The 461,373-nt window shown below is 73.5% G+C and carries 334 protein-coding genes and 7 pseudogenes (1 of these 341 only partly in view); 187 read left to right on the forward strand and 154 right to left on the reverse strand.

The annotated features are described in order from the left end of the window. Positions 1-81 precede the first annotated feature (81 nt). Positions 82-804 (reverse strand): hypothetical protein, encoded by a 723-nt coding sequence (locus ABT345_RS08330; RefSeq protein WP_345087399.1) that lies wholly within the window; start codon positions 802-804, stop codon positions 82-84. Between the two features lie 198 nt (positions 805-1,002). On the opposite strand from ABT345_RS08330, the gene ABT345_RS08335 reads away from it, so the two are divergent. The 5 genes from ABT345_RS08335 to eccCa all read left to right on the forward strand — a co-directional run bounded on the left by ABT345_RS08335 (position 1,003) and on the right by eccCa (position 43,650). Beyond that, positions 1,003-1,320 (forward strand): WXG100 family type VII secretion target, encoded by a 318-nt coding sequence (locus tag ABT345_RS08335; protein ID WP_345087401.1) that lies wholly within the window; start codon positions 1,003-1,005, stop codon positions 1,318-1,320. A gap of 161 nt (positions 1,321-1,481) precedes the next feature. Further along, a complete protein-coding gene (locus ABT345_RS08340; protein WP_345087403.1) occupies positions 1,482-2,000 on the forward strand; it encodes a WXG100 family type VII secretion target in 519 nt (172 codons plus the stop codon). A 129-nt stretch (positions 2,001-2,129) separates the two neighbouring features. After that, positions 2,130-38,762, forward strand: coding sequence for a protein-glutamine glutaminase family protein (locus ABT345_RS08345; RefSeq protein WP_345087404.1), 36,633 nt, complete (start codon positions 2,130-2,132; stop codon positions 38,760-38,762). A gap of 306 nt (positions 38,763-39,068) precedes the next feature. Then, complete coding sequence (locus tag ABT345_RS08350) at positions 39,069-39,500, forward strand: YbaB/EbfC family nucleoid-associated protein (RefSeq protein WP_345087405.1); 432 nt, start codon at positions 39,069-39,071, stop codon at positions 39,498-39,500. Between the two features lie 61 nt (positions 39,501-39,561). Then, positions 39,562-43,650, forward strand: coding sequence for a type VII secretion protein EccCa (gene eccCa, locus ABT345_RS08355; RefSeq protein WP_345087407.1), 4,089 nt, complete (start codon positions 39,562-39,564; stop codon positions 43,648-43,650). A gap of 75 nt (positions 43,651-43,725) precedes the next feature. Here eccCa and ABT345_RS08360 read toward each other — a convergent pair whose 3' ends face one another. Beyond that, entirely contained in the window at positions 43,726-46,530 is a 2,805-nt protein-coding gene (locus ABT345_RS08360) for a SpoIIE family protein phosphatase (RefSeq protein WP_345087409.1), read from the reverse strand. A gap of 501 nt (positions 46,531-47,031) precedes the next feature. Here ABT345_RS08360 and ABT345_RS08365 point away from each other — a divergent pair. After that, positions 47,032-47,718: a TetR/AcrR family transcriptional regulator gene (locus tag ABT345_RS08365; RefSeq protein ID WP_345087411.1), complete on the forward strand. Its 687-nt coding sequence runs from the start codon at positions 47,032-47,034 to the stop codon at positions 47,716-47,718. A gap of 113 nt (positions 47,719-47,831) precedes the next feature. Here the strand turns inward: ABT345_RS08365 and ABT345_RS08370 are convergent, their stop codons facing one another. Continuing rightward, positions 47,832-48,398 carry a MarR family winged helix-turn-helix transcriptional regulator gene (locus tag ABT345_RS08370; RefSeq protein WP_345088137.1) on the reverse strand — a complete coding sequence of 189 codons (567 nt, stop codon included), beginning with the start codon at positions 48,396-48,398 and terminating at the stop codon, positions 47,832-47,834. Between the two features lie 235 nt (positions 48,399-48,633). Here ABT345_RS08370 and ABT345_RS08375 point away from each other — a divergent pair, with 235 nt between their 5' ends. Then, positions 48,634-50,079, forward strand: a complete 1,446-nt coding sequence (locus ABT345_RS08375; RefSeq protein WP_345087414.1) for an MFS transporter — start codon at positions 48,634-48,636, stop codon at positions 50,077-50,079. Between the two features lie 72 nt (positions 50,080-50,151). Here the strand turns inward: ABT345_RS08375 and ABT345_RS08380 are convergent, their stop codons facing one another. Continuing rightward, positions 50,152-51,396, reverse strand: a complete 1,245-nt coding sequence (locus ABT345_RS08380; protein ID WP_345087416.1) for a DUF6214 family protein — start codon at positions 51,394-51,396, stop codon at positions 50,152-50,154. A 184-nt stretch (positions 51,397-51,580) separates the two neighbouring features. Beyond that, on the reverse strand, positions 51,581-51,952 hold the full coding sequence (locus ABT345_RS08385) for an ArsR/SmtB family transcription factor (protein ID WP_345087418.1): 372 nt from the start codon (positions 51,950-51,952) through the stop codon (positions 51,581-51,583). A gap of 217 nt (positions 51,953-52,169) precedes the next feature. Here ABT345_RS08385 and ABT345_RS08390 point away from each other — a divergent pair, with 217 nt between their 5' ends. After that, positions 52,170-52,826 (forward strand): endonuclease, encoded by a 657-nt coding sequence (locus ABT345_RS08390; RefSeq protein WP_345087421.1) that lies wholly within the window; start codon positions 52,170-52,172, stop codon positions 52,824-52,826. Positions 52,827-52,864: 38 nt separating this feature from the next. On the opposite strand, the gene ABT345_RS08395 is transcribed toward ABT345_RS08390, so the two are convergent. The 3 genes from ABT345_RS08395 to ABT345_RS08405 form a co-directional block, all read right to left on the reverse strand. Continuing rightward, on the reverse strand, positions 52,865-55,402 hold the full coding sequence (locus ABT345_RS08395) for a phosphoketolase family protein (protein WP_345087423.1): 2,538 nt from the start codon (positions 55,400-55,402) through the stop codon (positions 52,865-52,867). Positions 55,403-56,617: 1,215 nt separating this feature from the next. Further along, positions 56,618-57,658 (reverse strand): SCO6745 family protein, encoded by a 1,041-nt coding sequence (locus ABT345_RS08400; protein WP_345087425.1) that lies wholly within the window; start codon positions 57,656-57,658, stop codon positions 56,618-56,620. Between the two features lie 260 nt (positions 57,659-57,918). After that, complete coding sequence (locus ABT345_RS08405; RefSeq protein WP_345087427.1) at positions 57,919-58,734, reverse strand: SigB/SigF/SigG family RNA polymerase sigma factor; 816 nt, start codon at positions 58,732-58,734, stop codon at positions 57,919-57,921. 431 nt (positions 58,735-59,165) lie between these two features. Here ABT345_RS08405 and ABT345_RS08410 point away from each other — a divergent pair, with 431 nt between their 5' ends. Continuing rightward, a complete protein-coding gene (locus ABT345_RS08410; protein WP_345087429.1) occupies positions 59,166-59,354 on the forward strand; it encodes a DUF6381 family protein in 189 nt (62 codons plus the stop codon). A 205-nt stretch (positions 59,355-59,559) separates the two neighbouring features. On the opposite strand, the gene ABT345_RS08415 is transcribed toward ABT345_RS08410, so the two are convergent. After that, positions 59,560-60,375, reverse strand: coding sequence for a VOC family protein (locus tag ABT345_RS08415; RefSeq protein ID WP_345087431.1), 816 nt, complete (start codon positions 60,373-60,375; stop codon positions 59,560-59,562). 620 nt (positions 60,376-60,995) lie between these two features. Here ABT345_RS08415 and ABT345_RS08420 point away from each other — a divergent pair. From ABT345_RS08420 to ABT345_RS08435, 4 genes are all read left to right on the forward strand, one after another. After that, positions 60,996-61,538: a type 1 glutamine amidotransferase domain-containing protein gene (locus tag ABT345_RS08420; RefSeq protein WP_345087433.1), complete on the forward strand. Its 543-nt coding sequence runs from the start codon at positions 60,996-60,998 to the stop codon at positions 61,536-61,538. A gap of 165 nt (positions 61,539-61,703) precedes the next feature. Beyond that, entirely contained in the window at positions 61,704-62,120 is a 417-nt protein-coding gene (locus ABT345_RS08425) for a DUF2795 domain-containing protein (RefSeq protein ID WP_345087435.1), read from the forward strand. A 47-nt stretch (positions 62,121-62,167) separates the two neighbouring features. Next, on the forward strand, positions 62,168-62,830 hold the full coding sequence (locus ABT345_RS08430; protein WP_345087437.1) for a phosphoribosyltransferase: 663 nt from the start codon (positions 62,168-62,170) through the stop codon (positions 62,828-62,830). A 45-nt stretch (positions 62,831-62,875) separates the two neighbouring features. Continuing rightward, positions 62,876-63,346 carry a DUF5709 domain-containing protein gene (locus tag ABT345_RS08435; RefSeq protein ID WP_345087439.1) on the forward strand — a complete coding sequence of 157 codons (471 nt, stop codon included), beginning with the start codon at positions 62,876-62,878 and terminating at the stop codon, positions 63,344-63,346. A gap of 80 nt (positions 63,347-63,426) precedes the next feature. Here ABT345_RS08435 and ABT345_RS08440 read toward each other — a convergent pair whose 3' ends face one another. Further along, positions 63,427-64,134, reverse strand: a complete 708-nt coding sequence (locus ABT345_RS08440) for a DNA polymerase ligase N-terminal domain-containing protein (protein ID WP_345087441.1) — start codon at positions 64,132-64,134, stop codon at positions 63,427-63,429. Positions 64,135-64,439: 305 nt separating this feature from the next. Between ABT345_RS08440 and ABT345_RS08445 the strand changes: the two genes are divergently transcribed. Then, on the forward strand, positions 64,440-65,204 hold the full coding sequence (locus tag ABT345_RS08445; RefSeq protein ID WP_345088139.1) for a GNAT family N-acetyltransferase: 765 nt from the start codon (positions 64,440-64,442) through the stop codon (positions 65,202-65,204). Positions 65,205-65,430: 226 nt separating this feature from the next. On the opposite strand, the gene ABT345_RS08450 is transcribed toward ABT345_RS08445, so the two are convergent. Next, entirely contained in the window at positions 65,431-66,528 is a 1,098-nt protein-coding gene (locus ABT345_RS08450; protein WP_345087443.1) for an NADH:flavin oxidoreductase/NADH oxidase, read from the reverse strand. A 328-nt stretch (positions 66,529-66,856) separates the two neighbouring features. Here ABT345_RS08450 and ABT345_RS08455 point away from each other — a divergent pair, with 328 nt between their 5' ends. Further along, positions 66,857-67,435, forward strand: coding sequence for a DUF4352 domain-containing protein (locus ABT345_RS08455; RefSeq protein WP_345087445.1), 579 nt, complete (start codon positions 66,857-66,859; stop codon positions 67,433-67,435). A 211-nt stretch (positions 67,436-67,646) separates the two neighbouring features. Then, positions 67,647-68,732, forward strand: coding sequence for a WD40/YVTN/BNR-like repeat-containing protein (locus ABT345_RS08460; protein WP_345087447.1), 1,086 nt, complete (start codon positions 67,647-67,649; stop codon positions 68,730-68,732). Between the two features lie 68 nt (positions 68,733-68,800). Here the strand turns inward: ABT345_RS08460 and ABT345_RS08465 are convergent, their stop codons facing one another. Continuing rightward, positions 68,801-69,748 (reverse strand): sulfurtransferase, encoded by a 948-nt coding sequence (locus ABT345_RS08465; RefSeq protein WP_345087449.1) that lies wholly within the window; start codon positions 69,746-69,748, stop codon positions 68,801-68,803. A gap of 114 nt (positions 69,749-69,862) precedes the next feature. Further along, positions 69,863-70,540 (reverse strand): uracil-DNA glycosylase, encoded by a 678-nt coding sequence (locus ABT345_RS08470; protein WP_345087451.1) that lies wholly within the window; start codon positions 70,538-70,540, stop codon positions 69,863-69,865. A gap of 229 nt (positions 70,541-70,769) precedes the next feature. On the opposite strand from ABT345_RS08470, the gene ABT345_RS08475 reads away from it, so the two are divergent. From ABT345_RS08475 to ABT345_RS08485, 3 genes are all read left to right on the forward strand, one after another. Then, positions 70,770-71,771 carry an LURP-one-related family protein gene (locus tag ABT345_RS08475; protein WP_345087453.1) on the forward strand — a complete coding sequence of 334 codons (1,002 nt, stop codon included), beginning with the start codon at positions 70,770-70,772 and terminating at the stop codon, positions 71,769-71,771. Further along, positions 71,764-72,771, forward strand: coding sequence for an N-acetylglucosamine kinase (locus ABT345_RS08480; protein WP_345087455.1), 1,008 nt, complete (start codon positions 71,764-71,766; stop codon positions 72,769-72,771). The genes ABT345_RS08475 and ABT345_RS08480 overlap by 8 nt, the downstream gene beginning before the upstream one ends. 160 nt (positions 72,772-72,931) lie before the next feature. Beyond that, positions 72,932-73,888, forward strand: a complete 957-nt coding sequence (locus tag ABT345_RS08485) for a sirohydrochlorin chelatase (RefSeq protein ID WP_386458814.1) — start codon at positions 72,932-72,934, stop codon at positions 73,886-73,888. A 259-nt stretch (positions 73,889-74,147) separates the two neighbouring features. Here the strand turns inward: ABT345_RS08485 and ABT345_RS08490 are convergent, their stop codons facing one another. Next, positions 74,148-75,209 carry a lactonase family protein gene (locus tag ABT345_RS08490; RefSeq protein ID WP_345087459.1) on the reverse strand — a complete coding sequence of 354 codons (1,062 nt, stop codon included), beginning with the start codon at positions 75,207-75,209 and terminating at the stop codon, positions 74,148-74,150. A 127-nt stretch (positions 75,210-75,336) separates the two neighbouring features. Beyond that, a complete protein-coding gene (locus ABT345_RS08495) occupies positions 75,337-76,845 on the reverse strand; it encodes an FUSC family protein (RefSeq protein ID WP_345088143.1) in 1,509 nt (502 codons plus the stop codon). A 530-nt stretch (positions 76,846-77,375) separates the two neighbouring features. On the opposite strand from ABT345_RS08495, the gene ABT345_RS08500 reads away from it, so the two are divergent. From ABT345_RS08500 to ABT345_RS08530, 7 genes are all read left to right on the forward strand, one after another. Further along, positions 77,376-79,172, forward strand: a complete 1,797-nt coding sequence (locus tag ABT345_RS08500) for a pectate lyase-like domain-containing protein (protein WP_345087461.1) — start codon at positions 77,376-77,378, stop codon at positions 79,170-79,172. 107 nt (positions 79,173-79,279) lie between these two features. Further along, entirely contained in the window at positions 79,280-80,497 is a 1,218-nt protein-coding gene (locus ABT345_RS08505; RefSeq protein ID WP_345087463.1) for a cytochrome P450, read from the forward strand. A 110-nt stretch (positions 80,498-80,607) separates the two neighbouring features. Continuing rightward, positions 80,608-81,054, forward strand: a complete 447-nt coding sequence (locus ABT345_RS08510) for a MarR family winged helix-turn-helix transcriptional regulator (RefSeq protein ID WP_345087465.1) — start codon at positions 80,608-80,610, stop codon at positions 81,052-81,054. A 64-nt stretch (positions 81,055-81,118) separates the two neighbouring features. Continuing rightward, positions 81,119-82,465 (forward strand): MFS transporter, encoded by a 1,347-nt coding sequence (locus ABT345_RS08515; RefSeq protein WP_345088145.1) that lies wholly within the window; start codon positions 81,119-81,121, stop codon positions 82,463-82,465. Positions 82,466-82,501: 36 nt separating this feature from the next. Next, positions 82,502-83,053: a cysteine hydrolase family protein gene (locus ABT345_RS08520; RefSeq protein ID WP_345087466.1), complete on the forward strand. Its 552-nt coding sequence runs from the start codon at positions 82,502-82,504 to the stop codon at positions 83,051-83,053. Positions 83,054-83,124: 71 nt separating this feature from the next. After that, on the forward strand, positions 83,125-83,604 hold the full coding sequence (locus tag ABT345_RS08525; RefSeq protein ID WP_345087468.1) for an Lrp/AsnC family transcriptional regulator: 480 nt from the start codon (positions 83,125-83,127) through the stop codon (positions 83,602-83,604). Positions 83,605-83,814: 210 nt separating this feature from the next. Then, positions 83,815-84,093: a DUF2087 domain-containing protein gene (locus ABT345_RS08530; RefSeq protein WP_345087470.1), complete on the forward strand. Its 279-nt coding sequence runs from the start codon at positions 83,815-83,817 to the stop codon at positions 84,091-84,093. Between the two features lie 6 nt (positions 84,094-84,099). Here the strand turns inward: ABT345_RS08530 and ligD are convergent, their stop codons facing one another. Further along, positions 84,100-85,104: a non-homologous end-joining DNA ligase gene (ligD, locus tag ABT345_RS08535; protein ID WP_345087472.1), complete on the reverse strand. Its 1,005-nt coding sequence runs from the start codon at positions 85,102-85,104 to the stop codon at positions 84,100-84,102. A 74-nt stretch (positions 85,105-85,178) separates the two neighbouring features. On the opposite strand from ligD, the gene ABT345_RS08540 reads away from it, so the two are divergent. Both ABT345_RS08540 and ABT345_RS08545 read left to right on the forward strand, forming a co-directional pair. After that, entirely contained in the window at positions 85,179-86,252 is a 1,074-nt protein-coding gene (locus ABT345_RS08540; RefSeq protein WP_345087474.1) for an ATP-dependent DNA ligase, read from the forward strand. Between the two features lie 150 nt (positions 86,253-86,402). After that, a complete protein-coding gene (locus ABT345_RS08545; protein ID WP_345087477.1) occupies positions 86,403-87,488 on the forward strand; it encodes a chitinase in 1,086 nt (361 codons plus the stop codon). A 27-nt stretch (positions 87,489-87,515) separates the two neighbouring features. Here the strand turns inward: ABT345_RS08545 and ABT345_RS08550 are convergent, their stop codons facing one another. The 4 genes from ABT345_RS08550 to ABT345_RS08565 form a co-directional block, all read right to left on the reverse strand. Next, the gene (locus ABT345_RS08550) at positions 87,516-88,043 is read right to left on the reverse strand and encodes a DUF4232 domain-containing protein (protein WP_345087479.1); all 528 of its coding nucleotides are present in this window, start codon (positions 88,041-88,043) and stop codon (positions 87,516-87,518) included. A gap of 252 nt (positions 88,044-88,295) precedes the next feature. Further along, complete coding sequence (locus ABT345_RS08555) at positions 88,296-89,165, reverse strand: D-alanyl-D-alanine carboxypeptidase family protein (RefSeq protein WP_386458820.1); 870 nt, start codon at positions 89,163-89,165, stop codon at positions 88,296-88,298. Between the two features lie 202 nt (positions 89,166-89,367). Continuing rightward, complete coding sequence (locus ABT345_RS08560) at positions 89,368-90,471, reverse strand: NAD(P)-dependent alcohol dehydrogenase (RefSeq protein ID WP_345087483.1); 1,104 nt, start codon at positions 90,469-90,471, stop codon at positions 89,368-89,370. A 274-nt stretch (positions 90,472-90,745) separates the two neighbouring features. Beyond that, entirely contained in the window at positions 90,746-92,041 is a 1,296-nt protein-coding gene (locus ABT345_RS08565; protein WP_345087485.1) for an MFS transporter, read from the reverse strand. Between the two features lie 73 nt (positions 92,042-92,114). Here ABT345_RS08565 and ABT345_RS08570 point away from each other — a divergent pair, with 73 nt between their 5' ends. Together ABT345_RS08570 and ABT345_RS08575 are read left to right on the forward strand one after the other, a co-directional pair. Continuing rightward, positions 92,115-92,873: a DeoR/GlpR family DNA-binding transcription regulator gene (locus ABT345_RS08570; RefSeq protein WP_345087487.1), complete on the forward strand. Its 759-nt coding sequence runs from the start codon at positions 92,115-92,117 to the stop codon at positions 92,871-92,873. A gap of 218 nt (positions 92,874-93,091) precedes the next feature. Beyond that, the gene (locus ABT345_RS08575; RefSeq protein ID WP_345088147.1) at positions 93,092-95,287 is read left to right on the forward strand and encodes an FUSC family protein; all 2,196 of its coding nucleotides are present in this window, start codon (positions 93,092-93,094) and stop codon (positions 95,285-95,287) included. Positions 95,288-95,339: 52 nt separating this feature from the next. Here the strand turns inward: ABT345_RS08575 and ABT345_RS08580 are convergent, their stop codons facing one another. Continuing rightward, on the reverse strand, positions 95,340-96,131 hold the full coding sequence (locus tag ABT345_RS08580) for a LysR family substrate-binding domain-containing protein (RefSeq protein WP_345087489.1): 792 nt from the start codon (positions 96,129-96,131) through the stop codon (positions 95,340-95,342). A gap of 59 nt (positions 96,132-96,190) precedes the next feature. Between ABT345_RS08580 and ABT345_RS08585 the strand changes: the two genes are divergently transcribed. Then, the gene (locus ABT345_RS08585; protein ID WP_345087491.1) at positions 96,191-96,601 is read left to right on the forward strand and encodes a DUF5997 family protein; all 411 of its coding nucleotides are present in this window, start codon (positions 96,191-96,193) and stop codon (positions 96,599-96,601) included. Positions 96,602-96,643: 42 nt separating this feature from the next. Here the strand turns inward: ABT345_RS08585 and ABT345_RS08590 are convergent, their stop codons facing one another. From ABT345_RS08590 to ABT345_RS08610, 5 genes are read right to left on the reverse strand one after another with little or no spacing between them, the layout of a single operon-like run. Further along, positions 96,644-97,804, reverse strand: coding sequence for an MFS transporter (locus tag ABT345_RS08590; protein ID WP_345087493.1), 1,161 nt, complete (start codon positions 97,802-97,804; stop codon positions 96,644-96,646). Between the two features lie 4 nt (positions 97,805-97,808). Then, positions 97,809-98,369, reverse strand: a complete 561-nt coding sequence (locus tag ABT345_RS08595; RefSeq protein WP_345087495.1) for a GNAT family N-acetyltransferase — start codon at positions 98,367-98,369, stop codon at positions 97,809-97,811. Then, on the reverse strand, positions 98,359-99,567 hold the full coding sequence (locus ABT345_RS08600; protein ID WP_345087497.1) for a type III PLP-dependent enzyme: 1,209 nt from the start codon (positions 99,565-99,567) through the stop codon (positions 98,359-98,361). The genes ABT345_RS08595 and ABT345_RS08600 overlap by 11 nt, the downstream gene beginning before the upstream one ends. Next, positions 99,564-100,892: a DUF6271 family protein gene (locus ABT345_RS08605; protein ID WP_345087499.1), complete on the reverse strand. Its 1,329-nt coding sequence runs from the start codon at positions 100,890-100,892 to the stop codon at positions 99,564-99,566. The genes ABT345_RS08600 and ABT345_RS08605 overlap by 4 nt, the downstream gene beginning before the upstream one ends. Then, positions 100,874-101,935: a phytanoyl-CoA dioxygenase family protein gene (locus tag ABT345_RS08610; protein WP_345087501.1), complete on the reverse strand. Its 1,062-nt coding sequence runs from the start codon at positions 101,933-101,935 to the stop codon at positions 100,874-100,876. Before ABT345_RS08610 ends, ABT345_RS08605 begins: the two co-directional genes overlap by 19 nt. A gap of 683 nt (positions 101,936-102,618) precedes the next feature. On the opposite strand from ABT345_RS08610, the gene ABT345_RS08615 reads away from it, so the two are divergent. Beyond that, positions 102,619-104,130 (forward strand): glycoside hydrolase family 3 protein, encoded by a 1,512-nt coding sequence (locus ABT345_RS08615; RefSeq protein ID WP_345087503.1) that lies wholly within the window; start codon positions 102,619-102,621, stop codon positions 104,128-104,130. A 122-nt stretch (positions 104,131-104,252) separates the two neighbouring features. Here ABT345_RS08615 and ABT345_RS08620 read toward each other — a convergent pair whose 3' ends face one another. Genes ABT345_RS08620 through ABT345_RS08630 form a run of 3 tightly spaced genes read right to left on the reverse strand, consistent with a single transcriptional unit; the run spans position 104,253 to position 107,250 of the window. Beyond that, on the reverse strand, positions 104,253-105,080 hold the full coding sequence (locus ABT345_RS08620) for an ABC transporter ATP-binding protein (RefSeq protein ID WP_345087505.1): 828 nt from the start codon (positions 105,078-105,080) through the stop codon (positions 104,253-104,255). 2 nt (positions 105,081-105,082) lie between these two features. Beyond that, complete coding sequence (locus ABT345_RS08625) at positions 105,083-106,168, reverse strand: FecCD family ABC transporter permease (RefSeq protein ID WP_345087507.1); 1,086 nt, start codon at positions 106,166-106,168, stop codon at positions 105,083-105,085. Continuing rightward, positions 106,165-107,250 (reverse strand): FecCD family ABC transporter permease, encoded by a 1,086-nt coding sequence (locus ABT345_RS08630; protein WP_345087509.1) that lies wholly within the window; start codon positions 107,248-107,250, stop codon positions 106,165-106,167. Before ABT345_RS08630 ends, ABT345_RS08625 begins: the two co-directional genes overlap by 4 nt. A 154-nt stretch (positions 107,251-107,404) precedes the next feature. On the opposite strand from ABT345_RS08630, the gene ABT345_RS08635 reads away from it, so the two are divergent. The 9 genes from ABT345_RS08635 to ABT345_RS08675 all read left to right on the forward strand — a co-directional run bounded on the left by ABT345_RS08635 (position 107,405) and on the right by ABT345_RS08675 (position 118,095). Next, complete coding sequence (locus tag ABT345_RS08635) at positions 107,405-108,373, forward strand: ABC transporter substrate-binding protein (protein WP_345087511.1); 969 nt, start codon at positions 107,405-107,407, stop codon at positions 108,371-108,373. After that, positions 108,370-109,164, forward strand: a complete 795-nt coding sequence (locus ABT345_RS08640; RefSeq protein ID WP_345087513.1) for a 2,3-dihydro-2,3-dihydroxybenzoate dehydrogenase — start codon at positions 108,370-108,372, stop codon at positions 109,162-109,164. Before ABT345_RS08635 ends, ABT345_RS08640 begins: the two co-directional genes overlap by 4 nt. A gap of 79 nt (positions 109,165-109,243) precedes the next feature. After that, positions 109,244-110,440: an isochorismate synthase gene (locus tag ABT345_RS08645; protein WP_345087516.1), complete on the forward strand. Its 1,197-nt coding sequence runs from the start codon at positions 109,244-109,246 to the stop codon at positions 110,438-110,440. Then, positions 110,437-112,086, forward strand: coding sequence for a (2,3-dihydroxybenzoyl)adenylate synthase (locus ABT345_RS08650; RefSeq protein WP_345087518.1), 1,650 nt, complete (start codon positions 110,437-110,439; stop codon positions 112,084-112,086). The genes ABT345_RS08645 and ABT345_RS08650 overlap by 4 nt, the downstream gene beginning before the upstream one ends. A 14-nt stretch (positions 112,087-112,100) precedes the next feature. Beyond that, positions 112,101-112,733, forward strand: a complete 633-nt coding sequence (locus tag ABT345_RS08655) for an isochorismatase family protein (RefSeq protein WP_345087520.1) — start codon at positions 112,101-112,103, stop codon at positions 112,731-112,733. A gap of 3 nt (positions 112,734-112,736) precedes the next feature. After that, on the forward strand, positions 112,737-112,964 hold the full coding sequence (locus ABT345_RS08660; protein ID WP_345087522.1) for a phosphopantetheine-binding protein: 228 nt from the start codon (positions 112,737-112,739) through the stop codon (positions 112,962-112,964). Then, the gene (locus tag ABT345_RS08665) at positions 112,961-116,890 is read left to right on the forward strand and encodes a non-ribosomal peptide synthetase (protein WP_345087524.1); all 3,930 of its coding nucleotides are present in this window, start codon (positions 112,961-112,963) and stop codon (positions 116,888-116,890) included. The genes ABT345_RS08660 and ABT345_RS08665 overlap by 4 nt, the downstream gene beginning before the upstream one ends. After that, positions 116,887-117,606, forward strand: coding sequence for a 4'-phosphopantetheinyl transferase family protein (locus tag ABT345_RS08670; RefSeq protein WP_345087527.1), 720 nt, complete (start codon positions 116,887-116,889; stop codon positions 117,604-117,606). The genes ABT345_RS08665 and ABT345_RS08670 overlap by 4 nt, the downstream gene beginning before the upstream one ends. 21 nt (positions 117,607-117,627) lie before the next feature. Continuing rightward, on the forward strand, positions 117,628-118,095 hold the full coding sequence (locus ABT345_RS08675; RefSeq protein WP_345087529.1) for a hypothetical protein: 468 nt from the start codon (positions 117,628-117,630) through the stop codon (positions 118,093-118,095). Between the two features lie 22 nt (positions 118,096-118,117). On the opposite strand, the gene ABT345_RS08680 is transcribed toward ABT345_RS08675, so the two are convergent. Continuing rightward, positions 118,118-118,579: a nuclear transport factor 2 family protein gene (locus ABT345_RS08680; RefSeq protein ID WP_345087531.1), complete on the reverse strand. Its 462-nt coding sequence runs from the start codon at positions 118,577-118,579 to the stop codon at positions 118,118-118,120. Between the two features lie 88 nt (positions 118,580-118,667). On the opposite strand from ABT345_RS08680, the gene ABT345_RS08685 reads away from it, so the two are divergent. After that, complete coding sequence (locus ABT345_RS08685; protein ID WP_345087533.1) at positions 118,668-119,234, forward strand: TetR/AcrR family transcriptional regulator; 567 nt, start codon at positions 118,668-118,670, stop codon at positions 119,232-119,234. Positions 119,235-119,248: 14 nt separating this feature from the next. Here ABT345_RS08685 and ABT345_RS08690 read toward each other — a convergent pair whose 3' ends face one another. Both ABT345_RS08690 and ABT345_RS08695 read right to left on the reverse strand, forming a co-directional pair. Beyond that, positions 119,249-120,469: a glycosyltransferase family 4 protein gene (locus tag ABT345_RS08690; protein ID WP_345087535.1), complete on the reverse strand. Its 1,221-nt coding sequence runs from the start codon at positions 120,467-120,469 to the stop codon at positions 119,249-119,251. Next, positions 120,466-121,125 (reverse strand): DedA family protein, encoded by a 660-nt coding sequence (locus ABT345_RS08695; protein ID WP_345087537.1) that lies wholly within the window; start codon positions 121,123-121,125, stop codon positions 120,466-120,468. Before ABT345_RS08695 ends, ABT345_RS08690 begins: the two co-directional genes overlap by 4 nt. 144 nt (positions 121,126-121,269) lie before the next feature. Here ABT345_RS08695 and ABT345_RS08700 point away from each other — a divergent pair, with 144 nt between their 5' ends. Further along, complete coding sequence (locus ABT345_RS08700) at positions 121,270-121,647, forward strand: BlaI/MecI/CopY family transcriptional regulator (protein WP_345087540.1); 378 nt, start codon at positions 121,270-121,272, stop codon at positions 121,645-121,647. A gap of 123 nt (positions 121,648-121,770) precedes the next feature. On the opposite strand, the gene ABT345_RS08705 is transcribed toward ABT345_RS08700, so the two are convergent. After that, entirely contained in the window at positions 121,771-122,226 is a 456-nt protein-coding gene (locus ABT345_RS08705) for a DUF5946 family protein (protein WP_345087542.1), read from the reverse strand. A 118-nt stretch (positions 122,227-122,344) separates the two neighbouring features. Continuing rightward, positions 122,345-123,625: an enterochelin esterase gene (gene fes / locus ABT345_RS08710; protein WP_345087544.1), complete on the reverse strand. Its 1,281-nt coding sequence runs from the start codon at positions 123,623-123,625 to the stop codon at positions 122,345-122,347. 267 nt (positions 123,626-123,892) lie between these two features. Between fes and ABT345_RS08715 the strand changes: the two genes are divergently transcribed. Continuing rightward, a complete protein-coding gene (locus tag ABT345_RS08715; RefSeq protein WP_345087546.1) occupies positions 123,893-124,990 on the forward strand; it encodes a YncE family protein in 1,098 nt (365 codons plus the stop codon). 82 nt (positions 124,991-125,072) lie between these two features. Here the strand turns inward: ABT345_RS08715 and ABT345_RS08720 are convergent, their stop codons facing one another. The 3 genes from ABT345_RS08720 to ABT345_RS08730 all read right to left on the reverse strand — a co-directional run bounded on the left by ABT345_RS08720 (position 125,073) and on the right by ABT345_RS08730 (position 128,189). Continuing rightward, positions 125,073-125,633, reverse strand: a complete 561-nt coding sequence (locus tag ABT345_RS08720) for a TetR/AcrR family transcriptional regulator (RefSeq protein WP_345087548.1) — start codon at positions 125,631-125,633, stop codon at positions 125,073-125,075. After that, entirely contained in the window at positions 125,630-127,081 is a 1,452-nt protein-coding gene (locus tag ABT345_RS08725; RefSeq protein ID WP_345087550.1) for an MFS transporter, read from the reverse strand. The genes ABT345_RS08720 and ABT345_RS08725 overlap by 4 nt, the downstream gene beginning before the upstream one ends. Positions 127,082-127,316: 235 nt before the next feature. Next, the gene (locus ABT345_RS08730; protein ID WP_345087552.1) at positions 127,317-128,189 is read right to left on the reverse strand and encodes a YceI family protein; all 873 of its coding nucleotides are present in this window, start codon (positions 128,187-128,189) and stop codon (positions 127,317-127,319) included. Between the two features lie 406 nt (positions 128,190-128,595). Here ABT345_RS08730 and ABT345_RS08735 point away from each other — a divergent pair, with 406 nt between their 5' ends. Next, positions 128,596-131,811, forward strand: a complete 3,216-nt coding sequence (locus tag ABT345_RS08735; RefSeq protein WP_345087554.1) for a cytochrome P450 — start codon at positions 128,596-128,598, stop codon at positions 131,809-131,811. Between the two features lie 37 nt (positions 131,812-131,848). After that, positions 131,849-132,895: a zinc-binding dehydrogenase gene (locus ABT345_RS08740; RefSeq protein ID WP_345087556.1), complete on the forward strand. Its 1,047-nt coding sequence runs from the start codon at positions 131,849-131,851 to the stop codon at positions 132,893-132,895. 33 nt (positions 132,896-132,928) lie between these two features. Here the strand turns inward: ABT345_RS08740 and ABT345_RS08745 are convergent, their stop codons facing one another. Beyond that, a complete protein-coding gene (locus ABT345_RS08745) occupies positions 132,929-133,414 on the reverse strand; it encodes a DedA family protein (protein WP_345087558.1) in 486 nt (161 codons plus the stop codon). A 348-nt stretch (positions 133,415-133,762) separates the two neighbouring features. Here ABT345_RS08745 and ABT345_RS08750 point away from each other — a divergent pair, with 348 nt between their 5' ends. The 3 genes from ABT345_RS08750 to ABT345_RS08760 all read left to right on the forward strand — a co-directional run bounded on the left by ABT345_RS08750 (position 133,763) and on the right by ABT345_RS08760 (position 135,746). Beyond that, entirely contained in the window at positions 133,763-134,089 is a 327-nt protein-coding gene (locus tag ABT345_RS08750; protein ID WP_345087561.1) for a DUF2563 family protein, read from the forward strand. Then, entirely contained in the window at positions 134,086-135,024 is a 939-nt protein-coding gene (locus ABT345_RS08755) for a WXG100 family type VII secretion target (RefSeq protein ID WP_345087562.1), read from the forward strand. Before ABT345_RS08750 ends, ABT345_RS08755 begins: the two co-directional genes overlap by 4 nt. 68 nt (positions 135,025-135,092) lie before the next feature. After that, positions 135,093-135,746 (forward strand): hypothetical protein, encoded by a 654-nt coding sequence (locus ABT345_RS08760; RefSeq protein ID WP_345087564.1) that lies wholly within the window; start codon positions 135,093-135,095, stop codon positions 135,744-135,746. Positions 135,747-135,799: 53 nt separating this feature from the next. Here the strand turns inward: ABT345_RS08760 and rutA are convergent, their stop codons facing one another. The 3 genes from rutA to ABT345_RS08775 form a co-directional block, all read right to left on the reverse strand. Further along, the gene (rutA, locus tag ABT345_RS08765) at positions 135,800-136,885 is read right to left on the reverse strand and encodes a pyrimidine utilization protein A (RefSeq protein ID WP_345087566.1); all 1,086 of its coding nucleotides are present in this window, start codon (positions 136,883-136,885) and stop codon (positions 135,800-135,802) included. Positions 136,886-136,981: 96 nt separating this feature from the next. After that, positions 136,982-138,406 (reverse strand): sensor histidine kinase, encoded by a 1,425-nt coding sequence (locus ABT345_RS08770; RefSeq protein WP_345087569.1) that lies wholly within the window; start codon positions 138,404-138,406, stop codon positions 136,982-136,984. Then, positions 138,403-139,137, reverse strand: a complete 735-nt coding sequence (locus ABT345_RS08775; RefSeq protein ID WP_345087571.1) for a response regulator transcription factor — start codon at positions 139,135-139,137, stop codon at positions 138,403-138,405. The genes ABT345_RS08770 and ABT345_RS08775 overlap by 4 nt, the downstream gene beginning before the upstream one ends. A 371-nt stretch (positions 139,138-139,508) precedes the next feature. Between ABT345_RS08775 and ABT345_RS08780 the strand changes: the two genes are divergently transcribed. Continuing rightward, positions 139,509-140,027: a DUF2231 domain-containing protein gene (locus ABT345_RS08780; protein WP_345087573.1), complete on the forward strand. Its 519-nt coding sequence runs from the start codon at positions 139,509-139,511 to the stop codon at positions 140,025-140,027. A gap of 137 nt (positions 140,028-140,164) precedes the next feature. After that, positions 140,165-140,452 carry a metal-sensitive transcriptional regulator gene (locus ABT345_RS08785; protein ID WP_345087575.1) on the forward strand — a complete coding sequence of 96 codons (288 nt, stop codon included), beginning with the start codon at positions 140,165-140,167 and terminating at the stop codon, positions 140,450-140,452. 193 nt (positions 140,453-140,645) lie between these two features. Here the strand turns inward: ABT345_RS08785 and ABT345_RS08790 are convergent, their stop codons facing one another. Continuing rightward, complete coding sequence (locus tag ABT345_RS08790; RefSeq protein ID WP_345087577.1) at positions 140,646-141,011, reverse strand: rhodanese-like domain-containing protein; 366 nt, start codon at positions 141,009-141,011, stop codon at positions 140,646-140,648. Positions 141,012-141,341: 330 nt separating this feature from the next. Here ABT345_RS08790 and ABT345_RS08795 point away from each other — a divergent pair, with 330 nt between their 5' ends. After that, the gene (locus ABT345_RS08795) at positions 141,342-141,740 is read left to right on the forward strand and encodes a DUF302 domain-containing protein (RefSeq protein ID WP_345087580.1); all 399 of its coding nucleotides are present in this window, start codon (positions 141,342-141,344) and stop codon (positions 141,738-141,740) included. Between the two features lie 24 nt (positions 141,741-141,764). Here the strand turns inward: ABT345_RS08795 and ABT345_RS08800 are convergent, their stop codons facing one another. Next, on the reverse strand, positions 141,765-143,135 hold the full coding sequence (locus tag ABT345_RS08800) for an MBL fold metallo-hydrolase (RefSeq protein ID WP_345087582.1): 1,371 nt from the start codon (positions 143,133-143,135) through the stop codon (positions 141,765-141,767). A gap of 404 nt (positions 143,136-143,539) precedes the next feature. On the opposite strand from ABT345_RS08800, the gene ABT345_RS08805 reads away from it, so the two are divergent. Both ABT345_RS08805 and ABT345_RS08810 read left to right on the forward strand, forming a co-directional pair. Further along, complete coding sequence (locus tag ABT345_RS08805) at positions 143,540-145,375, forward strand: hydroxysqualene dehydroxylase (protein WP_345087584.1); 1,836 nt, start codon at positions 143,540-143,542, stop codon at positions 145,373-145,375. A 184-nt stretch (positions 145,376-145,559) separates the two neighbouring features. Continuing rightward, positions 145,560-146,033: a carboxymuconolactone decarboxylase family protein gene (locus ABT345_RS08810; protein ID WP_345087586.1), complete on the forward strand. Its 474-nt coding sequence runs from the start codon at positions 145,560-145,562 to the stop codon at positions 146,031-146,033. Positions 146,034-146,459: 426 nt separating this feature from the next. Here ABT345_RS08810 and ABT345_RS08815 read toward each other — a convergent pair whose 3' ends face one another. Next, positions 146,460-147,866 carry an MFS transporter gene (locus ABT345_RS08815; RefSeq protein WP_345087588.1) on the reverse strand — a complete coding sequence of 469 codons (1,407 nt, stop codon included), beginning with the start codon at positions 147,864-147,866 and terminating at the stop codon, positions 146,460-146,462. 61 nt (positions 147,867-147,927) lie between these two features. Between ABT345_RS08815 and ABT345_RS08820 the strand changes: the two genes are divergently transcribed. Both ABT345_RS08820 and ABT345_RS08825 read left to right on the forward strand, forming a co-directional pair. Further along, positions 147,928-148,596 (forward strand): TetR/AcrR family transcriptional regulator, encoded by a 669-nt coding sequence (locus tag ABT345_RS08820; protein WP_345087590.1) that lies wholly within the window; start codon positions 147,928-147,930, stop codon positions 148,594-148,596. A 217-nt stretch (positions 148,597-148,813) separates the two neighbouring features. Beyond that, a complete protein-coding gene (locus ABT345_RS08825) occupies positions 148,814-149,536 on the forward strand; it encodes a GNAT family N-acetyltransferase (protein WP_345087592.1) in 723 nt (240 codons plus the stop codon). A 199-nt stretch (positions 149,537-149,735) separates the two neighbouring features. Here ABT345_RS08825 and ABT345_RS08830 read toward each other — a convergent pair whose 3' ends face one another. Further along, on the reverse strand, positions 149,736-150,707 hold the full coding sequence (locus tag ABT345_RS08830; protein ID WP_345087594.1) for an HD domain-containing protein: 972 nt from the start codon (positions 150,705-150,707) through the stop codon (positions 149,736-149,738). A gap of 217 nt (positions 150,708-150,924) precedes the next feature. Continuing rightward, positions 150,925-152,112: a cytochrome P450 gene (locus tag ABT345_RS08835; protein WP_345087596.1), complete on the reverse strand. Its 1,188-nt coding sequence runs from the start codon at positions 152,110-152,112 to the stop codon at positions 150,925-150,927. 403 nt (positions 152,113-152,515) lie between these two features. On the opposite strand from ABT345_RS08835, the gene ABT345_RS08840 reads away from it, so the two are divergent. The 5 genes from ABT345_RS08840 to ABT345_RS08860 all read left to right on the forward strand — a co-directional run bounded on the left by ABT345_RS08840 (position 152,516) and on the right by ABT345_RS08860 (position 156,554). Continuing rightward, positions 152,516-152,854, forward strand: a complete 339-nt coding sequence (locus ABT345_RS08840; protein WP_345087598.1) for a hypothetical protein — start codon at positions 152,516-152,518, stop codon at positions 152,852-152,854. Next, complete coding sequence (locus tag ABT345_RS08845; RefSeq protein WP_345087600.1) at positions 152,851-153,519, forward strand: glycoside hydrolase family 18 protein; 669 nt, start codon at positions 152,851-152,853, stop codon at positions 153,517-153,519. The genes ABT345_RS08840 and ABT345_RS08845 overlap by 4 nt, the downstream gene beginning before the upstream one ends. Before the next feature lie 502 nt (positions 153,520-154,021). Beyond that, a complete protein-coding gene (locus tag ABT345_RS08850; protein WP_345087602.1) occupies positions 154,022-155,137 on the forward strand; it encodes a baeRF3 domain-containing protein in 1,116 nt (371 codons plus the stop codon). A gap of 208 nt (positions 155,138-155,345) precedes the next feature. Continuing rightward, entirely contained in the window at positions 155,346-155,756 is a 411-nt protein-coding gene (locus ABT345_RS08855; protein ID WP_345087605.1) for a RidA family protein, read from the forward strand. Between the two features lie 180 nt (positions 155,757-155,936). Further along, a complete protein-coding gene (locus tag ABT345_RS08860) occupies positions 155,937-156,554 on the forward strand; it encodes a TetR/AcrR family transcriptional regulator (RefSeq protein WP_345087607.1) in 618 nt (205 codons plus the stop codon). A gap of 167 nt (positions 156,555-156,721) precedes the next feature. Here the strand turns inward: ABT345_RS08860 and ABT345_RS08865 are convergent, their stop codons facing one another. Further along, on the reverse strand, positions 156,722-157,708 hold the full coding sequence (locus tag ABT345_RS08865) for a chitinase (RefSeq protein WP_345087609.1): 987 nt from the start codon (positions 157,706-157,708) through the stop codon (positions 156,722-156,724). 382 nt (positions 157,709-158,090) lie between these two features. On the opposite strand from ABT345_RS08865, the gene ABT345_RS08870 reads away from it, so the two are divergent. From ABT345_RS08870 to ABT345_RS08990, 25 genes are all read left to right on the forward strand, one after another. After that, positions 158,091-159,542 carry an amidase gene (locus ABT345_RS08870; protein WP_345087611.1) on the forward strand — a complete coding sequence of 484 codons (1,452 nt, stop codon included), beginning with the start codon at positions 158,091-158,093 and terminating at the stop codon, positions 159,540-159,542. Between the two features lie 299 nt (positions 159,543-159,841). Further along, positions 159,842-160,060: an EF-hand domain-containing protein gene (locus tag ABT345_RS08875; RefSeq protein WP_345087614.1), complete on the forward strand. Its 219-nt coding sequence runs from the start codon at positions 159,842-159,844 to the stop codon at positions 160,058-160,060. Between the two features lie 755 nt (positions 160,061-160,815). Continuing rightward, a complete protein-coding gene (locus ABT345_RS08880; RefSeq protein WP_345087616.1) occupies positions 160,816-162,663 on the forward strand; it encodes a phage tail sheath family protein in 1,848 nt (615 codons plus the stop codon). A gap of 86 nt (positions 162,664-162,749) precedes the next feature. Continuing rightward, positions 162,750-163,274 carry a phage tail protein gene (locus tag ABT345_RS08885; RefSeq protein ID WP_030279463.1) on the forward strand — a complete coding sequence of 175 codons (525 nt, stop codon included), beginning with the start codon at positions 162,750-162,752 and terminating at the stop codon, positions 163,272-163,274. Between the two features lie 33 nt (positions 163,275-163,307). Further along, on the forward strand, positions 163,308-164,066 hold the full coding sequence (locus ABT345_RS08890; RefSeq protein WP_345087622.1) for a hypothetical protein: 759 nt from the start codon (positions 163,308-163,310) through the stop codon (positions 164,064-164,066). Continuing rightward, entirely contained in the window at positions 164,059-164,880 is an 822-nt protein-coding gene (locus tag ABT345_RS08895; RefSeq protein WP_345087624.1) for a hypothetical protein, read from the forward strand. Before ABT345_RS08890 ends, ABT345_RS08895 begins: the two co-directional genes overlap by 8 nt. Further along, on the forward strand, positions 164,877-165,881 hold the full coding sequence (locus tag ABT345_RS08900; RefSeq protein WP_345087626.1) for a Pvc16 family protein: 1,005 nt from the start codon (positions 164,877-164,879) through the stop codon (positions 165,879-165,881). Before ABT345_RS08895 ends, ABT345_RS08900 begins: the two co-directional genes overlap by 4 nt. Before the next feature lie 33 nt (positions 165,882-165,914). Continuing rightward, positions 165,915-167,915, forward strand: a complete 2,001-nt coding sequence (locus ABT345_RS08905; RefSeq protein WP_345087628.1) for an ATP-binding protein — start codon at positions 165,915-165,917, stop codon at positions 167,913-167,915. Beyond that, on the forward strand, positions 167,906-168,289 hold the full coding sequence (locus ABT345_RS08910) for a hypothetical protein (RefSeq protein ID WP_345087630.1): 384 nt from the start codon (positions 167,906-167,908) through the stop codon (positions 168,287-168,289). Before ABT345_RS08905 ends, ABT345_RS08910 begins: the two co-directional genes overlap by 10 nt. Beyond that, positions 168,286-175,101 carry an eCIS core domain-containing protein gene (locus ABT345_RS08915; protein WP_345087632.1) on the forward strand — a complete coding sequence of 2,272 codons (6,816 nt, stop codon included), beginning with the start codon at positions 168,286-168,288 and terminating at the stop codon, positions 175,099-175,101. The genes ABT345_RS08910 and ABT345_RS08915 overlap by 4 nt, the downstream gene beginning before the upstream one ends. A 30-nt stretch (positions 175,102-175,131) precedes the next feature. Further along, positions 175,132-175,725, forward strand: a complete 594-nt coding sequence (locus ABT345_RS08920; RefSeq protein WP_345087634.1) for a HEAT repeat domain-containing protein — start codon at positions 175,132-175,134, stop codon at positions 175,723-175,725. Positions 175,726-175,798: 73 nt separating this feature from the next. Further along, positions 175,799-176,470 carry a hypothetical protein gene (locus ABT345_RS08925; protein WP_345087636.1) on the forward strand — a complete coding sequence of 224 codons (672 nt, stop codon included), beginning with the start codon at positions 175,799-175,801 and terminating at the stop codon, positions 176,468-176,470. Positions 176,471-176,473: 3 nt separating this feature from the next. Then, positions 176,474-176,857, forward strand: a complete 384-nt coding sequence (locus ABT345_RS08930) for a LysM peptidoglycan-binding domain-containing protein (protein WP_345087638.1) — start codon at positions 176,474-176,476, stop codon at positions 176,855-176,857. 46 nt (positions 176,858-176,903) lie between these two features. Next, on the forward strand, positions 176,904-177,995 hold the full coding sequence (locus ABT345_RS08935) for a hypothetical protein (protein WP_345088149.1): 1,092 nt from the start codon (positions 176,904-176,906) through the stop codon (positions 177,993-177,995). A gap of 61 nt (positions 177,996-178,056) precedes the next feature. Then, positions 178,057-178,581, forward strand: a complete 525-nt coding sequence (locus ABT345_RS08940; protein ID WP_345087640.1) for a phage baseplate assembly protein V — start codon at positions 178,057-178,059, stop codon at positions 178,579-178,581. 22 nt (positions 178,582-178,603) lie between these two features. After that, the gene (locus ABT345_RS08945; RefSeq protein WP_345087641.1) at positions 178,604-178,981 is read left to right on the forward strand and encodes a hypothetical protein; all 378 of its coding nucleotides are present in this window, start codon (positions 178,604-178,606) and stop codon (positions 178,979-178,981) included. Next, positions 178,978-179,370: a GPW/gp25 family protein gene (locus ABT345_RS08950; protein ID WP_345087643.1), complete on the forward strand. Its 393-nt coding sequence runs from the start codon at positions 178,978-178,980 to the stop codon at positions 179,368-179,370. The genes ABT345_RS08945 and ABT345_RS08950 overlap by 4 nt, the downstream gene beginning before the upstream one ends. Before the next feature lie 11 nt (positions 179,371-179,381). Further along, entirely contained in the window at positions 179,382-182,606 is a 3,225-nt protein-coding gene (locus tag ABT345_RS08955) for a putative baseplate assembly protein (protein ID WP_345087645.1), read from the forward strand. Continuing rightward, entirely contained in the window at positions 182,603-186,451 is a 3,849-nt protein-coding gene (locus tag ABT345_RS08960) for a putative baseplate assembly protein (RefSeq protein WP_345087647.1), read from the forward strand. The genes ABT345_RS08955 and ABT345_RS08960 overlap by 4 nt, the downstream gene beginning before the upstream one ends. After that, complete coding sequence (locus tag ABT345_RS08965; RefSeq protein WP_345087649.1) at positions 186,448-188,625, forward strand: hypothetical protein; 2,178 nt, start codon at positions 186,448-186,450, stop codon at positions 188,623-188,625. Before ABT345_RS08960 ends, ABT345_RS08965 begins: the two co-directional genes overlap by 4 nt. Positions 188,626-188,733: 108 nt before the next feature. Further along, positions 188,734-190,368 carry a DUF6519 domain-containing protein gene (locus ABT345_RS08970; protein ID WP_345087651.1) on the forward strand — a complete coding sequence of 545 codons (1,635 nt, stop codon included), beginning with the start codon at positions 188,734-188,736 and terminating at the stop codon, positions 190,366-190,368. After that, positions 190,368-191,384 (forward strand): peptidoglycan-binding protein, encoded by a 1,017-nt coding sequence (locus tag ABT345_RS08975; protein ID WP_345087653.1) that lies wholly within the window; start codon positions 190,368-190,370, stop codon positions 191,382-191,384. The genes ABT345_RS08970 and ABT345_RS08975 overlap by 1 nt, the downstream gene beginning before the upstream one ends. Positions 191,385-191,513: 129 nt before the next feature. Beyond that, the gene (locus ABT345_RS08980; RefSeq protein ID WP_345087655.1) at positions 191,514-192,914 is read left to right on the forward strand and encodes an L-lactate MFS transporter; all 1,401 of its coding nucleotides are present in this window, start codon (positions 191,514-191,516) and stop codon (positions 192,912-192,914) included. Continuing rightward, positions 192,883-193,044, forward strand: coding sequence for an MFS transporter small subunit (locus ABT345_RS08985; RefSeq protein ID WP_345087657.1), 162 nt, complete (start codon positions 192,883-192,885; stop codon positions 193,042-193,044). The genes ABT345_RS08980 and ABT345_RS08985 overlap by 32 nt, the downstream gene beginning before the upstream one ends. Positions 193,045-193,151: 107 nt before the next feature. Next, entirely contained in the window at positions 193,152-194,195 is a 1,044-nt protein-coding gene (locus ABT345_RS08990) for an alpha/beta hydrolase family protein (RefSeq protein WP_345087659.1), read from the forward strand. A gap of 60 nt (positions 194,196-194,255) precedes the next feature. On the opposite strand, the gene ABT345_RS08995 is transcribed toward ABT345_RS08990, so the two are convergent. From ABT345_RS08995 to ABT345_RS09015, 5 genes are all read right to left on the reverse strand, one after another. Beyond that, positions 194,256-195,563: an MFS transporter gene (locus ABT345_RS08995; RefSeq protein ID WP_345087661.1), complete on the reverse strand. Its 1,308-nt coding sequence runs from the start codon at positions 195,561-195,563 to the stop codon at positions 194,256-194,258. Between the two features lie 191 nt (positions 195,564-195,754). Beyond that, the gene (locus ABT345_RS09000; protein ID WP_345087663.1) at positions 195,755-197,329 is read right to left on the reverse strand and encodes an FAD-binding protein; all 1,575 of its coding nucleotides are present in this window, start codon (positions 197,327-197,329) and stop codon (positions 195,755-195,757) included. Positions 197,330-197,365: 36 nt separating this feature from the next. Beyond that, positions 197,366-198,097 carry an SDR family NAD(P)-dependent oxidoreductase gene (locus tag ABT345_RS09005; RefSeq protein WP_345087665.1) on the reverse strand — a complete coding sequence of 244 codons (732 nt, stop codon included), beginning with the start codon at positions 198,095-198,097 and terminating at the stop codon, positions 197,366-197,368. Then, a complete protein-coding gene (locus tag ABT345_RS09010; RefSeq protein ID WP_345087668.1) occupies positions 198,094-199,101 on the reverse strand; it encodes an ornithine cyclodeaminase family protein in 1,008 nt (335 codons plus the stop codon). The genes ABT345_RS09005 and ABT345_RS09010 overlap by 4 nt, the downstream gene beginning before the upstream one ends. Continuing rightward, entirely contained in the window at positions 199,098-200,501 is a 1,404-nt protein-coding gene (locus tag ABT345_RS09015) for a cytochrome P450 (RefSeq protein ID WP_345087670.1), read from the reverse strand. The genes ABT345_RS09010 and ABT345_RS09015 overlap by 4 nt, the downstream gene beginning before the upstream one ends. Positions 200,502-201,284: 783 nt before the next feature. On the opposite strand from ABT345_RS09015, the gene ABT345_RS09020 reads away from it, so the two are divergent. The 3 genes from ABT345_RS09020 to ABT345_RS09030 all read left to right on the forward strand — a co-directional run bounded on the left by ABT345_RS09020 (position 201,285) and on the right by ABT345_RS09030 (position 204,396). After that, positions 201,285-202,259 (forward strand): aKG-HExxH-type peptide beta-hydroxylase, encoded by a 975-nt coding sequence (locus ABT345_RS09020; RefSeq protein WP_345087673.1) that lies wholly within the window; start codon positions 201,285-201,287, stop codon positions 202,257-202,259. Continuing rightward, positions 202,256-203,542, forward strand: a complete 1,287-nt coding sequence (locus tag ABT345_RS09025; RefSeq protein WP_345087675.1) for a YcaO-like family protein — start codon at positions 202,256-202,258, stop codon at positions 203,540-203,542. Before ABT345_RS09020 ends, ABT345_RS09025 begins: the two co-directional genes overlap by 4 nt. Positions 203,543-203,628: 86 nt before the next feature. Beyond that, positions 203,629-204,396: a class I SAM-dependent DNA methyltransferase gene (locus tag ABT345_RS09030; RefSeq protein WP_345087677.1), complete on the forward strand. Its 768-nt coding sequence runs from the start codon at positions 203,629-203,631 to the stop codon at positions 204,394-204,396. 202 nt (positions 204,397-204,598) lie between these two features. Here the strand turns inward: ABT345_RS09030 and ABT345_RS09035 are convergent, their stop codons facing one another. The 3 genes from ABT345_RS09035 to ABT345_RS09045 all read right to left on the reverse strand — a co-directional run bounded on the left by ABT345_RS09035 (position 204,599) and on the right by ABT345_RS09045 (position 207,238). Next, positions 204,599-205,465 carry a TauD/TfdA dioxygenase family protein gene (locus ABT345_RS09035; RefSeq protein WP_345087679.1) on the reverse strand — a complete coding sequence of 289 codons (867 nt, stop codon included), beginning with the start codon at positions 205,463-205,465 and terminating at the stop codon, positions 204,599-204,601. 109 nt (positions 205,466-205,574) lie between these two features. Continuing rightward, a complete protein-coding gene (locus ABT345_RS09040; RefSeq protein ID WP_345087681.1) occupies positions 205,575-206,636 on the reverse strand; it encodes a pyridoxal-phosphate dependent enzyme in 1,062 nt (353 codons plus the stop codon). Beyond that, positions 206,633-207,238: a GNAT family N-acetyltransferase gene (locus ABT345_RS09045; RefSeq protein WP_345087683.1), complete on the reverse strand. Its 606-nt coding sequence runs from the start codon at positions 207,236-207,238 to the stop codon at positions 206,633-206,635. The genes ABT345_RS09040 and ABT345_RS09045 overlap by 4 nt, the downstream gene beginning before the upstream one ends. Before the next feature lie 662 nt (positions 207,239-207,900). On the opposite strand from ABT345_RS09045, the pseudogene ABT345_RS09050 reads away from it, so the two are divergent. Then, positions 207,901-208,083 (forward strand): annotated as a pseudogene (locus tag ABT345_RS09050) (helix-turn-helix domain-containing protein); the annotation flags it as partial. A gap of 143 nt (positions 208,084-208,226) precedes the next feature. Further along, positions 208,227-208,799 (forward strand): MarR family winged helix-turn-helix transcriptional regulator, encoded by a 573-nt coding sequence (locus tag ABT345_RS09055; protein WP_345087685.1) that lies wholly within the window; start codon positions 208,227-208,229, stop codon positions 208,797-208,799. A gap of 214 nt (positions 208,800-209,013) precedes the next feature. Here the strand turns inward: ABT345_RS09055 and ABT345_RS09060 are convergent, their stop codons facing one another. The 10 genes from ABT345_RS09060 to ABT345_RS09105 all read right to left on the reverse strand — a co-directional run bounded on the left by ABT345_RS09060 (position 209,014) and on the right by ABT345_RS09105 (position 219,155). Next, positions 209,014-209,739 (reverse strand): gamma-glutamyl-gamma-aminobutyrate hydrolase family protein, encoded by a 726-nt coding sequence (locus tag ABT345_RS09060; protein WP_345087687.1) that lies wholly within the window; start codon positions 209,737-209,739, stop codon positions 209,014-209,016. Then, positions 209,736-211,226, reverse strand: coding sequence for an aldehyde dehydrogenase (locus ABT345_RS09065; protein WP_345087689.1), 1,491 nt, complete (start codon positions 211,224-211,226; stop codon positions 209,736-209,738). The genes ABT345_RS09060 and ABT345_RS09065 overlap by 4 nt, the downstream gene beginning before the upstream one ends. A gap of 91 nt (positions 211,227-211,317) precedes the next feature. After that, positions 211,318-212,778 carry an APC family permease gene (locus ABT345_RS09070; protein ID WP_345087691.1) on the reverse strand — a complete coding sequence of 487 codons (1,461 nt, stop codon included), beginning with the start codon at positions 212,776-212,778 and terminating at the stop codon, positions 211,318-211,320. Positions 212,779-213,014: 236 nt separating this feature from the next. Further along, positions 213,015-213,629 carry a TetR/AcrR family transcriptional regulator gene (locus ABT345_RS09075; protein ID WP_345087693.1) on the reverse strand — a complete coding sequence of 205 codons (615 nt, stop codon included), beginning with the start codon at positions 213,627-213,629 and terminating at the stop codon, positions 213,015-213,017. 27 nt (positions 213,630-213,656) lie between these two features. Continuing rightward, positions 213,657-214,502 carry a fumarylacetoacetate hydrolase family protein gene (locus ABT345_RS09080; protein WP_345087695.1) on the reverse strand — a complete coding sequence of 282 codons (846 nt, stop codon included), beginning with the start codon at positions 214,500-214,502 and terminating at the stop codon, positions 213,657-213,659. Positions 214,503-214,554: 52 nt separating this feature from the next. Beyond that, positions 214,555-215,448, reverse strand: coding sequence for a 3,4-dihydroxyphenylacetate 2,3-dioxygenase (locus ABT345_RS09085; RefSeq protein ID WP_345087697.1), 894 nt, complete (start codon positions 215,446-215,448; stop codon positions 214,555-214,557). After that, on the reverse strand, positions 215,441-216,904 hold the full coding sequence (locus tag ABT345_RS09090; protein WP_345087700.1) for an aldehyde dehydrogenase: 1,464 nt from the start codon (positions 216,902-216,904) through the stop codon (positions 215,441-215,443). The genes ABT345_RS09085 and ABT345_RS09090 overlap by 8 nt, the downstream gene beginning before the upstream one ends. 34 nt (positions 216,905-216,938) lie before the next feature. Next, entirely contained in the window at positions 216,939-217,745 is an 807-nt protein-coding gene (locus ABT345_RS09095; protein WP_345087702.1) for an acetoacetate decarboxylase family protein, read from the reverse strand. A gap of 9 nt (positions 217,746-217,754) precedes the next feature. Then, the gene (locus ABT345_RS09100) at positions 217,755-218,963 is read right to left on the reverse strand and encodes an NAD(P)/FAD-dependent oxidoreductase (RefSeq protein WP_345087704.1); all 1,209 of its coding nucleotides are present in this window, start codon (positions 218,961-218,963) and stop codon (positions 217,755-217,757) included. A 3-nt stretch (positions 218,964-218,966) separates the two neighbouring features. Continuing rightward, positions 218,967-219,155: a ferredoxin gene (locus tag ABT345_RS09105; protein ID WP_345087706.1), complete on the reverse strand. Its 189-nt coding sequence runs from the start codon at positions 219,153-219,155 to the stop codon at positions 218,967-218,969. A 377-nt stretch (positions 219,156-219,532) separates the two neighbouring features. On the opposite strand from ABT345_RS09105, the gene ABT345_RS09110 reads away from it, so the two are divergent. Then, positions 219,533-220,888, forward strand: a complete 1,356-nt coding sequence (locus ABT345_RS09110) for a glutamine synthetase family protein (protein ID WP_345087708.1) — start codon at positions 219,533-219,535, stop codon at positions 220,886-220,888. A gap of 18 nt (positions 220,889-220,906) precedes the next feature. Then, the gene (locus ABT345_RS09115) at positions 220,907-222,205 is read left to right on the forward strand and encodes a cytochrome P450 (RefSeq protein ID WP_345087710.1); all 1,299 of its coding nucleotides are present in this window, start codon (positions 220,907-220,909) and stop codon (positions 222,203-222,205) included. A gap of 118 nt (positions 222,206-222,323) precedes the next feature. Here ABT345_RS09115 and ABT345_RS09120 read toward each other — a convergent pair whose 3' ends face one another. Then, a complete protein-coding gene (locus ABT345_RS09120; RefSeq protein ID WP_345087712.1) occupies positions 222,324-222,584 on the reverse strand; it encodes a hypothetical protein in 261 nt (86 codons plus the stop codon). Between ABT345_RS09120 and ABT345_RS09125 the strand changes: the two genes are divergently transcribed. Continuing rightward, complete coding sequence (locus tag ABT345_RS09125) at positions 222,570-222,797, forward strand: hypothetical protein (RefSeq protein WP_345087714.1); 228 nt, start codon at positions 222,570-222,572, stop codon at positions 222,795-222,797. The two genes, ABT345_RS09120 and ABT345_RS09125, sit on opposite strands and share 15 nt — an antisense overlap. Positions 222,798-223,048: 251 nt before the next feature. On the opposite strand, the gene ABT345_RS09130 is transcribed toward ABT345_RS09125, so the two are convergent. The 4 genes and pseudogenes from ABT345_RS09130 to ABT345_RS09145 form a co-directional block, all read right to left on the reverse strand. After that, positions 223,049-223,423: a DUF3703 domain-containing protein gene (locus ABT345_RS09130; protein ID WP_345088151.1), complete on the reverse strand. Its 375-nt coding sequence runs from the start codon at positions 223,421-223,423 to the stop codon at positions 223,049-223,051. Next, positions 223,372-223,762 (reverse strand): annotated as a pseudogene (locus tag ABT345_RS09135) (cation transporter dimerization domain-containing protein); the annotation flags it as partial. The gene ABT345_RS09130 and the pseudogene ABT345_RS09135, both read right to left, overlap by 52 nt. 189 nt (positions 223,763-223,951) lie before the next feature. After that, entirely contained in the window at positions 223,952-225,610 is a 1,659-nt protein-coding gene (locus ABT345_RS09140; RefSeq protein WP_345087716.1) for an amidohydrolase, read from the reverse strand. 132 nt (positions 225,611-225,742) lie between these two features. Further along, the gene (locus ABT345_RS09145; RefSeq protein ID WP_345087718.1) at positions 225,743-227,191 is read right to left on the reverse strand and encodes an amidase; all 1,449 of its coding nucleotides are present in this window, start codon (positions 227,189-227,191) and stop codon (positions 225,743-225,745) included. A 284-nt stretch (positions 227,192-227,475) separates the two neighbouring features. Here ABT345_RS09145 and ABT345_RS09150 point away from each other — a divergent pair, with 284 nt between their 5' ends. From ABT345_RS09150 to ABT345_RS09160, 3 genes are all read left to right on the forward strand, one after another. Further along, positions 227,476-228,459, forward strand: coding sequence for a helix-turn-helix transcriptional regulator (locus ABT345_RS09150; protein ID WP_345087720.1), 984 nt, complete (start codon positions 227,476-227,478; stop codon positions 228,457-228,459). Between the two features lie 410 nt (positions 228,460-228,869). Continuing rightward, the gene (locus ABT345_RS09155; RefSeq protein ID WP_345087722.1) at positions 228,870-230,144 is read left to right on the forward strand and encodes an alpha-hydroxy acid oxidase; all 1,275 of its coding nucleotides are present in this window, start codon (positions 228,870-228,872) and stop codon (positions 230,142-230,144) included. A 9-nt stretch (positions 230,145-230,153) separates the two neighbouring features. Then, a complete protein-coding gene (locus ABT345_RS09160; protein ID WP_345087724.1) occupies positions 230,154-230,858 on the forward strand; it encodes a GntR family transcriptional regulator in 705 nt (234 codons plus the stop codon). Positions 230,859-230,891: 33 nt separating this feature from the next. Here the strand turns inward: ABT345_RS09160 and ABT345_RS09165 are convergent, their stop codons facing one another. Continuing rightward, the gene (locus tag ABT345_RS09165) at positions 230,892-231,329 is read right to left on the reverse strand and encodes an Lrp/AsnC family transcriptional regulator (RefSeq protein WP_345087726.1); all 438 of its coding nucleotides are present in this window, start codon (positions 231,327-231,329) and stop codon (positions 230,892-230,894) included. A 178-nt stretch (positions 231,330-231,507) separates the two neighbouring features. On the opposite strand from ABT345_RS09165, the gene ABT345_RS09170 reads away from it, so the two are divergent. Together ABT345_RS09170 and ABT345_RS09175 are read left to right on the forward strand one after the other, a co-directional pair. Further along, positions 231,508-234,993, forward strand: a complete 3,486-nt coding sequence (locus ABT345_RS09170) for an indolepyruvate ferredoxin oxidoreductase family protein (protein ID WP_345087728.1) — start codon at positions 231,508-231,510, stop codon at positions 234,991-234,993. Between the two features lie 34 nt (positions 234,994-235,027). After that, positions 235,028-236,167: an acyl-CoA dehydrogenase family protein gene (locus ABT345_RS09175; protein ID WP_345087730.1), complete on the forward strand. Its 1,140-nt coding sequence runs from the start codon at positions 235,028-235,030 to the stop codon at positions 236,165-236,167. A gap of 131 nt (positions 236,168-236,298) precedes the next feature. On the opposite strand, the gene ABT345_RS09180 is transcribed toward ABT345_RS09175, so the two are convergent. The 3 genes from ABT345_RS09180 to ABT345_RS09190 form a co-directional block, all read right to left on the reverse strand. After that, positions 236,299-236,811, reverse strand: a complete 513-nt coding sequence (locus ABT345_RS09180; protein ID WP_345087732.1) for an FBP domain-containing protein — start codon at positions 236,809-236,811, stop codon at positions 236,299-236,301. Between the two features lie 955 nt (positions 236,812-237,766). Further along, positions 237,767-238,693: a GNAT family N-acetyltransferase gene (locus ABT345_RS09185; RefSeq protein WP_345087734.1), complete on the reverse strand. Its 927-nt coding sequence runs from the start codon at positions 238,691-238,693 to the stop codon at positions 237,767-237,769. 405 nt (positions 238,694-239,098) lie between these two features. Then, a complete protein-coding gene (locus tag ABT345_RS09190; protein ID WP_345087736.1) occupies positions 239,099-240,580 on the reverse strand; it encodes an MFS transporter in 1,482 nt (493 codons plus the stop codon). A gap of 91 nt (positions 240,581-240,671) precedes the next feature. On the opposite strand from ABT345_RS09190, the gene ABT345_RS09195 reads away from it, so the two are divergent. Together ABT345_RS09195 and ABT345_RS09200 are read left to right on the forward strand one after the other, a co-directional pair. Continuing rightward, positions 240,672-241,661, forward strand: a complete 990-nt coding sequence (locus ABT345_RS09195; RefSeq protein ID WP_345087738.1) for a helix-turn-helix transcriptional regulator — start codon at positions 240,672-240,674, stop codon at positions 241,659-241,661. A 766-nt stretch (positions 241,662-242,427) separates the two neighbouring features. Next, a pseudogene (locus ABT345_RS09200) lies at positions 242,428-242,539 on the forward strand (3-hydroxyacyl-CoA dehydrogenase family protein); the annotation flags it as partial. A gap of 461 nt (positions 242,540-243,000) precedes the next feature. Here the strand turns inward: ABT345_RS09200 and ABT345_RS09205 are convergent. Then, a complete protein-coding gene (locus ABT345_RS09205; protein ID WP_345087741.1) occupies positions 243,001-243,837 on the reverse strand; it encodes an alpha/beta fold hydrolase in 837 nt (278 codons plus the stop codon). 421 nt (positions 243,838-244,258) lie between these two features. On the opposite strand from ABT345_RS09205, the gene ABT345_RS33230 reads away from it, so the two are divergent. Next, the gene (locus tag ABT345_RS33230) at positions 244,259-245,371 is read left to right on the forward strand and encodes a bifunctional pirin family protein/GNAT family N-acetyltransferase (RefSeq protein WP_386458877.1); all 1,113 of its coding nucleotides are present in this window, start codon (positions 244,259-244,261) and stop codon (positions 245,369-245,371) included. Between the two features lie 632 nt (positions 245,372-246,003). Here the strand turns inward: ABT345_RS33230 and ABT345_RS09220 are convergent. Both ABT345_RS09220 and ABT345_RS09225 read right to left on the reverse strand, forming a co-directional pair. Further along, on the reverse strand, positions 246,004-251,277 hold the full coding sequence (locus tag ABT345_RS09220) for a tetratricopeptide repeat protein (RefSeq protein WP_345087743.1): 5,274 nt from the start codon (positions 251,275-251,277) through the stop codon (positions 246,004-246,006). Further along, entirely contained in the window at positions 251,274-252,068 is a 795-nt protein-coding gene (locus ABT345_RS09225) for a hypothetical protein (RefSeq protein WP_351321465.1), read from the reverse strand. Before ABT345_RS09225 ends, ABT345_RS09220 begins: the two co-directional genes overlap by 4 nt. 328 nt (positions 252,069-252,396) lie before the next feature. On the opposite strand from ABT345_RS09225, the gene ABT345_RS09230 reads away from it, so the two are divergent. Continuing rightward, positions 252,397-252,927: a Pycsar system effector family protein gene (locus ABT345_RS09230; RefSeq protein WP_345087745.1), complete on the forward strand. Its 531-nt coding sequence runs from the start codon at positions 252,397-252,399 to the stop codon at positions 252,925-252,927. An 11-nt stretch (positions 252,928-252,938) separates the two neighbouring features. Here the strand turns inward: ABT345_RS09230 and ABT345_RS09235 are convergent, their stop codons facing one another. Further along, positions 252,939-253,646: a Crp/Fnr family transcriptional regulator gene (locus ABT345_RS09235; RefSeq protein ID WP_345087747.1), complete on the reverse strand. Its 708-nt coding sequence runs from the start codon at positions 253,644-253,646 to the stop codon at positions 252,939-252,941. A gap of 127 nt (positions 253,647-253,773) precedes the next feature. Here ABT345_RS09235 and ABT345_RS09240 point away from each other — a divergent pair. After that, positions 253,774-254,242 (forward strand): annotated as a pseudogene (locus ABT345_RS09240) (transposase); the annotation flags it as partial. Positions 254,243-254,329: 87 nt separating this feature from the next. Here the strand turns inward: ABT345_RS09240 and ABT345_RS09245 are convergent. Continuing rightward, on the reverse strand, positions 254,330-254,752 hold the full coding sequence (locus tag ABT345_RS09245; protein WP_345087749.1) for a YjbQ family protein: 423 nt from the start codon (positions 254,750-254,752) through the stop codon (positions 254,330-254,332). Positions 254,753-255,403: 651 nt separating this feature from the next. On the opposite strand from ABT345_RS09245, the gene ABT345_RS09250 reads away from it, so the two are divergent. The 5 genes from ABT345_RS09250 to ABT345_RS09270 all read left to right on the forward strand — a co-directional run bounded on the left by ABT345_RS09250 (position 255,404) and on the right by ABT345_RS09270 (position 260,674). Then, positions 255,404-256,318, forward strand: a complete 915-nt coding sequence (locus tag ABT345_RS09250; protein ID WP_345087751.1) for an ABC transporter permease — start codon at positions 255,404-255,406, stop codon at positions 256,316-256,318. After that, positions 256,291-257,112, forward strand: a complete 822-nt coding sequence (locus tag ABT345_RS09255; RefSeq protein ID WP_345087753.1) for an ABC transporter ATP-binding protein — start codon at positions 256,291-256,293, stop codon at positions 257,110-257,112. Before ABT345_RS09250 ends, ABT345_RS09255 begins: the two co-directional genes overlap by 28 nt. 41 nt (positions 257,113-257,153) lie before the next feature. Continuing rightward, complete coding sequence (locus ABT345_RS09260) at positions 257,154-258,194, forward strand: ABC transporter substrate-binding protein (RefSeq protein WP_345087755.1); 1,041 nt, start codon at positions 257,154-257,156, stop codon at positions 258,192-258,194. A gap of 1 nt (position 258,195) precedes the next feature. After that, a complete protein-coding gene (locus ABT345_RS09265; RefSeq protein ID WP_345087758.1) occupies positions 258,196-259,401 on the forward strand; it encodes an LLM class flavin-dependent oxidoreductase in 1,206 nt (401 codons plus the stop codon). A gap of 88 nt (positions 259,402-259,489) precedes the next feature. After that, positions 259,490-260,674, forward strand: coding sequence for an NAD(P)-binding domain-containing protein (locus ABT345_RS09270; protein ID WP_345087761.1), 1,185 nt, complete (start codon positions 259,490-259,492; stop codon positions 260,672-260,674). 1,720 nt (positions 260,675-262,394) lie between these two features. On the opposite strand, the gene ABT345_RS09275 is transcribed toward ABT345_RS09270, so the two are convergent. From ABT345_RS09275 to ABT345_RS09285, 3 genes are all read right to left on the reverse strand, one after another. Then, on the reverse strand, positions 262,395-263,390 hold the full coding sequence (locus ABT345_RS09275) for a M20/M25/M40 family metallo-hydrolase (RefSeq protein ID WP_345087763.1): 996 nt from the start codon (positions 263,388-263,390) through the stop codon (positions 262,395-262,397). Positions 263,391-263,696: 306 nt separating this feature from the next. Then, positions 263,697-265,202, reverse strand: coding sequence for a carboxylesterase/lipase family protein (locus tag ABT345_RS09280; RefSeq protein WP_345087765.1), 1,506 nt, complete (start codon positions 265,200-265,202; stop codon positions 263,697-263,699). Beyond that, on the reverse strand, positions 265,199-266,608 hold the full coding sequence (locus ABT345_RS09285; RefSeq protein ID WP_345087767.1) for an FAD-binding oxidoreductase: 1,410 nt from the start codon (positions 266,606-266,608) through the stop codon (positions 265,199-265,201). The genes ABT345_RS09280 and ABT345_RS09285 overlap by 4 nt, the downstream gene beginning before the upstream one ends. An 86-nt stretch (positions 266,609-266,694) precedes the next feature. On the opposite strand from ABT345_RS09285, the gene ABT345_RS09290 reads away from it, so the two are divergent. Then, entirely contained in the window at positions 266,695-268,410 is a 1,716-nt protein-coding gene (locus ABT345_RS09290) for a helix-turn-helix domain-containing protein (RefSeq protein ID WP_345087769.1), read from the forward strand. A 510-nt stretch (positions 268,411-268,920) separates the two neighbouring features. Here ABT345_RS09290 and ABT345_RS09295 read toward each other — a convergent pair. Then, on the reverse strand, positions 268,921-269,670 hold the full coding sequence (locus ABT345_RS09295; protein ID WP_345087771.1) for an SAVMC3_10250 family protein: 750 nt from the start codon (positions 269,668-269,670) through the stop codon (positions 268,921-268,923). A gap of 178 nt (positions 269,671-269,848) precedes the next feature. On the opposite strand from ABT345_RS09295, the gene ABT345_RS09300 reads away from it, so the two are divergent. Together ABT345_RS09300 and ABT345_RS09305 are read left to right on the forward strand one after the other, a co-directional pair. Beyond that, the gene (locus tag ABT345_RS09300; protein ID WP_345087773.1) at positions 269,849-271,612 is read left to right on the forward strand and encodes a hypothetical protein; all 1,764 of its coding nucleotides are present in this window, start codon (positions 269,849-269,851) and stop codon (positions 271,610-271,612) included. Between the two features lie 43 nt (positions 271,613-271,655). Then, positions 271,656-272,816 (forward strand): serine/threonine-protein kinase, encoded by a 1,161-nt coding sequence (locus tag ABT345_RS09305; protein ID WP_345087775.1) that lies wholly within the window; start codon positions 271,656-271,658, stop codon positions 272,814-272,816. A 177-nt stretch (positions 272,817-272,993) separates the two neighbouring features. Here the strand turns inward: ABT345_RS09305 and ABT345_RS09310 are convergent. From ABT345_RS09310 to ABT345_RS09325, 4 genes and pseudogenes are all read right to left on the reverse strand, one after another. Continuing rightward, positions 272,994-273,753: pseudogene (locus tag ABT345_RS09310) on the reverse strand (IS5 family transposase). A gap of 244 nt (positions 273,754-273,997) precedes the next feature. Then, complete coding sequence (locus ABT345_RS09315; protein WP_386458889.1) at positions 273,998-275,374, reverse strand: MFS transporter; 1,377 nt, start codon at positions 275,372-275,374, stop codon at positions 273,998-274,000. Positions 275,375-275,572: 198 nt separating this feature from the next. Continuing rightward, on the reverse strand, positions 275,573-275,758 hold the full coding sequence (locus ABT345_RS09320; protein WP_345087779.1) for a hypothetical protein: 186 nt from the start codon (positions 275,756-275,758) through the stop codon (positions 275,573-275,575). Between the two features lie 352 nt (positions 275,759-276,110). Continuing rightward, on the reverse strand, positions 276,111-277,985 hold the full coding sequence (locus ABT345_RS09325) for an ABC transporter ATP-binding protein (protein WP_345087781.1): 1,875 nt from the start codon (positions 277,983-277,985) through the stop codon (positions 276,111-276,113). 231 nt (positions 277,986-278,216) lie between these two features. Between ABT345_RS09325 and ABT345_RS09330 the strand changes: the two genes are divergently transcribed. Further along, positions 278,217-278,606, forward strand: coding sequence for a MarR family winged helix-turn-helix transcriptional regulator (locus ABT345_RS09330; protein ID WP_345088153.1), 390 nt, complete (start codon positions 278,217-278,219; stop codon positions 278,604-278,606). Positions 278,607-278,658: 52 nt separating this feature from the next. Further along, positions 278,659-281,595, forward strand: a complete 2,937-nt coding sequence (locus ABT345_RS09335) for an FAD-binding and (Fe-S)-binding domain-containing protein (RefSeq protein WP_345087783.1) — start codon at positions 278,659-278,661, stop codon at positions 281,593-281,595. 45 nt (positions 281,596-281,640) lie between these two features. On the opposite strand, the gene ABT345_RS09340 is transcribed toward ABT345_RS09335, so the two are convergent. Then, complete coding sequence (locus ABT345_RS09340) at positions 281,641-283,047, reverse strand: alpha-amylase (RefSeq protein ID WP_345087785.1); 1,407 nt, start codon at positions 283,045-283,047, stop codon at positions 281,641-281,643. Between the two features lie 372 nt (positions 283,048-283,419). On the opposite strand from ABT345_RS09340, the gene ABT345_RS09345 reads away from it, so the two are divergent. Then, the gene (locus ABT345_RS09345; RefSeq protein ID WP_345087787.1) at positions 283,420-284,889 is read left to right on the forward strand and encodes a Gfo/Idh/MocA family protein; all 1,470 of its coding nucleotides are present in this window, start codon (positions 283,420-283,422) and stop codon (positions 284,887-284,889) included. Between the two features lie 42 nt (positions 284,890-284,931). Here ABT345_RS09345 and ABT345_RS09350 read toward each other — a convergent pair whose 3' ends face one another. After that, positions 284,932-285,690, reverse strand: coding sequence for a L,D-transpeptidase family protein (locus ABT345_RS09350; protein WP_345087789.1), 759 nt, complete (start codon positions 285,688-285,690; stop codon positions 284,932-284,934). Positions 285,691-286,176: 486 nt separating this feature from the next. On the opposite strand from ABT345_RS09350, the gene ABT345_RS09355 reads away from it, so the two are divergent. Next, the gene (locus tag ABT345_RS09355) at positions 286,177-288,048 is read left to right on the forward strand and encodes an ABC transporter transmembrane domain-containing protein (RefSeq protein WP_345087791.1); all 1,872 of its coding nucleotides are present in this window, start codon (positions 286,177-286,179) and stop codon (positions 288,046-288,048) included. Next, the gene (locus tag ABT345_RS09360; RefSeq protein WP_345087793.1) at positions 288,045-289,826 is read left to right on the forward strand and encodes an ABC transporter ATP-binding protein; all 1,782 of its coding nucleotides are present in this window, start codon (positions 288,045-288,047) and stop codon (positions 289,824-289,826) included. Before ABT345_RS09355 ends, ABT345_RS09360 begins: the two co-directional genes overlap by 4 nt. Before the next feature lie 164 nt (positions 289,827-289,990). Here the strand turns inward: ABT345_RS09360 and ABT345_RS09365 are convergent, their stop codons facing one another. Then, entirely contained in the window at positions 289,991-290,782 is a 792-nt protein-coding gene (locus tag ABT345_RS09365) for a metal-dependent hydrolase (protein WP_345087795.1), read from the reverse strand. A 133-nt stretch (positions 290,783-290,915) separates the two neighbouring features. On the opposite strand from ABT345_RS09365, the gene ABT345_RS09370 reads away from it, so the two are divergent. Both ABT345_RS09370 and ABT345_RS09375 read left to right on the forward strand, forming a co-directional pair. Next, the gene (locus ABT345_RS09370) at positions 290,916-293,429 is read left to right on the forward strand and encodes a DEAD/DEAH box helicase (protein ID WP_345087797.1); all 2,514 of its coding nucleotides are present in this window, start codon (positions 290,916-290,918) and stop codon (positions 293,427-293,429) included. A 37-nt stretch (positions 293,430-293,466) separates the two neighbouring features. After that, entirely contained in the window at positions 293,467-294,327 is an 861-nt protein-coding gene (locus tag ABT345_RS09375) for an acyl-CoA thioesterase (RefSeq protein ID WP_345087799.1), read from the forward strand. Here the strand turns inward: ABT345_RS09375 and ABT345_RS09380 are convergent. Together ABT345_RS09380 and ABT345_RS09385 are read right to left on the reverse strand one after the other, a co-directional pair. Continuing rightward, complete coding sequence (locus ABT345_RS09380) at positions 294,264-295,199, reverse strand: DUF6397 family protein (RefSeq protein ID WP_351321488.1); 936 nt, start codon at positions 295,197-295,199, stop codon at positions 294,264-294,266. The genes ABT345_RS09375 and ABT345_RS09380 overlap by 64 nt on opposite strands. A gap of 67 nt (positions 295,200-295,266) precedes the next feature. Then, complete coding sequence (locus ABT345_RS09385; RefSeq protein WP_345087803.1) at positions 295,267-295,686, reverse strand: roadblock/LC7 domain-containing protein; 420 nt, start codon at positions 295,684-295,686, stop codon at positions 295,267-295,269. A 155-nt stretch (positions 295,687-295,841) separates the two neighbouring features. Here ABT345_RS09385 and ABT345_RS09390 point away from each other — a divergent pair, with 155 nt between their 5' ends. Then, positions 295,842-296,270 carry a PPOX class F420-dependent oxidoreductase gene (locus tag ABT345_RS09390; protein ID WP_345087805.1) on the forward strand — a complete coding sequence of 143 codons (429 nt, stop codon included), beginning with the start codon at positions 295,842-295,844 and terminating at the stop codon, positions 296,268-296,270. Between the two features lie 131 nt (positions 296,271-296,401). After that, positions 296,402-297,013 (forward strand): class I SAM-dependent methyltransferase, encoded by a 612-nt coding sequence (locus ABT345_RS09395; protein ID WP_345088155.1) that lies wholly within the window; start codon positions 296,402-296,404, stop codon positions 297,011-297,013. 4 nt (positions 297,014-297,017) lie between these two features. On the opposite strand, the gene ABT345_RS09400 is transcribed toward ABT345_RS09395, so the two are convergent. Then, the gene (locus ABT345_RS09400) at positions 297,018-297,959 is read right to left on the reverse strand and encodes an oxygenase MpaB family protein (RefSeq protein ID WP_345087807.1); all 942 of its coding nucleotides are present in this window, start codon (positions 297,957-297,959) and stop codon (positions 297,018-297,020) included. 216 nt (positions 297,960-298,175) lie between these two features. Here ABT345_RS09400 and ABT345_RS09405 point away from each other — a divergent pair, with 216 nt between their 5' ends. Further along, entirely contained in the window at positions 298,176-298,958 is a 783-nt protein-coding gene (locus tag ABT345_RS09405) for a hypothetical protein (protein WP_345087809.1), read from the forward strand. Positions 298,959-299,531: 573 nt separating this feature from the next. On the opposite strand, the gene ABT345_RS09410 is transcribed toward ABT345_RS09405, so the two are convergent. Next, positions 299,532-299,936: a VOC family protein gene (locus tag ABT345_RS09410; RefSeq protein WP_345087811.1), complete on the reverse strand. Its 405-nt coding sequence runs from the start codon at positions 299,934-299,936 to the stop codon at positions 299,532-299,534. A 219-nt stretch (positions 299,937-300,155) separates the two neighbouring features. Then, on the reverse strand, positions 300,156-301,028 hold the full coding sequence (locus ABT345_RS09415) for an alpha/beta fold hydrolase (protein WP_345087813.1): 873 nt from the start codon (positions 301,026-301,028) through the stop codon (positions 300,156-300,158). A 24-nt stretch (positions 301,029-301,052) separates the two neighbouring features. Here ABT345_RS09415 and ABT345_RS09420 point away from each other — a divergent pair, with 24 nt between their 5' ends. After that, a complete protein-coding gene (locus tag ABT345_RS09420; protein WP_386458898.1) occupies positions 301,053-301,364 on the forward strand; it encodes a hypothetical protein in 312 nt (103 codons plus the stop codon). Between the two features lie 234 nt (positions 301,365-301,598). Here the strand turns inward: ABT345_RS09420 and ABT345_RS09425 are convergent, their stop codons facing one another. Continuing rightward, positions 301,599-301,781, reverse strand: a complete 183-nt coding sequence (locus ABT345_RS09425) for a tail-anchor membrane protein (protein ID WP_345087815.1) — start codon at positions 301,779-301,781, stop codon at positions 301,599-301,601. Between the two features lie 147 nt (positions 301,782-301,928). Between ABT345_RS09425 and ABT345_RS09430 the strand changes: the two genes are divergently transcribed. The 3 genes from ABT345_RS09430 (at position 301,929) to ABT345_RS09440 (ending at position 309,725) form a co-directional block, all read left to right on the forward strand. Continuing rightward, entirely contained in the window at positions 301,929-305,174 is a 3,246-nt protein-coding gene (locus ABT345_RS09430) for an SNF2-related protein (RefSeq protein ID WP_345087817.1), read from the forward strand. An 83-nt stretch (positions 305,175-305,257) separates the two neighbouring features. Beyond that, positions 305,258-306,592 carry an SWF or SNF family helicase gene (locus tag ABT345_RS09435; RefSeq protein ID WP_345088157.1) on the forward strand — a complete coding sequence of 445 codons (1,335 nt, stop codon included), beginning with the start codon at positions 305,258-305,260 and terminating at the stop codon, positions 306,590-306,592. 175 nt (positions 306,593-306,767) lie between these two features. Further along, positions 306,768-309,725, forward strand: coding sequence for a glycoside hydrolase family 2 TIM barrel-domain containing protein (locus tag ABT345_RS09440; RefSeq protein WP_345087819.1), 2,958 nt, complete (start codon positions 306,768-306,770; stop codon positions 309,723-309,725). A 43-nt stretch (positions 309,726-309,768) separates the two neighbouring features. Here ABT345_RS09440 and ABT345_RS09445 read toward each other — a convergent pair whose 3' ends face one another. Then, complete coding sequence (locus ABT345_RS09445) at positions 309,769-310,386, reverse strand: maleylpyruvate isomerase family mycothiol-dependent enzyme (RefSeq protein WP_345087821.1); 618 nt, start codon at positions 310,384-310,386, stop codon at positions 309,769-309,771. Positions 310,387-310,502: 116 nt separating this feature from the next. Here ABT345_RS09445 and ABT345_RS09450 point away from each other — a divergent pair, with 116 nt between their 5' ends. Continuing rightward, positions 310,503-311,435, forward strand: a complete 933-nt coding sequence (locus ABT345_RS09450) for a LysR family transcriptional regulator (RefSeq protein WP_345087823.1) — start codon at positions 310,503-310,505, stop codon at positions 311,433-311,435. A 91-nt stretch (positions 311,436-311,526) separates the two neighbouring features. Then, the gene (gene mmuM, locus ABT345_RS09455) at positions 311,527-312,447 is read left to right on the forward strand and encodes a homocysteine S-methyltransferase (RefSeq protein WP_345087825.1); all 921 of its coding nucleotides are present in this window, start codon (positions 311,527-311,529) and stop codon (positions 312,445-312,447) included. A gap of 157 nt (positions 312,448-312,604) precedes the next feature. Here the strand turns inward: mmuM and ABT345_RS09460 are convergent, their stop codons facing one another. Beyond that, positions 312,605-313,444, reverse strand: coding sequence for a hypothetical protein (locus tag ABT345_RS09460; protein WP_345087827.1), 840 nt, complete (start codon positions 313,442-313,444; stop codon positions 312,605-312,607). 461 nt (positions 313,445-313,905) lie between these two features. On the opposite strand from ABT345_RS09460, the gene xylB reads away from it, so the two are divergent. The 3 genes from xylB (at position 313,906) to ABT345_RS09475 (ending at position 317,578) form a co-directional block, all read left to right on the forward strand. Next, positions 313,906-315,336 carry a xylulokinase gene (gene xylB / locus ABT345_RS09465; RefSeq protein WP_345087829.1) on the forward strand — a complete coding sequence of 477 codons (1,431 nt, stop codon included), beginning with the start codon at positions 313,906-313,908 and terminating at the stop codon, positions 315,334-315,336. 264 nt (positions 315,337-315,600) lie between these two features. Next, complete coding sequence (locus ABT345_RS09470; RefSeq protein WP_345087831.1) at positions 315,601-316,218, forward strand: N-acetylmuramoyl-L-alanine amidase; 618 nt, start codon at positions 315,601-315,603, stop codon at positions 316,216-316,218. A gap of 133 nt (positions 316,219-316,351) precedes the next feature. Continuing rightward, positions 316,352-317,578, forward strand: a complete 1,227-nt coding sequence (locus ABT345_RS09475; RefSeq protein ID WP_345088159.1) for a phosphodiester glycosidase family protein — start codon at positions 316,352-316,354, stop codon at positions 317,576-317,578. Positions 317,579-317,616: 38 nt separating this feature from the next. Here the strand turns inward: ABT345_RS09475 and ABT345_RS09480 are convergent, their stop codons facing one another. Continuing rightward, positions 317,617-317,811, reverse strand: a complete 195-nt coding sequence (locus tag ABT345_RS09480; protein ID WP_345087833.1) for a hypothetical protein — start codon at positions 317,809-317,811, stop codon at positions 317,617-317,619. Positions 317,812-318,198: 387 nt separating this feature from the next. On the opposite strand from ABT345_RS09480, the gene lysX reads away from it, so the two are divergent. From lysX to ABT345_RS09495, 3 genes are all read left to right on the forward strand, one after another. Continuing rightward, entirely contained in the window at positions 318,199-321,513 is a 3,315-nt protein-coding gene (gene lysX, locus ABT345_RS09485; RefSeq protein ID WP_345087835.1) for a bifunctional lysylphosphatidylglycerol synthetase/lysine--tRNA ligase LysX, read from the forward strand. 106 nt (positions 321,514-321,619) lie between these two features. Further along, a complete protein-coding gene (locus tag ABT345_RS09490) occupies positions 321,620-322,420 on the forward strand; it encodes an aminotransferase class IV (protein WP_345087837.1) in 801 nt (266 codons plus the stop codon). 150 nt (positions 322,421-322,570) lie between these two features. Continuing rightward, complete coding sequence (locus ABT345_RS09495) at positions 322,571-323,275, forward strand: alpha/beta fold hydrolase (protein WP_345087839.1); 705 nt, start codon at positions 322,571-322,573, stop codon at positions 323,273-323,275. Positions 323,276-323,294: 19 nt separating this feature from the next. Here ABT345_RS09495 and ABT345_RS09500 read toward each other — a convergent pair whose 3' ends face one another. The 5 genes from ABT345_RS09500 to ABT345_RS09520 form a co-directional block, all read right to left on the reverse strand. Next, on the reverse strand, positions 323,295-323,993 hold the full coding sequence (locus tag ABT345_RS09500) for an ABC transporter ATP-binding protein (protein ID WP_345087841.1): 699 nt from the start codon (positions 323,991-323,993) through the stop codon (positions 323,295-323,297). Continuing rightward, the gene (locus tag ABT345_RS09505) at positions 323,977-325,014 is read right to left on the reverse strand and encodes an ABC transporter ATP-binding protein (protein ID WP_345088161.1); all 1,038 of its coding nucleotides are present in this window, start codon (positions 325,012-325,014) and stop codon (positions 323,977-323,979) included. Before ABT345_RS09505 ends, ABT345_RS09500 begins: the two co-directional genes overlap by 17 nt. A gap of 68 nt (positions 325,015-325,082) precedes the next feature. Continuing rightward, entirely contained in the window at positions 325,083-326,042 is a 960-nt protein-coding gene (locus ABT345_RS09510) for an ABC transporter permease (RefSeq protein WP_345087843.1), read from the reverse strand. Then, the gene (locus tag ABT345_RS09515; protein ID WP_345088163.1) at positions 326,035-327,000 is read right to left on the reverse strand and encodes an ABC transporter permease; all 966 of its coding nucleotides are present in this window, start codon (positions 326,998-327,000) and stop codon (positions 326,035-326,037) included. Before ABT345_RS09515 ends, ABT345_RS09510 begins: the two co-directional genes overlap by 8 nt. Before the next feature lie 29 nt (positions 327,001-327,029). Then, entirely contained in the window at positions 327,030-328,625 is a 1,596-nt protein-coding gene (locus ABT345_RS09520; protein ID WP_345087845.1) for an ABC transporter substrate-binding protein, read from the reverse strand. A 207-nt stretch (positions 328,626-328,832) separates the two neighbouring features. Between ABT345_RS09520 and ABT345_RS09525 the strand changes: the two genes are divergently transcribed. The 3 genes from ABT345_RS09525 to ABT345_RS09535 all read left to right on the forward strand — a co-directional run bounded on the left by ABT345_RS09525 (position 328,833) and on the right by ABT345_RS09535 (position 331,646). After that, the gene (locus tag ABT345_RS09525; protein WP_345087847.1) at positions 328,833-329,828 is read left to right on the forward strand and encodes a hypothetical protein; all 996 of its coding nucleotides are present in this window, start codon (positions 328,833-328,835) and stop codon (positions 329,826-329,828) included. 89 nt (positions 329,829-329,917) lie between these two features. Further along, the gene (locus tag ABT345_RS09530; RefSeq protein ID WP_345087849.1) at positions 329,918-331,180 is read left to right on the forward strand and encodes a hypothetical protein; all 1,263 of its coding nucleotides are present in this window, start codon (positions 329,918-329,920) and stop codon (positions 331,178-331,180) included. 130 nt (positions 331,181-331,310) lie between these two features. Beyond that, positions 331,311-331,646, forward strand: coding sequence for a hypothetical protein (locus ABT345_RS09535; protein WP_345087851.1), 336 nt, complete (start codon positions 331,311-331,313; stop codon positions 331,644-331,646). Between the two features lie 65 nt (positions 331,647-331,711). Here the strand turns inward: ABT345_RS09535 and ABT345_RS09540 are convergent, their stop codons facing one another. Beyond that, entirely contained in the window at positions 331,712-332,938 is a 1,227-nt protein-coding gene (locus ABT345_RS09540; protein ID WP_345087853.1) for a S1 family peptidase, read from the reverse strand. Between the two features lie 96 nt (positions 332,939-333,034). On the opposite strand from ABT345_RS09540, the gene ABT345_RS09545 reads away from it, so the two are divergent. Further along, complete coding sequence (locus ABT345_RS09545; protein ID WP_345087855.1) at positions 333,035-333,565, forward strand: cell wall hydrolase; 531 nt, start codon at positions 333,035-333,037, stop codon at positions 333,563-333,565. 181 nt (positions 333,566-333,746) lie between these two features. On the opposite strand, the gene ABT345_RS09550 is transcribed toward ABT345_RS09545, so the two are convergent. From ABT345_RS09550 to ABT345_RS09585, 8 genes are all read right to left on the reverse strand, one after another. After that, positions 333,747-335,102, reverse strand: coding sequence for a hypothetical protein (locus ABT345_RS09550; protein WP_345087857.1), 1,356 nt, complete (start codon positions 335,100-335,102; stop codon positions 333,747-333,749). 130 nt (positions 335,103-335,232) lie between these two features. Then, positions 335,233-336,378 (reverse strand): acyl-CoA dehydrogenase family protein, encoded by a 1,146-nt coding sequence (locus ABT345_RS09555; protein WP_345087859.1) that lies wholly within the window; start codon positions 336,376-336,378, stop codon positions 335,233-335,235. Beyond that, positions 336,375-337,556, reverse strand: coding sequence for an acyl-CoA dehydrogenase family protein (locus ABT345_RS09560; RefSeq protein ID WP_345087861.1), 1,182 nt, complete (start codon positions 337,554-337,556; stop codon positions 336,375-336,377). Before ABT345_RS09560 ends, ABT345_RS09555 begins: the two co-directional genes overlap by 4 nt. Next, complete coding sequence (locus ABT345_RS09565; RefSeq protein ID WP_345087864.1) at positions 337,553-338,551, reverse strand: NADPH:quinone oxidoreductase family protein; 999 nt, start codon at positions 338,549-338,551, stop codon at positions 337,553-337,555. Before ABT345_RS09565 ends, ABT345_RS09560 begins: the two co-directional genes overlap by 4 nt. Before the next feature lie 215 nt (positions 338,552-338,766). Beyond that, the gene (locus tag ABT345_RS09570) at positions 338,767-339,909 is read right to left on the reverse strand and encodes a glycosyl hydrolase family 18 protein (RefSeq protein WP_345087866.1); all 1,143 of its coding nucleotides are present in this window, start codon (positions 339,907-339,909) and stop codon (positions 338,767-338,769) included. A 135-nt stretch (positions 339,910-340,044) separates the two neighbouring features. Continuing rightward, positions 340,045-340,881 (reverse strand): phosphotransferase family protein, encoded by an 837-nt coding sequence (locus tag ABT345_RS09575; protein WP_351321515.1) that lies wholly within the window; start codon positions 340,879-340,881, stop codon positions 340,045-340,047. Positions 340,882-340,948: 67 nt separating this feature from the next. Continuing rightward, on the reverse strand, positions 340,949-341,431 hold the full coding sequence (locus ABT345_RS09580) for a phosphatase domain-containing protein (RefSeq protein WP_345087870.1): 483 nt from the start codon (positions 341,429-341,431) through the stop codon (positions 340,949-340,951). Further along, positions 341,428-342,102, reverse strand: a complete 675-nt coding sequence (locus tag ABT345_RS09585; protein ID WP_345087872.1) for a winged helix-turn-helix transcriptional regulator — start codon at positions 342,100-342,102, stop codon at positions 341,428-341,430. Before ABT345_RS09585 ends, ABT345_RS09580 begins: the two co-directional genes overlap by 4 nt. 196 nt (positions 342,103-342,298) lie before the next feature. Between ABT345_RS09585 and ABT345_RS09590 the strand changes: the two genes are divergently transcribed. The 6 genes from ABT345_RS09590 to ABT345_RS09615 all read left to right on the forward strand — a co-directional run bounded on the left by ABT345_RS09590 (position 342,299) and on the right by ABT345_RS09615 (position 349,157). Beyond that, entirely contained in the window at positions 342,299-343,510 is a 1,212-nt protein-coding gene (locus ABT345_RS09590; protein ID WP_345087874.1) for a pyridoxal phosphate-dependent aminotransferase, read from the forward strand. Between the two features lie 246 nt (positions 343,511-343,756). Beyond that, positions 343,757-345,052, forward strand: coding sequence for an ergothioneine biosynthesis glutamate--cysteine ligase EgtA (egtA, locus tag ABT345_RS09595; RefSeq protein ID WP_345087876.1), 1,296 nt, complete (start codon positions 343,757-343,759; stop codon positions 345,050-345,052). Then, positions 345,049-346,365, forward strand: coding sequence for an ergothioneine biosynthesis protein EgtB (egtB, locus tag ABT345_RS09600; RefSeq protein ID WP_345087878.1), 1,317 nt, complete (start codon positions 345,049-345,051; stop codon positions 346,363-346,365). Before egtA ends, egtB begins: the two co-directional genes overlap by 4 nt. A gap of 35 nt (positions 346,366-346,400) precedes the next feature. Next, positions 346,401-347,156 (forward strand): ergothioneine biosynthesis protein EgtC, encoded by a 756-nt coding sequence (gene egtC / locus ABT345_RS09605; RefSeq protein ID WP_345087880.1) that lies wholly within the window; start codon positions 346,401-346,403, stop codon positions 347,154-347,156. Next, a complete protein-coding gene (gene egtD / locus ABT345_RS09610; RefSeq protein ID WP_345087882.1) occupies positions 347,153-348,115 on the forward strand; it encodes an L-histidine N(alpha)-methyltransferase in 963 nt (320 codons plus the stop codon). Before egtC ends, egtD begins: the two co-directional genes overlap by 4 nt. 136 nt (positions 348,116-348,251) lie before the next feature. Beyond that, positions 348,252-349,157: a phosphatidylinositol-specific phospholipase C gene (locus ABT345_RS09615; protein WP_345087884.1), complete on the forward strand. Its 906-nt coding sequence runs from the start codon at positions 348,252-348,254 to the stop codon at positions 349,155-349,157. 58 nt (positions 349,158-349,215) lie between these two features. On the opposite strand, the gene ABT345_RS09620 is transcribed toward ABT345_RS09615, so the two are convergent. Continuing rightward, positions 349,216-350,253: a phosphatidylinositol-specific phospholipase C domain-containing protein gene (locus tag ABT345_RS09620; RefSeq protein WP_345087886.1), complete on the reverse strand. Its 1,038-nt coding sequence runs from the start codon at positions 350,251-350,253 to the stop codon at positions 349,216-349,218. 200 nt (positions 350,254-350,453) lie between these two features. Here ABT345_RS09620 and ABT345_RS09625 point away from each other — a divergent pair, with 200 nt between their 5' ends. Further along, on the forward strand, positions 350,454-351,032 hold the full coding sequence (locus tag ABT345_RS09625) for a DUF2165 domain-containing protein (protein ID WP_345087889.1): 579 nt from the start codon (positions 350,454-350,456) through the stop codon (positions 351,030-351,032). A gap of 182 nt (positions 351,033-351,214) precedes the next feature. Here ABT345_RS09625 and ABT345_RS09630 read toward each other — a convergent pair whose 3' ends face one another. Beyond that, on the reverse strand, positions 351,215-352,390 hold the full coding sequence (locus tag ABT345_RS09630; RefSeq protein ID WP_345087891.1) for an FAD-dependent monooxygenase: 1,176 nt from the start codon (positions 352,388-352,390) through the stop codon (positions 351,215-351,217). Between the two features lie 339 nt (positions 352,391-352,729). Here ABT345_RS09630 and ABT345_RS09635 point away from each other — a divergent pair, with 339 nt between their 5' ends. Beyond that, positions 352,730-353,443, forward strand: a complete 714-nt coding sequence (locus ABT345_RS09635; protein WP_345087893.1) for a PAS domain-containing protein — start codon at positions 352,730-352,732, stop codon at positions 353,441-353,443. A 64-nt stretch (positions 353,444-353,507) separates the two neighbouring features. After that, the gene (locus tag ABT345_RS09640; RefSeq protein WP_345087895.1) at positions 353,508-353,969 is read left to right on the forward strand and encodes a universal stress protein; all 462 of its coding nucleotides are present in this window, start codon (positions 353,508-353,510) and stop codon (positions 353,967-353,969) included. Positions 353,970-354,269: 300 nt separating this feature from the next. On the opposite strand, the gene ABT345_RS09645 is transcribed toward ABT345_RS09640, so the two are convergent. Beyond that, positions 354,270-354,419 carry a hypothetical protein gene (locus ABT345_RS09645; protein ID WP_345087897.1) on the reverse strand — a complete coding sequence of 50 codons (150 nt, stop codon included), beginning with the start codon at positions 354,417-354,419 and terminating at the stop codon, positions 354,270-354,272. Between the two features lie 820 nt (positions 354,420-355,239). Between ABT345_RS09645 and ABT345_RS09650 the strand changes: the two genes are divergently transcribed. Continuing rightward, the gene (locus ABT345_RS09650; protein ID WP_345087899.1) at positions 355,240-355,455 is read left to right on the forward strand and encodes a dodecin; all 216 of its coding nucleotides are present in this window, start codon (positions 355,240-355,242) and stop codon (positions 355,453-355,455) included. A 132-nt stretch (positions 355,456-355,587) separates the two neighbouring features. Beyond that, a complete protein-coding gene (locus ABT345_RS09655; protein ID WP_345087902.1) occupies positions 355,588-357,027 on the forward strand; it encodes an amino acid permease in 1,440 nt (479 codons plus the stop codon). A 78-nt stretch (positions 357,028-357,105) separates the two neighbouring features. Here ABT345_RS09655 and ABT345_RS09660 read toward each other — a convergent pair whose 3' ends face one another. Continuing rightward, the gene (locus ABT345_RS09660; protein ID WP_345087904.1) at positions 357,106-357,579 is read right to left on the reverse strand and encodes a hypothetical protein; all 474 of its coding nucleotides are present in this window, start codon (positions 357,577-357,579) and stop codon (positions 357,106-357,108) included. Between the two features lie 332 nt (positions 357,580-357,911). Here ABT345_RS09660 and ABT345_RS09665 point away from each other — a divergent pair, with 332 nt between their 5' ends. Beyond that, complete coding sequence (locus ABT345_RS09665; protein WP_345087906.1) at positions 357,912-360,287, forward strand: GH92 family glycosyl hydrolase; 2,376 nt, start codon at positions 357,912-357,914, stop codon at positions 360,285-360,287. Positions 360,288-360,346: 59 nt separating this feature from the next. Here the strand turns inward: ABT345_RS09665 and ABT345_RS09670 are convergent, their stop codons facing one another. The 5 genes from ABT345_RS09670 to ABT345_RS09690 all read right to left on the reverse strand — a co-directional run bounded on the left by ABT345_RS09670 (position 360,347) and on the right by ABT345_RS09690 (position 366,081). Beyond that, positions 360,347-360,559 (reverse strand): EF-hand domain-containing protein, encoded by a 213-nt coding sequence (locus tag ABT345_RS09670; protein ID WP_345087908.1) that lies wholly within the window; start codon positions 360,557-360,559, stop codon positions 360,347-360,349. A gap of 69 nt (positions 360,560-360,628) precedes the next feature. Beyond that, on the reverse strand, positions 360,629-363,088 hold the full coding sequence (locus ABT345_RS09675; RefSeq protein ID WP_345087910.1) for an excinuclease ABC subunit UvrA: 2,460 nt from the start codon (positions 363,086-363,088) through the stop codon (positions 360,629-360,631). Positions 363,089-363,108: 20 nt separating this feature from the next. Further along, positions 363,109-364,371 carry an NAD(P)/FAD-dependent oxidoreductase gene (locus ABT345_RS09680; RefSeq protein ID WP_345087912.1) on the reverse strand — a complete coding sequence of 421 codons (1,263 nt, stop codon included), beginning with the start codon at positions 364,369-364,371 and terminating at the stop codon, positions 363,109-363,111. Continuing rightward, entirely contained in the window at positions 364,368-364,562 is a 195-nt protein-coding gene (locus ABT345_RS09685) for a ferredoxin (RefSeq protein ID WP_345087914.1), read from the reverse strand. The genes ABT345_RS09680 and ABT345_RS09685 overlap by 4 nt, the downstream gene beginning before the upstream one ends. 328 nt (positions 364,563-364,890) lie before the next feature. Beyond that, a complete protein-coding gene (locus ABT345_RS09690) occupies positions 364,891-366,081 on the reverse strand; it encodes a CapA family protein (RefSeq protein ID WP_345087916.1) in 1,191 nt (396 codons plus the stop codon). Between the two features lie 173 nt (positions 366,082-366,254). On the opposite strand from ABT345_RS09690, the gene ABT345_RS09695 reads away from it, so the two are divergent. The 5 genes from ABT345_RS09695 to ABT345_RS09715 all read left to right on the forward strand — a co-directional run bounded on the left by ABT345_RS09695 (position 366,255) and on the right by ABT345_RS09715 (position 371,055). Continuing rightward, entirely contained in the window at positions 366,255-367,205 is a 951-nt protein-coding gene (locus tag ABT345_RS09695) for an aminoglycoside phosphotransferase family protein (RefSeq protein ID WP_345087918.1), read from the forward strand. A 334-nt stretch (positions 367,206-367,539) separates the two neighbouring features. Further along, on the forward strand, positions 367,540-368,502 hold the full coding sequence (locus ABT345_RS09700) for a hypothetical protein (RefSeq protein ID WP_345087920.1): 963 nt from the start codon (positions 367,540-367,542) through the stop codon (positions 368,500-368,502). Positions 368,503-368,636: 134 nt separating this feature from the next. Further along, positions 368,637-369,410, forward strand: a complete 774-nt coding sequence (locus tag ABT345_RS09705) for a triose-phosphate isomerase family protein (protein ID WP_345087922.1) — start codon at positions 368,637-368,639, stop codon at positions 369,408-369,410. A 56-nt stretch (positions 369,411-369,466) separates the two neighbouring features. Next, positions 369,467-369,937 (forward strand): RpiB/LacA/LacB family sugar-phosphate isomerase, encoded by a 471-nt coding sequence (locus ABT345_RS09710; protein WP_345087924.1) that lies wholly within the window; start codon positions 369,467-369,469, stop codon positions 369,935-369,937. Between the two features lie 104 nt (positions 369,938-370,041). Further along, on the forward strand, positions 370,042-371,055 hold the full coding sequence (locus tag ABT345_RS09715) for a zinc-dependent alcohol dehydrogenase family protein (RefSeq protein WP_345087926.1): 1,014 nt from the start codon (positions 370,042-370,044) through the stop codon (positions 371,053-371,055). Positions 371,056-371,157: 102 nt separating this feature from the next. On the opposite strand, the gene ABT345_RS09720 is transcribed toward ABT345_RS09715, so the two are convergent. Next, on the reverse strand, positions 371,158-372,315 hold the full coding sequence (locus ABT345_RS09720) for a glycoside hydrolase family 88 protein (protein WP_345087928.1): 1,158 nt from the start codon (positions 372,313-372,315) through the stop codon (positions 371,158-371,160). 467 nt (positions 372,316-372,782) lie between these two features. Then, the gene (locus ABT345_RS09725) at positions 372,783-372,953 is read right to left on the reverse strand and encodes a hypothetical protein (RefSeq protein ID WP_169749983.1); all 171 of its coding nucleotides are present in this window, start codon (positions 372,951-372,953) and stop codon (positions 372,783-372,785) included. A 410-nt stretch (positions 372,954-373,363) separates the two neighbouring features. On the opposite strand from ABT345_RS09725, the gene ABT345_RS09730 reads away from it, so the two are divergent. Continuing rightward, entirely contained in the window at positions 373,364-374,794 is a 1,431-nt protein-coding gene (locus ABT345_RS09730; protein WP_345087931.1) for a lipase maturation factor family protein, read from the forward strand. Here the strand turns inward: ABT345_RS09730 and ABT345_RS09735 are convergent. Further along, complete coding sequence (locus ABT345_RS09735) at positions 374,688-375,773, reverse strand: tetratricopeptide repeat protein (protein WP_345087933.1); 1,086 nt, start codon at positions 375,771-375,773, stop codon at positions 374,688-374,690. The two genes, ABT345_RS09730 and ABT345_RS09735, sit on opposite strands and share 107 nt — an antisense overlap. Positions 375,774-376,102: 329 nt before the next feature. On the opposite strand from ABT345_RS09735, the gene ABT345_RS09740 reads away from it, so the two are divergent. Then, the gene (locus tag ABT345_RS09740) at positions 376,103-377,299 is read left to right on the forward strand and encodes a lactonase family protein (protein ID WP_345087935.1); all 1,197 of its coding nucleotides are present in this window, start codon (positions 376,103-376,105) and stop codon (positions 377,297-377,299) included. Between the two features lie 93 nt (positions 377,300-377,392). Next, positions 377,393-378,853: an amino acid permease gene (locus ABT345_RS09745; RefSeq protein WP_345087937.1), complete on the forward strand. Its 1,461-nt coding sequence runs from the start codon at positions 377,393-377,395 to the stop codon at positions 378,851-378,853. Here ABT345_RS09745 and ABT345_RS09750 read toward each other — a convergent pair. Next, positions 378,757-379,641, reverse strand: a complete 885-nt coding sequence (locus tag ABT345_RS09750; protein ID WP_345087939.1) for a PaaX family transcriptional regulator C-terminal domain-containing protein — start codon at positions 379,639-379,641, stop codon at positions 378,757-378,759. The two genes, ABT345_RS09745 and ABT345_RS09750, sit on opposite strands and share 97 nt — an antisense overlap. 46 nt (positions 379,642-379,687) lie before the next feature. Between ABT345_RS09750 and ABT345_RS09755 the strand changes: the two genes are divergently transcribed. Beyond that, positions 379,688-381,334, forward strand: coding sequence for an acyl-CoA dehydrogenase family protein (locus ABT345_RS09755; RefSeq protein ID WP_345087941.1), 1,647 nt, complete (start codon positions 379,688-379,690; stop codon positions 381,332-381,334). A 96-nt stretch (positions 381,335-381,430) separates the two neighbouring features. Then, a complete protein-coding gene (locus tag ABT345_RS09760) occupies positions 381,431-382,009 on the forward strand; it encodes a GrpB family protein (RefSeq protein WP_345087943.1) in 579 nt (192 codons plus the stop codon). Between the two features lie 45 nt (positions 382,010-382,054). Here the strand turns inward: ABT345_RS09760 and ABT345_RS09765 are convergent, their stop codons facing one another. The 3 genes from ABT345_RS09765 to ABT345_RS09775 form a co-directional block, all read right to left on the reverse strand. Beyond that, positions 382,055-382,825 carry a DUF6801 domain-containing protein gene (locus ABT345_RS09765; RefSeq protein WP_345087945.1) on the reverse strand — a complete coding sequence of 257 codons (771 nt, stop codon included), beginning with the start codon at positions 382,823-382,825 and terminating at the stop codon, positions 382,055-382,057. 156 nt (positions 382,826-382,981) lie between these two features. Next, positions 382,982-385,768, reverse strand: coding sequence for a trypsin-like peptidase domain-containing protein (locus ABT345_RS09770; RefSeq protein ID WP_345087947.1), 2,787 nt, complete (start codon positions 385,766-385,768; stop codon positions 382,982-382,984). Then, positions 385,765-386,091, reverse strand: coding sequence for a trypco2 family protein (locus ABT345_RS09775; protein WP_345087949.1), 327 nt, complete (start codon positions 386,089-386,091; stop codon positions 385,765-385,767). The genes ABT345_RS09770 and ABT345_RS09775 overlap by 4 nt, the downstream gene beginning before the upstream one ends. A 344-nt stretch (positions 386,092-386,435) precedes the next feature. On the opposite strand from ABT345_RS09775, the gene ABT345_RS09780 reads away from it, so the two are divergent. Both ABT345_RS09780 and ABT345_RS09785 read left to right on the forward strand, forming a co-directional pair. Next, a complete protein-coding gene (locus ABT345_RS09780) occupies positions 386,436-387,668 on the forward strand; it encodes a metallophosphoesterase (protein WP_345087952.1) in 1,233 nt (410 codons plus the stop codon). A 222-nt stretch (positions 387,669-387,890) separates the two neighbouring features. After that, on the forward strand, positions 387,891-390,059 hold the full coding sequence (locus tag ABT345_RS09785) for a SpoIIE family protein phosphatase (protein WP_386458938.1): 2,169 nt from the start codon (positions 387,891-387,893) through the stop codon (positions 390,057-390,059). 84 nt (positions 390,060-390,143) lie between these two features. Here ABT345_RS09785 and ABT345_RS09790 read toward each other — a convergent pair whose 3' ends face one another. Next, complete coding sequence (locus ABT345_RS09790) at positions 390,144-390,365, reverse strand: hypothetical protein (protein ID WP_345087954.1); 222 nt, start codon at positions 390,363-390,365, stop codon at positions 390,144-390,146. A 180-nt stretch (positions 390,366-390,545) separates the two neighbouring features. On the opposite strand from ABT345_RS09790, the gene ABT345_RS09795 reads away from it, so the two are divergent. Next, positions 390,546-391,355: a TetR/AcrR family transcriptional regulator gene (locus ABT345_RS09795; RefSeq protein ID WP_345087956.1), complete on the forward strand. Its 810-nt coding sequence runs from the start codon at positions 390,546-390,548 to the stop codon at positions 391,353-391,355. Here the strand turns inward: ABT345_RS09795 and ABT345_RS09800 are convergent. From ABT345_RS09800 to ABT345_RS09810, 3 genes are all read right to left on the reverse strand, one after another. After that, positions 391,330-392,721, reverse strand: a complete 1,392-nt coding sequence (locus ABT345_RS09800) for an NADP-dependent succinic semialdehyde dehydrogenase (protein ID WP_345087958.1) — start codon at positions 392,719-392,721, stop codon at positions 391,330-391,332. The two genes, ABT345_RS09795 and ABT345_RS09800, sit on opposite strands and share 26 nt — an antisense overlap. A 551-nt stretch (positions 392,722-393,272) precedes the next feature. Beyond that, positions 393,273-394,571, reverse strand: coding sequence for an MFS transporter (locus ABT345_RS09805; protein WP_386458943.1), 1,299 nt, complete (start codon positions 394,569-394,571; stop codon positions 393,273-393,275). Between the two features lie 50 nt (positions 394,572-394,621). After that, positions 394,622-395,581, reverse strand: a complete 960-nt coding sequence (locus tag ABT345_RS09810) for a GntR family transcriptional regulator (protein WP_345087962.1) — start codon at positions 395,579-395,581, stop codon at positions 394,622-394,624. 271 nt (positions 395,582-395,852) lie between these two features. Here ABT345_RS09810 and ABT345_RS09815 point away from each other — a divergent pair, with 271 nt between their 5' ends. Together ABT345_RS09815 and ABT345_RS09820 are read left to right on the forward strand one after the other, a co-directional pair. Continuing rightward, the gene (locus ABT345_RS09815; RefSeq protein WP_345087964.1) at positions 395,853-396,962 is read left to right on the forward strand and encodes an FAD-dependent monooxygenase; all 1,110 of its coding nucleotides are present in this window, start codon (positions 395,853-395,855) and stop codon (positions 396,960-396,962) included. 171 nt (positions 396,963-397,133) lie between these two features. Continuing rightward, positions 397,134-397,979, forward strand: coding sequence for an LLM class flavin-dependent oxidoreductase (locus ABT345_RS09820; RefSeq protein ID WP_345087966.1), 846 nt, complete (start codon positions 397,134-397,136; stop codon positions 397,977-397,979). A 49-nt stretch (positions 397,980-398,028) separates the two neighbouring features. On the opposite strand, the gene ABT345_RS09825 is transcribed toward ABT345_RS09820, so the two are convergent. The 3 genes from ABT345_RS09825 to ABT345_RS09835 all read right to left on the reverse strand — a co-directional run bounded on the left by ABT345_RS09825 (position 398,029) and on the right by ABT345_RS09835 (position 402,726). Then, entirely contained in the window at positions 398,029-399,153 is a 1,125-nt protein-coding gene (locus ABT345_RS09825) for an amidohydrolase family protein (RefSeq protein ID WP_386459001.1), read from the reverse strand. Continuing rightward, on the reverse strand, positions 399,150-400,550 hold the full coding sequence (locus ABT345_RS09830) for a type I glutamate--ammonia ligase (protein ID WP_345087970.1): 1,401 nt from the start codon (positions 400,548-400,550) through the stop codon (positions 399,150-399,152). The genes ABT345_RS09825 and ABT345_RS09830 overlap by 4 nt, the downstream gene beginning before the upstream one ends. A 112-nt stretch (positions 400,551-400,662) precedes the next feature. Further along, a complete protein-coding gene (locus ABT345_RS09835; RefSeq protein WP_345087972.1) occupies positions 400,663-402,726 on the reverse strand; it encodes a SpoIIE family protein phosphatase in 2,064 nt (687 codons plus the stop codon). A gap of 191 nt (positions 402,727-402,917) precedes the next feature. Here ABT345_RS09835 and ABT345_RS09840 point away from each other — a divergent pair, with 191 nt between their 5' ends. The 10 genes from ABT345_RS09840 to ABT345_RS09885 all read left to right on the forward strand — a co-directional run bounded on the left by ABT345_RS09840 (position 402,918) and on the right by ABT345_RS09885 (position 411,572). Beyond that, the gene (locus ABT345_RS09840) at positions 402,918-403,778 is read left to right on the forward strand and encodes a TetR/AcrR family transcriptional regulator (RefSeq protein WP_345087974.1); all 861 of its coding nucleotides are present in this window, start codon (positions 402,918-402,920) and stop codon (positions 403,776-403,778) included. Between the two features lie 71 nt (positions 403,779-403,849). Then, positions 403,850-404,737: a beta-keto acid cleavage family enzyme gene (locus tag ABT345_RS09845; protein ID WP_345087976.1), complete on the forward strand. Its 888-nt coding sequence runs from the start codon at positions 403,850-403,852 to the stop codon at positions 404,735-404,737. A 40-nt stretch (positions 404,738-404,777) separates the two neighbouring features. Then, a complete protein-coding gene (locus ABT345_RS09850) occupies positions 404,778-405,749 on the forward strand; it encodes a 3-hydroxyacyl-CoA dehydrogenase NAD-binding domain-containing protein (protein ID WP_345087978.1) in 972 nt (323 codons plus the stop codon). Beyond that, on the forward strand, positions 405,746-406,204 hold the full coding sequence (locus ABT345_RS09855) for a thioesterase family protein (RefSeq protein ID WP_345087980.1): 459 nt from the start codon (positions 405,746-405,748) through the stop codon (positions 406,202-406,204). The genes ABT345_RS09850 and ABT345_RS09855 overlap by 4 nt, the downstream gene beginning before the upstream one ends. 218 nt (positions 406,205-406,422) lie before the next feature. Next, entirely contained in the window at positions 406,423-406,755 is a 333-nt protein-coding gene (locus ABT345_RS09860) for a hypothetical protein (RefSeq protein ID WP_345087982.1), read from the forward strand. Positions 406,756-406,835: 80 nt separating this feature from the next. Beyond that, positions 406,836-407,168 carry a hypothetical protein gene (locus ABT345_RS09865; RefSeq protein ID WP_345087984.1) on the forward strand — a complete coding sequence of 111 codons (333 nt, stop codon included), beginning with the start codon at positions 406,836-406,838 and terminating at the stop codon, positions 407,166-407,168. Between the two features lie 210 nt (positions 407,169-407,378). Next, entirely contained in the window at positions 407,379-408,329 is a 951-nt protein-coding gene (locus tag ABT345_RS09870) for a metallophosphoesterase family protein (protein ID WP_345087986.1), read from the forward strand. A gap of 25 nt (positions 408,330-408,354) precedes the next feature. Then, positions 408,355-409,602 carry an MFS transporter gene (locus ABT345_RS09875; RefSeq protein WP_345087988.1) on the forward strand — a complete coding sequence of 416 codons (1,248 nt, stop codon included), beginning with the start codon at positions 408,355-408,357 and terminating at the stop codon, positions 409,600-409,602. Beyond that, a complete protein-coding gene (locus ABT345_RS09880; RefSeq protein WP_345087990.1) occupies positions 409,599-410,750 on the forward strand; it encodes a TolB-like translocation protein in 1,152 nt (383 codons plus the stop codon). Before ABT345_RS09875 ends, ABT345_RS09880 begins: the two co-directional genes overlap by 4 nt. 42 nt (positions 410,751-410,792) lie before the next feature. Next, a complete protein-coding gene (locus tag ABT345_RS09885; RefSeq protein ID WP_345087992.1) occupies positions 410,793-411,572 on the forward strand; it encodes a DUF309 domain-containing protein in 780 nt (259 codons plus the stop codon). Positions 411,573-411,728: 156 nt separating this feature from the next. On the opposite strand, the gene ABT345_RS09890 is transcribed toward ABT345_RS09885, so the two are convergent. The 6 genes from ABT345_RS09890 to ABT345_RS09915 all read right to left on the reverse strand — a co-directional run bounded on the left by ABT345_RS09890 (position 411,729) and on the right by ABT345_RS09915 (position 419,475). Next, a complete protein-coding gene (locus ABT345_RS09890) occupies positions 411,729-412,895 on the reverse strand; it encodes a D-alanyl-D-alanine carboxypeptidase family protein (RefSeq protein ID WP_345087994.1) in 1,167 nt (388 codons plus the stop codon). Between the two features lie 196 nt (positions 412,896-413,091). Next, the gene (locus tag ABT345_RS09895; RefSeq protein ID WP_345087996.1) at positions 413,092-414,348 is read right to left on the reverse strand and encodes a cytochrome P450 family protein; all 1,257 of its coding nucleotides are present in this window, start codon (positions 414,346-414,348) and stop codon (positions 413,092-413,094) included. Between the two features lie 306 nt (positions 414,349-414,654). Then, positions 414,655-416,634, reverse strand: coding sequence for an amino acid adenylation domain-containing protein (locus ABT345_RS09900; RefSeq protein ID WP_345087998.1), 1,980 nt, complete (start codon positions 416,632-416,634; stop codon positions 414,655-414,657). Between the two features lie 421 nt (positions 416,635-417,055). Beyond that, positions 417,056-418,285: an MAB_1171c family putative transporter gene (locus tag ABT345_RS09905; protein WP_386458957.1), complete on the reverse strand. Its 1,230-nt coding sequence runs from the start codon at positions 418,283-418,285 to the stop codon at positions 417,056-417,058. After that, a complete protein-coding gene (locus tag ABT345_RS09910; protein WP_345088002.1) occupies positions 418,278-419,006 on the reverse strand; it encodes a hypothetical protein in 729 nt (242 codons plus the stop codon). The genes ABT345_RS09905 and ABT345_RS09910 overlap by 8 nt, the downstream gene beginning before the upstream one ends. Beyond that, a complete protein-coding gene (locus tag ABT345_RS09915) occupies positions 418,996-419,475 on the reverse strand; it encodes a helix-turn-helix domain-containing protein (protein ID WP_345088167.1) in 480 nt (159 codons plus the stop codon). Before ABT345_RS09915 ends, ABT345_RS09910 begins: the two co-directional genes overlap by 11 nt. 714 nt (positions 419,476-420,189) lie before the next feature. On the opposite strand from ABT345_RS09915, the gene ABT345_RS09920 reads away from it, so the two are divergent. The 6 genes from ABT345_RS09920 (at position 420,190) to ABT345_RS09945 (ending at position 424,726) form a co-directional block, all read left to right on the forward strand. Next, on the forward strand, positions 420,190-420,384 hold the full coding sequence (locus ABT345_RS09920) for a hypothetical protein (RefSeq protein ID WP_345088004.1): 195 nt from the start codon (positions 420,190-420,192) through the stop codon (positions 420,382-420,384). A 338-nt stretch (positions 420,385-420,722) separates the two neighbouring features. Further along, positions 420,723-422,264 carry an AMP-binding protein gene (locus ABT345_RS09925; protein ID WP_345088006.1) on the forward strand — a complete coding sequence of 514 codons (1,542 nt, stop codon included), beginning with the start codon at positions 420,723-420,725 and terminating at the stop codon, positions 422,262-422,264. A gap of 64 nt (positions 422,265-422,328) precedes the next feature. Next, positions 422,329-423,120: a nitroreductase family protein gene (locus tag ABT345_RS09930; protein WP_345088008.1), complete on the forward strand. Its 792-nt coding sequence runs from the start codon at positions 422,329-422,331 to the stop codon at positions 423,118-423,120. Between the two features lie 26 nt (positions 423,121-423,146). Next, positions 423,147-423,911 carry a GTP cyclohydrolase II gene (gene ribA / locus ABT345_RS09935; RefSeq protein ID WP_386458961.1) on the forward strand — a complete coding sequence of 255 codons (765 nt, stop codon included), beginning with the start codon at positions 423,147-423,149 and terminating at the stop codon, positions 423,909-423,911. Beyond that, the gene (locus tag ABT345_RS09940; RefSeq protein WP_345088010.1) at positions 423,908-424,240 is read left to right on the forward strand and encodes a hypothetical protein; all 333 of its coding nucleotides are present in this window, start codon (positions 423,908-423,910) and stop codon (positions 424,238-424,240) included. The genes ribA and ABT345_RS09940 overlap by 4 nt, the downstream gene beginning before the upstream one ends. A gap of 66 nt (positions 424,241-424,306) precedes the next feature. Beyond that, entirely contained in the window at positions 424,307-424,726 is a 420-nt protein-coding gene (locus ABT345_RS09945) for a PaaI family thioesterase (RefSeq protein WP_345088012.1), read from the forward strand. 54 nt (positions 424,727-424,780) lie between these two features. On the opposite strand, the gene ABT345_RS09950 is transcribed toward ABT345_RS09945, so the two are convergent. The 7 genes and pseudogenes from ABT345_RS09950 to ABT345_RS09980 form a co-directional block, all read right to left on the reverse strand. Then, positions 424,781-425,572, reverse strand: a complete 792-nt coding sequence (locus ABT345_RS09950; protein ID WP_345088014.1) for a methyltransferase domain-containing protein — start codon at positions 425,570-425,572, stop codon at positions 424,781-424,783. Next, a complete protein-coding gene (locus ABT345_RS09955; protein ID WP_345088016.1) occupies positions 425,569-425,805 on the reverse strand; it encodes a ferredoxin in 237 nt (78 codons plus the stop codon). Before ABT345_RS09955 ends, ABT345_RS09950 begins: the two co-directional genes overlap by 4 nt. Continuing rightward, positions 425,802-427,052, reverse strand: a complete 1,251-nt coding sequence (locus tag ABT345_RS09960; protein WP_345088018.1) for a cytochrome P450 — start codon at positions 427,050-427,052, stop codon at positions 425,802-425,804. Before ABT345_RS09960 ends, ABT345_RS09955 begins: the two co-directional genes overlap by 4 nt. A gap of 43 nt (positions 427,053-427,095) precedes the next feature. Further along, entirely contained in the window at positions 427,096-428,682 is a 1,587-nt protein-coding gene (locus ABT345_RS09965; RefSeq protein ID WP_345088020.1) for a long-chain-fatty-acid--CoA ligase, read from the reverse strand. Positions 428,683-428,696: 14 nt separating this feature from the next. Next, the gene (locus ABT345_RS09970; RefSeq protein WP_345088023.1) at positions 428,697-430,550 is read right to left on the reverse strand and encodes a beta-ketoacyl synthase N-terminal-like domain-containing protein; all 1,854 of its coding nucleotides are present in this window, start codon (positions 430,548-430,550) and stop codon (positions 428,697-428,699) included. Between the two features lie 69 nt (positions 430,551-430,619). Next, complete coding sequence (locus tag ABT345_RS09975) at positions 430,620-436,250, reverse strand: SDR family NAD(P)-dependent oxidoreductase (RefSeq protein ID WP_345088025.1); 5,631 nt, start codon at positions 436,248-436,250, stop codon at positions 430,620-430,622. 25 nt (positions 436,251-436,275) lie between these two features. Further along, positions 436,276-441,912, reverse strand: a pseudogene (locus tag ABT345_RS09980) (type I polyketide synthase); the annotation flags it as partial. A 596-nt stretch (positions 441,913-442,508) separates the two neighbouring features. On the opposite strand from ABT345_RS09980, the gene ABT345_RS09985 reads away from it, so the two are divergent. From ABT345_RS09985 to ABT345_RS10010, 6 genes and pseudogenes are all read left to right on the forward strand, one after another. Beyond that, complete coding sequence (locus ABT345_RS09985; RefSeq protein WP_345088029.1) at positions 442,509-443,567, forward strand: beta-ketoacyl-ACP synthase III; 1,059 nt, start codon at positions 442,509-442,511, stop codon at positions 443,565-443,567. Then, positions 443,564-443,812 carry an acyl carrier protein gene (locus ABT345_RS09990; RefSeq protein ID WP_345088031.1) on the forward strand — a complete coding sequence of 83 codons (249 nt, stop codon included), beginning with the start codon at positions 443,564-443,566 and terminating at the stop codon, positions 443,810-443,812. The genes ABT345_RS09985 and ABT345_RS09990 overlap by 4 nt, the downstream gene beginning before the upstream one ends. Positions 443,813-443,859: 47 nt before the next feature. Further along, entirely contained in the window at positions 443,860-444,747 is an 888-nt protein-coding gene (gene scoE, locus ABT345_RS09995; RefSeq protein WP_345088033.1) for a (3R)-3-[(carboxymethyl)amino]fatty acid oxygenase/decarboxylase, read from the forward strand. After that, the gene (scoD, locus tag ABT345_RS10000; protein WP_345088036.1) at positions 444,744-445,256 is read left to right on the forward strand and encodes a (2E)-enoyl-ACP glycyltransferase; all 513 of its coding nucleotides are present in this window, start codon (positions 444,744-444,746) and stop codon (positions 445,254-445,256) included. Before scoE ends, scoD begins: the two co-directional genes overlap by 4 nt. A 63-nt stretch (positions 445,257-445,319) precedes the next feature. After that, entirely contained in the window at positions 445,320-446,096 is a 777-nt protein-coding gene (locus ABT345_RS10005) for a thioesterase II family protein (RefSeq protein ID WP_345088038.1), read from the forward strand. Between the two features lie 149 nt (positions 446,097-446,245). Then, positions 446,246-446,479, forward strand: a pseudogene (locus ABT345_RS10010) (response regulator transcription factor); the annotation flags it as partial. An 83-nt stretch (positions 446,480-446,562) separates the two neighbouring features. Here the strand turns inward: ABT345_RS10010 and ABT345_RS10015 are convergent. From ABT345_RS10015 to ABT345_RS10035, 5 genes are all read right to left on the reverse strand, one after another. Then, a complete protein-coding gene (locus tag ABT345_RS10015; RefSeq protein WP_351321566.1) occupies positions 446,563-447,306 on the reverse strand; it encodes an AfsR/SARP family transcriptional regulator in 744 nt (247 codons plus the stop codon). Positions 447,307-447,718: 412 nt separating this feature from the next. Further along, positions 447,719-449,065 (reverse strand): crotonyl-CoA carboxylase/reductase, encoded by a 1,347-nt coding sequence (ccrA, locus tag ABT345_RS10020; protein WP_345088044.1) that lies wholly within the window; start codon positions 449,063-449,065, stop codon positions 447,719-447,721. Positions 449,066-449,490: 425 nt separating this feature from the next. Further along, complete coding sequence (locus tag ABT345_RS10025; protein ID WP_345088046.1) at positions 449,491-451,029, reverse strand: beta-ketoacyl [acyl carrier protein] synthase domain-containing protein; 1,539 nt, start codon at positions 451,027-451,029, stop codon at positions 449,491-449,493. 505 nt (positions 451,030-451,534) lie between these two features. Continuing rightward, on the reverse strand, positions 451,535-452,674 hold the full coding sequence (locus ABT345_RS10030; RefSeq protein ID WP_345088049.1) for a hypothetical protein: 1,140 nt from the start codon (positions 452,672-452,674) through the stop codon (positions 451,535-451,537). Between the two features lie 161 nt (positions 452,675-452,835). Then, positions 452,836-461,373, reverse strand: partial view of a protein-glutamine glutaminase family protein gene (locus ABT345_RS10035; RefSeq protein ID WP_345088169.1) — the end only. Its footprint extends 31,827 nt past the window's final position; the window shows 8,538 of its 40,365 coding nt (coding positions 31,828-40,365); its start codon lies off the right edge, out of view; the stop codon is at positions 452,836-452,838.

Here is a 461,373-nt window from a genome sequence, read left to right on the forward strand (position 1 = left end):
GTGTGTCCTCCTCCATGTGCCGTTTCACGTGAAACGGCACCCCGGCCCTTCGTGTCGCCGTGCGGCCCGGCGCGGGCGCGCTCACTCCGCGATCGGCCTGCTCCGCGGCTCGGGGAAGGCGGAGGCGTGGTCGGCGTTGGCGTAGTAGGTGCCCGCGCGGTCCAGCCGGACGATGAACTGTCCGGCCATCTCGATGGAGTTGGCGCACAGCGCCAGTACCTGGTTCATCTTCGGGACCATGCCGGCGGCGAAGTACTTGGCGGCGTCCTGGAGCTTCTCGTCCGGCTGGTTGCCGCCGTTGTGGTCGGCGTAGGTCTTGGGCACACCCTTGGCGGCCTCGAGGCTGTGCGTGGCGCTGCCGTCCTTCTTGCCCCAGTCGTCCTTGTGCGTCGCCTGCTGGCCGAACGTGGCGTTGTCGGTCGAGGCGGTGAACACGAGCGCCTTCAGCGTCGTGTAGGCGTCGACCGAGCGCCGGGACGACTCCAGCATCGTCTGCATGGCCTCGGCGATGGAGCCGATGCCGACGTTGATCGCCGGGTGGATGCCGGCGGACTGGTTGTCGCCGCCGCCGTTGCCGCCGCCCTTGGGCAGATAGGTGGTGATGGGCGGCGCATCACCCCAGATCATCGTCAGCGAGGGCGGCTGCTGATAGCCGGGGACGGTCTGGTTCTCGGTCTTCTTCTGCTGCTTCTGCTCGTCGGTGAGGCCGTCTTCCGCCGTCGGGTCGCCGCCCTGGGGCTTGTCCTTGTCGTACTCCCTGGGCGGACCGTGCCGCGAGTTCCTCGGTTCCTGTGCCTCTGCCATAGCCGCCTCCACCGGGGTGCTCTCGGGTAGGGTCCGGTCGATCCCACCTCATCCCAGCGGATGCCGCGGCGACCTGCCAGGTCCCTGTTCAGAGACGCCGCCGCGGACGGCCCCGGGGGAGGTCCCCGTTCTGAGACACCGCGACTGTCGGGGAATTGGGGCGTATCCGGGCCTGGCGGTCGCACATAGGGTCGAAGGGTGGCCTCTCATTCCCTGACCCTGTCCGAGTTCCGCATCGAGCTGGAGCGCCTTCACGACGCCATGTCCACGGTGAAGGGCTGCACCGCAAGCATCGAGAACGACGTGAATCTCGTGAAGCAGGTCCTCAACCTCGCCGAGGGCGTCTGGCAGAGCCCGTCGGGGGCGACCTTCGGCAATCTCCAGCGCGACTTCAGCGACAACATGACCGTCCTGGTCGATCTGCTGCGCGAGATGTCGACCCGGTTGAACGCCGCGTACGAGGAGTACCGGCAGGTCGAGGAGACCAACACCAAGAACTTCCACAAGCAGCACTAGGAACACCCCAGTTCCGCGGAGTGCGGACGCCGTCGTGCGACCGGCCGCCCGGCCTTCCGGGGCGGTGTCGCCGGGCGCCGCGGACCACGCCAGCGAGGGAGCCACCCGCGTCGCCCGCCCCGGCCCGGAGTGCGCTCCCCCACCCCCTTCAGGAGCACCCGGTGAGCCCCCAGACGCCCGACCCCATCGACCTCGACCCGACGAAGGCGCCCGTCTACGGGCTCCACGGCGCCAACAACGCCCAGATCAGCGTCGACGCCCAGATGCTGCGGGTCTTCAGCACCCAGCTCGGCGGTACCGACGGCACGGGCGGGCTGGTCGAGAACCTCGCCTCCCAGATCTCCACGATCAACACCGTGATGAGCGAGCTGAAGCTCGCCTGGGCCGGCCAGACCAAGGAGGAGGTCGAGGCGTTCTACGAGCGCTGGGACGCCTGTATGACCGACCTCTTCGGCAAGCAGGGCGACGAGGCGAGCGCGGCCAACGCCGTCCTGCCGCGCATCGCCTTCTCGCTCGGCGCCGCGGGCAACAACTACCTCCACGCCGAGGACAGCATCGTCAAGGAATTCACCGATTTCAAGAACCAGATCAGCTCCGACGGCGGCGGCGGGGATCCCAACGCGGCGCCGAAGAACATCAATGACCCGAACATGACCGCGATCGCCGAGACCTACGGCTGACGGTCCGCCGCCCGGCCACCGCCCGGCGGCACCCGCTTCGCCTTCCGCACCACCGGCGGTGCCCCCTTCCTCCGGGGCACCGCCGCCCCTCCCCCACTCCGCTCCCTCCGTCCCACAGGTGATGTCGCCATGTACGAACCCGATCCGACCGTCACCGACAGCATCTACGCGCTCGGCAACGCGTGGATCGACTTCAGCGACCAGCTGTGGGAGGAAATGTCGACCATGGACTCGGCCGTCCACGGCATGCAGTGGAGCGGCGATGCCAACAACGTCGTCCAGGACTCCTGGAACACCCTGCACAACACGCGCATGCAGGTGGCCGTGGACGCGGCGCGGGACGTCGGCAACAAGATCAACGCGTTCGGCGACTACATCAAGCAGCTGCAGGCGGAGGAGCTGCACGCCGCGCAGATGGAGTCGATCAAGGCGCTGATCGAGTTCTTCCTGCCCGCCATCGCCGCCATCGGCCTGGCGGTGCTGCTGCCGCTCAGCTCGATCCTCACGGCGATGACCGCGGTGCTGGAGGCCATGGGCGCGGTCATCGAGGGCGCGGCCGCCGCGGCGGTCTTCGCCGCCGGCGTCGCCACCGACGTGGCCATCCAGGCCGGTGCCCAGATCGGTTTCGACATGGCCGCGCAGGAGCTGGCCTCCGCCGTCACCGGCACCGAGCGGCCCGACTTCTCGAAGGCCGAGTGGTGGAAGAACGAGGCCCTCAACGCGGGCCTCGCGGGCGCCGGCAGCCTCATCGGCCCGGCCATCAAGGGCGCCGGGATGGCGAAGAAGGGCCTCGGCGACCTCAGCTTCGGCGGCGGCTCCTCGGTCGAGGCGCCCAACGTCAAGCCCCCGGAGATGACCACGCCCAACGGCGGCGGCGTCACCGGCGCGCCCCCCACCGGCTTCGGCGGGAGCGCCACGCCGTCGCTCAAGTCGCCGGGCGGGATGACGCCGGTCGGCGGTGCGAAGGGCTTCGGCGGCGCCGCGGAGAACACACCGTTCACGCCGAACGGGCCGACACCCGGCAAGGGCGGGCCCGGCGAGACCTTCACGGGCGGCCCGAAGGGCGTGCCCGCCAAGACCGACGGCGGACTCGTCGGCGGCAAGACCACGGTCGAGCCGGGCCAGACCAACCCGAACATCACCCGCCCCAACCCCTCGGCCACCGGCGGTCCGGGCACCAAGAACACCCTCGCCACCTCGCCGAACCCCGCCCACGCCGAGACCTCGTCCGCCGTGGGCCAGCAGCACTCCCCGACCACGTCCAAGACGGCCGCCCCGAACGAGACCGCCCACCCGTCCTCGTCCGGTGAGAAGAACACCGGCACGCCGCAGACCGTCACCAAGCAGTCCGGCACGCAGGCGAACGAGCACGCCCCGGGCAACCAGACGGCGAAGACGGGCCCAGCCGAGCAGCAGAACTCCGCCCACTCCCCGACGCCCACGAAGACGTCGGAACACGTCGAGCAGGCCCCCGGCAAGTCCGCCGGCGAGGGTGGCAAGGCCGAGTCGGGCATCGGCGAGGAAGGCAGCCACCAGCAGCAGACCGGCGCCAAGGGCACGCCGGTCAAGGCCGAGGGCGACGGGTCCGGCCTGCCCACCCTCCGCGACCGCGACGAGGGCAAGCCGTTCACGCTCGGCAAGGCGACGGCCGAGGACGCCGTCACCGTCGCCTCCCGGGACCACCAGGTCACGGTGGGGTCCAAGGAGCAGGTGGCCAAGGTCCACGAGACGCCCGTGGGGCAGTCGGCGAAGACCGAGAACGTCACCGGCACCGCCCGGACGGACCACTCCTCCGCCGTCACCCAGGGCGCGGAGAAGCACAACTCGGTGCCGGAGAAGACCACCTCGGTGTCCGAGAAGACCACCCCGGTGCCGGAGAAGACCACCGGTGGGAAGTCCACGGTCACGGAGAACGCCTCGACGACCGCCTCTCCGGACCGGACCACGGCGACGGAGAAGGCCACCGCCCAGGACAAGGGCGCCTCACCGGTGAAGGCGGAGAAGCAGGAGCAGAGCCCGCACGCCCAGAAGCAGGAGGGCCAGGGCGCGGCGGTGAAGGAACCGGCCGGGACGAAGGACACCGGGAAGGCGTCCGCCACCGCCAAGGAGACGCAGTCCCAGACCTCGTCGACGCCCACCTCGTCGAAGGGGGGCGCCGCCGACAAGGCCGGCGAGCACCGGCCGGCGAAGGAGGAGACGAAGTCCGGGGCGGAGACGAAGGCCTCCGCGGAGAACACCGAGCACACCTCCGCCTCCTCCGGCACGAAGAGCGGCGAGCACCACCAGGTGGGGGCCGAGGGCGAGAAGAAGGCCACCGCCGAGCACCAAACCGCCTCGCACGCGCCGGAGGCGGACCCCCTCAAGGGCGAAGGGCACCCCGGGCCCGTCACGAAGCACGACGTGGGCGAGGCCACCCAGGGCGCGGCCACGGAGCAGGCCCACCAGGCGTCCGCCTTCGACCGGCTCGCGGACAAGTTCTCGGCGGCCCGGAAGCAGGCCAGGTGGGACGAGGTCAGCGGCTCGGTGAAGAAGGAGTTCGCCGACCGGCTCAAGGCCACCGACCAGATCAAGGAAGTGGCGTCGGCGAAGCACCTCGACGAGGGACTGGCCAAGGCGCAGAAGGAGTTCACCAAGACCGCCGGCACCTCCAAGGCGCTCAAGGGCCTGAGCGGCGAGGAGCGGCAGTCGGTCTTCGACAAGGTCGTGGACGAGCTGCGCGGCAAGCACGAGAAGATCTTCCAGGACCTCCGCGACAACCCGCACGTCACCTCGGCCGAGGTCGCCAAGGCCGAGAGCCGGTGGCAGCGCGAGCTGAGCCGGATGAACGACACCTACCGCGGGCGCGCCCAGCTGTTCCGTATGGAGGAGCGGATCGGGCAGCAGATCGACGAGCTGGTGCGCACGGCGAAGTCGGAGTGGAAGGGGCTGGACAAGGAGTTCGCCGACTCCGCCGTCAAGGAGTACCGCGCCGGCCTCGAACAGGCCGCCGAGGCCTCCTACGGGCCGCTGAAGGAGAAGCCGCACTGGCAGGTCCCGGACGCACGGGACCGGTTCACGTCGATGGCCGATGACATCAAGAAGGGGATCATCGACCAGACCATCCGGAAGAACGCGTTCGACGACATCCTGGGCAAGACGCACGCGGACATCGACAGCAGGCTGGCCGCGGCCCGGGACCTCGACACCGGCTGGTCCCACAGCGATCTGAAGGCCCTCGGCGACCGCTACCACGACGGCGCCCGGAACCACTTCGCGAAGATGGCCGGGGAGGAGGGCGCCAAGACGCTCCACAAGCCGCTGCCGAAGAAGCTCACGCCCAAGCTCAGCGGCAAGGAGCTGAAGGCCGCCGAGGACAAGGCGCTCAGGAAGTGGGGCGCCGAGCACGACAACATCGTCAAGCAGCTCGACGCCGAACTGCAGGCGGCCCAGGACGTCCGGCAGTTCGTCTCGGAGCTGCCGTCCGTCCTCGACGACAAGCTGGTGCACACCACCTTCAAGGACCTCGGGCACGGCTCCGCAGGCCGGTGGCAGCACACCGACAGCGTCCACGCCTCGCTCAAGAACGACGCGGAGCAGCTGCTCGCCGACATCCGGAACAAGCCGGTGGGCGCCGAGGCGTCGGACCTCTCGGCCCAGGCCGCGTCCGGGCTGTCCAAGCTGGACGCGAGCATCGCCGACCGCTTCCGGTTCGAGGCCAGGGCCCACGGCCTGTGGGACCCCCACGGCCCCACGGCCCTGCCGCACTCCACGGAACTCGGCCGGCAGGGCGACTGGGTGCGCTCCCGGCTGGAGGACCTCGCGAAGGAGGCGGTGGCCGACGCCCGCAAGGGGCTCGGCAGCACCGGCTACTCCGCCGCGCACGTCAACGACGCGGTGACCAAGCTCGACGCGTCGCTGACCGGTATCAAGAACTCGGCACACGAGCTGGCGCAGACCGCCGAGCGGCTGCCGAAGGTGACCGCCGAGGCCGAGCAGGCCTGGCATGACCTCGTCGCCGGGCGGAGCGACATCGACCCCGCCGTGGCACAGCAGCTGAAGACGGACTTCCAGCACACCTGGGTGTCCGGTTTCGACAAGGTCTACGCGGACGGCCGCCTCAACGGCGGCGGCTGGGCCTCCCCCGGGCCGCACGGCTCGTCCTACGCGCACCCCGCTCTGGCGGCCCAGCACGCCGCGGCCAAGGAACAGCTCCTCGGCCACTACCAGCACGTGCTGGACGTGTCCGAGGAACGCAACATCCACCTGCGGAAGCTCGCCTCCGACGTGGAGAAGGCGGCCGCCGGCTGGAAGCCGCTGGACCAGCGGCTCGCGACGGCGCAGGGCGCCGTGGACAAGGCCGTCCTCAACGAGGCCAAGGCGACGGCGGACTTCCGCGAGCTGACCGAGCGTCCCGTCCCGGAGCTGACGCCCGCGGACGTCAAGGCGGTCCTGGCCGACGTCACGGCCGACCTCCACACGGAGTTCGACAAGCTCGTCAAGGCGCCCGGCCCCGGCAAGGTCGTCGAGCCCGAGTCCCTGATCCGGTCCTGGTCGGACATCCACAAGAAGCTCATCGACGGTCTGCCGGAGCGCTTCGACGCCCGGACCCGCGGGCCGGTTTTCGACCCGGCCGTCACCAAGGCGTTCGACGAGCACCTGGCCGCCGCCGGGTCCGGGCAGCAGCTGCCCAAGGACCTCGTCGACCTCGTCAAGTCCAAGTACACCGCGGAACACCAGGCCAAGCTGGAGGCCGCGGGCGGCAAGGAGCTGTCGCCCGCCGACCTCCACGAGTTGGGCGACCCCGCCGATCGTCTCGCCTTCGCGAAGGAGGTGCAGGCACGGACCGACGCGTTCATGGAGCACTACGACACTGCCGCCGGCAAGCGGGGCGCGGACCTCACCGACGACTCCTTCCTGCACGACGGCGGCCGGGAGGGCTGGCGCCTCGGCGTCCGCGACCAGCTGCTGGACACCTACAAGGACATGCGGCAGCTGCGCGCGGACGGGATGGCGCGGCAGCAGGCCGTCGACGAGGTGCTGCACAGCAGCGCCACCCGGCTGCGCGAGCACCTGCGGGTGAAGCAGGAGGTGCTTCCGGGCATCGGGGACAAGCTGGAGGACGCCGCCTTCCGGCACGACCTCGACCCCGGTGACGCGCCCTTCGACAAGGCTCTGGAGAGTCTGGAGAAGGACCTCACGACCGCCGTGAACGACGCGTTCGCGCACCTCTCCGCGGAGCGGGGGGCCAAGGACGTCGCCGTCGGCAACGCGGTGCAGAAGAGCCGGGACGCCATCGCGCTGATGCTGGACGAGCGGGCGCTCACCAACCGGGTGAAGTACCACCTCGAAGTGGACACGCAGATCGCGAAGGTCCGTGACGCCATCGAGGGCGATCTCCTCGGCGACTACCACGAGGCCACGTTGACCCGTGTCGCGGACGAGCTGGCCGCGAAGATCGAGCAGGTCGCCGAGACACACCTCGGTGACCTGCGCACCGGCAAGCAGCTGCTGCTCGGCGGTGAACTGGACCCCGCGTTCCGCGCCTGGCGCAACGAATCCGGCGACCTCTTCGACAACCGCTACGCGTACCTCGACCGGGACGCCGCCCGCCATGACGCGGCCTTCGAGGCGGGCGAGGTCTTCGAGACGAAGTTCGGCGACCACTCCGCCGTCGCCAACACGCACGTTCCCGACTGGTACGGCAGCCAGGACGTCGTCGCCGCCTTCCGGGACGACTGGGTGGCCCTGGACGACCACTTCCGCAACCCCGGTGCCACCGATCTCCCGTCGTGGCTGGCGACGGAGAAGAACACCGTCGACGTGTTCCGGCACGGCGTCGAGAAGGCCGGGGCGGCCTACCGGCTTCAGCTGGCGGAGAAGTTCCGAGCGCAGTCCGGGAGCGAGCCGCACGGTGCGGCCGGCGCCCTCGACGGCGCGGGCGCCGGAGGAAGCGTCAAGCACTCCGTCGAGCAGCAGAAGCTCGACGGCCACGTGGCGGCGCAGGAACAGGCGCCGCAGGAGCAGACGCAGCTCCGGCCGGCCGACGGGAAGGAGACCGCCCCACCGCAGCAGACCTCCTCCAAGCAGCAGGTCCCGGGCCAGGTCCAGCAGCAGGAACAGCTCACCGCGGGGCCGAAGCCCCAGGAGCACGTCACGGTGCAGGAGCAGGCGCCGCAGCTTCAGCAGCACGCCGGCGGGAAGTCGGCCCTGCAGGAGGCCGGGGTCACGGAACTGCGCCCCGCCCGGCAGCGTTCCTGGGACCACCTCTCCCGCCTCGGCTCCGGCAACCTGGACCCCGGCTTCCTGCGGACCAGGACGGCCGGCCGGATCCAGGAGGAGTTCACGGGCCACTTCGTGCGCGCCGTCGAGCAGGGCAGCACCGACGCCGAGGCCGCCGACCTCGCCACCGAGGCGACGTCGCCCACGTGGCAGCGCGCGTACGAGAGGTGGCACGAGCAGGCCGTCGTCAAGAGCGAGTTCAGCGCAGTGCTGGCCAAGGGCCCGCTCACCCGGCGGCCGGATCTGATCGACCACAAGATCTGGGAGAACAACCTCGCCGAGCACCAGCCGCACTGGGACGACAAGGCCCGGCACTGGTACGACACCCACCTGGCCGAGCTGAAGCAGGAGTACATCGAGCTGCGGTCCGCGCAGACGCCGCAGGAGCGGGCCCAGCAGCCGTCGCCCGCGGTGGCCAAGGCGTTCCGGGCCGCCGCGCTGCGCCTGACCGACCTCGCCGAGCCCATGGGGCACCTCAGCGCGGAACTGAGCCGGCGGACCGCCGGGTTCCCCCCGTTCCGGCAGCGCTGGAGCGAGGCGACCGTCACCTGGTACGAGTCCGAACAGCACGCCCTGCGGACCCGGGCCCAGGAAGCGCTGGAGCGCGCCCCGCACGCCCTGAACAAGATCACCGGCACCTTCGCCACGCAGATGGAGGAGCTCCGCCGGATCGCCGAGTGGCGGGAGAACCCCCGGCTCGGTGACGAGGCCGCCCCGCACGCCCCGGCGCCCTCGCACGCCGCGTCCGACGACTGGCGGATCCCGGTCATGCGGACCGCCGAGCAGCAGTTGCAGACGAAGTACGAGGGCCTGCTCGAGGCGGCCGCGCGGGACGCCGCGGCCCACCGGCAGGACCAGGAGACCGTCCGGGCCTGGCTGGCGGAGAACGCGCAGGAGCTGTCGCCTCAGCAGGCCCGGCAGCTGGGCGACGATGCGCTGCGCATCCGTGAACAGGGCTCCGGCCCGCAGCAGATCCAGGAGGCGCTGGAGGACCACAAGGCGCTGGAGGCCGCACGGGCGCAGGCGCTTCAGCAGGGCCGTGCCGCGTTCGACCGCGCCGCTCACGCCTGGCGCCGCGCCCTGCCCGCGTCCGGACAGGAAGGCCCGGCCCACGCCCTCGACGACCAGCTCGTCGAGCAGGTCGTGACACAGGAGTGGGCGCGCTTCGAGCAGCAGCTCGACGGCCGCATCCGGGCGAGGTTCGCGACGGTGCACGACACCCGGGGCGGCCGCCTGCAGAAGAACCTGCGGCTGGGCGCCGAGCAGCTGGGCAAGCTGCTCGACGAGCTGCCCGCCGCGCTGGACCTGCGGGCGTTCCTCGTGTCCGAGCACGCCCGGGCCGACCAACGCTTCGATGCGGTGCGGCAGAACCTCGCCACCGAGCTGACGGAGGAGCAGCAGGCGCTGCTCACGCAGTTCGGCGCGCAGGACACCGCTCTCTCCTCGTCCGGCGCGAAGCTGCTCCGCGGCGAGCTGCACGACGCGCTGGACGCGCTCTTCCACCGGCACGCACCGGACGGTCTCGCCGCCTCGGTGCACGGCGGCGACCCGGCCGGGCTGGAGAAGTGGCAGCGGCAGTACGACGCCGTGCTGGACGAGCTGCCCCGGCGGATGGCCGCGCAGCTGGCGCGCGAGTCGGTCGTCCTGAAGTCCTGGCAGGACTTCGACGCCACGGTCGCGCAGCTGGGCGAACCGTCCGGCCTCGCGGCGCAGTTCCTCACCCACTTCCCCGCGCTCACCCCGGCCGAGGCGCTGCCGCTCGCGGCGCAGCAGCTGAGAGGCTCCTTCACGGTTTCCGTGAGCAAGGCGTTCGCCGAGACCTTCGGCGACGGCTGGGGGCCGGAGAGCTTCGAGAAGTGGGAGGCCACCTACGCGAAGCTCACCGGCGAGGAGCTGTCCTCGCAGCTGACGCTCGTCACGGCCCTGCTGTCCGCGCAGAAGCAGGCCGATGCGGTCTTCGCCGAGCAGCTCACCGACTGGGAGGCCGCGAACCCGGGCCGGACACTGGACGACGCGGCGCGCGAGCGGGCGTCCGAGGCGTTCCGGGCGCGTGTCACGGAGGCCTTCCGCAGCTCCCTGCGCGGCGCGTCGGCCGACCCCGACCAGCTCTTCGGCGGCCTGCTGACCTGGGGGCGGCGCTTCCAGCGGCTGGAGCAGGAGCTGACCGCGCATCTGTACTTCGAGGCGGACGCACCGGCCGCGCTGCAGTCCGCCGCCGACGCGTACGGGAAGCTCGCCGACGGTCTCCCGGTCGACGAGAGCGATCTCGCCCGCCTCGCCCGCGGGCACCAGGAGGAGTTCTTCGACGTCTACCGCGCGCTGTGGGCGCCGGGCGACGTCACAGCGGACTGGCTGACCGCCCACGACCAGCTCCACCAGCCGTCCGCCGCCAAGGCGCCGGCGGCCACGGCGCTGCACGAGGAGCAGACCGGCCTCGCGCCGGGGCAGCAGTCCGCCCTCGCCGAGCTGCGGCCGGGCGGCACCACTCCCCCGCTGTCCGAGCAGGTCACCGCGCCCTCGGTGCACCTCACCGCCGAGCCCGTCACCCAGGCGTCCTCCTCCGCGGCGCCGGTGACGGACCAGGCGGCCGCCGCGGCGCGTGGTGCGCAGCAGCAGTACCGGCAGGCGCAGCGCCTCGTCGTCAAGGCGCTGCGCGCCTACGACGAGCTGGTCGCGGCCGACCGGGCCGCCCGGAACGCCTCGGGGTCCGGTGCGCCGTCCCGCTTCGAGCAGGACCTCAAGAAGGCTGCCGCCAGGCTCGACATGGCGCGGGCGGCGCTGGCCGACACCGCGGCACGGCGGGAGGCGCTCCGGCGGGCCGCGCGCGATGCGTCTGCCGACCACGCCTCCGTATCCGGGCCGGCGGTGCCGGTCACGGCGCCGCTGACGCAGTCGTCGGCGCCGGTCCTGTCGCGGGACGAGGCTCCGCTCGGCGGGCTGACGGTCCCGGTGCCGGCCGAGGAGCGGGCCGCACGGGAGCTGTGGAACCTGCTCGCACCGCAACGGCCCGTCGCCCCGGAGCAGTTGGCGGCGCTGCTGCACACCTGGCCCGCGCCGGCCGACATCTTCGCCGCCGACGCCTTCGACCGCGCCTTCTTCGGCCTCGCCGCCGGCACGCTGCCCGAGGCGCTCGACCTGGCGCAGCTGCGCGGCCTGGTCGAACCGGCCACCGTGGTGCAGGTCCTGACCCACTTCTACGGCCCGCGGCACCCGAACGACGGCTGGGACATCGACCTGCGGCACACCGCCGAGGGCGTGCACACCTGGCAGTTGCCGCAGGTGCAGGCGTTCGCGCAGCTGCTCCGCTTCCAGTTGCGGCACGGCATGCCGGAGCAGGCGTTCCACCAGCTCACCTTCCTCGGGCGCGAGCCGCGCAAGGTGTGGGGGGTCGAGGACGCCTACCTGGCGTTCACCGGCACCACGCTGCGGGAGGCGCTGCACACCGCGGCGCCGTCGTCCGCCGCACGGATCGGCATGCTCCTGGGCGACGGCCCGTTCCACGAGACCGCCACCCCCGACCAGGCCCACACGTGGTACGGGGCCTTGGAACAGCTGCCCGAGCTGGGCGATCCGGCGGTGCCTCACGGGCTTGCGGAGGACGGGGGCGCTCTGCGGGCGCACCTGGCGGCGATGAAGCTCCGCCGGCTGGGCGCGCCGGTCCAGAAGATCACCGTCGCGCGGGCCGAGCCGCTGCTGACGGTCCGTTCGACGTTCGCGGACTCCCCCCTGCCGGGTGTGTCCGGCACGGTGCAGCGGCACCACCGCATCGCCGCCGGCGTCCCCGTGCAGCGGGACGGCTCCGTCGTGTTCATGGTGCTGGACACCGCACTGGCGCAGGGGCCGCTGACCGAGAAGGAATGGCTGGCCGCGATCGGCGTCACGCCGGACGAGAAGCAGATACGGCTCTCGGGCCCGGCGGGCGACGTCCTGGAACAGCTGAGCGCCGCCTACGCGGCCGCGCCCCAGGAGTGGACCGGCATCGGCGGCCGGCTCTACCCGGCGAACAAGGCCGTCACCGTCGTCACCGACCCGTTCGTCTACTTCTTCCCCTCCCCGGGGACCGCCCCGTTCACCTCGCTGCGGCAGGCGGACGAGCTGCACCGGAATCTGCGTCACACGCTCCTGCCGGCCGACCACCCGGCGCACGGCGGCACGGCCGAGCCGGACAACGACCGGATCATGCGGGAGGCGAGCCAGGACGCCGGCCTGGCGTCCTGGGCGAGCGGCGAGCTGTTCGTCCCGGAGCACGACACGCAGGGCGCCGCGCAGTCCCGCCCGGAGTCGTCCCGTCCGGAGTCGTCGCGTCCGCGGAAGACGGTCGGGGCGTGGCTGTGGAACGCCGGTGTCACTGAGCGCGCACAGCGGCTGTCCGCCACCTTCGGCATCACCATCGGCCCCGAGGAGGAGGGCGGCCCGCAGTTCAGCCACTCGATGCTGAACCGGATCGAGAAGGTGCTGCGGACCCTGCCCCGGCAGGATGTCGCGGACAACCCGTGGCTCAACGCCGTGGTGCACGACGTGAGCGGCGATCCCACCAGCGCCTTCGTCTTCTGGGACAAGCACGTCCGGTTCAGCCGTCCGTTCCGTATGCCGTCCTGGCTCTACACGGAGCTGGGCCGGGGCGGTGCCTTCCAGCGGTGGCTGATGGATGTCGCCGCGCTGGGCGGCTACCCGGAGATACCCCGCCTGGAGATCCTGGGCCTGCGCAAGCCGCGCCGCCATGTGATGGCCGGTGTCTCCGATGTACTGGCCCACGGCAATCTCGCGGAGTGGACGCTGCGGCACGAGGTGGGTCACTCGGTCGACGCGCGGCTCAACTGGAGCCAGAACGAGGCGAGGTTGCCGGAGTTCGGCGGCTGGCGCACCCATGGGCTCCTCCAGGGGCGCCAGGAGATCTCCGAGGTATACCTCGGCGCCGTGGGTATCACCGCCGACCACCCGCGGTACGAGCAGCTGCTCAACGGCGTGATGGACCGCATCGAGCCGGATCCGGAGTCCGGCGCCCCCGACCCGAAGAAGGTCGCGGCGATCCCGTCGGCGCTCGCGGGCACCGACCAGGAGCTGTTCGCGGCGCTGTCGGAGCTGGCCGAGCGGGTCAAGGCGGCGATGCGTCACCCGTGGACGCTCGACGACGGCGGGGCGTCGTACGCGATCGACGGGCGCATCTACCAGATCAACAAGTACACCGGCGAGTGGATCAGCTATCTCGCCGAGGCCCGCGCCCACGCGGTGTCCAACTACCAGTTCTCCACGGTTGACGAGTGGTTCGCCGAGGCGTACGCGGCGTACCACGACCCGCGGACGGAGAACCCGCCGTACCAGCGCCTGCACCCGGCGGTGCAGGAGTGGTTCGCGAAGCACTCCCCCCGGCAGACGGTGGTGGTCCAGGAATCCGATCGGGCGGGGCTCCGGCTGACGACGGTGGACGGCGAGGTCGTCGACGCCGCCGACCTCGACAACCTGGTGATCGTCGAGCCCGGCACCAACAAGCCCGTGGGCCGCTCGTTCCACACCGAGGAGGAGACGCTCGACCGGGCGCGGACGCATGTCGATCTCGATCTGACCAATCCGCACTTCGCGCACTTCTCCCCGGAGCGGTGGGAGAACGGCGACCACACCGTGTCGCTGGACGCACTCGACACCGTGCCCTGGCAGCCCGGCGACGAGCTGTACCTGGCGCTGCTGCACGCCGAGAAGGGCTGGGTGACCGTCTCGGCCAACGACACGCCGGTCCGCCTGTCCGCGGAGGAGTTCGGCAAGAACGTGCTCCGCAGGCGCCCCAGCCTCAAGGACCTCCACGCCCGCACCAAGGGCGACGCCTGGATCGTGCTGGCCGCCTGCGAGGCGGGGGCCGTGGACGCGAACGGCGTGTCGATCGCGCAGACCATCGCCGATGTGACCGGTATGAAGGTCGCGGCCACGACCACCAAGGTCGCACTCACCCCTGGTGTGAAGGAATTCAGCTTCCTCGTCTACCCCGACGCCCTCGGCAACCGGGGCGAGTTCCTGGCGTTCCACCCGCACGGCTCCGTCACGTCGCAGCACGCCGTCACGTCGCAGCACGCCGGCCCGTCCACCGAGCCGCCCCGGCTCGTCGAGATACCGCAGCCGGTGCCGCAGAGCACGCCGCTGCCCCTCACCACGACCGGCACCGCCGGCACCTCGCTCGGCGCCGGCGCGCCGCTGACCCATTCCGCGCCCCCGCTCCACCCGGAGACCGTCACCGAGAGCGATGAGACCGTGACGCACGAGGGCGGTCCGGGCGACGCATGGGAGCAGGTGCCGTTCGCGGACGCCTTCACCGTCCGCAACGGTCAGCTGCGGAAGATGGCCGCGTTCCTCGCGGAGGATCTCCGCCAGGCGGGCCCGGGATCGGCTTCGCTGCTGGTGGTGGACGTGGAGGGGCCGCAGGTCTTCCAGCTGTACGCCGCCAACTTCGACGGCACGGTGCTCTGGGTCCGCGCCGACGGCACGACGGTGTACCGGACGGCGGACCTGCCGTTCACCACGGAGTCGGCCCATGCCCTCAGCCTCGATCTGAAGGCCGACGGCACGCCGCTGGGGAGCAGCGGCGACGCCAAGACGTACCCCGAGGTGCTCTCGGGCATCCGGGAGCGCTTCACCGTGGTCAGCGGCCCCTCGCTGCTCGGCGAGCCGGACGCGGAGGCGCTGGAGGGCCTGGCGGACCTCTTCGACAAGCCCGTCCCGCCGATCGGGTTCGGTGCGGCGTACGGCACCGACGCCGCCGACGCGCAGTACCCCCTCGGCATGTTCGGCACCGTCCTGGCCTTCCACGGCGTCCGCTTCGACGGCGCCCGGCTGCCGCACACCGGGCAGCAGCTCACCGGCGGGCCGCACACCGGCTTCGAGGACCTGGTCGTCGGGCTGCTGCCGCAGGTCGACGCGGCGCTCCGCGGCGCGCTGGAGACCTCCGTGCGTGCCCAGGTCCGGGCTCTGATCGCGCAGTTGGGGGCCCGGGACTTCGCCCGGCGGCTCGTCGACGGCGGGCTGGACCTGCTCGTCGCGGGCGCCCGCCGCTCCGAGCACACCGTCCGGGTCCGGATCACCGACATCGTGCGGGACCGCGCCTCGCTCATCGAGGCGCCCTACCGCCCGCACGGCGAGAAGAGCATCGGCCTGCAGGAAGCCGGGTCGAACCGTTCGACGGGGACCGGCGAGAGCGTGGGCAACAGCCGCGGCCTCAGCGCGGGCGTCAAGATTCCGCAGTCGGTCAGCGGTGCCGCCGTCACGTCCAAGGCCGGCGTCGGCCTGTCGTCGTCGCAGTCGCACGGGCAGAGCCGCAGCGTCAACGCGTACAGCAATCCCTCGTTGGGGCTCAGCGGTGAGCTGTCGCACTTCTCCTTCGCGGACGCCCAGCTGGTCGTCACCACGACCGGTCCGGGGGTGCTGCCGGCGGAGCAGACGCACCGGGCGTCCGGCGACCTCCACGTCGCCTTCCCGACGGAGCTGGTGGCGCTCGCCACCGACGACTCCGGCACGCAGTGGCACGCCCACCTGGGCGACCGGCCCGGCCCGCACGCCACCACCCGGCTCACCGCCGAGCTGCTGCGGTTCTTCTTCATCCCCCAGCAGGTCGGCGGCGTGGGCGCGATCCGCGACCAGCTGCTCGGCGATTACCACACCGACGCCCGTCCGGGCAGTGCGCTGCACGAGTTCCTGCACAACCGGATCAACGAGCTGAACTTCCTCAGCGACCTCACCCGCATCCTGGACGGCGGGATGCCGCTGCCGGAAACGGCGCTCAGCGGCGGCAAGAGCCTGACCACCCGGCTGCGGGGCCGGATGCTCGGTGCCCGGCGCATCGGCGGGCCCTCCGCCGTCCCGGCGGTCCTCAACAGCCGCTGGCTGGAACTGCAGGGCGCCTCGACCAGCTCCGGCAGCGGCTTCTCGATCACCGGCAGCGTCTCGTCCGGCCCGGAGGCCGGGCAGCTGCCGTCGTGGCTCTCGCTGTCGGCGCCGGTGAAGCTCGACCTCGGCACGTCGACGTCGTTCAGCACCTCCGGCGACACGGGCGGCGGCCGCTGGCACTCCGTCCGCTACAACGGCAACACCGTGCCGTACCTCCTGGACCTGGAGATCGAGTCCGGTTCGCGGCCCCTCGGCGACCCCGTCGGCCGTGAGCACACCACCCGTGTGTCCGTCGTCATCCGGGTGCCCGAGGAGCTGGCCGACGCGTTCCAGGAGACGCTGAGCCGCGTCGTCGGCGAGGAGACGCAGGCCACGGACGCGGTGGAGAACACCGCCGCCTCCGGTCCGCTGCCGCTCACCTTCGCCCCCGAGCCCCACGCGCCGCAGCCGGTCATCCCCGCCGGGCTGAGCACGCCGCAGGGCAGTGCGGGGCTCCACGGCCCGGTCGGCCTGTCGGGGCTCACCCAGACGTCCGACACCGGACGGCACACCCCCACCGACATCCGGGCGCAGCTGATCCGGCAGTTCCTGGAGGGCGAGCGGGCCACCGGCATGCCGGAGTGGACGGCGGCCGAGCTGCGGTCCTTCGACACCTTCGTCGACACGCACTTCCACACGCAGTCGCTGAACGCCCGCTTCACCGAGCTGTTCGGCGAGGACGGACTCCACCGCACCCTGATGCGGCCGCTGGCCACCGGGGACACCGAGGTGATCCGCTTCCATGTGCGCGCCGAGCGGGTGGCCGGCGAGGACGGCGTCACGCCGCTGTCCGCCCTGTATCTGAAGCACGCGGGCTGGGATCTGTGGCCCAGCGCGATGCGGGACTTCACCAACTCCGAGTCGCACGGCTCCACGGCCGGGCTGACGCTGGGGGTGTCGAGCGGCTGGGGCGAGAACGTCGGCCACGAGAGCGACGTCAAGCTGTTCTCGCGCGGCAGGACCGACAAGAACGGTCTGACCTCGTACGCGTATGTGATCTCCGGTCTCAACTATTCGGGCCCCGCCCACCAGTTGACCTACCGGACGGTGCTGTACACCTCCGTCACCGTCGAGCGGATCGCGGCGCCGCGGCCGCTGGGGACGCTGAACAGGGCGCTGCACAAGCTGAGCGCGGCGGCGCACCAGGAGACCGCGCCGCCGTCCGTGCACACCACGCCCGTCCGGACGGTCACCGGTGAGGCGCGGTGGCTGGTCCCGGTGACCGTCCAGGACCAGGCGGCCCCGGTGCCGGGGGCGCCGCGGCTGACGACGGGCTCCGGTCCGTTCACGCTGACCCAGTACGACCGGGTGCTCGGCGTCGCCGACGCGGCCCGGGTGCGCGCGCAGGCGCTGGAGCTGCTCGTGGAGCAGGGCGTCCCGCTCCACCAGGCGCGCACGCACCTCGAAACGGCCCTCAGCCACGACCAGTTGGTCGCCGCGCTGCACATCGGTTCCGGCGCGGGCGCGCTGCACATGGTGCTGGACGGGGTCCTCACCGACCGCAAGGTGCGGTTGGACTACGAGGCGCAGCTCTCCGACATGACGGACTCCACGGAGACCATCGAGCTGAGCACCATGGACCTCGCCGAGTACTCGGCGGGCTTCTCCGGCACCCGCAGCGTCACCACCAACCACGGCAACCACACGCACTCCGCCACCGTCTCCGGCGGGTCCGGCGAGCTGACCGGCGGCGCGGGTTACGCCAAGGCGTACTCCCCCAGCAAGAGCCGGAGCGTCTCGGAGATCACCAACGTCAACCCGGGCCGCTACATCGCACACGACAAGGTGCCGCACCGCACCCGGACCGCCCGGGTGGTGTGGAAGCTGACCGTCCGGGCGCAGAACGTCAATCAGCTGGGCGGCTGGTCGCCGGTCGACCGGCAGGTCGAGGTCGCCGTCGACAACGGCATCACCTTCCTCAGCCCGCAGTGGCCGACGGCCGACCCGGACCTGCTGGCGCTCGTGCCCGCGACCCTCCCGGTCTCCTCGATCCCGGCCGTCGCGGCCGGCGAGCGCTTCCTCTCCCCCGTGGAGCTGTCGCCGAGGTCCCGCGCGCTCGGCCACACCCCGCAGAGCCCGGCCGCCCTCTTCGAGCTGCTCAAGCAGAAGATCGGGGAACTGTTCGGCGACCACGCCGACGAGGCGTTCGAGCACCGCTGGGTGCAGGGCCCGCACCCGCAGGGCGCGACCGCGCCGCCGCCGGCGCTCTCCGGCTCGCTGGACTCCGTCCTCGCGCCGCGCAGCCTGCACGCGATGGCGCCCGCGATGCTCGGCGCGGGCATGGTCCTGCACACCGTGGTGCCCGGACCGCTGCACAGCAAGCACTACCAGATCAGGTTCCGCTACCGGCGCGACCCGCAGCAGCAAGGTGCGCGCTTCAACCAGCAGCTGGTCGACGGCACCATCAGCAACTACAAGCAGTGGAACACCGCCGAGGACCTCGCCCTCACCCTCGGCCGGAGCACCGGCCACACCCTCACCGGCATGTTCTCCGCCGCCACGGTCTCCTACAACCGCTCGGCCAGCTCCTCGGAGAGCCGGAGTGCGCGGCGGCTGACGCGCCGCCACGACGGTCTCACCGTCGCGGGCCCGCTGGCGGGCTTCCTGCTCGACGGTGAGCTGGAGATCACGCTGGAGAAGACGGTCGTGCCCTCGCGGGGCGCCAACACCGCCACCGTCGACCTGGCCCGGCGGACCACGCGGCTCTACGAAGCCCTCAGCCACCGCACGCACCAGGTGCGGATCCCGGTGCGCGAGCAGCTCGCGATCCCGCTCTCCGCGCTCCGGCTGACGCCGGCGCTGTCGGTGCCGCGTCCGCTGGCGACGCGGCTGGTCGAGCCGGCCGACACGCTGGAGTTCTGGAACGCGGTGACCCGCCACCAGGTCGCGGCGACCGCGCTGAGCAGCAAGAAGATCGGCGTGACGGTCAATCCGGAAGCGCTGCGGAAGCTGTTCGACACCGGCGTCCAGCTGCTGCTGGAGAGGTCCGGCGGCAGGTCCAGGGACCTCGTCAAGAACGGCGGGTTCGCGCAGGGCGGCATGATGCGCCTCTTCGACCTGAACGTGCTGACGCGCCACCTGGAGCTGCACGGTCTGAACGGCACGCCGATGGTCGTGGGCCCGGACCTGCGGGCGGCCGGCGGCCCCTTCACCGACACCGTCGGTGTGCTGCGCATCGCCGTCGTCCCCGCCCGGCTCGGCGATTCGCTGGGCTGGCTGGAGGTGACGACGGAGCGCAGCGACTACGGGTCCCAGAACAACGGGCTGACGTCGGGCCACGGCCGGGGCACCGGTCTCTCCGTCGGTCTCGGCCGGACCTTCGGGCCCGCGGCACCGAACGTCGGGGTGTCGTACGACAAGTCCGTCAGCGATTCCGTCACCAGCTCCGGCTGGGCGATGCACCGCGTCGAGGGCGCGGCGCGCAGCACGTATGTGCACCAGCACGACTACACGGACGCGTATGTCGTGCTGTGGCTGGACACCACCAACCGGCGCGACAAGCTCCACTACGGCGGCGGCCGGATCCGGCACGTCTTCAAGGTCCCGGACCTGCTGTCCCTGTGGTTCACCCCGGAGGCCACCCTGCTGGGCCTGGGCGGGTTGCCCGGCTCCGCGATCCGTACGCCGGCCGGCTACTACGTGCCGTCCCGGAAGGCCGACGGCGAGGACGACGCGGCGCTGCTCGATCTGCTCCGCGCCCAGCAGCTGGCTCCCACACAGGGCGCCCTCGTCTGGCAGGCGACCGCCGAGGGGGACGGCGCCGTCCTCGCGTACGGCACCGTGCTGAGCCGCGAGGCGTTCGAGACGCGGTACGTCCTCCCCGAGCTGGGCCGTGACTCGGAGACCATGGACCACGTCCTGACCTGGGGCGAACCGGACGCGGACGGCACCGTCCTGATCACCGCCCGGGCCCCCGTGACCGCCCCGTCGGCAGCGTCGTCGCGGAGCGGGGCGTCCACGGGCGCAAACGTGGGCGGTCAGCAGGAGGAGCAGGGTCACCGGAACCCGCCGGTGACGGTCCTGGACTGGTCCCACCTCAACACGGATGCCCAGCAGGACAAGGTGCTGGCCGAGAGCGGGCTGCGGCCGGTGAGCATCCCCGGCGACGGCGACTGCTACTTCCGCGCCGTGTTCCAGACGATCACCCCCGGCCACCGGCTCACCCCGGCCGAGATCCGGGAGATCCGCGCCACGCTCGGCGCCGAGCTGCAGACTCTGCTCAAGGGCTACGACCCGGAGTTCTGGCACCCGCTGGCGAACCTGCTGGCGCCGCCCGGGTCCGACGGCACCTACGTCCTCCCGCAGGTGATCCAGGACTACGCGGCCCGCCGACCCGGGCTGGCGGCCCGGCTGGGGGACGGGGAGATCGCCGCCTGGCGCGAGGCCGTCAACCACACCTCCGTCCGCGAGACGCTGCTGGAGGACGTGACGACGCCGGGCCGCTACCACTCCACCGGCGGCGACCTCTTCCCGATGCTGTTCGCGCGGGCCTACCCCCACATCAACGTGTCCGTCCTGCACCGGGGCGCCACCGGTTGGCACCACCTCCTCGGCGACGAGAAGCCGGTCCACATCGTCCGCGTCTACCTGGGCACCGGTCTCGGCTCCGCGCACTATCTCGCCACCGCCCCCCTCGTCACCGGACAGCCGCTGCCGGCGCGGGCGACGGCGAGCACCTCCGCGACCGTGACCGCCAAGGCCGCGGCGGAGACCGAGGAGCACACGGAGCACGAGCAGACCGGGACGCCGGCATCCGTCCCGGTCGAGGCGCCGGAGAAGGACGGCGCACGGCAGCCCGCCGTCCCCGCGCAGCAGCAGCTGCCCGCCCCGCCGGTGCGGCTCGGCATGGGCCAGCTGAGCGCCGGGGACCACATCGAGAAGCTGGGGCAGTCCCCGGACGAGCTGGTCGAGTCGGTGATGCCGACGCTGCGCACGGCGTTCGGCGACGAGGCGGCCGTGCTCGTACGGGAGCAGCTGCTCCGCCATCTGGGCACGCCGGAGATCAAGCCCTGGCTGTCCGGGATGAGCCGGGGCGGCAAGCGGTCGGTGCCGATCGAGGTGCCCGGCTGGGCCGGTGACGTCGAGGTCGGGGTGGTCTTCAAGAACGCCGCGACGACGGCGACCCTGCCGAAGATCGAGTTCGAGAACGGTGCGGAGTCCGGCGCCGGCGCCGGCTACCTCAACGAGTCGGGCCGGCACGCCGGGGCGGGTGCCGGTCTGCGGATCACCGTGCCCTTCAGCCGGTTCGACCTCTCCGGCAACGCGCGGTACCAGTCCGCGGGCGGCGGCACCACCGAGCAGCTGGACCGGATGTTCGCGCGGGCCAAGACCCAGACGACGGCGCTGGAGATCAGCGCCGACGCGGAGTTCACGCTCGACTTCTCCAAGGTGCGCTCCACCGGGGTGCTGCCCACCGCCCTCCGCAAGGACGCACCGCTCCCCCTCCCGGCACCGCGGTCCGGCGACGGCGCGCTCGCCCAGCAGCTCACCGCCTCGCTCAAGGCGACGTTGCGCATCCCCTCCTGGGAGTCGGCCGACCACGCCTCGACGTGGGAGCAGACGAACCACACCGTCACGCAGTGGGGCCCGGACGAGAAGAGCAAGGCGAGCGATCAGCACCGGCTGCCGCCCGCGCGCATCCGCGAACTGCGGGCGATCGGCGCCACCGACGTCGTCGTCGACGTGTACGCCGCCGACCTCGGCGGCAAGCGGCTGAACGGCATGGCGGACGTCCTCGCCCAGCAGCTCGCCGGGGGCCCGTCCGTCGACGACATCGGCGCCGAGGCGTTCGGCGACGACTGGGCGCAGGTGCGCAACCAGCTGCTGAGCCGCGTCGACTTCGGGGTGCTGCACGGGCAGCTCACCGCGACGATGAACGGCGAACCGCTGGAGATCGTCCTGCCGGACGGTCTGGGGTCGGTGCTGCTCTCCACCGAACTCGCGGCCATGCGCCATGTCCACGACACCGTGGAGACCGAGTTCAACGTCGGCACCGATGTGAACCGCACGGTCACCACGGTGTCCTCGACCGGCACCACGAAGTCCGCCGCGGCCCGCGCTCAGGTCGCGCCGATGGGCGACGCGCCGCTCATGGCCGCCGGCCAGATCCAGGGGCAGTCCGGCGACGACGCGGTCACCATCGATTCGTCGACCGACCGCGTCGGCACCGCCACCAAGGCAAAGGTGCCGGGCTCGCTCTTCGACGGCGTGGCCTTCCTCCGCGTCGAGTTCCTCCGCGGCCCCGGCACGAAGTCCGGGCGCCGCCCGGCCAACCCGGTGGAGCGGCAGCGGTCCATGACCGCCTTCACCACCCTCGGCTTCCGCACCCTCTCCGAGACCTCGGAGACCGAGAAGACCGACCACGCCACGGTCTTCAGGACCACCTGGGCCCAGGAGCTCATCGCCCCGCGCGAGACCGGCCTGCCGCGGCCGGAGCCGAAGCAGCAGCCGCGGGTCCTCAAGGAGTCGGCGTTCGGCGCGGACGAGGTCATCCACCGGCCGCCGTTCTCGGTATGGCACGGCACGTCCGGGAGGGGCGGTCTGCCCGACTCGGCCGTGGTGCACGGGGTGTTCGCCGGCGGCGACATCCACCTGATCCCGCAGCTCAGCCGCGCCGGACAGGGCACGCGGACGCCCGTGATGATCCGCGAGCGGATCGACGCCATCGGTCTGGCCCACTTCACCGACGCGGAGTGGCAGGAGCTCAAGGACGAGGCCCACAGCAGCTTCCGGCTGGAGCGCTTCGGCGCCGAACTGGGCCTGCTCACCCGCGGCGGCAAGCTGACCAGCTCACCGCTGGGCAACGCCGTCGGCAAGAAGCACCTGACCATCGTGGCCACCGGAAAGCTCCAGGCCCTGCGCTTCCTGCGGTCGGTGGACGCCGCGGAGCTCAACATCCTCAGCGAGACGTCCACCGGCACCGCCCGGCGCGTCATCTCCTGGACGGAGCTGGGCGGCGAGGGTTCCCTCGGCCTGCACGCCGCCCTGCCGGAGAAGAGCTACCTGGAAGGCACCGGGAGCAAGGGCAAGGCGGTCCGTCACCGCACCGGGGACCGCTCCACCGATCAGGCCCGCAGCGTCGACAGCCTCAAGTACGCCGAGCCGATGGCGATCTTCGCCGGTGAGGCCACCGTCTCCTTCGACGTCACGGACGAGGCGGGCACCACGAAGCCGACGGACGGCGCCGCCACGCTGCCGTTCCTCGTCGCCCTCCCGCAGTCGCTCTGCACGCAGGTCAACGGCGCCTACGTCTTCACCCGCGAGGCCGAGCTGGCCGCGGAGATCAAGCTCCTGAAGGCCACGGCGCCGCAGGAGGGGACAGGTGTGTCCTCGTCCGTGCCGGAGTCCGTGAACGAGCAGGAGGTCACGGACGAGCAGGGGTCCGGGCAAGAGATCGCGGTCGAGCAGGAGTCCGGACAGGAGATCGCGGACGAGCCGGAGGCCGAGGAGAAGGCCGAGCAGCAGAAGGACCAGGGCCCGTACCCGCCGCGGTGGGTCGCCGCGCACCAGCTGGCGCCCACCGACCATGTGCTGAGCCTGGGACTGGGCCTGGGGCACGACACCTGGCCGCTGGCGGCGCTGTTCAAGGCGTTGCGGACGGAGTTCGGCACCCACTGGGCAGAGGCCCGGGAACAGCTGACGCCGCACTTCAACCTGCAGTCGCTGCGGCCCCGCATCCCGCTGCTCAGCCGGAACCCGGAGGCCATGCCCCCCGTCACCGTGACGGCCGGCGGCATCACCGCCGAGGTGTCGCTGACCGGCATCACCTTCGGCGACCTGCGGCACCGCCGTCACGTCAAGAAGTTCGAGGTGGAGAGCGGCACCGCCGGAGCGAGCGGCGGCGGCCGGATGGTGGACCGGCGCGACCGCACCCGGACCACGTACCGGACGAACGTCAAGGCCCCCGTCGTCACGGTCCAGTACGCCGAGAACCTCGTCGAGGACGTCAGCACCGGCCGCGCCATGGACGCGGGCAGCGCCGCGCCGCACACCGGCAAGACCGTCGAACCGTACGACCTCTTCGACGGTTCGGTCCGGTTCAGCTTCGAGGTCACGGTGTCGAAGTCCTGGGCCGCCAAGCTGTCCGGGCCCGCCCGGAGCCTCGAACCGGCAACGGCCACGGAGCAGAAGGCGCACGCGGAGAGCGTGTCCACCGGCCTGAGTGACGAGGGCCGGGAGAACGCCACCGAGGAGGCGCCGCAGCACACGGAGTCGCTGCACGTCACCGCCGATGTCTCCGCGCTCCTCGCCTTCCCGACGCGTGATCTCACCGACGCCAAGGGAAAGCCGCTGACGCCGCACCAGTGGTCCCTGACCGGTGTGCCGCAGCGCATCAAGGACGCGGGCCGGCTGGGCGACAGCGACATCGTCACCGTCGTCCTGTCCCCGGCGTCCGGCTCCATGACCGCGCTGCTCGGCTCCCTCGACGGCCAGGGCGAGCTGGTCTTCGGACGCGGCTGGCGGCAGGCCAAGGCGACGCTGGCCGACGAGCTGACCACGGACCTGATCCGGCAGCACCTGCGCGCGATGATGGCGGACCAGCCGCTGGTCATCGAGGCGAAGGGCGGCTTCTTCCGGATCACCGCCGGCGTGCGCCGGACGGTGGAGGAGAAGGTCCCGGTCACGTCGGACGGGACGGCGGAGAAGGTCACGAAGGCGGGGGTGCAGACCGGCGAGACGGAGTTCACCGTCGGCACCGAACGCACCCTCAACATCGGCTACTCGGACGGCACTTCCGCGCTCGCCGGCGGTTCGTCCAGGGACCGCACTCTGGCGGTCAACGGCAGCGCCCCCGTCGCGCCGGGCGTCAACGCGGTGGCCGGCGTCCAGCTCAACCGGGGCCGCGGCCACGACAGCATCTCCACGGCGGGCAGCGCCGGAAAGGTCACGTCGACCACCAAGACGAAGGCGCCGTCGGCCCTCCACCACAGCGAGGTCGTGCTGTTCGTCGAGATGGTGTCGCCGAGCGACGGGCTGTTCCACAAGGCGTGGCGGACCGTGAACCGGATGCAGGCCCGCGGCATCGAGGAGAAGCTCGGCAGCCTGCGGCAGGCGTCCGCGGTGCGCTCCGCCGGCTCGCGTCCGCCGCAGGTCAGCAGGCTCGCCGAGGTGCTGGAGCGGATGCGGGCGCTCGGCCACCGCCGGCAGACCGACGACGCCGCGGCGCGCATGAAGCTGCTCCGGCAGCGCGGCGTCCTGCTCCAGCGCGGCCTGGGCCGCGCGATCGGCAGCGTCACGCTCGGCATCGGCTACCTCGTGGAGGACGTGCCGGTGCAGAGCGCCCCGTCCGTCACCTGGCCGCAGCGGCCCACCGGCGAGTGGGTGATCCGCAGCCTCGACTCCGTGCACGGCGTGCACCAGATCCTGTCGCAGGGCGGTGAGAGGTACCTCGGCACGAAGAAGTGGCACGCCAAGCCGGGCACCGGCGAGAAGACCTGGGCGCAGACCGCACAGGACGCGTTCAGCATCGAGGCGCTGCAGGCGTGGCTGGTCACCATGGCGACCGTGCCGGTGCCCGACGACGGGGTTCTGGCGCCGGGCTCCACGCTTGAGGTGGGGCTCTGGGAGGAGAAGGGCCGGCGGCTGCGGATCGCGGCGACCGTGACCCTCACGCAGGAGCAGCCGACGCTGGTCCGGGTGGACGAGAAGGCCGAGTCGGCGCAGACGGCCGAGGCCGGAAACCAGTTCGGCACGGCCCAGCACAACACCAAGCAGTGGTCGGCCCGGGCGCAGTTCGGCGCCTCCGGCGGCGCGCCCGGGGTGGACTCCGTCCGCGGCACGGTCAACGTGAGCGCCGGCGTCCACCACCGCGAGGGCGGCACCCAGCGCGACACCAGCCGCGTCTTCGAGGGCACCAAGACCCCCCGGCCGCACGAGGTCCACTCCGGCTCGGTCCAGGTCACCTTCCGCTACTACCGCGGCGACCAGCTCCTGGGAACGACGCAGGGCCTGATGCCGGTGACGGTGGGCATCCCCGTCCGGCAGCCGGAAAAGCCGACGACGGCGGAGGAGCAGAAGAGCACCGCCGGGACCCCGGCCACGACCACGACCACGGAACAGCCGAAGGTCACCGAACAACTGAAGGTCAGCGAACAGCCGGAGGCCGATGAGCAGGCGCAGGCCGAGGCACAGCAGGCCGCTGCGGAGCCGCAGCACACCCGGACGCAGACCGGCGGGCAGGCGAAGTCGCCCAAGAAGCTGACGTTCCCCGGAGCGGCGAAGCTCCGGTACCTGACCATGTCGACCACCACGCCGCAGCCCCCCGCCCTGACGGAGACCGGCCCGGTCACGGAGACCAGCCCGGTCACGGGGACCTCTGCCCTGACGGAGACCGGCACGAGCACGGAGACCGGCACGGTCAAGGAGCCGGATATCCCCGGTCTCCGCGATCTCCGCGAGACCTACACGATCGACTTCCGGCAGCGGAAGACCGAGGACTCCCAGGACCCGGCGGCGGGCACGGACACCGAAAGCCTGGAGGAGGCGGTTGCCCGGCAGGACGAGGCACTCCAGGACATCGCGAAGCGCCTGGTCCACCTCGGCCTGAGCACCCGGCGGCGGGGCACCGCCCTGCCGCAGGCCGAGGTGTCCGTCTTCGGCACCGGCCCGTGGCCGATGGCCGGCTCCACCGGGCAGCACACCGGCAAGACGCTGGCCGCCTCCTTGACCGAGCGGCTGCGGGAGATGGCGCGCGAGGAGCTCCGGAAGCTTCCGCAGGAGGCCGACGAGCCGCTGGCGATCGGGGACTTCACCCTCACGCAGGTGAAGCCGCCTCAGGTCACGGACCCGTTCACCGCCGAGATCACGTTCCGGGTTCCCGGTGTGAGCGACGCGTTCCTGGACGAGGAAGCCGACCTGCACTCGCTGTCGCAGGCCTCCGTCAAGCCCCGCGATCTCCACACCCGGCGGCTCATCGTCAAGCAGACCGGGCCCGGCGAGCACCACGTCGGACGGGTCTTCCACGCCGCGGACGAGGCCAGCGCCAACAACTGGTACTTCACCGGAGCCGACCTCACGTACCCGTACTTCCCCCACCTCGTCACCACGGAGGACGAGACCTACGCCCGCTCGTGGGGAACGGTCCCGTGGGATGTCTCGCGCCCTCTCTACCTGGCCATGACGCATGCCGCCCCCGGAGAGCTCGAGTTGGTGGTCACGGATTCCCGGAAGGCCGTCACGCATGGTGTTTCCGGCGCCACGTTCGGAAAGGTGCTGAACCGCCGGCCGAGCCTGCGCAATCTGCCCGGACTGCCGCAGATCATTCTCGTCGCCTGCTCCGCCGGCGCCACCGAGAACACCTCGGGAACAGACGTCCCCGGAGTGAATGCCGCCCAGGAGGTGGCGGACGAAACCGGCCTGGAGGTATGGGCCGCCACCGCCACTGTCGCCGCGGTGCCGGAAGACTTCAGCGCCGCCTACTGCGGGCTGGCCACCGAAGATGAAGAGAGCCCGCTCGGAGAGTGGCAGCGCTTCGTTCCGAAGTCCTGGACCAGGTCCTCCCACCCGCAGAACGCACAGCACGAGGCGACCTTCGAAAAGCTTTCGGAGGTGCTGGAGGGCAAGACCGGGCTGCGCACCCCGAAGGAGCAGTGGCAGGCGGCCGCCTCCAGCTGGACCGGGTGGCGCGCACGCCTGGAGGATCACCTCCTCGTCGCCCCGCTGGAGTACGCGGAGATCGATGCCGACGCCAGGGCGGTGACGGCAACACGCCGGTCCGCGAACCCGGCCCTCCGACGCGCCCGTGACCTCGCGGTATGGGCCCGGCTGCGGCTCGAAGAGCTTCAGGGGCTGATCCGCTCCCTGCCGCAGGACCTCACGGCCCTGCAGCGCTCGCCCGAGGACATCCACCGGGAAGCCGGCGAACTGGCACGCCGGATCGCGGAAACGATCGAGACGTGGAACGAGGAACTGGGCGACCGGCACGACGCCGCCATGTCCTCCGCGAAACTTCCGGCGTACGACGACCTCGATTCCGCTTCCGAACACTCGGCAGCCGTCATCGAGGAATTCGACGACGGCTACGTCGAACCGCCCGCCGGATTCGAGAACATCCCCTTCCCCCAGCACGTGGAGGACACCCACACCGAAAACGACTTCTTCGAGGAAACCGACACCGGCCACATCGAACCCCCCGCCGGATTCTGGGACACGGAATTCCACGTCCCCGAAAACACCCACACCGGAAACAGCTTCTTCGAAGAAACCAACACCGGCCACATCCAACCCCCCGCCGGATTCTGGGACACAGAATTCCACGTCCCCGAAAACACCCACACCGAAAACAGCTTCTTCGAAGAAACCAACACCGGCCACATCCAACCCCCCGCCGGATTCTGGGACACCGAGTTCCACGTCTCCGAAACCCTCGAAGAAAACCCCGGCGGCCCCATCGCGCCGCCCGCCGGCAGCTGGAGCACGGACTTCGCCCCCACGGCCACCGGGTCCACCGAGTTCCCCAAGTTCCCCGATTTCCCCGAGTTCTCCAAGAAGACCCGGCAGCACGACGGCACCGGGCAGAACCCTGCCGTCGAGGACGGGCGGCACGCCCCGCTCAGCACCACCCCGCTGAGCACGAAGAGCACGGCCCAAACGCCTGAGCAGCAGTCCGGCGCGCAGTCCCCGGAGGACACCGCCGCGACGACCGGCGAGGAGACCGGCACGCCCTTCCTGCTCGGTTCCGCGCTGGACCCCCAGCCCACCGAGGCCGAACTCAGGGCCCGGGACCTCTCCCGCGCCCGCGCGGCGCTGCAGCAGCTGCGTACGTACTTCGCCACCTGGCAGCAGTCACTCCAGCCGGAGGAGGAACGGACCGGACACCCTTGGCTGGCGGACGGACCTCAGGAGCCGTACCACACCCGCGAGAAGCAGCTGTCCGTGTTCCTCCAGACGCATCTGCCGGTGTTCGCGGGGATGATGGAGGACGGCCCCGACGCCGCCGTCCACCGCTTCATGACGCAGATCGTGGAGCCGTGGACGGAGAGCCACCTGCTGGATGCGATCGCCGAGGAATTCGAGGACCTCGCCGGTGCGGCCGCTTCGGACGACGGCTCGCAGCAGTCCCGGTCCGACCGGGCGCCGATCGCCGGGCTCCTGGCCGAATTGCGGCAGCAGCGCTCCTTGACCGACGGAGCGATCCGGCAGCTGGCCGGCCCCTGGCAGGAGCTGATCGCGGCCTTGGCACCCGTGGCGCAGCAGGGGGCACAGCCGCCGCGCGGGTACAAGAACCGCGCCGCGGAGCGGATCCTCCAGTATCTGGACCTGACCGAGGGAACTGCCGGCCGCCGTGTGGTGCCGGTGGCGACGCTGGCCACCGCACTGCTGCTGAGCGGCCTGCCGGTACCCGGCCCCCGCGGGCCGGTCGTGCTCCCCGACGTCGTGATGCGGCATCGCTACCGCGGTCTGTTCAGCGGCCCGGACGCGGTGCTCGCGGCGGCCGTGGCGAGCGAGGCGCGCCACTACTTCGGGCACTACCTCGGCGGTTTTCTCCCCGCACAGCAGCTGTTCGGCTTCCTCGTCGAGGCGGCGTTCCGGCTGGCCGGCCGCAAGGGCGACCTTCCCGGGGAGCTGCCGGACGACATGGCGCGCGACGCGCAGCTCCTCTTCGGTGAGCTGCACCAGTTCTTCCAGGTCGAGGCGTTGACGCCCTATCTGCGGGATGCGAACCACCCCGGCCCGCTGCCGAACCTGACGGGACCGCTGTTCGCGCAGCAACCCGCTCCGAACGGTCTTCTCGCCCTGGCCCTCGTCGAGGGGCCGGCGCCGCGGTTCCGCTACGCCGGGGTGTACCAGGAGCGGTACGCCCGGGTGGCCGAGATGTTCGCGACGCCCGAGCGGATCCGTGCGGAGTTCACCGCCGCCGTGCGGCAGCGGCTCGCCACGGAGGACTGGCGAAACGGCTGGCTCCTCGTCGACGACCCGATGGCCCGTCTGAAGAACGGCTACCGGCCGACGCTGCAGGACCACACCGCCTACGTCAGCTCCAGGGCACAGCTGCGTCCGTCGCCGTACGACACCGTCGCGATGCGCGTCGCCTTCCAGCTGCTGAGCGGCGGCGCGCAGGGCGCCACCCCGCCCCTCGAAGCGACGCGGGAGCTGGCCGCGGTGTTCGCCCTGGCCGTCGGCGACCTGCCGACCGGCTTCCGGCAGGGCCTCGCCCACCGGTCGCTGTCCGCCATGGCCACCGCCGCCGTCGTGACCGCCGGTCTGCGCCGGCTGGAGCCGTACACCGGCCAGGTGTGGCAGCGGGTGACCGTGACCGGACTCCCTTACGCGGTGGGGAGCGAGATCGATCTCAGTCTCATGCTCGGGCAGACCGCGCCGTCCGGCAGCGGCAACGTCGAGATCCTCTACTCCTCGTTCTCGACCACGTCGACCGCACAGCTCGGCTTCTCGCCGGCGCCGGTGGTCTTCGCGCCGGGCACGCAGGGCGTCGTCACCTCCATCGAGCACGCGCCCGACCTGAGCACGCCGAACGCGCCCGGCTACCGCCTGCGTGTGGCGCCACTGGTGCGGGAGGTCGGTCCCCCGGTTCACGTGGAGCCGCCGGCCGACAGCCTCAGGGAGCTGCTGGGCGGGCTGACCCCGGTGTGGTTCCAGCAGTTCGAGGTCCGGCGCTACGAGTTGGGCGACGGAACGCATCTGTCGCGGCTGACCGCCACCATCCACCTGGAGGTCGACACCGATCTGACCGCCGCGGAGGTGGCCGCGGCTCAGCAGGCGGCGCTCGCGGCGCTGCGCGAGAAGGACAACATCGGGCACCGCTTCCCCGACGGCGATCTGGTGCAGTTCCTGCCGAGGTTCACCTTCGACGTCCCGCGCGCGCACCACGACCTGTCCCTGTTGCCGGGCACGGGCCGGGAGGACAACAAGACCTGGTACACCACGTCGTACAAGGAGACGCTCCGTCACGAGACGGGCCACCTCTACGGTGCCGAGGACTGGTACCAGGAGGGCTTCCCGCGCCCCCTGGACGAGGACGGCTCCCTCATGGCGTCGACGTACGCCGACGAGTGGGGTGTCATCCGGCTGAACAGCGACTACACGGCCGGCTCCACCATCGCGTCGAACCTGCGCTGGCTGCCGCACGACCTGAAGATGCTGTGGTCCGCCATCCGGCGTGCCCTCCCGCAGCAGGACCTGCCGCCGGCCCCGACGGCCACGCCCCCGCTGATCACCGTTCCCCTGGAGGTCCGTGAGCGGGTGCTCTGGGGGAACGCCTCCCGGCCCGGGCGGATGGCGCCGCGCAACAGTGCCACACACCGGGAGACCCCGCAGCTCCGGGGAGAGCCCAATCCCAACGGCACCTACTGGGCCGTCCACCCGAGCCGCCTGATGGAGCGCGACGGCCGGGCCCTGTTCCCGAGGGAGATGACCGAGGACACCGCGCATCTGCCGGGCGCAGGCGATCTCGCCAGGTCGCTGCCGCGCGACGGCCGCGTCCTGATGTTCCCGCGGGAGATGACCGAGGACGAGGTCGTGACCTCGGCCCAGCAGGCCCTTCTGAACTGGCTGGAGAAGAACGGCGGTTGGCCCGAAGGGGCCGGGCGCGTCATGTTCGACGGCGTCTACCAGGGCCTGCGCATCAGGGGCACGGCGGACGCCAACGGCACGATCCTCGACTTCGCCCCGCACGAGGCACAGGTCGACCCCGAGGACCGCAGCGCGAACCCGCGGCCGCTCCAGCCGCCGCTGTCCCGCGACGAGATGCTGGCGCCGCCCTCGGCGGGCAAACCGCCGCGCATCACCCGGATGACCGAGCGCTTCCTGTACGACGGCGACCGGGCCAAGCGCGTCGGCGGGCACGTCCACTACGCGGCAGTGGTGAAGGTGAAAATCGAAGGCCGCGACCGCACGGTGGACGCCCAGAACGTCCGCGGCGTGGCCTACATCCACGAGCCGGCCCAGGGCCCCACACTGCCGAACGGCGTCCGGACGGCATACGTGAAGCTGCTGGACAACAAGATGTCGCGGTTCGGGACGGAGGCCACCGAACAGGACTCCTGGCGCCCTGTCCTCGACGGCGTGAACGGCCGCCACCGCCTCTTCCCCGCGGACTGGTCGGCGACCACCCTCCTACGGGCCATCACCCAGGCCCACGAGGTCGCGCTGGACACCGGGCGGTTCACCGTGCCCGGCACGGTCGGCGCCCAACCGGTGCAGGCCGGCTACCTCTGGGTCGGCGAGAGCCACGGCGTCCGCATCGAGGGGTACGTCCTCGAAGGGCGGCACGTATGGGTGCGGCCCGCCACCCTCCAGCCGCTCCCCCACTGGGCGCAGTGGCAGCCCGGCGCCGTCAAGGCGTCGTCGTTGCCGGTCGAGGTGCGGCTGACCATCGGGGACCGGGCAGCGAGGCCCTACGCGGTCTCGCACCACCTGCTCGCCGGCGGAGTCCTGGGCGTCCGCCTGGAACGCGTCGTCGGGCTGCCGCACATGGACCACGGGGAAACGGCGCGGTTCCGCGCGCTGGCGACAGCGGTACAGGAGCACATCGACACGTCGTACAACTCCCTCGCCCACGGGGACGGCAGGCCCCTGGTCCGCTTCGACCTGAGGTACCAGGTGCTGGCCCCCGGAGCCGGGGGCGTGACGGCCGCCCGGTTCCTCGATGAGATCGCCGCGTCCCGGCCCGAAGAGCTGGCGGATCTGTGGCTGGGTTTCGAGCCGGATCCCGCGATGATCGACGCGGTGGCCACCCAGGCACGGCGGGCGGCACCGCTGCCGCCCCCGAACAGCCTCGGGACCTGGCGCCCCCAGCTCACCCCCCAGGAGGCGGCGTTCGCGGCCCAGGGCCCGGCGCAGTCGCATGCGTTCCTGCAGCGGGCGCTCCAGGGCGTACAGCAGGCGATCAACGTCCGCGGACTGGCCGGTCTGCTCGGCGACCCCACGGCCCAGCCGCTGCTGAGCGCCTACCCGGCCCACACGGAGGCGCCCTACGCCACCGCTCGGAGCACCGTCGAGGAACTGCTCGCCCAGCGTCGCGAGCAGTTCGGCGACCGCGCGTGGAGGCTGCCGCTGCAGAACCTGCCCGCCGGTTACACGGATGCGCAAGCGCGCCTGCTCGCCTTCCGCACCGCCCGGCAGGGGCTGCTGGACAGGCCGGGCGGCGAGGTCTTCGCCATGCTGCTCCCCGGCCACCAGGACACCCTGCTCCAGGTCAAGACCGACGCCACGGGCCTCATCCATGACTATCGGGTGGTGCCGGCGGCGCAGCACAACGCGCCCTGGCCGTCCGACACCACCGTGACGGACGGCGGCCGGGACGCCGGCGGGACGGTGACGGAGGACGCTCCCCCGGCCACCGACCTCCACCACTCCGGCGCCGTCGCGAACACCGACGAGGCCACGGAGGAAGAGCCGCACGAGGAGGACCTTCACGAGGACGGGACGCGGCAGACCCGGAGTTCGCTGCCGTCCGCCCTGACGCCGCACCGGGCCGGAGAGCAGCGGATGACCGCGGCGTCCGCCTCGGCCCCGCACGTCTCCGCCCCGGTCGACCGCGCCTTGGCCCCGTCGGAGGACGATCTGGCGTGGGCCGTCGACGTCGTGCCCGGCCCGCCGGTCGTCAACAACCCCGAGGTGCAGGCCGCGGTGGCGGCCGTGAGGACGGACATCGCCCGCCGCCGCGCCGAGTTCACCGACGACGACGCGGCGCGACGGGAGGCCGCCGCGCTGCTGAAGCTGAAGCTGACGGCGCTGGGCATCGAGCTGCCGAAGGGCAGCCTGCGCGGCGGCGGGCAGGCCAAGAGCGTGCCCATGCCCGTCAGCGCCCCGGACACGGCCGGCACCGGCGGCAGCCGGGAGGAACACACCGTGTACTTCGCGGCGCGTTCGAGGACGCTGGAGGACGAACAACTCACCAAGGTCGAGGAACTCGCCGCCGAGCTGGCGGAGCTGACGCTCTCCAACCGCAGGGCCGGTCTCCCGGCCCCGGAGGTCGAGATCGTCGGCATGGGCAACAAGGCCACGGGCGCCGCCACGGAGCGGGCCAAGGCCGTGGAGCGGGCACTGCGCTCGGGTATCGCGCAGCATCTGGACGGCCATCCGGACAATCTGCTGTCGTTGAACGCGAGGCATCTCCGCATCACCCACAGGCCGGCGGAGAAGACCGCCCCCGGTCTCCCCAAGGAACAGCTGCGCCAGGCGAAGCTGACGGTGTGGCGGGTGCCCCCGCACCTGTACCTGGGCGACTCCGGTACACGGCACGCACCGGGGGAAGCGCCGGTCCCGGTGGCCCGGTCGGTGTACATGGTGTGGCTCGGCACCAAGGCGATCAGCCCGTCCGCCGCGGAGAACATCGAGGCCTGGCGGGCGAAGGCCGCGGAGGCCGACTGGGAGGTGGTCTTCCTCACCGACGCCGACTCCCGGGAGACCAACAGCGCCTTCTTCGCCGATCTGCTCGGCCGGGGCGGGATGCGGATCCTGCCGGTGGAGAAACTCTTCGCCGCGGCGGCGTCCGCGACGGCCTTCGGCACGGCGTCGTCCCCCGTGGAGCAGGCACGGAAGCTGTACGAGTACGCCCGTGACAAGAGGGCGTACCCCATGGCCGCGGACGTGGTGCGGTACGTGGCGCTGTGGCTCAACGGCGGCGTCTACTCGGACGTCGACATCGCTCCCGGCGCCCTCTCCCTGCCGTCCGCGGGCCTGTCCATGGCGCCGGACGCGATCCCGTTCATGGCGCCCAGCCTGCAGGACTGGCGGCACTACCGCGAGGTCCTGAAGGACTGGGCCACCCGATGGCTCGCCGGCCAGACGGCGCTGGAGCCCACCCGGACGCAGGGACCGCTGCGGAAGATCGTCGAGCACCAGTACCTGACGGGACGTCTCAACAACAACTTCCTCGTGACGCCCGCCCGGACGGGGTTCATGACCCGGGTGTTGCAGCAGCTCCGGGACCCGGAGAAGCTGAAGGACAGCGTGTTGGCGGTCGACCTCAACACGAACGCCGGTGAGCTGACCGGCCCGACCTTCCTCAGCCGGGAGATCCTCGCCCATCTCAAGGAGCAGGGCCGCCTGCCGGAAGCGGGCAGCCCGGCCTACGACTCGCATCTGTTCTCCCTCGGCCGCATCCAGGCCGATCCCGGGCAGCTGAAGCAGTGGGCCGCCCTGATGTGGCTCACCGCCGAGAGCGATGTGCTGACGTACGGGAAGCACGGCGCCCCGGCCTCGGCGAAGAAGGCCCCGTCCCCGGCGGATCTGGACTGGGCCGGTGAGCAGGTGCGCGCGGCCGTCGACACCACCGGGTACGCCCCGGCGTTGCAGCGGCTGATCGACATGGTCATCCAGGCGGTGGCACAGCGGCGCACGGACCTGGGGGCGGAGCAGGCGGATCAGCAGGCGTCGCAGATCGTCGACGACGCGCTGCTCGACCACGGCCTGCTGCCGAGGGCCCCCTGGCCCCGGAGCACCACCGCGCCCACCCACCCGTCCCAGGAGGACATGGACTGGGCACAGCACCAGGTCCGGGTCCGTACGCCGCTTGAGACCCCCGAGAAGCAGGCCGCCCGGCGGGCGGTGGTCACGGAGATCGCCCGGCAGCGTTCCGTCCTGGAAGGCAGGCCCCGCACGCTGGAGCGGCGCATCACCGAGCTGCTGTACGGGCACGGGCTGCTGACCGAGGACGAGCGGCCCGGCGGCCCGGCGGTGCAGCCGCTCCCGGCGAAGCGGCTGCCGGAGACCGGCGAGTCGAGCACCTCCGGCACGGACAAGGGCAAGGCCAAGGGACAGGCCACACCGCAGGCGCCCGCGCTCTCCCTTGCCCCTGTCCGGCGGTCCGCGCCCGCGGACTCCGACGCGATGGACCTGGACGACGCCGAGGAGACACCGACGCCGGGTGCGGCGTTCCTGACCGGGCAGCCGGTCGTGGAGCCGCAGAACGCGCAGGCTCCGTCGCAGACGCAGTCCCTCCCGGTGATGGCGCCGGAGCCGGTCCCGGCCGGTGGCAGCGAGGTCCGGGAGACCTACCGGCTGCGCTCCACGGCGGAGCAGGAGCTGACCGGGCAGCAGATGCTGAGGGTGATCTCCGAGATCGCCCAGCGCCTGGCCGCGTTGGACGGGAGCACCCGGCGGCGCGGCACGGACCGGCCGCGCGTCGAGGTGTCCGTCTTCGGCGACGCCGGCCCGCTGACCGTGGACGGCTCCGACGCGTCCGGCACGGCCCAGGGGCTGGCGTCGGACATCACCGGCACACTGCGGGCGATGTTGCGCGAGTTGGTCGGCGGATACGCCGAGGAGTTCGCCATCACGCAGGTGAAGCCGCCCCGGGAAGAGGGCGTATTCATCGCCGAGATCTCCCTCCACCTCCCCGGCGTCACCGACGCGTTCCTCGACGAGGACCGCGAAGTGCCGGTGCCGTCGGCCACGGAGCGGTACGCCACCGTGGTGCCCCGCGACATCGAGCACCGGCGTCTCACCGTCAAGCAGTTCAAGGGCGGCGAGTTCAGCGCGGGCCGGATGTTCCATGCGGCGGAGGAGTACGCCGACAGCACCTGGGACCTCAACGAGATCAACGCCCATGATCTCCGTTTCCCGCACGTGCGCTACGTCGAGGACGCGAACGGGGACGAACAGGAAAAGATCGTCGGCTGGGGAACGGCGGGTTGGGACCCGCAGCGCCCCCTCTATCTGGCGATGACCCATGCCATGCCCGGCCGGCTCGAACTGGTGATGTCGGAGGGTCTGCAGTCCCGCCGCCAATACGTTCCGGGAACGACCTTCGCCAAGGTACTGACGAGGCGTCCGAGCCTGGACAACCTCAAGAAGCTCGGCCGGCCGCAGATCATCCTCGTCGCGTGCTCGGCCGGTGCCGACGAGGAGCACTCCGGGGTCAACGCGGCGCAGGAGATCGCGGACGGAACCGGCATGGAGGTGTGGGCGGGCACCTCCACCGTCGTGTGCATGCCGGCGTGGAACGGCTGGGGCGGCTCCGCCTTCGGGCTGAAGGTCGAGGACGACGGGTACGGCGAGTGGAAGCTGTTCGTCCCGAGGTCGTGGGCCAAGGAGTCGCATCCCGCGTACGAGCGGCACGAGCAGGATTTCGCGACGCTGTCGGGGCTGCTCGGCGGCGCGGCGGGGCTCGAAGATCCGCTGGATGACTGGGAGGTGGCCGCGAATCTCTGGGAAGAGCTGCGGGGACGGCTGAGGACGCACCTCTTCGACGCCCCGCACGTGTCCGCGCTGCTCGTGTCGGACGCGGCGGAGCTGGCGTCCTCGCACCCCTCCGCGCAGCCCGTCCTCCGGCGCACCCGCGATCTGGGGATCTGGGTCCGTGATCAGCTGGGCCCGCTGCACGATCTGCTGGGCCAGGTGCTGCGGGACGCCGGAGTCCGCAGCCGGCGCGCCGGCACGCCGCTGGACACCGCCCTCATGGACCGGCTGACCGGGATGCAGGCACAGGTGCAGCGGCTGCGGGACGCCATCGGCAACGATCGGATTCGCCTGTGGGACTACCTGCTGGGCGAGGGGCGCGTCCCGGCACCGGCCGCTCACGCGGACGTCTTCGAGCCGCCGGCCCGCACGGAACCGGTGCAGGCCCCGGAGTCGGACTCGGAGTCGGAGTCGGAGTCGGAGTCGGACCTCGACTTCTTCATGGAGACCGACGACGAGTCCGCCGCCGGAACCGCGCAGCAGGAAATGGCGTCGGCGGACCTCACCGAAGGCTCCGTGGCCCCGGAGCCGTCCGGCGGGCAGGCCGAACTGTCCGACGTGGAGATGACGGAGGCCGAACCGGTGATCACCACCGGTCCGCCGCTCTCGGACGTCCGCCGCAGGAACGCCCGGCCGTCGAGGACCCCGGCTGGGGAGAAGAGCGGGCAGGGCCAGGAGTTCCAGCTCACGAGCCCGCCGCGGAAGGCGTCGGCGCCGCTGCCCGCGGCCGGCCGGCCGAAGCAGTCAGCGGCCGCGTACCGCTCCGCCAACCTCGATGCGAAGCCGCTGGCCAACCTCGATGCCGAGCCGGTCGTCAAGCCGGCGCCGCAGCCGGCGGCGCCCTCGGCGACCGCACCGCAGGTCGCGAAGGCCACCGGGAAGCCGGTGCAGCAGCCGGTCACGGACCCGGCGTCCGGCGGCAGCCACCAGCCGCCGCCGGTGCCGCTGGTCGACAGCCAGGACACGTTCCGCGGGCGGCTGCAGGTGACGAAGTGGCGGCCGGGCGGGGCGAGCGCGCCCGGTGCGGCCGTCGGGCAGATCCGGTACCGGGTCGGGCAGCTGGACGTCGCGGCGCTGGCGCCCGGCAACCCGGTCACGGTCCTGGCGACCGGCGGGCAGGGCGGGCAGCCGCCGCGGGTGCTGCATCTGAGCGGGGCGCTGTGGGGCGAGCCGTCCGACGAGGCGGCGCGGATCGTCGAGGCGTTGCTGCGGCGTGCCGCCGGTATCGCCCGGGGCGACGGCATCGACGCGGGTGCCGACCACGTCCTCGTGGAGAGCAACGCACCGGTGCTGACGCCCGAGATGCTCGGGGTGTATGGCTTCGAGCAGCTGAGGAGCGGCCCGCTGTGGCGTGCCGGTGCCGGCGCGTTCGCCGCCTTCTTCCGTAGCAGGCCGAAGCCGGACGGCCTGGCCGTCGACAACTGCGAGACGCCCAGGAACCAGGCGCCCGAGTAGCCGGGCCGAGGCGCCGCCCGGTGCCGCCCCGCCGCGGTGCGCGGGGCGGCGCCGGAGGCGGTGGCGGGACGCCGCCCTCTGCCGCCGGCCATCCGCCGTTCACCGTCCCGTCCCGGTCAGGAGGTCCCCGAACAGGGATCTGGGCAGGTGCGGGGCGGGGCGGGAGGATGTGCGTGGACCGATGCCGTTCCCCGCGCGCGACGCCCGGCGGCCACCTGTCGCCCGGTGGCGCCCGAAAGGGCCGCCCTCCTCCGTCGTGCACCGGCATCTCCGCGCCGTTTCCAGCCCGCACGAGGAGCTCCGCCCATGTCCGACCGCCCATCGTTCGACCTCGCGGCCCTCACGGAGCGGATGCGCAGCCTTCAGGGAAGCCTCGCCGGCATGAACGACGCCATCGGCTCGGGCGAGGCGACCGGCCACGCCGGCGGTGGTCTGGTCACCGCGAAGGTCAACGGCGAGGGCCGGGTGACGTCGCTGCGGATGGATCCGTCGGTCATCGACCCGGACGATCCGCAGACGCTGGAGGACCTGGTCATCTCGGCGATCGACGCGGCGCAGTCGACGCTCCGGGCGGCCCGCGCCGAGCAGGTCCAGGAGTTCACCCAGGGCCTCACCGGCCTCGCCGCGGGCCTGCGCGAGCAGACCGCGAGCCGCCCCACGTCCCCTCCGGTGAACCCGTTCGCCGGCCTCGCCGACGGTGCCGCCCACCCGCCCCAGGCCGGTCCCGCACCGCGCTGACCTCCTCAGCCGGGCCCACGTTCCCCCTCTGCCGCCCCACCTCCCTGCACAGAGAGCCCTGATGTCGCGGATCGTCTTCCACCGCCCCGCCCGGGTCGCCCCGCCCCAACTCCCGACCGACCCGGTGGTGGTGGCCGCGCCGCCCCAGCCGATCGCCAAGGACTCCGGCGCCAACTGGCTGATGCTGCTGATGCCGCTGCTGTCCAGCATCAGCATGGCCGCCTACATGATCGTCGCGGGCAAGAAGATGCTGATCCTCCTCGGCATCTCCTTCGTCCTCCTCTCCATCGGCCTCACCTTCGGCGTCCGGATGCAGATGCGCGGCACCCAGCGCAAGCAGCGGCTGAACGCCCGTGACCGCTATCTGGAGCACCTCGTCGAGATCCGGAAGACGGCCCGTCAGGTCGCCTCCGACCAGCGCACCGTCGCCGCCTGGCAGCACCCCTCGCCGCACCGGCTGTGGGCCATCGCCCGGCGGCGCCGCCGCGTGTGGGAGCGCCGCCCCACCGACCCGGACTTCCTCCAGATCCGCATCGGCACCGGCCGCGCGCCGCTGTCCACGCCGGTGCGGCTGGCGACCCGTAACGACCCGACGGTCGAGTACGACGCCCGTGCCAAGGCCGCCGCGGACCGGCTCATCGAGAACACCGCGAGCGTCGGCCACCAGCCGGCCACCGTGGACCTCGACCAGTCCGGCGTCATCAGCGTGGTGGGCCCGGTCGGGCGCGCCCGTGGTGTGGCCCGGGCGCTGCTGAGCCAGGTCGCGGTGTTGCATGCGCCCGACGACGTCGCGCTGACCGTCGTCACCGGCGGCTCCGAGGACGCGCAGTGGGACTGGGCGAAGTGGCTGCCGCACACCCATGAGGAGGACGCGACGGGTGAGGCGGGCGTGGTCCCGCTGGTCGCCGAGGACTTCGACGGCGTGGCCGATCATCTCGCCGCCTGGCTGACCGCCGCGCACGAGCAGGCCGCCGCCGCCCGCCGGACCTTCACCTCCAGCCGCGAGGCCGCCGCGGGCCGCCGCCGGCTCATCGTCCTCCTCGACGGCTACGACCCGCGCAGCGCCTGGGCCCGCTCCGCCGTCGCCACCCAGCTGCTGGCGGACGCCGGTCCCGGCACCGGCGTCACCGTCGTGTGCGTGGTGAGCCGGGAGGCCGACGAGCCGACCCGCGCCGATGTGCGGGTCCACGTCGACGACGAGGGCCGGCTGCGCATCGAGAACCGCCGCTCCGACGGCCGGGGCGCCGCGCAGGTCGACGGGGCCGTCGCGGACGGGCCGAGCCCGGTGCTGTGTGCGGCGACCGCCCGCGCGCTGGCGCCGCTGCGGCTGTCCGCGGAGGGCGAGGAGATCCTCGCCCAGACCATGTCGCTGCCGAACCTGCTGGGCGTCCCGGACCTCGACTCGTTCGATCCGGAGGACCTGTGGATCGAACCGGACTCCGAGGACGTGCTGCGCTTCCCCGTCGGTTTCGACGCCGAGGGCCGGCCGCTCGCCCTGGACCTCAAGGAGGCCGCCCAGGGCGGTATGGGCCCGCACGGTCTGGTCGTCGGTGCCACCGGTTCCGGCAAGAGTGAGCTGCTGCGGACGCTGGTCGGCGGGCTGACCGCGATCCACTCGCCGGACATCCTCAGCTTCGTCCTCGTCGACTTCAAGGGCGGTGCGACCTTCGCGGGCGTCACCGAACTGCCGCACGTGGCCGGTCTGATCACCAACCTGGTGGACGATCTGGCCCTCGTCGACCGGGTCCGCGACGCGCTCCAGGGCGAGCAGCAGCGGCGGCAGAAGCTGCTGCGGGACGCCGGGAACCTCGACAACGTCCGCGAGTACCAGCTGCGCCGGGCCGCCGGGCAGACCGGTCCCGACGGGCAGCCGCTGGAGCCGCTGCCGTATCTCCTGGTCATCGTCGACGAGTTCGGTGAGCTGCTCTCCAGCCGGCCGGACTTCATCGACCTGTTCGTCCAGATCGGCCGCGTCGGCCGAAGCCTCGGCATCCACCTCCTGCTCGCCACCCAGCGGCTGGAGGAGGGCAAGCTGCGCGGTCTGGAGTCCAACCTCTCGTACCGGATCTGCCTGCGGACGTTCTCCGCGGCCGAGTCCCGCGCCGTCATCGGCACCCCGGACGCCTACCAGCTGCCGCCCATCCCCGGCTCCGCGTACCTCAAGGTCGCCGACTCGGTGTACGAGCGGTTCCGTGTCGCCCATGTCTCCGGGCCGCACGAGAGCGCCGAGGACCGAGGCGCCGAGGAGGCCCCGGTGTCCGCGGCTCCCGTCCCGTTCGGGCTGCGCCGCGCGCCGGACCCGGACGCGGAACCGGCGCCCGAGCCCGAGCAGCGTCCCCGTCCGCTGCTGACCGGCCCCACCGAGATGCAGGTGCTGGTCGAGCGGCTGCTGCGGTCCGGTCAGGCCGTCCACCAGGTGTGGCTGCCGCCGCTGCCGCTGGCGCTGCCGCTGGACGCGCTCACCGGTCCGCTCGCCGCGTCGCCGGACCTGCCGGGGCTGCGCGCCCAGTGGTGGCCGGAGCACGGCACGCTGAAGCTGCCCGTCGGCGTCGCGGACATCCCGGTGATGCAGCAGCAGCACCCCGTCGTCCCGGACTTCGCGCACGAGTACGGGCATCTCGCCCTCATCGGCGCGCCCCAGTCCGGCAAGAGCATGTTCCTGCGCACCCTGATGCTCTCCGCGATGGCGACCCACTCCCCCGACGAGATCCAGTTCCTCTGCGTCGACTTCGGCGGCGGCGCGCTCCAGCCGTTCGACCGGGCACCGCACGTCAGCGGCGTGGTCGGGCGCCACGACCTGGAGCGGGTGCAGCGGGCGCTGGCCGAGGTGGGCCAGCTGCTGACCGAACGGGAAGGGCTCTTCCGGGAGCTGGGCATCGACTCCGCCGAGGAGTTCCGGCGCCGCCGCGCGGCCGGGGAGCTGCCGGAGGGCGTCCGCAGCGCCGACATCTTCCTGCTGCTCGACAACTGGTCCGGCATCCGCGGCGAGATGCTCGACCGGACCGACATCGACGCCACCGCCTTGGACATCGCGGCGCGCGGTCTGGGCGTCGGCATCCACATGGTGGTGACCGCCAACCGCTGGGCGGATCTGCGGATGGCGCTGCGCGACAGCATCGCCGCGCGGCTGGAGCTGCGGCTCAACGACCCGGCCGAGTCGGAGATCGACCGCCGGGCGGCGCGCCGCTTCGCCTCCGCGACGGCCCCGGGCCGCGGTCTGGCCCCCGGCGGTGTGCAGTTCCAGGTGGCGCTGCCGCGGCTGGACGGCATGGACACCCTCGACGGTCTCGCCGATGCGCAGCAGGACGCCCTCACCAAGATCGCCGATTCCTGGCCGACGGCCGCGGCGCCGCCGATCCGGATGCTGCCGGAGCGGCTCTCGCGCGCCGAACTGGCGGCGCTGCCCGCCGCCGCGGACCGCCCGTCGGCCGGGGTGGCGATCGGCGTGGCCGAGCAGGACCTGCTCCCGGTCCACCTCGAACTGACCGACGCGGACCCGCACTTCCTGGTGTTCGGCGACTCCGGTTCGGGCAAGTCCGCGTTCCTGCGCAGCTGGCTGACGGGGATGGCCGAGCGGTACTCGGCGTGGGAGGCCCGTTTCATCGTCATCGACTACCGGCGCTCGCTGCTCGGCATCGTCCCCGACGAGCACCTGGGCGCGTACGCGGGCGACGCCACCGCCGCCGCCTTCTACGCGGAGCAGGTCGCCGAGAAGCTGGCCGAGCGGATGCCGCCGGCCGACGTCACCCATCAGCAGCTGCGCGACCGTGACTGGTGGGAGGGGCCCGAGCTGTATGTCGTCGTGGACGACTACGACCTCGTCGCCAACGGGCGGCAGTCGCCGCTGTCGCCGCTCGTGGAGTATCTGCCGCAAGCCCGTGAGCTGGGCTTCCATCTGGTGACGGGGCGGCGGGTGTCGGGTTTCGCGCGGACCGCGATGACGGATCCGATGCTGACCCGGGCGCGCGAGCTGGGCGCCTCCGGGCTCGTGCTGTCCGGCGAGCCGAAGGAGGGCGTGGTGCTGGGCGGCGAGCGCGCCGAGCCGCGGGTGCCGGGCCGGGGTGTGCTGGTGCAGCGCCGTGCGCCGCGGACGGTGCTGCAGCTCGCGCTCACCGAGGCGGACGCCGCCGAAGCGGGCGGCGGCCACTGACCGCCGCACCGCGCTGACGCCCGTACGTCGTGGGGCCCGGTCCGTCCGGGCCCCATGCGCATGTCCGGGGCCGGGTCATTCGAGGTCGTCGTCCCACTGGTCGAGCAGGTCCTCGTCGCTCAGCTCCTCGGCGGGCATCGCCGGCGGCTCCAGGGACTGTTCGGTCCACACCACCTTGCCGCGGTCGGGGTAGCGGGTCCCCCAGCGTTCGGCGAACTGCGACACCAGGTAGAGCCCGCGGCCGCCCTCGTCGGTCATCGCGGCGCGCCGCAGATGCGGGGCGGTGGGGCTGCCGTCGGACACCTCGCAGATCAGGCTGCGGGCCCGCAGCAGCCGGACGCGGACCGGCCCGGTGGCGTAGCGGATGGCGTTGGTGACGAGTTCGCTGAGGATGAGTTCGGTGGCGAAGCCCAGGTCGGCCAGGCCCCAGGAGCCGAGCCGCCCGGCGACCTCCGCGCGGACCGGGGCGACGGCCGACGGGTCGCTGGGCACGGCCCATTCGGCGACGTGGTCGGCGTCCATGCGGCGGGTGGCGGCGACGAGCAGCGTGATGTCGTCGCCGGGCCGCGGTCCCACCATGGCGTCGACGATCGCCTGGCAGGTTTCCTCCGGTCCGGCGTCGGGCAGCCCGGCGAGGACGTCGCGGAGCGCGGCCAGACCGACGTCGGCGTCGCGGTCGTACTCGCGGATCAGCCCCTTGGTGAAGAGCACCAGCCGGCTGCCCTCGGGCAGCTCCAGCGTCGCCGTCTCGAAGGGTTCGCCGCCGAGCCCGAGCGGCGGCGAGACGGGGATGTCGGGGAAGCTGACCGTGCCGTCGGGCAGCACGAGGGCCGGGGTGGGCAGCCCGTTGGTCGCGATGGTGCAGCGGCCGGCGGCGGGATCGTAGACCGCGTACAGACAGGCCGCTCCCGAGACCTGGGCGGAGCCGGCGGAGCCGCTGTCGTCGATCCGGCCGACCAGTTCGTCGAGGTAGCCGAGGAGTTCGTCGGGCGGCAGGTCCAGGGCGGAGAAGTTGTGCACGGCGGTCCGCAGCCGGCCCATGGTCGCGACGGCGTGCAGTCCGTGGCCGACGACGTCCCCGACGACCAGCGCGACGCGGGCGCCGGGCAGCGGGATGACGTCGAACCAGTCGCCCCCCACCCCCGCCTCCTGCGCCGGCAGGTGGCGGTAGGCGGCGTCCACCGCGTCCTGGTCGGGGAGTCCGCCGGGCAGCAGGCTGCGCTGGAGGGTGACGGCGGTGGCGTGTTCGCGGGTGTAGCGGCGGGCGTTGTCGATGCAGACCGCGGTCCGTCCGACCAGTTCCTCGGCGAGCGCCAGATCGTCCTCGTCGAACGGTCCGGACGCCTCGGTGCGCCAGAACTCGGCCAGGCCCAGCACCCGTCCGCGGGCCCGGACCGGCACGCTGATCAGCGACGTGAGGCCGAGGGCGTGGATCCGCTCGGCCCGCCCGGCGTCCGCGGGCCCGGTGGCTCCGTCCGCGAAGGCGCCGGTCCGCGCCGGGCCGCCGGTCAGCTCCGGCACCTGGGACAGGTCGGGGACGAGGACCGGTTCGCCCTCGGCGAGCGCCCGGGCGTGCGCGGCGGGCCGGACCGCGGTGACCGGTTCACCGACGGGAAAGGTCGCGCTGCCGCCGCCCGGCACGGTCCCCTCGGGCACCGCGGTGACGGCCGTCCGGCGCAGCGGCTGCCCGGAGACGTCCGGTTCGTCGCCGCGCAGGACGGGGTCGGCGAGGTCGATGGTGGCGACGTCGGCGAAGCGCGGGACGGCGACGTCGGTCATCTCCCGGGCGGTGCGCCGCACGTCGAGGGTGGAGCCGACCCGGGCGCCGGCGTCGTGCAGCAGCCGCAGCCGCTCCCGGGCGGCCTCGGCGCGGCCGGTGACCGCCCGCAGTTCGGTGGTGTCGCGGAGCGTCGCGACGCTGCTCGCCACGGAGCCCGGGCTGTCGGTGAGGCGGACGTTGATGACCAGCAGCCGGTCGCCCGCGGGGCGGACGGCGTCCGACACGGCGCGGCGGTCGGTGAGCAGCGCGGCGACGGACGGCTCCAGACCGAGTTCGGTCACCAGCCGCCCCTCGGCGTCCGGCCCGAGGTCCAGCAGGCGCCGCGCCTCGTCGTTGGTGAGCAGCAGCCGCCCCTCGGCGTCCACGATCAGCACCCCTTCGCGGACGGCGTGCAGCACCGCGTCGTGGTGTTCGTACATCCGCGTCATCTCGGCGGGCCCCAGGCCGTGGGTCTGGCGGCGCAGGCGGCGGCCGACGAGGACGGTCCCGGCGGCGGACAGCACCAGGACGCCCGCGGCGCTCCCGAGGAGGGCGGGCAGTTCCGCGGCGCTGGTGTTCTGCGCCCGTTTGACGGTGACGCCGGTCACCACCAGCCCGGCGATCGAGCCGTTGCCACGGTGAACGGGGACGACGGAGGTGACGGTGATGCCGCGGACGCCGGGGATGGTGCGGGTGAAGGGGCCCTGGGTGAGGGCTTCGCGGTACATCGGATTGGCGCGCTCGCCGATGAGCGACGGGACGGGGTCGGTGTAGCGGATGCCCTCGGGGCTGAGGAGGACGACGAAGTCGACGTCGGCGGATTCCCGGATCGCCTCGGCGCGCGGCTGCAGCTCCGCGGTGGGGTCCTTGCCGTCCAGCGCCTGTGCGGTGCCGGGTGCCAGGGCGAACGCCTCGGCGACGGCCCGGGTGCGGTGCTGGGCGTCGCGGGTGCTGGCGTTGCGCGACTGGAGGACGAGCGCCAGCGCGGCGATGGCCACGAGGACCACCACCAGCACCAGTTGCGCCAGCATCAGCTGGCCCGCGAGGCTCCGCACGTTCCAGGGGAAACGCAGGGTCCGCGGTGGTGCGGAGCCCGGTGCCCGGTGCCCGTTCTTGCGCATGCGCTATCCGTCACCCGCCGGATCGCCACACACGCCTCGGACGGGGAGCGGTCCGGCCCGGTGGCTGAGGAACTGGAAGCATATCGACGCAAAGATACCAATTTATCACCACGCTCGTACGGAGCCCGCGACCCCCACCACCCGTTCCGCCGCACCCCGTACTCCACTCGGCCCCCACCCCAACCACCTGCCTCACCGCGGCCGTTACCTCAACCTTTCGGCCATTCAGGAGGTTTACGGAGGAGTGGGGAGGGAGCGCCGGTCGGGCCGAGGAATGCACGGCGCGAGCCGACGAAGATCCACAACGTGGCAGCGCCCGTGCGCCGCGTCCTTGCGATTCCTCGCCGGGACGCCGCGCACGGGCGCTGTCACGGGCTGGTTCGGACGATCCCCCGCGTCGTCCGAACCAGCCGGTGCGGCCGGAATTCGCACCTGGAAAGGCGAATACCCGGCGTGCCCTGAGTATACTGGCTGCCAGCCAGCCAACGCAGGAGTTACAGGATGTCCCCTCGCAGCGCATCGGTCAACGAAGAACTGCGGCGACGTTCCCGCGAGCGGCTGCTGCAGGCGACGGTCGACCTCGTGGGCGAGCGCGGCTACGACGCCACCACCCTCGGCGACATCGCCCTTCGGGCAGGCACCGCACGCGGCCTGGTCTCGTATTACTTCCCCGGCAAGCGGCAGCTCCTGCAGTCGGCCGTGCACCGCCTGATGCACCTGACCCTCCAGGAGGCGCTGGAGCGCGAGCCGCGCCCCGAGGGCCCCGGCGCCGGCCGCGAGCTGATGGCCCGCGCCATCGACGCGATCATCGGCCTCACCCGCGACCACCCGCTGCTGATGCGCACCCACATGGCGGGCATCCTCACCGCCGACGGCTTCATCCAGTGCCCCGAACAGCAGCGGCTGGCCCACCTGCTGCGCGAAACCGTCATCGCCTACGGCTCCACCGACCCGGACGCCGACTACCCGCTGCTCCGCGCCCTGCTGATGGGCACGGTCGTCCCCCTGCTCCTGCCCGGCGCCCCCACCCCGCTCCCCCGCCTGCGCGCGGAACTCTTCCAACGGTACGGACTCGACTGGCAGTCGGGCTTCCCCCCGGCGGACGACCCTCCCGCGGACCCGGGGAATTCCCCGGCAACCGGATCACGCGCGGCCGGCCCGCGGGGCGCGGAGCGGGGCGACGCTTAGGGGACATCCCTGAGCGGTGGGGTCGGGATCCGGGGTTTCCCCAGGGGTTCGGCGGGTAGGGCGTGGGGCCCGGCCTCAAGGCCAACTCGGCCCCACCTGGAAACCGCCCCTGGCTAGGCGCCGTGCCCCACGTGGGAGACCCCCTGGAGATTCAGCTTCTCCTGCACGTCACCGAGCAGCGTGCGCAGCAGCTCGGCCAGGCTGTCCCGTTGCTCGGCGGTCAGCCCGTCGAGCAGTTCGATCTCCCGTGACAGGACCTGGTCGACCGTGCGCTCCACGAGGTCGTGGCCGGCGGCAGTGAGTTCCACCAGAACGGCTCGGGAGCGCCCGGGCGCGGGGCGCCGCGTGACCAGCCGCTCACGTTCGGCGCGAGCCACGCGCTGAGAGATGGCGCCGGCGGTGACCAGGGATTGCTCGGCAAGCTCACGGGTGGTCAGCGTGTACGGGGGGCCGCTGCGCCGCAGCGTGCTGAGGAGGTCGAGGGTGGCCGAGTCGATGCCGGCCTCGGCCAGCACTCGACGGCGGTCATCACCGAAGTGCTTCGCAAGCTGCCAGATACGGGTGACCACCCCGATGGACGCCACCGAGGTCTGCGGCCGCTCCCGGCGCCAGGCAGCGGCGATCGAGTCCACAGGATCCCGTACGGACTCGGCCCCCTCGGGCGCCTGCTGTTGCGACATCTCCATGAACTTCCCTCACAGCGTGCTAGTTTTAGACCTCAATTTAGATCTAAATCTAACTTAGAGGCTCCGTGTCCCACGCCGAGCGCCTGGTACCGGGCGCAGGCTCCGTAGCGCTTCGACATTCAGTGGTGGCCCCATGAGTGCATTAGCAGAGGAAGAGGGCTCAGTAGCTCCAACGAACCCGAGCCAAGGCCAACCGAGGCCGACCGCTCGGGAGTGGGCGGGGCTTGGGGTGGTGCTGCTCGCGATGTTCATGAGCCAGATCGACATGTTCATCGTGAACGTAGCAGCCCCGGAGATCCAAACCGACCTGAACGCCGGATTCGGCCAGCTTCAGTTCGTGATCGACGGCTACGTCATCGCTTACGCCGCGGGCATGGTGACGGGGGGACGCCTCGGAGACCGCACCGGGCGCAAGAAGGTATTCCAGTACGGTGTCGCTGCGTTCACGACGACGTCTCTCCTGTGTGCCCTGGCGCCCTCGGCGAACACGCTGATCGCAGCACGTGTTCTCCAGGGACTCTCGGCGGCGTTGATGACACCGCAAGTTCTGTCCCTCATCCGCGCCGTCTTCGTCCACGGCCGCGACCGTGCCCGTGCGGTAGGGGCGTACGGCGCGGCCATCGGCGCCGGTGTCATCGCCGGGCTGGTCGGCGGGGGGCTGCTGCTCGACCTGGACGTCGCCGGGCTGGGCTGGCGCATGATCTTCCTGATCAATGTGCCGATCGGAATCGTCATTCTCTGCGCGGCGGCACCAGCGGTGACCGAAAGTCGCAGTTCCGACAACCCGCGGCTGGACTTCGTCGGCGTGGCATTCACCGCGCTGCTGCTGCCCCTTGTGCTGATCCCGCTGACGATCGGCCCCGAGAAGGACTGGCCGTGGTGGACCTATCCCTGCTTCTTGCTGGGAGCCGTGATGATCGTGGCGTTCCTGCGTTGGGAACGGCACCTCGAAGCCCGAGGCAGCGACCCTCTGTTGCCCGGCAGGCTCCTCCGAGCCCAGGGCTTCCCGCTCAGCATGGTCACCGTGCTGGCCTTCTTCGCAGGCAATGCGGGCCTCTTCCTGGTGCTCACGTATCACCTGCAATCCGGCATCCGGCTGTCCCCGATGCGTGCGAGCCTGGTGTTTGTGCCACTCGGAGTCGGGTTCATCCTCGCCTCCGCCGCCTGCCGGAGGCTGGCCGCCCGGTTCGGCATCCGCGTCTCGGTCGTCGGCGGGGCCATCATGGCCGCCGGCCTCTGCGCCGTCCCCGCAGTCACCGGTGCAGCGACGGACGTCCAAGCCGTGTTGCTGGCCGCCGTCATGGGCATCTCGGGCTTCGGGCAAGGGCTCGTGGTCGCACCGCTGATCGACACGGTGCTTTCCCGTGTGCGCCCAGACGATGCCGGCGCGGGCTCGGGCGTGCTGAACACAGTCACCCAAGCGGGTATGGGCCTGGGAGTCGCCGCCGTCGGCGCGCTCTACCAAGCCCTGCTCGGGGCCAACCCGCAGACACCGGACAGCCACGTCACCGCCTCGGACTTTGCTGATTCGTTCGATGTCACCAGCCTCGTGCTGGCCGCGCTGGCTCTCGGTGTCGCGCTGCTGTGCGCGTGGCTCGGAAAGGGGCGTAGGGGCAGTGGCAACACTGGCCCTGTGCATGAGCCCGACACGCACGCAACCGGCGCAACAGGCTGATCGAGAGCACCGTCCCTTTGAGCGGCACCCCTCGGGGCGCTTCCGTCGTCCGGGCTCGCGGGGCGCGCACGGTCATCCCTGGCGTCTGTGGTGCCGGGGCGAGAGCAGGCCCGCGTCGCGCGCTCCGGCGATCAGCCGCAGGGCCCGGCGCCGCCCGCGCCCGGTCGCGTTCATCACCGCCTCCACCGGGTCCCGCCCTTCGCGCTGCGCCTCCCGGTACGCCGCGGCCACCGCCTTGCTCCGATCGCCGCCCCGCCCCCACAGCGCCCGCCCTTCGGGGAGGGTGGTCCGGTCGGTCGAGGATGAGGTTTCCGCCCGGTCGGATGGGTCGGCGGAAGGGTCGGGGCCGGTGGCGTCGGTGGCATCCGAGGTGTCGGGGGCCGGACCGGGGGTTGCCTCGGGAGGCGGGGTGGCCGACGGGTCGGTGACCGGGTCCGAGTGGGGGGCGGCCTCCTGATGCGCGGCGGGGACGGCCGGCGATCCGGCGGCGGCTGCCGATGCGGACGCGGCTGCCGGTTCGGCGGCAACGGCCGGTTCGGCGGCGGGGTCTGCCGCGGGGGCCGCCTCCGGGTCCGCCGCCGGCACCGTGCCCGGTTCCGCCTCCGCCGCAGTGCCCGGATCCACCACTGGCGCCGTGACCGAATCCGCCGTCGATGCCGTGCCCGGGTCCGCTGCGGCTTCCGCCGAGTGCGCTGCCGTCGGCTCAGCAGGTGGATCCGCCGGCCGGTCCGTCGCTCGCTCCGTTGCGGGGCCCGCGGCAATTCCGGAGGCGGACGGCGCGGCGTCGCCCGCCTCCGGCTCGCTTCCGGCGGAGGGCACCGCACCGCGCGCCTCCTCCCGGCCCGCACCGCCGCTCCCCCGCACGCCGCCCCTGCGCGGTCCGGACAACGCCGACGGGTCGGTGGCGGGTGCCGGGACCGGCCGGGGTCTGCGGGTGCGGCCGGTGGCGATGCGGCAGGCGTCGTCGAGCGGTCCCTCGATCCAGTGGGCGAGGGTGGCGAGCCCGCTGAGCGGCAACGGCGGGTCGGCCCGCAGGTCCTCCACGGTGATGCCGTCGTCCTCCACGGTGACCAGCACATCGATCCGGGCGCCGTCGGAGAACGTCAGCCGGGCGCTCACCCAGGGCTCCAGCGGATCCAACCGGGACGGCGCGGCGTCGGCCGTCTCCGGCGGGCGACACCCGTCCGGGTGGTCGTCCGCGTCCCTGCGGGGCGGCGCGGCCGAGCCGTGTCCGCGCAGTTCCCAGGCGGGCCAGTCGGCCCGCACGGCCTGGGCTTCATATCGTTCACTAACGGTATAAAAGTCGCTTTCCGACACGGAGGAAACCTAGCGCCCGCCCCGCCCGGCCCAGCCCCGCGGCACGCTCATCGCACCGGGACTACCCCGATAGCGCAGCTCACTTCACCGGCGGAGCACGACTCACCTGCCTAGAGGCCCGCCACCTGCCGCCGCTTCCGGGGCCTCCCGGGGCTGCCGCGCGCTCCCGGGGCGGTCCGCCCGTTCAGTCCTCGCCGAGCCGGTCGGCCTGCAGTTCGGCGGCGCGCAGCACGCCGTCGATCAGCCCGGGGAACAGTGCTTCGAGATCCTCCGTACGCAGGGCGTTCATCTTCGCCGTGCCCCGGTAGATCTGCTGGATGACGCCGTTCTCCCGCAGGACGCGGAAGTGGTGGGTACAGGTGGACCGGCTCACCGGCAGCTCGATGTCCGCGCAGTTCAACTCGGTGTGCGCGGCCGCGAGGCGGCGGACGACACGCAGCCGCATCGGATCGGCGAGGGCGTGCAGCACCTCGGCGAGGCGGATGTCCTCGCGGCGCGGATGCTCCAGTGCGCGCGCGCCGGTCACGGTGCCGGCGGACGGCGTCTCGGTCGGCATGGCGGCTCCTGACGTGCGGCGGCGGTGAACGGCGGGCCGGTGCCCCACCGGCCTTCATTGTACGAGGAACATCGTAATTCCAGGGCCGTCGCCCGAGATCGAATTCCCCGGACCGACCGTCCCGTCCCCGCCCCGCGCGCCGCCTCACCGGCCCCGTGAGACAACGGAGAGGAGGGGCAGCCACCGTGCACACGGGGGAAGAGACGGAGGTGCGGGCATGAGCCGGAAGCGCGACCGGGAGGTGGCCGGGGTCCTGCTGGACCGGCACGGTACGACGTATGCGGCGGAGGCGGGCATCCGGATGCGGGACACCCCGCAGCCGCTCTACCAGCTCCTGGTGCTGGCATTGCTGCTCAGCGCCCGGATCCGGGCCTCGGTCGCGGTGGCGGCGGCCCGCGAACTCTTCGCCGCCGGGATGCGCACGCCGCGGTCGATGGCCGAGGCCACCTGGCAGCAGCGCGTCGATGCCCTGGGCGAGGGCGGCTACCGCCGCTACGACGAGCGGACGGCCACCCAACTCGGCTCCGGCGCCACGCTGCTGCACGACTCCTGCGGCGGCGACCTGCGGCGGATGCGGGACGCGGCCGGCGGTGACCGCGCCGCGCTGAGCGATGCGCTGCAGGAGGTGCCCGGCATCGGCCCGGCCGGAGCCGCGATCTTCCTGCGCGAGGTCCAAGGGGTGTGGCCCGCCCTCGTGCCGTTCCTCGACGGCAAGGCCCTCCAGGGCGCCGAGCGGCTCGGCCTCCCCCAGGACCCCGCCCGGCTGGCCGCGCTCGTCCCGGACGAGGACGTCGCCGCGTTCGCCGCCGCCCTCGTCCGGGCGGCCCTCGACGCCCATGTGGCCGATGACGTACGCGACGCCTGCGGCGGCTGAGCCGACGGGTCGGCCACCGGCGCGGGGCGGAGGCGTCCTCATGCGCCGTCCCCGCCCTCGTCCCACGTCCAGTCGGCGACCTCCGGCAGATCGGTGCCGTGGCGGCGGGTCCAGGCGTGGTGGCGGGTGCGGGCATCGGCCATCGCCTGGCGCACCGCGACGGCGCGGACGCCGAGTCCGGGCACCCGGTCAACGACGTCCATGACCAGCCGGAACCGGTCGAGGTCGTTGCGGACCACCATGTCGAACGGCGTGGTCGTCGTCCCCTCCTCCTGATAGCCGCGCACGTGCAGCTGCTCGTGTCCGGTCCGCCGGTAGGTCAGCCGGTGGATCAGCCAGGGATAGCCGTGGTACGCGAAGATCACCGGCCGGTCGCGGGTGAAGACCGCGTCGTACTCGGCGTCCGGCATGCCGTGCGGATGCGCGTCGCGCGGCAGCAGCCGGGCCGGATCGACGACGTTGACGACGCGGACCGCCAGATCGGGCAGGTGACGGCGGAGCAGCCAGGCGGCGGCCAGGGTCTCCTGGGTGGGCACATCGCCCGCGCAGGCCAGCACGGCGTCCGGCTCGCGGCTGCCGTCCTCCGTCCCGGCCCACTCCCAGACGCCGACGCCCCGCGCGCAGTGCGCCCGGGCCTCCTCCAGCGTCAGCCAGTCGAACGTCGGCTGCTTGCCCGCCACGATCACGTTGACGTGGTCCCGGGAGCGCAGGGCGTGGTCCGCGACCGAGAGGAGCGTGTTGGCGTCCGGTGGCAGATACACCCGGACCACCTCGGGGCTCTTGTTGAGGACGTGGTCGACGAAGCCGGGGTCCTGGTGGGAGAAGCCGTTGTGATCCTGGCGCCAGACATGCGAGCTGAGCAGGTAGTTCAGGGAGGCGACGGGACGGCGCCAGGGCAGTCGGCGGGCGGTGCGCAGCCATTTGATGTGCTGGTTGACCATCGAGTCCACGATGTGCGCGAACGCCTCGTAACTCGCGAACAGCCCGTGCCTGCCGGTCAGCAGATACCCCTCCAGCCAGCCCTGGCACAGATGCTCCGACAGCACCTCCATGACCCGGCCGTCGCGCGCCAGATGCTCATCGGTCGGGAGCATCGCGGCCTGCCACGCCTTGGCGGTCGCGCCGTAGAGCGCCTGGAGTCGGTTGGAGGCGGTCTCGTCGGGGCCGACGACGCGGAAGTCGCGGCGGGTGGCGGTCGCCGCCATCACCCCTTCGAGGAGACCGCCGAGGACCCGCGTCGGCTCATGCATGCTCCGCCCGGGCGCCTCCACGGCCACGGCGTACTCCTCCAGCGGCGGGATCGGCAGATCTCGCAGGAGAAGCCCGCCGTTGGCGTGCGGGGAGGCGCCGAGCCGGCGATCGCCCTCCGGGATGTGCGCCAGCACCTCCGGGCGCGGGCGGCCGCCTTCGTCGAACAGCTCGCCCGGGCGGTACGACCGGAGCCAGGACTCCAGCTGTCGCAGGTGGGCGGGGTTTTCGCGGACGGTGGGCAGGGGCACCTGATGGGCGCGCCAGGTGCCCTCGACCGGCACCCCGTCCACGTCGTGCGGGCCGGTCCACCCCTTGGGCGTACGGAGCACGATCATCGGCCAGCGCGGCCGCTCGGTGCCGCCGTCCGCGCGGGCCCGGCGCTGGATCGCGGCGATGCGGTCGAGGGCGCGGTCCATGGCGGCGGCCATCGCGTGGTGGACCGGGCCGGGTTCGTCGCCCGTGATGTACAGCGGCTCATGGCCGTAGCCGCGCAGCAACGCGTCCAGCTCCGCGTCGGGGATGCGGGCGAGGACGGCCGGGTTGGCGATCTTGTAGCCGTTGAGGTGCAGGATCGGCAGGACAACGCCGTCGTGCACCGGGTCGAGAAACTTGTTGGCGTGCCAGGACGCCGCGAGCGGTCCCGTCTCCACCTCGCCGTCACCGATGACGCAGGCGACGACCAGCCCGGGGTTGTCGAACGCCGCCCCGTACGCATGCGTCAGCGCGTATCCCAGCTCGCCGCCCTCGTGCAGCGAACCGGGCGTCTCCGGGGCGACGTGGCTGGGCACGCCCCCGGGGAACGAGAACTGCCGGAACAGCTCCGCCATCCCCGCCGCGTCGCGGCTCACATCCGGATAGACCTCGGAGTACGAACCGTCCAGCCAGGACTGCGCCAGCACAGCCGGGCCGCCGTGGCCCGGCCCCCAGATGCAGACGGCGTCGAGGTCCCGTGCCTTGATCACGCGGTTGAGGTGGGTGTGGACGAGGGTGAGGCCGGGCGAGGTGCCCCAGTGCCCGAGCAGCCGCGGCTTGATGTGCTCGGGCCGCAACGGCTCGGTGAGCAGCGGATTCCCCCGAAGGTAGATCTGCCCCGCCGCCAGGTAGTTGGCGGCCCGCCACTGGGCGTCCACCTGCGCCAGATCGGTGGGCGAGAGGGATGCCGGGGCGTTCGGGACGAGGTCGTGCCGGGCAGGGGCGGTGGAGGGTGGAGGGTCCGCGGCGCCGGAGGCTCTGGCATGGCCCGTACGCTCCGCGGCACCGGTGGAGTCCTCGGGAACCGCGGAGCCGGAGCCGGTGGCGTCTGCCGGGTCGGTGGGGTGGGACATCCGGGTCATCTCCTGGGTGGGACGGGGCTCGGGGCCGGGGGCTGGCGGGGTGACGGTTGTGGTGGGCAGGGCCGGGGGCCGGTGGTGGTCGCGGTGTCGGGCCAGGCTGAAGTTGGGGCTGGGGCGGGGCCGGCGGGACGACAGCGCGTTGGCCGAGGCCGGCCCGTGACGGCCGCCGGGCGGGGCCGTCACCTTGCGTCGTGGGGCCGGCAGGAGCGGCGCGGACGCCTGGTAGGTGGCGATGCGGGGCGGGTTTCCCCGTACGAGGATTCCGGTGGAACTGCAAGCGCGCCTGGCGGGAGCCGCGTCGTAGGGAGTCGGGGGTGCCTCCGACGCGTCGGAGCCAGGCGTCGCCTCGCGGGCTCAGTTCGGTCTCGGGGCGGTCGGTCTCTGTGCGGTCGGTTTCGGGGCGGTCGGTCTCGGGGCGGCGGTCTCTGTGCGGTCCGGGGCGATCCGGATCGGTTTGGGTCGGTCCAGATCGGTTCGGTTGGGTCGGATATCTCTGTCTCCGGCCGGTCGAAGCGGAGCGCAAGCACCCCCAGAGGCCGGTCAGTGCACGTCTGCGTTCCCAGGTCGGCCTTGCGCGTCCGCCGCAGAAGTCAGCACACGTCTGCCTCGGAGCGGTCCGCGGACGTCTTCTCAGACCGGCCGCTCAGACCAGTCACCACAGATAGGTCCCCCAGACCGATCAGCGCAGGGCCAGCTCGGTCCGACCGGTACAGGTCCAGCTCAGTCCAGTCCGGCCGGCCAGCCGGCCCAGGACCGCATCAATCCGGCGGCTCAGGTATCTGCGGCTCGGTATCGGGGCCGGTGTCCGGTCGGCGCTCCGGCTCGGGGGCGTCGTGCGGCTCCGGTTCGGTCGGCACCGGTCCTTGCGGCTCGGGGTCCCTGGGCACCGGACCCGGTTTGTCGGGCACGGGCCTGGATCGTCCGGAGGCTGATTCGGTCGTCATCGTCGCTCCTTCCTCCTTGGGGCTCATCGGAACCACCGTGCGGAAGCACCCTCCGACGGGTACCACGGCGCGCGTCCCGCTGCCCGGCGTGGCCACCCGGCTACCCCGCTTCACCCGCCGTGATCCTGGGCGTACGGAGCGGTCCCGCGTGCCGGTGACGGGCCTGGGGAGCACCGGGGCGCGCTTCCGGGGCGGCGCTCGGCGGCATCGGGGCAGGGCGAGGGGCACCTCAGCTCGCTCCGGGTACCCGTCTCCGCCGCAATCAGTCGGCCTGTGCCGAGCGCTCCCGCCCCGCCCTCCGGCCGTCGGTGTGTCTGCTGGGTGCCGGAGCGGCCGGCAGCCCTATCGGGTTGGGGAACGGCAGCAGCTTGGCGGCGAGGACGCGGTGGGCGGCGGGCTTCAGGTCCCGTAGGAGCTGTTCGGTCTGTGCGGTGGTGAGAGGTCTGAGCAGCCGGGCCGCGAGGGCGTCGGTGTGGTTCTCCATGTCTGCCCGTTCCATCGCGCCGCGGGCGGTCGCCGTGCCCTGGCCGTCGACCAGGCCACGTGCGCGCAGGCGTCCCGCCGCAGCGGCCCACTCCTCTTCGGTCCAGCCTCGGTCCTGTCGCATGGTCTCCGCGGGGACGAGGCCGCAGGCGACGGCCAGGACCAGGGGCTCGCAGCCGTCGAGTCCGCGCTCGGCGAGGACGGCGAGGTGGGCGTCGCCACGGAATTCGCGGAGAGCGGTGGCCAGCTGCCACAGGTCTTCGACCGGGTCGGCGCGGTCGCAGAGCGCCTGGTTCGCGGCGAACAGGGGCCGTGCGGCTCCCGGTGCGTCGTCGACCATGGCTCTGAGGGCGGGGGCGACCTTTGCGACGGATGCCTCCATCGTCGGATCGGCGGCCCGCAGGGCGTCGGCGGCACAGCGGGCGCGGGCGTCGAGGACCCGCTCCGGGCGGACCACGTGCCAGGCTGCCGGGAGGGCGCGGGCCGTCATGGCAGGGGAGAACAGGCCCAGCACCTCGGTGGCCAGCGGGGCGGACACGGCACCCAGCGGTGCGGTGCGGGCGGCGAAGTAGCCCATCCAGAAGCCCTTGAGGCCGAGGGCCTTGCCGAGGCCGCGGCAGGTTTCGTCGAAGTAGGTGACGGCATGCAGCGGTTCGGTCAGATGCCAGAGCGCACGGGCGGCGGCGCATGCCTCCGCTCCCGCTTCCGGCCGGGGCCGTCGCTGCGCCCCGGCCGATGCGCAGTCGTTCCGTTCGCTTCTTCTTTCCTGTCCCTCGCTCCGGTCGTGGTGTCGACCGCGGCCCTGCACCTGCCCCTGCACTTCTCCCCCGCCCTTCTTTCCTGCTGCGATGTGCTGCGAGTTGACGCGCGTTGCGGCGTCGATGAGGCGAACGCTACCGCCGCGTAAGGCGAATGGGCACGGGGTTCGAGCAAGGTCAGGGGTTGATCGGGGACATCCCTGAGCGATCACGGATGATCACACTGCGTTATTTCAGGGGGAATTCGGGCGTCCGGCGGGAACTCACCGTGACAGTCGGCGGCGGAACGTCACCGGGCCCCGCAGCGCACCTGGGCACACCGTCACGGCGTCGGCGCGAGGGCCTTCTCCCGTACGTAGGCGCAGGAGCGGCGCAGCAGCCGGGAGACGTGCATCTGGGAGACGCCGACCCGATCGGCGATCTCGCTCTGCGTCAGGCCGAGGTAGAACCGCAGGTAGAGGATGTGGCGTTCCCGTTCGGGAAGGGTGCGCAGGCCGATGGCGGCGGCCTCCCGGTCGTCGACCAGTCCGAGGGCCGGGTCTTCCTGGCCGAGGAGGTCACCGAGGGTCTGCTGGGTGTCCTCGCCGCCGAGGGGGCGTTCGAGCGAGAGCGCGGTGAAGGTCTTCTGGGCGTCGAGGCCGATGAGGACGTCTTCGTAGGGCATGCCGGTGTGTGCGGCGACGTCCTGAGGGGTGATGGTGGCGTGGCCGGGGCGGACGGAGAGTTCCAGGCGTGCCCGGTGGACCTGGGCACGCAGTTCCTGGGCGCGCCGTGGGACGTGGACGGCCCAGAGTTCGTCGCGGAAGTGGCGCTTGATCTCGCCGATGATGGTGGGGACGGCGAAGGCGCCGAAGGCGGTGCCGACGCCGGGGTCGAAACGGTCGATGGCTTTGAGCAAGCCGAGTGCGGCGACCTGGCGGAGGTCCTCGTCGCTTTCGCCACGGCCGCTGTAGCGCCGGGCGAGGCGGTGGGCCATCGGGAGCCATGCGCAGACGATCTCCTCGCGCAGCCGGGTGCGGGCGGGACCGTCCGGGAGGGCGGCGAGTCGGTGCAGGGCGGCGCGGGTGTCCGGGTCGAGTTGCGGCTTCCGGCGTCCGGTGGGCGCCTGGTGGGTGACGCGTCCGGTGTGGATTGCCATTCCCCTCACGCCTTCCGTTCCGTTCGGTGGGTCCGCGCCGCGGTCCGCGGGTGCGGGGTCCGCGGCGGGTGTTCCGGTCGGTGGCTGGTGTCCGCGGGGCCGTGGTGCGGCCGTGGGCTCCCGTTGCCCGGGCCGTGCGTTCGGGGCGTTTCGCCCGTTCCGCTGGGGCGCGGGACGTCTCCGCCCGTAGGCACGGCGCTTCTTCACTCGTCCGTGTGATGTCCCTTCCACTGTGCAGCAGGCGGGAGCGGGACGCGCGACAGCGTTCCGGGTGCGGGTGGCGGGAGGCTGCGGTGGCGGGACGCCGCCACGGGGCCGGGCGGTGACCGCGGGTGATTCTTCAAGGTGCCGATGGGGGCGGGCGCTGTTTCGCTGGGGGTGGAGGTTGCCGACCCGTGTTTCCGCGCGGACGGACCGTTCGAGGAGTGATCATGAGCGCAGACGAGGTGCGTGGCCGGATCCAGCAGATGCGGGAGAAGGCACAGCAGTTGGAGGACAAGGCGCAGCACACCCGCGACCCCGCCGAACGCGACCGGCTCAAGGAGAAGGCCCGGAAGCTGCAGAGCCGCAGCGAACAGGAGAGCGGTATGCGGAGCGGGGACATCCACCCGTCCCTGTGAGGCTGCCGCGGCGCGGGCCGCCCCTGCGATCCCCCCTGAGGGAGCCCCGCGTTCATCCCGGATCGGACCGTGCGGCCGTGCCCGCCCTGCGGAGGGGCGGGCACGGCCGTCCGCCGGGACAAGTCGTCGGTCGGGACGAGTCGTCTGCTACGAGTCGTCCGCCGGGCGGGCACACGGGTCGGGGCAGGGGCGCGGAAGGCGAGAATCAGTCGTTCTCAGGGGCGTCCGTGACCGTGAAGAGGGCGCCGTGGGGGTCGCAGATCATGGAGCGTCCGCCGGGGCGGCCGGTCTGGGGTGCCGGGGACATGACCGTCCCACCGGCGGCGACGGCTGCGGAGATGACGGACGGCAGGTCGCGTACCTGGAAGTGGACGTGCCACCGGGGGCGCAGATGCGGATCGGGGGCCTCCTCCACGCCGCCGCCCCGGAGCGTGGCGACGATGTGCTGATCCTGGCGGACGATGACCTGGTCGTCCTCGTAGGTGACGTCGCAGCCGCCGGGGCGCTGGGTGGCCCAGTCGAATATCTGGGCGTAGAAGATGGCGGCGGCGAAGGCGTCGCGGGTGCGGAGTTCCAGACAGGCGGGGCCGCCCTCGCGGCCGACCGCCCAGCGCACGGTCTGGCCCTCCCAGAAGCCGAAGACGGCGCCGTCGGGATCGGAGGCGAGCGCGGCCCGCCCGGTGCCGAATTCGAGGGGGCCGACGGCGACGGTGGCGCCGCGTTCGCGGACGCGGGCGGCGACGTCGTCGGCGCTGTCGACGGCGAAGTACGGGGTCCAGGCCGTGGTGCCGCGCAGGCGCTGGGTGAGCTGGGCGATTCCGGCGACGGGGCGGCCGTCGTCCAGGGCCACGCAGAACTCGTCGCCGAGGCTGCCCTGCCGGAACTTCCAGCCGAGGACCTCGGTGTAGAAGTCCTGGGTGGAGCGCAGATCGCGGGTCATCAGGTTGACCCAGCAGGGCGCGCCGTGGGCGGGAACCGCGCGCGTTGCGGCGGCGGATGCGCGGTGCTCAGCGGCCGACATGGTGGACATCTCCCTTTTGCGGACCACGCGGTGAGCACTCCGCCGGATCGGCGTGGTGCATTCGGAAACGGTGCGGCGTGCGGTGGGCGACCGTGGCCCGGATACGTGGCCGGGCGGCCTGTTCATTCCAGGGCGGGACCGCCCCTCTCCGACGGTACGCCTGCGCCGGGTGCCCGGCGCGCTCGCGCGGGCCGGGCGGGGCATCCGCCCCGTGAGCACCGGGGAGTCCGCCGCCGGGATGCGATCTCACCGCATCCGGAGTGCGATGGAGAGGGCCGGGGCGCGTACGGGTGACGGGGGCGCACGGGCCCGGCGCGGGCGCCCGGTCCGGCCTGGGCCGCGGCGCGGTTCGGCCGCCCTTTCCGTGATGCCGGCAGGCACCGCTTCCCGATTTTTCGGGGCCGCGCAAGGAAATACGCATCGCGTGTCCGGCCAAGGCGGGAATCCCGGGAAATGCATGTTCGAGAGAAATGTGCCTACGGGAGGAAGGTTTCCCGTCCGGGAGGACGGCGGGGCCACGGAAAGGGGAATCGGGGCAGGAAAAGTTCTCCCACGACGATTCGGGAAGATCTGACGTTCAGCAGCGTTTCCGGCGACATCGCGACGAGAGGGCGGACGACATGCAGATCGCGTTTCTGGTGGCCTCCGAGGGCGTGGAGCAGGTCGAGTTGACGGAGCCGTGGCAGGCGGTGGTGGATGCCGGCGCGGTGCCGCATCTGGTGTCGCCGTCGGGTGGGTCGGTACAGGCTTTCCATCATCTGGACAAGGCCGACTCGTTCACCGTGAATCGCACCTTGGACGAGGCGCGGGTGGAGGATTACGGCGCACTGGTGTTGCCGGGCGGGGTGGCGAATCCGGATGCGCTGCGGCTGGACGAACGGGCGGTCGCGTTCACCCGCGGATTCTTCGACGCCGGAAAGCCGGTGGCGGCGATCTGCCATGCGCCGTGGATGCTGATCGAAGCGGATGTGGTGCGCGGGCGCACCCTCACGTCCTGGCCGAGTCTGGCGACGGATATCCGTAACGCGGGCGGTTCCTGGGTCGATGAGCGGGTGAAGATCTGTACCAGCGGAAAGAATACTTTGGTCACCAGCCGTAAACCGGACGATCTGAAGGCGTTCTGCGCGACACTGGTCAATGAATTGGACGACGGCGGGCGGTGAGTTTCCCGGAAGGAAGCGCATGACGCGTTTTCTGCCCGCACGCCTTCCGCCTGCCGCCGAGGAAGGCGTGCGGGCGGTCGGAAAGGATTTCCGTTCAGGGGGCGGTTCCGGAGGGGTTCCGTTCCCCGTCGCCCGCCCCTTGTGCGGCGTCACCTGGAGGAAGGCATGGTCATGGAGCACGGTGCGGACAAGATCGGGCCCGCTCGGGACGAGATGATGAAAAAGGAGCTGCGGGCGGAGATGACGGCCGACCGGTCGTTGCGCGCCGCGGAGGACCGCGAACTCCAGCCCGCGGGTGAGGATCAGCCGGAGGTGGCACAGGCGCCCGACAGCGTATTCCGCGGGGGGACGCCGCGGGGTATGAGCGAGGAGGACGTCGGTATCCGGTCGGAAATCGCTCGGCATCTCGGGCGGAGCATTTATCCGGCGGACAAGCCGTCGGTGCTCGACAAGCTGCGCCGGGACAACGCTCCGGACCGTTTGGTGTCCCTCGCCGAAAAGCTGCCGTCCGAGGGCACGTATCCGAATGTGCAGAGCATCGCGGAATCCCTCGGCCTCGGCACGGAAAGGCATCGGGGCTGAGCGTGGCCGGCTCGGATGAGGCGCCGGGCGCGTGGGAAGGGCGGGGCATGCGGTATTTCGACCGGCGGCATGCCGGGGAGGCATTGGCGACGCGCTGTCTGGCACTGGTGCGCACCGGCGCCCTCACCGACCCTTTGGTGGTGGCGTTGCCGCGGGGCGGTGTTCCGGTGGCGGCGGTGGTGGCGCGGGCGCTGGGGGCGCCGCTGGAGGTGCTGGTGGCGCGGAAGATCGGGATGCCGGGACGGCCCGAGGTCGGGGTGGGGGCGCTGGTCGGCGAGGATCCTCCGGTGTTCGACGAGGACGCGCTGGCGGCGCTCGGGCTGACCGCCGAGCGGTTGGCCGAGGACGTGGCGCGGGAGCGCGCCGAGCTGCGCCGCAGGCAGGAGGTGTACCGGGCGGGCCGTCCGCCGCTCGGGGCGGACGAGGTGGCGGGCCGGTCGGTGCTGCTGGTCGACGACGGGCTGGCCACGGGGGTGACGGCGCGCGCCGCGCTGCGGTATCTGCGGCGGCTGGAGCCGGCGCGTCTGGTGCTGGCGGTGCCGGTCGGTGACGCCGCTGCGGCTGCGGCGCTGCGCGAGGAGGCGGACGATGTGGAGTGTGTCCACCAGCCGCGGAATTTCCGCGGTGTGGGCGAGTGGTATCTCGATTTCGAACAGGTGCAGGATGCGGAAGTCCTCAGTATTCTGCGGGGATCCGGCACCGGAGTATGAGAAAGCAGGGTGAGAAACCCTCGCATCCGGAGAAGGAGAGCGGACATGCCCGACAATGCGATGGGGGACGAGGTCTATCAGCCGTCCGCTTCCGATCCGCAGGACAATCCCGATGACCTGGATATGGAGGACGCTCTCGGCGAGCCGGATCTCGACCAGATCCTGGACGAGGGATATTCACCGCCCGAGCGTCCGCTCGCGGTCAATCGCGGCACCACGGCGCGGGAGCAGTTCGAGGGCGAATCCCTGGAGCAACGGCTTTCGGAAGAGGTCCCCGAGGTGTGGGCCCCGGACGGGGACGGCATCGGTGACCAGGTGGACGGCGACGGGGAGCCGGTGGACGACCAGGTCGGCGGGGAGCGCGCCGGGCGGCTGATGACCGCCGAGGAGGGGTTTCCGCGGCACCGTAACGACGTCGTCGCACACGATGTCGGGATCGACGGCGGGGCGGCGTCCGCCGAGGAGGCCGCGGTGCACCTGTGCCCGGAGAGCGGCGAGGAGGCCCCGGCGGGGTGAGGGGCGGACCGCCGCGCCCCGGGCGTTGACGGCGCCCGCCGGCCCCGGAAGCGCCTTCAGATCGACGGGCCGGCGGCAGCTCAGGAGGTGCGCGGCGGGTCGTCCCGGGCGTCCGCGGCCACCTGCCCGAGGGTGCGGCCGCTGCGTACGGAGCGGGCGCGCAGCGGATCGGGGGCGCCGTGGGCGGCCGCGCGGTCGTCGTTCTCCTTGACCAGCAGCCAGGATTCGCGGTCGCCCGCCTCCTCACCGGTGCGGAATCGGATGAGGGCGTAGCCGCCGTGCAATTTGGCGCCGTCGAGCCAGAAGGAGGCGTGGCCCCCCTCCAGCGCCTCGGCGAAACTTCCTGCGCCCTCGCGGCGCTTGCCCGGAAGGGGCCGGTAGGTGCCCTGGTCCCAGACGATGACGGTGCCCGCTCCGTACTCACCGCGGGCGATGACGCCCTCGAACTCCCGGTAGTCCAGCGGATGGTCCTCGGTGGGGACCGCGAGACGCTTGTCGCGCGGGTCGGCGGACGGTCCCTTGGGCACGGACCACGATTTCAGCACGCCGTCGACCTCCAGCCGGAAGTCGAAGTGCATCCGGCGGGCGTCATGGATCTGCACGACGAAGCAGGGCGCCTCCCCCGGGACGCCCGGTTCGCCGCGTGGCTCCCCGGTGCGGTCGAAGTGCCGTTTGCCCCGGTAGTCGGCGAGCCGGTAGTCCTCCCCCGGGCCGGCGCCACCCGCCACGGAGGGGGCGGACGAAGCGTCCCGGCCGCCCCCGTCGTGCGTCGCGTCATCGCCGTTCATGTCCGTCCCTCCGCCGCTGTGCCACACCGGCGCGTTCACGGGGCTCCACGCCCCGCACGCCCATGTTTGCGCCCCTCGGAGGGTGCGGCCACCGCAGCGCGTACGGGTCCGCGCAGCGGCTGGACGATCGTGGGTGCCGAAGACCGCGGCGGACGGCGGGCGGCGCCGGAAGCCTCCCCAATACGCTGGTCGCCGGCGTGACGCCGTCGGCGGGCGATCCAAAATCACGTGCGGCCTTCGCCTGCCCGTGCTGGGATTCCGCTGTGCATGCTCATTTCCCCGAGGACGCCGACCTGACCGACCGGATGGAACGGAATCTGGCGGAACACGCCTGCCATCTGCATCGCCACATGACCGGTGCAGCCGTCACAGAGACCGGTGACCTCCTGGTCGCCGACAGCGGCCTGGCCGACGACACGTTCAACATCGTTGCCGCAGCCCGCTTCACCGCCGCCACCGCGTCGGCACGGATCACCGAGACGGCTCGGACGCCGGCGCGCACCGGCCGCCCCTTCTCCTGGTGGGTGGGACCCGCCTCGACACCACCGGACCTCACCGCCCGCCTGACGGCCGCCGGCCTTCCCGCGTCCGAACACGAGACGGCCATGTGGGCCGAGCTGGACGACACCCTGCCGCCGCCCGCCGCCCCGGGACTGGACATCCGAACGGTGGCCACACCCGGACAGCTCGCCGACTACGCCGCGGTTCTCGCGGCGAACTGGGACCCGCCCGCCGACACCGTCCGCCGCTTCTTCGCCCGGGCCGCCCCGCAGGCGCTGGCCGCGCACTGCCCGGCCCGGTACCTGGTGGGCTATGTGGCGGGCCGGCCGGTCTGCTCGGCCGAAGTGTTCTCCCACTCGGGACTTGCCGGGATCTACAACATCTGCACCCTGGCCGCCCACCGCCGGCAGGGCTACGGAGGCGCCATCACGCTCGCCGCACTCCGCACGGCCCGCGACCGGCACCACCGCATCGCGGTCCTCCAGGCATCCACCGACGGCGAGCCCGTCTACCGCCGCCTGGGCTTCCGCAGCTGTGGCCGGTTCACCGAACACACCCTGGCCCCCTGAACCGCCTGAATTCCGCCGCCCCGCCGCCCGCTTTTCCCGACGGCGCCGGTCACAGCCCGTCGTTCCCCCACCGGCAGACCGGCCACCGGCCCGGACGCCGATCCGGGCTTCGCGCACACCGCCGCCGGCCTGCGCCGCCCCACGGCCCCGGGCCGTCCGGCAGGCAAGCCCGCACCCGCCGGCCGGGTCCGCCCCGGTATCCGGCGGGTACGCGGACCTCCGGTCGTCAGACCGCCCGGTGGTACTGGACCGGTGCGGCCACCTCGCCGCCGAGTTCGCGCGCCGCGTGCCGCGCGAAGTACGGGTCGCGCAGCAGCTCGCGGCCGATCAGCACGGCGTCCGCCTGCTGGTTCTCGATGATCTTCGTCGCCTGGTCCGCGCCGGTGATCTCCCCGACGGCGCCCACGGGAAGCCCGGCCTCGGCCCGGACCCGCTCGGCGAACGGCACCTGGTACCCGGGGCCGGTGGGGATACGCGCCCTGGGGGCGTTGCCGCCGGTGGACACGTCCAGCAGGTCGACGCCGTGCGCCTTCAGGTCGGCGGCGAAGCGCACGGTGTCGTCGGCGGTCCAGCCCTCGCGGGCGTCCTGCGGGTTCTCGGTCAGCCAGTCGGTCGCGGAGATGCGGAAGAAGAGGGGCAGTTCCTCGGGCCAGACCGCCCGTACCGCGTCGACGACCTCGCGCGCGAAACGCGTGCGGTTCTCGAAGGAGCCGCCGTATTCGTCGGTGCGGTGGTTGGTGTGCGGGGAGAGGAACTCGCCGATCAGATAGCCGTGGGCGCCGTGGATCTCCACGACCTCGAAGCCGGCGTCCCGGGCCCGCCGGGCGGCCGCGGCGAAGTCCCGGACCACCTGCTGGATCCCCTCGGCCGTCAGCTCGTCCGGCACCGGGTGGCCCTCGTCGAACGGCAGCGGGCTGGGCGCGACCGGCTGCCAGCCGTCGGCGTCCGGTCCGACGGGCGCGCCGCCGCGCCACGGTGCGTCCGTCGACGCCTTGCGGCCGGCGTGCCCGAGCTGCACACCGGGCACCGTGCCCTGCTCCTTGAGGAAGGAGGTGATCCGCCGGAACGCCGCCGTCTGCCGGTCGTTCCACAGGCCCAGGTCCCCGGCGCTGATCCGGCCCTCCGGGGAGACGGCGGTGGCCTCGACCACGATCAGTCCGGTGCCACCGGTGGCGCGGGCGCCGTAGTGCGCGAGGTGCCAGTCCCCCGGAACACCGGCCTCCGGGCCCGAGCCCTCGGCGCTGTACTGGCACATCGGGGACATCCAGATCCGGTTGGGGATGGTCAACGACCGAAGCCGGAAGGGCTCGAAGAGGGCACTCACAGAGGACTCCGTTCACGCGGGCAGCCGTCTCGGCCGCACTCAGTACGACGACAGCCACCGTAATACGGAGATCATCGAATTACGACAGCTCTCGTACAAACTCCGGGGCACCCGCCGCCCGACGCCCCGTCCCGCCCGCCGACCGATGTCCGGCGCCGCGCCCTCACCCCTGTCACCGCAGCCGTCCGGCCAGGTCACGGCGGTCGTACGACGGCGGGTGGAGGCCGTGCCCCGGGCCGGCGTCCCCACGTGATCACCGTCACCCGCATGCCGTAATCTGACGCTCGATCGCGGGCAGGTAGGCCCGCCGAGAACGTCGGGGTACGCCATGCGCCCATCCATCCGTGTCGCCACGCTCCTCGCGGGAGCCCTCCTCACCGCCGGCCTGACGACGGCCTGTTCGTCCTCGGGTGACGACTCCAAGGCGCCCGCCGCGGCGGGGAGTTCGCCCCAGGCACCGAGCGGCGACGCCGCCGGGAAGTCCGGGAAGACCCCGATCACCATCGGCGACTTCGGGACGTATCGGACCGCCGGCGGCGCCTCGGGCGCGCGGACGACGATGTCGGTCACCTTCAAGGACCTCCGGGCGGTCCAGGCTTCGGAGATCAAGGCCACCAAGCCGCCGCAGCACCAGTACGTCGTCCTCACCTTCACCGTGAAGAACACCGGTGACAAGGAGGGCGCCTTCCACCCGCAGCAGCTGAAGTGGACCGACGGCGAGAGCCCCGAGCGGGCCGTCGCCACCACCGAGAAGTCCGGGTCCGGGCAGAACCTCGACACGACGTTCCGCCCGGGGCAGAGCGCCACCGGCGATGTCGTCCTGGACATCCCCGGCGCGGGCGGCACCCTCCGCTACTACGACGGCTCCGGCCCCGTCTCCCTCTCCTTCGAGCTGCCGGCGGACTGACCCCGGACCGGCCAGGGCCCGCACGGCCCGGCCGGCGGCGCGCCGTACCGGATCCCGGTGCGGCGCGCCGCCGCGCGCGCGGGGGGGGCCCGGCCCGTTGGGCCCGACGGGCCGTGTGACCTGGGGCGTTGGCGTGCCGGAACGCCGTTGTCAGTGGTCGGGTGCAGACTGGCGGCATCTGAGACAACGGCGTCGCGGAGGTGTTCCGGTCATGACCGATGTGCTGCTCGCAGTGGGCACACGCAAAGGGCTTTTCGTCGGCCGCAGGCGGCACGGCGCGTGGGAGCTGAGCGGCCCCCACTTCCCCGCACAGGCGGTGTATTCCATCGGGATCGACACCCGCGGGGAGACCCCGCGGCTGCTGGCCGGCGCCGACAGCGCGCACTGGGGCCCGTCCGTCTTCCACTCCGACGACCTCGGGAAGACCTGGCGCGAGCCGGCCAGACCCGCGGTCAAGTACCCGGAGTACACCGGCACTTCCCTGGAGCGGGTGTGGCAGCTGCATCCGGCCGGGCCCGCCGCGCCCGATGTGGTCTACGCCGGTACGGAGCCGGGCGGGCTGTTCCGCTCCGAGGACCGCGGCGAGACGTTCGAGATGGTCAGAGCGTTGTGGGAGCATCCGAGCCGGGAGCGGTGGATGCCCGGTGGCGGCGGTCTCGCGGTGCACACCGTGATCACCGATCCGCGCGACGCGGAGGCGGTGACGGTCGCGGTCTCGGCCGCCGGGGTGTTCCGCAGCACCGACGGCGGCGCCCACTGGGAGCCGTCGAACACCGGCGTCAAGGTGTCGTTCCTGCCCGAGGAGTACCCCGAGTTCGGCCAGTGCGTCCACAAGATCGCGCAGGACGCCGTGGACCGCGACCGGCTCTACCTGCAGAACCACTGGGGCGTCTACCGCAGCGACGACGCGGGCGCCCGGTGGACGGACATCGGCGCGGGGCTCCCCACCGACTTCGGCTTCGCGGTCGCCGCCCACCCGCACCGCGCCGACACCGCCTATCTGTTCCCCATCACCGCCGACGTGGACCGCGTCCCGGCCGACCACCGGTGCCGGGTCTTCCGCACCTCCGACGCCGGTGCGTCCTGGGAGCCGCTCTCCCACGGCCTGCCGGCGGAGGACCACTACGGCACGGTGCTCCGCGACGCCCTCTGCGTGGACGACACCGACCCCGCCGGCGTCTACTTCGGCAACCGCAACGGCGAGGTCTACGCCAGCGCCGACGACGGCGAGAGCTGGCAGCAGCTCGCCTCCCATCTGCCGGACGTGCTGTGCGTACGGGCCTCCGCGGTGGCCTGAGCGCGCGGGCGCCCCGGCGCCGGGGGCGCCCGGTGCCGGAGCCCCTTGCGGCAGGGCCCCGCGCGGGGTCACGGTGCCGGGCGCTCCTGCGCCGGTCCGCCGGCGGGTGCCGCGCCCGGCTCCTCGCCGGTCACCACCGGCAGCGCCGAGGGCAGCCCCCATTCGCTCCAGGAACCGTCGTACACGGCCAGGTCGCGGTGGCCCGCCAGGTACGCGCCCAGCGCCAGCACACAGGCGGTGACGCCCGATCCGCAGCTGAAGTACAGCCGCTGTCCGTGGTCCGCCGCTGCGCGGAACACCTCCGTCAGCTCGTTCACCGGCCGCATCAGGCCGTCGCGCCGGAGGTCGCCGAAGGGGAGGTTCACGGCGCCCGGCATATGGCCGCCGCGCAGACCCGGGCGGGGCTCGGGAGCGGTCCCCGCGTACCGTCCGCGGGTGCGGGCGTCGAACACCACCGCCGCCGGGTCGGACAGCGCCGCCAGCACCTCGGCGCTGCCGGCGAACAGGCCCGCCCGGGGCCGCGCGGTGAAGGAGCCGCGGGGGCCGTCGTAGGCGGCGGGCCGCGGCTCCACCGGCAGCCCCGCGTCGCGCCAGGCGGGCAGTCCGCCGTCCAGGACGGCGGCGCGGTCGAAGCCCATGGCGCGCAGCATCCACCAGGCACGGGCGGCGGAGTGGAGCCCGGCGGCGTCGTAGACGACCACGGTGTCCTCGTCGTCGAGGCCGAGAGCGCGGACGGCGGCGGTGAACGCGTCCGCGCCGGGCAGGGTGTGGGGCACCGGGACGGAGTGGTCGGACAGCTCGCCGTCGAGGTCGAACGGCCGGGCCCCGGGAAGGCGTTCGGCCGCGCCCCGGTGGGCGCCGACGGAGGCGTCCAGCAGCACCAGCCGCTCCGCGCCGAGCCGCGGCGCGAGCCAGCCGGTGTCCACCAGCGGGGAGGGCGGGCACAGCTCCGCCGGACCGGACGGCCGCTCCGGCGGATGTCCGAGGGCCGGGTCCGGAACGGAACGCGTGCTCATGCGGTGCCTCCCTGCGCCGGCAGGCCGCCTTGGGGCCTGCGTACGGGCGTCAGTCTGCCGCCCGCACCGCACGCCCGGCCGCGGAGGGGTGCATGCGCCGCGCGGGCGCTCAGCTCACGGGAGCCGCCAGTCCACCGGCTCGGCGCCCTGGCGGATGAGGAGGTCGTTGGTGCGGCTGAAGGGCCGCGAGCCGAAGAAGCCGCGGTCGGCGGACATCGGCGAGGGGTGGGCCGACTCGATCGCCGGATAGGCGTCGAGGAAGGGGCGGAGGTTGCGGGCGTCGCGGCCCCACAACACCGGCACCAGCGGCTTGCCGCGTGCGGCGAGGGCACGGATGGCCTGCTCGGTGACCTCCTCCCAGCCCTTGCCGCGGTGCGCGCCGGGCTTGCGGGGCGCGGTGGTCAGCGCCCTGTTGAGCAGCAGGACGCCCTGGCGGGTCCACGGGGTCAGATCGCCGTTGGAGGGGCGGGGCAGGCCGAGGTCGGAGTGGAGTTCACGGAAGATGTTCTCCAGGCTCCCCGGCAGCCGCTGCACCTCCGGCGCGACCGCGAAGCTCAGCCCGATGGCCATGCCCGGCGTCGGATAGGGGTCCTGACCGACGATCAGCACCCGTACGTCGTCGAAGGGCTGCTGAAAGGCGCGCAGGACGTTGGCGCCCGCGGGCAGATAGGTCCGGCCGGCGGCGATCTCCTGACGGAGGAAGTCGCCCATCGCGGCGATCCGTCCGGCGACGGGGCGCAGCGCCTCCGCCCAGCCGGGTTCCACAAGTTCGTTCAAGGGTCGTGCTGCCACAAAACCTCACCCTACCGGCCCAACGCCCTTGCCCCGTTCCGTGCGGAGCGGGCTCGGCCGCCGCAGGCGGGGCGCCCGGGCGCGATCGGTCGCCGGAGGCACCCGTCCGCGGGGCCGGACCGGTCCGCCGCGCCGCCGGTCCGGCGGTGTCCGCACCGGTCCGGACGGACGGTGCACCGGGTCCGCGGTCGGGGCCCGCCGGTGCGGCGGCGGCCGGTACTGTGCCGCCATGACACATGCGAACATCCCTGCGGGCTGGTATGCGGACCCGCAGGGGACTCCCCACCAACTGCGCTGGTGGGATGGCGCCCGCTGGACCGAGCACACGCACGCCGCAGCCCCGCAGCAGCCGCAGGGCCAGGCTCCGGCCCAGCAGGCCCCCCAGCAGCACCGGCAGCAGGCACCTCAGCAGCAGGTTCCGCACCAGGCGCCCCCGCAGCAGCCGCAGGCGGCTCCGGGCGGGGCCGGTGCGCCCCAGCCGATGGCCGCCGGGCCCGGAGCGCCGTACGGGGCGCAGCAGGCCCCCTACGGGCAGCCCGGATTTCCCCCTGCCGGGGGAACGCCCGGCAACCCCGACGCCGCGCGTCAGGTCCAGCAGCAGGCGGGCATCGCCCCGACGGGTCCCGGTGGCGGCACGCTGTTCACCGAGCCGGTGCTGGTGGTCAACCAGAAGGCGAAGCTGATCGAGGTCACCAACGAGTACGGCGTCTTCGACCAGAACGGCAACACCCTCGGCACGGTCGTCCAGGTCGGGCAGAGCACCGCGAAGAAGGTGCTGCGGGTGGTGTCCAGCCTGGACCAGTACATGACGCACAAGCTGGAGATCCGCGACGCGTACGGGCAGCCGCAGCTGGTGCTGACGCGGCCGGCGAAGTTCATCAAGTCGAAGGTGCTGGTGGCGCGTCCGGACGGGCAGCCGGTCGGCGAGATCGTCCAGCAGAACGCCATCGGCAAGATCAACTTCGGGATGATGGTCAACGGCCGGCAGATCGGCGCCATCAAGGCCGAGAACTGGCGGGCCTGGAACTTCGCCATCGTCGACCACACCGACACCGAGGTCGCCCGGATCACCAAGACGTGGGAGGGCCTGGCGAAGACGATGTTCACCACGGCCGACAACTACGTGCTGCAGATCCACCGGCAGCTGCCCGATCCCCTGCTGAGCCTCGTCGTCGCCACGGCGCTGACCGTCGACACCGCGCTCAAGCAGGACTCCCGCGGCCTTGGCTGAGCCCTCGCACCCGGCGGGTCCGGCCGTCCTGGGCGTCGACTCGGGCGGCTCGGGGCTGCGCCTCGCCGTCGCACCGGCCGCCGCACCGCACGCCCGGCCGGAGACCACGTATGCGTCGGACACCCCGGTGCGCACCGGGGAGCGCGGTATCGACGCGCACCATCTGCTGGCGCAACTGCTACCCGCCGCCGAGACGTTGCGGCAGGCGGCGGGGGCGTCGGGCTTCGCGGCGGTCTGTGTCGGCGCCGCCGGGATGGCGACGCTCGGGCAGGAGCTGCGGAGCGTGCTGCCGCAGGCGCTGGCCGAGGCGTTCGGGGTGCGGCGTCTGGCGCTGGCCGCGGACGCGGTGACCGGGTACGCGGGCGCGCTGGGGCAGCGGCCGGGCGTCGTCGTCGCGGCCGGTACGGGCCTGGTCGCGCTGGGCGCGGACCCCGCGTCCGGGGACGGCTGGCGGCGGGCGGACGGCTGGGGTCATCTGCTCGGCGACTGCGGGAGCGGGGCGTGGATCGGCCGGGCCGGGCTGGAGGCCGCGCTGCGGGCGCACGACGGGCGGCCGGGCGGCTCCCCGGCGCTGCTGCGCGCCGCCGAGGAGCGGTTCGGGCCGGCCGGCGGCCTGCCGGGGCAGCTGTACCCGCGGGCGGACCGGCCCGCGGTGCTGGCGTCGTTCGCGCCGTGCGTGGCGCGCGAGGCGGCCGGCGACCCGGTCGCGGCGGGCATCGTGCGCGAGGCCGCGGAGCACATCGCGGACACGGCGGCGGCCGCCTGCCCGCCCGGGACGGGCCGGACCGTCGCGCTGACCGGCGGGCTGTTCCGGCTGGGCGAGGTGCTGCGGGCGCCGGTGCGGGCCCGGCTGGCGGCCCGGCTGCCGGGCGCGGTGTGCGCGGAGCCGGAGGGCGGCCCGCTCGACGGGGCGCTGCGCCTCGCCGCCGCGCTGGCCGCCGATGCGGTGCGGCTGCCGGTGGACGGCACGCTGCTGCGGATCGTCCGGCACGGGGGATGAGCGGCGCGCCCCGGCGGCGGTCGCGGAGGGAAGGATTCCGCTCCGGACGCGCACACCCCCCGGACAACCACCGTGACGCGCGGGATAAATCGGGACGGATACCTCCCGACCGAACCCTCCCCCGGCAGCGTGTCGGTACGAGGCGTTAGCATGCGGCGCCATGAGTTCCCCCACTGGGCCCGCACCTGGCTCGCCCCGCTTTGACGACGATTCTCCGAGCTCGGCGCCCGGCCTGCCCGTACGAATGCCGCGTCCCCGGCAGTCCGGCCGACACCGCAAGCCGGATCCGGTCGCCGCACCCGAGGGCGCACCCGCCCTGGTGCTGGCCGTGCCCGGCACCCCCACTCCCGCCGCCCGTTCCCTGGCGGAGGAGGTCTGCAGCATCGCCCGTTCCGAGCTGCCCGGCCTCGACGCCCGGATCGGTTACGTGGACGGCGACGGCGCGGACTTCCCGGCGCTGGACGCGGTGCTGGCGCAGGCCGGCGCCGAGCACAAGGCACGTGCCGCGCAGGGCGACGGCGCCGCCGGTCCCGCCGCGGTGGTCGTGCCGCTGCTGGCCGGTCCCGACAGCTCGCTGCTGCGGCGGATACGCCAGGCGATGATGAACAGCGGTTCCGGCGCCGAGCTGACGGACGTCCTGGGCCCGCACCCGCTGCTCGCCGAGGCGCTGCACGTACGGCTGTCCGAGGCGGGCCTGGCCCGCGCCGACCGTGCCCGGCTGTTCACCGTCGCCACGGCGGCGGACGGCATCATCCTGGCCACGGTGGGCGGCGAGGAGGCCGTGCAGGCCGCGGGGATCACCGGCATGCTGCTGTCGGCCCGGCTGGCGGTGCCGGTGCTGGCCGCCGCGCTGGACGAGGACGGGGCGATCTCGCGCACCGCGGAGCAGCTGCGGACGTCCGGTTCGCAGCAGCTGGCGCTCGCGCCGTACCTGATCGGCCCGGAGATCTCCGACGGGCTGCTGGGGGCGGCCGCGGCCGAGGCGGGTTGCGCGTCGGCGGAGGCGCTGGGCGCCTACGGCGCGGTCGGCCGTCTGGTGCTGTCGAACTACGCCGCGAAGGTGGGCATCACGCTGCGGCCCGCCGCCGGGGGCCCGCAGTACGCACCGGCTCGCTGAGCCACGTCACCGGGCGTCGCCCGGTCCGCGCAAGGGCCGTTCCGCTTCGTGCGGGGCGGCCCTTCGCGCCGTTCGGGGCCGGGCGCGGGCGGGGAGGTGTTCGTCCGGTACGCGTACGCGCCGGTGGGCGGCGGGCACCACCGCGATGTCGCCGTGCTGACCGTGCGGGACGGGCGGATCGCCGGGACGCAGGTGTACTTCGGCGGCGGCTTTCCGCCGGGCCGAGCACGGGCCCGGCGGTATCCCTGCGGGTCGGCCCTCAGGCGAAGACGACGCAGGAGGCCGCGGGCGCGGGCATCGAGCCGGTGCGGGTGGGGATGCCGGTGGCGTGGTCGACGGTGAACCAGGTGATGTCGCCGGAGCGTTCGTTGGCGGCGTAGAGGAACCGGCCGGTGGGGTGCATCGCGAGGTCACGGGGCCAGCTGCCGCCGCAGGGGACGCTGGTGACGGGGGCCAGCTCCGCGCCGGAGGCGTCGAGGGCGTGGACGCAGATGCGGTCGCGGCCGCGGACCGCGGTCCACAGGAACCGGCCGTCCGGGGAGACGACCGCGGTGGACGGGTGGCAGGGGTCGGCCCCCGGGTCGCCGGGCTGGTCGCCGTCCATGAACAGCGGGGTCTCCCCCAGAGGTGTCAGGGTGCCGTGTTCGGCGTCCCAGCGGCAGCGGGTGAGCGCCGGGGCGAGTTCGTTGACGACGTAGACGTGGCCGCCGCCCGGGTGGAAGGCGAGGTGGCGGGGGCCGCTGCCGGGGCGGAGCCGGACCTCGTCGCGGATCTGCGTCATGCCGGTGACGGGGTCGAGGCTGCAGCTGCGGACCGAGTCGGTGCCGAGGTCGGCGGAGAGCAGCCGGGTGCCGCCGGGCGCGGCGTACACGGAGTGGGCGTGCGGGGTCCGCTGGCGCTCCGGGTCCGGGCCGCTGCCGTGGTGGGCGAGGACGGCGGCGGGTCCGCCGAGGGTCCCGTCGGGCCCGATGGGGAGGGCGCTGACGCTGCCGGAGGTGTAGTTGGCGGTGACGAGGTGGCCGGCGGCCAGGGTGAGGTGGGTGGGGCTCGCGCCGCCCACCGGGACGGGCGGGGCGAGCAGTTCCGGGCCGTCGGGGGTGAGGGTGAAGGCGGCGGCCGCGCCGTGCTCGATCTCGCTGACCGCGTAGAGGCGCCTGCGGTCGCGGCCGGGGGCGAGGAAGGACGGGTTGGCGACCTCCGCGGTGGTGTGCAGCGGGGTGAGCGCGCCGGTCTCCGGGTCGAGGGCGGCGGTGGTGATGCCCGCGCCGCCCGCCTGCGTGAACGATCCGATGTAGGCCCGCAGGCCCTGCTCCGTGGTCACCGCTGTGCCGCCTCTCGTCCGGTCGCCCGCCGCCCCCGCGCGGGGCGGGGCACGGCGACGCTAACAGCAGGGGCGGCGGCGGGCGCGGGATTGCGGCGCGGGGGCGCGGACCGTACGGCCGGTGGGGTCAGACCCCCGTGAGCGGGGCGCGCGGCGGGCTGGCCAGCGGGGCGGCGAGGGCGGCGAGCTTCTGTTCCAGGGCGTGCAGGTGGACGAGCGGGCCGTCACCGGCGGCGGGCGGGGCGGGCGCGGGCACCGGCGCGGCGTGGCGGGCGGTCAGCGCCTCGACGGCGGCCTCGACGCGGCGCCAGGCGTCGGCGAGGCGGGCGTCGTGCCCGGCGCCGGTCCGCTCGGCCGGGGCGAGCGCCGCGAGGGCGGCGACGTCGTGGGCGCAGGCGTCGAGCAGGGCGAGGACCTGACGGGCGCGGGCCTTGCGGTGGCGGAGCGGGTTGAGGGGGTGCACCAGCGGCGCGAGGGAGAGGCGGACCTTGCCGAGGAGGGCCTCCAGCTCACCGGTCCGGCCGGCCGGATCCGCGTCGGCGGCGCCGCCGAGGCGGGCGACGGCCTGCGCGGTGGCCTCGTGGACGCAGCGGACGGCGCGGCCGATCCAGGCGTTGGTGGTGGCGTGGGTGGTGACGGGCAGGACGAGGACGACGGCCACGGCGGTGGTGAGGGCGCCGACGCCGGTCTCGGCGAACCGCAGCGTGAGCAGCCCGGGGTGCAGCACGCCGAGCAGGCCGTAGAGCAGTCCGGCCATGACGGTCACGAAGAACATCATGGACGTGTACGACAGCGGCGCGGTGTAGAAGAGGCCGAAGACGCAGCCGGCGACGAGGACGGCGGTGGGCAGGGGGGCGCCGTGCAGCGGTACGGCGAGGACGAAGGCGGCGGCGATGCCGGTGACGGTGCCCAGCACCCGGCGGAAGCCGCGGACCAGGGTCTCGCCGCAGGACGCGGTGTTCACGAAGATCCACCAGACGGTGGCGACGGCCCAGTACCAGCGCTCGGCGGAGACGGCCTGGCCGACGGCGAGGGCGGCGGCGCAGGCCACGGTCGCCTGGACGGCCTGCCGGGTGGTGGCGCGGGCCAGCCCGCGGCCGGGCGGCGGCGGGGCGGGCGCGGGGGCCGGCCGCAGGCGCCGTTCGTAGCACCAGGCGCCGAACCGGACCGCGGCGGCCACGGCGACGGCGATGAGCACCGCCGCGGTGAGCCGCGGCAGCTGGTGCGGCTCGGCGTGCAGGAACTGCGCCATGAAGAACATCATGAACGCGAAGACCCCGAGGGCGTGGCCGCGCGGGCCCCAGCGGCGCGCGTACACCCCGGCGCCGACGACGGCGAGGAAGGCGGCGTCGCGCACGAGGGGATGCCCGTGCAGCCCCGCCGCGAGGGCGAGAACGGGCAGGCCGACGGCGGGCAGCAGCGCGGTCGTGCCGGCCTGGCCGCGGACCGTGGGGTCGGCGACGGTGAAGAGCACCAGCAGTGCGGCGAGTCCCCCGGCGATGGCCCCGGTGAGGGTGTGGACGGCCAGGCCGCAGACGGCGGTCGCCAGGCCGATTCCGAGTACCGCCCGGGTGGCGGCGCGCAGCCGCAGCCGCCCCGGGTCCGGGACCCACACCTTCCTCATCAGCAGCGTCATCCTCTTCAGCACCGCTTCCTCTCCGTACGCCTCGGTTGCGCGGGCGCGGCCGGGCGGCCGTGCGCGCATGAAAAAGGCGCCGCGGAGTTCCGCAGCGCCATCGACACGTCCATCTCAGCATCCCACCGCCCAGTGGTTCAATAGATGCCGGGTTTGCTGGGCCATTGGTACAGTCAGAAGAGGAATATTTGGTTCCGGAGGGGGCCAACGGCCAGGTCGGCGGGCCGGGTGGCTGCGGAGCCCGTACCGGGCGGGAAACGGGCCCCGCAGCCACCCGAACGGGCACGGCGGCCCCGCCCCGCACCCCGTCGCCGCCGCCGACATCTCCTGAACACGGCCCGACGGAACACCGGCCCGTCCGAGCCCGCCGCGTTTTCCTCTTCCCGCAGGCCGGTCGCGAGATGACCGGAATGGGAACACCCGCTCCGGGCAGGAGGGTTGACGGTCCGTCCACACACCATGACGATGCTGCGGGCAACAGAGCGCTCCCTTGCACCTCATGTGTTCACTCCTTGAATCAGGAGGGCTTCATGCCCACTCCCCCCACGCCTGAGCGAGCCCCCGGCCCCCGGCGCCGCGCCGTGCTGGCGACGATGGCCGCCGCGCTGCCGCTGGCCGGTCTGCCGTCCGCCGCCTGCGCCGTCACGCCTGCGGCCGACTCCCGCGACGCGGCCGGTCCGCTGCCCGGCGGCGGCGATCTCGGCGAGAACGTCATCGTCTTCGACCCGGCCACACCAGGCATCCAGGGCCGGCTGGACGAGATCTTCCGCAAGCAGGAGAAGGCGCAGTTCGGCACCGGCCGCTACGCGCTCTTCTTCAAGCCGGGCAGCTACGACGGGCTCAACGCCCAACTCGGCTTCTACACGTCGATCGCGGGCCTGGGCCTGTCGCCCGACGACACCACGATCAACGGCGATGTCACCGTCGACGCGGGCTGGTTCGACGGCAACGCCACCCAGAACTTCTGGCGTTCGGCGGAGAACCTCGCGCTGAAGCCGGTGAGCGGCACCAACCGGTGGGCGGTCGCGCAGGCGGCGCCGTTCCGGCGGATGCACGTCAAGGGCGGGCTCAACCTCGCGCCCGACGGGGACGGCTGGGCCAGCGGCGGCTACCTCGCCGACTGCCGCATCGACGGCACCGTCGAACCGCGCTCGCAGCAGCAGTGGTACACCCGCGACAGCGCGCTCGGCGGCTGGCAGGGCGCGGTGTGGAACATGGTGTTCTCCGGCGTCGAGGGCGCCCCGGCGCAGAGCTTCCCCGACCCGCCGTTCACCACGCTCGACCGCACCCCGATCTCCCGCGAGAAGCCGTTCCTGTACCTCGACGGCGACGCGTACAAGGTGTTCGTCCCCGAGAAGCGGACCGACGCACGCGGCACCAGCTGGGGCAACGGCACGCCGCGGGGCACCTCGCTGCCGCTCGACCGGTTCTACGTGGCGAAGCCGGACGCGGATGCCGCGACCCTCAACGCCGCCCTGGACCAGGGGCTCCATCTGCTGCTGACGCCCGGCGTCTACCACCTCGACGAGACCGTCGAGGTCAAGCGCCCCGACACCGTCGTGCTCGGTCTGGGCTACGCCACGCTCATACCCCGAAAGGGCGTGACGGCGCTGAGGGTCGCCGACGTCGACGGGGTGCGGCTCGCCGGATTCCTGCTCGACGCCGGGCCGGAGAACTCCCCCACGCTGCTGGAGGTCGGCCCCGAGGGCGCGTCGAAGGACCACGCGGCGAACCCGACGACGGTGCAGGACGTGTTCGTCCGCGTCGGCGGCGCCGGCCCCGGCAAGGTGACCTGCGCGATCGTGATCAACAGCAACGACACCGTCATCGACCACACCTGGGTGTGGCGCGCCGACCACGGCGAGGGCGTGGGCTGGGACGTCAACGGCGCGGACTACGGCGTCCGCGTCAACGGCGACGGGGTGCTGGCGACCGGTCTGTTCGTCGAGCACTTCCGCAAGTACGACGTCCACTGGCGCGGCGAGCGGGGCCGCACGGTCTTCTTCCAGAACGAGAAGGCGTACGACGCGCCGAACCAGGCGGCGGTCCAGGACGGCGACACCAAGGGCTTCGCCGCGTACCTCGTCGACGGCGAGGTCACCACGCACGAGGGCTGGGGTCTGGGCAGCTACTGCTTCTACAACGTGGATCCGTCGATCCGGCAGGACCACGGGTTCGCGGTGCCGGATGCGCCGGGCGTGAAGCTGCACGGGCTGCTGGTGGTGTCGCTGGGCGGCAAGGGCCAGTACGAGCACGTCGTGAACGGCACCGGCGCGCCGACGTCGGGTGAGGCGACGGTGCCGTCCACGGTGGTCTCCTACCCCTGAGCCGGGGCCGGGCGCGCGGCGGGCGGACCTCTGGACGGGCGGGATGCGGTGCCTTAACTTCCCGCGAGGAAGCATCAATTCCGTTCAGGGAAACCGAGGTTGAGCCCGTGACGACCGTTCCGCCGCCGCCCGACATCCTCTCTCCGGAGTTCGCGGCCGACCCCTACCCGGCCTACCGCGTCCTGCGCGACCACCATCCGCTCCACCACCACCCGGGTACGGACAGCTATCTCCTCTCCCGGTACGAGGACGTGGCGCGGGCGTTCAAGGATCCGGTGTTCACCAGCGACAACTACGGCTGGCAGCTGGAGCCGGTGCACGGCGGGCGGACCCTGCCGCAGATGAGCGGCTCCGAACACGCCGTGCGCCGGGCCCTGGTGGCGCCGTCCTTCCGGGGGCGAGCGCTGCGGGAGCGGTTCCAGCCGGTGATCGAGCGGAACAGCCGCGAGCTCATCGACGCGTTCCGGGATGCCGGTGAGGCGGATCTGGTGGCGCAGTTCGCCACCCGGCTGCCGGTGAACGTCATCGTCGACATGCTGGGGCTGGACCGCGCCGACCACGACCTCTTCCACGGCTGGTACGTCGCGGTCGTCGGCTTCCTCGCCAATCTCACGCAGGACCCGGAGGTCGCCGCCGCGGGAATCGCGGCCCGCGACGGGCTCGCGGACCATCTGCGGCCGATCATCCGGCGGCGGCGTACGTCGCCGGGTGACGATCTGCTGTCGGAGCTGTGTGCGGCGGAGGTCGAGGGGACGCGGATGAGCGACCGGGACATCACCGCGTTCGTCAGTCTGCTGCTGTCGGCGGGCGGTGAGACGACGGACAAGGCGATCGCCCTGGTCATCCGCAATCTGCTGGCCCACCCCGGGCAGCTGGCGGCGGTGCGCGCCGACCGGAGCCTGGTGCCGGCGGCGTTGACCGAGACGCTGCGGTACTCCCCGCCGGTCCAGATGATCATGCGGCAGCCGTCGGCGGACGTCACGGTCGGGGGCGGCACGATCCCGGCGGGGGCGACCGCCACCCTGCTGATCGGCAGCGCCCACCGCGACGAGCGGCGCTACGCCGACCCCGATGTCTTCGATGTCTCGCGCGGCGACCTGCAGACCACCACGGCGTTCACCGCCGCCGCCGACCATGTGGCGTTCGCGCTCGGGCGGCACTTCTGCGTGGGGGCGCTGCTGGCGAAGGCGGAGGTGGAGACCGGGATCAATCAACTCCTCGACGCCTTCGGGGAGCTGGACTTCGCGGACGGCGCCCCGCCGCAGGAGGCCGGGGTCTTCAGCCGCGGCCCGGCCGACCTGCGGGTGCGCCTCGGGGCCGGGTGAGCCCGGCGGCGCGGGGCGGCCCGCCGGACGGCCACGGAGCCCGCGGATCCCCCTGGCCATACATACAGCTAAAACTGTACAGCTGAGGCTGTAGAGATTACCGTGGCGGCATGAGCGAGCACCCGAGTCCGTCGCCGTCCGCGGTCGAGGCGTCGCGCGAGGTCCGCGCGGCCATCAGCCGGCTGCGGCGCCGCATCCTGAAGGCCTCCGAGGTCGAAGACCTCACCCTGGGGCAGGCGTCCACCCTGGCCCGGCTGTCCGACAAGGGCGGCGTCACGGCCAGCGAACTGGCCGCCGCCGAAGGTGTGCGGCACCAGTCGATGACGGCGACGGTCACCTCGCTCGCCGCCCGCGGGCTGCTGGAGCGCAGCCCGGACCCGGACGACGGGCGGCGGCTGCTGCTCACGCTGACCACGGAGGGCCGCCGCCGGGTGGCCGAGGGGCGGCAGGCGCGGACGGAGTGGCTCGCCGGGCGGCTCCAGGAGCGGTGCACGGAGGAGGAGCGGCAGGCGGTGATCGCCGCCATGGCCGTCCTGGAGCGGCTGACCCTTGACTGAGATACGGGCGGCCGGGGAGCGGACGGCGGAGCGGCCCGGGTTCGACCGGCGGCTGCTGCCGCCGATGCTGCTCGGCTCGGTCCTCAACCCGGTCAACTCCACGATCATCTCCGTCGCGCTGGTCCCCATCGGCCGGGCCCTGGGCGCACCGGCCGCACAGACCGCATGGCTGGTCTCGGCCCTGTACCTGGCCACCGCGCTGGGGCAGCCGGTGGTGGGGCGGCTCATCGACCTCTTCGGGCCGCGCCGGCTCTTCCTCCTCAGCACCTCCCTCGTCGGCGTCGCCGGCGTCGTCGGCACCCTCGCGCCGGACCTGGGCGTGCTGATCGCCGCGCGGGTCCTGCTCGGGCTCGGCACCTGCGCCGGGTACCCGGCCGCGATGGCGCTGGTGCGCAGCGAGGCCGAGCGGACCGGGCGGGACAGTCCCGGCGGGGTGCTGACCGCGCTGGCGGTGGCCAATCAGACCGTCGCGGTGATCGGTCCGCTGCTGGGCGGTCTGCTGATCGCTGCGGGCGGCTGGCGCGCCACCTTCGCGCTGAACGTGCCGCTAGCCGTCGCCGCCGTCCTGCTGGGCCTGTGGCGGCTGCCGAAACCGGCCCCGGCGAGCACCCCGGCGCGCCGCGGTGACCTCGTCGCCCGGCTCGACCTGCCCGGCATGGGCCTGTTCGCGGCGACGCTCGTCTCGCTGCTGCTCTTCCTGATGGATCTGCACCCGCGGTTCTGGTACCTGCCGGTGATCACCGCCGTGGCCGCCGCCGCGTTCACCGTCCGGGAGCTGCGGGCCGCCACCCCCTTCATCGACCTGCGGGTCCTCGGCGGCAACACCCCGCTCCTGGCCACCTACGGACGCGCCCTCGTCGCCTACGTCGTCTCCTACGCGTTCCTCTACGGCTTCACCCAGTGGACCGAGGAGGGCTACGGGCTCACGCCGTTCCACGCCGGGCTGGTGCAGATCCCGATGTTCCTGCTGGCGATCGGCGTCTCGCTGTTCTCCGGGCGGCGCCCGGGCGTACGGGGGAAGCTGCTGGTCGGCGCGGTCGGGCAGATCGTGGCCTGTGCGGTGATGCTGACGCTCGGCGGGACGAGCCCGCTGTGGCTGCTGCTCCTCGTCGCCCTGGTCTTCGGCGTCCCGCAGGGGCTGAACAGCCTGGCGCTGCAGAACTCCGTGTACGTCCAGGCCGATCCAGGGCGCACCGCCTCCTCGGCCGGGCTGCTGCGCACCTTCGCCTATCTGGGCTCGATGGTCGCGTCCTCGGCGACCGCCGGCTCCTTCGGACCGCGCGCGGACACCGCCGGCATGCACCATCTCGCCTGGCTGATGCTCGGCGCCGGAGTGCTCTTCGCGCTGCTGACCTGCTGCGATCGCTCCCTCGGCCGCGCCACGACAACGGCCGGCACCACGCCGGCGTAGCCGCCACGGCCCGCCATCCACCCGAAAGGCACGCCCGTGTCCCGCACCGCCCTGCTGCTGATGGACCTTCAGCTCCGCAACCTCGCCCATGCGCCGGACGGCTACCTGCCGCGCGCCGTGCACGCCCTCGGTGCGGCGCGCGCCGCCGGGATCCCGGTCATCCATGTGGCGCTCCAGCTGCGCGACGGCCACGCCGACGCCCACCCGCGCAACAAGACCTTCGGCTCCCTGCCGTCCGGCCTGTTCACGCCCGGCGACCCGGATGCGGCGCTCCACCCGGACGTCGCCCCCGCCGACGGGGAGATCGTCGTCCACAAGAACCGCGTCAGCGCCTTCGCCGGCAACGACCTGCGGCAGCTGCTGGCCGTGCAGGACGTCACCCATCTCGTCCTGGCCGGGATCGCGACCGGCGGCGTCGTGCTGTCCACCGCCCTGCAGGCGACCGACCTCGACCTCCGGGTCACGGTCCTCTCCGACGCCTGCGCCGACCCCGACCCGGACCTGCACGACACCCTGCTGCGCTCCGTCCTCGCCCGGCGCGGGGAGGTCGCAACCGCCGGCGCCTGGGCGCGGGGCCTGGGCGTCTGAGCGCGGACCGGCGGGCGCGGCCGTTGCTACAGTCCCCGGGACAGACCACACCGCCGGAAAGGCCCGAAAGCATGGCCGTGGACGCCTTGGACGCAAAGATTCTGGGCTTGCTGCTGGAGGCGCCGCGGACCAGTGTGCGCGAGTACGCCCGGCTGCTGGGCGTGGCCCGCGGGACCGTGCAGGCGCGGCTGGACCGGCTGGAGCGGGACGGCGTGATCACCGCGTACGCGCCGCGCCTCTCCCCCGCCGCGCTGGACCATCCGGTGCTGGCGTTCGTCCACATCGAGGTGGAACAGGGGCATCTGGAGGAGGTCGCCGACGCGCTGGCGGAGGTGCCGCAGATCATCGAGGCGTTCTCCACGACCGGCGGCGGCGATCTGCTGGCCCGGGTGGTGGCGCGGGACGCGGCGCATCTGGAGGACGTCATCCAACGCCTGATCAGCCAGCCGGGCGTGGTCCGCACCCGCACCGAGGTGGCGCTGCGCGAGCGGGTGCCGCACCGGATGCTGCCGCTGGTCCAGGACGTCGGCGGGGCGGACCGGGAGCGCTGAGGGCGGGCGGGGCGCCGGGGACGCCGGAGGGACGGGCGCTGCCGGGACGCCGGAGGGCCGGGGAAGCCGGGGACGCCGGAGGGCCCGGCCCGGGGCGGGAGCACGTGCCCGGTCGGCTCGCCTCCGCCTCCGCCTCGGGCCAGGCCGTCGCCCGTCGCCCGTCCGCCGAAACGGGTTGCCGCCGACCCGTGCCGACGGAAGACTTCCGGCATGACCGACCATGATCCGCACAGTTCCTCCGCCGTCTCCGCGCTGTTCTCCGGCGGGCGGCTGACCGCCGTTCCCCGGAAGACCGCGCGCCGCGAGCAGTTGCTCACCCACCTCGCGGTGACGCTCTTCGAGACGGGCCGCTCGTACAGCGAACGCGAGGTCAACGAGGCGCTGTTGACCGTGCACGACGACTGCTCGGCGCTGCGCCGCTATCTCGTCACCGGCGGTCTGCTGTCCCGCACCCGGGACGGCAGCAGCTACCGGCGCGTGGCGGACTGACGGGCGTCACTTCCGGGCCCGGCTCGGCTGGACACGCTTGGGCTCGCCCTTCACCTTCGGGTGCTCGGGCGGGTAGGGCAGATCGCCCAGACCGTGGTCGCGCTCGTCGCGGGCGGCCAGCTCCAGCGCGGCATCCAGCCGGAACGCCTCGTCGTCCATGGCGGCGTGCAGATCGCCGAGTTCGGCGAACCGCTCCGGCATGGTGGCGAGGTCGAAGTCCTCGGGGACGGCGTCCGGGACCTCCTCCCAGGTCAGCGGCGCGGAGACCGGGGCGCGGGCGGAGGGGCGCACGGAGTAGGCGCTGGCGATGGTGCGGTCGCGGGCGGTCTGGTTGTAGTCGACGAAGATCTTCTCGCCGCGTTCCTCCTTCCACCAGGCGGTGGTGATGCGGTCGGGCGCGCGGCGCTCCAGCTCCCGGGCGACGGCGATGGCCGCACGCCGTACGCGCGGGAAGTCCCACTCGGGGACGATCGGCACGAAGACGTGGATGCCGCGGCCGCCGGAGGTCTTGGGCCAGCCGGTCAGTCCCAGTCCGGCGAGGACGTCGCGGAGTTCGAGGGCGGCGCGCACCGCGTCGGCGTAGTCGGTGCCGGGCTGCGGGTCGAGGTCGATGCGGAGTTCGTCGGGGTGCTCGGTGTCGGCGCGCCGCACCGGCCAGGGGTGGAAGGTGAGGCAGCCGAGGTTGGCGGCCCACAGGACGGCGGCGGGCTCGGTGGGGCAGATCTCGTCGGCATGCCGGCCGCTGGGGAAGGCGATGCGGCCGGTGGGGATCCAGTCCGGGAGGTTCTTGGGCGCGCGTTTTTGGAAGAAGGACTCGCCGGTCACGCCGTCCGGGTGGCGTTGCAGGGTGGTCGGCCGGTCGCGCAGGGCGCGCAGGATGCCGTCGCCGACGGCGAGGTAGTAGCGGGCGACGTCGCCCTTGGTGAAGCCGCGCTCGGGGAAGAAGACCTTGTCCGGGTGGGTCACCCGGACCGTCCGTCCGCCCGCCGTCAGCTCCAGTGCGTCTGCCATGGGGCCACGCTAAGGGCGTCGTGGCGGGGGCGCCCGGCGGGCGGCCGGCGGTCCTTCGCCGGAGAATCCGGTGCATGGACCTTCCGGTGATGCCGCCCGTGAAACCGATGCTCGCCAAGACCGCCGCGACCATCCCGCCGGGCCTGCTGTACGAGGCGAAGTGGGACGGCTTCCGGGCGATCGTCTTCCGCGACGGCGACGAGATCGAGCTGGGCAGCCGCTCCGGCAAGCCGCTGACCCGCTACTTCCCGGAGGTCGTCGAGGCGCTGCGGGCGCAGGTGCCGCGCCGGTGCGTGCTGGACGGGGAGATCGTCATCGCGCGCGAGGGGCGGCTGGACTTCGACGCGCTGCTGGAGCGGATCCATCCGGCGGACTCCCGGGTGCGGCACCTCGCCGAGGTGACGCCGGCGAGCTTCGTCGCGTTCGACGTGCTGGCGCTCGGCGACGCCTCGCTGATGCCCGAGCCGCAGCAGGCGCGGCGCACCGCGCTGGTCGCGGCGTTGCGGGAGGCGGACGCGCCGGTCTTCACGGCGCCCGCGACGACGGACACGGAGCTGGCGCGGGAGTGGTTCGAGCGGTTCGAGGGCGCCGGGCTCGACGGCATCGTCGCCAAGCCGCCGCAGTCGCCGTACCGGCCCGGCGAGCGTGTGATGACCAAGGTCAAGCACGAGCGGACGGCCGACTGCGTGGTGGCCGGGGTGCGGCACCACAAGAGCGGGCCGGTGGTCGGCTCGCTGCTGCTGGGCCTGTACGACGGTGCCGGGCGGCTGCAGCACGTCGGGGTGTGCGCGTCGTTCCCGATGCGGCGGCGCCAGGAGCTGATGACGGAGCTGACGCCGCTGCTGATGGAGTCGGTGGCCGGGCACCCGTGGGAGGCGTGGACCAGCGAGGAGGCGCAGGCGTCCGGCCGGCTGCCGGGCGGCCCGAGCCGCTGGACCGGCACCAAGGACCTGTCGTGGCTGCCGCTGCGCCCCGAACGGGTGCTGGAAGTGGCCTACGACCACATGCAGGGCGACCGCTTCCGGCACACCGCGCAGTTCCGCCGCTGGCGCCCGGACCGCGCGCCGGAGAGCTGCACGTATGCGCAGCTGGCGGAGCCGGTGCGGTACGACCTCGGGGAGGTGCTGGGAGCCACGTCCGGCACCTGAGCGCGCACCCTGATCCGCTTTGGTCCAGACCTCTTGACGAGAGGTCTGGACCAACTTAGTTTGTTGGCCGCTGCGCAGCCGCACATGCCGCCCGGACCGCACCGCGGTCCGCCCACCGCGAGCCGTCGCTCGCACGGACGAGGAGCCGCCATGTCCGGTCGTCGCACATCACGTCTTCTGGGGGCCGGCCTGGCGCTGGCCGTCGCCGCCCCGCTGCTGGTCGCCGCCGCCCCCGCCGCGCCTTCCGGCAAGCCCGCCGCCTCCGCGCCGCGGACCGCCGCCGACTGCGGGGTGCGGCCCAAGCCCGCCGGGAAGGTCCTCCAGGGCTACTGGGAGAACTGGGACGGCGCGGCCAACGGCGTGCACCCGCCGCTCGGCTGGATCCCGATCACCGACTCCCGGATCGCCGCACACGGCTACAACGTCCTCAACGCCGCCTTCCCCGTGGTCCTTTCGGACGGCACCGCGCAGTGGGAGGACGGGATGGACGCGACGGTGAAGGTGCCGACGCCGGAGGAGATGTGCCAGGCGAAGGCCGACGGCATGACGGTGCTGATGTCGATCGGCGGGGCGACCGCGGGCATCGACCTCAGCTCGCAGGCGGTCGCCGACAAGTTCGTCGCGACGATCGTGCCGATCCTGCAGAAGTACCACTTCGACGGCATCGACATCGACATCGAGACGGGCCTGTCGGGCAGCGGCGACATCAACAAGCTCTCGCCCTCGCAGGCCAATCTGATCCGCATCATCGACGGCATCCTCGCCAAGATGCCCGACGGCTTCGGCCTGACCATGGCCCCGGAGACCGCCTATGTCACCGGCGGCAGCGTCACCTATGGCTCGATCTGGGGCGCGTACCTGCCGATCGTGAAGAAGTACGCGGACAACGGCCGGCTGTGGTGGCTGAACATGCAGTACTACAACGGCAGCATGTACGGCTGCTCCGGCGACTCGTACGAGGCGGGCACCGTCGAGGGGTTCACCGCGCAGACCGACTGCCTGGACAAGGGCCTGACGGTGCAGGGTACGACGGTCAAGGTGCCCTACGACAAGCAGGTCCCGGGGCTGCCGGCCCAACCGGGCGCCGGTGGTGGCTACATGGCGCCCGGTCAGGTGTCCCAGGCCTGGCAGCACTACAACAACGGCCTCAAGGGCCTGATGACCTGGTCGGTCAACTGGGACGGCTCCAAGGGCTGGACCTTCGCCGACAACGCCACGTCACTCCAGGGGCGTTGAGCCGGGGCCCGGCCGGCGGGGCGACGCTCAGAGGGTCGGCTTCTTGGCCGCCCAGGCGGTCACGTCGAGCTTGTGGTTGTCGACGAGGTCGTCGAGGGCTATGACGCCGTGGGCGTTGCTGCCGGTCGGGGAGACCTGGAGGTACTTGGCCTTCGCGGCGTCGGCACCGCTGTGGGTCCAGGCGAGGTTGGCGTACGCGGCCTTGCCCGGTTGGAGGGTGATCGCGTGCACGCCCGGGTTCTTGGCGTACCAGGTGTTGCCGTGCTGCACGACGGTCTTGAGGCCGGTGTGGCCCTTGCCCTCCAGGGCGAGGCCCGGGTAGCCCTTGAGGGTGCAGGCCGTCTTGCCGGTGTTCTTGGCCACCAGGTAGAGACCCGCGTGGTTCATCCCACCGGAACCCTCGGGCAGGGGCGCCTGGGACACCTTCAGGGTGCCCGGGGCGCAGGCGGCGGTGGCGGTCGCGCCGGCCGGGGCCGCCGAGGCGACACCCGCACCCGTGACGGCGGCCACGGCGACGGCGGCCGAGGCGAAAGCCGCGATACGCAGACCACGCATGTACATCAACTCCTGTTGTTTCGTGGGTGGTTCGCGGGAGGCGGGCGGGGCGGGTGGTGCTCTCCGGTGAACCGGCGGCCCCGCGCGTCTGCCCTGCAGCGTGAGTCTGCCGGTGCGTTCTAAAGATCGGCTAACACTCCGCTAACGCACGTGCGTTAACAATCGCCGGCCGCACGCGAAGGGCCCGCCCGTGACGCGTGGTCACGGGCGGGCCCTCGCTTCCGTCCGGTCAGGACCCCCGGACGGCGTCCGCTACTTCTTGAAGCCGTAGTCCATCAGCTTCTTGGCGTCCGCCGTGCGGTTGGCGACCGACGAGGACGTCAGGACGGTGCCGACGACGGTCTTGCCCCCGCGGGTGGCGGCGAAGACGAGGCAGTACTTGGCCTGCGGACCCGAGCCGGTCTTGACGCCGATGGCGCCGGAGTAGGTGCTCAGCAGGTTGTTGGTGTTCTGCCACGACATGTAGCGGTAGCCGCCGCTCTTGGTGGTGACCGTCTGCTTCGTCGCCTTGGTCTTCACGACCGTACGGAACGTGGAGTACTTCAGCGCGTTGCCGGCGAGCTTAGACAGGTCGCGCGGGGTCGAGTAGTTCGACCCGTTGCTTATGCCGTCGAACGAGTCGAAGTGCGTGTTCTTCATGCCCAGACTCTTGGCCGTGGCGTTCATCTTGGCGATGAACGACTTCACCCGGGCGGCCCGGGTGGAGCCGCTGCCGAACTTGTCGGCGAGGGCGAACGCCGCGTCGCAGCCGGACGGCAGCAGCAGGCCGTACAGCAGCTGGCGGACGGTGACCTTGTCGCCGACGATCAGACGAGCCGAGGAGGCGCTGTTGCGGACGATGTAGTCGCTGTACGCCTTCTGGATCGTGACCTTGGAGTTGAGGTTCAGGCCCTTCTGCCCCAGCACCACCCGGGCGGTCATGATCTTGGTGGTGGAACCGGTGGAGCGACGGGTGTCGGCGGCCTTGGTGTAGAGCGCCTTGCCCGTGGCGTTGTTCATCACGAAGCCGCCCTTGGCGACGATCGACGGCGCCTTGGGGGCGGCCGCCTGCGCCGGTGCGGCGAACACACCGGCCGACAGGACGGCACCGGCGGTCACGACTGCCGCACCGGACCGTCGCATACCATTGATACCAATTTTCAAGGTTTTGTACTCCAAATACCCTTGCAGTGCGGCCACATGGGAGGACCGCTCACTCACAGGACATGCGAGGCAACTGTATGGATGCATGTCCTGACGCATTCTTTACCATCCGTGAATTCCGGGGCGCACACAGGAGCGGCGGAATTCCCGGACCGGGGACCGGGCGAGCCCCCGACGCCGGTCATTCGGGAAAGGTGACGACGGGCTTGACGACCGCGCCGTGATGGGCCGCGTCGATCGCCTCGTTGATCTTCTCGACGGGGAACGTGCTGATCAGCCGGTCGAAGGGAAAGCGGCCTTCGCGGTGGAGCGCGATCATCCGCGGAATGAATTCCTGCGGATCCGCATCTCCCTCGATGACGCCCACCAGGGAACGGCCGAACAACAAGTGCCCCTGATTGATGGTGAGTTCATTGTCCACCCCCTGGAATCCGACGGTGGCGCAGACGCCGGGCGAGGCCAGGCATTCCAGCGCCTGGCGCAGCGTGCCGGGCAGGCCGACGCATTCCAGGGAGTGGTTCGCTCCCCCGTCGGTGAGCCGCACGATCTCGGCGGCGGCGTCGCCTGCGGCGGGGTCGAGGGCGTGGGTGGCGCCCAGCTCCAGGGCGAGGGCGCGCCGCTCGGCGCGGGGCTCCACGGCGATGATCACGGCGCAGCCGGCGACCTTCGCGGCCATCACCGCCGAGAGGCCGACGGAGCCGGCGCCGAACACCGCGAGGGAGCTGCCGGGCGCCGGATCGAGGCTGTTGAGGACCGCGCCCGCGCCCGTCTGCACCCCGCAGCCCAGCGGGGCCAGCAGCTCCGGCGGCAGGTCGTCGTCGACGCGGACGAGGTTGCGCGGCGAGGTGACGATCTGGCCGGAGAAGGACGACTGCCCGAAGAAGTGGCCCTGGAGCGGGGTGCCCTGGGAGCTGTAGGCGGTGGAGCCGTCGGCGCGGGCGCCGCTGAAGTTCAGCGCCAACAGGCTGCGGCAGTGGACGTACAGCCCGGCGTCGCAGCGGGCGCACTCCCCGCAGTGGGCGTAGCTGAGGACGACGCGATCCCCGACCGCCACGCCCGTGACGTCCCGGCCGACCTCCTCGACCACGCCCGCGCCCTCGTGCCCGAGGACGTACGGCAGCTGCCCCTCCTCGGCGGTGGCCATCACCCCGATGTCGGTGTGGCAGATGCCGGAGGCGGCGATCCTCACCCGCACCTCGTCCGCCCGGGGCGGTGCCACGTCGATGGTTTCAACGGAGAGCGGCGCACCGGTGGCGCGCAGGACGGCGGCGATGGACTGGGGCATCGGGCAGCTCCTCGGATCGGGCGAGCGGGGACGGCCGGTGGGGCCGTGCACGGCGGGCTGCGCCCGGGACGGCGGGCGCGGCATGGTGCACGGGCCCGCGCCGCCCCGCACGGGCGACGTGGACACCGTACGCCCGCCGGTCGTCACCAGGGGTAACACAGTCAACTCCCGGTGGTCCAGGCGGGGTTCGGCCGGTGAGACGACCCGCCATGGCCCGCTTCCGCGCGCCGCGGCCGCCCCGCGCGCGCCCCGCCGTCCGGATGCCGCTCGCCCGTCAGCGCGCCGCGTCGCCGGCCGGCGTCCGGGTGGCGCGCTCCTCCCGGGCGGACGCGGCGGACGGCGGCCGCAGCACCCCGGCGGCGCAGACCGCGACGGCGCAGAACGCCACCGGCAGGAGGAAGGTGAGGTTCAGCGGCAGGACGCGGGTGAGCGGGCCGATGACGGCGGGCCCGGCGAGCATGCCGAGGTAGCCGAGGCCGGCGACGCGGGAGACGTTGGCCCCGGCCGCAGCGCGGTCGGCGTGTCCGGCGGCGCTGAACAGCTGCGGTACGCAGCCGGACAGCCCGATGCCGAACACCGCCCAGCCGGCCAGCGCCGGCGCCACCCACGGGGAGAGCGCCGCCGCCGTCAGCCCGGCGGCCGCCACCGCGGCGCCGTACCGCAGGACGGCGACCGGACCGCATCGGGCCGCCACCCGGTCGGTCAGCAGGCGGCCCGCGGTCATCGCCGTGGCGAAGCAGCCGTACGCGAGGGCGGCGGTCGCGGCGGGGGCGCCGAGGACGTCCCGCAGATGCAGCACGCTCCAGTCGTTGGCGACGCCCTCGCAGAGCATCAGCAGCAGCGCGAGCCCGGCCAGGGCGCGGACCCGGCCGGACGTCCGCCGGCGGCGGGGAGCGGGCTCCGGGCCGGTGGCGGACGGTGCGCTGGCGGGCCCGTGTCCGGGTGCGTCCCGGTCCGCCGCCGGCTGCGGCTCCTTGCCGAGCAGCGCGGGTGCCGCGCAGGCCGTGACGGCCAGGCCCAGGAGCGCGGCGGCGGCGAGCGTGACGGCCGGGGGCCGGCCCCGGTCGAGCACGGCGGTGCCGGCCAGCGCCGCGAGGACGCCGCCGAGGGAGAAGGTGGCGTGGAATGCGGACATGACGGGCCGCCGGTAGGCGCGCTCGACCTGGACGGCGTGGACGTTCATCCCGACGTCCAGCGCGCCGTTGCCGAACCCGAGGACGACGAGCGCCGCGCCCAGCGTCCAGCCGTCGGTGGCCAGAGCGGGCAGCACCAGCGCCGCCGCGCAGAGCGCCGCCCCGGCGGGGACGGTGCGGCGGGCGCCGAACCGGTCGGCGAGCGGGCCGACGAGCCGCATCCCGGCGAAGGCGCCCGCCCCCAGGAGCAGCAGCAGACGGCCGAGAGTGGCGTGGTCGACGCCGGTGCGGTGTTCGACCACGGGGAGGTGGACGATCCACATCCCCATCAGGAATCCGTTCAGGGCGAAGAAGGCGAAGGTGGCGAGGCGGGCGGCGCGCGGCGGCGCTGCGGCGGGGCGCGGCCGGTCGTCGGCGGGGCGCGGTCGGTCGTCCATGCCGGGAACGTACCGCACAAGAACAGCGTTCGTAAGATTGCCTTCCGCACATCCTCACTGTTCAATTGCCGGTGTGGGAAACACCGAACGGCATCAGCGGATCATCGACGCGCTGCGCGAGGCGGGGCGGCTCGGCGTCGCCGAACTCGCCGCGCTCACCGGCGCGTCCGACATGACGATCCGCCGCGACCTGGAACTCCTCGCCGCCGACGGCGTCCTGGAGCGCTACCGCGGCGGCGCCCGCAGCCTGCTGCTGCGCGGCGAGGAGCCGCCCTTCGCACTGCGCGCCCGGGAGGGGCAGGAGGCCAAGCGCCGGATCGCCGCCGAGGTCGCCGGGCTGCTGGCCGACGGCGAGTCCGTGGTCCTCGACGCCGGGACGACCTGTCTGGAGGTGGCCCGCGCGCTCCAGGCGCGGCGGCTGACGGTGATGCCGCTCTCCCTGCACGCCGCGAACGCGCTCACCGCCGCGCCGCAGCTGACGCTGCTGCTGCCCGGCGGCCGGCCGCGCCCCGGCGAACTGTCGCTGACCGGCCCGCTCACCCTCGCCTCGCTGGCCGCCGTCCGCTTCGACACCGCCGTCCTCGGCTGCTGCGGGCTGACCGCCGCCGACGGACTGACCGCCTACGACCTGGACGACGCGGCCGTCAAACGCGCGGCGCTCGCCGCCGCCCGCCGGGTCATCGCCGTCGCCCCGGCGCCGAAGCTCTCCCGCACCGCCCTCGCGGCCGTCGCCCCCGCGGGCGCGCTGCACACCGTCGTCACCGACGACCGCGCCCCGCGGGAGGAGACCGAGGCGCTGGAGGGGGCGGGCGTGCGCGTCGTGCGCGTCTGACCCGCCGTCGGCCGGGCGGCGTCCCGGGCCGGAGACCGCCCCGCCGGGGCGAGGGAGCCACCGGCTCTGTGCGGCGGAAGAGCCCCGTGCCATGCTGAGGCATTCGCAGGTCAGGGCAGAGGTGGGGAGAGTTCGTCAGAGTGAGCGCAGGTATACGGCGGGGCGCGAGTGGCGTCTGGGACCGATTCGCGGCATCCGATCCCGGATTGCTGCGGCTGATGGCGGGGCTGCGCACGGTCGCGGCCATCGCCCTGACCCTCGCGGTGCTGACGGCGCTCGGCACCGACATGACGCACACCGTCGCGGGGGCGATGACGGCGATGGTCGCCACCTTCGCCATCAAGGAGAAGCAGGTCCGCGATCAGGCGGTGACGCTGGCGCTCGGCCTGCCCGTGGCGCTGGCGGCGGTGTCCCTCAGCACCCTGCTCAACTCCCGCATCGTCACGGGTGACGCCTTCTTCATCCTGTTGATCTTCGGTGCGGTCTACTGCCGCCGCTTCGGCGACCGCGGCACCGCGCTGGGGCTCATCGGCTTCCAGATCTACTTCGTCTCGCTCTTCGTCGGCGCGTCCGTGGACGGGCTGGCGATGCTCTGCCTGACGCTGGTGCTCGCCTTCGCGTGCAGCGCCGTCATCCGGTTCGCCGTCGTACCGGAGACGCCGCAGCGCATCCTGCGGCGGCTGCGGGACGCGTTCCGGGCGCGGCTGGCGCAGCTGGTGGCCAGCCAGATCGAGCTGCTGGACGCCGAACCCGAGGAGTTGGACGGTGTCGTCGCCGATCTGCGCGAGCGCACCGCCCGGCTGCACGAGGCCGCCTTGATGATCCAGGACCGGCTGGAGGAGGGCACCCGGGACACCGCGACCGCGGCGCTGCTGGAGCGGCGTATCGCCGACGCCGAGATCGCCACCGAGCGGCTGGGCGTGCTGCTGCTCAACGCCCGCAGCGCGGAGCGCGCCAACACGCTGACGCTGCATCTGCCGGATGCGACGGTGGCGACGTCCGGGCCTAACCTCATCGCCGCGGACGACAAGGTCACCGCCACCCTCCGCCGCGACCTCAACGCCCTGCACCACCTCGTCTCCCACCCCGCTTCCGCGGACCGCGGCACCGCCGTCGCCCATGTCCGCAACCGTCTGCTGGGCTACCGCGACGAGGAGAAGCTGCCGCGCGCCTCGACCGCCGTCCAGGACGTCTTCCGCGGACTCGGTGAGGTCGCCCGCGCCGTGCTGGGTCTGCGGCTGGCGCTCGACGGGCCGCAGGACGAATCCAACGACTCCCCGGCGACGACCCGCTCGCGTGAGGAGTTCGACGCGGAGGACGTGGCGCTCGCCGGCGCCGAGGAGGAGCCGGCGGAGGACCGCACGGGGCTGCAGCGGCCGACGACCCGTGCCGCGTGCCAGGTGGCGGTCGGCTCGGTCCTGGCGATGGTCGGCGGTGAGCTGCTCTCCACCCAGCGCTGGTACTGGGCGGTGCTCACCTGCTGGGTGGTCTTCCTCAACACCGCCTCCACCGGCGAGATCCTGGTGAAGGGCTACCGCCGGGTGGTCGGCACGGTCCTCGGGGTGATCGCCGGTGTGGCGCTGGCCGGTCTGGTGGGCGGCCACACCTGGGTCGCGTTCGCGCTGGTGCTGCTCTTCATCTTCGCGATGTTCTTCACCGCTCCGCTGTCGTACGCGCTGATGTCGTTCTTCGTCACGGCGATGCTGGGGATGCTCTACACCCTGCTGCACACCTACAGCCTCGACGTCCTGGTGCTGCGTATCGAGGAGACGGCGCTGGGGGCGGTCTGCGGGATCATCGCCGCGATGGTGGTGCTGCCGGTGCACACCGACAGCCGCACCGACGAACTGCTGGGCACCGTCCTGGACCGGCTCGGCGACGTGGTGTCGGCGGCGGTGGAACAGCTCTGCGGCGGCCCCGCCACGGACCTGCTGGGCCGGGCGCGGGACCTGGACACCGCGCTGGACGATCTGCGGGCGTCCACCAAGCCGCTGACGCATCCGATCACCCCGCTGCGCGGGCGGCGCCGTACCGCGCGCTATCTGGTGGCGCTGCTGGAGACCTCCGCGTTCCACGCCCGGTCGCTGGCGGCCACCGCGGAGCTGGTGCCGGACAGCCGCAACGTCGCCGCCGACCCGCGGCTGGGCCGCGCCGGGCAGCGGATCGCCCGCAACATCGAGGTGGTCGCGGCGCACGTGCGCGACGAGCCGACCGGGGCGAAGGTCGGCGCCGGCGCCAGCATCGCCGCGATCTTGAAGGAGGAGGGCAGCCGCACCCCGCCGACCGGTTCGGTCGCCTCCCGCGTGCTGCGCCATCTCCAGCGCGTCGACGAAGGCGTGGTGGGTCTCGCCCGTCCCCTGGGCGTACCGGTGGACGACGGTACGGAGCCGCAGCCGGGCGGCCTGCGGGACTGAGACGCGCGGGAAAAAGGGGCGGACCCGGTGGGCCCGCCCCTTTTCCGTACGGCTACGGCCGGCGGCGGGGCGCGCCGCGGCGGGTGTTCTTGGCGCCGCCGGAGCGGGCGGGGCGGCCCTTGGCCGCGCCCCGGCCCCGGCCTTGGGCGCCGGTCTTCTTCGCGGCGCCGTCCTGGCCCTTGCCGCTGTCCTTGCGGCGGCCGGTGGACGTACGGTCCTCGGCGGCGCGGGCGGCGGGGCGGCCGCGGGTGCTGTTGACGGTGCGGCCGCGGACGATGCCGATGAGGTCCTCGACCAGCTCGGCCGGGTCCGCCTTGGGCCAGGACAGTCCGACGCGGGAGACCGGGGCGTCGGTGAGCGGCCGGTAGGTGAGGTCGCGGCGGTGGTGGAGGCGGGCCAGCGACTGCGGGACGGCGAGCACCCCGATACCGGCGGCGACCAGTTCGATCGCGTCCGCGGTGGTCTCGGGACGGGTGAAGGCCGCCTCGCCGGGCGGCGTCCGCCAGCCGAGGGTGTCGTCGAGGGGGTGCAGCACGGTCTCCTCGGCCAGATCGGCCGTGGTGACCTCGTCGGCCGCGGTGAGCAGATGGTCCTTGGGGACCACGACGACGGTCGTCTCGGTGTAGAGCGGGATGGCGTGCAGGTCGTCGTCGACGGGCAGCCGGACGAAGCCCGCCTCGGCCTCGCGGGCGCGCAGCGTCGCGTGGGCGTCGGCGGCGGGGACCGGTACGAGGGTGAGGGGGACGTCCGGCAGCCGTTCCTGCCAGATCCGCACCCATTTACCGGGGATCACGCCGGGGACGTACACGAGGCGGAACGACGGGGATACTTCCGAGCCTGTCACGCCGCAAGGGTATCCGGTCGTGGTCGGCGGCCGTCCCCGCGCTCGATACCCTTGACCTCATGAAGTCCCAGCAGACCACCCAGACCATGAAGCCCGCGACGGCGGCCAAGAAGCTGGGCGTGTACCTCCAGGCCACGCCCGCCGCATTCCAGGAGGGCGTCGTGACCCGCGCGGAGCTGAACGCGCTCCAGGCCGAGCCGCCGCAGTGGCTGGCGGACCTGCGCCGCAACGGCCCGCACCCGCGTCCGGTGGTGGCGGCCAAGCTCGGCGTCTCCATCGCGGGCCTGGCCCGGGGCGGCGTCACCGAGCCGCTGACCACCGAGCAGATCGAGGCGCTCAAGCAGGAGCAGCCCGAGTGGCTGGTGCGCGAGCGCGCCACCCAGGCCGAGGTGCGCAAGGAAGCGGTGCGCATCAAGGAGAAGCAGGCCGCGGAGCGGGCGAAGAAGGAAGCCGAGGACGCGCGGTCCTGAGCCCGATGCGTCGCCGGGCGGGCCGCCCGGCGACGCGTCCGCTCACGCGGGGCGCTGCCAGCGGATGCGGGTGGCGCACACCGCGACCACCAGCGCCGAGGCGGCGACGGCGGACATTCCCCAGACCAGCCCGGCGGCGCCCGCCAGGAAGCCGATGAGCGGCGGTCCGGCGAGCAGCCCGGTGGTGCCCATGGCGGCGACGAGCGTGAGGGCGTCGGAGCCCTCCCGGGCCGCGGCGACGTAGACGCACGGGGTGACCGCGGCGACGCCCAGGCCGACGCAGGCGAAGCCGAGCAGCGCCGGGGCGACGCCGCCGCTCAGCAGCGCGAGGGCGAGCCCGGCGCCCGCGACGGTGGCGCCGACCCGGACCACCCGGCCGTCGCCGAAGCGGCTGCGCCAGCCGTCGGCGAAGAGCCGCGCCACCACCATCATTCCGGAGACGACGGCGATGCCGAGCGGGGCGATCTCGGCGGAGGCGTGCGTCACGTCCGTCATGTAGAGCGCCGACCAGTCGTTCATGGCGCCCTCGGTGATGGTGCCGAACACCATCGCGCAGCACATCCACAGCACCATCGCCGTCGGCAGGCGCAGGCGGCGCGTCCGTTCCTTCTTCTCCTTCGCCGCCGCGGGCGCCGCCTCCTCGCGCAGCAGCCGCGGTGCCGCGAAGGCGACCAGTGCGAGCAGCAGCACCGCGGCGACGGTGAAGTGCGCGGCCACGGACGGGGTGAGTGTGTGGGTGGCGGAGGCCAGCAGCGCCGCGACGAGGGAGCCGCCGCTGAAGACGGCGTGCAGGCGGGCCATGGCGGTGCGCCCGTGGGCGGCCTCCAGCGCGGCGCCCTGGGCATTCATCGCGACGTTCAAGGCGCCCACCAGGACACCGTCCACGCACATCACGGCCAGCGCCGCCGGGTAGTTCGGCGCGGCGGCAAGCGCCAGGAGCGCCGCCGCCAGGCCGAGCGCCGCCAGCGGTGCCAGGCGGCGCGAGCCCAGGCGCCGCATCAACACCGCGACCAGCGGGAACGACACCGCGGCGCCCACTCCGGCGGCCATCAGCAGCAGCCCGACCTCGGCAGTGTTCAGCCCGAGGTCGTGCTTGAGCTGCGGCAGCCGCGCGGTCCAGGTGGCGTACTGGAAGCCGAGGCAGCAAAAGAGCGCGGCGATGGCGCACAGCGCGCGGCGGAACGGGTCGTCGAGTCGGAACACGCGATCAGCTCACTTCGTGGGGCGCGGCGGGGCGGTGGCGTACCGGGCGCCGCACTCCGGCGCGCGCGGGCAGGGGGCGGACCATGCAGAGGGCGTCCGGCCCGTAGTCGGGGCCGGGGGCGGGCGCCCGGTGGTCGGGGGTGAAGCCGCGGGCGGCCCAGAAGGGGTGGCTGCCGCCGACGGCGATCAGCGAGATCTGTTCGTAGCCGTGCGTGGTGGCGGTGGCCGTGAGGCGGTGCAGCAGCAGCCCGGCCAGGCCGCGGCGGCGCTGCGGCGGGGCGATGACGAGGTCGTGGAGGTGGAGGTTGCGGGAGGCGAAGCGGCGGTGTTCGGCGCGGGTGAGCCGCGGGTGGGCACGGGAGGGGTAGGGCAGGGCCAGCAGATAGCCGGCGAGGTGGCCGCCGCGTTCGGCGACGAAGCAGGTGGCCGGGGAGGCGTCGGCGCGGGAGCGGAGTGCGGCGCGGTCCTCGGAGAGGCCGAGGGGGGTGTAGGTGGCCGCCTCCAGCGTGGTCAGGGCGTCCCAGTCGCCGTCGGCGAGCTGCCGTATCCGCACGTCAGGATTCATCTGCCGGATGCCTTTCGGATGCGGTGGCGCCGTCGTCGCCGACGCAGCTGTACGGGAGCGGGGCGAAGCCGTTGAACTCGCGGGTCATGTAACTGAGGGCGTAGGCGCCGCTGGAGAGGATCCAGACGGGATCGCCGGAGGCGGCGTCGGCGGGGACGGGCACGAGGTGGCCGGGCGAGAAGGCGTCGTCGCTGTCGCAGGTGGGACCGGCGACGACGGCGGGCACGGCAGGGCTGCCCGGCCGGGTGGGGAAGACCAGGCGGTACTGGACGGCGTCCATCTCGTAGAGGCCGTTGAACTTGCCGCAGCTGAGGTAGAGCCAGTGGCGGGGCGTGCCGTCGGGGGCGCGGCGGGTGGCGAGGCGGCTGACGTGGGCGCGGATGGCGCCGTGGTCGGCGACGAGGTGGCGGCCCGGTTCGATGCGGAAGTCCAGCGGGTGTGGGGACTCGTCGGCCAGTTGCCGCATGCCCTCGCGGAGGACGGCGAAGATCTTGTCGAGCGGTGGGTCGAGGTCGCGCCCGTGCCGGTCGCGGTAGCCGAGGGCGGGCAGTCCGCCGCCGAGGTTGAGGTGGTCGAGGGCGATGCCGCGCCGTCGCAGGGCGGCGAGGACGGCGGCGAGGCGGTCGAGTGCGGTGCGCCAGGCGCCGGCGGTCATCTGCTGCGAGCCGACGTGGACGGAGAGTCCGGCGGGGGTCAGTCCGGCGGCGCGGGCGGTTTCCAGGACGCGGACGGCGTCCTCGGCGGAGCAGCCGTTCTTGCCGGCCAGGCCCCACAGGGCGCCGTCGCCGTCGGTGGCGAGGCGGCAGAAGACGCGCGCGCCGGGGGCGTGCGCGGCGAGGGCGGCGACGTCCTCGGCGTTGTCGGTGGCGAAGTCGGTGATGCCCAGCCGGTGGGCGTGGGCGATGTCCCGGTCGGATTTGACGGTGTTGCCGTAGTGGATGCGGGCGGGCGGCACCCCGGCGGCCAGCGCCTGCGCGATCTCGCGGGGGCTCGCCGCGTCGACGCCCGCGCCCCGCGCGGCGAGGCGGGTCAGCACCTCGCCGGCGGGGCACGCCTTCATGGCGAACCGGACGTGAACGCCGGGGAGTTCGCGCAGCAGCGCGTCGTGGCTCTCCTCGATGCCGGTGAGGTCGAGGAGGAGGCGGTCGTCGTCGGCGGCGGCGAGGGCGGTACGCAGCCGGGTGCCGGGGCCGTTCATCGGCGTCCTCGGTCCGGGCGGCGGGCAGCGGAGGGCACCTCGGTCGCCGCGCTCGCCGTGACGAGGTCGTGCCAGGCCTCGGTGAGCAGGGCGAAGTCCTCGATGTCGCGGCGGGCTTCGTCGAGCAGGCGGGCGCGGCGGGGGGCGAGGTGGTCGGCGAAGGCCGCGTACCGGCCGCCGAGGCTTCGGTAGGCGCGGTCGAGGACGGTGAGCCGTCGTTCGTTCTCCGCGGGGTCGAGGCGGGCGCTCTCCCGGGCGAAGCCGGCGATGTCGGCGGCGCGTACCCGGTCGTCCGTGTCGAGCAGCGCGGGCCCGGCGTCGGCCATCCGGTCGTAGACGTGGTGGAGATAGCGCATGGAGAGCAGGAATTTCACGAACCGCATCTGGTATGCCAGGAATCCGGCGTCGGTGCGGCGTTCGCCGGTGTAGTAGTTGACGATATGGCGGTTGTGCAGCACGCCGGGGAGGGTGGCGCTGCGGGCGAGGTGGAAGAGGAAATAGTCGCTGCCGATGGTGTCGGTGGCCGGGGGCAGCGGAACGTCTTCCTGGATGCGGTGGAATCCGATGTTGCACATGTCGACCCGCATCGGGTCGACGAGGGCGAGCGTCGAATGATCGCCGGTGAAGGGGTCGGTTCCGGCGCCGAGAAAGGAGACGTCCGCCAATTTCCTTTTCTCTTCCGCGGACCAGTCCTCCGGGGCCCACAGCCCGACGATGTCCCGGTAGATGTCGGGGTCGGTGCCGCGGATGTCGCCGATGTCGACGGAGAGTTCGCCGACGAAGGAGGCGCCGGCCATGACGACGGATTTGCCGGCGTGACGTGTGTCGAGGGAATTCTCGGTGACGACGCCGGCCACGTCGCGGGCGGGTCTGCCGAGCGCGAGCAGTTCGTGGTGGATGGGGTGGACCGGCTCGCCGCGGTGGATCTGGTAGCGGCTGTCGGAGTCGCGGCGGTGGACGGAGCGGCAGCCGAGGGCGGCGGCGAGGAGGAAGGCGCGGTTGGTGCAGGCGCCGTAGGAGAGCCGATCGGGGAGCATCAGCGCGAGCATCAGCTCGGGCTTGGGCAGTCCGGCGCGGTCGATGGCGCGGCGCAGGAAGTCGCGTTGGGCGGCTTCGTCGAGGTGGTGGACGGTGATGTGCTCCCCGGCGGCGGCGTGCGCGGCGCGGGCGTGGCGGGCGCGGTCCGGGGCGGCGGCGGAGTCGAGGATGAGCAGATCGACCTCGACGCCGAAGTGCTCGGCCGCGTAGGCGGCCTCCTCACCGAGGGCGGTGAGGGTGGCGGCGCATTCCCGGTTGGTGGGAAGGGTCAGACAGATGCGGTCCATGCCCCGTCTCCGGTCGACTGTGCGGTGGGATTTCCGTTCCAGGATTCGAGGCCCAGCAGTTTCGCGCCGAGCGGATTGAGCGTGGCCCGGCCGTAGCGGCGGGATTCGTGCCGGAAGACGTCGCCGAGCAGCGTCGCATTCCATTCCGGGGTCCGCAGATGGCGCCAGGATTCGATACGGGAGCGGCGCAGTTCCTCGTGGGATTCGAGGGCGGGCATCATCGAGAGGTACTGCACGGCGCGGACGCCGTCGGCGGAGGTGTTCGGGGCGACGCCGTGGGCGAGTGCACCATTCCAGATCAGCAGGTCGCCGGCGCGCAATTCGGGGCGGACGACGGGGATTTCCGCCGGGTCGATGCGCGGCCGGATCGGGTCGCGGCCCGGTGGCTGGAGCGCTTTCCAGCGGTCGAAGTCGCGGAAGAGTTCCGGGGCGCACTGGAATCCGCCGGTTGCGGCGTCGGTGTCGTTGAGGGCGATGATTCCCTGGACGCGCTGGGGCAGGACGCCGAGGGAGGTGTCGATGTCCCAGTGGAGTTTGATGTCGAATCCCCGGTCGGTGGCGGGGATCAGCGCGCGGTCGCGGTTCTTGACGTTGGGCGGGTTGAGGTTGAGGCGGTCGAGCGTCACCCAGAGTTCTTCGCAGTCCCAGACGTCGGCGAACGCGTCGTACACCCGCTGCGTCTGCCGGCTGTCCCAGATGAGCTGGTGGTGGTACGCCTCGACGAAGCCGTAGATGTGCAGTTCGCGGTCGATGTCGGAGCGGTAGGGGCGGTCCCGGTACCAGGTGTCGGGTCTTGCGGGGTCGAGACCTTGGAACTCCCAGGCGAAATCGAGGAGTTGGGCAGCCGACGCGGCGGGGATGGCCTCCTTGACGACGACGTGGCCGTAGGTCTGCCAGTGGGTGAAGTCCGCTTCGGACAGCACTCGCAGCGGGCGGGTCTTGGTGAGGTCGCGCAGCGGGGTGCGGGCCAGGTAGGTGTCGGCGTCCTCGCTGAAGTAGGGGACGTCGCTGGCTGCGCGGTAGAGGTGGCCGGGGGCCGGCATGTGTGCACTCCAAAGCTCGAAGGTCCGGTGGCCGGGGCCGTTTCCCGGGTGTGCCGCGCCGGGCCCGGTGGGGTGGGCGGCGGGTGCGGGAGGTCCCGGACGGGCGCGTCGGTGGCGGTGGGGGGCCGCGCGGGGCGCGGCGGCACGGACGGCCGTCGGTCGGGAGGGATACGCGCGGAGAAGGAGTCGGTGCGGGGTGGTGACGGGTGCGGTGGTCGGTTCCGGAAGGGGGCGCCGCCCGTCGCCGGAGGACGGTGGGGTCGCCGGGCGGGTGAGGTGCCGGGGCGGGGCGCCGGGCGGCGCTCCGTTCCGGGGGGAGGGTGGCCCTCCCCGGCAGCGGCGGCGGTCTGCCGCGCTGCCCGGGGCGAGTCACATCCGCCCCTTGTTTCACTCGCGTCCCACCAAACTGGACTAGACCACGGCGGCATGTCAACACTTGCCCGGTATTCGACGCGGCGTCAACGAACGGCGGTTGAACGGCCGTTGAGGTGCTGTCGAGGCCTCGCCCCGAAGGGGCGGCGGGCGGCCGCGGGACGCGGAAACGGATGCGGGACGACACGGCGGTAGTCACCGGATACGGCAGCGGGCATCCTTGACATCGGCAATTGGTACAGGCCAATATCCATTGGCCTGTACCAATGAACACCGTGGCGATGTGTCGGCACTACCCGGAAGGCCGGTCGATGTCCTCCAACATGCACAGCAAGGAACTGCGGCGGCTCGCCCTCTCCGTCCTCCAGCCCGGGTTCACCGGCACCGTGGCGCCCCCGTGGATCCTGCGCGCCATCGGCGAGGGACTCTCCTCGGTGGTGCTGTTCACCCGGAACATCACCGGCGTGGAACAGGTGGCGCAGCTCGCGGCGCAACTACGCGCGGAGAATCCCGAGTTGATCATCGCCATCGACGAGGAGGCCGGCGACGTCACCCGCCTGGAGGCGGCGACCGGCGCCACCCGGCCGGGCAACTTCGCGCTCGGCGCCGTCGACGACACCGAGCTGACCGAGGCCGTCGCCCGGGACCTGGGCCGTCAGCTGCACGCCGCCGGGGTGAGCCTGGACTACGCGCCCAGCGTCGACGTCAACTCCAACCCGGACAACCCGATCATCGGCGTCCGGTCGTTCGGCGTCGACGCCAAGGTGGTCTCCCGGCACGCCTCCTCCTGGGTGCGCGGGCTCCAGTCCGCCGGGGTCGCCGCGTGCGCCAAGCACTTCCCCGGCCACGGCGACGTCGCCATCGACTCCCACCACGGGCTGCCCAGTTACGACGCCACCGTCGAGGAGATAGCGGCGCAGGCGCTGCCGCCGTTCCGCGCCGCGCTGGACGCCGGCGTCCGCGCGATCATGAGCGCCCACCTCCTGGTCCCCGCCTACGACCCTCAGGTGCCCGCCACGCTCAGCCGCCGCATCCTCGTCGACCTGCTCCGCGGCGAGCTGGGCTTCGACGGACTGATCGTCACCGACGCCATCGAGATGGGCGCGGTCACCGGGCTCTACGGGATCGACGGCGCCGCGGTGCGGGCCGTCGCGGCGGGCGCCGACGCGCTCTGCGTGGGCGGCGAGAACGCCGGGGAGGACACCGCGGAGCTGCTGGTCGGCGCGCTGGTCGCCGCCGCCGCGTCGGGCAGGCTGCCCGAGGAGCGGCTGGCCGAGGCGGCCGACCGGGTCGGTGAGTTCGCGCGCTGGTCGGCCGGGCTGCGCCGCTCGGTGCCCGCCGACCCGGTCAGCCGCGACATCGGCTTCGTCGCCGCGCGGCGCGCCCTGCGGGTCAGCGGCGCGGGCGACGGGGTGCTGCCGCTGGCCGGACCGGCGCACGTGGTGGAGCTGGTGCCGTCCACCAACCTCGCGATCGGCAACGAGACGCCGTGGGGCGTCGGCGCGCCGCTGCGCGAGCGGCTGCCCGGCACCACGTCCGTACGGATCCCCCGTCAGGAACTGACCGGGCGCCCCGGCGTGCTGGAGGAGCAGGCGCTGGCCCCGGCCGCCGGGCGGCAGCTGGTCGTGGTGGTGCGCGACGCCGCCCGGCACGGCTGGATGGCCGAGGCGCTCGCCGCGCTCGTCGCGGCGCGGCCGGACGCGGTCGTGGTGGAGATGGGGCTGCCCGGGGCGGATGTGCCCGGGGCGGTCCGGCTGTTCACGCACGGTGCGACGGCCGCCTCCGGCGTCGCCGCGGCGGAGGTCCTGGCCGGTCCCCGCTGACCCGGCGGCCGGCCGGAGCAGGGCCGGGCCATCCCCTGGAACCGCGGAACGCGACCTGGCCGGGCGCGGTCCGGCGGGGGTGCGGGGCGGCGTGCGTCTGCCGCCCCGCACCGCACACACCGTCAGCCGGCCGGTGCGGACGCCGCTCGCGGTGCGGGCGCGCGGGGCACGACGACCGGCGCGCCGTCGCCCGGGGCCGGCAGGATGTCGGCGTCCAGCCCGTAGACCTCCTTGACCAGCGCCGCGTCGACGACCTCGGGCGGGGCGCCCTGGGCGACGACGCGGCCGTCCTTCATGGCGACGACGGTGTCGGCGTAGCGGGCGGCGGCGGCCAGGTCGTGGAGGACCATCACGACGGTGCGGCCGGCGGCGGCCACCTCGCGGACGAGCGCGAGGACGTCGACGGCGTGGCCGAGGTCGAGGGCGCTGGTGGGTTCGTCGAGCAGGACGACCGGGGTGCGCTGGGCGAGGACCATCGCCAGCCAGCAGCGCTGACGCTGGCCGCCGGAGAGCCGGTCGAGGCGTTCGGCGGCGAGTGCGGTGGTGCCGGTCGCCTCCAGCGCCTCGCGGACGGCCGTCTCGTCCTCCCGTGACCACTGGCGCAGCAGCCCCTGGTGGGGGTGGCGGCCGTAGCGGACGAGTCCGGCGACGGTGACCGCCTCGGGGGCGCGGGGCGACTGCGGGAGCAGGGCGATGCGGTGGGCGGCGCGGCGGCGGCCCAGCGCCCAGATGTCGGCGCCGTCGGCGTGCACGGTGCCGGAGTCCGGGGTGTGCAGCCGGGCGGCGGCGCGCAGCAGGGTGGACTTGCCGCAGCCGTTGGGGCCCACGATCGCGGCGACCTGCCCGGCGGACACGGTGAGGGAGACGTCCCGCACGACGGGGCGGCCGGGGTAGCCCGCGTGCAGCTCGCGGATCTCCAGGCCGGGGGCGGGTGTCGGCTGGTCGGTCATGGTCAGTCCTTTCGGGCGGGGCGGTCCGCGCGGAAGAGGACCCACAGCAGGAAGGGGCCGCCGAGGACGCTGGTGACGACGCCGACGGGCAGTTCGACGGGGGCGATGACGCGGCCGAGCGCATCGGCGGCGACGACGAGGGCGGCGCCGGTCAGCGCCGAGCAGACCACCGGGACGCGGGTGGGCCCGGCCATCCGCTGGGCGAGGACGGGCGCGGCGAGGCCGACGAAGGCGATGGGCCCGCCGACGCCGACCGCGACCCCGGCGAGCGCCACGGCCAGCGCGAGGGCGGCGCCCCGCACCCGGCGCAGTTCGACGCCGAGCGCGGCGGCCATGTCGTCGTCGAAGCGCAGCAGTTGCAGCCGGTGCCCGGAGGCGAGGGCCAGCGGGACGAGGACGGTCAGGGCGATCAGCAGCGGGGTCCCGGCGCTCCAGTCGCGGCCGCTGAGGCTGCCGACGGCCCAGAGGAAGACGCCGCCCGCGGTGTTGTCGTTCTCGCGGGACATCAGCAGATCGCTGACGGCGCCGATGGTGGTGGAGACGCCGATGCCGACGACCAGCACGCGGTATCCGGCGGTGCCCGCGCCGCCCGCGCAGAGGACGACGAGGGCCGCGGCGGCGACGGCGCCGAAGGGGCCGAGCCACCAGTCGCCGATCATGCCGGTGGCCGATCCGGCCGCGGCGGCGACGACCGCGGCGGTGGCGCCCTCGTTGACGCCGATCAGATCGGGGGTGGCGAGGCGGTTGCCGGCCAGGGTCTGGGTGAGGCAGCCGGCGATGCCGAGCGCGGCGCCGACCATGAGGCCCACCAGGACGCGCGGCAGCCGGAAGTCCCGGACGACCATGACCGTTCCGGCGTCGCCGGTGCCCAGGAGCCCGCCGAGCGTCTGCGACAGGCTCATCCCCGTCGAACTCGCCGTCACGGACAGCGCGATGAGCACGGCGAGCAGCGGGACGAGGAGCGCCGCCGCCAGCGCGCCGCGGCGCGGGAAGAGCCAGGAGAGGGTGCCGGTGCGCAGGACGGTGGTGTCCGGCAGCTCGACCCGGGCGCGTGGGGCCGGTGCCCCGGTGGTGTGCGGTGCGCTCATGCGGACGCTCCGGCGGTGGACAGGCGCGAGGAGCGGGCGATCCAGACGAGCAGCGGTCCGCCGACGAAGGCGAGCAGCACGCTGACCGGTGTCTCCCAGGGGCGGATGACGACGCGGGCCAGGATGTCGGCGAGGAGCATCACGGCGGCGGCGACCAGCGCGGAGAGGGCGAGTTGGGCGGTGAGCCGGGGCCCGGCGACGGCGCGGGCGGCGTACGGCGCGAGCAGGCCGAGGAAGGCGATCGGCCCGGCGACGGCGACCGCGCAGCCCACGAGGAGGGAGACGGCGGCGGCCACCGCGAGGCGGATGCGGCCCGGGTGGTGGCCGAGCGAGCGGGCGCTGTCGTCGCCGAGGCCGAGCGCCGAGAGCGGGCGGGCGCAGCCGAACGCGACGAGCAGCCCGACGGCCGCCGGAGCGGTGAGCGGCAGCAGATCGGCGGCTTCGACGCCGGCCAGCGAGCCGATCGTCCAGTAGCGGTAGGTGTCGAACGTCGACTGGGTGCCGAGCAGGACGTACGAGGTCAGGCCGTGGAAGGTGGCGCCGATGGCGGTGCCGGTGAGGACCAGGCGCAGCGGGGATCCGGCGGTGCGGCCGGAGGCGGCGAGCAGCAGGACCACGGCGCTGGCGGCCAGTCCGCCGGCCAGCGCCCAGCCCATCAGGGCGGTGGGCGAGGTGGCGCCGAAGAAGGTGAGGCCGAGGACGACGGCGAAGGCGGCGCCGGAGTTGACGCCGAGCAGTCCGGTTTCGGCCAGCGGATTGCGGGTCGCCGCCTGGAGCAGACAGCCGGAGACGCCGAGGCAGACGCCGACGAAGAGGGCGGCGAGGGTCCGCGGCAGCCGTACGTCCAGTACGGCCAGGCGCAGTTGGGTGTCGGCGCGGGCGGCCGGATCGCCGGTGAGGAAGTGCCAGGCGTCGGCGGCGGAGCTGTGGCCGGTGCCGATGACCAGGGAGAGCACGGCCAGGGCCGGCAGGACGACGGTGAGCGCGAGCGCGGCCCGGCGGAGGGGGCGGTGACCCGGTGTGAGGGGTTCGCCGGGGCGGTTCCCGGTGCCGTCCGGCCGCCCCTCTTGCGCAATCAACATGAGGTTAGCCTAACCTAAATCGATCGCTCCGGGATTTTTGCGGAGCGGTTCCCCGCATGCCCGAAAGCGGACGAACTCGGCGTACCCCTACGCCGCATACCGCTCGGACACCCGCTTTTCCGCCACCGACGCACCCCCTACGGAGAACCAGGCCATGGCGCCCACCCCCGCCCTCAGACCCTTCCGCACCACCGCCGCCGTCGCGACGCTCGCCGCCTGCGCGCTCACGCTGACCGCCTGCGGCTCCTCGGACTCCGCGTCCGGCGCCGCGAAGGGCCGCACCACCGAGGTGACCGACGCGACCGGCACCGCCGTCTCCGTACCCGCCGCCCCCGAGCGCGTGGTGGCGCTCAGCGAGATGGACCTGGACGCAGCGCTCACCCTCGGCGTCAAGCCCGTCGGCCTGACCGCGGGCCGCGGCCAGAAGGGCGCCCCCGCCTACCTGGCCGGCAAGGCGCAGGGAATACCCGTCGTCGGCGCCGTGACCGGGCCCGACATCGAGAAGGTCGTCCAGGCGAAGCCGGACGTCATCCTCGCCGGTCAACTCGCCGACAAGCAGGTCCTCAAGCAGCTGCGCACCATCGCCCCGACCGTGGTGACCATCGGCGCCGACAAGAGCTGGCGCACGTCGCTGGAGCTGACCGGCAAGGCCCTGGGCCGGACCAACCAGGCCGAGAAGTTCCTCGACGACTACGACGGCAAGGCCGCCGCGCTCAAGAAGGACCTCGGCTCGCGCGCCGGCGCCTCGGTCTCGGTGGCCCGCTACTCCGCCAAGGGCACCGCCGTCATGCAGCAGGGCGTCTTCATCGGCGACGTCCTCGGCGACCTCGGCTTCAAGCGGCCCGGCATCCAGGCGCAGCCGGGCAAGGGCCACTCCACGCCGCTCAGCGAGGAGAACCTCAAGGAGATCGACGCCGACTGGCTGTTCATCGGCACCCTCGACCCGGGCAGCTCGGAGTCCTCGCTGCTCAAGAAGTTGACCCAGAAGCCCGCCTACCGCCAGCTGAACGCCGTCCGCGACGACCACGCCACCGTCATCGACGGCTCCAAGTGGACCAGCCTGGGCGGGCCGCAGGCCGCCGTCTCCGTCCTCGACGACATCCGCAAGGCGATGGTGAAGTGAGCGCCGCACCCGAACTCGACGGCCGCCTCGCCCTCGTGACGGGCGCCGGGCGGGGCATCGGCGCCGCCGTCGCCGCGGCCCTCGCCGCCCGCGGCGCCCGTGTCGTCGCCACCGACCTGGCCCCCGGGGAACTCCCCGCGGCGGCCCGGCCGTACGCGGAACGGATCACCGCCCGCGCGCTGGACGTCACCGACGCCGCCGCCGTGGACACGCTCGTCGCCGAGACCGAGGAGAGCGCCGGGCCGATCGACATCGCCGTCAACGTCGCCGGCGTGCTGCGCGGCGCGCCCGTCGCCGAGCTGACCGATGCGGACTGGGCGGCGACGTTCGCCGTCAACACCGACGGCGTCATGCATGTCTCACGGGCCGTCACCCGCCGGATGACCGCCCGCGGCCGCGGCAGCCTCGTCACCGTCGCCTCCAACGCGGCGGGCATCCCCCGCGCCGGGATGGCCGCGTACGCCGCGTCCAAGGCGGCGGCGGTGATGTTCACCAAGTGCCTGGGGCTGGAGGTCGCCGCGCACGGCGTGCGCTGCAACACCGTCTCCCCCGGCTCGACCCTCACCGACATGCAGCGCGCCATGTGGACCGCGTCCGGCCAGGACGCGGAGACCGCCGCCCGCCACATCATCGAGGGCGACCTCACGGCCCACCGCACCGGCATCCCCCTGGGCCGCATCGCCGACCCGTCCGACATCGCCGAGGCCGTCGCCTTCCTGGTGTCCGACCGTGCCCGCCACATCACGCTGCACGACCTGTACGTCGACGGCGGCGCCACGCTGCGCGCCTGATGAGCCGGGTGCGGGCCGCCGCGCCGGCCCGCACCCGCGCACCGCTCCCCTCCTTGCTCCCCCCTTCCTGGAGACCGCCATGCCCGCTTCCCTGAGCGAACCCCGCACCGCGCCCGTGGTCACCCCGGGCGAGGCCACCGCCCTGCTCGACGCCTACCGCGCCGGCACGGACCGCTTCCTCGGCACGCCCCGCCACACCCTGCTGGGGCGCGGCACCCTCGCCGACGTCCCGCACGATTCCAGACCGGTGTATCAGCGGGTCCGCGAGACGCTGCGGGAGCGGCGCGCCGCGGGCACCCCGTCGCCGGTCGTGATCGGCGCGCTGCCGTTCGACCCGGACGGCCCGCCCGCGCTGGCCGTGCCCGCCTCCGTGGCCTGGGCGCCGCCGCTGCGCAAGGACCCGCTGGTCGCGCTGCCCGCCCCCGGCCCGGAGCGGGCCGCCGACTGGGAGATACGGGAGGTGCCGGAGCCCGCGGTGTACGGCGCGGCCGTCGCCGCCGCCGTCGCGCGGATGCGGGCCGGGGAGTTCGACAAGGTCGTCCTGGCCCGCACCGTCGAGCTGACCTCCCGTCATGAGCTGGATCTGCCCTCGATGGTGCAGCGGCTGGCCCGCCGTGACCCGTCCGGCTACACCTTCGCCGTCCCCAGCGGCCCCGGCCGCACCCTCGTCGGCGCCAGCCCCGAACTCCTTCTTTCCCGCACCGGCGGCCGGCTGACCGCCAACCCGCTGGCCGGCTCCGCGCCCCGCAGCGCCGACCTCGCCGAGGACGTACGGCGCGCCGCCGCACTGCTGGAATCCCCCAAGGACCTGCACGAACACGCCGTCGTGGTGGACGCGGTCCGCGCCGCGCTGGCGCCGTACTGCACCCGTCTGGAGGTGCCCGAGCGGCCCACGCTGGTGCGCACGGCGGCGATGTGGCACCTGTCGACGACCGTCACCGGCGAACTCGCCGACCCCGAGGTGTGCGCGCTGGAGCTGGCGTCCGCCCTCCACCCGACGCCCGCGGTGTGCGGCACCCCGACGCCGCTGGCGCGCGAGGTGATCGCCGCCGCCGAGCCGTTCGACCGGGGCCCGTACACCGGCATGGTCGGCTGGCAGAACGCGGACGGCGACGGCGAATGGGTCGTCACCATCCGCTGCGCCGAGGCCGAGGGCCGGGCGCTGCGGCTCTTCGCGGGCGCGGGGGTGGTCGCCGATTCCTCGCCGGAGGCGGAGACCGCCGAGACCGGCGCGAAGTTCCGTACCTTCCTCGGCGCCGTGGGAGCCGCCCTGTGACCGCCCCGCTCGCCACCACGCCCGGACTCGACGCGCCCACCTGGCCTGCCGAGTTCGCGGACCGCTACCGCGCGGCCGGCTACTGGCGCGGGGAGACCTTCGGCGCCGTGCTCCGCGACCGCGCCACAGCCCACCCCGACCGCACCGCCCTCATCGACCCGGCGCCCGAGCGCCGCACCTGGACCTACCGCGAGCTGGACGAGGCCGCCGACCGGATGGCCGCCGGGTTCGCCGCCCGCGGCATCGCCAAGGGCGACCGGGTCGTCGTCCAGCTCCCGAACGTCGGGGAGTTCCTGGTCGTCGTCTTCGCGCTGTTCCGCATCGGCGCGCTGCCGGTCTACGCGCTCCCGGCGCACCGCGACACGGAGATCACCTACTTCTGCACGTTCGCGGAGGCGGTCGCGTACGTCATCCCCGACCGGCACGCGGGCTACGACCACCGGGCGCTCGCCTCGCGGGTCAAGCAGCAGGCGCCGGCGCTGCGGCACGTCTTCGTCGCCGGGGAGCCGGGCGAGCACACCGCGCTCGCCGAGGTGCCGTGCGATCCGCCGGGACCGCTCGACGGGCCCGAGCCGCACGAGCTGGCCTTCCTCCAGCTGTCCGGCGGCACCACCGGCGTCCCCAAGCTCATCCCCCGCACCCACGACGACTACGGCTACTCGCTGTGGGGCTCCAACGAGATCTGCGGGGTGGACGAGGACACCCGCTTCCTCGTCGCGCTGCCCGCCGCGCACAACTTCCCGATGTCGTCGCCCGGTTGGCTGGGCGTGCTGTACGCGGGCGGCACGGTGGTGCTCTGTCCGCGGCCCGATCCGGCGACCGCGTTCCCGCTGATCGCTCAGGAGCGGATCACGATGACGGGGCTGGTGCCGCCGCTGGCGCTGGTGTGGACCGAGGCGGGCCCCGGCTCGGAGCACGATCTGTCCAGCCTGGAGCTGCTGCTGGTCGGCGGCGCGAAGTTCTCGGTGGCCGCGGCGCGGCGCCTGGAGCCGGCGCTGGGCTGCCGGCTGATGCAGGTCTTCGGCATGGCCGAGGGGCTGGTCAACTACACCCGGCTGGACGACGATCCGGAGACCGTGGTCACCACGCAGGGCCTGCCGATCTCCCCCGACGACGAGATCCGGATCGTGGACGACGCCGACGAGGACGTCCCCGACGGCGAGTTCGGCCATCTGCTGACCCGCGGCCCGTACACCATCCGCGGCTACTGGCGCGCCCCGCAGCACAACGCGCGGGCCTTCACCGCGGACGGCTTCTACCGCACCGGCGACATCGTGCGCCGCACCCCGACCGGGCATCTCGTCGTCGAGGGCCGGGCGAAGGACCAGATCAACCGGGGTGGCGAGAAGGTCGCGCCGGAGGAGATCGAGAACATCGTCCTGGGCCACCCGGCCGTCCACGACGTCTCCGTCGTCGCGGTCGCCGACGAGTATCTGGGCGAGCGGACGCTGGCGTACGTGATCCTGCGCGCGGGCGCCGAACCGCTGAAGCCGGTCGCGATCAAGCGGCACGTCCGGCAGGCGGGCGTCGCCGACTACAAGGTCCCCGATCTCGTGGAGTTCGTGGACGCCTTCCCGCAGACCGGGGTCGGCAAGGTCAGCAAGAACGGCCTGCGCTCCGCCGCGGCCCCCACCGAGCAGCACTGAAAGGCCCGTCCACCATGGCACTTCCCGCCATCGCCCCCTATCCGCTGCCGTCCCCCGAGGAGCTGCCCGAAAACCGGGTCGCCTGGACCGTCGACCCGGCGCGCGCCGTGGTCCTCGTCCACGACCTCCAGCAGCACTTCCTCGGCGCGTACCCGGCCGGTGAGCAGCCGCTGACCGGGATGCTCGGCAACACCGCCCGGCTGCTCGCCGCCTTCCGCGGGCGCAAGGTGCCCGTCGTCTACTCCGCCCAGCGCGGCGGGCAGACGCCCGAGGAGCGCGGTCTCCAGCTCGACTTCTGGGGCCCGGGCGTCGCCGACGACCCGGCGAAGCTCGCCGTCCCGGACCAGGTCGCCCCGGAGCCGGACGACACCGTCTTGACCAAGTGGAAGTACAGCGCCTTCGTCCGCACCGATCTGGAGCGGCGGATGCGCGAGGCCGGACGCGACCAGCTGGTGATCGTCGGGGTGTACGCGCACATCGGCGTGCTGATGACGGCGTGCGACGCCTGGATGCGCGACATCCGGGCGTTCGTCGTCGCCGACGCCGTCGCGGACTTCTCCCGCGCCGACCACGATATGGCCCTGCGCTGGGCCGCCGGCCGCTGCGCGGTCGTGACCTGCACCGACGACCTGCTCAAGGAGATCTGAGCGATGGCACTCACCCTGGAGACGATCCGCGCCGACGTCGCCGACGCCCTCGGCGAGGACCCGGCGGACATCCCCGTCGACGAGAACCTCCTCGACTACGGCCTGGACTCGGTCCGCATCATGGCGCTGCTGGAGCGCTGGCGCCGCGACCACGGCGTGGACGCGGGCTTCGCCGATCTCGCCGAGGCCCCCGCCATCGAGGCCTGGGCACCGCTGCTGGGGGTCGGATGACCACCCCGCTCACCATCGTCGCGCCCTCTCCTCCCGAGGACGGCGCCGAGGTCCAACTGCCGCTGACCGCGGCCCAGTCGGGCATGTGGTACGCGCAGGCCCTCGATCCGCTCAGCCCGGCGCAGAACACCGCGGAGTGCCTGGAGATCGCCGGGCCGCTCGACCCGGAGCTGTTCGCCGCCGCGCTGCGCCACGTCACCGCCGAGACCGACGCGCTGCGGGTGCGCGTCACCGACACCCCGGACGGGCCGCGGCAGCGCCTGCTGCCGGCGGTCGAACTCCCGCTGTCCGTGCACGATCTGCGCGGTGCGGCCGACGCGGACGCCGAGGCCGAGGCGTGGATGCGCGCCGATCTGGCGAAGCCGTGCGATCTGGCCGCCGGACCGCCGTTCCGGCACGCCCTCTTCCGCACCGGCGACGAGCGGTGGCTGTGGTACCAGCGCATCCACCATCTCGTCATGGACGGCTACGGCTACTCGCTGCTGGTGCGCCGCACCGCCGAGGTGTACTCCGCGCTGGCCCGGGGCGAGGAGCCGGGCCCGCGCGCCTTCGGGGCGCTCGCCGATCTCGTCGCGCAGGACGCGGAGTACCGCGGCTCCGAGGCGTACGCCGCCGACCGCGACCACTGGCGGACCGCGTTCGCCGACCGCCCGGAGGCGCCGCGGCTCGCCGGGCGCGGCGCGCTCCCCTCGCGCACCTTCCTGCGCACCACCGCGCACCTGTCCCCTGAGGCGACCGAGCGGCTGCGGGAGCTGGCCGCCGGACTCCGCGCGACCTGGCCGGACGTGCTCGTCGCCGCGCAGGCGCTGTACACCTCCCGCGCCTGCGACCGCGCGGACGTGGTCCTCGGCCTGCCGATGATGGGCCGGCTGGGCTCGGTGGCGCTGCGGGTGCCCGGGATGGTGATGAACGTGCTGCCGCTCCGGCTGACCGTCACCCCCGAGGCGACGTTCGCGCAGCTGGTGCGGCAGGTGGTGCTCGCCGTCCGCGAGGCCCGCCGCCACCAGCGCTACCGCTACGAGGACATCCGGCGCGATCTGGGGCTGCTCGGCGAGGCGCGCGGCCTGGTGGGGCCGCTGGTCAACGTCATGCCGTTCGACTACGGCGCCGAATTCGCGGGCGCCCCGGCGCGGGCCCGGAACCTCTCCGCCGGTCCCGTCGACGATCTGACCGTCAACGTCTACGACCGGGCCGACGGCCGTGGTCTCCGCATCGACCACGACGGCAATCCGGCGCTGTACGACGGTGATGCGCTCGCCGGGCATCAGGAACGGTTCCTGACCCTTCTGGAGCGGCTCGCCGCCACCGACCCGCAGCAGCCGCTCGCCGGCCACACCGTCGCCACGCCCGCCGAACACGCCCTGGTGATCGACGAGTTCAACCGCACCGGCCACCAGGTGCCGCCGACCACCCTGATCGGGCCGATCGAATCGCAGGCGGCCCGCACGCCGGACGCCACCGCGCTGGTCTTCGGCGACACGGCGCTGACGTACGGGCAGCTGAGCGCCCGCGCGAACCGGCTCGCCCGGCACCTCCAGGGCCTCGGCGCCGGGCCCAGCAAGCTGGTCGCGGTCTCCGTGCCGCGCTCGGTGGAGCTGGTGGTCGCGCTGCTGGCGGTCCTCAAGTCGGGCGCCGCGTATCTGCCGCTCGATCCGGACTACCCGGCGCAGCGGCTGACGTACATGCTCCAGGACGCCTCGCCGGTCTGCGCCCTCACCGACCGCGCCGGGCGGCTGCCGTCCGACGCGGGAACGCCGCTGGTCGCGCTGGACACCCTCGACGTCTCCGGGCACCTGCCGGTCAATCCGGCGCGGGCGCTCACCCCGTCGCACCCGGCGTACGTCATCTACACCTCCGGCTCGACCGGCCGCCCCAAGGGCGTGGTGGTGTCCCACCGGGCGATCGACAACCGGCTGCGGTGGATGCAGCACGCCTATCCGCTCGGCGCCGGGGACCGCGTCCTCCAGAAGACGCCGTCGTCGTTCGACGTGTCGGTGTGGGAGTTCTTCTGGCCGCTGCGCCAGGGCGCGGCGCTGGTCGTGGCGGAGCCCGGGGTGCACAAGGATCCGGTCCGGCTGGCCCGGCTGATCACCGAACGGTCGGTCACCACCTGCCATTTCGTCCCGTCGATGCTCCAGGTCTTCCTGGCGGCGCCGCAGGCGGCCGGCTGCACCGCGCTGCGGCAGGTCTTCGCCAGCGGCGAGGCGCTGCCCCGCGAGACGGCGACGCTCTTCGCCCGGACGCTGCCGGGCGCCGCGCTCCACAACCTCTACGGGCCGACGGAAGCCGCCGTCGACGTCTCGTACCACGCCTGTGCGGCGGACGGCGACGGTCCGGTGCCGATCGGGCGGCCGGTGTGGAACACCCGGCTGTACGTCCTGGACGCGGCGCGGCAGCCCTGCCCGCCCGGCGTTCCCGGTGAACTCTTCCTGGCCGGCCGGCAGTTGGCCGACGGATATCTGAACCGTCCGGAGCTGACCGCGGAGCGCTTCACCGCCGACCCGTTCGGGGCGCCGGGCGAGCGGATGTACCGCACCGGCGATCTGGCGCGCTGGACGGCGGCGGGCGAGGTGGAGTACCTCGGCCGCACCGATCACCAGGTCAAACTCCGCGGCCAGCGCATCGAACTGGGCGAGATCGAGGCGGCGCTCACCGCCCGGACCGGCGTGGACGGCGCCTGTGCGCTGGTCCGCGAGGACGGCGCGGGCGAGCAGCGGCTGATCGGCTATGTGACCGGCGGCGCGGATCCGGCCACCGTCCGGGCGGAGCTGGCGGCGGCGCTGCCGGAGCACATGGTTCCGGCGGCGGTCGTCGCGCTCGACGCGTTCCCGCTGACCCCGAACGGCAAGCTGGACCGGGCGGCGCTGCCCGCGCCGGTGTTCGGCGGCAGCGGCGCGGCCCGCCGCCCGGCGAGCGCGCAGGAGGCGGCGGTGACCCGGCTGTTCGCCGAGGTCCTGGGCGTGGCGGACGCCGGGCCCGACGACGCCTTCTTCGACCTCGGCGGCACCTCGCTGCTGGCGGTGCGGCTGGTGGCGCGGGTCCGGGAGGAGTGCGGCGCGGAGCTGACCATCGGTTCGCTCTTCGAGGCGCCGACCCCGGCGGCCCTCGCCGCCCGGCTGGCGACGGCGGCACCCGCCGCGGGCGACGCGCTCGACGTCGTCCTGCCGCTGCGCACCGAGGGCGAGAGGCCCCCGCTGTTCGCCTTCCACCCGGCGGGCGGCCTGTCCTGGTGCTACGCGGGCCTGTCCGCGCGGCTCGGCCCGGACCAGCCGCTGTACGGCATCCAGGCGCGCGGACTGCTCGACGACGGGCCGCTCCCGCCGGACCTGGAGACCCAGGCCGCCGGATACGTCCGCGAGCTGCGGGCCGTCCAGCCGCACGGCCCGTACCGGCTGCTGGGCTGGTCGGTCGGCGGGATCCTCGCGCACACCGTGGCGGTGCTGCTCCAGGAGGCGGGCGAGGAGGTCGAACTGCTGGCGCTGCTGGACGCGTTCCCGGCCGAGCAGTGGCGCGAGCGGCCCGCGCCGGAGGAGGGCGACGCGCTCACCGCGGTGCTGCGGATGGCCGGTTTCGACCGGACGGACGAGCGCGGTCGCGAGGACGTGCTGGCGACGCTGCGGAGGGCGGGCAGCCCGCTCGCCGGCCTGGGCGATCACACGCTCTCCCGGATCGTCGACATCGTGCCGCACCACGCCCGGATGATGCGCGCCCACCGCCACCGCCGCTTCGACGGTGACGTGGTGTTCTTCACCGCGGCGGCGCCGCGCGCGGAGGACTGGCTGACCCGCGAGGCCTGGCGCCCGCACGTCCGTGGCCGGATCGTCAACCACGATCTGGACTGCACCCACCCGCAGTTGATGCGGGAGACGCAACTGGACGCGATCGCCGCCGTGCTCGCCCCGCGCCTGACGGGCACCCCCGGATGACGCCCGCGGGCCCCGCGCCGGACCTCGCACGGGCGGGCGGCCCCGGTCCCCGCGCCGCGGAGTTGGCGCGGGGCCCGTGGCTGCGTCTCGTCACGGCGCAGGCGCACGATGCGGACGCCGCGGCGCTGCTGGACGCACGGGAGCGGCGCCGGGCCGCGGCGCTGCGCCGCCCGGCCGACCGTGTGCTGTACGTCGCCGTCCACGCGGAGCTGCGCCGGGTGCTGGGCGGGCTGCTGGGCATGGCGCCGGAGGCGGTGGAGCTGGTCCGGCTGGCGTGTCCGGGGTGCGGCGGTCCGCACGGGCGGCCGGCGGTGGCGGGCGGGGCGGTGCACTTCTCGCTCGCGCACGGCGACGGCCTGGCGCTGCTGGGCCTGGCGTCCGCGCCGATCGGCGTCGATGTGGAGCGCGTCCCCGCGGCCCGGGTGGCGGCCGATGCGTCGGCCGCCCTGCACCCGGCCGAGCGGGCGGAGTTGGCACGGCTGGCCGAGCACGCCCGCCCGGCCGCCTTCGCCCGCTGCTGGACGCGGAAGGAGGCCTACCTCAAGGCGACCGGCGAGGGCCTGTCCGGCGCCGCGCTGCACGGCCGCCACCTGGGCTGCGGCCCGCGCCCGGCACAGGTCCCGGGCTTCACGCTCACCGATGTCCCGGTCCCCGGCGGCTGGGCGGCGGCCTGCGCGGTACAGGACCCGGCTGCGCCGGGACGGCGGTCCGTATGACGCCTCCGTAGACTCGCGTTCATGCGGACGGGACGGCGGGGCGGAGCGGTGGGGGCGGTCGCGCGGCTGTGGGCGGCCGGGGAGATGCCGTTCGGCGACGCGCTCCACCGGGCGGACGGCACCGGCCTGGCGGTGCATGCCGAGGGTCCCGGGCGCTACCACCCGGACGCCGGGCAGCCGATCCCGTTCCGCCTCGGCGGGCCGGTCGAGGTGGCCCGTCTGATCGAGGAGTACGGCACCTGCGAGGCCGACCCGTACTTCGAGAGCGCGCTGCCGGACGGCTCGGGATGGCTGTGCGGCGGTGGCAGCGGCATGGGCAACGTCGGCCATCTCGCCCGGCTCGACGCCGGCCGCTCGCTGCGGTGGGTGATCGTGATGGAGCGCTCCAACCCGTTCGTGGGCGTGCGCCACGAGGGCACGGTCGCCGTCTGCCGCAACGACTGGGGAAACCTGCTCCGCCTCGACCTGGCCGACCCCGCTCTCGCCTGACGCCGCCGCCCGCTCCCGGGCGCTACCGGACCGGCAGGTCGATCCCGTGCTCCGCCTCGGGCCGCGGGCCGTGAATGCGCCGGTCGGCCTCGGTGATGGCGAGGTCGTTGATGCTCGCCTCGCGGCGTCGCATCAGGCCGTGCGCGTCGAACTCCCACTGCTCGTTGCCGTAACTGCGCCACCATTGGCCCTGCGGGTCGCGGCACTCGTACTGGAAGCGGACGGCGATCCGGTTCCCGTGGAACGACCAGAGGCTCTTGCGCAGCGCGTAGTCGAGTTCGCGCTCCCACTTGCGCGTCAGAAAGGCGACGATCTCCGCGCGGCCGGTGAGGAACGTGTCCCGGTTCCGCCACACCGAGTCCGGGGTGTAGGCCTGCGCCACCCGGTGGGGGTCGCGGGTGTTCCAGGCGTCCTCGGCGGCCTGGACCTTCCGCAGGGCGGTCTCCTGCGTGAACGGCGGGCGGGGCGGGCGGTCTTCCGGCACTGCGGCCTCCTCAAGGTGAAGAACGATCGTTCTCCATCGGCGGGAGCTAAGGTAGAGAACGCTCGTTCTCAACGTCAAGGAGCCCCGGATGCCCGCGCCGATCACCGAGGAACGCAGCCGCCGGGACCGCGAAGCGCTTCTCGACGCGGCCGAAGGGCTCTTCTACGCGCGCGGCATCCGGGCGGTCGGCATGGCCGAGGTCCGCGCCGCGTCCGGTCTGCCGCTGAACCGGATCTACCGGTTCTTCACGGCGAAGGAGGACCTCGTCGTCGCCGTACTCAGGCGCCGTGACCAGCGGTGGCGGGGAAGTCTGGCCGACCGCGTGGAGCGGGTTCGCGACCCTCGCCTGCGGGTGCTCGCGGTCTTCGACTGGCTCGCCGAGTGGTGCGCCGAGCCCGGATTCCGCGGCTGCGCCTGGATCAACGCCCACGGCGAACTCGGCGCGTCGTCCGAGGCGATACGGGCCGAGGTCCGGTCGCACAAGCAGGCGTTCCACGACCAGATCGCCCAGTGGGTGCGCGCCACCGGGCTGCCGGTGACCGAACCGGTCTTCCTCCTCGCCGAGGGCGCCATCGTGACGGCCGGCATCAGCGGCGACCCGGCCCCGGCCCGCCACGCCCGCGCGGCCGTCGCCACGCTGCTCGGCACGGAGTGATCCCCCAAGGGGTGTCAGCCGCGCAGGCGGCGCAGCGCCCGGCCCGCGCCGGTCCGCCAGCGGGCCGTGCGGCGCCGCCAGGCACGGGAGCGCCGGGTGCCGGCCAGCGCGGTGAACAACTCCTCGTAGGCGCGGGCCACCTGAGCGGGGTCGTAGCGCTCGGCCGCGGTGCGGGCCGCGGCCCGGCCCATCGTGCGGCGGGCCGCCTCATCGGCGATCAGCTCGCCCAGGGCGGCGGCCAGCGCCGCCTTGTCCCCGACGGGGGTCAGACGGCCGTCGACGCCGTCGGTGATGATCTCGGCGGGGCCGAGCGGGCAGTCGGTGGAGACGACCGGGGTGCCGCAGCGCATCGCCTCGACCAGCGTCATGCCGAACGATTCGGCGTCGGAGGCGGAGGCGACGATCGACGCCTTCACGAACTCGCCCTCGATCGGGGAGACCGGCCCCATCAGCTCCGCGCGGCCCCGCAGCCCCTGCTCCTCGATCAGTCGCCGAAGGCGTTCGCGGTCGGCGCCCGTGCCGTAGATCCGCAGCCGCCAGTCGGGGTGCGCGGCGGCGAGGGGCGCGAAGGCCTCGATGAGCAGGTCGAACCGTTTGGCGCGGACCAGGCGTCCGGCGGCGGCGATCACCGGGGCGCGCTCGCCGTCCAGGGGCAGGCCGGGGTCCGGCACGCTGTTGGGCACGGCCAGCACCGGTACGCCCGGCAGCCGCATCTTCCGCCGGTAGACGGCGGCGTCGGCCTCGGTCGTGGTGACCACCGCGTCCAGGTCGCGGTAGTGGCGGGCCAGTTGGGTGCGCAGCTTCTTGGTGTGGGTGTCGTGCGTGAGGTGTTCCTGCGCGATCCGCAGCGCGCCGGGCGGGCCGAAGCGGGCCAGGTAGACGTTGATGCCGGGCCGGGTGCCGATGAGTACGTCCGCGTCGCTGGTGCGCAGATACTCCTGCGCCCGCACATCGGTCAGGACGCTGTACTGCTTGTGGCGCCGCTCGGCGCCCGGGAAGACCTCGGCGGGCCGGCGCAGCCGCGGGTCGGCGGCGTCGCCCGCGTCCTCGCGCAGGTCGACGAGGGGGACGATCCGCACCCGCGGGTCGACGGCGAACCGGGGCCGGGCGCGGTGGCGCAGCATCGACACGACGGTCACCTCGTGCCGCTCCGCGAGCGCGGCGGCCAGGTTGAGCGTGGTGCGGATCGTGCCGCCGATGCCGTACACGTTGTGGATCAGGAACGTGATCTTCATTCGGTGGTCTCCCGGGACGGCCCGGCCGGCGCCGCGGCCCGGCGCCGGGCACGCAGCAGCTCCCTCGCGAGAGGCAGCAGCGAGACGGCGACGATCGCGGCGATCAAGGGGAGGAGGTAGTGGTCGACATCGGGGACGGTGGCGCCGAGCGCGTACCCGGCGAGGACCAGCCCCGCCGTCCACACCAGACCGCCGGTGACCTGCCACAGCGCGAAGGTGCGGGCGGGCACGCGGACCACTCCGGCGAGCGGGTTGAGCACGGTGCGCACGACGGGGAGGAAGCGGGCCAGGACGACGGCCTTGCCGTGACCGTAGCGGGTGAGCAGGTCCTCGGCGCGCGCCACGCCCTCGGTCAGATGCCGGTTCCCGGTCCGCCGCAGCAGGGCTCCGCCGGCGCGGCGGCCGATCCAGTAGCCGGTCTGGGCGCCGAGCAGCGCCCCGGCCGCGGCGGCGAGCAGCACGCCGGTGAGCGGCAGGTGCACGCCCTTGCCCGCCGTGCCGGAGGCCAGCAGCCCGGCGGTGAACAGCAGCGAGTCCCCGGGCAGGAAGAAGCCGATCAGCAGTCCGGTCTCGGCGAACATGACCAGGAAGACGCCTGCGGTGCCGAACGCGGTCAGCAGGGAGGCGGCGTCCAGCGGGTTGAGGGCCAACGGCACCGCGGATCCTTTCCGGCCGCGCGTCCGTGCCCGGACAGGCTTCTGCCGGGGCGTGAGCGCATGGCACACTGAGGCACACCAACTTTTACACCGGTGTGGAACTTCTACACGACTGTAGAAGATGACGGAAGGAAGACCAAACCCATGGGCTCCCAGATGCCGGACGGCGGCCCCAAGCAGCCCAACGGCGCACGCGAGGCCCAGATCCTCGCCCTGCTCCAGGAGGCCGGCGCCGCGCTGACGCCGGGCGAGGTCACCGAACGCCTCGGCGGCGAGCTGACCTACAGCAGCGTCGTGACGATCCTCACCCGTATGCACACCAAGCAGCTGCTCACCCGCGCCCGCCACGGGCGCGCCTTCGCCTACGCCCCGGTGACCGACGACGCCGGCTTCGCCGCCCGCCGGATGCGCACCGTGCTGGACGAGCGCCCCGACCGGCAGGCCGTCCTCGCCCGCTTCGCCGGCGAGCTCTCCCGCTCCGACGCCGACCTGCTGCGCCAGCTCCTCGACCTCGACCGGTAGGAGCGGGCCGCACCGCGCGCCGCGCCGTCCGCCTCCCCCGGCCGGCACCGCTCGGCCCCGGCGCCGTCGCCGCGGCGGGATCATCGGCCGGGAGCGAGCGCGGACCGGCCCCCGGCCCGTCGCTCAGCCGTTGTCGCCCCACGCCTCCAGCGTCGCCGCGGCCCAGTCCCGGACGCGTTCCGGGAATCCGTGGGCGGGGAACGAGCCGTCGACGGCGACGTCCCGGATCGTGACGGCGAAGCCGGACCGCGGGGCGTCGCGGTGCGGCCGGGCCGCCTCCCGGGCGGCCGGTGCGGGCCCGCCCTGCACCCGGTGGGAGTTGCCGCGGCGGGCCCGGCCCGCGAGCCGGTTCACCTCGTCGAGGCCGCCGTCGAGGTAGGCGCGCAGCATCTCCCGCGCCCGCGCACCGCCGTCGGCGGGCAGCCGGCCGGGGTGCTGGAGCAGATGGCAGGAGACGGAGACGCCGTGCAGCGGACCCCACGGCTCCTGCCGTCCGTGGTCCAGCGCGAGCAGCACCTGGAACAGCTCGTCACAGGATTGCGGCTCCGGCGGCGCACCGCACTCCGCGCAGGGCTCCATGACATCTCCTCGGCCTCGGGGGCGCGGCGGGCCCGCCGCGGAGGTCATCATGCGGACGGAACCCGGCGGAAGGGAAACGGAATTCGCCCCGCCGGCGCCCGGCGCCCGGCTCGCCGCCCTATGCGTGCGGCCCGTCCGCCGCCTCGCGCCCGTCGGCGAGCAATTCCACGATTCCGTCGGCGAGTTCGCTGCGCCAGCACAGGTAGTCGTGGCCGCCGTTGAACTCCCGGTAGGTGGCGTCGTCGTATCCGGCGGCGGCGAGCGCATCGCGCAGCCGGCGGGCGGCGGGCAGCGCCACCCACTCCTGGGCGCCGGAGGAGAGCCGGAAGCGGACCGGCAGCCGGGGCATCGCGGCGAGGCGGCCGGTGAGCCATTCCGCGTCCGGTCCGACCGGCCACCAGAACGACCCGGACTGGGAGAGGACGTTGCCGAACCGATGCGGCGCGAGGAGCGCCGCGTACGCCGCGGTCAGTCCGCCCAGGCTCTGTCCGGCGATCACCGTACGGGCCGGGTCGGCGGTGAGCGGGAGCCGGCCGGCGGCCCACGGCAGCAGTTCCTCGTCGAGGAAGGCGACGAACTCCGGGCGGCAGGCCAGCTCCCGCCAGCGGGTTTCGGCGTCGACGGATTCCGGGAGGAGGGCGGCGACGGGCGGGATGCGGCCGTCGGCGATGAGGTTGTCGAGGAGGTGCGCGAGGCCGAGCCGGGGCTCCCAGTGCTCCCCGTCGAGCAGCACCAGGACCGGCAGTCCGGCGTCCGGCGCGGTGTGCGGCGGGCGGTAGAGCCGGACCCGGCGGGCGCCGCCGAGGCGGGCGCTCGGCACGTCGTGCACGGTGACGGCACCCCGGGCGACGCCGGGCCGCGCCTCCCACTCCGCATCCCGCGGCGCGCCGGGCAGCCGCGCGCAGGAAACCCCGGGGCCGCTCCAACGACCGGGCAGCGTATGGGAGTTGAAGGGATCGGGGTGGCGCCGGGTGCGCAGCCAGGGGCCGTAGCCGGCGTCGTCCGGCGCGGGCCCGTCGCCCTCGTCGACGCAGAACTCGTAGGTGCCGTACCAGTCGCGGCGCAGCCGGAGCGTCCAGTGCCAGACGTCGGTGCCGGGCAGGCGCTCCATCAGGTTCGCGCCGGGGTCGCGGGGGTCGGTGAGTTTGTTGGGCAGCACCTGGACGGCGCAGGTGGCGGGGGTGCCGCGCCACAGGAAGGTGACGGCGGCGTGGTCCGTGTCGCCCTCCGGGTCGGGCCCGATGAGCGGGGTGCCGGTGCGTGCCGCCGCGGCCCAGAACTCCGCGGTGCGGTCCGGTGCGGGCAGGACGGGGCCGGTGGCGATCCTCGGCAGCGGCTGCGGACGGGCGACGCGGGGCGGGTGGTGGGCGGTGCCCTCGGGCGGCGCGGACGCGAGCATGCGGCGGAACTCCGGTGACGGGGGCGGGCGGCCGTGCGGCCGCACACCCGGGCGGACTTCCGGGGCGCCACTCGGACACCCCAGACACTTAGGGTCACCTTACCTTCGCCGCCGCGCCACACCCACGGGAGGCCACCCCGAGTCCGCCTGTGACGCGAGCCACACCCACCCCTGGTCAAAAGTTAGGTAAGCCTAAGCTAATTTATTGCCAGCTCGCTTCTCCGCGAACACCCCAAAAGGCATCCCTGCCAAGGAGACTGACGCCGCATGTCCGCACTGCCCCTCCGCATCCGCCGGCTCGCCGCCACCGCCGTGGCCCTCGCCGCGGGCTCCACGCTCACCCTCACCGGCGCCGCCCACGCCGCACCCCAGGCGCCCGCCGCCCACTCGGTGGCCGCCGCCCACTCGGTGGCCGCCGCCAAAGCGGCGCCCGTCACGGCGGCTCCGCTGGTCAAGGGCCTTTACCAGTCCGCGTACTCCGAGCGGAACCACGTCCTGTGGGCGACCGCCGCGGTGGGCCGCCCGCCGGTGACCCAGTCCGCGCTGGTGAAGGTGGACCCGCGCACGATGACGGTCCGCGCCTCCTACGCACCGCCCGTCACCGACCAGGCCACCGGCGCCGTCGAGGCGGTCTACGGCATCGACGTGGACGACCGGCACAACACCGTCTGGACCACCAACACCCGCGACAACTCCGTCGCCGTCTACAGCCAGCGCACCGGCAAGCACCTCGCCACCCTGCCCGGCGTCAACCACGCCCGCGAGGTCGTCGTCGACGAACGCCACCACACCGCATGGGCCAGCGGCTTCGGCGACGGCACGCTCGTCGCGTTCGACACCCGCACCTACAAGGAGAAGAAGCGCGTCACCGTCGAGGGCGCCGGTCCCACCGGACTCGCCGTCAACGAACGCACCGGCACCGCCTACGCCACCGATCTGAACGGCAGCCGGATCATCGAGGCGGCGCCCGGCGCGAAGCAGCCGCGGCTGATCCCCACCGGCGAGGGCCCGATCTCGCTCGCCCTCTCCCGCGACGGCCGCACCGCCTACACCGCCGACCAGAAGGCCGGCACGGTCTCCGTCGTCGATCTGCGCAAGGGCGCCGTGGTGCGGACCGTGCCGACCGGCGAGGGCACCCTCGCCGTCGCGAGCGACCCGCGCACCGGCGCCGTCGCGGTCGCCAACCGCGCCGCGGCCACCGTCTCCTTCCTCGACCCCCGCAAGGGCACCGTCGTCCGGACCGTGACCACCGGCGCCAACCCGAACCACATCGAGATCGCCCGCAACGCCGCCTACGTCGTCGACAAGTCGGGCACCGGCCCGCAGGGCGAGGACCAGCTCAACCGGATCCGCCTCACCCGCTGAACCACTCCCCCATGCGCCGCGGCCCCGGCGCCTGCCCCCGCGGGCGGGCACCGGGGCCGCGGCGCGTCCGCGCCCGGGGCCGCTATCCGCCGCCCTGCAGCGTCTCCTGGAGCAGCGCCGCCAGATCGTCCGACGCCACCTCGCCCAACTCCTCGAACGCACCGGAGCGGCGGCCCAGCACGATGCCGATGACGGCGGCGACCACGATCTCGGCGCGCAGCCGGGGCTGCGCCCGGCCCTCCGCCGTGAACCGGCGGTGCAGCGGTTCCACCAGCCGGTCGTGCAGCGCGGCGCGGGCCGCCTCGTGCGCCGCCGGGTCGCTCAGCGGCTGGACGCCGACCTGGAGGATGGGGACGAGCCCCCGGCGGGCGGCGCCTTCGAGGACCTGCCGCAGGCGCTCCGGGGCGAGGAGGTCGCTGACCGGTGCGTCGCCGCGTTCGGCCTCGACGGCGGCGAGGTAGAGCTGGGTCTTGCCGCCGAAGTACCGGGCGATGAGCGCCGGGTCGACGCCCGCGCGGCGGCCGATGTCGCGGGTGGTGGTGCGGTCGAAGCCGCGTTCCGAGAAGAGTTCGCTCGCCGCGCGCAGCAGCGCCTCGCGACTGCGCGCGGAATCCCTGCGGCGCGCCTCCTGAGTGCCGGTCACCGCCGTGCCTCCACATCCTTGCGCCCCGCGGGCTCACCCTCCACCGCCGCCACCTTATGCGCCGCGGCGGCCGGCGCCGTCCTCGGGGAACCGGATGTCGCCCGCCCGGACCCGCCGCGGACCAGCAGATATCCGGCGAGGGCGGTGACCACCCAAAACCCGCAGCCGACGAGACCGGCCGCCCGGTAGCCGCTCGCGGCGGGCAGCCCGCCGGTGCCGGGGTGGCCCGCGAGCACCGCCGCGGTCAGCGCGCTGCCGGCGGAGTAACCGATGTACTTCACGACCTGGTTGAAGCTCAGCGCGCTGCTGGTCTCGTGCGCCGGGACCGCGCCCACGATCAGCGCGGGCATCACGGACACCGTCACCCCGGCGCCCAGACCGATGAGCCCCATGGCGACGAACGCCTCCCACAGCCCGCCCCGCACCCAGGTGAACAGCGCCGTGCCGGCCAGGCAGATCAGACAGCCCAGCGGCAGCATCCGGCCCGGGGAGACGGAGCGCGAGGCGAGCCGCACCAGCCGGCCGGAGACCATGCTGGCCACCGAGAACGGCGTGAGGATCAGCCCGGCGATCACCACCGAGGCGCCGAAGCCGTACCCCGCCGAGCGGGGCGTCTGCACGTACTGCGGCACCATCGACAGCATCACGTACATCCCGATGCCGGAGAGCACCGCGGTGAGGTCGGCGGCGAGCACCGGCCGGTCGCGGACCAGGCGGACGTCGACGAGCGGATGCTCGGTGCGCAGTTCGTGCACCACCCACCAGGCGAGCAGCACCACGGCCGCCCCGGCCAGGGCGATCAGCCGCGGTGAGGTCCAGCCCCAGCGCCCGCCCGCGGTGGCGCTGAGGAGCAGCCCGGCCATGCCGGCGGCCAGCAGCAGCGCCCCGGTGACGTCCAGCGGGTGCTTCGGCCGGGGCGGCGACGCCGGAAGGACCACGGCCAGGGCGGCCAGCGCGAGCGCCGAGGCGAGGGCGGCGAACCAGAATCCGGCGTGCAGGCCCAGATACCGGGCGAGGACGCCGGTGAGCGGGTAGCCGAGGCCCACGCCGGCGGCGGCGGTCAGCGAGAGGGTCGCGACCGTGTGCCGGGCCTTCACCGCGGGCAGCGCGTCACGGGCGGTGGCCATGGTCAGCGGGGTGAGCGCGATGCCGACGCCCTGCAGCGCCCGCCCCGTGAGCAGCCCGGCGAAGCCCGTCGGCAGCGCCGCCAGCAGACTGCCGACGAGCGTCAGCACCAGCCCGCCGAGGATCACCCGGCGCCGGTGCGGCCCGTCCCCCAGCCGCCCCATCAGCGGGGTGACGACCGCGCCGACCAGCATCGTCACCGTCAGGGACCACTGGGCCAGCTCCAGGGAGACATGGTCGACCCGGGCGATGGTCGGGATCAGCGGCGCGCCCAGGCTGCTGATGATCGCCACCAGCATCCCGACCGACACCAGCACGGGCACCAGGGCCCGTTCCTTCCATGGGGCCCTTGTCCGGTCAGGTTCCACGGCCGGCTCCTCCTGTTCGGCTACGCACGATGTCAGCGATTGATGTCATCGTACGATGACATGTGCGATTCCGGCCCGCCCGGGCCCCGGAGTGAGGCGGGACACGAGGTGCGGGGACGCGAAAAGGGCGGCGGCGCACGGGGAGAACCGTGCGCCGCCGCCCTGAGCGGTGTCGTGCGTCAGCCGGCCGTCACTCGGGACGGATCGCCTGGATGTCCAGCTCCACGCGGATCGTCGCGCCGATCGCGGCGATGCCCTTGGCCAGCATCGTGTGCCAGTCGAGGGTGAAGTCGTCGCGGTGCAGTTCGGTGACGGACTGGCAGGCGGTGCGGGTCTCGCCCGCGATGCCGGTGCCGATCCCGAGGTAGCGGGTGTCGAGCTGCACGGTGCGGCTGACGCCGTGCAGCTGCAGCACGCCCTGCACCGCCCAGCGGGCGCCGCCCTTGTGCACGAACCGCTCGCCGGCGAAGTGCAGATACGGGAACCGCACCACGTCCAGGAACTCCGCCGACCGCAGATGCTCGTCCCGCATCCGTACGCCGGTGTCGATGCTCGCCGCCTCGATGGCCACCTCGACCCGCGAGTCCTCCATCCGCTCGCCGACCCACAGCCCGCCCTCGAAGCGGTTGAACCGGCCGTGGATCTGGGCGAGCCCGATGTGCCGGGCGGTGAAGCGGATGGCGCTGTGGTCGGGGTCGATCTTCCACTGCCCGGCGGCGGGCAGCGGCGGCGCCGGGGCGGGCTCCAGGGCGATCGGGCGCGGCGCGGTCCGGCCGCCCGCCGCCACCTCGACCTCGCACCGCTCGGGCCGGTACCCGTCGGAGGTCACCACGAGCCGGTACGCACCGGGCCGCAGCGTGACCGTCAGCCGTCCGTTGGGATCGGTCCGTCCCTGCGTGACCTCCTGGCCGCCGAGATTGCGGACCGAGACCGAAACCCCCGGCATCGGCAGTCCGACGGGGTCGTCCACCCGCAGGTCCAACGCACCCGCCCCGCCGGGAAGCGGCGAGGGAGGGGTGTGCGGCATTCGGTCGCGCAGACGGCTGAGGAAGGCGAGAGGCATGGCAGGAGGGGGCCCATCGGTTGTGCGGCACGGCAAGGGGGACGGAGCGGAACACGGGAACGCACAAATAGTGCGTATTCCCTCCTCTTCCCCTTCTATCCTTTCATTGCCGCCGCGGCGAAATACCCCCGAGCCGCCATGAGCCGCCCAATGGTGACCTTTCTCGCACCTCGTCACCGACGGGATCCTTATACCCCGTTCCGCCGTCCCGGTCCCCCGCAACTCCCCCGTCGTCCCTCTCCCACACCCCAGGCGATTCCGCAACCCCCTTGCCCCTCACGGCACTACACGAACGTGCACCGCGATGGCCGTCCGCGGCGCGCGCAACGGCCAGGCTGGAGAGGACCGCTGGAACCGGCCCGCGGGCCGTTCCGGTCTCCCTGCTCACGGAAGGCGGTTCGCCTCAATGTCCGCGACTGTGCTCCCCTCGCACCCCGACGACCTCGGCGGCGTCCCCGTCGTCGACGTCTCGCACACCCCGGCCCGCACCCCCCTGCTGCGGACCATGGCCCTGGCCCGGCAGCACGGTCCGGTCTTCGTCCAGCGGCAGCACGGCCGGGACACCCTGTTCGTGAGCAGCCTGGACCTGGTCACCGAGCTGTCCGACGAGCGGCGCTTCGGCAAGGCGATCGGACCGGCGCTGGAGAACGTCCGGGAGTTCACCCACGACGGGCTCTTCACCGCGTACCACGACGAGCCCAACTGGGCCAAGGCGCACGACATCCTGATGCCCGCCTTCGCGCTCGGCTCGATGCGCACCTACCACCCGGTGATGCTGCGGGTCGCCCGCCGGCTGATCGGCGCCTGGGACCGCCGCTGCGCGGACGGGACCCCCGTCGATGTGCCCGACGACATGACCCGGATGACCCTGGACACCATCGGACTGGCCGGATTCGGCTTCGACTTCGGTTCCTTCGACCGGGACGAGCCGCATCCCTTCGTCGGGGCGCTGGTGCGCTGCCTGCACTGGGCGATGACGAAGCTCAGCCGCGATCCGGAGCTGGACCACACCGCCACCGACGCGGCGTTCCGCGCCGACGCCGCCTATCTGGCATCCGTGGTGGACGAGGTCATCGCGGCACGCACCGCACCCGGCGCGCCGGCGCCCGACGGCGACGACCTGCTGGGGCTGATGCTCGGCGCCACCCACCCCTCGGACGGCACCACCCTCGACCTGGCCAACATCCGCGACCAGGTCATCACCTTCCTCATCGCCGGGCACGAAACCACCTCGGGCACCCTGTCCTTCGCGCTGTACAACCTGCTCAAGCACCCGTCCGCGCTCCAGCTGGTGCAGCGTGAGGTGGACGAGCTGTGGGGCGACGCGTCCGACCCGGAGCCTGCGTTCGAGGACATCGGGCGGCTGCACCACACCCGCCGGGCGCTCAACGAGACGCTGCGGATGTTCCCGCCCGCCCCCGGCTTCTCCCGCCGGGCGCTCGTCGACACCGAGCTGGGCGGCGTACCGATGCGGGCCGGGCAGTGGGCGACGGTGCTGACGCCGATGCTCCACCGGGACCCGGCCTGGGGCGACAACCCCGAGCTGTTTGACCCCTCGCGCTTCACCCCGGAGGCGGAGGCGGCCCGCTCCCCGCACGCCTTCAAGCCGTTCGGCACCGGTGAACGCGCCTGCATCGGGCGGCAGTTCGCCCTGCACGAGGCGACGATGATGCTCGCCATGCTCGTCCACCGCTACCGGCTCATCGACCACGCCGGCTACACGATGGACCTCAAGCAGGCCCTCACCATCAAGCCGGACGGCTTCACCCTCGGCCTCGCCCCGCGCACCCCGGCCGACCGGGCCGCGCACCGCGCCGCACCGCCCGCCGCCGCGCACGAGGCGACGGCACCGGCCGACGACGGCGCCCGGCCCACCCGGGTGCGGCAGGGCACCGGGATCCTGCTGCTGCACGGCTCCAACTACGGGACCTGCCGCGACCTCGCCGCCCGGCTGTCCGACGCTGCCGAGGAAACCGGCTGCACCACCACGGTCGCCCCGCTCGACGCCTTCACCGGCGCCCTGCCCACCGACCGGCCCGTCGTCATCGCCGCCGCCTCGTACAACGGCCGCCCCACGGACGACGCGGCCGAGTTCGTCCACTGGCTGGAGAACGCCGGGCCGGGCGCCGCCGAGGGGGTCACCTTCGCCGTCCTCGGCGTCGGCGACCGCAACTGGTCCGCCACCTACCAGCGCGTCCCCACCCTCATCGACGACCGGCTGGCCGCCCTCGGCGGCACCCGGCTGCTGGCGCGCGCGGAGGCGGACGCCTCGGGCGATCTGAACGGCGCGGTCACCGCGTTCACCGGCGCCCTGCGCACCGCCCTGCTCACCGGGTACGGCGACCCCGAAAGCGCCGGCACCGCCCCCGCCGACGTGCCGCAGGGCCCCGCCTACACCGTCACCGAGATCACCGGCGGACCGCTGGACGCGCTCGCCGCCCGGCACGGCATGGCCGCGATGACGGTCACCGAGACCGGCAGCCTCACCCACCCCGACCACCCGCGCGCCAAGCGGTACGTCCGCCTGGCGCTGCCCGACGGGCAGACCTACCGCACCGCGGACCATCTGACGGTGCTCCCGGCCAACGACCCGGAGCTGGTCGAGCGGGCCGTCCGGATCCTGCGGGTAAACCCGGACGCCGCCTTGCAGATCACCGCCCACCGCCCGCGCCGCGACGGCCTCGCGCCCGACCGGCCGGTCACCTCCCGCCAACTCCTCACCCATTACGTGGAGTTGCAGGACCGCCCGACCGCCGGACAGCTGACGCTCCTCGCCGGGCTCAACCCCTGCCCGCCCGAGCGGAAGGCCCTGGCGGCGCTGGCCGAGGACGAGGAGGCGCGCGCCGCCGACCACCGCGGACTGCTGGACGTCATCGAGGACAGCCCGGCGCTGGCGGCGGAGCTGACCTGGCCGGTGCTGCTGGAGCTGCTGACGCCGATCCGGCCGCGCCACTACTCCGTCTCGTCCTCGCCGACCGGCGACCCGCACCACGTCGACCTGATGGTCTCGCTGCTCCAGGCGCCCGCCCGCTCGGGCCGGGGCACCTACCGCGGCACCGGCTCGGGCCATCTGCACTCCGTGCGCCCCGGCGACACCGTGTACGCGCGGATCCAGCCGTGCCGGGAGGACTTCCGGATCCGGCACTCCGCGGACACCCCGCTGATCATGGTCGCGGCCGGGACCGGTCTGGCCCCGTTCCGCGGGGCCGTCGCCGACCGCCTCGCCCTCGCCGCGGACGGCGCCGCGCTCGCCCCCGCGCTCTGCTACTTCGGCTGCGACGCCCCCGACGCCGACTACCTGCACTCCCGGGAGCTGCGCGCCGCCGAACTGGCCGGAGCGGTCCGCATGCGCCCGGTCTTCAGCGCCGCGCCCGAGAGCGGCCACCGCTTCGTCCAGCACCGCATCGCCGCCGAGTCCGACGAGATCTGGCAGCTGCTCGAAGCCGGGGCCCGGGTCTACGTCTGCGGCGACGGCGCCCGGATGGCCCCGGGCGTCCGCGACGCCTTCCGCGCCCTCCATCGCGCCCACACCCCCGGCGCGGACGACGCCGACGCCGCCGCCTGGCTCGGCACACTGATCGCCGACGGCCGGTACGTCGAGGACGTCTACGCGGCCGCCTGAGCCGCTCCGCCCACCACCGGAACCCGGAGGTCCCCCCATGAACACCATGCTCGCCGGACGGCTGCACCTCGCCGACACCACCTTCCGCGTCGAGGAGGTGCCCGTGCCCGAACCCGGCCCGGGCGAGGTATTGATCGAGGTGAAGGCCGCCGGGGTGTGCCTGTCCGACGTCCACCTCATCGACGGCAGCCTGAAGCCGTTCGCCCCCGTCGAGGCGGTCACCCTCGGCCACGAGGTCGCCGGAGTGATCCACGCCCTGGGCCCCGGCCTCCTCGGCGACTGGGCTCCGGGGATGCGGGTGGTGCTCCAGGCGGGCCAGAGCTGCGGCCGGTGCCCGAACTGCGCCATGCGCCGCACCCCGTGCCAAAGCCCGCACACCCGCGGCGTCGACTACGACGGCGGCTGGGCCGGCTACGCCCTCGCCCGCGAGGACACCCTCGCCCCGATCCCCGACCACCTCCCCTTCGACCAGGCGGCGATCATCCCGGACGCCGTCTCCACCCCGTACGCGGCCGTCGTGGAGACCGGCGAGGTCCGGCCGGCGCAGGCCGTGGGCGTCTGGGGCGCGGGCGGTCTGGGCGCCCACGGCATCCGCCTCGCCCGGCTGGCCGGCGCGGCACCGGTCATCGCCGTCGACCCGCTGCCCGGCGCCCGCGACCGCGCCCTCACCTTCGGCGCGGACCTCGCCCTGGACCCGGCCGACCCCGGCTTCGCCGCGGCGATCGGGCGCGCGACCGGTGGCCGCGGGCTGGATGCGGCGTTCGACTTCGCCGGGGTCCCGGCCGTCCGCGAACAGGCGGTGACCGCCTTGCGCCGCGGCGGCGTCATGGTCCTGGCCGGCCTCACCCCGCACCCGCTCACCGTCACCGACGGCACCCGCTTCAGCTGGAACCGCAACCAGATCCGCGGCCACTACGGCTCCTCACCGGAACACGTCGAGCAGCTCATCCGGCTGGCCGCCACGGGCCGCCTCGACCTGGGCCCGTCGATCACCGGCCACCTTCCGCTGGCCGACGCCGCGGAGGCGGTGCGCCGCCTGGAGAACAAGGAGGGCGACCCGATCCGGCTGATCCTGGTGCCGTGATCGGCCGCGGGGCGGGCGCTCGGGCGCCGGCCCTCAGCCTTCGTCGGCCGCCGCGGCATCCCGCGCGGCCGACGGGGCACGCCGGCGCCGGTACACCACGGCACCGGCCACCGCGACGAGCAGTGCGGCGACCACCGCGACCCCGAGCGCCGTCCGCTCGGCGAACAGCCGGGTCACCACTTCGAGCGCCCCGACCCCGACCGTCGCATAGAGCAGCGCCCAGCACGCCCCGCCCACGAACAGCGCGGGCAGATAGCGCGGCAGGGGCATCCGCATGGTCCCGGCGAGAAAGTTGGCGGCGGTCTGGAATCCGATGGTCAGGAACGAGACGGCCACCACCGGCGCGCCCCACCGCTGGATCGCCCGCTCCGCCCGCAGGAACTTGGCCGAGGACAGCCGCTCCGCGAACCGGCTGCGCCGCGCCCCGGCGGCGGCCAGCCATCCGACGGCGAAGGTCCCGCCGGCCCGCAGCAGGACGATGACGTACAGACCGGCGGCCGCGAGCACCACCTTCTCCACGCCACACCGCCCTCACCGCCGGCCCCGCCCCGCATCCCTGCCGGGGCACCACCGACTTTGATCCCGGCGCGGCACACCACCGCGCCCGGGGTTCCGATACGACCCTGACCAGGGCCATCCGACACTGCCAGGGTACCGATACGCACCCGCTGTCCCTTCGTGACCTCGGCTACATCACGTCACCCGCCGCGAGCGCCCTCGCCAGGGCGTGAACGACCACATCCGGAAGCCTTCAGCAAACCTTGGCGGTGGCGTGAAGGTCGCTTGACCCTGTCTTGAAAAGTCCCTTCCTTGGCCTCCCTAGGGTGACAACGGACCACGTACGACCCGAGTTGGGGGGCTCACACCATGGGCGAGGGATTCCGCACCGATCCCGACACGCTGTTCCGCTACGCGTCCCACACCGAACGGCAGAAGGAAGAAGTGCCCCGCATCGGGCGGGCGTTGGAGCACGTGGAGATCCCGTCGGGCGCCTTCGGCAAGCTGCCGGAATCCGATGAGCTGCATTCCTCCTACAACGAGCACGCCACCGCGGCGCGGCAGAACATCCACGACCTCGCGGAGCTGCTGCAGGACATGGCCGAGGGGCTGCGGGCGACGGCGGGCGGCTACGTCCAGGCCGAGTACGCCCAGCGGCAGGCCTTCGGCGGTCACGGCGGGGGTGCGGCCGGATGACCGTCACCGATGCCTATGCGTGGGTCAACAAGGAGATCGAGAAGCTCCCCGACATCGAGCAGATCCACAACAGCGAGGAGCACGGCCTCGACTCCGGGATCGACGACGCGATCCGGTGGTTCCTGGACAAGATCGGGCTGATGGACAAGCTCGAAGAGGTCACCGGCATGCCGACGCAGCTGACCGCGGCCGCCCAGGAGTGGAAGGCGCAGGGCGAGGCGCTGCACCGGGTGTCGGCGGAGCTGCGGTCGGGGGCGCGGGGGCTGCCCGAGCAGTGGGAGGGCGACGCCTCCGACGGCTTCGGCCACAGCATGGGCAAGATCATCGATGCGCTGGACGACACCGGCAAGGACATGGGCAAGACCGCCCAGATCCTCAGCCAGGCCGCCAAGGAGAGCAAGTTCGCCGAGGACTCCATCGTCGCGATCATCCGTGAGGCGATCGAGTGGGCGGCGATGACACTGGCCGCGATGGTGGTCACCGACATCCTGACGCTCGGTCTGGCCACGGTGGTCGACGGGCTGGTGGCCGAGGCCGAGGTCGCGGTCTTCCTCGCCCGGGTGGAGAAGGTCTCGGCGGAGCTCGCCAAGACGCTGCGCGAGTTGATGAAGGCGGTCAAGGAGTTCAAGAGCGGCGCCAAGTCCTTCAACGAGGCGCGCAAGGCCGCCGGTACGCTGCGTAAGTTGGGCGGCCCGATGGGCAAGGGGGCCTTCCGCAGCAAGGACTGGTGGGCCCACCACGTGGTGAGCGGGCAGATCGCCAAGCACGGCTCGAAGCCCCTGATCAACGAGGTCACCGGCCTGACCGGCGACTTCAAGACGCCGGCCGAGGATGCCATCAAGCACTTCGGCGGGGAGGCGCTGGACGACGAGGGCCCGAAGGAGCCCGAGCCGTACCACGTGCCCAAGCGCAGCATCGAGGACACCTTCGGCTGATCGCCCGGGCCGCCGGGCAGGCCGGTCCCCGTGCCGGAACGACAACGTTGCAGACCGAAGAGAGGGACATGCACCCCACCCCCCTGGTCCCGGAGCGGGACGGCTGGCTCGTGACGCACTCCGCGCCGTTCCTCGGCCCCGGGGAGACGCTGCGCGGCGCGCTGCCCGTCCGGCTCGATCCGCTCGCTCCGGACACCGTTCCCAAGGGCCTGCGCAGGCCCAAGCCTGCGGCCGAGGAGAAGGCCCGGTTCACCGGGTGGCAGCGGATCTTCCTGCCGGTGTCGTTCGTGATGTGGCTGGTCTCGCTGCCCGCCGGTCTGCTGGAGGCCGGTGCCCGCCGCACCGGGCGCGGCGTCCGGCGGATCTTCCGGGGCCGGGTGTGGGCCGGCGGGTGGGAGAGCGCCGCGGGGCGTTTCGTCGTCGATGCCCGCACCGGTACGGCGGAGGTCGCCGGGTACGACAACACGCGTCTGGCGCTGGCCGTCACGGACCGGCGGCTGTTGCTGCTGAACGAGCCGGCGTTCCCGGAGCGGGAGGCGGCGCAGCTGCTCGGTGCGGTGCCGCACGGCGGCTACGGCCTGCGCCGGGAGCCGCACCCGCAGCGTCACCGGGGCCGGGTGGACCTCGCGTTCGCCGACGGGTCGTGGCTGGCGCTGGAGGTGCCGGACCGGCGTCAGGTGCCGTGGCTTCGCGAGCTGTTGACGCCGGGGCGGCCGGGGTAGCGCACCGGCCCGACGCGCCGGGGCCGCCCGGCGGCCGGGCCACGCCCCGTGCGTCAGGGCGCCCCCGTGGCGCGCCCCGACCGGCACCGCATCAGCGGTTGGATGCGCGTCCCGAAATTCTCCATCCCGGCGAGGAAGTCGTCGAAGACCAGCATGATCCCCTTGGTGCCGGGCACCTCGGCGATCTCGTCCAGCATCCTCGCGACGGTCTCGAACGATCCGACGAGCGTGCCCATGTTGAAGTTGACGGCGCCCTCGGCCAGGGCGATGGTCCGGGCGGTGGCCGAGGCGTCGTCCGTCGCATCCGCGGACGTCTCCCCCGACATGTACGCCAGCGCCGCCCGGTCGGCGTGGTCGTGGTAGTCCCGCCACGTCGCCCGGGCGGCCTCGTCGCTCTCGTCCGCGATGACCATGAACAGCGGCAGCGCACCGACGTCGCGGCCGGTCCGCCGCGCCTCGTCCCGCAGCGCCGCGGTGGTGTCCGCGAACGCGAGCGGGGTGTTGACGCCGGCGCCCAGGACGAAGTTGTAGTCGGCGTGCTCGGCGGCGAAACGTCTGCCGCTACTGCTCTGACCTGCGGCGACGATATCGATGTGGCCGTCGGCCGGCCGCGGTGACAGCACGCAGCCGTCCATCGTGTAGAACGCGCCCGTGAAGTCGCTGACACCTTCGCGCCACAGCTCCTTGAGCACGGTGACGTACTCGGCGGCCCGGTCGTAGCGGTTGCCGAAATGCTCGTCCCCGGGCCACAGGCCCATCTGGGCGTACTCGCCGGGCGCCCAGCCGGTGACGATGTTGACCCCGAACCGCCCGGGCGCGATGGCGTCCACGGTGACCGCCATCCGGGCGGCCATCGCCGGCGGCAGGGCGAGGATCGGCGTGGAGGCGTACAGCTTGATCCGCTCCGTCACGGCGGCCAGCCCGGCCATCAGCGTGAACGATTCGAGGCAGTGGTCCCAGAACTCCGTCTCCCCGCCGAAGCCCTTGAGTTTGATCATCGACAGGGCGAAGTCGAGGCCGTATCTCTCGGCCCGCTGGACCACCGCCTTGTTGAGTTCGAAGGTCGGCATGTACTGCGGGGCGCTTTTGGAGATGAGCCAGCCGTTGTTGCCGATGGGGAGGAAGACGCCGATGTCCATGCCGCTCCTGAACGGGTCCGGGGGAATCGTGCGGGTTCCTTCCCGCCACCTCCGCGACGACACACCGTCTGCGGCGTGCAGGCGACCCGTACGGGGTCAGCCGGGGAGCGTGAGGCGGAAGGTGGTGTGTCCGGGGCCGCTGGTGACGGTGGCGGTACCGCCGTGGGCGGTGGCGACGGCGTGGACGATGGCCAGGCCCAGCCCCGTGCTGCCGGTGGTGCGGGATCGGGCGTGGTCGGCGCGGACGAACCGGCCGAAGACCTCGGGCCGGTCCGCCTCCGGAATGCCGGGGCCGGTGTCGCTCACCGCCACGCAGACGCCGTCCGGGCCGGTGGTGAGGGCGACGGTCACCTCGGTGCCGGGCGGGGTGTGGGTGCGGGCGTTGGCGAGGAGGTTGCCGATGGCCTGCTGGAGGCGGTGGGCGTCGCCGGTCACGGTGACGGGTTCCTCGGGGAGGTCGAGGAACCAGTGGTGGCCGGGCCCCGCGGCGCGGGCGTCGTCCGTCGCGTTCAGGATCAGCAGGGTCAGGTCTACCGGCTCGTGTTCGAGGGGGCGCCCGGCGTCCAGACGGGCGAGGAGCAGCAGGTCGTCGACGAGGCGGGTCATCCGCTGCGACTCCCCGTCGATGCGTTCCAGCGCGTGCCGGACGTCGGCGGGGACGGGGCCGCCGTGGCGCAGGGCGAGTTCGGCGTGGCCGCGGATGTTGGCGACGGGGGTGCGCAGTTCGTGGCTGGCGTCGGCGGCGAAGTGCCGCAGCCGCTCCTCGCTCGCCTGCCGCCGGGTGAGGGCGTCCCCGACATGGCCGAGCATGTGGTTGAGGGCCGTGCTGACCTGGCCGACCTCGGTGCGGGGGTCGGCGTCGGGCAGCGGTCCGGGCATGGCGATCTCACCGCTGGCGAGCGGCAGTCCGGCCACCTCCGCCGCGCGGGTGGTGACGTTCCGCAGCGGGCGCAGGGAGATCCGCACCCACTGCGCTCCGGCGATGCCGGTGGCGACGATGGCGATGCCGAAGAGGGTGGCCTCGACCGCTGCGAGGCGTTCGACGGTCTCCTCCACCGGGTGCAGCGGCAGGCCGGTGAGCAGGACGTCCCGGTCGTCGCCGCGGACGGCGGTGATGCGGTAGGAGCCCAGGGCGGAGAGGCGGATGCTGTGTCCGCTCCCGTCGGCGGGGACGTCCGCGAGGGCGCGGCGGTCCGCCGCGGTGAGGGTGAGGGGCCGGTCGGTGGCGTCGCGGACGACGGCGGCGCGGGTGACGGTGCCGTTCAGGAGGCGGGCGCCGAAGGTGGCGTCGGCCTGGCCCCGGGTGTCGGGGCGGTTGTCGGCATCGGGCCTGGCCTCGTGCTCCAGGCTGATGGCGAACCGGCCGCCGGACGCGATGAGCTGCTCGTCCAGACGTCCCATGAGGAAGTCGCGCAGGGCGAGGGTGGTGACGATGCCGACGCCGAGGCAGGCGAGGGCGAGCAGCGTGACCAGCCCGGCGGTGAGCTGGCCGCGCAGGGTGCGGGGCAGCAGCCGCCTCACGGCGCTTCCGGCTTGAGGACGTATCCGACGCCGCGCACCGTGTGGATCATCGGGGCGCGTCCGGCGTCGATCTTCTTGCGCAGATAGCTGATGTACAGCTCGACGATATGGGCGCGGCCACCGAAGTCGTAGGCCCAGACGCGGTCGAGGATCTGGGCCTTGGACAGCACCCGGCGCGGATTGCGCATCAGGAAGCGCAGCAGCTCGAACTCGGTGCGGGACAGGTCGATGGCGGTCTCGCCGCGCCTGACCTCCCGGGCCTCCTCGTCCATGGTGAGGTCGCCGACGGTGAGCCGGTTGGTGCCCGGATCTGCGGTCATCCCGGCGCGGCGGAGGAGCCCGCGGAGCCGGGCGAGGACCTCTTCCAGGCTGTAGGGCTTGGTGACGTAGTCGTCGCCACCCGCGGTGATCCCGGCGATGCGGTCCTCGACGGCGTCGCGGGCGGTCAGGAAGAGCACGCAGACACCAGGTTCCTCGCGGCGCAGGGCCCGCAGGACCTCCAGCCCGTTCAGATCGGGCAGCATCCGGTCCAGGACGACCGCGTCGGGGCGGAAGTCACGGGCGGCGGCGAGCGCGCCCGCGCCGTCCGCGGCGGTGCGGACCTGCCAGCCCTCGCCGGTCATCGCCCCGGCCAGGACGTCGGTGACATCGGGCTCGTCGTCGACGACGAGGACCCGTACGGGATCTCCGTCGGGGCGGTGCAGGGGCGATGCGGTGCGCGGCTCGTTCATGGTCTTTTCAGCATGCCTCGGCACCGGACACGGCGGAGTGCGGCGCACCTCTGAGTTTCCTCTGAACCGGCGCTGAGCACGCCCGGCGGCGCCGCTTCAGAAGGTTCACAGAGAGGAGCCTGTGAAGCTGGGCCGCCGCTGACCGCGGCGCGTCTGCCGGGAGGAGCCTCAGGCGGGGCGCTCGTGGTGGCGCGCCGCGGCCGGGAATGGCGCGCTCCGGGTTCCGGCCGATATGGATCGTGAGGAGGAGAACGGCCCCTGCCCGCTCACCGGGGAAGCGCGCCTCCCGGCCCCGGCTCCACCGCCCGGGCGCCGCGGCACCGCTGCCCGCCTCCCGCCCCGCCCCGCACACCGACCTCGAAGGAGCCCCCGTGGGACTCGACCTGATCAACGGCATCCCCGCACACGTCCTGTTCGTGCATGTCGTCGTGGTCCTGGTACCCCTCACCGCCCTCGCGCTGATCTGCTGCGCCGTCTTCCCCGCGGCCCTGCGCCGGGTCGGCATCGCCCTGCCGGTCCTCGCCCTGGTGTCGCTGGTCAGCGTGCCGCTGACGACGAGCGCCGGTGAGCTGCTGGAGCGGCGGGTGGACAGCGACCCGCCGGTCCGCGCGCACACCGAACTCGGCGACGGGCTGCTCCCCTGGGCCCTCGGGCTCTTCCTGGTGTCCGCGGCGGTGTGGTGGTTCCTCCACCGCCGCACCGCGCACCGCACCGCCGCCGCTGCGGGAGCCACCGGCGCGGTGGCCCTTCCGCTGCGCGTCACCGCCGTGGTGCTGTCCCTCGTCGTCGGGATCGGCGCGGGCGTACAGGTCGTCCGCATCGGTGACTCCGGCGCGAAGGCCGCCTGGCACGACGGCTTCTCCGCGAGCGCCCACGCCGACCGGGGCTGACCGTCCCGGAACCGGCCCGCCCGTCTCGGGCCGAGGGCGGCGGGCCGGGCCGGGCCACGGCAGGTGTTCCGGGTTCTTCCGGGAATGCCCCCGAGGGCTCGCGCGTTACCCCTGGGGGTATCGAGTGAGGAGTGGTGATGGAGCTCGACATGGCGGCAGCGGAGCTGAAGGCGGTGCTGAACCGGCTGCGGCGGGCGCAGGGCCAGATCTCCGGGGTGATCCGGATGATCGAGGAGGGCCGCGACTGCGAGGACGTCGTCACCCAGCTGGCGGCCGCCTCCCGAGCGCTGGACCGGGCCGGTTTCGCGATCATCGCGACGGGCCTGCAGCAGTGCCTGACCGAGATGGAGGACGGCAGCCGCTCCGGCGCGGACACCGACGAGATGCGCGGCAGGCTGGAGAAGCTGTTCCTCTCCCTCGCCTGACGAACCGCGGCGGCCGCGCCCCGTAGCAGCCCGCGTTCGGCCGACGGCATCGGCGAACAGCGGGGCCGCCACGACCGGCGAGGCGCGGGCGAAGACCTGCCGCGGCGCCCGCCGGACGCCCTGCCGCTCACGGCGCGCGCCACCGCGGGCGCCGAGGGCGGCGGCTCCGGCGTGCGGGGCGCCGTTCAGCCGCTCACGCGATCGAGCCGCTGCCCCCGCGCTCGCCGACGACCGGGTATCCGGCCGCGGCCCACGCGTTCATGCCGCCCTTGACGTCCACCACGTCCGCCCCGCGCGCGGCGAGGAGTTTCGCCGCCTGCTGCGAGCGGTGCCCGCTGCGGCAGATCACCACGAGCGGACGCCCCTGCGCCGCACGGGGCAGCGCGGCGCCCGCGACCAGTCCGGTCAGCGGTGCGTGCACGGCGCCCGGCGCATGTCCGGCCTTCCACTCCGGCTTCTCCCGCACATCCAGCAGGACGCCCTCGGGACGGTCGCCGCCGGTGCGCCGGCGCGCCTCGTCCACGGACAGCCGCGGTGCGCTCCTACGGAAGAGAAACATCGTCGACGTCACCTTTCTCTCGATCCCCGTGCGAGGTGCGGCAGGCCCGGGCGGCTCCGGACGTTCCCGGATGCGGCCGGTGCAGCGGACGCCACCGGCCGGCCCGGCCTCGGCAGCCATCGGCCGCCCGGCCTGCGGCCCCGATCGCGGCAGTGGACACCGCAGCGGACACCACGATGCTCCTTTCGCGCGAAAATTACCCCTGGGGGTATAAAAACCAGGCTAGCACCCGTACCCCCTGGGGTATGTTCCACCGCAGCGCCCGCCGTGTCGGCGGGCGGGCCCCGAGAGCCCTCCGAAGCCCCGGCAACCTGCGAAGAGGCGATGACCATGCCGTACGACCGCACAGTGCGCGTGACCGGCGGATTCGACGAGACCGTCACGGCCGTCCGCGACGCGCTGGCCGCCCAGGGCTTCGGCGTGCTGACGGAGATCGACGTGCGGGCGACGCTGAAGGCCAAGCTCGACCACGACATGGAGGACTATCTGATCCTCGGGGCCTGCAACCCTCCCCTGGCCCATCAGGCGCTGGAGGCCGACCGTTCCGTCGGTCTGCTGCTGCCCTGCAACGTCGTCGTCCGCGCCGACGGCGACCAAATCGCCGTCCAGGCCCTCGACCCCGGCACCATGGTCACCCTCACCGGCCTCGACGCCATGACCCCCGTGGCACAGGAGGCCACCCGCCGCCTCGACGCGGCCCTCGCCTCCCTCACGCACACCGGCGCGTGACGGCACCCGGGGCGGCCCGTCCGCTCAGGCGGCGGCCCAGGCGGCGTAGCCGCCGAGCACGTCGGACACGTCCGCGAACCCCTGCTGCCGCAGCAGGCTGGCGGCGATGGAGGACCGGTGGCCGCCCGCGCAGTGCACGACGACCGGGCGGTCGCGGTCGATCTCCGCGAGACGGCCGGGGAGTTCGCCCAGCGGGATGTGGAGGGCTCCGTCGATCTGCCCGTCGGCGCTCCGCTCACCGCAGCCGCGGACGTCGACGACGAGCGGCGGCTCGTCGCCGCGCAGCGCCTCGCGGAGCTGGGAGACGGTGAGGCGGCTCGCGGGCGCGACCTCTTCGCCGAGGGCGGCGAAGGCGTCGTCGGGGCCGCGCAGATAGCCGCCGACCCGGTCGAAGCCGATCCGGGCCAGCCGGGTGACGACCTCCTCCTCACGGTTCTGCGGGGCTATCACGAGGAGTTCGTCGGACGGGGACAGCACGGTCCCGGCCTGCTCGGCGAACCGGCCGTCCGCGGGCACGTTGACCGATCCGCGGACGTGCCCGGCGCCGAACTCCTGCGGGCCGCGCGCGTCGACGACCACGGCACCGGCGTCGCGGCGCACCCGGAAGTCCTCGGCCGTGAGGGGGCGCGGGGCGACGGCCGGGTCATGCAGGGCCCGCTCGCGCCGGTTGAGGTCGGCGTCGTAGGCGAAGTAGCCGGGAGCGGCGGGTTGACCTGCGGTGACGAGGGCGATGAAGTCCTCGCGGCTCATCGGCGCGCAGGCGTAGTTGGTGGCCCGCTGCTGCCCGATGGTCGACTGCTTCTCGGACGAGAGGTTCTTCCCGCAGGCGGAACCCGCTCCGTGGGCGGGGAAGACACGCACCTCGTCCGGCAGGCCCATCAGCCTGTTCTGCACGCTGTCGTGCAGCATCGCGCCGAGCTCCTCGGCGGTCACCCCGACGGAGGCGAGGAGGTCCGGGCGGCCGACGTCGCCGATGAAGAGGGCGTCGCCGGTGAGCACGCCGTACGGCACGGCGTCACCGGCGCGCTCGCGGACCAGGACGCTGATCGACTCGGGCGTGTGCCCGGGCGTCTCCATGATCTCCAGGCTCACCTCCCCCAGGCCGATCACCTCGCCGTCCGCGAGATGGCGCACCGGGTACTCGGTCTCGGCGCGGCGGCCGTAGCCGATCCATGCGCCGGTCCGGGCCGCCATCTCCAGATGCCCGGCCACGAAGTCGGCGTGGAAGTGGGTGTTGATCACCCCGACGACGGTGAAGCCCCGCGCTTCGGCGTCCGCCAGGTACTCGCTGACGTCCCGCCGGGGGTCCACGACCACGGCGTGCCCCGTGGCCTCGTCGGCGATCATGTACGACGCCTGGGACAGGCAGTCCAGGTAGTACTGAGCGAAGAACACGGAACCCTCCGAAGCGATCCACGGGCACACACCGGCACCCGTCACCGACCCCGCGGACCGGACGGCGACGAGCGCACCCGACTCCCGCCATATACCCGCCGGGGTATTTCCCCCGCACCGTAACCCAGCCTCCCCGGCACGCGTCAAATACCCCCCTAGGTATCAGCCATCCCGCGATGCACCGGCGCCCCACGTGGCGCGATCGAGACATACGCGGCCGAGCCTGGACGCGATTCCGCGGCCGCCCCTTCGGGAACGCAACGACCGGCACCTTCCAGCCACAGAACCCCCATCAGGTGTGACGCAGCCACACCCGCCACTCCACTATGCATTTGTGTAGATACCGTGAGTGACACAGGAAAGAGCTTCCGACTCCCGCAGCCCCTCTCTACTCTCCGGTTCCCATGACAACGGAACACGTGCAGCAGTCCGAGGGGCGCGACGGACACAGCCGCAGACGCTTCCTGGCGGCGACGGGCGGAGCGGTCGCAGGAGTCGTCGGCGGGGCGGCGGCCGACACGCTGGGGGCCGCCGGCAGCGCGGCCGCGGCCCCCGCCGGCAAACGCGTCGCCGTCCTCGGCGGCGGGGTGTCCGGCCTCAGCGCCGCCCATGAACTCGCCGAACGCGGCTACGCGGTCACGGTCTACGAGTACTACGACATCCTCGGCGGCAAGGCCCGCTCGATGGACGTCCCCGGGTCCGCGGCGGGCGGCCGCAAGCCGCTCCCCGGCGAGCACGGCTTCCGCTTCTTCCCCGGCTTCTACCGGAACCTGCCGGACACCATGCGCCGCATCCCCTTCCCCGGCAGCCCGACCGGCGTCCACGGCAACCTCCGCAGCGGCACGGAGGCGCTGTTCGCGCGCGGCTCGGGCCGCCCGGACCTGCACTTCCCGCTCCGCCGGGTCACCACCGTGCCCGCCCTGGGCGACCTCACCCCGTCCTGGATCCGCGACCAGATCCTCTCGGTCCTGGACCTCGCCACCCACCTGCCCGCCCACGAGGCCGCCTACTTCGCCAACCGGCTCCTGGTCCACCTCACCAGCTGCGACGCCCGCCGCGAGGGCCAGTGGGAGAAGGTCACCTGGTGGGACTTCATCCGGGCGGGCGAGATGAGCCGCGAGTACCAGGTGCTCCTCGGCATCGGCCAGACCCGCAACCTCGTCGCCACCCGCGCCGAGATCGCCTCCACCCGCACCGTCGGCCGCGTCATCATCGAGGCCCTCCTCCTGTGGGGCCTGCTCGGCCGCGGCATGGACGGCGACGCGGACATCGACCGGGTGCTGAACGCCCCGACCAGCGAGGCGTGGATCGACCCCTGGGAGAGGCATCTGCGCTCCCTGGGCGTCGAGTTCGCGCTCGGCACCGAGGTCCGCGAGGTGGTGTGCGACGACGGCCGGGTGAGCGGCGTACGGGTGGCGGCGCGCGACGGCGGCCGGCCGCGCACCGTCACCGCCGACCACTACGTCTGCGCCCTCCCCGTCGAGCATGCGCGCGCCACCTGGGGCCCGGCGCTGCGCGCCGCCGACCCGCAGCTCGGCCGGTGCGACGCGCTGAAGACGGACTGGATGACCGGCGTGATGTTCTATCTGCGCACGCCCACACCTGTCGTGCACGGCCACATCAACTGCCTCGACTCGCCGTGGGCGGTCACCGCGATCGGCCAGGCGCAGTTCTGGGACGGCCGGGACTTCGCGCGCGACTACGGGGACGGCCGGGCCCACGAATGCCTGTCCACGATCATCTCCGAGTGGGACAAGCCCGGCATCCTCTACGGCAAGACCGCCCGCGAGTGCACCAAGGACGAAATCGTCGCCGAACTGTGGGCCCAACTGAAGGACGGGCTCAACGACTCCGGCAAGACGACGCTGACGGACGAGGACCGGCTCGGCTGGTTCATGGACCCGGCGGTGACCGGCCTCGGCGGCCCCCACCCGCAAAACCGCGAGCCCCTCCTCATCCACCCCACCGAGACCCTCTACCACCGCCCGTCGGCGAAGACGGCGGTACCGAACTTCTTCCTCGCGGGCGACTACGTCCGTACGGATGTGGACCTGGCGACGATGGAGGGCGCCAACGAGTCCGCCCGCCGCGCCGTCAACGCCCTCCTGGACGCGGACCGCTCGGATGCCGACCGGTGCCGCATCTGGGAGCTGTACCGACCGCCGGAGATGGAACCCCTGAAGCGGGTCGACGAGGTGCGCTATCGCCTGGGGCTGCCCAACACCTTTGATCTCGGGTGACGCCCCTTCCCCGAGCGGTGCCCACGGTCACGGTGCGCGGGCACCGCTCCCCCGGCCGCCCCTCCCGTCGACCGGCCGGGTGAGACGCACGTCACTCCGGCCTCTTGTCACACTTCGCCGGCCCGTCCGGTCAGGGAGTGTGAAGCAGCCACGCAGCTGCAGCCACACAGCTAAGGAGAACACCGTGGAACCGCGTGTCAACTACTTCGGCAACCCCCTCGCGGGCAAGATCCTCAAGCACATCAACTCGGCCGGCAAAGCCGTTTCGGACTCGGGGCTGCCGTCCGCGCTCCAGGAACTGGTGAAGATCCGGGCCAGCCAGATCAACGGCTGCGGGTTCTGCACCGACATGCACACCAAGGACGCGGCGCACGCCGGGGAAAGCGCACAGCGTCTCCATCTGGTCGCCGCCTGGCGCGAGGCCAAGGTGTTCTCCGAGGCGGAGCGCGCCGCGCTGGAGCTGACGGAACAGGGCACCCGCATCGCCGACGCAGCCGGTGGCGTCACCGATGAGGCCTGGGGCAACGCGGCCAAGCACTTCGACGAGGAGCAGCTCATCGCCCTGATCTCCCTGATCGCCGTCATCAACGCCTACAACCGCATCAACGTCATCAACCAGCAGCCCGCCGGGGACTACAAGCCCGGCCAGTTCGGCTGAGCGACACCGCCCGCCCCACGGGCCCGGCTCCGCGTCGCGGCAACCCTCGACGCGGCGCCGGGGGCCCGCCCCGGCCGGTGCCCCGTCGCCGACCGGTCCCGTCCGCCTGCCGCCGTCCTGGTCTTCGAGGACGGCCACGCGATGGTGCCGCCGGGCGTCGAGGCGTCCGCGCGCGGCATCGAACGGATCATGTGGTGATGAATCCGGCCAAGCTCGCGCCATACGTGGCTTCGTTGTCGCAGGAGTGACGCACCGAGTCGGGCGGGCGGCCCCGACACCGGCATGGGGGGCCGCGCGGGAGACGGCAGGCCGCCATCGAAGTCCAGGCGGCGAACGGCGCCTCACCAGCTGCGTGCGCTAGGGCGACAGCAGTAACCGGCGGGCCCGAGGTACGGGCCCGCCGGTAGGTCTCTGCGGTGGAGCGCGTCAGCGGCGGGCGTACCGTGCGGTCATCACGGCGGCCAGCGGAGCGAGCGCGAACAGTGCGAACATCCAGCGGGCGGTGGTTTGCAGGTCGCCGGTGCCCACGCGGTCGGAGAACCCGACGACGTTGGCGACCGTGCCCGCGAGCGCCGACCCGAACGCGGTTGCGGTGAGCTGGACCGTCGTGACCGAGGAGCCCGCGAGGTCCTGGTCCGCATCCGGCGCCAACTGCAGGACCCGGGTGAGCAGATGCGGCCACGCCATGCCGATCCCCCAGCCCAGCGCGAGCAGTCCGGCGCTCACCGCCGCGATCGCCGCGACCGTGCCCGAGTGGGCCGGACCGACGAAGAAGAGCCCGACGAGCCCGGCCAGGGAGACGACCGGGCCGACGCCGATGACCGTGCGGCTGCGGTGGGACATACCGCTGCACGCGATGGAGCCGAGCGTCCAGCCGGCGGCCAGGACGGCGCCCAGGTAGCCGGCCGCGAGCGGCCCGAGCCCCTGGAGCCGCTGCCCGAAGTAGGGGACGTAGACCTCGACCGTACTGGCGAGCACCAGCAGCGCCATCGTGAGATAGACGAACCGCAGCCGTGCGTCGGGACCGAACGCGGTGGCCGGGACGAGCCGGAGCGTCGCGCTGCGCTCGCGTCGCAGCCAGCCGGCGAGCAGCAGCGCCGCCAGCAGGAGCCCGGCGGCATTGACCGCGAGCCGGGACGAGATGCTGGCCGCGGAGATGACCAGCACGGCCAGACCGAGCAGGCTCACGCTCGCCCAGGGGATCCGCGGGGTCGCCCCCTCCGCCTTTCCCTTCGGCAGGCGCATCGCTCCCCAGAAGCCGAAGAACAGCAGGAACGGCAGCAGTCCCCAGAACGCGCCGCGCCAGGCGCCGAATTGGGCGCAGATGCCGCCGAGGGCGGGGCCGACGAGCGTCGCGACGCCCCACATGGCGGAGACGAGCGCCATGGCCCGCGGCCACAACGCCTCGCGCAGGGTGATCCGGACCATCGCGTAGGACAGTGCGAAGAGCAACCCGCCCCCGATGCCCTGGACGAGCCGCCCGACCAACAGGACCAGCATGGTGGGGGCCAGCGCGCAGACGGTGGTTCCCACCGCGAGCAGGAGTGCCGCGAATCGGTAGCTCGAGCGCGGGCCGCGGGCCCCCAGGAGTGCCGCCGCGGCCGCCGACCCGAGCACGGACGCGAACATGAAGATCGTGGTTGCCCAGGCGTACAGACCGGCCCCGCCGATGTCGTCGACGACCGACGGCATGACGGTCGCCGCCAGATAGACGTTCACGGCGTGCAGGGCGACACCGGCGGCGAGCGTGACGGCGACGGGCCCGTACTCCCGGCCGAACAGCGCTCTCCACCCGGCCGCCGAAGCGGTGGGTTCCTCACTCGCCACGGTCATGACCAGCCCCTCTCAAGGTTTCGTTACGAGTCGGATCGTAACGCAACTTTAGACTGGTGGGATGACGCAAGAGAAACCAGCACCCGACGGCCGGGCCCCGGGCGGACGGCCCCGCGATGCGGCCCTCGACCGGGCGATCCTCGACGCGGCGCTCGAACTCCTCGACGAGGTCGGCTACACCCGGCTCACCGTGGAGGCCGTCTCCCGCCGCGCCGGTACGACGAAACCGGCGATCTACCGACGCTGGGGCAACCTGCCAAATCTCGCGCTCGACGCGCTGACCACCCGCCTGGGCCGGCTCAAGGCGCCCAGCACCGACTGCACGATCTGCGACCTCACCGACGCCATCAAGCTGTACGTCGCCGCATTCCACCGCATGCCGCCGGAGGCGCTGGCCTCGCTGCTCGCCGACTGCGGAGACGATCCGCAGCGCCGGGAAACCTTCATGACCGCACTGTTCGACCCGCCACGGACCGCCGTCGGCCAGGTACTCGACGGCGCCCTCGCCCGCGGGGACCTGCGCGATGACGTCGACCGCGACCTGCTGCTCGACCTGCTCGCCTCACTCGTCCACTACCGCGCGCTGTTCGGCCACGCCGTCACCAGCGACGACGAGGTGGAGCAGGCCGTGCACACCCTGCTGCGCGGGGTCGCCACCGACTACCCGAAACTGGTGGAGATCAGCCGCAAGAAGGACGGGGACCCGAAGATCCACCACCGTCACGCATAACGCACGCCCGGTTCACCGCGCGCCGGTCGATGAAAACGCGTTGCGAACGAGGCCGGGCACCTCGCAGACTCCCTCGGACCCAAGATCACTGGGCAGCGCCGGCCAGGGGCCCGCGCCATGAGCCTCGTCAAGCGGTTCCGGCCTCCCCCGGCTGACGCCCGCGAAGATCTTTCCCCTCTTCGACCGGCACGTTCGGCCAGAAAGCAGGCGTCTCCCCTTGTTCCCCTCTGCGTTCACCGACCTCTGGCTCTCCCCTCACACCAAGGGAGAGCGGCTCTGCGGCGACGGCACCGTCACGGTCACCGTCAGCCCCGATCTGCCCGAGAACGAGCGCCTCACGGTGCTGACGACCACCGACGGACGGACGCACGTCCTCATCACCCCCGCGGTGCGCGCGACGATGGGCCTCGCCGCCGGGCAGGACCTCGACGAAGCGGAATTCCGCCGGAAGGTGGCGGCATCCGGCATCACCCTGCACGGCGCCGATCACCTCTTCTCCTTCACCCACGCAGTGCGCGAGACGCTGCTGGGCGAGCCGGATGCCGGCTCGGTCCGCCGTCTCACCTCGGACGATGCCGCGGCCTTCGCCGCCTTTCAGTCCGCCGCCACGGAACAGGACCTGGAGGATTCCTACGTCGAACTGGACCACTGGGCCGTCTTCGGCGCGTTCGAGGGCGACCGGCTCGTCTGCGCGGGAAGCGCATACCCCTGGAACGGTGCACCCGTCGCCGACATCGGCGTCCTGACGCGGCCCGCCTTCCGCGGGCAGGGCCACGGCCGTCATGTCGTACGCGCTCTCTCCCGGCACGCCCTCGCACACGGCCACGAACCGCAGTACCGCTGCCAACTCGGCAACCACGCCTCCGTGGCACTCGCCGCATCGGTCGGCCTGACCGCCTTCGGCACCTGGGACGTCGTCGCCTCCGACTCCCCCGTCTGAGAGCCGCGGAGGGACTGGCCAACGCCCTCGGTTCCCCGTGGTCAGCCCTCGGCGCCCGGCTGGTCGATGACCTGCACGCCGTGGTCAGCGGGTCGCGGCCTGCAGGGCGCGCAGGGTGTCGAGTTGGTGCTCGAAGGCGGTGCGGGCGAGTGCGGTGCGGTTGGCGCGCACGCGTGACCGCTCCCGCCCGGTGCGGAGGTCAGTTCCACCGGACGTGGAAGGTGGTGGGCAGCAGCCTCAGGGCGTTCAGTTCTGCGGCCGGTCCGGGGGCGGACACCTCGATGCGCTCGCCCTCCACCAGCGGTGCGGAGCCGTAGATCTTGCGCAGGGAGAAGTCCCAGCCGGAGCGGTCCTCGCCGGTTGCAGGTCCCACCGTGACCTGCAGCCGGTGCGGCTCGTACCGGATCATCGCGCTCTCCGCACGGGTGGCGGCGCACGCGTCGAAGGCGGACCAGAGCTGGTGATCGGTCATCCGGGCGAGCCGGTCCGCGGTGAGCGTCGTGTGGTCGAGGAGCTGACTCGCCAGACGCCGGACCACCGAGACCGGCCCCACGTTGTCCCACGAGGTGTGGAGCCGCGCTTCCGCGCAGACCAGGGCGACCAGTGAGGCCGCGGTCTCCCGGTCGGTCGACACCGCCGAGTCCGCAAGACCGAGGCGGGCGAGCATGACGGCCGGATCGGCGTCGAGACTCCCGGCGGCGCGTCCGCTGCGTACGTAGGAGTCGAGATGGTCGAGGTTCAGCAGACCCGAGCGGCCGGTGAGCGGCGAGAGGGGCTGCCCGTCGAGTACGGCGGCGACCTCCTCGGCGTCGATCCCGTGCCCCTCCAGCACGGCGCGGATCGGCTCGGTCCGCAGCAGCCGCGAGCCGATGGCGTGGTGGTCGAGGCCGCCGATGCCTTCGACGGTGTGGCTCAACGGCAGATGGCCGATGTCGTGCAACAGCGCGGCGACCCGCAGAAGTGCGTCCTGCGGACGGAAGTGCGCGACCAGCGCCAGCACACCGAGGGTGTGCTCCAGCCTGGAGTACGACTGCAGGGTACTGATCGCCGAGGCCCCGGCGTGCGCGACGAAGTGCAGACGCCGCAGCGGCTCGGTACGGAGCAGCTCCACTTCGACGGGGTTCAGGCGGACGGGTATCCGCCACAGCGGGTCGGTGAACACCGGGCTCATGCCGACGACATCGGTCGGGACGGACCGTGCGGCTTCCTCCCTCAGAACCCTCCGTGAGTTCCGATCCGTAAGACCCCGCCGTGAGTTCCGATCCGTGAGACCCGGCGGTGAATTCTGGTCCATGTGGTCAGCCATCGGTCGCTCCAGGGGTGAGACGGGCGTCAGCTCACCTTCAGCGTATGCGCTGGTCAAGGGCGTATGGGCGGTGTCCGGTGGGTCAGGCGGGTTCGACGGTGAGGGGAAGGTGGCTGAAGCCGCGGAGCAGGTTGTTGAGCATGCGTACGGGGGTCCCATGGGGGCGGATGAGGCGGCAGCGGGCGACGAGGGCGTTGATCAAGGCGCGGGCCTGCAGATGGGCCAGGTGGAGGCCGGCACAGGTGTGGGCGCCGGCGCCGAACGCCAGGTGGCTGCCGCCGTGGCCCGTGCGCCGGATGCGGAACTCGTCACCGCTGGGGCCCCAGTGGCGCCGGTCGCGGCCGGCGCTGCCGTAGAGGACCCACAGCTTGTCGCCCGCGCGCAGCTGCGTGGCGCCGAGGGCGGTGTCGGCGATCACCCGCCGACCGAACGCCTGGACCGGGGCCTCCAGCCGCAGCGCCTCGGCGAACGCCTGGTCCGCGGTGGCGCGTTCGGCGCGCAGGTGCTCCCACTGGTCGGGGTGCTCGGACAGCAGGTGCAGGGTGGTGGTCAGGGCCAGCAGCGTGGTGTGGACGCCGGCGGTGGCATAGCCGTGGGCGAGCGGAACGATGTCGCCGGGCGAGATCCGGCCGCTGTCGGCGTTTGCGAACAGGCCGGACAGGAACGAGCCGGGGCGGACGGTGCCGGGGCGGACGATCTCGGCCAGCTCGGCGTACATCGCGGCGTTCCGGGAGAGCCCGTCCGCGTGGCGGGGTCCTGAGGGGCCGAAGGCGTTGAAGATCGCCGGAGGGTCCTCGGTGAGCAGGCGGCGGGCGCCGTCGGGCAGGCCCATGAGGTCCAGGACCACCTCGGTGCCGAACGCCGTGACGAGCTCGGCGCCGTCGAAGGATCCGCGTGCGACGTAGCTGTCGGTGAGCTGCGCGGCCCGGGACTCGATCCGCGGGGCGGCGGCGGCCAGGGCCCGGTGGCTCAGCTGCGCGGTGAACGGGGCGCGCAGACGGCGGTGTTCGGCGCCGTCCGTGCCCAGCACGGTGCCGGACAGCATGTGCTCGTTGGCGTGGTCGGTCAGGGCGACCGCGTCGCCGGAGGCGAAGAGCTTCGGGGTGGTCAGCACGGTGCGGACGTCCGCGTGCCGGGAGATGGCCCAGCGCTCCTCGCGTTCGAGGTGGACGGCGGGCCCGGTGTCACGAAGCTGCTGGTAGAGCGGGTAGGGGTCGGCCAGGGCGTCGTCGGAGAACAGGTCGATCGTGGTCGCAGGGGTCTTCCGCATCACGGCTCCTTCGGCTCGGTCGGAGGCGGGCTGACGGATCAGCAGCAGGGTGCCCGAGATCGTGCGGATCACCCACAGGCGCGCGTCACGACGCCTCCGCAACAGCCCTCGCAGCGGTGCTCCCACCCCGGCACCGACACCAAAGCCGAAGCCGACGCCCACGCCCACACTCATGCCCATGCCCACACCGACGCCGACGCCGACGCGTACGCGGGCGCCAACGGTTCGATATGGGCGATACGGCGCCGCCGAACGTCAATCCGTTCCCCAGAATTCCCCAAGTGGCTTCAAAGAAAGGGGAGTTGGATCTACCGACCCCTTGACGTCACCTTTGGTCTAGTCCATTCATTGCCAGTGCACGGTCACACTCTTCCCTCTTCCTTCCCGGAAGGACCGGACACTGATGAGGAAGCCGATCCGTTTAGCCCTGGCCACGGCAGCCGCCGGAGCCTTGTCCGCCGCCGGAATCACCGCCGCCGACGCGAGTACCGCGAATCCGCAGGCGATCCACGCGGCCGCCCACCTCAACGCGGCGGGAGAATTCGCCCCGTACGTGGACATGAGCAACTCCGCCGCAGACATGCTCGACACCGCCATCACCGACCACGGGGTGAAGACCTACACCGCCGCCTCACCATCGGCGCCGGTTGCGACAACATCTGGGGCGACACGCTCCCCGTCGGCAACGACCCGTACACCGATCCGAAGATCGCCAAAGCCAAGGCCGAGGGCGCCGACGTGATCATTTCCTCCGGCGGAGCAAGCGGTGAGCCGCTGGCCTTCACCTGTACCGACCAGAGCAAGATCGACGCCGGCTACCAGAAGGAGATCGACGCCTACGGCACCACCTCCCTGGACTTCGACATCGAAGGCGCGGCCGTCGCCGACACCGCGGGCGTCGCCCGGCAGATGACTTCGATCAAGAACCTCAAGGCGAAGAACTCCGGGCTGATCGCCTCGGTGACCCTGCCGGTGCTGCCCACCGGCCTGACCGCCGACGGCGTCAACGTGCTGAAGGCCGCCAAGACAGCCGGCGTGAAGCTGGACAACGTCAACATCATGACGATGGACTACGGACAGGGCACCGGCACCGACATGGGCGCGGCGGCGATCAGCGCCGGCAAGGCCACCTTGGCGCAGATGCAGTCCGTGGACTCCGGCTACACCTACGCCAACCTCGGCATCACCCCGATGATCGGCGTGAACGACGACGGCTCCACCTTCAGCCTGGCCGATGCCGCCTCGGTGGCGAGCTGGGCGAAGAGCAACGGGGTCGGCCGGATGTCCCACTGGTCCGTCAGCCGCGACCAGGCGTGCGGCTCGGCCGGGAAGAGCGCGGCCTCACCGGTGTGCAGCGGCATCTCCCAGTCACCGTTCGCCTTCACCGACGCACTCAGCAAGGGCTGACGCCCCGAACCACCTGGGGCCCGTCCGATTCGCAGATCCCGCGTGCCGCCCGGGCCCCCGTCGCAGGGCCCGGCGCCGTAGAGACGCTACGGAGCGAGACACTACGGAGCGTTTGGCGGCGTGCTCTTGGGGTGTTCGTCGCATGGTCTCCGTGCGACGCGCGGGGCGGTGCTCGAGACGGGCGCTCGGGACAGGCGCGCAGGGCGGACGCCCGGGACGGACGCGCGGGCGGCCTCCCCTCCGATGACACCACGCATGGCGCGAGGCCGCTTCCGGAGCCGTACCGTCGTCCGGTCGGCAGCCCACGGCGGCGGGGTGCCACGGGGCGGTCCGCGCACCTGCTGCCCGACCGGGGAATCGGGCATATCGTTCGTAGTGTGGTCGGGCGGTGGGCCCGGGGCGGATCCCGTTGGACGCCCCTCGTATCCCGTTCGCAACTGTTCCGTCCCCTCCGCGGTCCCGCTTCGGCTTCGTGAATCCCCGCGCCGAAAGAAGGCTTCCGATGCATGCTGCCCTCACTTCCGCCGACCTCGCCGAGCTCCGCCGGCAGCGGCCCTATCCGGCCGTGTCGGTCCTGATGCCCACGCACCGCCGTGAGCCGGACAGCACACAGGACCCGGTCCTGCTGCGGAACATGCTGGCGGAGGCCAAGGAGCGGCTCCAGGACGATCCGGACGTCTCCCGGCAGCGCCGGATCGATGTCATCGAACAGCTGGACCTGGCGGCGTCGGAGATCGACCTGACGCACGCCGAGGACGGCCTGGTCGTCTTCGCGGCGCCGGGAGAACACCAGGTGTGGTCGCTGGGCCGCACGGTCCCGGCCCGGGTGGTGCTCTCGGACACCTTCCTCACCCGCAACCTCGTCGCCGCGCAGGCCGCCGAGCACCCGTACTGGGTACTGGCGCTCTCCGCCGACCGCGTCAGCCTGTGGAGCGGCGTGGCCGACCGCGTCGCCGAGGTGCACCGCGGCGGATTCCCGCTGACCCGCAGCCTGGTGGACCCCGATCCCGAGGATCAGCTCCAGGTGGGCGACGTGCCCAGCACCTTCCGTGACGAGCACACCCGCAAGTTCCTGCGGGACGCGGACACCGCGCTCGCGGCCGTCGTCAGAGCCGCCCCCCGGCCCCTGTACGTGGTCGGCGAGACGGCGGCGCTCTCGCTGTTCGAGGAGGCCGGGACGGTCGTGCGGGGCGGCACCAACGCCAAGAACGCGGTGACGCAGGTGCCCCACACCGGGCTGGCCGGCGGCCCGCCGGACGCCCTGTGGCAGGCGATCCGCCCGTACGCCGAGAAGCGCGCGGATGCCGAAGTCGCCGAGGTGCTGGCCGAACTGGACCGCGCGCGCGGCCGCCGGGCGTTCGCCGCCGGCGTGGACGAGATCCGGCAGAACGCCGAGGTGGGCCGGGTCGCGCTGCTGGCGGTGGAGGAGAACTACCGGGAGACCGTGCGGGACACCGGCGATCACCTCATGCCGGCCGAGCCCGGCGCCCCGGACTCCGTCGACGACATCGTGGACACGATCGTGGAACGGTCGCTGGACACCGGCGCGGAAGTGCGGTTCGTACCCGACGGCGTGCTCGCCGAGGTGGGCGGAATCGCGGGGACGTTGCGGTACTAGGCCGCCCCTCTCCGATGGCGTGATGCGTGGGATCGGGGTACCGGGACCGGCCTGCACCTGGGTGCTGACGGGCATGCGGTGCAGAGCGAGCCGGCGGCCGACGGACGGTGTCCCATCGCGGGAGACGGCGAACAGGAAATTGCGTCGAACGCGGGGCCGGTCTTTGAGAAGGTCGTGAGCGTCCTGGATCTGCCGCGAGAGGAAGCCCGTGCCGCGCGCTGTCACGCTGATTCGTTCCGCCTCCCTGTCCGACGTCGCCGAGTACGCCTACGCCGCCACGGCCCCGGCCGAATCGCGGCTGATCTTCCTGGCCGGAGCATGTCCGCTGAACGCGGACGGCTCCACTGCGGCGATCGGAGACGTCGCGGGGCAGGCGGCCAAGGCCGTGGAGAACATGCGGACCGCTCTGGCGGACTCCGGCGCCTCGCTCCACGACGTCATCAGCACCCGCGTCCTCGTCGCCTCCCACCGGCAGGAGGACCTGGTGACGGCGTGGAAGGTGGTCCGGGCCGCGTTCGGCGACCACGACGTGCCCAGCACCTTGATGGGCGTCACCGTGCTCGGCTACGACGGCCAACTCGTGGAGATCGAAGCCGTCGCCGCCGTGCTCGATTCCTGAGCCGGATCGAGTGGCCCATGGTCGGTGACCGTCTGCCGCGCTCACCGGCAGGTGGCCGGCGTCCGCGGCGGGCACCCTCACCCCGCACTCACCCGATGAGGTCACCGAGCACGAAGAAGGCGAGCGGAGTGAGTGCTCACTCATTGACGGAGTGAGCACTCACTCCGTACTCTCGCAGACATGACGGCATCTCAGGAGAACCAGACCGCCACTACCCGCCGCCGCGCCCCCGGCATGTCGCCGGAGCAGCGCCGCGGGATGATCATCCAGACCGCGATCCCGCTGATCACCGAGTACGGCGCCGCGGTGACGACCGCGAAGATCGCCCGCGCCGCGGGCATCGGCGAGGGCACGATCTTCCGGGTCTTCGCCGACAAGGACGAGCTGCTGCAGGCCTGCATGGCCGAGGCGCTCTCCCCCGAGCACGCGATCCGCGAACTCGACGCGATCGACGTATCCCAGCCGCTGCCCGACCGGCTCGCGGAGGCCGCCGAGGCGCTGCAGGCGCACATGTCCAGGATGGGCGCGATCGCCGGTTCGCTCGGGCACCGCGGCGGCAAGCACCCCGGCACGGTCCGCGGCGCGGGCCGCAACGAGTCGACGGCCCGTATCCGCACCGCCCTCGCGGAGCTGCTGGAGCCCGAGAGGGCCACCCTGCGCCGCCCGCCGGAGCAGATCGCGGCCCTCTTCTTCGGGCTGCTCTTCACCCAGCCGCGCACGGAGGACGAGCCCGACCTGACCCCGCAGGAGCTGGTGGAGGTCTTCCTGCACGGGGCGCTCTCGGGGGACGCCGAGTAGGCACACGGAGAAGGCACCTGGAGGCCCGGCCGCGGCCGTGATCACCGGGATCAGAAGCAGCTGTCCGGAACACGGCAGGCCCGGAACCGGGTTCCGGGCCTGCCGATGACGGAGCGTTCCCGGGCCGGCCGGGCCCCGCGGTCGGCGTCCGGGCAGGCCTCTGCCGGTCAGCCGTGGTAGCGCGCCACCACCTTGGTGTAGTCGTACTGTGCCTGCTTGACCCCGCTGCACGAGTCCGCGTCGAGGCCGCGGGTGCAGGAGCGGTCGCGGTTGACCGACCAGAAGGTGAAGCGGGCGAGGTGGTGCCGCTGGGCGTAGCGGAGCATCGTACGGAAGTTGCGGACGCTGATCTTCTGCCCCTTCATGTCCGTCTTGCCGTTCATCGTGGAGATGCCGATGTGCCGGTAGGCGGTGGCGGACTTCACCCCGTACGCGGCGGCGACGGCGTTCTTCACGCCGTCGGCGGACTTCATGGTGGTGGTGCCCATGGTGTGCGGGGTGTCGAAGTTGAAGGCCATGACGTTCCATCCGGTCACCGGAAGGTGTGCCGCGCCGGCCCGCTTGATGAGGTCACGGATGGTGTGGACGGGCCCGTCGGACCGGCCGCTGAAGGTGATGTAGACCTTCAGCGAGGGGTTGGCCGCCTTGACCTTCTTCAGCGCGTCGACGATGCGCTGGCGGACGACGGGCTTGTCGTCCTCCGTGTGCTCGATGTTGACGTCGATCGCCTTGAGCCGGTAGGCGCTGATCACCTTCTGGTAGGCGCGGGCCAGCGCGGTGGGCGTGGTGCAGGAGATGCCGAGCTTGTTGCCGCTCCATCCGCCGAAGGAGGCGACGACATCGCCGCCTGCCGCGCGGATGTTCTTGATGGCCTTCTCCTCCGCCCCTCCCCGCAGGGGCCGCGAGCCGTCCCACTTCGGGTTGCACGTGCCACCGGAGGTGATGAACGACAGGGTGAACTGCTTGATGCCCGTGGCCTTCATGATGCCGACGGGGTTCTGGGGGTGCCCCCAACCGAGATACAGGTAGGGCGCGTTGATGCCGACGGGGAGGGCGGCGGCCTGAGCTGCCGGGGCGGCGGCTGTGGACGAGGCACACAGCGCGCCCGCCGCGGTGCACGCGACCAGCGCGCGTCGCATCAGGAATCGACTCATGAACAGTCCTTTCAGGGGACTTGGGGACGAGCTGAAATGTACTCAGGGATGCGAGCCGATCACGGGGTGAGCTGAGGAAATAGGGGTTCGGCGACGGGTCGGGCCACTCGGCGGGTCACCTGGCAGGAGCCGTGCCCCGAGCCGGGGACGTTTCGCTGACGGCGGGGCCCGCCTCCCCCACCCGGCCGGGTCCGCGATCGGCGGGGCAGTCGAACCACTCGACGACGATGACGAGTTCTGCGGGATCCCACCGCGCATCGACATGACTGACGGCCGGGAGCTCTCTCCACCGACAGAGACCGACATGACGACTCGATCCATCAATCCCATTGCCCAAATTGGCGTTTTATGACCTCTCCAAGAGGTCAGTACGGTCGGATTCATGGAGTGGAACTTTCAGAGCGCAGAAAATCTCGCGGCCGCCCTGCGTGCCGGTGAAGTGACCTCGGTGGAGCTGACCGACGAGGCAATCGCCCGTATCGAGCGGGACGACAAGGCGATCAACGCGATCTGCGTGCCGGATTTCGACCGTGCACGGGCCGCCGCGCGCGATGCCGACCGTGCGCGTGCCCGCGGCGAGGACCGGCCGCTGCTCGGCATCCCGGTGACGGTCAAGGAGTCGTACAACATCGCCGGGCTGCCCACGACCTGGGGCATGCCGCAGCACCGGGACTACGTGCCGGCCGAGGACGCGGTACAGGTGTCGCGGCTCAAGGCCGCCGGCGCGGTGGTGCTCGGCAAGACCAATGTGCCCCTGGGACTGCAGGATCTGCAGAGCTTCAACGACATCTACGGCACCACCAACAACCCGTGGGATCACGCCCGCACCTCGGGCGGATCGTCCGGCGGATCGGCGGCGGCGCTGGCGGCTGGATTCGGCCCGTTGTCCATCGGCTCCGACATCGGCGGTTCGCTGCGCACCCCCGCGCATTTCTGCGGTGTCTACGCGCACAAGCCGACGCTCGGGCTGGTGGCGAATCGCGGCATGGTGCCGCCGGCCACGCCGGCGCTGCCGGTCGATCTCGACCTCGCCGTCGTCGGCCCGATGGCGCGCACCCCCCGCGACCTCACGCTCCTGCTCGACGTCATGGCCGGTCCGGACCCGCTGACGCGCGGCGTGGCGCACGAGCTGACGCTGCCGCCCGCACGCCATCAGCGGTTGAGCGACTTCCGGGTCCTGGTCCTCGACGAGCATCCGTACCTCCCGACCGGATCCGCCGTGCGGGCCGGCGTGAACCGGGTGGCCGACGCACTCTCCGACGGCGGCGCCCACGTCGCACGGCACACTCCGCTCCTGCCCGACCTGGCCGAAGCCGCGACGCTCTACACGCAGTTGATGTTCTCGGGCTCCGTGGCGCGTTTTCCCGTCGAAGCGTACGAGCAGCTTCGGGACCGAGCCGCCGGGCTGAGCGCGGACGACGTGAGTCTCGACGCGGCGCGGCTGCGCGGGATGGTGCTGAGCCACCGCGACTGGATCAAGGCGGACGACCGCCGCGAGCTCCACCGTCACGGCTGGCGGCAGCTCTTCGCCGAGTTCGACGCCGTGGTGTGCCCGATCACGCCGACTCCCGCGTTCTCGCACGACCACAACCCCGACCTGCTGGCCCGCCGGATCGACATCGAAGGCGTCGAGTACCCGTTCTTCGACCAGCTCGTCTGGGCCGGCCTGGCCACCATGCCCGGCCTGCCCGCCACCGCCATACCAACGGGCCTGTCCCCGGACGGCCTGCCGGTGGGAGTGCAACTCATCGGCCCGATGTTCGAGGACCGCACCCCACTGAGGCTGGCCGAACTGCTCGAACAGAGCATCGGCGGCTTCCAGGCACCGGAGTAGGGCGTATCAGCGGGGGTCCGTCGAGGCTGAGGTACGGATGACAAGCGGGGGGCCTGGTCTGACACCCGCGGCCTGGGGCGCGGTCCCGGCCGTGCCGACCGGCCGTCCCTCGCCTCGGCAGCCGGGTCCTGTCCGTATCGGACACAAAGGCTTCGCGTCCGATGCGAACCCCTACGGTCCGTCAGGCCTGTTGCTTCTCCACCGACGCTGCCAGATGGCCCTCCCGCAGCCGGCGACGCACCGGATTGGCCGGCGGATAACCTGGGCCCGTCGGTAAAGATCACAGAAGGGCAGAACACATGGCAGACATCGTGGAGACGGCGGCGCGGAAGGTCTTCGCGCGCTACGACATCGACGGGGACGGCCAGGTCACCGCGGAGGAGTACCGGAAGGTCATAGCGGAGCTGGAGGGCTCGGAGATCACCGAGGCGCAGGCTCAGGAGCTGATCGACTCGCTCGACACCGACGGCGACCGCAAGATGTCCTTCGAGGAGTTCTGGGCGGCCATGAATGGCTGACGCCGCCGGGTCCGGCACGTGATGGTGCCGGACCCGGTTCGTCGTCCTGCCGATCCGGTGTGTCGGGGGTGCCGTTGTGACTGATCACGCGCCGCGACGTTGCGCTGGTGTTCTTCACCGCTTCCGCGAGTTTGAACGCCCGCGGGTCGGTACTCGTCCAGCAGAAGACCCCGTCAGGGCGCTTGTGGGTTGCCGTCGTGCGGAGACGCCTCCCTCGCCATGCCGGGAAGCTCGCGCTCGTACGTCGGTCGCGAGGCAGGCACCCGAGCGTTGACCCTCGCATCAGCGGACAGCCGCCCCGGCCTCCAGGTCCGCCTCGTCCCGCACGATCCACTCGCCGACGCCCGACGCCACGGCGCGCCCCACCGGATCCGACCCTCCCAGTTCCGGTTGCGGTGAATTGGGGAATCGTTGGGGAAGGAAGCGCAACGTGCTCGCACAGGACCTTCGCAGGCGCTGACCTGAAAGGTTCTTGCCCCCTCAACTGCCCTTGAAAGACACTGCGTTAGCACTTACGCATCAGGAGTCACAGGTCCGGGCCGTGCGCCTCGGGTCTGGTCCCGTGCAGGTCGGGCCACGGATCACGGGTCGCCTTCGCACCGGATGCAGACGGGGGAACTTGATGGGTAGTTGGGGGATGCGCGACCACGATCGATGCGGGGCGCGGTCGTGGAATCTTCCGCACCCGCCGTCCCTCCCCCTTTCTCGATTTCTTGGTGTCCTCACACTCGGTGCCTGAAGGGATTGGAGGGGGAATGCCGACACAAACGACCTATCCCGGCGTCTATGTCGAAGAGCTTCCCAGCAGCATCCGCAGCATCACCACCGTGACGACGTCCGTGACCGCCTTCGTCGGCCACACCCGGCGCGGGCCGCTCAATCAGCCGGTCCGGATCACCAGCTTCGCCGATTTCGAGCGCCGCTTCGGCGGTCTGACCTCCCGCAGCCCGGTCTCCCACGCGGTCCACCAGTTCTTCGGCAACGGCGGCGCCATCGCGGTGATCGTCCGGGTCGCCGAGGCCGGCAGCGGTGAGGAGGCCCACGTGACCCTGGAGTCCACCGAGGGCCGCAGCGAGTGCCCGGTCCTGGAGGTGCACGCCAAGGAACCCGGCGTCTGGGGCGACGGCCTGCGGGTGGTGGTGGACCACGAGACCCCGTGCCCCGAGGAGACCTTCAACCTCCAGGTCCTCGACGCGCACGGCACGGCCCGGGAGTCCTTCACCGGCCTGTCCATGGACCCCGGCAGCGGACGGTTCGTGGAGACGGCCGTCAACTCCGGCTCGGCGCTGATCCGGGTGGTCGCGGTGGGCGAGGAGCGCCCGGACCCGTCCGGCACCGTATCCAAGCCGTTCCACCATCAGCTTCCCGATCTCGCCGTCGAGCTGACGGTGAAGATCGGCGAGGTGGAGCGGGAGTTCACGCTCTACGACGCGGACTGCGACGGCGAGCCGCCGTGCGACGTCACCGAGCTGGCGCTGCTGCTGGAGCACAAGCTGCGGTCGCTGCCGGACGCCCCCGGCAGGCACGCGTTCGCCGGCACCCGGGTGACGCCCTTCGGGCGCCGCATCCAGGTCGTGGCCGGCTCCACCGATCCCTGCGACGTGGTCCGCTTCGTCGGCGAGTGCGCCAACGACCTCGGCCTGGAGGCGTCGGTCAACCCGCCGGTCTTCGCGCTGTGCGGCGGCGCGGACGGTGCCCCGCCCGGCCCGCGCGACCTGATCGGCAGCGAGGCCCGCAAGAGCGGCCTCCAGGCACTGCGCGACCTGCCCGACGTCAATCTGCTCGCACTGCCCGAGCTGGCGTCGTACGAGTCCACCGACGACATGCTCACGGTGATCTCGGCGGCCCAGCGGCTGTGCCGGGAGCGGCGGATGTTCCTGCTGGTCGACGCGCCCGCCGCCTGGGGCAGCGTGGATGCCGCGCGGGCCGGGATCGGCGCGTTCGACGCGGTGCGCGGCAACCACGCCGCCCTGTACTTCCCGCACCTGCAGCTCACCGACCCGCTCACCGGCCGGCTGCGCTCCTTCCCGCCGTCCGGTGCGCTGGCCGGTGTGATCGCCCGTACCGACGGCGAGCGCGGGGTGTGGAAGGCGCCGGCGGGCACCGAGGCGCGGCTCGCCGGTGTGCACGGGCTGACCGTCAAGCTGACCGACCGCGAGACGGGCCTGCTCAACCCGCTCGGCATCAACTGCCTGCGGACCTTCCCGATGGCCGGCCCGCTGGTGTGGGGTGCCCGCACGCTGGAGGGCTCGGACGCGCTGGACAGCGAGTGGAAGTACGTTCCGGTGCGGCGGCTGGCCCTGCACGTCGAGGAGAGTCTGCTGCGCGGTCTGCAGTGGGTGGTCTTCGAGCCCAACAACGAGCAGCTGTGGCAGCAGATCCGGCTCAATGCCTCGGCGTATCTGCACTCCCTCTTCGAGAAGGGCGCCTTCAAGGGCGGCACCCCGCGGCAGGCGTACTTCGTCAAGTGCGACAAGGACACCACGACCGAGGCGGACATCGAGAACGGGATCGTGAACGTCGTCGTCGGCATCGCGCCCGTCAAGCCGGCCGAGTTCGTGATCGTCAAGATCCAGCAGCTGGCCGGGCAGTCCGACCTCTAGGGCGCGAGGCGCCGGGTTTGGCCGGCGGGCCGGCCCCCGTGCGCCCCACGACGCCGATGTACAGGAATCCGACCTGAAGGAATCCGATGGCTGAGTTCAAGATCAACGCCCATCGCTTCGACCCGTACAAGAACTTCAAGTTCCTGGTGCTGTGGGACGGCCGCACGGTCGCGGGGGTCAGCAAGATCAGTCCGCTCAAGCGCACCACCGAGGTCGTCAAGCACCGCAACGGCGGCGACCCCAGCTCCCCGCGCAAGTCTCCGGGCCGCTCGGAGTTCGAGGGCATCACCCTGGAGCGCGGGGTCACCCACGACCCGGAGTTCGACCGCTGGGCCAACAAGGTCTGGCAGGTCGGCGCGGGCCTGGGCTCGGAGGTGTCGCTCGCCGACTTCCGCAAGGACATCGTCATCCAGGTCCTCAACGAGGCCGGCCAGGTCGCCGTCTCGCACAAGATCTACCGGTCCTGGCCGAGCGAGTACCAGGTCCTGGGCGAGATGGACGCCAACGCCAACGCGGTGGCCATCCAGAGCCTGAAGCTCGAATGCGAGGGCTGGGAGCGCGACTACGAGGTCCCCGAGCCCCAGGAGCCCTCGTTCACCCACCCGGCCTGAGCGGGCGGCGACGAGGTGGTGACGAGGTAACGGATGGCGGTCACCGGGCCGGCGGAACTGCTGGCCACCTGGGAGGCCGGGCTGGCCGAGCAGGGCGCCGGCCGGGCCCTGTTGCTGCACCGGGCGGCCCGCCCCGGCGAGCCGGCCGACGCACTGCTGTCGGCGCCGCTCGGGGAGCGGGCGGCCGACCTCTTCGCGCTGCGCCGGGAGCTGTTCGGCGACCGGATGGAGGTCACGCTGGACTGCGCGGCGGACGGCTGCGGCACGGCGCTGGAATTCGAGCTGGACGCCGGGGAGCTGGCGGCAGCCCGGCCGGGGACGCCGGAGGGCGGGCTGCGGGTGGCGGAGGGCGGGTGGAGCGTACGGTTCCGGCTTCCCGGGCCCGCCGACCTGGCCGCGGTGGCCGCCGCCCGGCCGGCGGACGCGCGGCACGCCGGTCGGCTGCTCGCAGCCCGGTGCGCCCTCGCCGCCCACCGGGCCGGCCGCCCGGCCACCGCCAAGGACCTCGCCCACCTGCCCGAACCGGTGCTCAAGCGCTTCGCCGAGGCCGCCGAGGAGGCTGACCCGGGCGCGGAGTTGACGCTTCAGGTCGCCTGCGCGGAGTGCGGCGCGCCCACCGCCGCGGAGCTGGACATCGCCGCGTACCTGTGGACCGAACTGGACGCCTGGGCCCGGGACCTGCTCCTGGACGTCCATCTGCTCGCCTCGGCCTACGGCTGGAGCGAGCCCGAGATCCTGGCGCTCAGCCCGCTGCGGCGCCGCTACTACCTGGAGCTGTGCGCGGATGCCTGAGATGCCCGAGCGGACGCCTGCCGCGTCCGGCGACTACCTCGGCCGGCTGCTGGCCCGGTACGCCCCCGCGCCGCCCGCCGATCCCTTCGGCCCGCCCGGGGGCGCCGAGGGGCCGGGCCGGCGGACGCTGGTCCGGCCGCGGCTGCCCGGCCCGTTCGAGCGGGTGGAGGCGCTGGGCGGCCCGGCCGGCGGCGACGTGGCCGACGACGGGCTGCCGTCCCCGCGGGCGCCCGGCCGGCCCGCCCCGGCTCCGTTCGCCGGGCAGCCGCCGCGCGGCGAACACCGCACGGAGCTGCGCACGCGGCACGAACGGGAGACGGTGATCCGCACCGAGGCGGCACCGGAGGCCGGGCGCGGGCCGGCCGGCCGGAGGCCGGGCCCCGCACCGCTGCTCCGTCCCGCGGCGACTGCCGTGCCCGGGGCCCGGGCCGCGGGCGGCGAGGGCGTACGGCCGCGGGGGCGGGCGAGCGGTGCGGAAGGGCCGGCAGGGAGCCGGGAGGCGGCGCCGTGGGACGCGGGCGGGGCCGGGCCGGCACCGTCGTCCGGTGCGCTGCGGCCGCGCGCCGACGCCCCGGCGGCACCCCGCGCCCCCGCACCGCCCCGCACCGCGGCAGCGGCCGGCCGGCGCGGATCGCGCGGCCCCGCCGAGCGGGTGGTGCACGTACAGATCGGCCGGCTGGAGGTCAGCGCGGCCGGCGCCGAAGGCCCCGCCGCGGGCGGCCGCCCGCCGCGCCCGGAACGGCGCGCGCCCGCGATGAACCTCGCGGACTATCTGGCTTCCCGGCAACGGACTTCAGGGGGACGGTCCCAGTGAGCAACGCACTCGCCCTCGCGACGGTCACCCAGGCCCTTGCGCTGCTGATCGAGCACAATCTGCACCCCGAGATCGACATGGCCGTCTCGGTGGAGACCCGCAAACCGCCGTCCGATCCGCCGACCGACCCGACGATCACCGTCTTCCTCTACCAGGTCTCCCACAACCCCTCGATGCGCAACAGCGACCTGGTCACCCGCGCCTCCGACGGCACACTGCTCAAGCGCCCCGCCGCGGCGATCGACCTGCACTTCCTGATCAGCGCGTACGGGGAGGAGCAGGAGCTGGTCGGCCAGCGGCTGATCGGGAGCGTGGTGCGGACGCTGCACGAGATCCCGGTGCTGCCCCGGGAGTTGATCGCGGAGGCGAGCGAACGCCCCTATCTGGCCGGGAGCGATCTGGCCGAGTCGCCGCAGAAGGTCCGCTTCACACCGACCCAGATGGACGTCGACGAGACCTCGAAGCTCTGGGGCATGCTCAACAACACGCCCTATGCGCTGTCGGTGAGCTATCAGGCGTCGCTGGTGCTGCTGGACGGCCATCAGAAGCCGGCACCGGCCCGTCCGGTGCGGCAGCCGGAGGTGACGGTGGTGCCGAAGGTGCCTTTGGAGGCGCCGTTGGCGGACGCGCCGCCTGGGCCGGCGGCGGATGCGGGGGCCGGGCCCGGGCCTTCCGGGGCGGCGGTTTCGGGTCCGGTGCCTTCCGCGCCGGCCGAGGACGCCGCTACGGAACCCGTTGCGGAACCCGTCGAGGAGATCCCGAAGGAGATCCCGAAGAAAGCCGCGAAGAAGGCGACGGGCGGGCGGGCCGCGCCCCGCAAGTCCGCTGCGGGTAAGGAGAGTTCGGGCGGCGGGCGATCGGGTGGCCGTGCCCGTGGCCGGGCCCGCAAGGCGGTCGGCGGCGAGCCGGGGGAGGCGGACCGCGCCACCGGCGCCGGCCGTTCCGCCGGCACGGGCCGTACCGCGGACCCGAGCCGTACCGACGACGGCGGGGAGGGCTGAGGCGCGGTGCGGGGGACGGGGGCGGAGAAGGACATGGCGGGCAGCGGCGGGACGGGCCCGGAGGCGGCGGACGACGAGGCGGAGGGCGCGGCGCTGGCCGCCGCCGTCCGCGCCGTGCTCGCCCGCCTGGACGCGCATGCCGCGCGCACCCGTAAGAGCGGGAACGGCGACAGGGAAGAGACCGCGAACGGGAACGGCCCGCGCACGGACACCGGCCGGCCGGCCGCCGCGCCCTCCCCCCGGGCCCTGGACGCCCTCACCGCCTGCTTCGGGCTGACCGCCTTCGAGCGGGAGATCGTGCTGCTCGCGGCGGCCGCCGAGCTGGACCCGACCACCGGTGCCCGCTGCGCCGCCGCCTGCGGCGATCCGGAGCGCCCGCACCCCACCTTCTCGCTCGCCCTGGCCGCGCTCGACGCACCCCACTGGAGCGCGCTGACGCCGGTCGCCCCGTTGCGCCGCTGGCGGCTGGTCGAGCCGGCGGACGAGACCCGGCTGACCACCAGCCGGCTGCGCCTGGACGAGCGGATCCTGCACTTCCTCGCCGGCGCCCCGTACCTGGACGCCCGGCTGCACGGCCAACTGCGCCGCACCGTCGCGCCGCAGACCCTGCCGCCCGCGTACGAGACGGCGGCCCGCCGGGTGGCGGCCGGGTGGACGGGCGCCGGGCCGGACGCGCCGTTGCGCGTCGAACTGGTCGGCGGCGAGCTGCGCAGCCGCGCCGACATCGCGGCGGCCGCGGCCCGCCGCAGCGGGCTCGGCCTGTACGCGATGGCCGCCGAGGACATCCCGGCCGACCCCGCCGAACGGGACCGGCTCTCCCGGCTCTGGCAGCGGGAGGCGATCTTGCTGCCGGCCGCGCTGCTGGTGGAGGTCGGCGAGCTGGACCGCGAGCAGCACGCCGCGGCGGACGCCTTCATCGCGGGCGCCGCCGTCCCGCTGGTCGTCTCCGGTCAGGAACCGCGGCGGACCGGCCATCCGCGCGGCGCACGCGTCACCGTCCCCAAGCTCTCCGACGAGGAGCAACTGGGCCTGTGGACGGACGCGTTCACCGGCGTTCCCGAGATCACCGAGCGCCATCTCACCTCCCTCGTCGCCCAGTTCCAGCTGCCGCCGCACGTCGTCCGTTCCGCCGCCGCCTCCGTACGGCGCGACCTGCCGGACTCCGACGGGCTGGACGCCGCCCAACTCGCCTGGCGGGCCGGTCTCACCGAGGCCCGGATGGGGCTGGACGAGCTGGGGCGCCGCATCGAGCCGCGGGCCGGCTGGGACGATCTGGTCCTCGCCGACCGGCAGTCGCGCATCCTCCAGGAGATCGTCGCGCATGTGCGGCAGCGCGCCACCGTCTACCAGGACTGGGGCTTCGCGAAGGCGCTGCGCAACGGCCTCGGCGTCACCGCCCTCTTCGCCGGCGGCTCCGGTACCGGCAAGACGCTGGCCGCCGAGGTCATGGCCGGGGAACTGGGCCTGGATCTCTTCCTGATCGACCTCTCCCAGGTCGTCAGCAAGTACATCGGCGAGACCGAGAAGAACCTCAGCCGGGTCTTCGACGCCGCCGAACGCGGCGGGGCGCTGCTCCTCTTCGACGAGGCGGACGCGCTGTTCGGCAAGCGCAGCGAGGTCAAGGACAGCCATGACCGCTACGCGAACCTGGAGGTCAGCTATCTGCTGATGCGCATGGAGGCGTACCGGGGTCTGGCCGTCCTCACCACCAACATGAAGAAGGCCCTGGACTCGGCCTTCCTGCGCCGCATCCGCTTCGTCGTCGACTTCCCCTTCCCCACCGAACGGGAGCGGGCCGAGATCTGGCGCCGGGTGCTGCCCGCGCAGGCCCCGGCCAAGGGCATCGATCCGTCCCTGCTGGCCCAGCTCACGGTCGCCGGCGGCTCGATCCGCAACATCGCCCTCTCCGGCGCCTTCCTCGCCGCGGAGGAGGGCGACCGCCTTCAGATGCGGCACATGCTGGCCGCGGCCCGCACCGAGTACCTGAAGCTGGAGCGCTCTCTGACACCGTCGGAGGTCCACGGATGGGTCTGACGCACGAGGTCGGCCACGAGACGGTGCGGGCCACCGCCCCGCGCCCCACCACACCCGCACCGTCCTCTTCTCCCGCCTCCCCCGCCTCGCCCATCGGCACCTTCCGCATCGACATCGGCGAACTGGTGCTGGACGGCTTCGACGCCCGCGCCGTCGACCCGGACCGGGTGTCGGCCGCGTTCCAGGCCGAGTTGACCCGCCTGGTGCGGGAGCGGGGCGTCCCGCTGGCCGCGGATGCCGACGGCGCGGGCGTCGCTTTCGACGGGGTGGGCGGTCTGCCGCCGCTGCCCGCCACCACCCATCCCGTACGGCTGGGCGAGGCGCTGGCCCGCGCGGTGCACGCGGGCCTGGCGGGGCGGGGGGAGGCACGATGAGCAACGCGACCCGGTCCGCTGCTCCGAACGCCCGGTCGGACCGTGACGACAGGCGCCGCAAGCGCAAGGAGCGCTCCGCCAGGTCCGCGGCCCCCGAGCCGAAGAACATCGTCAGCGGCGCCGGGCAGCCCCTCGACCTGAGCGTCCGCCGCGATCTTGAGGAACAGCTCGGCCACGACTTCAGCCAGGTCCGCCTGCACACCGGCCGCGACGCGGGGCAGCTCGCCGAGCTGATGGGCGCCGACGCCTTCGCCGTCGGCCAGGACGTCTTCTTCCGCGAGGGCACCTACCGCCCGGGCACCGCCGACGGCCGGCGCCTCCTCGCCCACGAGCTGCTGCACACCGTCCAGAACCCGCACGGCCTGGGCGCCCTGCGGGCCGGCCGTGACCTGGGCGCGGTCAGCCTCCCCCAGGAGGCGGCCGAACGGGAGGCGGAGTCCGCGGCCCAGGAGTCCGTGCGCGCCGCGATGCTCGGCGCCACCCGCGGGGACGGCACGGCGCCCGCGGTCGAGCCCGGCCACGCCACCCCCGGCTGGCTCCGCTACGCCACCGTCGACGCCGACCGCCGCCGCCCGGAACTCCTCGACCCGGCAACCCTGGTGGACCGGCTGGCGGGCGGGGTGCTGCGGTCGCTGCGGGGGGATCCGGAGGACCGGTCGGGGCGGGTGCGCCTGGAACTCGCCCGGCTGGCACCGGAGTTGCAGGAATCGGTGCTGGACCGGCTGGAGGTGCGGCTGCTCAGCTCCGACTTCGACCGGCTGCTGGACCTGGCGGCGGAGTCCGAGGTCCTGCCGGTCGGGTTCCAGCCGTCGCCGACGCCCGAGCCGGTGCCCGACGCCGTCGAGCAGGTACACGACGAACGGACGGCCCGGGAACAGCATGCCAAGGGCGCCGAACGTGCCCGGAAGCAGCGGGCCGAGGACGCCCACGAGGAGAAGAAGGACGCCAAGGGGCAGGCGGAGACGGAGGACGAGGAGCAGAGCCGGGCGCGGCGCGACGCGGCGGCGGAGCGGCAGGAGGCCGGCGAGCGCACGGCGCACGAGGACGAACGCGCCGCCGAGGGCGCGGACGCCGAGCAGGAGCAGCAGCAGGCCGAGGAGCAGCAGGGCCAGGAGCGCCAGGAGGCCGATCGGGCCGATGCCGCCAAGGCCGACCGGGCCCAGGACGGCGCCGAGCGCACCAAGGAGGAGCGCAAGGCGCAGCGGGAGCGCGAGGAGGCCGACCCGGAGCAGGCGAACCGGCCCGGCGCCGACAAGCGCAAGCGCACGGACGACGCGAAGAAGCCGGCGGACGGCTCGAAGCAGGAGGAGCTGGAGAAGAAGAAGCGGGAACAGCCCGGAGCGGTCCGTCCGGAGAAGGTCGACGAACGGGCCGACCAGCCGGACAGTGCGCTGTCCGAACACGGGTTGAACGCGCAGGACGAGGAGGACGGCCCGCCGCGCGAGGAGGAGCAGCCGATCGGGCTGGAGACGGGTGCCGAGAAGGACATCGGCGTGAGCGGGGACGCCGGCGCCGCGGCCAAGGGCGGTACGGGCCCCGGTGAGGCGGAGCTGAAGCCGGAGGACTTCCTCCCGGGCGCCGACCTGGACGTCTCGTCCGTACCGACCGCCGAGCACCCCGATGCCGCGCTGCCGTCGTTCCCCTCTCCCCCGCCCACCAAGGCCGAGCAGGTCCAGCAGGAGCGCGAGAACGCGGCGGACGACGAGGAGCACGAGGACGGGCCGGAGGGCGAGACCAAGCCGCCGGGTGCGGAGCTGGGGCCGGTCGAGGGTGAGGCACCGCAGCCGGAGCACGGGCCGGCCGCCGAGGCCGGGGACCGTACCGAGAAGGACCTCCAGCCGTCGATGCCGGTCGAGCAGGAGGTCGGCCCGGATCCGGAGGCCGAGGAGCGGCAGGCCCAGGAGCCGGAGGCCGAGGAGAAGCGGGATCCGGAACAGGCCCAGGACAAGGACGAGGACGGCACCCGCCAGGCCCAGCAGGACGCCGACGACAAGGACGCGGACCGTGACGCGGGGGGCGGCACCGGCGAGGAGACGCCGGATGCCAAGGAAGCCCAGGACGAGCGGACGGAGAAGAAGGAACAGGACGCCCAGGAGGAGAAGCGGGAGGCGCAGGGGCAGCCGGAGGGCGCGGCGGCCCAGAAGCCGGCCGGGGTCCCGTCGGACGGCGCGGCGAGTGCGGGCGGGGATTCCGCCGCGGCGTCGGCCTCCTCCGCGGCCCCGCCGGCCGGTGCGCACACGGACCGGACGCCGGTCGAGGACCGGCGGCCGTCCCCCGCCGCGCGCCGGGGTGCCGCGCCCGTGCGGGGCGAGCGGGACGCGCCGGATGCGAAGAGCGCGGTGCCGAAGGAGGCGGGGCCGGGTGCGGCGCCCGGTGGGGCGGTGGGCGGGACCGAGCCGGCCAACGCGCCGTCGGCCGCCGCGGGTCCCGGAGGGGCGCCGTCCGCCGCCCAGGCCGCGGTCGGTCCGGCGGCCCAGCAGGCCGACAATCCGGGGAAGATGGGCGCTCCGGCGCCCGAGGGGGCGAAGGCGCAGCCGGACGCCTCGTTGGAGAAGGACGGCGGCGGGTGCGCGCCGCCGGCCCCGGCCGCCGAGAGGGACGAGGGCGGTGGCGGTGGCTGCGGCGGGGGCGGCGGCGGGAAGGCCGTCGAGGAGAAGAAGGCGAAGCCGCCGGACGTCTCGGCGCAGGATCCCCAGGCCGCGCTGAACACCGTCGGTCAGCTCGCGCCCGACCAGGCGCAGGAGGCGCTGCCGGGGCTGGACGGTGCGGCGGACAAGAAGGTCGGCGACGAGCAGCGGCGGCTCGACGCCAATCCGCCCAAGCGCGAACGCCCTTCGGGGGCGCCGCAGACGCTGCACGGGAAGCCGGAGGAGGAGGCTCCGGAGACCCCGGTGGCGGGGCAGCTGGAGAAGGTCGGCCCGGAGGACCAGGGCGAGAAGCAGCGGGCCAAGGGCAGCGAGAAGGCCGAGGGCGCCAAGCCGACCGACAACGTCCCGACGCCGCAGGTGCCGCCCTCGAAGGACGGCAAGCTGACGGAGCAGGACGCCCAGAACGTGGCCGCGGCGGCCGACCAGGTCCCCACCACCGACCCCGAACTGCACAACAAGACCGTCGGCCCGGCTCCCAAGATCAAGCTGGAGGGGGAGAGCGACCCGCAGCGCACGGACAAGCAGGCGTCCAAGCTCAAGGAGAAGCAGGGCAAGATCCAGGACACCGGACGGGCGGACGCGTCCAAGTCGCTGGGCGAGGACAAGATCTACCCCGATGCGCCCCAGGAGGAGCTGCGGGGGAAGGCGCAGGGCGGCCGGGCCAGGGGCGGGGGCGGCGCGGCGGCCGGCGGCGCGGCGAAGCCGGGCGCCGGGGCGGTGGCCAAGCAGGAGCGCGGCGGCGAGATCAAGAGCGCCACCGGCCAGGCCGGTACCCAGGTGGCCGCCAAGGAGAAGGAGCAGCAGCAGGGCGAGCAGAAGGCCAAGCAGGAGAAGCAGCAGCAGATCGACGACGAGGTCGCGCGCAACACCGAGCAGCAGACGGCGCAGCGCGGCCAGGTGGCCGATCAGGCCAGGACGGAGCGTCAGAACTGGCGCGACGAGCAGGACAAGAAGATCGGGCAGGCCGACAAGGACACCGACAAGGAGCACAAGGACGGCAACGACAAGATCACCAAGGAACGCGATGCCAAGGACAAGGAGGTGGAGGGCCGAAAGAACAACGACAACAAGGACATCGACGGCAAGGCCGATCAGGCGGACAAGGACGCCAAGAAGAAGAAGGAAGAGAAGAAGAAGGACTCCGACAGCCTCTTCGGCAAGATCGTCGACGCCGTCGCCGACTTCTTCAAGGACCTTCTCGACGCCGTCACCAAGATCTTCGATGAGGCCCGCAAGGCCATCAACGGCATCATCGACACCTTCAAGGACTGGGCGAACAAGGCGATCGACGCGGTCCGCGACATCGCCGTCAAGGCCATCAACGCGGTGGCCGACGCGCTCATCGCCATCGGCGACGTCCTGCTGGCCGCGTTCCCCGAACTCCGCGACAAGTTCCGCAAGGCCATCAACGACCTGCGCGACAAGGCCATCGCCACGGTCAACAAGCTCGCCGAGGGCCTCAAGAAGGCCGTCAACACCCTCCTCGACGCGCTCGCCGCCGGACTCAACGCCCTGCTGAACGTCCTGGAAGCGGGCCTCAAGGCCGCCATCAAGCTCTTCCGTGACGCCATCGTCGGCGCCCTCAAGTTCGCCGAGGCCGCGATCCAGGCCCTCGGTCAGTTCGCCGCTCTCGTCGCGGACATCGCCCCGGACCCCGGCGGGTGGCTCGCCAAGGCCGGCAGCGCCGCGAAGACCGGCATCCAGGAACACCTCTGGGGAGCGATCAAGACCGCCGTCAGCCAGTGGTTCAACACCAAGGTCGAGGGCATCCTCGGCCTCGGCAAGGCCGTCATCAACGTCCTGATCAAGGGCTGCATGTCCTTGAAGCAGATCGGCAAGATGGCCTGGGAGGCGGTGGTCGCCGCCCTTCCGATGATGATCGCCCAGCTCGTCATCGAGAAGGTCGTCTCGATGATCATCCCGGCGGCCGGCGCGATCCTCACCATCGTTCAGGGCCTGATCGCGGCCTGGCAGTCCGTCAGCGCGATCCTCGCCGCCTTCGGCAAGTTCTTCGCCTTCCTCAAGGCCGTCAAGGCCGGCCCGGCCGCCTGCCTGTTCGCGGAGGCCGTGGCCGCCGGCGTCGTCGCCCTCCTCGAACTCATCACCAACCTCCTCCTGGCTCGCCTCGGTCGCGCCGCCAAGGGTGTCGGCAACCGCCTCAAGGGCATCGCCCAAAAGATCATGAAGGGTCTGAAGAAGACCGGCAAGGGCGCCCGCAAGGCAGCCGGCAACGCCGTCAACCGCGCCCGCGGCGCCGTCCGCAAGGCCACCCAGGCCCTCCGCAAACCCACCGGCCCCACCAAGCCGAAGGGGCCCAAGGTCCCGTCCCGGCCCGGTGCGTCCACCGAACATCACCCCACGGCCCGCCCCGGCTCCAAGGGCCCCGCCACCTCCCACGACCGCCCCAACAGCCGCACCCCGGACAAGGATCGCGACCGCCGCCGCGAGGAAGACACCGCCAAGCGCGAGCGCGACGCCGAGGACCCGAAGAAGCGGCCGGACGCCGGGAAGCCGGAGCACGAGCCCAAGCGCCAAGAAGAGAAGCCCAAGCAAAAGCAGGAGAAGCCCAAAAAGAAGAAGGAGACCGAGGCCCCGAAGCGCGCCAAGCCCCGCAAACCCACCTCGCCTCTGGGCCGCGCCCTCAAGAAGATCAAGGGCAAGGTCAAATCCGCCCTCAAGAAGGTCCGCAACGCCGGCAAGGCGCTCGGCAAGAAGCTCCGCAAGTCCAAGCTGGGCAAGACTCTCAAGAACAGCGCCAAGAAGGCCCGGGACTTCTTCAAGAAGAAGCCCGATCACCTGCGCGAGAACAAGAAGCACCGCGCCGAACAGAAGAAACGGAAGAAACAGGACCGGAAGAAGAAGGAGAACTCCAAGGAGTCCAAGCAAAGTCGACTCGAAAAGATCGCCGCCAAGCTTCACCCGCTGCTCGAAAGGGTCGTCCGGCGCGGTATCGCGGGCGCCCCGCTCCGCGCACTCCTTGGAGGCTTGAAGACCTGGTACCGCCTCACGTCCCTCAGCAAGCTGCCTGAAGGAAATCGGGACAAGATCACTGCAGTCCTGAATCCCGAGCGGGATCCTTTGCGGAGCATGGAGGAGGGCCGGAGGATAGTTGAGCAGAATCAGCCCAGACTGCATGAAATATTCACGAGAGTAGCCGGCAAGGCCCATCAGGATCCACGCGTGGGCCCACTGGCCGAGCGTGTCAACAAAGCTCAGGACGAACACCAAGCATCGCGCGAAGAAGCCAAGCAGCGGGTGCGGAAGGAAAATGGTTCCGCGGCCATGCAGGCGAAGGCGGCCAAGACCGTGGTGCGCCCTGCCGCCGCACCCCTTGTCGAGTCCGCCGCCATGCGGACCGGACGGCCGGCAGGCGAAGAGAATATCGACATGGCCTCCCGATCCGAGGGATCGGCAATCGTGGCCGAACGAGGGAGACCGAACCCGGGGAACAATATCGTGCGGAGCGGATTGGGTACCGGACATTACACGGCCAAGCCGGGCAAGCAGGGGGCAGATCCGATGCCTGCCGCGGCCGAAACGCTGGAAGCACTCCAAGGCCGTATGGCGATCAACATGGGGCATACGAATCTCAGCGCCACAGAGACGTCCCGGATCACCCGAAGTCGCATGCAACAGGCATACCTGCAGCTTCTGCGGCGCAGGATGCCCACCGACGAGTTCTTCCACAGGGACCCGAAAGCCCTTGCCAGCATGGCCTCCATCGCGCGACTCATGGGCGTCGTCGAAGGCGGACGGCACCACCCCGCATCAGTGGCCAACCTCTTGTCCTGGCGCCTCGCCGCGTTCCCGGGAGGGACATTGCGGGATGTCGTGGTCAACACGAACTACATGTCACCGCTGAACGCGGTACCGGCAGCACCATTCATGCATGATCCAGAAGGACTCCAAGCAACTTACGGAAGGAAGGACGGGACGGGGCTGACCAAACGCGGGGAGAAACTCAACAGCACTACCGCGTTGATGAGGGAGCGGGAGGCAAACCTCTTGATCAGAGCCTTCAGCCTGCTCAAGGCCGACAATTACTACCTCAGTGACGAGCAACTCATCGCGGAGTTCGAAAAGTGGCTCTTGAGAGACACCGCACACTACCTGGCGCCGGGCGGCAGGATAATAACCCCCGGAGGGTCCGGGGCTGGTTCGTGACCTCCTTGACGAAACGTACGCACATCAGTCATGCATCACACCGAAGGAAGCTCGTTGACACAACTCACGAAACTCATCCCGAAAAATCCGTTCGACCGGGAACGGATGCACCGTCTGGCCGATCAGCTGAACTGGATACCGGTAGATCTGGGCCCCTCGGACAACGCTCAGCCCCATGAGGAAGTCTGGGCGCTCGGTGATTACCGCACCGCCGTCCACTGGATCGAGGACGATGCGTTCCGGGTTCACTACATCGCCGTCGAGGGTGAATCCCGCGCGCAAGCCGTCTCCGACATCCGGAACCACGTAGAGGTACACACCTCGGCTTCCCTGGCCGGTCTCGTGACCGGTGAGCGGGACACACTTGCCGTCATGGACTCGCTGCGGATGCTGGCAATGCAGAGCTCCGAAGAGTTCGATCCAGAAATTTTCGCCATGGTTCGTTGGGCGTTGAACGATCCGGAACCAGCGGTACGTCGCGTCGCCCTGCTCGCCTCATCCATCATGCCGTGGGCGCAACTCGATCCCCTGCTGGAATATGTCAGCCGGCACGATCTGGATGAGGCTGTCCGCACCGACGCCCGCGAAGCACTGGCCATCTTCCGCGACCGGATTCGAAACTGATTCACCGCATAGATCACGGCATTCGCGAACAGCTCACCACCTGAGGAACGGCCTACTTCGAGGAGAGGGAACCATGACCCGCTACGCCGACATCCCCAAACCCATCCGTTCCGGAATAGTCGTCGTCGACCCCGACCTCAGCATCCCGCAGCGCATCATCGTGTTGCAGTTCAACCCCGACACGCTGGAGCGGCAGGTGGCGCCGCAGGCGGCCGGTGGGGAAGGGGATGCCGGGGGCGGTGGAGGCGGGAGTGGAGGGGATCGGAACGAGGCTCTCCGCCTCAAAGGTCCCGCCCAGGAGACCTGGAAGTTCACCGCGGAGATCGATGCCACCGATCAGCTGGATGTCGCGGCGCCGGAGGGGATCCATCCCGAGCTCGCGGTGTTGGAGATGCTGGTGCAGCCGACGACCGCGCAGTTGCTGGCGGCGTCGAAGCTGACCAAGAAGGGGACGATCGAGATCAGTCCCATCGAGATGCCGTTGACGCTGTTCACGTGGGGCAGCAAGCGCGTGATGCCGGTGCGGCTGACGGAGTTGTCGGTCAATGAGTCGGCATTCGATGTGAATCTCAATCCGATCCGGGCCTCGCTCAGCGTCGGAATGAAGGTGTTGACGGTGAGTGATTTGCCGGCCGGGCATCCCGGGGCCGCGCTGTATCTCGCGCATCTGGCGCAGAAGGAGCAGTTGGCGCGGCGGGCGCGGGGCGGTTCGTTGGCGCAGTTGGGGCTGGGGAGGGGGATCTGAGGCGTGGGCATCGAGCCGTACGAGAGCGCGTTGGACGATGTGCCCGGGGCGCATCCGTATCCGCGGAGCAGCCGGTATGCGGGGATCGGTATCGGGGTGCATGTGCAGCCCGATGGGACCGAAGTGCGGTATGCGAAGCGGCGGTTGCTGCCGCCGCTCGCGGAGGCGGGTGAGGAAGCCGTGCCGCATGTCGTCAGCAGTGGGGAGCGGCCGGATCAGTTGGGGCAGCGGTATTTCGGGGATCCGGGGCAGTGGTGGCGGATTGCCGATGCCAATCCGGTAGGGGAGCCACAGGAATTGACGGCCGAGCCCGGTGTGGAGATCGCCGTGCCGTTGCCCGGCGGGTTCAGCGGCGGGCTCGGCGGGCCGGGGGTGGGACGTGGCTGAGGGGGACGAGCCGGTCGGGCGGGGGCCCATTCATGTCTCGCTGTACATGGGGCCGAAGCTGGCCCGGCTGGTTCCTCAGGAGGTGGTGGAGGCACTGTTGTCGGCGCAGATCACCAGTACCGCGGGGGAACGGAGCGGATTTCAGCTGGCGTTCGACCTGACGAAGAAGGGGGCGATCGTCGAGCGGTTGCTGCCGGAGGGGTTCTTCGATCCGAAGACGCGGGTCATTCTCACCGTGGCGGTCAAGGGGACGCCGGTGGTGTTGCTGGACGGGGTGATCGTGCGGCAGGAGGTGGGGAGCAGCAATCATCCCGGGCAGAGCACGCTGACCCTCACCGGCGAGGATCTGACGTTGCTGATGGATCTGGAGGAGCGGACGGACCGCTATCCGAATCTCGCGCCGTCGCAGCGGGTGGAGCGGATTTTGGGAAAGTACGCCGATTACGGGATCGATGCGCGGATCATCCGGGAGCAGATTCCGCAGCCGCCGCGGGAGCAGGTGCGCGTCGATTACCAGACGGGGACGGATCTGCAGTATGTGAACGAGTTGGCGCGGGCCAATGGCTACACCTTTTATCTGGAGCCCGGTCCCGTGCCGGGGCGGTCGACGGCGTTCTGGGGGCCGGAGCAGCGGCTGGGGCAGCGGCAGCACGCGCTGAACGTGAACATGGACGCGAATTCGACGGTGGACCAGCTGACGTTCGCGTACGACGGGACGGCGCGGGAGGAACCGCAGGCGCGGGTGCAGGATCCGGTGACGCGGCAGGCGCCGCTGTTGGCGCAGCCCGATATCAGTCCGCTGCGGCCCCCGTTGGGGCTGCGCGGGTCACCGGCGCTCAAGCGGAAGACGCTGAGCGGGACGGCGAAGATGGATGAGGGGCTGGCGAAGGCGGAGGCGCTGGGGCGCGCCGCCACCAGTGCGGACGCAATTTCGGGGTCCGGTTCGCTGGATGTGACGCGGCACGGATATGTGCTCCGGCCGCGGGAGTTGGTGGGGGTGCGGGGCGCCGGCGTCACGTATGACGGCGATTACTACGTCAAGACCGTCACGCACAATCTGCGGCTCGGTTCGTACCTCCAGAACTTCACGTTGTCGAGGGAGGGGCTGATCGCCCGCAGCGGCACCGTCCGGCCCTAGGCCGTATCCGCACCCGTCGCGCGTCACACGTACGCGGGGACCGTAAGGAGAGAAGCCACGCATGGCTGCTGCACCGAACAACCGCTTTCTCGGCAAATTCCGGGGCCGGGTGGCGGCGAACGACGACCCGATGGGGGTCGGGCGGTTGAGGGTCCAGGTCCCGGACGTGTTGGGCGACGAGGTGTCGACCTGGGCGCTGCCGTGTTTCCCGTTCACGGGTCCGCAGGCGGGGCAGGTGGTGGTGCCGTCGGTCGGGGCCGGGGTGTGGGTGGAGTTCGAGCAGGGCGACCCCAGCTTCCCGGTGTGGGTGGGGTGTTGGTACGGGCGGCGGGAGGAGCTGCCGGAGGACGCGCAGAAGGATCCGGCGATTTCGCATCCGGTGGTGATCCAGACGCCCGGGAAACACAAGATCGTGCTGTCGGACGTGCCGACCGAGGGGATTGTGCTGGAGGCGCCGGGCGGGGCGTATGTGCGGATCGATGCCACGGGGGTCCACATCAACAACGGGCACGGGGCGTCGATCTCCCTGTCCGGTGAGCAGGTCGACCTCAACGACGGCCGGTTGACCGTGCCGCGGAAGCACTGACGGGGACGGGGGAGGCAGGCGGATGGCGAGCGGAAACGTGCTCCACGGCGGGGTCGTCATGGGGTGTCCGCACGGAGGGCTGGTGGTGCCGGTCCCGGCCGGGGGCGGCGGCGCGGAGGCGGTGCGGATCGACGGAGCGGCGGTGGCGACCGCCGGGGATCCGTTCACCGTCAGCGGGTGCACGCATGTGGTGGCGGGCCGTCCGCAGCCCTGTACGGGTGTGCGGTTCCTGCCGGACGGCGGCGGGGAAGGGCAGGTGTGCGTCGACGGGGTGCCGGTGCTGCTGGAGACGACGACGGGGATGTGTTTCAGCGCCGGGCTGGTGCCGCAGGGCCCGCCGGTGATCGCGTGCGCCGGCCGGGGACGGCCGGGCGGCTCGGAGGGGGTGGCGTGCCGGTGAGGGCGGCAGCACAGCACGTACGGCGGACGGACCTGGCGTTTCCGTACCGCGTGGACCGCCGGGGGCGTACCGCGCATGCGCGCTACGACGCCCATGTGCGGGATCTGATCGAGCAGTTGCTGTTCACCAGTCCGGGCGAGCGGGTGATGCGGCCGGACTTCGGGTGCGGGCTGCTGGATCTGGTCTTCACGCCGAACAGCCCGGAGCTGGCCTCGGCGCTCGAACTGTCCGTGCAGGCGTCCCTCCAGCGCTGGCTCGGGGAGCTGATCGAGGTGGAGTCGCTGGACGTGGTGAGCGAGGAGAACGTGGTGCGGGTGTACCTGCGGTACGTGGTGCGCGCCACCGCCGGCCGCCGCGACGAGGTGTTCGAGGGGCGGGGGGCGCAGTGAGGAGCGGCGGTATGCGGGCGGCCGGGGTGAGCCGGCGGGAGCGGATACGGCAGGCGCGGCGCAACGGCGTGGACGCGGTGGAGGTCTCCGAGGACGGGCGGACGCTGACCGTCACCTTCCTCGGCAAGGCGCCGCACGGGCTGCGCCCGGAGAACGTGCGGATCGACGGCGGGCGGCGGATCACCGGCATCGAGGTGCTGGAGATCACCGTCGAGCGGGAGGAGGACCCCGAGCTGGACGACCGGCTGGTGGTGCTGCTGGACCGGGCCGGCGACTTCTCCGCCTACCGGCTGTCGGTGGTGGAGACCGACCCGTACGGGCGGCCGGGCACCGAGCCGTTTCCCGGCTTCGACCAGCGGTACTTCTCGGCGGAGTTCTCGTTCCGGCCGAACTGCCCGACGCCGTTCGACTGCGTGGACGGGGACGAGAACGGGGACGGCGGCGACGCGGGCGCCTCCCGGGCGGCCGCGCCCGTCATCGACTACACCGCCCGGGACTACGGCACGCTCCGGCAGGTCGCCTTGGACCGGCTGCGGCTGACCGCCCCGGAGTGGCTGGAGCGCAACCCCGCCGACCTCGGCACGACGCTGGTCGAGCTGCTCGCGTACACCGCGGACCAGATCAGCTACCAGCAGGACGCGGTGGCGACCGAGGCGTATCTGGACACCGCGCGGCTGCGGACGTCGGTGCGGCGGCATGTGCGGCTGATCGACTATCCGATGCACGACGGGTGCACGGCGCGGGCGTTCGTGACGGTGGAGGTGGTGGCGCCGCTGACGCTGCTGCCGGGCTCGTTCCGCTTCGCCGCCGTCGACCACCGCGGGGACGGGCCGCGGGACCGGCCGCGGCTCGGCTCGGTGATCGACGACGCGGAGCTGGCGGCGTTGGCCGAGCGCGGGTCGCTGGAGGTGTTCGAGCCGGTGGTGCGGGACGCGCCGCTGGAACTGCGGCCCCGGCACAACACGGTCCGGCTGTGGACCTGGGGCGGGGAGGTGTGCGGGCTGCCCAAGGGGGCGACCGCCGCCACCCTGGCCGACGGGTGGGCCGGCGAGGAGGGCGGCGCACGGGAGTTGGCGTTCGCGCCCGGCGATCTGCTGCTCTTCGAGGAGGTGCGGGGACCGCGGACCGGGACGCCCGGCGACCAGGACCCGGCGCACCGGCAGGTGGTGCGGCTGACCTCGGTCACCCCGGCCGTCGACCACCTCGCCGGGCAGCCCGTGCTGGAGGTCACCTGGGCGGCGGCGGACGCGCTGGCGTTCCCGCTGCGGCTGTCCACCCGGGGCGGGCGGGACTGCGCGCCCGTCGAGGACGTGAGCGTGGCGCGCGGCAATGTGGTGCTGGTGGACCACGGGCGGTCGCTGGACGGCGGCGAGGGGCACCCGCCCGAGGTCCTCACCGTGCCGCCGGTCCCCGCGATCCTGCCGTCCTGCGGGCCGCCGGCGTTCGGCTGCCCGGACGGCGGGCACGGCGGCAACGCGGTCGCGCAGCTGCTCGGCGATCTGATCGAGCGGGCCGAGGACGGGCGGGAGCTGACGCCCGACGACGTCCGGCGGCTGTTCACGGCGGTGGGCGAGGAGGCCGCCGAGCGGGCCGGGATCGGGCTGGAGTCGGCCGGGCTGCGTACCGAGCGGGTGGTGCCGGGGACGGCGTACGCGCAGGCCGCGGCGGTGCGCACGCTGCTGGCGCAGTCGGTGTATCCGGGGATCGCGCCGCGGTTCCGACCGGTGCTGGGCCGCTCGCCGGTCGTGTGGGCGGTGCCGTTCCCGCAGCCGCGGCATGTCGCGGCCGGGCAGGCGGAGCGGCTGGCGGCGATCCCGGAGCGGGTGCGGGAGCGGCTGGTGGAGCTGTGGCGCAGCGCCCGGGACCGGGACGGTCTGGACCGCGCGGAGGTCGCCGAGCTGACCGTGCTGTTCGGCCTGGAGCTGCTGGAGGCCCTGGAGCTGGCCCGGCATCCGGCGCGAGCGCTGCGGGAGTTGCTGCACCGCAGCCCGCAGCTGCTGGACGGCAAGTTGCGCCGGCTGGCGGTGCTGGCGGCGCGGGCGCGGGCCGGGACGGTGCTGGACGGGCGGACGGCGTGGGAGGTCGCGCAGACCTGGGGTGCGGCGTACGCCGCCGGGCTGCATCCGGACGAGCCGGTGCTGCACGGTCCGGCCGCCGCCGTCCTCCAGGACCCGCGGGAGGCCCTGCCGGCGCTCCGCCTCCTGGAAGAGCGGCCGGACGGCGAGGAGGACGGCGAGGCGGCGTGCGTCGCGTGGTTGCCGCGCCGTGACCTGCTCGGCAGCGGCCCGCGCGACCGGCATCTGGTAGGTGAGCTGAGGGACGACGGGCGGCTGGCGCTGCGGTTCGGCGACGGGCGCCACGGGGCCCGGCCGGCGCCCGGCAGCCAGCTCACCGCCCACTACCGGATCGGCGGCGGCACGGCCGGCAACGTCGGCGCCGAGGCGATCGGACACCTGGTGCTGCGGCGCGCCCCGGAGGAGTCCGAGGCCGCCGACGCTCCCCCACGCTCGACTTCGCTCGCGCGGGAGGTGCCCCCCTCGATTGCCGGGGTCCGCAATCCGCTGCCCGCGGTGGGCGGCACGGAGCCGGAACCGCTGGAGCAGGTGCGGCAGCTGGCGCCGCTGGATCTGCGGCGGACCCGGCTGCGGGCGGTCACCGCACAGGACTACGCGGCGCTCGCCGGTCAACTGCCGGGCGTCCAGCGGGCCGCGGCCGAGATCCGGTGGACCGGCAGCGTCCAGGAGGCGCATGTCGCCGTGGACGCGTACGGGACCGAGGAGCCCTCCCCGGCCCTGCTGGACGCCGTCGGTCAGGCGCTGGAGGGCTACCGCAGGATCGGGCACGACCTGGTGGTGCGGCCGGCGCGGTGGGTGCCGGCGGACGTCGCGCTGACGGTGTGCGCGGAGCCGGGGCACCAGCACGGGCAGATCCTGGCCGAGCTGTACCGGGTGCTGGGCCGCCGGGCGCTGCCCGGCGGGCGGCTGGGCTTCTTCCATCCGGACGCGCTGACGTTCGGGGAGCCGGTCCGGCTGAGCCGGCTGGTCGCGGTGGCCGCGGCGGTGCCGGGCGTGCGGAGCGTGGTCGTGGACCGGCTGCGCCGGATGTTCCACGAGGACCGGGGGGAACGGGAGGCGGGGGTGCTGCGGCTGGGGCCGCTGGAGATCGCCCGCTGTGACAACGACCCGGACCGGCCGGAGAACGGCCGGCTGGTCATCGAGTTCGGGGGTGGGCGATGACGGAGCACGAGAGCTGCGGCTGCGACGGGGGCGGCGGCGGGCACGACGAGCGCCGGGCGGATCCCGCGCCCTACAACCCACCGGGCCGTGCCGCCCTGAACCGCCGCGTCGGGGAGCACGCCTCGTTCCTGGCGGCGATGCTGGACCGGCTGGCGTCGCCGGCCTATCCGGCGCTGCGCGGACTGACCGTCCGCACCCCCGACGACCCGTCCATCGGGCTGCTGGACGCCTGGGCCGTCCTCGGCGACCTGCTGACGTTCCACGGTGAGCGGATCGCCGACGAGGGGTATCTGCGGACCGCGAACGAGCACCGTTCGCTGGCGCTGCTGGGCCGGCTGGTGGGGCACCGGCCGCGGCCCGGGGTCGCCGCCGGCACCCATCTCGCCTACACCCTGGACCGCGATCCGCGGGCCGGGGACCTGCCGGTGGTCATCCCGCGCGGGGCGCGCAGCCACAGCGTGCCGGCCGGGTCGGACGAGGAGTCGCAGACCTTCGAGACCGACGAGGACCTCACGGCGCGCTGGGCGTGGAACACGCTCACGGTGCGGCAGCGGCGGCCCGCGCTGCTGACCGCCGAGGACCTCACCTCGCGCCCGGAGCTGCTGGTCGCGGGGGTCTCCACGGGGCTGACCGTCGGGGACCGGCTGCTGTTCGACTTCGGGGCGCAGCGGGTGCTGCTGCCGGTGGCGTCGGTGCGGGTGGACCGCACGGAGGACGTGACCGGTCTTGGGCTGCCGAAGGCGGCGCCGGCGTCGCTGCCGGAGCTGGTCGCCGAGCTGCGGGCGTGGATCACCGAGCCCCCGCTGTCGGTGGACCCGGACGATCCCGACTATCCCGCGCCGCCCTCGCCGCAGGCTCCCCACCCGCGGCCGGTCAGCCGCTTCGTCGCCGACTTCGACGCGCAGGTGCTGGCGCCGCTGCGCAAGGACCTGGACGCGCTCGCCACTCCGGAGGCGTTCGTGGCGCGGCTGGCCGGTCCGCACGAGCGGCTGGCGGAGGCACAGGCGGTGGCGGCCGGGTATCCGGAGGCCGTCGCGTGGTTCGAAGAGCTGCAGGCGGTCGTCGGCGAACTGGCGCGGCGCGCGAGCCGGTTGGCCGGGGAGCCGGTGGCGGATCCCGCGCCCGGGGAGACCGCGCCCGGCGTTGCGGCCGTGGCCGCCGGGGAGGACCCGGCCGCCGCTCCCCCGGTTCCGGCGGCGCTGGCCGCGCTCGCCGCCGTGCTGCCCGCGCTGCGCACCCGGGTCGTCCGTCCGCCGTCCGCGGCCCGGGAGGCGGCCGGCGGCCCCGGGCAGGCGTTCGGCGCCGGCGCGGAGCTGGGCGCGCGGCTGCTCGCCGCGCTGGACCCGCGGGTCGCCGACGGCCTCTATCCGGCGTGGCGGAGCGTCGCGGCACCGGGCCGGTCCGCCGCCGCGGCGCCCGACCGGCCGCTGCTGCGCGCCCTGCTGGCCATGCGGGTCACCGCCGCCCCGTTCGGCGCGACGGCCCCGCTCAAGCCCGTCCAGGACGAGCGCGGGCGGGTCATCCGGACCGCGGACTGGCCGCTGACCGGGGCGGCGCTGACCACGGTGCGGGTGGCGTTCGACACCGCGGGGAAGACCCTGGTCCGGGCCGAGGTCCAGCATGTGGAGGCCGGGAACTCGGTGCAGCGGGCGGAGAACCTGCCCGCCGACACCCGCTTCGAACTGGGCCCGGGACAGGTCGAGTTGCAGTCCCGGACGGCCCCCGAGCACGAGGTGGGCTGGCTGGGCCGGCGCTCCGCGGACGCCCAGGAGGCCGGGGTGAGCGCGCGGCTGCTGGCCGGGCTGCCGGAGCGGACGCTGTTCGTCTCCCGGCCCGGTGAGGACGGGCGGGTGCACGTCTCGGTCGAGGGCGGCACGGCGCAGTCCTGGCAGTTGGCGCCGGGCGAGCACCGGCAGGTCACGGACGGCGCGTTCGAGGTGCGGGTGCGGGTGGCGGCCGGCGGGGAGCCGCCCGGTGTGGAGATCGCGATCGCGACGGTGCCCACGCCGGCCGACCGGCACGCGCTGGCGCTGGACGCGGTGTACGACGGGATCACGGTCGGCAGCTGGGTCGCCGTCGAGCGGCCCCGCAAGGGCGCCGACGGCCCGGACGGCGTCCCCGGCGACAAGAAGCTGGCGTTCGTCACCACCCGGGTCACCGCGGTCCGCACCGCGGTGCACGCGCAGTACGGGATCACCGGCCGCGGCACCCTGCTGACGCTGGCCGATCCGTGGCTGGACGAGCACGATGTGACGCTGGACGCGATCCGGGACACCACCGTGCACGCCGCGGGCCAGGAACTGACGCAGGCGGACGAGCCGGTGGGCGAGGACGTGCACGGCGACCGGCTGGAGCTGGCCGAGCTGTACGACGGGTTGCGGCCGGGGCGCCGGCTGATCGTCTCGGGCGAGCGGACCGACGTCCCCGGAGTGAGGGGGGTGCGCGGCACCGAACTCGCGGTGATCGCCGAGGTGACGCAGACCCTCGATCCGGAGCTGCCCGGGGACCGGGTGCACACCACGCTCGCCCTCACCCAGAACCTCGCCCACCGCTACCGGCGGGAGACGGTCCGGGTCCAGGGCAACGTGGTCCCGGCGTCGCACGGCGAGAGCCGCGACGAGGCGATCGGCAGCGGTGACGCCGCGCGCACCCACCAGACCTTCGCGCTGTGGCAGTCCCCGCTGACCTGGCGTCCGGCCGACACCCCCCTGGGCGCCGTACCGCAGTTGGAGATCCGGGTGGACGGGCTGCGCTGGCACCCGGTGGACAGCCTGGCCGGGCGGGGGCCCGAGGAGCGGGTGTACGTCACCGGCACCGCGGGGGACGGCAGGACGACCGTGATGTTCGGGGACGGGGTGCACGGCGCCCGGCTGCCGACCGGCCACGACAACGTGCGGGCCCGCTACCGCTTCGGCACCGGCCGGGGCGCCAACGTCGCGGCGGACCGGATCACCCAGGCCGTCACCCGTCCGCTGGGCGTCACCGCCGTCACCAATCCGCAGCCGGCCACCGGCGGCGCGGACGCGGACGGCCCGGCGCTGACCCGGCGCACCGTCCCGCTGGCGGTCTCCGCCCTGGACCGGCTGGTGTCGACGGCCGACTACGAGGACTTCGCGCGCTCCCGGGCGGGTATCGGCCGGGCGTCGGCCCGCGAGGTGTTCGACGGGCGGCGGCAGGTGCTGCACGTGACGGTGGCCGGGGTGGACGACATCCCCCTCGCGCCGGACGCGGAGGTGCTGCGGGCGCTGCGGGCCTCGCTGGCGGAGTACGGCGACGGGCGGCTGCCGGTGCGGGTCGACGTGCGGGAGCCGGTGCTGCTGCTGTGCGCGGCGAAGATCAAGGTGGCCCCGGACCACGCCTGGCCGCTGGTCGAGCCGCGGGTCCGGGCGGCGCTGCTGGCGCGGCTGGGGTATGACGGCCGGGAGCTGGGGCAGCCGGCCCGGCTGTCGGAGGTGCTGGCCGCAGCCCAAGCGGTGCCCGGGGTGGACTATGTGGATGTGGACGCCTTCACCGGCGTCCCGGCGTCCGTCACCGCGGCCGAACTCGCCGTGCTGGCAGACACATTGGCGGGCCCGCCGCGGGCGTCCGTACCGGCCCGGCTCGCCCACTTCGACGAGCGGATCCACGAGGTCACCGCGGACGACGGCCAGACGCTGACCTCCGTCGCCGCCGAGTACGGCATGTCCCTGGCCGCGCTGCTGGCCCTCAACCCCGACCTGACCGACACCCGCCCGCTGCCCAAGGGCCGCGCGGTCTGCGTCTTCCGCGGCGTCCGGCCGGCGCAGCTCGCGCTGTTCGCCCCGCGCGTCGCGGGCACGCTGATCCTTACCGAGGAGACCCGATGACCACCAACAGGGAGCCGGACGGGCTCGCGGAGCTGCTCCCGCAGTGGCACCGGCTGCGCGACGCCGAGCAGGGCGAGCCACTGCGGGCCCTGCTGGCGGTGATCGCCGAGCAGGTGGACCGGGTCCGGGACGGCGTCGCCCAGCAGTACGACGACTGGTTCGTGGAGACCGCCGCCGAGTGGGTGCTGCCCTACCTGGGCGATCTGGTGGGCTACCGCCCGCTGCCCGGCTACGAGCGGGTGCTCGCCACCGGGCTGCGCGACGGCGGGCTGCCGGACTCCTCGCGGCGGCGGCTGGCCCAGGCGCTGGCGCCGCGCCGCGATGTGGCCGCCACGGTCGGCAACCGGCGGCGCAAGGGCACCCTGGCGCTCCTTGAGGAGCTGTCCGAGGAGGTGGCGGGCTGGCCGGCGCGGGCGGTGGAGTTCTCCCGGCTGGTGGCGCACCAGCAGCCGGTGCGGCTCTACGGGGCGGCCACCGAGGCGGCGGACGCGCGGCGGCGCGGGCGCGGCCGGCTGGTGGACGTCCGCGACGGCGCGGCACTCGACCTGGCCGGCGGACCGTTCTGCACCCTCCCCCGCTCGGTGGACGTACGGCGCGCCAACTCCGCGCATTCTCAAGGGAGTTGCTCGCCCGCCGGGGTCGGCCTGTTCGTCTGGCGGCTGAAGCCGTACCCGGTGACCCGCGCGCCGGCGTACTGCCTGGACCGGGCCCGCAACCTCTACACCTTCTCGATCCTCGGCAACGACACCCCGCTGGTGACCCGCCCGGAGCCGGAGCCGTCGGCGACCCACCTCGCCACCGTCGACAACGTCCCGGCGCTGATCACCCGCCGTCTGCTGCACGACCGGCTCGCGGACTACTACGGGCCGGGCAAGAGCTTCGTGATCCGGCGGGACGACGAGGACCACCCGGTCCCGTTGGCCGACATCGTCGTCGCGGATCTCACCGGCTGGCGCTACCGGCCCAGGCGCGGGCAGATCGCCGTCGACCCGGAGCTGGGACGGATCGCGTTCGGGACCCGCTCGGCGCCGCGGCAGGGCATCTGGGTGGACTACCACTACGGGTTCGGGGACGACCTGGGCGGCGGCGAGTACCACCGGGAGCCCGTGACCCCGCCGGACGCCGCCGTCTACCGGGTCGGCCCCGACGCCCCGTTCCGCCGGATCATGGAAGCCTACGCGGCCTGGCAGCACGACCGGCGCTCCGGCCGCTGCGGCCCCGACGGCGTCATCGAGATCGTCCACAGCGGCGCCTACCAGGAGCAGTTGGACTTCGATCTGGAGCCGGGCGACCGGCTGCAGCTGCGCGCGGCGGAGGGCACCCGCCCGGTGATCCGGCTGCTGGACTGGTACAGCAACCGGCCGGACGCGCTCAACGTGCGGGCCGTGGCGGACGGGTGCGCGCCGGGCGAGCGCCCGCGGATGGTGCTGGACGGGCTGCTGGTGACCGGCCGCGGCGTGAACGTCACCGGCCCGCTGGGCTCCCTGGTGCTGCGGCACTGCACCCTGGTGCCCGGCTGGTCGCTGGAGCCGGAGTGCCACCCCGTCTCCCCCGAGGAGCCGAGCCTGGTCCTGGACCGCACCACGGCCTGCGTGGAGATCGACCGTACGATCCTCGGCACCATCGAGGTGCTCGGCGACGAGGTCGGCACCGATCCGCTCCCGATCCATCTGCGCGACAGCATCCTGGACGCCACCGGCACCGACCGCGCCGCGCTGTCCGCGCCGGACTGCCGGCACGCTCATGCGCAGCTGTCGGCGCACCGGACCACGGTCCTGGGCGAGGTCCATGTGCACGCGGTGCGGATCGCCGAGAACAGCCTCTTCACCGGCCTGGTGCGGGTGGCCCGGCGCCAGGTGGGCTGCGTCCGCTTCAGCTACCTCCCGCCCGGCTCGCGCACCCCGCGGCGCCACCGCTGCCCACCGGACCCGGCGGGCCCCGGCGGGGAGGCCTCCCGCATCCGGCCGCTGCTGCGCGGCGAGCGCTACGGATCGCCGTGGTACGGGCAGTTGGCGGCGGGCTGCCCCGAGGAGATCGCCCGCGGCGCGGAGGACGGCGCCGAGCTCGGCGCGTACCACGACCTCTATCTCCCGCAGCGCACGGACAGCCTGCGGGCCCGGCTCGCGGAGTACACCCCGGCGGGCACCGAGGCGGGGATCGTGTTCGTCACATGACCCCCGCCCGCCCGCCGTCGCCCGGTCGTCCGCCCGCCGGACACCCGCCGCGCGCGAGAGCCCACCACCACCGACCGTCCGAGCTTCCGTACGAGGGGGACCCCTTCCATGCACGCTGACCTCTCCCGCATCACCTACCGGCCGGAGCGCCACTACTCCGCGGTGGTGGCGCAGCAGGGCCGGGTCCAGCTGGACGCCGACGCCAACGAGCAGACCGCGATCCAGCTGTTCGGCTCCCGCACGCTGGCCGCCGACCTGATCGGCCCGCACGGCGGCCCGCAGGGCGCCACCGGGTTCCATATCGAACTGCGGGGCGGTCCGCACGAGTTGGACGATCTGGTCATCGGCGGCGGCCGCTATTACGTCGACGGCATCCTGTGCGACGCCACCCGCCCCCGGCCCGGCACACCGGTGCCGGCGGCCCCCGCCGCCAAGGAGGGCGAGGCCGGCCCGGCGGAGGCGGACGCCCCGGCCCCCGCCGACGAGACCTGGACGTACTGGAGCCAGCCCGACGGCTTCCGCGACCCCGAACGCCCCGGCGACCGCCTCCCCTCCCAGTTCCCCTACCTGGTCTACCTCAAGGTGTGGGAGCGGCTGGTCACCGCGGCCGAGGACCCGGCGCTGCGCGAGGTGGCGCTGGGCGCCGCGCTGCCGGACACCGCGGCCCGCACCAAGGTGGTGTGGCAGGTGCTGCCGCTGCCCGCGTCCGAGCTGGGCCTGGACGGTGACAACCCGCCGGCCCAGGAGATCCGCACCGCCTTCGCCGACTGGGCGCGCAGGGCCGCCGCCCCGGCCTGCCGGCTGGCGGCCCGCAGCCGGCGCCCGGACCACGGCGACGACGACCCCTGCCTGGTCGCCCCGGAGGCCCGCTACCGTGGCCCGGAGAACCAGCTCTACCGCGTCGAGGTCCACGAGGGCGGCACCGCCGGGGCCGCCACCTTCAAGTGGTCCCGGGAGAACGCCTCCCCCGCCTTCCCCGTCGACGCGCTCGACGGCACCTGGGTGGAGCTGGCCTCCCTGGGCGGCGACGACAAGCTCTCCCTCCACGTCGGGGACCGCGTCGAGTTCGTGGACACCGCGTACAGCAGCCGGGGCGAGGCGGCGCCGCTGCTGCGGGTGGAGGAGGTCGACCTGCCCGGCCGCCGGGTGCGGCTCTCCGGTGAGCCGGCGCCGGGCGTGGGCCGGCGGCCCGAACTCCACCCGTTCCTGCGCCGCTGGGACCACCGGGAGCCCGGCCCCCACCGGACGGTCCGCCGCGGCGAGGGGCCCGGCCGGCTCCGGCACGGTGCGGTGCCGGTCGAGGAGGGCGGCTGGCTGCCGCTGGAGGACGGCGTCGAGGTGTACTTCGAGGCCGGCGGCAGCTACCGCACCGGCGACTTCTGGCTGATCCCGGCCCGCACCGCGACCGGCGGCGTCGAGTGGCCCACCGACCCGGCGCGCCGCCCGCTGCTCCAGCACCCCCTGGGCGTCGTCGTCCACCACGCGCCGCTGGCCTGGGTGCACGGCGAACAGGCCGTGCCCGACCTGCGGTACGCGTTCCGGCCGCTGGCGGCCTCCGTCCAGCCCGCTGACGACGCGGCGACGGACCCGGCGGGCGGGCCGGAGGGGCCGGACGGGACACCGGCTCAGGACTCCGGTGATGTCGACGGCACGCTGTCGGCCGGGGCGGATCCGGCGCACCCCCGCTCACAGACGACGGCGGAGGCCGAGGCCGAGGCGGACGAGACGGGGGTGGCGGACTGATGGCCACGCCCCTGACCGGCACCCGGCTCCTGGCCGCGCTGCGGGCGGAGGGCCTGGTCGTCCACGAGGTGCGCGACTGGCGCCGGCACAACCGCAACACCAAGGGCGGTTGGGGCCCGGTGAACGGGGTGGTCGTCCACCACACCGCCACCGAGGGCACCGGCGCCTCGGTGAACCTCTGTTACGACGGGCGCCCGGACCTGCCCGGCCCGCTGTGCCACGGGGTCATCGACAAGTCCGGCGAGGTCCACCTCGTCGGCAACGGGCGCGCCAACCACGCCGGTCTCGGCGACCGCAACGTCCTCCAGGCCGTCATCGAGGAGGTGCGGCTCCCCAGGGCCGAGCTCTCCGACACCGACGGCAACCGCCACTTCTACGGCTTCGAGTGCGTCAACCTCGGCGACGGTGAGGACCCGTGGCCCGAGGCCCAGTTGCTGGCGGTGGAGAAGGCCGCGGCGGCGCTCTGCCGGGCGCACGGCTGGGGCGCACGGTCGGTGATCGGCCACAAGGAGTGGCAGCGGGAGAAGATCGACCCGCGCGGCTTCTCCATGGACACGCTCCGGGACCGGATCAAGGCCCGCCTGGCCGCGGCCCCGGAGGGACCGGCGACGCCGGACGCGGGCGAGGGCGAGGGCGCCGGCCCGGGCGCCAGGGGCCTGGGGAACGTCCTCCCCGGCGGAGGCGACGAGGGAGCCGGCGGGGGCGGTGACGTCCGTCCGTCACCGGTGCCGCCGATGCCCCGGCATCCGCCCTACGAGCCCTTCCCCGGCCGCGAGTTCTTCCGTTCCGGGGCCCGCGGCCCGGTGATCGCGGCGATGGGCGAACGGCTGGTGGCCGAGGGCTGCGGCCGCTACCGGCACGGCCCCGGCCCGGACTGGAACGAGGCCCACCGCAAGTCCTACGCCTCCTGGCAGCGCAAGCTCGGCTTCCACGGCAGGGACGCGGACGGCATCCCGGGCCGCGTCACCTGGGACCGGCTCCACGTACCGAACACCTCCTCCGGGCCGCCTGGTTGACGAACGTCGGGGGGCTGGCCGGGTGCGGGGCGGGGCCGCTCGCCGCTGGGCGGTGCGCGGCCCCGGCCCTCGTCCGCCGCGCTGCTCGGTACCTGTTCAACAGCGTGCGCCCTTCGTAGGGTGCCGGGCATGACTCCGCCCGGATTCCTCGCACGTTCCCGCACCCTCGCTCCCCCAGGCTGGAGCCGGTGGCTGGTGCCGCCCGCCGCGCTCTCGGTCCATCTGTCGATCGGGCAGGCCTACGCCTGGAGCGTCTTCAAGCCGTCGCTCGAATCGTCGCTCGGGCTGTCGGGGACGGCGAGCGCGCTGCCGTTCCAGCTCGGGATCGTGATGCTCGGGCTGTCGGCGGCGTTCGGCGGGACGCTCGTCGAACGGCGGGGGCCGCGCTGGGCGATGGCCGTATCGCTGGTCTGCTTCTCCTCGGGGTTTCTGCTCGCCGCGCTGGGCGCGTACGCCGAGCAGTTCTGGCTGGTCGTGTTCGGCTACGGCTTCGTCGGCGGGATCGGACTCGGCATCGGCTACATCTCCCCCGTCTCCACGCTGATCAAGTGGTTCCCCGACCGCCCCGGAATGGCCACCGGCATCGCCATCATGGGCTTCGGCGGCGGCGCGCTGATCGCCTCGCCCTGGTCGGCGCGGATGCTGGAGTCCTTCGGGGACCACAGCCGGGGCATCGCGGCGGCCTTTCTCGTGCACGGGGTGGTGTACGCCGGGTTCATGGCCCTCGGTGTGCTGCTCGTCCGGGTGCCGCCGGAGGGGTGGCGGCCCGCCGGGTGGGAGCCGGCGCGACAGGAGCGGGCGCCGTTGGTCACCACGGCGCAGGTGTCGGCCCGCAGCGCCGTGCGGACGCCGCAGTTCTGGTGCCTGTGGGTGGTGCTGTGCATGAACGTGACGGCCGGGATCGGCATCCTGGAGAAGGCCGCCCCCATGATCACGGACTTCTTCGCGGGCACCTCGGCCCCGGTCGGCGCCTCCGCCGCCGCGGGCTTCGTCGCCCTGCTGTCGCTCGCGAACATGGCGGGCCGGCTGCTGTGGTCGTCCGCCTCGGACGTGATCGGCCGCAAGAACGTCTACCGCGTCTACCTGGGCGTCGGCGCCCTGATGTACCTGGTGATCCGGCAGGCCGGGGACGCCTCGAAGCCGCTGTTCGTCTGCTGCGCGCTGGTGATCCTCTCCTTCTACGGGGGCGGCTTCGCGACGGTCCCCGCGTATCTGAAGGACCTGTTCGGCACGTACCAGGTCGGCGCCATCCACGGACGGCTGCTGACGGCCTGGTCCACCGCCGGCGTCCTCGGCCCGCTGATCGTCAACCGGGTCGCCGACTCCCAGAAGGAGGCGGGCCACTCCGGGTCCGGCCTCTACGGCCTGTCGCTCGGCATCATGATCGGCCTGCTCGCGGTGGGCTTCGTGGCGAACGAGCTGATCCGCCCCGTCCACCCGCGCCACCACGAGCCCGCGCCCCGGCCCGGACACCACCCCACATCGAAGGAGGCGGCCGATGACGCACCCGGCCCCCAGCACACGGCCTGACCCCGAGAACACATCCGCCGCCTCCCGTCGCCGCGCCCTCACCGTCGCCGTCTGGCTCTGGGTGTGCCTGCCGCTCGCCTACGGGCTGTACGAACTGGTCAGCAAGGCGGCGAAGCTCTTCACCGGCTGAGCCGCCGAGGCCGACGGGCCGCCCCACCGAACTATCAAATGCACGACGACCGTTTCGTGAGTGATAGATTCATGGTGTCTCCAGAACCGAACAGAGGCGGTCATCCCATGTGTCCGAAGACCCGGCCCCGGCGGCGCGGGCTCCGCATCGCCGTGTGGTCACTCGTCACCGTCCTGGTCGTGGCCGCCGGCCTCACCGGTGTGGTGCTGTGGCAGAACTCCTACGACATGGACGAACAGCGGGTCGCGATCCGCCACGGCGGCCACACCCTCAACGGCGTACTGGCCACCCCCAGGGACGGCCGCAAGAACCACGGCCTGGTCGTGTACATCCACGGCGACGGCCCCATCGACGCCACCCACGACGACGGCTACAAGCCCATGTGGGAGGCGAACGCCAGGGCCGGATACGCCTCCCTGTCCTGGGACAAGCCCGGCGTCGCGGGCGCGCCCGGCGACTGGCTCGGCCAGTCGATGGACGACCGGGCCGAGGAGGCGGCCGCCGCGATCGCCTGGGCCCGCGACCGTCCGGACATCGACGGCGACCGGATCGGGCTCTGGGGCGCCAGCCAGGCGGGCTGGGTGCTGCCGAAGATCGCCGCCAGGACACCGGTGAGCTTCGTCGTGGCGGTCTCCCCCGCGATCAACTGGCTCCGGCAGGGCCGCTACAACCTCCTCGCCGAGCTACGCGCCGACGGCGCATCGGCGGCCCGCACCAAGGCGGAGATCACCAGGAGCGACACCACCCGCCGGCTGCTGAAGCGCCGTGCGACCTTCGAGGAGTACGTCGGCGCGATGGGCGGCGACGCGGACGGCATGACCGCCGACCGCTGGGCCTTCATCTCCAAGAACCACACCGCGGACGCCACCTCGGACCTCCGCGCCCTGCGCGGCGTACCCGTGCTGCTGGCCCTCGCGGGCCACGACACCAACGTGGACATCGCCGACACGGAGCGCACCTACCACAAGGTGTTGGACCCGGGCGGCGCCTTGACGGTCAGGCATTACCCGGACGCGACCCATTCGCTGCTCAAGCAGTCCGTCGAGGAGTCGGAACTCAAGATCACGCTCACCGCTCTCTTCTCGCCCCCGTCGCTCTTCGCGGACGGATTCCTCGACAGCCAGCGGCAGTTCCTCAAGGAAGCCGGCTGAGGAAGCCACACAGCTCGGCCGGTGCGTTCCCCAGCTCGGGCGGGCGCGGCAGCGCCGCGGTCAGCGGACGGGCCCTCCGGTGGAGATGCCGTCCGCGTCGGCGCCCCGGCCCGCGGCCGCCGGGTCCGGCGCCCGGCCGAGCACACCGGCGCAGAAGGCGGCGGGTTCCTGCGGTATCCAGAACGCGGCCGCGACGGAGAGCACCACGCCGCCCAGCAGGAGGGCGAACGCCGGGAGGAAACCGGCGTGTTCGGCGAGCAGCCCCATGGCGTACGGCGAGACGGCCGCGCTGCTCTGCGCCCCGAAGTTGATCAGGCCGTTGGCGGTGCCGGCGATGTCCGGTGGGAGGTAGCGCAGCGGCAGTCCGTACAGCGGCATGACGCCGATGCCCTGGGCGGCCATGGCGAGGACGAGGAAAGTGAGGAAGGTCGCCGTGGAGGAGGCGAACAGCATGAGGATCAAGAACGCGCCGTTGGCGAGGAGGGCGGGCACGATCAGGCGGCGGGAGCGGGTGGCGAAGTAGCGGTCGTAGAGGATGCCGCCCACCGCCATGGTCAGCGCCTCGGCCGCGATCGGCAGGGCGGAGGCCAGGCCGGTGGCGCCGAGGCTCAGCTGGCGTTCCTTGATCAGGTAGCTGGGCAGCCAGGTGACGATGCCGTAGCCGACGATGTTGAAGCCGCCCACCAGGAGGGCGAACCGCCACAGGACGCCGCGGCGCAGCAGCGGCAGCAGGGGCTGGGAGGGGCGCGGCAGCCGCCGTGATCGCTCCCGCTGCCCCAGGGCCGGGGGCAGCAGCCACAGGAGCAGGATGCCGAGGACTCCGAGAGTGCTGGCGCCGAAGAAGGCGCCGCGCCAGCCGAAGTGGGTCACCAGGGCGGCGCCGATCACGGGGGCCAGGGCGGACGTTCCCGTCGTGGTGGTGAACAGCAGGCTGTTGGCGGTGACCCGGCGTTCCGCCGGTACGCGTTCGACCAGCGCCTTCGTCGAGGCGGCGGGCAGCACGGCGACGCTCGCGGCGAAGAGGACGCGGGCGAGCGCCAGCTGGGTGCCGTTGGCGACGAGCCCGGTCACCGCGGTGAACACCGACCAGCCGGCCACGCCCCAGACCATCAGCCGCACGCTGCCGAAGCGGTCCGCCAGCAGGCCGGCGGGTATCTGGAAGAGCGCGTAGGCGGCGTAGTAGATGGTGAGGGAGAGTCCCAGCTGGGAGGTGGACAGCGACAGGTCGCGCCCGACCGACGGCAGGACCACCGGGATGATCTGGCGGTCGACGTAGTCCAGGAGCCAGATCGCCGTCAGGACACTGATGCTGATCGCCACGCAGGCCCGGCCGGCGGCACGGTCCCGGTACCAGCTGGTGCGGCCCACCCGGTGCTCCCTTCGCCGTGGCGCGGCCGGGGCCGCGTCGTCCGTGGGGTGTCGCCCTCACCGCAGCATTGCGACACGGTGGCCTGCGGCCGTCCAGAGATTCGCACCATGCGGGTGAGGCATCGCGCTCCGGGGCGTGAACCGGTGCGCCCGGGCGCCGCCCTGGCGTGCGCCCGGCGCCGTTGTGTGCTTCACGGCCGCTTCCCCGCCGCGTGGTGGCCGGCGATGCGGCCGAAGGCCAGGCACTCGGCGATGTTGGCGCCACCGGCCGGATAGAGCATTCCGTAGACGGAGCCGAGTTCCCCGGCCGCGTACAGCCCGGGGATCGGGTGGCCGCGTACCGACATGACGCGGCTCTCGGCGTCGCGACGGGGACCTCCCTGGGTGTTCGGCCCGCCCGGCCACAGGCACACGGCGTGGTAGGGCGGGGCGTCGAGGGCGGTGAGCATGCCGGGCGGGCGGGCGAAGCGGCTGTCCTCGCCGCGCGCGCAGTCGGCGTTGTAGGCGGTCATGGTGCGGGTCAGCTCGTCGGGGTCCATCCCGCAGCGGGCGGCCAGGCCGGCCGCCGTGCCGGCCGTGCGCACCCAGCCGCGCCGCACGGCGTCGTCGTTGTCCCAGCGGATCTCGCGCAGCGGCCCGGTCGGCCCGGCGTAGCCGGGGACCAGCGGACCGGCCGCCATGCGCCGGGAGTCGAACACCCACCAGCTGGGGATCTTGGGGTGGACCAGCCGGTGGCTGTCCAGATCGGTGAGCTCGTAGTAGAGCGTGTGCAGGCGTTGCAGCTCGCTGGTGTAGCGGCGGCCGTAGCGGTCGACGACGAGCGCGCCCGGCACCGACTCCGGCGCGGCCACTTCGGTGTCCGCGAGGGGGACGGCGCGCCGGTCCCCGCCGGTGAGCCGGGTGAATGCGGGGGTGGCCTCGACCGCCCACAGGTCCACCGGGCAGCCGCCGGGGTAGCCGGAGCCGGGGAAGCGGGCGACGAGCCGGCCCGAGCAGGCGTTCATGTGCCAGAGGTCGGCGCCCACGTCCTGGGCCATCCGGATTCCGTCCCCGGTGTTCTCCGGGTTGCCGTAGAAGTGGGTGGGGTGGGCCTTGAGGTAGGTGCGTTTGAGCAGGGTGTCGAACTCGAAGCCGCCGCAGGTGAGGATGGTCGCGCGGCCGGCCCGGACGCGGATCTCCCGGCCCCGGTGGCGCACCTGTACGCCGCGCACGGCTCCGGCGGCGTCGGTCAGCAGCCACTGCGCGGACGCCTCGTGCAGGACGTCGACGGGCCGGCCGGTCACCTGACGGGACAGGAAGTCGAAGAGGCCGTACCCCCAGCCGCGGTGGTGTCCGCCGGGGTGGTCGACCATGTCGGGTTTGTGGACGGAGAGGGAGGTGTGGCCGTCCACGGTGGGGTGTTCGCCGCTGTCGGACATCAGGACGGAGGTGGCGCCGCGTTCGGCCAGCCAGGCGGGGGTGCGGGCGGTCTCCTCGGCCCAGGCGCGGATCACCGCCGGGTCGGTCTCCTGCTCGCCGTCGAGCCCGAACCGGGAGAGCGCCCCCAGGTAGCGGGCGGCCGCTTCCGTGTCGTGCGGCACGAGGAACAGCCCGCCGGAGAGCCGGGTGCTGGGCCGCCGGCGGTCGGCCGGCTGCTTCTCGACGAGGAGGACGTGGGCGCCCGCGTCGCAGGCGGTGGCGGCGGCCACCGCCCCGGCGCCGCCGTATCCGACGACCACCACATCGGCCGCGCGGTCGTAGCCGCGCCCTTTGCCACCGTCGTACATGTCCCTCCCACTGCGCGGCCGATATATGACAGGACATCAGGTTCCGAGGTGCGCGCCTCCGTTGACGTGCAGGATCTGTCCGGTGATGTGGCCCGCCTCGGCGGATGCCAGGAAGGCCACCGCGGCGGCGACGTCCCCGGGCTGCGCGGCGCGGCCGGTGGCGGTGCGGGCGATCTGCCGCGCCCGGTGCTCGGCCGGGATGCCGCCGGGGCGGAAGCCGGTGTTCTCCACCAGGCCCGGGGAGACGATGTTGGCGGTCACGCCGCGGCTCCCGAGGTGGCACGCCAGCTCGCGGTTCCAGGTCTCCAGTGCGGCCTTCGCCGCGCCGTAGCCCCAGTTGCCCGCCTTGGCGGCGATCGAGCCGATGCTGACGATCCGGCCGTGGCCGGCGAACCGCGGTTGCAGCGCGGCGGTCACCAGCACCGCGCTGATCAGGTTCGCCTCGATGTTGGCGAGCCAGGACGCACGCAGAGCATGCAGATCACCCGGGTCGGGGAGTGGCCGGTGCAGGTCGGTGTGGGCACCGGCGTTGTTGACGAGGACGTCCACGCGGTGCGGCAGATCGGCCAGGGCGGCGTGCACCTCGTCGGGTGCGGACGCATCGAAGGGTACGGCGCGGGCGCGCGGGCCGAGCCGGTCGGCGGTTTCGGCCAGGGACCCCGCGCACCGCCCGGTGATCACCACGCTCAGCCCGTCGGCGACGAAGCGGGCGGCGATCTGCCGGCCGATGCCGGTGGCGCCGCCGGTCACCACGGCGATCCGGCTCATGGCGCCTCCGGGCGGCCGGCGGTGGGCGCCGCGGGCGGCCGGTCCGCGGCTGCCGTGGCGGCCGGCCCGGAATCCCGGGTCCCCGGCACGGGCGGGCCGTCGGCGAGGAGGGCGGCGGCGAGCAGCGGTTCGGTGCCGGCCAGCCCCACCGAGCAGTAGAGGGTGACGTCGTCGGGGTGCTGCCGGCCGGGCGCCGCGCCGTCGAGCAGCGCGCCCAGCGGTACGAGCCGGGAGAAGTGCCGGGTCGGGGCGAGGAAGAAGTCGGGGCGGTAGGCGGCGGCCTGCTGCGGTGAGTCGGTGGCGATCACCGTGGCCCGGTCGGCGAGCGCGAGCGGGAGTTCGTGCCCGTCGGCGTACTTGGGGCCGACCGTGGTGAGGTGCGTGCCCGGGGCGATCCAGTCGGCGTCCAGGACGGGCCGGGGGCTCGTCGTCGCCGTGATGACGATGTCGGCCCCGGTCACGGCGGACCGGGCGCGGTCCACCGGGCGGGCCTCGACGCCGAGTTCGCGCACCGCCCGCCGGGCGAATTCCGCTCGCCGCTCGCCGGAGCGGGAGAAGACGCGGACCTCGGCCAGTGGGCGCACGGCTGTGACGGCCCACAGCTGATGCCATGCCTGCTGCCCCGCTCCGATCAGGCCGAGGACGCAGCGGCCCGGCCTGGCCAGGAGGTCCACGGCCACGGCCCCCAGCCCTCCGGTCCGCCGCGCGCCGAGTTCGCTGCCCACCACCAGGCCCAGGAGCCGGCCGGTGGCCCGGTCGTGGACGGCCACCACCTGGTCGGCGGTGTGGCCCTCGTGCGGGAGGGAGTCGTAGACCCGGTAGCCGTAGAGATCGCCGGCGGCGCCCGCGGTGACCGTGACGGCGCCGGTGCCGAGGCCGGCGTGCGCACGGGCGGGGGCCAGCAGCCGTCCGCGCCAGGCCTCGCGCAGGAGGTGCCGCATCAGGTCCACGGTCCGCGCCGGGCCGAGCCGCTCCCTGACGTGTGCGTCGGTGAGCAGCTTCACCGCTCACCGCCTTGAGCATCGGGTGCCGGTGCGACGGGACGTCCGGTGTCCGGCGCGATGAGGGTGACGGATTCGGCGGGGCACGGGTGCGCCGTTTCCGGGAACCGTTCGCCGGCACGTGCCGCCGGCCGGTCGGCTGCCGTGGCGCGGGCGTCGTCGCGTTCCCCTGCGCCCGTTGCGTGGTGCGGCGCGGGCCGTTCCCAGGTCACGGGGAGGGCGGTCGGCGTCGGCACCAGCGTGCCGGCCCGCCAGTCCACCTCGCGCTCGGGCACGGCCAGGCGCAGCCCGGTCAGCCCGCGGAGCAGGGCGCCGAGGGCCGACTGCAGCTCCACCCGCGCGAGTTGGGCGCCCAGGCAGTGGTGGGCGCCCAGGCCGAAGGACAGATGTGCGGTGTCCGTCCGGCCGAGGTCCAGCTCATCGGCGTGCGGGAATCTTTCCTCGTCGCGGTTGGCGGAGGCGATGGCGGGGATGACGGCCTCGCCCGCTCGCACCGTCACTCCCGCCAGCTCGACGTCCTCGCGGGCGACCCGGATCGCGCCGCCGTCGATGCGCCGCGGCGCATAGCGCAGGAGTTCTTCGACGGCCCCGGGGATGCGGGCCGGTTCATCGCGCAGCCGGTCGAGCCGGTCCGGGTGGCGCAGCAGGACGACGACGAAGTTGACGATCTGGGAGGACGTGGTCTCGAATCCGGTGAGCAGCAACGTCCATGCCAGGTTGACGAGTTCTTTCTCCGAGAGCCGGTCGCGCTGATCGCGGGCGGCCACCAACACGCCGATCAGGTCCTCGCCCGGAGACCGGCGCCGGTCGGCGATGAGGGCGCTGACGTACTCCTCGAACTGCCGCTGCGCCGCCCGGATCGCCTCGGGCGGATGAGCGGTGGTGCTCATCACCACCTCGGACCAGGAACGGAATCGACCGCGATCGGACGGCGGAATGCCCAGCAGTTCGGAGATCGTGGTGCCCGCGAGGGGCACGGCGAGCCCGGTGACCAGGTCGGCGGGCGGGCCGGCCGCCCGCATGCCGTCGACCAGGCGGTGGGCGAGTGCTTCGACGCCGGCGCGGAGCGCCTCGATGCGCCTGGCGGTGAACGCCGGGGCCACCAGGCGTCGCAGCCTGGTGTGTTCCGGTGGGTCCTGGGCGACGATGGACTCCGGGTCGGGCCCGACGGAGTTGGCCCGAGGCGCTCCGGAGCGGACGGCGGCCGCCCGGCTGAACCGCGGGTCCGTGTAGATCTGCCGCACGTCGGCGTAGCGGGTCACCAGCCAGGCGCGGTCGCCGGTGGGCAGGGTGACCGCCACGACGGGGCGGCGGGCGCGCAACCGGGCGTACTCCTCGGCCGGCTCCAGCGGCGCCGCCGCGTTGGGAAAGGGAAAGCGAAGCTCCGCGTTCTCGGTCATCATGGCCATCCCTTCGCTGGAGCGGGGGTCTCCGCCGGACGGGAACATGCCGCGCGTCCACCGCCCAAAGCAGCGGACGGACCGGATCGTGAGCGGTGCCGTACCAACGGTGCGGTACGGGGCCGAATGCGGCGGACAGTCAGCACGGTAGCCACAGACCGGAGCCGGCGAAAGGCAGTCCCAGACAGCTCCATAGCGCTCCAAATCACCACCGATACGACGCCGGGTTGTCCGTTTGGGCCATCGTCGGAGCGGACGGCGGTGACCGGATCGGCTCGTAAGACGGCTTGCGCCGGTGCCTGGCGGAACAGGCGCGTCCGCCGGCGGCTCCCCTGGGCAGACCGCCGGGCCGGACGAACGGAGAGGTCGGCGCCGCCCGGGACGGGCCGGTGTCGGACCGGGACGCGGCCTCGCCGGTCGGTGCGGCGGGCCGTGCTTTCCGGTCGGCTGCCCGGCGGCCGATTTCCCCCGGGGCACGGCGGGGGCTCCTGGCGATCACCGCGTTCCTGCCCTGACATTTGCGGGGTCGTTCCGGAAGCCGGTCGCCCCGCGGCGCACCGGCCGGCACAGGAGGGAGGCGTCATGACCGAAGAAATCGAGCAGGTCACCGAGGAAGAGCTGCCTGAGTTCGCGCTCATGGTCGACGTTCCGAGCGAGGACTGAACCAGCAGTCGGCCGGGGCGTGGGGCCGCGCACGACGCTACGGGCCCGCGCCTCGCCCCTGTTCCAGGCAGTGACGGTCGGGCCCGGCACGCAGACCACCACCCACAGATCGGGAGGCCCGGCATGGACATCCCACCCGACGCACAGGCCACCGCCGACGACCAGCGCGGTCTGGCCCGCCAGATCCGGACGACCCTGCGGCGCGCAGGCCTCCTGGAGGCCGGGACGATCAGCGAACGGGACCTGTTGCGGCCGGCGGTGGTCGACACGGCCCACCGCGCACAGCGTGGGATCCGGCAGGGCACGCCGCCCCCGGCGCTCCGCGGCGACCTGGCCCGCGCCCTCACCGCCGCCGACCGCCCTCGCCCGAGCCACGGGGTGAACTGGCCGGTCGAACTCGCCGGCCCGCAACCGCACTTGCACCGCAGCGTCCGGCGCGCCCTGGCCTCCCTTCCCGCCCCGGCGCCCCGGCACGGGGACGCCGCCCCCGCCACCGCCGAGCTGGTTTCCTGGCAGGCAGCGGAAGCCGAGACCTTCGAGGCGGCCACCCGCCTGCTGTCGGACGTGTGGCCGGAGATGCTCGCCGAGCTGCGCTGTCTGGTGGTGGAGTTGGCGCTGCTCGAAGGCCGGGCCATCGACGGCTTCACCGACTTCGCCGTGCACGGCGCGATCATGCTCAACCGGAGGCGGCTGACGACGAGCCGCGCCGGCCTCCCGGGGCCGGTACGGCTGGCCGAGGCACTGGTCCACGAGGGGACGCACCAACGGTGCAACGTCGCAGCGACCGCCCGGCCGTTCCTGCGCGCCGGGAAGAACGAGGAAGCGGGGCTGCTGGAGACGCCCCTGCGCACCGATCCCCGGCCGCTGACCGGACTGTTCCAGCAGACGGTCGTGCTCGCCCGCAGCCTGCTGCTGTTCGGCCGACTGCTGCGGAGCTCCCCCGGCTCCGGGGCGGAACCGCTGAAGGCCCGCGAGGACCGGCTGCGCACGGCGGCCGACCAGGCCGTCGGCACGCTGTCCGCACACCGCGGTGCGCTCACCCCGCACGGCTGCGCGCTCCTGGACCGTGCCACCGCGCTCGTACGGGCCGGCCGGTGAAGCCGGCCCGCCCCGGACCGCAGGCGCCCGCCGCCCCGCGGCCGGCCGCCGAACCGGCCCCGGACGCCCGGGGGCGCTGGTCCCCGCAGGTCTTCTCCCCCTTTCCGCACATCGCCCCCCGGGTCCTCTTCGCCCGGATCGCCGCGCGCTCCCCGCTGTTCGACGCCACCAGCGCCGCCGGCGGAGCGGCCGTCCTGGTCGGCAGTTCGGCCGGCGACGACCCGGCCGCGGTCGCCGTCCGGGCCCGTGGCGAGCTGTTCGAGCGGATGAGCAACGTCCTCACCGGCCGCCGGCACGAGAAGGACCCGCCCGTGGTGGCCGCCTACCGCGAACTGCGCCGACGCGGCCGCCCCGCACTCGACCCCGCCGCGCTCACCCGCTCTCCCGGCATGCCGGGAGAGACCCTGGAGGCGTTGCGTTCGGCCCGGCAGCTGTGGCTGGAGGGCCGCTCCCTGCTCACCGGCGCCCCTCTCCTGGTACCCGCCGGAGCCGCCTGCCTGCACCATCGGCCGCCGCCAGGCTGCGTGGCCACCACGCGCTGCGGCTCCACCGGTGTCGCCGCCCACCGCACGTTCGCGGCGGCCGCCGGGCACGCCGCCTGGGAGATCCTGGAACGCGATCTGATCCGCCGCAGCTGGTACGGCCCGGACTCCCCCGCCCCCACCGCCCTGAGCACGCCGGATCTCCCGGCACCGCTCACCGACCTGCTGACCGCCGGACGGCTGAGGTGCACGGCCCTGGACCTCCCCGCGCCCGCGGGCGCACGCTGCATCGTGGCCTGTCTGCACCGCACGGACGGCACCGGCCAGGCGTTCGGCGCACGGTGCGGCCCGGCCCGCGACCCGGCCGCGCTGGTGGAACGGGCCGCGTACGAGGCCACGATGATCCACTGGAGCGTGGGCAGCGCCGTGGCCCGTCGGACCTGGGACAGCTGGGCGGGCGGCTCTCCCCCGCGGAGCGCCCTGCAGCACGCACTGTGGGCGTACCACCGGCAGGACAGCCTGCGGATCTGGCTGGACGGCGCGGCACCCCGGAGCCGCTCCGGCGTTGCGCCTCCCGGCCCGCCCGCCGAGCCCGACGGCGCCGTCGGACTCCTCTCCGGCCACTCCGGCGAGGACGTCATCGCCGTCGAGACCACCGCCCCCTTCGCCCGGGAAGCCGGACAGACAGTGGTGCGCCTGATCGCCCCCGGAACCTTCCCCCTGCCCTCGGGCCCCGGCGATCCCCACCACGCGGCCGACCGCACCGTCCGGCACCGCGGTGAACCGCACCCCTTCGGCTGACCCGGCACGGCGTTCGTCGCGAGAGCGGCGCACAGGGCACGAAGGGCACCCCGCCCGACAGGCCACCCGGACGAAACGAGGCCCTCATGACCACCTCCCCCGACCCCACGACCGGCCCCCGCCCGGGCTCCGCCTACGCCACCGACTTCGCCGCCTTCTACGACACCTGGTTCGACAAGCCGGGAATCACCCCGGTGACGGTCGAAACCCTCGCGGAACTCGCCGCGCCGTCCCGCACCGCCCTCGAACTGGGCATCGGCACCGGCCGCGTCGCCCTCCCCCTCCACCGACGCGGCATCCACGTCCACGGCGTGGACGCCTCACCGGAAATGGTGGACCGCCTGCGCACCAAACCAGGCGGCACGGACATCCCCGTCACCCTCGGCGACTTCGCCGCCGCCCCCGTCACCGGGACGTACGGACTGGTGTACCTGGTGGGCGGCACGTTCTTCGAACTCCCCACACAGCAAAGCCAGTTGGACTGCCTCAAGGCGGCCGCCCGACGGCTGTCCCCGGAAGGCGTGGTGGCGCTGGACGCCCACGTGCCCGAGGCGCTCGCCGTCGGCGCCCAGCGGGGACCGCGCACCGTGGACAGCGGGGGCGAGGGGCTGGTGCAGTGCCACCGCCGCCTGGACCCGTCCACCCAGCGGTACGTCTCCCACTACGCCATCACCGAGGGCGGGCACACCCGGCATCTGCGGGTCGACTTCCGCTACGCGTCGGCCGGCGAACTGGACCTGATGGCCGCCGCGTCCGGCCTCCGCCTCCGCACCCGCTGGGGCGCCTGGGACCGCCGCCCCTTCACCCGCGAGTGCACCTACCACGTATCGGTCTACGAACGCGCCGAAGGCTGACGCCCATGAGGTGCACCCGACGGTCGCGGCGGCGCCCGCACCGCCGGCGGCGGCGATCCGGGGGCGGCGGTGCCCCATCCCGCCGCCCGAACCAGCGGCGCGCCCCGGCGCCGCCCCGTGTGCGGAGCCCAGCCGGGCCTCCTGCCGCGGGAGGCCCGGTGGTCCCGGCGAAACGGGGGGGCACCGGGGCGCCCTCGGAGGATCAGACGGTGAGGAAGGGCTTCTCCCCCGCGATGTTCATGCGGTGCATCAGCCGCTCGTGCGGGAAGTAGTCGGCCACCGCGAGGTGCTGGGTGCAGCGGTTGTCCCACACCAGGAGGTCGCCGGTCGACCAGGGGTGACGGTAGATGATCTCGTTGGTCTCGATGTGCCGGTACAGGAATTCCAGGATCGCCCGGCTCTCGGCGTCGCTCAGCCCGTTGATCCGCGTCACGTACGGGTGCGAGAGGTAGAGCGCCTTCTTCCCGGTGACCGGGTGGGTCCGCACCAGCGGGTGGTCCACGGGCGGGTGGTTCGCGAACTGCTCGTCCGGGTCGATGCCCTGTTTGCGCAGCGAGCGCTGGAGGTTGGCGTAGTCCGGGCCGAACGCCTTGCGCACATCGTGCTCCGCGGTGAGCTGGAGCAGCATCTCCTGAAGGGGCGCGGAGAGCGTCTCGAAGGCCAGGTACATGTTCGAGTACAGGGTGTCGCCGCCGACCTCGGGGGTCGTCTTGGCGTACAGCACCGTGCCGAGCGGGGGCTCGGCCCAGCCGCTGTTGTCGGTGTGCCAGTCGTTGAGCCCCGGCGGCTTCTGTGCGTTGTTGTGGAGCACCATGCACTCGGGGTGGTCGGGCAGCGTCATGTTCAGCAGGTGACTGTGCTCAAGGAGGTCACCGAACCGCCCAGCGAAGCGTTTCTGCTGCTCCACGGTCAGATCCTGACCGGGCAGGACCAGCACGTTGTACCGGTGGAAGGCGTCGTGGATGACCTGCCAGGCCTCGTCGGTGAGGTCCTGCGACAGGTCGACGTCGAGGACCCGCGCGCCGATGGCCGGGCTGACCGGCACGACGGTGGGAAGGGAACCGCTCATGTCTCCTCGTACCTTGCCTTTCTGAAGAGGTGCGTCTCGGTCCGGACGGATGGGGCCCGGCCCGCTTGCCGGGCCGGGAATTGCGGGGTCGCCCCAGGGGGCCGGGCGCCTAACCCGCGGGCGTGGCAACGGCCGCCTCCAGGGGCGCCGCGGAGGATCCCGCGATTCCGGGCTCCAGGGAGGCGGTGAAGGTGCGCAGCAGTACGGCGGGATCGATCGCACCGCCGCTGACGATGGCGCACGGCCGGCTCCAGCCGTGCGCCGGGGCGTACTTCCTGAGGGCGGCGTACGCGGCCGCGCCCGCGCCCTCGCAGACGATCTTGTCGGTGAACGCCAGTGACGACAGCGCCTCCGCGATCTCCTGCGGTGTCACGGTGAAGACGCCGGCCAGCATGTCCTTGACCCGGTGGAACTGGAAGGGGAGGACGAAGCCGGCGCCGATGCCGTCGACGAAGCTGTGCTCGTACGGCACGTCCGTGGGGCGGCCCGCCCGCATGGACGCGGTCAAGGGGGCGCCCGTGCTGACCTCCACGGCGTAGACCCGGACGGCGCTGCCGGCTTCGCGCAGGAAGGAGGCGAGGCTGTAGGCGAGGTTTCCGCCGCCGTACGGGACGAGAACGGCGTCGACGGACGGCTGGTCCTCCAGGATCTCCAGCCCGATGGTGGCGATGCCCAGCGAGGCGTAGAAGTTGTTCTCGGAGGAGAGGAAGAAGCCGGGGTGCCCGGGGTGTCGCGAGCTGACCATCGTCTGTCGCCAGATGGGGTACGGGACCTCCACGATCTGCGACTTGGGGTTGTAGTGGTGGATCTGGGTGCGCTTGACGGCCGCTATGGACTCCGGCACCACGACGGTGTATTCGAGTTCCAGTTCCGCGGTGGCGTGGGCGAGCCCCTGCGCGAAGTTCCCCGAACTGCAGGTCACCACTCCGTGGTCCTGGATGCGGCGCCACACCTCGGGCCGGAACCTGCGGTAGCCGTGGAGTGCGCTCAGCGCGCCTCTGACCTTGAAGGAATCGGTGACCTGGAGGTTCTCACACTTGAGGTACACCTCCGCCGAGCTGGGCGCCTTGGAGCGCAGCAGGGGTGTGCGCCTGACATGCGGGCCGATGAGCGCGTGGATGTCCCTGACGGCCTCGGGGGAAATGACCTCGGGAGCCGGGGAGTTCGTCACGGTGACTCCACCGTCGGGTAGCTGAATTCCTCGACCAGGCCGATGCGGCGGGCTATCGCCTTGCTCGCCTGCTTGTGCTCGGTGAAGGTCATGACCGAGCGCAAGCCTCTCTCCGTGCCCCAGCGGCTGACGTGCGCCGCCAGCGCCGTGGCCAGCCCCCGGCCGCGGTGGTCGGGGTGGGTGTGGAAGCCCAGCTCGATCAGATCCCCGCCGATGACGCCGTGGGCGTCCGCCGCGACCCGGCCACCGCGGTGGAGGGCGAACCCGACGGCGTGCTCGGCGTAGTTGGCGGCGGAGCCGAAGATGCTCCGGGCCATCGGCGATTCGAGGCGGCTGAAAGCCGGACCGTCGATCCCGGCCAGTTCGTACCCCTCCGGAAATTCCACCGCGGGCGCGATCCAGCCCGGCGAGGACGGCTGACCCCATTGCAGACGACGGGCCGGCGTGAAGCCGGCATCCACCGCCAGGGTGTCCGCACCGGGCTCGGGGGGATGGCTGAGCTGGACCGCCCCATGCCCCTTGAGCAGGCCGTATGCGGTGGGGAAGAAGTCCGGGGACATCGATCCGGCGGCAAAGCAGAAGGGGGACGTGGTGGCGATCAAGCACGCCACGGGGGCCCTCCGACCGGGATCCGCCCAGACACGGCCCGGTATTTTCTGGTGCAGGACGGCGCGCACAAAGGCCAGATTCGGGTACGAGGGCCCGAATAACGGCTCGACGCGCGCGTAGTCCCGCGTCTCTAACTTGACCAGCACCGCGTGGTCCACCTCTCTCGAAAAACCAGACAGATTCCGCATATCGCTTTTACCATCACAAAATCCGTGATAGCTGGATGACGAGATCGAGCCTGACTCACGAAAGCGGGTCACAACAGGACGTATCCGGCCACAGCCAAATCGAGTCGTCCGAATCGCCGTCTTCGGGGTGCGATCCGCTGCACCGCCCGGAAGCCCCGGCGACACCTCGGCGAGCGAGCCAAGGGCCCGCCCCCGCAGAGCGGTTGGCCACCGGCGCCGGCCGCCTCGCGAGGACAGCGGCCCCCCGTAGAAGAGTCACGAATAACAAAGGCGTTCGGTTCACTCCTCCGTGCAGGAACTTTGGCCCCACCCTTCACTTCGAGTGAGATTCTGCTGCCGATCGTCAACTTGCGGGTGTCCGGACGGTGTCGGCCCGAAGAGCGTCAATCGGCCAGGCGGCTACGCGGACGGGCACGGGCACGGGTGCGGCGCGGCCGCGCATCTCGCGGTCGAGCGTCCGCGTGCGGGTGCTCAATCGGTCAGGCGCGCCGGCAGGGTCGGGTGGCCGGCCAGGGCGGCGGATCGCCCGCGCCGAGGCGGCCGCACAGCTCCTCGTCTCCACCACGCTGCCGCCGGCATCGATCGCGAGACGCTGCGGGTTCAGCTCCGCCGGGACCATGCGGCAGGCCTTCGTGGACCACTACGGGATCCCCCCGGCCGGCACCGCAGGGTCCACGGCTCCGCGTGAGCCGCACCGCGGACCCACGCGGTTCCGGCCGCCCGTAGAATGCGACACCGAACGGCCGCGGGCCCGGCCGGGTCCGCGGTGCGGTGACGACGCGAGGGAGCGCCCGTGCCCAGCCAGCGGTCCATCAACGAGGCGGAAAGGCTCGTGGAGGCGAAGCTCGGCGGCGCCCCCGTCCGCCGGGAACGGATGGCCGTGGTGGCCAACGTCTACCGGGCCGCGTCCGCCGTGCGGCAGCATCTGGAGAACTCCGTGCTGCGCGGCTCGGACCTGACCTGGACCGCCTTCGTGGTGCTGTGGGTGGTGTGGGTCTGGGGCGAGTCCGAGACGCGGCACGTCGCCGAGGAGGCGGGGATCTCCAAGGGCACGCTGACCGGGGTGTCCCGCACGCTGGAGTCGCGCGGCCTGCTGCGGCGCATCGGCCATCCCACCGACGGACGGCTGGTGCTGCTCGCACTCACCGAGGACGGTGAGGACTTCATGCGCCGGGTGTTCCCGGCGTTCAACGAGGAGGAGTCCTTCGTCACCTCACGGCTGAGCGATGCGGAGTGCCGCGGCCTCGCCGACGGACTGCGGCGTGTGGTGCTCCAGGTCGAGGAGGAGGGCGAGGACCGGCGCCGGTCGCTGCTGAACGGCGAGGAACCCGCGCCGCGCCGCAGCGGACGGCGTGCCCGCGGCTGACGCGCCTCAGCCGGTGAGGCCCGCGCTTCCCCTGCCGGGGCGTGCCCGCGGCTGACGCGGCCCCGGTCGGCCCCGGTCGGCCCCGGCTGCGCCACGTGCGGCGCGGCCGGGGCCGGGCCGTCTGCCGGCGGCGTCCGCACGGACCGGCCCCTTACCCGTGCCTCCCGATGCGCCGACGGTGGAACACGGGGAACACGCGCCGCGGAACACGGACTCAGGCCGCTCCCCGCGCGGCACGCACCAGTGCGTCGAAGACGCGCTGCTGGGTCGCGTCCTCGTGGGCGGTGTCCTCGGGATGCCACTGCACGGCCAGGAACCAGCCGTCGTGCCGGGGGAGTTCGAGGGCTTCGACCGTTCCGTCGGCGGCCCGGGCGGCGACGGCCAGTCCCTCGCCCGGCCGGTCCACGTGCTGGTGGTGGTAGCAGGACCCCTCGGCCTTGTCGGCACCCGTGATACGGGTCAGGGCGGAGCCGGGGGCGAAGGAGACGGGGTGCCGGACGTTGCGGTGTTCGTGTCCGGGGCCGCCCATGTCCTGGTGCAGGGTGCCTCCCAGGGCCGTGTTGACCACCTGGAGTCCGCGGCAGACGGCCAGCAACGGCAGCGCGCTCGCGAGGGCCTGCCGGGCGAGTTCCAGGTCGAACGCGTCCTGCTCGTCGTCCACGTCGTAGACGGCCTCATCGATGTGGGTGGCTCCGTAGCGGTGGGGGGCCACATCGCCGCCGCCGGGGAGCAGGAGGGCGTCGAAGCGGGAGAGCCGGGCGCGGACCTCGGCGGGATCGGTCGTGCCTTCGGGCGCGTACGGGTGGAGGGTGACGGGCTCGCCGCCCGCCCGCCAGACGGCGTCGATCAGGGCTCGCGCGTTGACCTCCGCGGCGTGGCGCAGGGCGGAGGCGGTGGCGGCGAAGCGGGCGGGGATCGCGATGAGCGGGCGGTGGGTCACAGCTGAATCCAGGTGGTCTTGAGTTCGGTGTACTTCTCCAGGGCATGGGCGGACTTGTCGCGTCCGTTGCCGGACTGCTTCATGCCGCCGAACGGCACGGTGAGATCGCCCTCCTCGTAGCAGTTGACCCAGACCGTGCCGGCCTTGAGGGCGCGGGAGACCTTGTGGGCGGTGGACAGGTCGGACGTCCACAGACCGGCCGCGAGGCCGTATTCGGTGGCGTTGGCGAGGGCCACGGCCTCGTCGAGGTCGTCGAATGTCAGGACGGACAGCACGGGGCCGAAGACCTCCTCACGAGCCAGGCGGCTGTCCGGGGCGACTCGGTCGAAGACGGTCGGTTCGAGGTGGACGCCACCGGTCCCGGTCCGGATGCGCGCGCCGCCCGTGCGCAGGCGGGCGCCGTCGTCGAGGGCGGTGCGGATGTGGCCGAGCACGCGGCCGAGATGGTCCTCGCCGACCAGGGCTCCCATCTCGGTGGCGGGGTCGAGGGGGTCGCCCACGCGCAGGGCGCGGGCGCGCGCCACGACGGCTTCGGTGACCTGTTCGGCGACGGAGGTGTGCACCAGCAGCCGGGAGGGCGCCGTGCACATCTCGCCCTGGTTGAAGAAGATGCCCCAGGCGGCTGTGGCCGCGGCCTTCTCCAGGTCGGGGGCGTCGGGCAGGACGATGTTGGGCGACTTGCCGCCCAGTTCCAGCCACACCCGCTTGAGGTTGGAGTCGGCGGAGTAGCGCAGGAAGTGGCGGCCGACGGCGGTGGAGCCGGTGAAGGCGAGGACGTCGACGTCCGGGTGCAGCCCGAGGGCCCGTCCGGCCACCGGTCCGTCGCCGGCCACGACGTTGAGAACGCCCGGCGGCAGCCCCGCCTCCAGGCCGATCCGCCCGAGCAGCAGCGCGGACAGCGGCGAGTTCTCCGAGGGTTTGAGCACGACCGTGCAGCCGGCCGCCAGGGCCGGGGCGATCTTCCAGCCGGCCAGCGTGAGGGGGAAGTTCCAGGGGACGACGGCGCCGACGACGCCGGCGGGCTCCCGCGTGACGAGGGCCAAGGCGTCGGACGCGGTGTGCGGGGACTCGTCGGTCAGCTTGTCGGCGAGCCCGCCGTACCAGCGGAAGGTGCTGATGGCGGCCCGCAACTCGATGTCATGGGCGTCGGAGACGGGTTTGCCCATCTCCAGGCTGACCGTGAGCGCCAGCTCCGGTCGCCGCTCCTCCAGGAGGTCGGCGAATCGTAGCAGGACGCGTCCTCGTTCGGCGGGGGCAAGGCGCGGCCAGGGGCCGTCGTCGAAAGCGCGGCGGGCGGCGGCGACGGCCGCGTCGACCTCGGCCGCGCCGGCATCGGCGACCTCGGCCAGCACCTGTCCGTCGCGGGGCGACACCACGGAGAACGTGTCGCCGCCACCGGCTTCGTCGGCGCCGTCGATCAGGTGCGCGCAGGCCGGTTTCAGCGTCTCGGCCCGGCGGAGCCAGTCGTCGTGGGTGGCGTGGGTCATGCGGTCCTCCAGACCACGTCGGTGAAGCGGAGCGAATCGGAGCGGGGCGGAAGCGGGCGGCGGGCTCGTGCCCCTGGCCGGGCACGAGGGATCAGCCGGTGCCGGGTGCGGTGCGCCGGCGGCGGATCCGGTGGTTGAGCACACCGAGCACCATGACGACGGGCACCGACAGGACCAGCCACAGCGCCGTGCTCGCCGCGCCGCCGATCAAGGTGGTGAAGTTGGCCAGGATGAGCCAGATGGCACCGGCAATGCCGAGCGCGCCCAGCACGGGGGCGACCAGCGTGCTCCACACTCCGGCGTCCGCCCCTCGGCGGCGGAAGAACACCACGACCGACACCGAGGTCAGCAGGTAGAGCAGCATCATCGCCAGGACGGCGAGCCCGCTGAGCCAGGAGAAGAGGGTGCGGACGGGGTCCTCGCCGATCAAGGCGAAGGGCATGACCAAAAGCACGGCGACGACGGTCTGCACGCGACCCGCGGCTTCCGGGGCGTGCCGGGCGTTCAGCCGGCACAGCGCCGTGGGCAGTTGGCCGTCACGGCTGAGGCAGAACAGATAGCGGTTGGCGGAGTTGTGGAAGGTCAGGACGCCGGCGAACAGTGAGGTGGCCAGGAGGACCGGAAGGACGCCGCCGGCCCAGCCGCCGAGCAGGTCGGCCACCGGCGCGAAGACGAAACCGGCGGAGTCGCCGCTCGCCAGCGCCGCGTTCGCCGCCCCCTGCGCTCTGGAGGCGCCGTGGGCGGAGATCAGCGTCCACGAGGTGAGGGCGAAGAAGCCGGTGACCACGATCGCCGAGAGGTACGTGGCCCGCGGCACCGTCTTCCCGGGGTTCTTCGCCTCCTCGCCGTAGATGGCGGTGGCCTCGAAGCCGAACATCGACGCCAGGGCGAACATCACGGCGACGCCCGGCGCGCCCTGCAGGGCGGCTGACGGGGAGAAGCTGCCGGCCACCCCGAGCCCTTCCGGTCCGCCGCCCTTGAGGAGGGTGACCAGGCTGAAGAGCAGCAGGATGCTGAATTCGGCGAGCACGAACACGGCCAGGACCCGCGCCCCCATCTCGATTCCCGCGGCGCCGAGGACCTGCACCACGGCCATGGTGAGCAGTGTGCAGACCCACCACGGGACGTGGAGCGGCGTGTGGTCGGCGAGGAGCCCGCTGACGATCGAGCCGTACAGGCCGTACATCCCCGCCTGGATGGCGCAGTAGGCGAGCAGGGCGACGCTCGCGCTGCCGGCGCCGGCGCCGCGGCCGAGGCCGGCGCCGATGTACGTGTAGAAGGCGCCGGCGTCCACGACGTGCCGGCCCATCGCGATGAACCCGACGGAGAAGAGCAGAATCACTCCCCCGGCCACCACATAGGCCGCGGGAGTGCCGGAGCCGTTGCCGATGGCGACCGATATCGGGGCGGCGCCCGCGATACCCGTCAGCGGGGCCTGACCGGAGAGCACGAAGAAGAGGATGCCCAGGACACCCAGGGCATCGGTTTTGAGCGTGGTTGCGGTGGGGGCGTCCCGTACGGTCCGCTCGGCGGAAACCGTCCGACTGTCCACTCGGATCACCTGCCAGATGAAGGGAATTCGTTTCAGGCCAAACGAGTTGCCTCATCGTGGGGCGCAACTGTCCGCTTGGCAAGGGGTTGAGGGACGAGAAGGCCGGCCGCCGCCAGGATCTCCACGAGGGCGTGACCGGGACAGCGGGCGTGCAGCGGGCCGCGGGTGCGACCGGGACCGCGGCGATGACGTCCCGGTGGCCGACCGCCCGACGACCGGCGGTGCGGCGGAACGGCTCAGCGCCCGTCCGGCTCCTCGGCCAGTCCCTCCAGAAGGCTCCGCAGCTCCGTCAGCGCCTCTTCGGTGGCCTCGCGCTCGCCGAACACCAGCTGGTGCAGCACCAGGCCCTCCAGTGCCGCGAAGGCGAGCCGGGACATGCCGCGGCTCGCCGGGCCGGGCAGGATACGGTCCAGCTCACGCCGGGTGGCCTCGAAGTACTCCTCGTAGAGGCTGCGCAGGTGTGCCTTCAGCTCGGGCCTGCGCCGGGCCTCCAGAAGCAACTCGTACTGGAATGCCTGGAGTTCGGGGCCGAACTCGACCATGTCCACGAGACCGGCGGCGAAGTCGGCCGGACTGCCCGTGCCGATGTCGAGCGTGCTGCTGGCCAACGAGGAGCGGATGGCGTGGGTGACGGCCTCCTCGATCAGCGCGTCGCGCGAACCGAAGTGGTGCACGACGAGCCCGTGGGTGACACCGGCCTCCTGGGCGACGGCCCGGTAGGTGAGCTTGCGCAGCCCGCCCCGGGCCACCACGCGTACGGCGGCGTCCAGCAGGGCCACTCGGCCCGTCCCGTAGTTCGTCACGCGCTTGCGGGGGCTGCGCTCGCCGGAGGGCCGGGCGGGGTCCGTCATGAGACCGACCCTACCGAGGGGCACCGGTCAGCGCTTCGGCGGCCGGATGCCGCGGAACTCCCAGTCGCCGCCGAGCGCGGTGGAGCGCACCTCCTCCGACTCCGTCGGCTGGGCCCCCACGTCGGCCCGGACGGGGGTCGGTCCGGTGACGATGTGGTTGGTGAGCCGGCCGAGCCCTTCGACCTCCACCTCGACGACGTCGCCGGGCCGGACGGGCCGGGAGTTGGCCGGGGTGCCCGACAGCAGCACGTCTCCGGGGTACAGGGTGATGGTGCGCGCGATGTCGGCGACGAGATAGTGCATGTCCCACGTCATCTCGTCGGTGGAGCCGTCCTGGACCACCTCGCCGTTGACGTAGGTCCGCAGCCGCTTGCCGCGGAAGTCCCAGTCGGTGACCAGCCCGGGGCCGAGCGGGCACAAGGTGTCGGAGCCCTTGACGCGGAGCATGGAGCCGGCGTCGGTGTCGCGGAAGTCGTGGAGGCCGTAGTCGTTGGCCACGGTGTAGCCGGCGATGTGTTCGCCCGCCTCGGCCGGGGAGATGTTGCGCGCGGCCTTGCCGATGACGATGGCGACCTCGCCCTCGTAGTTGAGCCACTTGCAGCCCTCGGGCCGCACGATCGCGCCCCCGTGGGAGTTCAGGGCCGAGGTCGGCTTGTGGAAGTACGTGGGGGTGCCGGGCAGGCCGATCCGGAACTCGTCCACCCGGCTGCGGTGGTTGAGGTGGACGGCGATCACCTTCGAGGGCACGACGGGCGGCAGGTGCCGGGCGTCGTCGATCGCGACGCGCCGGCCGTCACCGGCGACCAGTTCGTCGCCGTCACGAAGGGTCTCCACGGCGGCGCCGTCGAGGAGGATGCGGCGGTACTCGGGCATGGCGGGAGCCTTTCTGGGCGTGGCTGCGGGGCGTGTGAGCGGGGACGAGGGACTAGGCCGCGCCCGTCCAGCCGTCCTGCGGGCGGTCGAACCAGAGATGGACCTGGCCCGTGCCGATCGAGTTCTCGTACGCGCCGTACTGGCGCGCCTTGGCCTTGCAGGCCTGTTCGCCGAGGGCGCCGGCCATCATCAGGTAGTGGGAGAACCCGGCCTCGGGCCGGTACCTCCGGAAGTCGTCCATGGTGTCGAGGACCCTGTCGTGGCTGCCCTCCTTGAACCAGGCGATCCGCTCCCGGTCGGCCTCCCGCGCCTCGGGGGTGACGATGTGCGCCGGATCGCTCGCCTCGTGGTCGCGCAGCTCGCGCAGTGGCCAGAAGGTGTGCGACAGGGCGCCGGACGCGATCAGCAGGACGCGTCGGCCGGGGGTGGCGGCGATGCCGTCGGCCAGGGCGCGGCCCAGGCGCAGATGGTCCTCCGCGTCGCCGGTCTGGCAGACGCCGATGGTCACCCAGCGCTTGTCCGGCAGGCCCTCGCCGAGGAACTTCCACAGGTTGATCGTGGCGTAGTAGACCGGCAGGTACGCGTCGTCGATCGGGGTGATCCAGGTGCCGTGCCGGTCGGCGAACGAGGCGATGTGGTGGGCGAGTTCGGGGTCGCCGGGATAGTCGTAGGGCATGCGGGTCATGCCGCGCGGCAGCTCTTCGGAGGTGAACAGGCCGGCGCGGCGCGGCTGGGCGGTGACGACGAACTCGACGGTGGTCGCCCAGTGGGAGTCCAGGACGACGACGGTGTCGTAGTCGTCTCGCTCGAAGACGTCCTCGCGCAGCTGCCGCAGGCCGGTGACGAGAGTGATCTCCTTGCCCTCGTTCAGCTCCCGCCTGGTCTTCTCGGGCAGCACGATGGTGGGGACATGGGCGAGCAGGCCCGCCCCGACGATCTCACCCACGGTCCTTGCCTCCCATCGGCGCGGTGACGGTGTTCTTGAGGTCGCAGTAGAAGTCGAAGCTCCAGGTGGCTCCCTCGCGGCCGACGCCCGAGTGGCGGGAGCCGCCGAACGGGGCCTTGAGGTCCCGGACGAAGAAGCAGTTGACCCAGACCGTGCCGGCGACGAGCCGTGCGGTGACCCGTTCGGCGCGCCCGGCGTCGCCGGTGGCGACCGTGGCGGCGAGGCCGAAGCGGGTGCCGTTGGCCAGGCGCACGGCCTCGTCCTCGTCGGTGAACGTCTGCAGGGTCAGGACGGGGCCGAAGACCTCCTCCTGGACGATCTCGGAGTCCTGGGCGACGTCGGTGAGGAGGGTCGGGGCGTAGTACTGCCCCTCGCCGCGGTGTCCGCCGATCACGGCGCGGGCGCCGGCCGCGAGGGCCCGCTGGACGAAGCCGTCGATCTTCTCCAGCTGCCGGCGGTGGATGTTGGGTCCGATGTCGGTCGTCTCGTCGCGCGGGTCGCCCTGCCGCAGGCGTGCGGCCCTGTCGGTGAAGCGGCGGGTGAACTCCTCGGCCACCGTCTCCTCGACGAGGATGCGGGTGGCTGCCAGGCAGACCTGGCCGGCGTTGTCGTACTGCTCGACGGCGAGGTCGGCGGCGAGGTCCAGATCGGCGTCGGCGAAGACCAGCAGCGGGGACTTGCCGCCCAGTTCGAGGCTGAGCGGGGTGAGGTGGGCCGCGGCCGACGAGGCGATGCGCCGGGCGGTCGGCACGGACCCGGTGAAGCTGATGCGGCGTACGTCCGGATGGGCGGTGAGGGCGTGGCCGATCTCGGAGCCGTACCCCTGCACGACATTGAGGACACCGGCCGGGAGCCCGGCCCCGTCGGCGATGTCGGCGAGCAGCGAGGCCGTCAGCGGGGTCCATTCGGCGGGCTTGAGGACGACGGTGTTCCCGGCCGCCAGCGCCGGGGCGATCTTCCAGGTGGCCAGCATCAGCGGGGCGTTCCACGGGGTGATCAGCACACAGGGGCCGGCCGGGTCCCAGCTGACGTGGTTGGTGTGGCCGCGGGTGTCGAAGTCCTCGTGGCCGAGCCGCAGCAGCCAGTCGGCGAAGAACCGGAAGTTGTGTGCGACGCGGGGCATGACGCCGCGGCGGTGGGAGCGCAGGAGGGCGCCGTTGTCGGCCGTCTCCACGGCGGCCAGTTCCTCCAGCCGCCGCTCGACGCCGTCCGCGACGGCGTGCAGGATGCGGGCGCGCTCGGCGCGCGGGGTGGCGGCCCAGGCCGGGAAGGCGGCCTTGGCGGCGGCGACCGCCGCGGCGGCCTCCATCGCGGTGCCCCGGGCGATCTCGCCGAGGACGCCGCCGTCGATGGGGGAGACATCCGTGAAGGTCTCGGTGGACGCGATGCGTTCACCGCCGATCCAGTGCCGGGTGTCGACGGCGACTTCGGCGACGGTGGTGAGGTGTTCGCTCATGTTCTCCAGTCCTCGTGGTCGGTGCGGCGCGGGTTCACTCGGCGCCGGAGGCGTTCGACTCCAGCAGCCGGCCGCCGTCCCATACCACGCCGACCTGCCGGTAGTAGGCGGCGATCGGTTCGCGGACCTCCAGCCGGGCCAGCTCCTCGGTGGGCGAGGCGAACAGCTCCAGATCGGCGTCGCCCACCCAGGGCTCGCCGCCCTCGAAGGAGGCGGCGCCGGACTCGATCAGCTCGTCCAGGGCCAGGCCCCCGCCCTTCTCGATGGCGGGCAGCCAGCGGTGGTGGGCCATGGGATGGCCGTTGACGAAGCCGTTGGTCCCGGACGGCTCGCGCAGGGTGACGACGGCCTGGGCCAGGCGGCGGTCGGCGGCGGCGAGGGTCGCGCCGAACCGGGCGCCGGCCTCGATGCGGGGTGCGGGCCCGTAGGGGTGCGGGCGGGTCTGGTGGATGGAGCCGAGCTTCTTCGGATAGCCCTGGTGCAGTCCCCGGGCTATGGCGAAGTCCTTGTCGACCCAGATGTACACGCAGCGCGTGTAGGTCCGTCCCTTGTACCGGCAGCGCACGACCGCGAACGCCTCCTTGTACTGGGCGAGCACCGGATCGAGCAGCTCCTGCCCCGAGGCGGCGCAGGACTGCCAGTCGGCCCAGATCAGCGCGACGGCGCCGGGGTCCTCGTCGGCGAGTTCCAGGGGCTCGGGCAGGAGTTCGCGCACGCGGGAGGGGTCGGTGCGGTATTCGACGGTGAGGAGGTCGCCGGAGTAGCGCCACGGCGGCGCGGGGATCAGCGACGAGGCGCCGGTCGCCGTCTTGGGGTGGAAGTATCCACGGACACTGGCCACTTGGGCTCCTTACGCGGTGAGGGAGGGCTGCTTGAGGAGCTCGGCGCGGTGGCGGGCGGCGGCCGCCGCGGCGGCCCGGCCGCCCAGGGCGACGACGCCGATCAGGCGGTCCGCGCGGTGGTAGCCGACCAGGACGTCCCCGTCGAGGTCGCCGTCCAGGACGCGTACGTCGTCCTTGCCGAGGGCCGGGGCGCCGAAGGACTGGAGACGGAAGTCGTGCTGGTCGCTCCAGAAGGTCGGCAGCGGCGCGAACGGCGCGAGGCCGGCGTCGGTGCCGGTGAGGTGTGCGGCGAGCACCTTCGCGGCGTGTCTGGCCGTGTCGGTGGGGATGGACCAGTGCTCGACGCGGCGCGGGACACCGTCGTACCGGGCGTTGGGGAAGCGTGCGATGTCGCCGGCGGCGATGACGTCCGGGCGTCCGCCGACCCGCAGCTGCTCGTCCGTGAGGACGCCGTCGGAGAGGTCCAGGCCGTTGCCTTCGAGCCACTCGGTGTTGGCCGCGGAGCCGACCGACTCCACCACCACGTCCGCGGCGAGGACCCTGCCGTCGGCCAGGGCCACCCCGGTGACCTTGTCGTCGCCGTGGAAGGCGGTCACCCCCGTGCCGAGGGCGAAGCGGATGCCCCGCTGTTCATGGCGTCTGAGCAGCGCGCCGGCGAGCAGCTCGCCCAGCGGCCCGGCCATGGGCAGCGGCAGCGGGTCGACCACGGTGACCTCGGCGGCGCCGAGGGCGAGGGCGGTGGCGGCCACCTCGCAGCCGATGAATCCGGCTCCCACGACGACCACGCGTACGCCCGGCCGGGTCAGCGCCTCGCGCAGCCCCCGGGCGTCGTCCAGGGTGCGGACGGTGTGCCGTCCGGCGAGGGGACCGGGGCAGCGCAGCCGTCGGGGGCGCATGCCGGTGGCCACGACGAGACCGCGGTAGGGCAGGGTCTCGCCGTCGTCGAGTTCGACGGTCCGCCGGTCGAGGGCGGCGCGTACGACCCTGGTACTCAGGCGCCACCGCACGTCACGGACCTCGGCCCGGGTCCGGAAGGCGAGTGAGTCGAGGGACGCCCGGCCCGCCAGGAACTCCTTGGACAGCGGAGGCCGGTTGTAGGGCATGTGGGGCTCGTCCCCGACGAGGGTGATCGGCCCGTCCCAGCCCGCGGCGCGCAGTTGCTCGGCGGCGCGCAGCCCGGCCATGGAGGCGCCGGCCACGACGATGGGTGCGGTCACGGCTCAGTCCTCGATCCGGATGGCCTGCAACGGACAGACGTCGGCGGCTTCCTCGACGTCGCCGCGCAGGGTCTCGTCGGGGTCGGCGACATAGGCCAGACGCCCGTCGTCGTCGAAGCGGAAGACGTCGGGGGCGGCGAAGACGCACTGGCCGTGGTCCTGGCACTTGTTCATGTCGACGACGACCTGCATGACCGTTCCTCCTGGTGCTGGGGGGAGCGTCGGGAAAAGGAGAGGGAGAGGAAGAAAGAGGGGGCCCGGACCCACGGGGGGCCGGGCCCCTGCCAAAGGGGTGCGGTGAACACCGGCCCCAACTCGTTTGGCATCAAACAACATAGGAACCGGCCGGGCTCCGGTCAATAGCTATCCGGATGGATAAATTTCTGTGCCACAACCCTTGCGGGACGGTGGCCGGCGTCCCTACGGTTTGCCAACCAACAAGCGAGCGGCGTCCTGCCTCCCCGCGGTCCGAAGCCCTCGCATCCCGTTTCCCCCCGTGCCGCGAGCGCTGTTTCCCCTCGTGCCGCGAGCGCCGGGGAGGCGCCCCCCTTCCCCTTGAGGAGACACCGGTGAGCGCATCCGACATCCCATCCGTCCGCCGCCGCATGGAGCAGCTCGCCGCCGAGGGCATCGACGTGGTCCGGGTCACCTATCCCGACCTCATCGGCACCGAACGGGCCCGGGACGTCCTGCTGGACCACCTGCCCTCGGCCTGCGAGCACGGCCTCGCCTTCTGCCGCGCCGTCTACCACACCAACCCCGAGGGCGATGTGGTCCCGGTCGCGGGAGGGCTGGACGCCGGCCTGCCCGACATCTGCGTACGCCCCGACCTCGACACCCTGACCGCCCTGCCCTGGGAACCCGGCGTCGCCAGCTGCCTCGGCGACGTCACCGACCCGGCCACCGGACTGCCCGCACCGGAGTCGCCCCGCGATCTGCTGCGCACGGTGATCGACCGATGCGGCGAGTACGGCCTGAATCCGGTCGTCGGCCCGGAGCTGGAGTACTTCCTGTGCGACGCGGACCCCGCGAACCCGCAGGGCTGGCGCCGCTACAGCGACGCCGCGGGCGTCGTCTACACGGCGGGCCTGCGCGCGGACGGCGACAACCACCTGCTGCGCACCCTGCGCCTGCTGCGTGACCTGGACATCGACATCAGCAGCGGCAACCACGAGTTCGACGGCTCGCAGTTCGAGATCAACCTGAACCACTCCGACGCCATGACGGCCGCGGACCGCGCCTTCCGCTTCAAATCCGCGGTCAAGGAACTGGCCCGCAAGGAGGGCCGGCTGGCCACCTTCATGGCCAAGCCCTTCCAGGGCGCGGGCGGATCCGGCTTCCACCTCCACATGTCCTGCGTGGACGACGAGGGCAACAACGCCTTCGCCGACCCGTCCGCGCCGTACGGCCTGACCGCCGTCGCGCGCCACGCGGTGGCCGGCGTCCTCGCCCACGCCCCGGCACTCGCGGCGCTGGCCAACCCGACGGTCAACTCCTACAAGCGCTTCGGCCCCGACACCCTCGCGCCCTGGCTGATCGACTGGGGGCTGGACAACCGCAGCGCCATGGTCCGCATTCCGCCGGAACGCGGCTTCGGCACCCGCCTCGAACTGCGCCTGGGAGACGCGAGCGCGAACCCCTACCTGCTGATCGCGGGCACCCTCGCGGCAGCGCTTCTGGGGGTCTTCGCCGGTGAGGAGCCCGCCGCCCCGCTGGAGGGCTACGGCTACGACACCGCCGTGTCCGCCCTCCTGCCGGCGACCCTGCCCGACGCCCTCGACGCGCTGGAGGCGGACACCGCGCTGACCGAGGTGCTCGGCAAGGACTTCACCACCGCCTACCTCTCGTACAAGCGCGACGAGGTCGCACGCTTCCATCGGCACGTCACCGACTGGGAGTTCACCGAGTACGCCTACCACCTGTGATACCGAGGAGACGCACCCATGACCTCCGTGACGACCACACCGCCCGCGTCCGGTGCCATCGACGAGCCGATGCCCCTGGCCCAGGTGGACCTGGCTGATCTCGACAACTTCACCGACGGTGTCACACCGTGGCGCATGTTCCACACCCTCCGCCATGAGGACCCCGTCCACTGGCAGCCGGAGGAGGCGCCCAACTCCGGCTTCTGGGCGGTCACCCGGCACGCCGACATCGCCCGCGTCGACCGGGACGCCGAGACGTTCACCTCGACCAGGTTCGTGAACCTGGAGGAGGTCGACGACGACCAGATCAAGAAGCGTGCCTCCATCCTGGAGCTGGACGGAGTGCGCCACCGCGCCATGCGCAGCCTCCTGCAGCGCCAGTTCGGCGCGAGCGTCATCAACAGCTACGCCGACTTCCTGCGCGGCCTGACCGCCACCACGCTGGACGCGGCCCTGGCCAAGGGCACCTTCGACTTCGTCAAGGAGGTCTCCGCCGACTTCCCCATCAACGTCCTCGCCCGCCTCCTGGACGTGCCCCCGGAGGACAACCAGCAGCTCATCGACTGGGGCAACCGCATCATCGGCAACACCGACCCCGACTACGCCGATGTCCTCCTGCACAGCGACGAGAGCGAGAGGTACCGCGACCTGCCGTTCCGCTCGCCCGCCTCGCTGGAGGTCTTCGCGTACGGCCGCGAGCTCGCCCGGCAGCGGCGCGGCGGCGCCGGCACCGACCTGATCTCCAAGCTCGTCAACGAGACCCCGCGCGACGGGGTACCGCTCTCGGCACAGGACTTCGACAACTACTTCCTGCTCCTGGTCGTCGCCGGCAACGAGACCACCCGCCACACCATCAGCCACTCCATGCTGGCCCTCCTCCAGCACCCCGAGCAGTTCGCCCGCCTCCAGGAGGACCCCTCGCTGATCCCCGCGGCGGTGGAGGAGTTCCTGCGCTGGGCCTCCCCCGTCTACCACTTCCGCCGCACGGCCACGCGCGACGTCGAACTCGGCGGCAAGCAGGTCAAGGAGGGCGACAAGGTCGTCATGTGGTTCGCCTCCGGCAACCGCGACGAGGAAGTCTTCGCCAACCCCTACGACTTCGACGTGACCCGGAAGGACAACGACCACGTCACCTTCGGCAAGGGCAGCCCCCACCTGTGCCTGGGCAACCTGCTCGCGCGCACCGAGATCCGCATCATGTTCGAGGAGCTCATCCCGCGTCTGGCGGACGTCAAGCTCGCCGGAGACGTCCCGCGGGTGCGCTCCAACTTCGTGAACGGCATCAAGAAACTGCCCGTCGAGGTCACCCTCGCCTGACCGTGAGGACTGATCACGGCCCATCGGCCCCGGCCGGCCGACTCAAGGTCGTCCGGAACGGGGCCTCAGCCGGTGGATCACCGCGCGGCGGGACGAGTCCCGTACGCGGTGGAATGCGTCAGCGGCGGGCGTACCGCGCGGTCACCACGGCGGCCAGCGGAGCGAGCGCGAACAGTGCGAACATCCAGCGTGCGGTGGATTGCAGGTCGCCGGCGCCCACGCGGTCGGAGAATCCGACGACGTTGGCGACCGTGCCCGCGAGCGCCGACCCGAACGCGGTCGCGGTGAGCTGGACCGTCGTGACCGAGGAGCCCGCGAGGTCCTGGTCCGCATCCGGCGCCAACTGCAGGACCCGGGTGAGCAGATGCGGCCACGCCATGCCGATCCCCAGCCCAGGGCGAGCAGTCCGGCGCTCACCGCCGCGATCGCCGCGATCGTGCCCGAGTGGGCCGGACCGACGAAGAAGAGCCCGACGAGCCCGGCCAGGGAGACGACCGGGCCGACGCCGATGACCGTGCGGCTGCGGTGGGACATGCCGCTGCACGCGACCGAGCCGAGCGTCCAGCCGGCGGCCAGGACGGCGCCCAGGTAGCCGGCCGCGAGCGGCCCGATCCCCTGGAGCCGCTGCCGAAGTAGGGGACGTAGACCTCGAGCAGGCTCACGCTCGCCCAGGGGATCCGCGGGGTCGCCCCCTCCGCCTTTCCCTTCGGCCGGCGCATCGCTCCCCAGAAGCCGAAGAACAGCAGGAACGGCAGACTGCGAGGCCCCGGCCGACCTCGCAGAGCGCTCTTCAGAAACGACGGTTTCCCAGACGGTTTTCCATGGATGGGACTTCAACACGCCCTACGGCCGCAGCGCGACGCCGGCCCCGCGGAGCAGCGCGGCGAGATTGTCCGGGAGCGGCATGGTGGTGTTGATCCCGACCCGGGTACGGCCGGTGTTGCCGTCCGGGTACTTTCCGGCCGCGGAACCGGGGGCGGCGACGACCAGGCGCACCAGCTGGCCGAGCATCTCCCGCACGTCGCGGTCCTGAAGGGCGAGGCGGAACATCACGCCGTGGGTGCGGGTGTGGGGCCAGGGCCAGGGCTGGGACAGGATGTGTGCCCGCTCCACGGCCCGCCTGCGCTGCGCCGTGGGCCCGGGGGCGCGGGCGGCGGGCGCGCAGGTCAGTGCTGGTGATGCCCGGGGCGGTGGACGGGGCCGTGGGGTTCTTCGCAGTGGCCTGCCGCGGCGCCGATGAGTGCGGCGTGCTGCGCGTGGTCGACCTGGAGTGTGCTGTGGGTGATGCCGTATTCGGCGGCGAGAAACCGTTCGAGGTCCCGGCGGGTGGCGTGGCAGTCGGCGGCGGCGTCGACCAGCACGTGGGCGGAGAGCGCGTTCTGACCGGAGGTGATCTGCCTGACGTGCAGGTCGTGGATCTCGGTCACCGGCGGTCGGCCGGCGAGCCGGTCGCCCAGGGCGTCGGGGTCGATATGGGCGGGGGGCGGCTTCCAGGAAGACGCGGCCGGATTCCCGGACGAGCCCGTAGCCGGCCTTGGCCATCAGGGCGACGACTATGGCCGATACATGGCAAAGGTCGCACCGGTGACCGTTGTCATCACCAGCGAACACCCCCTGACCTGCGAAAAGGCCGCCAACGAGGAGGGACGGGACCGCCCCTCTCCGGCCCCTGCTCATCCCGTGTGCCCGGTCGTCACACCGACTGGTGGACGACCGGGCACACGGGGCCGGGCGGGCCGGGAACGGTCACGCGTGCGCGGCGTGGACCTGTGAGCCGCGCAGATAGGTCGCCAGCACCTTCGTCTCGTGGATCCGGCGGACCTCGACGTCGAAGAGGTTCTGCGACAGGACGAGGAAGTCCGCGGATTTTCCCGCCTCGATGCTGCCGACGCGCTCGCCGAGGCCCAGCGCCTCGGCCGGGCGCCGGGTGAAGCTGATCAGCGCTTCGTGGAGCGTGAGCCGCTGCGCGGGGTTGATCGTCTCCTCGCTGCCGCCGGGCGCCTCCCGGGTGATCACCGTCTCGATCCCGGTCCAGGGGTGCGGCATGGGAGCCCCGGCGGGCCAGTCGGTGCCGGCCGAGACATTGGCCCCGGAGGCCAGCAGATCCGCGAGCGGGTAGGTCTTCTCGATGGTCCTGGCCGGCACACAGGCCGCCATGCTGTCCTGGATGATGCTCGGGTACCACAGGTAGGGCGACGCGTCCGCGACGATGCCCAGTTCGGCGAACCTGCGCACGTCGGACGGGTCGACGAACAGCGGGTGCGCGATGTGGAAGACCGGCCCCGATCCATGCCGCCGGCGGATGACCGCTATCGCGTCCAGGGCCAACCTCGTCGAGGCGTCCCCGGCCGCGTGGATCTTCACCCCGCGCCCGGCGCGGACCGCCTCTTCGAGTTCGTCGACGAGTCCGTCCAGGTCGTACAGGCATTCCCCGGAACTCGGCCCGTGGGAGGAGCACCCGTGGGGCAGGTAGGGGTCCAGCATGGCGGCGGTCCGGGTCATGGGGACGCCGTCGAGGAACAGCTTGACGAATCCCACGTGGAGCAGTTCGGAGCCGAACCGCTCGGACACCGCGAGCAGTTCCTTACCGGTGATTCCGGGTTCCGCGAGCAGCGGTCGCGCCACCGTGGACGCCACGACCCTGAGGGTGAGTTCGCCTTCGGCCTCCAGCGCCGCGAACGTGCGCAGGGCCGGTTCCATGGTCGCGGCGTCGCAGGCGGTGGTGATCCCGACCTCGTTGCAGACCCTCGCGGCGGTCGCGAAGGTGACGCGGTGCCGGGCCTCCGGGTTCTCGATGCTCGCGGCGAACGCCTCCTCCGCCACACGGGACGCCTGCTCCCACAGCACTCCGGTGAGGCGGCCCGCCTCGTCGCGCACATACGTACCGCCCTCGGGATCGGGCGAGGCGGCCGTGACCCCCATCGCCTGAAGTGCTGCGCTGTTGACCCACCTGTTGTGCTGCGTATCGTCCTTGATCACCACGGGATGTCCGGCGGATGCCTCGTCGAGCCGGGCGAGTGCGTCGACGTCCGCGAGCCTTTCCAGCGCCGTCGAACCGATGACCCCGCCGGCGATCCACTCGCCGGGCTCCAGCTCCGCCGCCCGCGCCGCGACCGCCGCGCAGATCTCGTCGAGTCCGTAGTGCGGTGCGATCTGCAGGTCCCATGCCACCAGCGCCCCGCCCAGGCCGAGGTGGGTGTGGACGTCGCAGATTCCCGGCATGACCATCCTGCCGTCCGCGTCGACGACGGTCGTTTCCGGGCCGGCCAGCCGCGTGATGTCCGCGGAGCTTCCGACGGCGGCGAACTCCCCGTCGGTGACGGCGAATGCCTCCGCCGTGTTTCCCGCCGGATCACCGGTGAATACGGCGGCGTTGACAACGATCAGATCGGGCGTCCTGCTCATGGTTTCCTCTCGCACGGCCCACCAGGGCGTCGGATTCCTCGTCGCCATCCCCTGTGGGCGGAGGCGTTGTCGTTGATTCGTTCCATCGATGCGGCGATTCGCTCCACCGGTACGGCGTCGGTGCCGGGACGCCTATGCGGTGGGGGACATGAGCGTGGTCGCGTGGACGGCGGGGCGTCGGTCGGCCCACGGCATCGCCTTCTCCAGCTGGGCGGCGACCCGTAGCAGCATCGCCTCCGAGCAGGCCGGGCCGGCGAGTTGGACGCCGATGGGCAGTCCCTGCGCCGACATCGCGAGCGGCAGGCTGATCGCGGGAGTGCCGGTCTGGTTGAACAGCGAGGTGAAGGAGCAGGCGTCGAAGATCCGCGCGGTCCACTCGAACGCGCTGAGGTCCGCGTTGGCGTCGAGGTGGCCGAGCGGCGGCGCGGGGGTGTTCAGGGTGGGGGTCAACAGCAGGTCGTACTCGGTGAAGAACCGTCCGACCTCGCGGGAGACGGTGTTGAGCGTCGTGAGGGCGGTGCCGAGTGTGACGGCGTCGACCCGGCGACCGTATTCGACGCATGACCAGGTGGTGCGTTCGAGGTTTTCCGGGCCTGCCGTCGCGCCGGTCAGCGCCTCGATCCAGGCGACGGACCCGGCCAGGGAGGACGACCAGAGCACGGTGTTCGCGTGCAGGAGCGCCTCCCAGGTGAGGCTCGGCGTCCCGTGTTCGACGCGATGGCCCGCCGCTTCGAGCACCCTGGCGGTCTCCTCGACCGCCCGGGCCACCTCCGGATCCACGTAGCTGCCCGCCCAGGACTCGGTGTGCACGGCGATCCGCAGCCGTCCCGGATCCGCGCGCACCTCCTGGGCCCACGGGCGCGCCGGCGGGGCGATGACGAACGGGTCGCCCGGGTAGCTCACGGCCACCTCGTCGAGCAGCGCCGCGGTGTCACGGACCGTCCGGGTCACCGCAAGCTCGGCGCCCATCCCGTAAAGCCCCTCGGCCCCGTCCGGACCGGAGGGCACCCGGCCCCGGCCGGGCTTCAGGCCGACCAGTCCGTTGCAGGCGGCGGGCACGCGGATGGAACCACCACCGTCGTTGGCGTGCGCCAGCGGAACCGCCCCCGTGGCGACGAGCACGGCCGCGCCGCCGCTGGATCCGCCGGCGCTGTGGGCGGTGTGCCACGGATTGCGCGTCGAACCGTAGGCCAGCGCCTCGGAGTTGCCGTTGAAGCCCAGCTCCGGCGTCGTCGTCACGGCCAACGTCGCCAGACCGGCCGCGCGGAAGCGTTCCATGAGGTGCGTGTCGGCGGCCGGTACGTAGCCGTCGCCCAAAAGACGCGTGCCCATGCGCGTCGGCACCCCTGCCGCGTGGCAGACGAGATCCTTGATCGCGAACGGAACACCGGCGAACCGGCCGTCGGCGGCGTGGTCGAGGGGACGGTCGAACGGCCCCTCGGCGACCGCGTTCAGCTCCTTGTCGACCCGGGCTATGGCCTCGGTGGCCAGGGCGGCGACCTCATCGGCGGTGACCTCCCCGGAGGCGATGACCGCGGCGAGAGCGGTCGCGTCGAGGGCGGCGTATTCGTCGAAGTTCATCAAGATCTCCCCTTGCCGTGACGCGGAGGTGGCTCGTTGGCCGGTTGGCCACCCGCAAGTTACGAGCCTGTGAGGTTCCGCACCTCGGCCGAAAAGCCGATACCTCCGCGCCGTGGCTGTGCATCCGGCAGCGGATGCCGGGCATGCGGGCGCCTTGAGGAGGGGAACAACCTTTTCGGATCCGACATCGTTCGCATGCCGGGATCGCTCCACAAAGATGATCCGCAGCCTTGACACCGTCCTGCGGCCGCCCTCATGATTCGTCCGATATCGGGAGGTTTCGAATGGCTGCGGACGTACAGTGGTGGGTCCGGCTCGCCGGGGAGATCCGCGCGGCCGGCCGGGGCGAGATGCCCGTCGATGCCCCGCTGCGCTCCGTGCGCGACACGCTCGGGTTCGACTGCGCCGCGCTGGTCACCTCCCGGCTCCCGCACCCCGGCGGCGCCACGCACACCGCCGTCGCCAACCTCGGCTATCCGGCGGAGACCCTCGCCTACATCACGGCGACGTACAGCCGGACCTGCCCGGTCCATCAGCTCGCCCTACGCCGGGGCACCCACCTGCGGTTCGCGGACGTGCCGTTCGACATCCGCGAGACCCGGACGTACCGAGACGCGATCTTGCCCAACGATTTCCGTGAAGGCCTGACCCTGCCGCTGCCGCCGCCCGCCGCCGGCGCGCCGAATCCGGGTTTCCTCGCGATGAGTTCACGGCACGCCACCCCGCTCGACGACGCATCGTGTCTCGCGCTGACGATGCTGTCGCACGACCTCGCCGCACTCCTCGACCCCGGCGCCGAGGCCGATGACACCGCGGCCGAGGTGGTCCTCTGGGTCTCGCAGGACCTGGTCGAGATCAGGACCGGGGACCTCGGCCGAGTACCGCTGACCCGTACCGAGCTTCACCTCGCCGTGCAAGCCGCCGTCGCCGCTACGGCCGACCGCACCGGCTTTCACCACCGCGCCGCCGACGGCAACTGGTGGCGCATCGATGCGGTGCGCCGGGCGGACGCGGTCCTTCTGCGGATCGGCCGCACGGCTACGCCCGGCCGCCTGACCAGCCGCGAACTCGACGTCGTCGGCCTGGTCGCGCGGGGGTGGCCCAACGAACGGATCTCCCAGGCGCTGGGCATCACGGTCCGCACCGTCCGCAGCCACATCGAGTCCTCACTCCTCAAGCTCGGCTGCCCCAACCGCACCGCACTCGCCCGCACCGCCTTCGAGCACCAACTCGACACCCTGCGCGCCCTGCACGCCGCGACCCGCTGACCACGGCCACGGGATCGTTCACCACCCGGGCACCCGGGCACCCGGGCACCCGGAGGCCGGACGCGGAGGGACGTGTCGGCGGATCCCTCCTACGCCTGACCGTCGCGTACCCATGGAGTGTTGCCAATCATTGTGTAACAATCCCTGCATCGGCGGCCTGGCCTCAGGTCCGACCGGCCGCGGAGAGTGGCGCCGAGCAGGCACACCCGCCAGGTCGACCACGGACTCAAGGGTTCACTTGCGGCCGATGGGGCATGGTCCGCCGTGCGAAATGCGGGTACTACGGCAGTTAAGGGAACGTCACCCGGCAATCCCTCACAATCAATCGCTACATACGCGTTGGCATTGTGTACCAATCATTTCAGGCGCCATCCACGAGTTCTTCCACTCCGGCGATGAGGAGTATGCGCATGACCACGTCCGAACCCGAGGTCGAGAAGCTGCCCAGGGAGAGGCCGAAGCGCCGGCTTCCCCGGCCCTCGGAGATCCTGCCACTCGTCAAGTTCCGGCCGCCCCGGTTCGACGCCCGCGAGCGCCGCCTCGCACACGCTCACACCATCGAGGATCTGCGCACCCTCGCGCGGCGCCGCACTCCCCGGTCGGTCTTCGACTACGTCGACGGTGCGGCGGAGCAGGAGATCAGCATCGGCAGAGCACGTCGTGCGTTCGAGGACATCGAGTTCCATCCGCGGGTGCTGCGCGATGTCTCACGGGTCGACGCGTCGGCCGACGTCCTCGGTGCGCGGACGGCCCTCCCGCTCGTGCTGGCGCCCACGGGGTTCACCCGCATGATGCACCACGAGGGCGAGATCGCCGTCGCCCGGGCGGCGGCCCGGGCCGGCATTCCCTATGCGCTGTCGACGATGGGCACCACCGATCTCGAAAGCGTCCGAGCCTGCGCGCCGACGGCACGGCAGTGGTTCCAGCTCTATCTCTGGAAGGACCGCGAGGCGAGCGAGGCGCTCATCGAACGAGCGGCGAAGGCCGGGTACGAGGCCCTGGTCCTGACCGTCGACACGCCCGTGGGCGGAGCACGGATGCGCGACATCCGCAACGGGCTCACCATCCCGCCCACCCTGACACTGCGCACCCTCGCAGGCATGGCGATGCGGCCCGCCTGGTGGCTGAACATCCTGACCACCGAGCCGTTGCGGTTCGCCTCGCTCAGCAGCTTCGACGGCACGGTCGCGGAGTTGGCGGGCAGGATGTTCGACCCTTCGGTCACCGTCGAGGATCTGCGGTGGCTGCGGGAGCGCTGGCCGGGAAAGCTGGTGGTCAAGGGAGTCCAGAGCATCGAGGACGCCAGGACGCTGGTCGATCACGGGGTGGAGGCGATCGTGCTCTCGAACCACGGGGGGCGGCAACTCGACCGGGCGCCGACCCCGCTCGAACTGCTGCCGCGCGTGGTCGACGCGGTCGGACACGACTGCGAGATCCTCATCGACACCGGTGTGCGCACCGGCGCCGACCTCCTCGCCGCGCGAGCGCTGGGCGCCTCCGCGGCGATGGTCGGCAGGCCGTACCTCTACGGCCTCATGGCGGCGGGGGAACAGGGCGTCGACCGGGCGATAGAGATCTTCGGCACCGAGTACGCGCGGACGATGCGGTTGCTCGGTGTGGCGAGCACGGACGAGCTGTCCGCACAACACGCCTCGCTGCGCCGCACGATGGGCGAGCGACTATGATCAGCGGTCATGCCGGGAGCCTCTGCCGAATCGAGTAGCACATTGCGTGAGGGAGTCGGGGCGAGCAGTACGCCGGACAGCATCGCGCGAGCGCTGCGCGATGACCTCTTGGAGGGGATCCTCGAACCCGGGGCACGGCTCACCGAAGAAGCGCTGAGCGCACGTTTCCGGTGCGGTCGGCATTCGGTGCGGGCCGGCCTGCAAACCCTGGTGTCCGAGGGTCTTCTCGAACACCAGCGCAACAGGGGAATCGTGGTGCCCGCGGTGACCGCCGAACGCATCGACGACATGTGCTCGTACCGGTCGGTCCTGGAACTGGGGGCTCTGCGGCTGGCGCTCACCCAGGGTGCGGATTTCTCGGCGGTCTCCGAGGCGGTCGGCCGGCTGGAGTCCCTCACCGCCGAGACGCCGTGGCGTCACGTGGTCGAGGCGCACAGCGCGGTGCACACGAAGATCGTGGAGGCCGGCGGCAACGCACGAGTGGTGGCGGCGCACCGCGCCTGCCAGAACGAGCTCAACTGCATGCTCGCGACGATCCGGTCCGATTTCTCGGCGCCCCGGCTGGCCATGGTGCACCGGCACCTCGTCGATCAGCTCCGGGTCGGCGGCGAGGTCGCGCTCCGCGCCCTGGAGGACGATCTGGAACTCGGCGGACGCGCCGCCATGCACCTCGCCCTGCGCCGGCAGCGCGGGGCACCGGCCCACATCCGGTGAGACGGGCCGCCCCTCGTCCCTCGTGCGGACCGCTCAATTCCGCGTCCACGACCCCAGGATCATGAGTGTCTTGGTGCCGGTGACATTGCCGGTGCGGCGCAGTCCGTCGATGACGTGCTGCAGATGTCCGATGTCGCGCACGCGCACGTGCACGAGGGAGTCCGGGGCGCCGGCGATGGTGAAGACGGCTTGCACCTCGGCCGTTTTGTAGGCGGTACGGACGATTTCCCCTACGGGTGTGGTGCCCGTGTAGGTGAGTTCGACGAAGGCCTCGATGGACCATCCGAGCTTCGAGTGATCGACCTGGACCGTGAAGCCGGTGATGACGCCGCTCTGCCGGAGCCGGTCGACCCGGCGCTTGACCGCGGCGACCGACAGCCCCACCTCGGGGGCCATCTCGGAGAACGTGCGCCTGCCGTCCTCCCTGAGCATGCGCAGCAGCTGGTGGTCCACATCGTCGATCTCGGTCACTCGAAGCTCCCGGCTTGGCAGCAGTAGCGGCAGTAGCGAAGCAATTTATTTGAGCCAACTCCCCCGTTCTTGACGGTAGTTTGCGTCTTCTTACCTGTCAGCCGCAACTTACTTGCGGCGAGATGAGATGTCTTGCTGTCCTGGGCGCCCCCGAACCGATCATTCCGAGGAGGCTCGCATGGGCACGGATCCCGCTTCCGTCACGTTGGACGACAAGTACGCCGCACGCGGCGGTCGTGTCCTGATCTCAGGCATCCAGGCATTGGTCCGCCTGCCCCTGGAGCAGCGCCGCCTCGACGAGACGCACGGTCTGGACACCCGGGTCTTCGTCAGCGGCTACCAGGGATCGCCGCTCGGTGGCGTCGATCTGGAGATGGGCCGGGCACGCCGATTCCTCGATCCCGCCGGTGTGGTGTTCCGGGCCGGGCTGAACGAGGAGCTGGCGGCGACGGCCGTGGCCGGCACCCAGATGCTCGGGCAGGTTCCCGGACGGCGCCATGAGGGCGTCACCGGATTCTGGTACGGGAAGAACCCGGGGCTGGACCGGGCGGCCGACGCGATCCGGCACTCCACCCTGGCGGGTACGACGGCGCTGGGCGGCGCGGTGGCGTGGATCGGTGACGACCCGGGCAGCAAGTCCTCCACCGTTCCCAGCTCGTGCGAGCCCATGTGCCAGAGCCTGGCCATGCCGCTGCTCGCGCCCGGCTCGGTGGCCGAGATCCTCGAATACGGCCTGCACGCGGTGGCGCTGTCGCGGGCGAGCGGGCTGTGGGCCGGGCTGAAGATCGTCGCGGATATCGCGGATGCCTCCGCCGTCGTCGACCTGGACGAGCTGCGGCCCGATATTCCGGCCCCCGCGCGGACCGACCGCGGCGCGCCCCCGACGCTCGTCGGCCCCGCCTCGCTCGACGCCGAGCACGACATGCTCACCCGCCGGCTCGATCTGGCCCGTGACTACGCCCGGCAGGCGGGCCTGAACCGCATCGGCTTCAGCGCCCGGCGCGCCACCCTGGGCGTTCTCGCCTCCGGCACGTCGTACGCCGTGGTGCAGCGGGCGCTCGCCGACCTCGGCATCGACGAGCCCGCCATGGAAGACCTCGGCCTGCGGCTGATCCGCATCGGCATGCCCTTCCCGGTCTCCCCCGAGGACCTGGTGGCCATGACCGGCGACCTGGAGCAGGTGCTCGTCGTCGAGGACAAGGTCCCCTTCCTGGAGGGGCATCTGAAGCAGGCCCTCTACGGCATCGGCGAACCGCCCGTCGTGGTGGGACGCCATGACGAGAGCGGCCGTCCGCTGCTGAGCGCGCGGGGCACCCTGGCGGCCGAGGACGTGGCGCGGGCCCTGGCCGCGCGGATCGGGCCGGAGCGGCTGCCGCGTGCCGCGGGCACGCACCTGGCCCTGCTGGCGCCGCCGGCGCGGAAGCGGACGGCCCTGCCGATGATTTCGTCGCGCACGCCCTACTTCTGTTCCGGCTGCCCGCACAACGCGTCGACGAGGACCGCCGACGACACGCTGGTCGGCGTGGGCATCGGCTGCCACGCCATGGTCGCACTGGACGGTGCGGGCCGCGGCAACCAGATCGGGCTGACCCAGATGGGCGGCGAGGGTGCCCAGTGGATCGGGCTGGCCCCCTTCACGGACGACCGGCACTTCGTACAGAACCTCGGCGACGGCACCTTCCACCACTCCGGATCTCTCGCCATCCGCGCGGCCGTCGCCGCCGGGGCGACGATGACCTACAAGCTGCTCTACAACGATGCCGTCGCCATGACGGGTGGGCAGCGGCCGGAGGGCCGCCTCGACGTACCCGCGCTGACCCGGTCGCTCGCCCTCGAAGGCGTCAAGAAGATCATCGTCACCACCGCACGGCCGGCCGACTACCAGGGCATACGTCTTGACCCGATCGCCAGGGTCCGCCACCGCGACGATCTGCCCGCGGTGGAGAAGGAACTCGCCGCCGTCGACGGGGTGACCGTCCTGATCCACGACGACCGGTGCGCGGCCGAGGAACGCCGGCTGCGCAAGCGCGGTCAGTTGCCGACCCCCGCCGAGAAGGTCGTCATCAACGAGCGGGTGTGCGAGGGATGCGGCGACTGCGGTGACGTGTCGACCTGTCTGTCGGTGCAGCCGGTCGACACGGAGTTCGGCCGCAAGACCCGGATCCACCAGGCGTCCTGCAACTCCGACTTCAGCTGCCTCAAGGGCGACTGTCCCTCGTTCCTGCTGGTGGAACCGGTGACGGCGCGGCCACGGCGGGAGATCCCGCCGCTCCCGGTGGAACTGCCCGATCCGGCTCCCGCCGTGCCGGGCGGGAGCACACTGCTGCACATGCCGGGGATCGGCGGCACCGGGGTCGTCACCGTTTCACAGATTCTGCAGATGGCCGCTCACCTCGACGGCCGCTACGCCGCGGGCCTGGAGCAGACCGGACTGGCCCAGAAGGGCGGGCCGGTGGTGAGCGATGTGCGGATCTCCGGCACGCCGGTCACCGGAGCGGTGCGCGCGTCCCGCGCCACCGCGGACGTGCTCATCGGCTTCGATCTGCTGGGTGCCGCCGCCGATTCGAACCTGCAGGTGGCGCGGCCCGACCACACCATCGCGGTGCTCAACACCGCCATCGTGCCCACCGCCGCCATGGTGACCAACCGGGTCGTCGTCCCCGATTCCCCCGACGACGCGCTGGAGCGCATCGCGGCCCGCACCCGTCCCAAGAAGAATCTCCACCTGGACGCGCAGGGCCTGTCCGAGGCCCTCTTCGGGGACCACATGCCGGCCAACATGCTGCTGATCGGAGCCGCCTTCCAGCACGGCTGCGTCCCGCTGTCGCAGGACGCGATCGAAGCGGCGATCCGCCTCAACGGGGCCGCCGTGGAGAAGAACCTGGCGGCCTTCAGGTGGGGGCGGGCCGCGGCCTTCGACCACGAGGCCGTGATGAAGGCGGTCAGCACGCCCGCCCGGCCGGCCGTCGAGGTCAGTCCGGCAGCACAGGCCATGGCCGCGGAGCACCTGACACCCGGAACGCTGCGGGACGTGGTCGCCCTGCGTGCCACGGACCTGATCGCCTACCAGAACGACGCGTACGCGGGGAAGTACGTGCGGGAGGTCGACTCGGTGGCCGCCACGGCCAGGCGGCTCGCCGGCGACGAACCCGGAGAGCGGATCGCGGTGGCGTACGCCAAGGGCCTGCACAAGGTCATGGCCTACAAGGACGAGTACGACGTGGCCCGACTGCACCTGGACACGGTGGAGAACGCCAGGATCGGCGACGAGTTCGGCCCGGGCGCATCGGTGTCGGTCCTGCTGCACCCGCCCGTGCTCAGGGCCCTGGGCATGCGGCGCAAGATCCGGCTGCGGCGCACCGCTCCGCTCGCCTTCCGGACCCTGCGCGCGCTGCGCGGACTGCGCGGAACACCGTTCGACGTGTTCGGCTACGCCCACGTCCGCCGCGAGGAGCGCGCCCTGATCCAGGAGTACCCGCGGCTGGTCCGCGCCGCGCTGACGCGTCTCACCCCGGACAACGCCGCCGAGGTCGAGGAACTGGTCCGGCTGGTCGACGGCGTCCGCGGTTACGAGGACATCAAGCTGGCCCGCCTCGCCGACTTCCGCGATCAGGCGCGCAGCGCTCTCGGCGCCCTGGCGGCCGCCCCCGCCACCGCTTCCTGATCACCGGACACCGCCGCCCAGAAGGAGAACCGTCATGCCTGTCGACCGCCTGCTGCCCACGCAGGAAGCCGAGGACCTGATCGCTCTTGCCCGGGAGGTCGCGGACAAGGAACTCGCCCCGCGCGTGGCGGAGCACGAACGTTCCGAGACCTACCCCGAGGGCCTGTTCGCACGGCTCGGCGAGAGCGGCCTGCTGGGCCTCCCCTGGCCCGAGGAGTTCGGCGGAGGCGACCAGCCCTACGAGGTCTACCTCCAGGTCGTCGAAGAGCTCGCCGCGCGCTGGGCGTCCGTCGCCGTCGCCGTGAGCGTCCACACGCTCGCCGCGTTCCCCCTGCTGAACTTCGGCAGCGGCGAGCAGCGCGGGCGGTGGGCCGAGGACGTCCTCGGCGGACGGCTGGTCGGCGGCTACAGCCTGTCCGAACCCCAGGCGGGCTCCGATGCGGCGGCGTTGACCTGCCGCGCCCGCCGTACCCCGGACGGCTACCGCATCAGCGGGACCAAGTCCTGGATCACCCACGGCGGCAGGGCCGGCTTCTACGCCCTGTTCGCCCGCACCGGCCCGGGAAGCAACGGCGTCTCCTGCTTCTTCGCTCCCGGCCGGGCCGGCGGCCTCACCTTCGGCAAGCCCGAGAAGAAGATGGGCCTGCACGCCGTTCCGACCGCCGCGGCCTTCTGGGACGATGCGCTGATCGATACCGGCCGGCTCATCGGCGAGGAGGGCCAGGGCCTGCAGATCGCCTTCAGCGCGCTGGACTCCGGACGGCTCGGCATCGCCGCCTGCGCCACCGGCCTGGCCCAGAGCGCCCTCGATGCCGCGGTCGCCCACGCGCGGGAACGGACCGCCTTCGGCCGCAAGATCATCGACCATCAGGGGCTGGGGTTCCTGCTGGCCGACATGGCCGCCGCCGTCGACTCGGCACGGGCCACCTACCTCGACGCCGCCCGCCGCCGCGACGCGGGTCTCCCCTACAGCCGACAGGCCAGCGTCGCCAAACTGATCGCCACCGACGCCGCGATGAAGGTCACCACGGACGCCGTCCAGGTCCTGGGCGGCGCCGGATACACCCTCGACCACCCCGTCGAACGCTATATGCGCGAAGCGAAGGTCATGCAGATCTTCGAGGGCACCAACCAGATCCAGCGCCTCGTCATCAGCCGCCAACTGGCCCGCTGACCGGCGAATCCGCGCCCGAAGACCGTGAGGGAGGCCGGCGTTGGCGGGGTCGGCGGCGGCACGGGGTCGTGGGCGGCGGCGTGGGCGGCGGCGCCCGCGAGAGCTGCATCCGCGTTACTGAAGGCCGAACATCACCCTCTGTGCCGCGTGGTTCGTTCGGCGTCGGACACCGAACGAATGAAGGCGATCGTGCGCGAACGCAAGCCTTCCCGGCGTTCCTCGACGCGGTCGCCGGCCTCCGGACCGGAGCCTTGGCGGACCGGCTCGGTGTTCACCTTGACTGCGCAGTCGAGATCGGTGCACAGGAGAAGACCGCGCGCGTTGAGGCGTTCGCGTTTGTCGCGCGAGGGGCGCCGAGCGGTGAACAGCGAAACCTCGTTGAACCGGCGGGAGGACCTGCACAGGTCGCACATCACCGCCCGCGATCCGGGTGTGGCTCTGTTCTGCGCCTGCCGCAGCAGCGCTCCCCATGCCTGCCCGTCGGCCTCGGTGACGAGGTAGGCGAGCTGCGGAGCCCGTAGGTCCCGCCACCCGAGATAGTCGATCTGGTGCCACCGGACATCGTCGAACCAGACGGGCAGTCGGACCCGCTTCGCGGCGGGGTCCGGGTTCACGATCGCACCGCGAACCTCTTCCCTGGTCATGGGGCGCATTGCTTCTCCTGACGAGACTGAAGGAAGCGTCGACGTGCAGGCATCGGTGCTCTGTCACACGGCGCAGCGAGGTGGGCTTGGAGCGCGAGCCGCGGTCAACGCATCGGCAGGGACCTGCCGGTGGGCCCCGGTGCGCGCGTCCCCCATCCCTTACGGCTACACATCTACGACGTGGGCGTCTTGGCGGGCAGGTCGTCGGGGTCTGGGCCGCCGTGTCCTCTCGTGTGCTCGCGCCAGGGCGATGCAGCCGGCTGTTGCCACCGCCGGCCCGATGGTCATCACGTTCGGCTTGCCGATACGCGGTGCCATCGCCGCCGCCAGGGCGATGCCCGCGCATTCCCACTTCTCCCCTCTGCCATGTCCACCACTCGCATTCTTCGACTGACAGCCGTGACGGATCAGCCGGACGAATCCCTTCGTGCGTACTTAGTACGCATCACGGCGTACAGCATACGCACACAGTCACCCTTCACGGCAAACCCATTAAAGGAAGGTTCATAGCTGCCATTTCGAGCCGTTAGCCTTGCCGGCGGATAGATTTCGTCACGCATGGACCATGTGACGAAAAGGAGCGTGGTGGCGCCGGAGCGGAAGGTCTGCGCGGCCTGCGGGAAGGAATTGGACCCCACGGCCAGGGGGCGGCCGCGGCGCTTTTGCTTGCACGTCTGCCGGGCGACGGGGAGGCGGAACGGCCGGCTCGGCGTACCGAACGGCGCACCACAGGCCGATCGGACGAGGCGCCGTGCTCGCTTCACGAGCACGGCGCCTATCCACGGCTCGACCCCGCGTTGCGCGCGGGTGCCGATCCTTGGGATGAGCAAATACCCTCACCCGGCCCGTAACGAAGGGCACATCGGGAAAGCGCCGGAGGACAGTGACGGGGCCGCGGGAGTCGGCGGGAAGAACGCTGTCAGCGCCGACTCGTGTCGACCCGTCAGGGGCCGAGTCAGCGTACGGCCCGGTGCACCCACCCCCGCTCGATCCGGGACAGCTCCTGGAAGCCGTGCCGGACCAGTTGTCCGGTCTCCTCGATGTCGTCCGCGGTGGCGTAGGTCAGCACCCGGTCGACGCCGGCCATCCGCAGCCACCGGGCTGCGTGCGCGAGAAGCTGTTCCTCCAGCCCTGAGCCCTGGTAGGGCTCGGCGACATGGAGACCGGCCAGGTCGGCCAGCCCTCCGTTGCGCGCGTACCGTTCGGGCCGGTCCAAGGATGTGTCCACCTCGACGTAACCGATGACGTCGTCGCCCAGCCGGGCGGAGAACCGGGTTCCGCACTCGCCGAGGGTGCGCTGGACGTTCGCCCCCGGGACCGCCGCCCCGGCCGGCCGTCCCAGGTCGGCCACCGCGGCGATCAGCAGTGCCTCCGCCGGTCCGGCCGGTGTGAATCCGGTCCGTCGATAGGCGGCACGGATGTGCTCCCACTGGTCCGGGACACCGCAGATCCCGGCCGCCGGGAGCTGTCCGTCGGCGTAGCGTCGTGACACGCCCCAGCGTGTCAGCTGCGCGAGACAGGCGGCCATCAGGAGGTCGGCCGCGCTCTCGGAGTCCGGCCAGAAGGAGGCCGGGGGCCGGAAGACGAACCATTCGATCACGCCCGCGTCGCGGTAGTCCGCACCGGTCGCAGCGTCGGCACGGTAGCGCAGCAGGTGGGCGGCGGCGACGACGTGCTGCCGCTGCTCGGCGACGAGCGTGACGCGCTCGGCCACCCACGGGTCGAGAATGAACTCCTGCGGACGTCGTTGCAGTTGGCTCAGCACCGTGTTCACGGAGACGGAGAGACCAGGGACGACAGCGGCGACATGGGCGTTGACCAGTTCTGTCACCTGGTCGCGGTCGTCGCGGCGGAAGGGACGCACCCTCAGTGAGGACGGCATGGCAAACCTCTGATTGGAGAGATACAGGAGGCCGCCAAGAGGTGCGGTACACCGAAACCGTAACAGAGCGACCGCGGAACGGCCGCGCGGAACGGTTGTTGAGTTCGCGAACCACGGCGGCGGGCGGTTCCACGCCCGGGTCGGAGCCTGTCCGCTGTCGTCACGATGGCCCGGTCTGTGCCGATCCACTGCACGACAGGGGTTTCGGGTGCGAAGCGCGGCCGGTGAGATAGGTGGCAGGCACATCCGAGGGCGCCTTCAGGCTGCCGGCGAAGCCGCCTGCCGTCCGCCTTGGGCAGTGGCGCGCTGATGACGGACATCACTGGCTGGTCATAGCCGCTCCGATCGCCGGGCTCCACCACTGGGGTACTGGAGGTGAGGCCCGGCTTCCTGCGAGTGGGCGGGTCAGCACACCGGCTGCTCGACCGTGTCGGAGCCCTCCTCCTGGCTGGCCTCCGAAACGGCCGGAGCCGGCTTCGGCAGAGCTTGGACGAGCAGGGTGACGATGACGGGGAACGCCACGATGACCGCGATGCTGAGGAAGAACGCCCTGGGATATCTGTCCGGTGAGGGCGAGGCGCCGAGCGCGCCGAAGAAGACGAGGCCGACGAGCGAGACACCGAGCGCCGCGCCGCCCTCCATCGCCGTGGACAGCACGCCGGAGGCCGCGGAGGCATGCTTCGGGTCGACGTCGGCCAGGGCTGCGGCGGGCAGTGGAGCGGCGACCAGACCCATGCCGAATCCCGCCACCAGCAGTCCGGGCGCGACCCAGCCGGCCGAGCCGTCCACGCCGAGGTGCGCGACGATCAGGGCAACCGTCCCGTACCCGACGGCGACCAGCCCGGCGCCCAGGGCGACGACCTGGTTGCCGATGCGCACGGCGATCTTCCCTGCGAGGAACGACGAGCCGAAGAAGCCGGCGCTCATCGTGGTGAAGAGCAGTCCGGACGGGAGCGCGTCCCAGCCCCTTCCTTCCTGCATGTAGATGGCGAACAGCAAGAAGAAGGAGCCCATCGACATGAAGTACACGAAGTAGGCCGCGACGCCGACGGCGAATCCCCGCCTGCGGAAGAGCCCCGGATCGATCAGCGGTGCCTCGCTGCGTGCGGCCAGTCCCCGCTGGTGCGTGATGAACAGGACGAACAACGGCACGCCGGCGATCAGCGACAGCCATGCCCACAACGGCCAGCCCTGTTCCCGGCCCTCCAGCAGAGGCAGCACCACCGCGGCAAGGCTCACCGTGGCCAGGGCGGCCCCCGCCAGGTCCAGCCCGGCACCGGCTTCGGTACGGATGCGCGGGACGGTCCGCGGCGTCAGGGTGAGGATCACCAGACCGATCGGGATATTGATGAGGAAGACGGTTCGCCAGCCGAGCCCGGCGACGTCGAGGGCGATCAGCACGCCGCCGATGAGCTGCCCGCACAGCCCGGACAGCCCCAGCATCAGTCCGTACGCGCCGAAGGCACGGCCCCGCGCCGCACCGGTGTAGACGTGACTCACGACGGCGAGTATCTGTGGGGTCAACATCGCCGAGGAAAGGCCCTGAACGACACGGGCGGCGATCAGGAACCAGATGCCGGGCGCGAAGCCGCAGGCTGCGGATGCGGCGGTGAAGAGCGCGAGGCCCAGGAGGAACATCCGGCGGGGGCCGTAGAGGTCGCCCATCCGGCCGCCGGTGATGAGTCCCACGCACAGGGCGGCACCGTAGCCCACCATGACGAGTTGGGTCTCAGGTGCACCGGCGCCCAGGTCGCTCTGGATCGAGGGGATGGCGACGTTGGCGATGAAGAAGTCCAGAAAGGAAATGAAGCCGCCGGTCAGGACGACGGCCAAGGGGGCCCAGGACCTGCGGTCGGCCGCACGGCCGGCAGTCTGCGGACTGGTCATGTCAGGATCTTCCGTTCATGGTTGGGGGAACGGCGCGAGGCTAGATCCGGGTCACTGACATCCCCTGTCAGTGACCCGGATACTTTCGTTCATGCGAGCTAGCCGGTTGGTGAGCGTCTTGTTGCTCCTGCAGACCCGCGGCCGGATGACCGCGCGGGAAGTGGCGGAGACCCTTGAGGTGTCGGTCCGCACCGTCTATCGGGACATGGAGGCGCTCACCGCCTCCGGCATCCCGCTGTACGGCGAAGCCGGCCCGGACGGCGGGTACCGCTTGCTCGATGGTTACCGGACACGGCTCACCGGGCTCACCGCCGACGAGGCCAGGGCACTGTTCCTGACCGGCCTGCCCGGAGCCGCGGCAGCCCTCGGGTTCGGCGCCGTGGCAGCCGGGACACGACGGAAGCTGACCGCAGCGCTGCCGCCCGAGATGCGCGAGCGCGCCGAACAGTCCCGGGAACGGATCCACATCGACATCCCCGCCTGGTATCAGGACCTTGAGGAGACACCCTGGCTGTCCGTGGTGGCGAACGCGGTGTGGGACCAGCGACAGGTGCGGATCCGGTACGAACGCTGGGCCACCCCGCACACGGTGGTCAGAACCGTGAACCCCTACGGAGTGGTCCTCAAGGCGGGCCGCTGGTACCTGGTCGCCGGATCCGCGCACGGCGTGCGGACCTACCGGGTGTCCCGGATCACCGAACTGGAGCCCCGGGGAGAGACATTCGAGCGGCCTGCCGGATTCGACCTGGCGGCACACTGGCGCGCGTACCTGGAGACCTTCGACACACGCCGGTACCGCGACCAGGCGGTGCTCCGCCTGTCCCCCGAGGTTTTCGCCGACATCGGGCAGGTACTCGACTCGGCGGCGGCCCGGGCCGCCAGGGAATCTGCGACACCCGACGCGGGTGGCTGGACGCGGGTGGTCATACCCGTCGAGTCCGCTGAACAGGCGCTCCCCACGCTGCTGTCGCTGGGCGTGGGTGCGGAAGTGGTGGGACCGCCCGAGCTGCGGGAGAAGATGCGGACCACCCTCGCCGGGATGCTCGCCCGGTACGAGGAGGACGGCCCGGCGCGCCTGTGAGGACGGCCCGCTCCAGCCTCGCCTCCGATCGCCTGATCGACTCCGAAGTACTTCCGGAGCCGACCACACGGGGATCGGCTGGAGCAGACTCGCCTCCGGGCCGCGGCCTGGGCCGAACGCAACCACCTGGCAGACCTCGCCACAGCCGACAAGGCCACGACCACGACGCGATGCTGCTCCTCGACATGGCGAGCCCCGCGGAGGCAGCGCCCCCCGAAGCGGCCGAGCGGTAGCCGGCCGGGCCCGCAGGACGAGATGCGCGCCTCCGGGGCCGGATCGCTTGGCGTGGCCATCCATGCCAAGAGCGACAGACGGTGGTGGCGCCTCCAGCAGTCAGATCACCTGTGAGGCCACGCCCTCCAGAGCGGCCGGGGAGCGGAACACGCCAGGAGGGGACGACGGCGTGGGATCGAGTCCCCGTGGACCACTGCGGTGGGCGAGTCGAGACCCGGACCGTACTCGGGCCACATCCATCACCACCGCTTGCCTCGCCTCCCAGCGTATTCGCTGGTCATGTGTGCGTGGGCGCTGCACCACCAGCCGACGAAGAACCTGCTGACAGGCTCGACAGCAACCACACTCGGTGCCAGGTGGTGCGGCCGGACTTGCCGTCTACAGTCCGAAGCGATCCGAATTTCTACCCCAGGAAGCTCAACCGCACCTGACGGTCGGGGTTGTCGACGTGCGTATCCGCCAAACTCCGTTAAGGCGACCCGAAGGATAACCGGCGACCTGTTCGGATCCGTGGGCTGAGCGCACGGATCCCGTGTACGAGGAATACGAGGAGCCCCTCTACGCCGCCCCCGCTCCTCGCCCGCACGGTCGACGCGGGGTGGCTCGGGCTCAAGAGCGGGTCGGGTTTCTACACGTACCAGTGAGTGTGACAGCGTCGCCAACTGGCAGGGAAGCACCTCTGCCCCGGAGTTGGCTTGACCTGCATTTTCGAGCCCTGGATCGGCGGCCCGGGCCTCGTACAGTGGCAGCGGCTCGTTCCTCCGGATGCCACCCGGTGCTATCGCGCCACCACCCTCCACCGTCGCCCCCGACCACTGCCTCGGGCCGGCCCGAAGGCGACGTCACGCTCGCCTCTGTTGAGGCCCGTGGGGCAGTGGTCTCACCGAGGGCTGCTCCAGGAGCCTTTATGTATGGGGGGCGACGAAAAACGCGGCCTCATCAGAGTGATTTGCGGCGGATCTCGCTGCGCTTGCAGCGAGCAGACCGGACGGTCGGCGCCGCTCACCTCAGCGGTCCCCGATCATGCCGCCGTCGGGATCCCCGTATCCGGCGATCCCGACGGCGGCCTCGATCCGCAGGCCCGTCGCGCGGGACTGCGGCCGGGTCACTTCTCCAGGAAGGCGAGGAGTGCGGCGTTGACTTCCTCCGCGTGGGTCCACAACAGCCCGTGGGGGGCGCCCTCGATCTCCACGTAGTCGGCGGACGGCAGCGCCTGGCGGAAGGGCCGCGCGGTTCCCTCGACGGGGAGGATCCGGTCGCCCGTGCCGTGCAGGATCAGGGCCGGGACATCGATGGCCGGGATGTCGGCCCGGAAGTCGGTGTACCAGGTCGACGGTGCGGCGGCCGCGGCGAAGAAGCCCCCGCCCGCCGCGACGTTCCAGCTGTTGCGCACGGCCTCCTCACTGATCCTGGTGCCGAGGTTCTCGTCGAGGTTGTAGAAGTCCTTGTAGAAGTCCGTGTAGTACGCGTAGCGGTCCGCCTTGACCGCCGCGACGACGCCGTCGAAGAACTCCTTGGGGGCGACCCCGTCGGGGTTGTCGTCCGTCTTGAGCAGGAAGGGCTCCAGCGAGGCCAGGAAGGCGACCTTGGAGACACGGGCGGAGCCGTAGGCGGACACATAGCGGGCCACCTCGCCGGTGCCCATCGAGAAACCGACCAGGACCGCGTCCCGCAGGTCGAGGTTCTCCATGACCGTGTTCAGGTCCGCCGCGAAGGTGTCGTAGTCGTAGCCGGTCGTCGGCTGGCTCGACCGCCCGAAGCCTCGGCGGTCATAGGTGATCACGCGGTAGCCCGCCTCCAGCAGCACGGCGCTCTGCCGCTCCCAGGAGTGGCCGTCGAGCGGGAAGCCGTGGATGAGGACGACCGGCTGCCCGGTGCCGTGGTCCTCGTAGTGGAGATCGATGGTGGTGGAGTTTTCCTGACCCACGGTGATGTACGGCAAGGTCTCATTCCTTCGTTCGGAGGGCCGGCGCGCGCAGATCCACACCCCGTCTCGACGGGGGGAGGGTGCTGCACGGACGGCATCGACTCGTCGACTTCCGGCGTCCGGGCATGCGCGGCACGGTATGACCGCACACCAGGGCGAACGCTCCGCCCCCTGTTGACCGTGAGTGCACCGCTCATTGCCTGGAAGCGCCGGGACGGAAACCTGTCCCGACACGCTACAGCGCAAGGCTCCTCGAAGGCGTTCGTCACCGGCCCTTTGGGGGCGTTTCCCGCCGGCGCCTCTCGCGTGCGCGGACGGAACACTGGCGATGCGCCGACGGACAAGACGCCTCCGCCGGCCGCCCTTAGGGTGCTGTCCACGACATATTTATTGAATTTTAAATCATTCTGGGGGTAGTGCGCTGAGCAACGCCGAAGTGGATCCCGCCGCGCCGCGCCGCACCGCCGTGGACCACGGTGACACCGCGCCGCGGATCGAGGTGGTGTCCGCGCGGGACGTCCCGTTGGGTGGCCCGCGGGCGATGACGGTGCGGCGCACGCTGCCGCAGCGGGCCCGGACGCTGATCGGGGCCTGGTGCTTCGTCGACCACTACGGTCCGGACGACGTCGCCGACACGGGCGGCATGGACGTCGCCCCGCACCCGCACATCGGCCTGCAGACCGTGAGCTGGCTGTTCAGCGGGGAGATCGAGCACCGCGACAGCCTGGGCAGCCACGCGTTCGTACGGCCCGGCGAGCTGAACCTCATGACGAGCGGGCACGGCATCAGCCACTCGGAGGTCTCCACCGCCGCCACCACGATCCTGCACGGCGTCCAGCTGTGGGTGGCCCTGCCCGAAGAACACCGGCACACCGGCCGCGACTTCCGCCACCACGTGCCGGCCCCGGTGCGGTGGGAAGGGGCACAGATCAAGGTGTTCCTGGGGTCCCTCGCCGGTGACACCTCCCCGGTGCCCACGTTCACGCCGCTGCTCGGCGGCGTGCCGTTCGAGGAACGGATCGTCATGTGGTGGAACTTCATCGGCCGCAGCCACGAAGAGATCGTCGAGGCCCGGCAGGCCTGGGAGCAGGCATCCGACCGCTTCGGCGGTGTCGACGGCTACGACGGCGACGCCCTTCCCGCCCCCGCCCTCCCGAACACCCCCTCGCCCCCCGCAAGAACCCGCTCCGCCACTGAAAGGCCCACCATGGCCCAGCCCGCCACCGCTCCGGCCGTCCGCCGCGTCGACGCCAGGCACCGCTACGAAATCCTGGTCGACGGCGAAACCGCCGGCTTCACCGCCTACCGCGACCGCGATGACCGGCGCGTCTTCTTCCACATCGAAATCGGCGCCGCCTTCGCCGGACAGGGCCTGGCCTCACTCCTCGTCCAGCAGGCCCTGACCGACGTACGGGCCTCCGGGATGCGCTCCGTGCCGGTCTGCCCTTACGTGGCGAAGTTCCTCACCCGGCACGAGGATTTCGCCGACCTGGCCGACCCCGTCACCCCCGACATCCTCCGGTGGCTGGAGACCGCACCGGCACGGTGACGACCGGCCTTCCGGACCACCGCCCCAGACGAGGAAGTACCGGTTCGGATCGGTGCTTCCTCGTCGGCGTCCCCGTTCGTCAGGGGCGCCCGAGGGCCCCAGGGCTCTCCTTGACGCCAAGCCGTTGATCACGGCCCGGCTGCCCTGCGGGCCGGGAACGGGCGCCGGACAGCTTGCCCCGGGCGGCCCTGGCACTGATCCGCCGCGACAGCCGCGGATCAGCCCGAGTTGGCACCGGCGCGTTCGCGGACCTCAGCCGTGACCGGGTGTCCACCGCCGAGGAGTGGAGCGCCGAGTCTCGAAGCCGGCCCGAGCCATCCTTGAATCCGCAGGTCGATCGCTCCGTCACGTGCCGTTGTTCAAGGGCGTGTTCGCCAGGAGGGAGGCAGTGCCGTTCGCGGCACTGCCTCCTGGTGCTTTCGCCGCCCCGGGAGGGCCCTCGTCACCCGGTGGCTCGACACCCGAGTTCGCTGAGTACCAACGTCCGCTCACGCACCGCTCATGCAGCCCGGACGCGAGCACTGGTCGCTTCCGCCAGGCCTTGTGCGGGTCGATGAGGGCGCTGCCTCCTGCCCGCTTGGTCCCGCGGGCCGGGCAGATCACGTCCTCCTCGTCGCCTGGGGCGCTCGCCATCACCAGTGGCGACCCCACCGGAGGCCTCGTTCGGCCTTGTCCAGCTGGCTTAGCGCGTAGCGCAGGCCGTCCGTGTTGCCCAGCGCGCGGCAGGTGACGGCGGCCTGTCGGTTGGCAGGGACGGCTTCCTCGTAACGCATCGCGTCCACCAGGGCGCCGCCGTGCAGGACGAGGGCCCAGCTCTCCTGGAGGCGGTCGCCGCTGTCCCGGCAGGCCTCGCGCCACCGGCGAAGCAGAGGGATGAGTTCCCGAGAACGTCCGGACGGGGAGAATTCGCGGCCGAGCTCCGCAAGCGCGTAGGCCGCGGAGTCGGGCCCGAGTGCCGAGTCGTACAGGTCGGCGCCGCGCAGGCCGGCGGTGACGGCCTCCTCGTACCGACCCACCTTCCAGAGCGCCTTGCTGAGGCCGAGCAGGGACGTGGCCTGGGGGCTCCGGGCGCCGATCGTGCCGTAGGCGGTGGCGGACCGCAGGTAGGCGTCAACTGCCTCCTCGTGGCGCCGCGCCTCCATGAGGTGGTGGCCGAGGTGGAGGCGGGCCTTGCCCTCGCCGTCCCCCTCGCGGATCTCCGCGTAGATGTCGGCGGCCTGGCGCAGGACGGCGATGTTCTCCTTGAGCCGGCCCAGCCCCTTCAGGGCGCGGGCGAGGTTGAGGAACGCGGAGGCCTGGAGGCTGGGGAAGCCGAGCCGGCGCATGATGTCGGCGGTGCGCACGTAGGCGGGAATGGCGTCCTCGTACCGCTCCTCGCCCAGGAGGAACTCCCCGAGGTTGTACAGCGACAGGGACTCGCCGCGCTGGTCGCCCGCCTCCTGGTAGCAGGCGATGGACCGCCGCGCAGCCGCGATGGCCTCCTTGCGCCGTTCCACCGACGCGAGGGCGAGGCTCAGGTTCCGGAGCGCCTCGGCCTCGCCGTGCCCGTCGCCGCGCTCGCGGTAGAGCGCCGCGGCCCGGGTGCCGGCGATGACAGCCTCCTCGTGCAGGCCGCTGCTCTCCAGGCCGAGGGCGACGTTGTTCAGGGCCTTGGCCTCCTTGGTGCTGTCGCCGAGCTCCCCAAAGAGTTCGGCGGCCCGCCTGCTGGCGGCGACGGACTCCGCATACCGGCCCGACCGGCCCAGGTCGTTGCCGAGTTCGCCCGCCGAGGTGGCCTCGGATTTCGGTTTGCCGGCGGCGCGGAACGCCGCGACGGCCTGGGTGCGGGCGGCAATGGCCTCCTGGGTGCGATCCAGCTTGACCAGCGCGGTCCCGAGACACTCCCACGCCGCGCCCTCACCATCGCGGTCACCCGACGCACGGCAAACGGCCGCGGCCTCCTCGCAGACGGCGACGGCCCGCTCGTGCCGCTCCAGATACACCAGGCAGAGACCGATGCTGAGGAGCACGTTGCCCTCACCGTCGCGACCGGTCTCCCGGCAGATCACGAGTTCCCGTTCGTAGGCGGTGACGGCCTCGTCGTATCTGTCCATCGAGAGATGGTTGGTGCCCAGTCCGTGCAGCAACGCGCGTTCCCGGGGACGGTTGCCCGTCTCGCGGTACAGCGCCAGGGCCTGCTCGCAGACGGCAACGGCCTCCTCGAACCGTTCCGCCTTCCTCAGGGCCTCGCTGCGGTTGGACAGGGCGTCGGCCTCACCGCTGTGGTCACCGGCCTCCCGGAACACGGCCGCGGCCTTGCCGCACGCGGTGGCGGCCTCCGCGAACCGGCCCGTCCGCACGCATGCAGCGCCCAGATTGGCCAGCGCCCGGGCCTCGCTGTCACGGTTGCCGGTCCCGCCGAGGAGCACGGCGGCCTGCTGACAGGCGGTGACGGCCTCCTCGAACCGTCCCAGCTCGATCAGCACGGCACCGAGTCTGCCGAGTGCCCCGCCCTCCCCGGCGGGATCGCCGATCTCCACGCGCAGGGCGGCGACCCGTTCGAGGGCGGGAACGGCCTCGTCGTACCGTTTCAGCTCGTACAGGGCGACGCCCAGGTTGGTCAGGGAGTCGGCCTCGCTGCTGCGGTTGCCTTTCTCCTGGTAGACGGCGGCGGCACGCCGGGTGGGGTCGAGGGACTCCTCGAACCGGCCCAGCCGCAGCAGGGCGTTGCCCAGGTTGTGCAGCGGCGGCCCCGGCGAGCCACCCGCTTCGTGCTCCTCGAAGAGTTCCAGGGCGCGCCGGCTGACGGTGACGGTCTCCTCGTACCGCTCGGCCGCCGTCAGGGCGTTGCTCTGGTTGGTCAGCGCGGCGGTCTCCAGGTGCCGCTCGCCGGTCTCCCGGTAGACGGCCGCGGCCCGTCCTGCTGCGTCGGCCGCATCGGCCGCCCGCTCCATCCGGGACAGGGCGTTGCTGAGGTTCGTCAGCGCAGCGGCCTCCAGCGCGCGATTGCCGGCCCGGCGGTAGAGACCGGCGGCCCGCTCGCTCGCGGTGGCCGCCTCCTCGAACCGCCCCGGACTCAGCACCCGGCCGGCGAAGTTCAGGAAGAGATCCGCCGCGCCGGAATCGTCGCCGGTGTCGAGACGGGCGTCGGCGGCCCGCTCCACGGCGGTGACGGCCTCCCCGAAACGCCTCAACCCGACCAGGACATCGCCCAGGTCGGCCAGCGACTTCGTGAGCTCGGTGAGGTCGGTGCCGGGAGCCGGGTCGTCCAGTCTCCGCCGCAGTCGCGCGGCCGTTTCGACGGCGGCCAGCGCTTCCTCCCGGCGCTCCTTGCGGGGCAGCGACAACCGGTGCATGGCGTCCGCGTAGGCGGGAAGGTCGAGCGCCGGGTGGGCCACCGCCACCTGCCGGTACAGGTCAGCGGCCTCCTGGGTGGCGGCCACGGCCTCGTCCTCACGATCGAGGTCCCACAGCCGCTCGCCGAGAGCGTTCAGCGAGTTGGCGAGCGTGAGGGGCGAGTTGAAGCCGTCCTCGGCCAGCCGCCGTTGGATGTCCACCGCCTCCTGAACGGTCGTGAGCGCCTCGTCCTCGCGGCCCAGCCGGACGAGGGATTCGCCGAGGTTGAGGAGGACGGTGGACAGGTCGGACCGGTAGGCGGCCGGGTTCGCCTCGGCCAGCTCCCGGTACAGGCCGGTGGCCTCCCGTACGGCGTCCAGCCCCTCCTGCGTCCGCTCCACGCCGAGCAGCGCGCGACCGAGGTTGTTCAGCGCCCCGGCCAGATAGGGCCGCTCGGCGCCGGGCCGGGCGGCGGCCAGTAGCCGGTGCAGGTCGACGGCCTCGCGGGCGGCGACCAGCCCCTCCTCCCGGCGGCCCGCGGCCGTCAGTCGCAGGCAGAGGTTGCCCAACGCCAGCGCGAGGCCGTGCCGGTGCCCGGCCGGGTCCTCGTCGGCCGCCTGCCGGCACAGGTCGGTGGCCTCCTGGGTGGCGGCCAGCGCTTCCGCCGGGCGGCCGTGGCCTTCCAGCCGGTTGCCCAGGCTGGTCAGCGCCTCGCGCAGGGTGTGCCGGTGGGCGGTGGGATCCGCCGCGGTCAGCCGGCGGCTGATCGCCACGGCCTCCTCGGTCAGGAACAGTGCCTCCTCGGGGCGGCCCACGTCGGACAGCCGGTCCCCGTGGTCGGCCAACGCGGAGGCCAGGCCGCTCAGATGGCCCAGGTGCCCGGGGTCGGACCGGACGAGCTCCCGATACAGCCGGACCGCCTCCTCGGCCGGACCGACCGCCTCCTCCCGGCGCCCCGCGTTGGCGCGGCGCCAGGCCAGGGTGCTGTACAGCCCGGCCCGTTGGCCCGGGTCCGTGGCGACGGCCAGGCGGTGGGCGATCAGGACCTCCATGACCGCGAGGATGCCGATGTCCAGGTTGACGTCACGGCCGTCGGGCAGCCTGGACTCGACGGCTTCCAGTACGGCCAGCAGCTCGGGGTCGGCGGAGGCGTCCGGGGTGTCAGAGGGCTTGGTGTCGGCGAGGGCGGCCAGGGTGGTCAGGGCCGGGCTGCCGGCGGCGATCGCGAGGTCCGGATCGTCGCGCAACAGCGGGAACAGGACGTTTTCGCGGACATGCCTCCAGCGCCCGGCGGCGGTCGCGAGGAAGGTGACCGCGCGGGGGGCGATGACGGAACGCAGGTCCTCCTCGGCGGTGAGGGCGCCAGGGACGTCGCTCGCCCAGGGGTCGGGTTCATAGGACGTGATGTCGTGGCCGGGGGTGAGCAGCCCGAGGAAGTCCTCCGCGAGCCGGTCGGGGTACAGGGGCTCCAGGACCAGCGAGCGGTCGGCGGGCGGGTAGCAGAACCGGTGGTCCTTCAGCAGGTACCCGGAGTGCTCGGGCAGGTCCAGGGTCTGCAGGGCGCGCTTGCCGGTGAAGTGACCGACCGCTCCGGTGAGTACGGAGGTGAAAACGGTCTGGGCCATGACGTCGGGGTCGGTCCGGTAGGTCTGCCCCTGCTTCCCGGCGTCGTAGAGCCGCTGCCAGGCCAGACGCTCGCGGTCCAGCAAATACGCCGACAGCTCGTGCGGCTCGGTGAGCGACGGCTTCTTGCCGTCGGCGTGAGCGTCCACAGCGACCAGGGCGGCCATGTGCAGGTTCAGCGTCAGCCCGAAGTCCCGGTGGTCGAGGGAGCCCGGCGGGTCGATGTCCGCGGTGTCCGACAGGCCGTACAGGTCGGCGGCACCGTAGCGGTCCCGGGCGGCGGCGAACATCCGCGCGCGGTCCGCGGCCAGTGACGGAAGGAGCAGGTCGCCGGCGCCGGCCCTGCGTTCGCCGAGCTCGCCGCGGAGCGCAGCGAACCAGCGAACGGTACGGCCCACCAGCAGAACCCGCGTGGGCCGATCCTGGTTGAGCACGGGATCGGACAGCAGACGTGCCAGTTCGCTGTGCGCCCACCGGTCGGCATAGTCGACGACGAGGAGTACCCCGGCCGCGGCCTCGTCCGAGGCGGACGCGCCATCCGGCGCTGCCGGGCCGGGCACACCGCGGAACCCTGCCTGGCGGACCGACCACCGCTCCTGGACGGGCAGTTCCGCGCTCCTGGACTGCTCGGCGAACTCCGTCGCCAGGCGGGTCTTGCCCTGCCCGCCAGGTGCGTGCACCAGCAGGACCGACAGCCGCGCACCCGGATCGTCCCGCCACCGCCGCAACCGCTCCAGTTCGGCTTCCCGGCCGACGAACGGCACGACGTGGCTGCGCGCGTCCAGCAGACGGCTGGGCTGTGTCATGAGCCACGCGGACCGGGGAGCGGACGGGGCGGGGAGCGCCTCGATCGCGGGCACACGGGTGCCGTAGACGTTGACCGCCGTCGCGGTGCCGCCGTCCCCGACGACGATCGCGCTGCCCTCACCGCTTCGCAGGTAGTTGACGCTCGGGCCCGGCTCGGTCACGGCCGCTCACCCGCGTTTTCGGGGCCCGGCGAGGGGACACCACCGGTCCCGTTGGTGACGCTCGCGCTCCCTCCGTTCCCCACGACGATCGCACTGCCTTGCCCGCTGTGCAGGTTGCCGACGGAGGGCCCGGCGCCCGGCGTGTGGTTCGGGGCGGGTTCCTTCTCGGCCGGGTCCAGGTCCAGTTGGCGGATCTCCGCGCCCGGGACCCAGATCCAGGCCTCGCCCTGATGTTCCTTCTCCTCGACGCCGACGCGCCGGAACTCCTCCGGCGGGATGGTGGTGTACGCCTCCTCGACCACGTCGTGGAAGACGGTCGATGACACCGCGACGGCCAGACAGGCGTACGGCGCCTCGGCCAGGGCAGCGCGCAAGGGCGCGCAGTCGAGGATGCGGCCGGTCTCGACCGGGGCCCGCCCGACGAACCCGTTGGCACCCAGCCCGACCGCGCCGAAGTGGACGGCGGCGCGCAGCCTGAGCCAGGGCCGCCGCCCCGTGCCGAGGTTGAAGTTGAAGGCGCGCAGGCTCGCGTCCAGCGCGCGCATGAAGTCGTCGACCAGGGCGGGCTCGGAGGTGTCCGCGGGCAGGACGGCGAACAGCGAGTCCCCGCCCTCCTGTGTCTCCCATGCCGCACGGTCCAATCCGGCCTTCGCGGCCGCCGAGTCCAGCAACCCCACGATCGCTTGCTGGAACTGGCGCTGTGTCTCCACGCCGACCCCGCCGTACCCCTTGGCGTCGACCGCCAGCAGCGGCCTGCGCCCGAACGCCGTTACGGCATCCCGCTCGTCCACACCGTTCCTCACCATGACACCTCTCGGTACACGAAGTTCACCGGAGAGATGAGCCTGAACTCTCACATCCCCTTCAAACCAACGGAGTTACCGCACGGACTCCCCACGGAGAGCCCCTGCGCCCGCCCGCTCCCCCGAAGACGAGCGCCGGTAGAAGCATTCGTACACCTGCCGTCCCGTGTGAACCCCGTGGAAGTACGGGTTGCCGGTCCGCCTGGGAAGGGTGACCGCTCCCGAAGTCCGGAGAACCCGCAGAAGTGACTGGTCCCGTCGGGGCCTTCGCCCGCCTACTGGACGGACCTCGTGACCGTCGATCGAAGGAGACTTCATGGCACCGACCGGAGAGGCAGCAGCCGACCACCCCGCGCAGTACATGCTGACCGCGCTCCAGACGACCCACCAGCACGCGGACGCCAAGGCCGGGATCCTGGCGGCGGCGCAGGCGACGCTGGTCGGCACCTCGGGGACGTGGATCCGGCAGTCCGTGGCCGTCTGCGGTCAGGGCGGCGCGGACGGGGTGTACGCGGGGACGCTGCTGGCCCTGTTCGTCTGCGGGCTCGTCGCAGGCGCGGTGACTCTCGCGGCGACCGTGCGTCCCCGGTTGCTGCGGGGCTCGGCCGGCAACAACCGGTACAGCTTCGTCCAGCTGGCCTCGGGTCCCGACATCGCCGACACCCCGACCACCGGCACGCCAGCCGCCGACGAGGCCGCGGATCGCCGGGATTTGTCGCACACGGTGCGGTTCCTCGCCCATGTCGCCGTACGCAAGTACCGCTGGCTGACGGGAGCCGTGGTGTGCACGGCCGTCATGGGGGTGAGCGCGGGGCTGAGCGTAGCCCTGCTGCCGGTGTTGGCCTGACGCCGGCTCGGCTACGGCGGCCCGGACGACAGTTCCGCGAGGCCGGTGAGCCGGGGCAGATCCAGGATCGTGGTGGTCCGGTAGCCGGTCTTCAGCAGGACGTCCTTGCGCAGTTCGCTCAGCACCTTGTGGATGGTCGTCTCGGCGGCGCCGACCATCGTGGCCAGCTCCGGTTGTGTCAGCGAGCAGCCGATCTCCACTCCGTCGGCCCGGTCGGTTCCGTAGCAGTCGGCGAGTTCCACCAGCAGCCGGGCCAGCCGCACCCTCGCCGGATAGCCGCGGAAGTCGAGCCTCCGTCTGTTCGCCGAGCGCAGCCGGTTGGCGATGATCCCCGTAAGGGCCACAAAGATCTCGGGCCGGCTCAGCAACAGCTCCCGCAACGTGTCGGCGGAGATTCGCCGGGCCGTCAGCGGGCCGCAGGCGGTGACGGTAGCCGATCGCGGCGCGCCGTCCATGGCCGCCATCTCGCCCACGATGTCCCCGGCTGCCCGGACCGCGAGGAGCGAGGTCTGACCGTTCTCCACCGTCGCCGTGACCTTGACGACCCCGGACAGCAGCAGCAGGACGTGCCGGTCGTCCCACCCCTCTCTCAGCAGCACGTCGCCCGCGTCGAACCGGACCTCGGCTCCCCGTCCGAGCAATTCCCGCCGCGCCGGGAGCGGCAGCATCCCCAGCAGACTGCGCGCGGGCCACTCCTCGGGCCGGCCGTGAACAGCCACCGGCATCCCCCTGTCTTCCGGTCACAGGACATCATCATGCTGCTTCCCCGGAAAGGGTTCCGCCAGAGCAACCGCATGTGCCACCTCATCTCGACGGCCGCCTCGGCAACCATCTGCACCACCGAACGGCGAGCGGATGCGATTCTCCTCCAAGATCCTGCCGCCGTGGTGCCGCAACTCACCAAAGGTCGGTGCATGGGCTGTCGTCGGGGGACTTCGCCCCGGCGCTGGAGCAGTTCCTCGGTCCGGTGGCCGGGCTGTCGCCCGCGACCATGACACGGCTGACGAAGCAGTGGAGCGACGACCACGACGCTTTCCGCAGCGCGACCTCGCCGGCAGCAACTCCGTCGTGACCGCCGTCGGCGCGGCATGCGTGACCCGGAACTGGTCGTCGGTGACGGCACGATGGGGCTGTGGAAGGCGTTTCGGGAGGTGTTCCCAGCCGCCCGGCACCAGAGGTGCCGGGTTCACGGGGCCGGGATGTCACGACCACCCTGCCGAAGTCCGCACGGCCAGGCGCGACGAAGGCGACGCAGGAGATCTGCAATGCCGAGGACCGCGCGCATGAAGAACCTCATGAAGAACCTCATGAAGAACCTGCTGACAGGATCGACAGCGCCCTCACTCGGGTGCCGGTTGGAGCGGTCGGCCGCGCCGTCTGCAGTCCGACGCGATCCGAGTTCCTACCCAAGAAAGCTCAACCGCACCTCCCGCCGCGGGTTGTCGACGTTCGTATCGACCAGACAGACCGACTGCCACGTCCCCAGCGCCAGGCTGCCGCCGAGGACCGGAAGGGTTGCGTGTGGTGGGACGAGGGCGGGGAGGACGTGGTCGCGGCCGTGGCCGGGGGTGCCGTGGCGGTGGTGCCAGCGGTCGTCGGACAGGAGGAGGGTGCGGAGGGTGGCGAGGAGGTCGTCGTCGCTTCCGGCGCCGGTTTCCAGGATGGCGATGCCTGCGGTGGCGTGCGGGACGAAGACGTTGAGGAGACCGTCGCGGTCCGGGGCCACCTCCCGGAGGAAGGCTTCGCAGTCGGCGGTGAGGTCCGCGACGGTTTCGCGGGTGCCGGTGGTGATATTCAGGGTGCGGGTGGTGAATGCGGTGCTCATGTAGCCATTGTGGGGCGGGCATGGGGCGCTGTGCGGGAGGGTGTGGTCATCCAGCCGGACCCGGGGTGCGTGGTCGGTGGGCTCCCGGGAGTCTTCCCTGCATCCTCCCGCGGCCTCGGCAAACCCCGCCGCCTCGCCCCGCAATGTGTCCGCAATAAATATCCATCTGCCGAGACGGCGATTGACCCGCTCTCAAGAGCGCGGATACGTTCGGCCGCATGTTGACGCCAGCCTTGCTCACGACGCGCGGTCATATCGACCTGCTGCGAGTGACGTCCGCCGCGTGTCGTCGCGGCGGCATGCGGGGCTGTACCGCGATGCGGTGTTGCCGTGTTGCCCTGTTGCCTTGATGGCGGATTTGGGTCCGGCCGCGACTACGTCTGATGACGATCCGTCCACGCCTTACCTGAACTGACCGCAGAAATCTCCGGAAGCTCCAGAGGTTCCGGTAATTTCCGTTCACTTCTTCCCTCCTCACCAGCCGTCATCACGTGATTTCGCGGCATTTCCCATGACGGTTATTTCATGTCCCGATTTCCGGCGCATGTTTGGCGCCCAACAGCTCGTGATCAGCGATAGCGATTTCCTCCCCCGCTTCAGGCACGCCCTCCCCACAGGGGTGACGCCTTCTCCCCTCTCCAGGAGTTCCCGATGAGCATCCACCTCGATCAGACCGCCGCCGGACCGGCACCGCCTCATGGAAACGGTTTGCCCTCCGGCGGAAAGGGGGTGGCAACGGCGGCAGAACCCATCGCGCCTGCACCCGATGTGGAAGCGGTCGTCGCGGTCTCCGGGCGGCGGCGTGGAATTCCGCGCTGGCTGCGGCGGGCGGCAGGACCCGTGGCGCTACTGGCCTTCTGGCAGCTGGTCAGCGCCACGGGGCTGCTCCAGGAAGACGTTCTCGCCTCGCCCGGCAGCATCGCGCGTACCGGCGCGGGGCTCGTGGCGGACGGGACGCTGCCGTCGGCGATGGTGGTGTCGTTGCAACGGGTTGCCGTCGGGCTGCTGATCGGCGGGGCGGTCGGGGTCGTGCTGGCGTTGCTTTCCGGGCTTTCGCGGGTCGGGGAGGATCTGATCGATGCGACGGTACAGATGCTGCGGTCCATTCCGTGGGTCGGGGTCATTCCGCTCTTCATCATCTGGCTGGGTATCGGCGAGGCGCCGAAGATCGCGCTGATCGCATTGGGGGTCGCGTTCCACCTGTATCTGAATGTGTACGCCGGAATCCGTGGCGTGGACGCGCAATTGGTGGAGGCGGGTACGTCGCTGGGGCTCGGGCGGTGGGGGCTGGTGCGGCATGTGGTGCTGCCGGGTGCGTTGCCCGGTGCGATGACGGGGTTGCGGTATGCGCTGGCGACCGCCTGGCTGGCGTTGGTCTTCGGTGAGCAGGTGAATGCCGATGACGGGCTCGGCTTTCTGATGAATCAGGCCCGGGAATTCTTCCGTACCGATGTGATCGTGGTGTGCCTGGTGGTGTATGCGCTGCTCGGTCTGCTCGCCGATTTTCTCGTCCGCACGCTGGAAAGGCTGTTGCTGCAATGGCGACCGACATTCACCGGAAAGTGAGCCCCGGGCCGGCGGCGGCCGGACCGGACGAGGGCCGAGTGGCGGCCGTGCGGGCCCGTGGGCTGGTGCGGGAATTCGGCGGGCGGCGGGTGATCGACGATCTGGAGCTGACGCTGGAGCCGGGCGAATTCGTGGCGTTGCTGGGGCGCAGCGGATGCGGGAAGTCCACGCTGTTGCGGGTGCTGGCGGGGCTCGACCGGGAGATCGGCGGCGAGGTGTGGGTGCCGCGGCGGAAGGCGGTGGCGTTCCAGGCGCCGCGGCTGATGCCGTGGAAGAAGGTGTGGCGCAATGTGCTGCTGGGCCTGCCGGGGCGTCCCGAACGGGCCGTGGCGGAGCGCGCGTTGGCGGAGGTCGGGCTGGGGCACCGGTCCGACGCCTGGCCGCGGACGCTCTCCGGTGGTGAGGCGCAGCGTGCCTCGCTGGCCCGGGCGCTGGTGCGGGAGCCGGATCTGCTGCTGCTCGACGAGCCGTTCGGCGCGCTGGACGCGTTGACCCGGATCACGGCGCAGCGGCTGGTCGCGGAGGTGTGGCGGCAGCGGGGCTGCGCGGTGTTGCTGGTCACCCATGACGTGGACGAGGCGCTGCTGCTCGCGGACCGTGCGCTGGTGATGGAGGAGGGCCGGATCGCGTACGAGACGCCGGTGGCGCTGCCCCGGCCGCGGACACCGGCCGATCCCGGGTTCGCGGAGCTGCGTGCCCGGTTGCTGGACCGGCTCGGGGTGGCGGAGCCGGCGGGCGGCGGGGACACCGTCGCCGGGAGCGAGTCCGTCGCGGCGGGCGGGACGGAGCGATGACGGTGGCGGGAGAACGGAGCGGAGCGCTGAGGAGAGCAGGTGTGCGGCGGCTTGCCGGGTCCGTGCTGCTGGTGCCGCTCGTGGCGGTGCTGGCCGCCTGCGGCGGTGCGTCGCGGGCGGGCGGGTCGGCGGGCGGGGCCGGCGACGATGTCGACGGGAAGGGGTCGCTGACGCTCAACGTCGGGGATCAGAAGGGTGGTTCGGAGGCGATCTTGCGGGCCGCCGGGGAGCTGAAGGGGCTGACGTACCGGATCAAGTGGTCGACGTTCACGTCCGGGCCGCCGCTGCTGGAGGCGGTGAACGCGGGTGCGGTGGACATCGGCGGGGTGGGCAACACTCCCCCGGTCTTCGCCGCGGCGGCCAAGTCGAAGATCAAGGTCGTGGCGGGTGCGCACAGCCGTGCCGAGGGCGATGCGCTGCTGGTGCGCAAGGGGTCGCCGCTGACGCGGACCGCGCAGCTCAGGGGCAAGGCGATCGCGGTGGCGCAGGGCAGTTCGGCGCACTACCAACTCCTGGCGCAGCTGCGGAAGGCGGGCCTGTCGCCGAAGGACGTCACGCTGAACTACCTCCAGCCGGCCGATGCGCTGGCCGCGTTCACCCGCGGCAAGGTGGACGCCTGGGCGATCTGGGACCCGTACACCTCGCAGGCGCTGGATCAGGCCGGTGCGCGGGTGCTCGCCACCGGGCAGGGCGTGGTCAACGGTCTGAGTTTCCAGGTGGCGGCGCCCGCCGCGCTCGGTGACGCGAAGAAGGCCGCGGCGGTGCAGGACTACGTCGAGCGGCTGCGGCGGGCGCAGGACTGGGTGTACGCGCACCCGGACGCCTGGGCGCAGGTGTGGGCGCGGGAGACCGGTATGCCGCAGCGGGTGGCGCTGGCCGCGGTGAAACGCACCCGGGGCACGGCCGTGCAGGTCGCGCTGGACAAGGCCGCCGTCGCCTCCGAGCAGCGGATCGTCGACGCCTTCGCCCGCGAGGGGCTGATCCCCCGCTCCTTCGACTTCGGGGAGTTCGTCGACCCCCGTTTCAACCGCGGTCTGCCGCCTTCGGGTACGGCGCCGCGTTCCTACGGAAAGGCCCACTGACATGTCCGTACATCTGCATTGGTTCCTGCCGACCGGCGGCGACGGGCGCACCCTGGTCGACCGGCACGCCTATACCGACGGCGGCATCAAGCGTGACCGGATCACGCCGGTCAGCGGGGTGCGTGCGCCCGATGTCGAGTACCTCGCGCAGATCGCGAAGGCGGCCGAGCAGCTGGGGTTCGAGGCGGTGCTCACGCCGACCGGTACGTGGTGCGAGGACGCCTGGCTGACGACGACGGCTCTGACGCAGGTCACCGACCGGCTGAAGTTCCTGGTGGCGTTCCGGCCGGGGGTGATCTCGCCGGTGCTGGCCGCGCAGATGGCCGCGACGTACCAGCGGCTCTCGCGCGGGCGGCTGCTGCTGAACGTGGTGACCGGCGGCGACTCCACCGAGCAGAAGCGGTTCGGCGATCATCTCGACCACGATCGGCGCTATGCCCGCACCGATGAGTTCCTGCAGGTCGTACGGGGTGTGTGGAGCGGGAAGCCGTTCGACTTCCACGGGGAGCACTACCAGGTGGAGGGCGGGCTGACGGCGCTGCCGCCGGACCCGCTGCCGCAGATCTTCTTCGGCGGTTCGTCGGCGGCCGCGGGGCCGGTCGCCGCGCGGAACGTCGATGTGTACCTGACCTGGGGCGAGCCGCCGGAGCAGGTACGGCAGAAGATCGAGTGGATCCGGGGGCTGGCCGAGGAGGAGGGCCGCGAGGTCCGCTTCGGCATCCGGCTGCACACCATCTCCCGCGACTCGTCGAAGGAGGCGTGGGCGACCGCCGACCGGCTGCTCGGGGATCTGGATCCGGACACCGTGGCCGCCGCCCAGCAGGCTCTGGGCAGGAGCGAATCGGTGGGCCAGCAGCGGATGCTGGCGCTGCACGGCGGCTCCCGCGACAAGCTGGAGATCGCGCCGAACCTGTGGGCCGGTGTCGGTCTGGTCCGCGGCGGCGCCGGAACCGCGCTGGTCGGCAGCCATGCGGAGGTCGCCGACCGGATCGAGGAGTACCACGCGCTGGGCATCGAGCACTTCGTGCTGTCCGGCTATCCGCATCTGGAGGAGGCGTACTGGTTCGGTGAGGGCGTCCGGCCGGAGTTGGCGGCGCGGGGGCTGCTCGCCGGGATCCCGTCGCCGTCGGCGGGCGTGCCGGCGGCCAACGGCCGTCCGGCGTCCGCGCCCGGCGGGGCGCCGCTGCTGATCGCCGGCGGGCGCTGAGCCGTCGCCTTCCCGGGGCGGCCGGGTCCGTTCCGTCACATCGGTGACGCACGGGAAGATCCGGCCGCCCCGGGCCGTTGGTGCGGGCATGAACGACAGCGGTGGGCCGGGCGCGGTGCGCGAGGTCGAGGTGACGGTGATCGGCGCAGGTCAGGCGGGGTTGTCCGCCGCCTTCCACCTGCGGCGGGCGGGGTATGTGCCCGACCGCGACACCGTGCTGCTCGACCATGCGCCGCAGCCCGGCGGCGCCTGGCAGTTCCGCTGGCCGACGCTGACGTACGCGAAGGTGCACGGGATGCACGCCTTGCCGGGCATGGAGCTGACCGGTGCGGATCCGGCGCGCCCGTCGGCGGAGGTGATCGGCGGCTACTTCGCCCGCTACGAGGAGCGCTTCGGGCTGCGTCCGCACCGGCCGGTCGAGGTGTCGGCGGTGCGGCCGGGCCCCGGTGAGCGTCTGCTGGTGGCGACGTCGGAGGGGACGTATGCGGCGCGGGGGCTGATCAGCGCGACGGGCACCTGGGACCGCCCGTTCCTGCCGCGCCTGCCGGGCCAGGAGGTGTTCCGGGGGTGGCAGTTGCACAGTGCGCGGTATCCGGGGCCGGAGGCGTTCCGGGGGCGGCGGGTCGTGGTGGTCGGCGGGGGCACGTCGGCGGTGCAGCAGTTGCTGGAGATCGCGCCGGTGGCGGCGGCCACGGTCTGGGTGACGCGGCGGCCGCCGGTCTTCCGGGACGGGCCGTTCGGCGAGGCGGAGGGCCGGGCGGCGGTCGCGGCGGTGGAGCGCCGGGTCCGCGAGGGGCTGCCGCCGCGCAGCGTGGTGAGCGTGACGGGCCTGCCGATGACGGAGGCGATGCGCCGGGCGCGCGCGGACGGGGTGCTGCGGCGGCTGCCGATGTTCGAGCGGATCACCGAGGACGAGGTGGTCTGGGCGGATGGGAGCACCTTCGCCGCCGATGTCCTGCTGTACGCGACGGGCTTCCGCCCGTCGATCGGCCATCTCGCGCCGCTGCGGCTGCGGGAGGCGGGCGGCGGCATCCGCCTGGCGGGCACGCGGGCGGTGCGCGATCCGCGGGTGCATCTGGTGGGGTACGGGCCGTCGGCGAGCACGATCGGGGCGAACCGTGCGGGGCGGGCGGCCGTCCACGACCTGGGACTGCTGCTCGGTGGCCCGCCGGGTCCGTCCGGGGAGGGCGCCCGCGGCCCCCGGACGGAGGACGGCGCCGCCCCGGGAAGGGAACACACGAACGCGGGATCGAGTGTTCGCCAGAAGGCGTGATCCATCCCGAAAGTGGTTACTTGGGCATCGCGCGCCGGGTCATGATTACGGGGCGCAAGTGAGGGGCTGCAGACCGTCACAGCGCCTCCGGTCGACATCCCTTGCTGGGCCGGAGAGTTGGTCCCACGTACATACGCACAAGGAGAAACACCTCGATGGACATCCTCACCAACCTGCTCGCCGGCATCGTCCACCTCGTGGGTTGGCTCGTCTGACGGATCGCACCCCGGCGCCGCTCCTCCCCGTCCCAGGGAGGGGCGGCGCCTTCGTGTGCGCGGAAGCGGGGAGCGCCGGTCCGTGACGTGGTGCCCGGCGCTCCCTGCGTCTGCGGGGCCACCCCTGCGTGCCCCGGCCGGGCCCGCGCCGAGACGGGAGCCGTGTGACGGGCCCGTCGTCACCTGCGTTCAGAGCCGGAAGGTCCGTGCGACGAAGGTCTGCCCGGCGGCCGACGGCCAGGACCACCAGCTCTGGTCCGCCTGCAGGGCGGGCGCGCCGGCCTCCCGGGGCAGGCCGGTCGCGGTGGCCACCACACGGAGCGGCAGCGGGCCCGTCCCACGGGCACGGATGACCAGGTCGAGCCCGCCGGCGGGCGGCCCGGAACAGGTGAAGCCCCAGCCCCAGCCGGACTTCGGCCGCCCGGGGCCGCCGGCGAGCCGGGCACCTTGAACGGTGGCGTCCAGGATCCGGTGGGCACCGGTAGCGGCGTGGACGTCGAGGCTGTGCGCGGTGGCGGGGGCCTGGATCCGGACCCGGACCGTCCGCACGCCGTGCGCCTCGGTGGCGGAGACGGTCTCGGTGCGCGCGGCGTCCAGGTGGACGGGCCGGGCCGGTCCGTTCGCGAGGGCGGTGTCGCCCACGGACGGGGAGGGGAAGCGGTCGTCGAAGCGTTCCGGGTCCTCGGTGAGGAGCGCGCCGACGGCGGGCTGGGAGGCGTCGCTCTCACTGATCCAGGTGGCCCGGCCCCGGTCGGCATCGAGTCCGTAGGCGAGGCTGAGCGGCCGGGGCCCGTCGGCGCTGTAGCCGTCGAGGGCCGCGCCCGCCCCCAGCGTGCCCGCGCCCGCCACGGCCACCGCGAGCATCCCGGCGGTGAGCGCCCGGTGTGCGGGCAGCGGCTCCAGGAGACTCAGCGACACGGCCATGAGCAGCGCCCCGAGGACCAGCGGGGCGGCGGTGGACGACAGCCCCATGGCGGGCAGCAGCAGAAGCGCGAGCGGCAGGAGGAGCGCCAGGGCCGGCAGGGCGGTCAGCGCCGCGCCCGCCGCCCGCCACGGGGAGTCCGCGGGCGCCAGGCGAAGCGTCACGGCGACCACCGCCACCCCGATGAGCGCCGGCCAGGTGAAGAGGTGGGCGCCCGCGGGCAACACCACCGCGGCGGCCACGCCGAGCAGCGCGAACCAGGCGAGCACCCCCACCGTGGCCTCCAGCGCCGACACAGCGCGCCGGGCCCAGCGGTACCAGGCGACGAGCAGCACCAGAAGCAGCAGCGCCTCACCCCACGCGTACCGGCCCAGGTGGTAGACGCCGCCCTCGCTGAGCGCGAAGTCCGGCCGGGCCAGGCCCAGCACCCACCAGCCGGCCGCACCGATCCCCGCCGCGCCGGCCAGGACCAGCGGGAAGGCCGCGGCGGCCCGGGCGACCCTGCGCGGGGACAGCGCGCGCCGCCGGCCGAACCGCAGCAGCAGCGGCACGGCGAGGGCGGCGAGCAGGGCGAGCGGCAGATTCAGCCGGGCGGGGTACGACACGAGCGTGCCGAACACGGAGAAGTAGGTGGCGTCCCGGCCGCTCTCCGAGAGGCCCGCACCGGCGAGTTGACGGGTCGCGCCGAGTGCCGCGTCCCCCATGTCCTGCACGCTCGCGCGGTCGAGCCGGGCGAGGTCGTCGTGGGGGGCGTGATAGTGCCCGGCCCCTTCCATGAAGGCGAAGTTGATGCGCGCATACCGGCGTCGGCGAAGGTCGTCAGGTCGGTGTCGTTGGGCAGCGTGTCGTAGAGCGCGGCCGCCGGCGACGTGGTGAGCGCGCCGGAGGCCCGCACGGCGGGCGTCAGGCCGGTGCCCGCCATCTGGAACATCATGGCGGGCCCGCCGGAGCCCCGGCCCTCCATGTTCACCACGGCGGTCCGCCCGGGGCCGGCGCCGCGGTGCGCGGCGGCCTCGGCGTCGACGAACGCCTGCGAGCCGAGCAGCCCCGGCTCCTCGCCGTCGGTGAGGAGGAACTCGACGTCGTCGCGGGGCCGCGGCCCGGCCTGGAGGACGCGCGCGATCTCCAGGATCGCGGCGACGGCGGCCCCGTCGTCGGTGGCGCCCGGGGCGGTCGGCACCGAGTCGTAGTGGGCGACGAGGAGGACGCGGCCGGTGGGCTCCGTGCCGGGGATCTTTGCGTGGACGTCGGCCACGGACCCGAGGACGGCCGGGTTCTCCTCGCTGCGGGCGGGGGCGACCCGGGTCCGGCTCCCGGGCGTCAGCCCCAGCTTCCGTAACTCGGCGACGAGATACCGCCGTACGTCCGCCTGTGCGGCCGACCCCGTCGGGTGCGGGACCTTCGCGATGGTCTCCAGCCGGGCGGCCGCACGGGCCGCCGAGAAGTCACCGGCGGGCGCGGAGGCCGGCCGGGGGTCGGGGGTGCGCAGGGGCAGTACGGCCGCGATGCCGGTGAGCAACAGCAGCAGAGCGGCGACCAGAGCCGGTGTCCGCCGGCGCGTCGTGGTCAGAACTTGCACGGAGGTACCTCATAGGAAGGAGCAAGGGCGACGCACGAGGAGCCGCGTCGATGGGGGCCGGTCCGCGGCCGTGCGGTGTGACCGGCGTGATCGCCGGGCCGGGACCGGTCACCGCCCCGGACGCGGCGCGGGACGGCGGAGTTGCCCGGACCGGTCGTGATGCCGTGCGGAGCGGTGCCGTCGAGGCGGATGCGTCCGGGCGGGCCACAACGGCCGGACGAACGGGTGGGGTTGGCGCGCTGCGGCGGTGCGGCCCGGGAGGACGTCCGTCCTGCCGGGCCGCACCGCTCCGTCATCTGCGGACGTTCAGCGAATGCCCTGCCAGAGTTCCTTCTCCGGCCCGTCCGCCGTCGTCGTGAGGGTCCATTCGGCGCCGATCCGTTGCACCACGGAGGTCTCGGGTGTGCAGCGCGGCCAGCCCGGATCGCCGTCCCGGGCGAAGGCGACCCAGCTCGCGTGCATGCGCGCGGCCAGCTCACGTACGGCCTCGTCGTCCTGCCGGACATCGAGCACCCCGTAGTCCACGCGGCCGATGTTGTCGAACATGAAGGGGAGTTCGAGGCCGTGGCAGGCGCCGAGCGTGCCGTCGTATCCGGGAGAGCGCCAGGTGAACTCGTAGCGCCAGGTGCCGCCCGGATGCGGGGCGTGTGCCTCGACGAGGCGCGCGGTCGGCACCGCGAACATGTAGTCCGTACCGATGGCGCTGAGGAGTTCGAGCGGGGTGCTGCCCCGGCCGGCGCCGCGGTAGGCGTCGAGGAGGGCGGCCGGGTCGGGGTGCAGCGTGCGGGCCGCGGCCTGCAGGAGCGGCTCGGTCGTCTCCGGGGAGGGCAGCGCGACGAGATAGAGGTGCATCTCCTCGCTGTTCGACCCGGCGAGCACGTCGACGCCGGCGGCGGCGCCGGCCCGGACCGCGTCGACGGGCTGCTCGGTGAGCAGATCGCCGTCGATCACCGGGCCGAGCTTCGTCAGTCCCATCAGGGGGTCGCGCCCGCCGTCCGCGGTGGGTTCGAACGGAGCCCCGCCGAGCTGCATCACCGCCTCGACGAGAGTCTCGTCGGGGACCGCCGCGAAGCCCTCGACCGTCGCGGGCACCCCGAGCTGCCCGGCGAGCTGCGCGGTCACCCGCTCGGCCTGCGCGACGGGCATCGCCTGCGAGGCGCCGCCGCTCTGGACGATCGCTCGGCGGAACAGGCCCGCCGGGGCGGCGGCGAGCAGCGCACCCACGCAGAGCGCGCCCGCGGACTCGCCGAAGACCGTGACGGCGTCCGGATCGCCGCCGAAGGCCGCGATGTGCTCGCGCACCCACTCAAGCGCGGCGATCTGATCGCGCAGCCCGCGGTTGTCCGGCGCGTCCGGCAGGTGCAGGAAACCCGGCACGCCGAGCCGGTAGTTGACCGTCACCAGCACCACGCCGTCCTGGGCGAAGCGGGTGCCGTCGTAGCTGACGTCCCGGCCTGAGCCGCCGGTGAACGAGCCGCCGTGGAGGAACACCATCACCGGCAGGCCGCCCGCGGCGCCCTCCGGGGTCCAGACGTTGAGGTTGAGGTAGTCCTCGCCGCGTATCCAGCCGGCGCCGAAGATCACGCTCAGGTCGGGCAGCCCGGGGATGCCGGCGAGGTCGAACTGCGGCGCGGTCGGGCCGAAGGCACGCGCGTCGAACTCGCCCGTCCAGTCGGCGGGCCGCGGCGCCGCGAAGCGGTCCGCACCCGTCGGCGCGGCGGCGTACGGGATGCCCCGGAAGACCCGGACCCCTTCCGCCGCGGTGCCCCTGACCGACCGCGCACCGATGTGGACGACCGGTTCCACCGTCACGTCCCTTCCTGCTGATGAGCCATTACCTTGCCCGGATTGAAGATCCGGTGGGGATCCAGTGCGTCCTTGACGGCCCGGTGGAGTGCGAGCACGGCGGGGCCGGCCTCGGTGCCGAAGCCGTCCCGTTTGAGCAGCCCGACCCCGTGCTCGCCGGTCACCGTCCCGCCGAGTTCCAGCGCGGCGGCGATGATGTCCTCGAACGCGGCCTGGGCGCGCCGTTTCGCGGCCTCGTCGCCGGGCCGGGTGATCAGCAGCGGGTGGAGGTTGCCGTCGCCGGCGTGGGCGATGTTGGCGATCAGGGTGTCGTGGCGGGCCGCGGCCTCCTCGATGCGGGCCAGCATCTCGGGCACCGCGGCCTTCGGCACACAGACGTCCTCGGTCAGCACCGGGCCCAGGCGTTCGAGCGCCGGGTAGGCCAGGCGCCGCGCCTCGAACAGCGCGTCGGCCTCGTACCGGTCGGTCGAGCGCACCGCGAACGTCGCCCCCGCCCGCTCGAAGCAGGCCACCATCGCGTCCGCCTCCGCCTCGCCGGCCGGGCCCGCGCTGTCGGTCCGGCCGAGCAGCAGCACATCGGCCTCGGTCGACAGCCCCATGTGCTTCCACTCGTCGACGGCGGCCAGGCAGTGCCGGTCGACGAGTTCCAGCGCGGAGGGCATCAGTCCCGCCTCGGCGACGGCGGCGACCGCGTGCCCGGCGTCGACCACCGACGAGAAGTGGCCCGCGACCGTGTGCTCGGACTCCCGCGCCGGGCGCAGCCGGACGGTGATCTCGGTGATGATGCCGAGCGTGCCCTCGGAGCCGACCATGAGCCCGGCCAGGTCGTAGCCCGCGACGCCCTTGGCGGTGCGGCGGCCGACGCGCACCAGCTCGCCCGTCCCGGTCACGAACTGCAGGCCGAGCACGTAGTCGCGGGTGACGCCGTACTTGACGCAGCACAGGCCGCCCGCGTTGGTCGCGACGTTGCCGCCGAGCGTCGACCACGGTGCGCTCGCCGGATCCGGCGGGTACCACAGGCCGTGCTCGGAGCAGGCCGCGCGCAGGTGGTCGTTGACGACCCCCGGCTCGACCACCGCGAGCCGCTCGCGCGCGTCGATCTCCTTGATCGCCGTCATCGCCTCGGTGGACACGACGACGCAGTCCTCGATCGCGTTCGCCCCGCCGGACAGTCCGGTGCCCGCGCCGCGCGGCACGATCGGGGCGCCGAGCCGCAGGCAGACCTGGACGACGTGGCGCACCTCCTCGGCGGTGCGCGGCCGGACCACCGCCGCGGGGGTGCCGTAGGGCGCCCATTCGGCCTCGTCATGGGCGTAGCCCGCGACCACGGCGGGGTCGGTGAGCATCCGGCCCGCGGGCAGGCCCCGGGCCAGTTCACCGGTCAGCTCGCGCCGCCACACTTCGTTGCGCATGCGTCGACGCTAGCCGCGCCGGATCACCCGGCTCAATGGCTGAACCGGCTACCATTCCCGGTGGTCAATGGATGGAGCGTCCACTGATGGATGAGTCGTGGCTGGACCTGTTGCTGCGCGACGCGGCGCCGGACGAATTGCAGCGGCACGGCGACGCCCTGGCCCGGACACGGGGCCCCGAGGCGGCCGACCGCGAGACCGCGCAGGCGCTGCGCCTCGCCATGGAGCTGCGGCAGCAGGCGCAGCGGGCGGCCGAGCTGGCCGCGCTCAACGAGATCGCGATCCGGTTGGCCACCTTCCAGGCGCCGGACGACATGCTCCCGGAGATCGTCGGCCAGGCACGCCGGTTGCTCGACGTCGACCTGGCCTACCTCGGTCTGATCGAGGACGGGCACCTGCGGCTGAAGGTCACCAGCGGCGCGTTCACCCCGGGACTGGCCGGCGTCGTGATCCCGCTGTCGGTCGGGCTGACCGGTGAGGTGATCGAGCACGCCGCACCCCGCTGGACGGCGGACTACCGGCGGGAGCGGCGTTTCCGTCACGACGAGAGCGCGGACACCGCGGCGCGCGCCGAGAACATGCGCGGGCTGCTCGGGGTTCCGCTGCATCTGCGCGGCCGCGTCCTGGGCGCCCTGTTCGCGGGCAAGCGGCAGGAGCGGGACTTCACCGAACACGAGGCGACCTTGCTGTCGGCGCTGGCGGCGCACGCGGCCAGCGCGATCGAGAAGGCCACCGCCATGGGCACGCTCAACGCCGCCAACGACCAGCTCGCGCGCCGCACCGAGGAGCTGGAGCAGACGCTGCGCTGGGACCAGCGGCTGACGCGGGTGGTGCTCGGCGGCGGCGGGGTCGAGGAGCTGCTCACCGAGATCGGCTCGATGACGAGCGGGGAGGTTCGCTTCGTCCCGGAACCCGAACCGCCGGCGCACTCCGCGACCACGGGGCAGCCGGTCGTGGCGGGGGAACGGCGCTTCGGCGCGCTCGTCCTCGACGGCGAGCCCGCGCCCGACGACCGGCTGCTGCTCGAACGGGCCGCCCCGGCGCTCGCGCTCGCGCTGGTCGCCGAGCAGGCGGTGGCCGAGGCGTCCCGGCACACCCGCGCGGCGCACCTCGTCGACCTGCTCACCACGGCGTCGGATCGCCCGCGCGCCCTGCGCCGGGCGGGGCTGGACGCACAGGCGCCGTACGCGGTGCTCGTCGTCGCGCCCGCCTCCGCACGGGCGCACGTCGAGCGGGCCTCGTCGCTGGCGGGCGCGGTCGTCGCCGAGCACGGCGGTCAGCTGCTCGTCGTGGCCCCCGCCGATCCCGACACGGTCCGACGGGAGTGGCCGCGCGGCGCGGGCGCCCCGACAGCCGGGGTCGCCGGGCCCGCCCGCGGGCAGGAGGAGCTGCGGCGCTGCTTCCACGAGGCACGCCAGACGCTCAGTGCGCTGAAAACGCTGGGGCGCACCGGCGAGGCCGCCACCGCCGGACAGCTCGGGCTCTACCGCATCCTGCTCGGCCACACCGGGCGACGCGACCTGGACCAGGCGTTCGACGATGTGCTGGGCCCCGTGCGGGCCGAGCAGCAACGCGGCGCGGTGCCACTGCTGGAGACGCTGCGCGCGTTCCTGGACCACGGCCGCCGTCCCCGTCCGGCGGCCACCGCACTCGCGATCCACGTGAACACGCTCTACCAGCGTCTGGCGACCGTGGACCGCCTGCTCGGCGAGGGCTGGCGCACTCCGGAGAGGGCACTGGAACTGCAGATGCTGCTCCACCTCAAGACGGCGAGTGACGCACTGGACGCGACGGAGGGGTGAGGCACCGCCCGGCATCGGACCCCGGCCCGCGAGCAGTCCGGTCCGGGCCCGTGCGCACCACGCGCCCAGGCCCAGGAGCAGCACGCCCCTGCGACGTACCCGTCGGCTCCCCAGTCCCATGGTGCGTCCGGCTCCCGCCCCGTAGTGGACGAGGCGCTGGCCGACGCCGTACGTCACAAGCCTCAGCACGGCGAGTTCTGCGCCACACGCGCCCTAACGTCGCCGAGCGCTGTTTCAACCAACTCAAAGGCTTCCGTGGCATCGCCACCAGATACGGCAAGACCGCTGCCTCCTACGAGGCAGCGGCCAGTCTCGCGACATTCCTGCTATGGGAACGATCCTTTTGAAAGACAGACTCTTAGATGCTCGCCTTCGAGATTGCCACCCGGCTCGGAGTCCCGCTACACGAGTTGACTGAACGCACCGTGCACAGGATTTCAGCCGACCGGTCTTTCGGACCCAGGTCCTGAAGCCGTTATGACGTAGTAGCGATTTCTCCGGTCACAGTGTTCACGCAGGCCCCTGCTCGGTGACAGTTGCCGCATACTCCACGATAAGCGGACTTGCTACCAAGCACCGGGAGGTGGTGTCGGTCTTCGGAAGAATCCCCGTAACTCGCGCATAGCCGGTCATCACCGTGGATGTATCGATGCCGGAGTCTTCCCGGTCCAGGGCATGCAACAGTGCTTGGACGCCTCTTCCGTGCAGTTCGGGGGCTGTTCCAGGTGACTGCTCATCCTCAGGCAGCGGCTCACGGTGCCGGGTGAGTGCCGCGACGACTTGGCCGGCCCGAGTGACGAAGGACTCGCCAAGACTCGAAGCGGAGGCCGTTATCTTCAGATCGGGGCCGTCCACCAGCAACGGCGTCCAGCCCCGCAAATGCCGGGCAGATCCGTGCATCAGCAGCCGACAGTCTCCGACTGTCGCACGATCTGTGCCCTGTGCTCGTGCCGAGTCCACGAATACCACGAGATCTTGGTGGGCGCCGCTGAGTGTCACGCACCTCAAGGGGGTTTCGAACATCACCCACTGACCGGGCCGCAGTTCAGCCTCGGTGTACCACCCCGCAACGCTCTCCAGATGCTGGTGTACCTCCCGCAAATGCCGCAGATGCCCACGCTCCCCGTCCGTGGTTGACGCATCCATATCAATACCACCGAACGGCGTGGTCAGGCGAAGGGCGCTGGCCCTCGGCAGACGCCGAGGCTCAGGCACGAACTGTCGCAGTTTTGCCTCCGACAGATAAGCGATCTCACGCAAGGCGCGTTCCCGTCAGGTGTGCTGGCTCCATTACGCACCATGCTGCCACGCCACACCGACACCGGCCGTCAAAGTCCGACTACCTGGCCTTTTCAAGCCAGTTGGCCGCATGCCACGGGTGTGCAATCGATAATGAAGAAGTAAGTGCCGCACTGCCGCGATGACCTCGGGGGATGTCATGGAGGATCGGATCGAGACGGACTCAGCCCTGGCTCGGCTCGCCGACCAGCTGGAGGGAGTAGGTCAAGAACAGGTCCGCCATGACGACAGGCTGGACACCTTCGAGAAGAGCTTGCACGGCGTACGTGCCCACGTCTATGAGCTGCACGGTGACGTCACCGAGGTACGTCAAGAGGTCGCGGGGCTGGAGAGAGCGGTCACCGACACCCGCGAGGCCCTGAACTCCTTCATCGAGCAGTACGGCCGCGACCGCGAGGTGGCCCGGGCTCAAGCCGAGCTGACCCGTCTGACCACTGTCTTCCAGGCAGATTTCGCCCAGCGAAAGCAGACCCGCGCTCTGGCCCGAGGGCTGGTCCACACTCTCACAGCTCAGGCCGTGCACAAGAAGATGGTCAACACCACCACGGTACGGGCCTGCGCCGAGGAACGAATGCTCCTCGAGCCGACCTACTGGCTGGCCCCTGCGATGATGGCGGTGGCCGCCAACTTCCGCAGCGACACCGAGCAGGGTGACCGCGCCAAGTCGCATGCATCCACCCTGGACGCTGCCAAGGCCCACCTCTTCTTCGCTCTGACCTCCTCCCGCCTGGGGAATGAGACCGAAGCGGCTTCCTGGATGGACACCTACCTCCAGTCGCTCAACCCTGAGGAACTCGGTCAGGACTTCTGCGTCGTCCTGGACGCCATCGCCAGCAACGACCTGGGAGAGGAAACGCTCGGCTACGCCCGGCAAGCCATGGCGGGGTGGAACCAGAGCATGCACCACACACCAACCTCCACCCAGTGGGCAGCTCGACTGCGCGGTATGCGCCGCCGGTTGCCCGAAGACGGGTACGCGGCGCTGCGCCAGACCTGCGGAAACCAGTGGGACGCCCTCCGGCACGGCTGGGAACTCGCGACCGTGCCCGGAAGGACCCTTGCCTACCTTCGGCTCACGTTTCCCGACGGCCCGGACGGATTCGACCGACCCGTCAGTGGCGGCCGCCACGTCGAGAGCGCCCTGGAGCGGCTGATCAACCAGCTCGAGCCCGACGAGGCCCACCTGCTTGAGCAAATGCGGAGGCTTGAGCGCATCATCGAACATGACGGAGACCTGAAGGCGGCCGGCCAGGCACACGTGTCGGTTCCGGGCCCGGAAGCCGAGCCGGTGACCTTCACGGCACTCCTGGATCAGGCCGTTTTCGAACCTGACGAGGCACGGCTGGGCGCCGCAGCCCGCCGCATGGCCCTCCGCGCTATCTGGCCAAGCCTGAAAAGCACCACCCGCCGAATCATCGCTGAGTCCGAGCGTCAGCTCCCCCCTACCGTCACCCTGAGCGTGGCACGACATTCCGTGACCCTGCCGACGGATCCGAACCAGCACGTGCCCCCGGGCCCGCTCGTCAACGGCCTCGCCGCGCGCCTTGAGCGACAGACTCAGGCCCGCTCGGACGCCGTGGTGCGCCGCTGGCCGCGCGTCTTCGGCGCACTACTGTTCGGGGTCGTCACCGGAACGCTCGTGGTGCCGTTCGTCGACGGCGCATGGCGGGGGCTCTTCTTCCTCTTCATCCTCACCGCGGTCGTCTGGATTCTATGGGAGGTCTTCGGTATTCCCCTGCGCAAGAGACACGTGCGCGAGCAGGGCGACCAAGCCCGCAATGAGGCCGTCGCGACCCTGGCCACCGCACTACAACAGCGGGAGGATTTTTTCGCCGAATGGCACGAGGGCATGCAGGACCTGGCCGACCTCACCCTCTGGGGCGGGGCCCCCAAGCAGCACTGACCACAAGTGCGACACGCAAGGTGACGGGCAAGAAAGGGCAAGGGTGGACAACTTCACACTGATCGGTGGCCGTTTCAGGCCGAAGGAAGGCCCCGTCAGTGGCGCCATGGGCGATGTGTGGACAGCCGAAGACACAAGACTGGGCCGCACCGTGGCACTAAAGTTCCTTGCACGGCGTCGCCTCTTGCAGCAGGGTGCCCCCACAGAGTTCGCCGAGTCGACCGCGAGAATGTTTCAGCGGGAGGCCCGGGCCATGGCTCGGGTCAACCATCCGCGTGTCGCCCACATCTACGACAGCGGTGAACACAGCGGCGATTTTTACATCGTTATGGAGTATGTCGAGGGCAAATCCCTCGCCGGACATCTCAGGTGCGGGCCGCGGCTCCCGCTGGAACGCACCGCACGGTGGATACGACAGATCTGCGAAGGACTCGACGCTGCGCACACCGCTGAAGTGATCCACCGCGACATCAAGCCTGAGAACATCATGATTACGCGACAGGGAGACGTAAAGCTTGTCGACTTCGGACTGGCGTACCTGACCGACGTCACCCAGACCCACATCGCAGCAGGCACCCCGCTATATAAAGCACCTGAGCGGTGGCACGGGGAAACGGGCAGCGTAAGCAGCGACCTGTACTCCGTGGGCTGCGTCCTCTACGAGATGCTGACGGGACACCCGCCCTTCGGAAGCCACCAGGACGATGCCCTGACTGTGGGCCGGATGCATCAGGACGACGCGCCGGCGCCCCCGAGCGCCCACCGCCCAGGAGTCCCCGCTCAACTCGACAGCCTCACCCGCGCCCTCCTGGCGAAGGACCCAGCGGAGCGCCCCAAGAACGCTCAGACGGTGGCACATGCGGTAGGCGAAATCCTCAATGCCCTCAACATCACGGACGCCGCAGGCCGGGCCGACATACCCGACACTCAGGGTGACAACGCCAGCTTCTCCAAACGCATCGAAGCGCTGGACCTGCGGATCTTCGAGCTGGAACTCCTTCACGATCCCAGCGATCAGCCACTGATCGATGCACGCACCGAACACGCCGAGGTCACCGGCCAGTCAGGTGACACCCGCGGAGCAGCAGCCATGTACAACAAGCTCGCCCAAGACTGCCAGATGCTCTTCGGGCCATTCGATGTCCGCACGCTGGACGCCTTCGAAGGCCTCGCACGATGGAACCGCGCAACCCCCGCAAACTAACAGCTGTCTTCAAACGGATCTTTCCGCCCTCATAGGGGACCCTGGGCTGCCTTCGGCCGCCAGCGTCTTCGAGTGTCGAAGCGTAATCAGGCACCCCTATGTCAGCTCGTGAAGCATCGTCTATCGGCAGCAGCTCCCAACTCATCGCGCAGCGCGGAGCTCCGCTTAGACGTCGTTTCACTTGGTGAGTCGGCGGTAGTCGATCAGGCTGGTGGTTATGGCGGTGAAGGCCAGGAAGTGCTCGGGCTTGCGCTCGTAGCGTCGGTGCAACCGGCGGCAGCCGGAAAGCCAGGACATGGTGCGCTCGACGACCCAACGGTGTCGGTCCAGTCGCTGCGAGGACTCCTTCCTGGCGGGCTATGCGAGGTGCCATGCCGCGTGCTCGGAGTCATCGGCGCTGGTGGTCGTAGTCATAGCCCTTGTCGCCGTGCAGCTTGTCCGGTCGTCGCCGACGTGGTCCGCGGGGACTACGGACGGGCGTGATGGAACAGACCAGAGCGTGCAGGGCCAGGCTGTCGTGGGGGTTGGCTCCGGAGATGCCGACCTCGAGGGGTAGGCCATTGCGATCGACGATGAGGTGGATTTTCGATCCGTTCTTGCCGCGACCGGTCGGATTCGGTCCCGTCAAGAGCCCCTTTGAAGCCCCGGATGCTGACGGAGTCGATCGAGCACCGTGACCAGTCCAGCTCACCGGCGGCCCCGAGTTCGTCGAGGATGACGCGGTGCAGGCGGGCCCAGACGCGGGCCTTGGACCACTGGCGAAGCGGCAGTAGACGGTAGGTCAGGCCAGCCCGAACACTGGCAGCAACTGCCGCCAGGAACAACCGGAAGTGGCGACGAAAATGATCGCTGCCAGGCACTCGCGGTCCCCGGCTCGTCGGCGTCCTCCTCCCTGCGGACGTACGGCCACCTTCTCCCGCACCACCCGCCGGAACAGCTCCCATTACTCCTCGGGCACCATCCGCTCAGCAAGACTCGTCATGCCCAGTACAACGGCCCACAGCCCCAAAGGAAACGACGTCTTACCTCATGCCCCTTCCCGCTGTGGACGCTCCAGAGACACTGGCGCGGGGCACTCAGATGTCACAGACGATCGTCGCGCCGCCTCTCGCCCCGGCTTACCTGCTCAAGGACCCGCCCCAGGGCGGTCTTCCTGCTCCGGGGGCCATGTCCTGGCACTCTCACCTCTCCAACGTTCGGTAGGCCGTCTCGGGCAGCCGCAGGTAGACGGCGGAGGAGACCAGGCACAGCACGGCCACGTACACGGGGAAGAGACCGGCCTGGCCCAAGTCCTTGAACAGCGTGCCTATATAGGGGGCCGTGCCGCCGAAGAGGGCGACGGTGAGGGAGTAGGGGAAGCCGATGCCCGCGGCGCGCACCCGCGCCGGGAACGTCTCCGCGTTCACGGCTGCCGAGACGGCCGTGAAGCCACTCAGCAGGATCATGCCCGCGCACTGCACGAGCAGCAGCGTGACGAAGGAGCCGTCGAGCGCACGCAGCAGCGGCACGCACAGCGCGGCGAAGCCGAGCCCGAACATCAGCAGCAGCGGCTTGCGTCCGAAGCGGTCGGAGACCATGCCGGCTATGGGCTGCAGCGCGGCGAAGAACGTCAGCGAGAGGGTGCCCGCCAGCAGCGCGTCCGCCTTCGCCACCCCGGCGTTGAGCTCGGCGTACGTCGGCAGATACGACGTCCATGTGTAGTACGCCAGCGTGCCGCCCGCCGTGATCCCGCAGATCAGCAGCGACTCGCGCGGATGGCGGCGCAGCGCCTCGAAGAGACCCGGCCGGGGCGCCTGGGCCTGCTCCGCGATTGGGGTCTCCCCTGCTCGAACGGAGTTGAGAGCTCGGGGAAGCGTCTCGTGCGCGCCGCGCCGAACCCAGAAGCCCACGAGGCTCAGGAGCGCGCCCAGTATGAACGGAACCCGCCAGCCCCAGCTGTCCATGGTGGCGGGCGCGAGCTTCGCGACGAGGAGCGCCGCGACACCGGACGCGACGAGCTGCCCGAAGGTCGTCGACACGTACTGGAAGCTGGAGAAGAGTCCCCGCCGCCCGGGCCCGGCCGACTCCACGAGGAACGTGGTCGACGCGGCGAACTCACCGCCCACCGACAGCCCTTGCAGCAGCCGGGCCAGGACGAGGACGACCGGCGCGAGGATCCCGGCGGCGGCGTACGTCGGCGTCAGCCCCACCAGGAGGCTGCTGCCGCCCATCAGCAAAATGGTCACCGTCAGCGCCGCCCGGCGGCCGCGCCGGTCGGCGATCGCGCCCATCAGCAGCCCGCCGATGGGCCGCATGAAGAACCCCACCGCGAAGACCGCGAACGTCGCGAGCAGCGGCACCAGCGAATTCGCCGCGTCTTTGGGGAAGATCTGCGCGGCGATGTACGTGGCCAGGAACGTATATGTATACCAATCGAACCATTCGACCGCATTTCCGACCGAGGCGGCGAGCAACTGCCGTACCGGACGCACCGGAGGGGACACGGCGTCGACTTGAGGCCCCTCAGCGGGGGAATCCGACCCACCCTCACGCGCGGGCCGTTCTCTGAAAGCTGTCATGATCACGCATCTCCCCGTCTTCCAGCACGACGATTACGCCGCGCCTTCCTCTCCAGAAGTCGCACCTCGCACGGACCCAGCTCAGGCGCCCGCAGCACCCCTGACGACTCGTCAGAAAAGTCAGCAAACAGTCAGCATCGACCCGGCCAGAGGCGGCAAAGCCCAGCAGCACCCGCACATGAATGAACAGTCATATGTTCAGCTCGACCTGCGGCGATGCAGGTACGGGGCACCCAGGTAGACTTCCTGGGCGTCCGTGCAGGGGAACCAATCGAACCACTCGACCGCGTTGCCGACGGAGGCGGCGGCGAGTTGGCGTACCGGCGAGGGCGAGCGGCCGGGCGCGCCCCTCGTCAGGGGTTCGGTGTGTTCCGCACTCGGCATGATCCTCCGCTCGGTTCTGCGTCCGTTCCGTGGCTTTGCCGTCCGGCCGCTTCCGGTGCGGGCCGGGCCGTCCCGTGATCATGTACCGGCCGGGCGGCCGTCCGCCAGGGTCTGCGGCGGCCGAAAGGAAACGGCAATGAATGTCCGCGGCTGCCGGCCGGCTCGCACGCCGTTCGCCGCGTCGCTCACAGAAGGAAACACCGGAAGGGGCCGGGGAGTTGCAGAGAGTGACGAACGGATGGTCTCTCGCCGCCCCGGCGCCGATTCCGGTCGCCCGACGGCCGTCGGCCCTGCGCCGGGGAAGGGTGCGGCGGCCGCCCCGACCGTTGAACCGGCCGCCGCGCGCCCGACCCTACCCGCGAGTCACTTGTTGCGGCACCGGGGAATCGCCACGGGTGGTGAGGCATGGATCACCCTGGTCGGCGGCGGGTGCGCGGTGGGCCTCGCGGCGCAGCAGGGCGGCGTAGCGGCCGTCGGCGGCGAGGAGTTCGGCGTGGGTGCCGCGTTCGGCGATGCGGCCGCGGTCGAGGACGACGATCTGGTCGGCGTCGCGGACGGTGGAGAGCCGGTGGGCGATGGTGACCGTGGTGCGGCCCGCGCTGAGCGCGTCGATGGCCTGCTGCACGGCGTGTTCGGTGCGGGTGTCGAGGGCACTGGTCGCCTCGTCGAGGACGAGGACCGGCGGGTCGCGCAGGATGGTGCGGGCCAGCGCCAGGCGCTGCTTCTCGCCGCCGGAGAAGCGGTAGCCGCGCTCGCCGACGAGGGTGTCGTAGCCGTCGGGCAGGGCGGCTATGTGGTCGTGGATCTGGGCGGCGCGGGCGGCGCGTTCGATCTCCTCGTCGCTCGCGTCGGGCTTGGCGAACCGCAGGTTGTCGGCGACCGAGGCGTGGAAGAGGTACGTCTCCTGGGAGACGACGCCGATCGCGCGGGCGAGGGTGTCGAAGCCGAGGTCGCGGACGTCGGTGCCGTCGAGGGTGACCCGGCCCGCACTCACGTCGTACAGGCGCGGCACGAGATAGCTCAGGGTGCTCTTGCCGCTGCCGGTGGCGCCGACGACGGCGAGGCTGCTGCCCGCCGGGACGGTGAGGTCGATGTCGCTCAGGGTGGGCGCGGCGGCGGTGTCGTAGGCGAAGGAGACGTTCTCGAAACGGAGGTCGCCGCGGGGTGCGGCGAGGGGGACGGGGCGCTCCGGTTCGGCCAGCGGGACGGGCAGGTCGAGGTATTCGAAGATCCGCTGGAAGAGCGCGAGGGAGGTCTGCATCTGCACGCCGGTGGAGAGCAGCGAGACGGTGGGGCGCAGCAGGCCCTGCTGGAGGGTGACGAAGGCGACGAGGGTGCCGAGGGAGAAGGCGGGGCCGCCCAGTTGCAGGACGAGTCCGGCGGCCCAGTAGATGAGCGCGGGCATGGCGGCCATGACGATGCCGATGGTGGCCATCCGCCAGCGTCCGGCCATGCTGGCGCGGACCTCCAGGCCGACCAGGCGCTCGGACTCGTCGGCGAAGCCGCGGGTGAGGGAATCGGCGCGGCCCATGGTGCGGCCCAGCAGGATGCCGCTGACCGAGAGGGATTCGGTGACCATCGCGGACATCGCGGCCAGCTGCTTCTGGCGCTGTGAGGTGATCTTCTTGCGTTCGTTGCCGACCCGGCGGCTGATCGCGACGAAGAGCGGGAGCAGAAGCAGGGAGACGCAGGTCAGCCGCCAGTCGAGGGCGAGCATCGCGACGACGGTGGCGACCACCGAGGTGAGGTTGGAGACCAGCGAGGTGGCGGTGGAGGTGACCGTGGCCTGCATACCGCCGATGTCGTTGGCGATCCGTGACTGCACCTCGCCGGTGCGGGTGCGGGTGAAGAACGCCAGCGGCATCCGCTGGAGCTTGGCGTAGACCGAGGTGCGCAGATCGTGCATGACGCGCTGGCCGACGGTGGTGGAGAGGAGGGTCTGCAGGACGCCGAAGACGCTGTTGGTCACGGCGGCGAGGATCATGCCGAGGGCGAGCAGGGTGAGCAGGCCGGTGCGGCGCCCGGGGATCGCCACGTCGAGGATCTCGCGCAGCAGGAACGGTCCGGCCACCGAGACCAGCGAGGAGGCGGCGACCAGCAGGCCGACGGTGGCCAGCCGGGCGCGGTAGGGACGGAAGAGGGCGAGGATCCGCCGGACCGGGACGGGCTGGTCCGGGGCGTCCGGGTCCTTGGCCGGTGGGGTCCACTCGGGTTCGTCGCGGCGCATGGGCTCCTTCGAGGGTGTCGGGTGCACATTCCGTGGATTTCCCGGAGCCTAGCCGATTGTTACCTAAGCTCATAATGAACCCTGTCCTGATAGCCTCGGGGCATGTCCTCCCCCGCCCCGACGCCCGCGCCGGACCCGGCCCACGCGACCGACCCGGCGACCTACCCGGCGGCCGGTCCCGCGCCCGGTGGCGCGCACGTCGCCGAGCAGCTGGTCCGGCTGACCCGCCGGATGCACCGCGCCCAGAAGCACCACATGGCGCAGCTCGACCTCGCCTTCACGCCCGCCCAGTCGCGGCTGCTGCGGGTGGTGGCCCATTACGGCGACGCCCCGCCCCGGATGGCCGACCTCGCCGCGCGCCTGGAGGTGGTGCCCCGTGCGGTGACCACACTGGTCGACGCCCTGGAGGAACAGGGTGCGGTGCGCCGCGTCCCCGATCCCGCCAACCGGCGGGTGGTCCGGGTCGAGCTGACCGGCACGGGGCGCGCCACGCTCGACGCGCTGCGCAGCGCACGTCGCAGCGCCGCGGAGGACATCCTGGCCCCGTTGAGTGCCGAGCAGCGCGACACGCTCGGCGGGCTGCTGGCCGCCCTGGTCGACCGGGAGGGCCCGCACCGCTGACCGCCCCGTCGTCCGCCCGGCGGGCCGGGCACGAGCCGACCGGAGGAGTCCCATGCCCCTGCTGGAGCCGAAACCGGAGGCCCTGCGGCCCGCCCCGACCGGCGGCGCCGCCCCGGACCGGGTTCCTCCGGAGCGCGCGGGCGGCACCCCCGAACCGCTGCGCGGCGACCTGATCGCGCTGCTGGGCGCGGACAAGGTGCTGCACACCGTCTCCGACCTGGTCCGCTACGCCTCCGACGCCAGCCCCTACCGCTTCGTCCCGCAGGTCGTCGTCCTCGCCGCGGACGTCGACGACATCTCCGCCGTCTTCTCCTACGCCCACGGCAAGGGCCGGCATGTCGTCCTGCGGGCGGCCGGTACCTCCCTCAACGGGCAGGCGCAGGGCGAGGACATCCTCGTCGACGTGCGGCGGCACTGGCGGGGCATGGAGGTGCTGGACGGCGGGGCCCGCGCCCGGATCCGGCCCGGGACGACGGTGCTGCGGGCCAACGCGGCGCTCGCCCGCCACGGCCGGGTGCTCGGCCCCGACCCGGCCAGCGCCGTCGCCTGCACCCTCGGCGGCGTGGTCGCCAACAACGCGTCGGGGATGACCGCCGGGACCACCCGCAACTCCTACCGGACGCTGGCGTCGGTGACGCTGGTGCTGCCGTCCGGCACGCTCGTCGACACCGGTGAGCCGGACGCCGACGACCTGCTGGCGCACGCCGAGCCGGAGCTGTGCGCCGGGCTGCTGCGGATCAAGGCGACGATCGAGGCGGACGCGGAGCTGGTGGCCCGTATCCGCGCCAAGTACACGCTGAAGAACACCAACGGCTACCGACTCGACGCGTTCCTCGACGGCGCCACGCCCGCCGGGATCCTGCGGGGTCTGGCGGTCGGTTCGGAGGGCACGCTCGCCTTCGTCGCCGAGACCGTCTTCGACACGCTGCCGCTGGAGCGGTACCCGGTGAGCGCGCTGCTGTTCTTCCCCACGCTGCGCGCCGCGGCCGCCGCCGTCCCCGGCTTCAACGACGCGGGCGCGCGGGCGGTGGAGCTGATGGACGGCAACACGCTGCGGGCGTCGGTGAGCGTGGCCGGGGTGCCGGCCGACTGGGCGCGGCTGCCGAAGGAGACCGCCGCGCTGCTGGTGGAGTTCCGGGAGTCCGACGAGGAGGCTGCCGCCGCGCGGTTGGCGGCGGCCGGTCGGCTGCTGGACGGGCTGGAGCTGGTCACGCCGGTCGCCTCCGTCACCAACGCCTTCACCCGCGACCCGGCGGTCATCGGCGGCCACTGGAAGGCCCGTAAGGCGTTCGTGACGGCGGTCGGCGGCTCCCGGCCGTCCGGCACCACGCTGATCACCGAGGACTTCGCGGTGCCGCCGGACCGGCTCGCCGACGCCTGCACCGCGCTGCTGGACCTCCAGGCGCGGCACGGCTTCGACGCGGCGGTCGCCGGGCACGCCGCCCACGGCAACCTCCACTTCCTGCTCGCCTTCGACGCCGCCCGCCCCGACGACGTGGCCCGCTACGCCGCGTTCATGGACGCGTTCTGCACGCTGGTCACCGACCGGTTCGACGGCTCCCTCAAGGCGGAGCACGCCACCGGGCGGAACATCGCGCCGTTCCTGGAGCGCGAATGGGGGCCGCGCGCCACGGAGTTGATGTGGCGGATCAAGCGCACCCTCGACCCGCACGGCATCCTCGCCCCGCGCGTCCTCCTCGACCGCGACCCGAAGGCGCATCTGCGCGGTCTGAAGACCATCCCCACCGTCGAGGCGGTCGCCGACCCCTGCATCGAGTGCGGCTTCTGCGAACCGACCTGCCCCAGCGAGGACCTGACGACCACGCCCCGGCAACGCATCGTGCTGCGCCGCGAGATGCTGCGGCAGCCGCCCGCGTCCCGGGTCACCGACGCGCTGCTCGACGCGTACGGCTACGACGCCGTCGACACCTGTGCGGGCGATTCGACCTGCAAGCTGGCCTGTCCGGTGGGCATCGACACCGGTGCGCTGATGAGGGACTTCCGCCACCGGCGGCACTCGCCGCGCGAGGAGCGGGCGGCGGCGCTGGCGGCCCGGCACTTCGGGCGCGTCGAACGGGCCGCACGGCTGGCCGTCGCCGCCGCCGAACGCCTCGACGACCGGTGGCTCACGCGATTCACCGACGCCGCCCGCAGGGCCGTCCGCCCCGATCTCGTCCCGCGCTGGCTGCCGCAGCTGCCCGGCGCCGCGGCCCGCGAACTGCCCGCCACCGAGCGGACGACGGCCACCGCGGTCTACTACCCGGCGTGCGTCAACCGCATCTTCGGCGGCCCGGCGGGCGATACGGGCCCGTCGCTGCCGGAGGCGGTGGTGGAGCTGGCGCGGCGGGCCGGTGCGCCCGTGTGGCTCCCGCCGGACGTCACCGGTACGTGCTGCGCCACGATCTGGCACTCCAAGGGCTACGAACGGGGCAACGTGGTGATGGCCAACCGCATCGTCGAGGCGGCCTGGGGCTGGACCGCGGGCGGACGGCTGCCGCTGGTCGTCGACGCGTCGTCCTGCACGCTCGGCATCGCCCGGGAGGTGGTGCCGTATCTGACGCCCGCAGGCCGCGCGCTGCACGCGGAGCTGACCGTCGTCGACTCGGTGGTGTGGGCCGCCCGCGAGCTGCTGCCGCGCCTGGAGATCCGCCGCCGCACCGGCTCCGCGGTGCTCCACCCCACCTGCTCCATACAGCATCTCGGCGACGAGGCGGAGCTGCGGCAGGTGGCCGAGGCGTGCGCGGCGGAGGTGGTGGTGCCGGACGACGCCGGGTGCTGCGCGTTCGCCGGGGACCGCGGGATGCTGCACCGGGAGCTGACGGAGTCGGCGACCGCCCTGGAAGCCGCGGAGGTCGCCGCCCGGGAGTGGGACGCGTATCTGTCGGCGAACCGGATGTGCGAGGTCGGCATGGACCATGCGCTCGGCAGGCCGCGCTACCGCTCGGTGCTGACGGAGCTGGAGCGGGCGACGCGGCCGGACGCCGGCTGAGGCGGGGTGCGTGCCCTGTGGGGGCGGGCGCGCACCCCGCGCCGGTCACCCCTTGGCGCCGAGGTGCAGCGCCACCGCGCTCCGCGCCGGGACCGTCAGCTGCGCGGTGCCGTCGTCGCCGACGGTGACGGTGTTGCCCGCGCAGTCACCGGGCGCCGCCTTGACCACGTTGCAGTACGTGCCGGCGGGCAGCCCGGTGGTGAAGGTGCGCGAGACCTCGCCGTCGCCGTCGTTGAGGGCCACGAAACCGGACCCGCCACGGCTGAAGGAGAGCGCGTCGCCGCCGTTGTCCCACCAGTTGGCGAGCTCAGCCGAGCCGACCTCGTTGCGGAAGCCGACCATCCCGGTGACGGCGGTGGCGGCGTGCTCGTTCGTCCAGCCGTCGCCGCCGGAGGGCGGGCCCGCGTCCTTGTCGTCCCAGGTGTAGCCGGAGTAGACGTTGGGCGAGCCGTAGGGCGAGGCGAGCAGGAAGACGTTGGCGAGGGTGTAGCGGTCGCCGTCCTTGTAGGTGAGCGTGGAGCCGTTGCGCTCGGTGTCCCAGTTGTCGACGAAGGTACGGGCCTTGTCGCCGGGGAGCTTGCCGTCGCCGACGGACTTCAGCTGCGCGATGGTGCCTGCCTGGAAGGCGCTCTTGAGGTGGGTGCCGTAGCGGAACTCGTCGACATCCCCGATGCCGGTGTACTCCTCGGGCTTGACGGCCTCGCCGCCACCGGCGATGACCTCGCTGACCCAGTAGCCGGGATCCTGGCTCATCCTGCCCTTGATCGCGGCGATGTCGTCGGCGGCCATGTGCTTGGCGGCGTCGATCCGGAAGCCGTCGGCGCCGAGGGCGCGCAGGTCGTCGAGGTAGGCGGCGATCTTGCCGCGGACCGCGTCGCTGCCGGTGTCGAGGTCGGCGAGGCCCACCAGTTCGCAGTTCTGGACGTCGTCGCGGTTGCCGTAGTCGGAGATGTCCTTGCGGCAGCCGTGGAAGTCCTGGTCCTGGTAGGTGCCGGGGTAGTCGTACTTGGTGTACTGCGAGTCGCCGGTACCGGTGCCGGAGCCCGCGGACATGTGGTTGATGACGGCGTCCGCGATGACCTTGACCCCGGCCGCGTGGCACGCCTTGGTCATCGCCGCGAAGGCGTCCCGGTCACCGAGCCGACCGGCGATCTTGTAGCTGACGGGCTGGTAGGAGGTCCACCACTGGTCGCCCTGGATGTGTTCGGAGGCGGGTGACACCTCGACGTAGCCGTAGCCCGCCGGACCGAGTTGGTCGGTGCACGCCTTGGCGACCTCCGCGAACGGGCGCTCGAAGAGGGTGGCGGTGACCGTCTTCTCCCCGGCCGGGGCGGCGGCCGCGCGCCCCCCGCCCGGGGTGGCCTGGGACGGCCAGGGCATGAACGCGGCGAGACCGGCGGCGGCCAGCACACCGGCCAGCGTCCCGCCCAGCACTCGGGAACGTTGCTGCATCTTGCGGCTCCTTCGACGAACGGGCGCGGACGTGCCGCGCCCGGGAACAAGCAGCCACGCGCCAGGCCGCCATGGGGGGATTCCGCGTCGGAGCCTGCCGCCCTTCCGTGGACACGTCAAGGCTCGTCGTAAGTTTTTTCAGGTATTTACGCAAGAGATTGCGGGCCGGACGGGACCCATGAGGCGCGCTTCCGGGGGCGCGCATCCCGCCCTTGAACAGCGCTTCGCCGAGCCGTCGCGGGGCGGCCGGCGAGAAGTCCAAGTGCTCGAACGCTCCGTCCAACCGGCCCTCTTGTGCCGTCGGCCGCCCAACCGCCAGGGTCCTGGGCGAGGTTCACGTAGGCACCCGCCATCCGCTCTCCTGGAGGACCGATGAACGAGGCCCATTCGCAGAACCAGGCATCCCCGTCCGACGGCGACCCGGCCGCGGACTCTCCCGCCGGCGAGCCCGGTCCCAGCCGCCGTTCGGTCCTGTGGACCGCGGGCGCCGCGGGCGCCGGTCTCGGTCTCGGCGGGCTCACCGCGGGCCACGCCGCCGCGGCGTCCCCGGCACGGGGTCCCGCCGCCGCTCCCGGCGCGGCGGCCCCGGCTGCCAAGGGAAAGACCATGATCGGGGTGCCGTTCGAGCCGCGCAGCACCGTACGCGTCGGCATCATCGGTCTGGGCAACCGCGGCGGCAGCATGATCGACCTCTTTCTGGCGGTCCCCGGCGTCCGCGTCGTCGCGCTCTGCGACCCGGTCAAGGAGAAGACCGCCCGCGCCGCGAAGAAGGTCACCGACGCCGGACAGCCGGCGCCCGCCGTCTACGCCAACGGCGAGGAGGACTTCGTCCATCTCTGCGCCCGCGGCGACATCGACTTCGTCTACGCGGCCACACCGTGGGACCGCCACTTCGACATGGCCGCGACCGCACTGCGCCACGGCAAGCACGTCGGCGTGGAGTGCCCGCTCGCCCTCCGCCTCGACCAACTGTGGGAGCTGGTCGACCTCTCCGAACGCACCCGCAGACACTGCTTCCAGATGGAGAACTGCTGTTACGGCAGGAACGAGATGCGGGTGCTGCGCATGGCGCACGCCGGACTCTTCGGCGACCTGCTGCACGGCGCCGGGGCCTACAACCACGATCTGCGCGGCATGATGTTCGACCCGGAGTACTACGAAGGGCCCTGGCGCCGCCTGTGGCACACCCGGCTCCGCGGCGACCTCTACCCCACGCACGGCTTCGGCCCCGTCGCCAACTACATGGACGTCAACCGCGGCGACCGCGCGGTGCGCATCGCCAGCTTCGGCACGCCCGCGCTGGGCCTGGCCGCCTACCGCAAGGAGCACATGCCGCCCGGCGACCCGAGCTGGAAGGAGTCGTACATCGAGAGCGACCGGACGATCAGCCTCGTCCAGACCGCCAAGGGCCGCGTCATCCGCCTCGAACACGACGTCTCCACGCCGCACCCCTACAGCCGGATCAACAGCCTCGGCGGCACCAAGGGCGTCTTCGAGGACTACCCCGAGCGCATCTACATCGAGCCCGACCACAGCAACGACGAGTGGGGCGACTTCGGGAAGTACGCGGAGTGGGACCACTGGCTGTGGAAGGAGCACGCCAACCCGCCGGGCGGCCACGGCGGCATGGACTACATGCTGGTCTTCCGCATGATGCAGTGCATGCGTCTCGGCCTCGTACCGGACTTCGACGTCTACGACGCGGCCACCTGGACCGCGCCCGTCCCGCTGAGCGATGCCTCACTCAAGGCGGGCGGCGCACCCCAGGAGATCCCCGACTTCACCCGCGGCCACTGGAAGAAGGCCCGGCCCGGGATGGACTCGGAGAAGCCGGCGGAGTAGCGGCCGACGACGGGCCCGGGCCGCGGCGCCCGGGCCCGGACGTCACGCCTCCAGGTGGGCCCGGTCCCCCATCACCACCACCGGCCCGCGGGCCGGATCGAGCGCGCGCAGCAGATCGGCCATGCCCTCCTTGGCGATGCTGACGCAGCCCGAGGTGCCGCTGCCGTGGTCGAGATGCAGCCATATCCCGCCCCCCTTGGACTGCCCCTCGGGCCGCTCCGGATCCAGCGGCGACCGGCCCGGGACGCGGTTGTAGTTCACGGCGACGACGTAGTCGAAGTCGTGCCGGGTGTTCTTCGACCAGTACGCGGGCGGGGTGAACGCCGCCGAGTGCGTGTACGGCAGCCGGGCCCCGGGATCGGCGAGCACCCCGCCCGCGTCGGTCAGCGTGAACACCCCGACGGGGCTGCGCTTGTCGCCCTCGTGATGATGCGTCGTCCAGCCGTGCCGGCCGTTGTGCGCCGCCCAGCTGCCCTTCTTCTCCCAGCCCTTGGGGCCCTTGTCGTAGAGGACGAGCGTGGCGTCCGGCGAGTCGGCGCCGCGGCCGTAGACGGCCACGACCTGGCGTGCGGCGGCGGGTATCCGGGCGCGCAGCGCCGGGCCGACGCCGGGGACACGGGTGAGCGGGGCGGCGCGTGCCTCATCGCGCCCGCCGTCCGCGCCGCGCCCGCCGTGGGCCCCGGCACCGGCGTGGTCGTCGCCCTGCCCACCGCTCTGCTCGACGGAACCGCAGCCCACCAGCAGCACCAGCCCCGCCGCGGCCGACGCCACGGCCCGCATCACACCACCCGCATGTCGCATGTCCCCATGCTCCCACCCACCACCGACAATCCCTCAGCCGCGGTCCGGCCGCGCACCGGTCACGGACCGTCGCCCCGGCCCGGGCGCCTGTCCGGGACGGCCCGCGCCGCGGAAAAACCGTTTGAAATCCACCGGCCACCACGCCAGCCTGCCTGAACGTGTCCGCGACGCCGCGTCGTCCGCCCTGCCCGGCGGAGCCGCGGCATCCGGCGCGCGCACCCGCACGGTGACGGCCTGGCGCCGGGCCTGACCGCGGCGGGAGCGGGCTCCGGCGCACCGCGGACACACCGGACCCGCGCATCCGCCCGGCCCCACCCGCCTACGACGCCCACCGCCCCGGGCCTGCAGACCGCGCCCGCCCCACCGGCCCGCCGGGGCCCCCTCCCCCTCCGACCCCCGACCCTTGCTCCGCCCCTGCACCTCCAGGGCCGCATCCGGCCCGCCGCCCCGTGCGCCGCTCCCGGCGCCCCAACGTCTCTGGACACCATGCAGATTCGCGACCTTCCCTATGCCGACCCCGGCGAACCCGACGCCCGCAGCGGCGGCACACTCCTCCGCTGGCTCTACCGCACCCAACTGGGCGGCCAGCTCAAGGCCCTCTTCTGGGGGCTGGTGCACACCGGTGCGCAGGCCGCGTTCCCGGTGCCCGTCGGCCTCGCCGTCCAGGCGGTCGTCGACCGCTCCGGCTCCCGACTGGCCCTCGCCGGCGGGTTGCTGGCCGTCCTGGGCGCGCTCGTCGCGCTCGGCGACACGATGCTGCACCGGGCATCGGTGACCAACTGGATCACCGCGGTCGCCCGGATGCAGCAGCTCCTCGCCCGCAAGGCCACCGACATGGGCTCCGCTCTCACCCGCCGGGTCGCCTCCGGTGAGATCACCGCGGTCGGCACCGGCGACCTGGAGAAGATCGGCTGGCTCGTCGAGGGCGTCTCCCGATTCGGCGCCGCGGCCGTCACCTCGGTCGGCGTCTGCGTCGCCCTGGTGCTCTACCAGCCGGCCCTCGGCACCCTCGTCGCCGTCGGCGCGCCCGTCCTGGCGCTGGCGGTGCTGCCACTGCTGCCGCGCGCGACCCGGCGCGCCGACGCACAGCGCGAGAAGGCCGGACGCGCCACCGAACTCGCCTCCGACACCGTCGCCGGACTGCGCGTCCTGCGCGGCATCGGCGGCGAGGACCTCTTCCTCGACCGCTACCGCGCTGCCTCCCAGGAACAGCGCCGGGCCGCGGTCCGCAGCGCCCGCATGTGGTCGCTGATCTCCGCCGTCCAGGTCGCCCTGCCGGGCCTGCTGCTCGTCGCGGTGGTCTGGTACGGCGTCCATCTCGCCCTCCAGGACCGGATCGCGGTCGGCGAACTGGTCACCGTCTACAGCGCCGTCACCTTCCTCCTCTTCCCGCTGCGCCACTTCGAGGAGACGGCCATGGCGTACGCCTTCGCCCGCCCCTCGGCCGACCGCGCGGCCCGGGTGCTGGCACTGACCCGCACCACCGGCGGAGGCGTCGTGCCGGACGGCCCGCTCACCGGCGATCTGCACGACCCGGTGACCGGACTGACCGCCGTCGCGGGCCGGTTGACGGCCGTGGTCTGCGGCGACCCGGATGCCGCCGGACGGCTCGCCGACCGCCTCGGCGGCCACGCACCGGACGCCGAACCCCAGGAGGCCGCCGCCTCCGACGCCCCCGGCTCCGCTCCCCCGGCCCCGGATGAAGCCCTGCCGTCCGTCCTCCTCGGCGGCACCCCGCTCGACGGCGTACCGCGCGAGACGGCGCGCACCGCCGTCCTCGTCCAGGACAAGGACCCGACACTGCTCTCCGGCACCCTCGGCGACCTCTTCGACATCCCGGCCTCGGGCCGCGTCGAGGCGGCCGACGCCCTCGCCGCGGCCCAGTGCGACGATGTGCTCGCCGCGCTGGCCCAGGCCTCGGCCGACCCGTCCGGCGACCCGGCCACCGCCCGGATCACCGAACGCGGCCGCTCCCTCTCCGGCGGCCAGCGCCAGCGCCTGGCGCTCGCCCGCTCGTTGGTGGCCGACCCCGAGGTCCTCGTCCTCGATGAGCCGACCAGCGCCGTCGACGCACACACCGAGGCGCGGATCGCCGACGGACTGCGGGCGCTGCGCACCGGCCGCACCACCGTCGTCCTCACCTCCAGCCCCCTGCTGCTCGACCGGGCGGACCAGGTGGTCTTCCTCCGCGACGACGTCCTCGTCGCCGCCGCTCCCCACCGCGAACTGCTGCGCAGCTGCCCCGCGTACCGCGCCGTCGTCACCCGCGACAGCGCGCCGCCCGACCTCCCCGGCGACGAAGCACCCGCACCCGCGGGCGCCGCCACCCGTACCGCACCGATCGAGGAGACCGCATGATCGGCCTGGCTCCACCGGAGCACGATCCGGACGCCCCTCAGACCGCCACCACCCTGCCGGTCGGCTCCCCGGCGACGGTGCGGTCCTACGTGGCCGGGCTGCTGCGGCGCCACCGCACGGCGTTCGCGCTGCTCATCGGCGTGAACACCACGGCGGTCGTCGCGTCGATGGTCGGTCCCTACCTCCTCGGCGGGCTTGTCGAGGACCTCTCCCGCGGCGCCGCCTCCCTCCCGCTGGGGGCCACCGTCGCGTGCTTCCTCGCCGCGCTGCTGGTGCAGACGGTCTTCGTCCGCATCATGCGGATGCGCGGGGCCATGCTCGGCGAGGAGATGCTGGCGGATCTGCGGGAGGACTTCCTCGTCCGGTCGGTGGCGCTGCCGCCGGGTGTCCTGGAGAAGGCGGGCACCGGCGATCTGCTGTCCCGGATCACCACGGACATCGACCGGCTCTCCGAGGCCATGCGGGAAGCCGTCCCGCAGCTGGCCATCGGGGTGGTCTGGATCACCCTGCTGCTGGGCGGACTGGTGGTCACCGCGCCGCCGCTCGCCGTCTGCGTCGTCATCGCGCTCCCGCTGCTGATCATCGGCTGCCGCTGGTACTACGCCCGCGCCCCGCGCGCCTACCGTTCCGAGGCCGCCGGGTATGCCGCGGTGGCCGCCGCCCTCACCGAGACCGTCGACGCGGGCCGCACGGTCGAGGCGCACCGATTGGGCCGTCGGCGGGTGGCCTTCTCCGAGCAGCGGGTGCACGAGTGGACCCGCTGGGAGCGGTACACGCTCTATCTGCGGTCGGTCTTCTTCCCGGTGATCAACGTGACGTATGTGCTGCTGCACGGCACGGTGCTGATCGTCGGTGGCGTCTTCGTCCTGCAGGGCTGGATCACACCCGGGCAGCTGACGACCGGTGCGCTGCTGGCGCAGATGATGACCGAGCCCGTCGACATGGTGCTGCGCTGGTACGACGAGTTGCAGGTGGCGCAGGTGTCCATCGCCCGGCTCGTCGGCGTACGGGAGATCGAGCCGGACGCCACCGATGCGTCGCTCACGCCGAAGGGGCGGGACGTCCACGCCGACGAGGTGCGCTTCGGCTACCGGCCGGGCGTCGATGTGCTGCACGAGGTGTCGCTGCGGGTACGGCCCGGCAGCAGGCTCGCGCTGGTGGGTCCGTCCGGGGCCGGGAAGTCGACGCTCGGCCGACTGCTGGCGGGGATCTACGGGCCCCGGACCGGCTCGGTGACGCTCGGCGGCGCGGAGCTGTCCGCCATGCCCGCCGAGCGGGTCCGCTCCCATGTGGCGCTGGTCAACCAGGAGCACCACGTCTTCGTGGGCTCGCTCCGTGACAATCTGCGGCTGGCCCGTGCCGGGGCCGCCGAGGACGAGCTGTGGGCATCTCTTACCGCGGTCGACGCCGACGGCTGGGCGCGGGCGCTGCCGGAGGGGCTGGACACCGAGGTCGGCTCCGGCGGCCATGTGCTGACCCCGGCGCAGGCGCAGCAGATCGCGCTGGCCCGGCTGGTGCTGGCCGATCCGCACACGCTCGTCCTCGACGAGGCGACGTCGCTGCTCGACCCGCGGGCGGCCCGCAGCCTGGAGCGGTCGCTCGGGCAGGTCCTGGACGGCCGGACGGTCGTGGCCATCGCCCACCGGCTGCACACCGCGCACGACGCGGATCTGATCGCGGTGGTCGAGGCCGGCCGGATCAGCGAACTGGGCAGCCATCAGGAGCTGGTCGCCGCCGGCGGCGCGTACGCCGCGCTGTGGCGCTCCTGGCACGGCTGAGGTGCGGGCGCGGCAGCCCCCTCGGTGAGGGCGCCCCGCAGCGTGGCGGTCGGGCGCGCGCCCCGTGGGCGTCGGCCCGGCCGCCCCGGTGTCTCGTCCGGCCGCCGCCACGGCCTGACGAGGCGGCGCCACGGCGGGCCGCGCCACCGGTGCGGGGCTTCGGGTCAGACGTAGCCGAGTGCTCCCAGGGCGCCGATGCCGCCGAGGAGCATGAACGCGGGCATGAGGATCTTCAGCTCGACCCAGCTTCCGGCGCGGAACCGCATGGCCTGCGGCGGGCCGACCGGGAACCAGCGCTTGCGGCCTATCGGGATGGGCCACAGGATGGGGCAGCCCGACACCGTCAGGGCGTCGCCGATGTCGTGCACCAGCGCGCCGAGGACGATCGGCAGGCCCAGCCAGAGGTACTCCTGGCCGGGTTCGGTGAACAGCCAGCCGGCGCCGTTGCCCGGCTGGTCGAGGATGCCCGCCAGGATCCACGCCATGGTGGCGCCCAGGAGCCACACCAGGATGTCGCTGGAGACCCGGGCCGCGCGCCACAGCAGTCCCTCGATGGCGAGCACCATGTGGACGAAGAGAATGCCCAGCACCGCCCACCGCCCGCCCTGGACGGCGAGGAGCGACATGCCGCCGCCGACGAGAACGGCCCAGAGCCAGGTGTGGGTGAGCGTGCGGTGGCCGCCGGAACGGTTCGAGTCGCCGCGCATCTTCGTCGCCTTGTAGACGGCGTGCGAGAGCTTGTCGACCACGTCGCACACCATTCGCGACAGCGGCCCGAAGGAGCGGGAGATGGTCGCGGACTTGTGGTCCAGGTCGGGGGCGAGCGCCGCTCCGGCGCAGATCAAGGCGCCGCAGACGAGCACGGGCCAGGGCATCGGATACCCGGCGGCTCCGGCCGCCGCCCCCACCCCCAGCCAGGCCGCGGCCCCGGACAGCGAATGCGCCGGTCCCATCATGGTCGTTCCCCACCCCTTGAATTCCGGTGTCCGGTCTCTGTGACGCCTGGTCGGCCACACAGCGTAACGCCAGATGATCTCCATATGAGCGGCCGGTTCCCGGATATGGGTCGGGGCCAGGCAGTATGGGGGCGTGACCCTCATCGATCATTTGCCGAACGACGCCGACCCCGATGCCCTCTTCGAAGCCTTTTCGAGCTGGGCCGAGCAGCAGGGCATCGCGCTCTACCCTGCCCAGGAGGAGGCGCTGATCGAAGTGGTCTCGGGCGCGAACCTGATTCTGTCGACCCCGACCGGCTCCGGTAAGAGCCTGGTGGCGGCCGGCGCCCACTTCACCGCGCTCGCCCACGACCAGGTCACCTTCTACACCGCGCCGATCAAGGCGCTGGTGTCGGAGAAGTTCTTCGACCTGTGCAAGCTGTTCGGCACCGAGAACGTCGGCATGCTCACCGGCGACGCGTCCGTGAACGCGGACGCGCCGGTGATCTGCTGCACCGCCGAGGTGCTCGCCTCCATCGCCCTGCGGGACGGCAAGGACGCCGACATCGGCCAGGTCGTGATGGACGAGTTCCACTTCTACGCGGAGCCGGACCGCGGCTGGGCCTGGCAGATTCCGCTGCTGGAGCTGCCGCAGGCGCAGTTCATCCTGATGTCCGCGACGCTCGGCGACATGTCGCGGTTCGAGGAGGACCTGACCCGGCGCACCGGCAAGCCGACATCGGTGGTGCGGTCGGCGACCCGGCCCGTTCCGCTGTCGTACGAGTACCGGGCGACGCCGATGACGGAGACGCTGACCGAGCTGCTGGAGACCCACCAGTCGCCGGTCTACATCGTGCACTTCACCCAGGCGGCCGCCGTGGAACGGGCGCAGGCGCTGATGAGCATCAACATGTGCACACGCGCCGAGAAGGACGAGATCGCCAAGCTCATCGGCAACTTCCGGTTCACCACGAAGTTCGGGCGGAACCTGTCGCGTTACGTCCGGCACGGCATCGGTGTGCACCACGCGGGGATGCTGCCCAAGTACCGGCGGCTCGTCGAGAAGCTGGCGCAGGCCGGGCTGCTGAAGGTGATCTGCGGGACGGACACCCTCGGAGTGGGCGTCAACGTGCCCATCCGTACGGTGCTGTTCACGGCACTGACCAAGTACGACGGCACCCGGGTGCGGACGCTGCGGGCCCGGGAGTTCCACCAGATCGCGGGGCGGGCCGGCCGGGCCGGTTTCGACACCGCGGGCTTCGTCGTGGCGCAGGCCCCCGATCACGTCATCGAGAACGAGAAGGCGCTGGCGAAGGCGGGCGACGATCCGAAGAAGCGCCGCAAGGTCGTACGGAAGAAGGCGCCCGAGGGGTTCGTGAACTGGGGTGAGAACACCTTCGAGAAGCTGATCGCCTCCGACCCCGAGCCGCTGACCTCGCGTTTCCGGGTGACGCACACGATGCTGCTGTCCGTGATCGCCCGGCCGGGCAACGCGTTCGAGGCGATGCGCCGCCTGCTGGAGGACAACCACGAGCCGCGCCGCAATCAGCTGCGGCACATCCGGCGGGCCATCGCGATCTACCGGTCGCTGCTGGACGGCGGCATCGTCGAGCAGCTGGACGAGCCGGACGCGGAGGGCCGCATCGTCCGGCTGACCGTCGACCTCCAGCAGGACTTCGCGCTCAACCAGCCGCTGTCGACGTTCGCGCTCGCGGCGTTCGACCTGCTGGATCCGGAGTCGCCGTCGTACGCGCTGGACATGGTGTCGGTCGTGGAGTCCACGCTGGACGATCCGCGGCAGATCCTCGCGGCCCAGCAGAACAAGGCGCGGGGCGAGGCGGTCGCGCAGATGAAGGCCGACGGCGTCGAGTACGAGGACCGCATGGAGCGGCTCATGGACGTCGAGTACCCCAAGCCGCTGGCGGACCTGCTCTTCCACGCGTACGGGCTGTACCGCCACAGTCACCCGTGGGTCGGCGACCACCCGCTCTCGCCGAAGTCGGTCATCCGTGACATGTACGAACGCGCCATGACCTTCACGGAGTTCACATCGTTCTACGAGCTGGCGCGTACCGAGGGCATCGTGCTGCGGTACCTGGCGAGCGCGTACAAGGCGCTGGACCACACGGTCCCCGACGACCTCAAGTCCGAGGACTTCGAGGACATCATCGCCTGGCTGGGCGAGATGGTGCGTCAGGTCGACTCCAGCCTGCTGGACGAGTGGGAGCAGCTGGCCAATCCGGAGACGGAGACGGCCGAGGAGGCCGCGGAGCGCGCCGATCAGGTCCGGCCGGTCACGGCGAACGCGCGGGCGTTCCGGGTGCTGGTCCGCAACGCGATGTTCCGGCGGGTGGAGCTGGCGGCGCTCGACAAGGTCGAGGAGCTGGGCGAACTGGACGCGGACTCCGGCTGGGACGCCGATGCCTGGGGCGACGCGATGGACGCCTACTGGGACGAGTACGAGGAGCTGGGCACTGGTCCGGACGCGCGCGGCCCGAAGCTGCTGCAGATCGAGGAGGATGCGGAGCACGGTCTGTGGCGGGTGCGGCAGACCTTCGCCGATCCGAACGGCGATCACGACTGGGGCATCTCCGCCGAGGTCGATCTGGCCGCCTCCGACGAGGAGGGGCGCGCGGTGGTGCGGGTGACGGAGGTGGGGCAGCTGTGAGCGAGGTACGGCGGGCCGCGGCGGAGAGCTGCCGGCCATGACGAATCCGGCGGAGAAGCTGGTCGATCTGCTCGACCTGGAGCAGATCGAGGTGAACATCTTCCGGGGCCGCAGCCCGCAGGAGTCCCTCCAGCGGGTCTTCGGCGGGCAGGTGGCGGGCCAGGCGCTGGTGGCGGCCGGGCGGACCGTGGCGGGGGACCGGCCGGTCCACTCCCTCCATGCGTACTTTCTGCGCCCGGGCCGCCCCGGGGTGCCGATCGTGTACCAGGTCGAGCGGGTGCGTGACGGGCGTTCCTTCACCACCCGCCGGGTCGTCGCCGTCCAGCAGGGACGCACGATCTTCAATCTGACCGCCTCCTTTCACAAGCCGGAGCCCGGCTTCACCCATCAGTTGCCGCTCCGTCAGGTGCCCGGACCGGAGAATCTGCCGACGATCGCGGAAGAGGCCCGGGCGCATCTGGGCGCGGTGCCCGAGGCCCTGGAGCGCATGGCCCGGCGGCAGCCCTTCGACATCCGGTACGTCGACCGGCTGCGGTGGACGCCGGAGCAGCTCAAGGGCGCCGAGCCGCGCAGCGCGGTATGGATGCGCGCGGTCGGTCCGCTCGGCGACGATCCGCTGGTGCACACCTGCGCGCTGACCTACGCCAGCGACATGACGCTGCTGGACGCGGTCCGCCTCCCCGTCGAGCCGTTGTGGGGACCACGCGGCTTCGACCTCGCCTCCCTCGATCACGCCATGTGGTTCCACCGGCCGTTCCGCGCCGACGAGTGGTTCCTGTACGACCAGGAGTCCCCCATCGCCACGGGCGGCCGGGGCCTGGCCCGCGGCTCGATCTACGACCGGGAGGGCAGGCTGCTGGTCTCCGTCGTCCAGGAGGGCCTCTTCCGGCCGGTGTGAGGAACGGACGGTCCGCGGCGGCCGGGTCCGGTCTGCGCCACGGGGCGTCGGCGGCGGGGCATGACGGACGGCCCGTTGGTGACGCTCCGCGTACGGTGCGGCGCCTCGTTGCGGGCCCGTTCGACCGCGCGGGAGAGGTTGACGCGGTACCACAGCACCTCGTCGAACTCGTCGGCGACCAGGACGCTTTCGAAGGATTCGCGGGCTGCGGGGGTGGCCGTGATCACGGAGGCGAAGTGGGGTTTGAGGTCGCGGAGCACGGCCCGTTCCGCCACGTCCGGGACGACGGAGGCGAATTCCTCCGGGGGTAGTACCGCGGCGAGGACGGCGGCCGCTTCCCAGGCGTCGGCCGCCTGCCCCATGAGCTGGGCGACGCGTCGGCCGCGCCACTGGCGGGCGCGCCAGTCCCGGCCTTCGTCCAGCATCGCCCTTACCTCCGCCGGGGTGTTGGAGTGCAGCAGCTCGGGTTCCCGGTCGGCGAAGACGCCGACCTCCGAGGCGAGGTAGAGCCAGACGAGGGCGCCGTAGCGGTTGACGTAGAACCTGACGGGGGTGAAACAGCCCGATTTGGTGAGGCGCAGGAACCGGCCGGGGCCGATGCCCATCAGGGCGGCGGCTTCCGTGGTGCCTACGGTGCGGATCCGCTCCCGGAAGACGTCCGGGTAGTCCGGGCCGGACCTCAGCCGGTGGATCTCTCCGATGGGGACGCGGCGTCGGAGGTGCGCGGCGCCGGGCCGTGGAGCGCTCTCCGCCGGGACCGTGCGTACCGCACCGAGCTGGACGGCAAGCTCCAACTCCCCCGTCCGCAACTCCAGTTCGCGAGCCGCCTGGCCCATCGTGAGTGTCTGCTGTCCGTCGTGCATGACTGTCATGGCAATTCCCCCGCAGTCCGGTCGGTCACTGACAGTCACGACTTTAGCGAGGGGGTGCGACAGCCGGTCAACCCTGCTCTCGCGCCTGTGGATAACTCTGCGGCTTGCGGGCGGCGACGCCGAGATGTTCGCCGACGCGGTTGACGAGCAGCGTCATCTCGTAGGCGATCTGGCCCATGTCGGCGTTGTGGCCCGCCAGTACGCACAGGCAGCTGCCGTCCCCCGCGGCGGTCACGAAGAGGACCACGTCGTCGAATTCGACCATCGTCTGCCGCACCCGGCCGGCGCGGAAGTGGTGCCCGGAGCCCTTCGCGAGGCTGTGCAGGCCCGAGGCGACCGCGGCGAGGTGCTCCGCGTCCTGGCGTGCAAGGCCCTGGCTCACGCCGGTGACCAGGCCGTCGTTGGAGAGAACCAGCGCGTGCCGCACCTTCTCCACACGCTGCGTCAGATCGTCCAGCAGCCAGTCGAGCCCGCTGGTCAGTGCCATGCTGCTTCCTCCCCGTGTCTCCGTCCCCGCCTGTGGCGCGGACGGCAGCCGGTACATGACTGCTGTGCCAGCGTGACCCACCTCCGGCGTCTCGGCAAGCGGCCCTGCGGCGTGCCCTGCGCAGCACGATCACTGCGGATGGGGAGTATGTGCCCATGGCACGAAAAATGACGAAAGAAGAGTGGCTGAAGTTCCTCTCCGCAGGAACGCGCACCGGCAAATTGTCGACCGTACAGGCCGACGGCCGCCCCCATGTGGCCCCGGTCTGGTTCGTCATGGACAGCGAGGAGCTGGTGTTCAACACGGGCAAGGAGACCGTCAAGGGCCGCAATCTGCTGCGCGACGGCAGGGTGGCGCTGTGCGTGGACGACGAGCGGCCGCCGTTCTCGTTCGCCGTCGTCCAGGGCACCGCCGAGGTCGGCGAGGAGCTCGCGGCCGTCCGGCACTGGGCCACCCGCATCGCGGCCCGCTACATGGGCGAGGAACGGGCCGAGGAGTTCGGCGCCCGCAACGGGGTCCCCGGGGAGCTGGTGGTCCGGGTCCGCATCGACAAGGTGATCGCCATGGCCGACCTCGCGGCCTGACCCCGGGGCGGCGCCGCTCGCGGCACACTGGGGTGACGACCACCGGCACGGTGGCGGCCTGCCCGTCCACCGTGCCGTTCCGCCCCGGCGCCGCCCTCCCGGGTGGCCGCCGTCCCGCCCCGGAGGACCCGATGCCCCACGGCGAGAACCGATACCGGCAGGAAGTACGGGAGTTCTTCGGTCCGCGTGCGGCGCACTGGGACACCCGTTTCCCGGACGACTGCCCGGCCTACGCCGCCGGCGTCGCCGCACTGGAGCTGCGCCCCGGCGACCGGGTCCTGGACGCGGGCTGCGGCACGGGCCGGGCCCTGCCCGCGCTCCGGAGCGCGGTGGGGGCGCACGGAATCGTCCTGGGCGCCGATCTCACCCCGGAGATGCTGGACGCCGCCGCAGGGGCCGGGCGGGACGTGTCGGCGTCGCTGCTGCTGGCGGACGCCTCCCGCCTGCCTGTCGGCGATGCGGCGCTCGACGCCGTCTTCGCCGCGGGGCTGATCTCCCACGTTCCGGCCCCTGCGGACAGCCTCGCCGAATGGGCCAGGGCCGTCCGGCCCGGGGGACGGCTGGCGCTGTTCCATCCGGTGGGACGGGCCGTGCTCGCCGCCCGTAAGGGCCGGGCGCTCACCCCGGACGACCTGCGGGCGGAGCCGAATCTGCGGCCCCTGCTGGCCGCGGCGGGCTGGGAGTTGGCCCGGTACGCCGACGAGGACGACCGCTACCTGGCGCTGGCCGTCCGCCAGGGCTGAGCGCTCAGGCGGTCTGCCCGGTACCGGGCGCGGGGCCGGCTCCCCCGGGGGCCGTCGACGGATCCGGGCTTTCCGGATGCGGCACCGGGCAGGTGCCGGCACGGCGCCCCGGGAAGGTGCCCAGGTCGGCAACGCGGAAGCCGTGGGGATAGCCCTTGATCTCGGGGTTCTGCCGGGCGTAGTGCGGCGTGCGGCGCGGTGGCATCAGCCGCACCGCGCGGGCGCGCAGCCGCAGGGCGGTGCGTACCGCCGTACGGACGGCCGGACGCGGCGGCTTGTACCGGAAGGCGGTGATCAGGGAGTCGTCCAACAGGGCCATGCTCGCGCCGCGGACCACGGGGGCGAGCGGGCCGTACCAGCCCGCCATGAGGTCCAAGGTGGCGTCCGACACCCGCCGGGCGCCCTCGTCCCAGCCGAAGTGGGCCTCCTCGTAGCTGTCGAGGCAGTGCGCGAACTCCTCGTAGGTACGCGGGATTCCGGTGATGCCCATGTGGCGGCCGAGGGTGGCGTAGTACGTGGCCATGGCCCGGGTTTCGTGGTCGCTCAGCCGCCGCCAGCCGTACCGGTCGATCCAGCGTTTCGGCACCACGACGAAGGTGCACAGGACGTAGCGCATGTCGTCGTTGCCGATGTCGTAGCTGCGGTGCATCTGGTTGATGCGGCGGATCGCGGTGCGGCCGTCGGCCCCGTCGAAGCCGTGCTCGACGACGGCGTCCAGGAGCAGCGCGGTGTCGTCGTAGCGCTTCTGGGTGCGGTCGGTGAGTTCGGCGGTTTCGGCCAGCAGGCGGCCGATGCTGGGCACCGCGTAGGTGCGGTAGAGGGCCAGTTCCAGGGCCCGGGTCATGTCCCAGGGGAATTCGTGGGTCGCGGTGATGCGGTAGATCCGCAGGTAGTCGCGTTCCGGGTCGAGTCGCCGGATTTCCTTGAGCCAGTCGTAGCGCCGCACCTGGTGTGCCCCGTCCGTTCGATTAAGAGGCTTCGACCTTAAGTGCCGGGGAGCGTGTCCCGTCGGTGCGCCGGACAGCGTGGCCGGAAGACGCCGTGGCGCGTTCCGGCCCCCGGACCGCGGACGGCGGGCAGCGTCAACTGCTGGTGACAAGGCCGTACCGAGCCATTTAAGGTGCGCCGACGACTGTCGGACGGACCGGATGGGGTGGCTCGCGTGGCGACGAGCGAGAGCGCTGACAACGACCAGTTGTTCGTGCTGACGGCGGTGCTGCTGACGCCCGCGCAGTTCCCGAGCGTGCTGGGCGACGACTATCCCGAGGTGTGCGCGGGCCTCGGCCTGGAGCCGTACGCCGAGGGGTACGGCCTGGTCCTCGGTCAGGACGGACGCGGCGCCCGGTGGACGGTCGCCACCGAGGACGTGTCGCTGGTGGCGTGCGCCGTCGCCGCCTGGGACTGCGGTATGGAGTACGACCTCTCCCCCGGGGAGGACAGCGTCGTCGCTGCGCTGCCCGGCTGGCCGCTGGCGCTGGCCGTGGCGGCGCCCGGGATACCCGAGCCGCACGATCCGGACCCCGAGGAGGGCGGCCGGCCGCCGCTGACCCCGCCGGACGCCTCCGCGTGGGGGCCTGCGCAGCGGCGGCTGGGCGCCGACGAGATCGCGATGCAGTGGGCGGCATGGCGTGAACAGACCGACGGCGAGGTGACGTTCGTGGCGCCTGGCGCGCAGCCGCACGAGGGCGTCCGGCGGGTCCTGGCCGAGGCGCGCGGCTATGTGGCGCAGCCTCCGCCGCCGGGACGGGTCCGGTCGTCGTTCGCCGCGGGCGAGGCGCGCACCCTGCGGGTGGACGGTCCGGGGTGGAGCATGGTGGCGCGCACCGACGACATCGCGTTCGTGCTGCTGGACGAGGAGCCGGGCGAGGTGCACCCCGTGGGCCGCGGCTCGGAACTGCCCGCGTTGCTGGCGTCGTTGGACGCGCTCGCGGCCCGTCCCGTCTGAGGGCGGCCCGGGCGTCGCCGTGTGCGTCGACGTCGATTGTCAGACCCTCGTGATGGACTGGTCCTGCATCGGTCGACAAGGCTCACGGGGAGGCATTGATGCAGGTGATGAGTGGTGCGCGCGTTCGGACGACGGTGGCGGGACAAGGTCGCGCACGGATCGTGGAAACGGCGCGGCGGACGGGCGGCACGGCGTCCGCCGGGGCGTTCGCAAGGGAGGTGCGCGCAGGAGCCGCGACGGCTCGCGGGGAGGGCCGCGGGTGCGGTTCGGGAGCGTCCCGGGGTGGGGCGTTCCGGGGTGGCCGCACCTCTGCGGTGGCCCGCCCGGGGGCGGGCGTGGAAAGGAAGGCTGACACGGTCACCGGTGCCCGCAGGCACCCTTCGGACAACCACCGGCCGGTGGCGCCGCGGCCCGCGTACCGGTGCCCTGACACGGGCGCGCAGGCCGTACGACGGGGGTGAGCGCAGGTTGACCGGCACGGCGTCCGCACCGGCGTGACACGGCCGGGAGAGGGGAGCCGATGCCGTCCGGCCCGGGGCCTTGCCCGGGCCGGACGGCTTGCCCGGAGGTCCGTCAGGAGTTCGTCCAGCCGCGGGTCGACAGGACGAGGCGGTAGCCGTCGGGATCCTCGATGGTGACGCCCCATTCGTTCCAGTAGGGGTTCGGTGAGCTGACTCGCCTGCCGCCGTGCGCGACGAGCCGGGACACCAACTCGTCGGGAACGGGGCCGTCCAGATAGATGACCAGCAGGTCCTCTTCGGTGGGGCGGGGCTCCTCGGGGTGCCGGCGGTCATGGACCAGTTCGAGGTGCCAGGGGGCGTCCGGATGCCCCACCATGAGCAGGTCGTGCGGCCCAGGCTCGCTCGTCATCCGGTGGAGGACGGCGAGGTCCAGGCCCTGCACCCAGAACTGTTCGGCCCGGGCGAGGTCGCGGGACGGTCGGGCGATACGGATGTGGCTGGCGCCGGTGAACGGCACGGTGGCCCCTCTCTGACTGCGGACTTGAGCTGCGGCGGATCGGCCTCGGTCGGCCTCGGATTGCGTCCGTGAGCGTAGGCATGGGAGGGGCGCGCAGGCATCGGGCCACGGTCGTGGTCCCTCGGGTGGAGGCCTGGTCTGGAGACCTGGTCCAGGTATCGGGAGTGCTCTTGGCGGAGGGGTGATGTTCAGGGTGCAGTGTCCTGGGCGGGCTGCGGCTCAGCCACCGGACCGTCCCAGGAAGTCGGAGAGGCGAGAGCTCACCGCAGGTGGCATTGCGTGCGGAAGTTGATGATGGGACACATCCGGCAGCACGGTCGTGGCGACGTGCGGCAGCAGCGCCTCGGCGCGGGCGGCCACCTCGGAGGCGTCATGGGCCCTGCCGTTTCCGGCGAGGAGCAGGAGAACCGGCAGGCCCAGGCCACGCAGTGCGTCCGGCGCCGGGCGCGGCCCGGTCACGGGCCGGACGGAGGAAAAACCGGCGGCCGCTTCTTGAAGCGCGAGCCAATCGGGATCGAGGACGGAGCCCCCGGTCTCCCACTCCAGGAAGGCGCGGACCCGGCGAGGTGCGGGTCGCAACAGCGACGGCAGCGCGTGCAACAGGTAGGCCGGGCTGAGCCCGGCGAAACATCGGGTTGGGTCCAGAAGGACCAGATGGCGTACCCGGTCGGGCGCGCGCATGGCGTGATGCAGTGCGATCCAGGCTCCGTACGAGTGCCCGCCCAAGTCGGTCTCGGACACTCCGAGGCCGTCGAGGAGCGCGTCCAGCCAGGCCGACAGGTCGGCGACCGTACGGGGGCGGCGGTCTCGGTCGGGAGTGCTGCGTCCGGGGGCGCCGATCAGGTCAACGGCGAACACCCGGTGGGTGCGGGAGAGTTCGGCCGCCTGCACATACCAGGACGCGGAGGTCGCGCCCCCTCCGCCCGGCAGGAGGAGGAGCGAGGGCCCGTCGGCCGGGCCGCACATGGTGACGTGAGTCGTGCCGAAGGGGGTGGGAACACTCGCCGTCTCGCGAGCGGCGGGCCATTTGGCCATGACCTTGTCGTAGGCCAGGAGGAAGTCGTCGGCGTCATACGTATCGCGAGCGTTCATGAACGGTGACCCCTCTGTCTGTCGATGGACGCCGCCCGCGCCGGCGAGGAAACCACCGCCGGACGCCTTGGCTCCCTCCTCGGGCTGGACTCCGCGGGAACCATCACACCGATCGGCCGGCTGGAACGGGCAGGGCCGGTGCGGCGGGTGCGCGATGCGCGGGAGCGCCGCAAGGTTACCGTCGAAGTGGACGAGCGGGCGGTCTCCCTCGGACGACCCCACTACGGCCCGCTCATCGATCGGGCGGTGTACCCGCTGCGGGGATACGACGAGCGTGAACCGGCCGCGATCGGGAACTTTCTGCGGGGATGCGGGAGGCGGCGGTCTGGGAAGTGACCTCGAATGTGCTGGTCACGGCCGTGCGTCGAGGGCCGTGCCCAGGACGTTCGGCCCGTAACGAACCGCGAGGTTGCCTCATGACGAACCGCGTAACGAACCGTGGCTGGGCCGAATCCCGTGGCCATGGGCGGTTCCGGCACCCCGGGCGGTTTCAGGGATGCCGGAGGCGCCCCTCGTCGGCAGACGGTGTTCGCCCGCTGCCGGCGGAGGGCGCCCCGGCTTCTGCCCGCCTCAGCGACCCAGCTGCTTGCGGCTCACGTGCCGCAGGCGGCGGCGCTGGGAGGGGTCCAGCGTCAGATAGGCGACGACCGGCACACCGACCATCACCAGGAGGGCCGCCCAGAGCGGCAGCAGCCACAGCAGGATCACTCCCACCGCGACGCCACCCACTGCGACCTTCGCCCGTGTGGACATCGATTCACTCCCCTTCCGCGGCACGTACCGCGCTCTGTCACTTCTTGAACGCCGTGGTGGCTCCGCAGGTTCCATGAACAGCTTGCGCGTCCTGTACCCTCGGGCGCCACATCGGGCAGTAGTCAAACTTGAGGAGTCCGTTTCGCCGTGACCCACCTCCCGCTGTCACCCGCCGCCCCGCAGCCCGGCCTGTCGGCCGCCCTCGCCGGCTGCGCGGCCGCCTTCCTGCCCTCGGACCCGCCGCGTACCGGACAGGTCGCCTTCTGGCGCCCGGACGGCGGCCCCTTGGACTCCGCCGTAGACGCTTTGAACGCCCGGACCGCCACGCCGTCCGACGCCGCCCCCGCGCAGGCCCCGGACGGGCAGCTGCCGGCGGCGGCCACCGGCCGTCTGACGGTCGCGCTTCCCCGGGAACGCCGCCCCCGGTCCGACGGCGCGCGACCGGGGGACGCGCGCCCCGGGGACGACAGCGGCATCGTGCTCCGCGACGTACCGGCGCTCCTGCTGCCCGTCGCGGACGCCCTCCCGCTGCTCACCCGCGCGCGAAGCGGCGGCGACGCGGATCCCTCCCTCGTCTTCTGGGGCACGGCGGCGCTGGTCGCGCTGCAGCTCGTCGCCCGGGGGCGGCTGTTGCCCGGGCTGAGCCCTCAGGGGTACGACGCCTGGCGGCTGGGACCGTTCGATGCGGCGGACGGGGAGCGGGTGCGTGCCCTGGCCGCCGCCATGCCGCCGTACGCGCGCGCCGCGCCGCTGCCCGCCGCGGACGCTTCCGCCACGGACGGCGCCGTCCTGCTGCCCGATGCGGAGCGGCATCTTCGGGGCTTCCTCGATGCCGTGGCCGACGGGCTGCCCCGCTCCCCCGCCGCCGACCTCGTCACCGGCGCCCCGGCCTTCGCCGCGTCCGCCCCGCAGCACATCCCGGAGCAGCACGCATGGGCCGCGGAGATCGCCGCCGGGCACGATGCGGGCGTACGGCTCTCGCTGCGGCTGGAGGTCCGCGGGCCGGGCGGTCTGTCCACGGCCTCCGGGGAGGGCGCGGGCGATCTCCTCGCCGCCCCGGGGAGCCTCACCTTCGCGGCCGTCCTCCAGGTGCACAGCCTGACGGATCCGGGCGTGGTGGCGGACGCGGCAGAGGTGTGGGCCGGGGGCCCGGCCACCGGGGAGGCGTTCGGTGCGCGGGCCCGGATGGACACCCTGGTCACGCTGCGCCGGGCGGCCGCCGTCTGGGCGCCGCTCGCGCCGCTGCTCTCGGCTGCGGTACCGGACACGCTGGAACTCGACGACGAGGAGGCCGTCGCCCTGCTGGGCCCGGCGGGGCGGTCGCTGGCCGCCGCCGGGGTGCAGGTGCACTGGCCGAAGGAGCTGGTCACCGGTCTGACCAGCCACGCGGTGGTGGGGCACGCCGCTCCCGGGGACGGCACGGGGCCGACGGACGCCGCGGGCACGCCTGGGGAGGAGGCACGCCACCAGGGGGACGGCGGTGCGGCGTGGGGCGGGCGGTCCGGTGGCCCGGCGGCGCTGCTGTCGGCCGATGCGCTGCTCTCGTTCAGCTGGCGGTTCTCGGTGGGCGGCCGGGCCCTCGACCGGGCGGAGCTGGACCGGCTCGCCGAGGCGGGCCGGCCCCTGGTGCGGTTGCGGGACCGGTGGGTGCTGATCGACACGGAGGCGCTACGGGCCGCCCGGGGGCGCACGGACCGTACCCTCACGCCCCTGGACGCCTTGGGCGCCGCGCTGACCGGCAGCACCGAGACCGATGACGGCGAGCGGGTCGCGGTCGAGGTGACGGGCCCGCTGGCCGTGCTGCGCGACCGGCTCGCCGATCCGGAACGCCCGGACCCAGAACCCGTGTCGCAGCCCGCGGCGCTCGCCGCCACCCTGCGCGACTACCAGCTGCGCGGCCTGCAGTGGCTGCACCGAATGACCTCGCTCGGGCTGGGCTGCTGCCTCGCCGACGACATGGGTCTGGGCAAGACGATCACGCTCATCGCGCTGCATCTGCACCGTGCGGGCAGTCCCAAGACCGCCGGTCCCACGCTCGTGGTGTGCCCCACCTCCCTGCTCGGCAACTGGCAGCGGGAGATCGAGAAGTTCGCCCCGGGTACCGCGGTCCGCCGCTACCACGGCGCGCGGCGCGACCTGGCCGGTCTCGCGCCGGACGAGTTCGTCCTCACCACGTACGGCACCCTGCGGATGGATGCCGCGCGGCTGGCGGAGGCGGGGTGGGGGCTGGTCGTCGCGGACGAGGCGCAGCATGTGAAGAACCCCGCCTCGGCGACCGCGCGGGCGCTGCGGACGGTGCCTGCCGGGGCGCGGGTGGCGCTGACCGGCACACCCGTGGAGAACAACCTCTCCGAGCTGTGGGCCGTCCTCGACTGGACGACACCGGGGCTGCTGGGACCGCTGGGCCGCTTCCGCACCCGCTACGCCCAGGTCATCGAGGGCGGCTCCGCCTCTCCAGGGGCGGTGGCGGCGGCCGAGCGGTTGGCGCGGCTGGTGCGGCCGTTCCTGCTGCGCCGCCGCAAGTCGGACCCCGGGATCGCCCCCGAGCTGCCGCCGAAGACGGAGACCGACCGCGCGGTGGCGCTCACCGCCGAACAGGCCGGACTGTACGAGGCGGTGGTGCGGGAGGGGCTCGCGGAGATCGCGGGGACGGACGGCTTCGCGCGGCGCGGCCTGGTGGTCAAGCTGCTCACCTCGCTCAAGCAGATCTGCAATCACCCGGCGCAGTACCTCAAGGAGCTGGACGGCGGCGGAACTGCCTCCGCCGGGCGGTCGGAAGCATTGGTTCCGGCGCCGGAGACCGGGGCTCCTACGGGTGCGCCGGTTTCGCAGGGCGCGGGGAACTCGCCGCGTATCGCCGGGCGTTCGGGAAAAGTGGAACTGCTCGACGAACTGCTGGAGACCCTGCTGGCCGAGGAGGCGAGTGTGCTGGTGTTCACGCAATACGTACAGATGGCGCGCCTGCTGGAGCGGCATCTGACGGGGCGCGGCATTCCCGTGCAGCTGCTGCACGGTCAGACGCCGGTGGCGCGGCGGGAGGAGATGGTGCGGTGCTTCCAGGAGGGCGCGGTGCCGGTGTTCCTGCTGTCGCTGAAGGCGGCGGGCACCGGGCTCAATCTCACCCGCGCCTCGCATGTCGTGCACTTCGACCGCTGGTGGAATCCGGCGGTCGAGACGCAGGCCACCGACCGTGCGTACCGCATCGGCCAGACGCAGCCGGTCCAGGTGCACCGCATGATCGCGGAAGGCACGGCCGAGGACCGCATCGCCGGCATGCTCGCCCGTAAGCAGCAGCTGGCCGACGCGGTGCTCGGCGCGGGCGACGCGGCGCTGACCGAGCTGACCGACGCCGAGCTGGCGGAGCTGGTCACCCTGCGGGGAGAGCACGGATGACGGGGCGGCCGGGCGGCCTGGGGCCCGGCGGACAGGACGTAGGGGAAGGCGGGTCGGACGGGATGACGGGGGCCGTGGCAGAGATGCAGACGGAGTACGGGGTCGATGCCGGGCGGGGTTCCGGCGGGCGCGAGGCGGTGCCCGAGCGGACGTTCGCGGCGCTGCCCGCGGTGCGCGGCGGGGCGTTCGCGCAGACCTGGTGGGGCCGGGCCTGGCTGAAGGCGCTGGAGGACACCGCGCTCGACGGGCAGCAGGTCAAGCAGGGGCGGCGGCATGCACGGGCCGGCGCGGTGGGGGCCGTCTCGGTGCGTCCGGGCCGGATCACGGCCATGGTGCAGGACCGCGATCACACCCGGCACCGCACCGATGTCCTGCTGCAGCAGCTCGGCCCGCGGGAGTGGGACCGGCTGCTGGACGTGATGGCGGACCGCGCCGGGCACATCGCCGCCCTGCTGGACCGCGACATGCCGCCGGTGCTCGCCGAGGACGCGTCCGACGTGGGGATCGAACTCCTGCCGGGCATCGGCGATCTGGAGTCGGAGTGCAGCTGCGAGGAATGGGACCACTGCGCCCACTCCGCCGCGCTCTGCTACCAGCTGGCCCGGCTGCTGGACGCGGACCCGTTCCTCCTGCTGCTGGTCCGCGGCCGCGGGGAGCGGGAGTTGCTGGACGAGTTGCAGGCCCGGAGCGCGGCGCGGGCCGCCGATGCCTCCGCGGAGCGGCCGCCGGCAGCGGTCGGCGTCCCCGCGGCGCAGGCGTATGCGGGCGAGACACTGCCTCCGCTGCCCGCCCTGCCGGCTCCCGTGGAGGTTTGGGACGATCCGGCTCCCCTCGGGGGTGACACCCCGCCCGAGCCCGGGGTGGAGGTCGCCGCGCTGGAGTGGCTGCGGGCGGACGCGGCGGCGCGGGCCCGGCAGTTGCTGGCCGGGGCCCTCACCGCCCGGCCCGATCAGGCGCCGCCCGCGCTCACCCGCGCGCAGGACGCCGTACGGCTGGCGGCCGCCGGTCCCGGCCCCGGGGCGACGGCGCGGCTGGCGGCGGGTTCGGGGCGCGATGCGCGGGCCATGGCGCTGGCGGTCCGCGCCTGGCGGCTGGGCGGCGCGGCGGCGCTCGGCGTCCTGGAGGAGGACCGGGTGCCGGATCCGGCCGATCTGGTGCGCGCCCGGGCGCAGCTGGCCGCCGCCTGGCAAGGCGCCACACGGCCCGAACTGCGGATGTCGCGGAGCCGTTGGACGGTGCCGGGGGCCGATGCGCAGCTGCGCCAGGGGCGGGACGGACGCTGGTGGCCGTACCGCAAGGAGCAGGGCCGTTGGGCACCGGCCGGCCCGGCGGCGGATCCGGCGGCGGCGCTCGCCACCGCGATATCCGGCGCGGACGCCCCGGAGCCGCGGGTCGGCGCGGGTCCGGACGCCGGGTAGCGCCCGCCGTTCGCACCGGTCCGCCCCGGGTGCGTCCGGGTGTCCGCCCGGCCGATCCCCGCCGCCCTCCTGCGGGCGGGCGGCGGGGCGTGCTTCGCTGAAGCGATCCCCATCGCACCGATCCCCGTCGCACCGCCGCCCGCCACCGGGCCGGTGCCCGCAGCGAGGAGGAGCCATGACCGTTACCCCACCGGCGCCCGGCCGGACCACCGTGCCGTATTTCGAGGACCGGTCCCCGGGGAGCGGGACGCTGCCGCCCCGGCCCTGGTACGCCGGGTCGGACGCCGCCCGGCTGTCGTTGAACGGCCGCTGGCGGTTCCGGCTGTCGCCGACGGCCGCCGAGCCGGACACCGCGTTCGCCGACCCGGAGTTCGACGACACCCCGTGGGCGGAACTGCACGTGCCCGGCCACTGGGTGCTCCAGGGGCACGGCGCGCCCGCGTACACCAACACCGCGTATCCGTTCCCGGTCGATCCGCCGCGGGTGCCGGACGAGAATCCGACCGGCGATCACCGCCACCGCTTCGATCTGCCCCCGGACTGGCCGGACGGCCCGGCGGTGCTGCACTTCGGCGGGGTGGAATCCTGTGCCCGGGTCTGGCTCAACGGCACGGAGCTGGGCCATTTCAAGGGCAGCCGGCTGGCGCACGAGTTCGCGGTGGGCCCGCTGCTGCGCCCCCGTGGCAACGTCCTGGCCGTCCGGGTACACCAGTGGTCGTCGGGCAGCTATCTGGAGGACCAGGACCAGTGGTGGCTGCCCGGCATCTTCCGCGAGGTGACACTGCACAGCCGTCCCGAGGGCTCGGTCACCGACCACTTCGTGCACGCCGGGTACGACCACACCACCGGCCTCGGCACGCTCCGCGTCAGCTGCGATCCGCCGGGCCGGGTGACGGTGCCGTCGCTCGGCCTGGATCTGGCGACGGACGAGAGCGCGACCGTCGCCGTCCGCCCGTGGACGGCCGAGACCCCGGTGCTGTACGACGGCGAGCTGGTCACACCGGGCGAGCGGATTCCGCTGCGGATCGGCTTCCGCACCGTCCGGGTGGCGGACGGACTGCTCCAGGTCAACGGCCGCCGGATCCTGCTGCGCGGCGTCAACCGCCATGAGTTCGACCCGCGCCGGGGCCGCGCCCTGGCCCCGGAAACGATGCGGCGTGACCTGCTGATGATGAAGCGGCACAACCTCAACGCGGTGCGGACCAGCCACTATCCGCCGCATCCGGCGTTCCTCGACCTCTGCGACGAGCTGGGGATGTGGGTGATCGAGGAGTGCGATCTGGAGACCCACGGCTTCCGGGCGCTGGGGTGGCGGAACAACCCCGTCGACGATCCGCGCTGGGAGCCGGCGCTGCTCGACCGGGCCCGCCGCACGGTCGAACGGGACAAGAACCACCCGAGCGTGATCATGTGGTCGCTGGGCAACGAATGCGGCACCGGGCGGGGGCTGTCCGCGATGGCCGCCTGGATGCGGCGCCGCGATCCGTCCCGGCCACTGCACTACGAGGGCGATCCGAGCTGCGCCGACACCGATGTGTACTCCCTGATGTACGCCGACCATGCCGAGGTGGAGCGGATCGGGCGGCGGACGGAGGAGCCGCCGGCCGACGCCGACCTGGCAACAAGGCGGCGTGACCTGCCGTTCGTCCTGTGCGAGTACGCCCATGCGATGGGCAACGGACCCGGCGGGCTGAGCGAGTACCAGCGGCTGTTCGAGACCTACCCGCGCTGCCAGGGCGGCTTCGTCTGGGAGTGGCTGGACCACGGGCTGCGCCGCACCACCCCGCAGGGCGCGGAATTCCATGCCTACGGCGGCGACTTCGGCGAGGAGCTGCACGACGCCAACTTCGTCTGCGACGGGCTGGTCTTCCCCGACCGCACCCCGTCCCCGGGGCTGACGGAGCTGAAGAAGGTGGTCGAGCCGGTGCGGATCACGGCGGGCGACGCCGCCGACGGCCCGCCGCGCACCCTGGTGATCCGCAACCTCCATGATTTCGCGGACCTTTCGGGGCTGGCGTTCCGGTGGGCGTACGAGGTGGACGGCGTGGCACGGTCCTCGGGCACGCTGACCGTCCCGGACACGGCACCGGGCGCGACGGCCGAGGTCGCGCTGCCGCCGGCGCCCTCCGCACCCGGTGGGACCCGCGCCGACGAGGCCGTGCCGGAGGCGTGGTGGACGGTCCGGGCGGTGCTGGCGGAGGCGACGGCGTGGGCCCCGGCCGGGCACGAGGTCGCCTGGGGGCAGCTGCCCGCACCGGCGCCCGGGAACGGCGCGTCCGGCCGGCCGCCGGCGGCTTCGCCGCGCCGGTCGGGGGCATCCCTCGCGCTGGGTCCCGGCCTCTTCGACCCGGCGACGGGCCTGCTCACCACCGTGGCGGGCGAGGAGGTGCGGGGCCCGCGGCTGGACGTGTGGCGGGCGCCGACCGACAACGACGAGGCGGCTGCGGACAAGCCGGACCCGGGGCCCGCGGCCGCCTGGCGCCGCGCCGGTCTGCACCGGATGCGGCACCGCACGGACGCCGTCACCGCGTCGCCGGAGGCGCTCACGGTGCACACGCGGGTGGCGGCCGCCGGGACGGATGCGGCGCTGCGCGTGGTCCACCGCTGGACGGCCGCGGCGGAGCTGCTGCGGCTGGAGGTGACCGTCGAGCCCGAGGGCGAATGGCACGTTCCGCTGCCCCGGCTGGGGATGCGGATGGCGGTCGCGGGGAGCCTGGGCCAGGTGCGGTGGTTCGGCGGCGGGCCGGGCGAGGGCTACCCCGACAGCCGCGCGGCCGCCCGGCTGGGGCGCTGGGAGTCCTCCGTCGACGCGCTGCAGACACCGTATGTCCGCCCGCAGGAGAACGGTGCCCGGCCCGGTGTGCGGTGGGCGGAGCTGACCCGGGGCGACGGCACGGGCCTGCGGATCGGCGGCGTACCGGAGTTCTTCCTCACGGCCCGTCGCTGGACCACCGAGGAGCTGGACGCCGCCCGGCACACCACGGATCTGACGCCCGGTGAGCGGGTGTGGCTCCATCTCGACCATGCGCAGCACGGCCTCGGCAGCCGCTCCTGCGGCCCCGGTGTGCTTCCCCGGCATCGTCTGACGGCCGGGCCCGCCCGGTTCGCGTTCACCTTCTCCGCGGTGCGGTGAGGCGGCCGTGACGCAGGTCCCGGATCGCCTCGGCAGGGGCCCGTCAGCGCAGGGCGAAGTGTGCGCTCCGGGCGCCGCGGAGGCGGCCCTGTGGAAGCCTGCGGCCGTAGGCGACGAGCAGCAGGTCCTGGGCGGAGCCGGTGAGCGGGGTGCCGGTGCCGTAGGTCCAGTCACGGTCGTCGGCCCGCAGTGCGATGCCGTCCAGCGCGGCGCCGAAGAACCGTACGGTCCGGGGCGTGATGCTCTCCAGGAGGACGTCCAGCCGGTCCTCGGGCACCCGGCGGTCCAGGCCCAGCGCGACGGTGATGTCCAGGCCGTGGACCACATCGTGGCCCAGGGCGCCGGTGAAGCCGCCGACCGGCGGCTTCCAGGGGTGATACGCATGGGTGCGGAGCGCCTCGGCCAGCTCGCGCGGGGTGAGGGCGGCGGCATCGCGGCGGGCGCACCGGTCGGTCATCCGGTGCAGGCTCCCGCGCGCCGCCAGCAGCTCCCGTGCGACCCGGGCGAGCGGATAGCGGAAGCCGAGCGACATATGGGCGGCCACCTCCCGGACCCGCCACCCCGCGCACAGCGTCGGCGCGTCCCAGGAGGCGTCCGGCAGGCCGTCCCAGAGGTCCGCCAGCTCCTGGCGCTCCGCCGCGATCAAGGCTCTGATGTCCATCGTCGTTCTCCCGTGCGTCCGTGCGGTGCGCGCAGCCGTGCACCGTGTCTCCAGGGTGTCCGGGCCGGTCGCCCGCGTCCAAGAACGGGTTGTTGTGGTCACTAGAATCCGCGGTTATGGAGCTTCGGCAGCTGCGGTACCTCGTCGCCGTGGCGGAGGAGGCCAATTTCACCCGCGCCGCCGCCCGGCTGCACATCGCCCAGCCCGGGGTGAGCGCGCAGATCCGGCAGTTGGAGCGGGAGTTGGGGCAGCCGCTGCTGGACCGCTCGGGGCGGCGGGTGACGCTGACGGAGACCGGCGAGGCCGTACTCCCCTACGCGCGGGCGGCGTTGGCGGCCGTCGAGGGCGTCCGGCAGACGGCCGACGAGTTCGCCGGGCTGCTGCGCGGCCGGGTGCGGCTGGGGCTGGTCGCCGGCGCCGCCGGCCACTCCTTCGACGTGGTCTCCGTGCTGGCCGGCTTCCACGAGCGGCATCCGGGTGTGGAGATCGCGCTCACCGAGGACACCTCGGAGCGGATGCTCGGCGCGCTGCGTCGCGGCGAACTGGACATCGCCGCGGTCGGGTTGGCCGACGAGGAGCCGCCGCCCGGGGTGTCGTTCCGGCTGGTGGTGGACGAGCCGCTGGTGGCGGCGGCCGCGCCCGGTGATCCGGTGTTCGGCCGCGCCGTCGGCGGTGCGCTGCCGCTCGCCGCGCTGGAGGGGCGGCGGCTGATCGGTCTGCCGCGCGGCACCGGTCTGCGCGCGGTGCTCGAACGCGCCTGTACGGGCGCCGGGTTCCGGCCGGACATCGCCTTCGAGGCGGCGTCCCCGGGGCTGGTCACCCAGCTCGCGGCGCGAGGCCTCGGGGTGGCCGTGGTGCCCGCGCTGCCCGAGGCGGTCGCGGCGCAGGCCCGGCTGCGGACCTGCGAGCTGACCGGGCCGCCGCTGCGGGGCCGGGTCGCGTTGGCGTGGCGGTCGGACGGTTCCCCGGGGCCGGCCGTCCGGATCCTGCTGGAGCGGCTGCACACCGCGCTGACCAGGGTCGCGCCGGATCGTCACGCCGACCGGTAACCGTCCGCTGTCACCGGTCGGCGTTACGATCCGGACGGACGGGGCCCGGGTGACGCCCGTACGCCCTTCGCCATTTCCTGGAGAGGTTTCGATGGTCCCTACGTCCTCGCCGTTCACCGCCGCCCTCGCCGCGGGGCCGTTGGTCCTCGACGGCGGGCTGTCCAACCAGTTGGAGGCCGCGGGGCACGATCTCGGCGATGCGCTCTGGTCGGCGCGGCTGCTCGCTGAGGATCCGGAGGCGGTGATCGAGGCGCACCGCGCGTACTACGCGGCGGGGGCGCAGGTCGCGATCACCGCGAGCTATCAGGCGACGTTCGAGGGGTTCGCACGGCGCGGCGTCGGCGCCGCCGAGGCCGGGGAGTTGCTCGGCCGCTCCGTGGCGCTGGCCCGGGAGGCGGCCGAGCGGGCGCGGGCGGGCGGCGTCGCCGGTCCGCTGTACGTGGCCGCGTCCGCCGGGCCGTACGGCGCGATGCTGGCGGACGGTTCGGAGTACCGGGGCCGCTACGGACTGACCGTGGCCCGGTTGGAGCGTTTCCACCGGCCCCGGCTGGAGGTCCTGGCGGCGGCCGGGCCGGACGTGCTGGCCCTGGAGACGGTGCCGGACGCCGACGAGGCGCGGGCCCTGGTGCGGGCGGTGCGCGGGCTGGGCGTCCCGGCGTGGCTCTCGTACAGCGTGGCGGGGACGCGTACCCGGGCGGGGCAGACGCTGGAGGCGGCGTTCGCGGTGGCGGCGGACGTGGCGGAGATCGTCGCGGTGGGCGTCAACTGCTGTGCGCCCGCGGACGCGGACCGTGCCGTCGAGGTGGCGGCGCGGGTGACCGGCAAGCCGGTGGTGGTTTATCCGAACAGCGGGGAGAGCTGGGACGCCGGGGCCCGCACCTGGTGCGGTGCGCCGGAGTTCCGGGCGGCGCAGGTGACGGGCTGGGCAGCGGCCGGGGCGCGGCTGATCGGTGGCTGCTGCCGGGTGGGCCCCGAGCAGATCCGTGCGTTGGCGGCGCAGCTGCGGGGCTGAGGGGTCCGGGCCGCGCGAGGGCCGGCGGGCGCGCAGCGCACCGCGTGGGCGGCCCGGGAGGGAAGCCGGCTGTCCGGGGCCCGTAGCGGCAGGCCTTGGGCCGTACGCCGCCGTCCCGGGTGCGCCGTGCCCGGCGGGACGGCGCACCCGTAACCGCTCAGGACAGCGGTGCGTGCAGCTTCTTCGTGCCGGAGCGGTTGCCCATCAGGCTGCAGCTGACGCTCTTGATGCCGAGGTTGTAGCCCTTGAGGTTGGGGAACTGCACGTAGGTTCCCTCCGCGGTCCCGGCGGGCTGGCGGGCGGCCTTGCTCTCCAGGTCGCTCTTGCAGATCTTCGCGGCCTCCTCCTTGATGTCGGAGCTGGACGTGAAGCCGGAGCGCAGCTGGTGGATGGTGACGACCTCGGCGTCGTGCGCGTCGTCGCAGGACGCCGCCTCGTTGTTGCCGCTGCCGTCGGCCGGGAGGTCGTAGCAGTCGCCGACCTCCAGCTTGAAGAACGGAATGGTGCTCTCCGACGGCGAGGCGCTCGCGGACTCGGACGGGAAGTCCGTGGCGGTGGTGGGCCCGTCGTCCGGGGTGGCGCTCGGCGAGGCGTCGGTGCTGTGGGAGGGCGTGGCGCGGTTCTTCTTGTCGTCGTCGCCGTCGCCGCTCATCGCGATGGCACCGAAGACCACGGCGAGCACCAGCACACCGCCGCCGATGATCGCCGCGATGATCTTGCCGTTGCCACCGCCGGACGGCGGCGGGGGCGGCGGCTGCCAGCCCCCGGGAGCGCCGGGGCCACCGGGGCCCGCCGGGCCGAAGCCGGGGCCGACCGGACCGAAGCCGCCGGGCGGCGGACCAGCCGGCTGACCGCCCGGCGGCGGGAACCCGCCCTGGCCGTACCCGCCCTGCACCGGGCCCCCGGCGCCGTAACCGCCGGGCGGCGGACCGAAGCCGCCCTGGCCGTCGTTCGGGGGCTGGTTCGGCGGGGGCGGCGGAGGCGGAGGAAAGCTCATGACAGAGATAATCGCTTCTTTGCGGGGTCTTGGGAAACTCGGTGGCAGAGCGGGGAGGAACGAGGGCCGACATGTCCGGCGAACGGGCACAGGTCGCACCACGGACACGCGCTCCAGCCTACGGCCCGGAGGCTTGACGTGTTCATCGGCCTTCCCCCCCCCGGACGAACCGCGCCGCCACCGCTGCTGCCCGGGCCCCCTGGCTTCGACGCCTGCCGGCAACGGCTCCTGACGGAGAGCCGTGCGCACGGCCTCGACGCACGGTTCGCCCCCGCCGATGCCGGGCCGGCCCTCCTGGGCGCGTACGACGTGGAGTTCGGCGGCCACCGCGTCCGCGGGCGGCGCCGCGGAGCCGCTGCCGTCATCGTCCGGAGGCGGGCGGGAGGGGGCGACAGGCCCTAGCATGCGGCACGCGATGGCCGAACGGCCCGGTCCGCGGCCGGGCGGAGGGAGAGAGCGCGATGGGCGCACAGGCAGCGGGACCGCTCGTCGTCGGCGTGGACAGCTCGACGCAGTCCACCAAGGTGCTGGTGGTGGACGCGGCGTCCGGCACGGTCGTCGCCCGCGGCCGGGCCCCGCACGTCGCCGGCGGCGGCGCGGGCAAGGAGAGCGATCCGGGGCGCTGGTGGGCGTCGCTCGGCGCGGCGCTGGGGCAGTGCGGGGACGCGGCGCGGCAGGCGGGCGCGGTGTCCGTGGCCGGGCAGCAGCACGGTCTGGTGACGCTGGACGCGGCGGGCGCGCCGGTGCGGCCCGCGCTGCTGTGGAACGACGTACGGTCCGCGCCGCAGGCGGAGCGGCTGGTGGCGGAGCTGGGCGGGCCCGCCGCGTGGGCGGAGCGGGTCGGCAGTGTGCCGGGGGCGGCGTTCACGGTCGCCAAGTGGGCGTGGCTGCGCGCCCACGAACCGGCCGCGGCCGCCGCCACCGCCGCGGTCCGGCTGCCGCACGACTACCTCACCGAGCGGCTGACCGGGGAGGCGGTCACCGACCGGGGCGACGCGTCCGGCACCGGCTGGTGGGCCGCGGCCACCGAGGCGTACGACGAGGGGATCCTCGGTCACATCGGGCTGGACCCGGCCGCGCTGCCCCGTGTGGCCCGCCCCGGGGAGGCGGTGGGCACCGTACGGAGCGCGGAACTGCCGCTGCCGCGCGGGGCGTTGGTGGCGGCGGGCACCGGCGACAACATGGCGGCGGCGCTGGGGCTCGGGCTGCGGCCCGGCCGGCCGGTGCTGAGTCTGGGGACGTCCGGCACGGTCTACGCGGTCTCGCGGCGGCGGCCGGCCGATCCGTCCGGGACGGTCGCGGGTTTCGCGGACGCGCGCGGCGACTGGCTGCCGCTGGCCTGCACGCTCAACTGCACCCTGGCCGTGGACCGGATCGCCGCGCTGCTGGGCCGCGACCGGGAGGCGGTCGAGGCGGGCGGCGAGGCGGTGCTGCTGCCGTTCCTCGACGGGGAGCGCACCCCGAATCTGCCGGGGGCGTCGGGCCTGCTGCACGGGTTGCGGCACGACACGACGCCCGGTCAGGTGCTGCAGGCGGCCTACGACGGTGCGGTGTTCGCGCTGTTGAAGGCGGTGGATCAGGTGCTGGACGCCGAGTCGGCGGCGGATGCGCCGCTGCTGCTGATCGGCGGCGGCGCGCGGGGCCGGGCCTGGCGGGAGACGGTGCGGCGGCTGTCGGGGCGCCCGGTGGAGGTGCCCGAGGCCCGCGAACTGGTCGCCCTGGGCGCGGCGGCGCAGGCCGCGGGGTTGCTGCTGGGCGAGGATCCGGCGGCGGTGGCGCGGCGCTGGGGCACCGCCCGCGGCACCGCGTACGCACCGCGCGAGCGGGACACCGCCGCCTGGGAGCGGCTGACGGCCACGCTGGCCGACGGCGAGGCGCTGCTGCGGAGGTGAGGGCGCGCCCGGATCCGGTCCGCGTCGCCCCGCCGCTCCCCCGGCCGGGCGATGCGGCACGCCCGGCCGCCACAGGGATCGCTACGGCATCCGAGTGACGGCGTGTCACCTCCAACTCGCCTTCATGACCTGCGAGTTCCTTCTTTGGTTCGCCCATTGGCGGCAGCCGGGGACCCTTGGCATCCGGGGGACGGCTGCGCATCATGAACACACCGGCCACACGTGTCATGTACGCGTCCCCCCTCGGCCTCGTCAGGAGTACGCATGGAGTCCGACCGCACCTCCCTGCCCCGCCGCCGCCTGCTCACCGGCGCCGCCGCGCTCGCCGCGGCCGCCGCGCTGGTCCCGGCCGGCAGCGCCGCCGCCCGACCCCGCACCGCACACCCCCGGGCGGCGGCCTATCCGCCCGTGCACTGGGCCGCCGCCGACCCCGCCAACTTCACGGAGGCCAACCGCCCGACGGAGTATCCGGTCGAGATGGTCGTCATCCATGTGACGCAGGAGACGTTCGCCGACACCCTCAAGCTCTTCAAGGACCCGAACCACAAGGCGGCCGCCCACTACGTCGTCCGCTCCTCCGACGGCTACCTCGCCCAGTGCGTCAGCGAGAAGAACGTCGCCTGGCACGCGGGCAACTGGGACTACAACACCCGCAGCATCGGCATCGAGCACGAGGGCTGGGTCGACGACCCGAAGTGGTTCACCGACGCCCTGTACCGGCAGTCCGCCGCCCTGACCGCGGCGGTCTGCGACCGCTACGGCATTCCCAAGGACCGCGAGCACATCATCGGCCACGTCGAGGTCCCCGGCACCGACCACACCGACCCGGGGCAGTACTGGGACTGGGCCCGCTACCTGGAGCTGGTCAAGGGCCGGGCCTGACGACCCGCCGGCCCCGGCGCGACGGTCGTTCCCGAGATGTCCGCCGCACCGACATCCCCGCGCCACGGCGGCGACGCCGGGCACCGGGAGGGTCGGTGCGACCTCGGGAGGGACCGTGCGACGTCGGCGGGGCATGGTGCACACGGTGCTGGCGGCGCTGGCCGTCTGGAGTCTGGCGGCCGCGGCCGGCGGCCCCCCGGCGAGCGCCGCCGACTCCTTGGCCACCGCGCCCGGCATCCGGCAGGCGCCCGGCGTCCGGCAGGCACCCGGCGTCATCTATACGACGTTCCAGGTGGCCGTGGCGCGCGGCACCGCTCACGGGCATCTGCTGACGGTGGACCTGCGGGCGCCGCGCGTCTCGGTGGACCTGCTGTACCCGGGGGCGGTCGGCGCGCGGGCGCCCGTCTCCGCGCTGGCCACGGCGCGCGGCGCGACCGCCGCGGTCAACGGCGACTTCTTCCACTTCGTCGAGACCCAGCACCCCGGCGTCCCGGCGACCGGCGCCCCGTCCGGCCCGGCCGTCGCCGCCGGACACGGGCTGAAGGCCGCGGTCCCCGCCGGTCAGCGCTTCGGCCCGGCGCCGCCGCCCGGCGCGAGCCCCGAGGACGTCCTCGGCATCGGCTACGACCGGCGGGCGCGGCTGGACCGGCTCACCCTGCGCGGCGCGGCGGTGACCGGCCACGGCACGCTGCCGCTCGCCGGGCTGAACCAGTACGCGCTCCCGGTGGACGGCATCGGCGCGTACACCTCCCGCTGGGGCCCGGCCGCGCGGGCGCGCGCCGTGTGCGGCACCGACACGGACCGGGCGGCGCCGTGCACCGCGCGCGTACGGGAGGTGACCGTGGCCCGCGGCCGGGTCACCGCGGTCGCCGACCGGCCCGGCGACGGGGTGCCGCCCGGCTCCGAGGTGCTGCTGGGCCGTGAGGACGGCGCGCGGCGGCTGGCGGAGCTGCGGCCGGGCGACCCGGTGCGCATCGGCCACCGCCTGACCGGCCGGAGCGGCGTGCCGCTGCGATGCGCGGTCGGCGGGTTCGCGGTGCTGCGGGACGGGCGGACCGTACCGGGCACCGACACCGTCACCCCGGCGGTGCGGACCGGCGCCGGGATCGGGGACGGCGGCCGCACGCTGTATCTGCTGGCCCTGGACGGCACCCCGGGCGAGCCGGGGCTCACCCTCACCGAGCTGGCCGCCGTCCTGCGCGGACTCGGTGCGCGCGACGGCGTGGATCTGGACGGCGGCGGCTCCTCGACGCTGGTGACCCGCGCACCGCACGGCGGTCAGGTCGTGGTGCGCAACCATCCGTCGGGCGGCGCGGAGCGCCCGGTGCCGAACGCGCTCGGGGTGTTCGCGGAGGACTGACCCGCGCCCGGAAGGCCCCGGGCCGCCGCCGGATGCGGTTACGGGCGGACGCTGCTGATCACGTCGGCGGCGCCGGAGAGGCTGTGCCGCAGGTCCGGGGCGATGTTGCTGCTCGCCAGGTAGAAGCCGAGCAGCGCGCAGACGATGGCGTGCGAGAGCTTGAGCTTTCCGCTGCGCAGGAAGATCGCTGTCAGAATGAGCAGCAACAGGACGACCGAGATCGTCAGAGCCATGGGTGCACCTCCGCGACGGCCGCCCGATCGGACGGCTAGGAGTGGCAAGTTTGGCGCATTTCAGGCGAATTCCCGCCCGCGATACGGTGCCCCATCCGGGTGATCACTGCGGGTCACCCCGAATGCGCCGCCAAGTTCCCGGCATTCGTGTGTCACGGATCACTTTTCCCGCGGGCAACGGGCCCTTCGCCTCAGCCGTCTTAGCGACGGATACGCCCGGCGCCATCCGCGTCGGCGCACACCCCCGGCCGACGGAAGTACCGCCATGACCCGACCGTGCACCCCGCACACCCCGCGACGACCCGCGGGGCGGGCGGCCCGCCGTGCACGGCGACCGTGCACTCCCGTATCGGCCGAATATCCCCTTTCCATGCTTAATGTGACGGAATGAGCACCGTGCAGGACCAGGATCAACTCACGGGGTGGCGGCGCTTCCGGCGCCGCGTCCCCAACGGCTTCGCCATCGCCTTCGGTGTGCTGGGCCTCTTCTGCGCCGTCACGGCGCTCTTCGGACCGCTGCGGCGCGGGCTCCACCCGGCGATCTACTGGCTGGACACCCTCACCATCCCCGTGACGCCGAACTTCGCGTACGCCGTCTTCCTGTTCCTGCTCGGCGCGGCGATGGCCGCCCGCAAACGGGTGGCGCTGTGGTTCGTCGTCGCCTACATGCTGCTGGTCGCCCTCGCCGACGCGCTGTTCCTCACCGCCGGGTACTGGGAGTTCGCCGTCTCGCTGGCGGTCTGCACCGCCATCCTCGTGCTGCTCGTCGTCTCGCACCGCGAGTTCTACGCCATCACCCGGCGCGGCGCCTTCGTCCGCGCCGCGGGCGTGCTGGTCGCCGGGCTGGTCGCCGCGGTGCTGCTCGGCTGGGGCCTGGTGACGCTGTTCCCCGGCTCGCTGGAGCACGGCGCCGGCAACCGGCTGCTGTGGGCCGCCAACCGCGTCTGCGGCGGGCTGGTCGGCGGCCGGCTCGTCGAGGGCCACCCCCCGCACTGGATCGTCTTCCTGCTCGGTCTCTTCGGCGCGCTCGCGCTGCTCAACGCCGCCGCCACGCTCTTCCGCTCGCAGCGCCTGGAGGCAGCGCTGCACGGCGACGAGGAGGCCCGCATCCGGGCGCTGCTGGCCCGCTACGGCGGCGACGACTCGCTGGGCTACTTCGCCACCCGCCGCGACAAGGCCGTCGTCTTCTCCCCCAGCGGCAAGGCGGCCGTCACCTACCGCGTGGAGGCGGGCGTCTGCCTGGCCAGCGGTGACCCGGTCGGCGACCGCGAGGCCTGGACCCAGGCCATCGAGGCGTGGCTGGAGGTCGCCGGGCGCTACGGCTGGCAGCCGGCCGTGATGGGCGCCAGCGAGGAGGGCGCGAAGGCGTTCGCCCGCTGCGGTCTGGGCGCTCTGCAGCTCGGCGACGAGGCGATCTTGCACGTCAAGGACTTCGAGCTGGACGGCCGCGACATGCGGGTCACCCGGCAGGCCGTCAACCGCGTCCAGCGCACCGGCGCCACCTGCCGGATAAGGCGCCACTCGGCGCTCACCGACGCCGAGATGCACGAGGTCATCGAACGCGCCGACGCCTGGCGCGACACCGAGACCGAGCGCGGCTTCTCGATGGCGCTGGACCGCCTCGGCGACCCCGAGGACGGCGACTGCCTGCTGGCCGAGGCGTTCGACGGCGAGGGCCGGATGATCGCGCTGCTGTCGTTCGTGCCCTGGGGCGACGACGGCATCTCGCTGGACGTGATGCGGCGCGACCGCAGCGCGCCCAACGGCGTCATGGAGTTCATGGTCGCGCAGCTGTGCGCCCAGGCCGGGCAGTTCGGGGTGCACCGCATCTCGCTGAACTTCGCGGTGTTCCGCTCCGCCTTCGAGGAGGGCGCGCGGATCGGCGCGGGCCCGGTGCTGAAGTTCTGGCGCCGGCTGCTGCTCTTCTTCTCCAAGTGGTGGCAGCTGGAGGCGCTCTACCGCTCCAACGCGAAGTACGCCCCCGAGTGGTACCCGCGCTTCCTGTGCTACGCGGACACCGGTGCGCTGGCCCGGATCGGTCTCGCCTCCGGCATCGCCGAGGGCTTCGTCGCCGTACCGAGCCTGGGCAAGCTGTGGGGCAAGGGCCACAAGAAGAAGCTGCTGGCCCCGGCGAGCACCGCCGGGCTGCCCTCGCTGGAGGAGCTGGGCCTGGTCAGCGAGGCGCCGACCGCCGAGGAGCAGCGGGAGCGGGAGCTGGCCGCGCTGCCGGAGCAGGTGCGCACCCGCCATCTGAAGCTGGAGCGGCTGCGCGCCGAGGGCACCGACCCGTACCCGGTCGGCGTGCGGCGTACGCACACGCTCGGCGAGGTCCGCGCCGCGCATCCGGCTCCGGAGGCCGGGGCGCACACCGGGGAGACCGTGCGGATCGCCGGGCGGGTGCTGCTCACCCGCGACCACGGCGGTGTGCTCTTCGCCGTGCTGCGGGACTGGTCCGGTGACCTCCAGATCGCGCTGACCCGCGACACCACCGGCAAGGAGCTGCTGGAGCGCTTCGGCTCCGACATCGACCTCGGCGACCACGTCGAGGCGGAGGGCGAGGTCGGCGCGAGCGACCGCGGTGAGCTGACGGTCTTCGTCACCGACTGGCGGCTGACGGCCAAGTGCCTGCGGCCGCTGCCGGACAAGCGGCGCGGTCTGACCGACCCGGAGGCGAAGGTCCGCCACCGCTACGTCGACCTCGTGGTCTCGCCGGACGCCCGGGAGACCGTACGGGCCCGCAGCACGGCCGTGCAGGCGCTGCGGCAGGGGCTGATCGACCGGGGCTACCTGGAGGTCGAGACGCCGATGCTCCAGCAGATCCACGGCGGCGCCAACGCCCGGCCGTTCCACACCCACATCAACGCCTACAACCTCGACCTGTACCTGCGGATCGCGCCCGAGCTGTACCTCAAGCGGCTGTGCGTGGGCGGCATGGAGAAGGTCTTCGAGATGGGGCGGACCTTCCGCAACGAGGGCATCTCGTACAAGCACAACCCCGAGTTCACGATGTTGGAGGCGTACCAGGCGTTCGCCGACTACGACGTGATGCTCGACCTGACCCGGGAGCTGATCCAGGGCGCCGCGGTCGCCGCGTTCGGGACCGCGACCGCGCGTAAGGCGGATGCGAACGGCCGGCTGGTCGAGCACGACATCTCCGGGGCGTGGCCGGTCAAGACCGTCTACGGCGCGATCTCCGAGGCGCTGGGCGAGGAGGTCGGCGCGGACACCGACGCGCGGGTGCTGCGGCGGCTGTGCGACGCCTCGTCGGTGCCGGTGAAGCCGGAGATGGGCCGCGGCGACATCGTGCTGGAGATGTACGAGCGGCTGGTCGAGGAGCGCACGACGCTGCCGACGTTCTACAAGGACTTCCCGACGGACGTCTCGCCGCTCACCCGCCAGCACCGCAAGGACCCGCGGCTGGCCGAGCGCTGGGACCTCGTCGCCTTCGGCACGGAGCTGGGCACCGCCTACTCCGAGCTGACCGACCCGGTCGAGCAGCGGCGGCGGCTGACCGCCCAGTCGCTGCTGGCGGCGGGCGGTGACGTGGAGGCGATGGAGCTGGACGAGGACTTCCTCCAGGCGCTGGAGTACGCGATGCCGCCCACCGGTGGTCTGGGCATCGGCGTGGACCGGCTGGTCATGTTCCTCACCGGTCTGTCGATCCGCGAGACGCTGCCGTTCCCGCTGGTCCGGCGCCGCTGAGCGGTCCGCCTCCGTTTGCCGCGCGCCTCTCCTCCGGGAGGGGCGCGCGGCGCGTTTTCGGCCCTGCGTACGGGAACCACGGCCCCGGGCGGGGCGTTGGCCGCACATGACGACTTATGCGGTGCACTGCAACGGCCGGGACGCGACCGCCGAGGAGCTGGCGGCGGTCGCGTTCGGCAGCCCCTCCCATTTCACCGCCATGCAGGTGCGCGGCGGCCTGATCCGGGGGCTCGACCTCCATCTGACGCGGCTGCGCAACGCCTCACAGGAGTTGTTCGGGCAGGCCACCCCGGACGACGAGATCCGCGCCCACCTGCGGGCGGCGCTGGCGGTGAGCCCCGCCGATGTGTCGCTGCGGGTGCTGGTCCACGCGCCGGGCGATCCGTTCGCGGCCGGTGCGGGCGAGCCCGAGGTGCTGATCCGGACGGCGTCCGCCGGGGCCCCGCCGTCGGGTCCGCTGGCGCTGGCGGCGGTGGCACACGAACGGTTCCAGCCGGCCGTGAAGCACGTCGGGGAGCCCGCGAAGCGGTTCTTCCTGCGGCAGGCGGTGGCGGAGGGGTGCGACGACGCCGTGTTCGTCGACCGCGAGGGGCGGCTGAGCGAGGGCACGGTCTGGAACCTCGCGTTCTGGGACGGCACGGCGGTGGTGTGGCCGGTCGCCGGGATGCTGGACGGTGTCATGCAGTCCCTCGTCAAACGGCAGTTGGCACAGCTCGGCGTGGAACAGCGCGATGCGGAGGTGCGGGTCGGCGGCCTCGCCGGATGGGCCCGCGGTGCGGTGGTCCTCAACTCCCGGGCCCCCGCGGTCGCCGTCCACCGCATCGGCGGCGAAGTCCTGCCCGAGGCGCCGGACTTCGTGGCGCTGCTGCACCGCGCGCACGAGGCGGAGCCGTTGGTGGCGCCGTGAAGACCCGGTGGACGGTCGCCGAGCTGCGGTGACGGCCGTGGGGGCGGGGCCGGGGCCCGGTCGGGTGCCGGGCCCGGTCGGGGCCCGCGCCGGACGGCTTCGGGCCCGCGGCGGGCGGGCGTTGTCAGACCCCTCGGTTACGTTGCGTGCATGACGGAATTCGTGATGGTGGCGGGGGCCTGGCTCGGGGCCTGGGTGTGGGGCGATGTGGCGCGGCTGCTGCGCGCGGCCGGGCACGGCGCCCATCCGCTGACGCTGAGCGGCCTCGCGGAGAAGCGGGACGCCTTGGCCGGACAGCAGACGCATGTGCAGGACATCGTCGACGAGATCACCCGGCGGGATCTGCACGAGGTGGTGCTGGTCGGGCACAGCTACTCGGGCATACCGGTGGGTCAGGCGGCCGAGCGGATCGGTGGGCGGCTGTCCCGGGTGGTCTTCGTCGACTCCGAGGTCCCCGTCGACGGCGAGTCGTTCGTCTCGCTCTGGTGGGAGGGGCCGGAGCGGCTGGCCGCATCGCTCGCCGCGAACGACGGCTGGTGGGCCCCGCCGACCGCCGGGGATCTCGCCGGTCAGGGCCTCTCCGACGCGCAGACGGCGCGCCTCGTGGCGGGTGCCACACCGCATCCGGGCGCCTCGCTCTCCGAGCCGGCGGTGCTGACGCGCCCGCTCGGCGCGCTGCCCGCCACCTACGTCAAGTGCCTGCTCGACGGCCCGGAGCCGAACGCCACGGTGGCCGAGCTGCTGACGCACGAGACCTGGCGCCGCGTCGACCTCGGCACGGGGCACTGGCCGATGGTGTCCGAGCCGGAGGAGCTGGCCCGCGTCCTGCTCGCCGCGGCGGAGGAACGGGGGTAGCGGAGCGGGCCCGGCGGCCTCACGCCGCCTCGGGCCCCTCCCCCGCGGCACCGGCCCGAGGTGTCTCCGCCAGGTCGGACCACCGCACCGTCCGGTCGCACCAGCGCTCCAGCAGCGTGCGGTCGTGTCCGACGGCGAGGAGACCGGCGCCGGTGCGGGCGCGGTACGCCTCGACGACGGCGACCAGCGCCGCGGTGGTGGAGGCGTCGAGCATCGCGGTCATCTCGTCGCAGATCAGCCAGCGCGGCTCCAGCACCAGCGCGCGGGCCAGGCAGGCGCGTTGCAACTGTCCGTCGCTGACCTCGTGCGGGCGGCGGGTGAGCAGATCGGCGGTGAGGCCGACGGCGGGGGCCAGTTCCGCGACGGCGGCGGGCGCCTCGGTACGGCGGCCGGTGGCGCGCAGCGGTTCGGCGATGAGGTCGGCGAGCCGCAGCCGGGGGTCGGCGGAGAGCCGGGGCTGCTGGAAGACCACACCGAAGGAGGTACGCAGGGCACGGGGCGCGCGGTGGCGCCAGCCCGGGGCCGCCACACCGTCCACGGTCACCGTTCCGGCGTCCGGCCGGTGCAGCAGCGCCGCGACCCGGGCCAGGGTCGACTTGCCGCAGCCGCTCGGGCCGAGCAGCCCGACCGACTCGCCGGGGGCGACGGTCAGGGAGATGCCGGAGACGACCGGGCGCCGCCGCTCGTACCCGGCGGTGATGTCACGCAGTTCGAGCACGGAGGCCGCCCTTCTCCTCGGACTTCTCGGGGGCGTCGGCCGGGGCCGGGCCGGGGTGCGGATGGTGGCAGGCGACGCCGCCGGACGGTTCGGGGCGGACGGCGCAGCGGGCGTCCACGCGGGTGCAGCGGGCGGCGAAGGCGCAGCCGTCCGGCAGGGCACCCAGCTCGGGCGGCAGTCCGGGGATGGGGGCGAAGGCGCGGCCGGGCAGTGCGTCCAGCAGCCCGCGGGCATAGGGGTGGCGGGGGCCGGGGGCGCCGAAGAAGGTGGCGGCGTCGGCGTGTTCGACGATCCGTCCCGCGTACATGACGGCGACGTGGTCGGCGATGCGCTCGGCGGCCGCCAGATCGTGGGTGATCATCAGCAGCGCCCGGCCCTCGTCGGCATGGGCCCGCAGGGCGTCGACGGTGTGGTCGATGAGGTCCCGGTCGAGGCCGGTGGTGGGCTCGTCGGCGAGCAGCAGCCGGGCGTCGCCGACCAGCGCGAGGGCGCTCGCCGCGCGCTGGGCCAGCCCGCCGGAGAGCTGGTGCGGATGGCGATCCAGGTGGTCGAGGGGGAACGCGGCGCGGGCCGCGGCCTGCTCCGCCGCCGCGCGCAGTGCCTCCCGCGCCGCGCGCCGCCCGGGCCGCCGCCCGGCGGGGGCGCCGCCGGCGCCCCCGGCCGCCGCACCGGCTCCGGCGACACCCAGCTCCCGTACCGTTTCCTCCAGCTGGGCGCGGATGGTGCGGACGGGCGTGAGGTGGGCGGCCGGGCTCTGCGGGACGAGGCCGATGCGGCGGCCGCGGACGGTGCGGGCGAGCTGCCGTTCGCCGGCGGTGAGCAGCTCCACGGCGGGCGCGCCGTCGGCGGCGGTCAGATGGGCCGCGCCGGACGTCTCGGCGTTGCCCGGCAGCAGGCCGAGCAGCGCGGAGGCGAGGACCGATTTACCACAGCCGCTCTCGCCGACCAGGGCGAGGCAGCTGCCCGGCGCCAGGTCGAAGGAGGCGCCGGAGACGGCGTGGACGTGGTGGCCGCCGCGCATCCGGAAGCGGACCGACAGATCGCGCACCGACAGTACGGGGGCGGGTGGCGCGGTGGTGCGGGGCGCGGTCACAGCATCAGCTCCGATCGGCGGCGGGGGTTGATCCGCTCCCGCCAGGCACCGGCCAGACCGGCGAGGGCGAGGGTCGGCACGATGAGGAAGAGGCCGGGGAAGAGCGTCGGCCACCAGGCGCCGGCCAGCAGCGAACCGCGGGCGGCGTTGACCATGATGCCCAGGCTCGCCTCGTGGGCCGGCAGGCCCAGGCCCAGGAAGGAGAGCGCGGACTCGTGCCAGATGGCGTGCGGCACCATCAGTACGGCGGCGAGTCCGGCCTGCGGCAGCACGCCGGGCAGCAGATGCCGCACCGCCACCCGCCACCGCGAGGCGCCGCCGGAGACCGCCGCGTCGATATGGGGGCGGGCGCGCAGCGACAGCACCTCGGCGCGGACGATACGGGCCGTGGACAGCCAGTGGGTCAGCGCCACGGAGAGGATCACCGGCCACACGCCGGGCCGGAACATCGCCACGATGAAGATGCCCAGCAGCAGATGGGGCACGGACGAGAAGAGGTCGACGAGCCGCATCACGGCGCGGTCCGCCCAGCCGCCGAGCGCCCCGGCGAGCGTGCCGACGGCGGTGCCCACCCCGACGGCGACCAGCGCGGCGACCACGCCGACCAGCAGCGAGACCCGCAGGCCGTAGACGCAGCGCAGCAGCAGATCGCGGCCGACCTCGTCGGTGCCGAAGGGGTGGGCCAGGGACGGTGCGTGGAGTTTCTGCGCCAGGTCGACGGACTGGCTGTCCAGCGGGAACAGCAGCGGGACGACGAGGACGGCGAGGACCACGGCGGCGACGAGGACGGCGCTGACCCGTACCCGCACGGTGCGGGTGCGCCGCTGACGGCCCGCGCCGGGGCGCCGGTGCCAGGTCACGGCCTCCGCGGCGTCGGGCGCGGCGTCCGGTCCGGGCGCGGTGCCGGCTCCGGCGGCGGGGTGCCGCCCGGTGGCGGTGGTGTGCGAGTCAGCCATCGAAGCCCACCCTCGGATCGGCGAGACCGTACAGCAGGTCGGAGAGGAGGTTGCCGACGAGGACGGCGGCGGTGGCGAGGACGGTGAGGGCGGCGAGCAGCGGGAAGTCGACCGCGGTCGCCGCCTCGACGGTGGCGGCGGCGATGCCCGGCCAGCTGAAGACCGTCTCGACCAGCAGCGCCCCGGTGATCAGTTCCGGCACCCGGGAGCCGATGAGGGTGAGGACCGGCAGCAGTCCGGAGCGCAGCGCGTGGTGCAGCAGCACGGTGCGTTCGCGCAGGCCACGGGCGCGGGCGCCGCGCACCGGGTCCTCCTCCAGCGCGTCGCCGACGCCCTGCCGTACGTACAGCACGAACCACGGGAGCTGGGAGACGGCGAGGACCAGGGCGGGCAGGGTCACATGGCGGACGATCTGGCCGGGGGTGGCGAGGTCGGTGCCGGTGTCGGTGAGGCCGCCGGCCGGGAGGACGCCCAGTTTCAGGGCGAACAGCCAGACGGCGAGGAGGCCGAGCCAGAACGGCGGCGCGGCTTCCAGGGTGTAGGCGAGGGAGGTGACGGCGCGGTCGAGGAGTCCGCCGCGGCGGCGGGCGGCGGCCACGCCGAGGGCGGTGCCGACGACGACGGCGAGGACGAAGGCGAGCGCGCACAGCAGAACGGACCAGCCGAGGCGTTCGCCGATGACCTGGGTGACGGGCGCGCGCAGCGTGGCGGAGTCGCCGAGGTCGCCGGTGAGCGCGGCGGTGAGCCAGTGCCACCAGCGGCCGATCAGCGGCTGGTCGACGCCGAGGTTGTGGCGCAGCTGATCGAGGTTGGCCTGGGAGGCGGTGAGGCCGGCGTCGCCCGCGTAGGCCCGGACGGGGTCGAAGGGCGAGGCGGCGGCGACGGCGAAGACCCCGAAGGTGACGGCGAGGAGGACCGGCACGGCGAGCAGCGCCCGCCGGCCGGTCATCCGCGCCATCGCCGCCCAGGTCGGGGAGGTGCGCGTGATCACTTGGCGGGCTGCCAGTCCTCGACGTTCCACCAGGGGCCGGAGGCCAGGCCGTGGTCGTGCGGTTCGGTCTGGGTGGTCAGGCCCTTCCAGCGGTCGGCGATCACGTAGACGTGGTCGACGTGGGTGAGGAAGGTGTAGGCCGGGTTGTCGACGAGGCGGCGCTGGACGGCGTCGTAGGCGGCCTTGCGGGTGGCCTGGTCGTCGGTGCGGCGGGCCTCGGTGAGCTTGGCGTCGACGCTCTTGTCGGCGTAGCGCGACATGTTGTTGAAGCCGTCGCCGGCCAGCGAGGAGTGCAGCAGGAGGTACTGGTCGAAGTCGGGGTCGGCGGGGCTGCCGCCGCCGGCGAGGACCGCGTCCTTGGCCATGCGCGGCTCGATCGCCTCCCAGGTGCCGGATTCGACCTTGGCCTCGATCCCGGCCTTCTTGGCGTCGGAGGCGAAGGCGAGGGCGTGCTCCTGGCGGAGCTTGTCGCCGGAGAGGTACCAGAGGGTGAAGGAGGCGCGCTGGTGGCCCTTGGTGCGGATGCCGTCCGGGCCCTTCTTCCAGCCGGCGTCGTCGAGGATCCGCTCGGCCTTCTTCAGGTCGTGCGGGCGCTCGGTGCCCTTCGCGAACCAGGGGCTGTCGGTGGGCACCGGTCCGTAGGCGGGCTTCCCGGCGCCGTTGAGGATGCCCTTGACCATGGCCTCGCGGTCGACGGCGAGGTCGAGGGCACGGCGGACGGCCTTGGCGCCGGTGACCGGGTTGCCGGTGGGCAGCGTGACGTTGCGGTAGTCGAAGGTGGTGGCGGTGACGGTGGTGCGCTGCTTGTCGCCCTTGAAGGTGGCGGCGAGCTCCGGCGGCAGGATGGCGCCGTCGAGGTCGCCGGAGCGCAGCCGGGTGGCGCGGATGTCGTCGTCCTTGATGATCGCCATGGTGAAGTTCTTCACCTTCGGCGCGCCGCCCCAGTAGTGCGGGTTGGCCTTGAAGGTGAGCTTCTCGCCCTTGGACCAGTGGGTGAGGACGTAGGGGCCGGTGCCTATCGGCTTGGTGGTGAACGTGCCGTGGTTGATGTCCTGCTTGCCCGCGATGTGCTGCGGGGCGATGGGCAGGACGGCGCGCTCGGCGAAGGGCGCGTAGGGGTACTTGAGGTGGAAGACGACGGTGTGGTCGTCCTTCTTCTCGACGCTCCCCAGGGCGTCCAGCTCCGCCTTGGAGGCGTTGTTGGTCTTGGCGTCGAGGATGGTGGAGTAGGTGAAGACGACGTCGTCGGCGGTGAAGGGCTTGCCGTCGCTGAAGGTCACGCCCCGGCGGAGGTCGAAGGTGTAGGTCCGGCCGCCGTCGGTGACCTTGGGCAGCGCGGTGGCGAGGGCAGGCTTGAGGCGCATCCCCGCGTCGTGGGTGAGCAGCCCGTCGAAGATCTTGGAGTTGCCGTCCTTGCCGTAGCCGAGGAGCGGGCTGAGCGTCTCCGGTTCGTACGCGATGCCGACCACCGCGGAGTCCGTGCGTCCGGTGGCGGTCTTGCCGTCGTCCGGTGTGGAACAGGCCGTCGCGCTCAGCGCGAGGCCGGCCGCCAGCGTCACCGCGGCGGCTCTCCGTGGGAACCGGGCCGTCATCCTCATCTCCTCTGCATAGGAATCGCTATTGCATGGTTAACGCAATTAAAGCGTACGTAAAGAGGCACGGACGAAGCGGGTCGGTCCTGGTGAAAGCCGGAACCGGCCGGTGACCGGCGCCGATGCACCGCGGCACCCGGTGCGGCAACGGTTCCGGCCCGCGGATCCCGGTGGCAGACTGCTGCCCCCAACGGGACGGGGGCGACCGTGAGCGGCGATCAGGACGAGGGCGCGGGGCAGGAGCCGGGGCGGGGCGCGCGGGCCTGGCGGTGGATCCGGGCCGAAGGGCGGTTCGTCGCCGACGCCGTCCACCCGGAGTCGGCCGGGCTGAGCCGCGGCCGGCGGCTGGCCACCTACGCCGTCGCGCTCCTGAGCGCGGCGTTCCTGGTGGGCCTGGGTCTGGCGCGGTCCTACTTCACCGCCGGTACGGAGGCCCGGATCGGGGACGATGCGCAGAGCGCCCTCGACGCCGAGAAGGGCTATCTCCACGCCGCGTTCCGCCCCCTGCCCCGCGCCGCCTACGGACCGCCCTACTCCGTCTTCTCCCGGACGCCGCTCACCCCGCGCCAGATCGACGGCGTCCACCGCGGCGAGTACGACAGCTCCGTGCTCCGGGGCGGCGTGGCGGCCACCGCGTTCAGCCGCGGCGTCCGGGACGCCGCGCCCGGCAGCGGTCAGGTCTTCTACGTCGACCTGGTCAGCGACAGCAGCTCGATGATCACCGTGACCGGGATCGAGGCGACGCACACCCGCTGCCGGCGGTCCGCGACGGTCGCCGAGATCCACACTCCGGCCCAGGGGGAATCGCCGATCAAGGGGCTGGCGTACCGGCTTCCGCAGTCCGGCGAGGCCCCGAACGGATTCATCACCGACACCGAGGATCCGCACTGGGGCGAGCCGTACTTCGCGCACCACACGATTCCGCTCGGCGGCGCGGCTCCCCCGCAGACGCTGAGCGTCCTGGGGGTCGCCGCGCCCGGCACGTACTGCACCTGGGATCTGCAGGCGCGGTTCACCACCGATGACGGTGCGGTGCACCGCACCCGGCTCAACGCCGCGCCGCTGGTCACCGAGGGCGGACCGGGCGACGGCCCCGGCACCCAGCACCTCCGGGTGGATCTCGCCACACAGATCCGGTGGCGCTGTGAGCACGGGCAGCGCAGACCGCAGGAGTGCGGCGGGGTGTCCGGCGTCCGCCCGTAGGGCGCGCCAGGCCCCACCCGAAAAATGAACTCCCCTAGGGTGCAAGGGAGATCGCACGCCTGGGTGAGGGGACAAGGAACGTGGCGGACGTGGCGCAGGAGCGGGATCAGGCACCGACGCGCAGGCGGGTCCTGTGGGGGATGTCGGCGGCCGGGGCGCTGCTGACCGCCGGTTGTTCCGGCAGCGGCGCGGGCGCGGAGAAGAACGGCGGGGCGGACTCCGCGTCCCCGGCCCCCGGCCACGCCCCCACCGGGATCCTCGCCGCGAACTTCAACGAGGACCCGCGCGGCACCACCCTCGACCGGCTCAAGGGCGTACGGGCCGCCTGGGTCCGCGGTTTCGTCCCGATGCCCGAGGTCAAGGACGCTCACGCCGACCGGCAGCGGGGCATCGCCGCACTGCTGGCGGCGCATCGCGCCGGGTACGGCACCGTCCTGTCGCTGAAGTTCCCCTTCACCGGGCGCCCGTTGCCCGGCCCCGGCAGCGCCGCCATGGACACCGAGCTGAAGCGCGTCGACCAGGTTCTGGACGCCACGCTCGGCACGGTCGACATCCTCGGCATCGGCAACGAGCCGTTCCTCGAAACCCGCGCCGACGATCAGCGCCGCGGCCGCCTCAACGCCTTCTACGAGGAGATCGCGCGGCACATCGCCGCGCGGCGCAGGCAGCGCTTCCCCGACGGCTGCCGGACCCGGCTCTACATGGGCGCGCTCAACGGTCTGGAGAACCCGGCCACCCATGACGCGGCGCACGCCCGCTGGCTGACCTTCGTCCACGACACCCGCGAGATCGAGGGCGTCGACATCCATCCGCACGTCGCCGCGATCGAGGAAACCGAGGCGTATCTGACGTACGTGCTCCCCCGTATGCGCCCCGAACAGCGCTTCCTGGCCACCGAGTTCTCCCTGGTGCGGTTCTGGAAGCAGCATCTGCGCGACCAGGTGCCCGCCTCGTTCGCGCGCAGCCGCGGCATCCCGGCCGGCACACCCGTCTGGCAGGCGCTGCGGGACGCCGCCGCGCACCCGGTCCCGCAGGCGCACTGGAGGCAACTCCTGCTCGACAGCGAGTGGTTCGGCTCCCACCGGAACTTCCTGACGCGCCAGGTGCAGCGGCTTCGGGCCACCGGCCGGCTCACGGTCGCGGCGTACGGCATCGCCCAGGGGCCGGCGATGGTCCACGACATCGGGCCGGCGTTCCAGCCCTGGCTGCTGAACAGCGTCTACTCCAACCTCACCGTCCAGCCGTCCGCCGACGGCACGCCCGCCCCCAACCCGGCCTGGTACGACGAATTCCGGGCGCTCCAGCGGGCGGAGGACCGTCTCCCGGTGCGCACCGGGACCGTCCCGGTCTGACCGCGGGCGACCGGAGCTTCCGGCCCGCGCCGCCGTGCCCGGGCCGCGGCGGCGGATGGTCAGGAATCCGTCAAGCCGCCCGCATCGGACGCAACCCGCGCCGCGCTCCGCCCCTCTGGCGCTCGCCGCCGTGCCCACGCACGCCAAGGGCACCGTGGAGGTGACGGCGCCGCACACCGCGGCCGTCGGCAAGGCCTTCACCCTCTCCGCGCACGGTGACGATGACGCCGCCTCCTACCTGCGGATATGCCTGCAGGAGCGCAGCGGTGGGCGGGCCTGGCACCGGGTGGCCTGCGGCGCCGTCGTCGAGCGGGGCGGCCCGGAGGCAGGGGCCGTTACGCACCCGAAGAGCGCGCGGCGCGGCCCGGTGGAGTTCCGTGCGGTGGCCTACGGGCTGACCGGGCCGCACGATCAGCGCCCCCAGCGGTGGCGGACCTCGGCCGTGGCGACGGTGCAGGTCCGCTGAGGCACCCGGGGCCCCGGACCGCGCGGTCCGGGGCCCCGGCCACCTGCCGCTTCGGCGACGCCGGTTCAGGCGCCGGCGGTCGTCAGGGTGAGCTGCCACTTCGTCAGCGCCTCGTCGACCGGCTGGAAGACCGTCATGGTGTCGCCACCGGAGGAGCAGGTCGCGGTCCCGCCGCCGGAGTGGATGCCGACCGCCTTCGGATCGCCGGGCTGGGTGACGTACGAGCCTCCGGAGTCGCCCGCGGTGGAGCAGGCGTCGGTGACGGACAGGCCGTCGACCACCACGCCGCCCTCGTAGTCCACGGTCTGGTCGACGGCGGTGATCTCCCCGCAGTGCCAGCCGCTCGCCTCGCCCGAGCGGCACACGGAGGTGCCGACGATGCCCTCCTCCGAGCCGGTGACCGCGACCGGCGCGCCGCTCTGGCCCGCCACGTCGGGGCTCAGTTTCCAGGCCGGCTGGTCCACGTCGACGAGCCCGAAGTCGCCCTCGCGGCCGTCGACGCTGTGGGTGCCGCCGCGGTTGGAGGTGCCCATCCGGCTGCCGTCCTTGCCGTACGCCGCCTGATCCGCGGTCTCGGTGCAGTGACCGGCCGTCAGGAAGCCCCGGCGGTCGCCGGCGGTCACGGAGAAGCCGATGGAGCAGATGCCCTCGTCGCCCGGCATCCACTTCTCGCCGCCCACGACGCTGCCGCCCTGCTGGCGCGGTGCGTCGGCGGTGCGGACGGCGTGGACCGCGATGCCGGTGGGGGCGCCCAGTTGCTGGACCTCCTCGACGAAGGAGTCGGTGGCGGCGGTCCGGGTGCGGGTGTCGACGCGGACGGTGAGGGCGTTGGCGCGCTCGTCGACGCCCCAACCGGTCACGCCGGGCACGCCCTTGCCCGCCTTGGCGTCGATCTGCTCCAGCAGCCCGCGCAGCTGGGCGCGGCTGTGGGTGACGCGCTGCGCGACGGCCCCGGCGTCCTTCACCAGCCGGGCGTCCGCGTCCCCGGTGACCGCGACGACGAGCTTGCCGCTCTTCTTGTCGAACCACATTCCGGCGGCGCGGCCGGCCAGCGCCTGGCGCACCGCCTTCGCCGCGCGCGCCGCCTCCGTCTCCTGCGCGAGCCGGGCCCGCGCCCCCTCCGGCGTCAGGCCGAGGTCCCGCTGCATCGCGTCGAGCATCCCGCGGTCCGCGGGCGGCGGGCTCGGGTCGGGGGCCGGTGCGGCGTGCGCCGCGGCGAGCGGGGTGACGGCGGCCAGGACGACGGCGGCGGCCGCGCCCCGGACGGCGGCGGTGCGGTGGCGACGGTGCATGGAGGCTCTCCTCGCGGGTCGGATACGTCGGCCCGTCGAGCCTCCTCGACCCCGCCGCCGTCGGCGCGGGCAAGATCACCGCGGCATGATGGCCCGATGACGTCCGACACGCGGAACACCGGCCCCGGGCCCTGCGGCCCCGACCCGTTCGGCGGGCTGCCGCAGGCCCTGCGCAACATCGCCTACTCGGCGGCCCGCCATCCGGGAGCGGGGTCACCTGATGGGTCGTCACCGGACGGGCGCGACGGCCCCGATCTGTCGGCGGGCGCCAACTGCCAGCGCTACGCGTACGCGGTGCTGCACCACCACGGTCTGGTGGCGCCGCCGTTGCGGTCGTCGGAGCTGTGGGCGGACACCGTCGCCACCCGCCGGGTCACGGTCGCGCGCCCGCTTGACCTGGTGCTCTTCGACGGCGGGCCGGTGGCCGGACGCCCCGAGGGGTACGGCGCGCACGTCGGGGTGCATCTGGGCCCGGACCGGGTGCTGCACCTGTGCAAGGAGGTCGGCCGCCCGGCGGTGTGGCGCTATGCGCAGTTCGCGGCGCGGGCGCGGTACGCGCGCCTGCTGGGCGTCAAGCGGGTGCTGCGGCCGGGAGCGGAGCCGGGGGCCGGGGAGCGGACGGGCTGACGCCGGGCGGCGGGTGCCCGGTCGGTGGCGGCGGCCGGCGGTCAGGGCCGCCGTGGGACCCGCCGGACGCCCCCTCGGTGAGCGGCGGGTGCCCGGATCATGGCTCCCGCCTGGGCGGGCGGACCGGTCACAGGCGTGAGGCGGGCCGCGGCCCCTCGGCCGCCGCCCGCCTCACGCCCCGTCAGAAGCCCCCGCCGAAGCCGTCCCCGCCGCCACCGCCGAAGCCCCCGCCGTCGCCGAAGCCGCCGTCCCCGAAGCCGCCGCTGAAGTCGCCGGGGTCGAAGTCGGAGCCGGAGAACTCGCCGCCGTCGGTGCCGCCGAGGTCCGCGCCGTAGGCGTGCGGGGCGGTCATCAGGTTGCCGAGCACCGTGCCCATCAGCAGCGCGGGCAGCAGCCCGCCGCCGAAGTAGCCGCCCGCCCAGGGCGCGTAGCCGGGGCCGGCGTCCCAGTAGGGGCGGTCGCCGTCGGCGGTGCGGACCGTGCGGGCCAGCGGCTCCCGGCCGTCGTCCAGGCGGGCCTTGTCGGCGGCGCAGACCGGGACGGTGCGCGGGGCGCCGCCCGCCGGGGCCCACGCCACGTCGACCACGGACGGCCCGTGCCGCGGGTCGAAGAAGCAGGGCAGGCGCCGCTCGGGCAGCGGGGCGCCGGTGCGGCGGGCGGCCAGCGTCGCCAGCGAGAACCGCCCGTCCTCCAGCGCCTCGGTCACCGCCCGCACGTCGTCCGGGCGCTCGGCCGCCGCCATCGCCGACTTCGCCGTCTCGTACGCGTCGAGCGCACGGCTGTAGTCGTCACGCATCGCGTCGTCCGCGCCGGGCTCACCGGGCCGGAAGTCCAGCCGGTCCAGCTCCTCGCCGAACGCGGTGATGTCCTCGTCGACGACGACCCGCAGGTCCTCCAGCGCGGCCCGCTCCTGCTCCGCGCGGCGGCGCCGGTTGCGGCGGACGACGGCGTACGCGCCGCCACCGCCGACGACGGCCAGCACGCCCAGCCCGACGAGGGCGCCGGTGCCCGGACCCCCGCCGCCGTCGCCCTCCCAGGCGGCCGGGGCGTGGCCGTTCGCCTGCTGGATCGCGGTGTCGACGAAGCTGTTCAGCCGCTCGTCGACGGACGGGTACCCGGAGCGCTTGACCGCGCCGACGAGGTTTTGCACCGCGCCGCGCGACATCACCCGGGTGTCGGCCCCGGCGTTGAAGCCGTCGCCCAGCTCCACGGCGTAGACGCCGCTGATGCCGGTCTTGGTGCGCAGATCGCGCAGCAGGGTGTCGGGGTGGTATTCGGCGGCGCGGGGCAGCACCGCGACGAAGACCGGCTTACCGGAGTTCTCGATCTTCTTGGCGAGGGCGTCGGCCCGGTTGCGGGGCAGCTCGGAGGCGGCGCGCGGATCGACGTAGACCGGACCCTTGCGGAGGGCCGCGGCGGCCTCGTCGAGTCCGCCCGCCGCCCGCGCCGTGGACGCCGGCGCCACGGCGGGCACCAGCAGCGCGGTCAGCAGGGCCAGGAGGGGCAGGAGCAGCACACGGCGGCTGACGGTCTTCATGCCCACGACGCTACCCGAACGGCGTATTCAAGACATCAGCCGCGACGGCGGGCAGCGACACCGGGTACCTGGGTCGCGCCGCGGACGGCCGGGGCGGGAGCGGCCGCGGCGCGCTGCCCGCCCCGGGCGGTCACGGTGCGGGCAGCTCCACCAGCTCCGCCAGGGCCGCGCGGTGGCGGCCCGGGGCGCCGAGCGCGCTCTCGTCGCTCTTGGCCCGCTTCAGGAAGAGGTGCACAGGGTGCTCCCAGGTCATGCCGGTGCCGCCGTGCAGCTGCAGGCACTCCTCGGCGGCCCGCACCGCGACCGGCGCGCAGTACGCCTGGGCCACCGCGACGGCGACCGGCACGTCCGGGCTGCCGGTGGCCAGCGCGTCGGCGGCGTGGCGGGCCGCGGCGCGGGCGGAGGCGATATCGAGCCAGAGCGCGGCCATCCGGTGTTTGAGCGCCTGGAAGGAGCCCACCGGACGCCCGAACTGGGTGCGGGTGCCGGTGTGCGCGACGGCCGTGCTCAGGCACCATTCGGCGAGCCCGAGCTGTTCCGACGCGAGGAGCCCGGCGCCCGCCGTGAGCGCCCCGCGCACCGCCGCGACGGCGCGCTCGCCGGTGGCCAGCGGCGTCCCGGCGACGCCGTCCAGGGTGAGCGTGGCGAGCGGGCGGGTCAGGTCGAGCGGGGTGAGCGCGGTGGTGGCCACTCCCACGGCGGGCACCTCGACCGCGTACAGGGCGGGGCCGTCCGGGCCGTCGGCCGGGACGAGCAGCACCGCGGCGCAGGCGGCGTCGGCGACGGAGGTGACCGTGCCGTGCAGCGTGCCCACCGAGTCGGCCCGGACCGTCGGCTGCGCCGTCCGGAACGGCTGGTCGGGGGCGGTGGGCAGCGGCACGGCGAGGACGGCGACGGTGCCGGCGGCCAGCCGGGTGAGCAGTCCGGCGACCGGCTGCCGCCCGGTGTCGCAGCCCAGCAGCGCGGTGGCCGCGATGACGGCGCTGCTCAGGTACGGCACGCGGGCGACGGAGCGGCCGGTCTCCTCCAGGACGACGGCGGCCTCCCGGGCGCTCGCGCCCGCGCCGCCGAACTCCTCGGGGATCAGCAGCCCGGCGGCGCCGATGCCGTTCGCCAGCGCGTCCCACAGTCCGGTGTCGCAGGCGCGGCCCGATTCGAGGTCGGCGAGGACGGTTGCGGGGTCGCTGCGGGCGGCGAGCAGGGCGCGGACGGCGGCGCGCAGATCGTCCTCGGTCTCGCCGTAGAGCAGGTCGGATGCGGGCGTGCCGGCGGTCATCGGGGGAGGTCCTTCCAGGCGACGTCCTTGTCGGTCCGCGGCTCGGGCGGCAGGCCGAGGACGCGTTCGGCGACGATGTTGAGCAGCACCTCGGAGGTGCCTCCTTCGATGGAGTTCCCCTTGGCGCGCAGATAGCGGTAGCCGGCCTCGCGCCCGGTGAAGTCGACGGTTTCGGGGCGGCGCAGCGTCCAGTCGTCGTACGTCAGGCCGTCCTCGGCGAGGAATTCCAGGTCCCAGCCGCTGATCTGCTGGGCGAGGCGGGCGAAGGCCAGTTTCATCCCGCTGCCCTCGGGGCCCGGGGCGCCCTTGGCGAGCTGCTGGCGCAGCCGTTCGCCGGTGAGCCGGGTGACCTCGGCCTCCACCCAGAGCTTCAGCAGCCGCTGGTGGAGGTCGTGGGTGCGCAGTTCGGGGCGGGCGCGCCAGTCGGCGGCGGCGATGCCGATCATGCCGCCCTCGCGCGGTGTGGCGGCGCCGCCGATGGCGACCCGCTCGTTCATCAAGGTGGTGCGGGCCACCTCCCAGCCCTGGCCGACCTCGCCGACGCGGTGGCTGTCGGGGAGCGAGACGCCGGTGAGGAAGACCTCGTTGAACTCGGCCTCACCGGTGATCTGCCGCAGCGGCCGGACCTCCACGCCCGGGGCGGTCATGTCGCAGATGAAGTACGTCAGGCCCTGGTGCTTGGGGAGCGCGGGGTCGGTGCGGGCCACGAGGATGGCCCAGCGGGCGAGATGGGCGCTGGACGTCCAGACCTTCTGGCCGTCGATCACCCAGCGGTCGCCGTCGCGGACGGCGCGGGTGGCGAGCGCCGCGAGGTCGGAACCGGCGCCCGGTTCGCTGAACAGCTGGCACCAGACCTCCTCGCCGGTCCACAGCGGCCGCAGATGGCGGCGCTGCTGCTCCTGGGTGCCGTGGCGCAGCAGGGTGGGCGCGGCCATGCCCAGGCCGATGGCGAGGCGGCCGGGGTTGTTGCCGGGGGCGCCGGCGGCGGCGAGTTCCGCGTCGACGACCGCCTGGAGGGCACGCGGCGCGTCGAGCCCGCCGAGCCCTTCGGGGAAGTGGACCCAGGCCAGTCCGGCGTCGAAGCGGGCCCGCAGGAAGTCGAGGGGTGCGGTGGTGGCGGGCGGGTGCGCGGCCAGCAGCCGGGCGGTGCGGGCGCGCAGATCGGCGGTGTCGGTCATCGTCCCGCCTCCGCTCCGGGGATGACGACGAGACGGCCGGTGGTGGTGCCGTCGGCGACGCGCTGGACGGCGTCGGCGGCGCCCTCCAGCGGCACCCGTTCGCCGATCAGCGGGGCGACGGCGCCCTTGGCGGCCAGTTCGGTGAGGGCGTCGTGGCAGGCGTCGACGGCGCGCGGGTCCTTGGTGTTGTAGAGCCCCCAGTGGAGGCCGAGGACGGAGTAGTTCTTCACCAGGGCGTGGTTGAGGGCGGCGGTGGGAATCGCGCCGCTGGCGAAGCCGACGACGACGATGCGGCCCTCGAAGGCGATGCACTTGACGGACTTGGCGTACGCGTCGCCGCCGACCGGGTCGTAGACGACATCGGCGCCCCGGCCGTCGGTGGCGTCCTTCACGGCGGCGACGATGTCGTCGGCGCGCCGGTCGAGGACGAGGTCGCAGCCCAGGTCGCGGGCGATACGGGCCTTCTCGGCGCCGCCGGTCACGCCGATCACCCGGGCGCCCGCGGCCTTGCCGAGCTGGACGGCGGCGCTGCCGACGCCACCGGCCGCGGCGTGCACCAGCAGGGTCTCCCCCGGCTGGATCCGGGCCCTGCGGTGGAGGCCGAACCAGCCGGTCTGGTAGCCGATGTGGAGGGCGGCGGCGCCGGCGTCGTCCAGGGACTCCGGCGCCGGGCGCACGGTCGCCGCGTCCACGGCCACCCGCTCGGCGAACCCGCCGTCCGGCAGCGGCGGCTGGGCCAGCACCCGCTGCCCGACCGTCCCGCGGGCGCCCTCCCCCACGGCCAGCACCTCGCCGCAGATCTCCACGCCCGGGGTGAACGGCAGCGGCGGCCGCACCTGGTACTGCCCGCGGCAGAGCAGCGCGTCCGGGAAGTTGACGTTCGCGGCCCGCACCCGCAGCAGCAGCTGCCCGGGGCCCGCCTGCGGCTCCGGCACCTCCTCCAGCCGCATCACCTCACGCGGTTCGCCGTTCGCGTGTACGCGCCATGCCTTCACCAGCTGCCTCCCGGGCCGTGGGTACGCGGACGGCGCGCGGACCGTGGGGGCTCCGGCGCGCCACGGGCATACTAAGCGGTCGGTATCCCCGAGGGAACCGCTTCCGGAATCCGCCCGGCGGGCACATCGGGCCCCGCGCGCACCCGTCCGCGGCCCGGCGCGAACGGGCGCGCCGGGCCGGACGGTTCACCGCGCGGGACGCCTCTTCCGCCGCTTCACCGCACGGGATGGTGCCGGACCGCGTGGGCCCGCAGCTCGGCCCAGCTCCGCGGGTCCTCGAAGCCGAGCGCCCACAGTCCGGTGCCGCGGATGCCGTACCGGTCCAGCACCTCCTTGTGCGCCGCGACGCCGCGCGCGTCCTGGTACCAGACCTCGTGGGTGTGGCCGTCGCGCCGGTAGGTGAAGTGCGGGGTGCCGGAGGCGCTGTCGAAGTGGTACGCGGTGCCCGTGCGGCGGCGCAGCGCCTCCGCCTCGCGCCAGGTCAGGTGGGTGGCGCGGCCGCCGGCGGTCCGGTCCCAGTCCCAGCCGTAGCCGGGGAAGGCGACCTCGATCTTGTGCCGGGGGACGGTGGCGGTGGCCCGGCGCAGGAACGCGTCGTACCACTGCCGGGAGGAGAGCGGGCCCGGCGCGCCCCCGGCCCAGTGCAGGTCGTAGCCCATGATGCGCAGCCGGTCGGCGGCCTTGCCCAACTGCCGGTAGTCGTACGCCCTGCCGGAGCCGCCGGTCTGCGGCACGACGGTGACGGTGCACTCCTTGCCGAGGGTGTGCAGCCGGGCGCAGAGGTCGGCGGTGAGCGCGGTGTAGCCGGTGGCGACGCGGGCGCGGTCGGCGGCGGTGCCGGTGAGCGCCATCCTCTCGTAGTCGAGGTCGAGGCCGTCGTAGCCGTGGCCGCGCACGGTGCGGGCCAGCGTCTCGACGTGTGCGGCGCGCCGCCGCCGGTCGAGCATCAGGTCCGCCATGTCCTTGGCGCCGAGTGTCTCGGTGACGGTCGGCACCACCTTGATCCCGGCCCGCCGCAGCCCCCGGATGATGTCGCGGCGCCCGGCCCCGGGGTGCGCGGTGACGGCGCGGTCCCCGGTCGCCTCGTACCAGAACGGGCTGACGGTGTGCAGCTGATCGGCGTGGCGCAGCGCATCACGGTAGGCGGCGTCGACGTCGCCCCAGTAGGGCAGCCAGGCGGAGCCGGTGCGGGCCGGATCGTGACGGGGGTGCGCGGCGCGCGGTGCGGGGGCGGTGGCGGTGGCGGTGGTGACGGACGAGGCGGATGCGGCCGGGGCGGCGAGGGGTCCGGCCAGTGCGGTCGCGGCGAGCAGGAGGGCGGTTCCGGTACGGGCCAGGGGCGGTGCGGGACGGTCCATGAACCGAGCCATGCCCGATGGCGCCGGACGCGTCCCACCCGGCTCCGCCGATCGGTGCCCGGCGGCGCGGGCGTACCGCCGGACGGGGGACGTATCGCCGTACGGGGCAGGCACCGGCTCGGGGCTGTCGGCCCGTCAGCTCTCCAGGAGTGCGTGGAGGCGGCGGGCCTGGCGTTCCGCGGTGCTGCCCGGTGGGTTGCGGGGGTGTGCCGGGTCGTCGGCGGCGAGCAGGAAGAGCCAGACCAGGGCGAGCAGCCGGCGGCAGTCGGCCAGCCGGGCCGTCTCCGCCGGCGTCAGGGCGCAGGCGCGCAGCAGCGCGGGGACGTCGACGGGCTCCGGCACCCAACTGGCGACATGCTCGGTGATCTCCGCGATCTCCCAGGCGCGGTCGCTGCGCCCGGATTCCTCGAAGTCGACGAGGCGGACCCGGTGGCCGTCCCAGAGGTAGTTGGCGGCGTTGCCGTCGCCGGGGCCGAAGCAGGGGGTGACGCCCGGTGGCGCGACGCCGGGCTCGGGAGCGTCCCCGGTGACGCCGGGCGGGGCGGCGGCGAGCCAGGCGCGGCCCGCGTCCAGCGCACGGCGCACCACGGGCGGCCGCGGGCGGTCCGCCGGCCGGGCGTACCAGCGCCTCAGCCGCTCCGCCACCGCCCGCTGGTGACCGGGGCGCAGCGGCTGCGCGGCCAGCTCCCCGGGCGGGAGAGCGGTGTGCACGGCCTGGAGCGCGGCGGCCCAGGCGTCCAGCTCGGGCGCGCCCAGCGGGCGGCCGCGGAGGGGGACGCCGGGCAGCCGGCTCATCGTCAGCTCTCCGGCCCGGGACGCGCCGTGCTCCGGGATCACCGGGGCGATGCCCGGCGCATGGACGGCGAGCAACCGCAGCGCCCGCACCTCCCGCTCCCGGGCGTCCTCGTGCCCCGGGCGGTACGTCTTGACGACCCGGTCGGGACCGAGCACCACCCGATGCGTGCTCCACACGGCGGCCGCCGCCCCTCCCCCGCCCTCCGTCACGTCCGCTCCTCCTGCGCCGTGCCCGTCTCGCCGCTCATGTCCGGCCCTCCCGTTCCTGGGCATCGCGGAGGGCATCCGACGGCGTGGCCCAGTCGGCGTGGACGACGCGGAAGCCCGCGCGGGCGCTCGCCTCGCAGACGAGGGCGTCGTCGTCGACGAGATGGCGGACCTCCCGGCCGCGGGCGAGGCGGCGGAGCAGGTCGAGCTTGGCGTGGCGGGCCGGGCGGCGGTCGTCGTTGGCGCGCATCCGCAGCGTGCCCTCGGGCAGACCGTGGGCGGCGAGCCAGTCGAGGGTGGGGCGGCGGTACTTCTCGGGGCGGCCGGTGAGGTAGACGATCTCGCACTCGCGGGCGTCGGCCAGGAGCAGGGCGACGCCCTCGGCGAGCGGCGGATCCTCGGGCGCGGCGGCGAAGAACGCGGCCCAGTCGCGCGGGCGCCGGGCGAGGAAGTGCTGGCGGTGCCCGGTGTCGGCGAGGGTGCCGTCCACATCGAAGACCGCCAGCGGAAGCCGCGTCATACGGCGCCGTCCTCTCCCCGCGCCCCCGCGGGCACGGCGCCGTCCTCCCCGGCGGGGGTGACCGCGACACGGCCGGACTCCAGTGCCTGGGCGAGGGAGACGTGGTCGTAGGCGATGTCGACGCAGGTGGCGGTGGACATCCGGAGGCTGGCATCGGGCTCCGGGGCCGGGCCGTCGCCGTAGGCCGGGGTGTCGCCGCCGAGCGTGACGTGGAAGGTGCCCTCGTCGAGGACGACGTCGAGCACGCCGGCGCCGGGAGCGGTGGTTCCCCGGCCGCCTGCGAAGTGGGCGGCGAGGCGGGTGAGGAGCGGGACGGCGAACCAGTGGGCGCGCACCGCGTCGGTGGGGCGGGGGTCGCCCAGGGCCGGGGCGCCCCAGTCGGCGAGGGCGGTGAGGACCGGCAGCAAATCCCGCCCGCGCGCGGTGAGTTCGTAGACGAAGGCGGCGCCCGGTGGCGCGAGGCGGCGGCGGGTGACCAGGCCCTCGCGCTCCATGTCCTTGAGGCGGGAGGCGAGCATGTCGGTGCTGACGCCGGGGAGGTCGGTGTGCAGGTCGGTGTAGCGGCGGGCTCCGCCCAGCAGTTCGCGGACGATGAGGAGCGTCCAGCGGTCGCCGACGGCATCGAGGGCGCGGGCGACGGCGCAGTACTGGTCATAACTTCGGCGCGACATGGCTCCAGCATAGACATATGGTTGGACTTTCCAAGTGCGGGCTTGGTAAAACCAAGTGCAGTGAGGAAAACCGGGAATCCGCCGCACCGCGCGGCGGACGCGGACCGGTCGGCCACGGCGTACGGGCGGACACCGCCCGCCGCGCGCCCCGGCCAGGCCCCGCGAGCCCGGCGAACGACGAAGGGGAGGCCGCCGTATGCAGTTCAAGCAGTCCAGCAAGATGGCCGATGTCTGCTACGAGATCCGGGGTCCGGTGATCGAGCAGGCCGACGCTCTGGAGGAGGCCGGGCACAGCGTGCTGCGGCTGAACACCGGAAATCCCGCCCTGTTCGGCTTCGAGGCGCCCGAGGAGATCCTCCAGGACGTCATCCGCAACCTCTCCCGGGCGCACGGCTACACCGAGTCCCGCGGCATCCTCGCGGCGCGGCGCGCGGTGGCGCAGCACTACCAGGGCCGCGGGCTGCCCGAGGTCGGCGTCGACGACGTCTACCTGGGCAACGGCGTCTCCGAGCTGGTCTCCATGGCCGTCCAGGCGCTGCTCGACGACGGCGACGAAGTCCTCATCCCGGCCCCCGACTTCCCCCTGTGGACGGCGGTGACGACGCTGGCCGGCGGCAAGGCGGTGCACTACCTCTGCGACGAGTCGGCGGACTGGCTGCCCGATCTGGACGACCTCGCGTCGAAGATCACCGACCGCACCCGCGCGCTGGTCATCATCAACCCCAACAACCCCACCGGCGCCGTCTACCCCCGCGAGCTGCTGGAGGGCATGCTCGACCTCGCCCGCCGCCATCAGCTGCTGGTCTTCGCCGACGAGATCTACGACCGGATCCTCTACGACGGCGAGATCCACCACCACGCCGCCGTGCTCGCCCCCGACCTGGTGTGCCTGACCTTCAGCGGCCTCTCCAAGGCGTACCGCGTCGCCGGCTTCCGCTCCGGCTGGCTGGTCGTCTCCGGACCGCGGCAGCACGCCGCCGACTACCTGGAGGGCCTGGGCACCCTCGCCTCCATGCGCCTGTGCCCCAACGCGCCCGCGCAGTACGCCGTCCAGGCGGCGCTGGGCGGCCGGCAGAGCATCGAGGATCTGGTGCTGCCCGGCGGCCGCCTGCGCGAGCAGCGGGACGTGGCGTGGGAGCGGCTGAACGAGATCCCGGGCGTCTCCTGCGTCAAACCGCGGGGCGCGCTGTACGCCTTCCCGCGGCTGGATCCGAAGGTGCACCCGATCCACAACGACGAGAGGTTCGTCCTCGATCTGCTGCTGCGGGAGAAGATCCAGGTCGTCCAGGGCACCGGCTTCAACTGGCCGCGCCCGGACCACTTCCGCATCCTCACCCTCCCGCACGCCGACGACCTGGACGCCGCCATCCGCCGCATCGGCCGCTTCCTCGCCGGCTACCGCCAGTGACCGGCCGCCGGGCCCGGCACACCGGGGCGGCCGGAACCGCCCCGCCCCCGGGCCCGCCGCCACGCCACCTCACCCGGACGGCCGTACCGCCCGGGGGTACCCCGGGCCCCCGCCGTGCCGCGCCGCCCCGGCCCGCGGGCCGTCGCCCGCCGCCCCCGCGTCCGCACAGCCCCCTTGAGCACACGCGCCTCAGCGGCTTAGGTGGAGGGCGGCAGCCCAGCCGCCCCCGGAGGGGAGAGGGAAGCGATGTCCGTACGGCCCGCGGTCAGCGAAGCCGAACTCGAAGCACATCTGCGCGGAATCTGTTTCAAGACCGGTCCGCCCCGCCGGATCGGCGTCGAGATCGAATGGCTGGTCCACGACGCCCGCGCCCCCCGAAGTCCCGTCGCACCGCCCCGGCTGCACGCCGCCGCCGATGCGCTGCGCGCACTGCCCCTCGCGTCCCGTCTCACCTTCGAGCCGGGCGGTCAGCTGGAGCTCAGCTCGCCGCCCGCGGCCTCCCTGATGTCCTGCATCGAGACGGTCGCCGCCGACCTCGCACAGGTCCGGCCCGTTGTACGGGCCCATGGACTGGGCCTCGCCGGTCACGGCCACAACCCCTGGCACGCCCCCAGCCGGGTCCTGGCCGAGCCCCGGTACGACGCGATGGAGGCGTACTTCGACCGCTGGGGCCCGGCCGGCCGCTCCATGATGTGCGCCACCGCGTCGGTACAGGTCTGCCTCGACGCCGGGCACGAGGAGCCCGGGCCGCTGGGCCTGGGCCGCCGCTGGCTGCTGGCCCATCTGCTGGGCGCCGTCCTGTCCGCCGCGTTCGCCAACTCCCCCACCAGCGAGGGCTGTCCCACCGGCTACCGCACCACCCGGCAGCTGGTGTGGTCCCGGCTCGATCCGGCGCGCACCCTCGCCCCGCCGCCGGACGACGACCCGCGCGCCGCCTGGGCCCGGTACGTCCTCGACGCCCCGGTGATGTGCATCCGCGGCGCGGACGGTCCCTGGGACGCCCCCGAGGACCTCACCTTCCGCGACTGGATCCGCGGCGCGGCGCCCCGGCCACCGACCCGGGAGGACCTCGACTACCACGTCACCACGCTGTTCCCGCCGGTGCGCCCGCGCGGCCATCTGGAGCTGCGGATGATCGATGCGCAGCCCGGGGAGCACGGCTGGGTGGTCCCGCTGGCCGTCACCGCCGCGCTCTTCGACGACCCCGAGGCCACGGAGCGCGCCTACCGCGCGGTCAAGCCCCTCGCGGAGACCGCCGGGTCCCGTCCCGCGCCCCGCAATCCGCTGTGGCGCCGGGCGGCGCGCGCCGCGCTGACCGACCCGGAGCTGCACGCCGCCGCGCTGACCTGCTTCGACGCCGCACGCGAGGCGCTGCCCCGGCTGGGCGCCGCGCCCGAGGTGCTGGCCGCCGTCGAGGCGTTCACCGCGCGCTATGTCGCCCGTGGCCGCTGCCCCGCCGACGATCATCTGGACGCTCTGGACGACGTGGCCGCCGCGGGCGTGCCCGAGGCCGGTTCCGCTCCCGGTAAGGAGAGCCCGTGACCCACGATCCCGAGGCGCTGCGCTCCCGCGCGGCCACCGCGCTGCTCGCCGCCCGCGACCGCACCCAGCTGCTGACCGGCTGCGTCGAGGAGCGCGATCTCCTCGCCCAGCACTCCCCGCTGATGTCGCCGCTGGTCTGGGACCTCGCGCACATCGGCAATCAGGAGGAGCAGTGGCTGCTGCGCACCGTCGGCGGCCGCGACGCCCTCCGCCCGGAGCTGGACTCCGTCTACGACGCGTTCGCGCACCCCCGCGCCAGCCGCCCGTCCCTGCCGCTGCTGGGCCCCGCCGAGGCGCACGGCTATGTCGCCGAGGTCCGCGGCCGGGTCCTGGACATCCTGGAGGGCGCGGCGCTGCACGGCGCCCCGCTGCTCGACGCCGCCTTCGCGTTCGGCATGATCGCCCAGCACGAACAGCAGCACGACGAGACGATGCTCATCACCCACCAGCTGCGCCGCGGCCCGGCCGCCCTCACCGCGCCGCAGCCGCCGGACACCACCGACGGCCCACTGCCCGCCGAAGTCCTCGTCCCCGGCGGCCCGTTCACGATGGGCACCTCCACCGAGCCGTGGGCGCTGGACAACGAACGGCCCGCGCACCCCCGCCACGTCGCGCCGTTCCACCTCGACACCGCACCCGTCAGCAACGCCGCCTATCTGCGCTTCGTCGAGGACGGCGGCTACGACGAGCCCCGCTGGTGGGCCCCCGAGGGCTGGGCGCAGGTCCGCGAACACCGCCTGCGCGCCCCGCTGTTCTGGCGGCGGGACGGCGGCAGCTGGCTGCGCCGCCGCTTCGGCGTCACCGAGCAGGTGCCGCCCGACGAGCCGGTGCTGCACGTCAGCTGGTACGAGGCGGACGCCTACGCGCGCTGGGCGGGGCGGCGGCTGCCCACCGAGGCCGAGTGGGAGAAGGCCGCCCGCCACGACCCGGCGACCGGCCGCTCCCGGCGCTATCCGTGGGGCGACGCGGACCCGGAGCCCGGCCACGCCAACCTCGGCCAGCGCCATCTGCGGCCCGCGCCCGTCGGCAGCTACCCCGAGGGCCGTTCGCCGCTGGGGGTGGGGCAGTTGATCGGCGATGTGTGGGAGTGGACCGCCGACGACTTCCTGCCGTATCCGGGCTTCGCCGCGTTCCCCTACCGGGAGTACTCCGAGGTGTTCTTCGGCGGGGCGTACAAGGTGCTGCGGGGCGGTTCGTTCGCCGTCGACCCGGTGGCCTGCCGGGGGACCTTCCGCAACTGGGACCTGCCGGTGCGGCGGCAGATCTTCGCCGGCTTCCGCACCGCCCGCGACGCCGCACCGGAGGATGCATGAGGCGCCCGGGCACACCACGGGGAGGGCGGTGAGCGATGTGCCGTCATCTCGCCTATCTGGGCCCGCCGGTGCCCGTCCGGCAGATCGTCCTGGACCCGCCGCACGGCCTCCACCGCCAGTCGTGGGCGCCGCGCCACCAGCGGCACGGCACGGTCAACGCCGACGGTTTCGGCGTCGGCTGGTACGCGCCGGACGACCCCGAGCCGGCCCGCTACCGCCGCGCCGGCCCGATCTGGGCCGATGAGTGCCTGCCCGGCATCGCCCGGGTGGTCCGCACCGGCGCGCTGCTGGCCGCGGTGCGGGACGCGACCGAGTCGGGCGCCGACGCCGAGGCGGCGGCCGCGCCGTACACCGGCGGCGGGCACCTCTTCAGCCACAACGGCGCGGTCCGCGGCTGGCCGGAGTCGCTGGCGCCGCTCACCGCGTCGCTGCCGCCGGCCGATCTGCTGCGGCTGGCGGCCCGCTGCGACGCCGCGTTCTGCTGGGCGCTCGTCCAACGCAGGCTCGCCCGCGGCGACGACATGGGCCGGGCGCTGGCGCACACCGTCGGGGCGGTGGCCGAGGCGGCGCCCGGCTCGCGGCTGACGTTCCTGCTGACCGACGGCGCCGCCATCGCCGCCACCACCTGGGGCGACACCCTCTTCCATCTGTCGGTCCCGGGCGGCGGCACGGTCGTCGCCTCCGAGCCGTACGACGACTCCCCCCACTGGACCGAGGTGCCCGACGGCACCCTGCTGCGGGCCACCCGCGACGGCGTCCACCTCACCCCGCTCAAGGAGCACACCCCGTGAGCCCCTTCACCCTCACCCGTACCCTGCCCGCCGATGCCACCGCGGCGGCGCTCCGCGCCGATGTCCGGCAAGGGCTGACCCACGACCCCAAGGAACTGCCGCCGAAGTGGTTCTACGACGCCCGCGGCAGCGAGCTGTTCGACGAGATCACCCGGCTGCCGGTCTACTACCCGACCCGCGCCGAACGCGAGATCCTGCTCGCCCGCTCCGGCGAGATCGCCGCGGCGACGGGCGCCCGCACGCTGATCGAGCTGGGCTCCGGTTCGTCGGAGAAGACCCGCCACCTCATCGGCGCGTTGGAGAGCCTGGACACCTACGTCCCGGTCGACGTCAGCCCGTCCGCCCTGGAGACGGCCGGACGGGCGCTCCTCGCCGGCCACCCGGGGCTGACGGTGCACGCGCTGGTCGCCGACTTCCAGCACGGGCTGACGCTGCCGGACACCCCGGGCCCGCGGCTGCTGGCCTTCCTCGGCGGCACGATCGGCAATCTGCTGCCCGGCGAACGCGCCGCCTTCCTGCGCGAGATGCACGACCTGCTCGCCCCGGGCGATGCGCTGCTGCTCGGCACGGACCTGGTCAAGGACGAGGCGACGCTGGTCGCGGCGTACGACGATCCGCAGGGCGTCACCGCCGCGTTCAACCGGAACGTCCTGCACGTCATCAACCGCGAGCTGGAAGCCGACTTCGACCCGGACGACTTCACGCACCTCGCGCGGTGGAACGCCGAGGACGCCTGGATCGAGATGCGGCTGCGGGCCCGCCGCGCGCTGACGGTGAAGATCCCGGCGCTCGGTCTGGCGGTGCCGTTCGCCGCCGGTGAGGAGCTGCGCACCGAGGTCTCCGCGAAGTTCCGCGAGGAAGGCGTACGCGCCGAACTCGCCGCCGCCGGCATGGACCTGACCCATTGGTGGACGGACGCGGCGGGGCGCTTCGCGCTGTCGCTGTCGGTACGCCGCTGACCCGTTCCGGCCCCGTCGCCGCCCCCGGCCCGCCGCGCGGATTCCGCCCGGCGGGCCGGTGTGGTTCGATACCTCGATCACCTGTACGCACCGGTAGTCCCGGGCGTACCACGGACCAGGGGCAGGGGTGGCGGGGATGGTGCTGGATCGGCGGGGATTCCTCAAGGGCGCGGCCGCGTTGGCGGGCGCCGGAATGCTGGCGGGCGCCGGCGCGGGCACCGCGGTGGCCGTGCCCGGCCGCCGCACGGCGACGGTCTCCGCACAGAACTGGCTGGCGGCGGTCGGCGACGCCACGCCCGTGCAGCGGCTCTCGGTCCCCGGCACCCATGATTCGGGCGCCCGGCACGGCGGCCCCTGGGTGGAGTGCCAGAACACCTCGATCGCCGAGCAGCTGGCGAGCGGTATCCGCTTCCTCGACATCCGCTGCCGCGCCATCGAGGACGTCTTCGCCATCCACCACGGCGCGTTCTACCAGGAGTTGATGTTCGGCGACGTGCTCAACGCCTGCCGGGACTTCCTCGCCACGCAGCCGTCGGAGACGGTGCTGATGCGGGTGCAGCAGGAGTACTCGCAGGTCGCGGCGGAGGAGTTCCGCCGGATCTTCGACATCTACCTCGACGGCAAGGGCTACCGCCCCCTCTTCCGGCTGGACGGCGGGCTGCCGGCGCTGGGCGAGGCGCGCGGCCGGGTCGTGCTGCTGGCGGACGCCGACGGCATGCCGGGCGTGCGCTACGGCGCGCCGGAGCTGTTCGACATCCAGGACGACTACATGACCGAGCCGATCGGGAAGTTCCCGAAGGTCGAGGCGCAGTTCCGCAAGGCGGTCGCCGAGCCGGGCAAGCTGTTCGTCAACTACGTCAGCACCGCCGCGCTGCTGCCGCCCCGCTCCAACGCGGACCGCCTCAACCCGAAGGTCAAGAGCCTGCTGGAGGGCGAGGGCGCCGGCTGGCAGGGGCTCGGCATCGTCCCGATGGACTTCCCCAACGAGACCGGGCTGGCCGAGACGCTCATCCGGCACAACATCGGGGACGCGCTGGCGTAGGCCTGCGGGCCGGTGAAGGAGCGGTGCGCCGGACCCCGCGAGGCCCGGCGCGCCGTCGTCACTTCCCGCCGCGCGGCTCCACCGTCTTCAGGACGTCCGGCAGCGGATACCAGTCGGCGGTGACGAAGCTGGCGTGCGCCGCGGCGAGTTGCCGGACGCGGGCCAGGGCCTCGCTCTCGCCGGGCTTCGTCCCGTCGATCGCCGGGGCCACCTTGTGGGCGTCCGTCATGATCAGCAGGTAGTGGCGGGTGTCGTACCAGGCGGTGTCGATGCCGTCGGCGAGGTATGCCGAGGCGTCGCCGTCGAACATCACGAACCACGGGCGCAGCGCCGCGTCCTCGTACCGGCTCCGGGGGTCACCGGCGGCCGCGCCGTGCACCGCGGGGAAGGCGGTGGACTGCTTCAGCTTGCCGTTCGCCGCGAGGTCCTTGAGGTGGCGGGCGTACTCGACGTCCGTCCAGAGCTTGTCGAGGGGGTTCTTCTCCTCGACGGTGCCGGGGATCAGCTCGAAGAGGAACTTCCCCTTGAGCGCGTCCCGTTCCGGCCAGCCATCGGCGCGGACCGCCTCGTCCAAGGTGGCGTGCTCGCCGGTGAGGTCGCCGGGTCCGTAGACCGCGTCGCCCAGCTTGTCGCGGACGAGGGCGTCGAAGGCGGTGGGACCGCGGCCGCCCTTGTCGTTGAAGCCGTCCTTCATCTCGACCTTGATGAGCACCGGCCGGTGGCCTGGGTGGGCGTCGTGCCAGGCGCGCAGGTCGGCGAGGCAGCCGCCGAAGTCCTGGTCACGGCCCTTGGTGCGCAGTTCGGCCGGGGTGGTGGCGCCCTCGCAGTTGCTGTTGTTGCCGAGCGGGTTGCTGTGCGAGACACGCCAGGAGCGGCCCAGGCCGTTGGTCCAGACGTCCAGCTCGACGAGGGAGGCGCCGGAGTCCAACGCATCGGCGAGATACGGGTACTTGTCCTTCTCGTAGGCGTTGTGGACGCCGACGGAGGTGCTGGTGGCGTAGGTCACCGGAGCGGTCTGCGCGCCCGCGGTCGCCGCCACCGTGATCGTCCCGGCCGCCGCCACGGCCACCGCCCCTGCGGCCCACACCTTTTTCATCGTCCCGCTCTTCCCTCTCGTTCCGCAGCCGCGCACCGCGCAGCCGTCCGCCGGTCGCTCACCCGGCCGAATGGGCAGCAGCGTACGGGAGTTGACGCCGGGCGGAGACCGGAAACGGCAGGTCGGGCACGTTCGGGCAGCGGTCGTGGCAGGCTGCACGGGCCGCGGCCGCAGGGGCCCGGCGAAGCAGAGGAGCAGTCATGTCCGAACGGACCACGCGGAGCGGATTTCCGGTCGCCGCGGTCGTGCTGACCGGGATCGTCGCGCTGTACATGGCGCTCGTCGCGTTCGGCAACCTCACGGATTTCGGCACCAACCGGGAGTTCGTCCGTCATGTGCTGGCGATGGACACGACGTTCCGGGACGACGATCTGATGTGGCGGGCGGTGACCTCCCGCTCGCTCCAGGACGGCGCATACATAGCGATCATCGTCTGGGAGACGCTGTCCGCGGCGCTGCTCGCGATCGGCGCGGTGTGGTGGGCGCTGCGGCTGCGGCGGGAGTCGCCCGGTCGGGCGCGGACGGTGGCGGTGGCCGGGCTGGTGATGGTGCTGGTGCTGTTCGGCGCCGGGTTCCTCGCGGTGGGCGGCGAGTGGTTCGCGATGTGGCAGTCGAAGCAGTGGAACGGGCTGGACGCGGCGACCCGCAACTTCACGGTGGCGGGCCTGGCCCTGCTGGTGGTGCAGGGCGCGGGCCGCCGGGAGACGCCGGCCACCCCCGCGGACCGTCCGCTGCCGACGGCGGACCGGGACCTGTCGCCGGAGCGGGCGGAGGACTGACGGCTGACGGCTGACGGCTGACGGCTGACGGCTGACGGCTGACGAACGATCAGGAACGGTGCGCGGGGCGGCGCGACCGGAGAGCCCGGAGGCCCCGGCGCCGCCGTCCGGATCGCCCCGGCGGTCCGGTGCCACGGGCCGCGCCCCGTCGCGCGCGCCCCGGACCGCGCCCCGTCCCCGTCTCACCAGTCGATGCGATACCCCGTCAGCCAGTCCGCGCCGCCGCCCTCCCCCGCCGCCCGGCGGCGTCCCTCGGCCTCCCGCTGCCGATTGCCCTCCGCCGTGCCGACCCGTCCGGCCAGACCGGCGCTGGTGGCGACCACCTTCTCCACGCGCTCGCGCCGTGCCGCCTCGAACGCGGCGAACGCGGCGGGGGCGTCCGCGTGATCGCGCAGTGCGCGGGCCAGGACCACGCCGTCCTCGATGGCCATGGACGCGCCCTGTGCCGCGTTGGGCGCGGCCGCGTGCGCCGCGTCGCCCAGGATGACGAGCGGACCGCGGTGCCAGCGCGGGGTGCGGGCCAGATCGTAGGAGCCGGCGGCGACGACGGTGTCCGCGGCGGCTGCTGCGACCAGGGCGGCGGCGGGCGTGGCGTCGTCCGCGAAGAGCGCGGCGAGACGGGTGCGCCACTCGGCGGCGGCCGGTGCACCGCCGAGTGGCAGTTCCGCGCCGGGCACGTTGGCGAACCACCACACCTCGCCGTCGGGCGCCCGGGTGCAGCCGAGGAAGCCCCGCGATCCGGCGATCATGGTGTACGTCTCGGGCGCCAGGGCGATGTCGTCGGCGCGGGTGTGACCGCAGACCGTGGTCTGCCCGGTCTGGCGCGGCCGCGGGGCGCCCGGATCGATGAGGGTGCGGGTCACCGAGTGCAGCCCGTCCGCGCCGATGAGGAGGTCGCCCTCGGCGGTGGTGCCGTCGGCGAAGGCCGCCACCACCCGCTCGCCGTCCGGGCCGGGCACCGTCTCGGCGCCGGTCAGCCGCTTGCCATGGTGGACGGGGACGCCCCGGCGGACCGCCTCGTCCAGCAGTACGCGGTGGAGCGTGGCCCGGCGCAGGGTGCGCGGGCCGAGGCCGGGGCCGTCGCCGCCGGAGATCGGGCGTTCCCCGCGCGGCGCACCGTCCGCGCCGATCAGGGCGACCCGCCGGGCCGGGAAGGAGTGGTCGACGACGGGGCCGTGCGCGTCGATCACCCGGAGCGCCTCCAGGCCGTTGGTGAAGACGACGAGGAACGCGCCGACGTCCTCGGTGGTGGCCGGATACGCCTCGAAGATCTCCGCCGCGATGCCCGCCTTGTGCAGCGCCAGGGCGGTGACCGTGCCCGCGATGCCGCCGCCGGCGATCAGAGCCTTCCTCGCCATACGTCCCCCTGTTCCGGCGCCGGCCGCACCGGACCGGCGAAGACGGCGTGGCCCGGCGCCGCGCCGTGTGCCCCGGGCGCGGGCCCGGCGGCCCCGTCAACGTACCCGCCGCTCCGCCGCGCCCGCCGGGGAACGCCGCGGCCGGTCACCGGCCCGCGCCCCGCGCCGGGGGCGCGATTTAGGCGGGCAACCCCTAATCTGCGGCCGCCGACGGGACGCCGGTGCAGGTCAACGCGGTGAGCCGCAGGCTTAGGGGTACCCCGGACCGGCCCGGCGACTGCATGATTGTGCAGTGGTTTTCCCGCCGCAGCGAGGCGGGACGAGGAGGGTCGACAGGGCATGGCGGACGGAGCCGAGCCGGGCACGGTGCGCAGCGGAACACCGGACGGAGGCGGTCCGCGGGCCGCCCAGAACGCACCGGAGGAGGTGCCGCCGCCCGGACCGGCCCCGCAGAACCCGTGGCGCAACCACTTCCTGTCCCTGCTCGACCGGCTCCCCACGCCGATCGCGGTGTGCCGGGCGGACGGCGGGGTGCTGATCGCCAATCCGGCGATGGCCGCCGAGTGGGGCGCCGCCCCCGGTCGCCTCTGCGGCCGCAATCTGCTGGACCTCTTCCGGCCACGCGACACGGCCCAGTTGGAGCGGCTGACGGAGGCGCTGCGGCTCGGCCGACGCTCGCGCTATCCGGTGGCGGTGGGCTGGCGGGGGACGGACGGCGTGACGCGGCAGGGCGAGCTGACCCTCGACCCGGTGGGCGCCCCGTCCGCGCGGCCGCCGGTACTGCTGGCGCTGCTGAAGGTCCGGGAGTCCGCGCCGCCGGCCGCGCCGCGCGGCCGGGTCAGCCCGGTGGAGGGCAGGATCCTGGCGCTGGCCGCGGGCGGCGCCACCACCGCGGCGATCGGCTCGGCGCTGGGGCTGACCGTGGACGGCGTCAACTACCACCTCTCCCGGCTGTCGCGCCGCTGGCGGGTCCAGGGCCGTACCGCGCTGGTGGCCCGCGCCTACGTCCTGGGCGTCCTGGAGCCGGGCAGCTGGCCGCCGCGCGCCGCCTGATCTGGCGTGGCGCCAGCCGGTGCCCGGCCGCCCGTACGGACAGACGTACGGATAACCTCAAGGTGTGGAGGACAAGCAGCAGCCCGTGTTCGAACGGGGCACGGACGGCCCGAAGGTCATCGTCGTCGGCGTCGACGGCTCGGACTCGTCGTGGCGCGCCGCCGCCTACGCCGCCGGGCTGGCCCGCCGCCAGGGCGCGAAGCTGGCGCTGGTCTACATCCAGCCGCTGCTGCCCGCCGGGGCGACGATGGGCGCGCCGGTCATCGACCCCACCCATGAGGTGGCCGAGGAGCTGATGGCGGAGATCCGCCGGTCGACGGAGCGGCTCCAGGGCATCTACCACATGCGCTGGGAGTTCCACACGCTGCGCGGCGACCCGTACGCCGGGATGGTGCAGATGGCCGACGAACTGCGCGCGGACGCCGTGGTCGTGGGCGCCTCGGAGTCGGCCGGGCACCGCATCATGGGCTCGGTGGCGGTCCGGCTGGTGAAGACCGGGCGCTGGCCCGTGACGGTCGTCCCGTAGTGACCTGTCGATCAGCTGCAAGCCGGGAAGCGTTGGTGGTCGGCCGCCCGGATTCGGCGAAGAGCGCTACAAGAAGCACAACGTCGTCGAGACCAGCGGCGCATCAGTCGGCCCCGGCGCCGACGGCGACCTCACCGTCCCGGACAGCAAGGTCGAACCCCGCAGCAACCGCAACTTCCTGAGTCGCGGCGGCCTCGGAGGGGAGACGACGGCCTGGGCAGCCTGTACGAGTAGCAGTTGACCGCGGACGCGTTACGGCCCGCACACGATGTGTGCGGGCCGACGGCGTGTGGCTGTGGTTCAGCCCAGGACGGAGTCGGGTGCGTGGGCGACGTGGTCGCTGGCTGCGACGACGTCCAGCAGCTCGAAGGCGTTGTTGGGCTCGAAGGTCTCCCCGCCGTGCTGCTGGGCGGGTGCTTCGTCGGTCTGGGGCGTGTTCTCGTTGTCCACGGGACTCTCCTCGTCGTGATGGGTATCGGTAGGTGCCGGCTCGGCGGCCGGCCGGATCAGCGCTGTGCGCGCCACTCGTGGTTCGCGCCGTACGGGCTACAAGGCCCCGCGCTCGGCAGGGAACTTGTGCAAGGTCGCCACGACGACCGCCAGGTCCTGCGGGGCGACCGGCTCGACCGGCTTCACCAGCAGGTACTGATCCCCCGCGGCGGATAGGCGGCGGGCTCGCGGATCAGCACCACAGGCTCCCGACCGCGCAGTTGGAGTGCCGTCCCGCCCTGCCGCTCGATCGCAACGCAGCACAACGCTGCCGGACGAACCGGCCTTGACGCGCTGCGCCATCCCGCCGGTGAAGTCGATCGAGTGCAGGGCCGTCGAAGTTGAGCGCCGCCCCGGTCACGGACACGGAGGAGCGCGCCTCCGTGCCAGGGACTGGGAGGTTGTCGGGGGATAACACGGCGTTTCTCCTGGCTGTCGCGGGCAGGTCGTACCGAAAGAAGTACACCGCACGCACATTCGATCCCGCCCGGCTTCGCCAGGGGATTCACCCGATCGTGTGATCAAGATGAGCGAGGCCAAGGGTTGGGACGGATTCGGGGGCGTGGTCACAGAAGCCCGATCACAGCACTCCGCACCCCGCTTGCCGGCAGGAGAGGCCTCGTTCCGCCCGAGGCAAGCGGCCGCCCGGCTCCGTACATGATCGCCAGGACATCACCCAGGAGGGCACACCGGCCGGGTCAGCTCCGCTGGTGGGCCGGGGGGTGCTGGGGCACGGTGAGAGATGCACGGGCGGAGCGCCGCCCCGGCCAGGGAGACCACCGTGACGAACCACACCTACCGTGTGACGGAGATCGTGGGCACGTCCCACGAGAGCGTCGACGCCGCGATCCGCAACGGCGTGCAGCGCGCCTCGCAGACCCTGCGCAACCTCGACTGGTTCGAGGTGTGCCAGGTGCGCGGCAACCTCACCGACGGCAAGATCGAGCACTACCAGGTCGGCCTCAAGGTCGGCTTCCGCCTGGAGGACGCGGACTGACGCCCTCCGCGGCATGCCCCGGTGAACTCCCCGCCCGGCCGGCGTGAACACCCGGGGAGATGCCTTCCCCGCCGGCCGTCGAGGGTCCATCATGAGCCGCCGTCAGGCCACGACGGAGGTACGGAGGTCACCATGGGGTTGCGTCCTGGGCACGGTGTACTGCGCCGCAAACCGATCGAGCACATCGAGGAGGCGGAGGGCGGCTCGGCCCAGCAGCTGACGCGGGTGCTGGGCCTGTGGCAGCTGACCGCGATCGGCGTCGGCGGGATCATCGGCGCCGGAATCTTCACGCTGGCCGGGACCGTCGCCAACGGCAAGGCCGGGCCCGCCGTGCTGATCTCGTTCCTGATCGCCGGTGTCGCGAGCGCCGCGGCGGCGTTCTCGTACGCGGAGTTCGCCGGTCTGATCCCGAAGGCCGGATCGGCGTACACCTACGGCTATGCGGTCCTCGGTGAGCTGGCGGGCTGGTTCATCGGCTGGGATCTGCTGCTGGAGTACACCGCGATCGTGGCGGTGGTCGCGATCGGCATCTCCGGTTACTTCAGCTTCCTGGTGGGCGAGATGGGGGCGAAGCTGCCGGACTGGATGCTGGGCGCGCCCGGCACCGGTCCCGGCCACCGGGTGGACCTCTTCGCGGCGCTCCTGTGTCTGCTGATCGCCTATCTGCTGACGCTGGGCATCAAGAACGCGGCCCGCTTCGAGATGATCGTGGTGGGGCTGAAGGTGCTGGTGGTGGTCGGCGTCATCGCGGTCGGCTTCTTCCACATCGACACCGCGAACTACCACCCGTTCTTCCCGTTCGGCGTGAGCGGCGCGTTCACCGGCGCGGCCACCGTCTTCTTCGCGGTCTTCGGCTACGACGCGATGAGCACGGCGGCCGAGGAGTCGAAGGACGCCCAGCGCCACATGCCGAAGGCGATCATCTACTCGCTCGTCATCTCGATGGTGCTCTACGTCCTGGCCTGCCTGGTGCTGACGGGCATGCAGAGCTACCGGGACATCGACCCGGAGAGCGGATTCTCGTCGGCGTTCAAGGCGGTGGGGCTCAGCAGCCTCGCGGACGTCATCGCGGTCGGCGCGATCATCGGCATCCTCACCGTGATGTTCACCTTCATGCTGGGCGTGACCCGGGTGTGGTTCTCGATGAGCCGGGACGGGCTGCTGCCGAAGTGGTTCGCCAGGACGCACCCGACGCGGCACGTGCCGACCCGGGTGACCTGGATCGTCGGGGCGGCGTCGGCGGCCATCGCCGGATTCCTGCCGATCGGCGAGGCGGCGGAGCTGACCAACATCGGCATCCTGCTGGCGTTCGTGGTCGTCTGCATCGCGGTGATCGTGCTGCGCTACAAGCACCCGGAACTGCCCCGTACGTTCCGCACCCCGGGAATGCCGGTGGTCCCCGCGCTCGGTGTGGTCTTCTCGCTCTGGCTGATCACGTTCCTGGAGTGGCAGACCTGGGTCCGGTTCGTGGTGTGGTTCCTGGTCGGCCTGGGCGTGTACTTCGGCTACTCCTACCGGCGCTCCGAGGTGGGCAAGGCGGAGCGGCGGGAGACGGAGGGCCGGAAGCCCTGACGGCGGAAGCACGGCCGGGTACGCGGGCGGCGGGCCCCGGGGAGGTTCCCGGGGCCCGCCGCTTTCGCGCACGGTGGCTCAGAAGACGAACGGTCCCGGGTCCTGGGGCCCGGTGGCCTTGCAGGTGGCGGTGATGCCGAAGACGACGACCTTGAGGGAGGTGGCTTCGAGCTTGTCGCCGGAGGCGACGGTGCCGGTGAGCGGGCCGGTGCTGACGGCGCCGCCCGAGGGGATCTTCGGGTTGGAGCTGCCGCTGAAGGTGGCGGTGCCGGAGCCGTTCTTGGTGAGGGTGAGGGTGGACTTGACGGAGTTCGCGGCCACGTCGATGGGGGCGGTGACGGCCGAGGTGGAGACGCTGATGGTGGCCGCCGTACCGTCCTGGGTGGCGGTGAGCGTGGCGGTGCCCTTGCCGTAGGTGCCGCAGTCGAAGCCGAGCGTGGCGGTGTCGGGGTCCACCGCACCGGCGGCCGGTGCCATGGCGAGGGTGCCGACGAGTGCCGCGCCGACGGCGAGGGCGCTGCCGAGGGCCTTGCCGAGCTTGCCGTGTCTCATGTGGGTCCGCCTTCGTGGGGGGGCGCTGTGGGAGTGGGTCGGGGCGCCGGCCGTCGTGGTGCGGGCGGCGGGCGTCCGCGCGGGGCCGCGGCGCGGTCCCGCGCCGGCACACGGATCTGACGTGTGTTCAGCAACCTGAATGCGGAGCCCATTGAGGCATGGCCCCGCGAAGAGAACAAGGCTGCGCCACGGAATTTTTTGACGTGTCATCGTCAAGACACCGAGCGGCGGGCCCACGTTCCCGGAGCCGTCCGCCCTCTTGACGGGCACCGGGGCGCCGCCAAGAATGAGCCCGCCCTGACAACGTTGTCGGCTCTTCCGGAGGTCCACCCATGCCATGGCCCCGTCGCACCCGGCTGCCCGCCGCCGGTGCGGTGCTGGCGGCCGCGCTCGTCGGGGGCGCGCTCACGGCCCCCGCCGCGCAGGCCGCGCCCGCGTCCGGCCGCCTCACCGACCTCGTCAACCCGTTCATCGGCAGCCGCAACGACGGCAACACCTACCCGGGCGCCGCCGTGCCGTTCGGCATGGTGCAGCTCTCCCCCGACACCGGCCACACCACGGGCTACGACTACGACGACGACCACATCCGCGGGTTCAGCGCGGTGCACATCTCCGGTGTGGGCTGCGGTCTCGGCGGCGATCTGCCGGTGCTGCCGACCACCGGCGAGGTCACCGAGACCGACTACGCCAAGTACGCCGCGGCCTTTCGCCATGACGACGAGTCGGCCCGCCCCGGCTCGTACCGCGTCCGCCTGACGTCGTACGGCGGGATCGGCGCCGAGCTGACCGCCACCGCGCACACCGGGCGGCAGCGGTACGTCTTCCCGGCGACGGACAAGGCCAATGTGCTGCTCAACGCCGGTCAGGCGCTGCACAAGGTGGTCTCCAGCCGGGTGGAGGTGCTGGACTCGCGCACCGTGCGCACCGCGATCACCGGCCGCGGCTTCTGCCAGGACACCCGGCCGTACACGGTCTACACGCTCACCCGCTTCAACCGGCCCTTCGCCTCCTACGGGACGTGGCGGGGCGACACGGTGACACCGGGTTCGGCGGGTTCGACGGCGGCGGGGCGGCACGGTGCGTACGTCCGCTTCGACACCCGCGAGGGCCGCACCGTCGAGGCGACCACCGCGATCAGCTATGTGGACGCGGCGGGCGCGGCGCGCAATCTGCGGGCGGAGGGCGGGCCCTCCTTCGACCGGGCGCGGGCCGCGGCCGACGCGGCGTGGGAGCGGCGGCTCGGGCAGGTGCGGGTGCAAGGCGGCGATCCGACGCTGCGGCGGACGTTCTACTCGTCGCTGTACCGCTCGTTCCTCGCGCCCAACACCGGTACCGATGCGGACCGCCGCTACCGGGGCTGGGACCGGCGCGTCCACCGGGCGCGCGGGTTCACGTACTACCAGAACTGGTCGCTGTGGGACACCTACCGCACCCAGGCGCAGCTGCTGGCGCTGCTCGCGCCGCGGGAGTCGCGGGACATGGCGCTGTCGGTGCTGCGCGTCGGCGAGGAGAGCGGCTGGCTGCCCAAGTGGGGCTACGGCACCGTCGAAACCAACATCATGACCGGCGACCCGGTGACGCCGTTCCTGACCAACGCCTACCGGCAGGGGCTGCTCGCCGGGCACGAGGAGGAGGCGTACGCGGCGCTGAAGCGGAACGCCGACGGGGTGCCGCCGGCCGATTCGCCCGCGGTGGGCCGCGAGGGCAACGCGGAGTACCTCCGAAACGGTTTCGTCCCGTTCCTCAAGGGCCGTCCGCACACCAAGCCCGGGGACTCCGACTTCGACCACGGCGGCTCGGCGACGCTCGAATACGCGCTGGCGGACGCGGCGCTCGCGGGGATGGCGCGGGATCTGGGCCATGCCGCGGACGCCGACCGGTACGCGGCCCGCGCCCAGAACTACCGCAAGATCTTCGATCCCTCGACCGGCTTCTTCCGGGCGCGGGACGGGCGGGGCGCGTTCACCGGGCCCGCCGATCCGGCGAAGAGCGAGGGGTTCCACGAGGGCACGGCCTGGCAGTACCAGTGGCTGGTGCCGCAGGACCTGCCCGGGATGATCTCCCTCATCGGCGGCAAGGCCAAGGCCACCGAGCGGCTGGACTCGTTCTTCGCCTACGACAAGCTGCTGAAGGACCCGGAGAAGACCGCGCGCGAGGTGTGGGTCAACGGCCCGTACGACTACTACAACGCGGACAAGTACAACCCGCAGAACGAGCCGGATCTCATCGCGCCGTACACGTATCTGTCGACCGGTCAGCCGTGGAAGACGACGGATGTGGTGCATGCGGCGCTGACGCTGTTCACGGACGCGCCGACCGGGATGACCGGCAACGACGATCTGGGGACGATGTCGGCGTGGATGGTGCTGTCGTCGATCGGGGTGTTCCCCGTGCAGCCCGGCACCGACACCTGGGGGCTGAGCACCCCGGTCTTCGACCGCGTCGACCTGCGGCTGGACCGTGCGTTCTACCCGGCGGGCCGCTTCACCGTGACGGCGCCCGGTACGTCGGCAACGGACCGCTATGTGCAGTCGGTACGGCTCGACGGGGTCGCGCGGCAGCGGACGTATCTGACCACCGGCGAGCTGCGCGGGGCGCGGGAGCTGGCGTTCACCGTGGGCGGCTCGCCGTCCGGATGGGGCACCGGGGCGGCCGATGCGCCGCCGCCGATGGGCGCGGCGGCCGGGCGGCCGGGCCGCACCGGCTGAGGCCGGGGCGGCGTCCGGGGCGGGCGGCGGTTGGCCGTGCCCGCCCCGGACGGGCGCGTTCAGCCCTGGAGCGCGGCCCAGAACTCGTCGAAGGACATCCGGCCGTCGCCGTCGGAGTCCTTGGCGTTGATGACCGACTCGGCGATCGGGCCGGTGACGAACGGGTCGCCCATCTCGGCCATGGCGCGCTTGAACTCGTCGGCGGTGACCAGGCCGTCGCCGTCCCCGTCGAACCGCGCGAACTGCTCCCTGGCCTTCTCGATGTCTGCCATGAGAGTGCCCCCTTCGTGTACTGGACGATCCGTGTCGCTGATCTGACCTGCGTACATTAGCCGGGGTGGTCAGCGGGCGTCCGGGCGGGCCCCGGCGCGGGCCAGATAGGGCGCGGTGCGGCTGCCGGGGGTGGCCGCGACCTGCCCGGGGGTGCCGGCGGCGACGATCTTGCCGCCGTCCGTGCCGCCGCCGGGACCGAGGTCGATGACGTGGTCGGCGCCGGCGACCACGCCCATGTCGTGCTCGACGACCACGACGGTGTGCCCGGCGTCCACCAGCCCGTGCAGCTGACGCAGCAGCACCTCGGTGTCGGCGGGGTGCAGGCCGGTGGTGGGCTCGTCGAGCAGGTAGAGGGTGTGGCCGCGGCGGGTGCGCTGGAGTTCGGTGGCGAGTTTGATGCGCTGGGCCTCGCCGCCGGAGAGTTCGGTGGCGGGCTGGCCGAGCCGCAGGTAGCCGAGGCCCACCTCGCGCAGGGTGCGCAGGCTGCGGGCGGCGGCGGGGACGTCGGCGAGGAACTCCGCGGCGGCGTCGACGGTCATCGCGAGGACGTCGGCGACGGTCCGGCCGCGGTAGGTGATCTCCAGGGTCTCGGGGTTGTAGCGGGCGCCGTGGCAGGCGGTGCAGGGGGCGTAGGTGCCGGGCAGGAAGAGGAGTTCGACGGCGACGAAGCCCTCGCCCTGGCAGGTCTCGCACCGACCGGCGGCGACGTTGAAGGAGAAGCGGCCGGCGGTGTAGCCGCGGGCGCGGGAGGCGTCGGTGGCGGCGAAGACCTTGCGGACCGCGTCGAAGAGGCCGGTGTAGGTGGCGAGGTTGGAGCGCGGGGTGCGGCCGATGGGCTTCTGGTCGACGCGGACCAGCCGGTCGACGGCGGAGAGGCCCTCGGCAGAGGCGATCCGGGCGCGGTCGTCGTCGGCGTCCCCGTCGGTCCCGTCGTCCTGGGGAGCGGCCGGTTCCGCCGCCGTTCCCAGGTGGTCGCGGACGGCGTCGGCGAGGACGCGGGTGACGAGGGTGGACTTGCCGGAGCCGGAGACGCCGGTGACGGCGGTGAAGACGCCGAGCGGGAAGTCGGCGTCGAGTCCGCGCAGGTTGTGCAGGGTGACGTCGCGCAGCGCGATCGTGCCGGTGGGCGTGCGGGGCGTGCGCTCCGGGGGCGGCGCGGGGTCGAAGAGGAAGCGGCGGGTGGCGGACTCCGCGGCGTCGGCGAGGCCCGCGACGGGCCCGCTGTGCAGGATCCGGCCGCCGTGTTCGCCCGCGCGCGGGCCGACGTCGACCAGCCAGTCGGCGCTGCGGACCACGTCCATGTCGTGCTCGACGACGAAGAGGGAGTTGCCCGCCTCCTTGAGCCGCCCGAGGACGGCGAGGAGGGATTCGGTGTCGGCGGGGTGGAGTCCGGCGGAGGGTTCGTCGAGGACGTAGACGACGCCGAAGAGGCCGGAGCGCAGTTGGGTGGCGAGGCGCAGGCGCTGGAGTTCGCCGGCGGAGAGGGAGGGGGCGGGGCGGTCCATGGCGAGGTAGCCGAGGCCGAGTTCGGTGAGGACCTCGATCCGGGCGACGAGGTCGCGGGCGAGGGTGGCGGCGACGCCGTCGTCGTCGCGGCGCGCGGTGGGGGCCAGCAGGGCGGCGAGGGCGCCGAGCGGGCGGGCGGCCAGCTCGGCGATGTCGTGGCCGGCGAAGGTGACGGCGAGCGCCTCGGGGCGCAGCCGTCGTCCGGCGCAGGCCGGGCACGGCTCGGTGATCATGAAGCCGCGGACGCGGGTGCGCAGCGTCTCGCTCTTGGAGTCGGCGAAGGTGTGCAGCACATAGCGGCGGGCGCTCATGTACTGGCCCTTGTACGGGCGTTGGATGCGGCCGGCCTCGCGGACCGGTTCGACGGTGACGACGGGCTGTTCGTCGGTGAACAGGATCCAGTCGCGGTCGGCGGGCGGCAGCTCGCGCCAGGGCCGGTCGATGTCGTGGCCGAGGGTGGCAAGGATGTCGCGGAGGTTCTTGCCCTGCCAGGCGCCGGGCCAGGCGGCGACGGCGCCCTCGCGGATGGTCAGCGAGGGGTCGGGGACGAGGGAGTCCTCGGTGACGCGGTGGACGCGGCCCAGGCCGTGGCACTCGGGGCAGGCGCCGGCGGCGGTGTTGGGCGAGAAGGCGTCGGAGTCGAGGCGTTCGGTGCCTTCGGGGTAGTCGCCGGCGCGGGAGAAGAGCATCCGCAGGGAGTTGGAGAGGGTGGTGACGGTGCCGACGGAGGAGCGTGCGGAGGGCGCGGAGCGGCGCTGTTCCAGGGCGACGGCCGGGGGCAGCCCGCTGACCTCCTCGACCTTGGGCGCGCCGACCTGGTGGATCAGGCGGCGGGCGTAGGGGGCGACGGACTCGAAGTAGCGGCGTTGCGCCTCGGCGTAGAGGGTGCCGAAGGCCAGCGAGGACTTGCCCGATCCGGACACCCCGGTGAACGCGACCAGCGCGTCCCTCGGGATGTCCACATCGACGGTGCGGAGGTTGTGCTCACGGGCGCCGCGCACCCGTACGTACGAGTCGGTCATCCCTCCATGATCGGGCACCGTCAGGCGGGGGCGAGAACCGCCCGGGCGCGGGCGCGTGCCTCCTCCCAGGGCAGCGGAGTGGCGACGACGGCGCGCAGGGCCCGGACCTGGCGCGGCGGCAGTCCGGCGGCGAGGACGCCGGTGGCCCGGCCGTCGCGTCCGTAGAGGGCGACGGCGCTGCGGGCGGCGCGGTCCAGGACGGTGGTCTCCGTCCGGTCGGCGCCCGCGGTGAGCCCGTACGCCTGGAGCTTGATGCCGTACTGGTCGGACCAGAAGTACGGCACGGGGGCGAAGGGACGGCGCTCGGGGGCGTCCGTGCCGGGCACGCTCTCCGCGGCGAGTTCGGCGAGGAGGTTGCGGGCGGCGGCCATGCCCTGCTCGGTGGCGTTCATCCGGTGCTCGAAGCGGAGCGGGACGCCGTGCAGCGGGTGGTCCCAGCGGGCCACGTCCCCGGCGGCGTAGATGCCGGGCGCCGCCGCGCAGTACGCGTCGCAGCGCAGCCCGTCGGTGGTGTCGAGGGCGGGCTCGCCGCGCAGCCAGCCGACGGCGGGTTCGGAGCCGATGGCCAGCAGGACGGTGTCGGCGGGCAGTTCGGTGCCGTCGGTGAGCCGGACGCCGCCGACCGTGCCGGGCACCGGGCCGGTGAGGAATTCCGCGACGTCGCCGGTGCGCAGCCGGACGCCGCGGGTGCGGTGCTCCTCGGCGAGCAGCGCGCCGACCTCGGGCCCCACCGCGCGGGCCATCGGGAGGGCGTCGCGGCCGATGAGCGTGGTGTCGTGGCCCAGCTCCCGTGCCACGGCCGCGGCTTCGCAGCCGAGGACGCCGTTGCCGACGACGACGAGCCGGTGTCCGGCGCCGGCCAGCCGGGCGCGAAGGGCGACGGCGTCGTCGAGGGTGCGCAGGGTCAAGACGCCGTCGAGGCCGTCCGCGCCGGGCAGGGTGCGGGCCGTGACGCCGGTCGCGATGATGATTCCGGCGCAGGTCAGCGAGGTGGAGCCGTCGAGCGTCAGGGTGCGGGTGGCGGCGTCCAGGCCGGTGGCGCGGGTGCCGAGCCTCAGGTCGAGGTCGAGCGGGGCGAGCTGTTCGGCGGTGCGCAGCAGCAGCCGTTCGCTCTCCCAGGTGCCGTGCAGCAGCTGCTTGGACAGCGGCGGCCGGTCGTACGGCAGGTGCGGTTCGTCGCCGATCAGGGTGAGCGGTCCGCTCCAGCCGGAGCGGCGCAGCGTCTCGGCGGCGGCCAGCCCGGCGGCGGAAGCACCGACGACGGCGAGGGGGCCGGCGGTCATGCGTGCAGCTCGATGACGCCGGCGGGGCAGAGGGCGGCGGCCTCGCGGACCGCGTCATGCCGCTCGGCGGGCGGCGCCGCGTCGAGCAGCACGACGACGCCGTCCTCGTCCCGCTGGTCGAAGACCTCGGGGGCGGTGAGCACGCACTGGCCTGCGCCGCAGCACTTGTCGGCAGCAACGGTGATCTTCATGGCCGGTAACTCCTGGGGTGTGTGGGCGGGTTGGGGTCGATCATCCGGCCAAAGGACGGTACCTCCGCCGGCGGACGACGGGCAGGGCGCGGCCCCCGTGGGCCTACGCGCCGGTACGGGGCCGGCGGGCGGGCGACGGGGCGGGGCGCCCGGCCGGGCCCGGGACGTCCGGCCCCGCCGCGGGCGGTCGGCGCCTCGGACCGGATGCGTACCGGACGCGTACCGGAATGCCCGCCGGGCACCCGCCGAACCGTGCCGGGCCGCGGCCCGCCCGGCCCTCCTCGCCGCCGCCGGGATCAGCGCGTCCGGCACCGGCCGTGCCCCGCGCTCAGCTCCCCGCCTTGAGCCCCGATGCGGCGGCGCCCCTGCTGAGCACCGTCTTCTCGATCGCGGCATGTTCCTTGACCCACAGCTTGGTGCGGCCGAGGTTGATGCTGCGCAGCGGCTTCTTGCGGGTGACGAGCTGCGGGACGTACTCCGCATCGGTCACCTGCCAGCGCTCGCCGGGCCGCTCCGGCGGGGTGAAGCGGAACCGTGCGGCGGTGCCCCAGGTGCCCTCCTGCTTCTTCATCGAACCGGCGATCTGGTCGCCGAGCCCGTAGACCACCCAGACGCCGTTGACCTTCTCGTACGCCTGCGGGGCGAGCGTGCCGGTGCCCAGGAGCAGATCGAGGTCGGGGCGGCCGTCGGTCTCGGCTGCGGTGAGGGCGCGGGCCAGGGTGAGTTGGGTGGGGTCCGGCTCGGTGCGGTACTCGGTGCCCCATGCCACGCTGACCACGACGAGGTCGGCGCCGGCCCGCCGGGCGGCGCGGGCGTCGGCGATGATCCGCTGTTCGTCGACGGGGTTCACCGCCCAGGGCCGGCCGCCGCGGGCGGTGGCCCGGCGGTCGCCGAGGACGTAGGAGAGGTGCGCGACCTCCGCGCCGCCGCGCGCCCGCAGCAGTGCGGGCCGGGAGCCCTCGGCGGCGTCCCGCGCCGATCCGGTGTGCCGCATCCCGACGGTGTCCAGCGCCTCCAGGGTGGCGCGGACCCCGGCGTCGCCGCGGTCGAGGGTGTGGCCGGAGGCGGTGGCGCAGGAGTCGAATCCGGCGTCCTTGAGCGCGGTGGCGACCTGGGGCGGGGCCTGGAGGGCGCCGGAGCCGGTGAAGGGGCCCGCCAACGGGCCGAGCGGGGTCCCCAGATGGCACAGGGCGAGGTCCGCCTCGGCGATGACGGGTTTGATGCCCTTGAGCATCGGCCGGTAGTCGTAGCCGGTCGGCGCGCCCTCGGTCCTTCCGAAGTCCGGTGCGTCGTTCTTCGCGGCGTCCAGCACCGCCGGGTACGAGGCGAGCACGTCCCCGGACGCGACGAGGGTGAACGGCGCCTTGGCCGCCGAGGGCGGCGGGGCGCCGGCGTGACCACCCGCCGCGGCCGGTGCGGACGGGGCCGGGCGGGGCGGCGGGGCGGCCGGCGGCGCACCGCAGCCGACGGCGAGGGCGGCGAGCAGGGCGGTCACGGCGTGGCGGGTGTACAGGTTCATTCCCGACGCATATCAAGAGGGTTCTTCACATAAGCAGCGGAAGAAGTGGGTTGCGGGGATATCGCCCGGACGGCGGGGCGCTCGACGAGGCGCGGGCCGCGGGCCCGGCGGCGCGGCCTCCCGGCGCGAAACCGCCCTGTCCCCGCCGCCCCGCCCGCCTCTACGCTGCCCGGATGAACACCGACAGCCGCCGCACCGCGGACCGCTTCCCGCCCGGCCTGACCATGCTCCGCACGGTGCGCCGCACCGCCGAGGGGCGGGCCTGGCTGGCGCGGCTGCCGGAGCTGGTGCGGGCGGCGGAGGAGCGCTGGGGGCTGCGGCTGGGCGCCCCGTACGACGGTGGCAGCTGCGCCTGGGTCGCGCCCGCCGAACTGCCGGACGGCACGCCCGCCGTCCTCAAGGTCGGGCTGCCGCACCGCGAGGCCGACGGCGAGGCTCCGGCGCTGCGCGCCTGGGCGGGCGCGGGCGCGGTGCGGCTGCTCGACCACGATCCGGCGCTCGGCGCGCTGCTCATCGAGCGGTGCACGCCGGGCACCCCGCTCGGCGCCGCGCCGCTGCCGCCGGAGCGACGGCTCACGCTCGCCGCCGAGGTGCTGCGCGGACTGTGGGCGGCGCCGCGGCCGGCGGACGGCGGGCCGGAGCCGATGACGGCGGTGTGCGACGAGTGGGCCGCGCTGGCCGAGGAGCGGGCGGCGCGGCTGCGGACCGGGTACGACCCCGGGCTGGTGGCGCTGGGCGCCCGGCTGTTGCGGACGTTGCCGCGCGACGCCCGGCGGACGGCGGTCGTCCACGGCGACGCCAACCCGGGCAACGTCCTCGCCGCCCGGCGCCGCCCCTGGCTGGCGATCGACCCCAAGCCGATGACCGGCGACCCGGCGTACGACCCGTGGCCGCTGCTGATGCAGATCGACGACCCGTTCGCGCACCGCGACCCGGGCCCGGTGCTGCACGCCAGGGCCGCGCTCCTCGGCGACGCCCTGGACGAGGACCCGGCGCGGCTGCTGGCCTGGGCGGCGGCGCGCGGGGTGGAGAGCGCGCTGCACGAGGCGGCGCACGGCGCGGTGGCGGGCGGCGCGGAGGAGTTGCGTCGGGCGCGGGTGGCGGCGGACCTGGCCGGGTGCTGAGCGCCCCGGCGGGCGGGGCCTGAGCGACGCGCCCCGGGGGCGCACCCCTGGCGGACGTCCCGGCCTCCCCGGCATCGGAGGTGTGCGCCCCGGGGCACGCACGGCGCCCCGGCCCGCCCCGTGCGGCGCACCGGGAAACCGGCCCGCACCACACGCCGGCTCCCCGCCCTCATCAGCGGGTCGACCGCCCGGAATCCGCTCGCCCCTCCGACGCGCGCCCCGCGTGGGGGCTTTCGGACGGGCCGGTGAGGGCACCACCATGCGGAGGGGCCGGAGCGGCGGGCGGCCTTTCCCGTGCGCCCGTTCCCCGCCGCGCGCGCCGACTGGAGGCCGCATGGCCGTCGAACCGTCCCCGTCGTACCCCTCCCCCATCTTTCCGCCGGGACGCCGCATCCCCGGCGCGGCGACGGCCGTGGTGGGCAGAGCCGGGGACGAGGCGGCCGCGGCCGGCCGGGGGACGGCCGGGCGCGAGGCGGAGTCCGACGCCTCCTGGATACGGCTCCTCGCCGACGCCGACCCCGTCTGGCGGCGGATGCCCACGGCGTGGCACGAGGCGCCGTTCCTCGGGAACGCGCGGCTGGGCAGCCAGGCGTACGCCGAACCGGACGCGAACGCGGTGCGGTTCACCGTCCAGCACGGCGACGTCCCTGATCAACGGCGGGAATCCGGTGCGCCGTTCGGTCCCGTACGGCTGCCCGTGGGGCACTTCACGCTGGCGCCGTCCGGCACGATCACCGCGGTGGACTGGCGGCTGCGGCTGCGCGACGCGGAGCTGACCGGCACCCTCAGCACCGACCGCGGCACCCTCACGCTGCGCGCGCTGGTGCACACCTCCCGTCCGGTGCTGGCCGTCGAGGTGGTCCCGAGCGACGGCGAGCGGGCGTTCCGCTGGCGGTTTCGTCCGGCCGCGGCGAGCGGCCCCGGGCCGGACCCCGGCGCCCCGCCCGCCCGGATCGAGGAGCACACCGCGGCGCGCGCCGCGGTGCAGCCGCTGGCGGACGGCGGGGCGCGGGTCACGGCGTGGCGGGAGCGGGCCGACGGGTACGGCGCGCGGACGCTGTACGCGGCGGTCGTCCCGGCGCACCCGGACCGCGCGGCGCGGCGCCGGGCACTGCGGGTGGTGCGGGACACCGCCGCGGAGCCGTACGACGCGCTGGCGGCGGACCACCGGTCGTGGTGGCACGCCTATTTCCGCCGCGGTCTGCGCTCCGTCGCGGACTCCCGGCTGCAGCGGCGCGACGGGATCCAGCTCTACCGGGCGGCGTTCCTGCCACCGCCCCGCGACGGACTGCCCTAGGGGATGACGCTCCCGCCGCCGGACACCGCGGCGGGAGCCGGGCCAACACCCCTCCCCATCACACCCACTTTGTGAAATTCACGTCTTGATTTGAGAACTTCACATGTGATTCTGTTTGAAGCATCATGAACGACGTGATCCCTGAGAACTCGGCGTCTGCCGTGCGCCCGCGCCCGGTGGTCGGCGTCTCGCTGAAGCTCTACTTCGGCCTGGCGCGGACCCGGGCCTGGCTCGCGGAGGTGGCCGCGCTCCGCGACGCCCTGACCGCGCTCCCCCGCCCCGTCGACCTCTTCGTCCTCCCCGCCTTCCCGGCCCTCTGCGACGCCCGCGAACTGCTGGCCGGCACCGGTATCGGCCACGGCGCCCAGGACGTCCACTGGGCCGAGAGCGGCGCCTGGACCGGGGCGGTCTCCGCGGGCATGCTCGCCGAGACCGGCGCCCGCTACGTCGAGATCGGCCACGCCGAACGCCGCCGCCACTTCGGCGAGACCGACGAGACGGTGGCCGCCAAGACCCGGGCCGCCACCCGCGCCGGTCTGATCCCCGTCGTCTGCGCCGGTGAACGCCGCGCCGACGGCCTCGCGGACGCCATCGGGGAGACCCTCACCCAGATCCGCGCCGCCCTGTCCGGCGCCGCCCCCGGCAGCGAGATCGTCATCGCGTACGAGCCGGTCTCGGCGATCGGCGCCCGCGAACCGGCGCCCGCGCACCACGTCCGGGCGGTCGCCGAGGCGATCCGCGGCGCGCTGCGCGACCACGACGTCCGCGGGCGGCTGATCTACGGCGGCACCGCGGGCCCCGGTACGTACACCGCACTGGCCGGCGCCGTCGACGGACTGTTCCTGGGACGCCTCGCCCACGACACCGAGGGCCTGCGCAAGGTCGTCGAAGAGATCGCCGCCGGCTGACCCGCCCCCTTCCCTCACCCGTCCGGCCGCCCGGCCCCGCCCCTCAGGAGACCACCGTGACCACCGCCCAGGACCCCGTCCGCATCGCCATCGGCGCCGACGACGCCGGCGTCGTCATGCGGGACGCGATGATCGCCCACCTCACCGCACGCGGCTACCCCGTCACCGATCTGAGCGCCGCGCCGTCCGAGGACTACCCGGACGTCGCCGAGCGCGTCGCGCGGAGCGTGGCGCGCGGCGACCACGAGCGTGCCGTGCTGATCTGCGGCACCGGCATCGGTATGGCCATCGCCGCCAACAAGGTCCCCGGCATCCGCGCCGCGCAGATCCCCGACAGCTACAGCGCCGAGCGCGCCCGGAAGTCCAACGACGCGCAGATCGCCTGCTTCGGCAACCGCACCATGGGCGTCGAGGCCGCGCTGGTCTGCCTGGAGCACTGGCTGGCCTCGGAGTTCGCGGGCGGCGGCTCGGCGCCCAAGGTCGAGAAGATCCGGCAGGTCGAGTCCCGCAACCTCCGCACCGCCTGACCACCGGCGCCGGAAGCCGTGACGACGGGCCACCCAGCCCCGCCCGCCGCCCGCCCCGGAGCCCCGCCCCTCCCCCGCACCCTCTTCCGAAAGGCGGTAACGACATGCGCGCAGTTGTCATCGAGGAGCCGAACAAGCTGACCGTGACCACCGTCGCGGACCCCACCCCGGGCCCCGGCGAGGTCGTCGTCAAGGTGGCCGCCGCCGGACTGTGCGGCACCGATGTGCACATGCTCGCGGGCGAGTTCGGGCCCACCCGCTATCCGGTGATCCCCGGCCACGAGTTCTCCGGCGAGATCGTCGCGGTGGGCGCGGGCGTCACCGGTTACGCGGAGGGCGACGCGGTCGCCGCCGACCCGGCGATCTACTGCGGCGCCTGCCACTTCTGCGCCATCGGTCGCGGCAACCTGTGCGAGCGGTGGGGCACCATCGGCATCACCGTCGACGGCGCCTGCGCCGAATACGTCAAGGTCCCCGTCGGCAACCTCTACCGGCTGCCGGAGACCGTCCGCCTGGAGCACGCCCCGCTCATCGAGCCGCTGTCGACGATCGTCCGCGGCTTCGACATCGTCGACCCGCAGCTCGGCGACAACTTCCTGATCTACGGCGCCGGCACCATGGGCCTGCTCTACCTCCAGGTCGCCCGGCGGGCCGGCGCCGCCTCCGTGTCCGTCGTCGACATCAACGAGGACCGGCTCACGGTCGCCCGCGAACTCGGCGCCGACGCCGTCGCCACCACCGCCGACGCGCTGACCGCCGACCACCCGCGCGGCTGGCAGGTCGTCACCGACTGCACCGGCAACATCCGCGCCATCGAGGACGGTCTGACCCGGCCCATCCGCGGCGGCACCTTCCAGCAGTTCGGCTGCGCCCCCGACCAGGAGAAGGCGCAGTTCTCGCCGTTCCGCATCTACAACGACGAGATCCGCATCGTCGGCAGCATGGCGATCCTGCACAGCTACGGCCGGGCCGTGGAGCTGCTGGGCAGGGGCGTCGTCGACTCCGAGAAGATGATCACCCACCGCTTCGGCCTCGACCGGTACGCCGAGGCGCTGGAGACCTTCACGAAGGGCACCGGCCGCAAGCTCCAGATCGTCCCCGACGGGCAGACCGGCTGATCCGCTGCGCCCCGGCGCCGGCCGTCCGGGGCTGCCGCGGTGGCTGCCCGGCGGAAGGCGCCGGGCAGCCACCGGCCGCCGGGAACCGGCCGGTGCCGGGCGCTACCCGACCAGCGCCGCCAGCTCCGTCCCGGCCAGCAGGAGACCGCCGACCCCGAAGTCGGCGGTGGTGTCCCGGCCGACCGGCTGTCCGGACTCCGGCCGGTCGCCCTCGGGCTGGACGTAGCCGAGGAAGCCGTCCGGGTGCAGGGCGTGGGTGACCAGGGCGTGCCAGGCGCGGGCGGCGACCGGCCGGAAGAGGCGGGCCGGGACGAGTCCGGTGCGCAGCGCGTGGGCCGTCGCGAAGAGGAAGAAGACGGTGCCGCTGGTCTCGGGGCCCGGCAGGTGCCGGGGGTCGCCGAGGTTGACGTTCCAGAAGCCGTCGGGGCGCTGGAGGCGGCGCAGCGCGCGCAGTTCGGTGAGGAGGGCGGCGCGGTAGGCGGGCGCGTGCCGGTGGTCGGCGGGGAGCGCGGCGAGCACCTTGGCGTGCGCCCCGGCGACCCAGCCGTTGCCGCGCGACCACAGCACCGGTCTGCCATCCGGTGAAACGATTCCTCCTGGCAGGAAGCGCTTGTCGCGGTACCAGAGCCCGCTGGCGGCGTCGTACAGCCCCGGGCCGCCCTCGGCGTTGCGGGTGTGGCTGTAGAAGGCGTGCATCGCCGTCGCGTAGGCGTCGTCGCCGCGGACCGCGCCGAGGCGGGCGAACGGCGGCATCGCCATGTGCAGCGCGTCGTCCCACGTCCAGTCGTCGTGTTTGTCCGCCACGGAGTCGACCATCGCGCGCACCGACGCGTCCAGCGCCGCGATCTTCGCCTCGTCCGGTGCGCGGTCCAGCCCGTACAGGTCCAGATACGCCTGGCCCGCGCACTGGTTGTCGGCATGGCGGGTGGTGGCGCCGTCGTTCAGGCCGTAGTCGTGCTTCTCGGCCCAGCCGCGGGCGTACGCGGCGTAGCGGGGCTCGCCGGTCAGCCGGTGCAGGGCGAGCAGTCCGCTGAAGAAGGTGGCGCGGGCCCATTTGTTGTCGCCGGGGTCGGTGTGCGCCCCGATCCAGTGGTCGGCCACGCGGCGCAGCACGGCGATGATCTCCGCCCGCGCGGGCAGTCCGCCGCCCGCCTCCACCCGCTCCGCCGCCGCGGCGCGGTCGCCGCCGCCCGTGAACGGGGAGAGGCCACCTCCCACGGCCAGGACGGCGCCGGTGGCGAGAAAGAGCCGACGTTCCATGACACACCCCTTCCGGGTACGACGATCGGGCACGAGCACCACGGGACGGGCCGGGGCCGGGGGCTGCCCGGACGGGGCGGCGCGGGGCCGCGGGCGGTGCCGGGCGGAGCGTGCGGGGCGGCCCGGCGCAGCCCATCCCGTTCACGTACGGGAACGCTGTTCGTTCATGGGAAGCGGTGCCATGGTGACAGTGGAGCCCACGGTTCGGAAGAGGGCCCGGCGCCGGAAGGGGCGGAGGACGGTCCGGGCCGCGCGGCACCGTCAACGGGCCTGACGCGCAACGGCGTTCGGCAGGCGTCCGCGGCTTTTCGCCACGGGGGCGCGCCCTGCGGTATCACGACGACGGGGAGCGGCAGCCGATCGCTGCCGCTCCCCGTCGTGCACCGCTCCCGGGCGGGAGCGGGCGGTGTTGCGGTGCCGGTGATGCCCTCCGGGCCCGGTGGGCCGGGGGCGGAGGGTGCTCCGGGTCAGTCGATGCCGCGGAAGATGTGCGGCTCGACGGGCTCCTCGTCACAGCCGGCGAGCCGGACCGGAGCGCCGCGCCCCCAGACCTCAAGGTTGCGGACTTCCTTGATCCGGCCGGGACGCTCGCCCTGCTTCGGGCGGGGCTCCTTGTACTGGGTCTTGTCGAATGCCACCACGCACTCCTTCATCAGAGGTATGGGTTCCGACGCGGTGGCGCCTCGTTCACAAACCGGGAGATCGGCCAGGGTTTGTGGCGTTCCCGCGACGGGCCAAATGGTGTTGGCGTCTCCCCTAAGGGTCGTCCGTCGTCCCCCACCCTAACGACACCTAACCGCGCACGCGCGACTTTTTCCGTCACCTTTGCCCCGCTCTTCACGCAATGGCGGTGATCCGCACCGCGTCGGCGCCGGTCACCGGCCCGGACGGGGCGGCCGGCGGGTGCCGCGGCCGCCTCGTGGGGCCCGCCATTCGGATGACCGCCGCATCTCCGGCCGGGCGCCGCCGCCCGAGCGGACCGGCGCGTCGGGTGGCGCCCGGAGCGTCTGCCCGCGAGGCGGCACCGGGCGGTGCTAACCCTGGGCGGGTGGACTGGTTCACCGACTCCGGTTACTGGCTCGGCCGCCTGGTCTTCCAGCGGCTGCTGGCCCTCGTCTATCTCACCGCGTTCCTCACCGCGGCGCGGCAGTTCCGGGCGCTGATCGGCGCGCAGGGGATGCTGCCCGTGCCGCGCTTCGTGGCCCGCGTGCCGTTCCGCGCCGCGCCGTCCGTCTTCCACCTGCACTATTCGGACCGGTTCTTCGCCGCGTGGTCGTGGTGCGGGGCGCTGCTGGCCGCCGCGGTGGCGGCGGGCGCCGCCGACGCGGTGCCGCTGGCAGTGGCCATGGCGATGTGGGCGGCGCTGTGGGTGATGTATCTGTCGATCGTGAACGTCGGCCAGACCTGGTACGGCTTCGGCTGGGAATCGCTGCTGCTGGAGACCGGTGCGCTGGCGGTCTTCCTGGGCAACGGCGACGTCGCGCCGCCGGTCCTCGTGATGTGGCTGCTGCGCTGGCTGCTGTTCCGGGTGGAGTTCGGCGCCGGGTTGATCAAGATGCGCGGGGACCGCTGCTGGCGCGATCTGACCTGTCTCTACTACCACCACGAGACGCAGCCGATGCCGAACCCGCTGAGCTGGTTCTTCCACCATCTGCCGCGCCCGCTGCACAAGGCCGAGACCGCCGCCAACCATGTGGCGCAGCTGGTACTGCCGGTGCTGCTCTTCACCCCGCAGCCGGTGGCGGGGTGGGCGGCGGCGGCGATGGCCGTCACCCAGCTGTGGCTGGTGTTCTCCGGCAACTTCGCCTGGCTGAACTGGCTGACCCTCGCGCTCGCCCTCTCCGTCGCCGCCGGGGCCCGCCCCTGGGTCGCCCCGCCGCCGCTCCCGCCGGGCGCCCCGGTGTGGTTCACCGTCCTGGTCTGCGCGGCGACCGCCGGGGTGCTGGCCCTCAGCTACCGCCCGGCCCGCAATCTCCTCACCCGCGACCAGCGGATGAACACCTCGTACGAACCGCTGCACCTGGTCAACTCCTACGGCGCCTTCGGCAGCGTCACGCGGGTGCGGCGGGAGGTGGTGGTGGAGGGGACGGCGTCGGCGGTGGACGGGCCGGAGACGGTGTGGAAGGAGTACGCCTTCCACGGGAAGCCGGGTGAGGTGGGGCGGCTGCCGCGCCAGTTCGCCCCCTACCACCTGCGGCTCGACTGGCTGATGTGGTTCGCCGCGCTGTCGCCGGGCTACGCCGCCGGCTGGTTCGGCGGCTTCGTGGAGCGGCTGCTCACCGGCGACCGGGACACGCTGCGACTGCTGCGCGGCAACCCGTTCCCGGACGCTCCGCCGCTGCGGGTGCGCGCCCGGCTCTTCGAGTACCGCTTCACGACGTGGCGCGAGCTACGGGAGTCAGGCGCATGGTGGCACCGTCGAGAAGTCCGTCCGTTTCTGCCGCCCACCGCGCGGTCACCTCGTCCCGGACGGCGGTGAGCGTGCGCAGCGCCTCCCGCAGTCCGATGCGCCGGAACTCCCGCTCCAGCGTGTCGAGTTCGGCGAGCGTCTCGACGTGGTCGCGGCCCAGCCGGGCGCGGGACCTGGCCAGGCCCAGCGCGGCCAGGGCGCGGCCGCGGGGCTCCGCCATCTCCGTGAACTCCCGCATCGCCAGGGCGTACAGCTCGCGCGCCTCGCCGTACCGCTCGGCGCGGAAGAGGACGTTGCCGCGCATCTTGTGGTTGTAGGCGAGGGCGGCGGCGAGGTCCATGGTGCGGCATATCGCCTCCGCCTCGGACAGCAGCTCCAGCGCGCGGTCGCTCTCGCCCCGCGCCGAGCGGACGTCCGCCACGCCGCGCAGCGACCAGGCGTGGCCGCGGCTGTCGTCCGCGGCGGCGGCGATGGTGACGCACTCCTCGAAGAGGGCCAGCGCCTTGGTGAGGTCGCCGGTGTTGCGGTGCATCTGGGCGATGCCGGACAGCGCCCAGACCGCGTGGCGGGGCTCGCCGTGGGCCCGCGCCTGCGCCAGGAGCTGTTCGTGGAGGTCGGCGACGGCTTCGTAGTCGCCCTGGATGCGGCCGGTCTCGGCGAGTCCGGCGAGGGCGTAGCCGTGGGCCAGCCGGTCGGCGCCGTCGGCGAGGGCGACGGCGTGCGTGAGCAGCCGGCGGGCGAGCGGCAGGGCGCCGCACTGGCGGGCGAGGGTGCCGCCGCTCCACAGCGCCCAGCCCATCGCGCCGCGGTCGCCCGCCTCCCGGGCGTTGCGGTAGCTGTCGCGCCAGGCGGCGCCGGCGGCCTCGACCCTGCCCAGACGGCGGTTGGCCTCGGCCGCCGCAAGGGCCGCGCGGGCACGTTCCAGCGGGCTCGCGGCCTCCTCGTGGGCGTGGACGGCGGCGGCCAGCACCTCCTCGTAGGAGGAGTTGACGTCGAGCTTCGCGCCCAGTGCGCCCTGGTACTCGGGGGCGAATGCCTTGCCGTACATGTTGCGGTGCCCTCTCGTTCATGATCCGTCTTGATCACGACGCTATGAAGTCGGACCTGTAGCCCGAATCCCTCGCAGTGCCCGTCCTCGCGTACCTCTGAAGTGCTACGCGCCGCCCCTGCGGTCATCACCGCGACGTACGGGTCTCCCCGCCCAACGGCCGGGTCGGTCACCACAGGTGACGGGCCGTCTGTTTTTTGGCACCGGCCCGCGGGCCGCCGTCCCCTTGCCGTGCCGCACCGTCCGGGTCAGGCTGGCTCCCGTCCGTCCGCGGGCGGCCGGTCCCCGGCGGCCGCGCGGGCCGCGTACGCCGGAGACCGAGGTGGGGCATGAGCGCAGCAGGGACGGGGCCGGGCGTGGGGCGCCGGCGTTTTCTCGGGGGCGTGGCCGCCGGGCTGGCCGTGGCGGCCGGGGGTGTGGCGCTGACCGGCCGCGAGGCCGCCCCGGCGCAGGCCCGGGGCCGGGGCGGGCAGCGGGCGGGCGCCCGGCGGCCGCGGGCGGACCGGTCGGTGTTCCTCGGGACGTACACGTCGTCCGGTGGGGCCGGTGTCATCCTTGCGGAGTACGCCGCCGACGGCACGCTGACCGGCACCGGCACGGTCGGCGGCGTCCCCGACCCGTCGTATCTGGCGCTCGCCCCCGACGGGGGGACGCTCTACGCGGTCGACGAGCAGCAGGAGGGCGCGGTGACCGCGCTGGCGCTGCCGGCGCAGGGCCCGCCGAAGGTGCTGGGCAGCCGTCCCACCGGCGGCGCCGGGCCCTGTCATCTGTCGGTCCATCCGGGCGGCCGCTGGCTGCTGAGCGCCAACTACACGTCGGGGAGCGTGGCGGTGCACCCGATCGGGGCGGACGGCTCGCTGGGCGAGCGGACCGATCTGGTCACCCACTCCGCGCCGCCGCCCGGCCCCGGCCAGGACGGGCCGCACGCTCACCAGATCATCACCTCCCCGGACGGCGGCCACGTGCTGGCGGTGGATCTGGGGACCGACACCGTCTACACCTACCGGCTGGACACCTCCGCGGGGACGCTGGCCGAGGTGTCACGGGCGGCGCTGCGGCCGGGCGCGGGGCCGCGGCATCTGACGTTCCATCCGTCGGGCCGGTTCGCGTATCTGGCGAACGAGGTCGACAACACGGTGGTGGTCTGCGGCTACGACGCCGGCAGCGGGCGGCTGACGCCGGGCGAGCCGCAGCCGACCGGCACCGGCGAGGGCACCAGCTATCCGGCGCAGCTGCTGGTCACCGCGGACGGATCGTTCGCGTTCCTGGCCAACCGCGGGCACAACAGCCTGACGCGGTACGCGGTCGAGGACGGCGGGGCGCGGCTGCGGCTGCTGGACACGGTGCCGGTGGGCGGCGACTACCCGCGGCAGATCGCCTTCTCGCCGGACGGGCGGCTGCTGTTCGCGGCGAACCAGCGATCGGGGACGGTGACGGTGTTCGCCCTCGATGCGGACTCCGGGGCGCTGGAGCGGCGCGGCGAGCCGTTCGCGGCGGCGGCAGCGGTGTGCGTCCTGCCGCGGTGAGCGGGCGCAGCGGCGGGTGGAATTCGCCACTCCGGGAGCGGTGACACACTGCCGCAACAGTGCGGCAGTGTCCGGAAGTTAGCGTCGCCCCCCATGAGTACGCAGACACCGGGGGCGCGCGGCCCCCACAGCGGACCGGCACCGGCAAACGGTGCGCTGCGCCAGGGCCTCGAACGCCGCCACATGCGGCTGATCGCGCTCGGCGGGGTGATCGGCGCGGGGCTGTTCGTCGGCAGCGGGGTGGTGGTGCACGCGACGGGCCCGGCGGCGGTGCTGTCGTTCCTGGCCGCCGGGGTGCTGACCGTGCTGATCATGCGGATGCTGGCGGAGATGACCGTCGCCCGGCCCGCGCAGGGCTCGTTCTACGTCCATGTCCGCGAGACGCTGGGACAGCGGGCCGGCTTCACCGTCGGCTGGCTGTACTGGTACTTCTTCGTGATCGTGGTGGCCGTGGAGGCGGTGGCCGGCGGCCGGATCGTCCGGCTGTGGCTGCCCGGTGTGCCGCTGTGGGCGGTCAGCCTGGTCCTGATGGGGCTGCTGACGGCGACCAACATGGTCTCGGCCCGCTCCTACGGCGAGTTCGAGTACTGGTTCTCGTCGATCAAGGTCGTGGCGATCGTCGTCTTCCTGTTCCTGGGCGCGCTGTACGTGCTGGGGCTGTGGCCCCGCGCCGAGGGCGGGCTGGCGCTGCTGACGTCGCACGGCGGGTTCGCGCCGGCGGGCGTGGGCGCGGTGCTGGCGGCGGTGGTGCCCTGCGTCGGGTTCTTCACCGGTGCGGAGATCGTGACGATCGCGGCGGCGGAGTCGGTCGAGCCGGAGCGGGCGGTGGCCGACGCGATCCGCTCGATCGTGCTGCGGGTGGTGGCGTTCTACGTCCTGTCGATCTTCCTGGTGGTGGCGGTCGTGCCGTGGACGTCGCGGGCGATCGAGGTCAGTCCGTACGCGGCGGTGCTGGAGCGGCTGGCGGTGCCCGCCGCCGGGACGGTGATGAACGCGCTGGTGCTGATCGCGGTGCTGTCCTGCCTGAACTCCGCGCTCTACACGTCCTCGCGGATGCTCTTCGCGCTGACCGGCAACGGCGATGCGCCGCGCGCCTTCACCAAGGTCAGCCGCGGCGGCGTGCCGCGCCGGGCGCTGCTGGCCGGGACGTCGGTCGGCTATCTGTCGGTGATCGCCGCCTGGCTCTCCCCCGATGTGGTCTTCTCGTTCCTGATCAACTCCTACGGCGCCATCGCGCTCTTCGTCTATCTGGCGATCGCCTTCGCCCAGGTGCGGATGCGGCGGCGGCTGGAGCGGGAGGACCCGGCGCGGCTGACGCTGCGGATGTGGCTGTTCCCCTGGCTGAGTTGGGTGACCATCGCGGCGATGACGGCGGTGATCGCCGCGATGGCGGTGCTGCCCGGCAGCCGTTCGCAGTTCTGGCTGAGCCTGGTGACGGTGGCGGTGGTGCTGGTGGGCTACGAGGTCCGGCGGCGGGTCCCGGCGGCGCGTACGGCACCGGCGGGCCCGGTCCCGGAGCCGGACGTGGTGGGGGCGGCGACCGGCGAGAGGTAATGGCGCAGCAGATCGCGCAGATGGTCGACGAAGGCGTCGTAGCTCTCCCGCAGGGTGGAGCCGGGCCAGTCGTCGGGCAGCAGTTCGGCGGGGAGCAGCGGGTCGGTCAGCAGATGGCGCTGGGCCGCGGCGGCGACGGTGAAGCGGTGCGCGGGGTCGTCCGCGGCGCCCAGCCGGGCGTCGAGGTCGCGGGCGCGGGCGGCCCAGCCGTCCAGATCCCAGAGCTTGCCCGCGAGGGCGACCGGATCGCCGTCGGGGGTGCCGGTGAGCCAGGTGCACTGGTCGGCGGCGGAGGGGCGGGGGCGGTCGAGGTTGGCGGGGCGCAGCCAGCTGCCCTCGCGCAGCTCGGCCAGGCGCAGCCCGTCCATGGCGCGGCGCAGCGCGGTGCGTTCGGCGGCGGTCCGGCGCTCGCCGGTGACCAGGGCGATCTCCCAGGCGCCGGACCACGGCAGGGTGCGCGGGGTGCGGCTGTCGTCCTGCCGGCGCTGGCGGGCCAGCAGCCGTGCGGTGAGGGCGTAGTCCCCGTCGGCGTGGGTGAGGTCTCCGGCGGCCACCATGCGGGAGAGTGCGACCCGTACCGTGCCCTCGGCGATGCCGAAGAGTTCCCCGATACGTACGAGGGCTCGGACCGGTAGCTGCGCCGGGTGATTGCCGAGGAGGGTGCTCAGGACGACGGAGCGTGCGGTGAGCGGCCGTACCCCCAGGTCCTCCGCATCGTCCGCCGCGCTCCGCGGGGTGCCCGTGGGGGCAGCCTCGGGGGTGCGGTCACAGCCGTCCGCGCCGTTCATTCATTACATCCTTTCCACGCTTGTCGTACAACTGTAACGTCGAGGTATGACCGTCACTCATGAAGTCGTGAATCAGCCGCCGCCGCTGACCGGTTTCACCGCCGCGGACGAGCCGGCCCTGCTGGAGACCTTGCGCCGGGAAGGCGCCGGATGGGGCGAGCGGGAGGTGACCGAACTCGGCGCGCTGGCGGGCACCGCGGCCGTCCAGGAGCAGTCCCGCTGGGCGGAGGAGGTACCGCCCCGGCTGCACACCCACGACCGCTTCGGCCACCGCGTCGACGAGGTCACCTTCCACCCCGCCTGGCATCAGCTGATGACGGTCGCGGTGGAGCAGGGGCTGCACGCCGCGCCCTGGGCGGACGACCGGCCCGGTGCCCACCTGGTGCGCGCCGCGAAGTTCTACCTCTGGTCCCAGGCCGAGCCGGGCCACGGCTGCCCGATCTCGATGACGTACGCCGCCGTCCCGGCGCTGCGGGCGGCACCCGAGCTGGCGGCGGCCTACGAACCGCTGCTGACCTCGCGGGTCTACGACTTCGGGCTGCGGCCGCCGCTGACCAAGTCGGGCCTGATCGCGGGCATGTCGATGACGGAGAAGCAGGGCGGCTCCGACGTCCGCGCCAACACCACGCGCGCGGTGGCCGCCGCCGACGGGAGTTACCGGATCACCGGCCACAAGTGGTTCACCTCCGCGCCGATGAGCGATGTCTTCCTGACCCTGGCACAGACGGCGGAGGGTCTGGGCTGTTTTCTGCTGCCGCGCGTCCTGCCGGACGGCAGCCGCAACGGGCTGCGGCTGATGCGCCTCAAGGACAAGCTCGGCAACCGCTCCAACGCCTCGGCGGAGATCGAGTACGAGGCGGCGGTGGCCTGGCCGGTGGGCGAGCCGGGGCGCGGGGTGCGCACCATCGTGGAGATGGTCAACATGACGCGGCTGGACTGCGTGCTGGGGTCGGCCGCCGCGATGCGGGCCGGGCTGCGGCAGGCGCTGCACCACACCGCGCACCGGCAGGCGTTCGGCCGGGCGCTGGACCACCAGCCGCTGATGCGGTCGGTCCTCGCCGATCTCGCCGTCGAGTCGGAGGCGGCGACGCTGCTGGGGATGCGGCTGGCGGCCGCCGTGGACCGCTCCCAGGCCGGCGACGCGCGGGAGGCGGCGCTGCGGCGGCTGGCGCTGGCGGCCGCCAAGTACTGGGTGTGCAAGCGCGGCAGCTCCCACGTGGGCGAGGCGCTGGAGTGCCTGGGCGGCAACGGCTACGTCGAGGAGTCCGGGATGCCGCGGCTCTACCGGGAGGCGCCGCTGCTGTCGATCTGGGAGGGCTCGGGCAATGTCGCGGCGCTCGACGTGCTGCGGGCGCTGCAGCGCGAACCGGAGGCGCTGGAGGCGTACTTCGCGGAGGTCGACGCGGCCGCGGGCGCCGACCGGCGGCTGGACGCGGCCGCCGCCGGGCTGCGGAAGCTGCTGGGCGAGCTGGACGATCCGGAGCGGGCGCAGCTGCTGGCCCGGACCGTCGCCGAGCGGATGGCGCTGGTGCTCCAGGGGGCGCTGCTGGTGCGGCACAGCTCCCCGGCGGTCGCCGACGCGTTCTGCGCCTCCCGGCTCGACGGGGCGTGGGGCAACGCCTTCGGCACCCTGCCGCCCGGTACGGATCTCACCGCGATCCTGGAGCGCACCCGTTCCGGTGATGCGCGTTGAGGGCCGGCCGGCGGAGGGTGGTGCGCCCGGCGGGCACGGCGGCGCGGGCGCACCGGACGGGGGGCGGCCGGGCGGCCGGGGCGGTAGCGTCCGGCCATGCCTTTCGACGATGAGATCGCCCCGGTCGCGGTGGTCGCCCACCGGCCCTGCTGGCCGGTGGAGTTCGCGGAACACGCCGCCCGGCTGCGGGAGCTGCTCGGGGACCTCGCGGTCGCGGTCGACCATGTGGGCTCCACCTCCGTGCCGGGCCTGGCGGCCAAGGACTGCCTGGACATCCAGGTGCGGATGGTCTCGCTCGACGAGGAGTGCGCGGCGCGGGCCACGGCGCGGCTGACGGCGGCCGGGTTCCGGTGCCGTCCCGAGCCGTGGAACCGCACCGAGGTCTCGTCCGGCCACCGCGGCCGCAAGCTGGTCTTCGCCCCGCCCGCCGGCGCCCGCCGGTGCAACGTCCACCTGCGGGAGCACGACGGACCCGGCGCCCGGTACGCGCTGCTCTTCCGCGACCATCTGCGCGCCGACGCGGCCGCCCGGCGGGCCTGGGGCACGTTCAAACAGCGGCTGGCCGAGCAGGTCCAGGACCTCGCCGCCTACGGCCGGATCAAGCAGCCGGCCACCGACGCGCTGATGCTCGGGGCCGAGCGCTGGGCGGCCGCGACGGGCTGGCAGCCGTCGTAGGACGGCGCCCGGCGGGCCGTCACCCGCCGTGCGCGACCCGGGCGTTCAGGACCGGTCCTGCCCCTTCCGGAGCCCGTCCCACCAGGCGGCGACGCCCGCGGCGAGCGTGCCGACGGCCGGGAGGAGCACGAAGCCGGCGTCCTGACCGGTGGCCGGGAGGGGCCCCGGCGCCGGACGGCGGTCCGCGGGTTTTTGCCCGTCGGCGGGGCGGGACGGCCCGGGGCCGGAGGTGGGGGACGGTCCCGGGTCCGCCGGGGGCCGGGTGATCGTGAACGAGGCGAGGGCCGCGGGCTGTCCGCCCTCGGGGGCGCACCGCGCGTCGATCACGCCCCGCACGCTGCCGTCCGACGCCCGTCCGACGAGATGCAGCACGAGGTCTTGGGCGGTGAGCCGGCCGGGACCCGGGCGGCTGAAGGTCATCGCGGGCGCGGTGCCGTGCGCCGCCAGGACCAGCGTGCCGGATGCCGGGATGCGGGTCCGGGGGATGGTGAGGCCCACCGGGACCCGGCGGTCGCCCTGCGGCGCGGCGACGCCGATCCGTGCGGTCACCGTCCCCTCGGCGCTCACCACCCCGACCTGGCCGAGCAGCGAGGTGATGCCCTCGGCCACCGGTGTCGTGGCGCCGATCGGGAACCTTCTGCTGGGCACGCCGACGGCGACCGTGCCCGGGATCTGCGTGGTGATCCGCGCCGTGGCCCGCTGTTCCCCGATCCAGGGGACCTGGCAGGTGTACGCGAGTGCGGGCGCGGCCTGCGCGGCGGCCGCCGGGGCGGCGCCCGCCCCCGCGGCGGCGACGGTGGCCGCGAGGGCCACCACCGCGCACGGCGCGCGCCCTGCACCCGCGCCTCGGCGCCGCTTCCTGCCCTGACCTGTCGTCGGATTCGGTGTGCTCTGCCCGGCGGCCATGTGCCACCCCCCGTGGGTCGGTGCGATGTGATCAGTTCGGCCTGTGATGACCGGCTGTTCCCGCAATCAGGACGCTTGTCCCGCAGCGGGTGGTTCCGAGGACGGCGCCCGGGTGCGGGACCGGGCCTCGAATTCGTGGGCCAGGTGGTCCTGGAGGCTGGCGTGGCGGAACTGGTAGACGGCGCCGGACCGGCGCAGCACGCCGCGCCGTTGGGCGTCGTCCAGGAAGGCGATCAGCGCCCAGGGCACCCGGCGGGTGAGCGGCAGCCAGATGCGGGCGAGCGCCACCCACTGGCCCCAGGCGGTGAAGCTCAGCCCGTATCCGAGGCCGCCGCCGAAGGCACCTTCGAGGCCGAAGACCAGCCCGGCCAGCACCCCGCGGACCGGGCCCTCCTGGAGTCCGGCGGCGAAGCCACCGGGGATCCCGAACACCAGCAGCCACACCAGCATATGGACGACGACGTTCCGGCGGTTGGTGTGCAGCAGGTCCGCGGCGCTGACCGCCGTGTCCGTGGCGAGCGGGACCTCCACGCGGGTCATGATGCCGAGCACCAGCCCGGCGCCCAGCCCGACCTGGAGCGGCAGCAGCACCGCGCCCAGGGGCCCGCCGTCGAGACCGTCGTCGAACCCGAGCGGCGAGACCACGCACCGGTCGAGCAGCACCAGCACCGCCCCGGCCGGCACCCCGAACGCGACGCCCAGCAGGAAGCGGCGGCCGAACGGCGCGGACCGCTCCCGTCCGCCGCCGATGAGCCGTATGCGCAGATGCGAGGGGGTGACCGGCGTCGTCCGGGTGAGGCGGCCGTACACCATCGCGAAGACCAGTCCGGCGACGCCGCCGTGCAGCACGCCGACCAGGACGCCGCGGAGGACGGCGAAACGGGGGCCGTGGTCGGTGGCGACGAGGTCCACCGGGAGGTTGCCGATGCCGCTGGTCAGGCCGAAGGCGAGGGCGGCGAGGAGGCCGATCACCCACATCCGGGCGGCCCGCGGCAGCGTGAGTCCCACCTCCCACCAGGCGAGGTCATGGGTGTCGTGCGCGTGCAGATGCGCGGCGAGGTGGCCGAGCCAGTGCCGGGCGCGGTCGGGTTTCCAGCGGCGTCCGGTGGCGGCGTCGCGGTCGTCCGGTGGGCGGTCGTAGACGGCGGGGAGGAAGGCGGCCAGCAGGTGGGCCCGGAGCTCCGCCGGGCCGGGGAAGCTTGCGGTGTCCAGGAGTTCGGCCGGGTCGGGGCCGGGGGCGTCGCTGTAGACGGCGCGGGCGAGGGAGACCATCAGCGGGGTGGTGAGGACCTCGCCGAGGTGGGCCGCGCCGGGGTCGGGCGGGTCCGCCCCGAGCCGGCGCAGCACCGGTTTCCAGCCGCGCTCGCCCTGCTCGTCGTCCGCGGCCGTGCGGGCGGCGCGGTGCAGATAGGCGCCGTAGTCGTCGGCGCCGAGGGGGCACAGTTCGACGACGGCGGCCTTGCCGAGCACGCCGGTGCGCCGTACGGCCGCGCGGTACTCGGCGGGGCGGCTGGTGAGCAGCAGGGGCAGCGCGGTGCCGTGCAGGACGTCGAGCGCCTGGGGCCGCAGCCCCTCGGCCAGTTCGTCGAAGCCGTCGAGCACGGGCAGGATGCGCCGCGCATCGACCAGCGCACCGGCGAGGTTGCCGCCGTGCCCGTCCGAGGACGCCAGGAAGAGGTGGTCGCGCACGAGTTGACCGCTCATCCAGTCGCGCAGCGAGACGGCGGACGGGTCCCACGAGCCCAGGCCGAAAAGCACCGGTACGGGGGCGCCGGGGTCGCGGGCGGCGAGCCGGTCGAGGACGAAGCGCAGGGTGAGGACCGTCTTGCCGGCGCCGGCCTCGCCGAGGACCACCAGCCGGCCGGAGGGGACGGACGCGTAGCGCGCCGCGATCCGGGCGACGCCGCCGTCCAGCGGGAGCGGCCCGGCGGTCGCGGCGGACGCGCCCTCGCAGATGTTCTCCCAGTGGTCGTACAGCTCCCGGGCGGGGGTGCAGCGAAAGCGCACGTCCAGCGGGAAGGGGTGGTGCACCCGCCGGTTCTCCTCCTCCTTCTGCCACTGCCGGTGGACATCGCGGCCGAGCCGCCGGGCGGCCTCGCGTACCTCGGGCGGATCGTCCGGCTCGGGCGCGTCGAGCGGCAGGGCGGTGAGCGCGTCGGGGGCGGGCGCCAGGCCGGTCAGGTCGTGGAGCGCCGCGCGCCGCTCGCGGGGCAGCCGGTACCAACGCTCCACGGGGCTCGCCGCGAGGCGGCCGGGCCCGTCGGCGTGGGGGTGCTCGCTGACCACGCCGATCAGATGGCCGCCGCTCCACACCGCGGCGCCCGACATCCCCTCCCACGGCGAGCGGTCCACGTCGCCGCCCGGCCCGTCCACGGTGATCTCCAGCAGACCGGCGCGGAGGTACGACAGCGGGGTCGTCGAGCCGCGGGCGTGGTGGGAGTCGCGGTAGCGGGGCGCCTCGCGCTCCGGTGCCGCGGGGTCGCGGCGCAGCCGGAAGCGGGGGAATCCGAGCGCCTCGCACGCCACGGGCCGGGTGATGCGGGCGTAGCGCACCGGCGGCGCCCAGGGGCCGCCGGGCAGGCCCGTTCCGTCCGTGATCCGCAGGACCGCGACATCGATGCCGGTGTCCGACCAGACCGGTTCGGCGGGCAGTTCGAGCGCGCCGCCGTCCTCGGTGAGGAAGCGCAGCCGGACGGCTGAGGCGTCGGTCACCACGTGCGCGGCGGTGAGCACGGCGTCGCCGGTCACCCGGTAGCCGGAGCCGCGCCAGCGGGATCCGGCGCCCCGTTCGGCGAGGATCTGGACCACCCGCCGGGGATCGGGGCCGCCGGGCGCGTACGCCCCGGGGCTCACGACTCGTCGGGCTCGGCGGCTCCGGCCACGTAGGCCGACCTGCCCGCGGCGCCCGGGCCGTCCGGGCCGTCCGGGCCGGTGAGGGTCGGCCGCAGGGCGAGGGTGAGGCGCTGGGTCGAGGTGGCGGCGACGGTCGCGTCCGCGCCGGACTCCACCACCCAGAACTTGACCTTCGCCCCCGCGTGCCCGGTGCGCTCCAGCGCCACCGACACCTCCAGCTCGATCGTCCCCAACTCGAAGCGGAGCGCCTCCCCCTCGGCCGCGACGACGGCCCGTTCCAGCTCGTCCCGCAGGTCCTTGATCACACTCGACAGCTCGATCACGCCACGCCCCCTCAGCCGAGCACACCGGTGCCAGGACTGTAATGGGGCGGCGGGGCGCCGCACAGCGCTCCGTCGGCCGCTTCGGGGGCGGGGACGGCGTGCGGGCGTACGGGCGCGGCAGGGGCGCACGCCCGGCGCGATGCGGGTGGGTACACGGCTGCGGCCTGCCCGTTGGCGGCGCCGGGTGCCGGGCGCGCGGGGCGGTGGATCGTGACGCCTGCGACCCATATGGCACCGAGTGCGCCGAGAACTCCCTCACTCGGCACCCGGTGTCGCACGTACGTCCACTTCGCCTTCATCGAACCTTCACCACCCGCCTCCTCACCCATGAGAAAAAGCGAGGCATGTGTGACGACGAACTGATCCCGCCGCGGGCGGACCTGACCGAGGACCAGTGGCTGCGGGACGAGAGCGCGCGGCCCGCGGAGGGGGCGCCCGCGCTGCGGACGACCGGCCGCACCGTGCCGTGGGTGAACCGGCGGACGCTGCTGGGCGGCGCGGTGGCGGGCGCCGCGCTCGGCGTGCTGCCGCTCGGCGCCGGGGACCGCACGGCGGCCGCCGCGACCCGGGGCGGCGCGCCCGGCGCGTTCCCCTTCCCCGAACGCCCCAACCGCAAGGGCGAGTTCGCCGTCCTGGTGACGGGCGACGCGGGCACCGGCGACGAGGCGCAGTACGCGGTGGCCGCCGCGGCGCGGGACGTCTGCCGCGCCGAGGGCGTGGAGCTGGCCGTCGGGCTCGGCGACAACATCTACGAGAACGGGCCGGAGTCCGACCACGACACGGAGTTCCAGGACAAGTTCGAGAAGCCGAACGCCGGCATCGACGTGCCGTGGCTGATGGTGCTGGGCAACCACGACTGCTCCGGGCTGATACCGGGCAGCGGTGGCGACCCGTCCCGCGGCGACCGCGAGGTGGCGTACGCGGCGACCTCCCGCCGCTGGTACATGCCGGAGCGCTACTACAGCGTGCCCCTCCCCGCCGACCGCCCGCTGGTGGAGTTCTTCGCCATCGACACCATCCCGTGGTCGTCCTACGTCGCCCAGATCGACCCGCGCTACCACTGGGACGGCCCGTACATGCGCGGGCAGCGGGAGTGGCTGGACGGCGCGCTGGGCGCCTCGCGGGCTCGCTGGAAGATCGTCCTGGGCCATCACCCGTACCTCAACAACGGCAAGCACGGCAGCGCCGGTGCCTACGACGGCTTCACCATCGGGAACTACACCAGCGGCGTCCACCTCAAGAAGATGTACGAGGAGGTCGTCCTCGGGCGGGCCGATCTGATCCTCTCCGGGCACGACCACACCTCGCAGCTGCTGGAGCCGACGGCGCGGACCGGCGGCACCCGGCAGGTGGTGTGCGGCGCCTCCGGCAAGACCGGCGACGGCACCGCGCACTTCGGCCACCCGGCCGCCTGGCAGAACTTCTCCGACCACGGCTTCATGCTGCTGAAGGTCTCGGGCGCGGCGCTGACGCTCGACGCGTACACCGTCGACGTCGCCACCCGGACGGCCACCCGCGCCCACCGGATCCGCACCACGACGCCGGTGGGCGGGGTACGGGCGGGCGCACCGGCGTAGCGGCGAGCCCCCGGGCGGGGCAGCGGGACATGCGGGCGGCCGCGCCCCGGCCTAGGGTGAGCGCATGGCCGCGTCCCGGTGGATATCGGCCCTGGTCAACGGCGCGCGGCCGCGGGCCCGGGGCCCGTACTCCCGCGCGGCGCCGCACCGCCCGGACCGGGCCGCGGCGCCGTCCCTCCCCCGTTTCCGTACGCCCGTGGCAGCCGGGCGACGGGCGCTTCGGTGACCGCCGGGAGCGGCGGGGATCCCGGGCGCCGCTACGACCCGCTGGCCGTCCCCGGGGTGCGCGCGGTGCCCGAGGAGGTGCCGGGCGTCTCGCACCACGAGCCGCTCGGTCTGCGCCGGCGCCTCGACCTCAACCTCATGGGCACGTTCGACTGGGACCTCAGCCGCGGCCGCATGGACCTCGACGAGGGCGCGCTGCGCCTCTACGACCTGCGGGCCGAGGAGTGGGACGGCGAACCGCTGTCGCTGAGCGCGCGGGTGCCGCCGGAGGAGGGCGCGCGGCTGGACCGGTCGCTGTCGCTGGCGCTCCAGGACGGCGCCGCCTCGTACGGCGCGTACTTCCGGGTGCGCCACCGCGACGGGACGATGCACTGGGCGCACTCCCAGGGCCGGATCCTGCACGACGCGGACGGGGTGCCGTACCGGGTGATCGGGGTGGTCCGCGAGGCGTCGAACGAGCTGGCGGACTCGGCGCTGCTGCGGTCGCTGCAACAGGAGCGGCAGCGGCAGACGGTGATGGTGCAGCAGACCACGGCGGCGCTGGCGCGGGCGATGTCGGTGGCCGATGTGACGCGGGTGCTGACCGGTCCGGGCGGGGCGCGGCGGTTCGGGGCGGACGCGCTGGTCCTCGGGCTGGTGTCGGGCGGCCGGTTCGAGGTGATCGCGGCGACGGGGCTGGACGGCGACGTGCCGGAGGACATGCTGCGCTCCCGGCTGGACGACACGCTGCCGCTGTCGGACACCGTGGCGTCGCGGCGGCCCAGCTTTCTGCGGACCCGCGGCGAGATGATCGCGCGGTTCCCGCGGCTGCGCCCGTACGGGGAGATGCTGCCGCCGGGCAGCGCGTCGTTCCTGCCGCTGGTGGCGCAGGACACCGTCATCGGGGCGCTGGGGCTGTTCGGCAACGAGCCGTCCGGGCAGTCCGCCGAGGCGCGGAACCTGGCGCTGGCGCTGGCCGGTGTGGTGGCGCAGTCGTTGCAGCGGGCGACCCTCTTCGACCAGGAGCGGGAGTTCGCGACGGGGCTGCAGGCGACGATGCTGCCGCGCCGGGTGCCGGAGATCCCCGGCGGCGAGGTGACGGTGCGGTACCACCCGGCGAGCGTGGGCCGCGACATCGGCGGCGACTGGTACGACGTGATCGCGCTGCCGCAGGGCCGCACCGGGCTGGTGGTCGGCGACGTCGAGGGGCACGACACCCATGCGGCGGCGGTGATGGGACAGCTGCGGATCGCGCTGCGGGCGTACGCGAGCGAGGGGCACCCGCCGGAGACGGTGCTGGTGCGGGCCTCGCGGTTCCTGGCGGAGCTGGAGACCGACCGCTTCGCGACCTGCACCTACGTCCAGGCGGATCTGGACTCGGGGGCGCTGCACGTGGCGCGGGCCGGGCATCTGGGGCCGCTGGTCCGGGACGGCTCGGGGCACGTGGACTGGCCGGAGATCCGCGGCGGGCTGCCGCTCGGGGTGGCGACCGCGTTCGGGCACGACCACTTCCCCGAGACCCAGCTGTTCCTGGAGCCCGCATCGACGCTGCTGCTGTGCAGCGACGGGCTGGTGGAGCAGCCGGGGCAGGACATCTCGGTCGGCATCGACGCGCTGACGGCGGCGGTCCGGGCCGGTCCCGAGGAGTTGGGGCCGCTCGCCGACCAGCTCGCGGAGCTGCTGTGGTCGGCGCCCGGGTCGGAGGACGATCTGGCGCTGTTGCTGCTGCGGCGGGTGCCGGATCCGGGCGGCAGCGCGCTGCCGCGGCTGCGGCTCCACGTCCACCAGGCCGATCCGTCGGGCGCCGCCGATGTCCGCTCGGCGCTGCGGCGCACCGTGGACCAGTGGCGGGCCGGGCCGGTGATGCACGACATCGAGGTGGCGGCGAGCGAGCTGATCGCCAATGCGCTGACGCACACGGAGAGCGGGGCGCTGGTGACGATGGAGCTGCTGGCGGGGCAGCCGCGGCGGATCCGGCTGGAGGTCGAGGACCGCTCCAGCCAGTGGCCCCGGCGGCGCAGCCCCGGCGAGACGGCCACGTCCGGGCGGGGCCTGATGCTGGTGGAGGCGCTGGCGGACTCCTGGGGCGCCGAGCCCCGCGGCTCCGGCAAGGCCCTGTGGTGCGAGTTCGTGGTGCCGGACGGGGAGGCGTCCCCGGACGGGGCGGGCCCGGCGGGCGAGGGGTGAGGCGGGGCCGCGGACGGCGCCGGGAACGGCCCCGCCCCCGCGGCCCGGCGGCCGCTCCCCGGCCCGCCGCCTGCCGGCCGTCTGTCAGCCGCGGCGGCCGAGGGCCTTGGCGCGGCCGTGGGACCAGCCCGCCAGGACGGCTCCGGCCGCGACCCCGGCGGCGTAGCCGCCCAGCGTCACGCCGAACCCGGCGTGCAGCCCGCCGAGGACTCCGGTGTCGCCGTGGTCGACGAGCAGCCGGATCGCGCCCTGCCCGCACACCGCCACGGCCACCATGCCGATGATCTGGAACACGTCGAACTTCACCGTCGGTCTCCCCCTTGTGGATGCGCACCGGCCGGACTCCCCGCGAAGCGCTGCCGCACCGGCGTGTCCGAGCGCAGAAAACGCGCTCGGCGGACGTTACGAACGTACCACTCAGGCTTCCGTGAAAATCGGGCTGGAACGGCGTTACGTCACACATTTTCGCGCGCTAGGGTGGCGTTCGTGCGTGACGAAAATGTGGAGTCCGCGCCTCGCCGGGGTGCGGCGGGCGGTTGCCGGGAGTGCGGGGGCGCGCTGCCGGCCGGCGGGCGGGGGCGGCCGGCGGTCTACTGCTCGCGGAGCTGTCAGGCGCGGGCCTACCGGCGGCGCAGGCAGCCGCCCGTCCCGGAGCCCGCGCCGGAGCCGGCCGCGGCCTCGCCCCGGCGGCGGCAGATCGCCGAGGCGGTGTGGCGGATCGCCGCCGGGCGGGGGCTGCACGCGGCGAGCATGCGCGAGGTCGCCGCCGAGGCCGGGGTGTCCCTGCGGACCGTGCAGTACCACTTCACCGGCAAGCACCAACTCCTCGTCGACGCGCTCCGGTTGCTGCACGACGACAACGAGCGGCGGGCGCGCGCCCGGGTCCGGCACGACGCGGACGATCCGCGCGGGCTGCTGCGGGCCGTCCTGGAGGAGTTCCTGCCGCTGGACGCGGAGCGGCGCACGGCGCTGCGGGTGCTCGCCGCGTACTACTCCCGCAGCCTGACCGACCCCGCGCTGGCCGCGGTCTTCCTCGCCCCCGAGCACCCACTGGAGGATCTGGTCGCCGGGCTGCTGGAACACGCCCGCGCCCAAGGCCGCTGCGCGCCGGGGGTCGACCCGCGCCACGAGGCCGATCTGCTGGTGTCCGGCGTGACCGGTCTCGGCGGCGACCTGCTGCACGGCCGCCGCCCGCGCGAGGACGTCCTGCGCGTCCTCGGCTACCACCTCGACCGGATCCTCCCGCCGGGCGGGCCGGCCGCACCGGACCCTACGGGCCGTACCAGAGCGTCGTGACGTTGCAGAACTCCCGGATGCCGTGGCCGGACAGCTCCCGGCCGTAGCCGGAGCGCTTGGCGCCGCCGAAGGGCAGGCCGGGGTGGGAGGCGGTCATGCCGTTGAAGTACACGCCGCCGGCGCGCAGATCGCGGGCGAGGCGGTCCTGTTCGGCCTCGTCGCGGGTCCAGGCGTTGGAGCTGAGGCCGAAGGGCGTGTCGTTGGCGAGCGCCACCGCCTCGTCGAGGTCGGCGACCCGGTAGACGGAGGCGACCGGGCCGAACGCCTCCTCGTGGTGGATGCGCATCTCGGGGGTGATGCCGGTGAGCACCGTCGGCTCGTAGAACCAGCCCGCCGGATGCTGCGGCGGGCGGCGGGCGCCGCAGAGCGCGGTGGCGCCGCGGTGGACCGCGTCGTCCACCAGCTCCTCCAGATCGGAGCGGCCCGCTTCGCTGGCGAGCGGGCCGACGTCGGTGGCCTCGTCCATCGGGTCGCCGACGGTCAGCGCGGCCATCGCGGCGGTGAACCGCTCGGCGAACGCGTCGTGGATGTCGGTGTGCAGGATGAAGCGCTTGGCGGCGATGCAGGACTGCCCGTTGTTCTGCACCCGGGCCGTGACGGCCACGCGGACCGCGGCGTCGAGGTCGGCGGAGGGCAGCACGACGAACGGGTCGCTGCCGCCGAGTTCCAGCACTGTCTTCTTGATCTCGTCGCCCGCGACGGAGGCGACCGCGCGGCCGGCCGGTTCGCTGCCGGTGAGGGTGGCGGCCGCGATCCGCGGGTCGCGCAGGACGCCCTCGACCGCGCCCGAGCCGATCAGCAGGGTCTGGAAGCAGCCAGCCGGGAACCCGGCCCGGCGGAAGAGTTCTTCCAGGTAGAGCGCGGTCTGCGGGACGTTGGAGGCGTGTTTGAGCAGTCCGGTGTTGCCGGCCATCAGCGTCGGCGCGGCGAACCGAACGACCTGCCAGAGCGGGAAGTTCCACGGCATCACGGCGAGGACGACGCCCAGCGGGCGGTAGCGGACCACGGCGCGGGCGGCGCCGGAGTCGCGGACGTCGGCCGGGTCGGGGTGCTCGTCAGCGAGGAGGGCGGCGGCGTGGTCGGCGTACCAGCGCATGGTCTTGGCGCATTTGGCGACCTCGGCGCGCGCCGCCACCAGCGTCTTGCCCATCTCGGTGGTCATGGTGCGGGCGACGGTGTCGTGCTCGGCGTCCAGCAGATCGGCGGCCTTGTGCAGCCAGCCGGCGCGGGTGGCGAACGAGGTGCGCCGGTGCGTGTCGTACGCCTGCTCGGCGAGGACCAGACGGTCTTCGAGTTCGCCCGGGTTGAGCGGCTGGAAGGTCTTGAGCGTTTCGCCGGTGGCCGGGTTGACCGTGGCGATGGCCATGAACAGCACCTCCTCGGTGGGACGGGACGACCGGCTCGGCGGTGGCGGCGGCGCGCGGCCGGCTCAGCTCAGCGGCGACGGGGCCGGTGAGGGGTCCGGTACGGGATCGGGCCCCGGCGGGCGCGGGATCGGGGACGGCGACGGCTCGGGACCGGGCGGGCCCGGCACGGGCCCCGGCGGCGGCCCGGGCACCGGAGCGGGCGGCGGCCCGCCGGGCTCCGGGGCGGGGCCGTCCGGGTCCGGCTGCGGGCCGCCCGGATCGGGCGGGAGCGGGTCCGGGCCCCCGGGGTCGGGCGGGGTGACCGGACCGGTCGCGGCGGGGCCGTACCGCCCGCGGGCCGGATCGCCGGCCGCCACCCGGCCGCCGCGCGCCCGGGGACGGTGCGGGATCGGTTGCGGCTGCACGGCGTGCCTTTCGGAGGTGGACTGCTGCGTGCGCGGATCCCCCCGTATCCGAGTCTGGCCCGTTCCCGGCCCCCGCGCACGCCCGGCCGGGAACGGGCCCCGGCGGCCGGGCGGGCCCGCCCGGCCGCCGCGTCCGCCTGCTACGGCTACGGCTGCGGGTCGCGGGCGTCGTAGCGGGCGAAGGCGCGGCGGCCCAGGCCGAGGGCGGTGACGGTCAGGACGCAGGCGAGGCCGCCGCCGATGACGGCGACCGCCGGGGAGGTCAGATCGGCGGCCGAACCGGCGAGGAAGTCGCCCAGGCGCGGGCCGCCCGCGACGACCACGATGAAGACGCCCTGGAGGCGGCCGCGCATCCGGTCCGGCGTCGCGGCCTGCAGCATGGTGGAGCGGAAGACCATCGAGATGGTGTCCGCGCAGCCCGCGACGGCCAGGAAGAACAGGCCGAGCCAGAGGTTGCGGGCCAGGCCGAAGCAGGCGACGGCCGCGCCCCAGGCGGCGACGGCCAGCAAGATCGCCAGGCCGTGGCGGCGGATGCCGCCGAGCCAGCCGGAGAACAGCCCGCCGAGGACGGCGCCAACGGCGGGCGCGGCGACCAGCAGCCCCACCGTCTTCGCATCGCCGGCGAACCACAGCACCGCGACGGCCGGGAAGAGCGCGCGCGGCTGGGCCAGCACCATCGCGGCGAGGTCGGAGAAGAACGTCATCCGCAGGTTGGGGCGGGTGGCGAGGAACCGCAGCCCGTCCAGGACGGAGGCGCGGCGGCGCGGTGTGCCCTCGCCGTCGTCCTCCTCGGGCCGCATCGAGGGCAGCCGCCACATCGCGTACAGGGAGGCGCCGAAGGCGACGACATCGATCAGGTACGCGGCCTGATAGCCCCAGAGCCCGACGATGACACCGCCCAGCATCGGGCCGCCCATCAGGCCGAGATTGCTGGTCAGGGAGTTGAGCGCGTTGGCGGCGGGCAGCTGCTCGACGGGCAGCAGCCGCGGGATCATCGACGACCGCGCCGGGGAGTTCATCGCGAAGCACACGGCCTGAAGTGCGACGACGCCGTAGAGCAGCGCGACATGATGCTGGTCGGTGAGCGCCGCGGCGGCCAGCACGACGGACAGGACGGTGGCGCCGGACGCGCTGTAGAGGCCGAGTTTGCGGCGGTCGACGGTGTCGGCGATGGCGCCGCCGTAGAGACCGAAGACGACGAGCGGGACGAGGGAGCAGAGGCCGACCAGGCCGACCGCGAAGGTGGAGTGGGTGAGGTCGTAGACCTGGAGGGAGACCGCGAGGGCGGTCATCTGCTGGCCCATCCAGGAGATGGTGTTGCCGCACCACAGCCGCCGGTAGTCCGGTGAGGTGCGCAGCGGGGTGAGGTCGGCGAATATTCGTGAGCGCAGCGGTACGGGGTCCGTGGGGGATTTCGTTGCATCGGGCACGCGGAAGTAAAGCATGCCTGCCCTGCCGGGCGGCGGGTCGTTTTCGCGGCCCTCGCCCGGCGGCGTCAGGCGGGCGGCGCGCCCTCCTCGACGAGCCGGGCGATGTCGTCGAGCAGCGCCCGCAGACCCCGCTCGAAGAGCGCGTCGAGCCGCAGGTCGTAGCCGTCCGCACCCACCTCGCCCAGGAGCCGGGCGAGCGTCGGGTACGCGCCGGAGCCCAGCAGCGCGGACATCGCGGGCGCCTGGGTGTCCAGCCACTCCTCGTCCGTCAGCCCGGTCTGCCCGGCGGCGTGCGCCTCGCGTTCGGCGTGCACCGCCAGCCCCTGGATGTGGCTGTAGAGCAGGACGTTGAGGTCGAGGACGGTCGCGGCGTCCAGTCCGCGGCCGTCGAGGGCGGCGAGCATCCACTCGGAGTAGGCGAGCAGCCGCGGCAGCAGTTGGGGGCGGGTGAGCGGACCGGTCTGGGCGAGCCAGGGGTGTGCCCGGTGCACCCGCCACAGCGCGCGGGCGCCCTCCTCCAGCCGGGTCCGCCACGGCGCCGGGGTGCGCGGGTGATCCAGCTCGCCGAGGACGGTGTCGGTCATCAGCGCGACGAGTTCGTCCTTGCCCTGCACATGGCGGTAGGCCGCCATCGCGGAGACGCCGAGGCGGCCGGCGACGGCGCGCATGGAGAGGGCGGCGAGCCCTTCGGCGTCGGCGAGCGCGATGGCGGCGCGGACCAGGCGGTCGCGGCCCGGGTCCGCGGCGGGCACGGCGCCCGGGAGCGGCGCGGCCGCGGTGCGGCGGGGCCCGGGCCGCGCGGGCCGGGGCGCGACGACGGTGCCGGTGCGCCCGGTGGCGTGGATCAACCCCTCCTGGCGGAGGACGGCGAGCGCCTTGGTCGCGGTGGCGAGGGCGACGCCGCTCTCCCGGGCGAGGCGGCGGGTGGCCGGTACCCGGTCGCCGGGGGCCAGTTCGCCGTTCTCGATGCGGCGGCGCAGCGCGGCGGCGATCCGCAGGTACGGCGGGTCGGGGCGCTCGGCCACGTCCGGCTCCTTCCGGGGGCGGCGCCCCGCCCGGTGCGGACGCGCCGCCGCAAATTCTTCCGGAATTTCCGCCCGCCCGCCGCCCCTCTGTACCAGTACAGGGACCACCTGCGAGAACGACCGCACTCCTCCTCATGTACTAGTACACAAGGGCGAGTTGGGAGAACGAACATGCAGCTCAAAGGGGAGGCGAAGGCATCGCGCAAGCCGTACATTCCTGTTCTGGGTACGCCGCGGACCCGCCGCGTGCACCCGATGGAGGGGGAATTCCATGACGTCCGTACTGATCTCCGGAGCGAGTGTGGCCGGGCTCGCCGCGGCCCACTGGCTGCGCCGGGCCGGCTGCGCGGTGACCGTCGTCGAGCGCGCCCCGGCGCTGCGCCCGGGCGGCCAGGCGCTGGACGTCCGCGGGGTCGCGCTCGACGTGCTGGAGCGCGGCGGGCAGTTGGCCGAGGCGCGGGCCCTGCGGACCACGATGCGCGGGATGTCGCTGCTGAACGGCGCGGGCGCCGAGCAGTGGCGTTCGACCGAGGAGACCTGGAGCGGCGGGCGGCTGGACGGCCCGGACATCGAGATCTTCCGCGACGACCTCACGGAACTGCTGCACCGGCACGCCCGGGACGGCGTCGAGTACCTCTTCGACGACTCCGCGACCGCCCTGGAGGAGGACGCGGACGGGGTGCGGGTCGAATTCCTCAGCGGGCGGCGGCGGACGTTCGACCTGGTGGTGGGCGCGGACGGGCTGCACTCGGCGGTCCGGCGGCTGGCCTTCGGCCCGGAGGAGCGCTACGTCCACCATCAGGGCGCGTACGTCGCGGTCTTCCGCGCCCCCAACTTCCTCGATCTGGCGGACTGGCAGATCTGGCAGCAGGAGGGCGACGCGACGCTGTGCGTCTACCCGGCGCGCGGCAACGCAGAGCTGCGTGCCTTCCTCGGCTTCCGCTCCGGGCCGCTCGCCCTCGACCGGCACGACGCCGCCGCCCAGCAGGCGCTCCTGGCCGAGCGGTTGGGGGATCTGGGCGGCCCGGCGCCGCAGTTGCTGGCGGCGATGCGCGAGGCGCCGGACTTCTTCTTCGACGTGATGGCGCAGATCCGGATGGACTCCTGGTCGGCGGGGCGGGTGGTGCTGATCGGCGATGCGGCGCACTGCCCGTCCCCGCTGTCCGGACAGGGCAGCAGCCTGGCGCTGGCCGGGGCGTACGTCCTCGCCGACGAGGTGGGCCGGTCCGGCGGCGACCACCGCGCGGCGTTCGCCGGGTACGAGCGGCGGATGCGCCCGTTCGTCACGCTCAACCAGGCGCTGGTCAAGGAGATTTCGGACGGTCCGCCCCCGGAGGAGTCCATGGAGCGCGCCAAGAACGCGCTGGCGCTGGACGCCTGACGCCGGTGGGGTGACGGGCCCGGCAGGGGGGCGACGCGCGGCGGGTGTGACCGCCGCGGGCGCGCCCCTGCCGGGTAGCGTGCAGGGGCCGCCCGGGCGCCGCCGGGCGGTTGCCCGGCCGGCCCCTGACGGGGCCGGGCCGTCCCGCCCGGCCCGGGAGGAGCACGCCCCATGGACATCGGCATCGGACTGCCGGTACTGCGCCCGGACCCGGAGGTGTCGATCGCCGGCTGGGCCCGGCACGCCGAGTCGCGCGGCTTCACCACGCTCGGCGTCACCGACCGTCTGGTCTACGACCAGTACGAGCCGCTGACCGCACTGGCCGTCGCCGCCGGGGCCACCACCCGCATCCGGCTGACCACCAGCATCCTGCTGGCCCCGCTGCGCGCCAATCACGCGCTGTTCGCCAAGTCCGCCGCCACGCTCGACCGGCTCTCCTGCGGCCGCCTCGTGCTGGGCCTGGCACCCGGCGCCCGGGAGGACGACTACCGCGCGGGCGGGCTGCCCTTCCGGCGCCGCGGCAAGCTCTTCGACGCCCTGCTCGACCGGGCCACCGAGCAGTGGCGGAACCCGGACGGCATCGGGCCGCGCCCGGCCACGCCCGGCGGTCCCCCGCTGCTGCTGGGCGGCTTCACCGGGGCGGCGCTGCGGCGGATGGTCACCCACGGCCGCGGCTGGGTCGCCGGCGCCCAGGGCGTCGAGAACTTCCGCGCGCACCTGCCGGGCGTGCGGCGGGCGTGGCAGGAGGCGGGCCGGGCGGGCGCGCCGCGGCTGGTGGGCACGGTCCACTTCGCGCTGGGCCCAGGCGCGCAGCAGCGGCTGCACACCGGCCTGACGCGCTACTACACCTCGGGCACGTACACCCGTAAGAGCATCGAGGCCGGGCGGAGCACGCCGGAAGCGGTGGCCCGGGAGGTGGCCGCGTATGCCGAGGCGGGCTGCGACGAGCTGATCCTCTTCCCGCACGGCGGTGGCCCAGAACAGGTGGATCTGCTCGCCGACGCGATCGGGTGGTGACCGCCGGGCGGCGGACGACGGAGGTCCGCCGCCGCGGCGCGGCCGTGCCTCAGGGGCCGTCCCCCAGCCCGTAGAGCCGCCGTGCGTTGCCCGCCGCGATCAGCGCCGCGACGCGGGCGGCGTCCTCGTAGGACCAGGCGCCGTGGTGCGTCCAGTCGTCGAGGACGGTGCGCAGCGCGGTGCGGAAGACGGCGCTGCCGACGGTGTACAGCTCGGGCAGGCCGTAGGCGTCGGTGGAGAAGAGGAGCTTGCCGAACGGCGCCAGCTCCAGGAATTCGGCGAGCACGGCGGCGGCGTGGGCGCCGGTGTGGCCGAGGGTGAGGCCGACGTCGGCGTAGACGTGCGGGTACGCGGCCGCCAGGTAGGCGGCCTGGCGGTGGTACGGGTAGCAGTGCAGCAGGACGAGCGGGGTGCCGGTGTCGGCGGTGGCGCGGACGAAGTCGGTGAGCAGGGACGGATCGGCGTGGTGCAGCCGCAGGTCGGGGTCGCCGAAGCCGGTGTGGAGCTGGAGCGGCAGCCCGGTGGCGACGGCGAGTTCGATCAGATGGCGCAGCAGGAGCGGGTCGGTGAGCCGGTCCGGTCCGGCGGCGAGCCAGGCGCGGGCCGCCGCGTGCACCACGTCCCGGCCCGGCGGGTGGGCCGACAGGGCGAGGCCGTGGCGGTAGGCGGCGACGGTCTTGAAGGCGACGGCGTGCGCCGCGGCCTCGCGCACGGAACGGGCCAGCGCGTCGGTGAACTCCTCGGCGCTCGCCGCGTGTTGGGCGGCGCGTTCGGCGAGGGTCTCCAGGCGGACGACCTCGTGGCCGGTGCCGCCACCGGACTCGGCGGTCTCGGCGGGGCCGGTGAGCGGTCCGGGCAGTCCGGTGTCGACGAGGTAGGTGCCGATGCCCGCCGCGGTGAGCAGCAGGCGGCGGGCCTCGTCGGGGCCGATTTCGGCGCGGCGGGCGAGGTAGTCGGCGGGCGGGCAGTGCGGCGGCAGGCCGAGGACCGGCGGGCACCAGCGGCGGACGGCGAAGCCCGCCTGGGTGTCGAGGTAGCTGGTGCCCGGGGCGGCCGGCCGGTCGGACTCGGTGAGGAATCCCTCGAACTCGTCCGCCGCCGGGTGGTGGCGGATCACGCCGTGGCAGTGGTGGTCGACGAGCGGCGGCAGGCCGTCCGGCCGGGCGGCCGTCACCAGCGCCACCGGGTCTCGGCGGCGATCTCCTCGTCGCCCTCGCCCGCGAACCGCGCGGCCTCCGCACGCCGCACCGCGAGCACCGCGCCGTGCAGCACCTCGCCCATCGCCTCCCGCAGCGGCGCGGACTTCTCCAGCCGGTCGGCCGAGTCGGTGAGGGTGGTGGGGAGGCGGACGATGCCGCGGCGGCCGCGCTCGCGGACGCCGAGGACGCCCGGGTCGCCGCTGACCGGCTCGGGCAGCACGCTGCCGGTGGTCAGGCCGTGGAGTCCGGTGGCGAGGACCGCGCCGACGACGAGGTAGGGGTTGGCCGCGGCGTCGAAGGGCTTCAGCTCGGCGTGGCCGCCGTCCGGGTCGTCGGGCGCGCCGGTGATCAGCCGCAGCGCGGCCTCGCGGTTCTCCACGCCCCAGCACTGGAAGACGCCCGCCCAGTGCGAGGGCTGGAGCCGCAGATAGCTGGCGGGCGAGGGGCAGCCGAGGGCGAGGAGGGCGGGCAGCGCCTCCAGGACGCCGCCGAGGAAGGCCGCCGCGTCGGGCGCCAGCCCGTGGGCGGCGGTGGGGTCGCGGTGCAGGGAGCGGCCGTCGCGGTGGAGGCTGAGGTGGAGGTGGCAGCCGTTGCCGACCAGCCCGGCGACGACGGTGGGGGCGAAGGAGGCGCGCAGCCCGTGGCGGGCGGAGACGGCGCGGACGGTCTCGCGGACGAGGACGACGTCGTCAGCGGCGCGCACCGGGTCGGCGGCGGCGGTGGAGACCTCGAACTGGCCCGCCGCGTACTCCGGGTGGAGCTGGAGCACGTCGAGGCCCTGGACGGTGAGCGCCTCGGTGACGTCGCGGAGGTAGTCGGAGAGTTCGACGACGCGGGTCATGCCGTAGGCGGGCCCGGCGCACGGGAAGTCAAGCGGTGCGTCCGGGTCGGTGGCGGCCGGGGTGCCGGGCTCGGGCGCGCGGGTGACGACCCATTCGGTCTCGAAGCCCATCCGCAGCCCCAGGCCGTGCTCCGCGGCCCGTTCGGTCATCCGGCGGGCGAACTGCCGCTGGCAGGCGGGATGCGGGGCGCCCAGCTGGTCGTAGCGGTCGGCGGGGGCCCAGGCCCAGCCGGGCTGGGCGGCGAGCGGGGTGACGCGCTCCAGGTCGGGGAAGAGCCGCAGATCGCCGTCGGGGCCGCCGATGTGGGTGGATTCGGTGATGGCGTCGTCGGAGGTGAAGACGTCGAAGACGGGGGACATGCCGACGCCGCGGCGGGCGGCCTGCTCCAGGCGGTGCGCCGGGACGGCCTTGACGCGGGTGATGCCCGCGTTGTCGACCCAGGTCAAAGCGGTGTTGCGGACCCCTTCGGCGTCCAGCCGCGCCGCCAGTTGCCGGGCCTGTGCCGACTGTTGTGCCGACCGCGATTCCATGGTGCGTCCTTACCTCGCGCGTGCCGATCTCTCGGCGTCCGGTGTGCCCCAGGAAGCGTCCTCCCGCGGGGCGGGGGACGCGCCCCGGCCGTGGCGGCCGTCGGGCCCTGGCTCAAGGGCAGTTGAACTCGCACCATACGCACTTGCCGCCGCCCCGCGGTTCCACTCCCCAGACATCGGCCAGCCGGTCCACGAGGAGCAGACCTCGTCCGGAGACCCCGGCCTCGCCCGGTTCGCGGCGCCGGGGAAGGTTGCTGGACTCGTCCTCGACCTCCAGCCGGAGCCGGCGTTCGGCGCTGTGCGGCATCTCGACGGTGACGGCGGCGGAGCCGTCGGTGTGCAGCAGGGCGTTGGTGATCAGCTCGTCGGCGACGAGTTCGATCTCCTCGGCGCGGTCGCCGGCGCCCCAGGCGCGGACGGCGGAGCGGATCATGTGGCGGGCGGCGCTCAGACCCTCCGGGTCGGCCGGGGCGATCTCCCGCCGGACGCGGCCCGCGATGTCCTGGTGCGGGTCGCCGAGGCGGCGCAGCAGCAGGAAGGCCATGTCGTCCTCGCCGGGGTCGCGGTCGTACAGGTCGCAGAGGCGGTCGGCGAGGCGCTGGACGTCCTGCGGGCCGCGGCGCACCTCGGTGGCCAACTCGCGGATGCCGTCGTCGAGATCGATGCCCGGCGTCTCGACGAGGCCGTCGGTGCAGAGCAGCAGCGTGTCACCCGGAGCGAGCTGCACCGTGGTGACCGGGTAATCCAGACGGGTGAACTCCGCGGAGATGCCGAGGGGCAGGCCCCCGGCGACGGGCAGCGGCCGGCAGAGTCCTTCGGCGTGCCGCAGCAGCGGGTCGATGTGCCCGGCGCGGACGAAGCGGGCGGAGCCGGTGCTCAGGTCCGCGTCGACGTAGACGCAGGTGGCGAAGCGGTCGGTGTCCAGTTCCTTGAGGAAGGCGGAGGCGCGGGCCATGACGGTGGCGGGGGCGTGGCCCTCGGCGGCGTAGGCGCGCAGCACGATACGGAGCTGGCCCATGAGGGCGGCGGCCTGGGTGTCGTGGCCCTGGACGTCGCCGACGACGGCGGCGACCCGGCCGTGCGGCAGCGGGATGACGTCGTACCAGTCGCCGCCGATGTCGCGGCCGAGGCGGGCCGAGCGGTAGCGGACGGCGATCTGGGCGCCGGGGACGCCGGGGATGCGGCGCGGCAGCATCGCCTGCTGGAGTCCGGCGGCGAGGTCGTGCTCCTGGTCGTGGAGCATGGCGCGGGCCAGGCTCTGGGCGATGCTGGTGCCGAGGGCGACCAGCAGGGCGCGTTCCTGCTCGCCGAAGTCCGACTCCCGTTTGAAGAAGATGCCGATGACGCCGATCGGGCGGCCCTGGGCGATCAGCGGGAGGTAGGCGGCGGAGCCCACGTCGAGGGGTTCGATCGCGGGCCAGATGCGCGGGTAGCAGGCGATGAACTCGGCGCGGCTGCCGACGAAGCGCGGGGTGAGGGTGCGCACCACCTCGCTCATGGGGAACTCGTCGCCGATCCGGGTGAGCCCCAGCTCCGGGACGAAGCTGCCCGCCTTGCCCTCGGAGATCAGCCGGATGCGGCCGGATTCGACCAGCCCGAGGATGACGTTCTCGGCGCGCAGCCGACTCAGCCCCTGGTCGCCGGCGAGGACGGCGATGACGTCCTGGACGGTGCGGGCGTGGGCGAGGGCGGCGGTGGTGCGCTGGACGACGTCGGTGTGGCGGCGGCGTTCCTCGTCGACGGCGATCCGCTCGGTGGCGTGGCGGTACTCCTCCTCGGCGTCGCGGACCACGCCGATGACGCGGCGGGGCCGGCCGGTGTCGTCGCGGCGGATGCTGGCCTGGCTGTGGGTCCAGTGGAGCGAGCCGTCGCGGTGGCGGACGCGGTAGTAGGCGCCGTAGGAGTCGCTGCCGTCCTTGAGGGCGCGGGAGACGAGGGCGTCGAGGCGGGCGGCCTCGCCGGGCGGGATGCGGTCGGCGAGGGTGGCGGGCCGGTTGTCGTACGCCTGCGGGGGCATGTCGAAGAGCCGCAGCGCGGGCGGGTCCATGTGCAGCAGCCCCCGGTCGAGGTCCCAGTCGAATCCGCCCATGCGGTTGAGGGCAAGGGTGAGATCCGGGTGGGCGGGCCAGTCGTCCGGCACCGACACGGTGGGCCGCTTCGCTCCCCGGTCAGCCATGCGGCCACTGTCCCATACACCCCGGTATCAGGGCCTTTCGATCGCCTCCCTCGTCTCACTCGCAGCACGACTGACTTTCGCATCAGTCAGTGCGCGCAACACAGATAATTCCCTGCTCAGAGCAGGTTTAGATGAGGATTTCGACGCTCATCGTTGCGATGGTCTCAACGTGACTGCTACGGTCCCGGACCATGACGGACGACCCCGCAGCCCGGGTGCCGGATGACGCCGGGGCGCTCACGGAACGCGTCCGGCAGGCGATCGACGGGCTGGGATGCAGCCGCCGCGAGGTCGCCCGCCGGATCGTGATGGACCCCTCGAAGCTCTCCCGGTCGCTGAGCGGCAGCCGCCGCTTCACCGTCGCCGAGATCGTCCGCATCGCCGGCATCACCGGCGTCGACGCCGGTCGCCTCCTCGGCCCGGCGCAGCGCCCCGCGCCGCCGCCCGCGGCCGCTCCGGTGGCGGTGCCCGAGGGCGGCCGGCCGCTCCAGATCGTCCGCGAGACCGTCCGGCTCATCGCCGAGCACGGCTTCCACGGCGTACGGGTCGCCGACATCGCGGCGGCCTGCGGCACCAGCACCGCGGCCGTGCACTACCACTTCCCCGGCCGCGACGAACTGCTGGAGGCCGCGGTGCGCTGGTGCATGGACGAGGACACCGCGCGGCGCGCCGCGGGCCTCGCCGCGGCGGCCGACGCCCGCGCCGAGCTGCTGCACCTGATCGCCCTCCAGACGCCCCGCACCGACCAGCAGCGCCGCCAGTGGCTGGTCTGGCTGGACCTGTGGGCGCAGGCCGCCCGCTCCACCGCGATCGGCCGCCTCCACGAGCACTACTACCGGCAGTGGCGCACCACCGTCGCCGACGTGCTGCGCCGCGGCATCGCCCAGGGCGTCTTCCGCGACCTGGACCCGGAGTTCACCGCGCTGCGGCTGACCGCGCTGATCGACGGTCTGGCCACCCAGGTGCTGGCCACCGCGCCGGACAGCACCGGCCCCGACACCATGCACGACGCCCTGCTCGCCTTCGTGGCGAGCGAGGTCACCGCGGACTGAGTCCGTAAGCCCTCTCCCGGCCGCCGCCGTCCGGCGCCGGCCCTCCCCTGTCCCCCTCCGAAGGGAATCCCGTGAACAACGAGGTCATCATCACCTGTGCGCTGACCGGCGCGGGCGACACCGTCGGCCGCTCCCCGCACGTCCCGGTGACGCCGGAGCAGATCGCCGCCTCCGCCGTCGAGGCGGCCGCGGCGGGCGCCGCCGTCGTCCACATCCACGTCCGCGACCCCGAGACCGGCGCGCCCTCGCGTGACCCGAAGCTGTACGCGGAGACCGTCGCGCGGATCAAGGACACCGGCACCGACGTCGTCATCAACCTCACCGCCGGCATGGGCGGCGACCTCGTGCTCGACGCCGACCAGCCGCTGGAGAAGGGCGCGCTGCCCGGCACCGACCTGGTCGGCGGCCTGGAGCGGCTGCCGCACGTCGAGGACCTGCTCCCCGACATCTGCACCCTGGACTGCGGTTCGCTCAACTTCGGCGACGACCTGTACATCTCCACCCCCGAGATGCTGCGCAAGGGCGCGAAGCGCATCCAGGAGCTGGGCGTGCGGCCGGAGCTGGAGATCTTCGACACCGGTCAGCTGTGGTTCGCCAAGCAGCTGCTGGCCGAGGGGCTGCTCGACGACCCGACCGTCTTCCAGCTGTGCATGGGCGTCCCGTGGGGCGCGCCCGCCGACCCCGGTGTGCTCCAGTCGATGGTGAACATGCTGCCCGAGGGCGCGCAGTGGGCCAGCTTCGCGCTGGGCCGGATGCAGATGCCGTGGGTGGCGCAGTCGATCCTGCTCGGCGGCAACGTCCGGGTCGGCCTGGAGGACAACCTCTACCTCAGCAAGGGCGTGAAGGCCACCAACGGCCAGCTCGTCGAACGCGCCGTGCAGATCACCGAGTTGCTGGGCGCCACCGTCGCCACGCCCGACCAGGCCCGCGCCCGCCTCGGCCTCAAGCCGCGCGGCTGACCGTCCCCCTCCCTCCCCTCCCGGCACACCTGGAGTCCCCATGACGAACACCCCTCCCGCCCCCTGCGCCCCCGAGGACGTCCGCCGCGTCGCCTGCATCGGCGCGGGTGTCATCGGCGGCGGCTGGGTCGCCCACTTCCTCGCCCGCGGCTACGACGTGACCGCCTGGGACCCGGCGCCCGACGCCGAGGAGAAGCTGCGGCGCCTGGTCGCCGCCGCCTGGCCCGCGCTGGAGCAGCTGGGCCTCGCCGAGGGCGCCTCGCAGGACCGGCTGACGGTCACCGCGACGCTCGCCGAGGCCGTCGCCGACGCACAGTTCGTCCAGGAGAGCGCGCCCGAGAAGCTGGAGCTGAAGCGCTCCCTCCTCGCCGAGCTGGACGCCGCCACCCCGCCCGGCGTGGTCATCGCCTCGTCGACCTCCGGCTACCCGATGACCGACATGCAGACCGAGGCCACCGACCCGGGCCGCCTCGTCGTCGGCCACCCGTTCAACCCGCCGTACCTGATCCCGCTGGTCGAGGTCGTCGGCGGCGAGAGCACCGCCGCGGACGCCGTCGCCTGGTCGTCGCGCTTCTACGACGTGGCCGGCAAGTCCGTCATCACGATGGACCGCGAGCTGCCCGGCTTCATCGCCAACCGCCTCCAGGAGGCGCTGTGGCGCGAGGCGCTGCACATGGTCGCCAACGGCGAGGCGACGGTGAAGGACATCGACGACTCGATCACCGAGGGCCCGGGCCTGCGCTGGGCGTTCATGGGTCCCTGCCTGACCTTCGCGCTGGCCGGCGGCGAGGGCGGCATGGGCCACATGCTCGACCACTTCGGCCCGTCGCTGAAGTCGCCGTGGACCCGCCTGGAGGCCCCCGAGCTGGACCGGAAGCTGCGCGACGCGATGGTCGACGGCTGCGAGGAGGCCGCCGGCGAGCGGACGTACGCGGATCTCGTCGCCGAGCGCGACCAGGGCGTCATCGACGTGCTGCGCGCCACCGGCCGCCTGGGAGGCACCGCCCGATGACGGACCCGCTCCCCCTCTTCCGGCAGACCGTCCGGGACGAGTGGATCGACTACAACGGCCACCTCAGCGAGGCGTACTACGTCCTGGTCTTCGGCTTCGCCACGGACGCGCTGATGGAGCGGACCGGGCTGGACGACGCCTACCGGAAGCGGTCGGGCTGCTCGCTCTACACCGTCGAGGCGCATGTGCGCTACCTCGACGAGGTGGCGCGCGGCAGTGAGCTGACCGTGCGCACCTCGGTGCTGGGCGCCGACGCGAAGAAGGTGCGGTTCGCGCACGAGATGTTCGTGGGCGAACCGGGCGACGCCCCGGTGGCGACGGAGGAGCTGTTCGCGCTCCACGTCGACCAGGGCACGGGCCGCTCCGCGCCGCTGCCCGAGGCGACGCACCACCGGCTCAGCGGCCTGGTGGTGCCCGCACCCGCCTGGGCGGGACGCGGCATCCGCGAGATCTGACGCTCCGCCGCCGGGGCCCTCGGAGGACATCCTCCGAGGGCCCCGGCGTCCGCGTTCCGGCCTCCGGCGCACGCGCCCCCGAAGCGCCTGTGCGCCGGAACGAGGGGGCGTCGTGCGGGGGCGGAGGCGCCGGTTCGGTGGCAGCCTGGAGGAACCGGGCAAGGGCGCGCCGCACACCCGCGCAGCCTGCTCAACTCCGCTTCACCAGGGGGAACTTCATGCCACATCCGACTCTGGCGTGCGCCGCCCTCGGCGTACTGGCCCTCTCGGCGCTACCGGGCACCGCCACCGCGACCCCGCCCCCGAGGACGGCGGCGACCTCCGCCAGACCCGCTCCCGACTGCTCACGCTGGCACGACAACGCCGGTCCGGGAGGCGCCTTCCGGTACCACGTCAACTGCGACGGCTACTCGGTCTACGTACAGGCGAAGGTGGTCTGCGCGGACGGCACCTCGGTGAAGAGCGCCTGGCGGTACGGGTACGCCAAGGCCGAATGCCCCTACGGCGTCCGCAGCGCCGGCTGGACGGGGTGGGGCTACCGCTGGAAGTAGCGCCGCGGGCAGCAGGAACCAGTCAGCGCCGGGCCCGGCGTCCGCATCGCCGCCGGTCACACCTTCCCAGGGGGAATGCCATGTCACAGCTGATCCTCACGCTCGCCACCGTCGGCGCACTGGGCCTCCCGGCCCTGCCCGCCACCGCGGCACCGCCACCGCCGGCCATGGCCGCCCCTGCCGCAGCCGCGTCCTGGCAGTGCATCGGCTGGTCCGACAACGCCGGTCCGGGACACGCCTACCGCTACCACGCCAAGTGCGCGGGGAGCGGGCTCTACGTCCAGGCGCGGATCAGGTGCTACGACGGAACCACCGTCTACAGCGCCTGGCGGTACGAGTACGCCAAGGCCGAATGCCCCTACGGCGTCCGCGACGCCAGCTGGAGCACTTTCGACGTCAGGAAGAAGCCATAGCAGGGCCTCCCGGGCGCGGGAGGAGTCGGGGGAGGCGGCGTCGAAAGCCTCCAACTTCGGCTCGGTGGAGGGAATTTGACGCCTGCGCGTCCCTCACGCCATGACGGTAGGAAAGTTTCCTAACAATGACGGGCCGACACCTTGACCCGTACATGACCCGGCGTCAGGATTCCTCGGGAACGGCTCCCCGTGCCGAACCAGGAGACGCACATGACGCCCACCCCCCGCGCCAAGAAGCCCCTCCACAAGAACCCCCGCATCGGCATCCCCGCCGCCGGCGCCGCCGCCCTCGCGCTCGCCGGCGGCGTGCTGATGTGGTCCCCCGCCGGACGCGCCGACGCCACCACCGACCGCGCGGCGGGCGCCTTCACCGTCGTCGCCGCCGGCGACATCGCCGAGCAGTGCACCGCGGACGACAGCGACTGCGAACACCCCAAGACCGCCGCGCTGGTGAAGAAGATCAACCCGAAGTTCATCATGACGATGGGCGACAACCAGTACGACGACGCCCGCCTCAAGGACTTCACCCGCTACTACGACAAGACCTGGGGCGTCTTCAAGAACAAGACCCACCCCATCCCGGGCAACCACGAGACCTACGACCCGGACGGCGAGTTCAAGGGCTACAAGGCGTACTTCGGCGACATCGCCTACCCCAAGGGCAAGCCGTACTACAGCTACGACGAAGGCAACTGGCACTTCATCGCCCTCGACACCAACAACCTCAACTCCGCCCAGCTCAAGTGGTTCAAGGACGACCTCAAGGCCACCTCCAAGAAGTGCGTCGCCACCTACTTCCACCACCCGCTCTTCTCCTCCGGCGAGCACGGCAACGAACCCGTCAGCCGCCCCGTCTGGAAGGCGCTCTACGACGCCAAGGCGGAGCTGGTGCTCAACGGCCACGACCACCACTACGAGCGGTTCGCCCCGCAGACGCCGGACGGCAAGCGGGACGACAAGAACGGCATCGTCGAACTCCTCGGCGGCATGGGCGGCGCCAACCCGTACAAGATCGAGGAGGTGCAGCCCAACAGCGAGAAGCGGCTGACCGACACCTTCGGGGTGGTGAAGATCGACTTCACCGACACCGGCTTCTCCTGGGACCTGGTCGGCACCGACGGCAAGACCAAGGACAGCAGCCCGTCGTACACCTGCCACTGACCGGCGAAGGCGGGCACCGGGCACCATGTATCTCGCGACCACGGACGCAGCCGCCACGGCGACCAAGGTGACGCGGGGCCGCGTCGGCGGGCCGGTTCTGGCCCTCGGCGCGGTCAGCCTCGTCACCGACATCTCCTCGGAGATGGTCACCGCCGTGCTGCCGCTCTACTTCGTCATCCAACTCGGCCTCTCCCCCCTCCAGTTCGGCTTCCTCGACGGCCTCTACAACGGCGCCACCGCCCTCGTGCGGCTGCTCGGCGGGCACGCCGCCGACCGCGGCGGGCGCCACAAACTCGTCGCCGGCTGGGGCTACGCCCTCTCCGCGCTCTCCCGCCTCGGGCTGCTGCTCTCCGGCGGCGCCACCCTCGGCATCGGCGCCTCGCTCGCCGCCGACCGCCTCGGCAAGGGCGTCCGCACCGCCCCCCGCGACGCGCTGATCTCGCTCAGCGCCCCGCCGAACGCGCTCGGCCGCGCCTTCGGCGTGCACCGCGCGATGGACACCACCGGCGCCCTGCTGGGCCCGCTCGCCGCGTTCGCGCTGCTGTGGGCCACCGCCGACGCCTACGACGCGGTCTTCGTCGTGAGCTTCTGCGTGGGGCTGCTGGGCGTGCTGATGCTCGTCGTCCTCGTCCCGGACCGCGCGACGGCGCCCCTGCCGCAGCCGGCCGCGCCCCGGCGGCGCGCCGCGCTGCTGGCCCCGCTGCGGGACGCGGCGTTCCGGCGGATCTTCGCCGCCGCCGCGCTGCTGGGCGCCGCGACCATCGGCGACTCGTTCCTCTATCTGCTGCTCCAGCGGCGGCTGGAGTTCGCGGTCAGCTGGTTCCCGCTGCTGCCGCTGGGCGCCGCGGCGGTCTATCTGCTGCTGGCGGTGCCCGCCGGACGGCTCGGCGACCGCATCGGCCGCCGGGTGCCGTTCCTGATCGGCCACGCCGCCCTCCTCGGCGGCTACCTCCTGCTGCTGACCTCCGGCGCCGGGCTGCCGCTGCTCGCCGCCGTCCTGCTGCTGCTCGGCGTCTTCTACGCGGCGACCGACGGCGTCCTGATGGCGCTCGCCGGACCGGTCCTGGCGGCCGAGCGCCGGGCGAGCGGCATGGCGCTGCTCCAGACCGGTCAGGCGCTGTGCCGACTGCTGGCGGCCGCCGGGTTCGGCGCCGCCTGGACGCTGTGGGGCACCCGGCCGGCGCTGATCGCCGCGGTCGCCGCCCTGGCCGTGGCCCTGCTCGCCGCGGCCCTCCTGCTCCCCCGCACGGAAAGGCACCTCTCTCCCGCATGAACCCACCCAAGCGCCCGCCCCGGGCCACCGAGACCGCCGCCTTCGACGGGGAGAGCCCCGAAAGCGCCACCGCGCCGGACGCCGCCTCCCCGGGCGTCCGGCCCGGGCCCGCCGGGGCCGCCGCCCGGTTCGCCGCGCTGCCGCTGCGGACGCGCGTCCTCGCGCTGGCCGTCACGGGCGCGCTGCTGGCCGGTGTCGCCATCGCGTACACCGTGGGCGCGGCCCGCCGGGCCGAACCGGCCGATCCCGTCTCGGCGTTCGGCCTCGACCACGGCCGACTGTACTTCCGCTCCACCGGCGCCGGTGACGGCCGCGTCGCCCGGCTGCCCGCCGCCGGCCGCACCGACGTCTCGCCCGCCGCCCACGCGCCGGGGAAACGCACCACCGGCGGCCCGCGCTGCGACCGCTTCCACGCGGCGGCCCGCACCGGGCTGTGCCTCCAACGCCGCCCCGGCATCCCGCCGCGCTCGTACGCCGTCGTCCTCGACGAGCACCTGCGCGAGAAGCGCCGCATCGGGCTGACCGGCATCCCCAACCGGGCGCGGGTCTCGGCGTCCGGCCGGATGCTGTCCTGGACGATGTTCGCCACCGGCGACTCCTACGCCACCACGTCCTTCTCCACCCGCACCTCGATCCTCGACACCCGCACCGGCTATCTGATCAAGAACATGGAGAACATCCCCCTCACCCTCGACGGCCGCCGCTACCACGCCCCCGACGTCAACTACTGGGGCGTCACCTTCGCCCGCGACGACAACACCTTCTACGCCACGGTCTCCACGGCGGGAAAGACCTATCTCGTAAAGGGTGACCTGCGCAGATGGCAGGCGCGCACGCTCCGCGAGAACGTCGAGTGCCCCTCGCTCTCCCCCGACAACACCCGGCTGGCGTTCAAGAAGCGCGTCCGCGGCGGCGCCCGCGACCCGTGGCGGCTGTACGTCCTCGATCTGCGCACCTTCAAGGAGCACCCGCTCGCCGAGACCCGCAGCGTCGACGACCAGGCCGCCTGGCTGGACGATGCCACGCTCGCCTACGCGCTGCCCGGCAAGGAGACCGGCTCCAGCGACATCTGGGCCGTCCCCGCCGACGGCCACGGCTCCCCCGCCCTGCGCGTCCCCGACGCCTCCTCCCCTGCCCTGGTGCCCTGACCCGGACGCGTACCGGACCCGTCCCCGGCGCACAATCGAAGGGTGAGCGACGAGCAGAGGGACACCGCACGGACCAGCGCCGACGCGCCACGCCCGGCCACCGGCGGCGAAGGCGGCGACCCGGCCTGCTGGCTGGACCGGGTCTGCGAGGTCTGCGGGCGGATCGACGACCGGCCGGGCGGCGGACGCGACGGCTGCCGCTTCTGCGCGGAGGCGGCGGAGGCGGCGGGGTCCGCCCGGTCCGGCTCGCCGGGAGCCGCGGCCGGGCCGGAAGCCGCCGGCACCGGACAGGGCCGCACCCTCCGAGCCACCGGCCCCGAGGCCGCCCCGGCCCGGCCGTCCGCCCGCCGCCGCGACCGGGACGCCGACGGCCGGGCCCGCAACGCGCGGCCCCGCGACGGGCTCGGGCGGCCGCTGCCGTACGGCACGCCCGGCGTGGCCCGCCAGCCCGAGGGCGTGGTCCGGACGCCGGAGGCGACGCTGACCGAGGCGCAGCGGCTGCTCGACGCCGGGATGCCGTTCCACGCCCACGAGGTGCTGGAGGACGCCTGGAAGACCGCCGCGGAGCCGGAGCGCGGCCTCTGGCGCGGCCTGGCGCAGCTCGCCGTCGGCCTCACCCATGCGGCCCGCGCCAACGCCACCGGCGCCGTCGCCCTGCTCGACCGCGGCACGGCGGCCCTCACCCCGTACGCGGACACCGCCCCGCACGGCATCGACATCGTCGCCCTGGCCACCTGGGCCGCCCGCCTGACCGCACGGCTGCGCGCCGCCCCGGCCGACCCGGTCCCGGCGGCCGCTGCGGCACCCCGGCTCCGGGCCTGAGCCACCGGCTCGGGGAGAGGGACGACGGGGCGCCGCGACAGCAGGTGGGCGGCAGCGGGCGACAGGGCGCCGCCGGCGGGCCCGCGCCGCGGAGCCCGTCCGGCCGAGCGCCCACCGGCCCCGCAGGCCCCGCAGGCCCCGCCGAGGCCGTCCCCGCTACGGCGTCTTCCGTCCGCGCGTACTCTCCGCCCGGCGGCGGAGATGCTGACGCCGGGCCAGCGCCGCGCCCATGGCCAGGACCGCGGCGCCGACGCCGCCGCCCCACAGGGCGAGCGCGTCCCGCCACGGCGAGTCGCCCTCCTCGTCGGTGCGGGTGGTGTGCGCGGCGGGGTCCGACTCGGGGCCCGGCGCCACCGCGCGGGTCATCGAGCCGATCGGCTCCGCGGTGCCCACGCTCTCGAAGCCCCAGTCCAGCAGCGCGGCGGCCTCCTTGTAGACGCCGTTGGCCGCGCCGGACCGCGGGTTCATGACCGTCACCAGCAGGGTGTGACCGTTCCGCCGGGCAGCCGCGATCAGGGTGTTCCCGGCGTTGGTGGTGTAGCCGTTCTTCACCCCGATGATCCCCGGGTAGCGGGTCATCCCGTTCGTGCCGGACAGCAGCCGGTTGGTGTTCTCGATGCGGGTGACGCCACCGGAGGTCGGGAAGTCGGCCCGGGCGGTGGCGCAGTAGCGCGCGAAGTCGGCGTTGGCGAGCCCCGCCCGGGCGAAGACGGTCAGGTCGTACGCGGACGAGACCTGGCCCGGGGTGTCGTAGCCGTCCGGGGACTTCACGGTCGTGTCCTTGGCACCGAGCGCCCGGGCCTTCTCCTGCATCTCCCGGGCGGTCGCCTCCCAGCCGCCGTTCATCGACGCGAGGACGTGCACCGCGTCGTTGCCCGACCGCAGGAACACCCCGCGCCACAGGTCGGCCACCGAGTAGCTGCTGCCCGCCTCGACGCCGACGAGGCTGCTGCCCGAGCCGACACCGTCGAGTTCGGCGGGCTCGACCCGGTGGACCGTGTCCGCCGCGAACTTCGGCAGCGCGGTGACCGCGAAGAGGGTCTTGAGGGTGCTGGCCGGGGGCAGTTTGCGGTGCAGGTCCTTGGCGGCGAGGACGCTGCCGGAGTCGGCGTCGGTGACGGCCCACGACAGGGCGGAGAGGTTCTCCGGGAGGGCGGGCACTCCGGGTGCGTCGGCCACCTCCACCCCGGCGACGGCCGGAGCGGGCCGGCGGTGCGCGTCGGCCGCGAGGGCCGGGGCCGGTATACAGGCCGACGAGACGCCGGTGACGACGAGCACCGCCAGTGCACCGGCCTTCCGGGACAGGAACGCATCGAGTGACATAACGATCACGCTATGGAGATGCCGGGCGCCTCGCAGGGCGGCTGGGCCGGATGGACGACACCCGCGGCCCACCTGGGCGCGCCCCCACGCACAGCGACCCGCCCGGTGCGACGGGGGATGCACACCGGGCGGGTCTCAACACCTTTCTACCGCATCGCAGAACACTTATGCCTCGGAAAGCGTGTTCGTCGGTGGCTCACCACGTCACGGGCAGCGAGATCAGGCCACGTGCGCGCACCGTCCTGCGGTGGGTGAGCGACTCCCGCGGGACGTCCAGCCGCAGCCCGGGGAACCGTTCGAGGAGCGCGCCCAGCGCGACCGCCGTCTCCATCCGGGCGAGCGGCGCCCCCAGGCAGTAGTGGATGCCGTGGCCGAGCGCGAGGTGGCCGGAGAGGCCGCGGGCGAGGTCCAGGCGGTCCGCGGCGGGGAAACGGGCCTCGTCGCGGTTGGCGGAGGCGACGGAGAGCAGGACGCAGTCGCCCGCCGGGACGCGGACGCCGCCGATCTCCAGGTCCTCGCGGGGGAAGCGCCGGATGGCGAGCGGGGCCGGCGGATCGAAGCGCATGAACTCCTCCACCGCGTTCGGCAGTTCGGCCGGATTACGGCGCAACGCCTGGAGCTGTTCGGGGTGGTCGAGCAGGGCGAGGACGGCGTTGCCGATGAGGTGGACGGTGTTCTCGTATCCGGCGAAGAGGATGAGGAAGGCCAGCGAGGTCAGTTCGTCCTCGGAGAGCCGGTCGCCGCCGGGCGCGGAGCCGTCCGGGGCGGCACCCTCCGGTGCGGAGCCGTCCGGGGTGTCGCGGACCGCGATGAGTTCGGAGAGCAGATCGTCGCCGGGGTGGGCGCGCTTGGTGGCGATGAGGCCGGTGAAGTAGGCGAGCAGCTCGCCGACGGTCTGCTTCATCAGCTCCGGGCGGGACGGATCGGGGGTGATCAGCCGGTCGGTCCAGGCTCGGAAGTCCCGCCGGTCGGCGCGGGGGATGCCGAGCAGGTCGCAGATCACGACGATCGGCAGATGACCGGCGTAGTCGGCGATGAGGTCGGCGCGCCCGGCCGCCTCGACCGTGTCGAGCAGCTCGTCCGCGACCCGGCGTACGGATGCGCGCAGCGCCTCGACGCGGCCCGGGGTGAAGGCGCGGACGACCAGGCGGCGCACCCGGGTGTGGTCCGGCGGATCCATGTTGAGGAGGTTGGCGTCGAGGGCCGGGGGCAGCGCGAAGCCGCGGTAACTGCCGGGCGTGGCATGACGTTTGTCGAGGGAGAGCCGCGGGTCGGCGAGCGCGGCGCGGACATCGTCGTAGCGGGTGACGAGCCAGGCGGGTTGTCCGTCGGGGCCGGCGATGCGGTGGACGGGGCCGCTCGCGCGCAGCGCGGCGTACGCGGCGTACGGATCGTCGAGGAGGGGCGTCACATCGACGGGGTCTGCGGGGCCGGTCTCGGCGGTGTTCTGCATGGTTCCTGACTCTAGGGGGTGTCGGCGACGCCCTGCGGTCCAGCTGAGGGGCCGCGGAGCGTACGGCTTCGGGCGAGACTCTGCGACCACGTCCTGGAGGATGGCGGGCTGCTGAACGGGGGATGGTGGGTGAACTCCCGTCCGGGCAGGGGTTGGTGACATCCGTGTGGATGGGCGGGCACGAACCGGCCCGTCGGGAGGCGGACGTTGGCCGACCGTGGTCCGGGCGAGGGGCGCGCGTCGCGGGCGTGCCGAGGCGTGCGGGCACGGCGGCGGAGTGCGGGTGCCGCCGTGCCCGGCTGTGGGTCATTCCTCGGGGCAGACCTTCATCACCGCTTGCAGGGAATGGATGTTCTCCTGAAGCTCCTTCGCGCTGAGGAGGGCGGCCCGGACGTCGGGGTGGACGTCGGGGCCGAGGCCGTCGCCGTCGCGTTGCTGGGCATCGGCCAGGCTCCGCAGCTTTTCCGCCCGGCCGCGTATCGCCGAGGCGATCGTCGCGTCGGTGGCCTCGGCGGCCGCGGCGTCCAGATCCGTCGCGGTCGTCCGGTAACTGGCGACGAGGTCGTCGGAGGTGCGGACGGAACCATGGCGGTTGCCGGGTGTGACGGCCGCCTGCGCCGCGTCGCACCCCGCGGGGGTGCTGTTCGCCACCACGGCCACGCCGGTGGCGGCGGCCGCGGCGACGCTCACCGCGGCGACCGTGGCACCGGCCTTGGTGGAGAGGGTGGCGGTGAGCTTGCCGAGATATCCGGCGAGTTTGCCGCCCTCCGCGACGGCGAGCTGGCCCGCGGTCGGGGCGAGGACCAGCAGCGCGGCGGCCGCGGCGGCCTTGTCGCCCTCCAGGAGATTGCGGGTCAGCTTCTCCGCGCGGGTGTAGTGCTCGATGTCCTGCGCCCTGCCGCCGCGGGTGGCGGCGGCCTTGCCCAGCGCGTAGAGCTGGAGGGCGATCCGCCCCCGGCCCGCGGCCAGCACCCTCGGTACGGCGGCCTGGACGAAGCGGACGGTCAGAGCCCACTTCTCGGCGTCCCGCAGCCCCTGCGCGACGGCCACGTAGAGGTGGGCGTCCGGGGGCGGCGGGCCGTCCACCCCGGCCTCGAACGCCGCCATCAGCCCCTTCGCGGCGACGGCCGCGTCGGCGGGCGGCCACTGCTGGTGGCGGACGGCTGCGGCGGCGTCGGCGGTGAGGTGGTAGGTGTCGCCGTAGCGGACCACCAGCCGACGGTCGCGCAGCTCCCGCCCGGTGTTGGCGTCCTGGGGGCTGCCGGTGACGGGGGCGAACCAGGCGGCGGGCAGCGGCGTCCCGAAGGTCTCCAGGGCGACCAGGACCCGGCGGGCCGGTTCGCTCAGCGCGACCGCCAGCGCCTCGGCCTGGTGGAGCGGCGTGAGCCGTTCCGGGTCGACGAGGGGCGGCCGGTCGTGGGGCTCCTCGGTGATCCGGGCCCGCCAGGCGTCCGATCCCTTGATGAACGCGGCGTACTGGAGGATGCGCTGGGGGCGCCCCTCGGCCATCCGGCAGACGTGGTCGAACTGGAGGTTCTGCAGGCCGACCGGGCCGAGTGGCAGCCCCAGCTCGGCGGCGAGCAGTTCCTTGGCGGCATCCGGGAAGAGCGGCTGGACGTGGTGGACGCCGGAGGGCGGCTGCAGCGTCGGGTAACGGGAGGTGAGCAGGAAGGTGCAGCCGGGGAAGGTGTGGCGCAGCCGGGCCAGGTCGGGGCCGTCGAGCGGGCAGTCGATGAGGGTGATGTGGACGTCGGTGGCCGCGGCGACGGCGGGGCGCAGCTGTGTCTCGTCCACCTCCCGCAGGTAGTTCTTCCCGAAGAACGCCCCGGCCAGCCGGCGTTCGACGGAGTCCAGCGTGGTGTCCGTGCCGGTGAGCGGGCGCAGGATGTGGCCGCGCCTGCCGCGGGCGGTGAGGGCGGCGTGCACCGCCTCGGCGACGGCCTTCCGGCCGGTGCCCGGCTCGCCGTGGAGCTGTACGGCGCCCTTGTCGGCGAGGTCGGTGAGGACCTGTGTCACCAGCTCGTCGCGGCCGAAGAGCGGCGGAGGCGGTCCGTCGGAGAGCGGGAGGGCCGGGCGGAGCGGGAGTTCGGCGAAGCCGGGCGTGACGGCGTAGGCGTCCTGGTGGTAGACGACGTTGTTGTGGTCGCCGACCACGAGGACGCCCTTGTTCTCCGCCACCACGACCTGCTGCGGCGGGGCGTCCTTCGCCGGTGTCTTCCCCGGCCTGAACGACTTGATCGGCTTGAACGGCTTGCCCTGCTTGCTCTGCTTGCTCGGCTCGGCCATCACGGCCGCCCGGGCGTCGGAGCGGCGGCCGGTCCGCCGGGTCCGGTGGATTTTTCGGAGCGTGTCGGCATCAGGGACCCCCGTGGTCATCGCGTCGGTGGCGGGCACCCGCGGGCCGGTGTCTGGGCACCGACGGCCGGTGGCCGGAACGGTGCGCCGGGCACCGTCGGGGATCAGTACAGCCCGGCCCCGTGCGGGCGGCAAGACTTTTGCCGGGCCTGACATCCGAAAGGGTGTACGCACCCAAGGGAGCGCCGGCAACGGGCAGTTGGCGGGTGTGCCGATGGCGGAGGAGCGGTTCGGTCCCCCGGTCGCGGGCGGCGCCGGTCCCGGTTTTGGACCGGGTCGGACGCCGCCCGCGGCGGAGGTGGTGCGGGCGGCCCGGACCCCCGTACCGGGCCACCCCGTCGGTGTGCCGCCGTCAGCGGCGGGCCGCCGCGCTGCGTTGGCGCAGCTCCGTGAGCACGGTGTCGATCAGCGGCGAGTGGTAGACGTCGGCGACCAGGGCCAGATGCTCGTACTCGGCGGCGAGCCGGCCGTCCGCGGCGCCGTGGCCGACGACGACGGTGTCGGCGGCGTGCGGGGGCACATGGCCCACCGCGCGGTTCTCCAGGCCGCGGCGGAGCGCGGCGGCCTCGGCGACGGCCGCGCGCTGGCGTTCGTCCGCCACCACGGCGCGGGCGCGTTCCCCGGCGATGTCGAGGGTGTCGGACTCGACGTGGCGGCGCAGGGAGCGCTGTACGTCCCGGATCTCGGCCATCCGGCGGTTGGCCCGCCACTCCAGGTCGGCGAAGGGCCAGCGCCCGGGCCATGCCTCGCGCTCCATCGTGACCTCCGGGTTCTGCTCGGTGACCTGCCGCCACAGCGGGGTGAGGCGGCGCAGGCGGCGCCAGGCCGTCACCCGGGGGCCGGCGGCGGGGAGGGCGAAACCGGTGAGGACGAGGAGGGCGGCGACCGAGGCGCTGAGCGGGGCCACGCCGTTGGAGAGCCAGGGTGCGGGGCGGCCGGCCCAGGAGAGGGCGAAGCCGAGGAGTTTGGCGGCGCAGTAGACCAGGCCGAGGTGGCAGCCGGCGGACATCACCCGCAGGCCGCGGGTGAGCCAGGAGGCGCCGAGGGTGGCGGCGTAGCGCAGGCAGAGCGTGCCCAGGGCCGCCAGGCTGGCGCCGAAGATCGCCAGGTAGAGGCCGAGGAAGACCATCACGCCGGGGGCGTCGGTGTAGGCGGTGCTGAAGTCGCGGGGGTGCTCGACGGCGTCGGGGCGGCCGACGGCGAAGCCGGTGACGGCGACCGCCCACAGCACCGCGACGGCGGCGACGGTGGCGCGGGCCCGGGTGCGGGCGCGGCGGCGGGCCGCGTCGCCCTCGCCCGCCGCCCAGCGGGCCAGCATCACCTGCGCGCCGACGGCGAAGACCATGACGGCGGAGTAGAGAAAGACCATCGCGAGGTTGGCGACGCCCAGCAGGCGGTCGAAGGCGCGGTAGAGGCTGGGGGCGGAGAAGAGGAAGACGGTGGCGACGGCGCCGGTCATCACGCAGGCCAGGCCCAGGTCGGCGTTGGCGCGGTCGCGGAGCCAGGCGGTGGTCTTGTAGCCGACGATGGTCCAGGCGACGGCGGCGAAGCAGAGGTAGAGGACGTCGAAGGCATCAGGCACGGGGCTCACCGCCGTCGTCGCGGGCGGGTTCGGCGCCGGTGCCGCCGGCCGGTCCGGAGGCTTCGGCGCCGGAGTCGGCGGCGTCCGGCGCGGACGTGTCCGGGCTGCGGAGGTGCTGGAGGGCCGGGCCGAGGGCGGCGGCGAGTTCGGCGGCGCGGCCGTCCGGCGGGGGCGGCGGGTCCTGGGTGGGCGGGGCCAGGCGCTCCATCAGGAGGGTGCCCAGGACCTCCGTCTCGCGTTCGGCGGGGTTGTCGTAGCCGTGGTGGCGGGCGAGGCCGGGGGTCAGGCCCATCCGGCGCAGCGCCGTCGCCGCGTCGACGGAGGGGGTCCACAGCCGCAGCGCGTCCTCGGTGAGCGCGGGGTCGCGGTCGTGGCCGAGGAGGAGGTGGCCGAGTTCGTGCAGCACGATGTGGGCCTGGTGCCAGGGCGAGGTGCGGCTCTCGTAGAAGACCCAGTAGGCGTCGTCGGTGGCCGCGGTCATGCCGGAGGCGGCGCCGTCGAGGCTCATCGGCACCAGGTGGACGGGGGCTCCCACGCGTGCGCCGACGAGGTCGCACAGGCCCCGCAGATCGACCGTGGCGGGCAGCGCCAGCTCCTTGACGAGCCGCTTGCACCGCCTGCGTATCCGCCCCACTCGCATGGTCATCCCGTCGTCGTGCGTGCGCCGCCAGGTGGCGAAGAGCCGGTCCGGTACGCCGGTGCCGGTCAGGTCAACCGCCATCGGCCCCACCGCCTCTGCCCGGCAGGTCCATCTGGCGGCGGAACTGGTCGATGATGGTGGTCAGGCTCTCCTGGACGTCGGGCGGCAGGCCCACCGAGCGCAGGGCGATGGCGCGGACCCGCTGATCGCGCATGGCGGCGAGGAAGCGGACCTCCTCCTCCACCCGCTCGGCCTGCGGCTGCGACAGATCGCCCAGGAGGTATCCGGCCGGGACGCCGAAGAACTTCGCGAGCGCGCGCAGGACGTCGGGCGAGGGGTTGGACCGGCGGCCGTTGCGCAGCATGGAGAGGTACTGCTCGGTCAGGCGCACCCCGCCGTACTGCTCCGGATCGCCGCTGATCTCCTCGGCGACATGGGCGTTGGTGTACGGGGCGCCGGGCGGGTGCATGTGCGTGAAGAGGCGGCCCAGCCGGTCGGCGAGGGTGCCGGTGTCCTGCGCCGCACCGCCCCGCGCTGCCGTGTCCGCCATCTCCCCGGTCTTCCCGCTCTCCGTCCGCTCCCTGTGGTCCTTCGCTGCCATCCGTAGCCCTTCCCCCGTGTGCGACCGTTCCGTGGCGGGCCGCGGGTGCCGTCCCCCGCCCGTGCGCAGCCCTGTCCACGACCCCAACGGCGAGTTAAGTCGGCCGCCGGGGCTCCCGGGCACATCCTGTCACGGTCCGATCACCGGATGCCAGGGTCGGCCGGGATCGAACCGCGGAAAAGGCCGTAACCCGTGGGGGATTGCCCGGTACCGCCGCCGGTCGGTATGGTCCCCTGGCGCGGTCCGCCCCTTTCTTAACGGGGAGTTGAGTTCCCGTTGAGCCCCGGCTTCGCCCGGGACGCCGGGCCCGGCCTCGTCCGTACCGCGGGAGGCGCCCGGGACCCCGTTCGCGGCCCGGGTGGTTACCCCCGTCCGGGGGCACCCAGGAGGGGGTGCCCGCAGAGCGGCGGGAGGCGGTTTCATGGCGGGAAGTCGCCACGGCAGTTCTGCCGTACGGCGTCGGCCGGCGCCCCTTTCGTGAGTACCGCCCGGCCCTCCCCGCTTACGGCCCGGACCCTCCCCCGGGCCGTCACCCCCCGCCTGACGGAGAGGACCTGCCCCCATGCCCCCTGCCCTCGTACGTACCGCCCGGCCCGCGCCCCTCGAACGCGCCACCGCCCCGGCCGCCGCCGCGCGCCGCGCCGGAGGTGCCGCGTGCCCCGCATGACGCTGAACGTGTACCGGATCGACCCGGCGACCTCCGCCCGCACCGAAGTCCGTTACGTGGACGTGCCGTTGGGCGCCGCGCCGCCGCACCCCGCGATCAGCGCCGCGTTCCCGCCGTGCCGGTGCGCGCGCTGTCCCCGCCGCCAGGAGCCCCGGCCGGGCTCCGCGCGGCACGGCATGGTCCACCACTGACCCGCTGACCGCCTCGCGGCAACCCTCACGGCCGCGTCCCGGGACGTTCCTCCCCCGCCCGGGCCGCGCCGCCGCCGCGGGGCCCACCACGCCGGCCGCTCCCTGAAGGCGGCCGGCGCGGGGAGGGGCGGGCCCGGGAGTTCCCCCGACTCCGCCCTGCGGGCCCGCCCCTCCCGACACCTTCCCCGCGCCCCTCCCCCCGGAGCACCGGACGGCCCGCCGTCCGGTGCTCCTCGCCGTTCCCGGCGCCGCCGACGATCACCTCACCAGCCGTCCGTTAACAGCGAGTTGATGGTTCGTTACGCCGGAACTGATCTACGCCCCGGACTCTGTTCCGCGTGCAACCACTACGGCAGAGCAGCCCAGGACAGGACACCGTCCACGGTGTCCTGCGGCGACGTGCCCGGAGCCATCCGGACCGCCCGTTCCTCTCCTTCCTGGACGAGTCCGGTGCGGTCACCACGATCAGCTACGGCGAGATGGACCGCCGTGCCGAGCGGATGGCCGACCTTCTGGTCAGCCGGGGCGTCGGACCCGGAAGCCGCTTCCACGTCCATCTGACCAACCGCCCCGAGTTCTTCGACGCCTGGTTCGGCGCGGCGAAGGCGGGCGCCGTCATGGTCCCCACCAACCCCCTGTCCACCGCCGACGAGCTCTCCTACGTCCTCGCGCACGCCGAGTGCCGGCTGAGCCTGACCCAGCCCGAACTGCTCACCACCGCGCAGGTCGCCGCCATCGACTCGCCCTGCTGCGAGCAGCTGCTGGTGACCGGGGAGCAGTCGCTGGAGCGGGCGCTGGCCACGGCTCCGCCGCGCCCCGCGCAGCCGGTGGACGATCCGTCCGCGCCGCTCGGCGTGCTCTACACCTCCGGCACCACCAGCCGCCCCAAGGGCGTCGTCGTCCCGCACGCGGCGTATCTGCACTCCGGCGAGGTGGTGGCCCGGCAGCTGCGGCTGCGGCAGGAGGACCGGCAGCTGATCGTGCTGCCGCTGTTCCACGGCAACGCGCAGTACTACTCCTCGATGTCCGCGCTGGTCACCGGCGCGTCGATCGCACTGACCCCGCGGTTCAGCGCCTCGCGCTGGTCCGAGCAGGCGGTGCGGCTGGAGGCGACGGTGGCGAGCCTGTTCGCCGCGCCGATCCGGATGATCCTGGCGCAGCAGCCGTCGGCGCACGACGCCGGGCACCGGCTGCGGGCGGTGATGTTCGCGCAGAACGTCACCGACACTCAACTCGCAGAATTCGAGGACCGGTTCCGGGTGCCGCTGCTCCAGCTGTACGGCATGACGGAGACCGTCGCGCCGCCGCTGATGAACCCGCTGCACGGCCGGCGCCGCAACCAGAGCATGGGCCGCCCGGTGCCCGGCGCACGGCTGCGGGTGGTCGACGAGCGGCTGCGGGACGTCGTGCGCGGCCGGAGCGGCGAACTGCTGGTGGGCGGCGTGCCGGGGCGCACGCTGATGGCCGGGTACCTGGGCGATCCGGAGGCCACCGCCGAGGCGCTGGGCGGCGGCTGGCTGCGCACCGGGGACCACGTGCGGGTGGACTCCGACGGGTTCGTGCACTTCGTGGACCGCGGCAAGGACGTCATCAAGCGCGCGGGCGAGAACGTGTCGTCGAGCGAGATCGAGCGGGTCGTCGACGCGCACCCGGCGGTCTTCGAGTCGGCGGTGGTCGGCGTCCCGGATCCGGTCCGGGACGAGACGGTGAAGGTCTTCGTCGTCCTCAACGGTCAACACCCCTTCACCGAGGACGAGTTGATCGAGTGGTGTGCGGCCAGGCTGGCGCCGTTCAAGGTTCCGGGGTGTGTGGAGGTCGTCGACGGACTGCCGCGCACCTCGGTAGGCAAGATCCGCAAAGCTCTGCTTCGCGGTCGCTGACCCGGTGCGGGCGCTGACGACGCCCGCACCGGTGGATATCCATCCATCGACATGAGGAGTATCCATGGAATTCAAGCGCGCCGTCGGTACGCGCCGCACCACCCGCTACTACCAGGCCTGGCGCCCGGTGGAGAAGGAGAAGGTCCAGAAGATCCTGCACGCCGCGCGGCTCCAGTCGCACCACGGCAATGCGCAGGAGGTCCGCAAGGCCGTCGTCATCACCAAGGGCGAGACCCCGGACGCGGTGCGCGACGGTCTGATCGACGCGGTCTACAACCAGCCGCAGGCCCACCAGGCGCCGGTCGCCATCGTCTGGTGCACCGACATGGCCGGGTGGGAGCCGCTGCGTCCCGCGCTGCTCAAGCTGATCGAGGCGGGCGCCCTCACCTCCAGCTACGGCTGGTCCGAGGAGTTCGTCGACAGCGTCGTGATGAAGACGCCGGACTTCAACGTGCTCGCCGGTGACGTCGAGTTCGCGAAGTGGCTCAGCTCCTTCGAGTGCGGTCTCGGGGTCGGCTCGGCGCTGCTCGCCGCGACGGACGAGGGCCTGGGCACCGGTCTGGTCACCGGCCGCCGGGAGCAGATCCGTGAGCTGCTGAAGATGCCCGAGAGCGTCATCCCGACCCAGATCCAGCTGGTCGGTTACGCGGCCGAGGGCACCGAGGCCGGCGGCCAGCGGCCCCGTCCGGACTTCGAGGACCTGTACTTCGACGGCACCTGGGGCAACAGCATCCAGAGCGACCAGAACGTGGTGGACGAGCTGTCCGAGGCCGGCATGATCCAGGCCGCCGCGCCGCTGCCGCACCGCAAGGCGGAGCTGCGTGCCCTGGCGGGGATGTTCGGTCTCCCCGAGTGAGAGCCGAGCCGATGCCGGAGGCTGCGGTGGCGCCCCCATCCCGGGTGCCGTCGCGGCCTTCGGCCCACCCCGACGGCCGCGCGGAGGTCCGCCGCCTGGCCCAGGCCCGCATCCCGACCGCCCACGGCGAGCTGCGCTGCGTGGCGTACGCGGCGGCGGACGGCGTGGAGCATCTGGCGTTCGTGGCGGGCGAGGTGTCCGGGGCGGCCGGCGCGCTGGTGCGGCTGCACAGCGAGTGCGCCACCGGCGACCTCATGGGGTCGCTGCGGTGCGACTGCGGTGCGCAGCTCGACGAGGCGCTGCGGCGGGTCGCGGCCGAGGGCACCGGCGCCGTGGTCTACCTCCGCGGACACGAGGGCCGCGGCATCGGCATCGCCGCCAAGCTGCGCGCCTACCAGCTCCAGGACACCGGCCTGGACACGGTGGACGCCAATGTGGCCCTGGGGCTGCCGGTCGACGGCCGGGACTACGGCGCGGGCGCGGCGATCCTCCACGACCTGGGCATCACCGGCGTCCGGCTGCTGACCAACAACCCCGACAAGGTCGCGGCACTCGCCCGGCACGGCGTGCGGGTGGCCGGCCGGGTGCCGCTGCTCGCCCCGGCGCACGGGGAGAGCCTGCGCTATCTGCGGACGAAGCGGTCCCGGATGGGGCACCTCCTCGACGGCCTCGACTCCCCCGCCGGAACCGCCGGAGCCGCCGATACCGCCGGCCCCGACCACCCTCACCCTCCCCGAACCACGACGACGGCGCCGGCCCCCGCGGCGCCGCCTGCTGAGGAAAGCCCATGACCGACCCTGCCTTCCACGATCTGATCACCGTCCGGCGCTACGCGGCACAGCTGTCGGACCTCGACACGAAGGACCGCGAGGCCCGGCTCACCACCGTCGCCGAGTTCGCCGCGTTCGTCGGCCGGACGCCGGACGAGATGATCGCGGAGATCTTCAACGAGGAGACCCGCAAGTACCGCAAGCGCGGCTTCTACAGCGACCGGGTGAAGGAGTTCTCCGCGGCGCTCGACGGACCGCGCAACCGCCAGCTGGCGCGCGGCAACGTCATCCGGTCGTTCTTCATCGCCAACGGCCGCCGGATCCCCCCGGAGCAGCCGGACTGGATCTGAGCACCGGTGCGGGCCCGCCGCGGGGCCCGCACCGCCCGGCCGCCCCCACCCGAAGGGAGCAGACCCTTGCTGCCCATCCAGCGGCATCCACTCGACGACCTGCTCGGCATCCGCTACGAGGAGGTGTCCGCGGGGCGGGTGCTCGCCTCGCTCGCGCTGTCCCCGCGCATCCACGGCGCGACGGGCGCGGTGCACGGCGGCGTGCTGGCCGCGCTGGTGGAGGGCGCGGCGTCGGCGGGCGGCGCCCTCAACACCGGGGAGGGCGAGACGGTGGTCTGCGCGGACACCCAGCTGCACCACGTCCGTCCGGTGGTCGGCGGCACGCTGCACCTGTGCGCGGTGCCCGTCCACCGCGGCTTCACCCAGCAGCTGTGGTCCGCGGAGGTCTTCGACGACCGCAACCGGCTGGTGGGCCGCGCCACCGTGCAGGTGCTGCACGTGGCGCGGGAGCGGGCGGCCGCCCCGGCCACCGGGCAGGCCCGCTGACCGCCCGGCAGCGCGGCACGGCCGGCCCCGGCATCCGGGGCCGGCCGCCGCGTTTCAGGCGTCCGCGGATTCCGCCCGGCGCCCCCAGGCGCTGACCATCAGCGGGCCGAAGCCGAGGATGTCGCCGTCGTGCCAGAGGCGGTGGAAGGCGTCGAGGTCGTCCTCGTCGACGAGTCCGGCGGCGAGCAGCCGGGGCGCGAGCTGGTCGATCAGCAGGTCCCAGGCCGGCTGCCCGGCGACCGGATCGGCGGTCAGCGGCAGCGACACCGCGCGCACCTGCACGTCCCGCAGCCCGGCGGCGCGCAGCAGCCGCGGCACCTTCCGGCCGAAGTTCTGGTCGTAGGGGCCGACCGCGAGGGCGGTGAGCAGGGCGGTGACGACGCGGTCGTGGGCGGGCGAGGGCGGGTCCACGGCGCGCACCGTGGTCCAGTCGATGTCCTCCACCACCACCCAGCCGCCGGGCCGGGCCGCCCGGACCATCGACCGCAACACCGGCTCCGGGGACGCCAGGTGTTCCAGCAGCAGCCGGGAGTGGACGAGGTCGAACCGGTTCCCGGGCAGCGGCTCGGCCGTGACGTCCATCCGCCGCACGCTCAGCGCTCCCCCGGCGAGCGGTTCCAGGAAGCGGGTGTCGGCGTCGACGGCCAGCACCTCGCCCGCCGGGCCGACGCGCTCGGCGAACCGCTCCGCCACCCCGCCGGTCCCCGCGCCGACGTCCAGGCAGCGCCAGCCCGGGGCGAGGCCGAGGCGGTCGCAGATCTCGGCGGTGCCCGGGTCGTAGAGCGCGGAGATGTTCTCCAGGCGGGCGCGTTCGGCGTGCCAGGCGGGGTCGAGCACGTAGCTCATGAGCGGTCCTGTCGTTCGAAGGTGACGGCCGGCCAGGGGCAGATCGCCTCGGCGCGGGCGAGGTCGGCGGGGTCGGCCGCGTCCAGATCGGCGTCCGGGCGCAGCCACGCCCGGCGGTCCGCGACGCGGAAGAGGTCCGGGACGGTCTCCGCGCAGTGGCCGGTGCCGCTGCACAGGCCGTGGTCGACGCTCACCCGGCGGGCCGCGGTGGTCAGTTCGGTCGGCTCGCTCATACCCGGTCCGTGCGGGGCAGGGCCGGGCCGTCGTGGACCATCTCCAGGGAGGTCCAGGACCGGAACATCGGGCCGGGGACCTGCTCCGGGGTGAAGCCGGGGCGCAGCCGCAGGCCGGGCAGGCGGCGGTAGAGGGTGGACAGGGCGACCTCGGCCTGGAGGCGGCCGAGGTTCATGCCGATGCAGTGGTGGACGCCGTAGCCGAACGCCATGGAGGCGGGCAGGTCCGTCCAGTCCCGGTCGATGACGAGTTCGTCGGGCCGGTCGAAGACGGCCGGGTCGTGGCCGGCGGCGCCGAGCGAGAAGTAGATCCGCTCGCCGGGCCGGGAGATGTGGCCGCCGGGCAGTTCCGCCTCCTTGAGGGTGCGGCGGTAGAGGCCGAGGATCGGGCCGTCGTAGCGCAGGCCCTCCTCGACGAGGGAGCCGGTCAGGCCGCCGATGTCGCCGAGGTACTTCGTCTTCTGGGCGGGGTGCTGCTCCAGGGCGCACACGATGTTGCCGACGGCGGCGCCGGTGGAGGAGTTCCCGGCGATCAGCCCCATGATGAGCAGGCCGATCTCCTGCTCGTCGAAGCGGTCGCCCCTCTCCTCGGCGAAGCACAGGGCGGTGGTGAGGTCGTCGTGGGCGGGGCCGGCGGCGCGGCGGGAGCGGACCGTCTCCTGGAGGTAGACGCGCCAGGCGTCCATCTCGGGGGAGGCGAGGCCCTCGTTGTTGACGATGCCGGTGGACTCCGGCAGCAGCGAGGTGCGCAGCACGTATTCCCGGTCCTGCTCGGGGATGCCGAGGAGTTCGACGATGTGGGTCTCGCTCATCGGGACGGCGAAGTCGGCCATCAGGTCGAAGGCGCCGCCGCGTGCGGCGACGGCGTCGATGAGGTCGTTGACGGTGCGCTCGGTGAACGGCCGCATGCGGTTGATGCGGGAGGCGGACAGGGCGCGGATGACGAGGCGGCGCCGGCGGGTGTGGCGGGGCGGGTCGGTGAGGGTGAAGACCTGCATCGCCTCGGGCACCGGCTCCTCCAGCGGCCAGGCGGCGCTGTAGGTGCAGGAGAACGCCTCGTGGTTGCGGCCCACCTCCTTCACCGCCTCGTACGAGGTGACCTGCACGGAGTCGAGTTCCGGGGAGTGGACGACGGGGCAGCGGGCGCGGTCGGCGGCCAGTTGCTCCCAGGGGTGGGCGGCCTTGCCGTCGTACGGCCGGAAGGCGGGGGCGCCGGGCACGGCGGCGGGGGCGGTCTGCTCGGGCATGGCTGCTCGTTTCTTCGCGGTGCGGGAGAGGCGGACGGGGCGGTCAGTTGACCGCGCGGTCGCGGCCGGCCCAGAACTGTTCGCGCAGCGTGCGGCGGAGGATCTTGCCGCTGGGGTTGCGGGGGACGGCGTCGACGACGGTGTAGCGGGTGGGGATCTTGAAGTCGGCGAGCCGGCCGCGCAGGAAGGCGCGGATCTCGTACGGGGCGGCGGATGCGCCGGGGCGCAGGGCGAGGAAGGCGTGGACGGCCTCGCCCCAGCGGTCGTCGGGGACGCCGATGACGGCGGCGTCCAGGACGGCGGGGTGGGCGCAGAGGGCGTTCTCGACCTCGGCGGGGAAGATGTTCTCCCCGGCCCGGACGATCATTTCCTTGATGCGGTCCCGGATGAAGAGATAGCCGTCCGCGTCGAGGTGTCCGGCGTCGCCGGTGTGGAGCCAGCCGTCGCGGAGGGTGGCGGCGGTCGCCTCGGCCAGCCGCCAGTACTCCAGCATGCGGGCGGGCGTCTTGATGCAGACCTCGCCGACCTCACCGGGCGGCAGGACGCTGCCGTCGGGGGCGGTGATCCGCAGCTCGATGCCGGGGTAGGCGCGCCCGGCGGCGCGCAGGCGGGGGCTGCCGGGGACGTGGTCGGCGGGCGGCAGGCAGACGGCGGTGTTGCCGGTCTCGGTGAGGCCGTAGATCTGCGCGAGGTCGCACCGCATGACGGAGATGCACTGCCGCAGGAGGGATTCGGAGATCGGGGAGCCGCCGTAGACGACCTTGCGCAAGGTGGCGAAGTCGGCTTCCGCGGCGTCGGGTTCGGACAGCAGCATCAGCAGCATGGCGGGGACCAGGAAGGCGGTGGTGACGCCGGATTCCCGGATGAGCTGGAGCACCTCGCGGCCGCCGAAGGAGCGCAGCGCGACGTTGGTGACCCCGGCGTTGAAGCCCTGGGTGGCGTACCACAGGCCGCCGATGTGGGAGCCGGAGATGCCGATGAGGCTGACGTCGTCGGGGCGGAAGTCGATCCAGTCGAGGCCGGCGTCGTCGAGCAGCCCGCGGACGGCGAAGAAGCTGCGGTGGGCGAGGACGACGCCCTTGGGCAGGCCGGTGGTGCCGCTGGTGTACATCTGGGCGACGGCGTCGTCGGTGGTGGCGGGGGCCGGGGCCGCGGCGCCGCGGCCGCCGTCCTTCCAGTCCTTGAGGGTGCGGGCCGAGTCGTCGGTGCCGTCGAGGAGCACCAGGTGCCGCAGGTCGGGCAGGTCGGGGCGGATCTTGTGGGCGGTGGGCAGGAACTCGCCCTCGACGAAGAGGAGTTCGGCGCGGGAGTCGCGCAGGATGTACTCGACCTCGGTGGGCGCGAGGCGCCAGTTGACGGGGACGAGGACCGCACCGGCGGCCGCGCAGGCGTAGAGCAGTTCGTAGAAGCGCACCGACTCCTTGCCGAGGTAGCCGACGCGGGAGCCCTTGGTGAGGCCGGAGGCGGCGAGCGCCAGGGCGCCGCGGGCGCTCTCGGCGTACAGGCGTCCGTAGGTGACCTCGACGTCGCCGCAGCGCAGCGCGGGGTGTTCGGGCCGGTGGGTGGCGTGGAAGGCGAGCCGGGCGTCGAGGGTGCGGTGCGTCGGCGCGGGCGTGGGGTGTGTGGTCATGGCGGGGCGGCCCTTCAGATGCGTGCGGCGCGCAGCCAGTGGCGGCGGCGCCGGAAGGCGTAGGTGGGCAGTGCGGTCGGGCGGGCCCCGGTGCCGGCGAACACGGCGTCCCAGTTGGGCCGTTCGCCCCGGCAGTGGGCCTCGGCGAGGGCGGTGTCCAGGTCGGGCTCCGGGCCCGCGCGGTGGCCGGGGCGGAGCAGGCCGGGGGCGTCGGCGCCGTCGGCGAGGGCGGTCAGGGCGTGCAGCCGGGCCGTCCGGTCGGCGCCCAGGACCGCGGCCCGGCACGGCTGTCCGGCGCGGGCGGCGGCGAGGGTGCGGGCCACGTCGAGGACGGTGACCTCGGGGTGCGCGGTGAGGTGGGCGGCGAGGCGGGCGGCCTGGGCGCGCAGCCCCGCCTCGTCGGCGGCGGAGAGCGGCCAGGGCGGTGCGGGGGTGTGCGCCGGGCCGGACGGGGGCCGGCCGGCGGGCGCCGCGGTCCCCTCGGCCGGGGCCTCCTCGGTGGGCTCCTCGGCCGGGGCCTCCTCCAGGATCACGTGGACGTTGGTGCCGCTGATGCCGAACGAGGAGACGGCGGCGCGGCGGGGGCGGCCGGGCGCGGCGGGCCAGGGCACGGCCTCGGTGAGCAGCCGGACGGTGCCGGCGGACCAGTCGAGGTGCGGTGACGGGTCGTCGGCGTGCAGGGTCCGCGGCAGCCGCTCGTGGCGGAGGGCGAGGACCATCTTGATCAGACCGCCGATGCCGCCGGCGGCCTGGGTGTGGCCGATGTTGGACTTCAGGGAGCCCAGCCACAGGGGCCGTGCCGCGTCGCGTTCGGCGCCGTAGGTGTCGAACAGGGCCTGGGCCTCGATCGGGTCGCCGAGCGGGGTGCCGGTGCCGTGTGCCTCCACCGCGTCGACGGAGTGCGCGGGGACGCGGGCGGCGGCCAGCGCCTGCCGGATCATCCGCCGGTGGGCGCGGCCGTTGGGGGCCGTCAGCCCGTGGGAGGCGCCGTCCTGGACGACGGCGGAGCCGCGGATCACCGCGAGGACGGTGCGGCCGTGGCGCCGGGCGTCCGACAGGCGCTCCAGCGCCACCAGACCGGCGCCCTCGGCGACGCCCCAGCCGTCCGCCCGCGCGCCGAAGGACTTGCAGCGGCCGTCCGGCGCCAGCAGGCCCTGGGCGCCGAACGCGGTGAGCGCGGCGGGCGTCGCCATCACCGACGCGCCGCCGACCAGCGCCAGGTCCGTCTCGTCGGCGCGCAGCGCGTGGAGGGCGGTGTGCAGGGCGACCAGGGCCGAGGAGCAGGCGGTGTCGACGGTGACGGCGGGGCCCTGGAGGCCGAGGGTGTAGGCGATCCGGCCGGAGGCGACGCTCGGGGCGCTGCCGACCAGGAGGGCGCCGCCGGTGCCGTCGGGTGCCTCGCGCACGCGTCCGCCGTAGTCGTTGTAGATCACCCCGGCGTAGACCCCGGTACGGCTGTCGCGCAGCGCGGTGGGGTCGATGCCGGCCCGCTCCAGCGCCTCCCAGGCGGTCTCCAGCAGCAGCCGTTGCTGGGGGTCGCAGAGCGCGGCCTCCTCGTCGGTCATCCGGAACGGCGCGGGGTCGAAGTCGGCCGCGCCGTGCAGGAATCCGCCGCGAACGGTGGCCCCGGCGGGTGCCTCGCCCCAGTCTCGGTCGGTGGGGAGGCCGGAGGTGGCGTCGCGGCCGTCGGCGAGCAGCCGCCACAGGTCCTCGGGGGTCTCGACGCCGCCCGGGTAGCGGCAGGCCATCCCGACGACGGCGACCGGCTCGTGGCGCCGCTCCTCGGCCGCGGCCAGCTCCCGCCGGGTGCGGCGCAGTTCCCGCGTGACGCGTTCGAGGTACACGCGCAGCTGGCGTTCGTCTGCCATGGATGCCTTCCTTGGGCCGGTCGGGGCGGGGCGGTACGGGACGGGGCGGGGCGCTGCCCGGTGCCGTCGTCAGCGGGTGCCGAGTTCCTCGTCGATGAGGCCGAAGAGCTGCTCATCGGTGGCGGCGGCCAGCCCGGCGTCCGGGTCGGCGCCGCCGTCGGGGCCGCCGTCGGCGTCACGCAGGCCGGCGAGCAGCGCCGCCAACCGGGCCCCGGCGTCCGCCCGTTCGTGCGCTCCGGTGCCCGCCAGGACGGCGGCGAGCCGGTCGAGGGCGTCGTGCAGCGCGCCGGCGGTGGCGCCCGGCGCTCCGGGGGCGGCCGGGGGCGCGGCCTGGGCGGGGGCCAGCCGGGCGCCGAGGTCCTGGGCGAGCGCCGCGGGGGTGGGGTGGTCGAAGACGAGGGTGGCGGGGAGCTTGAGCCCGGTCGCCTCGTCGAGGGCGTTGCGCAGCGCCACCGCGGTGAGCGAGTCGAAGCCGAGGTCGGTGAGGTGGCGTGCGGCGGGGACGGTGCGCGCGGCCTGTCCGGCGGGGTGGCCCAGGACGGTGGCGACGCGCTCCTGGACGAGGGTGAGCAGCGCGGCGGTGCGGCCGGGGGCGTCCAGTGCGGCCAGCCGGGCGCGGAGCGCGTCGGGTCCGCTGCCGTGCGGGGCGGGGCGGTGGGCGGCGGGCAGCAGCGCGCCGAGGAGCGGCGGCGGGCCGCCGGGCTGCTCCCGCAGGGCGGCGAGGTCGAACCGTACGGCCGTCAGGGCGGGTTCGGCGGTGGCGAGCGCGGTGTCGAGGAGCGCCAGGCCCTGATCGGTGGGGAGCGGGAGCACGCCGGTGCGGCGCAGTTGCGCGGCGAGGCCGTCGCGGTCCAGCTGCTGCTCGCGCTCGGCGGTGCGCTCCCAGTAGCCCCAGGCGAGGGCGGTGGCGGGCAGTCCGGCGGCGTGCCGGTGGCGGGCCAGCGCGTCCAGCAGGGCGTTGGCGGCGGCGTAGTTGGCCTGTCCGGGCGCGCCGAGCACCCCGGCGGTGGAGGAGAAGAGCAGGAAGCGGCGGAGCGGCAGGTGGGCGGTGAGGTCGTGGAGGTGGAGCGCGGCGTCGGCCTTCGGCCGCAGCACCCGGGCGACGCGGTTGGCGTCGAGGGCGGCGAGCACCCCGTCGTCGAGGACCGCGGCGGTGTGGACGACGGCGGTCAGCGGCCGGTCCTCGGGGACGGTGGCGAGGAGGCGGGCGAGGGCTTCCCGGTCGCCGGCGTCGCAGGCGGCGAGGGTGACCGTGGCCGCGCCGAGGCCGCGCAGGTCGCGGGCGAGGGCGGCGGCGCCGGGCGCGTCGGGCCCCCGGCGGCCGGTGAGGAGGAGGTGGCGGGCGCCGTGCGCGGTGACGAGGTGGCGGGCGACGAGGGAGCCCAGGACGCCGGTGCCGCCGGTGATCAGGACGGTGCCGTCGGGGTCGAGGGGCGCGTCGTCCGCCGGTGCCGGTGTTCCGGCCCGCTCCAGGCGGGGGACGAGGACGGTGCCGCGGCGCAGGGCGAGTTCGGGTTCGCCGGTGGCGACGGCCGCGGGGAGCGTGCGGGCTGCCGCGGGGTCCGCGTCGGTGTCGACGAGGACGAGGCGGCCCGGGTGTTCCCGCTGCGCGGAGCGGACCAGGCCCCACACGGCGGCGTGGGCGAGGTCGGGGACGCCGTCGCCGGGGGCGGCCGCCACGGCGCCGCGGGTGACGAGCACCAGCCGGCCGGCCGGCCGGGGGTCGGCCAGCCAGGTCTGGAGCAGGGTCAGCGCGGCGGTGGTGGCGGCGCGGGTCCGGTCGGCGAGGTCGGCGGCGGGCTCGTCGCTCTCCGGTCCGGGCAGCGGCACCACGAGGACGTCCGGCGGCGCCTCGCCGGCGGACGTCGCGGCCCGGAGATCGGCCGGCCGGTCGTGGCGGCGGGCGCCGGGGACGGGCAGCGTGGCGCCGAGGACGGCCCAGGTGCCGGTGGCCGGGCCGGTGGCGGGACGGGGGTGCCAGCCGGTGCGGAACAGCGCGTCCCGGTGGGCGCCGCCGGCCGCGGCGAGGGCCGCCGGGTCGACGGGCCGCAGGGTGAGGGCGTCGGCGTGGAAGACCGGGCGGCCGGTGCCGTCGGTGACGGTGACCGCGACGGAGCCGGTGCCCTCGGGGGCGAGGGTGACGCGCAGCGCGGTGGCGCCCGGGGTGTGCAGCCGGGCGCCGCGCCAGGCGAACGGGAGCCGCAGCCCCGGGCCGGTCAGCCCGAGCGGGTGCAGCGCCGCGTCGAGGAGGGCGGGGTGCAGGGCGAACCGGCCGGCGTCCGGGACGTCCGCGGGCAGGGCGATCTCGGCGTGCAGGGTGTCGCCGTGGCGCCAGGCGGCGGTCAGCCCGCGGAAGGCGGGCCCGTATCCGGCGCCGCCGGCGTCGAGCCGGGTGTACAGCTCCTCGGGCGGTACGGGCACGGCGCCGGGCGGCGGCCAGGCGGTGGGGGCGGGGGCCGGGGCGGGGTGCCCGTCGGTGAGGGTGCCCGTGGCGTGCCGGGTCCAGGGGGCGTCCGGGTCGTCGCCGGTGGCGGCGTGGACGGTGACGGCGCGGTCGCCCGCCGCGTCGGGTGCGTCGACGGCGACGTGGAGGCGGACGGGTTCCCCGTCGGGGAGGAAGAGCGGGGATTCCAGGAGGAGTTCGGCGATCTGCGGGCAGCCGGTCTCCTGGCCGGCGCGCAGCAGGAGTTCGACGAAGGCGGTGCCGGGCAGCAGCACCGCGCCGCCGACGGCGTGGTCGGCGAGCCAGGGCTGCGACGCGAGCGAGATCCGCCCGGTCAGCACCGTGCCGCCGGTATCGGGCAGCTGCACGGCGGCGCCCAGCAGCGGGTGGTCCACCCCGCCGACGCCGAGGCGGGCGGGGTCCCCGGCGGTGGCGGCGGGCGGCACCGGCCAGAAGCGTTCGTGCCGGAAGGCGTAGGTCGGCAGGGCGGTCCGGGCCGCCCGGGCCTGCCGGGGGTCGGCGCCGAGGACGGCGGGCCAGTCCAGGTCGACGCCGCGGACGTACGCCTGCGCCAGCGACCGGGCGAAGTCGTCCGCGCCGCCCTCGCCGCGCCGCAGCGACTCCAGCACCACGCAGCCGCGTCCGGTGTCCTCCGCGGTCTGCGTCACCGCCACCGTGAGCACGGGACGCGGGCTGACCTCGACGAAGGCGCGGATCCCGCGGTCCAGGAGGTGGGTTGTGGCGCCCTGGAAGTCGACGGTCTCGCGGAGGTTGCGGTACCAGTACGCGCCGTCCAGCGTCGCCGGGTCCACCGCACGGCCGGTCACCGCCGAGCAGAGCAGCGTGCCGTTGCCCGGCAGCGGCGTCACGTCCGCGAGGGCCGTGCGCAGCCGGTCCGCCACCTCCTCCACATGGGCGGAGTGTCCGGCGCGCTCCGCCGGGATGCGGCGGACGCGGACGCCGTCGGCGGCGAACCGGTCGAGGGCCTCCTCGACGGCGGCGACCTCACCGGAGATCGTGGTGGCGGACGGGGAGTTGACGGCGGCGACGGTGACCTTGCCGTCCCAGGCGGCGATCCGCTCCTCGACGGCGGCGCGGCCGAGCAGCACGGAGGCCATCGCGCCGGGCGTGGTGAGGGCGTTGAGGCAGGCGGCGCGCACCGCGACGGTCTTCGCCGCGTCGTCCAGGCTCAGCGCCCCGGCGACGTACGCGGCGGCGATCTCGCCCTGCGAATGCCCGACGACCGCCGCCGGGACCACGCCGCAGCGCCGCCACAGCTCGGCGATGCCCGTCATCACCGTGAAGAGCGCCGGCTGCACCACCGTCAGCTCCTCGTAGGCGGCCGGGGCGCCGGCCTCGCCCTTGAGGAACGCCGTCAGCGGTACGTCCAGGTAGGGGGCGAAGGCCCGCTCGCAGCGGGTGACCCAGGCGGCGAACTCCGGTGAGGTGCCCAGGAGTCCGGCGCCCATGCCGATCCACTGGGAGCCCTGGCCGGGGAAGACCAGCGCGACGCCCTCGCCGGTGGCTTCCGGGACGGTGCCGGTGACGGTGGCGGGGTCCTCCACTCCGGCGGCGAGCGCGTCGAACGCGTCGGCGGCGGCCGTCCGGTCGGCGGCCCGCACCACGGCCCGGTGCTCGAATCCGGTGCGCCCGGCGAGCGCGCCGGCCAGCGCCGCGTCGGGCAACTCCGCCGCCCGGTCGGTGCGCAGGAAGTCCGCGAGCCGTCCCGCCTGTGCGCGCAGCGAGGCGTCCCCGCGCCCGGACACCGGCCACAGCAGCGGCCCGGCGGGCCGGGCGGTGGCCGTCGTCCCGGTGTCCGGGCCGGGCTCCGCGGGCGGCGCCTGTTCGATGATCACGTGGGCGTTGGTGCCGCTGACGCCGAAGGAGGAGACGCCCGCCCGGCGGGGGCGGTCCACGTCCGGCCAGGGCACCGTCTCCCGGGCGATCTCCACGGCGCCCTCGGCCCAGTCCACATGCGTGGACGCCCGGTCGACGTGGAGGGACGCCGGGACGATCCCGTGCTCCATCGCCAGCATCGCCTTGATCACCCCGGCGACGCCCGCGGCGGCCTGCGTGTGCCCGATGTTGGACTTCACCGAACCCAGCAACAACGGCGCAGCCCCCCGGTCGCGCTGCCCGTACGTCGCCAGCAACGCCTGCGCCTCGATCGGATCACCCAACGCCGTCCCCGTGCCATGCGCCTCCACCACATCCACATCGGAGACCGACAGACCCGCCGACGCCAGTGCCTGACGGATCACCCGCTGCTGCGCCGGACCGCTCGGCGCCGTCAGACCGTTCGACGCACCGTCCTGATTCACCGCCGAACCCCGCACCACACCGAGAACGCGACGGCCCGCCCGCAGCGCGTCCGACAACCGCTCCAGGACCAGGACGCCCACGCCCTCGCTGAGGGAGGTGCCGTCGGCGGCGTCGGCGAAGGGCTTGCAGTGGCCCTGGGGCGAGAGGGCGCGCTGACGGCTGAACTCGATGAAGACGGTGGGGGTGGGCATCACGGTGACGCCGCCGGCCAGCGCCAGCGTGCATTCGCCGCGGCGCAGCGCCTGCGCCGCCAGATGCAGCGTCACCAGCGACGACGAGCACGCCGTGTCGAGGGCGAGGGTCGGGCCCTCCAGGCCGAGGACGTAGGCGATCCGGCCGGCCGCGACGCTGGAGGTGGTGCCGAGGTCGAAGTACCCCTCGACCTGGTCGAAGACCGGCTGGAGGAGGAGGGAGTAGTTGGAGGGGAAGGCGCCGGTGAACACGCCGGTGCGGCTGCCCTTCACCGTCGCCGGGTCGATTCCGGTGCGCTCCAGCGCCTCCCACGACGTCTCCAGCAGCAGCCGCTGGATCGGGTCCATCGCCAGCGCCTCGCGGGGCGAGATGCCGAAGAACGCGGCGTCGAAACCGGTGGTGGCGTCGAGGAAGCCGCCCTCGCGGACGTAGCTGGTGCCGGGGTGCTCGGGGTCCGGGTCGTGGAGCGCGGCCAGGTCCCAGCCCCGGTCGTCGGGGAACGGGCCCTGGGTGCGGCCCTCGGCGGTGAGCACGTCCCACAGGTCTTCGGGCGAGTCGATGCCGCCGGGGTAGTGGCAGGCCGTGCCGACGACGGCGATCGGCTCGTCGGTGGTGTCCCGCAACCGCTGGTTCTCCTGGCGCAGTTGCCGGGCCTCGGTCAAGGACGCGCGCAGCGCCTCGACGACCTTGGCGTCGGGGGTCCGCGGCGCGTGCGGCGTGCCGGGGGTGTCGGGGGTTTCCATCACGAACCTCGCTGTTGCCGTGCCGTCAGGAGTGGTCGTCGAGCGCGAGCCGGACCAGGGCGGCCACGTCCATCGCGGCGATGTCGGCGGTGTCGCCGGGGCGGTGGTCGGTGGCGGGCCGGGCCGGGGGCGCCGGGTGCGGTGCGGTGTCGTCCGGGAGGAGCCGGGTGCGCAGATAGCCGGCGATGTCGGCGGGGGTGGGGTGGTCGAAGACCAGGGTGCTGGGCAGCCGCAGGCCGGTGGCGCGGGAGAGGCGGTTGCGGAGTTCGACGGTGGTGAGGGAGTCGAAGCCGAGGTCGCCCAGGCGCCGGTCGGGCGCCGGGTCCCGGTCCTGGGCGCCGAGGACCGCGCGGATCTCCGTGCGGACCAGCCCGCGCAGGATGCGGTCGCGTTCGGCCGGGGCGGCGGCCCGCAGCCGCCGGGTGAGGCCGTCCGGTGCCGCGTCGGCCCGTGCGGGGGCGGCGCGGGGCGGGGCGGCGGGTGCGGTGCCGCGCAGCAGGGCGGGCGCCTCGGCGTCGCGGAATGCGGCGGGGTGCAACGGGACGGGTGCCAGCAGGGGTTCGGCGGTGGCCGTCGCGGTGTCGAAGAGGGCGAGGCCCTGCTCGGTGCCGAGGGTGCCGATGCCGAGGCGGGCGAGGCGGGCGGTGCGGCCGTCCTGGTCGAGGTGGCGGGTCATGCCGGTCGTCTCGTCCCACAGGCTCCAGGCGAGGGAGGTGGCGGGCAGGCCGTGGGCGGCGCGGTGGGCGGCGAGGGCGTCGAGGAAGGAGTTGGCGGCGGCGTAGTTGGCCTGTCCGGCGGTGCCCAGGAGCCCCGCGGCGGACGAGAAGAGGGCGAACAGCGCCAGGTCGTGGCCGCGGGTGAGGTCGTGGAGGTGCCAGGCGGCCCGCACCTTGGGGGCGAGGACGCGGACGGTGCGGTCGGCGGTGAGGGAGGGGACGACGCCGTCGTCGAGGACGCCGGCGGCGTGGACGACGGCGGTCAGCGGGTGGGCGGCGGGCACGGCGTCGAGGAGGGCGGCGAGCGCGGTGCGGTCGGTGGTGTCGCAGGCGGCGACGGTCACCTCGGCGCCGAGGGCGGTCAGTTCGGCCGCGAGGTCCGCGGCGCCCGGCGCGTGGGGCCCGCGGCGTCCGGCCAGCACGACATGGGCGAAGCGGTGGCGGCGCACCAGGTGGCGGGCGAGGGCGCCGCCGAGGGTGCCGGTGCCGCCGGTGATCAGCAGGGTGCCGTCCGGGTCGGGGGCGGGCGCGGGACGTCCCGCGGGCCGCCCGGGCGCGGCGCCGTCCGCCGGCCGGTACGGCGTGAGGCGCAGCCGTGCGGCGCGTCCGGCGCGCAGGGTGAGCTGCGGTTCGCCGGCGGCGCGGGCGGCGGCCACGGCGGCGGGCAGGGCGCGGCGGGAGGCGTCGGTGCCGTCGCTGTCCACGAGGAGGAAGCGGCCCGGGTTCTCGGTCTGCGCCGACCGCACCAGGCCCCACAGGGGCGCCGCCGCGAGGTCGGTGACGTCCTCCCCCGGTCCGGCGGCGACGGCTCCGCAGGTGACGATCACCAGGTGGGAGGCGGCGCAGCGGTCGTCGGCGAGCCACTGCTGGAGGGTGGCGAGGAGCGTGGTGGTGGCGGTCTCCGCGGCGCCGGGCAGATCCGGGCCCGGCCGGCCGGTGCACGGCAGCAGGACGGTGGCGGGCACCGGCTCCCCGGCGTCGAGGCGGGCGCGGAGCGCCGCGAGTCCGGTGTGGACGGCGGCGCCCGGCGGGCGGACGGCGGCGTCCGTGCCGAGCACCGCCCAGCCGGTGTCGGGCCCGGTGCTCGCGGGGTGGTCCCAGGGTTGCCAGACGGGCCGGTGCAGGGCGCGGCCGTCGGCGGCGGGGCGGAGCCGGTCGGCGGGGACGGGGCGGGTGACCAGGGAACGGGCGGCGGCGACGGGGGCGCCCGTGGCGTCGGTCAGGTCGACGGCGACGGTGCCGGGGCCCTGCGGGGTCAGCCGGACCCGCAGCCGGCCGGCGCCCGTGGCGTGGATGCGGACACCGCTCCAGGTGAACGGCAGCCAGGGCCCGTCGGCGGACTCGTCGAGCCCGCCGTTCAGCAGCAGCGGCTGGACCGCCGCGTCGAGGAGGGCGGGGTGCAGGGCGAACCGGCCGGGGTCGGCGGCGGTGCCGGGCAGTTCGACCTCGGCGAGGAGGGTGTCGCCGTGGCGCCAGGCGGCGCGCAGTCCGCGGAAGGCGGGGCCGTAGCCGAAGCCGCGGGCGGCGGTGCGGTCGTGGAAGCCGTCGAGCGGGACGGGGCGGGCACCGGCCGGAGGCCAGGGGGCGGGCGCGGCGTCGTCCGGTGCGGGGTCGTCGCGGGTGAGGGTGCCCGTGGCGTGCCGGGTCCAGGGGGCGCCGGGGTCGCCGCCGGGGCGGGCGTGGACGGTGACGGCGCGCTCGCCGGTGGCCGCGTCGGGTGCGCCGACGGCGACCTGGAGGCGGACCGCGCCGCGCTCGGGCAGGAACAGCGGGCTCTCCAGGACCAGTTCGGCGATCTGCGGGCAGCCGGTCTCCTGGCCGGCGCGCAGCAGGAGTTCGACGAAGGCGGTCCCCGGCAGCAGCACCGCGCCGCCGACGGCGTGGTCGGCGAGCCACGGTTGCGACGCGAGGGAGATCCGCCCGGTCAGCACCGTGCCGCCGGTGGCGGGCAGTTCGACGGCCGCGCCCAGGAAGGGGTGGTCCGCGGCGGTGACGCCGAGGGCTTCCGGGTCGCCGCGGCCGTCGGGCGGGGCGGGCCAGAACCGTTCGTGCCGGAAGGCGTAGGTCGGCAGGGTGCTGCGCAGGGTCCGGGCGCGGTCCGGGTCGGCGCCCAGGACGGCGGGCCAGTCCAGGTCGACGCCGCGGACGTACGCCTGCGCCAGCGACCGGGCGAGGCGCGCCGCGCCGCCGTCGCCGCGCCGCAGCGTCTCCAGCACCACGCCCTCGTGTCCGCGCTCCTCCAGGATCCGCTCCAGCGCCGTCGTCAGGACGGGGTGGGCGCTCGCCTCGACGAAGACCCGGAAGCCGCGGTCCAGGAGGTGGGTTACGGCGCCCTGGAAGTCGACGGTCTCGCGGAGGTTGCGGTACCAGTACGCGCCGTCCAGCGTCGCGGGGTCCGCCGCGCGGCCGGTCACCGTCGAGCAGAACAGCGTGCCGTTGCCCGGCAGCGGCGTCACGTCCGCGAGGAGAGCGGGCAGCCGGTCCGCCAGGATCTCGGTCTGCGCGGAGTGCGAGGCGTAGTCGATGGGGATGCGGCGGGCCCAGACGCCGTCGGCGGCCATCCGGTCGAGGAACCGTGCCACCGCGGCGGCGTCGCCGGAAACGGCGGTGGACGACGGGGAGTTGACGGCGGCGACGGTGAGCGCGCCGTCCCAGGCCGCGAGTTTCGCCTCGGTGGCGGCGCGGCCGAGCATCACCGTGGCCATCGCGCCGCGCCCGGCCAGCTCGGTGAGGAGTCCGGCGCGCAGCGCGACGGTCTTCGCCGCGTCGTCCAGGCTCAGCGCCCCGGCGACGTACGCGGCCGCGATCTCGCCCTGCGAATGCCCGACGACCGCCGCCGGGACCACCCCGTGGTGCCGCCACAGCTCGGCGATCCCGGTCATGACGGTGAACAGTGCGGGCTGCACCACCGCGTCCCCCTGGTCGAGGGAGACGGTGCTGTCCTCGTCGCGGAGCAGGGCGGTCAGCGACCAGTCGAGGTAGGGGGCGAATGCGGTCTCGCAGCGGGCCACCCAGGCGGCGAACACCGGCGAGGAGTCGAGGAGTTCGCGTCCCATGCCCGGCCATTGGGAGCCCTGGCCGGGGAAGACCAGCACGGTGCCCTCGCCGGCCGCGCCCGCCGGGGCGGCGCCGGTGACGACGGAGTCCGGCTCGGCGCCGGTGGCGAGCGCGGCCAGCGCGGTGGCCGCGGCGGCCCGGTCGGCGGCGAGCGCCACCGCCCGCCGCTCGAACCCGGTACGTCCCGCGAGGGCGGCGGCCACCACCGCGTCGGGCGCGTCGGCGCCGCGCCGCAGATACTCCGCCGCCCGCTCCGCCTGGGCGCGCAGCGCGGCGTCCCCGCGCCCGGACACCGGCCACAGCAGCGGACCGGCGGCGGCGCGCGGCGGCCCGGCCGGCTCCCGCTCCACCGGGGCCGGCGCCTGCTCCACGATCACATGGGCGTTGGTGCCGCTCATGCCGAAGGAGGAGATCCCGGCGCGGCGCGGCCGCCCGGTCGCCGGCCAGGGCGCCGCCTCCCGGACGACCTCCACGGCGCCGGCCGCCCAGTCGACGTGCGAGGAGACCTCATCGACGTGGAGCGAGGCCGGGACGATCCCGTGTTCCAGGGCGAGTACGGCCTTGATCACTCCGGCGACGCCCGCGGCGGCCTGCGTGTGCCCGATGTTGGACTTCACCGAACCCAACAGCAACGGCGCAGCCCCCCGGTCGCGCTGCCCGTACGTCGCCAGCAACGCCTGCGCCTCGATCGGATCACCCAACGTCGTCCCGGTGCCATGCGCCTCCACCACATCCACATCGGAGACCGACAACCCAGCCGACGCCAGTGCCTGACGGATCACCCGCTGCTGCGCCGGACCGCTCGGCGCCGTCAAACCGTTCGACGCACCGTCCTGATTCACCGCCGAACCCCGCACCACACCGAGAACGCGACGGCCCGCCCGCAGCGCGTCCGACAACCGCTCCAGCACGAGCATCCCCACGCCCTCGGCGGGGCCGAAGCCGTCGGCGCCGTCGGCGAAGGCGCGGCAGCGGCCGTCCGGGGACAGCGCGCGCTGACGGCTGAAGCCCAGGTGGACGCTGGGCCCGGAGAGGACCGTCGCGCCGCCGGCCAGCGCCAGCGCGCACTCGCCGCGGCGCAGCGCCTGCGCCGCCAGATGCAGCGTCACCAGCGACGACGAGCACGCCGTGTCGACGGTCAGGGCCGCGCCCTCCAGGCCGAGCGCATAGGCGATCCGCCCGGAGGCGACGCTGTGGTGGGTGCCGGTCGTGTAGTACATGTCGCTGTCGGGGACGGGCCGGGCGGTCAGCGCGTGGTCGAAGTCGGCGACCCCGGCGTAGACGGCGGTGGGCGAGCCGCGCAACGCCGCCGGGTCGATCCCGGCGCGCTCCAGCGCCTCCCACGACGTCTCCAGGAGCAGCCGCTGCTGCGGGTCCATGACCAGCGCCTCGCGGGGCGAGATCCCGAAGAACGCGGCGTCGAACTCCGCGGCGCCGCCGAGGAACCCGCCCCCGCGGACGTATGTGGTGCCCGACCGGTCGGGGTCCGGGTCGTGGAGCGCGGCCAGGTCCCAGCCCCGGTCGTCGGGGAACGGGCCGATGGCGTCGCCCCCGGCCGCGAGCAGCCGCCAGAGGTCTTCGGGCGAAGCGACGCCACCGGCGAACCGGCAGGCCATCCCCACGATGACGACGGGGTCGTCACCGGCGGGCCGGTCCGGGGCCGCCGCGGGCGCACCGGCCGCGGCCGTGTCCGGCGAGGTGGCCACGGGCCCGGTCACGGCGGGCGGGGCGGGGTCCGTGGGCAGGGTGGCGAGGAAGGCGGCGAGCGCCACCGGGGTGGGGTGGTCGAAGACCAGGGTGGACGGCAGGCGCAGACCGCTCGCGGCGTCGAGCCGGTCCCGCAGGTCGACGGCGGTGAGGGAGTCGATCCCCAGGTCGAGGAAGGGCACCTCGGACGCGTCCGCCGGCACCGGGTGGCCGAGCAGCTCCTCCAGGTGCGCGCGGACCACGCCGAGCAGCAGCCGGCGCCGTTCCCCGCCGGGGCGGTCGGCGGCAGGCCAGACGGGTGCCGAAGTCGATTCCATGGGAAACGCGCCTCCAATGAATCCGCGCGGTACCACGTGCCGGTATCACACGGGCAGCTGAAAAGCGTCGATAACGTCCGGGAAAAATCCACGCCGTGGGGCTCCGGACGGCAGTTATTTGATACGTCGCGGGCCACGGAAAACGCAAGCCGCGATCCCGGGGAACGAGACACGAAAGACACCCGGTGCGCTACCGTGAGCGAGAGCCCCGCACTCGCACAGCGCCACGTTCCAGCAGCTCACAGCCGTGATCATCGCGAACAAACGGCGAAGCCCGGCGCCTCACACACCCCACCCGGCGCCTTTAGAGCGACTTTAGAATCGCTTCAGAAATGCGCCCGGAGATTGACAGGGCACACCGTTTCCCATTTTGCTGAGAACACCTCTCCCCAGGGCGAGCGGAATTCACCACATGAATTCTCCGCCGGTTTTCTCTCGTTACCCAGAGGCTGGTCGTGAACATGAGCGGAATACCTCCCGGGCCGGCCGGACGCGCCGCCGTACTGTGCGGTGTGGGCGGCCATCTGCCCGAACGGGTCGTCAGCAACGCGGAGCTGTCCGCGCGGCTGGAGACCACCGACGAGTGGATCACCACGCGCACCGGCATCCGCAACCGCCGCGCCGCCGCCCCCGGCGAGGCCACCTCCGATCTGGCCGTCGAGGCCGGGCGCCGGGCGCTGCGGGCGGCGGGCGGGGAGCCGGCGGACACCGTGCTGGTCGCCACCGTCACCCCCGACCGCCGGTGCCCGGCCACCGCTCCCCTGGTGGCCGCCCGGCTCGGACTGACCGGCGCCGCCGCCTTCGACGTGTCGGCGGTCTGCACCGGCTTCCTCTACGGGCTCGCCACCGCCGCCGGACTGATCGCCGCGGGCGTCTCGGAACGCACGCTGCTGATCGGGGCGGACGTCTACTCGTCCATCGTCGATCCAAACGACCGCACCAACGCGATCCTCTTCGGCGACGGCGCCGGCGCGGTCGTCCTGCGGGCCGGCAGCGCCGACGAGCCGGGCGCGGTGGGCCACTTCGACCTCGGCAGCGACGGCGGCGCGGAGGAGGCGATCCTCATCGCGGCGGGCGGCTCCCGCAGCCCCGTCACGGAGCACACCCCGCGCGCCGACCGGCACTTCGCGATGCGCGGCAAGGAGGTCTACCGCCACGCGGTGACCCGGATGACCGCGTCCGCGCAGGCCACCCTCGCCGCCGCCGGATGGCGCCCCGACGACGTCGACCACCTCGTCGCCCACCAGGCCAATCTGCGCATCCTGCACTCCGTGGCGGACGGCCTCGGCGTCGGCCGGGAGCGCTGCGCCCGGCACCTCACCGACGTCGGCAACACCGGCGCCGCCTCCATCCCGCTGGCCCTCGACGACGCCCACGCCAGCGGCGCGCTGACGCCGGGCGCCCGGGTGCTGCTCACCGGCTTCGGCGGCGGCCTCACCTGGGGCTCGTGCGCACTGCGCTGGCCCGACCTCAGCCCTGCGACCGGCCGGCGACGAGCCGGCGGAAAGGACCGGCGATGACCACCGCCACCCACGACCGACTGACCGCCCTCCTGAAGGAGTTCCACGACGCCCCGGCCGAGTCGCTGACCCCGGAGGCGACCTTCGCGGAGCTGGGCGTCGACTCGCTGACCATGGTCGAGATCGCGCTGCGGATCGAGCGGACCCTCGGCATCGAGGTCGGTGACGACGAGCTGACCGAGGACCTGACGCTGGCGCAGGCCGTGCGGCTGATCGACGCCAAGCTCCCCGCGGACGCCGCCTGACGCCCCGCCCCTCCCCCGCGCCCACCCACCCCTCACAGGAGTCCCCCGTGCAGATCACCCCGCAGGCCGGAAAGCAGCTCGGCGTCACCGTCAAGGGCTTCGACCACACCACCGCCTCCGAGGCGGACGTCGCACGCGTGCTGTCCGCCGTCTACGAGCACAAGATCGTCGTGCTGAAGGGGCAGCAGCTGTCGCCGCGCTCCTTCCACGACCTGGGTTCCCGGTTCGGCCGCCCCGAGGCGTACTACGAGCCGATGTACCACCACCCCGACAACCCCGACATCTTCGTCTCGTCGAACGTTCCGGAGAACGGCAAGCAGATCGGCGTCCCCAAGACCGGCAAGTTCTGGCACGCCGACTACCAGTTCATGCCGGAGCCGTTCGGCATCACCCTGATCCACCCGCAGGTCGTCCCGGAGCGGAACCGCGGCACGTACTTCCTCGACATGGGCGCCGCGTACCGCAGGCTGCCCGACGAGCTGAAGCGGGCGGTGGCGGGCACCAACGGGCGGCACAGCGTCCGCAAGTACTTCAAGATCCGCCCGTCGGACGTCTACCGCCCGATCTCGGAGATCATCGAGGAGGTCGAGCGCAAGACCCCCGCGGTGCTGCACCCCACCACCTTCACCCACCCCATGACCGGCGAGACCGTCCTCTATCTCAGCGAGGGCTTCACCGTCGGCCTGGAGGACGCCGACGGCACGCCCCTGGACGACGCGCTCCTCGCCCGGCTCTTCAAGGAGACCGGCCAGCTCGACGAGGAGATGACGCACGAGGCCGTCCACCTCCAGGAGTTCGAGAAGGGCGATCTGCTCGTCTGGGACAACCGCAGCCTCATCCACCGCGCCCGCCACACCACCACACCCGAGCCGACGGTCTCGCACCGCGTCACCGTGCACGACGCCCGCCCGCTGTACGAGACGGCGGCCGCATGAGCGCCACCGGCGCGGACGGCCCGGACCTGCTGACCCGGGTGCTCGCCCCGTACAAGGCGCACTGCGCCTACCTGCGGTCGGCCGAGGTCACCGTGGACGGCGAAACCCTCACCGCCCGCGGCGAGTTCGCGATCCCCGAGTCCTGCTACATCGACGACACCGGGCATCTCAACTCCGTCGAGGTCAACATCTGCTACAACCAGCTGATGTACTACGCCCTCGCGGTCGCGGTTCGGGACCGGCTGCTGCCGCAGTTCGCGGAGTGGACGATGGAGGACTACTGGAAGCGCCAGCTTCCCGACATCCTCATCGTCCGGTTCGAGAGCCGCTTCCCCCGGCCGGTCGACCCCCGCGCCTTCCAGGGAGAGTTCACCCTGAAGCGGCTGACCCGGCGCACCCCCCGCGACGGCGCCCCGCTGCTGATCGCCGAAACCACCCATCGCTACCACGACGCGCACGGCGGCCGGTGCCACGGCGAGGCGACCCTCGCCCTCACCCGGCTGCCCTGACCCGCCGCGGTGGCCGTCCCCGGCGGGCGGCCACCGCGGCGGCGCGTCCCAGGAAGGTTCCCCGTGCCGCACCCGTCCGCCCTCCGCACCGCACCGACCGGTCCGTGGCTCCGCCGCCTCGGCGCCGCCGCCGACGACGCCGTGCCCCTGGTGTGCTTCCCGCACGCCGGTGGCTCGGCCGGCTCGTACCTGGCGCTGTCGAAGCGGCTGGCGCCGCACGTCGCGACGTGGGCGGTGCAGTACCCCGGGCGCCAGGAGCGGCACCGCGAGGCGCCGTTCACCGAGGTCACCGCGCTCGCCGACGCCGCCTTCGCGGCCCTGCGCCCGTACCTGTCCGCGCCCTACGCCTTCTTCGGACACAGCATGGGCGCCGTCGTCGCGTTCGAGGTGGCCCGCCGGTGCGAGACGGCGGGCGCCGGGCCGGTGCGGCTGTTCGCCTCCGGACGCCGGGCGCCGTCCGTGCCGCACCGCGGCGCCACCGGGTGGCGGGACGACGACGCGCTCGTCGCCGAACTGGAGCGGCTCGGCGGCACCGCCCCCGGCGTGCTGGCCGACCCGGAGCTGCGCGCCCTGGTGCTGCCGGCGCTGCGCGCCGACTACCGGGCCGTGGAGGGGTACGTCTGCGCCGCCGGCGCGACGGTCGGCTGCCCGCTGACCGTGCTGTGCGGCGACGCGGACCCGGTCTTCGCGGTGTCCGAGGCCGGCGCGTGGCGGCCGCACACCACCGGCGCGTTCGACGTGTCGGTGCACCCCGGCGGCCACTTCTACCTCGATCCGCAGGCGGCCGGGGTCGCCGCCGTCGTCACCGCGGCGCTGACCGGCCCCGCCACGCGGGCCTGACCCCCCAGCTGGAGGGGCTCACGGTGCGCCCCTCCAGCTGGGGGTGCCCCCTGCGCACGCCCCTCGGCATCCTCGTCCGCGATGGCCGACAACCAAGGAGAACGACGGTGATCAGTCGGCTGCGGCCGCATCGGTACAGGTGGATGCCGCCGGACACGAGCGGCCTGGAGCAGCTGACCGGCCGGGAGCGGGAGGTGCTCCTGCTGGTGACCCAGGGCCTGTCCAACGCGGAGATCGCCGAACGCCTGGTGGTGTCCGCCGCGACCGTCAAGACCCACGTCGGCCGGATGCTCGCCAAGCTCCACCTGCGCGACCGCGTCCAAGCGGTGATCTTCGCGTACGAGTCCGGGCTCGTACAGGCGGGACGGGACCACGCCGGCTGAGCCGCCGGGCGGGGCGGGGCGGGCACCGGCGGGGCGGCCGGACCGTCCGGCCGCGCCCCGCCCGGCTTCCCCGGATGCGGGCCTCAGCCCGCCAGCTGCATGTCCCGCGCCGCGCCGTCGGCCCGCAGGATCGTCCGCTGCAACTCGCGCAGTTCCCAGGAGGGTTCGAGACCCAGCTCGCGGCGGATCGTGTCGCGGGCGCAGTGGTAGGCGCGCAGCGCCTCGGCGCGCCGGCCCGAGCGGGACATGCACAGGATCAGCTGCCGGTAGAACGCCTCGTGCAGCGGATGCGCGGCGAGCAGCGCCCGCAGCACGCCGGTCATCTCCTGATACCGGCCCAGGGCGATGCCGGACGCCACGAGGAGTTCGGCGGACTCGATGCGCGCCTCCTCCGCCCACCGCGCGCAGCCGCCGACGATCGGCCCCGCGGCCGCGCCGTCCAGCACCGCTCCCCGGTGCAACGACCGTGCGGCGCCGAGCAGTTCCACCGCGCGTTCGTGGTTGCCCGCGCGGGCTGCGCGGCGGCCGTCGCGCAGCAGGCACTGGAAGCGGTGCAGGTCCAGTTCGCCGGGGGCGAGGCGCAGGACGTAGCCGGGCGCCGCGGTGGCGATCGGGCTGCCGGGCCGCCCGGGGCGGGTGAGGATCTTGCGCAGTTGGGACATGTGGACGTGGAGGGAGGCGGTGGCGCGGCGGGGCGGGGCGCTCCCCCAGATCTCGTTGCTCAGCTCGTCCCGGGAGACGACGTGGCCGGCCCTGATGAGCAGCGCCGCCAGCAGGATCTGCATCTTCGGTGCGCTGACCGCCGCGACGGACCCGTCATCGGTCACCCGAAGCGATCCCAGAATCTCGTACCGCACGAATGGTTCCTCGCTCTCCAGCTGTCATTCCGCCGTTCCCGTACCCCGGCGAGCGCGGTGCGGGAATGCGCTGAGGTGCCGTGGAATTCACCGGCCGGCACCCGGAAACCGACTTCCCGTATTCCTCTTCGGACCATGCCACGGAAAATGCGGTGGGACCGTGGACGGCCGGCCGCATCCTCTGCGTCCGGCCGTACCTTCTTCCGTTCCGTATGCGGTCGTTGCCCCCGGAACACACCGTCAACGTAGTCGCGCGGAACCCCTGGCGTGAACCCCAGTCCCGCGGGCCGAACCCCTTAAGGGACGCCCGGCGAACAGGGGTGGTGAACGCTTCCTCCGCGGTTCACCACGGCCGCGCCGAGAAAATCGGGACCGGAACGGGTCAGACGGCCGCCTCGGCGGGCAACTCCCGCAGCGGGTTGAGGTTCTGTGCCCCGATGCGGGCGCGCAGCTCGGGGTCGGTGACGCCCAGTCCGCCCTCGGGGGCCATGCACAGCACGCCGACCTTGCCGACGTGCCGGTTGAGCTGCACCGTGCGGGCGGCCTCGCCGACGTCGGCCAGCGGATGCACGGCCGACAGGACGGGGGTGAGCAGGCCCAGCCGGAACAGCCGGTTGCACTCGGACTGTTCCTGGAGGTTGGCGCCGTGGCTGCCCACGATGCGCTTGAGGTTCATCCACAGATAGCGGTTGTCGTAGGTGTGCTGGTAGCCGGTGCTGGACCCGCAGGTGACGACGGTGCCGCCGCGGCGGACCACGAACACCGAGATGCCGAACGTCGCCCGGCCCACGTAGTCGAAGACGACGTGCGGGTCCTCGCCGACGGCCGCCCGGATGGCGCGGCCCAGGCGTTTGCCGCGTTCGATGGTCTCCTCGGGGCCGGGCGCGCCGTCGTCCACGCCGATCTCCCGGCGGTCGATCACCACGTCACAGCCCAGTTTCCGCAGCAGTTGCGCCTTGCGCTCCGAGCCGACGACGCCGACGGGGATGCCGCCGGCGTTCTTCACCATCTGGACGGCGAAGGAGCCGAGCCCTCCGGCGGCGCCCCAGATGAGCACGATGTCGCCCTGCTTGATCCGCGCGCCCTTGTCGCTCACCAGCATGCGGTAGCTGGTCACGGCGGTCAGCATGGTGCTCGCCGCCTCCTCCCACGTCAGATGCGCGGGCTTGTCGAGCAGTTGGCTGGCGCGGACGACGGCGTAGTGGGCGAGCCCCCCGAAGTTGGTCTCGAAGCCCCAGGCCCGCTGGCCCACGCCGAGCATACCGTCGCCATGGGTGGCTGCCTCCTGGTCGTCCACCTGGACGCAGCTGACCACGACATGGTCACCGGTGCGCCAACGCCGCACCCCCGCGCCCGTCTTGACGACCACTCCGGCCGCGTCCGAGCCGACGACCTGGTACGGGCGGTCGTGGCGGGTGGCGAAGCCGCCCTCCCGGGCGTACTTCTTCAGGAAGGTGAACGTCGGCAGCGGTTCGAACATCGCCGACCACACGGTGTTGTAGTTGATGGAGCTGGCCATGACGGCGACGACCACCTCGTCCGGCGCGATCTCCGGCATCGGCACCGGGCCGACGTGCAGGGACTTGCGGACGTCCTTGTCCTCGGCGCCGCCGAACATGTGGATGTCCTCGGCGCGGAGATGGGCGGCGAGATATTCGCCGGGCAGTTCATGCCGTTCGATTTCTTCCGGTGTGGCTCCGCCGAGCAGAGCGTCAGCCAGTACATCCATGGCTTTTCCCCTCTCTGATGAGGTACGGCGCCCTCACCGCGGTATCCATCACACGGCATGCGGGCGCAAGGAGTTCCGGGGCCGATCGCGATGTCGTGCCGCGGACTCGCGAATGCGTCGGCGGTTCGCCGCGGCACGAGAAGGGCTCCCTTTCGAGCCGCCACGCTAGGCAGCCCGCAGCGAAGCCCTCAAGCCCCTGGGACCCCTATAAATTCCGCACCGGAAACGCACGGAATTCCGTCTTCTTTTCCGCGCGAGCGCGGGCCGGGAACCACCCGGCCCCGCCGACGGCGCGACGCCGCGCCGGGGGCGTTCCCGGCGCGGCGTCGTGTCCCGGCAGTCGTGTCCCGGCACGCCGCAGGGCCCGTACGGAACGTGCCGTACGGGCCCTGCGCGGGTATGTGGCGAGCGGCGGGGCCGCGGGGTCAGCGGTGGCCGGCCAGCTCCAGCAGCCGGGACAGCAGCCCCTCCTCGCGCAGCCGCTGGAGGGGCAGTTCGCCCAGTATCTCCAGCACCTGCTCATCGTTGAGCCCCGCCGCCAGATCGACCGGAGCCTCGCCGCCGGCACCGGGAGCGGGTGCCGCGGCGCCCGGCTGTTCCTGGGGGACGGCCTCCGGGAGCGGGCCCGGGGCGACCGGCGGCAGCGGCCGGCGGACGGGGGTGGGGGCGAGGGCGTCGGCGATGTCCTCGGGGCGGAAGCCGGGGCGGGTCGCGAGGTGCACGCTCATCCGGGCGGCGCGGGCCCGCAGCGTCGCGGCGGCCTCCGCCGGGGAGGTGGCGGGAGCGTCGTCGGCCCGCCGCGCCCCGGCGGTCCCCGGCCGCACCCCGTGCACGGCCGCAGCCGGCGCGGGCGCGGGCCGGTCCGCCCAGTCGGACAGCACCAGATGGCAGGTCCCACCGTGGCCGTACGCGCCGACACCCGCCAGCACCGGTTCGCTCCCCCGGCGCGGCAGCGGCACCACGGCCCGGGCCGCGCCGTCCGGGGCGCCGCTCCACGGCGCCGCCTCGCCGGTCACATGGGCCGCGGCGCGCAGGCACAGCACCGTCTTCAGGAGCGCGGCGGCGGCGCCCTCGGGCTGCGCGGCGGCGGCGTCGGGCAGCGGCTCGCGCACCGGACGGCCGCCCGAACCGGCGGGCACCGCGGTCCGCACCGGGCCCGCGGTGGCGGCCAGTTCGACGAACCGGACCGCGGCGGCGTCGACCCGGGCGTGGGCGCAGGCCCGGCGCGCCGCCTCCTCCTGGGCGGCGGCCGGCCCGTCGGTGGCGCCGCCGTCGTGGTTCACGGCGCCGCCGCGGATCAGGCAGTGCACGGTGTCGCCGTCGGCCAGCGCCCGGCGCAGCGTCTTGAGGACGAGGAGCCCGCCGTCGGCCTCCTGCGTCGCGGCGCCGGCGGGCGTCCGGCGGACGGTGACCCCGCCGGCCAGCGCCTCGTCGCACTCACCGCCGCGCAGCGCCAGCGCGGCGAGGTGGACGGCGGTCAGGGCCGAGGAGCGTGCGGTGTCGACGACCAGGCTCGGACCGCGCAGGCCCAGGGTGGCGGAGAGCCGGCTCGCGAGGGTGGTGCGGTCGGCGGGTGCCGCGCCGCGCCCGTTGGGCGGGCACGCCGACGCGCCGAGGAACACGCCGGTGCCGCTGCCCGCCAGTCCCTCCGGGAGGATGCCGGCGCTCTCCAGGGCCTCCCGGGCGAGGTCGGCGGCGAGCCGCTGCCGCGGGTCGGGGGCGCCGAGGTCCTCGGCGGGCACCCCCAGCGACTCCGGCCCGAACCAGCGGGCCGCGCCGCCGGATGCGAACGGCCGCTCGCCGGACGCGTCGGACGCCTCCGGGCCGTCGTGGAGCAGCCGCCAGAAGGTGTCGGGGCCGTCCACCCCGGGGAATCGGCAGGACAGTCCGACGACCGCTATGGCGTCGGCCTCCTCCGGCGCGGTCCGCCCCGCGCCCGTGTCCGCCTCGGAAGCGATACCCATCTCATTCCTCTCGCCCGCCGCGCGCCGCGGCCGGATGTCGGGCAGGCGGACCGGCCGCCCCGCCCCGTTCCGCTTGTACGCCCGCCGCTGTGTCCGTGTTCCGGGACGGCTTGCGCCCCGCTCGCCCAACTCGGGTGGTCCAGACCGGCGTCGGCCCGGTTCGGTTGCCTCCCGCACCAGGTGGGAAGGGTTCCGCCCGAAGGCGTCGCACCATCGCTCCCAGTCGCCCGGGGCTCCCCGAAACGGCGGAAAGGTCCGCCCTCCGGTCGCCGCGCGACATTCCGATTCCGGCCCGGCGAGACCGCCGTGGCCCGGGCCCGGCCGCCCGCTCACCGCGCGGCCCCGGTCGTCCCCCTCCATTGTCCAACCACCGAACCCCCCGCGCAGCGCACTCCAACCCCTACCGACCCCTATAAATTCCAGGTGAACAAGGGGTGTCCCCGAAGGGGTGTCACGCTCGGGTGCGCGCGGCGGACCGGCCTGCCCGCCGGGCGGCTTGCGGGGATCAGCCGGTGCACCGCACAAAGACGGCGGACGCCGCGTGGTGGGCGCCGTCGAAGCCGGAGCCGAAGTCGGTGCCCTGGGTGTGGAGTTTGACGGAGAGATGGCCGCCGGTGATCGGGAAGGTGCCACCGGGCGCCCAGTCGCCGCGCTTGCCGGTCTGCTCGACGGTGAAGTCGCCGAGCGCCTTGCCCGTTCCCGCAGCGGACGCGAACACCGAGTAGCGGGTGGGGTGCCCGCCGACGTGCCGCACATCGTCATCCTTGGGCACAAAGGCCCTGACCTGGCAACTTCCCGACTTCACCGGCCCGGTGGCGAAGGTCCACAAGGTGTAGTTGCCGTCGTCGCCCTTGTCGCCCGCCATCGGCACGGAGACGAAGGAACCGTCGCAGCCGTCCTTGGTCCAGCCGCCGCTCTTGTGCGTCGTCCAGCCCGACTCGCCGTCGGCGTAGGTGCCGTGTTCCTTGTACCCGGTGGACTTGTCGGTGCAGCCGGGCCCGGCCGTCGCGGTGTAGGTGGCCGCGTCACCGCCCGCCGGGGCGCCGCCCTGCCCGCCGTCACCGGAGCCGCCCGGCCCGCCGCCGTCGGGCGGCCCCTGCTGTCCCTGCGGCTGCTCGGCCCCGGGCACGACCCCGGCGCCGCGCCCCTGTCCGTCGTACTCGGACGCGGCGGCGGGCGGCTGCTTGTCGTGCCCGCCACCGGCCGTCAGCTTCGAGATGAGGAACGGCGAGCAGAGCAGCAGGACGCCGGCGATGCCGGCGGCGGCGACCATCGGCCCGGAGACCCGGCCGCCGGTCGCCACCAGCGTGTCCGGCGCCGCATCGGCGCTGGTCGCACCGGTGGCCGAGGTGGCCGCGGCGGTCTTGCCCGCCGTCCGTTTCCCGGTGCCCGCTGCGGCGGCCGTCGCTCCCGCGGCCGCGGGGCGCGCGGCGGCCTCGGACGTGCGGCGCGCCGCGGGCTCGGGGGTGGGCGCGGTGTCCGCGGAGAGGACGGGCACGGTCGCGCCGTCCGTGCGGGGCGGCCTGTCGCTCCCCCGGGCCGGCGGCGCGGCGGGCGTCTCGGCTCCGGCCGCTCCGGCGGCCGCCGCCTCGACGTCCGCGTTCTGCTGTGCGCCGCTCCCCTTACGGGACTCTTCCGGCTCCATGGGCGCCATCGTCTCCTTCTGCTGATGTCGTTCCGGGTGGGTGTACGGGAGGCGTTACGGGGCCGGGCCGGCCGTCCGGGCCTCCGGGGGACGCGCCCGGGAGGGGCCGGGGCGCGTCCGTTACGTGGTGGTGCCTGCGGGGCCGGGCGCCGGGGACGGGGTCACTGTCCGGCTCCGGGGCCGGGGGCCTGATCCACGGCGGTGTCGGAGAGCCCGTCCCAGTTCACCAGCGCCTGGAAGTCGGCGGGTGAGCGGGAACCGAGGACCGGGGTGGCGAGGAAGTTCGCGCCCTGGAGGATCATATCCAGGCCCGCGCCCCCAACGGGGTTGTCCCCGGCCGTGGTTGGCGTCCCGGACGCGGCCGGGTGGCCGGCCGGCAGCTGTGCGCGCAGCCGGCGTTCCAGCTCCGGGTGGCGCTCCAGGGTGCCCGTGGCGCTCAGCGTGTCGTAGGTGATCGTGGCCCACTCCGTGCCGCCGGTGCCACCGCCGTTCTCCCGGGCCGTCAGCTCCTGCCGCAGTTCGCGGACCATGTCCCGTTCCATCGCCTCCAGGCTGTGCGCGCGCAGGGTTTCGCTGAAGTTGCGCTGGATGGCGTCCGCCTCGCGCAGCGAGCGGCACTGCGGCAGGTTCGGGTGGGGGAAGTACTGCGCCCAGGGGTCGGTGACGACGGTGATCGCGTCGACGGGCAGCAGTCCGCCCCCGCCCGTCTCCTGCCAGCCGCCCGGATTCTCCAGACAGGTGGCGATGAGCGCGGTGTGGACCTCCTCCAGCGAGCCGATCAGCCGCAGCCCCTCGTCCTGGGTGACGCCGATCGCGGCGAGCCATTCGTCGCCGGTGACCGCGCCGATGCCGAGGGCGGGGTCGAGGACCATGAGGACGACGCTGCCGTCGATCCGGCGCGCGGGGACCGCGCAGGCGATGTGGTAGCCCCAGGTGATGCGCCCGGGGCGGGTGGCGTCGGCGCCGGCGGCGTTCGGGCTCTCGACGTGAAGCCGGGGCGAGGTCCGGGCCACGGTGATCTTGCGGACGGGCGCGTTCCACTGCTGGAGTTTCAGGGCGATGTGGTGCGCCCGCAGATAGCAGCCGTCCTCCGGGTGGCCGTGCGGCAGCGGCAGTGCGCCCAGCTGGGGGTCCTCGTACTGCATCCGGGACAGGTCGTCGAACCAGCTGTGCACCAGCTCCATCGGCGCCGTGTCCATGGTGCTCAGGCCCAGGACGTAGGAGATCTTCTCCCCCTCCTCGGGCGCGAGGGCCCGCAGCTCGTCCTCCAGGTCGGTGTGGTGCACCGCCGTCCAGGCGTCCTGGACGGCCCACAGCTTGCGCAGATCGCGGTGGAGCCCGTCGAGCAGGTGCAGGGCGGTGCCGGTGTCGTACCTCGGGAAGGACAGGTGCCGGCCGAGTTCGGCGGTGAACGCCATCACCTGGGGCAGCTGCTGCGGCAGCTGGTACGGGTCCACCACCACGGAGCCGAGCGGGTCGTCGACGGGCTCTGCGGGGTGGCCGAGCACCGCCATGAGCGGCTGCCACCACTGTGGGCCCAGCCGGTTCTGCGCCACCACGCGCCGCACCGCGTCGACGGGGGTGACACCGGTGTACGCCCGGAATTGACGCTCGAAGTCCGGGTCGGGAGCGGTACGGGGCCCCTCGGCCGCGCCGAGGAGGTTCAGCAGGTCCCGGGGCGGTACCGGATTCTCCATCAGCAGGGCGACGGTGCGGGCCACCGCGCGGACGGTCGCAAGACGTTGGACGACCGCCGCCTGGCCGGCGTCCAGCCCGGCCACGGCGCGCCGGGGCGGCGGCGAGCCGACCGTGGCCGTCCGCTCCAGCCCGGCGAGCACGGAGGCGAGGGACCGTGCGTCGGCCAGGTGCCGCCGGATGATCTGCCGGTTCCGCTCCTGGCCCGGGGAGAGCAGCGTGCCGGTGGCCGGCCCGCCCCCGAGGCCGCCCCGCCGCGGCTTCGGCGCCCCGGGCGCCCCGCTCCGCGCGCTGTGCAGGACCTCCGGGCCGGACGCGGCGCGGCGGGCCGCGTCCCGCAGCAGTTCGGACACGCCCTTCCCGCCGGCGGCCGGGGGCGGAGTGCCGTGCGGGCCCGGGGGTCCGGCCGCCGCGCGGCGGGCCGCGTCGCGCAGAAGGTCCGTCACGCTCGTCCCGCCGCCGGAGGCCGGCGGCTGCGTGCCGGCGCCGCCCGGGGTGGTGCCCGGCGGCGGTCCCTGGACGGCGCCGCCCGGCGGGACATCGGGCAGCGCGTAGTCGAGGACGTTCCCGGTGCGGGTGTCGACCGTGACGTTCAGCGCGAACGGCACCTCGGGCCCCGCGGCGACGACGTACGACGCCGCGCCGGCCGGCGGTGCGGTCCGGCTGTTGCGGGCCGTCAGGTACGCGGCGACGCGCAGCCGGTCGGTGCCCCAGCCGCCGGGCAGGAGCCGCTGATCGTACTGCCGCCCCCAGGCCCGCGGGGCGAACCGGTCGCGGAGCTGACCGGCCAGCCGCGCGGCACCGGAGCCGTGCGGCGCCGTGGCCGGGCCGTCGGACAGTGCGCGGACCTCGGCGTCGGCGGGCAGCGCGGTGACCTGGGCCGCGGCCCGGGTCCGCAGCGCCGGGGCGAGGTGTCGCGCCGCGTCTTCGGACCGCGGCTGCCAGGCGGCCACGTCGTCGGGGACGGGGACGAGCCGCCGCACCCCGGCGAGGAGGGTGTTCACTCCGGCGGCGGTCGGTGCGGTGCCGAACAGCCGTCGCGCCGCGCGGGCGAGGTCCGCGTCGTCGCCGGTCAGGAGGGCCGGCAGGGCGTCGTCGGCCGGGTGGGCGCCGGGCTCCGCGGCGGTCACCGTGAAGGTGACCGGCAGCGTCGTGCCCTGGAGCGCGTTGTGCACCGTGTCCAGGTGTTCCCGGAGCCGGGTCAGGGCGGTGTCGTACCCGGCGTCGCCGATACCGCTGCCCGGTACCGGGCGGGGCAGGGCGACGGAGAGCTGCACCACGCTCGCGCCGTCGGCCCGCAGCGCGTGCCGGACGGTGAGGCGGACCGGGCCGCCCGCCACCGGCAGTTCCACCACCGCCGGGGCGGTGCGGGCGATGACCGCGTCCTTGGCCTCCGGCCCGAACTGCGGCTGGAGGTGGCGGGCCGGGCGGACCCACTGGTGCGCGCCGTCGCGGACGTACCCCTCGATACGGACGCCGTTACCGGTGCCGGTCCACAGGTAGCCGCTGCCGTGCAGGGTGAACCCGCCGGATTCCAGGGCGTTTTCGTGGGCGTCGGCCACGGCGTCCCGCAGGGTGCCGGAGGTCCAGCCCGCCGGGAAGATCTCCTTCCACTGCCCGCCGACCGGGCTGTGTTCGGTGCCGTCCTCGGCCAGCAGCCGGACCTTGGCCATGCGCACGCCGTTGTCCGTGTGCAGCCAGTCCCCCTCGTTCGGCACCTGGCCGGCGCCCCGCAGCAGCTTCGTGCGCGGGGTGTAGACGATGCCGTGGCCGCGCTGCTCGTCCACGTCCTGGAGGAAGCGCCCGGCGAGGCCGCGGGCCCGGTTGCCGTGCAGGAGCAGTTGTTCCAGCTGGGCGGTGAAGCGGGGGGAGGCGCTGCCCGCGCGCGGGGCGGAGATGCCCGGGCCGTCCGTGGTGGTGACCTGCTGGTCGGTGGCGGTGATCTCCTGTTCCGTTGTGCCGCCCTCCTGCGCTGTGCCGTCGGCCTCCTCCGTCGTCCGGCCGCCGCTCAGCACGTCGAAGATGTCGTCGCCGCTCCGCGCCGTGTGCGGCGGGGGCGGGGTGTCCGCGCCGTCATCGGCCTGTTCGTCGTCTCCGGCGCCCGACGCGTCGTCGCTCTCCGGCTCCGTGTCGTCGCGGTCCCGGATGTGGCTCTCCAGGATGTCGCTGCCGCTGTCGTCGTCCTCATGGGGGACGGGATCCGGTGCGGGCGGGGCGGCGGGGTGGGGCTCGTCGATCCAGAAGTCGAGGACCTTCCCGCTCCGGTCCGTCCTGACCGTCATCCGCAGGTCGCTGCCCGGAATCCGGCTCACCGGGAATGCCTCGAAGACGTCGTGGTCCAGGTTGCGTCGTGCCGTTCGGAAGGCGAGGAGGCGGGCGTCGGCGGCGGTGAACCCGCCGGGCAGGAGGGCCGTCACGTCCTTGGCCCAGGCGAGCGGGGTGAACACGGTGCGGACCTGGGCGAGCAGTTCCTCGACGGTTCCCTCACGGGTGGCGAACGGCGCCAGCTCGTGGGCCCGGTACGCCTTGAGCAGCGCGGCCGCCGTCACGTCCGACAGCAGATCCTCCGGGCGACGGTGGCTGAGCGCCCCGACGACCGCGGCCAGGTCCGACCCCTGCGTCCAGTTGGCCGGGTCCAGGCCCGGCATCGGCGACGCCTCGCGGGCAGCGCGCAGCACGGCCGCGGCGTTCTCGCCGGTCGGTGCGAAGTGCAGCAGGTCCTCCGCGGCCTCCTCCGGCGTCTGTTCCTCCCACAGGGACATGAAGAACTCGACGTCTTCGAGGGGCCAGGCCTCGGATCCCTGGACCTTCTCGATGCCGAAGCGGGCCAGCGGCTGCCCGTCGGTCCGCGGCAGCGTGTTGTACATCCGGTCGATCGCCTCCCGGACGGCCGCGAGCCGCGCGGCCACCGCGCGTTCCTGGTCCGGGGACAGGTTGGGCGGCATCGGCACCTCCACGTCGAGGTGAAGGGCGAGGTCCTCGCCCTCCAGCACGACGTGCGCGAGGGAGAAGGCGATCTCCTGCCCATTCCTGCCGACCGGCAGCACGTGGGACTCCGGCAGCGACTTGGCGTGGATCCGGTTCGCCGCGGACGCCCGGCTCGCCTGCGGCTGGTACAAGGCGGGCCGCACCCAGATGTGCTTGCCCTGGAGGGTGTAGCCCTGGATACGGACGCCTCCGGCCTCGGCGGCCCACAGGTAGCCGGCGCCGAGCCAGGAGGTCTCCCCGACCGGCCAGAGGAACCGGCCGGATGTCAGGGCCGTGCTGTGGGCGTTCTGCACGTACACCCACAAGGCGGCCGCGTTCCAGTCCTCCGGGAACAGCAGGTGACGGCCGGAAAGCCCGTCGGACACGAACGGCCAGTTCGCCTCGTCGCCGGCGTCGTCACTCCTCAGGGAGATCGGCGCCTTGAGGAGCTTCACCTCGGCGAAGAGGGTGCCGTTGGAATTCCGCTCCGTCAGGAGTGTGTACCGGGTGCCGCGGCCCAGCTGGACGCCGTGGTCGAAGAGCAGATGGCCGCCCACTCCCTTGGCGCGGTCGCCGGTGACGAGGAACTGTTCCAGGGATTGGGTGATGCGCGGCAGGCCGTGGGGGGCCGGGCCGGGCAGCCGGTCGCGGAAGAGCGGTGCCTGCAGCGGCCTGCCCGTATCGGGGTGGGTCTGGTCCTCGTGGGGCGCGAAGTCGAGGATCTGGCCGGTGCCGTCGATGACGCCACGGATGCGGAGGCCCTGGTAGACGCCGTCGAACGGGGTCCGGCCGGTGAGCGCTTCACGGTTGCCGGGCCGCGCCCGCCAGTCGAGGAACGCCTGGCGGACCGCGTAGACGACCTCGTCCTCGGTCATGGTGTCCGGGAACATCATCACCGGCTCGTCCGGCCCGGTCGCAGGCCCTGCGAGGTTCCCGGCCGTGTCGCCGTGGATGAGGCCGTCGCGGCCGGTGGTCGGGCGGCTGGGGAACGTCGCCAGGTAGGTGTGGTTGGCCAGCAACGTGCCGACGGTCTTCGGGCGTTCACGGACGGAGGAGTGGTTGCGCGGCGCCATCCGGCCGGGCCGGTTCGTGGCGGCGTCGCCCCACAGCACCCGCCGGCGTACGTCCAGGGGCACGGAGATCATGGCCCCCTCGGCGGCGGACGGCAGTGGTTTCGGGACCTCGCTCGTGGTGGCCCGCACCTCTTCCGCTGAGAGCCGCCAGCCGTCCCGCCCGGGCTTCGGCCTGTCCGGCGAGGGATGCGTCCGCTTCGCCGGCGCCTTCCCCTTGTCCTCGGCGTCCTCCGGCTTCCGCGCCGGGGGGTTCGTCCCGCCCGTGGGGGCGTTCTCCTCGGACGCCTTTCCGGCCTTGCGCCGCGCCCGCTCGGCGGAGGCGCCGAGCATCGTCAGGTCGTGGGCCAGCCAGCGCAGGTTGGGGGTGTGCTCGCCGGCCACGTAGGACAGGTCGGATCCCACCACCCGGCCCCACATGTCGGTGTAGTGCGACGACATCAGCGAGCCGTCCTCGTCGACGGGACGGGACGCGCCCTCGCGGTACCAGTCCGCGCCACCGAAGTTGTGGCCGCCCTCGTGTGCGATCACGATCGTCTCGGTGTCGACGAACCAGTGGTTCATGTGGGGCCGGCCGTTGCCCGGGGAGAGCTTCACGAGATGGTGGCGGAGGGCCTTGGCCGCGACGAACTCCATGACGAAGTGGACCAGATCGCCGTTGGGGAATCGGTGGCCGACGTTGTGGTACCGCTTCATGGCCTCCTTGGCCTGCTGCCGCTTCGCCGCCACTTGCTCCGGGGTGACCTTCGTGTGCCCCGGTGTGGCCTCCGTGTCGGGGGCGAGGTGGATCCGGGTGGTCAGACGGCTGAGCCGGGTGCCGTCGCCGAGCTGGTGGCGCCGCAGCTCGAAGCCCTGGAACGGGAGGGGGCCGAGCGAGGTCAGCCACGACCAGAGCTGCATCGATCCCCGCACCTGGAGGGGCTCGCCGAGCGGGGCGCCGAGCGGGACCACCGTGAGCCGGTAGCCGGGGCGGAGCGCCGGGGCGCCGCCCGGTGCCCGTACCACGTACCGGTCGAGGTCCGGGGCCCGCTCCGCGGCGACGACGACACCGCGTGTCCGGGGCCGGAACAGCACCGGCGCCCCGTCCTTACCGGGGAACAGCGCGCTCGTGTCGTCGGTTTCGAAGCCCTGGAAGACGACCTCCACATTGCCGGTGGACGGCGCCTGTGCCGCGGCGGCGCCGGAACCGGTGGCCTGACCCTGCCCGGTGACCGGACCGGCCGTGCGGAAGTCCAGCTCCAGCTCCTCCCCCACCTCGTACGGCACCTGCTCCCCGGACAGCAGCCACCTGACGGGCTCGCCGTACGTGGGCAGCACCTGCATACCGGTCGCGGCGGCGGAGGCGGCGGCCATGGCGGACGGTTCGCGGAGGCCGAAGTCCGTCCAGAAGGAGGAGGGCTTGCCGTCGGCGAAGTCCATGACGGTGCTCAGGGCGATACGGGCGTAGGCGAGCTGCACGCCGTTGTCGGCGGCCTTCCGCAGCAGCTCGTCCGGTACCTTCAGGGCGCGCTCCGGGATCCGCTCGCCCCACGTCCCGACGACGCTCCGGTAGTCGCCCTCGGTGGCGGGCTGCCCGCCGGCGATACGGCCCACCGGGTCATCGGCGAGCAGCCAGCCGTCCCGCCAGAGCTGCTCCTCGATCTCCTGCCCCTTGAGCCTGCGGTAGGCCTCGCGGACCGCCTCGTCCGTCGCGAACAGCCGCGCCAGCTCCTCGTAGCGCCGCTGGTGGACGCCGTCGTAGCGGAAGACACCGCCCTCGGGAATCAGCGCGCGCGTGCCGGGGACGTGCGGACGGCCCTCGTGGCTGTCCTGGTAGGCGAAGACCGGGCCGCTCGTGTGCTGCGGCGGTTGCGGGGTCAGCTCGCCGTGTGCGTACGGCACGGAGGCGTACGCCTGGAAGAACTGGTGGAGTTCGTGGAAGAGAGCGCGGACCTTCCCCGCCAGGGAGTCGGGCAGCCGGGCGGGGAAGCTGCCGTCCCAGCCGTCGAGCCGCGCCAGGGCATCCAGGACGTGCGCGAAGACGCCCGCCGCGTCGGTCCTGCCGTCGAAGTACGCCTGGAACGTGGCGCGGGCGCCGTCGGCTTCCAGGGCCGCGCGGACGGCCCGGTCGCTGCCGAACAGCCGGTGCTGCTCGGGAAAGAGCTGTTCGGGCGGCTGCGTGAAGTAGTTCGTCCCGACGCTCAGCCCGAGCCCGTCCAGCAGCACCGCGGTGAGCAGCGCGTCCACGGGCAGGACCTGTCCGGCCGCCGGCTCCCTCGACCAGGCCAGCCGCAGGAACTGCCGGGCGCGGGCGATCCGGTCCGTTCCGGTCCCCTGCCGGTCGCGGGCGAGGGTGTCCTCGACGGCCTTGGCCAGCGCCGGGTCGTCCGTCCCGAAGTGGCCGAGCATCTGGGCCGGGTCGGCCCCGGCGCGGCGCAGTTCCCGCAGCACCGGGGGGCGCGGGGGCTCATCGAGCGTCCACGGCTCGACCTGATCGGTCAGGAAGCGGGCGACGGCGTCGTCGTGCCGCGGGCCGCCCCAGCCGTCGATCAGCCCGGAGTGCCCGTCGAGGAACGCCTCCAGATCCTTCCTGCGCTGCGCGAAGGAGGCCTGCGCCCCGGTCAGCAGCGGATGCCAGGACCGGTCGGCCTCCGGCTGCTGCGACTGCTCCCAGGTCCCCAGGTGGGTACGGAGCCGGCGCAGGGCGTTCCGGGCCCGGGCGCGCTCAAGCCCGGTCCCGTCTCCGGGGCGCGGGTCCAGCTCCTTCAGCAGCGGGAAGGGCACCGGGCCGGGGACGGTGGGCTGCACGGCCGGCGGCGGGCCCGCCTCGGCGACCGTCCCCGCCGGCTCGGCCGCGCCGCCCGCCGGCTTCTCCGTCCCGCCGGCCGCGTTGTTGCCCGGCTCGCCCATCGGGTTGCCGTCGAGCAGCTCCTGCAGGGTCATGGGGTTCGGGTTGAGGTAGGGCATGTCCTCCAGGGCGGTCAGGAA

This window comes from Streptomyces sp. NPDC000404 (assembly GCF_040300365.1).
GTDB lineage: Bacteria > Actinomycetota > Actinomycetes > Streptomycetales > Streptomycetaceae > Streptomyces > Streptomyces ramulosus.

Coding starts and splice junctions, on each gene's coding strand:
- ABT345_RS08330 (WP_345087399.1), bottom strand. CDS start 804: ATGGCAGAGGCACAGGAACCGAGGAACTCGCGGCACGGTCCGCCCAGG.
- ABT345_RS08345 (WP_345087404.1), top strand. CDS start 2,130: ATGTACGAACCCGATCCGACCGTCACCGACAGCATCTACGCGCTCGGC.
- ABT345_RS08350 (WP_345087405.1), top strand. CDS start 39,069: ATGTCCGACCGCCCATCGTTCGACCTCGCGGCCCTCACGGAGCGGATG.
- eccCa (WP_345087407.1), top strand. CDS start 39,562: ATGTCGCGGATCGTCTTCCACCGCCCCGCCCGGGTCGCCCCGCCCCAA.
- ABT345_RS08360 (WP_345087409.1), bottom strand. CDS start 46,530: ATGCGCAAGAACGGGCACCGGGCACCGGGCTCCGCACCACCGCGGACC.
- ABT345_RS08365 (WP_345087411.1), top strand. CDS start 47,032: ATGTCCCCTCGCAGCGCATCGGTCAACGAAGAACTGCGGCGACGTTCC.
- ABT345_RS08370 (WP_345088137.1), bottom strand. CDS start 48,398: ATGTCGCAACAGCAGGCGCCCGAGGGGGCCGAGTCCGTACGGGATCCT.
- ABT345_RS08385 (WP_345087418.1), bottom strand. CDS start 51,952: ATGCCGACCGAGACGCCGTCCGCCGGCACCGTGACCGGCGCGCGCGCA.
- ABT345_RS08390 (WP_345087421.1), top strand. CDS start 52,170: ATGAGCCGGAAGCGCGACCGGGAGGTGGCCGGGGTCCTGCTGGACCGG.
- ABT345_RS08395 (WP_345087423.1), bottom strand. CDS start 55,402: ATGTCCCACCCCACCGACCCGGCAGACGCCACCGGCTCCGGCTCCGCG.
- ABT345_RS08405 (WP_345087427.1), bottom strand. CDS start 58,734: ATGGCAATCCACACCGGACGCGTCACCCACCAGGCGCCCACCGGACGC.
- ABT345_RS08410 (WP_345087429.1), top strand. CDS start 59,166: ATGAGCGCAGACGAGGTGCGTGGCCGGATCCAGCAGATGCGGGAGAAG.
- ABT345_RS08415 (WP_345087431.1), bottom strand. CDS start 60,375: ATGTCGGCCGCTGAGCACCGCGCATCCGCCGCCGCAACGCGCGCGGTT.
- ABT345_RS08420 (WP_345087433.1), top strand. CDS start 60,996: ATGCAGATCGCGTTTCTGGTGGCCTCCGAGGGCGTGGAGCAGGTCGAG.
- ABT345_RS08425 (WP_345087435.1), top strand. CDS start 61,704: ATGGTCATGGAGCACGGTGCGGACAAGATCGGGCCCGCTCGGGACGAG.
- ABT345_RS08430 (WP_345087437.1), top strand. CDS start 62,168: ATGCGGTATTTCGACCGGCGGCATGCCGGGGAGGCATTGGCGACGCGC.
- ABT345_RS08435 (WP_345087439.1), top strand. CDS start 62,876: ATGCCCGACAATGCGATGGGGGACGAGGTCTATCAGCCGTCCGCTTCC.
- ABT345_RS08440 (WP_345087441.1), bottom strand. CDS start 64,134: ATGAACGGCGATGACGCGACGCACGACGGGGGCGGCCGGGACGCTTCG.
- ABT345_RS08445 (WP_345088139.1), top strand. CDS start 64,440: ATGGAACGGAATCTGGCGGAACACGCCTGCCATCTGCATCGCCACATG.
- ABT345_RS08455 (WP_345087445.1), top strand. CDS start 66,857: ATGCGCCCATCCATCCGTGTCGCCACGCTCCTCGCGGGAGCCCTCCTC.
- ABT345_RS08460 (WP_345087447.1), top strand. CDS start 67,647: ATGACCGATGTGCTGCTCGCAGTGGGCACACGCAAAGGGCTTTTCGTC.
- ABT345_RS08465 (WP_345087449.1), bottom strand. CDS start 69,748: ATGAGCACGCGTTCCGTTCCGGACCCGGCCCTCGGACATCCGCCGGAG.
- ABT345_RS08475 (WP_345087453.1), top strand. CDS start 70,770: ATGACACATGCGAACATCCCTGCGGGCTGGTATGCGGACCCGCAGGGG.
- ABT345_RS08485 (WP_386458814.1), top strand. CDS start 72,932: ATGAGTTCCCCCACTGGGCCCGCACCTGGCTCGCCCCGCTTTGACGAC.
- ABT345_RS08495 (WP_345088143.1), bottom strand. CDS start 76,845: ATGACGCTGCTGATGAGGAAGGTGTGGGTCCCGGACCCGGGGCGGCTG.
- ABT345_RS08500 (WP_345087461.1), top strand. CDS start 77,376: ATGCCCACTCCCCCCACGCCTGAGCGAGCCCCCGGCCCCCGGCGCCGC.
- ABT345_RS08510 (WP_345087465.1), top strand. CDS start 80,608: ATGAGCGAGCACCCGAGTCCGTCGCCGTCCGCGGTCGAGGCGTCGCGC.
- ABT345_RS08515 (WP_345088145.1), top strand. CDS start 81,119: ATGCTGCTCGGCTCGGTCCTCAACCCGGTCAACTCCACGATCATCTCC.
- ABT345_RS08525 (WP_345087468.1), top strand. CDS start 83,125: ATGGCCGTGGACGCCTTGGACGCAAAGATTCTGGGCTTGCTGCTGGAG.
- ABT345_RS08530 (WP_345087470.1), top strand. CDS start 83,815: ATGACCGACCATGATCCGCACAGTTCCTCCGCCGTCTCCGCGCTGTTC.
- ligD (WP_345087472.1), bottom strand. CDS start 85,104: ATGGCAGACGCACTGGAGCTGACGGCGGGCGGACGGACGGTCCGGGTG.
- ABT345_RS08540 (WP_345087474.1), top strand. CDS start 85,179: ATGGACCTTCCGGTGATGCCGCCCGTGAAACCGATGCTCGCCAAGACC.
- ABT345_RS08545 (WP_345087477.1), top strand. CDS start 86,403: ATGTCCGGTCGTCGCACATCACGTCTTCTGGGGGCCGGCCTGGCGCTG.
- ABT345_RS08550 (WP_345087479.1), bottom strand. CDS start 88,043: ATGCGTGGTCTGCGTATCGCGGCTTTCGCCTCGGCCGCCGTCGCCGTG.
- ABT345_RS08555 (WP_386458820.1), bottom strand. CDS start 89,165: ATGCGACGGTCCGGTGCGGCAGTCGTGACCGCCGGTGCCGTCCTGTCG.
- ABT345_RS08560 (WP_345087483.1), bottom strand. CDS start 90,471: ATGCCCCAGTCCATCGCCGCCGTCCTGCGCGCCACCGGTGCGCCGCTC.
- ABT345_RS08565 (WP_345087485.1), bottom strand. CDS start 92,041: ATGGACGACCGACCGCGCCCCGCCGACGACCGGCCGCGCCCCGCCGCA.
- ABT345_RS08575 (WP_345088147.1), top strand. CDS start 93,092: ATGGCGGGGCTGCGCACGGTCGCGGCCATCGCCCTGACCCTCGCGGTG.
- ABT345_RS08585 (WP_345087491.1), top strand. CDS start 96,191: ATGAAGTCCCAGCAGACCACCCAGACCATGAAGCCCGCGACGGCGGCC.
- ABT345_RS08595 (WP_345087495.1), bottom strand. CDS start 98,369: ATGAATCCTGACGTGCGGATACGGCAGCTCGCCGACGGCGACTGGGAC.
- ABT345_RS08600 (WP_345087497.1), bottom strand. CDS start 99,567: ATGAACGGCCCCGGCACCCGGCTGCGTACCGCCCTCGCCGCCGCCGAC.
- ABT345_RS08605 (WP_345087499.1), bottom strand. CDS start 100,892: ATGGACCGCATCTGTCTGACCCTTCCCACCAACCGGGAATGCGCCGCC.
- ABT345_RS08610 (WP_345087501.1), bottom strand. CDS start 101,935: ATGCCGGCCCCCGGCCACCTCTACCGCGCAGCCAGCGACGTCCCCTAC.
- ABT345_RS08615 (WP_345087503.1), top strand. CDS start 102,619: ATGTCCTCCAACATGCACAGCAAGGAACTGCGGCGGCTCGCCCTCTCC.
- ABT345_RS08620 (WP_345087505.1), bottom strand. CDS start 105,080: ATGACCGACCAGCCGACACCCGCCCCCGGCCTGGAGATCCGCGAGCTG.
- ABT345_RS08625 (WP_345087507.1), bottom strand. CDS start 106,168: ATGAGCGCACCGCACACCACCGGGGCACCGGCCCCACGCGCCCGGGTC.
- ABT345_RS08630 (WP_345087509.1), bottom strand. CDS start 107,250: ATGTTGATTGCGCAAGAGGGGCGGCCGGACGGCACCGGGAACCGCCCC.
- ABT345_RS08635 (WP_345087511.1), top strand. CDS start 107,405: ATGGCGCCCACCCCCGCCCTCAGACCCTTCCGCACCACCGCCGCCGTC.
- ABT345_RS08645 (WP_345087516.1), top strand. CDS start 109,244: ATGCCCGCTTCCCTGAGCGAACCCCGCACCGCGCCCGTGGTCACCCCG.
- ABT345_RS08655 (WP_345087520.1), top strand. CDS start 112,101: ATGGCACTTCCCGCCATCGCCCCCTATCCGCTGCCGTCCCCCGAGGAG.
- ABT345_RS08660 (WP_345087522.1), top strand. CDS start 112,737: ATGGCACTCACCCTGGAGACGATCCGCGCCGACGTCGCCGACGCCCTC.
- ABT345_RS08665 (WP_345087524.1), top strand. CDS start 112,961: ATGACCACCCCGCTCACCATCGTCGCGCCCTCTCCTCCCGAGGACGGC.
- ABT345_RS08670 (WP_345087527.1), top strand. CDS start 116,887: ATGACGCCCGCGGGCCCCGCGCCGGACCTCGCACGGGCGGGCGGCCCC.
- ABT345_RS08675 (WP_345087529.1), top strand. CDS start 117,628: ATGCGGACGGGACGGCGGGGCGGAGCGGTGGGGGCGGTCGCGCGGCTG.
- ABT345_RS08685 (WP_345087533.1), top strand. CDS start 118,668: ATGCCCGCGCCGATCACCGAGGAACGCAGCCGCCGGGACCGCGAAGCG.
- ABT345_RS08690 (WP_345087535.1), bottom strand. CDS start 120,469: ATGAAGATCACGTTCCTGATCCACAACGTGTACGGCATCGGCGGCACG.
- ABT345_RS08700 (WP_345087540.1), top strand. CDS start 121,270: ATGGGCTCCCAGATGCCGGACGGCGGCCCCAAGCAGCCCAACGGCGCA.
- ABT345_RS08705 (WP_345087542.1), bottom strand. CDS start 122,226: ATGGAGCCCTGCGCGGAGTGCGGTGCGCCGCCGGAGCCGCAATCCTGT.
- fes (WP_345087544.1), bottom strand. CDS start 123,625: ATGCTCGCGTCCGCGCCGCCCGAGGGCACCGCCCACCACCCGCCCCGC.
- ABT345_RS08715 (WP_345087546.1), top strand. CDS start 123,893: ATGTCCGCACTGCCCCTCCGCATCCGCCGGCTCGCCGCCACCGCCGTG.
- ABT345_RS08730 (WP_345087552.1), bottom strand. CDS start 128,189: ATGCCTCTCGCCTTCCTCAGCCGTCTGCGCGACCGAATGCCGCACACC.
- ABT345_RS08735 (WP_345087554.1), top strand. CDS start 128,596: ATGTCCGCGACTGTGCTCCCCTCGCACCCCGACGACCTCGGCGGCGTC.
- ABT345_RS08740 (WP_345087556.1), top strand. CDS start 131,849: ATGAACACCATGCTCGCCGGACGGCTGCACCTCGCCGACACCACCTTC.
- ABT345_RS08750 (WP_345087561.1), top strand. CDS start 133,763: ATGGGCGAGGGATTCCGCACCGATCCCGACACGCTGTTCCGCTACGCG.
- ABT345_RS08755 (WP_345087562.1), top strand. CDS start 134,086: ATGACCGTCACCGATGCCTATGCGTGGGTCAACAAGGAGATCGAGAAG.
- ABT345_RS08760 (WP_345087564.1), top strand. CDS start 135,093: ATGCACCCCACCCCCCTGGTCCCGGAGCGGGACGGCTGGCTCGTGACG.
- rutA (WP_345087566.1), bottom strand. CDS start 136,885: ATGGACATCGGCGTCTTCCTCCCCATCGGCAACAACGGCTGGCTCATC.
- ABT345_RS08775 (WP_345087571.1), bottom strand. CDS start 139,137: ATGAACGAGCCGCGCACCGCATCGCCCCTGCACCGCCCCGACGGAGAT.
- ABT345_RS08785 (WP_345087575.1), top strand. CDS start 140,165: ATGGAGCTCGACATGGCGGCAGCGGAGCTGAAGGCGGTGCTGAACCGG.
- ABT345_RS08790 (WP_345087577.1), bottom strand. CDS start 141,011: ATGTTTCTCTTCCGTAGGAGCGCACCGCGGCTGTCCGTGGACGAGGCG.
- ABT345_RS08795 (WP_345087580.1), top strand. CDS start 141,342: ATGCCGTACGACCGCACAGTGCGCGTGACCGGCGGATTCGACGAGACC.
- ABT345_RS08805 (WP_345087584.1), top strand. CDS start 143,540: ATGACAACGGAACACGTGCAGCAGTCCGAGGGGCGCGACGGACACAGC.
- ABT345_RS08815 (WP_345087588.1), bottom strand. CDS start 147,866: ATGACCGTGGCGAGTGAGGAACCCACCGCTTCGGCGGCCGGGTGGAGA.
- ABT345_RS08820 (WP_345087590.1), top strand. CDS start 147,928: ATGACGCAAGAGAAACCAGCACCCGACGGCCGGGCCCCGGGCGGACGG.
- ABT345_RS08830 (WP_345087594.1), bottom strand. CDS start 150,707: ATGAGCCCGGTGTTCACCGACCCGCTGTGGCGGATACCCGTCCGCCTG.
- ABT345_RS08835 (WP_345087596.1), bottom strand. CDS start 152,112: ATGCGGAAGACCCCTGCGACCACGATCGACCTGTTCTCCGACGACGCC.
- ABT345_RS08840 (WP_345087598.1), top strand. CDS start 152,516: ATGAGGAAGCCGATCCGTTTAGCCCTGGCCACGGCAGCCGCCGGAGCC.
- ABT345_RS08850 (WP_345087602.1), top strand. CDS start 154,022: ATGCATGCTGCCCTCACTTCCGCCGACCTCGCCGAGCTCCGCCGGCAG.
- ABT345_RS08860 (WP_345087607.1), top strand. CDS start 155,937: ATGACGGCATCTCAGGAGAACCAGACCGCCACTACCCGCCGCCGCGCC.
- ABT345_RS08865 (WP_345087609.1), bottom strand. CDS start 157,708: ATGAGTCGATTCCTGATGCGACGCGCGCTGGTCGCGTGCACCGCGGCG.
- ABT345_RS08870 (WP_345087611.1), top strand. CDS start 158,091: ATGGAGTGGAACTTTCAGAGCGCAGAAAATCTCGCGGCCGCCCTGCGT.
- ABT345_RS08875 (WP_345087614.1), top strand. CDS start 159,842: ATGGCAGACATCGTGGAGACGGCGGCGCGGAAGGTCTTCGCGCGCTAC.
- ABT345_RS08880 (WP_345087616.1), top strand. CDS start 160,816: ATGCCGACACAAACGACCTATCCCGGCGTCTATGTCGAAGAGCTTCCC.
- ABT345_RS08885 (WP_030279463.1), top strand. CDS start 162,750: ATGGCTGAGTTCAAGATCAACGCCCATCGCTTCGACCCGTACAAGAAC.
- ABT345_RS08890 (WP_345087622.1), top strand. CDS start 163,308: ATGGCGGTCACCGGGCCGGCGGAACTGCTGGCCACCTGGGAGGCCGGG.
- ABT345_RS08895 (WP_345087624.1), top strand. CDS start 164,059: ATGCCTGAGATGCCCGAGCGGACGCCTGCCGCGTCCGGCGACTACCTC.
- ABT345_RS08905 (WP_345087628.1), top strand. CDS start 165,915: ATGGCGGGCAGCGGCGGGACGGGCCCGGAGGCGGCGGACGACGAGGCG.
- ABT345_RS08910 (WP_345087630.1), top strand. CDS start 167,906: ATGGGTCTGACGCACGAGGTCGGCCACGAGACGGTGCGGGCCACCGCC.
- ABT345_RS08915 (WP_345087632.1), top strand. CDS start 168,286: ATGAGCAACGCGACCCGGTCCGCTGCTCCGAACGCCCGGTCGGACCGT.
- ABT345_RS08920 (WP_345087634.1), top strand. CDS start 175,132: ATGCATCACACCGAAGGAAGCTCGTTGACACAACTCACGAAACTCATC.
- ABT345_RS08925 (WP_345087636.1), top strand. CDS start 175,799: ATGACCCGCTACGCCGACATCCCCAAACCCATCCGTTCCGGAATAGTC.
- ABT345_RS08935 (WP_345088149.1), top strand. CDS start 176,904: ATGGGGCCGAAGCTGGCCCGGCTGGTTCCTCAGGAGGTGGTGGAGGCA.
- ABT345_RS08940 (WP_345087640.1), top strand. CDS start 178,057: ATGGCTGCTGCACCGAACAACCGCTTTCTCGGCAAATTCCGGGGCCGG.
- ABT345_RS08945 (WP_345087641.1), top strand. CDS start 178,604: ATGGCGAGCGGAAACGTGCTCCACGGCGGGGTCGTCATGGGGTGTCCG.
- ABT345_RS08955 (WP_345087645.1), top strand. CDS start 179,382: ATGCGGGCGGCCGGGGTGAGCCGGCGGGAGCGGATACGGCAGGCGCGG.
- ABT345_RS08960 (WP_345087647.1), top strand. CDS start 182,603: ATGACGGAGCACGAGAGCTGCGGCTGCGACGGGGGCGGCGGCGGGCAC.
- ABT345_RS08965 (WP_345087649.1), top strand. CDS start 186,448: ATGACCACCAACAGGGAGCCGGACGGGCTCGCGGAGCTGCTCCCGCAG.
- ABT345_RS08970 (WP_345087651.1), top strand. CDS start 188,734: ATGCACGCTGACCTCTCCCGCATCACCTACCGGCCGGAGCGCCACTAC.
- ABT345_RS08975 (WP_345087653.1), top strand. CDS start 190,368: ATGGCCACGCCCCTGACCGGCACCCGGCTCCTGGCCGCGCTGCGGGCG.
- ABT345_RS08980 (WP_345087655.1), top strand. CDS start 191,514: ATGACTCCGCCCGGATTCCTCGCACGTTCCCGCACCCTCGCTCCCCCA.
- ABT345_RS08985 (WP_345087657.1), top strand. CDS start 192,883: ATGACGCACCCGGCCCCCAGCACACGGCCTGACCCCGAGAACACATCC.
- ABT345_RS08990 (WP_345087659.1), top strand. CDS start 193,152: ATGTGTCCGAAGACCCGGCCCCGGCGGCGCGGGCTCCGCATCGCCGTG.
- ABT345_RS09000 (WP_345087663.1), bottom strand. CDS start 197,329: ATGTACGACGGTGGCAAAGGGCGCGGCTACGACCGCGCGGCCGATGTG.
- ABT345_RS09005 (WP_345087665.1), bottom strand. CDS start 198,097: ATGAGCCGGATCGCCGTGGTGACCGGCGGCGCCACCGGCATCGGCCGG.
- ABT345_RS09015 (WP_345087670.1), bottom strand. CDS start 200,501: ATGATGACCGAGAACGCGGAGCTTCGCTTTCCCTTTCCCAACGCGGCG.
- ABT345_RS09020 (WP_345087673.1), top strand. CDS start 201,285: ATGGACATCCCACCCGACGCACAGGCCACCGCCGACGACCAGCGCGGT.
- ABT345_RS09030 (WP_345087677.1), top strand. CDS start 203,629: ATGACCACCTCCCCCGACCCCACGACCGGCCCCCGCCCGGGCTCCGCC.
- ABT345_RS09035 (WP_345087679.1), bottom strand. CDS start 205,465: ATGAGCGGTTCCCTTCCCACCGTCGTGCCGGTCAGCCCGGCCATCGGC.
- ABT345_RS09065 (WP_345087689.1), bottom strand. CDS start 211,226: ATGACCCACGCCACCCACGACGACTGGCTCCGCCGGGCCGAGACGCTG.
- ABT345_RS09075 (WP_345087693.1), bottom strand. CDS start 213,629: ATGACGGACCCCGCCCGGCCCTCCGGCGAGCGCAGCCCCCGCAAGCGC.
- ABT345_RS09080 (WP_345087695.1), bottom strand. CDS start 214,502: ATGCCCGAGTACCGCCGCATCCTCCTCGACGGCGCCGCCGTGGAGACC.
- ABT345_RS09090 (WP_345087700.1), bottom strand. CDS start 216,904: ATGAGCGAACACCTCACCACCGTCGCCGAAGTCGCCGTCGACACCCGG.
- ABT345_RS09105 (WP_345087706.1), bottom strand. CDS start 219,155: ATGCAGGTCGTCGTCGACATGAACAAGTGCCAGGACCACGGCCAGTGC.
- ABT345_RS09115 (WP_345087710.1), top strand. CDS start 220,907: ATGACCTCCGTGACGACCACACCGCCCGCGTCCGGTGCCATCGACGAG.
- ABT345_RS09125 (WP_345087714.1), top strand. CDS start 222,570: ATGCGGCCACGCCATGCCGATCCCCAGCCCAGGGCGAGCAGTCCGGCG.
- ABT345_RS09120 (WP_345087712.1), bottom strand. CDS start 222,584: ATGGCGTGGCCGCATCTGCTCACCCGGGTCCTGCAGTTGGCGCCGGAT.
- ABT345_RS09140 (WP_345087716.1), bottom strand. CDS start 225,610: ATGAGCAGGACGCCCGATCTGATCGTTGTCAACGCCGCCGTATTCACC.
- ABT345_RS09145 (WP_345087718.1), bottom strand. CDS start 227,191: ATGAACTTCGACGAATACGCCGCCCTCGACGCGACCGCTCTCGCCGCG.
- ABT345_RS09150 (WP_345087720.1), top strand. CDS start 227,476: ATGGCTGCGGACGTACAGTGGTGGGTCCGGCTCGCCGGGGAGATCCGC.
- ABT345_RS09155 (WP_345087722.1), top strand. CDS start 228,870: ATGACCACGTCCGAACCCGAGGTCGAGAAGCTGCCCAGGGAGAGGCCG.
- ABT345_RS09160 (WP_345087724.1), top strand. CDS start 230,154: ATGCCGGGAGCCTCTGCCGAATCGAGTAGCACATTGCGTGAGGGAGTC.
- ABT345_RS09170 (WP_345087728.1), top strand. CDS start 231,508: ATGGGCACGGATCCCGCTTCCGTCACGTTGGACGACAAGTACGCCGCA.
- ABT345_RS09175 (WP_345087730.1), top strand. CDS start 235,028: ATGCCTGTCGACCGCCTGCTGCCCACGCAGGAAGCCGAGGACCTGATC.
- ABT345_RS09180 (WP_345087732.1), bottom strand. CDS start 236,811: ATGACCAGGGAAGAGGTTCGCGGTGCGATCGTGAACCCGGACCCCGCC.
- ABT345_RS09185 (WP_345087734.1), bottom strand. CDS start 238,693: ATGCCGTCCTCACTGAGGGTGCGTCCCTTCCGCCGCGACGACCGCGAC.
- ABT345_RS09190 (WP_345087736.1), bottom strand. CDS start 240,580: ATGACCAGTCCGCAGACTGCCGGCCGTGCGGCCGACCGCAGGTCCTGG.
- ABT345_RS09195 (WP_345087738.1), top strand. CDS start 240,672: ATGCGAGCTAGCCGGTTGGTGAGCGTCTTGTTGCTCCTGCAGACCCGC.
- ABT345_RS09230 (WP_345087745.1), top strand. CDS start 252,397: ATGGCACCGACCGGAGAGGCAGCAGCCGACCACCCCGCGCAGTACATG.
- ABT345_RS09245 (WP_345087749.1), bottom strand. CDS start 254,752: ATGAGCACCGCATTCACCACCCGCACCCTGAATATCACCACCGGCACC.
- ABT345_RS09250 (WP_345087751.1), top strand. CDS start 255,404: ATGAGCATCCACCTCGATCAGACCGCCGCCGGACCGGCACCGCCTCAT.
- ABT345_RS09255 (WP_345087753.1), top strand. CDS start 256,291: ATGGCGACCGACATTCACCGGAAAGTGAGCCCCGGGCCGGCGGCGGCC.
- ABT345_RS09265 (WP_345087758.1), top strand. CDS start 258,196: ATGTCCGTACATCTGCATTGGTTCCTGCCGACCGGCGGCGACGGGCGC.
- ABT345_RS09270 (WP_345087761.1), top strand. CDS start 259,490: ATGAACGACAGCGGTGGGCCGGGCGCGGTGCGCGAGGTCGAGGTGACG.
- ABT345_RS09285 (WP_345087767.1), bottom strand. CDS start 266,608: ATGCGCAACGAAGTGTGGCGGCGCGAGCTGACCGGTGAACTGGCCCGG.
- ABT345_RS09290 (WP_345087769.1), top strand. CDS start 266,695: ATGGATGAGTCGTGGCTGGACCTGTTGCTGCGCGACGCGGCGCCGGAC.
- ABT345_RS09300 (WP_345087773.1), top strand. CDS start 269,849: ATGGAGGATCGGATCGAGACGGACTCAGCCCTGGCTCGGCTCGCCGAC.
- ABT345_RS09315 (WP_386458889.1), bottom strand. CDS start 275,374: ATGACAGCTTTCAGAGAACGGCCCGCGCGTGAGGGTGGGTCGGATTCC.
- ABT345_RS09320 (WP_345087779.1), bottom strand. CDS start 275,758: ATGCCGAGTGCGGAACACACCGAACCCCTGACGAGGGGCGCGCCCGGC.
- ABT345_RS09325 (WP_345087781.1), bottom strand. CDS start 277,985: ATGCGCCGCGACGAACCCGAGTGGACCCCACCGGCCAAGGACCCGGAC.
- ABT345_RS09330 (WP_345088153.1), top strand. CDS start 278,217: ATGCACCGCGCCCAGAAGCACCACATGGCGCAGCTCGACCTCGCCTTC.
- ABT345_RS09335 (WP_345087783.1), top strand. CDS start 278,659: ATGCCCCTGCTGGAGCCGAAACCGGAGGCCCTGCGGCCCGCCCCGACC.
- ABT345_RS09340 (WP_345087785.1), bottom strand. CDS start 283,047: ATGCAGCAACGTTCCCGAGTGCTGGGCGGGACGCTGGCCGGTGTGCTG.
- ABT345_RS09345 (WP_345087787.1), top strand. CDS start 283,420: ATGAACGAGGCCCATTCGCAGAACCAGGCATCCCCGTCCGACGGCGAC.
- ABT345_RS09350 (WP_345087789.1), bottom strand. CDS start 285,690: ATGCGACATGCGGGTGGTGTGATGCGGGCCGTGGCGTCGGCCGCGGCG.
- ABT345_RS09355 (WP_345087791.1), top strand. CDS start 286,177: ATGCAGATTCGCGACCTTCCCTATGCCGACCCCGGCGAACCCGACGCC.
- ABT345_RS09360 (WP_345087793.1), top strand. CDS start 288,045: ATGATCGGCCTGGCTCCACCGGAGCACGATCCGGACGCCCCTCAGACC.
- ABT345_RS09365 (WP_345087795.1), bottom strand. CDS start 290,782: ATGATGGGACCGGCGCATTCGCTGTCCGGGGCCGCGGCCTGGCTGGGG.
- ABT345_RS09375 (WP_345087799.1), top strand. CDS start 293,467: ATGACGAATCCGGCGGAGAAGCTGGTCGATCTGCTCGACCTGGAGCAG.
- ABT345_RS09380 (WP_351321488.1), bottom strand. CDS start 295,199: ATGACAGTCATGCACGACGGACAGCAGACACTCACGATGGGCCAGGCG.
- ABT345_RS09385 (WP_345087803.1), bottom strand. CDS start 295,686: ATGGCACTGACCAGCGGGCTCGACTGGCTGCTGGACGATCTGACGCAG.
- ABT345_RS09390 (WP_345087805.1), top strand. CDS start 295,842: ATGGCACGAAAAATGACGAAAGAAGAGTGGCTGAAGTTCCTCTCCGCA.
- ABT345_RS09395 (WP_345088155.1), top strand. CDS start 296,402: ATGCCCCACGGCGAGAACCGATACCGGCAGGAAGTACGGGAGTTCTTC.
- ABT345_RS09415 (WP_345087813.1), bottom strand. CDS start 301,028: ATGAACGCTCGCGATACGTATGACGCCGACGACTTCCTCCTGGCCTAC.
- ABT345_RS09420 (WP_386458898.1), top strand. CDS start 301,053: ATGGACGCCGCCCGCGCCGGCGAGGAAACCACCGCCGGACGCCTTGGC.
- ABT345_RS09425 (WP_345087815.1), bottom strand. CDS start 301,781: ATGTCCACACGGGCGAAGGTCGCAGTGGGTGGCGTCGCGGTGGGAGTG.
- ABT345_RS09435 (WP_345088157.1), top strand. CDS start 305,258: ATGCAGACGGAGTACGGGGTCGATGCCGGGCGGGGTTCCGGCGGGCGC.
- ABT345_RS09440 (WP_345087819.1), top strand. CDS start 306,768: ATGACCGTTACCCCACCGGCGCCCGGCCGGACCACCGTGCCGTATTTC.
- ABT345_RS09445 (WP_345087821.1), bottom strand. CDS start 310,386: ATGGACATCAGAGCCTTGATCGCGGCGGAGCGCCAGGAGCTGGCGGAC.
- ABT345_RS09450 (WP_345087823.1), top strand. CDS start 310,503: ATGGAGCTTCGGCAGCTGCGGTACCTCGTCGCCGTGGCGGAGGAGGCC.
- mmuM (WP_345087825.1), top strand. CDS start 311,527: ATGGTCCCTACGTCCTCGCCGTTCACCGCCGCCCTCGCCGCGGGGCCG.
- ABT345_RS09460 (WP_345087827.1), bottom strand. CDS start 313,444: ATGAGCTTTCCTCCGCCTCCGCCGCCCCCGCCGAACCAGCCCCCGAAC.
- xylB (WP_345087829.1), top strand. CDS start 313,906: ATGGGCGCACAGGCAGCGGGACCGCTCGTCGTCGGCGTGGACAGCTCG.
- ABT345_RS09470 (WP_345087831.1), top strand. CDS start 315,601: ATGGAGTCCGACCGCACCTCCCTGCCCCGCCGCCGCCTGCTCACCGGC.
- ABT345_RS09475 (WP_345088159.1), top strand. CDS start 316,352: ATGGTGCACACGGTGCTGGCGGCGCTGGCCGTCTGGAGTCTGGCGGCC.
- ABT345_RS09480 (WP_345087833.1), bottom strand. CDS start 317,811: ATGGCTCTGACGATCTCGGTCGTCCTGTTGCTGCTCATTCTGACAGCG.
- lysX (WP_345087835.1), top strand. CDS start 318,199: ATGAGCACCGTGCAGGACCAGGATCAACTCACGGGGTGGCGGCGCTTC.
- ABT345_RS09490 (WP_345087837.1), top strand. CDS start 321,620: ATGACGACTTATGCGGTGCACTGCAACGGCCGGGACGCGACCGCCGAG.
- ABT345_RS09495 (WP_345087839.1), top strand. CDS start 322,571: ATGACGGAATTCGTGATGGTGGCGGGGGCCTGGCTCGGGGCCTGGGTG.
- ABT345_RS09505 (WP_345088161.1), bottom strand. CDS start 325,014: ATGCGCGGCGGCCACCACGTCCACGCCGTCTCCGGCGCCTCCTTCGAC.
- ABT345_RS09510 (WP_345087843.1), bottom strand. CDS start 326,042: ATGGCTGACTCGCACACCACCGCCACCGGGCGGCACCCCGCCGCCGGA.
- ABT345_RS09515 (WP_345088163.1), bottom strand. CDS start 327,000: ATGGCGCGGATGACCGGCCGGCGGGCGCTGCTCGCCGTGCCGGTCCTC.
- ABT345_RS09520 (WP_345087845.1), bottom strand. CDS start 328,625: ATGACGGCCCGGTTCCCACGGAGAGCCGCCGCGGTGACGCTGGCGGCC.
- ABT345_RS09540 (WP_345087853.1), bottom strand. CDS start 332,938: ATGCACCGTCGCCACCGCACCGCCGCCGTCCGGGGCGCGGCCGCCGCC.
- ABT345_RS09545 (WP_345087855.1), top strand. CDS start 333,035: ATGACGTCCGACACGCGGAACACCGGCCCCGGGCCCTGCGGCCCCGAC.
- ABT345_RS09550 (WP_345087857.1), bottom strand. CDS start 335,102: ATGAAGACCGTCAGCCGCCGTGTGCTGCTCCTGCCCCTCCTGGCCCTG.
- ABT345_RS09555 (WP_345087859.1), bottom strand. CDS start 336,378: ATGACCGCCGGCACGCCCGCATCCGACCTGCTCTACGGCGAGACCGAG.
- ABT345_RS09560 (WP_345087861.1), bottom strand. CDS start 337,556: ATGACCGACACCGCCGATCTGCGCGCCCGCACCGCCCGGCTGCTGGCC.
- ABT345_RS09570 (WP_345087866.1), bottom strand. CDS start 339,909: ATGGACCGTCCCGCACCGCCCCTGGCCCGTACCGGAACCGCCCTCCTG.
- ABT345_RS09580 (WP_345087870.1), bottom strand. CDS start 341,431: ATGACGCGGCTTCCGCTGGCGGTCTTCGATGTGGACGGCACCCTCGCC.
- ABT345_RS09585 (WP_345087872.1), bottom strand. CDS start 342,102: ATGTCGCGCCGAAGTTATGACCAGTACTGCGCCGTCGCCCGCGCCCTC.
- ABT345_RS09590 (WP_345087874.1), top strand. CDS start 342,299: ATGCAGTTCAAGCAGTCCAGCAAGATGGCCGATGTCTGCTACGAGATC.
- egtA (WP_345087876.1), top strand. CDS start 343,757: ATGTCCGTACGGCCCGCGGTCAGCGAAGCCGAACTCGAAGCACATCTG.
- egtC (WP_345087880.1), top strand. CDS start 346,401: ATGTGCCGTCATCTCGCCTATCTGGGCCCGCCGGTGCCCGTCCGGCAG.
- ABT345_RS09615 (WP_345087884.1), top strand. CDS start 348,252: ATGGTGCTGGATCGGCGGGGATTCCTCAAGGGCGCGGCCGCGTTGGCG.
- ABT345_RS09620 (WP_345087886.1), bottom strand. CDS start 350,253: ATGAAAAAGGTGTGGGCCGCAGGGGCGGTGGCCGTGGCGGCGGCCGGG.
- ABT345_RS09625 (WP_345087889.1), top strand. CDS start 350,454: ATGTCCGAACGGACCACGCGGAGCGGATTTCCGGTCGCCGCGGTCGTG.
- ABT345_RS09630 (WP_345087891.1), bottom strand. CDS start 352,390: ATGGCGAGGAAGGCTCTGATCGCCGGCGGCGGCATCGCGGGCACGGTC.
- ABT345_RS09635 (WP_345087893.1), top strand. CDS start 352,730: ATGGCGGACGGAGCCGAGCCGGGCACGGTGCGCAGCGGAACACCGGAC.
- ABT345_RS09655 (WP_345087902.1), top strand. CDS start 355,588: ATGGGGTTGCGTCCTGGGCACGGTGTACTGCGCCGCAAACCGATCGAG.
- ABT345_RS09660 (WP_345087904.1), bottom strand. CDS start 357,579: ATGAGACACGGCAAGCTCGGCAAGGCCCTCGGCAGCGCCCTCGCCGTC.
- ABT345_RS09665 (WP_345087906.1), top strand. CDS start 357,912: ATGCCATGGCCCCGTCGCACCCGGCTGCCCGCCGCCGGTGCGGTGCTG.
- ABT345_RS09670 (WP_345087908.1), bottom strand. CDS start 360,559: ATGGCAGACATCGAGAAGGCCAGGGAGCAGTTCGCGCGGTTCGACGGG.
- ABT345_RS09675 (WP_345087910.1), bottom strand. CDS start 363,088: ATGACCGACTCGTACGTACGGGTGCGCGGCGCCCGTGAGCACAACCTC.
- ABT345_RS09680 (WP_345087912.1), bottom strand. CDS start 364,371: ATGACCGCCGGCCCCCTCGCCGTCGTCGGTGCTTCCGCCGCCGGGCTG.
- ABT345_RS09685 (WP_345087914.1), bottom strand. CDS start 364,562: ATGAAGATCACCGTTGCTGCCGACAAGTGCTGCGGCGCAGGCCAGTGC.
- ABT345_RS09690 (WP_345087916.1), bottom strand. CDS start 366,081: ATGAACCTGTACACCCGCCACGCCGTGACCGCCCTGCTCGCCGCCCTC.
- ABT345_RS09695 (WP_345087918.1), top strand. CDS start 366,255: ATGAACACCGACAGCCGCCGCACCGCGGACCGCTTCCCGCCCGGCCTG.
- ABT345_RS09700 (WP_345087920.1), top strand. CDS start 367,540: ATGGCCGTCGAACCGTCCCCGTCGTACCCCTCCCCCATCTTTCCGCCG.
- ABT345_RS09715 (WP_345087926.1), top strand. CDS start 370,042: ATGCGCGCAGTTGTCATCGAGGAGCCGAACAAGCTGACCGTGACCACC.
- ABT345_RS09720 (WP_345087928.1), bottom strand. CDS start 372,315: ATGGAACGTCGGCTCTTTCTCGCCACCGGCGCCGTCCTGGCCGTGGGA.
- ABT345_RS09735 (WP_345087933.1), bottom strand. CDS start 375,773: ATGTACGGCAAGGCATTCGCCCCCGAGTACCAGGGCGCACTGGGCGCG.
- ABT345_RS09740 (WP_345087935.1), top strand. CDS start 376,103: ATGAGCGCAGCAGGGACGGGGCCGGGCGTGGGGCGCCGGCGTTTTCTC.
- ABT345_RS09745 (WP_345087937.1), top strand. CDS start 377,393: ATGAGTACGCAGACACCGGGGGCGCGCGGCCCCCACAGCGGACCGGCA.
- ABT345_RS09750 (WP_345087939.1), bottom strand. CDS start 379,641: ATGAACGGCGCGGACGGCTGTGACCGCACCCCCGAGGCTGCCCCCACG.
- ABT345_RS09755 (WP_345087941.1), top strand. CDS start 379,688: ATGACCGTCACTCATGAAGTCGTGAATCAGCCGCCGCCGCTGACCGGT.
- ABT345_RS09760 (WP_345087943.1), top strand. CDS start 381,431: ATGCCTTTCGACGATGAGATCGCCCCGGTCGCGGTGGTCGCCCACCGG.
- ABT345_RS09780 (WP_345087952.1), top strand. CDS start 386,436: ATGTGTGACGACGAACTGATCCCGCCGCGGGCGGACCTGACCGAGGAC.
- ABT345_RS09800 (WP_345087958.1), bottom strand. CDS start 392,721: ATGGCCATCGCCACGGTCAACCCGGCCACCGGCGAAACGCTCAAGACC.
- ABT345_RS09805 (WP_386458943.1), bottom strand. CDS start 394,571: ATGCTTTACTTCCGCGTGCCCGATGCAACGAAATCCCCCACGGACCCC.
- ABT345_RS09815 (WP_345087964.1), top strand. CDS start 395,853: ATGACGTCCGTACTGATCTCCGGAGCGAGTGTGGCCGGGCTCGCCGCG.
- ABT345_RS09820 (WP_345087966.1), top strand. CDS start 397,134: ATGGACATCGGCATCGGACTGCCGGTACTGCGCCCGGACCCGGAGGTG.
- ABT345_RS09830 (WP_345087970.1), bottom strand. CDS start 400,550: ATGGAATCGCGGTCGGCACAACAGTCGGCACAGGCCCGGCAACTGGCG.
- ABT345_RS09835 (WP_345087972.1), bottom strand. CDS start 402,726: ATGGCTGACCGGGGAGCGAAGCGGCCCACCGTGTCGGTGCCGGACGAC.
- ABT345_RS09840 (WP_345087974.1), top strand. CDS start 402,918: ATGACGGACGACCCCGCAGCCCGGGTGCCGGATGACGCCGGGGCGCTC.
- ABT345_RS09850 (WP_345087978.1), top strand. CDS start 404,778: ATGACGAACACCCCTCCCGCCCCCTGCGCCCCCGAGGACGTCCGCCGC.
- ABT345_RS09855 (WP_345087980.1), top strand. CDS start 405,746: ATGACGGACCCGCTCCCCCTCTTCCGGCAGACCGTCCGGGACGAGTGG.
- ABT345_RS09860 (WP_345087982.1), top strand. CDS start 406,423: ATGCCACATCCGACTCTGGCGTGCGCCGCCCTCGGCGTACTGGCCCTC.
- ABT345_RS09865 (WP_345087984.1), top strand. CDS start 406,836: ATGTCACAGCTGATCCTCACGCTCGCCACCGTCGGCGCACTGGGCCTC.
- ABT345_RS09870 (WP_345087986.1), top strand. CDS start 407,379: ATGACGCCCACCCCCCGCGCCAAGAAGCCCCTCCACAAGAACCCCCGC.
- ABT345_RS09875 (WP_345087988.1), top strand. CDS start 408,355: ATGTATCTCGCGACCACGGACGCAGCCGCCACGGCGACCAAGGTGACG.
- ABT345_RS09880 (WP_345087990.1), top strand. CDS start 409,599: ATGAACCCACCCAAGCGCCCGCCCCGGGCCACCGAGACCGCCGCCTTC.
- ABT345_RS09890 (WP_345087994.1), bottom strand. CDS start 412,895: ATGTCACTCGATGCGTTCCTGTCCCGGAAGGCCGGTGCACTGGCGGTG.
- ABT345_RS09895 (WP_345087996.1), bottom strand. CDS start 414,348: ATGCAGAACACCGCCGAGACCGGCCCCGCAGACCCCGTCGATGTGACG.
- ABT345_RS09900 (WP_345087998.1), bottom strand. CDS start 416,634: ATGGCCGAGCCGAGCAAGCAGAGCAAGCAGGGCAAGCCGTTCAAGCCG.
- ABT345_RS09910 (WP_345088002.1), bottom strand. CDS start 419,006: ATGGCGGTTGACCTGACCGGCACCGGCGTACCGGACCGGCTCTTCGCC.
- ABT345_RS09915 (WP_345088167.1), bottom strand. CDS start 419,475: ATGGCGGACACGGCAGCGCGGGGCGGTGCGGCGCAGGACACCGGCACC.
- ABT345_RS09920 (WP_345088004.1), top strand. CDS start 420,190: ATGACGCTGAACGTGTACCGGATCGACCCGGCGACCTCCGCCCGCACC.
- ABT345_RS09930 (WP_345088008.1), top strand. CDS start 422,329: ATGGAATTCAAGCGCGCCGTCGGTACGCGCCGCACCACCCGCTACTAC.
- ABT345_RS09940 (WP_345088010.1), top strand. CDS start 423,908: ATGACCGACCCTGCCTTCCACGATCTGATCACCGTCCGGCGCTACGCG.
- ABT345_RS09950 (WP_345088014.1), bottom strand. CDS start 425,572: ATGAGCTACGTGCTCGACCCCGCCTGGCACGCCGAACGCGCCCGCCTG.
- ABT345_RS09955 (WP_345088016.1), bottom strand. CDS start 425,805: ATGAGCGAGCCGACCGAACTGACCACCGCGGCCCGCCGGGTGAGCGTC.
- ABT345_RS09960 (WP_345088018.1), bottom strand. CDS start 427,052: ATGCCCGAGCAGACCGCCCCCGCCGCCGTGCCCGGCGCCCCCGCCTTC.
- ABT345_RS09965 (WP_345088020.1), bottom strand. CDS start 428,682: ATGACCACACACCCCACGCCCGCGCCGACGCACCGCACCCTCGACGCC.
- ABT345_RS09970 (WP_345088023.1), bottom strand. CDS start 430,550: ATGGCAGACGAACGCCAGCTGCGCGTGTACCTCGAACGCGTCACGCGG.
- ABT345_RS09975 (WP_345088025.1), bottom strand. CDS start 436,250: ATGGAAACCCCCGACACCCCCGGCACGCCGCACGCGCCGCGGACCCCC.
- ABT345_RS09985 (WP_345088029.1), top strand. CDS start 442,509: ATGAGCGGAATACCTCCCGGGCCGGCCGGACGCGCCGCCGTACTGTGC.
- ABT345_RS09990 (WP_345088031.1), top strand. CDS start 443,564: ATGACCACCGCCACCCACGACCGACTGACCGCCCTCCTGAAGGAGTTC.
- scoD (WP_345088036.1), top strand. CDS start 444,744: ATGAGCGCCACCGGCGCGGACGGCCCGGACCTGCTGACCCGGGTGCTC.
- ccrA (WP_345088044.1), bottom strand. CDS start 449,065: ATGGATGTACTGGCTGACGCTCTGCTCGGCGGAGCCACACCGGAAGAA.
- ABT345_RS10025 (WP_345088046.1), bottom strand. CDS start 451,029: ATGGGTATCGCTTCCGAGGCGGACACGGGCGCGGGGCGGACCGCGCCG.
- ABT345_RS10030 (WP_345088049.1), bottom strand. CDS start 452,674: ATGGAGCCGGAAGAGTCCCGTAAGGGGAGCGGCGCACAGCAGAACGCG.